The organism is Rhodococcus sp. FH8, assembly GCF_019266085.1.
GTDB classification, from domain to species: Bacteria; Actinomycetota; Actinomycetes; order Mycobacteriales; family Mycobacteriaceae; genus Rhodococcus_F; species Rhodococcus_F qingshengii.
Map to the genome: position 1 here is coordinate 169,536 of NZ_LPNQ01000065.1, position 451,008 is coordinate 620,543.

458 protein-coding genes, 4 tRNA genes and 3 riboswitches (1 of these 465 cut by a window edge) are annotated in these 451,008 nt (G+C 62.7%); of the genes, 286 read left to right on the forward strand and 176 right to left on the reverse strand.

What is annotated here, in order from left to right; all coding sequences use genetic code 11:
* Positions 1 to 65: 65 nt before the first annotated feature.
* On the forward strand, positions 66 to 1,649 hold the full coding sequence (locus ATN38_RS15110) for an MFS transporter (RefSeq protein ID WP_007726692.1): 1,584 nt from the start codon (positions 66 to 68) through the stop codon (positions 1,647 to 1,649).
* Between the two features lie 23 nt (positions 1,650 to 1,672).
* The gene (locus ATN38_RS15115; RefSeq protein ID WP_065456002.1) at positions 1,673 to 2,317 is read left to right on the forward strand and encodes an FMN-dependent NADH-azoreductase; all 645 of its coding nucleotides are present in this window, start codon (positions 1,673 to 1,675) and stop codon (positions 2,315 to 2,317) included.
* A 19-nt stretch (positions 2,318 to 2,336) separates the two neighbouring features.
* Here ATN38_RS15115 and ATN38_RS15120 read toward each other — a convergent pair whose 3' ends face one another.
* Entirely contained in the window at positions 2,337 to 3,341 is a 1,005-nt protein-coding gene (locus ATN38_RS15120; protein WP_042452226.1) for a TIGR03617 family F420-dependent LLM class oxidoreductase, read from the reverse strand.
* The gene (locus ATN38_RS15125; RefSeq protein WP_054782101.1) at positions 3,338 to 3,913 is read right to left on the reverse strand and encodes a hypothetical protein; all 576 of its coding nucleotides are present in this window, start codon (positions 3,911 to 3,913) and stop codon (positions 3,338 to 3,340) included. Before ATN38_RS15125 ends, ATN38_RS15120 begins: the two co-directional genes overlap by 4 nt.
* A gap of 262 nt (positions 3,914 to 4,175) precedes the next feature.
* Between ATN38_RS15125 and dnaK the strand changes: the two genes are divergently transcribed.
* From dnaK to ATN38_RS15170, 9 genes are all read left to right on the forward strand, one after another.
* On the forward strand, positions 4,176 to 6,029 hold the full coding sequence (gene dnaK, locus ATN38_RS15130; protein ID WP_003944365.1) for a molecular chaperone DnaK: 1,854 nt from the start codon (positions 4,176 to 4,178) through the stop codon (positions 6,027 to 6,029).
* Positions 6,026 to 6,622, forward strand: coding sequence for a nucleotide exchange factor GrpE (gene grpE, locus ATN38_RS15135; RefSeq protein WP_003944430.1), 597 nt, complete (start codon positions 6,026 to 6,028; stop codon positions 6,620 to 6,622). The genes dnaK and grpE overlap by 4 nt, the downstream gene beginning before the upstream one ends.
* 22 nt (positions 6,623 to 6,644) lie before the next feature.
* Positions 6,645 to 7,817, forward strand: a complete 1,173-nt coding sequence (gene dnaJ, locus ATN38_RS15140; protein WP_003944329.1) for a molecular chaperone DnaJ — start codon at positions 6,645 to 6,647, stop codon at positions 7,815 to 7,817.
* Positions 7,814 to 8,224: a heat shock protein transcriptional repressor HspR gene (locus tag ATN38_RS15145; RefSeq protein ID WP_003944355.1), complete on the forward strand. Its 411-nt coding sequence runs from the start codon at positions 7,814 to 7,816 to the stop codon at positions 8,222 to 8,224. Before dnaJ ends, ATN38_RS15145 begins: the two co-directional genes overlap by 4 nt.
* A 332-nt stretch (positions 8,225 to 8,556) precedes the next feature.
* Complete coding sequence (locus ATN38_RS15150; protein ID WP_007726702.1) at positions 8,557 to 9,771, forward strand: ABC transporter substrate-binding protein; 1,215 nt, start codon at positions 8,557 to 8,559, stop codon at positions 9,769 to 9,771.
* Entirely contained in the window at positions 9,768 to 10,625 is an 858-nt protein-coding gene (locus tag ATN38_RS15155) for a branched-chain amino acid ABC transporter permease (protein WP_007726703.1), read from the forward strand. The genes ATN38_RS15150 and ATN38_RS15155 overlap by 4 nt, the downstream gene beginning before the upstream one ends.
* Before the next feature lies 1 nt (position 10,626).
* Entirely contained in the window at positions 10,627 to 12,492 is a 1,866-nt protein-coding gene (locus ATN38_RS15160) for an ATP-binding cassette domain-containing protein (protein WP_218748292.1), read from the forward strand.
* The gene (locus ATN38_RS15165; RefSeq protein ID WP_003944438.1) at positions 12,477 to 13,196 is read left to right on the forward strand and encodes an ABC transporter ATP-binding protein; all 720 of its coding nucleotides are present in this window, start codon (positions 12,477 to 12,479) and stop codon (positions 13,194 to 13,196) included. Before ATN38_RS15160 ends, ATN38_RS15165 begins: the two co-directional genes overlap by 16 nt.
* A 132-nt stretch (positions 13,197 to 13,328) precedes the next feature.
* Positions 13,329 to 14,504: an NADH:flavin oxidoreductase gene (locus ATN38_RS15170; protein WP_054827517.1), complete on the forward strand. Its 1,176-nt coding sequence runs from the start codon at positions 13,329 to 13,331 to the stop codon at positions 14,502 to 14,504.
* A gap of 91 nt (positions 14,505 to 14,595) precedes the next feature.
* Here the strand turns inward: ATN38_RS15170 and ATN38_RS15175 are convergent, their stop codons facing one another.
* On the reverse strand, positions 14,596 to 15,057 hold the full coding sequence (locus ATN38_RS15175) for a hypothetical protein (RefSeq protein ID WP_007726708.1): 462 nt from the start codon (positions 15,055 to 15,057) through the stop codon (positions 14,596 to 14,598).
* Positions 15,058 to 15,233: 176 nt separating this feature from the next.
* On the opposite strand from ATN38_RS15175, the gene ATN38_RS15180 reads away from it, so the two are divergent.
* Positions 15,234 to 15,893 (forward strand): response regulator transcription factor, encoded by a 660-nt coding sequence (locus tag ATN38_RS15180; RefSeq protein ID WP_003944425.1) that lies wholly within the window; start codon positions 15,234 to 15,236, stop codon positions 15,891 to 15,893.
* A gap of 7 nt (positions 15,894 to 15,900) precedes the next feature.
* Here the strand turns inward: ATN38_RS15180 and ATN38_RS15185 are convergent, their stop codons facing one another.
* Positions 15,901 to 16,341, reverse strand: a complete 441-nt coding sequence (locus ATN38_RS15185) for a hypothetical protein (RefSeq protein WP_218748196.1) — start codon at positions 16,339 to 16,341, stop codon at positions 15,901 to 15,903.
* A 267-nt stretch (positions 16,342 to 16,608) separates the two neighbouring features.
* On the opposite strand from ATN38_RS15185, the gene ATN38_RS15190 reads away from it, so the two are divergent.
* From ATN38_RS15190 to ATN38_RS15210, 5 genes are all read left to right on the forward strand, one after another.
* A complete protein-coding gene (locus tag ATN38_RS15190) occupies positions 16,609 to 18,234 on the forward strand; it encodes an NAD(P)/FAD-dependent oxidoreductase (protein ID WP_007726712.1) in 1,626 nt (541 codons plus the stop codon).
* Positions 18,231 to 19,028: a mycofactocin-coupled SDR family oxidoreductase gene (locus ATN38_RS15195; protein ID WP_218748198.1), complete on the forward strand. Its 798-nt coding sequence runs from the start codon at positions 18,231 to 18,233 to the stop codon at positions 19,026 to 19,028. The genes ATN38_RS15190 and ATN38_RS15195 overlap by 4 nt, the downstream gene beginning before the upstream one ends.
* A gap of 4 nt (positions 19,029 to 19,032) precedes the next feature.
* Complete coding sequence (locus ATN38_RS15200; protein WP_042924153.1) at positions 19,033 to 19,863, forward strand: mycofactocin-coupled SDR family oxidoreductase; 831 nt, start codon at positions 19,033 to 19,035, stop codon at positions 19,861 to 19,863.
* 99 nt (positions 19,864 to 19,962) lie between these two features.
* On the forward strand, positions 19,963 to 20,265 hold the full coding sequence (locus tag ATN38_RS15205; protein WP_042452216.1) for a hypothetical protein: 303 nt from the start codon (positions 19,963 to 19,965) through the stop codon (positions 20,263 to 20,265).
* Positions 20,262 to 20,912, forward strand: coding sequence for a hypothetical protein (locus ATN38_RS15210; protein ID WP_003944437.1), 651 nt, complete (start codon positions 20,262 to 20,264; stop codon positions 20,910 to 20,912). Before ATN38_RS15205 ends, ATN38_RS15210 begins: the two co-directional genes overlap by 4 nt.
* 21 nt (positions 20,913 to 20,933) lie before the next feature.
* On the opposite strand, the gene ATN38_RS15215 is transcribed toward ATN38_RS15210, so the two are convergent.
* On the reverse strand, positions 20,934 to 22,367 hold the full coding sequence (locus tag ATN38_RS15215) for an FAD-dependent oxidoreductase (protein ID WP_054187130.1): 1,434 nt from the start codon (positions 22,365 to 22,367) through the stop codon (positions 20,934 to 20,936).
* A 423-nt stretch (positions 22,368 to 22,790) separates the two neighbouring features.
* Between ATN38_RS15215 and ATN38_RS15220 the strand changes: the two genes are divergently transcribed.
* Both ATN38_RS15220 and ATN38_RS15225 read left to right on the forward strand, forming a co-directional pair.
* Positions 22,791 to 23,102, forward strand: a complete 312-nt coding sequence (locus ATN38_RS15220; RefSeq protein ID WP_231916151.1) for an STAS domain-containing protein — start codon at positions 22,791 to 22,793, stop codon at positions 23,100 to 23,102.
* A 236-nt stretch (positions 23,103 to 23,338) separates the two neighbouring features.
* Positions 23,339 to 24,610: an EAL domain-containing protein gene (locus ATN38_RS15225; protein ID WP_082900991.1), complete on the forward strand. Its 1,272-nt coding sequence runs from the start codon at positions 23,339 to 23,341 to the stop codon at positions 24,608 to 24,610.
* A 57-nt stretch (positions 24,611 to 24,667) separates the two neighbouring features.
* Here the strand turns inward: ATN38_RS15225 and ATN38_RS15230 are convergent, their stop codons facing one another.
* Positions 24,668 to 24,910: a hypothetical protein gene (locus ATN38_RS15230; RefSeq protein WP_218748200.1), complete on the reverse strand. Its 243-nt coding sequence runs from the start codon at positions 24,908 to 24,910 to the stop codon at positions 24,668 to 24,670.
* A 72-nt stretch (positions 24,911 to 24,982) separates the two neighbouring features.
* Positions 24,983 to 26,353 carry a cytochrome P450 gene (locus ATN38_RS15235; protein WP_007726721.1) on the reverse strand — a complete coding sequence of 457 codons (1,371 nt, stop codon included), beginning with the start codon at positions 26,351 to 26,353 and terminating at the stop codon, positions 24,983 to 24,985.
* 91 nt (positions 26,354 to 26,444) lie between these two features.
* Between ATN38_RS15235 and ATN38_RS15240 the strand changes: the two genes are divergently transcribed.
* Positions 26,445 to 27,065, forward strand: a complete 621-nt coding sequence (locus ATN38_RS15240) for a TetR/AcrR family transcriptional regulator (protein ID WP_042452208.1) — start codon at positions 26,445 to 26,447, stop codon at positions 27,063 to 27,065.
* Here ATN38_RS15240 and ATN38_RS15245 read toward each other — a convergent pair.
* On the reverse strand, positions 27,043 to 27,720 hold the full coding sequence (locus ATN38_RS15245) for an AAA family ATPase (RefSeq protein WP_042452206.1): 678 nt from the start codon (positions 27,718 to 27,720) through the stop codon (positions 27,043 to 27,045). The two genes, ATN38_RS15240 and ATN38_RS15245, sit on opposite strands and share 23 nt — an antisense overlap.
* Entirely contained in the window at positions 27,717 to 28,151 is a 435-nt protein-coding gene (locus ATN38_RS15250; RefSeq protein ID WP_037131485.1) for a nucleotidyltransferase domain-containing protein, read from the reverse strand. The genes ATN38_RS15245 and ATN38_RS15250 overlap by 4 nt, the downstream gene beginning before the upstream one ends.
* 91 nt (positions 28,152 to 28,242) lie before the next feature.
* Between ATN38_RS15250 and ATN38_RS15255 the strand changes: the two genes are divergently transcribed.
* A complete protein-coding gene (locus ATN38_RS15255; RefSeq protein WP_007726726.1) occupies positions 28,243 to 28,443 on the forward strand; it encodes a hypothetical protein in 201 nt (66 codons plus the stop codon).
* A complete protein-coding gene (locus ATN38_RS15260) occupies positions 28,440 to 28,925 on the forward strand; it encodes a flavodoxin family protein (protein ID WP_007726729.1) in 486 nt (161 codons plus the stop codon). The genes ATN38_RS15255 and ATN38_RS15260 overlap by 4 nt, the downstream gene beginning before the upstream one ends.
* Here the strand turns inward: ATN38_RS15260 and ATN38_RS15265 are convergent.
* The 3 genes from ATN38_RS15265 to ATN38_RS15275 form a co-directional block, all read right to left on the reverse strand.
* Positions 28,898 to 29,143, reverse strand: a complete 246-nt coding sequence (locus tag ATN38_RS15265; protein ID WP_003944366.1) for a hypothetical protein — start codon at positions 29,141 to 29,143, stop codon at positions 28,898 to 28,900. The genes ATN38_RS15260 and ATN38_RS15265 overlap by 28 nt on opposite strands.
* Positions 29,143 to 29,529 (reverse strand): nuclear transport factor 2 family protein, encoded by a 387-nt coding sequence (locus ATN38_RS15270; RefSeq protein ID WP_003944423.1) that lies wholly within the window; start codon positions 29,527 to 29,529, stop codon positions 29,143 to 29,145. The genes ATN38_RS15265 and ATN38_RS15270 overlap by 1 nt, the downstream gene beginning before the upstream one ends.
* Before the next feature lie 112 nt (positions 29,530 to 29,641).
* Positions 29,642 to 30,142, reverse strand: coding sequence for a flavin reductase family protein (locus tag ATN38_RS15275; RefSeq protein ID WP_007726733.1), 501 nt, complete (start codon positions 30,140 to 30,142; stop codon positions 29,642 to 29,644).
* A 240-nt stretch (positions 30,143 to 30,382) separates the two neighbouring features.
* Between ATN38_RS15275 and ATN38_RS15280 the strand changes: the two genes are divergently transcribed.
* On the forward strand, positions 30,383 to 31,084 hold the full coding sequence (locus tag ATN38_RS15280) for a PadR family transcriptional regulator (RefSeq protein WP_003944324.1): 702 nt from the start codon (positions 30,383 to 30,385) through the stop codon (positions 31,082 to 31,084).
* 1 nt (position 31,085) lies between these two features.
* Here the strand turns inward: ATN38_RS15280 and ATN38_RS15285 are convergent, their stop codons facing one another.
* From ATN38_RS15285 to ATN38_RS15305, 5 genes are all read right to left on the reverse strand, one after another.
* Complete coding sequence (locus tag ATN38_RS15285; RefSeq protein ID WP_007726735.1) at positions 31,086 to 31,868, reverse strand: IclR family transcriptional regulator; 783 nt, start codon at positions 31,866 to 31,868, stop codon at positions 31,086 to 31,088.
* A gap of 229 nt (positions 31,869 to 32,097) precedes the next feature.
* Positions 32,098 to 33,009: a biphenyl-2,3-diol 1,2-dioxygenase gene (gene bphC, locus ATN38_RS15290; protein WP_007726736.1), complete on the reverse strand. Its 912-nt coding sequence runs from the start codon at positions 33,007 to 33,009 to the stop codon at positions 32,098 to 32,100.
* Between the two features lie 39 nt (positions 33,010 to 33,048).
* Positions 33,049 to 34,230, reverse strand: a complete 1,182-nt coding sequence (locus tag ATN38_RS15295; protein ID WP_003944352.1) for an acyl-CoA dehydrogenase family protein — start codon at positions 34,228 to 34,230, stop codon at positions 33,049 to 33,051.
* A gap of 51 nt (positions 34,231 to 34,281) precedes the next feature.
* The gene (locus tag ATN38_RS15300) at positions 34,282 to 35,478 is read right to left on the reverse strand and encodes a Rieske 2Fe-2S domain-containing protein (RefSeq protein WP_065455982.1); all 1,197 of its coding nucleotides are present in this window, start codon (positions 35,476 to 35,478) and stop codon (positions 34,282 to 34,284) included.
* A gap of 126 nt (positions 35,479 to 35,604) precedes the next feature.
* Positions 35,605 to 36,150 (reverse strand): hypothetical protein, encoded by a 546-nt coding sequence (locus tag ATN38_RS15305; RefSeq protein ID WP_007726737.1) that lies wholly within the window; start codon positions 36,148 to 36,150, stop codon positions 35,605 to 35,607.
* A gap of 222 nt (positions 36,151 to 36,372) precedes the next feature.
* On the opposite strand from ATN38_RS15305, the gene ATN38_RS15310 reads away from it, so the two are divergent.
* Positions 36,373 to 37,947 carry an AMP-binding protein gene (locus ATN38_RS15310; RefSeq protein ID WP_218748294.1) on the forward strand — a complete coding sequence of 525 codons (1,575 nt, stop codon included), beginning with the start codon at positions 36,373 to 36,375 and terminating at the stop codon, positions 37,945 to 37,947.
* A 24-nt stretch (positions 37,948 to 37,971) separates the two neighbouring features.
* Here ATN38_RS15310 and ATN38_RS15315 read toward each other — a convergent pair whose 3' ends face one another.
* Together ATN38_RS15315 and ATN38_RS15320 are read right to left on the reverse strand one after the other, a co-directional pair.
* A complete protein-coding gene (locus tag ATN38_RS15315; RefSeq protein WP_218748202.1) occupies positions 37,972 to 38,655 on the reverse strand; it encodes a response regulator in 684 nt (227 codons plus the stop codon).
* Entirely contained in the window at positions 38,652 to 40,304 is a 1,653-nt protein-coding gene (locus ATN38_RS15320; protein ID WP_275231808.1) for an ATP-binding protein, read from the reverse strand. The genes ATN38_RS15315 and ATN38_RS15320 overlap by 4 nt, the downstream gene beginning before the upstream one ends.
* A 112-nt stretch (positions 40,305 to 40,416) precedes the next feature.
* On the opposite strand from ATN38_RS15320, the gene ATN38_RS15325 reads away from it, so the two are divergent.
* Entirely contained in the window at positions 40,417 to 41,469 is a 1,053-nt protein-coding gene (locus ATN38_RS15325) for a tripartite tricarboxylate transporter substrate-binding protein (RefSeq protein WP_218748206.1), read from the forward strand.
* A 93-nt stretch (positions 41,470 to 41,562) separates the two neighbouring features.
* Positions 41,563 to 42,948 (forward strand): CitMHS family transporter, encoded by a 1,386-nt coding sequence (locus tag ATN38_RS15330; protein ID WP_003944372.1) that lies wholly within the window; start codon positions 41,563 to 41,565, stop codon positions 42,946 to 42,948.
* 6 nt (positions 42,949 to 42,954) lie between these two features.
* On the opposite strand, the gene ATN38_RS15335 is transcribed toward ATN38_RS15330, so the two are convergent.
* A complete protein-coding gene (locus ATN38_RS15335) occupies positions 42,955 to 44,142 on the reverse strand; it encodes a nitric oxide synthase oxygenase (RefSeq protein WP_042924169.1) in 1,188 nt (395 codons plus the stop codon).
* A 235-nt stretch (positions 44,143 to 44,377) separates the two neighbouring features.
* Here ATN38_RS15335 and ATN38_RS15340 point away from each other — a divergent pair, with 235 nt between their 5' ends.
* Entirely contained in the window at positions 44,378 to 45,538 is a 1,161-nt protein-coding gene (locus ATN38_RS15340; protein WP_003944359.1) for a globin domain-containing protein, read from the forward strand.
* Between the two features lie 3 nt (positions 45,539 to 45,541).
* Here the strand turns inward: ATN38_RS15340 and ATN38_RS15345 are convergent, their stop codons facing one another.
* A complete protein-coding gene (locus ATN38_RS15345) occupies positions 45,542 to 46,288 on the reverse strand; it encodes an FAD-binding oxidoreductase (RefSeq protein WP_003944435.1) in 747 nt (248 codons plus the stop codon).
* 16 nt (positions 46,289 to 46,304) lie between these two features.
* Complete coding sequence (locus ATN38_RS15350; protein ID WP_217018515.1) at positions 46,305 to 47,501, reverse strand: FAD-binding oxidoreductase; 1,197 nt, start codon at positions 47,499 to 47,501, stop codon at positions 46,305 to 46,307.
* A gap of 182 nt (positions 47,502 to 47,683) precedes the next feature.
* On the opposite strand from ATN38_RS15350, the gene clpB reads away from it, so the two are divergent.
* From clpB to pyrE, 5 genes are all read left to right on the forward strand, one after another.
* A complete protein-coding gene (clpB, locus tag ATN38_RS15355; RefSeq protein ID WP_007726750.1) occupies positions 47,684 to 50,236 on the forward strand; it encodes an ATP-dependent chaperone ClpB in 2,553 nt (850 codons plus the stop codon).
* A gap of 158 nt (positions 50,237 to 50,394) precedes the next feature.
* Positions 50,395 to 51,366 carry a hypothetical protein gene (locus ATN38_RS15360; protein ID WP_064688856.1) on the forward strand — a complete coding sequence of 324 codons (972 nt, stop codon included), beginning with the start codon at positions 50,395 to 50,397 and terminating at the stop codon, positions 51,364 to 51,366.
* An 86-nt stretch (positions 51,367 to 51,452) separates the two neighbouring features.
* Positions 51,453 to 52,340: a hypothetical protein gene (locus ATN38_RS15365; RefSeq protein ID WP_003944407.1), complete on the forward strand. Its 888-nt coding sequence runs from the start codon at positions 51,453 to 51,455 to the stop codon at positions 52,338 to 52,340.
* Positions 52,341 to 52,386: 46 nt separating this feature from the next.
* Entirely contained in the window at positions 52,387 to 53,187 is an 801-nt protein-coding gene (locus ATN38_RS15370; protein ID WP_037131478.1) for an SDR family oxidoreductase, read from the forward strand.
* Positions 53,188 to 53,261: 74 nt separating this feature from the next.
* A complete protein-coding gene (pyrE, locus tag ATN38_RS15375) occupies positions 53,262 to 53,795 on the forward strand; it encodes an orotate phosphoribosyltransferase (protein ID WP_003944385.1) in 534 nt (177 codons plus the stop codon).
* A gap of 51 nt (positions 53,796 to 53,846) precedes the next feature.
* Here the strand turns inward: pyrE and ATN38_RS15380 are convergent, their stop codons facing one another.
* From ATN38_RS15380 to ATN38_RS15390, 3 genes are read right to left on the reverse strand one after another with little or no spacing between them, the layout of a single operon-like run.
* The gene (locus tag ATN38_RS15380) at positions 53,847 to 55,103 is read right to left on the reverse strand and encodes an MFS transporter (RefSeq protein ID WP_003944384.1); all 1,257 of its coding nucleotides are present in this window, start codon (positions 55,101 to 55,103) and stop codon (positions 53,847 to 53,849) included.
* 22 nt (positions 55,104 to 55,125) lie between these two features.
* A complete protein-coding gene (locus tag ATN38_RS15385) occupies positions 55,126 to 55,569 on the reverse strand; it encodes a MarR family winged helix-turn-helix transcriptional regulator (RefSeq protein ID WP_003944339.1) in 444 nt (147 codons plus the stop codon).
* 33 nt (positions 55,570 to 55,602) lie between these two features.
* Positions 55,603 to 56,166, reverse strand: coding sequence for a TetR/AcrR family transcriptional regulator (locus tag ATN38_RS15390; RefSeq protein WP_007726755.1), 564 nt, complete (start codon positions 56,164 to 56,166; stop codon positions 55,603 to 55,605).
* 63 nt (positions 56,167 to 56,229) lie between these two features.
* Here ATN38_RS15390 and ATN38_RS15395 point away from each other — a divergent pair, with 63 nt between their 5' ends.
* Both ATN38_RS15395 and ATN38_RS15400 read left to right on the forward strand, forming a co-directional pair.
* On the forward strand, positions 56,230 to 56,910 hold the full coding sequence (locus ATN38_RS15395; protein WP_003944312.1) for a 1-acyl-sn-glycerol-3-phosphate acyltransferase: 681 nt from the start codon (positions 56,230 to 56,232) through the stop codon (positions 56,908 to 56,910).
* A gap of 49 nt (positions 56,911 to 56,959) precedes the next feature.
* Complete coding sequence (locus tag ATN38_RS15400; protein ID WP_007726757.1) at positions 56,960 to 57,673, forward strand: lysoplasmalogenase; 714 nt, start codon at positions 56,960 to 56,962, stop codon at positions 57,671 to 57,673.
* 4 nt (positions 57,674 to 57,677) lie between these two features.
* Here the strand turns inward: ATN38_RS15400 and ATN38_RS15405 are convergent, their stop codons facing one another.
* Positions 57,678 to 58,121: a hypothetical protein gene (locus ATN38_RS15405; protein WP_218748207.1), complete on the reverse strand. Its 444-nt coding sequence runs from the start codon at positions 58,119 to 58,121 to the stop codon at positions 57,678 to 57,680.
* A gap of 34 nt (positions 58,122 to 58,155) precedes the next feature.
* Here ATN38_RS15405 and ATN38_RS15410 point away from each other — a divergent pair, with 34 nt between their 5' ends.
* The 5 genes from ATN38_RS15410 to ATN38_RS15430 all read left to right on the forward strand — a co-directional run bounded on the left by ATN38_RS15410 (position 58,156) and on the right by ATN38_RS15430 (position 62,195).
* A complete protein-coding gene (locus tag ATN38_RS15410) occupies positions 58,156 to 58,938 on the forward strand; it encodes an SDR family oxidoreductase (RefSeq protein ID WP_192712069.1) in 783 nt (260 codons plus the stop codon).
* A 67-nt stretch (positions 58,939 to 59,005) separates the two neighbouring features.
* Positions 59,006 to 59,605, forward strand: a complete 600-nt coding sequence (locus ATN38_RS15415) for a DUF6636 domain-containing protein (RefSeq protein ID WP_003944380.1) — start codon at positions 59,006 to 59,008, stop codon at positions 59,603 to 59,605.
* Entirely contained in the window at positions 59,605 to 60,297 is a 693-nt protein-coding gene (locus tag ATN38_RS15420; RefSeq protein WP_042452183.1) for a TrmH family RNA methyltransferase, read from the forward strand. The genes ATN38_RS15415 and ATN38_RS15420 overlap by 1 nt, the downstream gene beginning before the upstream one ends.
* Positions 60,298 to 60,354: 57 nt before the next feature.
* The gene (locus tag ATN38_RS15425; protein ID WP_003944321.1) at positions 60,355 to 61,476 is read left to right on the forward strand and encodes a glycoside hydrolase family 76 protein; all 1,122 of its coding nucleotides are present in this window, start codon (positions 60,355 to 60,357) and stop codon (positions 61,474 to 61,476) included.
* 11 nt (positions 61,477 to 61,487) lie between these two features.
* Positions 61,488 to 62,195 (forward strand): alpha/beta fold hydrolase, encoded by a 708-nt coding sequence (locus ATN38_RS15430; protein WP_218748208.1) that lies wholly within the window; start codon positions 61,488 to 61,490, stop codon positions 62,193 to 62,195.
* Here ATN38_RS15430 and ATN38_RS15435 read toward each other — a convergent pair.
* Positions 62,158 to 63,156 carry a GNAT family N-acetyltransferase gene (locus ATN38_RS15435; protein ID WP_308256206.1) on the reverse strand — a complete coding sequence of 333 codons (999 nt, stop codon included), beginning with the start codon at positions 63,154 to 63,156 and terminating at the stop codon, positions 62,158 to 62,160. The genes ATN38_RS15430 and ATN38_RS15435 overlap by 38 nt on opposite strands.
* 91 nt (positions 63,157 to 63,247) lie before the next feature.
* On the opposite strand from ATN38_RS15435, the gene ATN38_RS15440 reads away from it, so the two are divergent.
* Positions 63,248 to 64,600, forward strand: a complete 1,353-nt coding sequence (locus ATN38_RS15440; RefSeq protein WP_007726771.1) for an LLM class flavin-dependent oxidoreductase — start codon at positions 63,248 to 63,250, stop codon at positions 64,598 to 64,600.
* Between the two features lie 44 nt (positions 64,601 to 64,644).
* Entirely contained in the window at positions 64,645 to 65,772 is a 1,128-nt protein-coding gene (locus ATN38_RS15445) for a GTP-binding protein (protein WP_218748210.1), read from the forward strand.
* An 11-nt stretch (positions 65,773 to 65,783) separates the two neighbouring features.
* On the opposite strand, the gene ATN38_RS15450 is transcribed toward ATN38_RS15445, so the two are convergent.
* Both ATN38_RS15450 and ATN38_RS15455 read right to left on the reverse strand, forming a co-directional pair.
* On the reverse strand, positions 65,784 to 66,446 hold the full coding sequence (locus ATN38_RS15450) for a DedA family protein (RefSeq protein WP_070160628.1): 663 nt from the start codon (positions 66,444 to 66,446) through the stop codon (positions 65,784 to 65,786).
* A 29-nt stretch (positions 66,447 to 66,475) separates the two neighbouring features.
* Positions 66,476 to 67,213 carry a VTT domain-containing protein gene (locus ATN38_RS15455; protein ID WP_003944390.1) on the reverse strand — a complete coding sequence of 246 codons (738 nt, stop codon included), beginning with the start codon at positions 67,211 to 67,213 and terminating at the stop codon, positions 66,476 to 66,478.
* 181 nt (positions 67,214 to 67,394) lie between these two features.
* Between ATN38_RS15455 and fbaA the strand changes: the two genes are divergently transcribed.
* Complete coding sequence (gene fbaA / locus ATN38_RS15460) at positions 67,395 to 68,432, forward strand: class II fructose-bisphosphate aldolase (RefSeq protein WP_007726777.1); 1,038 nt, start codon at positions 67,395 to 67,397, stop codon at positions 68,430 to 68,432.
* 79 nt (positions 68,433 to 68,511) lie between these two features.
* Here the strand turns inward: fbaA and ATN38_RS33210 are convergent, their stop codons facing one another.
* A complete protein-coding gene (locus ATN38_RS33210; RefSeq protein WP_218748211.1) occupies positions 68,512 to 69,345 on the reverse strand; it encodes a nuclear transport factor 2 family protein in 834 nt (277 codons plus the stop codon).
* 125 nt (positions 69,346 to 69,470) lie between these two features.
* Between ATN38_RS33210 and ATN38_RS15470 the strand changes: the two genes are divergently transcribed.
* The 3 genes from ATN38_RS15470 (at position 69,471) to ATN38_RS15480 (ending at position 72,040) form a co-directional block, all read left to right on the forward strand.
* Complete coding sequence (locus tag ATN38_RS15470) at positions 69,471 to 69,887, forward strand: DUF3151 domain-containing protein (protein ID WP_007726781.1); 417 nt, start codon at positions 69,471 to 69,473, stop codon at positions 69,885 to 69,887.
* Positions 69,874 to 71,019, forward strand: a complete 1,146-nt coding sequence (locus tag ATN38_RS15475) for an aromatic acid exporter family protein (RefSeq protein ID WP_003944297.1) — start codon at positions 69,874 to 69,876, stop codon at positions 71,017 to 71,019. Before ATN38_RS15470 ends, ATN38_RS15475 begins: the two co-directional genes overlap by 14 nt.
* Positions 71,020 to 71,110: 91 nt before the next feature.
* The gene (locus ATN38_RS15480) at positions 71,111 to 72,040 is read left to right on the forward strand and encodes a cation diffusion facilitator family transporter (protein ID WP_007726784.1); all 930 of its coding nucleotides are present in this window, start codon (positions 71,111 to 71,113) and stop codon (positions 72,038 to 72,040) included.
* Here the strand turns inward: ATN38_RS15480 and ATN38_RS15485 are convergent.
* Positions 72,030 to 72,494: a pyridoxamine 5'-phosphate oxidase family protein gene (locus ATN38_RS15485; RefSeq protein ID WP_037131507.1), complete on the reverse strand. Its 465-nt coding sequence runs from the start codon at positions 72,492 to 72,494 to the stop codon at positions 72,030 to 72,032. The two genes, ATN38_RS15480 and ATN38_RS15485, sit on opposite strands and share 11 nt — an antisense overlap.
* A gap of 64 nt (positions 72,495 to 72,558) precedes the next feature.
* On the opposite strand from ATN38_RS15485, the gene ATN38_RS15490 reads away from it, so the two are divergent.
* Positions 72,559 to 73,512 (forward strand): YafY family protein, encoded by a 954-nt coding sequence (locus ATN38_RS15490; RefSeq protein WP_218748212.1) that lies wholly within the window; start codon positions 72,559 to 72,561, stop codon positions 73,510 to 73,512.
* Here ATN38_RS15490 and ATN38_RS15495 read toward each other — a convergent pair.
* Positions 73,509 to 74,450 carry a DUF808 domain-containing protein gene (locus ATN38_RS15495; RefSeq protein WP_007726787.1) on the reverse strand — a complete coding sequence of 314 codons (942 nt, stop codon included), beginning with the start codon at positions 74,448 to 74,450 and terminating at the stop codon, positions 73,509 to 73,511. The two genes, ATN38_RS15490 and ATN38_RS15495, sit on opposite strands and share 4 nt — an antisense overlap.
* A 240-nt stretch (positions 74,451 to 74,690) precedes the next feature.
* Here ATN38_RS15495 and ATN38_RS15500 point away from each other — a divergent pair, with 240 nt between their 5' ends.
* Positions 74,691 to 75,347, forward strand: coding sequence for a class I SAM-dependent methyltransferase (locus tag ATN38_RS15500; RefSeq protein ID WP_042452162.1), 657 nt, complete (start codon positions 74,691 to 74,693; stop codon positions 75,345 to 75,347).
* A 28-nt stretch (positions 75,348 to 75,375) separates the two neighbouring features.
* Here the strand turns inward: ATN38_RS15500 and ATN38_RS15505 are convergent, their stop codons facing one another.
* Together ATN38_RS15505 and ATN38_RS15510 are read right to left on the reverse strand one after the other, a co-directional pair.
* Positions 75,376 to 76,545 carry a thiolase family protein gene (locus ATN38_RS15505; RefSeq protein WP_042452159.1) on the reverse strand — a complete coding sequence of 390 codons (1,170 nt, stop codon included), beginning with the start codon at positions 76,543 to 76,545 and terminating at the stop codon, positions 75,376 to 75,378.
* Complete coding sequence (locus ATN38_RS15510) at positions 76,542 to 77,957, reverse strand: MFS transporter (RefSeq protein WP_218748214.1); 1,416 nt, start codon at positions 77,955 to 77,957, stop codon at positions 76,542 to 76,544. The genes ATN38_RS15505 and ATN38_RS15510 overlap by 4 nt, the downstream gene beginning before the upstream one ends.
* Before the next feature lie 58 nt (positions 77,958 to 78,015).
* On the opposite strand from ATN38_RS15510, the gene ATN38_RS15515 reads away from it, so the two are divergent.
* Together ATN38_RS15515 and ATN38_RS15520 are read left to right on the forward strand one after the other, a co-directional pair.
* Positions 78,016 to 78,513 (forward strand): helix-turn-helix domain-containing protein, encoded by a 498-nt coding sequence (locus ATN38_RS15515; protein ID WP_007726791.1) that lies wholly within the window; start codon positions 78,016 to 78,018, stop codon positions 78,511 to 78,513.
* A gap of 92 nt (positions 78,514 to 78,605) precedes the next feature.
* Complete coding sequence (locus ATN38_RS15520; RefSeq protein WP_218748216.1) at positions 78,606 to 79,844, forward strand: HNH endonuclease signature motif containing protein; 1,239 nt, start codon at positions 78,606 to 78,608, stop codon at positions 79,842 to 79,844.
* A gap of 84 nt (positions 79,845 to 79,928) precedes the next feature.
* Here ATN38_RS15520 and ATN38_RS15525 read toward each other — a convergent pair whose 3' ends face one another.
* The 3 genes from ATN38_RS15525 to ATN38_RS15535 form a co-directional block, all read right to left on the reverse strand.
* Positions 79,929 to 80,417, reverse strand: a complete 489-nt coding sequence (locus ATN38_RS15525) for a GNAT family N-acetyltransferase (RefSeq protein WP_007726792.1) — start codon at positions 80,415 to 80,417, stop codon at positions 79,929 to 79,931.
* 70 nt (positions 80,418 to 80,487) lie between these two features.
* Entirely contained in the window at positions 80,488 to 81,258 is a 771-nt protein-coding gene (locus ATN38_RS15530) for a site-2 protease family protein (RefSeq protein ID WP_218748217.1), read from the reverse strand.
* Positions 81,255 to 81,929 (reverse strand): hypothetical protein, encoded by a 675-nt coding sequence (locus ATN38_RS15535; protein WP_080726714.1) that lies wholly within the window; start codon positions 81,927 to 81,929, stop codon positions 81,255 to 81,257. The genes ATN38_RS15530 and ATN38_RS15535 overlap by 4 nt, the downstream gene beginning before the upstream one ends.
* A 283-nt stretch (positions 81,930 to 82,212) precedes the next feature.
* On the opposite strand from ATN38_RS15535, the gene ATN38_RS15540 reads away from it, so the two are divergent.
* Positions 82,213 to 83,502 carry an adenylosuccinate synthase gene (locus ATN38_RS15540; protein WP_003944351.1) on the forward strand — a complete coding sequence of 430 codons (1,290 nt, stop codon included), beginning with the start codon at positions 82,213 to 82,215 and terminating at the stop codon, positions 83,500 to 83,502.
* 52 nt (positions 83,503 to 83,554) lie between these two features.
* Here ATN38_RS15540 and ATN38_RS15545 read toward each other — a convergent pair whose 3' ends face one another.
* Positions 83,555 to 84,025, reverse strand: a complete 471-nt coding sequence (locus ATN38_RS15545; RefSeq protein WP_218748219.1) for a hypothetical protein — start codon at positions 84,023 to 84,025, stop codon at positions 83,555 to 83,557.
* Positions 84,026 to 84,070: 45 nt separating this feature from the next.
* On the reverse strand, positions 84,071 to 84,301 hold the full coding sequence (locus tag ATN38_RS15550; protein ID WP_042924212.1) for a hypothetical protein: 231 nt from the start codon (positions 84,299 to 84,301) through the stop codon (positions 84,071 to 84,073).
* 61 nt (positions 84,302 to 84,362) lie between these two features.
* Between ATN38_RS15550 and ATN38_RS15555 the strand changes: the two genes are divergently transcribed.
* Entirely contained in the window at positions 84,363 to 85,838 is a 1,476-nt protein-coding gene (locus ATN38_RS15555; protein WP_218748221.1) for a PLP-dependent aminotransferase family protein, read from the forward strand.
* Between the two features lie 47 nt (positions 85,839 to 85,885).
* Positions 85,886 to 86,989, forward strand: a complete 1,104-nt coding sequence (locus tag ATN38_RS15560; protein ID WP_003944389.1) for a bifunctional 2-polyprenyl-6-hydroxyphenol methylase/3-demethylubiquinol 3-O-methyltransferase UbiG — start codon at positions 85,886 to 85,888, stop codon at positions 86,987 to 86,989.
* 60 nt (positions 86,990 to 87,049) lie between these two features.
* Here the strand turns inward: ATN38_RS15560 and ATN38_RS15565 are convergent, their stop codons facing one another.
* The 3 genes from ATN38_RS15565 to ATN38_RS15575 form a co-directional block, all read right to left on the reverse strand.
* A complete protein-coding gene (locus ATN38_RS15565; RefSeq protein WP_042924245.1) occupies positions 87,050 to 88,150 on the reverse strand; it encodes a CaiB/BaiF CoA-transferase family protein in 1,101 nt (366 codons plus the stop codon).
* A gap of 107 nt (positions 88,151 to 88,257) precedes the next feature.
* The gene (locus ATN38_RS15570) at positions 88,258 to 90,324 is read right to left on the reverse strand and encodes an ABC transporter ATP-binding protein (RefSeq protein ID WP_042924214.1); all 2,067 of its coding nucleotides are present in this window, start codon (positions 90,322 to 90,324) and stop codon (positions 88,258 to 88,260) included.
* Positions 90,321 to 92,054: an ABC transporter ATP-binding protein gene (locus ATN38_RS15575; RefSeq protein WP_218748223.1), complete on the reverse strand. Its 1,734-nt coding sequence runs from the start codon at positions 92,052 to 92,054 to the stop codon at positions 90,321 to 90,323. Before ATN38_RS15575 ends, ATN38_RS15570 begins: the two co-directional genes overlap by 4 nt.
* A gap of 320 nt (positions 92,055 to 92,374) precedes the next feature.
* Between ATN38_RS15575 and ATN38_RS32805 the strand changes: the two genes are divergently transcribed.
* From ATN38_RS32805 to ATN38_RS15595, 6 genes are all read left to right on the forward strand, one after another.
* The gene (locus ATN38_RS32805) at positions 92,375 to 92,497 is read left to right on the forward strand and encodes a hypothetical protein (protein ID WP_003944443.1); all 123 of its coding nucleotides are present in this window, start codon (positions 92,375 to 92,377) and stop codon (positions 92,495 to 92,497) included.
* 210 nt (positions 92,498 to 92,707) lie between these two features.
* Positions 92,708 to 92,830: a hypothetical protein gene (locus tag ATN38_RS32810; protein WP_019749478.1), complete on the forward strand. Its 123-nt coding sequence runs from the start codon at positions 92,708 to 92,710 to the stop codon at positions 92,828 to 92,830.
* 361 nt (positions 92,831 to 93,191) lie between these two features.
* Positions 93,192 to 93,338: a hypothetical protein gene (locus ATN38_RS15580; protein WP_007726811.1), complete on the forward strand. Its 147-nt coding sequence runs from the start codon at positions 93,192 to 93,194 to the stop codon at positions 93,336 to 93,338.
* A 240-nt stretch (positions 93,339 to 93,578) separates the two neighbouring features.
* The gene (locus ATN38_RS15585) at positions 93,579 to 95,084 is read left to right on the forward strand and encodes a GGDEF domain-containing protein (RefSeq protein WP_231783042.1); all 1,506 of its coding nucleotides are present in this window, start codon (positions 93,579 to 93,581) and stop codon (positions 95,082 to 95,084) included.
* Positions 95,085 to 95,124: 40 nt separating this feature from the next.
* Positions 95,125 to 96,360, forward strand: a complete 1,236-nt coding sequence (gene purT, locus ATN38_RS15590; RefSeq protein ID WP_218748225.1) for a formate-dependent phosphoribosylglycinamide formyltransferase — start codon at positions 95,125 to 95,127, stop codon at positions 96,358 to 96,360.
* The gene (locus tag ATN38_RS15595) at positions 96,357 to 96,839 is read left to right on the forward strand and encodes a DUF456 domain-containing protein (RefSeq protein WP_042924222.1); all 483 of its coding nucleotides are present in this window, start codon (positions 96,357 to 96,359) and stop codon (positions 96,837 to 96,839) included. The genes purT and ATN38_RS15595 overlap by 4 nt, the downstream gene beginning before the upstream one ends.
* Here ATN38_RS15595 and ATN38_RS15600 read toward each other — a convergent pair.
* Both ATN38_RS15600 and ATN38_RS15605 read right to left on the reverse strand, forming a co-directional pair.
* The gene (locus ATN38_RS15600; RefSeq protein ID WP_223304639.1) at positions 96,743 to 97,582 is read right to left on the reverse strand and encodes an amidohydrolase family protein; all 840 of its coding nucleotides are present in this window, start codon (positions 97,580 to 97,582) and stop codon (positions 96,743 to 96,745) included. The genes ATN38_RS15595 and ATN38_RS15600 overlap by 97 nt on opposite strands.
* A 109-nt stretch (positions 97,583 to 97,691) precedes the next feature.
* Entirely contained in the window at positions 97,692 to 99,089 is a 1,398-nt protein-coding gene (locus ATN38_RS15605; protein WP_003944405.1) for an FAD-dependent oxidoreductase, read from the reverse strand.
* Between the two features lie 230 nt (positions 99,090 to 99,319).
* Between ATN38_RS15605 and ATN38_RS15610 the strand changes: the two genes are divergently transcribed.
* From ATN38_RS15610 to ATN38_RS15620, 3 genes are read left to right on the forward strand one after another with little or no spacing between them, the layout of a single operon-like run.
* Entirely contained in the window at positions 99,320 to 99,745 is a 426-nt protein-coding gene (locus ATN38_RS15610; protein WP_007726820.1) for a hypothetical protein, read from the forward strand.
* Between the two features lie 46 nt (positions 99,746 to 99,791).
* Positions 99,792 to 100,220, forward strand: coding sequence for a rhodanese-like domain-containing protein (locus ATN38_RS15615; protein WP_007726822.1), 429 nt, complete (start codon positions 99,792 to 99,794; stop codon positions 100,218 to 100,220).
* On the forward strand, positions 100,217 to 101,440 hold the full coding sequence (locus ATN38_RS15620; protein WP_172403504.1) for an O-succinylhomoserine sulfhydrylase: 1,224 nt from the start codon (positions 100,217 to 100,219) through the stop codon (positions 101,438 to 101,440). Before ATN38_RS15615 ends, ATN38_RS15620 begins: the two co-directional genes overlap by 4 nt.
* Positions 101,441 to 101,493: 53 nt before the next feature.
* Here the strand turns inward: ATN38_RS15620 and ATN38_RS15625 are convergent, their stop codons facing one another.
* The 8 genes from ATN38_RS15625 to ATN38_RS15660 form a co-directional block, all read right to left on the reverse strand.
* Positions 101,494 to 102,078, reverse strand: coding sequence for an alternate-type signal peptide domain-containing protein (locus tag ATN38_RS15625; protein WP_007726825.1), 585 nt, complete (start codon positions 102,076 to 102,078; stop codon positions 101,494 to 101,496).
* The gene (locus ATN38_RS15630) at positions 102,078 to 103,691 is read right to left on the reverse strand and encodes a signal peptidase I (RefSeq protein ID WP_161120391.1); all 1,614 of its coding nucleotides are present in this window, start codon (positions 103,689 to 103,691) and stop codon (positions 102,078 to 102,080) included. Before ATN38_RS15630 ends, ATN38_RS15625 begins: the two co-directional genes overlap by 1 nt.
* A gap of 6 nt (positions 103,692 to 103,697) precedes the next feature.
* Positions 103,698 to 104,297 carry a hypothetical protein gene (locus ATN38_RS15635; protein ID WP_149357767.1) on the reverse strand — a complete coding sequence of 200 codons (600 nt, stop codon included), beginning with the start codon at positions 104,295 to 104,297 and terminating at the stop codon, positions 103,698 to 103,700.
* On the reverse strand, positions 104,284 to 104,964 hold the full coding sequence (locus ATN38_RS15640) for a signal peptidase I (RefSeq protein WP_007726828.1): 681 nt from the start codon (positions 104,962 to 104,964) through the stop codon (positions 104,284 to 104,286). The genes ATN38_RS15635 and ATN38_RS15640 overlap by 14 nt, the downstream gene beginning before the upstream one ends.
* Positions 104,965 to 104,976: 12 nt before the next feature.
* Complete coding sequence (locus ATN38_RS15645) at positions 104,977 to 105,564, reverse strand: hypothetical protein (RefSeq protein WP_144245898.1); 588 nt, start codon at positions 105,562 to 105,564, stop codon at positions 104,977 to 104,979.
* Positions 105,565 to 105,571: 7 nt separating this feature from the next.
* A complete protein-coding gene (locus ATN38_RS15650; RefSeq protein ID WP_007726829.1) occupies positions 105,572 to 106,150 on the reverse strand; it encodes an alternate-type signal peptide domain-containing protein in 579 nt (192 codons plus the stop codon).
* A 290-nt stretch (positions 106,151 to 106,440) separates the two neighbouring features.
* Positions 106,441 to 107,256, reverse strand: coding sequence for an HAD-IIA family hydrolase (locus ATN38_RS15655; protein WP_003944345.1), 816 nt, complete (start codon positions 107,254 to 107,256; stop codon positions 106,441 to 106,443).
* A 37-nt stretch (positions 107,257 to 107,293) separates the two neighbouring features.
* Positions 107,294 to 108,061, reverse strand: a complete 768-nt coding sequence (locus tag ATN38_RS15660) for a sulfite exporter TauE/SafE family protein (RefSeq protein ID WP_003944404.1) — start codon at positions 108,059 to 108,061, stop codon at positions 107,294 to 107,296.
* Positions 108,062 to 108,260: 199 nt separating this feature from the next.
* Positions 108,261 to 108,355, forward strand: a riboswitch (SAM riboswitch).
* A gap of 7 nt (positions 108,356 to 108,362) precedes the next feature.
* Here ATN38_RS15660 and ATN38_RS33400 point away from each other — a divergent pair.
* The 16 genes from ATN38_RS33400 (at position 108,363) to ATN38_RS15730 (ending at position 123,508) form a co-directional block, all read left to right on the forward strand.
* On the forward strand, positions 108,363 to 108,440 hold the full coding sequence (locus ATN38_RS33400; RefSeq protein WP_350318888.1) for a putative leader peptide: 78 nt from the start codon (positions 108,363 to 108,365) through the stop codon (positions 108,438 to 108,440).
* A gap of 110 nt (positions 108,441 to 108,550) precedes the next feature.
* Complete coding sequence (locus ATN38_RS15665; RefSeq protein ID WP_003944440.1) at positions 108,551 to 109,525, forward strand: amino acid ABC transporter permease; 975 nt, start codon at positions 108,551 to 108,553, stop codon at positions 109,523 to 109,525.
* The gene (locus ATN38_RS15670) at positions 109,522 to 110,307 is read left to right on the forward strand and encodes an amino acid ABC transporter ATP-binding protein (RefSeq protein WP_003944418.1); all 786 of its coding nucleotides are present in this window, start codon (positions 109,522 to 109,524) and stop codon (positions 110,305 to 110,307) included. The genes ATN38_RS15665 and ATN38_RS15670 overlap by 4 nt, the downstream gene beginning before the upstream one ends.
* A 34-nt stretch (positions 110,308 to 110,341) precedes the next feature.
* The gene (locus ATN38_RS15675) at positions 110,342 to 111,313 is read left to right on the forward strand and encodes an ABC transporter substrate-binding protein (RefSeq protein WP_007726832.1); all 972 of its coding nucleotides are present in this window, start codon (positions 110,342 to 110,344) and stop codon (positions 111,311 to 111,313) included.
* Positions 111,314 to 111,323: 10 nt separating this feature from the next.
* Positions 111,324 to 112,433: an FAD-dependent oxidoreductase gene (locus tag ATN38_RS15680; protein ID WP_064443279.1), complete on the forward strand. Its 1,110-nt coding sequence runs from the start codon at positions 111,324 to 111,326 to the stop codon at positions 112,431 to 112,433.
* An 8-nt stretch (positions 112,434 to 112,441) separates the two neighbouring features.
* The gene (locus ATN38_RS15685) at positions 112,442 to 113,032 is read left to right on the forward strand and encodes a GNAT family N-acetyltransferase (protein WP_218748227.1); all 591 of its coding nucleotides are present in this window, start codon (positions 112,442 to 112,444) and stop codon (positions 113,030 to 113,032) included.
* Between the two features lie 17 nt (positions 113,033 to 113,049).
* A riboswitch (SAM riboswitch) is annotated at positions 113,050 to 113,144 on the forward strand.
* Positions 113,145 to 113,152: 8 nt separating this feature from the next.
* Positions 113,153 to 113,242 carry a putative leader peptide gene (locus ATN38_RS33405; protein WP_310504006.1) on the forward strand — a complete coding sequence of 30 codons (90 nt, stop codon included), beginning with the start codon at positions 113,153 to 113,155 and terminating at the stop codon, positions 113,240 to 113,242.
* A 139-nt stretch (positions 113,243 to 113,381) separates the two neighbouring features.
* Positions 113,382 to 115,019, forward strand: coding sequence for an ABC transporter substrate-binding protein (locus tag ATN38_RS15690; protein WP_003944291.1), 1,638 nt, complete (start codon positions 113,382 to 113,384; stop codon positions 115,017 to 115,019).
* Between the two features lie 2 nt (positions 115,020 to 115,021).
* Positions 115,022 to 116,020: an ABC transporter permease gene (locus ATN38_RS15695; protein WP_054186919.1), complete on the forward strand. Its 999-nt coding sequence runs from the start codon at positions 115,022 to 115,024 to the stop codon at positions 116,018 to 116,020.
* Positions 116,013 to 116,903 (forward strand): ABC transporter permease, encoded by an 891-nt coding sequence (locus tag ATN38_RS15700; RefSeq protein WP_042925872.1) that lies wholly within the window; start codon positions 116,013 to 116,015, stop codon positions 116,901 to 116,903. The genes ATN38_RS15695 and ATN38_RS15700 overlap by 8 nt, the downstream gene beginning before the upstream one ends.
* On the forward strand, positions 116,900 to 118,522 hold the full coding sequence (locus ATN38_RS15705; RefSeq protein ID WP_218748229.1) for an ABC transporter ATP-binding protein: 1,623 nt from the start codon (positions 116,900 to 116,902) through the stop codon (positions 118,520 to 118,522). Before ATN38_RS15700 ends, ATN38_RS15705 begins: the two co-directional genes overlap by 4 nt.
* Positions 118,509 to 119,627: an LLM class flavin-dependent oxidoreductase gene (locus ATN38_RS15710; protein ID WP_054186920.1), complete on the forward strand. Its 1,119-nt coding sequence runs from the start codon at positions 118,509 to 118,511 to the stop codon at positions 119,625 to 119,627. Before ATN38_RS15705 ends, ATN38_RS15710 begins: the two co-directional genes overlap by 14 nt.
* A gap of 24 nt (positions 119,628 to 119,651) precedes the next feature.
* Entirely contained in the window at positions 119,652 to 121,022 is a 1,371-nt protein-coding gene (locus ATN38_RS15715; protein WP_161120395.1) for an NtaA/DmoA family FMN-dependent monooxygenase, read from the forward strand.
* Positions 121,019 to 121,843, forward strand: a complete 825-nt coding sequence (locus ATN38_RS15720; protein ID WP_161120396.1) for a DUF1684 domain-containing protein — start codon at positions 121,019 to 121,021, stop codon at positions 121,841 to 121,843. The genes ATN38_RS15715 and ATN38_RS15720 overlap by 4 nt, the downstream gene beginning before the upstream one ends.
* On the forward strand, positions 121,840 to 122,982 hold the full coding sequence (locus ATN38_RS15725) for an LLM class flavin-dependent oxidoreductase (RefSeq protein ID WP_161120397.1): 1,143 nt from the start codon (positions 121,840 to 121,842) through the stop codon (positions 122,980 to 122,982). Before ATN38_RS15720 ends, ATN38_RS15725 begins: the two co-directional genes overlap by 4 nt.
* 28 nt (positions 122,983 to 123,010) lie before the next feature.
* Positions 123,011 to 123,508, forward strand: coding sequence for a nucleoside deaminase (locus ATN38_RS15730; RefSeq protein WP_073513513.1), 498 nt, complete (start codon positions 123,011 to 123,013; stop codon positions 123,506 to 123,508).
* Positions 123,509 to 123,538: 30 nt separating this feature from the next.
* On the opposite strand, the gene ATN38_RS15735 is transcribed toward ATN38_RS15730, so the two are convergent.
* Positions 123,539 to 124,480 carry an alpha/beta hydrolase family protein gene (locus tag ATN38_RS15735; protein ID WP_003944347.1) on the reverse strand — a complete coding sequence of 314 codons (942 nt, stop codon included), beginning with the start codon at positions 124,478 to 124,480 and terminating at the stop codon, positions 123,539 to 123,541.
* Positions 124,481 to 124,595: 115 nt separating this feature from the next.
* Between ATN38_RS15735 and ATN38_RS15740 the strand changes: the two genes are divergently transcribed.
* The 6 genes from ATN38_RS15740 (at position 124,596) to ATN38_RS15765 (ending at position 130,683) form a co-directional block, all read left to right on the forward strand.
* On the forward strand, positions 124,596 to 125,330 hold the full coding sequence (locus ATN38_RS15740; protein ID WP_003944326.1) for a hypothetical protein: 735 nt from the start codon (positions 124,596 to 124,598) through the stop codon (positions 125,328 to 125,330).
* The gene (locus ATN38_RS15745; protein WP_003944375.1) at positions 125,330 to 125,803 is read left to right on the forward strand and encodes an RDD family protein; all 474 of its coding nucleotides are present in this window, start codon (positions 125,330 to 125,332) and stop codon (positions 125,801 to 125,803) included. Before ATN38_RS15740 ends, ATN38_RS15745 begins: the two co-directional genes overlap by 1 nt.
* Positions 125,800 to 126,147 (forward strand): YidH family protein, encoded by a 348-nt coding sequence (locus ATN38_RS15750; protein ID WP_003944317.1) that lies wholly within the window; start codon positions 125,800 to 125,802, stop codon positions 126,145 to 126,147. Before ATN38_RS15745 ends, ATN38_RS15750 begins: the two co-directional genes overlap by 4 nt.
* A gap of 95 nt (positions 126,148 to 126,242) precedes the next feature.
* Positions 126,243 to 127,256, forward strand: coding sequence for a glucose-6-phosphate dehydrogenase (coenzyme-F420) (gene fgd / locus ATN38_RS15755; RefSeq protein WP_161120398.1), 1,014 nt, complete (start codon positions 126,243 to 126,245; stop codon positions 127,254 to 127,256).
* Between the two features lie 146 nt (positions 127,257 to 127,402).
* On the forward strand, positions 127,403 to 129,487 hold the full coding sequence (gene pta / locus ATN38_RS15760; protein WP_042452123.1) for a phosphate acetyltransferase: 2,085 nt from the start codon (positions 127,403 to 127,405) through the stop codon (positions 129,485 to 129,487).
* A complete protein-coding gene (locus tag ATN38_RS15765) occupies positions 129,484 to 130,683 on the forward strand; it encodes an acetate kinase (protein WP_007726849.1) in 1,200 nt (399 codons plus the stop codon). The genes pta and ATN38_RS15765 overlap by 4 nt, the downstream gene beginning before the upstream one ends.
* A gap of 33 nt (positions 130,684 to 130,716) precedes the next feature.
* Here the strand turns inward: ATN38_RS15765 and ATN38_RS15770 are convergent, their stop codons facing one another.
* The 3 genes from ATN38_RS15770 to ATN38_RS15780 are packed head-to-tail and all read right to left on the reverse strand — an operon-like array spanning position 130,717 to position 135,414.
* Positions 130,717 to 133,044, reverse strand: coding sequence for a serine/threonine-protein kinase (locus ATN38_RS15770; protein WP_047269456.1), 2,328 nt, complete (start codon positions 133,042 to 133,044; stop codon positions 130,717 to 130,719).
* A 7-nt stretch (positions 133,045 to 133,051) separates the two neighbouring features.
* On the reverse strand, positions 133,052 to 134,038 hold the full coding sequence (locus ATN38_RS15775) for a glutamate ABC transporter substrate-binding protein (RefSeq protein WP_218748296.1): 987 nt from the start codon (positions 134,036 to 134,038) through the stop codon (positions 133,052 to 133,054).
* 14 nt (positions 134,039 to 134,052) lie between these two features.
* On the reverse strand, positions 134,053 to 135,414 hold the full coding sequence (locus ATN38_RS15780) for a hypothetical protein (RefSeq protein ID WP_218748230.1): 1,362 nt from the start codon (positions 135,412 to 135,414) through the stop codon (positions 134,053 to 134,055).
* Positions 135,415 to 135,572: 158 nt separating this feature from the next.
* Here ATN38_RS15780 and ATN38_RS15785 point away from each other — a divergent pair, with 158 nt between their 5' ends.
* Positions 135,573 to 136,217, forward strand: coding sequence for an NUDIX hydrolase (locus tag ATN38_RS15785; protein ID WP_218748232.1), 645 nt, complete (start codon positions 135,573 to 135,575; stop codon positions 136,215 to 136,217).
* Positions 136,218 to 136,309: 92 nt separating this feature from the next.
* On the opposite strand, the gene ATN38_RS32815 is transcribed toward ATN38_RS15785, so the two are convergent.
* Entirely contained in the window at positions 136,310 to 136,441 is a 132-nt protein-coding gene (locus tag ATN38_RS32815) for a hypothetical protein (protein WP_003944354.1), read from the reverse strand.
* Between the two features lie 248 nt (positions 136,442 to 136,689).
* Positions 136,690 to 137,385, reverse strand: coding sequence for a thiamine phosphate synthase (gene thiE / locus ATN38_RS15790; RefSeq protein ID WP_003944422.1), 696 nt, complete (start codon positions 137,383 to 137,385; stop codon positions 136,690 to 136,692).
* 26 nt (positions 137,386 to 137,411) lie between these two features.
* A riboswitch (TPP riboswitch) is annotated at positions 137,412 to 137,558 on the forward strand.
* Here thiE and thiO point away from each other — a divergent pair.
* The 7 genes from thiO to ATN38_RS15825 all read left to right on the forward strand — a co-directional run bounded on the left by thiO (position 137,558) and on the right by ATN38_RS15825 (position 144,032).
* Positions 137,558 to 138,637: a glycine oxidase ThiO gene (gene thiO, locus ATN38_RS15795; RefSeq protein WP_003944311.1), complete on the forward strand. Its 1,080-nt coding sequence runs from the start codon at positions 137,558 to 137,560 to the stop codon at positions 138,635 to 138,637. (Overlaps the previous riboswitch by 1 nt.)
* On the forward strand, positions 138,634 to 138,849 hold the full coding sequence (thiS, locus tag ATN38_RS15800; RefSeq protein ID WP_003944402.1) for a sulfur carrier protein ThiS: 216 nt from the start codon (positions 138,634 to 138,636) through the stop codon (positions 138,847 to 138,849). Before thiO ends, thiS begins: the two co-directional genes overlap by 4 nt.
* Positions 138,842 to 139,594, forward strand: coding sequence for a thiazole synthase (locus ATN38_RS15805; RefSeq protein WP_007726857.1), 753 nt, complete (start codon positions 138,842 to 138,844; stop codon positions 139,592 to 139,594). Before thiS ends, ATN38_RS15805 begins: the two co-directional genes overlap by 8 nt.
* 129 nt (positions 139,595 to 139,723) lie before the next feature.
* Positions 139,724 to 140,713, forward strand: a complete 990-nt coding sequence (locus ATN38_RS15810) for an ABC transporter ATP-binding protein (protein ID WP_058038516.1) — start codon at positions 139,724 to 139,726, stop codon at positions 140,711 to 140,713.
* The gene (locus tag ATN38_RS15815; RefSeq protein ID WP_047268852.1) at positions 140,713 to 141,483 is read left to right on the forward strand and encodes an ABC transporter permease; all 771 of its coding nucleotides are present in this window, start codon (positions 140,713 to 140,715) and stop codon (positions 141,481 to 141,483) included. Before ATN38_RS15810 ends, ATN38_RS15815 begins: the two co-directional genes overlap by 1 nt.
* 132 nt (positions 141,484 to 141,615) lie before the next feature.
* Entirely contained in the window at positions 141,616 to 143,067 is a 1,452-nt protein-coding gene (locus ATN38_RS15820) for a M20/M25/M40 family metallo-hydrolase (protein ID WP_187781773.1), read from the forward strand.
* Between the two features lie 113 nt (positions 143,068 to 143,180).
* Positions 143,181 to 144,032 (forward strand): adenylate/guanylate cyclase domain-containing protein, encoded by an 852-nt coding sequence (locus tag ATN38_RS15825; RefSeq protein ID WP_007730127.1) that lies wholly within the window; start codon positions 143,181 to 143,183, stop codon positions 144,030 to 144,032.
* A gap of 18 nt (positions 144,033 to 144,050) precedes the next feature.
* Here the strand turns inward: ATN38_RS15825 and thiD are convergent, their stop codons facing one another.
* The gene (thiD, locus tag ATN38_RS15830; protein WP_218748234.1) at positions 144,051 to 144,893 is read right to left on the reverse strand and encodes a bifunctional hydroxymethylpyrimidine kinase/phosphomethylpyrimidine kinase; all 843 of its coding nucleotides are present in this window, start codon (positions 144,891 to 144,893) and stop codon (positions 144,051 to 144,053) included.
* Positions 144,894 to 145,049: 156 nt separating this feature from the next.
* Here thiD and ATN38_RS15835 point away from each other — a divergent pair, with 156 nt between their 5' ends.
* Positions 145,050 to 145,481 (forward strand): GNAT family N-acetyltransferase, encoded by a 432-nt coding sequence (locus tag ATN38_RS15835; RefSeq protein ID WP_007730124.1) that lies wholly within the window; start codon positions 145,050 to 145,052, stop codon positions 145,479 to 145,481.
* Positions 145,482 to 145,525: 44 nt separating this feature from the next.
* On the opposite strand, the gene ATN38_RS15840 is transcribed toward ATN38_RS15835, so the two are convergent.
* From ATN38_RS15840 to ATN38_RS15850, 3 genes are read right to left on the reverse strand one after another with little or no spacing between them, the layout of a single operon-like run.
* Positions 145,526 to 146,326, reverse strand: a complete 801-nt coding sequence (locus ATN38_RS15840) for an exodeoxyribonuclease III (protein WP_003945060.1) — start codon at positions 146,324 to 146,326, stop codon at positions 145,526 to 145,528.
* A gap of 16 nt (positions 146,327 to 146,342) precedes the next feature.
* Positions 146,343 to 147,254, reverse strand: a complete 912-nt coding sequence (locus ATN38_RS15845) for an N-acetyltransferase (RefSeq protein ID WP_081377470.1) — start codon at positions 147,252 to 147,254, stop codon at positions 146,343 to 146,345.
* 40 nt (positions 147,255 to 147,294) lie between these two features.
* Positions 147,295 to 147,894, reverse strand: a complete 600-nt coding sequence (locus tag ATN38_RS15850) for a peptide deformylase (protein WP_003945053.1) — start codon at positions 147,892 to 147,894, stop codon at positions 147,295 to 147,297.
* A gap of 244 nt (positions 147,895 to 148,138) precedes the next feature.
* Here ATN38_RS15850 and ATN38_RS15855 point away from each other — a divergent pair, with 244 nt between their 5' ends.
* From ATN38_RS15855 to ATN38_RS15875, 5 genes are all read left to right on the forward strand, one after another.
* Entirely contained in the window at positions 148,139 to 148,489 is a 351-nt protein-coding gene (locus tag ATN38_RS15855; RefSeq protein ID WP_007730120.1) for a DUF3263 domain-containing protein, read from the forward strand.
* A gap of 53 nt (positions 148,490 to 148,542) precedes the next feature.
* A complete protein-coding gene (locus ATN38_RS15860) occupies positions 148,543 to 149,133 on the forward strand; it encodes a LytR C-terminal domain-containing protein (RefSeq protein ID WP_042926201.1) in 591 nt (196 codons plus the stop codon).
* 95 nt (positions 149,134 to 149,228) lie between these two features.
* Positions 149,229 to 149,930: a superoxide dismutase family protein gene (locus tag ATN38_RS15865; protein ID WP_007730117.1), complete on the forward strand. Its 702-nt coding sequence runs from the start codon at positions 149,229 to 149,231 to the stop codon at positions 149,928 to 149,930.
* Positions 149,931 to 150,020: 90 nt separating this feature from the next.
* A complete protein-coding gene (locus ATN38_RS15870) occupies positions 150,021 to 151,145 on the forward strand; it encodes a glutamate--cysteine ligase (protein ID WP_003945034.1) in 1,125 nt (374 codons plus the stop codon).
* A 107-nt stretch (positions 151,146 to 151,252) separates the two neighbouring features.
* Positions 151,253 to 152,620: a phosphatase PAP2 family protein gene (locus tag ATN38_RS15875; RefSeq protein ID WP_003945056.1), complete on the forward strand. Its 1,368-nt coding sequence runs from the start codon at positions 151,253 to 151,255 to the stop codon at positions 152,618 to 152,620.
* Here the strand turns inward: ATN38_RS15875 and mnhG are convergent.
* From mnhG to ATN38_RS15905, 6 genes are read right to left on the reverse strand one after another with little or no spacing between them, the layout of a single operon-like run.
* Positions 152,586 to 152,930 (reverse strand): monovalent cation/H(+) antiporter subunit G, encoded by a 345-nt coding sequence (gene mnhG / locus ATN38_RS15880; RefSeq protein ID WP_003945045.1) that lies wholly within the window; start codon positions 152,928 to 152,930, stop codon positions 152,586 to 152,588. The two genes, ATN38_RS15875 and mnhG, sit on opposite strands and share 35 nt — an antisense overlap.
* Positions 152,927 to 153,196 carry a monovalent cation/H+ antiporter complex subunit F gene (locus ATN38_RS15885; protein WP_003945061.1) on the reverse strand — a complete coding sequence of 90 codons (270 nt, stop codon included), beginning with the start codon at positions 153,194 to 153,196 and terminating at the stop codon, positions 152,927 to 152,929. The genes mnhG and ATN38_RS15885 overlap by 4 nt, the downstream gene beginning before the upstream one ends.
* Positions 153,193 to 153,765: a Na+/H+ antiporter subunit E gene (locus ATN38_RS15890; protein ID WP_003945063.1), complete on the reverse strand. Its 573-nt coding sequence runs from the start codon at positions 153,763 to 153,765 to the stop codon at positions 153,193 to 153,195. The genes ATN38_RS15885 and ATN38_RS15890 overlap by 4 nt, the downstream gene beginning before the upstream one ends.
* Positions 153,762 to 155,462, reverse strand: a complete 1,701-nt coding sequence (locus ATN38_RS15895) for a Na+/H+ antiporter subunit D (protein WP_162114829.1) — start codon at positions 155,460 to 155,462, stop codon at positions 153,762 to 153,764. The genes ATN38_RS15890 and ATN38_RS15895 overlap by 4 nt, the downstream gene beginning before the upstream one ends.
* Positions 155,459 to 156,091, reverse strand: coding sequence for a Na(+)/H(+) antiporter subunit C (locus ATN38_RS15900; RefSeq protein ID WP_003945054.1), 633 nt, complete (start codon positions 156,089 to 156,091; stop codon positions 155,459 to 155,461). Before ATN38_RS15900 ends, ATN38_RS15895 begins: the two co-directional genes overlap by 4 nt.
* Complete coding sequence (locus ATN38_RS15905; protein WP_118606427.1) at positions 156,088 to 158,925, reverse strand: Na+/H+ antiporter subunit A; 2,838 nt, start codon at positions 158,923 to 158,925, stop codon at positions 156,088 to 156,090. The genes ATN38_RS15900 and ATN38_RS15905 overlap by 4 nt, the downstream gene beginning before the upstream one ends.
* A 190-nt stretch (positions 158,926 to 159,115) precedes the next feature.
* Here ATN38_RS15905 and ATN38_RS15910 point away from each other — a divergent pair, with 190 nt between their 5' ends.
* Entirely contained in the window at positions 159,116 to 159,541 is a 426-nt protein-coding gene (locus ATN38_RS15910) for an NUDIX domain-containing protein (protein ID WP_007730102.1), read from the forward strand.
* Here the strand turns inward: ATN38_RS15910 and ATN38_RS15915 are convergent.
* From ATN38_RS15915 to ATN38_RS15925, 3 genes are all read right to left on the reverse strand, one after another.
* A complete protein-coding gene (locus tag ATN38_RS15915) occupies positions 159,498 to 160,877 on the reverse strand; it encodes a hypothetical protein (RefSeq protein ID WP_223304380.1) in 1,380 nt (459 codons plus the stop codon). The two genes, ATN38_RS15910 and ATN38_RS15915, sit on opposite strands and share 44 nt — an antisense overlap.
* A gap of 67 nt (positions 160,878 to 160,944) precedes the next feature.
* The gene (locus ATN38_RS15920; protein ID WP_058038510.1) at positions 160,945 to 162,369 is read right to left on the reverse strand and encodes a hypothetical protein; all 1,425 of its coding nucleotides are present in this window, start codon (positions 162,367 to 162,369) and stop codon (positions 160,945 to 160,947) included.
* Between the two features lie 9 nt (positions 162,370 to 162,378).
* Positions 162,379 to 163,014 (reverse strand): TetR/AcrR family transcriptional regulator, encoded by a 636-nt coding sequence (locus tag ATN38_RS15925; protein ID WP_042926208.1) that lies wholly within the window; start codon positions 163,012 to 163,014, stop codon positions 162,379 to 162,381.
* 128 nt (positions 163,015 to 163,142) lie between these two features.
* Between ATN38_RS15925 and ATN38_RS15930 the strand changes: the two genes are divergently transcribed.
* Genes ATN38_RS15930 through ATN38_RS15940 form a run of 3 tightly spaced genes read left to right on the forward strand, consistent with a single transcriptional unit; the run spans position 163,143 to position 166,232 of the window.
* Positions 163,143 to 164,411, forward strand: a complete 1,269-nt coding sequence (locus ATN38_RS15930) for a cytochrome P450 (RefSeq protein WP_003945041.1) — start codon at positions 163,143 to 163,145, stop codon at positions 164,409 to 164,411.
* Positions 164,412 to 164,457: 46 nt separating this feature from the next.
* Positions 164,458 to 165,210, forward strand: a complete 753-nt coding sequence (locus tag ATN38_RS15935) for an isocitrate lyase/phosphoenolpyruvate mutase family protein (protein ID WP_003945055.1) — start codon at positions 164,458 to 164,460, stop codon at positions 165,208 to 165,210.
* Between the two features lie 2 nt (positions 165,211 to 165,212).
* Positions 165,213 to 166,232 (forward strand): DUF2804 domain-containing protein, encoded by a 1,020-nt coding sequence (locus ATN38_RS15940; RefSeq protein WP_218748236.1) that lies wholly within the window; start codon positions 165,213 to 165,215, stop codon positions 166,230 to 166,232.
* Positions 166,233 to 166,320: 88 nt separating this feature from the next.
* Here the strand turns inward: ATN38_RS15940 and ATN38_RS15945 are convergent, their stop codons facing one another.
* On the reverse strand, positions 166,321 to 167,559 hold the full coding sequence (locus ATN38_RS15945; RefSeq protein ID WP_218748238.1) for an HNH endonuclease signature motif containing protein: 1,239 nt from the start codon (positions 167,557 to 167,559) through the stop codon (positions 166,321 to 166,323).
* 198 nt (positions 167,560 to 167,757) lie between these two features.
* Here ATN38_RS15945 and ATN38_RS15950 point away from each other — a divergent pair, with 198 nt between their 5' ends.
* Entirely contained in the window at positions 167,758 to 167,910 is a 153-nt protein-coding gene (locus tag ATN38_RS15950; RefSeq protein ID WP_047268844.1) for a hypothetical protein, read from the forward strand.
* A 90-nt stretch (positions 167,911 to 168,000) separates the two neighbouring features.
* Here the strand turns inward: ATN38_RS15950 and ATN38_RS15955 are convergent, their stop codons facing one another.
* The 7 genes from ATN38_RS15955 to ATN38_RS15985 all read right to left on the reverse strand — a co-directional run bounded on the left by ATN38_RS15955 (position 168,001) and on the right by ATN38_RS15985 (position 175,474).
* On the reverse strand, positions 168,001 to 169,623 hold the full coding sequence (locus tag ATN38_RS15955) for an amidohydrolase (protein ID WP_064113518.1): 1,623 nt from the start codon (positions 169,621 to 169,623) through the stop codon (positions 168,001 to 168,003).
* A gap of 9 nt (positions 169,624 to 169,632) precedes the next feature.
* Positions 169,633 to 171,810: an AAA family ATPase gene (locus ATN38_RS15960; protein WP_003941536.1), complete on the reverse strand. Its 2,178-nt coding sequence runs from the start codon at positions 171,808 to 171,810 to the stop codon at positions 169,633 to 169,635.
* A 21-nt stretch (positions 171,811 to 171,831) separates the two neighbouring features.
* Positions 171,832 to 172,662, reverse strand: a complete 831-nt coding sequence (locus ATN38_RS15965) for a phosphatidylcholine/phosphatidylserine synthase (protein ID WP_029254795.1) — start codon at positions 172,660 to 172,662, stop codon at positions 171,832 to 171,834.
* A 59-nt stretch (positions 172,663 to 172,721) separates the two neighbouring features.
* The gene (locus tag ATN38_RS15970) at positions 172,722 to 173,435 is read right to left on the reverse strand and encodes a phosphatidylserine decarboxylase (RefSeq protein ID WP_003941540.1); all 714 of its coding nucleotides are present in this window, start codon (positions 173,433 to 173,435) and stop codon (positions 172,722 to 172,724) included.
* 72 nt (positions 173,436 to 173,507) lie between these two features.
* Entirely contained in the window at positions 173,508 to 174,527 is a 1,020-nt protein-coding gene (locus ATN38_RS15975) for a MerR family DNA-binding transcriptional regulator (RefSeq protein WP_007733712.1), read from the reverse strand.
* Positions 174,517 to 174,969: a hypothetical protein gene (locus ATN38_RS15980; RefSeq protein WP_007733713.1), complete on the reverse strand. Its 453-nt coding sequence runs from the start codon at positions 174,967 to 174,969 to the stop codon at positions 174,517 to 174,519. Before ATN38_RS15980 ends, ATN38_RS15975 begins: the two co-directional genes overlap by 11 nt.
* Positions 174,970 to 175,003: 34 nt before the next feature.
* Positions 175,004 to 175,474, reverse strand: coding sequence for an SRPBCC family protein (locus ATN38_RS15985; protein ID WP_003941500.1), 471 nt, complete (start codon positions 175,472 to 175,474; stop codon positions 175,004 to 175,006).
* A gap of 189 nt (positions 175,475 to 175,663) precedes the next feature.
* On the opposite strand from ATN38_RS15985, the gene ATN38_RS15990 reads away from it, so the two are divergent.
* Positions 175,664 to 177,055 (forward strand): amino acid permease, encoded by a 1,392-nt coding sequence (locus tag ATN38_RS15990; RefSeq protein WP_021333985.1) that lies wholly within the window; start codon positions 175,664 to 175,666, stop codon positions 177,053 to 177,055.
* Here ATN38_RS15990 and ATN38_RS15995 read toward each other — a convergent pair.
* The gene (locus ATN38_RS15995; RefSeq protein WP_218748240.1) at positions 177,027 to 178,280 is read right to left on the reverse strand and encodes an FAD-binding oxidoreductase; all 1,254 of its coding nucleotides are present in this window, start codon (positions 178,278 to 178,280) and stop codon (positions 177,027 to 177,029) included. The genes ATN38_RS15990 and ATN38_RS15995 overlap by 29 nt on opposite strands.
* A 990-nt stretch (positions 178,281 to 179,270) precedes the next feature.
* Here ATN38_RS15995 and ATN38_RS16000 point away from each other — a divergent pair.
* On the forward strand, positions 179,271 to 179,774 hold the full coding sequence (locus ATN38_RS16000; protein WP_042450431.1) for a hypothetical protein: 504 nt from the start codon (positions 179,271 to 179,273) through the stop codon (positions 179,772 to 179,774).
* Positions 179,775 to 179,986: 212 nt separating this feature from the next.
* Here the strand turns inward: ATN38_RS16000 and ATN38_RS16005 are convergent, their stop codons facing one another.
* Both ATN38_RS16005 and ATN38_RS16010 read right to left on the reverse strand, forming a co-directional pair.
* Entirely contained in the window at positions 179,987 to 181,447 is a 1,461-nt protein-coding gene (locus ATN38_RS16005; protein WP_064443291.1) for a wax ester/triacylglycerol synthase domain-containing protein, read from the reverse strand.
* Positions 181,448 to 182,875: 1,428 nt separating this feature from the next.
* Complete coding sequence (locus tag ATN38_RS16010; RefSeq protein WP_064443504.1) at positions 182,876 to 184,024, reverse strand: CdaR family transcriptional regulator; 1,149 nt, start codon at positions 184,022 to 184,024, stop codon at positions 182,876 to 182,878.
* A gap of 82 nt (positions 184,025 to 184,106) precedes the next feature.
* Between ATN38_RS16010 and ATN38_RS16015 the strand changes: the two genes are divergently transcribed.
* The 4 genes from ATN38_RS16015 to ATN38_RS16030 all read left to right on the forward strand — a co-directional run bounded on the left by ATN38_RS16015 (position 184,107) and on the right by ATN38_RS16030 (position 189,157).
* Positions 184,107 to 184,892: an HAD-IIA family hydrolase gene (locus tag ATN38_RS16015; protein WP_064443292.1), complete on the forward strand. Its 786-nt coding sequence runs from the start codon at positions 184,107 to 184,109 to the stop codon at positions 184,890 to 184,892.
* A gap of 80 nt (positions 184,893 to 184,972) precedes the next feature.
* Complete coding sequence (locus ATN38_RS16020; RefSeq protein WP_019744475.1) at positions 184,973 to 185,530, forward strand: DUF6764 family protein; 558 nt, start codon at positions 184,973 to 184,975, stop codon at positions 185,528 to 185,530.
* Positions 185,531 to 185,803: 273 nt separating this feature from the next.
* Positions 185,804 to 187,429, forward strand: coding sequence for a chaperonin GroEL (gene groL, locus ATN38_RS16025; RefSeq protein WP_003941476.1), 1,626 nt, complete (start codon positions 185,804 to 185,806; stop codon positions 187,427 to 187,429).
* Positions 187,430 to 187,711: 282 nt separating this feature from the next.
* Positions 187,712 to 189,157 carry a wax ester/triacylglycerol synthase domain-containing protein gene (locus ATN38_RS16030; protein WP_073512156.1) on the forward strand — a complete coding sequence of 482 codons (1,446 nt, stop codon included), beginning with the start codon at positions 187,712 to 187,714 and terminating at the stop codon, positions 189,155 to 189,157.
* Positions 189,158 to 189,429: 272 nt separating this feature from the next.
* Here ATN38_RS16030 and ATN38_RS16035 read toward each other — a convergent pair whose 3' ends face one another.
* Positions 189,430 to 189,633 carry a PspC domain-containing protein gene (locus ATN38_RS16035; RefSeq protein WP_003941534.1) on the reverse strand — a complete coding sequence of 68 codons (204 nt, stop codon included), beginning with the start codon at positions 189,631 to 189,633 and terminating at the stop codon, positions 189,430 to 189,432.
* A gap of 145 nt (positions 189,634 to 189,778) precedes the next feature.
* On the opposite strand from ATN38_RS16035, the gene ppk2 reads away from it, so the two are divergent.
* Positions 189,779 to 190,693 carry a polyphosphate kinase 2 gene (gene ppk2, locus ATN38_RS16040; RefSeq protein ID WP_024487730.1) on the forward strand — a complete coding sequence of 305 codons (915 nt, stop codon included), beginning with the start codon at positions 189,779 to 189,781 and terminating at the stop codon, positions 190,691 to 190,693.
* Between the two features lie 51 nt (positions 190,694 to 190,744).
* Complete coding sequence (locus ATN38_RS16045; protein ID WP_054827775.1) at positions 190,745 to 191,578, forward strand: alpha/beta fold hydrolase; 834 nt, start codon at positions 190,745 to 190,747, stop codon at positions 191,576 to 191,578.
* 4 nt (positions 191,579 to 191,582) lie between these two features.
* Here ATN38_RS16045 and ATN38_RS16050 read toward each other — a convergent pair whose 3' ends face one another.
* The 3 genes from ATN38_RS16050 to ATN38_RS16060 form a co-directional block, all read right to left on the reverse strand.
* Positions 191,583 to 193,634 carry a prolyl oligopeptidase family protein gene (locus ATN38_RS16050; protein ID WP_081557544.1) on the reverse strand — a complete coding sequence of 684 codons (2,052 nt, stop codon included), beginning with the start codon at positions 193,632 to 193,634 and terminating at the stop codon, positions 191,583 to 191,585.
* Between the two features lie 84 nt (positions 193,635 to 193,718).
* Entirely contained in the window at positions 193,719 to 194,735 is a 1,017-nt protein-coding gene (locus ATN38_RS16055; protein ID WP_003941485.1) for an alpha/beta hydrolase family protein, read from the reverse strand.
* 255 nt (positions 194,736 to 194,990) lie between these two features.
* Positions 194,991 to 196,040, reverse strand: coding sequence for an alpha/beta hydrolase family protein (locus ATN38_RS16060; protein WP_007733735.1), 1,050 nt, complete (start codon positions 196,038 to 196,040; stop codon positions 194,991 to 194,993).
* Positions 196,041 to 196,273: 233 nt separating this feature from the next.
* On the opposite strand from ATN38_RS16060, the gene ATN38_RS16065 reads away from it, so the two are divergent.
* The 3 genes from ATN38_RS16065 (at position 196,274) to ATN38_RS16075 (ending at position 199,889) form a co-directional block, all read left to right on the forward strand.
* Complete coding sequence (locus tag ATN38_RS16065) at positions 196,274 to 197,260, forward strand: dipeptidase (protein WP_054825596.1); 987 nt, start codon at positions 196,274 to 196,276, stop codon at positions 197,258 to 197,260.
* Between the two features lie 49 nt (positions 197,261 to 197,309).
* The gene (gene lpdA, locus ATN38_RS16070) at positions 197,310 to 198,713 is read left to right on the forward strand and encodes a dihydrolipoyl dehydrogenase (RefSeq protein WP_003941477.1); all 1,404 of its coding nucleotides are present in this window, start codon (positions 197,310 to 197,312) and stop codon (positions 198,711 to 198,713) included.
* A gap of 183 nt (positions 198,714 to 198,896) precedes the next feature.
* The gene (locus ATN38_RS16075) at positions 198,897 to 199,889 is read left to right on the forward strand and encodes an iron-siderophore ABC transporter substrate-binding protein (protein ID WP_054825597.1); all 993 of its coding nucleotides are present in this window, start codon (positions 198,897 to 198,899) and stop codon (positions 199,887 to 199,889) included.
* Here the strand turns inward: ATN38_RS16075 and ATN38_RS16080 are convergent.
* Positions 199,865 to 200,314 carry a helix-turn-helix domain-containing protein gene (locus tag ATN38_RS16080; RefSeq protein WP_003941475.1) on the reverse strand — a complete coding sequence of 150 codons (450 nt, stop codon included), beginning with the start codon at positions 200,312 to 200,314 and terminating at the stop codon, positions 199,865 to 199,867. The genes ATN38_RS16075 and ATN38_RS16080 overlap by 25 nt on opposite strands.
* 118 nt (positions 200,315 to 200,432) lie before the next feature.
* Between ATN38_RS16080 and ATN38_RS16085 the strand changes: the two genes are divergently transcribed.
* Positions 200,433 to 201,284 (forward strand): SDR family oxidoreductase, encoded by an 852-nt coding sequence (locus tag ATN38_RS16085; RefSeq protein WP_218748241.1) that lies wholly within the window; start codon positions 200,433 to 200,435, stop codon positions 201,282 to 201,284.
* 52 nt (positions 201,285 to 201,336) lie between these two features.
* Here the strand turns inward: ATN38_RS16085 and ATN38_RS16090 are convergent, their stop codons facing one another.
* Positions 201,337 to 202,938 carry an MFS transporter gene (locus ATN38_RS16090; RefSeq protein ID WP_054186869.1) on the reverse strand — a complete coding sequence of 534 codons (1,602 nt, stop codon included), beginning with the start codon at positions 202,936 to 202,938 and terminating at the stop codon, positions 201,337 to 201,339.
* A 68-nt stretch (positions 202,939 to 203,006) separates the two neighbouring features.
* Here ATN38_RS16090 and ATN38_RS16095 point away from each other — a divergent pair, with 68 nt between their 5' ends.
* Entirely contained in the window at positions 203,007 to 203,582 is a 576-nt protein-coding gene (locus ATN38_RS16095; RefSeq protein ID WP_003941498.1) for a TetR family transcriptional regulator, read from the forward strand.
* Positions 203,583 to 203,585: 3 nt separating this feature from the next.
* Here the strand turns inward: ATN38_RS16095 and atzF are convergent, their stop codons facing one another.
* The 6 genes from atzF to ATN38_RS16125 form a co-directional block, all read right to left on the reverse strand.
* On the reverse strand, positions 203,586 to 205,295 hold the full coding sequence (gene atzF / locus ATN38_RS16100; RefSeq protein WP_065352105.1) for an allophanate hydrolase: 1,710 nt from the start codon (positions 205,293 to 205,295) through the stop codon (positions 203,586 to 203,588).
* 17 nt (positions 205,296 to 205,312) lie between these two features.
* Positions 205,313 to 206,014: a GntR family transcriptional regulator gene (locus ATN38_RS16105; protein WP_019744458.1), complete on the reverse strand. Its 702-nt coding sequence runs from the start codon at positions 206,012 to 206,014 to the stop codon at positions 205,313 to 205,315.
* Positions 206,015 to 206,090: 76 nt separating this feature from the next.
* On the reverse strand, positions 206,091 to 206,624 hold the full coding sequence (locus tag ATN38_RS16110; protein ID WP_003941526.1) for a carboxymuconolactone decarboxylase family protein: 534 nt from the start codon (positions 206,622 to 206,624) through the stop codon (positions 206,091 to 206,093).
* Positions 206,621 to 207,427: an SDR family NAD(P)-dependent oxidoreductase gene (locus tag ATN38_RS16115; RefSeq protein ID WP_042923321.1), complete on the reverse strand. Its 807-nt coding sequence runs from the start codon at positions 207,425 to 207,427 to the stop codon at positions 206,621 to 206,623. The genes ATN38_RS16110 and ATN38_RS16115 overlap by 4 nt, the downstream gene beginning before the upstream one ends.
* A gap of 96 nt (positions 207,428 to 207,523) precedes the next feature.
* Positions 207,524 to 208,744: an MFS transporter gene (locus ATN38_RS16120; protein ID WP_218748242.1), complete on the reverse strand. Its 1,221-nt coding sequence runs from the start codon at positions 208,742 to 208,744 to the stop codon at positions 207,524 to 207,526.
* Positions 208,745 to 208,753: 9 nt separating this feature from the next.
* Positions 208,754 to 209,743 (reverse strand): LLM class flavin-dependent oxidoreductase, encoded by a 990-nt coding sequence (locus tag ATN38_RS16125; protein WP_039973481.1) that lies wholly within the window; start codon positions 209,741 to 209,743, stop codon positions 208,754 to 208,756.
* A gap of 227 nt (positions 209,744 to 209,970) precedes the next feature.
* Between ATN38_RS16125 and ATN38_RS16130 the strand changes: the two genes are divergently transcribed.
* From ATN38_RS16130 to ATN38_RS16140, 3 genes are read left to right on the forward strand one after another with little or no spacing between them, the layout of a single operon-like run.
* A complete protein-coding gene (locus tag ATN38_RS16130; protein ID WP_007735401.1) occupies positions 209,971 to 210,600 on the forward strand; it encodes a SipW-dependent-type signal peptide-containing protein in 630 nt (209 codons plus the stop codon).
* Between the two features lie 7 nt (positions 210,601 to 210,607).
* Positions 210,608 to 211,225 (forward strand): hypothetical protein, encoded by a 618-nt coding sequence (locus ATN38_RS16135; RefSeq protein ID WP_241199122.1) that lies wholly within the window; start codon positions 210,608 to 210,610, stop codon positions 211,223 to 211,225.
* Positions 211,226 to 211,235: 10 nt separating this feature from the next.
* The gene (locus ATN38_RS16140; protein WP_054827776.1) at positions 211,236 to 211,844 is read left to right on the forward strand and encodes a signal peptidase I; all 609 of its coding nucleotides are present in this window, start codon (positions 211,236 to 211,238) and stop codon (positions 211,842 to 211,844) included.
* 352 nt (positions 211,845 to 212,196) lie between these two features.
* Here the strand turns inward: ATN38_RS16140 and ATN38_RS16145 are convergent, their stop codons facing one another.
* The 8 genes from ATN38_RS16145 to urtA all read right to left on the reverse strand — a co-directional run bounded on the left by ATN38_RS16145 (position 212,197) and on the right by urtA (position 218,757).
* Complete coding sequence (locus ATN38_RS16145) at positions 212,197 to 212,418, reverse strand: hypothetical protein (RefSeq protein WP_042923314.1); 222 nt, start codon at positions 212,416 to 212,418, stop codon at positions 212,197 to 212,199.
* A gap of 114 nt (positions 212,419 to 212,532) precedes the next feature.
* Positions 212,533 to 213,033, reverse strand: coding sequence for a hypothetical protein (locus ATN38_RS16150; protein WP_064114035.1), 501 nt, complete (start codon positions 213,031 to 213,033; stop codon positions 212,533 to 212,535).
* Positions 213,034 to 213,238: 205 nt separating this feature from the next.
* Complete coding sequence (locus ATN38_RS16155) at positions 213,239 to 213,928, reverse strand: GntR family transcriptional regulator (RefSeq protein WP_218748243.1); 690 nt, start codon at positions 213,926 to 213,928, stop codon at positions 213,239 to 213,241.
* Between the two features lies 1 nt (position 213,929).
* On the reverse strand, positions 213,930 to 214,622 hold the full coding sequence (gene urtE, locus ATN38_RS16160) for an urea ABC transporter ATP-binding subunit UrtE (protein WP_003941544.1): 693 nt from the start codon (positions 214,620 to 214,622) through the stop codon (positions 213,930 to 213,932).
* Between the two features lie 3 nt (positions 214,623 to 214,625).
* On the reverse strand, positions 214,626 to 215,462 hold the full coding sequence (gene urtD / locus ATN38_RS16165) for an urea ABC transporter ATP-binding protein UrtD (protein WP_218748244.1): 837 nt from the start codon (positions 215,460 to 215,462) through the stop codon (positions 214,626 to 214,628).
* On the reverse strand, positions 215,459 to 216,565 hold the full coding sequence (urtC, locus tag ATN38_RS16170; protein ID WP_007735392.1) for an urea ABC transporter permease subunit UrtC: 1,107 nt from the start codon (positions 216,563 to 216,565) through the stop codon (positions 215,459 to 215,461). Before urtC ends, urtD begins: the two co-directional genes overlap by 4 nt.
* On the reverse strand, positions 216,562 to 217,446 hold the full coding sequence (gene urtB, locus ATN38_RS16175; protein WP_003941514.1) for an urea ABC transporter permease subunit UrtB: 885 nt from the start codon (positions 217,444 to 217,446) through the stop codon (positions 216,562 to 216,564). Before urtB ends, urtC begins: the two co-directional genes overlap by 4 nt.
* 54 nt (positions 217,447 to 217,500) lie before the next feature.
* Positions 217,501 to 218,757 (reverse strand): urea ABC transporter substrate-binding protein, encoded by a 1,257-nt coding sequence (urtA, locus tag ATN38_RS16180; RefSeq protein WP_007735391.1) that lies wholly within the window; start codon positions 218,755 to 218,757, stop codon positions 217,501 to 217,503.
* A 267-nt stretch (positions 218,758 to 219,024) separates the two neighbouring features.
* Between urtA and ATN38_RS16185 the strand changes: the two genes are divergently transcribed.
* The 9 genes from ATN38_RS16185 (at position 219,025) to ATN38_RS16225 (ending at position 228,363) form a co-directional block, all read left to right on the forward strand.
* Positions 219,025 to 219,765, forward strand: coding sequence for a TetR/AcrR family transcriptional regulator (locus tag ATN38_RS16185; RefSeq protein ID WP_218748245.1), 741 nt, complete (start codon positions 219,025 to 219,027; stop codon positions 219,763 to 219,765).
* A 126-nt stretch (positions 219,766 to 219,891) separates the two neighbouring features.
* Positions 219,892 to 221,076 (forward strand): ABC transporter substrate-binding protein, encoded by a 1,185-nt coding sequence (locus tag ATN38_RS16190; RefSeq protein ID WP_218748246.1) that lies wholly within the window; start codon positions 219,892 to 219,894, stop codon positions 221,074 to 221,076.
* A 15-nt stretch (positions 221,077 to 221,091) separates the two neighbouring features.
* Positions 221,092 to 221,967, forward strand: a complete 876-nt coding sequence (locus ATN38_RS16195; protein ID WP_003941557.1) for a branched-chain amino acid ABC transporter permease — start codon at positions 221,092 to 221,094, stop codon at positions 221,965 to 221,967.
* A complete protein-coding gene (locus tag ATN38_RS16200) occupies positions 221,967 to 222,995 on the forward strand; it encodes a branched-chain amino acid ABC transporter permease (RefSeq protein WP_118606406.1) in 1,029 nt (342 codons plus the stop codon). The genes ATN38_RS16195 and ATN38_RS16200 overlap by 1 nt, the downstream gene beginning before the upstream one ends.
* Complete coding sequence (locus tag ATN38_RS16205; RefSeq protein ID WP_064443299.1) at positions 222,992 to 223,765, forward strand: ABC transporter ATP-binding protein; 774 nt, start codon at positions 222,992 to 222,994, stop codon at positions 223,763 to 223,765. Before ATN38_RS16200 ends, ATN38_RS16205 begins: the two co-directional genes overlap by 4 nt.
* A 1-nt stretch (position 223,766) precedes the next feature.
* Positions 223,767 to 224,471, forward strand: coding sequence for an ABC transporter ATP-binding protein (locus ATN38_RS16210; RefSeq protein ID WP_020906733.1), 705 nt, complete (start codon positions 223,767 to 223,769; stop codon positions 224,469 to 224,471).
* A 9-nt stretch (positions 224,472 to 224,480) separates the two neighbouring features.
* Positions 224,481 to 226,121, forward strand: a complete 1,641-nt coding sequence (locus ATN38_RS16215) for a class I adenylate-forming enzyme family protein (protein WP_218748247.1) — start codon at positions 224,481 to 224,483, stop codon at positions 226,119 to 226,121.
* Between the two features lie 68 nt (positions 226,122 to 226,189).
* Complete coding sequence (locus tag ATN38_RS16220) at positions 226,190 to 227,209, forward strand: alpha/beta hydrolase (protein ID WP_042923295.1); 1,020 nt, start codon at positions 226,190 to 226,192, stop codon at positions 227,207 to 227,209.
* A gap of 131 nt (positions 227,210 to 227,340) precedes the next feature.
* A complete protein-coding gene (locus ATN38_RS16225; RefSeq protein ID WP_218748248.1) occupies positions 227,341 to 228,363 on the forward strand; it encodes an alpha/beta hydrolase in 1,023 nt (340 codons plus the stop codon).
* Positions 228,364 to 228,368: 5 nt separating this feature from the next.
* Here the strand turns inward: ATN38_RS16225 and ramB are convergent, their stop codons facing one another.
* From ramB to ATN38_RS16255, 6 genes are all read right to left on the reverse strand, one after another.
* Positions 228,369 to 229,781: an acetate metabolism transcriptional regulator RamB gene (gene ramB, locus ATN38_RS16230; protein WP_003941547.1), complete on the reverse strand. Its 1,413-nt coding sequence runs from the start codon at positions 229,779 to 229,781 to the stop codon at positions 228,369 to 228,371.
* Positions 229,782 to 229,906: 125 nt separating this feature from the next.
* Positions 229,907 to 231,166, reverse strand: a complete 1,260-nt coding sequence (fmdA, locus tag ATN38_RS16235) for a formamidase (RefSeq protein ID WP_042923284.1) — start codon at positions 231,164 to 231,166, stop codon at positions 229,907 to 229,909.
* Between the two features lie 94 nt (positions 231,167 to 231,260).
* Positions 231,261 to 231,548 carry an FmdB family zinc ribbon protein gene (locus ATN38_RS16240; RefSeq protein WP_037129638.1) on the reverse strand — a complete coding sequence of 96 codons (288 nt, stop codon included), beginning with the start codon at positions 231,546 to 231,548 and terminating at the stop codon, positions 231,261 to 231,263.
* 9 nt (positions 231,549 to 231,557) lie between these two features.
* Complete coding sequence (locus ATN38_RS16245; protein ID WP_218748249.1) at positions 231,558 to 232,904, reverse strand: McrC family protein; 1,347 nt, start codon at positions 232,902 to 232,904, stop codon at positions 231,558 to 231,560.
* On the reverse strand, positions 232,901 to 235,414 hold the full coding sequence (locus ATN38_RS16250) for an AAA family ATPase (RefSeq protein ID WP_218748251.1): 2,514 nt from the start codon (positions 235,412 to 235,414) through the stop codon (positions 232,901 to 232,903). The genes ATN38_RS16245 and ATN38_RS16250 overlap by 4 nt, the downstream gene beginning before the upstream one ends.
* A 59-nt stretch (positions 235,415 to 235,473) precedes the next feature.
* Entirely contained in the window at positions 235,474 to 236,097 is a 624-nt protein-coding gene (locus ATN38_RS16255; protein WP_223304378.1) for a serine/threonine protein kinase, read from the reverse strand.
* 503 nt (positions 236,098 to 236,600) lie between these two features.
* On the opposite strand from ATN38_RS16255, the gene aceA reads away from it, so the two are divergent.
* The 4 genes from aceA (at position 236,601) to ATN38_RS16275 (ending at position 242,482) form a co-directional block, all read left to right on the forward strand.
* Positions 236,601 to 237,890, forward strand: a complete 1,290-nt coding sequence (gene aceA / locus ATN38_RS16260) for an isocitrate lyase (protein WP_003941533.1) — start codon at positions 236,601 to 236,603, stop codon at positions 237,888 to 237,890.
* A 184-nt stretch (positions 237,891 to 238,074) separates the two neighbouring features.
* Complete coding sequence (locus ATN38_RS16265) at positions 238,075 to 238,971, forward strand: 3-hydroxybutyryl-CoA dehydrogenase (RefSeq protein ID WP_003941541.1); 897 nt, start codon at positions 238,075 to 238,077, stop codon at positions 238,969 to 238,971.
* Between the two features lie 91 nt (positions 238,972 to 239,062).
* On the forward strand, positions 239,063 to 241,369 hold the full coding sequence (gene metE, locus ATN38_RS16270) for a 5-methyltetrahydropteroyltriglutamate--homocysteine S-methyltransferase (protein ID WP_218748253.1): 2,307 nt from the start codon (positions 239,063 to 239,065) through the stop codon (positions 241,367 to 241,369).
* A 72-nt stretch (positions 241,370 to 241,441) separates the two neighbouring features.
* Positions 241,442 to 242,482 (forward strand): NAD(P)-dependent alcohol dehydrogenase, encoded by a 1,041-nt coding sequence (locus tag ATN38_RS16275; RefSeq protein ID WP_003941488.1) that lies wholly within the window; start codon positions 241,442 to 241,444, stop codon positions 242,480 to 242,482.
* Between the two features lie 37 nt (positions 242,483 to 242,519).
* Here the strand turns inward: ATN38_RS16275 and ATN38_RS16280 are convergent, their stop codons facing one another.
* Both ATN38_RS16280 and ATN38_RS16285 read right to left on the reverse strand, forming a co-directional pair.
* The gene (locus ATN38_RS16280; RefSeq protein WP_003941515.1) at positions 242,520 to 243,314 is read right to left on the reverse strand and encodes an RNA polymerase sigma factor SigF; all 795 of its coding nucleotides are present in this window, start codon (positions 243,312 to 243,314) and stop codon (positions 242,520 to 242,522) included.
* Positions 243,311 to 243,742: an ATP-binding protein gene (locus tag ATN38_RS16285; RefSeq protein WP_003941553.1), complete on the reverse strand. Its 432-nt coding sequence runs from the start codon at positions 243,740 to 243,742 to the stop codon at positions 243,311 to 243,313. The genes ATN38_RS16280 and ATN38_RS16285 overlap by 4 nt, the downstream gene beginning before the upstream one ends.
* A 391-nt stretch (positions 243,743 to 244,133) precedes the next feature.
* On the opposite strand from ATN38_RS16285, the gene ATN38_RS16290 reads away from it, so the two are divergent.
* Positions 244,134 to 244,577, forward strand: coding sequence for an STAS domain-containing protein (locus ATN38_RS16290; protein WP_007735372.1), 444 nt, complete (start codon positions 244,134 to 244,136; stop codon positions 244,575 to 244,577).
* Positions 244,578 to 244,631: 54 nt separating this feature from the next.
* Here the strand turns inward: ATN38_RS16290 and ATN38_RS16295 are convergent, their stop codons facing one another.
* On the reverse strand, positions 244,632 to 245,900 hold the full coding sequence (locus ATN38_RS16295; RefSeq protein WP_218748255.1) for a glycosyltransferase: 1,269 nt from the start codon (positions 245,898 to 245,900) through the stop codon (positions 244,632 to 244,634).
* Between the two features lie 120 nt (positions 245,901 to 246,020).
* Between ATN38_RS16295 and ATN38_RS16300 the strand changes: the two genes are divergently transcribed.
* A complete protein-coding gene (locus ATN38_RS16300; protein ID WP_003941464.1) occupies positions 246,021 to 246,434 on the forward strand; it encodes a DUF6292 family protein in 414 nt (137 codons plus the stop codon).
* Positions 246,435 to 246,456: 22 nt separating this feature from the next.
* Here the strand turns inward: ATN38_RS16300 and ATN38_RS16305 are convergent, their stop codons facing one another.
* On the reverse strand, positions 246,457 to 247,026 hold the full coding sequence (locus tag ATN38_RS16305) for a DUF2231 domain-containing protein (RefSeq protein ID WP_042923281.1): 570 nt from the start codon (positions 247,024 to 247,026) through the stop codon (positions 246,457 to 246,459).
* 114 nt (positions 247,027 to 247,140) lie between these two features.
* Between ATN38_RS16305 and ATN38_RS16310 the strand changes: the two genes are divergently transcribed.
* A complete protein-coding gene (locus ATN38_RS16310) occupies positions 247,141 to 247,362 on the forward strand; it encodes a hypothetical protein (RefSeq protein WP_039973486.1) in 222 nt (73 codons plus the stop codon).
* A gap of 16 nt (positions 247,363 to 247,378) precedes the next feature.
* Here the strand turns inward: ATN38_RS16310 and ATN38_RS16315 are convergent, their stop codons facing one another.
* Complete coding sequence (locus ATN38_RS16315; RefSeq protein WP_218748257.1) at positions 247,379 to 248,233, reverse strand: polyphosphate kinase 2 family protein; 855 nt, start codon at positions 248,231 to 248,233, stop codon at positions 247,379 to 247,381.
* Positions 248,234 to 248,290: 57 nt separating this feature from the next.
* Positions 248,291 to 249,025 (reverse strand): TetR/AcrR family transcriptional regulator, encoded by a 735-nt coding sequence (locus tag ATN38_RS16320; protein WP_003941527.1) that lies wholly within the window; start codon positions 249,023 to 249,025, stop codon positions 248,291 to 248,293.
* A 170-nt stretch (positions 249,026 to 249,195) separates the two neighbouring features.
* On the opposite strand from ATN38_RS16320, the gene ATN38_RS16325 reads away from it, so the two are divergent.
* The 5 genes from ATN38_RS16325 to ATN38_RS16345 all read left to right on the forward strand — a co-directional run bounded on the left by ATN38_RS16325 (position 249,196) and on the right by ATN38_RS16345 (position 253,498).
* Positions 249,196 to 250,476: a DUF445 domain-containing protein gene (locus ATN38_RS16325; protein WP_020968906.1), complete on the forward strand. Its 1,281-nt coding sequence runs from the start codon at positions 249,196 to 249,198 to the stop codon at positions 250,474 to 250,476.
* A 103-nt stretch (positions 250,477 to 250,579) separates the two neighbouring features.
* Complete coding sequence (locus ATN38_RS16330) at positions 250,580 to 251,086, forward strand: helix-turn-helix domain-containing protein (protein WP_003941483.1); 507 nt, start codon at positions 250,580 to 250,582, stop codon at positions 251,084 to 251,086.
* Positions 251,079 to 251,906, forward strand: coding sequence for a heparin-binding hemagglutinin (locus ATN38_RS16335; RefSeq protein WP_003941552.1), 828 nt, complete (start codon positions 251,079 to 251,081; stop codon positions 251,904 to 251,906). The genes ATN38_RS16330 and ATN38_RS16335 overlap by 8 nt, the downstream gene beginning before the upstream one ends.
* A 95-nt stretch (positions 251,907 to 252,001) precedes the next feature.
* On the forward strand, positions 252,002 to 252,298 hold the full coding sequence (locus ATN38_RS16340) for a DUF2516 family protein (protein ID WP_003941505.1): 297 nt from the start codon (positions 252,002 to 252,004) through the stop codon (positions 252,296 to 252,298).
* A gap of 168 nt (positions 252,299 to 252,466) precedes the next feature.
* A complete protein-coding gene (locus ATN38_RS16345) occupies positions 252,467 to 253,498 on the forward strand; it encodes an alpha/beta fold hydrolase (RefSeq protein ID WP_021333908.1) in 1,032 nt (343 codons plus the stop codon).
* A gap of 12 nt (positions 253,499 to 253,510) precedes the next feature.
* On the opposite strand, the gene purU is transcribed toward ATN38_RS16345, so the two are convergent.
* On the reverse strand, positions 253,511 to 254,398 hold the full coding sequence (gene purU, locus ATN38_RS16350; RefSeq protein WP_003941509.1) for a formyltetrahydrofolate deformylase: 888 nt from the start codon (positions 254,396 to 254,398) through the stop codon (positions 253,511 to 253,513).
* A gap of 64 nt (positions 254,399 to 254,462) precedes the next feature.
* Here purU and deoC point away from each other — a divergent pair, with 64 nt between their 5' ends.
* Positions 254,463 to 255,128 (forward strand): deoxyribose-phosphate aldolase, encoded by a 666-nt coding sequence (gene deoC / locus ATN38_RS16355; RefSeq protein ID WP_007735361.1) that lies wholly within the window; start codon positions 254,463 to 254,465, stop codon positions 255,126 to 255,128.
* Here deoC and ATN38_RS16360 read toward each other — a convergent pair.
* Positions 255,125 to 255,895 carry a DUF2993 domain-containing protein gene (locus ATN38_RS16360; RefSeq protein WP_007735358.1) on the reverse strand — a complete coding sequence of 257 codons (771 nt, stop codon included), beginning with the start codon at positions 255,893 to 255,895 and terminating at the stop codon, positions 255,125 to 255,127. The two genes, deoC and ATN38_RS16360, sit on opposite strands and share 4 nt — an antisense overlap.
* A gap of 127 nt (positions 255,896 to 256,022) precedes the next feature.
* Here ATN38_RS16360 and ATN38_RS16365 point away from each other — a divergent pair, with 127 nt between their 5' ends.
* The 3 genes from ATN38_RS16365 to ATN38_RS16375 all read left to right on the forward strand — a co-directional run bounded on the left by ATN38_RS16365 (position 256,023) and on the right by ATN38_RS16375 (position 260,457).
* Positions 256,023 to 256,601 carry a hypothetical protein gene (locus ATN38_RS16365; RefSeq protein ID WP_003941523.1) on the forward strand — a complete coding sequence of 193 codons (579 nt, stop codon included), beginning with the start codon at positions 256,023 to 256,025 and terminating at the stop codon, positions 256,599 to 256,601.
* A 310-nt stretch (positions 256,602 to 256,911) separates the two neighbouring features.
* Positions 256,912 to 258,342, forward strand: a complete 1,431-nt coding sequence (locus ATN38_RS16370; RefSeq protein WP_256931864.1) for an Ig-like domain-containing protein — start codon at positions 256,912 to 256,914, stop codon at positions 258,340 to 258,342.
* A gap of 81 nt (positions 258,343 to 258,423) precedes the next feature.
* Positions 258,424 to 260,457 carry an Ig-like domain-containing protein gene (locus ATN38_RS16375; RefSeq protein WP_065352114.1) on the forward strand — a complete coding sequence of 678 codons (2,034 nt, stop codon included), beginning with the start codon at positions 258,424 to 258,426 and terminating at the stop codon, positions 260,455 to 260,457.
* Between the two features lie 70 nt (positions 260,458 to 260,527).
* On the opposite strand, the gene ATN38_RS16380 is transcribed toward ATN38_RS16375, so the two are convergent.
* The 3 genes from ATN38_RS16380 to ATN38_RS16390 all read right to left on the reverse strand — a co-directional run bounded on the left by ATN38_RS16380 (position 260,528) and on the right by ATN38_RS16390 (position 262,398).
* On the reverse strand, positions 260,528 to 261,316 hold the full coding sequence (locus tag ATN38_RS16380; RefSeq protein WP_007735354.1) for a hypothetical protein: 789 nt from the start codon (positions 261,314 to 261,316) through the stop codon (positions 260,528 to 260,530).
* A 7-nt stretch (positions 261,317 to 261,323) separates the two neighbouring features.
* Positions 261,324 to 261,824, reverse strand: a complete 501-nt coding sequence (locus ATN38_RS16385) for a DUF2505 domain-containing protein (protein ID WP_007735352.1) — start codon at positions 261,822 to 261,824, stop codon at positions 261,324 to 261,326.
* Between the two features lie 76 nt (positions 261,825 to 261,900).
* Positions 261,901 to 262,398, reverse strand: a complete 498-nt coding sequence (locus ATN38_RS16390) for a DUF2505 domain-containing protein (protein WP_042452956.1) — start codon at positions 262,396 to 262,398, stop codon at positions 261,901 to 261,903.
* Positions 262,399 to 262,472: 74 nt separating this feature from the next.
* Between ATN38_RS16390 and ATN38_RS16395 the strand changes: the two genes are divergently transcribed.
* The 4 genes from ATN38_RS16395 to ATN38_RS16410 all read left to right on the forward strand — a co-directional run bounded on the left by ATN38_RS16395 (position 262,473) and on the right by ATN38_RS16410 (position 267,159).
* Positions 262,473 to 263,516, forward strand: a complete 1,044-nt coding sequence (locus ATN38_RS16395; protein ID WP_208689755.1) for a UDP-N-acetylmuramate dehydrogenase — start codon at positions 262,473 to 262,475, stop codon at positions 263,514 to 263,516.
* Between the two features lie 32 nt (positions 263,517 to 263,548).
* A complete protein-coding gene (locus tag ATN38_RS16400) occupies positions 263,549 to 264,745 on the forward strand; it encodes an Ig-like domain-containing protein (RefSeq protein ID WP_042452959.1) in 1,197 nt (398 codons plus the stop codon).
* Between the two features lie 120 nt (positions 264,746 to 264,865).
* The gene (locus ATN38_RS16405; protein ID WP_058227468.1) at positions 264,866 to 266,404 is read left to right on the forward strand and encodes a hypothetical protein; all 1,539 of its coding nucleotides are present in this window, start codon (positions 264,866 to 264,868) and stop codon (positions 266,402 to 266,404) included.
* Positions 266,401 to 267,159 carry an ESX secretion-associated protein EspG gene (locus ATN38_RS16410; RefSeq protein WP_054187843.1) on the forward strand — a complete coding sequence of 253 codons (759 nt, stop codon included), beginning with the start codon at positions 266,401 to 266,403 and terminating at the stop codon, positions 267,157 to 267,159. The genes ATN38_RS16405 and ATN38_RS16410 overlap by 4 nt, the downstream gene beginning before the upstream one ends.
* 15 nt (positions 267,160 to 267,174) lie before the next feature.
* On the opposite strand, the gene ATN38_RS16415 is transcribed toward ATN38_RS16410, so the two are convergent.
* From ATN38_RS16415 to ATN38_RS16425, 3 genes are read right to left on the reverse strand one after another with little or no spacing between them, the layout of a single operon-like run.
* Positions 267,175 to 267,924: an SDR family NAD(P)-dependent oxidoreductase gene (locus ATN38_RS16415; protein ID WP_003942076.1), complete on the reverse strand. Its 750-nt coding sequence runs from the start codon at positions 267,922 to 267,924 to the stop codon at positions 267,175 to 267,177.
* A 15-nt stretch (positions 267,925 to 267,939) separates the two neighbouring features.
* Entirely contained in the window at positions 267,940 to 270,261 is a 2,322-nt protein-coding gene (locus ATN38_RS16420) for an arylsulfatase (RefSeq protein WP_054187842.1), read from the reverse strand.
* Positions 270,258 to 271,235 carry a TauD/TfdA family dioxygenase gene (locus tag ATN38_RS16425; protein ID WP_042452972.1) on the reverse strand — a complete coding sequence of 326 codons (978 nt, stop codon included), beginning with the start codon at positions 271,233 to 271,235 and terminating at the stop codon, positions 270,258 to 270,260. The genes ATN38_RS16420 and ATN38_RS16425 overlap by 4 nt, the downstream gene beginning before the upstream one ends.
* Before the next feature lie 342 nt (positions 271,236 to 271,577).
* On the opposite strand from ATN38_RS16425, the gene ATN38_RS16430 reads away from it, so the two are divergent.
* Positions 271,578 to 272,849 carry an ROK family transcriptional regulator gene (locus tag ATN38_RS16430; protein ID WP_074447122.1) on the forward strand — a complete coding sequence of 424 codons (1,272 nt, stop codon included), beginning with the start codon at positions 271,578 to 271,580 and terminating at the stop codon, positions 272,847 to 272,849.
* Positions 272,850 to 272,864: 15 nt separating this feature from the next.
* Here the strand turns inward: ATN38_RS16430 and ATN38_RS16435 are convergent, their stop codons facing one another.
* Positions 272,865 to 273,224 (reverse strand): nuclear transport factor 2 family protein, encoded by a 360-nt coding sequence (locus tag ATN38_RS16435; protein ID WP_054187841.1) that lies wholly within the window; start codon positions 273,222 to 273,224, stop codon positions 272,865 to 272,867.
* A 70-nt stretch (positions 273,225 to 273,294) separates the two neighbouring features.
* Here ATN38_RS16435 and ATN38_RS16440 point away from each other — a divergent pair, with 70 nt between their 5' ends.
* Complete coding sequence (locus ATN38_RS16440) at positions 273,295 to 274,164, forward strand: LysR family transcriptional regulator (RefSeq protein ID WP_063314780.1); 870 nt, start codon at positions 273,295 to 273,297, stop codon at positions 274,162 to 274,164.
* Here ATN38_RS16440 and ATN38_RS16445 read toward each other — a convergent pair.
* From ATN38_RS16445 to ATN38_RS16455, 3 genes are all read right to left on the reverse strand, one after another.
* Positions 274,130 to 275,134: a tocopherol cyclase family protein gene (locus ATN38_RS16445; RefSeq protein ID WP_007735336.1), complete on the reverse strand. Its 1,005-nt coding sequence runs from the start codon at positions 275,132 to 275,134 to the stop codon at positions 274,130 to 274,132. The two genes, ATN38_RS16440 and ATN38_RS16445, sit on opposite strands and share 35 nt — an antisense overlap.
* Positions 275,131 to 275,523: a PaaI family thioesterase gene (locus ATN38_RS16450; RefSeq protein WP_058227471.1), complete on the reverse strand. Its 393-nt coding sequence runs from the start codon at positions 275,521 to 275,523 to the stop codon at positions 275,131 to 275,133. The genes ATN38_RS16445 and ATN38_RS16450 overlap by 4 nt, the downstream gene beginning before the upstream one ends.
* A 64-nt stretch (positions 275,524 to 275,587) precedes the next feature.
* Positions 275,588 to 276,361 (reverse strand): PIG-L family deacetylase, encoded by a 774-nt coding sequence (locus ATN38_RS16455; protein WP_003942001.1) that lies wholly within the window; start codon positions 276,359 to 276,361, stop codon positions 275,588 to 275,590.
* A gap of 111 nt (positions 276,362 to 276,472) precedes the next feature.
* Here ATN38_RS16455 and ATN38_RS16460 point away from each other — a divergent pair, with 111 nt between their 5' ends.
* The 8 genes from ATN38_RS16460 (at position 276,473) to ATN38_RS16495 (ending at position 284,964) form a co-directional block, all read left to right on the forward strand.
* A complete protein-coding gene (locus ATN38_RS16460) occupies positions 276,473 to 277,699 on the forward strand; it encodes an MFS transporter (RefSeq protein ID WP_003942019.1) in 1,227 nt (408 codons plus the stop codon).
* A complete protein-coding gene (locus tag ATN38_RS16465; RefSeq protein WP_256931865.1) occupies positions 277,645 to 278,472 on the forward strand; it encodes an alpha/beta fold hydrolase in 828 nt (275 codons plus the stop codon). Before ATN38_RS16460 ends, ATN38_RS16465 begins: the two co-directional genes overlap by 55 nt.
* A gap of 42 nt (positions 278,473 to 278,514) precedes the next feature.
* Entirely contained in the window at positions 278,515 to 279,843 is a 1,329-nt protein-coding gene (gene mshA / locus ATN38_RS16470) for a D-inositol-3-phosphate glycosyltransferase (protein WP_003941843.1), read from the forward strand.
* Complete coding sequence (locus ATN38_RS16475) at positions 279,840 to 280,337, forward strand: YbjN domain-containing protein (protein WP_047268888.1); 498 nt, start codon at positions 279,840 to 279,842, stop codon at positions 280,335 to 280,337. Before mshA ends, ATN38_RS16475 begins: the two co-directional genes overlap by 4 nt.
* A 139-nt stretch (positions 280,338 to 280,476) precedes the next feature.
* On the forward strand, positions 280,477 to 282,078 hold the full coding sequence (locus ATN38_RS16480; RefSeq protein ID WP_058227473.1) for an AMP-binding protein: 1,602 nt from the start codon (positions 280,477 to 280,479) through the stop codon (positions 282,076 to 282,078).
* Between the two features lie 46 nt (positions 282,079 to 282,124).
* Entirely contained in the window at positions 282,125 to 282,880 is a 756-nt protein-coding gene (locus ATN38_RS16485; protein WP_003941992.1) for a phosphoglyceromutase, read from the forward strand.
* Between the two features lie 162 nt (positions 282,881 to 283,042).
* Positions 283,043 to 284,278: a cell wall metabolism sensor histidine kinase WalK gene (locus ATN38_RS16490; protein WP_003941938.1), complete on the forward strand. Its 1,236-nt coding sequence runs from the start codon at positions 283,043 to 283,045 to the stop codon at positions 284,276 to 284,278.
* Positions 284,275 to 284,964, forward strand: a complete 690-nt coding sequence (locus ATN38_RS16495; RefSeq protein WP_003942020.1) for a response regulator transcription factor — start codon at positions 284,275 to 284,277, stop codon at positions 284,962 to 284,964. The genes ATN38_RS16490 and ATN38_RS16495 overlap by 4 nt, the downstream gene beginning before the upstream one ends.
* Positions 284,965 to 285,051: 87 nt before the next feature.
* Here ATN38_RS16495 and ATN38_RS16500 read toward each other — a convergent pair whose 3' ends face one another.
* Positions 285,052 to 285,837, reverse strand: coding sequence for a hypothetical protein (locus ATN38_RS16500; protein WP_003941928.1), 786 nt, complete (start codon positions 285,835 to 285,837; stop codon positions 285,052 to 285,054).
* 66 nt (positions 285,838 to 285,903) lie between these two features.
* Between ATN38_RS16500 and ATN38_RS16505 the strand changes: the two genes are divergently transcribed.
* The 3 genes from ATN38_RS16505 to ATN38_RS16515 are packed head-to-tail and all read left to right on the forward strand — an operon-like array spanning position 285,904 to position 288,864.
* Positions 285,904 to 286,854, forward strand: a complete 951-nt coding sequence (locus ATN38_RS16505) for a Ppx/GppA phosphatase family protein (RefSeq protein WP_003941975.1) — start codon at positions 285,904 to 285,906, stop codon at positions 286,852 to 286,854.
* A complete protein-coding gene (locus ATN38_RS16510; RefSeq protein WP_118606382.1) occupies positions 286,854 to 287,972 on the forward strand; it encodes a hypothetical protein in 1,119 nt (372 codons plus the stop codon). Before ATN38_RS16505 ends, ATN38_RS16510 begins: the two co-directional genes overlap by 1 nt.
* Positions 287,973 to 287,979: 7 nt before the next feature.
* Positions 287,980 to 288,864: a sugar phosphate isomerase/epimerase gene (locus tag ATN38_RS16515; RefSeq protein WP_042923251.1), complete on the forward strand. Its 885-nt coding sequence runs from the start codon at positions 287,980 to 287,982 to the stop codon at positions 288,862 to 288,864.
* On the opposite strand, the gene ATN38_RS16520 is transcribed toward ATN38_RS16515, so the two are convergent.
* The 4 genes from ATN38_RS16520 to ATN38_RS16535 form a co-directional block, all read right to left on the reverse strand.
* Positions 288,844 to 290,277 (reverse strand): HAD-IB family hydrolase, encoded by a 1,434-nt coding sequence (locus ATN38_RS16520; RefSeq protein WP_003941905.1) that lies wholly within the window; start codon positions 290,275 to 290,277, stop codon positions 288,844 to 288,846. The genes ATN38_RS16515 and ATN38_RS16520 overlap by 21 nt on opposite strands.
* Positions 290,274 to 292,610, reverse strand: a complete 2,337-nt coding sequence (locus ATN38_RS16525; RefSeq protein WP_007735324.1) for a glycerol-3-phosphate 1-O-acyltransferase — start codon at positions 292,608 to 292,610, stop codon at positions 290,274 to 290,276. Before ATN38_RS16525 ends, ATN38_RS16520 begins: the two co-directional genes overlap by 4 nt.
* Before the next feature lie 3 nt (positions 292,611 to 292,613).
* Positions 292,614 to 294,080, reverse strand: a complete 1,467-nt coding sequence (locus ATN38_RS16530) for a wax ester/triacylglycerol synthase domain-containing protein (protein WP_003941881.1) — start codon at positions 294,078 to 294,080, stop codon at positions 292,614 to 292,616.
* 155 nt (positions 294,081 to 294,235) lie between these two features.
* Entirely contained in the window at positions 294,236 to 294,859 is a 624-nt protein-coding gene (locus tag ATN38_RS16535; protein WP_218748258.1) for a TetR/AcrR family transcriptional regulator, read from the reverse strand.
* A 150-nt stretch (positions 294,860 to 295,009) separates the two neighbouring features.
* On the opposite strand from ATN38_RS16535, the gene ATN38_RS16540 reads away from it, so the two are divergent.
* The 7 genes from ATN38_RS16540 to ATN38_RS16570 all read left to right on the forward strand — a co-directional run bounded on the left by ATN38_RS16540 (position 295,010) and on the right by ATN38_RS16570 (position 300,434).
* Positions 295,010 to 295,636 carry a MerR family transcriptional regulator gene (locus tag ATN38_RS16540; RefSeq protein WP_218748259.1) on the forward strand — a complete coding sequence of 209 codons (627 nt, stop codon included), beginning with the start codon at positions 295,010 to 295,012 and terminating at the stop codon, positions 295,634 to 295,636.
* Positions 295,637 to 295,644: 8 nt separating this feature from the next.
* Positions 295,645 to 296,490, forward strand: coding sequence for a thioesterase family protein (locus ATN38_RS16545; RefSeq protein WP_007735317.1), 846 nt, complete (start codon positions 295,645 to 295,647; stop codon positions 296,488 to 296,490).
* A gap of 34 nt (positions 296,491 to 296,524) precedes the next feature.
* The gene (gene proC, locus ATN38_RS16550; protein WP_003941923.1) at positions 296,525 to 297,340 is read left to right on the forward strand and encodes a pyrroline-5-carboxylate reductase; all 816 of its coding nucleotides are present in this window, start codon (positions 296,525 to 296,527) and stop codon (positions 297,338 to 297,340) included.
* 126 nt (positions 297,341 to 297,466) lie between these two features.
* Positions 297,467 to 297,703 (forward strand): helix-turn-helix domain-containing protein, encoded by a 237-nt coding sequence (locus ATN38_RS16555; RefSeq protein ID WP_003941845.1) that lies wholly within the window; start codon positions 297,467 to 297,469, stop codon positions 297,701 to 297,703.
* A gap of 244 nt (positions 297,704 to 297,947) precedes the next feature.
* Positions 297,948 to 298,049 (forward strand): 30S ribosomal protein bS22, encoded by a 102-nt coding sequence (locus tag ATN38_RS16560; RefSeq protein ID WP_003402602.1) that lies wholly within the window; start codon positions 297,948 to 297,950, stop codon positions 298,047 to 298,049.
* 217 nt (positions 298,050 to 298,266) lie between these two features.
* Positions 298,267 to 299,400 (forward strand): NAD-dependent epimerase/dehydratase family protein, encoded by a 1,134-nt coding sequence (locus tag ATN38_RS16565; RefSeq protein ID WP_003941967.1) that lies wholly within the window; start codon positions 298,267 to 298,269, stop codon positions 299,398 to 299,400.
* Entirely contained in the window at positions 299,397 to 300,434 is a 1,038-nt protein-coding gene (locus tag ATN38_RS16570) for a lysophospholipid acyltransferase family protein (RefSeq protein WP_042923247.1), read from the forward strand. The genes ATN38_RS16565 and ATN38_RS16570 overlap by 4 nt, the downstream gene beginning before the upstream one ends.
* Positions 300,435 to 300,473: 39 nt before the next feature.
* On the opposite strand, the gene ATN38_RS16575 is transcribed toward ATN38_RS16570, so the two are convergent.
* Positions 300,474 to 301,469, reverse strand: a complete 996-nt coding sequence (locus ATN38_RS16575) for an HAD family phosphatase (protein WP_020968932.1) — start codon at positions 301,467 to 301,469, stop codon at positions 300,474 to 300,476.
* Between the two features lie 200 nt (positions 301,470 to 301,669).
* Between ATN38_RS16575 and ATN38_RS16580 the strand changes: the two genes are divergently transcribed.
* The 12 genes from ATN38_RS16580 to ATN38_RS16635 all read left to right on the forward strand — a co-directional run bounded on the left by ATN38_RS16580 (position 301,670) and on the right by ATN38_RS16635 (position 310,423).
* Positions 301,670 to 301,930: a glutaredoxin family protein gene (locus tag ATN38_RS16580; protein ID WP_003941953.1), complete on the forward strand. Its 261-nt coding sequence runs from the start codon at positions 301,670 to 301,672 to the stop codon at positions 301,928 to 301,930.
* 140 nt (positions 301,931 to 302,070) lie between these two features.
* Positions 302,071 to 302,958 carry a redox-sensing transcriptional repressor Rex gene (locus tag ATN38_RS16585; protein ID WP_042923244.1) on the forward strand — a complete coding sequence of 296 codons (888 nt, stop codon included), beginning with the start codon at positions 302,071 to 302,073 and terminating at the stop codon, positions 302,956 to 302,958.
* The gene (locus tag ATN38_RS16590; protein ID WP_003941867.1) at positions 302,955 to 304,316 is read left to right on the forward strand and encodes a glutamyl-tRNA reductase; all 1,362 of its coding nucleotides are present in this window, start codon (positions 302,955 to 302,957) and stop codon (positions 304,314 to 304,316) included. The genes ATN38_RS16585 and ATN38_RS16590 overlap by 4 nt, the downstream gene beginning before the upstream one ends.
* Entirely contained in the window at positions 304,313 to 305,287 is a 975-nt protein-coding gene (gene hemC, locus ATN38_RS16595) for a hydroxymethylbilane synthase (protein ID WP_007735311.1), read from the forward strand. Before ATN38_RS16590 ends, hemC begins: the two co-directional genes overlap by 4 nt.
* Positions 305,288 to 305,347: 60 nt before the next feature.
* On the forward strand, positions 305,348 to 306,910 hold the full coding sequence (locus tag ATN38_RS16600; protein ID WP_003941969.1) for a bifunctional uroporphyrinogen-III C-methyltransferase/uroporphyrinogen-III synthase: 1,563 nt from the start codon (positions 305,348 to 305,350) through the stop codon (positions 306,908 to 306,910).
* 75 nt (positions 306,911 to 306,985) lie between these two features.
* Entirely contained in the window at positions 306,986 to 307,960 is a 975-nt protein-coding gene (gene hemB / locus ATN38_RS16605; protein WP_007735309.1) for a porphobilinogen synthase, read from the forward strand.
* A 49-nt stretch (positions 307,961 to 308,009) separates the two neighbouring features.
* Positions 308,010 to 308,675 (forward strand): hypothetical protein, encoded by a 666-nt coding sequence (locus ATN38_RS16610; RefSeq protein ID WP_218748260.1) that lies wholly within the window; start codon positions 308,010 to 308,012, stop codon positions 308,673 to 308,675.
* 53 nt (positions 308,676 to 308,728) lie between these two features.
* On the forward strand, positions 308,729 to 308,884 hold the full coding sequence (locus ATN38_RS16615) for a hypothetical protein (protein ID WP_003941930.1): 156 nt from the start codon (positions 308,729 to 308,731) through the stop codon (positions 308,882 to 308,884).
* 15 nt (positions 308,885 to 308,899) lie between these two features.
* Positions 308,900 to 309,337 carry a hypothetical protein gene (locus ATN38_RS16620; RefSeq protein WP_218748261.1) on the forward strand — a complete coding sequence of 146 codons (438 nt, stop codon included), beginning with the start codon at positions 308,900 to 308,902 and terminating at the stop codon, positions 309,335 to 309,337.
* On the forward strand, positions 309,330 to 309,845 hold the full coding sequence (locus ATN38_RS16625; RefSeq protein ID WP_058038150.1) for a hypothetical protein: 516 nt from the start codon (positions 309,330 to 309,332) through the stop codon (positions 309,843 to 309,845). Before ATN38_RS16620 ends, ATN38_RS16625 begins: the two co-directional genes overlap by 8 nt.
* Entirely contained in the window at positions 309,838 to 310,110 is a 273-nt protein-coding gene (locus ATN38_RS16630; RefSeq protein WP_051649637.1) for a hypothetical protein, read from the forward strand. Before ATN38_RS16625 ends, ATN38_RS16630 begins: the two co-directional genes overlap by 8 nt.
* A 31-nt stretch (positions 310,111 to 310,141) precedes the next feature.
* Positions 310,142 to 310,423 carry a metal-sensitive transcriptional regulator gene (locus ATN38_RS16635; protein WP_003942012.1) on the forward strand — a complete coding sequence of 94 codons (282 nt, stop codon included), beginning with the start codon at positions 310,142 to 310,144 and terminating at the stop codon, positions 310,421 to 310,423.
* A 12-nt stretch (positions 310,424 to 310,435) separates the two neighbouring features.
* Here the strand turns inward: ATN38_RS16635 and ATN38_RS16640 are convergent, their stop codons facing one another.
* Positions 310,436 to 311,047: a TetR/AcrR family transcriptional regulator gene (locus ATN38_RS16640; protein WP_003942004.1), complete on the reverse strand. Its 612-nt coding sequence runs from the start codon at positions 311,045 to 311,047 to the stop codon at positions 310,436 to 310,438.
* A gap of 254 nt (positions 311,048 to 311,301) precedes the next feature.
* On the opposite strand from ATN38_RS16640, the gene ATN38_RS16645 reads away from it, so the two are divergent.
* The 9 genes from ATN38_RS16645 to ATN38_RS16685 all read left to right on the forward strand — a co-directional run bounded on the left by ATN38_RS16645 (position 311,302) and on the right by ATN38_RS16685 (position 320,893).
* Positions 311,302 to 312,048 (forward strand): 3'(2'),5'-bisphosphate nucleotidase CysQ, encoded by a 747-nt coding sequence (locus ATN38_RS16645; protein ID WP_116057026.1) that lies wholly within the window; start codon positions 311,302 to 311,304, stop codon positions 312,046 to 312,048.
* Positions 312,045 to 312,950 carry a sulfate adenylyltransferase subunit CysD gene (gene cysD, locus ATN38_RS16650; protein ID WP_042453017.1) on the forward strand — a complete coding sequence of 302 codons (906 nt, stop codon included), beginning with the start codon at positions 312,045 to 312,047 and terminating at the stop codon, positions 312,948 to 312,950. The genes ATN38_RS16645 and cysD overlap by 4 nt, the downstream gene beginning before the upstream one ends.
* On the forward strand, positions 312,950 to 314,851 hold the full coding sequence (gene cysN / locus ATN38_RS16655) for a sulfate adenylyltransferase subunit CysN (protein ID WP_007735300.1): 1,902 nt from the start codon (positions 312,950 to 312,952) through the stop codon (positions 314,849 to 314,851). Before cysD ends, cysN begins: the two co-directional genes overlap by 1 nt.
* A 24-nt stretch (positions 314,852 to 314,875) precedes the next feature.
* The gene (locus ATN38_RS16660; RefSeq protein WP_003942015.1) at positions 314,876 to 315,235 is read left to right on the forward strand and encodes a nuclear transport factor 2 family protein; all 360 of its coding nucleotides are present in this window, start codon (positions 314,876 to 314,878) and stop codon (positions 315,233 to 315,235) included.
* Positions 315,229 to 316,020, forward strand: a complete 792-nt coding sequence (locus ATN38_RS16665) for an SDR family oxidoreductase (RefSeq protein ID WP_064113990.1) — start codon at positions 315,229 to 315,231, stop codon at positions 316,018 to 316,020. Before ATN38_RS16660 ends, ATN38_RS16665 begins: the two co-directional genes overlap by 7 nt.
* Before the next feature lie 22 nt (positions 316,021 to 316,042).
* Positions 316,043 to 317,188, forward strand: coding sequence for a sulfotransferase (locus ATN38_RS16670; protein WP_064443319.1), 1,146 nt, complete (start codon positions 316,043 to 316,045; stop codon positions 317,186 to 317,188).
* Positions 317,189 to 317,276: 88 nt separating this feature from the next.
* The gene (locus tag ATN38_RS16675; protein WP_218748262.1) at positions 317,277 to 318,338 is read left to right on the forward strand and encodes a DUF1214 domain-containing protein; all 1,062 of its coding nucleotides are present in this window, start codon (positions 317,277 to 317,279) and stop codon (positions 318,336 to 318,338) included.
* A gap of 24 nt (positions 318,339 to 318,362) precedes the next feature.
* On the forward strand, positions 318,363 to 320,021 hold the full coding sequence (locus tag ATN38_RS16680; RefSeq protein WP_218748263.1) for an ABC transporter substrate-binding protein: 1,659 nt from the start codon (positions 318,363 to 318,365) through the stop codon (positions 320,019 to 320,021).
* Positions 320,018 to 320,893 (forward strand): TIGR03619 family F420-dependent LLM class oxidoreductase, encoded by an 876-nt coding sequence (locus tag ATN38_RS16685; RefSeq protein WP_218748264.1) that lies wholly within the window; start codon positions 320,018 to 320,020, stop codon positions 320,891 to 320,893. The genes ATN38_RS16680 and ATN38_RS16685 overlap by 4 nt, the downstream gene beginning before the upstream one ends.
* Here the strand turns inward: ATN38_RS16685 and ATN38_RS16690 are convergent.
* Positions 320,884 to 321,444, reverse strand: coding sequence for a TetR family transcriptional regulator (locus ATN38_RS16690; protein WP_003941925.1), 561 nt, complete (start codon positions 321,442 to 321,444; stop codon positions 320,884 to 320,886). The genes ATN38_RS16685 and ATN38_RS16690 overlap by 10 nt on opposite strands.
* Positions 321,445 to 321,575: 131 nt before the next feature.
* On the opposite strand from ATN38_RS16690, the gene ATN38_RS16695 reads away from it, so the two are divergent.
* The gene (locus tag ATN38_RS16695) at positions 321,576 to 322,592 is read left to right on the forward strand and encodes an ABC transporter permease (protein ID WP_003941940.1); all 1,017 of its coding nucleotides are present in this window, start codon (positions 321,576 to 321,578) and stop codon (positions 322,590 to 322,592) included.
* 39 nt (positions 322,593 to 322,631) lie between these two features.
* Here ATN38_RS16695 and ATN38_RS16700 read toward each other — a convergent pair whose 3' ends face one another.
* Together ATN38_RS16700 and ATN38_RS16705 are read right to left on the reverse strand one after the other, a co-directional pair.
* The gene (locus ATN38_RS16700) at positions 322,632 to 324,563 is read right to left on the reverse strand and encodes an acyl-CoA dehydrogenase (RefSeq protein ID WP_209921315.1); all 1,932 of its coding nucleotides are present in this window, start codon (positions 324,561 to 324,563) and stop codon (positions 322,632 to 322,634) included.
* A 59-nt stretch (positions 324,564 to 324,622) separates the two neighbouring features.
* Positions 324,623 to 324,970: a hypothetical protein gene (locus tag ATN38_RS16705; protein WP_007735283.1), complete on the reverse strand. Its 348-nt coding sequence runs from the start codon at positions 324,968 to 324,970 to the stop codon at positions 324,623 to 324,625.
* A 110-nt stretch (positions 324,971 to 325,080) separates the two neighbouring features.
* Here ATN38_RS16705 and hemL point away from each other — a divergent pair, with 110 nt between their 5' ends.
* The 7 genes from hemL to ATN38_RS16740 all read left to right on the forward strand — a co-directional run bounded on the left by hemL (position 325,081) and on the right by ATN38_RS16740 (position 332,974).
* The gene (gene hemL / locus ATN38_RS16710; RefSeq protein WP_037129903.1) at positions 325,081 to 326,406 is read left to right on the forward strand and encodes a glutamate-1-semialdehyde 2,1-aminomutase; all 1,326 of its coding nucleotides are present in this window, start codon (positions 325,081 to 325,083) and stop codon (positions 326,404 to 326,406) included.
* A 66-nt stretch (positions 326,407 to 326,472) separates the two neighbouring features.
* Positions 326,473 to 327,132, forward strand: a complete 660-nt coding sequence (locus ATN38_RS16715) for a histidine phosphatase family protein (RefSeq protein WP_003941868.1) — start codon at positions 326,473 to 326,475, stop codon at positions 327,130 to 327,132.
* Positions 327,129 to 327,734, forward strand: a complete 606-nt coding sequence (locus ATN38_RS16720; protein ID WP_003942071.1) for a TlpA disulfide reductase family protein — start codon at positions 327,129 to 327,131, stop codon at positions 327,732 to 327,734. Before ATN38_RS16715 ends, ATN38_RS16720 begins: the two co-directional genes overlap by 4 nt.
* Before the next feature lie 2 nt (positions 327,735 to 327,736).
* The gene (locus ATN38_RS16725) at positions 327,737 to 328,585 is read left to right on the forward strand and encodes a cytochrome c biogenesis CcdA family protein (protein WP_003941906.1); all 849 of its coding nucleotides are present in this window, start codon (positions 327,737 to 327,739) and stop codon (positions 328,583 to 328,585) included.
* A complete protein-coding gene (locus ATN38_RS16730; RefSeq protein WP_042453041.1) occupies positions 328,582 to 330,246 on the forward strand; it encodes a cytochrome c biogenesis protein ResB in 1,665 nt (554 codons plus the stop codon). The genes ATN38_RS16725 and ATN38_RS16730 overlap by 4 nt, the downstream gene beginning before the upstream one ends.
* Complete coding sequence (gene ccsB, locus ATN38_RS16735) at positions 330,243 to 331,205, forward strand: c-type cytochrome biogenesis protein CcsB (RefSeq protein ID WP_042925635.1); 963 nt, start codon at positions 330,243 to 330,245, stop codon at positions 331,203 to 331,205. The genes ATN38_RS16730 and ccsB overlap by 4 nt, the downstream gene beginning before the upstream one ends.
* Before the next feature lie 461 nt (positions 331,206 to 331,666).
* Positions 331,667 to 332,974 carry an AAA family ATPase gene (locus tag ATN38_RS16740; RefSeq protein WP_370852756.1) on the forward strand — a complete coding sequence of 436 codons (1,308 nt, stop codon included), beginning with the start codon at positions 331,667 to 331,669 and terminating at the stop codon, positions 332,972 to 332,974.
* 25 nt (positions 332,975 to 332,999) lie between these two features.
* Here the strand turns inward: ATN38_RS16740 and ATN38_RS16745 are convergent, their stop codons facing one another.
* Complete coding sequence (locus tag ATN38_RS16745) at positions 333,000 to 333,206, reverse strand: hypothetical protein (protein ID WP_003941996.1); 207 nt, start codon at positions 333,204 to 333,206, stop codon at positions 333,000 to 333,002.
* Positions 333,207 to 333,371: 165 nt separating this feature from the next.
* On the reverse strand, positions 333,372 to 333,584 hold the full coding sequence (locus ATN38_RS16750) for a BldC family transcriptional regulator (RefSeq protein WP_003942029.1): 213 nt from the start codon (positions 333,582 to 333,584) through the stop codon (positions 333,372 to 333,374).
* Positions 333,585 to 333,875: 291 nt separating this feature from the next.
* Between ATN38_RS16750 and ATN38_RS16755 the strand changes: the two genes are divergently transcribed.
* Both ATN38_RS16755 and ATN38_RS16760 read left to right on the forward strand, forming a co-directional pair.
* Positions 333,876 to 334,262, forward strand: coding sequence for a DUF4229 domain-containing protein (locus ATN38_RS16755; RefSeq protein ID WP_030535490.1), 387 nt, complete (start codon positions 333,876 to 333,878; stop codon positions 334,260 to 334,262).
* Positions 334,259 to 335,362 (forward strand): PLP-dependent cysteine synthase family protein, encoded by a 1,104-nt coding sequence (locus ATN38_RS16760; RefSeq protein ID WP_212633901.1) that lies wholly within the window; start codon positions 334,259 to 334,261, stop codon positions 335,360 to 335,362. The genes ATN38_RS16755 and ATN38_RS16760 overlap by 4 nt, the downstream gene beginning before the upstream one ends.
* Here ATN38_RS16760 and ATN38_RS16765 read toward each other — a convergent pair.
* Complete coding sequence (locus tag ATN38_RS16765; RefSeq protein WP_063314764.1) at positions 335,260 to 335,883, reverse strand: GNAT family N-acetyltransferase; 624 nt, start codon at positions 335,881 to 335,883, stop codon at positions 335,260 to 335,262. The two genes, ATN38_RS16760 and ATN38_RS16765, sit on opposite strands and share 103 nt — an antisense overlap.
* Before the next feature lie 122 nt (positions 335,884 to 336,005).
* Here ATN38_RS16765 and ATN38_RS16770 point away from each other — a divergent pair, with 122 nt between their 5' ends.
* Genes ATN38_RS16770 through ATN38_RS16785 form a run of 4 tightly spaced genes read left to right on the forward strand, consistent with a single transcriptional unit; the run spans position 336,006 to position 338,051 of the window.
* Entirely contained in the window at positions 336,006 to 336,743 is a 738-nt protein-coding gene (locus tag ATN38_RS16770; protein WP_054828445.1) for a 1-acyl-sn-glycerol-3-phosphate acyltransferase, read from the forward strand.
* Between the two features lie 54 nt (positions 336,744 to 336,797).
* Positions 336,798 to 337,049: an HTH domain-containing protein gene (locus ATN38_RS16775; protein WP_003941869.1), complete on the forward strand. Its 252-nt coding sequence runs from the start codon at positions 336,798 to 336,800 to the stop codon at positions 337,047 to 337,049.
* 5 nt (positions 337,050 to 337,054) lie between these two features.
* Positions 337,055 to 337,621, forward strand: a complete 567-nt coding sequence (locus tag ATN38_RS16780) for a Clp protease N-terminal domain-containing protein (RefSeq protein WP_003941949.1) — start codon at positions 337,055 to 337,057, stop codon at positions 337,619 to 337,621.
* A gap of 49 nt (positions 337,622 to 337,670) precedes the next feature.
* The gene (locus ATN38_RS16785) at positions 337,671 to 338,051 is read left to right on the forward strand and encodes a phage holin family protein (protein ID WP_003941998.1); all 381 of its coding nucleotides are present in this window, start codon (positions 337,671 to 337,673) and stop codon (positions 338,049 to 338,051) included.
* A gap of 12 nt (positions 338,052 to 338,063) precedes the next feature.
* On the opposite strand, the gene ATN38_RS16790 is transcribed toward ATN38_RS16785, so the two are convergent.
* Entirely contained in the window at positions 338,064 to 338,933 is an 870-nt protein-coding gene (locus ATN38_RS16790) for a 1,4-dihydroxy-2-naphthoate polyprenyltransferase (protein WP_007728497.1), read from the reverse strand.
* A 49-nt stretch (positions 338,934 to 338,982) separates the two neighbouring features.
* Between ATN38_RS16790 and ATN38_RS16795 the strand changes: the two genes are divergently transcribed.
* Positions 338,983 to 342,231 (forward strand): BTAD domain-containing putative transcriptional regulator, encoded by a 3,249-nt coding sequence (locus ATN38_RS16795; protein WP_218748265.1) that lies wholly within the window; start codon positions 338,983 to 338,985, stop codon positions 342,229 to 342,231.
* 21 nt (positions 342,232 to 342,252) lie between these two features.
* Here ATN38_RS16795 and ATN38_RS16800 read toward each other — a convergent pair whose 3' ends face one another.
* Positions 342,253 to 343,080 (reverse strand): ABC transporter permease, encoded by an 828-nt coding sequence (locus ATN38_RS16800; RefSeq protein ID WP_003941848.1) that lies wholly within the window; start codon positions 343,078 to 343,080, stop codon positions 342,253 to 342,255.
* A complete protein-coding gene (locus ATN38_RS16805; RefSeq protein ID WP_003941960.1) occupies positions 343,077 to 344,084 on the reverse strand; it encodes a daunorubicin resistance protein DrrA family ABC transporter ATP-binding protein in 1,008 nt (335 codons plus the stop codon). The genes ATN38_RS16800 and ATN38_RS16805 overlap by 4 nt, the downstream gene beginning before the upstream one ends.
* A 154-nt stretch (positions 344,085 to 344,238) precedes the next feature.
* Here ATN38_RS16805 and ATN38_RS16810 point away from each other — a divergent pair, with 154 nt between their 5' ends.
* Complete coding sequence (locus ATN38_RS16810; RefSeq protein ID WP_050768582.1) at positions 344,239 to 345,132, forward strand: type IV toxin-antitoxin system AbiEi family antitoxin domain-containing protein; 894 nt, start codon at positions 344,239 to 344,241, stop codon at positions 345,130 to 345,132.
* Between the two features lie 54 nt (positions 345,133 to 345,186).
* On the opposite strand, the gene menE is transcribed toward ATN38_RS16810, so the two are convergent.
* Genes menE through ATN38_RS16835 form a run of 5 tightly spaced genes read right to left on the reverse strand, consistent with a single transcriptional unit; the run spans position 345,187 to position 348,498 of the window.
* On the reverse strand, positions 345,187 to 346,326 hold the full coding sequence (menE, locus tag ATN38_RS16815; RefSeq protein WP_218748266.1) for an o-succinylbenzoate--CoA ligase: 1,140 nt from the start codon (positions 346,324 to 346,326) through the stop codon (positions 345,187 to 345,189).
* Positions 346,323 to 346,625 carry a DUF3349 domain-containing protein gene (locus tag ATN38_RS16820; RefSeq protein WP_003941976.1) on the reverse strand — a complete coding sequence of 101 codons (303 nt, stop codon included), beginning with the start codon at positions 346,623 to 346,625 and terminating at the stop codon, positions 346,323 to 346,325. The genes menE and ATN38_RS16820 overlap by 4 nt, the downstream gene beginning before the upstream one ends.
* A gap of 4 nt (positions 346,626 to 346,629) precedes the next feature.
* Positions 346,630 to 346,965 carry a DUF3349 domain-containing protein gene (locus ATN38_RS16825; protein ID WP_003941853.1) on the reverse strand — a complete coding sequence of 112 codons (336 nt, stop codon included), beginning with the start codon at positions 346,963 to 346,965 and terminating at the stop codon, positions 346,630 to 346,632.
* Positions 346,966 to 347,019: 54 nt separating this feature from the next.
* On the reverse strand, positions 347,020 to 347,283 hold the full coding sequence (locus tag ATN38_RS16830) for a hypothetical protein (protein ID WP_003942079.1): 264 nt from the start codon (positions 347,281 to 347,283) through the stop codon (positions 347,020 to 347,022).
* Positions 347,284 to 347,298: 15 nt separating this feature from the next.
* A complete protein-coding gene (locus ATN38_RS16835; RefSeq protein WP_063314761.1) occupies positions 347,299 to 348,498 on the reverse strand; it encodes an inorganic phosphate transporter in 1,200 nt (399 codons plus the stop codon).
* 284 nt (positions 348,499 to 348,782) lie between these two features.
* Between ATN38_RS16835 and ATN38_RS16840 the strand changes: the two genes are divergently transcribed.
* Genes ATN38_RS16840 through ATN38_RS16860 form a run of 5 tightly spaced genes read left to right on the forward strand, consistent with a single transcriptional unit; the run spans position 348,783 to position 354,379 of the window.
* Positions 348,783 to 350,207, forward strand: coding sequence for an ABC transporter substrate-binding protein (locus tag ATN38_RS16840; protein ID WP_064443322.1), 1,425 nt, complete (start codon positions 348,783 to 348,785; stop codon positions 350,205 to 350,207).
* A gap of 60 nt (positions 350,208 to 350,267) precedes the next feature.
* Complete coding sequence (locus ATN38_RS16845; protein WP_218748268.1) at positions 350,268 to 352,526, forward strand: ABC transporter permease; 2,259 nt, start codon at positions 350,268 to 350,270, stop codon at positions 352,524 to 352,526.
* Entirely contained in the window at positions 352,519 to 353,262 is a 744-nt protein-coding gene (locus tag ATN38_RS16850) for an ABC transporter ATP-binding protein (RefSeq protein ID WP_003942056.1), read from the forward strand. Before ATN38_RS16845 ends, ATN38_RS16850 begins: the two co-directional genes overlap by 8 nt.
* A complete protein-coding gene (locus ATN38_RS16855) occupies positions 353,259 to 354,017 on the forward strand; it encodes an ABC transporter ATP-binding protein (RefSeq protein WP_003941866.1) in 759 nt (252 codons plus the stop codon). Before ATN38_RS16850 ends, ATN38_RS16855 begins: the two co-directional genes overlap by 4 nt.
* 2 nt (positions 354,018 to 354,019) lie before the next feature.
* Positions 354,020 to 354,379, forward strand: a complete 360-nt coding sequence (locus tag ATN38_RS16860) for a hypothetical protein (protein ID WP_003942018.1) — start codon at positions 354,020 to 354,022, stop codon at positions 354,377 to 354,379.
* Positions 354,380 to 354,476: 97 nt separating this feature from the next.
* Here the strand turns inward: ATN38_RS16860 and ATN38_RS16865 are convergent, their stop codons facing one another.
* Both ATN38_RS16865 and ATN38_RS16870 read right to left on the reverse strand, forming a co-directional pair.
* Complete coding sequence (locus ATN38_RS16865; protein ID WP_003941917.1) at positions 354,477 to 354,866, reverse strand: VOC family protein; 390 nt, start codon at positions 354,864 to 354,866, stop codon at positions 354,477 to 354,479.
* A 28-nt stretch (positions 354,867 to 354,894) separates the two neighbouring features.
* A complete protein-coding gene (locus ATN38_RS16870) occupies positions 354,895 to 355,788 on the reverse strand; it encodes a 1,4-dihydroxy-2-naphthoyl-CoA synthase (protein ID WP_024487301.1) in 894 nt (297 codons plus the stop codon).
* Positions 355,789 to 355,871: 83 nt separating this feature from the next.
* On the opposite strand from ATN38_RS16870, the gene ATN38_RS16875 reads away from it, so the two are divergent.
* Genes ATN38_RS16875 through ATN38_RS16885 form a run of 3 tightly spaced genes read left to right on the forward strand, consistent with a single transcriptional unit; the run spans position 355,872 to position 358,008 of the window.
* The gene (locus ATN38_RS16875) at positions 355,872 to 356,516 is read left to right on the forward strand and encodes a PaaI family thioesterase (protein ID WP_037129937.1); all 645 of its coding nucleotides are present in this window, start codon (positions 355,872 to 355,874) and stop codon (positions 356,514 to 356,516) included.
* Position 356,517: 1 nt separating this feature from the next.
* Positions 356,518 to 357,513 carry an o-succinylbenzoate synthase gene (locus ATN38_RS16880; RefSeq protein WP_073512131.1) on the forward strand — a complete coding sequence of 332 codons (996 nt, stop codon included), beginning with the start codon at positions 356,518 to 356,520 and terminating at the stop codon, positions 357,511 to 357,513.
* Between the two features lie 48 nt (positions 357,514 to 357,561).
* Positions 357,562 to 358,008 carry a hypothetical protein gene (locus ATN38_RS16885; RefSeq protein ID WP_003941973.1) on the forward strand — a complete coding sequence of 149 codons (447 nt, stop codon included), beginning with the start codon at positions 357,562 to 357,564 and terminating at the stop codon, positions 358,006 to 358,008.
* A gap of 66 nt (positions 358,009 to 358,074) precedes the next feature.
* Here ATN38_RS16885 and ATN38_RS16890 read toward each other — a convergent pair whose 3' ends face one another.
* On the reverse strand, positions 358,075 to 358,902 hold the full coding sequence (locus ATN38_RS16890) for a siderophore-interacting protein (protein ID WP_042453072.1): 828 nt from the start codon (positions 358,900 to 358,902) through the stop codon (positions 358,075 to 358,077).
* A 58-nt stretch (positions 358,903 to 358,960) separates the two neighbouring features.
* On the reverse strand, positions 358,961 to 359,563 hold the full coding sequence (locus tag ATN38_RS16895) for a flavin reductase family protein (RefSeq protein ID WP_039972961.1): 603 nt from the start codon (positions 359,561 to 359,563) through the stop codon (positions 358,961 to 358,963).
* Between the two features lie 68 nt (positions 359,564 to 359,631).
* Here ATN38_RS16895 and menD point away from each other — a divergent pair, with 68 nt between their 5' ends.
* The 4 genes from menD (at position 359,632) to ATN38_RS16915 (ending at position 363,635) form a co-directional block, all read left to right on the forward strand.
* Positions 359,632 to 361,245, forward strand: coding sequence for a 2-succinyl-5-enolpyruvyl-6-hydroxy-3-cyclohexene-1-carboxylic-acid synthase (gene menD / locus ATN38_RS16900; protein WP_003942063.1), 1,614 nt, complete (start codon positions 359,632 to 359,634; stop codon positions 361,243 to 361,245).
* Positions 361,242 to 361,685: a DUF3592 domain-containing protein gene (locus tag ATN38_RS16905; protein ID WP_007728471.1), complete on the forward strand. Its 444-nt coding sequence runs from the start codon at positions 361,242 to 361,244 to the stop codon at positions 361,683 to 361,685. Before menD ends, ATN38_RS16905 begins: the two co-directional genes overlap by 4 nt.
* A 68-nt stretch (positions 361,686 to 361,753) precedes the next feature.
* Positions 361,754 to 362,899 carry a glycosyltransferase family 1 protein gene (locus tag ATN38_RS16910; protein ID WP_197494315.1) on the forward strand — a complete coding sequence of 382 codons (1,146 nt, stop codon included), beginning with the start codon at positions 361,754 to 361,756 and terminating at the stop codon, positions 362,897 to 362,899.
* A 37-nt stretch (positions 362,900 to 362,936) separates the two neighbouring features.
* On the forward strand, positions 362,937 to 363,635 hold the full coding sequence (locus ATN38_RS16915) for a demethylmenaquinone methyltransferase (protein WP_047268903.1): 699 nt from the start codon (positions 362,937 to 362,939) through the stop codon (positions 363,633 to 363,635).
* A 55-nt stretch (positions 363,636 to 363,690) separates the two neighbouring features.
* On the opposite strand, the gene ATN38_RS16920 is transcribed toward ATN38_RS16915, so the two are convergent.
* A complete protein-coding gene (locus ATN38_RS16920) occupies positions 363,691 to 364,953 on the reverse strand; it encodes a geranylgeranyl reductase family protein (protein ID WP_374104621.1) in 1,263 nt (420 codons plus the stop codon).
* Between the two features lie 104 nt (positions 364,954 to 365,057).
* Between ATN38_RS16920 and ATN38_RS16925 the strand changes: the two genes are divergently transcribed.
* Together ATN38_RS16925 and htpX are read left to right on the forward strand one after the other, a co-directional pair.
* The gene (locus ATN38_RS16925; protein ID WP_037129929.1) at positions 365,058 to 366,107 is read left to right on the forward strand and encodes a polyprenyl synthetase family protein; all 1,050 of its coding nucleotides are present in this window, start codon (positions 365,058 to 365,060) and stop codon (positions 366,105 to 366,107) included.
* Between the two features lie 153 nt (positions 366,108 to 366,260).
* The gene (gene htpX, locus ATN38_RS16930) at positions 366,261 to 367,124 is read left to right on the forward strand and encodes a zinc metalloprotease HtpX (protein ID WP_029254860.1); all 864 of its coding nucleotides are present in this window, start codon (positions 366,261 to 366,263) and stop codon (positions 367,122 to 367,124) included.
* Positions 367,125 to 367,195: 71 nt separating this feature from the next.
* On the opposite strand, the gene ATN38_RS16935 is transcribed toward htpX, so the two are convergent.
* Positions 367,196 to 367,687, reverse strand: coding sequence for a YajQ family cyclic di-GMP-binding protein (locus ATN38_RS16935; RefSeq protein ID WP_003941854.1), 492 nt, complete (start codon positions 367,685 to 367,687; stop codon positions 367,196 to 367,198).
* A gap of 224 nt (positions 367,688 to 367,911) precedes the next feature.
* Between ATN38_RS16935 and ATN38_RS16940 the strand changes: the two genes are divergently transcribed.
* The 27 genes from ATN38_RS16940 to ATN38_RS17070 all read left to right on the forward strand — a co-directional run bounded on the left by ATN38_RS16940 (position 367,912) and on the right by ATN38_RS17070 (position 395,169).
* Positions 367,912 to 367,994 (forward strand) — tRNA-Tyr (locus ATN38_RS16940).
* 330 nt (positions 367,995 to 368,324) lie between these two features.
* A tRNA-Thr gene (locus tag ATN38_RS16945) sits at positions 368,325 to 368,397 on the forward strand.
* A gap of 45 nt (positions 368,398 to 368,442) precedes the next feature.
* Positions 368,443 to 368,515, forward strand: a tRNA-Met gene (locus tag ATN38_RS16950).
* A 61-nt stretch (positions 368,516 to 368,576) separates the two neighbouring features.
* A complete protein-coding gene (gene rpmG, locus ATN38_RS16955; RefSeq protein ID WP_003941903.1) occupies positions 368,577 to 368,744 on the forward strand; it encodes a 50S ribosomal protein L33 in 168 nt (55 codons plus the stop codon).
* A gap of 86 nt (positions 368,745 to 368,830) precedes the next feature.
* The gene (gene hadA, locus ATN38_RS16960) at positions 368,831 to 369,385 is read left to right on the forward strand and encodes a (3R)-hydroxyacyl-ACP dehydratase subunit HadA (RefSeq protein WP_007728457.1); all 555 of its coding nucleotides are present in this window, start codon (positions 368,831 to 368,833) and stop codon (positions 369,383 to 369,385) included.
* Positions 369,372 to 369,797 carry a (3R)-hydroxyacyl-ACP dehydratase subunit HadB gene (hadB, locus tag ATN38_RS16965; protein WP_003941909.1) on the forward strand — a complete coding sequence of 142 codons (426 nt, stop codon included), beginning with the start codon at positions 369,372 to 369,374 and terminating at the stop codon, positions 369,795 to 369,797. Before hadA ends, hadB begins: the two co-directional genes overlap by 14 nt.
* Before the next feature lie 173 nt (positions 369,798 to 369,970).
* Positions 369,971 to 370,043 (forward strand) — tRNA-Trp (locus ATN38_RS16970).
* A gap of 31 nt (positions 370,044 to 370,074) precedes the next feature.
* Positions 370,075 to 370,578, forward strand: coding sequence for a preprotein translocase subunit SecE (secE, locus tag ATN38_RS16975; protein ID WP_003942030.1), 504 nt, complete (start codon positions 370,075 to 370,077; stop codon positions 370,576 to 370,578).
* 84 nt (positions 370,579 to 370,662) lie between these two features.
* Positions 370,663 to 371,499, forward strand: a complete 837-nt coding sequence (gene nusG / locus ATN38_RS16980) for a transcription termination/antitermination protein NusG (protein WP_003942049.1) — start codon at positions 370,663 to 370,665, stop codon at positions 371,497 to 371,499.
* Positions 371,500 to 371,565: 66 nt separating this feature from the next.
* Positions 371,566 to 372,000, forward strand: a complete 435-nt coding sequence (rplK, locus tag ATN38_RS16985; RefSeq protein WP_003941896.1) for a 50S ribosomal protein L11 — start codon at positions 371,566 to 371,568, stop codon at positions 371,998 to 372,000.
* Between the two features lie 109 nt (positions 372,001 to 372,109).
* Complete coding sequence (gene rplA, locus ATN38_RS16990) at positions 372,110 to 372,829, forward strand: 50S ribosomal protein L1 (protein ID WP_003941982.1); 720 nt, start codon at positions 372,110 to 372,112, stop codon at positions 372,827 to 372,829.
* Positions 372,830 to 372,980: 151 nt separating this feature from the next.
* Positions 372,981 to 373,673: a hypothetical protein gene (locus ATN38_RS16995; RefSeq protein ID WP_158170610.1), complete on the forward strand. Its 693-nt coding sequence runs from the start codon at positions 372,981 to 372,983 to the stop codon at positions 373,671 to 373,673.
* A gap of 419 nt (positions 373,674 to 374,092) precedes the next feature.
* Positions 374,093 to 374,677 carry a 50S ribosomal protein L10 gene (gene rplJ, locus ATN38_RS17000; protein WP_003942074.1) on the forward strand — a complete coding sequence of 195 codons (585 nt, stop codon included), beginning with the start codon at positions 374,093 to 374,095 and terminating at the stop codon, positions 374,675 to 374,677.
* Positions 374,678 to 374,755: 78 nt separating this feature from the next.
* Entirely contained in the window at positions 374,756 to 375,142 is a 387-nt protein-coding gene (gene rplL, locus ATN38_RS17005; RefSeq protein WP_003941857.1) for a 50S ribosomal protein L7/L12, read from the forward strand.
* 259 nt (positions 375,143 to 375,401) lie between these two features.
* Positions 375,402 to 376,523, forward strand: coding sequence for an ABC transporter ATP-binding protein (locus ATN38_RS17010; RefSeq protein WP_007728450.1), 1,122 nt, complete (start codon positions 375,402 to 375,404; stop codon positions 376,521 to 376,523).
* 9 nt (positions 376,524 to 376,532) lie between these two features.
* Entirely contained in the window at positions 376,533 to 377,327 is a 795-nt protein-coding gene (locus ATN38_RS17015) for an ABC transporter permease (protein ID WP_003942038.1), read from the forward strand.
* A gap of 5 nt (positions 377,328 to 377,332) precedes the next feature.
* Positions 377,333 to 378,193, forward strand: coding sequence for an ABC transporter permease (locus ATN38_RS17020; protein WP_003941894.1), 861 nt, complete (start codon positions 377,333 to 377,335; stop codon positions 378,191 to 378,193).
* A complete protein-coding gene (locus ATN38_RS17025; RefSeq protein WP_003942007.1) occupies positions 378,190 to 379,551 on the forward strand; it encodes an MCE family protein in 1,362 nt (453 codons plus the stop codon). Before ATN38_RS17020 ends, ATN38_RS17025 begins: the two co-directional genes overlap by 4 nt.
* Positions 379,548 to 380,627 (forward strand): MCE family protein, encoded by a 1,080-nt coding sequence (locus tag ATN38_RS17030; protein WP_003941932.1) that lies wholly within the window; start codon positions 379,548 to 379,550, stop codon positions 380,625 to 380,627. The genes ATN38_RS17025 and ATN38_RS17030 overlap by 4 nt, the downstream gene beginning before the upstream one ends.
* On the forward strand, positions 380,624 to 381,619 hold the full coding sequence (locus ATN38_RS17035) for an MCE family protein (protein WP_003942053.1): 996 nt from the start codon (positions 380,624 to 380,626) through the stop codon (positions 381,617 to 381,619). The genes ATN38_RS17030 and ATN38_RS17035 overlap by 4 nt, the downstream gene beginning before the upstream one ends.
* Positions 381,619 to 382,872 carry an MCE family protein gene (locus tag ATN38_RS17040; protein ID WP_003941941.1) on the forward strand — a complete coding sequence of 418 codons (1,254 nt, stop codon included), beginning with the start codon at positions 381,619 to 381,621 and terminating at the stop codon, positions 382,870 to 382,872. The genes ATN38_RS17035 and ATN38_RS17040 overlap by 1 nt, the downstream gene beginning before the upstream one ends.
* Positions 382,869 to 384,146, forward strand: coding sequence for an MCE family protein (locus ATN38_RS17045; protein WP_003941859.1), 1,278 nt, complete (start codon positions 382,869 to 382,871; stop codon positions 384,144 to 384,146). Before ATN38_RS17040 ends, ATN38_RS17045 begins: the two co-directional genes overlap by 4 nt.
* Positions 384,143 to 385,390, forward strand: a complete 1,248-nt coding sequence (locus ATN38_RS17050) for an MCE family protein (protein ID WP_003942085.1) — start codon at positions 384,143 to 384,145, stop codon at positions 385,388 to 385,390. Before ATN38_RS17045 ends, ATN38_RS17050 begins: the two co-directional genes overlap by 4 nt.
* 99 nt (positions 385,391 to 385,489) lie before the next feature.
* Positions 385,490 to 386,218 carry a hypothetical protein gene (locus ATN38_RS17055; RefSeq protein ID WP_007728440.1) on the forward strand — a complete coding sequence of 243 codons (729 nt, stop codon included), beginning with the start codon at positions 385,490 to 385,492 and terminating at the stop codon, positions 386,216 to 386,218.
* A 45-nt stretch (positions 386,219 to 386,263) separates the two neighbouring features.
* Positions 386,264 to 387,127, forward strand: coding sequence for a hypothetical protein (locus ATN38_RS17060; RefSeq protein ID WP_218748272.1), 864 nt, complete (start codon positions 386,264 to 386,266; stop codon positions 387,125 to 387,127).
* 461 nt (positions 387,128 to 387,588) lie between these two features.
* Positions 387,589 to 391,095: a DNA-directed RNA polymerase subunit beta gene (rpoB, locus tag ATN38_RS17065; RefSeq protein WP_003942068.1), complete on the forward strand. Its 3,507-nt coding sequence runs from the start codon at positions 387,589 to 387,591 to the stop codon at positions 391,093 to 391,095.
* Positions 391,096 to 391,212: 117 nt separating this feature from the next.
* Positions 391,213 to 395,169, forward strand: coding sequence for a DNA-directed RNA polymerase subunit beta' (locus tag ATN38_RS17070; RefSeq protein WP_003941914.1), 3,957 nt, complete (start codon positions 391,213 to 391,215; stop codon positions 395,167 to 395,169).
* Positions 395,170 to 395,240: 71 nt separating this feature from the next.
* Here the strand turns inward: ATN38_RS17070 and ATN38_RS17075 are convergent, their stop codons facing one another.
* Positions 395,241 to 395,627 (reverse strand): glyoxalase superfamily protein, encoded by a 387-nt coding sequence (locus ATN38_RS17075; protein WP_003942070.1) that lies wholly within the window; start codon positions 395,625 to 395,627, stop codon positions 395,241 to 395,243.
* 88 nt (positions 395,628 to 395,715) lie between these two features.
* Between ATN38_RS17075 and ATN38_RS17080 the strand changes: the two genes are divergently transcribed.
* The gene (locus ATN38_RS17080) at positions 395,716 to 396,723 is read left to right on the forward strand and encodes an LLM class flavin-dependent oxidoreductase (RefSeq protein ID WP_058227495.1); all 1,008 of its coding nucleotides are present in this window, start codon (positions 395,716 to 395,718) and stop codon (positions 396,721 to 396,723) included.
* A gap of 13 nt (positions 396,724 to 396,736) precedes the next feature.
* Here the strand turns inward: ATN38_RS17080 and ATN38_RS17085 are convergent, their stop codons facing one another.
* Entirely contained in the window at positions 396,737 to 397,234 is a 498-nt protein-coding gene (locus tag ATN38_RS17085; protein ID WP_007728426.1) for a histidine phosphatase family protein, read from the reverse strand.
* Between the two features lie 73 nt (positions 397,235 to 397,307).
* Here ATN38_RS17085 and ATN38_RS17090 point away from each other — a divergent pair, with 73 nt between their 5' ends.
* The gene (locus ATN38_RS17090; RefSeq protein ID WP_003941897.1) at positions 397,308 to 397,508 is read left to right on the forward strand and encodes a hypothetical protein; all 201 of its coding nucleotides are present in this window, start codon (positions 397,308 to 397,310) and stop codon (positions 397,506 to 397,508) included.
* Here the strand turns inward: ATN38_RS17090 and ATN38_RS17095 are convergent.
* On the reverse strand, positions 397,505 to 398,263 hold the full coding sequence (locus tag ATN38_RS17095) for an acyl-[acyl-carrier-protein] thioesterase (RefSeq protein ID WP_007728423.1): 759 nt from the start codon (positions 398,261 to 398,263) through the stop codon (positions 397,505 to 397,507). The genes ATN38_RS17090 and ATN38_RS17095 overlap by 4 nt on opposite strands.
* Before the next feature lie 44 nt (positions 398,264 to 398,307).
* A complete protein-coding gene (locus tag ATN38_RS17100) occupies positions 398,308 to 399,297 on the reverse strand; it encodes an NAD(P)-dependent alcohol dehydrogenase (RefSeq protein WP_007728421.1) in 990 nt (329 codons plus the stop codon).
* 65 nt (positions 399,298 to 399,362) lie between these two features.
* On the opposite strand from ATN38_RS17100, the gene ATN38_RS17105 reads away from it, so the two are divergent.
* The 7 genes from ATN38_RS17105 (at position 399,363) to ATN38_RS17135 (ending at position 405,862) form a co-directional block, all read left to right on the forward strand.
* A complete protein-coding gene (locus ATN38_RS17105) occupies positions 399,363 to 400,019 on the forward strand; it encodes a TetR/AcrR family transcriptional regulator (protein WP_003941871.1) in 657 nt (218 codons plus the stop codon).
* A 79-nt stretch (positions 400,020 to 400,098) separates the two neighbouring features.
* Positions 400,099 to 401,064 (forward strand): NADPH:quinone oxidoreductase family protein, encoded by a 966-nt coding sequence (locus ATN38_RS17110; protein WP_003941986.1) that lies wholly within the window; start codon positions 400,099 to 400,101, stop codon positions 401,062 to 401,064.
* An 89-nt stretch (positions 401,065 to 401,153) separates the two neighbouring features.
* Positions 401,154 to 401,624 (forward strand): MarR family winged helix-turn-helix transcriptional regulator, encoded by a 471-nt coding sequence (locus ATN38_RS17115; RefSeq protein ID WP_003941890.1) that lies wholly within the window; start codon positions 401,154 to 401,156, stop codon positions 401,622 to 401,624.
* Positions 401,621 to 403,153 (forward strand): DHA2 family efflux MFS transporter permease subunit, encoded by a 1,533-nt coding sequence (locus tag ATN38_RS17120; protein ID WP_003942006.1) that lies wholly within the window; start codon positions 401,621 to 401,623, stop codon positions 403,151 to 403,153. The genes ATN38_RS17115 and ATN38_RS17120 overlap by 4 nt, the downstream gene beginning before the upstream one ends.
* A gap of 147 nt (positions 403,154 to 403,300) precedes the next feature.
* Positions 403,301 to 404,395 (forward strand): LLM class flavin-dependent oxidoreductase, encoded by a 1,095-nt coding sequence (locus tag ATN38_RS17125; RefSeq protein WP_054187847.1) that lies wholly within the window; start codon positions 403,301 to 403,303, stop codon positions 404,393 to 404,395.
* Positions 404,382 to 404,855 (forward strand): MarR family winged helix-turn-helix transcriptional regulator, encoded by a 474-nt coding sequence (locus tag ATN38_RS17130; RefSeq protein ID WP_007728410.1) that lies wholly within the window; start codon positions 404,382 to 404,384, stop codon positions 404,853 to 404,855. Before ATN38_RS17125 ends, ATN38_RS17130 begins: the two co-directional genes overlap by 14 nt.
* Positions 404,856 to 404,875: 20 nt before the next feature.
* The gene (locus ATN38_RS17135; RefSeq protein ID WP_039972959.1) at positions 404,876 to 405,862 is read left to right on the forward strand and encodes a pirin family protein; all 987 of its coding nucleotides are present in this window, start codon (positions 404,876 to 404,878) and stop codon (positions 405,860 to 405,862) included.
* A 40-nt stretch (positions 405,863 to 405,902) separates the two neighbouring features.
* Here the strand turns inward: ATN38_RS17135 and ATN38_RS17140 are convergent, their stop codons facing one another.
* From ATN38_RS17140 to ATN38_RS17150, 3 genes are read right to left on the reverse strand one after another with little or no spacing between them, the layout of a single operon-like run.
* Positions 405,903 to 406,430, reverse strand: a complete 528-nt coding sequence (locus ATN38_RS17140) for a gamma carbonic anhydrase family protein (protein WP_003941993.1) — start codon at positions 406,428 to 406,430, stop codon at positions 405,903 to 405,905.
* A 44-nt stretch (positions 406,431 to 406,474) separates the two neighbouring features.
* Positions 406,475 to 407,335, reverse strand: coding sequence for a DMT family transporter (locus ATN38_RS17145; protein ID WP_076948841.1), 861 nt, complete (start codon positions 407,333 to 407,335; stop codon positions 406,475 to 406,477).
* A complete protein-coding gene (locus ATN38_RS17150; protein WP_047268912.1) occupies positions 407,332 to 408,132 on the reverse strand; it encodes a crotonase/enoyl-CoA hydratase family protein in 801 nt (266 codons plus the stop codon). Before ATN38_RS17150 ends, ATN38_RS17145 begins: the two co-directional genes overlap by 4 nt.
* 109 nt (positions 408,133 to 408,241) lie before the next feature.
* Between ATN38_RS17150 and ATN38_RS17155 the strand changes: the two genes are divergently transcribed.
* From ATN38_RS17155 to tuf, 14 genes are all read left to right on the forward strand, one after another.
* A complete protein-coding gene (locus tag ATN38_RS17155) occupies positions 408,242 to 409,063 on the forward strand; it encodes a TIGR03084 family metal-binding protein (protein ID WP_003941918.1) in 822 nt (273 codons plus the stop codon).
* A complete protein-coding gene (locus tag ATN38_RS17160) occupies positions 409,060 to 410,781 on the forward strand; it encodes an acyclic terpene utilization AtuA family protein (protein ID WP_047268913.1) in 1,722 nt (573 codons plus the stop codon). Before ATN38_RS17155 ends, ATN38_RS17160 begins: the two co-directional genes overlap by 4 nt.
* On the forward strand, positions 410,778 to 411,926 hold the full coding sequence (locus ATN38_RS17165) for an acyl-CoA dehydrogenase family protein (protein ID WP_042921024.1): 1,149 nt from the start codon (positions 410,778 to 410,780) through the stop codon (positions 411,924 to 411,926). Before ATN38_RS17160 ends, ATN38_RS17165 begins: the two co-directional genes overlap by 4 nt.
* Complete coding sequence (locus tag ATN38_RS17170; RefSeq protein WP_042921023.1) at positions 411,923 to 413,521, forward strand: acyl-CoA carboxylase subunit beta; 1,599 nt, start codon at positions 411,923 to 411,925, stop codon at positions 413,519 to 413,521. Before ATN38_RS17165 ends, ATN38_RS17170 begins: the two co-directional genes overlap by 4 nt.
* A gap of 8 nt (positions 413,522 to 413,529) precedes the next feature.
* A complete protein-coding gene (locus ATN38_RS17175) occupies positions 413,530 to 415,515 on the forward strand; it encodes a biotin carboxylase N-terminal domain-containing protein (protein ID WP_125050499.1) in 1,986 nt (661 codons plus the stop codon).
* Positions 415,515 to 416,675, forward strand: a complete 1,161-nt coding sequence (locus ATN38_RS17180) for an acyl-CoA dehydrogenase family protein (protein ID WP_003942033.1) — start codon at positions 415,515 to 415,517, stop codon at positions 416,673 to 416,675. Before ATN38_RS17175 ends, ATN38_RS17180 begins: the two co-directional genes overlap by 1 nt.
* A 13-nt stretch (positions 416,676 to 416,688) precedes the next feature.
* Positions 416,689 to 417,474 carry an enoyl-CoA hydratase family protein gene (locus tag ATN38_RS17185; RefSeq protein WP_007728400.1) on the forward strand — a complete coding sequence of 262 codons (786 nt, stop codon included), beginning with the start codon at positions 416,689 to 416,691 and terminating at the stop codon, positions 417,472 to 417,474.
* Between the two features lie 60 nt (positions 417,475 to 417,534).
* Complete coding sequence (locus ATN38_RS17190; protein WP_003942008.1) at positions 417,535 to 418,146, forward strand: TetR/AcrR family transcriptional regulator; 612 nt, start codon at positions 417,535 to 417,537, stop codon at positions 418,144 to 418,146.
* Positions 418,147 to 418,229: 83 nt separating this feature from the next.
* Positions 418,230 to 418,778, forward strand: a complete 549-nt coding sequence (locus tag ATN38_RS17195; RefSeq protein ID WP_047268916.1) for a DUF3558 domain-containing protein — start codon at positions 418,230 to 418,232, stop codon at positions 418,776 to 418,778.
* A complete protein-coding gene (locus ATN38_RS17200; RefSeq protein ID WP_064074181.1) occupies positions 418,775 to 419,320 on the forward strand; it encodes a DUF3558 domain-containing protein in 546 nt (181 codons plus the stop codon). Before ATN38_RS17195 ends, ATN38_RS17200 begins: the two co-directional genes overlap by 4 nt.
* Before the next feature lie 409 nt (positions 419,321 to 419,729).
* The gene (rpsL, locus tag ATN38_RS17205; protein WP_003941908.1) at positions 419,730 to 420,104 is read left to right on the forward strand and encodes a 30S ribosomal protein S12; all 375 of its coding nucleotides are present in this window, start codon (positions 419,730 to 419,732) and stop codon (positions 420,102 to 420,104) included.
* On the forward strand, positions 420,104 to 420,574 hold the full coding sequence (rpsG, locus tag ATN38_RS17210) for a 30S ribosomal protein S7 (RefSeq protein WP_003941856.1): 471 nt from the start codon (positions 420,104 to 420,106) through the stop codon (positions 420,572 to 420,574). The genes rpsL and rpsG overlap by 1 nt, the downstream gene beginning before the upstream one ends.
* Before the next feature lie 200 nt (positions 420,575 to 420,774).
* Positions 420,775 to 422,877, forward strand: a complete 2,103-nt coding sequence (fusA, locus tag ATN38_RS17215; RefSeq protein WP_218748274.1) for an elongation factor G — start codon at positions 420,775 to 420,777, stop codon at positions 422,875 to 422,877.
* A gap of 125 nt (positions 422,878 to 423,002) precedes the next feature.
* On the forward strand, positions 423,003 to 424,193 hold the full coding sequence (gene tuf / locus ATN38_RS17220; RefSeq protein WP_003941926.1) for an elongation factor Tu: 1,191 nt from the start codon (positions 423,003 to 423,005) through the stop codon (positions 424,191 to 424,193).
* Positions 424,194 to 424,330: 137 nt separating this feature from the next.
* Here tuf and ATN38_RS17225 read toward each other — a convergent pair whose 3' ends face one another.
* Genes ATN38_RS17225 through ATN38_RS17245 form a run of 5 tightly spaced genes read right to left on the reverse strand, consistent with a single transcriptional unit; the run spans position 424,331 to position 426,874 of the window.
* On the reverse strand, positions 424,331 to 424,894 hold the full coding sequence (locus ATN38_RS17225) for a hypothetical protein (RefSeq protein ID WP_054187810.1): 564 nt from the start codon (positions 424,892 to 424,894) through the stop codon (positions 424,331 to 424,333).
* The gene (locus tag ATN38_RS17230; RefSeq protein ID WP_007728390.1) at positions 424,891 to 425,865 is read right to left on the reverse strand and encodes an Asp23/Gls24 family envelope stress response protein; all 975 of its coding nucleotides are present in this window, start codon (positions 425,863 to 425,865) and stop codon (positions 424,891 to 424,893) included. Before ATN38_RS17230 ends, ATN38_RS17225 begins: the two co-directional genes overlap by 4 nt.
* On the reverse strand, positions 425,852 to 426,031 hold the full coding sequence (locus ATN38_RS17235) for a hypothetical protein (protein ID WP_003942043.1): 180 nt from the start codon (positions 426,029 to 426,031) through the stop codon (positions 425,852 to 425,854). The genes ATN38_RS17230 and ATN38_RS17235 overlap by 14 nt, the downstream gene beginning before the upstream one ends.
* A 1-nt stretch (position 426,032) precedes the next feature.
* On the reverse strand, positions 426,033 to 426,410 hold the full coding sequence (locus tag ATN38_RS17240; RefSeq protein ID WP_218748276.1) for a hypothetical protein: 378 nt from the start codon (positions 426,408 to 426,410) through the stop codon (positions 426,033 to 426,035).
* Entirely contained in the window at positions 426,407 to 426,874 is a 468-nt protein-coding gene (locus tag ATN38_RS17245; RefSeq protein ID WP_003941912.1) for an Asp23/Gls24 family envelope stress response protein, read from the reverse strand. The genes ATN38_RS17240 and ATN38_RS17245 overlap by 4 nt, the downstream gene beginning before the upstream one ends.
* Positions 426,875 to 427,001: 127 nt before the next feature.
* On the opposite strand from ATN38_RS17245, the gene ATN38_RS17250 reads away from it, so the two are divergent.
* Entirely contained in the window at positions 427,002 to 428,237 is a 1,236-nt protein-coding gene (locus ATN38_RS17250) for an NAD(P)/FAD-dependent oxidoreductase (RefSeq protein ID WP_232354234.1), read from the forward strand.
* 42 nt (positions 428,238 to 428,279) lie between these two features.
* Positions 428,280 to 429,044 carry a glutamate racemase gene (locus ATN38_RS17255; protein WP_218748278.1) on the forward strand — a complete coding sequence of 255 codons (765 nt, stop codon included), beginning with the start codon at positions 428,280 to 428,282 and terminating at the stop codon, positions 429,042 to 429,044.
* Between the two features lie 71 nt (positions 429,045 to 429,115).
* Here the strand turns inward: ATN38_RS17255 and ATN38_RS17260 are convergent, their stop codons facing one another.
* Complete coding sequence (locus tag ATN38_RS17260) at positions 429,116 to 429,484, reverse strand: SPW repeat protein (RefSeq protein WP_003941901.1); 369 nt, start codon at positions 429,482 to 429,484, stop codon at positions 429,116 to 429,118.
* 361 nt (positions 429,485 to 429,845) lie between these two features.
* On the opposite strand from ATN38_RS17260, the gene ATN38_RS17265 reads away from it, so the two are divergent.
* On the forward strand, positions 429,846 to 430,583 hold the full coding sequence (locus tag ATN38_RS17265; protein ID WP_058227503.1) for a DNA alkylation repair protein: 738 nt from the start codon (positions 429,846 to 429,848) through the stop codon (positions 430,581 to 430,583).
* A gap of 38 nt (positions 430,584 to 430,621) precedes the next feature.
* Positions 430,622 to 431,938, forward strand: a complete 1,317-nt coding sequence (locus tag ATN38_RS17270; RefSeq protein ID WP_058227504.1) for a glycosyltransferase 87 family protein — start codon at positions 430,622 to 430,624, stop codon at positions 431,936 to 431,938.
* Here ATN38_RS17270 and ATN38_RS17275 read toward each other — a convergent pair.
* On the reverse strand, positions 431,910 to 432,965 hold the full coding sequence (locus ATN38_RS17275; protein WP_003941851.1) for a ferredoxin--NADP reductase: 1,056 nt from the start codon (positions 432,963 to 432,965) through the stop codon (positions 431,910 to 431,912). The two genes, ATN38_RS17270 and ATN38_RS17275, sit on opposite strands and share 29 nt — an antisense overlap.
* A gap of 361 nt (positions 432,966 to 433,326) precedes the next feature.
* On the opposite strand from ATN38_RS17275, the gene mdo reads away from it, so the two are divergent.
* The 4 genes from mdo (at position 433,327) to ATN38_RS17295 (ending at position 437,694) form a co-directional block, all read left to right on the forward strand.
* Entirely contained in the window at positions 433,327 to 434,601 is a 1,275-nt protein-coding gene (gene mdo / locus ATN38_RS17280) for an NDMA-dependent methanol dehydrogenase (RefSeq protein ID WP_003942095.1), read from the forward strand.
* Positions 434,602 to 434,687: 86 nt separating this feature from the next.
* Positions 434,688 to 435,770: a MoxR family ATPase gene (locus ATN38_RS17285; RefSeq protein ID WP_063314739.1), complete on the forward strand. Its 1,083-nt coding sequence runs from the start codon at positions 434,688 to 434,690 to the stop codon at positions 435,768 to 435,770.
* Positions 435,767 to 437,290, forward strand: coding sequence for a VWA domain-containing protein (locus ATN38_RS17290; RefSeq protein ID WP_058038127.1), 1,524 nt, complete (start codon positions 435,767 to 435,769; stop codon positions 437,288 to 437,290). The genes ATN38_RS17285 and ATN38_RS17290 overlap by 4 nt, the downstream gene beginning before the upstream one ends.
* A gap of 56 nt (positions 437,291 to 437,346) precedes the next feature.
* Positions 437,347 to 437,694: a hypothetical protein gene (locus tag ATN38_RS17295; RefSeq protein WP_047268921.1), complete on the forward strand. Its 348-nt coding sequence runs from the start codon at positions 437,347 to 437,349 to the stop codon at positions 437,692 to 437,694.
* Here the strand turns inward: ATN38_RS17295 and ATN38_RS17300 are convergent.
* Together ATN38_RS17300 and ATN38_RS17305 are read right to left on the reverse strand one after the other, a co-directional pair.
* On the reverse strand, positions 437,683 to 438,102 hold the full coding sequence (locus ATN38_RS17300) for an RNHCP domain-containing protein (RefSeq protein ID WP_037129880.1): 420 nt from the start codon (positions 438,100 to 438,102) through the stop codon (positions 437,683 to 437,685). The two genes, ATN38_RS17295 and ATN38_RS17300, sit on opposite strands and share 12 nt — an antisense overlap.
* Before the next feature lie 11 nt (positions 438,103 to 438,113).
* Positions 438,114 to 438,476, reverse strand: coding sequence for an RNHCP domain-containing protein (locus tag ATN38_RS17305; protein ID WP_003941922.1), 363 nt, complete (start codon positions 438,474 to 438,476; stop codon positions 438,114 to 438,116).
* A 435-nt stretch (positions 438,477 to 438,911) separates the two neighbouring features.
* Here ATN38_RS17305 and ATN38_RS17310 point away from each other — a divergent pair, with 435 nt between their 5' ends.
* From ATN38_RS17310 to ATN38_RS17320, 3 genes are read left to right on the forward strand one after another with little or no spacing between them, the layout of a single operon-like run.
* On the forward strand, positions 438,912 to 440,117 hold the full coding sequence (locus tag ATN38_RS17310; protein WP_003942060.1) for an iron-containing alcohol dehydrogenase: 1,206 nt from the start codon (positions 438,912 to 438,914) through the stop codon (positions 440,115 to 440,117).
* Between the two features lie 58 nt (positions 440,118 to 440,175).
* Positions 440,176 to 441,549, forward strand: coding sequence for a GAF domain-containing sensor histidine kinase (locus ATN38_RS17315; protein WP_003941844.1), 1,374 nt, complete (start codon positions 440,176 to 440,178; stop codon positions 441,547 to 441,549).
* Positions 441,546 to 442,229: a response regulator transcription factor gene (locus ATN38_RS17320; RefSeq protein ID WP_042453153.1), complete on the forward strand. Its 684-nt coding sequence runs from the start codon at positions 441,546 to 441,548 to the stop codon at positions 442,227 to 442,229. The genes ATN38_RS17315 and ATN38_RS17320 overlap by 4 nt, the downstream gene beginning before the upstream one ends.
* Here ATN38_RS17320 and ATN38_RS17325 read toward each other — a convergent pair.
* Together ATN38_RS17325 and ATN38_RS17330 are read right to left on the reverse strand one after the other, a co-directional pair.
* Entirely contained in the window at positions 442,226 to 442,765 is a 540-nt protein-coding gene (locus tag ATN38_RS17325) for a hypothetical protein (RefSeq protein WP_007728324.1), read from the reverse strand. The two genes, ATN38_RS17320 and ATN38_RS17325, sit on opposite strands and share 4 nt — an antisense overlap.
* An 83-nt stretch (positions 442,766 to 442,848) precedes the next feature.
* On the reverse strand, positions 442,849 to 443,343 hold the full coding sequence (locus ATN38_RS17330; RefSeq protein WP_007728322.1) for a GbsR/MarR family transcriptional regulator: 495 nt from the start codon (positions 443,341 to 443,343) through the stop codon (positions 442,849 to 442,851).
* A gap of 68 nt (positions 443,344 to 443,411) precedes the next feature.
* Between ATN38_RS17330 and ATN38_RS17335 the strand changes: the two genes are divergently transcribed.
* Positions 443,412 to 444,347 (forward strand): ABC transporter ATP-binding protein, encoded by a 936-nt coding sequence (locus tag ATN38_RS17335; RefSeq protein WP_003942009.1) that lies wholly within the window; start codon positions 443,412 to 443,414, stop codon positions 444,345 to 444,347.
* A complete protein-coding gene (locus ATN38_RS17340; protein WP_063314736.1) occupies positions 444,344 to 446,014 on the forward strand; it encodes an ABC transporter permease in 1,671 nt (556 codons plus the stop codon). The genes ATN38_RS17335 and ATN38_RS17340 overlap by 4 nt, the downstream gene beginning before the upstream one ends.
* Before the next feature lie 12 nt (positions 446,015 to 446,026).
* Here the strand turns inward: ATN38_RS17340 and ATN38_RS17345 are convergent, their stop codons facing one another.
* Both ATN38_RS17345 and ATN38_RS17350 read right to left on the reverse strand, forming a co-directional pair.
* A complete protein-coding gene (locus ATN38_RS17345) occupies positions 446,027 to 446,815 on the reverse strand; it encodes a thioesterase family protein (protein WP_042920993.1) in 789 nt (262 codons plus the stop codon).
* A 233-nt stretch (positions 446,816 to 447,048) separates the two neighbouring features.
* The gene (locus tag ATN38_RS17350) at positions 447,049 to 447,525 is read right to left on the reverse strand and encodes a MaoC/PaaZ C-terminal domain-containing protein (RefSeq protein WP_007728315.1); all 477 of its coding nucleotides are present in this window, start codon (positions 447,523 to 447,525) and stop codon (positions 447,049 to 447,051) included.
* Positions 447,526 to 447,635: 110 nt separating this feature from the next.
* On the opposite strand from ATN38_RS17350, the gene ATN38_RS17355 reads away from it, so the two are divergent.
* The gene (locus tag ATN38_RS17355; RefSeq protein WP_058038124.1) at positions 447,636 to 448,061 is read left to right on the forward strand and encodes a DUF6314 family protein; all 426 of its coding nucleotides are present in this window, start codon (positions 447,636 to 447,638) and stop codon (positions 448,059 to 448,061) included.
* Between the two features lie 16 nt (positions 448,062 to 448,077).
* On the opposite strand, the gene ATN38_RS17360 is transcribed toward ATN38_RS17355, so the two are convergent.
* On the reverse strand, positions 448,078 to 448,290 hold the full coding sequence (locus ATN38_RS17360) for a molybdopterin-binding protein (RefSeq protein WP_003942061.1): 213 nt from the start codon (positions 448,288 to 448,290) through the stop codon (positions 448,078 to 448,080).
* 141 nt (positions 448,291 to 448,431) lie between these two features.
* Here ATN38_RS17360 and ATN38_RS17365 point away from each other — a divergent pair, with 141 nt between their 5' ends.
* Positions 448,432 to 448,635: a DUF4287 domain-containing protein gene (locus ATN38_RS17365; RefSeq protein WP_218748280.1), complete on the forward strand. Its 204-nt coding sequence runs from the start codon at positions 448,432 to 448,434 to the stop codon at positions 448,633 to 448,635.
* Positions 448,636 to 448,641: 6 nt separating this feature from the next.
* On the opposite strand, the gene mftM is transcribed toward ATN38_RS17365, so the two are convergent.
* A complete protein-coding gene (gene mftM, locus ATN38_RS17370) occupies positions 448,642 to 449,475 on the reverse strand; it encodes a mycofactocin oligosaccharide methyltransferase MftM (RefSeq protein ID WP_073512120.1) in 834 nt (277 codons plus the stop codon).
* Between the two features lie 29 nt (positions 449,476 to 449,504).
* The gene (mftR, locus tag ATN38_RS17375) at positions 449,505 to 450,104 is read right to left on the reverse strand and encodes a mycofactocin system transcriptional regulator (protein WP_007728311.1); all 600 of its coding nucleotides are present in this window, start codon (positions 450,102 to 450,104) and stop codon (positions 449,505 to 449,507) included.
* 150 nt (positions 450,105 to 450,254) lie between these two features.
* Here mftR and mftA point away from each other — a divergent pair, with 150 nt between their 5' ends.
* The 3 genes from mftA to mftC form a co-directional block, all read left to right on the forward strand.
* Positions 450,255 to 450,350: a mycofactocin precursor MftA gene (mftA, locus tag ATN38_RS17380; protein ID WP_063836238.1), complete on the forward strand. Its 96-nt coding sequence runs from the start codon at positions 450,255 to 450,257 to the stop codon at positions 450,348 to 450,350.
* A complete protein-coding gene (gene mftB / locus ATN38_RS17385; RefSeq protein ID WP_007728309.1) occupies positions 450,335 to 450,622 on the forward strand; it encodes a mycofactocin biosynthesis chaperone MftB in 288 nt (95 codons plus the stop codon). Before mftA ends, mftB begins: the two co-directional genes overlap by 16 nt.
* Positions 450,623 to 450,698: 76 nt before the next feature.
* Positions 450,699 to 451,008, forward strand: partial view of a mycofactocin radical SAM maturase gene (gene mftC / locus ATN38_RS17390; protein WP_003942089.1) — the beginning only. The gene runs 908 nt beyond the window's last position; only the first 310 of its 1,218 coding nucleotides appear in the window; its start codon is at positions 450,699 to 450,701; the stop codon falls past the right edge of the window.

Consider the following 451,008-nt stretch of genomic DNA (forward strand, 5'->3'; position numbering starts at 1 on the left):
CTTAAGTTCGGGATGATCCGGACATAACTCCCAGGTTCGGGTCCCACCTCGATGGGAGCACGCGCATGGCGAGTGACATCAAGTCCGCTTCACCGGATCGAGCCACCCTCGTCCTGGGGACGCTCATCCTGGTCGCTGCGGTCGCGAACCTCAATCTCTCGGTCGCAAATGTCGCTTTGCCCGATATCGGGCGGGCTTTCGACGCCAGTCAGACGCAACTGAACCTGATCGCGGTCGGCTACTCGCTGGGCCTGGCCGGAACGGTGCTCTACCTGGGGGCCTTGGGAGACCGATACGGCCGCAAGATGTTGCTGGTCACCGGCATGGCGCTGTCCATTCCGGCGTCGATCGTGGCGGGATTCGCCGGGAACTTCGAAGTGCTGTTCCTCGCTCGGATAGTCGGAGGCGTCTCGGCAGGTCTGGCGTTCCCGACCACGCTGGCAATCATCACGGCGTTGTGGGCCGGACCGGCACGAACCAAGGCGATTGCCATGTGGTCGGCAATTGGTGGCGCGATTTCAGCACTCGGTCCGATCGTCTCGGGGGCGCTGCTCGAGCAGTTTCACTGGGGTTCGGTCTTCTTCGTCACCCTTCCCTTGGCCCTTGTGGCACTGATCTGTTCCCTGGTGTTGGTTCCCGCTCACGTCAACGAGACGACCGAGCGAGTCGATCACCTCGGCGGCATAGTGTCGATCGTCTTCATCGGGGCGCTGGTGTTGTCCATCAACTTTGCGCCGGTGAAGGGTTCGGGCACGTTGGCTCTGGTGCTCGGGGCGATAGCAGTTGTCGCGGGTATCGGGTTCTTCCTGCAACAGCGACGCGCGGCCAATCCGCTGTTCGATCTTCACGTAGCTGCGCGCCCGACGTTCTGGGTCGCGGCGGTGGGTGGGTTGGTCGTGTTCGGTTCGCTCATGGGCGCGATGTTCATCGGCCAGCAGTTCCTGCAGAACGTCCTCGGGTACTCGACGCTGGCAGCCGGTGCGGCGATCATTCCGGCTGCGCTGGCGATGGTGATCGTCGCGCCGCGCTCGGCGACCATGATCGAAAGGTACGGCGCCCGCGTCACGCTGCTCGCCGGCTACCTGTTCGTGGTTCTCGGGTTGTTCGTCGCGCTGTTCCTGTGGAACGAAAGCACACAGTATTGGCAGGTCGCGCTGGCCTATGCGCTTGTCGGCATCGGCGTCGGTCTGGCCGGCACACCGGCATCGCGTTCGCTGACCGGATCCGTTCCCGTGCACCGCGCTGGTATGGCGTCGGGAACCTCGGACCTGCAACGCGACCTGGGCGGCGCCATCATGCAGTCGATTCTCGGCGGAATACTCACGGCCGGGTACGCAAAATCGTTGGGAAATGCGATCTCGTCCTCGCCGAACGCATCCGAAGTGACTCCCGAAACTCAGGCCGCGCTCACCAAATCCTTCTCCAGCGCCGAAGTTCTCGCGGAACGCTACCCGCAATACGCGGACCAAATCATGACCGCCGCCAAAAACGCCTTCCTGGACGGGGATACAAACGCCTACATCGCGGCGATCATCATCGTGTGTGCCGGTGCCGCGGTGGTGACGTTCTTCTATCCGCGTCGCGAGCGCGAACGAGTCCTGCTGGCGCAGTACGCAGCGGAATCCGATCTAGCCGCGGAGAAGAGTTGAGCGCGCTCTGGTAGTGATGAGGGATGCCACAGCTACTTCACATCGATTCGTCCGCCGAACTCCACCACTCGACCTCACGTGATCTGACCGCACTGTTCGCTCAGCAGTGGTCGAAGAACAGTCCGGATCACACGACGGTGACGTTGGACCTGCACCGGGATCCCTTGCCGCACCTCGCGGACGCGGCCCTGCACTATGCACCACGCTTGCGAGTCGAGGGCGAGATTCCGGATCCCGCCGCGGAAGCACTCCAGGCTCGGGTCATCGAGCAACTTACCGCTGCAGACGTCGTCGTGATCGGTGCGCCGATGTACAACTGGTCGATCCCGTCCACGTTGAAGGCGTGGATCGACTACGTACACGTCCTGGGGACTACGGTGCCTTTCGACACGCGTACTCAGCCTCTGGCAGGTAAGCCGGTGGTGATCGTCTCCAGCCGCGGAAACACCTATGCGCCGGGCTCGGGAAACGAGGCCAACGATCACACCGTCCCGCCACTCGTTCAGGTGCTCGGGGTGTCGATGGGAATGGATGTCTCCGTCATCACCGCGGAACTGACTTTGGCGCAACGTATTCCGGCGATGGCACCTCTGGTCGAGCAGGGTGACGCGAGCCTGCGTGCTGCCCGGGAGTCGTTGACCGAGCTGGCCCGTACCTTGGGGGCCTGATCAAGAAGTTCGACCGGGTTCAGGTGAGAGACGAGATCATCGACGCCACGTCTGACGGTTCTACGTCGTAACCGGGGAAATAGCAGCACACTTCGTCGGCATGTTCGCCGAACCGCCGCCGAATCTCGGTGGCGCACTCTTCGGGAGTGCCGACGACGGCGAGTGTGGTCAGCATCGGATCGGTGATCAGCGACGCCATCTCGGTGTAGCCACCTCGCTTCGACAGGGCATTGAGTTCCGGTTGGACCTCGCCCCACCCTTCGACGTCGAGCACCGGACGGTATGCGGGCGTCGAACCGTAGAACGAGAGCAGGGCTCGGACGCCTCTGGCGGCCGCGGCAAGTTGATCGTCGCCGCGGCCGACGCCGACGATGACCTGCGGGATGATCGTGAATTCGTCTCGGGTGCGGCCGGATTCGCGAAGACCGGCATCGACGGCCGGAAGTGTTCGTTCGAGGAAATGACGTTGCGTGTGGAACGGCATGACCAGTAGTCCGTCGGCCACCTCGGCAGCCGTCCTGGTCATCACCGGTCCGAGCGCACCCATCAGGATGGGCGGCGGCCCATAGGGGTTGGGGCCGGGATCGAACGTCGGAGGCATCAACGTGTGGGTGAAGAACTCGCCGCGGAAGTTCAGCGTCGAGGTGTTCTCCCACGCAGTGAAGATCGCCTTGACCGCTGCGACCGTCTCCTTCATGCGGGCCGCCGGACGCGACCACGTTGCGCTGTAGCGTTTTTCGATGTGCGGTTTGATCTGCGATCCGAGACCCAGTCGAAAGTGGCCGCGACTGAGCAACTGCAGGTCGTTGGCCGAATGCGCCAGATGCATGGGACTGCGGGGGAATGCGATGGCGACGTTGGTCATCAGGTCGAGGTCGACGGCCGATGCTGCTTCGACGAGCGGGAAGAACACGTCGTGTGGTCCCTCGAACGTGAACAGGCCACCGGCGCCGGTCTCCGCGAGTTCACGGCTACGAGCAGCGCCCGCGCCCGGCGCGGAGTCCAGTTGTACGTGAACCTTCATCGGCGTCCCCGCAGCCAGGTGCTGACACCGGGAGCGAACGGAGCGATCGCCGCCACCGCGACCAGGGCGCAGTAGAGAATCGGACCCCATCTCAGAACTCCGGCGCCGATGTCTGCTGCGCCGTCGACCAGAGACATGAAGCCGAGTCCGGCCGCGATGCTCACGACTCCCACGATCGCCGTCATCACCCGCCCGGCGTTCTTGCGTGCGCGGAGGAGTTGAAGGCTCATGAGTGCGAGCAGGACCAGGACGAGAGCGCCGCCGCCGCTGCCGGCGAGTACGACGGTCACGGCATCGGAGATGTCGGTGGACGAGTATCCGGGATTGTCGCGCGCAGTCGATTCTTCGAGAGCCGACCGGACGTCGTCGAGGCTGGTGACTACCACTCCGGCGATTCCGGCCAGGACGACGAACGAGCCGATCCAGGCAGAGGAAGACAATGTCACGGCTTTGGGTGTCTCGTCGCTCGCTGCAGGTCGGAGCGGCCGAACCGAGACGTCGGGTCGCTCGGGTGCCGGGCGTGGAGGTGACGGGCGAGGAGGTCGCGCGGGAGAATTGTCGGGATCGGTCACCGGCCGATCGTAGCCATTCGGAGAGATACGGAAGTGATGTGGCGCACTTTTCCGGCTTTTCGGGGAAGGCGGGAACAAATCTACGTGGGCTGTAGTTGACCATTTCGACAAGCTTGAGCGCCCTCGGCTCAACTTCAAGTTGACTCCCGGCCACGGTCGGAGGCAAACTTGAGCGGAGGACGCTCACCAAGCGAAAAACTCGCGGTCATGTTCGAGATCAACCACTCGGGCAGAGAACCGCAGAACGAAAGGTAGGAACACTATGGCTCGTGCAGTCGGTATCGATCTCGGTACGACCAACTCGGTAGTTGCAGTGCTGGAGGGCGGCGAGCCCGTAGTGGTCGCCAACGCCGAAGGCTCACGTACCACCCCCTCGGTGGTCGCATTTGCCAAGAACGGCGAGGTTCTCGTCGGTCAGCCCGCGAAGAACCAGGCAGTCACGAACGTCGACCGCACCCTCCGCTCCGTCAAGCGCCACATCGGCACTGACTGGAACGTGGAAATCGACGGCAAGAAGTACACGCCGCAGGAAATCAGCGCCCGCACGCTCATGAAGCTCAAGCGTGACGCGGAGGCTTACCTCGGCGAAGACATCACCGACGCCGTCATCACCGTCCCCGCGTACTTCGAGGACGCACAGCGTCAGGCAACCAAGGAAGCCGGCCAGATCGCCGGCCTCAACGTCCTTCGTATCGTCAACGAGCCCACCGCGGCTGCACTGGCATACGGACTCGACAAGGGTGACACCGAGCAGACCATTCTGGTCTTCGACCTCGGTGGCGGCACCTTCGACGTCTCCCTGCTCGAAATCGGCGACGGTGTCGTCGAGGTTCGCGCAACCTCCGGTGACAACCACCTCGGTGGCGACGACTGGGACGAGCGCGTCGTCGCTTGGCTGGTCGACAAGTTCAAGGCTCAGAACGGCATCGATCTGACCAAGGACAAGATGGCCCTGCAGCGTCTGCGTGAGGCTGCGGAGAAGGCGAAGATCGAGCTCTCCAGCTCGCAGAGCACCTCCATCAACCTCCCGTACATCACGGTCGACGCGGACAAGAACCCGCTCTTCCTGGACGAGCAGCTCACCCGCAGCGAGTTCCAGAAGATCACCTCGGACCTGCTCGATCGCACTCGTGCGCCGTTCCAGGCAGTGATCAAGGACAGCGGAATCGCCGTCAAGGACATCGACCATGTCGTGCTCGTCGGTGGCTCCACCCGTATGCCGGCCGTCTCCGATCTGGTTCGTGAACTGACCGGTGGCCGTGAGCCCAACAAGGGCGTCAACCCGGACGAGGTCGTCGCCGTCGGCGCCGCACTCCAGGCCGGTGTGCTCAAGGGTGAGGTCAAGGACGTTCTGCTCCTCGACGTCACGCCGCTTTCCCTCGGCATCGAAACCAAGGGTGGCGTGATGACCAAGCTCATCGAGCGCAACACCACGATCCCCACGAAGCGTTCCGAGACCTTCACCACCGCTGACGACAACCAGCCTTCGGTGCAGATCCAGGTCTTCCAGGGTGAGCGCGAAATCGCTTCGCACAACAAGCTGCTCGGCTCCTTCGAGCTCACCGATCTGCCGCCCGCCCCGCGTGGCGTTCCGCAGATCGAGGTCACCTTCGACATCGACGCCAACGGCATCGTGCACGTGACGGCGAAGGACAAGGGCACCGGCAAGGAGAACACGATCAAGATCCAGGACGGCTCCGGTCTGTCCAAGGAAGAGATCGAGCGCATGGTCAAGGACGCCGAGGCTCACGCCGAGGAAGACAAGGCCCGTCGCGAAGAGGCAGAGGTTCGCAACCAGGCCGAGTCGCTGGTCCACCAGACGGAGAAGTTCGTCAAGGAGCAGCGTGAAGGTGAGAACGCGGGCAAGGTCTCTGAGGAGATCCTGACCAAGGTCGAGGCAGCGGTCAAGGACGTCAACGACGCCCTGGCAGGCACCGACATCGCTGCAGTGAAGACCGCAGTGGAGAAGCTGGGCACCGAGTCGCAGGCTCTGGGCCAGGCCATCTACGAGGCTTCCGCTGCAAACGAGGCCGGAAACACCGACGGCGCAGGCAATGACGACGACGTCGTCGACGCCGAGGTTGTCGACGAGCCCACCGACTCGGACAAGAAGTGACCTCGGACAACCCCGAGAACAACCCGGTCGACCCCGAGACCGGTGCACAGGGAGAGGCGGCGGGGGAATCCCTGCCGCCGCTCGACTCGGAAGACACAGGGGTAGTTCAGGAAGCAGAGTCGATCGTGGAGGAAGCATCCGCCACCGATCAGCTCGCCGAACGGACTGCGGATCTGCAGCGACTTCAGGCGGAGTTCACCAACTACCGTCGTCGCGTCGAGCGTGACAAGCAGGTCATCAAGGAAACCGCGCGGGCTTCGGTCATCACCGAGCTCATCGGAATTCTCGACGACCTGGATCGCGCTCGGGCACACGGTGACCTCGAATCGGGTCCACTGCGTGCACTCGCAGACAAACTCAACACGACCCTGACGGGTCTGGGTTTGACCGACTTCGGCAGCGAGGGTGACGATTTCGATCCCGCACTCCACGAAGCGGTGCAGCATGAAGGCGAAGGCCACGACCCGGTACTCGGGACGGTCATGCGCAAGGGATACAAGCTCGGCGACCGGGTCCTTCGGACCGCAATGGTGGCCGTGACGGACCGGGTAGGCGACAAGCCTGCAGACGGTTCAGAACAAGAAGCGAAGTAAGAGTGAGAGGAGGAGACGCCCAGTGAGTCAACGGGAGTGGATCGAGAAGGACTTCTACAAGGAGCTGGGCGTCTCGTCCACCGCGACGGCCGACGAAATCAAGAAGGCGTATCGCAAGCTGGCTCGGGATCTTCATCCCGACGCCAACCCTGACGATGCGAAGGCCGAAGAGCGTTTCAAGTCCGTCAGTGAAGCTCATGCCGTTCTGTCTGATCCGGACAAGCGCAAGGAGTACGACGAGGCTCGGCGCCTCTTTGCCAGCGGCGGCTTCGGCCCCCGCGCGCAGGGCGGCGGCGGATTCAACCCCGGCGCTGGTGGTTTCGACATCAACGACCTGTTCGGCGGCGGGGCCGGTGGGCAGGACTCGGGTCTCGGAGACATCTTCGGCGGATTGTTCAACCGCGGGGGAGCGGGCCAGCGAACAGCTGCGCCCAACCGCCCGCGTCGAGGCAAGGATCTCGAGACCGAGACGACGCTCGCCTTCCGTGAAGCAGCGCTCGGTGTCACCGTCCCTCTTCGTCTGACCAGCCCTACGTCGTGCACCACGTGTCACGGCAGCGGCGCAAAGCCAGGCACCAGCCCGCGAGTGTGCCCACATTGCAACGGAACCGGCGTGGTCAGCCGGAACCAGGGCGCCTTCGGATTCAGTGAGCCGTGTGACGATTGCCGGGGAACCGGCTCGATCATCGACTCGCCGTGTGAAGACTGCCACGGTAGCGGCGTCACCAATCGCACACGGACCATCACGGTTCGCGTGCCTGCCGGTGTGAGCGACGGTCAGAAGATCAGACTCAAGGGCAAGGGCGAAGCGGGACTCCGCGGCGCTCCGGCCGGCGACCTGTTCGTCAACATCCGCGTCAAGCCGGACAGTGTCTTCGGACGCAACGGCGACGACCTGACACTGACGGTTCCGGTGAGCTACGGCGAGCTGGTGCTGGGAACGACACTGTCCGTGCCGACTTTGGAAGGCCGTGTCGGAGTGAAGGTTCCGGCTGGAACGGTGGACGGACGCATTCTGCGAGTTCGCGGACGCGGTATCCCCAAGCGGCCGGACGGTGCCGGTGACCTTCTGGTCACGGTCAAGGTATCCGTTCCGCAGAAGTTGGACGACCCGGCGATCGAAGCGCTGAAAACCTATCTCGAAGCCGAGAAGGCGAGCGGGTTCGATCCACGGGCCGGGTGGGCCGGTGCATGATGACAGAGCGACCGCAGAATCAATGGGATGCGACGGTCGATCCTGACGCTCAGATCTTCGTGATCTCGGTGGCAGCCGAGTTGGCCGGAATGCACGCGCAGACTTTGCGTAACTACGACCGACTCGGGTTGGTCACCCCGCATCGAACCACCGGTGGCGGACGACGCTACTCCCCGCGCGATGTTGCGCTTCTTCGTGAAGTACAACGGCTTTCGCAGGACGAGGGAGTCAACCTTGCCGGAATCAAACGAATCATCGAACTGACCAACCAGGTCGAGGCTCTGCAGCATCGCGTCCGCGAATTGGCCGAGGAGATCGCGAAAGTCCATGCGGGCTATCGCCGGGATCTCGTGCCGATTCCGCGCAACAACGCGTTGGTGGTCTGGAAGCCCCGCAACCAGCGATAGTCGGACCTTTACACAAACGGCTCCACGCCCTGTCGGATTCATTTCGTCGAATCCGCCAGGGCGTGGAGCCGTTTCGGCGTTTCCACCCAGCGGGAAGAGATCTGTCGACGCCGCCTCAATGTGCATAGCGTCCGCTTCCATGACTCCACTTTTCAGCGTTTGACGTTATCCAGATCACATTCTATGCTCCATCCCAAGCAACTGCTTGCTAGATCATCAAGCGGGTGCTTGGTTGGCTGGTGCTCGAAATCAGGCACGTCCACCGGCCGATCATTCTTTCGTCAGGTATTCGCCTGACGTTCGGTGCATACATGTGTTCTAGGAGTGCAGACATGAATCGTCGGCCCATTCTTGTTGCGGCAGTTGCCGTGACGGCTCTGGCTCTTGCAGGGTGCAGTGGTTCTTCGGAGTCCGACGGAGGTGCGGACTCGCCCTACCGTGTGCTGCTGACCGGCGGGATCAGTGCACAGGGAGTCCTCGCGGCTAATTCGCAGACCTCGCTGCTCGCCACCAAGGCGGGCGTTCAGGTCCAGAACGAAGCCGGGGGGATCGGTGGCCGTCAGATCGAGCTCACTACGGTGGACGACGCGGGTGACGCAACCATCGCCGTCACCAAGCTGCGCGAAGCCATCAATTCGGGGAACAAGCCTGACCTCTACCTGAACTCGGGTCCGTCGTCGATCGCGGCTGCGGTTCTGCCGATCCTCAAGCAGAACAACATTCTCTCGATGAGCATGGCTCCCTCGCCCGATTCGACGGACCCCTCGAAGTTCCCGCTCAACTTCGATCTGGCTCCGGGTGCGACCGATACCGCTCGCGGAATTTCCGAGTACGCGAAGTCCAAGGGTTACAGCAGCGTCGGAGTCTTGCACGGCAGCACCGCTTACGGTGAGCTGTTCGGCGAAGAAATGACCAGTGCTTTGCAATCCGCAGGTCTGAAGGCCGCCGGTAACGAGGAGTACGACGCCGCCGCTTTGGACATGACGGCGCAGTTGCAGTCGCTCAAGAATTCGGGTGCCGCGGCAATCGCCTTGGATGCGTACGGCGCTCCTCTCGGATACGTGTTGCAAAGCCTCGAGCGACTCGGCTGGGACGTGCCGCTGGTCGGAAACACCTCGGTGTCTGCCACCAACCTGATCGCGAATGATCCGCCGGCCGGTGTGCTCGGCACCCCGCAGGTGAAGAACCTGGTGACGCAGGTGTTCAGCAGCACGGTATTCGATCCGAACAACGCACTCGTCAACACGATGGTGGACACGATGGCTTCGCTGGGCTCCATCCCGTCGACGCTGATCCTCGCGGACAACTACGACGCTTTCCCCCTCGTCGCGGCGGCAGCGGAGAAGGTCGGCAGTTCGACCGATCCGAAGAAGCTCGCCGAAGCACTGGAAACCACTGAGGTCCAGGAGAATGCCAAGACCGCATTCCTCTCGCGCTACAACTTCAGCTCCGACAACCACGGCCCGAACCCGGACACCAGCGAGCTGAAGTTCATCAGTCCGACGAAGATCCTCAACGGTCAGTTCGGAAACCCGGCTGCGTCATGACCATTCTGTGGTCCGGGTTGGCGCTCGGCGCGGTCTACGTGCTGGTTGCCATCGGGTACAACATCGTTTTCGTTTCCTCCAACACATTCAACTTCGCTCAAGCTCAGCTGATGATGGTGGGCACCTTTGTCGCCTACACGGGTCTGGTGACCCTGAAACTCCCCGTTCTCGTGGTGGCCGTCATGGCTACCGTGACCGTGATGCTCCTCGCCTCGGTCGAGGAGATCGTCGCGATCAGACCGGTGGCCGATCACCAGAACCAGTTGGTCACGACGTTGGGTGTCGCAACTCTGCTCAACGGCGCCACTCAATTGATCTGGGGTAGTGAACCTCTCACGGTTCCGTTCTTCGGATCGAACGAACCGATCACCCTGCTCGGCGGCCGTACCTACCCGGTCGAGATCGCTCTGCTGGTTGCGGCGATCGCACTGGTCGTCGGGTTGAGTTACGTCTCGAAGAAAACGATGACGGGTCTGGCTCTGATCGGCATCTCCGAGGATCGTGAAGCGGCGATGCTGCGAGGAGTCAACGTACGACGGTTGGCACTGGGAGCGTTTGCCTTCTCGGGTGCCTTGGCCGGTGTCCTCGGACTCTTCGTCGGCCCCAAGACGTTTGCAGTTGCGACGTTGGGTGCAGCGTTGGCCCTCAAGGGATTCGTGGCGTTGGCGATCGGCGGGTTCGGCTCTCTGCCTGGCGCTTTGATCGGCGGTCTGACCGTCGGCCTGGTGGAATCGTTCACCGCCCTGTGGGCGGGAAGTCAGTACAGCAATATCGCCGTCTTCACGGTGCTGATCGTCATCTTGATGGTCAAACCGGCTGGACTGTTCGGCAATGTCCGAGAACGGGTGGTGTGAGATGGTAAGTGCGTGGCGGACTTTCCGTTCCCTACCGAGCTGGATCATCCCACTCGTCCTGGCCGTGGTGATCCTGCTGCTGCCCGTGATGGGACTCGACCTGTCGACATCACGTCAGATTCAATTGGCCTGCATCCTGGCACTTGTGGTCAGTGGCCTGAACTTGAGCCTCGGCTTTGCCGGTGAACTGGCACTCGGCCAGGCAGCGATGTACGCGGCCGGTGCCTACACCGCGGGTCTGATGTCCCAGGCAGGTCACACCGACATTCTGCTTCAGCTTGCTGCCTCCGGAGCAGTGGCACTGGCGGTCGGAATCCTGACCGGTGTTCCCGGTCTGCGCCTGGGCAACTGGTCCCTGGCGATGACGTCGTTCTTCCTGGTTCTGCTGGTACCGGACGTACTGGCGATCTTCGGTGGCAAGACCGGCGGCCGAAACGGCCTCACCGGTATGGAGCCGCCGACGTTCTTCGGTTCCGAACTAGACACCCAGCAGTACTACATGGTGGTCGTCGTCGTGACCGTGCTCTGGTTCGCGGTGATGCGTAACCTGGTGGTCTCGCGGCACGGCATCGCGTTCCGCACGCTCAAGCAGTCGCCGGTTCTGGCGTCGTCGCAGGGTGTATCGGTGTTCCGGATGAAGCTGCTCGGTTATGCCATCGGTGCGTTCCCCGCCGGTCTGGCGGGTGCGCTGTTCGCCAACACCGACCTGTTCATCTCGCCGGAAGCCTTCGGGTTCACCTTTGCCACAGCAGTTCTGGCGGCGTCGATCCTCGGCGGTGCGGCAAGTGTGTACGGCGCCGTGGTCGGTGCCGCGATCATGCAGCTCGGTCCCAACCAGTCGACGGCGTTCCAGGAGTATTCGCTGATCTTCTACGGCGGCTTCCTGATCATCGGCGGTGTGCTTCTCTCCGGGGGTTTGACCAAGGTCGGGCGAGCGATCGTCTCGAAACTCGATCGCAAGGCCGGCCTGGGCGTAGTCACCGCAAAGGAAAACAGCTGTGGGACAACGGAACTGGCGCCGATCAACGGAGCACGGTTGGTGGTCGACGGAGTGTCCAAAGCGTTCGGTGGCAACCAGGCGCTCAATGCGGCAACCCTGACCGCAGAGGCCGGTAAGGTCACCGCGTTGATCGGGCCCAACGGTTCGGGTAAGACGACCATGCTCAACATGATCTGCGGCTTCTACACCGCAGATGCGGGCGTGATCACGATCGGTGACACGGTGGTCTCGCAGTCGTCGCCGCACAAGGTGGCGCGCGTGGGTGTGGCGCGCACGTTCCAAACTCCGACGATTCCGGAAAACATCACGGTTCTGGAAGCTGTTGCATCCGGACGTTATTCGGTGCACCGAGCGTCGATGGCGTCGGCTGTGCTTCGCCTGCCCAGCTTCCGCAGGATCGCGAAGGCCGACATCGTCGAGGCCGAGCGTGTCCTCGAACTCGTGGGGATGTCGCACTTGCGCAACGAGATCGCGACGTCGCTGCCCCTGGGGATGCGTCGCATGCTCGAGGTTGCTCGCGCCGTCATCGCCGAACCGAGGGTCGTCCTCTTCGACGAGGTGGCCTCGGGCCTCGACGAGGACGAACTCGAACGCCTGGCAGATCTGATCCGGGTACTGCGAGATGCCGGGGCGACAGTGGTGTTGGTGGAGCACAACTTCCGCCTCGTCCTCTCGCTGGCCGACGAGATAGTCGTGCTGGCGCAAGGGCAGGTGATCGCCACCGGCGATGCGGCAACCATCGAACATCACCCACGCGTCTTGAGCGAGTACCTCGGAGTCAAGTCCGGTGACGAAGAAGCACTTCTCGAAGAAATCGGCGCGGTAGACCATCAGACCAGTGAGGTTAAGGTATGGAACCGATTCTGAAGGTCCGAAACTTGCAGACCGGGTACGGCGATCTGCGCGTCGTCTGGGATGTCTCGTTCGACGTCTATCCCGGTCAGGTGACCGCCCTGCTCGGACGCAACGGCGCAGGCAAGACGAGCACGCTCCGTGCCCTGTCCGGCCTCAACAAGGTGGCCTCCGGAACCGTCGAGATGGACGGTGCCGACATCACCGGAGTCCCCGCGCACAAACGGGTACGACAGGGGATGGCGTACGTGCAGGAGGGCAAGCGGGTCTTCCACAAGCAGACCGTCGAGCAGAACCTCCTGCTGGGCGGGTACACCCGCAAGGCAAAGCGCGGCGAGCTTATGGAATCCGTCGAATCGATGTACGAGATGTTTCCGATCCTGGGGGAGAAGCGTTCGCTTCCCGCCGGTTCCATGTCGGGCGGTCAGCAGCAGATGCTCGCGATCGGCGCAGCGCTGATGGCGCAGCCGAGGTTGCTCCTTCTCGACGAACCTTCGGGCGGTCTCGCTCCCGTGATCGTCGGTGAGGTGATGGACCGCGTCCAACAACTCAAGGAAACCGGCCTGGCTGTTCTACTGGTCGAGCAGGCAGTCGAGGCCGCGATGAGCGTCGCCGATCATGTCACGGTCCTCGACATCGGCAAGGTGGTTCTCGACGCCGATGCCAAGGACATCGACGACCTGGCAGTGCTCAAGGATGCGTATTTCGGACGCGTCTGAACTGCAATGACGGCTTCAGCCCGGCCACCTCGGCCGGGCTGAAGCCGTTTCCCGCTCCGTGGCACGGGCCCTAGCCGGCTCGGGGCCATCGATCTACCGTCCTGCAAACAACTCCCGCGAGAGGCAAACTCGATGACCACTGCTCCCGACGTGCTCGCCCCGGCGAAGCTCGGCCCGGTGACCCTTCGAAATCGAATCATCAAGTCCGCGACATTCGAAGGCAAAACTCCCGACGCCCTGGTCACCGACGAGCTGATCGAGTTCCATCGTCGCCCAGCCGCCGGCGGAGTCGGGATGTCCACCGTCGCGTATTGCGCCGTCGCACCGGAAGGGCGCACCGAATACGGCCAGCTCTGGATGCGGCCCGATGCCCTCCCCGGGCTTCGGCGGCTCACCGATGCCATTCACGCCGAAGGTGCTGCTGCGTCGGCGCAGCTCGGCCATGCCGGTCCCGTGGCGAATCAGAAGTCGACCGGACTGCCCGCGCTGGCACCGTCGAGTTCGTTCAATCCGTTGAGCATGAGGATGATTCGCACTGCCACGACAGCGGACATCACCAGAATTGCGGCCGCGCACGGGAGCGCTGCGCGACTTGCCGTCGAGGCAGGATTCGACGCCGTCGAGATCCACTTCGGTCACAACTATTTCGCGAGCTCGTTCCTGAGCCCGAAACTCAACCGTCGTAAGGACTCCTACGGCGGATCGCTGGAGAACCGGGCTCGCGTCGTACTCGAAACTGCACGCAGTGTGCGCGATGCCGTCGGTGACAAGGTCGCGATCTTGGCCAAGCTGAACATGGACGACGGTGTGCCAGGCGGATTCTGGGTGGACGAAGCAATCCAGGTGGCGCAGTGGCTCGAAGCATCCGGAAGCGTCGACGCGCTCGAGTTGACGATGGGCAGTTCACTGCTCAACCCGATGTACCTGTTCAAGGGCGATGCGCCGATCCGCGAGTTCGCCGCGGCGATGCCGCAACCTGTTCGACTCGGTGTGCAGTTGGTGGGGAAGAGCATGTTGCATACCTATCCGTACAAGCCGTTGTTCATGCTGGAAGAGGCTCGGCAGATTCGTGCTGCGGTGAAGTTGCCGCTCGTGCTGCTCGGGGGTGTCACGGACAAAGCGGGCATGGATACCGCAATGGCGGAAGGGTTCGAGTTCGTCGCCATGGCACGGGCGCTGCTCAGAGAACCGGATCTGATCAATCGGATCGCGGCCGAATCCGATACCCAATCACTGTGCATCCACTGCAACAAGTGCATGCCCACGATCTTCAGTGGCGCCCGCTGCGTGTTGGTCGAACGCGTCTGAGCTGGTCAGCGCACACCACGTCCCGACATCCATGCGGATACCGGGTCGTGGGCCGTAGCGGATCAAGTTCGTGGTTGCATCAACGCTTGGTTCAGTTCTGCGTGAAGACGTCGTAGGAGGCGTTCATCGTGGGGTAGCCGGTGGCCATGTAGTCGGTGAGGATGACGTGCGTCGGGTCGCCGATGATGCGAGTCCCGTCGAGGGTGGGGTTGCCGACGTAGTTGTTGGCAGCCATGACCGTCTGGACGCCGTCGGCGACGTTGTAGGTGACGTCGACACCGATACCGCGGGGATCGCTGCTGTAGGCGGTGACGATCTCGGTGGTGTGCGGGGCCAGGTAGGAGCGCGGGCCGTTGATCCACTGTCCGTAGGGGTTGGACGCGCTGTCCAGCAGCATCGGGTTGTCGGTGTTGTTGGTGATGGTCATGGCAACCGTCGGGCCGTCGGTGGGCATGGTGCCGGCGTTGGCGATCGCTGCGGTTCCCAGTGCGGTTCCGCCGACAGCGAGGGCGATTGCGGTGACTGCTACGAAGCGAGTGGTGTTGGTACGCATGATGTCTGCTCCTGGGATGGTGTGTGGTTGCCGTTCTCGGCGATGAATCAATCTTGTCGCGAAGGAGTGCTGCTGTATGTCCGCCGACGGGGCCGTGGCGGGGTTGAATCTCTTGTCCCCCGATCGGGGGAGGCGTAAGTGCTCGCATTGCTGGTACGGGCGTGAGAAAGTGAGCAATGCGCGAAGGCACGAAGCCGCTGGCCGGCAAGGTTTCCGTGGTGGTCGGCGACGACCACCCACTGTTCCGTGAGGGCGTGGTTCGGGCTCTGACCGGCAGTGACAGCATCGACGTCCTGGGCGAGGCCGACGACGGCGCAGCAGCGCTCGCAATGATCCGCGAACTACGCCCGCAGGTCGCGCTGCTCGACTTCCGGATGCCGCACCTGGATGGAACTCAGGTCGCCGCCGCAGTCGTTCGAGACGAGCTTCCGACGCGTGTGCTTCTGCTCAGCGCTCACGACGAATCGTCTGTCGTGTACCAGGCCCTGCAAGCCGGTGCTGCCGGATTCCTGCCGAAGGAATCCACTCGCGCCGAGATCGTGAGTGCCGTGCTCGACTGTGCTGCGGGACGAGATGTGTTGCCGCCCAGTATCGCCGCCGGATTGGTAGGAGAGGTTCGGCGTCGTAGTGAACCGTCCGGTCCGACGCTCAGCGCGCGCGAACGTGAGGTTCTCGGATTGATCGCGCAGGGCGCCAGCATCCCGGTCATCGCCTCACAACTCTTTCTTGCGCCCTCCACCGTCAAAACTCACGTGCAGCGCCTCTACGAGAAACTCGGAGTCAACGATCGAGGCGCCGCCGTCGCCGCTGCAATGCGGCAGGGATTGTTGGAGTGAGCAAGCGTCACCGAAGCACGTACGTGACGTTCATGGCCGGGTAACCCGAGGTCATCGTCACCGTGACGTCGTGGCTGTCGGGGGCGTACGTACCTCCGGCATCCGCCCTGGTCTTCGAGTTGGTGGCACTGAAGACAAACACTCCACCGTCGTCGGAGCGGTACGTGAGCACGATGGGGAAGTCGTTCTGGTTCTTGCTCGTGGCCACAACGTTCACGTTCATGTTGGGGAGGATGTAGTCCGCCGGCGGGACGACCCAGTCGCCGTTCGGGTTGGATGCGTCGACCAGATACAGGGCCCCGCGACCCGAATTGCTGATCATCGCCGTCGTGACGGATGTGTCGGTCATCGACTTCACCGTGTTCGCACCGGCGGAGCGGGCAACCAGAGCTGCCATGCTGAGGCCGGAGAAGGAAAGTGCTTCGGTTCGAATTGTGTTGGTGCTCATCATGTTCTCCTCGATTTGTCGGTCTCGGTGACCGTGTGTTTCTGTGATGAGACAACTATGGCCCCGAAATCCCTTCGGGTCTGTCCACCTACGGGTCCGAGTGCTGGACGACATCGCTGTCCCCCGATCGGTGGACACAGCGCTCTCCGCCCACCCAGTGTCATGGGGTGGAGGCTTCGCCCACCCAGTGTCATGGGGTGGAGGCTCCGCCCACCCAGCGGGAGAACCTGTTCCTCTACCATTCAACCCACTCGTAGCGTGGCCACCATGACCGATCCTGACTTCTCCACCGCACCACTCGACGTCGTAGTCATCGGCGCCGGCGTCGCCGGCATGTACGCCATGCACCGACTTCGCGAGCAGGGGCTGCGTGTCCACGGCTTCGAGGCGGGCTCCGGAGTGGGCGGCACGTGGTACTTCAACCGCTACCCGGGCGCACGCTGCGATGTCGAGAGTTTCGACTACTCCTACTCGTTCTCCGAAGAGTTGCAACAGGATTGGGACTGGAGCGAGAAGTACGCCGCGCAGCCGGAGATCCTGTCCTACCTCGATCACGTCGCCGATCGCTTCGACCTACGCAGTGGGTTCACTTTCGATACCCGTGTCCTGAGCGCACAGTTCGACGAGGACTCGTCGACGTGGCGAGTGCACACCGACGGTGGTCATGACGTCACCTCGCGGTTCGTGGTGTGCGCCACGGGCAGCCTCTCGACCGCGAACGTTCCGAACATTGCAGGTCGCGAGACTTTCGGCGGTGAGGTCTTCCACACCGGCTTCTGGCCGCACGAGGGCGTCGATTTCACCGGCAAGCGAGTGGGAGTGATCGGCACCGGATCGTCGGGCATCCAGTCCGTTCCGTTGATCGCCGAGCAGGCCGATCACCTCTTCGTGTTCCAGCGGTCCGCGAATTACAGTGTGCCGGCGGGAAACACGCCTCTCGATGACAAACGACGCGCAGAGATCAAGGCCGACTACGCCGAGCGTCGAGCGCTGTCCAAGCGCAGTGGCGGTGGATCTCCGTTCGTTTCGGATCCTCGCAGCGCGCTCGAGGTGTCCGAGGCCGAGAGGAACGCGGCCTACGAGGAGCGGTGGAAGCTCGGCGGTGTTCTGTTCGCCAAAACCTTCGCAGACCAGACCAGCAACATCGACGCCAACGCGACGGCGGCCGCATTTGCCGAGGCCAAGATCAGATCGGTGGTCGAAGATCAGGCCATCGCCGACCTGCTGATCCCGAACGACCACCCCATCGGGACCAAGCGGATCGTGACGGACACCGACTACTACCAGAGCTACAACCGTGACAACGTGAGCCTGGTCGATCTCAAGAGCGCACCGATCGAGGCAATCGACGAGGCCGGGATCAAGACGACCGACTCGCACTACGAACTCGACGCATTGGTGTTCGCCACCGGTTTCGATGCGATGACCGGGGCACTCGATCGCATCGAGATCCGTGGCCGCAACGGCGAGACCTTGCGAGAGAACTGGCATGCGGGTCCGAGAACCTATCTTGGTTTGGGAGTTCACGGCTTCCCGAACCTGTTCATCGTCACCGGGCCGGGCAGCCCGAGTGTGCTGTCCAACATGATTCTCGCTGCCGAACAGCACGTCGACTGGATCGCCGACGCGATCAACCACCTCGATTCGGCGGGCATCGACACCATCGAGCCGAGTGCCGAAGCCGTGGACAACTGGCTCGAGGAGTGCTCACGCCGGGCGTCGGCAACATTGTTCCCATCCGCGAACTCCTGGTACATGGGAGCCAACATCCCGGGAAAGCCGAGGATATTCATGCCCTTCATCGGAGGCTTCGGTGTCTACTCCGACATCTGTGCAGACGTGGCAGCAGCGGGATACCGAGGCTTCGAGCTGAACAGCGCGGTGCACGCATGAGCCGGCTGGAGGGCAAGCGGGTACTCGTGACGGGTGCTGCCGGAGGAATGGGACGCTCACACTGTGAGCGGCTCGCCGAGGAAGGCGCGTCCGTGATCGCGTTGGATGTCGAACAGGCGCAATCGGGGTTGGCGGAAACCGCTCAGGCAGTGCGTGATCGAGGTGGTGTCGCGGTCACCGGTGTGGCGGATATTCGGGACTTCGACGGTCTGGCCGCCGTCGTGGCCGAGTGCGTTACCGAACTCGGCGGGTTGGACGTCGTGGTCGCGAATGCAGGCGTCTACGACACGCCGGGACCGTCGTGGACCATCGATCCTGCAGTGTGGAACCGCTCGCTGGACGTCAATCTGACCGGCGCGTGGCACACCGTCAAGGCCTGCGTTCCGCACTTCGGCGACGGTGGATCCGTCGTTCTGGTCAGCTCGACAGCGGGAATCAAAGGTATTGCCGGAGCAAGTCATTACAGCGCAGCCAAGCATGCCGTGGTGGGCCTGGCCAGAACGCTGGCCAACGAGTTGGGGGCGCAGAGTATCCGCGTCAACTCCGTGCATCCGGGTTCGGTACGTACCCCGATGATCATCAACGAGCGAGTGTTCGCGAACCTGTGCCCGGACATCGAGAATCCCGCCGAAGCAGACGCTGCTGCAGTGCTCAGCGCTCGCAACTTGCTGCCCGTTCCCTGGGTCGATCCGGTGGACGTCAGTAATGCGGTCCTGTTTCTCGCATCCGCGGAGTCCCGCTACATGACCGGCTGTCAGTTGGTTGTCGACGCCGGCCTGACCCAGAAAGTGTGAATTGATGACTTCTCGATTGGAAGGCAAGATCGCGCTGATCACGGGTGCGGCACGAGGAATCGGGCGGGCTCAGGCCGTGCGTTTTGCCGAAGAGGGCGCGGACATCATCGCGGTCGACGTGTGCACTTCGGTGGAAACCACAGTCACGCCGCCCGCGACGGAGGCCGATCTCGATGAGACAGTGGCGCAGATCCGGGCGCTGGGGCGAAAGGTCGAATCTGCGGTAGTGGACGTTCGGGATCTCGAGGCACTACGCAGTGCCGTGGACTCGGCCGTCGGAATGCTCGGTGGTCTCGACATCGTCTGCGCTACAGCTGGTATCACGTCCTCCGACGGGGCCCTGACCATGTCGGAAACGATGTGGCAGACCATGCTGGACGTCAATCTGACCGGCGTGTGGCACACCACGACCGTCGCGGCTCCGCACTTGATCGCGCGGGGCGGGGGATCGATGACACTCACAAGCTCCATCGCCGGACTTCGGGGGCTGGTCGGAGTCGCGCACTACACCGCAGCCAAGCATGGAGTCGTTGGTCTGATGCGTTCGCTGGCAAAGGAACTGGCTCCGCACAACGTACGCGTCAATACGGTCCATCCCACCAACGTCGACACCCTCATGATTCAAAACCCGTTGGTGCGCGGCAAGTTCCGCCCCGATCTCGAGAACCCGACGCGCGAAGAATTTGCTGCCGCAGCGATGACGATGAACATGCTCGCCATTCCGTGGATCGAACCGGTGGACGTAGCGAACGCTGCTCTGTTCCTGTCTTCCGACGAGGCTCGCTACATCACGTCGGTCGCCCTGCCGGTGGATGCAGGAAGTTCGTCCCGCTGAGGTTTCGAACAGCTGAAATCTTGAACAGCTGAGGTTTTGACACGCTGAGTTCCGCCACGGTGTGTAGCGTCGGTTTCACCTAACCGAAAGGCGTACACCGTGGCGGAACGGCGCTATCTGGAAGTCACCGTCGGGATCAACATCGTGATGGTCCTCGACCACCGCACGGTGGAGGTCTTCGACCGCACCGCCGCGAGCACGAGCGAAGTGGCTCGTTGGCATGTCGAACACATTGCGGTGAAGGCGAAACCGTCGAAGTCGGGACTGAAACTCACCATCGGGAACAGGCTCGCCGACGACTCGATCGCGGTAGCGGGTCCACGGGCATCGCTGACTGTTCCGCCGGAGAACGAGGCAGCCGTCATCGCGTTCTTCGACGAGGTCAAGGCTGCTCGGGTGTGAATCGGCAGAAGACCTTCGGCGCGGATGATTCGGGTTCTCTAGTCGAGCACGTCGTGCGCTGCCACGAAGATCGGGCCGGACGCACTTTTGTCGGGATCTCGGGAATCGAGGCTTCCGGAAAATCGACGATCGCGGACGAGTTGGCTGCCGGTATCTCGAAGTCGGGCCATGACTTCATCATGATCCATGGGGACGAGTTCTCGACTGCGAAAGCGGTACGGAACAAAGATCCTGACACGGTGCGTGGGTATCTCGAGGATGCGTACGACTATTCGAACCTGAGTAGCCGTGTGATGGTGCCGCTACGGTTGGCCGAAGTTACCGAAATTTCCTACGTCTCGACTGATCCGGAGACAGACGAATCTGTGGTGTCGAAGCCACGAGTCCCGGATCGCGCCATTGTGATCGTCGAGGGAGTGCTGCTTTTTCGCGGACTGATGCGAGATCAGTTCGACCTACGAATCTGGGTTGAAGCAAGCTTCGACGAGTCCTTGCGGCGTGCGAAGGGACGTCCGCGCGATGTGAGCTATTACGGGACGGCCGAGGCGATAGCGTCCCGGTACGAATCCCGGTTTCATCCGGCGCAGAGGATTCATCTGCGTGACGATCGACCACAACTGACCAGCCACGTAATCGTGCGTGGCTAGTCAGTCGAAAGGCCGGCGATATCAAGCTTTACGCGCGGCGGCATGGGCCCCGGCGACACGGCCGAATGCGAAGGCGTCGGCAATGTGGAATCCGCCGTCCTTGGCCGCGCTGTAGGTGGAACTGACCGCGCCCGCGGCGTAGAGGCCAGGAATCGGATTGCGGGCAGTATCGAGTACGCGGGAATGACCGTCGCGGCGCGGCCCACCGCTACTCCATCCCAGCAGTGGCGACCCGGAGACGGCGTAGAACGGAGCGGTAGCCACCGGGGCCAAAGTCTCGGGATTGCGGCCGAACGAATGGTCGATGCCGTCCGCGCACGCCTCGTTGTAGCGTCGCACGCTCGTTTCCACGACTGTTGGGTCCAGTCCGAGTTTCTCGGCGAGTTCGGCGAGCGTGTCCGCCTTTAGGATCCATCCCTTGTCGATCTCGGCTTGATTGTCCGAGCTCCACTCGTACCCTTCGTCGAGAACCCTGTGGCCGACGGGCAGTGCGTCGCGGCCGGGGCTCAGCTGTCCGGCCAACCTCATCGTCTCGTCGAAGACGACGTTCATCGGTTGCACCGGAAAGTGTTGGTAAGAACCCTCTCTGAACACATGACCATGCCGCATTTCGGCTGACTCGTCGGTGAAGCGTCTACCTTCCCGGCTGAGGAACACATAGTTGTGCGCGTTCCACAGTGCGAGGAAGAATCCAGTCGGATTTTCGAGGTCGCCGGGAATTCCCGTAATGGTCATCATGTTGTTCATGTGCCACAGATCGGCGCCCACGGCCTGTGCCATGCGGTGACCGTCGCCGGTTGCCGATGGTGAGCCCCAGATCTTCGGATTCTCCAGACGCAAGTAGTCGCGCACCATCGTCGGATTTGCTTCGAATCCTCCGGTGGCAAGGATGACGCCCCGGCGTGCCTGGATCTGCGAAGTCTTTTCACCCGAACGGATCTCGACTCCGGTCACCGCTCCGGATTCATCCGTCAGCAGTCCGGTGGCTTCGGTGTCGAATAGTGTTGTGACGCCGCGTTCAGCGAGAGCGGAGACGAGGAACCGGTAGAGAAGTTCATTGCCCATCTTCCCTTCGACGGTGTCCATCCCTGCGTAACAAGAACTTCCGTCAAGTTCGGCGAACTCTGCCGCGGAATGGAAATCGCCGGTCATCGCTACAGTTGCACCCAGACTGCGGATCCAGTCGGACAGTCCGTGAGTGTTCTCGGCCCAGGCATCGATGACGTCCTCGGCAACGGGGAACTCCCCGTTCAACGAACGCAGGAAGGTTCGGGCGGCAGCGGGGTCCTGGTTGACGAACCATCCACTGCCGGACAGTCGAGTGTTGCCGCCCGCGGAATCAGGTCCGCTCTTTTCCAGAATCACGACCGATGCGCCGTCGGCGTGCGCTTGGAGCGCTGCGGCCGATCCGGCAGCGCCCGATCCGATGACGAGTACGTCGACAATGTTATCCATGTCACAGAAGGTATTGCGGAATGGTGGTGCGGCGAACCCACCTTCCCGATGAGCGAGAAAGCCAGTGGTCGACGCCGCAGAGACGTCGCCCCGCAGGCACGTCGGGGGCCAGGCGAGGTAGCGGTTCAGTGCGTCGGGGGTGGCGCCAAAAGTGCGATATCGCGCTGTGACGTTTTCGAGACCCTAGCGTTATAGATGTGGTTGTGTCGGCGAAACCTGCCGGTGGCAGAGTTCGTCTGGAACGCAGTGACCGACACGGTTGGTTATCCGACGCACAGTGATTCATCGCTGATTCGGGCGGTGGGGCACGCCGAGTCCAGACAAGAGGCTTTCATGACTACGATCAACGAACGTTCTTCAGCTGCAAATGTTCTCGATCTCTTTGACAGCGCCGGCCGAGAAGGGCATCGGTACAGTATCGACGTGGAAAGCTACACCCCTTCGTATGCGGTACTGAGACTTGCCGGAGAATTGGACATGGGTCAGCGGGTGGAATTGGTGCACGCGCTCGACCGACTTCTCCTGGTCGGAACCGATATTCACGTCGATCTCTCCGGCGTGACCTTCATGTCGTCCGGAGTGGCGAATGCCGTTGTCGATGCTGCGGGGCGTGGCAACAACCGCATTCGCTTGTTTGCCCCGACGCGAGCGGTCTTCATGATCTTTCAGGCTCTCGGCGCCTCCGAACTCATTGCGGGCGTTGCCACGTCGACCGCTGATGCTCTCGGTGCTTGAGCCGGAAACAACTCCCACGAACGATGTGAAGTGAGCAGTGCTCGATACGCGTTGACTTGGTATCTGGTCTGATCTGCGTGTCGATGTGCACTTTGCGGCGCGGGATCAGGTTGTCGTCACCGGGTTGCGCCGAGATTTGCGGTAGTCTCGTTCGGTGTCGAGCAGCCGGCGCTGCCATCGACGCGTCCGGCCGCATGAACGCTTGGTGGTCCCGACTCGTAGTGAAGAGCCACACCATGGCGTATGACACCAGCAACGGTTCGACATCGTCGAATTCTCCGATCACCCAGTTCTCCGATGTGATTGGTCTGGAAGTAAGCATGCAGTTCGCACCGATACGCCGCCTCGACGACCACGCACTTGCAGGCGCCGAGTTGCAATTGCGTGGGCCTGACAATTCCTCTCTGTGTTCGGCGCATGCCCTCCGTCGCGCCTCGCAATTGATGCAGCAACGCTCGGAATTCGACAGTCACAAACTGGCCATGTCCCGTACTGCACTCGCATGCACCGTCGCGGATCGCCTGCCGTTGCTGGTGGCAGTCGACTCGGCTTCCCGAGCAGCTCTGAACGCTCCTGGTATCGAAGGAGCGACGAGAAATCTGCAACGGATCGTCATCACGGTTGACAGCGCATCGGTGCTTACCGATCCCCACAACTCTCTGGCAGTGATCAGAGAAGCCCGCGCGGGCGGGCGTCTGATTGCACTCGACGGTGTCGGCATCGACAGGCACTCGGCGACACTTCTGTCTTTGGTCGAACCCGACATCATTATCACTTCCGCTGAATTGCTTTCCAAGGCAGCATATTTCGAAGTGGGAACGACGGTGCACGCGCTCGGCGCCTACGTCGAGCGATCGAACGCGATTATCCTTGCCGAGGGTGTCGACTCGGAATCGTCCCGTCTTGCCGCAATCACCATCGGAGCCACATACGGAACGGGTGAGTTGTATCCCGCAGTCGACGATCCGAGTTCACTGTTGTCCGAACCGGTCGTCGCGATGCCCGACAGTCCGGTGTGGAGTGATCCCATCCCCGAGGTGGGCACTCCCTACTCGATCGTGTCTGCTCACAGCCGGATCCGGCGCGGTACCAAGCGTCTGTTGATCCAACTGAGCAAGTCCCTCGAAGCGCAAGCCGCCACATCGGGTTCCTCGATGCTTGTTCTGGGCACCTTTCAACAAGCCGAGCATTTCACCGCATCCACAACAGCACGGTGGCGTCACCTCGCCGACACCGTAGGGTTTGCCGGTGTCTACGGTGTCGGACTGTCCGTGATGCTCGACGGTAAAGTTCAACACGCGCCGCTCGACCCGGGTGATGATCTCGTCAACGAGTGGACGGTCGTCACTCTGGGACCGCACCATGCGGCGATGCTGTCGGCGCGAGATCTTCATGACAACGGTCCAGATCTCGAGCGGACCTTCGACTTCGTGCAAACCTACGATCGCACCGCCGTCACCCAGGCAGCGCACTCTATTCTTCGTCGTTACCCCACGACGAATTCGTGAAACCGGTGCCGAGGTTCTCGACGTTCGCCGCGAGCGCTGCCCGACCGGCGATCGTGGCTAAGGATTGGCCGGGCGCCGCGCAGCACGTCTCTTTGCTGCAGAGTTGAGTAGATACCTTTCGGCGACCGTGTAGTCCGTGACGGTTGCGCCATCCGGTGCTGTGGAGTGGGTGAGCAGTTCGAGATAGCGGCGACGGAAGACATGGGCGTCGGATTCTGCGAGTAGGAACTCCGCCGCTGCGACGACCTCTGGTTTCGGAGCAGCGCGTGCATGCCGGTTTCGGGCAGGCCGAGTGCTCATGTTTTCCTCTGGATTTCGAAAGCGTCTGTGCCGGTAGTCATGTGCGAGTTGATCCTGACGTCTGTTCGGTCGCTACCGGTCATGAGAAGTCGTGAGTGGTTTCAGATCGATCGGCTGTCCGTCGGAGGGGAACGGCAAGGACATGTAGTTGAGAGGGGCGGTGTAGCCGGGCGCGACCTGCCAATCGAAGCGTGTGAGCAGGTGGTGCATGATCGCTTTGATTTCGACGCCGGCGAAGTGCATGCCGAGGCATTTGTGCACGCCTCCACCGAACGGTTCCCAGGCATACCGGTGCACCTTGTCTTCACGTCGGTGGTCCGCGAAACGTTCGGGATCGAAATGTTCGGGGTCGGGCCAGTACTGCGGCATGTGGTGAGTGAAATGTGGCACCACTGACACGTAGGTCCCAGCGGGTACGAAGTGGTCCTGTATCTGGGTGTCACACACCGCTCGGCGAGCCATGACCGGCACGGGAGCGACGAGTCGGAGGCATTCTTTCATCACCAGGTCCAAGCCGGCGAGTTGGTCGAGTTCGGCATAGCTCGGCGTCGACGTACTCAGTGCGAGTGATTCCGCCCGACATCTGTTCTGCCACTGAGGATTCTGGCCGAGATATTGCATCATTGTCGAGATGGTGATGGTGGAGGTGTCATGTGCGGCCATCAGCAGGAAGATCATGTGATCGATCACCTCGCCGTCGCTGAAGCGCTGTCCGGTGTCTGATTCGATGTGACAGAGAACGGAAAACAGGTCGTCGGTTTCGCGTGAACGGCGCGCAGGTAGGTAGCGGCGGAAGAAGTTTTCGAGGGTTCGGCGCCCGTCGAGGCCGCGCTTCCATCTGGTGCCGGGAACTCGATAACGGATCACCGAGGTTGCAGCTTGCACGCAATCGACGAAAGCTTTTTTCACAGAGTCGATTTCGTTGTCAGTGGTCCCTTCCGCGCCGCCCATGAAGATGTCGGTCGCGAGGTTGAGTGTGAGAGCTTTGAGAGCGGTGTAGGCGCGGAAGCCATCGGACGGAGTCCAGGCGTCGAGCGCGGAGGCGATCGCGGGATTCAGCACGTCCACGGTCTTTTCGAGACGCGATCTCGTGAAGGCTTGTTGCATGATGCGTCGTTGTCGTAGGTGCTCTTCGGAGTCGAGAAGCATCAGACCCCCGTGGAAGAAGGGACCGATGAGCACTGACCAACCGTCGCTGTTGACAAAAGCGCGGTCCTTGTTCTGGAGAACTTCTTGGCATGCGTCGGGTCCGAGGGCTGCGACCCACCGTCTACCGGCCATCGAGAACCACGAGACCTCGCCGTAACGATCCCAGCGTTTTTGCATCAGAGCGAGAGGGTCGCGGATGTATTCGAAAGTTTGCCCTATTCCGGGTAATCCCGAATTGCCTGAGATGGGACGCAACTGCGACCGGATGGGTGGAGCGGCCAGGATTTTCGACATCACGTACCTGCCTTCCGTTTGCATCTGACAGTGGCGCCTGTCAGATGGGGGTAGTCTGCGTCACAGTCGCGTCGTCTGTCAAGATCGACTCATGGCTTCTCCCACACCCCGTCGATATGCCGGTCTGAGTGGTGAGCAGCGGGCCGCGCTTCGGCGTGAAAGCTTGCTTGCAGCAGGACTGGACGTGTTTGCGGCCGCGGGCAGGCAGGGTGCCACCATGACCGCCATCTGTGCGCATGCCAAGCTGACAGAGCGATATTTCTACGAGAGTTTCACCAGCAGGGACGAACTCCTCCAGCAGGTTTTCGACGGAATCGTCGACGAGGTGCGCGTGGCCGGAATGGCTGCACTCCGAACGACCGAGGGGACACGGGAGGAGCGCGTGCGGAGCGCCATTGCTTCGTTCGTCAACATCCTGACGGACGATCCTCGAAAAGGGCGTGTCGCGATGGTCGAGTCGGTGGCTTACGAGCCGCTGCGCACTCACCGGCGGGGAGCGCTGCGTGGGTTCGCGCAGATGGTGGCCGACGAGGCTGCGCTCTTGTACGGCGATCGAGCTTGGCCTCCCCATCAGGGTGAGATCAACGGATTACTGTTCGTGGGCGGCCTGGCCGAATTGGTGACGGCCTGGCTCAACGGCGAAATCGACATCACGCCCGCTGAGATCGTGGATGCCGCAACCTTCCAATTCACATCCACAGCGCACCGATGAAACGCGGGGCCGGCGATGCGGACTGCCAACTCCAGTGGGCGGCATGTGTCGTGATTCGAGGCAGTTTCGGGTCTGAATTGTCGATGACACTGTCCGCGCGGGTCCAGGGCTCTGCAGCCGCGAAGTACAGACGTTGGCCGCCGACATAACGGTTCATCGACGGGTGTTCCGGATCCGCGTTCGTTCCGTCGCGAAGGTTCATTCGCTCGGCGGTGATCTCGAAGGGCACGTCGAGAAAGATCGAATAGTCCCATCGGGAAGCAAATTCGTCTCGATGCAGAAAGAGTCCCTCGACGAGGACCACGGCTCCGTCGGCTGCATGCAAGTACGCGTCGCTGTCCCGTCGTGGTCGGTACTCGCGGTTACCTCCCGGTCTCAGAGGGGCGAGAACATGACGCTCGAGGGCGTCGTAGTCGTAGCTGTCGAGCCAGAAGCCTTCCGGTGACAGCCGACCTCTGCGATGGCGAATCTCCGGCGGATTGAGGAAGTCGTCGACGTGAATCACAATGGCGGGGCGTTCATTCAGCTGTGCTGCAAGACTTTTCGTGAATGTCGTCTTGCCGCTCCCGTCGACGCCGTCGATCGCGACGACGGGAGAGCCGCGCAGCGCGTTTATTTCGGCGGCCAAGGTCTCGAAGACCGTCTTGGTGCTCATCGAGCAGTTCTTCCCGCGCTCGTAGCGACGCGAAGAGGCCCGGTGTCGTACAGGATTCGGTGGCCGTCTTCGAGGACGCGTCGAGTGCCCGCGTCGAGCGGAAGGTCGGCCCAGCTCTCGCTCGCGAAATTCAGTTCGACGAGGAGGCCGGACCGTAGGCGGAAGCGTCGTTCTCGGACTGGCCCCCAGTTGGCGGCTCTGATGAATCGCGCGTCGGGGCGGAGCCGGTCGAACCAGTCTTCATTTGCGAGCGCGTTCGCGTCGTCGGCCAGGATCATCAGATCAAGATCACTCGCCATACGCTCCGCGCCGCGCGCGTAGGACCCGACCAGCGCCACAGCTTTGACGTCATCGTGCTCAGCGGCCCATCGTTCGACATCGACGAGCAGCGCGTTCACCGCACGTCTTCGCCCCTTCAATCGTGCTGACATACCGGCATCATTCCCCATCGCCACCCTCTCCGTAGCTTCGCCGGGACCTCTATCCTGGAACTGTCGGTGACAAGCCAGGGGAGGGGTGCGTATGTCCAAGGAAGTATCGGCGGGTCTGGCTGTTGGTGCGATGGTTCTTGTTGCAGGCTTGATCTGGACTGGATTTCCCCTCGACATGTATTCGATTGTCGCCGTGATCTTTGCAATGTGCGGTGGATTCATCACTTGGATCTACGTACGCGCAAATGAAGAGAGCACCGGAGACGCTGCGACGAAAGAAAGAAGTCAATGAAGACGATCATCGTGTGTACCTCTGTCTCCCATGGCAATACGAAGCTGATCGCCGACGTCATCGGAGAAGTTCTCGATGCTCGCGTGGTCGAGCCCGGTGACATCGACGCCGCGCAGCTCGCCGACTACGACCTCGTGGGGTTCGGCTCCGGCATCTACCTACGCTCGTACCACGCAGATTTACGCTCGTTCGTCGAGGCACTCCCCGAAGAACGGCGATCCAAGGCTTTTGTCTTCGCCACCAGTGGTTTTCCTGACAAGGGGATTCATCGCTTCTCGCGTCCACTGGTTCAGTTGCTCGAACAGAAGGGCTTCGATGTGGTCGCAGCCTTCTCGTCCCGTGCGTGGGATACCTATCTCCCGTTCAAGCCGTTCGGCGGTATCCGGAAGGGGCGGCCGAACGCCGACGACCTGGAATCGGCGCGCATGTTCGCCGAAATGCTACGCGGAAGCGTTCAGGACAGCTTGCCCGGCACCGGGTAGCTGCGCAGGCTCATCTCCAGCTCACCGGCGTCGGCAAGGTCGTTGATCGTCTGGCGCAGAGCGCCACACGTCCGTTGAGCGTTGGCACGGCTGTTCACGCGACCCAACTCCGGGCACACTTCCTGCGACTCTTCGAGCCATTGGACGCTGGTGTGCGCTTCGCTGTACTTCTCGACGAGGACGCGATTTCCGCAGTTGCGGCAACTGACCTGACGCATCAGCGTGCAATCAGATCGGCCGGTGACCAGAAGGCGCGCATGCTCGTGATCTTGGCGTCCTCGTCGAAAGTCATGACGTCGATCGGTTCGACCTCGTAGACCTGATCGCCCACCGGTGTGACGACGCGGAAGTGGAAGGCCGCGCTGGATCCGCTCACCCGCAAGGTAAGCAGTTCTGTCTCTTGCGAACCGCCCTCGAGAGCGCCGTAGAACTCGGTGATCGCGGCCTTGCCGACGCGGGGTTCGCTGCCGACCGGGTCTTCGAGCGTCGCGTTCTCGGCGTAGAGGGCGGCGATGTCCGCTGACGATCCGCGAGCCACGGCGTCGAGGTAGGTGGTAACCGTCGCCGTGATCGCGGCCGTGGTGTCTGGTTCGAGAGTGGTCATCGAGTTAGTCCGATCAGTCGAGAAGTTCAGGGTCTGACAACTACTTCGGACGCTATCGGTGCGGGCTCGATTCGGCGCCGGCATCTCCCACGCAGCGGGACAGCCTGAGCACTCAGGCGTCGAAGCGTCCGAACCCGCCGCGGTAGAACAGAAGCGGACCGTCGTGGCGCAGCACGTTCAGATCGGTGATGCGTGCGACGACGATGGTGTGATCACCGGCGTCGTGCTCCTGCTCGACCGTTGCTTCGATGCGGGCGAGCGCGCCGCTCAGCGCCGGAGCACCGTTGCCGGCGGCATCCCACTCGACGCCGAGGAACTTGTCCGTCCCGCCGCGAGCGAACGCCGAACACATGTCCTGCTGATCGTGGGCGAGAACATTGATGCAGAGAGTTCCCGTTTCGCGAAGCTTCGGCCAACTTGTCGACGTCTTCGCCGGGCAGAACGAGAGCAACGGGGGATCAAGCGATACCGAGACCAGGGACTGGCAGGTGAAACCGAGGGGTGAATTTCCGTCGTGAGCGGTGATGACGGTGACGCCGGTGCAGAAATTGCTCATCACGTTGCGAAGTGTGCGTCCGTCCAGAACTGGCGGCTCGGCGTTTTCCACGGTCATGTCGTCTCCTTGTTCAAATCTTTTGTTCAAAACTCTGCAAACAGCTTCAGAAGCAACGATGTGTGGCGCCGCGGCCGTAATCCAGCGGCAGTCCCACTCAATGGCAGCAATGGCTTCTCGGCACGGGTCAGGACCGACCGAGTGGCAGGTGGAGGGGTTTCGAGCAAATTTGATCCCGCTCAGCGGTCCGTTCGGATTCTACGAAACCAGCAAATGACCAGTGATTGTTAGACTTCGGGCATGTCCGAACCTGATGACGTGTCCCGAGGACTTCCCGCTACCAGCTGGGCAGTGCTCGGGATGCTGACGTTCGGGGAGGAGCTGACCGGAAACGATTTGAAGAAGTGGGCTGACTGGAGTGTCGGCTTCTTCTATTGGAGCCCGTCCATCAGCCAGGTGTACGCAGAACTGAAGAAGCTCGAAAGCATCGGGTTCGTGGAGTCCCGGGTCGTCTCCGAACCAGGGGTGCGAGGCAAGCGCCTTTACTCCATTACTCAGTCAGGAACCGACGCCGTCCGGACGTGGTCACGGGAGGCACCGGTGGAAGTTCCGGTGCTCAAGCACGGTGTGATGTTGCGTCTGTGGATGGGACACCTCAACGAGCCCGAGCGACTGAAGGCGCTGGTGGAAGCCCACATCGCCAATGTCGAAGAGCAGATTCGACGCGCGAAACTCCACGCAGATCATGCCGAGAACGAGCCGGCCTGGTCGTTCCCGGTCATGACGTTGCGATGGTCGGAACGGTACTTCCGAGCCGAGATCGAACTTGCTCGCGAACTGCTCGACGACATCGATCGTGCGACCGCCGAGTTCGCGAACGTCGCCGAGCACGACCGACTGGGATCACCGTTGCCCTCGACGCCTGGCAAATGGAAGAACGTCGAGGAGTACGTGTTGGCGCTCGAGCAAGCCGGGCTCACCGGCAACGGTTCGAGTATCTGAGTCAGGCCCCGGCTGCGGTCGGCATGTTGCGCAGCAGATGACGACGTTGCAAAGTCGGAGTGACGCTCAGCGATCCGCCGTCGATGCCTCGCCAAATGGCAGCGGCCGCCATACGGACCGGCGCTGCGCTGACGTGGTCGAGGCGGAGGGCCTTCGACGGCGCGCAGATGGATACCGCGGCGACGGCGCGGCCGATGGGGCCGATCGGTGCCGCAAGACAGCTGAATCCCGGTAGGCCGTTTCCGGATTCGAAGGCCACCCCGGACTCGCGGATTCTGGCGAGGTGGGGCAGTGCGTAGCCCGAGGACTTCGGCGAACCGAACGCGAGCAGTGCCTGACCGATCGCAGTGGTCTCGGCGCGGCGTCGACCACCGACACGCGTCGGCACTGCGGCGGCGAGGCGTCCGCCGATCTTCTCCATGTAGACCACATCGGGCCCGTCGAGGATGCCGAGGTGAACCACGAATCCGGTGACTCGGTAGAGCTCATGGAGAAGGGGCATGGCTGCAGCGTGGAGGCGGTCCTGATGAACCGCGAGCGATCCCAGTTCGACGAGGCGCATACCGAGTTCGTAGTCACGGCCGTCGCGACGCAGCCAACGCATCGAGACAAGACGTTCGAGCATGCGGTGGGCAGACGAGCGGGGAAGGCCCGTGCTCCGAACGACTTGAGCGAGCGTCAACCTGCCGGGACCGTCGAAGGCGTCGAGAACCAGCGAGACGCGATCGAGAATTGCTGTCGGGGCCGAATCGGCGCCTAAAGCATCCACAGCCTGCAGTGTCATCGTGTACCTCACTTCTCTTAGAGCTCCACAACCAGTGAACTGGCTATTTCAATTAGAAATAGTGTCATAGAGTTACGGATTTGTGAAGTGGATCACCGGTCTGTTTTCGGGCGCGTCGCGGTGGAAACGACGAGGGGGTTTGCGCGAATGCTCGCGCAAACCCCCTCGTCGTTTAACTACTGGCAGGTATTACATCGCCACCGGCAGGTATTAATCGCCACCGGCGGTACTACATAGCTGCCAGTGGTTCGCTTCCGGACCAGTCGTGGCCCCAGTAGCTGTCAGCGGTGATCTCCTCGGAGGAGTACGAGTCCTGATCCACCCTCGCGCCCTCGGTGCCGAACTCGATGTCCCAGCCGCCGGGTGCGCGGACGTAGAAGGAGATCATCTTGTCGTTGGTGTGACGACCCAGGGTCGACGACACGGAGAATCCGTCCTTCATCACGCGGTCGAGTGCCTGGCCGACGGCGTCGAGGGTGTCCACCTCGACCATGATGTGAATCAGGCCGGGTGCGCCGCCGTGCGGTGCCGGGCACAGGGCCAAGCTGTGGTGACGCTCGTTGACGCCCATGAAACGGATTCGCAGCGGCCCGAATTCAGGCGGGGCCGGCAGGCGGAAGGCGCCGCGCGGGTAGAAGCCGAGCACCTCGGTGTAGAAGTCGAAGCTCGCAGCACTGTCCATGACGGGGAGTACGACGTGGCCGAGACCCTGTGAGCCGGTGACGAATCGAGCGCCGAAGGGCGTCACCACGGGGCTGTGGTCGAGGATCGCTCCGTGGAAGACCTCGATGGCTGCTCCGCCGGGATCGGTGAAGGCGATGACCTCTTCGACCCGTCGAGCATCTGCTTCGGCGAGCGAAAGCTGCTCGACCTCGGTGCCGTTCTTTTCGAGTGCTTCTTGAACGCGGCGCAGTGCGGCGTGGTCGGCGACCTCCCAACCGATGTTGACGATCTCGTCGCGCTCACCCTCGACGACGACGATGCGAGCAGCACGCTCGTCGAGTCGTAGGTAGAGCGCGTTCTCGTCCGGCCCACTGCCCTTGGCGAAGCCGAGAACGTCGAAAGCGAAAGTGCGCCAACGTGCCATGTCGTTGGTCGAGATCTTGACGTAGCCAAGTCCCTTGATGTCGGTGCGTGTCATCGTGTCTTTTTCCTGTCGATTTCTTGTGTCGAAGTCTGATCAGATCATCGCCCGCAGCGGACCCTGCGGGTCTGCGCCGAGACGGCTCAGTGATGCGGCGTGGAAAACGGTGCTCGGCACGTGAATTGCGTGATGCTGTCCAGCATGAGCATCGCGCCAGAATCGCTGAAGCGGCTTGTCCATCCGCAATGCGTTGCCACCGCAGCGTGGGTAGACCTGATCGATTGCGTTGACGGCGCGCCAGGCGGCCTGTACCTGAGTCTGACGTCCCTCCGCGCGCTGCTCGAAGGTCACTTCCTTGCCAGCGTCCACTCGGTCCCACATGCGGTCGACGTTGGCAAGCAGGGTGTCGCGCGCAGCCCGGATGTCGGCGGTTGCCTGACCGATGGCGAACAAGGTGTACGGGTCGTCCTTGATCGCCGTGCCCTGCGCGTTGATGCGATCGGCTTGGTACTCGTTGGCGTGGAAGAGCATTCCCTCGCAGATGCCGATCGTGGCGGCGGTGATTCCGAGGGGGAAAATGTTCGACCACGGCATGAGGTACAGCGTCTCGGTGCGCCCGTACTTGCGCACTGCCGTGCCGTCGATGACCTCGTCGCAGTCCATGACGCGGTAATCGGGGACATACGCATCCTTGACTACGAGATCCTTGGAGCCGGTGCCGCGAAGTCCCATGACATCCCACGAGTCTTCGATGATCTCGTAGTCGGTGCGCGGAATGATCACATGGAGCATGCGCGGCGGCATCTCCATGTTGCCGTCCTTGTCACACGCCATCGCGCCGAGGAATGCCCAGTCGCAATGGTCGGTACCGGAGGAGAACTGCCAGCGGCCGGAGAACTTGTAGCCGCCGTCGGTGGGGATACACATTCCGCCGGGCATGTACGGCGATGCCATCCAGGTGTCGGGATCGGATCCCCAGATCTCCTGCTGCACCTTGGGATCCGCGAACGCGAGTTGCCACGGGTGAACTCCGACGATCCCGTGGACCCAGCCGGCCGACGGGTTCAGTGAAGCCATGCGCATGACGGTTTCGGCGAATTCGCGCGGATGCGCCTCCATGCCGCCATGCTCCTTGGGCTGCAGCATGCGGATGGAACCGATTGCCTTCATCTTCTTGGCGGTGTCGTCGGCCACCCGGCCGATCCGCTCGGCCTCGATGCCTTCGGCGAAGATGTCGTCGGCCATCGCGTTGATCTGTTCGAGCACTTCGTACGTCATGTTGTTCCTTGCATCCAGTCTGGTTGTCTCAGCAGTGTTTTCGACTGCGGATCAGGAGGTTGTCTCGAGTGCCTGGGCGTCGCGTGCGGCAACGTTTTCGGCGACTTCCCGCTTCCAGCTCTCCACTGCGCGGGTGGTGTCGATCTCGAATTCGAAGCGCTTCGTCATGTCTTCCGTGACATTCTCGACGTCGGTGTAGAACTGGTTGTACCAGCGACGCAACTGGTAAACCGGGCCGTCCTCCTCGGAGAGCAGGGGGTTGTCGATCGGAGCTTTGTTCTTCCAGATCTCCACGTCCTGAAGGAATCCCATCTCGACGCCCTCGGTGAACTGCGCGGCCATCGCGGCAGTGGACTCGTCGTCCATACCGGGTAGCTTCTTGACCATCGCGCCGTACTGCAGGACGAACGCATTGTTCGAGATCGGGTAGTGGCAGTTGATCAGGACGGTCTCGATGATCTGCCCGTTGGCTTCGCTCTTGATCCAGTCGATCATGTAAGACGGTCCGAAATATGAAGCATCCGAACGGAGCACAGCGTTGGGATCGCCGTAGTTGGTGCCGCTGATGACGTCCTCACGTCCCACCGATTCCATGTACTGGCTCGCGACATGACCTTCGAAGATGTTCTTGAAGTACTTGGGGAACGAGTAGTGAACGTAGAAGAAGTGGGCCATGTCCACGACGTTGTCGACGATCTCGCGGCAATGAGAGCCTTCGATGGTGAGCGTGTTCCAGCTCCAGTCGCTCCACTCATCGCTTCCGAAGCCCTCGATGTCGGGGATCGTGACCTCGGCGGGCGGGGGATTTCCCTGGGGATCGTGCCAGACGAACAGCTGACCGTTCTTCTCGAGAGTGATCCATGCCCGCGTCTTGGCCAGCGGCGGAACGCGTCGTGCGTAGGGGATCGCCGTACATTTTCCGTTACCGCTCCAACGCCAGTCGTGGAACGGGCAGGCGATCGAATCGCCCTTGACGGTTCCGTGAGCGAGGTTGCCACCCATGTGGCGGCAGTATGCGTCGAGAATCTTGATGTCGCCCTTGCTGTCGGCGAAGACGACAAGGCTGGTGCCGAATGCCTCGATCTGGTGGGGCTGACCGTCGCGATAGGTATTGCTCAGTCCGAGGCAGTGCCATCCACGTGCGAACCGTGCGGGAGGCGCTGCTGCTTCGATTTCTCGAATTTCCTCGCCGGCGCCCGTCTGCGTCGGGGTGTCCGTAGTGGTGAGTGGGCCGGTTCCGAGTGCCATGTCTTCCTCCGAGCCGCGTCTTGCGACGCTCCAGTGATGTGATCCGTCTCATACAACGACGAAGCGTCCGCTGGAGATACGGCAGTTCCCGCTGGATGGAACGCCTACTCGGTGACCTGCAGAGATTCAGCTCGCGAGTGTCGCCACATCGTCGATCGCGTAAGTCGCCCAGGCCCGGGCAGTGACGACCCCAGCGGGATCGGTGGCGACCAGAGCTACGTCGGCCACGCTCTCGTGGTCCTTCTCGTACGTCGCGAGCACTGTCACGGAGCAGTGCAGATCTGCTCCCGTGGAAGTCGCGGTGGAACGTCCGCGGAAGCGTCGTAGTGACGCCGAGCCGTAACGACGAGCAGCGAAATCAGCAAGGGCGGCAACGGAATCGGTTCCGGTGCCCGCTGTCGGGACTTCCCGGACGAAGACCTCGGCCACCAGATGCCCGGTCTGGTCGTGGTATTCGGTGATCCGCTCGAGTGTCGAACTCAACGCCCTCACGGATCCGGTGAGCAGTGCGCCGGGATCGGGGCGTCCGAAGAACACGACGTCCTGCTCGACGACGGCCCCGTCGGGTGCCGAGCGCACGGTGCCGTACAACGAGTCGAAATCGGAGAGGAGCGTGGTGGCAGTTCGCGGAGCAGTTGCCGTGAAGTGGGCGGTACCGAGGTTGGTAGTCATGACACTCTCCGTTGGACGCGACCGAGACGCTGTCGTCTCGGTGGGTACATCGACGCTAACCACCGCTCACGCGGGTGACGACGGGCTTCCCGCTGATCGGGAGCATTCTCGGATTCGATCGAAGAGGTGGAACCTGTTCCAGTTTTGTGCAATTCTGGATATCGTATCCGTGACCGGGAGCACATCTCGATGACTGCACGCGCCGAGCAGAAGGAAGACCAGATGACAGACGAGTTCGCTGACCTGCACCGACCGGTATACGGTCCGGACCTGCTCATCACCGCTCTGGAACGCAATCACGACAAGCCCGCGCTGTACCTCGGCGACGTGATCCTCACCGGCGGTCAGATGCGCGATCAGATCAGCTGCTTCGCCCAGGCGCTCGCGTCTTTGGGAATCACTCAGGGCACCAGCACCGCGATGCTGTCGAAGAATCGCCCCGAGGTTCTGATCAGTATGGGCGCGACCATGATCACCGGCTGCCGGGCGAGCGCCTTGAACCCGATGGGATCGCTCGACGACCACAAGTACATCGTCGACGACGCCGAGATCGAGACGCTGATCTTCGATCCCAATGCCTTCGAAGAGCGCGCCGCCGAGTTGAAGGCGTCGTCACCCTCGTTGACCAACGTGCTCTCGATGGGGCCGTCCGAGGTGGGAATCGACATCCTCGCGCTGGCTGCCACGTTCGAGCCCGCGCCGCTGAAGGCAGTGCACGTCGACGCCGAAGACGCCAGCAGCATGGTGTACACCGGTGGAACGACCGGCAAGCCCAAAGGTGTTGTCGGATCCTTCCGTTCGGGTGCTGCGCTCAATCAGATCCAGATGTCGGAGTGGCAGTGGCCCGAGGACAACCGCTTCCTCATCTGCACGCCACTCTCACACGCAGGTGCAGCGTTCTTCATCCCGACCTTGCTGCGCGGCGGTGCGTTGATCGTCCTGCCTGCCTTCGAGCCAGGTGCTGTGCTCGAAGCGATCGAGAAGCACAAGATCACGGCAACCATGTTGGTGCCCACCATGATCTACATGCTCATGGACCACCCCGATCTGCCCAAGCGGGACGTCTCGAGTTTGCAGACGCTGTTTTACGGAGCGTCCGCGATGTCTCCCGCCAGATTGCAGGAGGGCATCAAGAAGTTCGGTCAGATCTTCTTCCAGTTCTACGGTCAGACCGAGTGCGGCATGACTATTTCGGTGCTGCGCAAGGAAGAACACCTCGCCGACGATCCGGCCCGCCTCGCCACGTGTGGGCGTCCGGTGCCGTGGCTCGACGTCCGGTTGCTCGACGACGACCTCAACGAGGTGCCGCAGGGAGAACTCGGTGAGATCTGCGTCCGTGGCCCGCTGATCATGAAGGGCTACTGGAAGAAGCCGGCCGAAACCGCCGAGGCGTTCCGGGGTGGTTGGCTGCACACCGGCGACATCGCGCGCAAGGACAAGGACGGGTTCATGTCCATCGTCGATCGCAAGAAGGACATGATCGTGACCGGTGGTTTCAACGTGTTCCCCCGCGAAATCGAAGACGTGATCTCGGCGCATCCGTCCGTCGCGTCGGTGGCGGTAGTCGGTGTGCCCGACGACAAGTGGGGCGAAGCCGTCAAGGCCTGTGTCGTACTTCGTGCCGGACTGACCGTCGACACCGAGGAACTGGTCGACAAGGTGAAGGCAGCCAAGGGTTCGGTTCACGCGCCCAAGAGCATCGACTTCGTGGATTCCCTTCCGCTGACGCCGCTGGGCAAGCTGGACAAGAAGGCGCTGCGCGCGAGGTACTGGGAGACCAGCGCCCGCGCGGTCTAGGCGCCAGCGTCGTGTAGCGAAGGGTCAGCGTTTCCAGACGTAACGACGTTCCGGGCGGCCCACCACTCCGTATTTCAGCGAAGTGGTGGACCGCCCGGTTTCGTAGAGGTATTCGAGGTAGCGCCTCGCGCTCGCGCGTGAGATGCCGACCCTCTCGGAAATGTCTGTGGCCGAGGCGGGTTCGGTTTCGTCTCGTAGTGCTGCCTCGACCAGCTGAAGGGTCTCAGGACTGAGTCCTTTCGGTAGACCCTTGAGGGACGACGCCGTTGTCGCGCCACCTGCCACGCCGAAAGCCTCGTCCACCGCCTCCTGTTCTGCTTCGCCGGAGCTGTCGAGGTTCGCGTATGTCGATCGGTAACGCTCGAGACGCTCACGGAGAACCTCGAACGTGAAGGGCTTCATCAGGTAATGCACGACGCCGCTGCGCAGCGCTTTCTTGACCGAGCCGGCCTCACGCTCACTAGTGATGACAAGAATATCCAGCTCCGGTGCCAGCTCGCGAAACGGGGCGATCAGATCGAGTCCGGTGGTGCCGGGCAGGTGGACGTCGAGAAGAACCAGGTCGGGTTGCAACTCACCGACTGCGGCCAGTGCGGTCTCGGCCGAATGGGCAACGCCGCACACTTCGAAACCGTCTATCCGCGAGACGAATCCGCTGTGCACCTTCGCCACCATGAAGTCGTCGTCGACCACCAGTACCCGGATCATGCGCCCTCTCCGTCGTGTAGGACTGCGCTGAAGACAGTCCACTCGATGTCCTCTGCCGAACGAGTGCTCACGGTGACGTCGCCGCCCCGCCGACGACACGTCAGGCGCACCAGCGCCAAACCGAAACCGTGTCCGTCGCTCGATTGTCCCTTGGTGCTCCAACCCTGGCCGAACACCCTGTCGCGATTCTCCGGCGCGATACCGGGGCCGGCGTCCTCGACCCGAACTTCGACCGCGGTGCCACGGCCCCGAATCGACAACCGAACCTTGCGGCGCGAGGCTTCCGGCATCTCGCCGACGGCGTCGACGGCATTGTCGACGAGGTTTCCGACCACTGTCACGAGATCTCGTCCGAGTCTGCGGTCCACCGTCTCCAGATGCGTGTCCGCCGCCAGTTCGATCGTGACCAACCCCTGTGCAGCGGCGCCTATCTTGGCGATCACGAGTGCGGCGGTGCCGACGTCGGCGATCTTCTCGGTCACGGTCGCGCTGACCTGCGCGCGCTCCATGGTCAGACCTTCGACGTAGCCGACCACCTCGTCGTATTCGCCGAGCTGGATGAGGCCGGAGATGGTGTGCAGTTGATTGTCGAACTCGTGGATGTGGGCGCGTAGTGCGTCGGTGCTGGTTTTGGTCACGTCGAGTTCTTCTTCCACGGAGCGCAATTCGGTGCGGTCGCGGAAAGTGGTGACCGACCCGATGGTGCGGCCTTTCGATTCGATCAAGACGGTGTTGAGGACGAGCAGGCGATCACCGACAAGAACCAACTGATCGGATTCGGTTGTGCCGGAGGTCAGTACACTCTGGAGGCGGTCGTCGAGACCGAGGTCCCGCACCGATCTGCCGGCACTGCCGCGTGGGATGTCGAGGAGTTGGTGGGCACTGTCGCTCATCAGCACCACCTTTCCCTGCGCGTCGAATGCGATGACGCCTTCCTTGAGACCGCGCAGCATTGCTTCACGTTGGCGAACCAGGTCCAGGATCTCGCCGGCTTCCATGCCGAGGGTTTGCCGTTTTACCCTGCGGGCCAACAGGATCGACCCGACGCCGCCGAGAAGGGATGCCACCGCGAGGTATACCAGGAGATTCGGTGCAGATTGCAGCAGCCGTGTCCAGATCGAGGGGTACTCGATGCCGACGATCGCGGTTCCGGTAATCGCTCCTTCGCTGCCGAGAATCGGAACGTGCGCCTCCACGGCCTTGCCGGAGGGCGTGTCGACCAAACCCGTCCACGACCGATCCTCCGTCTGACGTGCGTCGATGCCGACATCACCGGGACGCGTCGAAATGACGACACTGCCGTCGGCGTCGGCAAGCGAGACGTAGGTGACGCCCGAGATGGCGCGTACCGAGTCGACCGAACCTTGTAGTCCGGAGCGGAGACGGGTCTGCGCCTGGGGGAGTAGCTCGCGTACTGCCGGATTGGCTGCGAGCGATTCCGCTGCCGAGAGTGCGCGACGTCCCTCCTCGCGTTGGAAACTCGCGGACGACTGCGCGAGGGAGAGGGCGGTGACGCACACGAGAACTGCAACGACGATCAGAAGTTGCAGTTCGAGAAGTTGTGTCGCCAGAGTGTGCCGGCGGCGAAACAGCCGGGCAAACAGGGACGACTTGCTCTCTCGCTCCGCCTGCTCGTTTCCTGAGGACACCAGCCAGACCCTAGCCTTCAGTTCGATGCCGGGAAAGCGGTCGTTCGTGAGCACAATGAGCACAAATCAATTTGCTTTCCCAATGGTGACCCCAGTCACAAAGTGCGTCAGTATGAAACCTGTTCACACATCGGTACCGGCAGACAAGGACGAAGCCATGAGCACATCGAAGCGGCTGAGCAGGCATATCGCCCTGCTCGGTGCCTGCGCGATGACTCTCGTGCTCTCGACCGGATGCACTCCGGTCGAGTCCTTCTTCGCCGGTGGCCGAGCGGGTGAGAGTTCCGAAGAACTGCGTGTACTGGTGCCCTCGGTGGCCGGTGGTGGTTACGACCTGACCGCCCGGACCATGGTGCAGGCACTGGCCGACGAAGGGACCGTCGACGCCGACGTCGTTGTTCTGCCCGGATCGGGTGGCATCGTCGGACTCAACCGGTTGGCTCTCGAACGCGGAAATCCCGATCTACTCATGGTCATGGGACTCGGCGTTCTCGGTTCGCTCGAGATACTGCCGTCCGAGCACACCCTTTCCGACGTGACACCGATCGCGAGACTGGTCGAAGAGCCGGAAGCTGTACTGGTCCCGGCAGATTCGCCGTACAAAACTCTCGCCGATCTGACGCAGGCCTGGGTGGCGGATCCGTCGTCGATCTCGATCGGCGGTGGTTCGAGTGAAGGTGGACCGGACGGGTTGTTCCGCCTTCTGTTCGCACGGGCGGTCGGCGTCGATCCGTCGCGCTCCCCGTACCGCATCTACGACGGCGGCGGCGAACTGCTTCCCGCACTGCTCACGAGGCAGGTCGACGTAGCCGCCACCGGTATCGGTGAATACCTCGATCAGATTGCGGCAGGCACGGTTCGGGTCCTTGCGGTCAGTTCGCCGGCCCGTACCCCGGCGGTGGATGCGCCCACGATGGCGGAGTCTGGCGTCGACGTCACGTTCACCAATTGGCGCGGGCTCATGGCGCCGCCGGGCCTGACGGACGATCAGCGTCAGCACTTGCAGAATTTGGTGCGGGATCTGGCGGCAAGCCCGCGCTGGAACGAGCTGTCTCGCCGAAACGGTTGGAACAGTGCAGTTCTCACCGAACCCGAGTTCTCCGCATTCCTCACCGATCAATCCCGGTTCGTCGACGCAACACTCGATCCGCCCGGCATCAACTGAGCACTACCGAAGTTTCGTTTCACCTCCACGAAGGTCACCGGCTCGATTTGCCGTGCCGTTTTTCTCGGCAATTCAGCACTAAAGGAGTTCATCATGCTCGTCACACTCGGCTTTCTCATGGTTGCGGTGTTCATGTTCCTGATCCTCACCAAACGCGCGACCCCGGTGGTGGGACTGACTCTGGTTCCGGTGGCCTTCGGACTACTTGCCGGGGCCGGCCTCGGAATCGGCGACATGATCACCGACGGCATCAAGTCGCTCGCACCCACCGCGGCGCTGTTGTTCTTCGCGATCATCTTCTTCGGAATCATGATCGACGTCGGCCTCTTCGATCCGCTGGTCAAGCTCATCCTGCGGATGGTGCGAGACGATCCGATGAGGCTCGTGGTCGGAACCGCAGTGCTCGCGATGGTGGTCTCGCTGGACGGAGACGGTTCGACGACCTTCATCATCGTGACCTCGGCGCTGCTTCCGCTCTACCTCAAACTCGGTGTCAGTCCCGTCGTTCTGACGGTGATCGCCGGCCTGTCCAACGCGACGATGAACATCATTCCGTGGGGCGGCCCGACCGTCCGGGCCGCGAGCGCGCTGGGACTCTCGCCCTCCGACGTGTTCGTGCCGATGGTGCCGTCGTTGATCGTCGGCCTGATCATGGTGCTCGGATTCGCGATTCACCTCGGGATCATGGAGCGCCGCAGGATCGGGACTTTGGTCCTGACTTCTGAGCGCATCCTCGAAAAGGTCGGAAACGGTGGAAGTTCCAGCACCGGTAGCGCCGGCACCGGCGGCTCGAACGACTCCGAGGACGACGGCGGCGACACCGGACGATTCATCGACGGCCTCGACCCCAAGCGGGACACCTTGCGGCCGAAATTGCTCTGGTTCAACGCTGCGCTGACGACGATCCTTCTCGTCGTACTCGTGATGGACATCCTGCCCATCCCGGTGCTGTTCATGATCGCGTCGTCGATCGCCCTCGCGGTGAACTTCCCGGCGGTCAAGGATCAGGGTGAAGCAATCGCACGCCATTCGTCGAGCATCGTCTCGGTGGTCGCGATGGTGCTGGCAGCAGCGGTGCTGACCGGCGTTTTCCAGGGAACCGGCATGGTCGAGGCGATGGCAGAGTGGCTGCTTCAGGTCATCCCCGACGCGATGGGCCCGCACCTCGCCGTCATCACGGGCGTCCTGAGTATCCCGCTCACGTTCTTCATGACCAACGACGCGTTCTACTTCGGTGTGCTGCCGGTGCTGTCCGAGACTGCAGCGCAGTACGGCATCGAGCCGGTGGAGATGGCGCGCGCCTCGATCACCGGGCAGGCCGTGCACATGCAGAGCCCGCTGGTCCCGGCGATCCTGCTACTGGTCACACTCGCCGGTGTTTCTCTGGCGGATCACCACAAGAAGGTTCTGTGGCGAGCGGGCCTGATCTCGATCACGATGCTCGTGGTCGGCGTCGGATTGGGGCAGATCCCCTTCTAAGCGCGATCAGTTGTGGAAGGGGCACCGGCCTTGGTCGGTGCCCTTCTTCTTTTTTGTCACGAAATTGGGCCGGATGTCGAGATCGGGCTCGTCGTACAGGCGGTGGAACGTCGGCGTGAGCGAGCTGGACATGGGCGGGTTCACCCATGACCAGTCGGTCGGGCACTTGCGCCCGGCCTTGTCCTCACGCGCGATGTGATCGATGAATTGCTTTGCGACAGTGTGATGGTCGACCATGATGACGCCGGCCTTGCGGTAGCTGTGGATAACTGCACGGTTCAGTTCGACCAGTGCGCGGTCCTTCCAGAGCGTGCGGTCGTGGCTCATGTCGAGCTCCATCATCGCTCCGATGGTGGGCAACATGTTGTAGCGATCGGTGTCGCTGAAGTTGCGTGCGCCTACCTCGGTGCTGACGTACCAACCGCTGAACGGCGTGCAGGGATAAACGATTCCGCCGATGTCGAGGTTCATGTCCGAGACCGCAGGGACGGCATGCCATTTAAGCCCCAGATCAGCGAACCAGCTGTATTCGGGGTGCTCGATCTCGACCTCGAGAACCAGGTCGGTCGGGACGTCGAAGTACTGCAGGGGTTCGTCGGGAACCGAAATCAGTACGGGGAGAACGTCGAACGGCGTACCGGCGCCCTTCCACCCCATCGCGGTGACCTGAGCAGTCAGATCGACGTGCCACGGGTCGCCCAGAATGGTGCCGTCAGGCTGCCGGTAGCCGGCGTAGCGGATCAGTTGCGGGCTGAGGATTCGGTACTCCTGACCGTCCTCGCGGGGGAGTGGCCCGACCGTCACGACCGACTGCAGAGCGCCGCCGTTGGTCGACAGTCGCAGGTGCTCCCAGCATGCTTCGGCGAGAGCGGAAGCCGTGACGGCATCGCGCGCGTCGATGAGTTTGAGGGTCCGCCAATGCGCGCGACCGACGCACCTGGCGTGGTTTCGCCACGCGAGTTTGGCGCCGACGAGCAATTCCTCCGCTGTGTGCGTGTAGGTGCCGGTCCGATGGAGTTCACGCAAGGCCTCACGCCGCCGAGACGTCGGGAGGTGGCCCAGTTCCGGAGAGTCGAAAAATTCGACGCACTCGAGTTCCCGACGTTGAAGCTCGGTCAGCGTCGGGGTAGTGGAGGCGATCTGGGACGTAAGCCCGCTATCGGTGGGCAATTCGTCCTGTCGAACAAAATCCACGGCACGACTCCTGTTTGGCTGGTTGAGATTTCGCTGAACGTTAGCTCGGCGATCGAGAGTGTCGAAGCTCTTGTTTATCTTGCACGCAAGAATAAGAAAGGGACGGTCACACCGCGAAATGGGGTCGCATTGTGACACTTGTCCAGAATGATTTACGAGTCAGACATTTGTGACATAAGCTGCAGACGAAATTCCGCGGCGGGTCTTGCCGCGTCTAGTCGGGACGAGGATGAGCGTGGATTCGCAAGCAATCTCTCTGGTCCGGTCGAGCTTCAAATCCGTCGCTGCGGTAGAAGATGGTCCGGAACGGCTCGCCCGTACCTTCTATTCGATCCTGTTCGCTCGATCGCCCGAAACCCGGGAGTTCTTTCCGGCAGCGATGGATGTGCAGCGTGACCGGCTTGTCAGCGCTATCGCTCACGTCGTCGAACGCCTCGACGAGTCCGACGCGATACTCGAGTACCTCGCACAGCTCGGCCGCGATCACCGTAAGTACGGCGTCACCGACGAGCACTACACGGCAGTCGGCAATGCCTTGATCGAAGCACTCGAGACCTTCGGTGGCGCCGAAATGTGGACCGACGAGGTCGACAGCGCGTGGCGTAACGCGCTCGCGATCATCTCGGCGGCGATGATGGATGCCGCCAACGCGGAAGACGGTCCGCCCGCGTGGAGTGCCACGGTCATCGAATGCCGCCCGGTCATCAAGGGCGTCGCCGTCGTGCGGCTGCAACTCGACCAGACGATGGAGTACCGCGCCGGTCAGTACGTCAGCGTGCAGGTCGCCGCGAGGCCACGGATGTGGCGCTACCTCTCTCCGGCCACGCCGTACGACGGGACCGGAATCCTCGAGTTCCACATCCGCCAGGTCACCGGCGGGTGGGTCAGCCCGGTCATGGTGAACCAGACCGCTGTCGGTGACACCTGGGTGGTCGGTTCGCCCATCGGCGCCTTGGGGATTCCGGAGAACTCCAAGGACCTTTTGATGATCGCGTCGGGAACAGGTGTCGCGCCTCTTCGCGCTCAGATCCTCGAACTGATCCGACGCGGCAACACTCGCAAGGTCCAACTGTTCTACTCCGGACAGCATCCGTGCGATCTCTACGACCTTCCGCATCTGTGGAAGCTGGCCGAGAAGTACCCGTGGCTCACGATCATCCCGGTCTCCGAAGAAGACGAGAATCCGTGGTGGCACACCGAAGCGGAGCCACTGCCGCCGATCGGCATGAAGCGGCGCATCGTCGGCAAGGTCGGTAAGGTCGTGACCTCGTTCGGGGACTGGGCGGGCTACGACATTCAGGTCGTCGGCAGCGAATCCATGGTCAACAGCACCAAATTCAGGCTTCGCGCAGTGGGCATCGACGTCGACACCGTTCGCAACGACCCGACGTACTGACCGTCAGTACGGATCGAACTGAATGACCTCGGCCGGCGTTCCGGCCTCGATCAATCGATCACGCGTCGACCGAACCATGGCCGCCGATCCGCACACCAGGACCTGATGTTCGGTGAACGCACCGTACGACGCGACGACGTCGGCGAGCGTGCCTTCGATGAGATGATCGTCGCCGAATCCGATGTCGACGTTCAACCGGTCGAACCATCCGTCGGGCGGGCCGCCGTCGGAGAGATCTTCGACGACAGGAATGGGCTGCAACCACGGAAACTGGTCGGCGAGCAGCCACAGCATGTCCGCAGCGTAGAGATCACGAAGCGTTCGGCCACCGAAGAAGAGGTACACCTGCGGCGGGTTCGGGGTCTGAGCCAGATCGAGAATGATCGACCGGAGTGGGGCCAAACCGGTTCCGCCCGCGACCATGATGACGGTGGGGCCGTTCTCGTCGACGGACAGGTTGCCGCGCGGGTCGAGGATCTGCCAGACGTCACCAGGCTGGGTGTCCTTGACTATCGAACCGCTGACCCAACCACCGGGAACCGTCTTGACGTGAAACTCCAACTTCCCGTCGTGTGAGGGAGGCAGTGCGGGGGAGAGTCGACGGAGCAACCGCGAATTCTGCGGGACGCTGACGTCGACGTACTGGCCCGGTCGGAACGGGACGACGTCGCCGACAAGACGAACAACCGCCAGATCCTCACGGAGACGGTGATGTTCGACGACTGTGCTCGACCAGGTTCGCTGGGCCATGAAAGTTCTCCTGTAGTCAGTAGAGCGGGTCGTGCCGGATCTGGTCGAGCGGAGTTCCGCCGGCACGCAAGGCGTAGACGGTTGTCTTGATCATCGACGGTGACCCCGAGATCTGCACCTGACGGTCGGCCCACGAACCGAACTGCGCGACCACTTTTCCGATCGGTCCGATCAGCCGGCTGTGCATTCCGAACGGTGGTTCGAGCACCGGTCCGTTGTGCCACCAAGGGTTTTCGGGTTCTTCGGAAACCGGCACGACGGTCAACCACGGGTTGCTGAGCGAGATGTGCCAGAGGGTTTCGAGGTCGTAGAGATCGCACGGATAGCGGCCGCCGACGAACAGGTGCACGCGCGGGTTGTGCGCGCGTTGAGACATTTCCATCACCTGTGCCCGCAGTGGAGCGATACCGGTGCCGGACCCGATCATGAGAACGTCACGGTCGCTGGTGAAGTCGACCTCGAGACCGCCGAGGGGAGTGGACATGACCCAGCGGTCACCGACGTTGGTTTCGCTGACGATCGCGGGGCTGACCCATCCTCCCGACACCTTGCGGATGTGGAACTCGAGCTGACCGAAAGGGTTGGTCGGAATCGCCGGTGAGTAGTACCGCCACATTTTCGGGCGCTGGGGAATCTGAACACCTACGTATTGCCCCGCCCCGTACGGAATGGGTGGGTCGGCTTCGAGGCGCACAATCGCCAGATCGTCGAGGACTCGTTCGTGGCTGACCACGGTTGCGCCCCAGAGCGCCGGGGTCGTATCGGATTCGGCGCCGTCGGCCATCGTGCTGACGACGAGGTCGGTGAACTGAGACCAGGCCTCGTCCAGATCCGGCGTCCACTTGTAGCGGCTGTGCGCGCTCGTGCCGTACATCGACCGAACCGCACGCTTCAGAGCGACGCCGGCGGCCTCGTAGTGCTCACGCTCGACGCCGTAGCGACGGTGGTCGCGGCCGAGTTGGGTGAGGAACTTCCGGATTCGGCGATGCTGGGGCAGATTCTTCACGACGAACTCGATGGCTCTGAAGAAACGGTGGCCCTGCGATTCCATCCCGGCCGGGAACAATGAGCGGTACAGAGGATGTTCCGCAAAGAGGCCGGTGTAGAACACTGCCGAGAAGTGCGCACGGCTCTCTTCGTCGTCGGTCAGAGAATCGAGGCTGGATTGCAGACGGGCGATCACTGTCGGATCCAATCCATCCCCCTTTCGCACCAGCTGCAACTCTCGCCACAATTCTAGTACGGCTGAAAATGTGACCTACGAAACCAACTCGGCCTGGCGAAAACAAACTTGAGCGGAATAGACTCAAGTTTGTCCGCGTTGAGCATATTGACACAGTCGCAATACCAACCGGTCGCGGCTCTTCCCGTTCGACTTCGCCAGAAAGGTGACAAGTGGACTCGTTCACACCAACAACCAAGACCCAGGCTGCGATGACGGCTGCACTGCAGTCGGCGTCGTCGGCGGGTAACCCCGATATCCGGCCTGCCCATCTGCTGGTCGCATTGCTCGACCAGACCGACGGCATCGCTGCCCCACTACTCAAAGCTGTAGGCGTCGACCCCACGGTCGTACACCGTGAAGCACAGGCAATCGTCGATCGCCTGCCCAAGACAACCGGCGCAAGCTCCACCCCGCAACTCGGGCGTGAGGCACTCGCGGCACTCACTGCTGCTCAGCACCTCGCCACCGAGATGGACGACGAATACGTCTCCACCGAGCACGTCCTCTACGGACTGGCCGGCGGCGACTCCGACGTCGCACAGTTGCTCGTACGTCATGGCGCTACCCAGGACGCATTGCGTGAAGCCTTCACCACCGTCCGCGGCAGCGCTCGCGTCACCAGCCCGGAGCCCGAAGGCACCTACCAAGCGCTGGAAAAGTACTCCACCGACCTCACCGAAGCTGCACGTAGCGGCAAGCTCGACCCGGTGATCGGTCGCGACACCGAGATTCGCCGTGTCGTGCAGGTGCTCTCGCGTCGTACCAAGAACAACCCGGTACTCATCGGTGAGCCCGGCGTCGGCAAGACCGCGATCGTGGAGGGCCTTGCCCAACGCATCGTCGCGGGTGACGTCCCGGAATCGCTGCGAGGCAAGACCGTCGTGTCCCTGGATCTCGGGTCCATGGTCGCCGGTGCCAAATTCCGCGGTGAATTCGAAGAACGCCTCAAGGCTGTCCTCGACGACATCAAGAACAGTGCCGGACAGGTCATCACCTTCATCGACGAGTTGCACACCATCGTCGGCGCCGGAGCCACCGGTGAATCCGCGATGGACGCAGGCAACATGATCAAGCCGATGCTCGCCCGTGGTGAGCTGCGGCTGGTCGGTGCGACCACACTCGAGGAGTACCGCAAGTACATCGAGAAGGACGCAGCACTCGAGCGTCGTTTCCAGCAGGTGCTCGTCGGTGAGCCCTCGGTCGAGGACACCATCGGTATCCTGCGCGGCCTCAAGGAGCGCTACGAGGTGCACCACGGCGTGCGCATCACCGACTCCGCGTTGGTGGCGGCTGCCGCGCTGTCGGACCGCTACATCACGTCGCGGTTCCTGCCGGACAAGGCCATCGACCTCGTGGACGAAGCCGCATCGCGACTTCGTATGGAGATCGACTCGCGTCCCGTCGAGATCGACGAGGTGGAACGCACGGTTCGCCGACTCGAAATCGAAGAAGTGGCACTCGAGAAGGAAACCGACGACGCGTCCAAGGCGCGGCTCGAGAAGCTGCGTCAGGAACTCGCGGACGACCGCGAAAAGCTCAATCAGCTCAGCACCCGCTGGCAGAACGAAAAGCAGGCCATCGACTCGGTGCGCGTGCTGAAGGAACAGCTCGAAACCCTGCGAGGAGAGTCCGAACGCGCTGAGCGTGACGGCGATCTGGGCAAGGCAGCCGAGTTGCGCTACGGCCGTATCCCGGCGCTCGAGAAGGAACTGGAAGAGGCAGCAGCCGCTTCCGGAGCTGCCTCCGACGGTGACGTGATGCTCAAGGAAGAGGTCGGGCCCGACGACGTCGCAGACGTGGTCGCAGCCTGGACCGGAATCCCCGCCGGCCGGATGATGGAAGGCGAAACCGAGAAGCTGCTCCGCATGGAGTCCGAACTCGGCAAGCGTGTCGTCGGCCAGACCGACGCCGTCGTCGCCGTCTCGGATGCGGTTCGCCGCGCCCGAGCAGGTGTCGCCGACCCCAATCGGCCCACCGGTTCGTTCCTGTTCCTCGGCCCGACCGGCGTCGGCAAGACGGAGCTCGCCAAAGCCTTGGCGGACTTCCTCTTCGACGACGAGCGCGCGATGATCCGCATCGACATGAGCGAATACGGTGAGAAGCACTCGGTGGCCCGACTCGTCGGTGCTCCTCCGGGATACGTCGGCTACGAAGCCGGTGGCCAGCTCACCGAAGCAGTTCGACGACGCCCGTACTCGGTGGTCCTCTTCGACGAGGTCGAGAAGGCACACCCCGACGTGTTCGACGTCTTGCTCGCAGTACTCGACGAAGGCCGACTGACCGACGGTCAAGGCCGCACGGTGGACTTCCGCAACACCATCTTGATCCTGACCTCCAACCTGGGATCCGGTGGCACGCGGGAGCAGGTCATGGATGCGGTACGCCACGCGTTCAAGCCGGAGTTCATCAACCGTCTCGACGACGTGGTCATCTTCGACTCGCTCTCCGAGGAGCAGTTGGAGCACATCGTGGACATCCAGCTCGAGCAGTTGCAGAAGCGTCTGGCTGCGCGTCGTCTCACCCTCGAGGTGAACGGTGCGGCTCGGATGTGGCTCGCAGTGCGCGGCTACGACCCGCTGTACGGCGCTCGGCCATTGCGTCGACTCGTTCAGCAGTCGATCGGCGACCAGCTCGCCAAGCTGCTCCTGGCCGGCAAGGTCCAGGACGGCGACACCGTGCACGTCGGTGTCAGCGAGGACGCGGATCAGTTGGTTCTCTCCTGATTCGGTAAGCGGAATGCCCCGTCGATCCACTTGGATCGGCGGGGCATTCGCATTTTGTTCTACCCTGGATGGCTGGATGCTCGAACCGGGGACGAGTGCACCCGCGCCTCTCCGAACGACTCCGACGCTCTTTCGTCCCAACCGAAGGTGAGCCAGGCATGACCGATCAGAACGATCCGCGTAACTCGGGTGGGCCGCGCCGTGAGGATCCCGAGGCGACCGAGGTGTGGGGGCGTACGCCCGACCAGCCGACGGAGCAGTACGGGACGGTGTCCGGCCAGAATCCGAACCAGCCGACGGAGTATTTCGGTCAGCCGCCGGGGGCACAGCAGTATCCGGGGGCACAGCAGTATCCCTACGGCGGACCGGATCAGAACACGGAGTACTTGGGGCAGCAGGGGCAGCAGCCGAATCCCACTCAGGCGTTCCCTGCCTACAACCCGCAGTTCGATCCGCAGGCGCCGCCGCCTGGTGCGACGCAGGCCTATCCGCCGTACACCGCTCAGCAGTACGGGAACCCGGATCAGTACGGGAACACGCAGCAGTACGGAAATACACAGCAGTATCCGGTTGCCGGTGGTGGCGGTGGAGTTCCGCCGGAACAGCCGTTCATCGACGATGGATCGTCGGGCGGCGGTAAGAAGCGCAAGCTCGCGACGTGGGTGGCCGCCGGTGTGGTCGGGATCCTGGTCGCCGTGATCGCGATCATCGCGTTCTCGGCGTTCGGCTCGAACGACAAGGGCACCCAGACCGCTTTCGTTCCCCCGACCACCACGACGCAGGCGCCCACCACGACACCGCCGAAGGCCAGCACCACGGCGCCGACTCCGACGACGGATTCTCCGCTCAGCCAGCTTCCAGGCGGGCTCGGCGAAGTCATCGGTGACGCCGGGGGAGCCGTCGGCACCGTGAAGTCGAACGACGGCGGCACGTTGGTCATCGATTCGATCGGGGGTTCGCAGGTGACGATTCTGACCACCGCGGACACCACGCTCATCGCGCTCAACCGCGCCACCATCGCCGATCTGCAACCGGGAGACAACATCGTCGTCGACGGAACGCCGGTGGAGAACGGCACGATGACCGCCAACACGATTCTGAGTACGTCGCTGCCGAAGTTCGGCAACTGAGTCGTTCACGACACATCGGGCGAGTCCACCAGGGTGTCGCGGGAGGTTGAGGCCGCGAGTCGCTACCCTGGAGGGTGATGACTGGAATGTGGTTCGGACTGGCAGCAATTGCACTCGCAGGCGCGGGTGCGCTTCTGTACGTCGACAGGACGAGGCGAGATCAATCCGGGCGAGTGCGTCAGATCTGGGCCAAGGCGCAGGGTTACACGTACACGGCCACTGACGATCAGCTGGCAGGCGAATGGCACCGCGCGGTCATGGCCAAGCAGGACTACCTCACTGCTACCGACGTCGTCCGCGGCCGCCGTCGCGGAGAGCAGTTCGTGCTGTTCGACCTGGAGGAGACCGCAACCATCGTGGCTGTTCGCCGCGAGATCGGGTCGGACGTCGACATCGATCTTCGGTTGAAGTCGACGGCTCCGCCCAAGGACGGCGACCTGAACCTGTTGGGTGCGATCGGTTCACGAGTCGTCTTCGCGACCGATCTCGAGATCGCACGTCGTGTCTGTGATCAGCGCATGGTGGCGTTCACCGAATCGGTTCCGCCGTCGATCAGCATGCTGTGGAGCGAAGGGCAGTGGACGCTCGGTTCGCTTCCGGTGACCAGTAACGGCCGGGACTGGGACGCGGCAATCGAGTCGGTTGCGCGCCTGTCCGGCATTCTGCATGTCCTGCCTCCCGTCACCGATCCCAACGAACTCGAGGTCGATCACGATCCGAGCCGCCCGCGGCCGGGCGCCGAGAAGTCTCGCCCAACTCCGGATCCGGTAGAACAGCCCCGTTCGCGTCAAGAGCAGCCGCCCCGTGACGCTCCGCCGCGTGAATTTGCCCCGCGTGAGTCCGCACCGCGTGAGCCCGCACCGCGGGAATCTGCGCCACGTCCGGATCAATCGCTGCGCAAGCCCGAGGCGGCTGACAAGCCGGCTCAGCGCCCGGCGTCGCAGCGCTCGGGCACAATTCGTCCGGTCGACTGACCTTTAAGGTTCCCGTCCAGGCGCGATAACCACTAGCGTGGCCGGTATGTCGACTTCCCACTCGGATCGCCCTGTGCGTCCCGTTGCCCTGGTGACCGGACCCACCTCTGGTCTCGGCGCCGGTTTCGCCAAGAAATACGCCTCCCTCGGATACGACCTGGTTCTCGTCGCACGTGACGAGGTCAGATTGCACGACCTCGCGTCCGAGTTGAAGACGATGTTCGGCACCGAGTCGGAGATTCTGGTTGCCGATCTCGCATCGGAGGCCGGACGCGACACGGTCGCGCTTCGTTTGGAGAAGGGCGTCGAGGTGTTGGTGAACAACGCCGGATTCGGTACCTCCGGCGAGTTCTGGACCGCCGATCCGGCGCTCCTTCAGTCTCAACTCGACGTCAACGTCACCGCCGTGATGCGGCTGACCCGTGCGGCGCTGCCCAGCATGATCGCGTCGGCGCACGGAACGATTGTCAACGTGGCGAGCGTCGCGGGCCTGCTGTCCGGGCGGGGTTCGACGTATTCGGCAAGCAAGGCCTATGTCATCTCGTTCACCGAAGGGCTGTCCGGCGGGTTGGCCGGGACGGGAGTGCGCGTGCAGGCGCTGTGCCCGGGCTTCATTCGCACCGAGTTCCACGAGCGCGCGGGCATCGAGATGTCCACGATCCCCAAGCCGATGTGGCTGAGCGTCGACCAGGTGGTTGCGGCGTCGATGAAGGATCTCGGTGACGACAAGGTCATCAGTATTCCGGGATTCCAGTACAAGGTCCTCACGACGGCCGGGCGTCTCGTTCCCAAGGGGCTGGTTCGCCGGCTGACCAACATCGTCGGACGTGGCCGCGGGCGGACGTAGCCCAGAGGCGGAAGCCGGACGTAGCCCAGAGGCAGAAGCCGAACACAAGGCAGTGGTCGGTAGGCTGAGCACTCATGAGCGATCGTGAGGATTTGGCTGCGCTGGTGCGCGAATTGGCTGTTGTACACGGAAAGGTGACGTTGTCCTCGGGCAAGGAAGCCGATTACTACGTCGACCTTCGCCGCGCGACACTTCACCACAAGGCAGCGCCGCTGATCGGCTCGCTGCTGCGTGAACTGGTCGCGGACTGGGATTTCGACGCCGTCGGCGGTTTGACGATGGGCGCCGACCCGGTTGCCATGGCGGTGATGCACGCTCCCGGCCGACCGATCGATGCGTTTGTCGTCCGCAAGGCCGCGAAGGCCCACGGGATGCAGCGCCAGATCGAGGGCCCGGACATCGTCGGCAAGCGTGTCCTGGTTGTCGAGGACACGACCACGACGGGCAATTCGCCGTTGACAGCAGTGAAGGCCCTGCGCGAGGCAGGGGCCACCGTGGTCGGAGTCGCTACGGTCGTCGATCGCGCGACGGGTGCGGATGCGGTGATCGGTGCCGAGGGCGTCGAGTACCGCTCGCTGCTGGGCCTGGAAGATCTGAACCTGAGCTGACGCCCCGTGAGTGGTTAAGGAGTCCCTGCACTCCTCAACCACTCACAGGGGTCAGTCGCCTACGGTGACGGCGAGTGCTTCGTCGACGCTGTGCGGCGCGGGATCGTGGTCGTCGACGTGAGCGAGAACCTTACGTCCGCTCGACAGGACGAATACGGCGGCGAGGGTGAGCACCGCGCCGACCCAGAACGGCATGTGGACGTTGGATTCGCCGAGCTTGCCGGCTACCCACGGAGCAGCGGCGCCGCCGACGAATCGAACGAAGCTGTAAGCAGCCGAGGCGGTCGACCGCTCCACGGGAGCTGAGATCATGACGGTTTCGGTGATGAGTGTGTTGTTCACGCCGAGGAACAAACCGGCGAGGACGACACCGACGATCAAGACGATCTTGTTCTCGGTGAACAGCGCCATCATGCCCAGGTCGAGTGCGAACAGGGTCAGTGCCAGCATCATCATCGGCAGGGTGCCGAAGCGTCGTTGCAGGCGAGGGGCGAGGAAAACCGACGAGATCGCCAGCATCAGGCCCCAACCGAAGAAGATGAATCCGATCGGGTACGCCCCCATGTCGAGGGGGAACGGCGTGTACGCGAGCAGCGTGAAGAATCCGTAGTTGTAGAGCAGCGCGGTGATGGCAACGGTGAGTAGCCCGCGGTGCCGCAACGCCTGGAAGGGCGCAGCGATGGACGTGTGGTGTTCGGGCTTGGGTGCGCTCGGAAGCATCACCACGATGAGAATGAAGGCGACCGCCATCAGGGCTGCGACGCCGAAGAACGGTGCGCGCCAGCTGATGTCACCGAGAACTCCGCCGACCAGCGGTCCGACTGCGATACCGATGCCCAATGCAGCCTCGTACAGGATGATCGCCCGTGCCACGCCGCCGCTGGCCGCGCCGACGATTGCCGCGAGCGCCGTTGCGATGAACAGTGCATTGCCGAGTCCCCAGCCCGCACGGAATCCGACGATCTGGCCGATGGTGCTGGAAGCGCCTGCCAGAGAAGCGAACACGATGATGATGGCAAGGCCTGCAAGAAGTGTTTTCTTGGCGCCGATGCGGCTGGACACCACACCGGTGATGAGCATGGCCACGCCGGTGACGAGCATGTAGCTGGTGAACAGCAGCGAAACCTGCGACGGTGTGGCGTCGAGTTGTTCGCCGATCGGCTTGAGGATCGGATCGACCAATCCGATGCCCATGAAGGCGATGACGCTGGCAAAGGCTACCGCCCACACCGCTTTCGGTTGTTTCAGGAGGCTCGGCGGAGCCTCGTTCTGGTGCGTTGATGTCGCGGTCGTGTTGCTCACGGCCACCTCCTTTTCAGTGGTGGGTGTTTCAGCTGGGATCGGAAGTCTTGATGATGGACCGCAATTCGGCCAATCCGTCGGCCAGTTTCTTGATCTGCTCAGGCCCGAGTTCGACGAAGTGGGGGACTAGAGCGTCGGCGATCTCGTTTCGACCGTCGTTCAAGATCTTTCGGCCCTTGTCCGTCATGGCCACTCGAACTGCCCGGGCGTCTTCGGGGTCGGCGCGGCGTTCGACGTAACCGTTCTCGCCGAGTTTGCGCAGTAGTGCAGTGGCAGAGGGCTGCGAGCTTCTGTCGAGTCGAGCGAAGTCGCTGATCCGCATTTCGCCGTATTCCTCGAGTAACGAGAGTGCGCGCAGCCAGGCGCGTGGGTACTGATCGGACGCGAAGGAGCCTGCCAGCTTCGCGAAGCGGTGCGTATTGCTCACGAGGTCGACGAGTAGTTCGTGCAGTTGCTGTTCTTCGTCTGTCACGAAGAATATTATTGCATAGGTTAACTATGTAAATCAACGAGTCCGTGGAAGGTGGTCCGTCACGGCGGTGGCTACCAGCGACGGCACATCGAGGTCGGGTGCGACGAGTGCGAGGCTTCGATTTGCCGCCAGCACTGCGATGCCGTGGGTTCCGGTCCAGATGTTCAACGCAGATGTGGTGGGATCGGAGGCGTCGGCCTCTTCGGTCAGGGATTGCAGGGCGGCGAAGAGTGGGAGAGAAGACTCTCGGAGGTTGCTGCCTGCGCCCTCGAGGAGGTCGTGGCGAAACATCAACTCGAACATCGCCGGTCGCTCCTGGGCGAATGACACGTATTCGATTGCTGCCGAGATCAATCGGCTACGAGCGGATTGTTTGCCGGCGAGGACGGGATCGAGTCTGTCGGCGAGATCGCGCAGGCCGTGTGAGGCAATTGCGGCTAGCAGGCTGTTGTGGGTCGGAAAGTATCTCCGCGGGGCGCCGTGCGACACGCCCGCTCGACGCGCTATCTCCCGTAGCGTCAGTTCTGTGGCGCCGTCGGCATCGAGAATCTCGACGCCGGTGGCGACGAGTGTTTCGCGAAGGCTGCTGACAGTCATGGAAGACAGTGTCTACTATTCTCGACGTAGACACTGTCTACTAGACGGAAAAGGTGATGCCCTGTGCTCTATTGGCTGTTCAAATACGTCCTGATCGGCCCGGTCCTCTGGCTGTTCGGGCGGCCGACGATCGAGGGTCAGCACCACATCCCCAAGAAAGGGCCGGTGATTCTCGCCGGCAACCATCGGGCAGTCGTCGACTCGTTCTTCCTGGTTCTCATGGTGCGCCGACGCATCACCTTCGTCGCGAAGAGTGAATATTTCACCGGGACCGGTGTGAAGGGCGCGATGCAGCGCTGGTTCTTCGGTGGGGCCGGTCAGGTGCCGATCGACCGTAGCGGCGCCGACGCCTCCCGTGCGGCGTTGGACACGGCCATCGGGATTCTCGACAAGGGTGGTGTCTGGGGGATCTACCCCGAGGGAACACGATCACCCGACGGTTGCCTGTACAAGGGAAAGACCGGAGCGATTCGAGTTGCCTTGGAAACCGGGGCGCCGGTCATTCCCGTCGTCGTACACGGCGGCGACGCAGTCAACCCGCCGGGTACGCGGATGTGGCGCTTCAGCAAGGTCCGGATCACGGTAGGGGAGCCGATCGACTTCTCTCGGTACCGCGAACTTCGTGGCTACCAGGCCGTCGTGCGTGCGGCGACGGACGAATTGATGGCAGTGCTCTGTGACCAGTCGGGGCAGGAATACGTCGATGTCTACGGCGCGGACGTCAAATCCGGCGATGCCGCCTGAGTGACCCAGTACGGTCGCTGTTGGACGTGTAACCAACAGGAGGATTGTGATGGCGGGCAAGTGGGGCATCGAGCACGCAGTTTTTGCGGCGGCGACGGCAGCGACAGTGGTCGGGGCAGTAGTCGGTAACGAGCGGGTTCAGCAGATCGCGAAGCCGTTGATCGCACCCGCTCTGGCCGCCCGAGTGCTGCGCAAGCGCTCGGAGACGGAAACTGCCGATACCGCACTGCTTCTGGCCGGTCTCGCCGCTGCAACTGTCGGCGACGTGTTCATGATCGACCCGGACAACGATGCTCGTCTGATCAAGGGCGCGTCCTCGTTCGCGGTGATGCAGGCCAGTTACTCGGCGCTCCTGCTGCGCCGCGGCGCTCGGCCGACCCGCGCTGCCCTGCGGCCCCGCATCAGCGGTTGGTCGACGGCGTCCGGACTGCTCCGTGCCAAGGCCCCGAGCGTGTCGACGCCGCTCACCGGATACGGATTGATGTTGGGAACCACCTCGACGTTGTCGGCGGACCCCGCTCTGGCACCGCAGTCCAAGGCCGTGCTCGACGTGGTCGTCCCGAACAAGGATCGACGCTCCTGGCTCGGATTGGGCGGAGTGCTCTTCACCGCATCCGACGGACTGATCGTGGTGCGTCGTCTGTTCATCCGCGGGACCGCCGGCCGCGCTGCTGCCGAGGGTGTGATCCTGGCGTCGTACGCGGGAGCGCAGCTGATGCTGGTGGAGGGCATGTTGGCGCTGGGGCGCAAGAAGAGCGTCTAGTCTTTCACAGGCACAGCATGATTCGGTCTCGGTTCTTCGGGTCCACCATGACGGTGACCGTGGATCCGGGAGTGATCTTGTCTTTGTACTCGGGTCGGATCTCGTACTCGATCCGGCCCGAGTACGAATCGGAACCTGGAACCGTGAGGTGGAGTGCGAGCTTGGCCAATTCGCCGTCGACGGTTCGGCGCAGGGGTGTGACGGTGTCGATTCGTGCCCACCCTTCGAGGCCGTGCTTTTCGAGTTTGCGCTCGGCGCGGGTCGGGCGGTTGGCCCATGCCATTCCGAATCCGAGAACCGAGCCGAAAGCGGCGAGCAGCCCGCCGATCTGATAGGGCAGCGTGCCAGGTGGGGTGTGCTCGACCAGCCATCCGAGCCACACGGCGAGCACGATCAGATACCCCACCGCGATGAAACACACGGTGTGTACGACGCGACGGTGATTCATCAGATTTCCTCCACATCCAGGATAGCCTGACCGGATGAGCGAACCGAACGTCTTCATCACCGGTGCTGCGGCTGGAATCGGGCGGGAGACGTCGCTGTTGTTCGCGCGCAACGGATACCGCGTCGGCGCGTTCGACATCGACGACGCCGGCCTTGCCTCCTTGCAGGCCGAGATCGACGGTTTCGGCGGCAGTGTCGTGACAGGTGTCCTGGACGTCACCGATCCGGACGGATGGGCGCAGTGTCTGGCCGATTTTGCCGGGGAGTCCGGGCGTCTGGACATCCTGATCAACAATGCGGGCGTGCTCTCCTCGGGACGGTTCGAGGATATTTCTCTTGCGGCGCATCGCCGGATGGTCGACATCAACATCACCGGCACCCTCAACGGCACGTACACGGCTTTCCCGTACCTCCGCGATACCGTCGGCGCCCAGGTGGTCAATCTGTGCTCCGCTTCGGCGATCTACGGCCAGCCCGAACTGGCGACGTACGGTGCAACCAAGTTCGCGATCCGCGGCCTGACCGAGGCGCTCGATCTGGAATGGGCACAGCACGACATCCGTGTTCTCGCGCTCTGGCCGTTGTTCGTCCAGACCGCGATGGTCACTGGAATGGACACCGGAGCCACCAGATCGTTGGGTATCAAGCTGACTGCAACCGACGTCGCGCAGGAACTGTGGGCGGCCACACGCGGCGCCGGACGGATGCACAAGGTTCACTACCCGGTCGGAACTCAGGCGAAGCTCTTCCTCAGCGCGTCGCGGTTCTCGCCCGCGTGGCTCTCACGGCTGATGAACAAGCGCGTCACCAGCACTTAGTCGACCGCACGATAGAGTGCACTGTCGGCTGTTGCTGGGCCAAGATGACGTGTGTGGAGGTAGTCGGGTGGTTCGTGTTCGGGTGGGGTTCGTCTTGTTGGGCGTCGGGTCGGCGCTCGTGCTCGCAGGGTGCAGCGGGGAGGCGGATTCAGCGCCGACCGTAGCGGCGCAGCCCAGTTCGTCCACCACTACCGCAGTGCCGACGACAACCACCACCGTCGCGCCCGTCGTCCCCACGACCACCGAACCACCGACCACGACGCTGCCACCGACGACGACACTCACGGACGTGCAGTTCGAGCGCAACGAGTCGTACTACTTCACCACTCCCGACGGAAACTTCCAGTGCGGCATCATCAAGTTGCCCACCAGAATCGAAGCCGGGTGCGAGGGAACGACCACTCCCGTTCCGCCGCGGCCGGAGAGCTGCATGGTCAACTGGGGCAACGGTATTCGCGTCACCGACGAGGGTGAGGGTGCTTTCATGTGTTCGGGAGGAGAGGTGTACACCTCTGGCGGCCCCGACGCCGATCCGGTGTTGGCGGCCGGTCAACCGCTGAGCAAACTGGGTTTCACCTGTACGACCACCGCGACAGACGTCTCGTGTGTCAACGATCAGACCACGCACGGCTTCACCGTGGCTGCAGATTCCAACGAGGTGTTCTGATGACCGAAGTCGCAGCCGACGACGTGTCCGGCGGAGCCGGTGAACCGGGACCCACCGAGTGGGGCGAGAATCCCAACGGCGTCGGACCCTGGGCCGAGGAGCACGACACGGAACCGCCGACCGACGAGCGCTACGACCCGGTACTTCTGGCCGAGGGTGATCGTCGAAACGTCTTGGACGAGTATCGGTACTGGACGCGGGAAGCGATAGTCGCGGATATCGACTCGCGCCGTCACACGATGCATGTCGCCATCGAGAACTTCGCGCACGACGCCAACATCGGCACGGTGGTCCGCACGGCCAACGCGTTTGCCGCGGCCGCGGTCCACATCGTGGGGCGTCGGCGCTGGAATCGGCGGGGCGCCATGGTGACCGATCGATACCAACACATCGTTCACCATGCAGACATCGGCGAACTCGTCGAGTACGCCCGTGAGAATTCACTCACGATCGTGGCCGTCGACAACACCCCGGGGTCGGTGCCGCTGGAAACGGCAAGCCTGCCGCGGGAGTGCATCCTGCTGTTCGGTCAAGAAGGCCCCGGAGTGACTGATCATGCGAAAGAGGTTGCGTCCATGACGGTCTCGATCGCACAATTCGGTTCGACTCGCAGCATCAACGCCGGTGTCGCGGCCGGCATCGCGATGCACGCGTGGGTACGTGAGCATGCCGATCTCGCCGATTCCCGCTGATCTCGCTCGCGAATTCCGGCTAGCGTGTAGCGCCTCGACCAGACAGGATAGGTAGTTATGCAGGAAGTGTGGGCAGAGCGGGCCGATGCGGCTGAGGGCGCGATAGTCAGTCGTCACCTTCGGCGCCTGTGGGGAATGCCCCGGACAGCACTCGGCGTGGTTGCCTGGCCTGCTGTTCGACGCGAGCGGATGTTCAAGCCGTGGCACTACTGGTGGCAAGCGCACCTGCTCGATACTGCGATCGACGCACTCGAACGTGACCCGACCCCCAAGCGTCGTCGCCGGGTCGCGAAGGTTGCCCGCAGTGTGCGGGTCCGCAACGTCTCGGCGTGGACCAACAACTACTACGACGACATGGCGTGGCTGGGCCTCTCGCTCGAACGTGCGCAACGCATGTTCTCGGTCGATCACCGAACCGCGGTTCAGGCGCTCGAATCGCAACTCTTCGATTCGTGGTCCCCGGCCGACGGCGGCGGTATTCCGTGGTGCAAAGGCTCCGATTTCTACAACACACCGGCAAACGGACCCGCCGGAATCATGCTGGCGCGCACCGGAAAACTCTGGCGTGCGCAGGCAACGGCCGACTGGATCGACGAGACACTGCGGGATCCGGACTCCGGACTGATCTTCGACGGTATCCGCCGCGACGGCACCCTCGAGCGCGCGATCTATTCGTACTGTCAAGGCGTCACGCTGGGGTTGGAAACCGAGTTGTCGACGCGATTGGGCGAACCGCGCCACCGCGAGCGAGTCCACAAACTCGTCGACGCGGTGTACGACGGCATGACCGAGTACGGAGTCATCACGGGCGGTGGCGGAGGCGACGGCGGACTGTTCAACGCAATCCTGGCTCGCTACCTCGCGTTCGTGGTGGTGAACCTGTCCTGGGAGACTCACGAGGACCTGCGAGCGCGCGAACTCGCAGCGCAGATCGTTCTCTCCTCCGCGGAAGCTGCCTGGAACAACAGACTGCAGATCGAAGGCCTGCCGCTGTTCGGGCACGACTGGACCAAGGATGCTCAGTTGCCGAGTCTGTCCGGCGACATCGCCACCTTCGCCGCCGGAACGGTGCGCTCGTCGAGCGTGCCCGAGCGAGACCTCTCGGTGCAGGTAGGTGGGTGGATGCTCATGGAGGCGGCATTTGTCGTCTCGGCGGCTGGATACCCGCGTAAGCGTTAGGCTTTTCCCTCATGGAATCCCGGCACGCGGTCGACACGGACGGCGTACGTCTTCACATCGATGTCGGTGGGGCAGGGGCGGACGTTCTGGTTCTCTCCGGCGGCCCGGGATGCGTTCACTATCTTGCTCACGACGAGCTGGTTCCGGAAGGAATGCGCGCGTGGTGCCCTGAGCCACGCGGAGTCGGCCGGTCCGGTGGCGGCGCTCATACGATGGCGCAGGCGGTTGCGGACCTCGAACTCGTCCGACGCACGTTCGAGATCGACAGTTGGGTCGTGCTGGGGCACTCGTGGGGATCCGACTTGGCGGTGCGGTACGCACTCGACTGTCCGGAATCGGTGTCCGGCGTCGTCGGCATCGCGGGGCACGGCCTCCACAAGGACCGGACATGGTCGAAGCAGTACGAAGCGGGAATCGAGCCGGACCCGCAGATACCTTGGGAACCTGTTGTCTGGCAATCGCTTCAAGAATCGTTCATCGAACGGATCCATGAACCACAGCTGTTTCGGCAGTTGGCCGACTCACCAGTGCCCATGACATTTCTCGCGGCGGCCGACGACATTCGCCCGTCGTGGCCGTTGCAGCAACTGGCCGAGCTCGTGCCTAACGGTAGTTTCGAGGTCGTCGACGGTGTCGCGCACAACTTCTGGCAGTCTCACCCGCTCCTGTGGAGGAAGATCGTCACCGAGGCTTGTGCGACGCACTCTCGACTCTCCTGATCTCCACCAGGATCCGCTCCGCAACGGTCTGGTATCCCAGGCTCCGATTGACGGTCAGCATCGGGTGGTTTTCCGCGTTCACCGTTGTGTAAATCTTTCGCAGGGAGGGAAATTCAGCTGCCAACACAGACGCTTGTTGCTCCTTGACCCACCGAGCGAGACCGTGTCCGCGGTGCTGGGGAAGTACCACGGTGTCGTGCTGCGATGCGTGGGTGCTGTCATGTTCGTCCACCGTCACCACTGTCGCTGCGGCTACTTCGCCGACACTGTCGTCGACCGCGCAGCACACCAGGAGCACTTGAGAGCCACCCGTCATCTTCTGTTCCCACGATCTGACCTCGTCAGCTCCCCAATTACGTTCGGGCATCTGCAGTTCGGCGCCCGGCGCGTCGAGGAGTCGGTTCAAAGCCTCCGAGAAGGAGTGGACCAGCTCGTCCGGGGTTCGGTTGCGCCAACTGACGATTCGATAGCCGGGGCGGGTGCTGTGTGCGGTGGGAGGGCTGAGGTGCTGAACCTGGTTGGCCAACCGAAGCAACACACGGTGGCCGTCGAACGATCCCAGGAAATGCTCGGCTGCGCTTCCGACGAGCGCCGTCACTCTGATTCTTCGCACGCCGAACCCGGCGATGTCGACTTCGGCGAGTTCGGCAAGCGCTCGTCCTACCCCTCGTCGCTGCGCGTGGGGTGTCACGTACATCCGAAACTCTGCGAGATCAGGTTCCGCCGAGTTGCGTCGCGCCTGGGCGATGCCGAGGACTTCGTCCGTTCCACCGTCGCGTGCGATCCAACGCCATACATCGGCCGAATTGTCCTCGGCCTCGATCATTTCCATCAGCGCCGTCGCTGTCGGCGCAGTTCCGGACAGGTGACGCTGGCCTTCGGCGAAGACCTCACACCACTGGTGAAGAACAGTTGCTGTCGATCCGGACGGTACGAACTCGGCTACGACTACGCGGCTCACCCATGTGACGATACCGAGCTGCCAACCCCGAGTTGGAATCACGCGAACCCTAACCCTGTCGGACTGCGGCGGCAGTTGCCAGCATTCAGGCATGTCTGATTCTCCGCGCCAACTGAGCCTCAACGCGTTCATCCACCCCGCCGGTCATCACGAAGCGGCGTGGCGTCATCCGTGGACAACACCGGAACGTCTGTTCGACGTCACGTATTTCCAGGAGATCGCTCGCACTGCTGAGGCGGCGAAGTTCGACGGAATCTTCTTCGCCGACGGTCCCGCGTTGCGCAGCGACGTCGAGCACGGCCCCGCAGGAACGTTGGAGCCGATCACCTTGTTGACGGCCATTGCAGTGGCAACCGAGCGGATCGGATTGATCGCGACGGCGTCGACCACGTACTACGAGCCGTACAACCTGGCTCGGCTGTTCGCCTCGCTCGACCACATCTCGAACGGACGTGCTGGGTGGAACATCGTCACCACGGGTACGGATCTGGCTGCCGCGAACTTCGGGCTGGCCAAGCATCCGGACCACGGCGACCGGTATTCGCGTGCACGGGAATTCGTCGACGCGGTGGTGCGGTTGTGGGACAGCTGGGAGGACGACGCGATCAGTCTGGACCGGGAGAACGGAATCTACGCGGACAGAAACAAGATTCACGAGATCAACTACGTCGGCCGGCATCTTCGGGTGCGGGGACCGTTCAACGCACCGCGAACGCCGCAGGGATACCCGGTGCTGGTGCAGGCCGGGGCGTCCAACGACGGTCGCGCGTTTGCCGGTCAGTATGCGGAGGCGATTTTCACAGCGCACCAGAGACTTTCCGATGCGCAGGCGTTCTACACCGACATCAAGTCGAGGGCTGCTCAGTTCGGGCGCAACCCCGATCATGTCAAGATCCTGCCCGGAATCAGCCCGTTCATCGGTGACACCGAGGAACAAGCCAAGGCGCTCGAGCGAGAATTCAACGAGTTGACTTCGCCGGAGTACGGGCTCGCGCAACTCGGTGCACTCACCGGGACCGATGTTCGGAATCTGGAACTGGATGCACCGGTTCCTGTCGAATTGTTCGCGGCGGCAGGTGATGTCACCGACAACAAGCAAAGCAGATTGCAGGTGATCGCCGGCATAGTCGAGCGTGAGCGTCCGACGGTTCGGGGACTGCTTCATCGTTTGGCGGGTGCGCGCGGACACCGGGTGTTTGCCGGAACCGCCGAGCAGGTGGCTGACACGATCGAGGAATGGTTCACCAGCGGTGCTGCTGACGGCTTCAACGTCATGCCGCCGTACTACCCGGGTGGGCTCGAGATCTTCACCGAGCGTGTGGTCCCGATCCTGCAGGATCGCGGTCTTTTCCGGACTGAATACACGGGTACGACCCTTCGTGATCATTTCGGTTTGCCGAGGCCCGAGAGCCAGTTCTCGGGTAGTGCCTCTGCAGTGCAGTAGGCCCGCCCGCTGTTGTCGATAATGACAATGGTTACCATTAAGGAATGAAGCAGCTACCGGTAACCGTGCTGTCCGGATTTCTGGGCGCAGGCAAGACCACACTCCTCAACCACATTCTCGCCAATCGCGATGGCCGGAGGGTCGCCGTCATCGTCAACGACATGAGCGAGATCAACATCGACGCGGCCCTCGTCGCGGGCCAGGGTCATCTCGACCGCACGGAAGAGAAGTTGGTCGAGCTGACCAACGGATGCATCTGCTGCACGCTGCGTGAGGATCTGATCGACGCCGTCGGCGCCCTGGCCCGAGAGGGGCGATTCGATCAGTTGGTGATCGAGTCCACCGGCATCTCCGAACCGATGCCGGTGGCGGCCACCTTCGACTGGGAATTCGAGGACGGTTTCAGCCTCGGCTCGCTCGCGAAGCTCGACACCATGGTGACCGTGGTGGACGCGTCGACCTTCCTCGGCGAGCTGGCAAAAGGCGAACGACTGGACGAACGCAACCTCGAAGCAGGGGAGGGGGACGGACGCAGCATCTCCGATCTCCTGGTCGATCAGGTGGAGTTCGCCGACGTCATCTTGCTGAACAAAACCGACCTGGTGAGCCCGCGGGCGGCAGGAACCGTCGAGGCGACGCTTCGTAGGCTCAACCCCACCGCTCAACTGATTCGAACAGATCACGGCAAAGTCACCCTCGACCGTGTCCTCGAAACCGGTCTCTACAACCCGGAACTTGCTGCGCAGGTATCCGGTTGGGACGAGGAACTGGCCGGTGGGCACACCCCGGAAACCGAGGAATACGGAATACGCAGCGTCACATACCGCGCCTCGCGACCCTTTCATCCGGCGCGACTCGAGGCCGCGCTCGGTCAGTTCGCCGGACTCCTGCGGAGCAAGGGATTCTGCTGGATCGCCAGTCGGCCCGAGTCCGCCGCGATCTGGTCGCAGGCAGGCCCCAACCTCGTCATCGAACCGGCTCAACTGTGGGCGTCGGCGGCGGAGGTGCCAGGGCAGGAGATCGTGTTCATCGGAGTGAAACTGGACCCGGCGGCGCCGTCACGAATCCTCGATCCGGCTCTGCTGACCGATGACGAACTACGCGAAGGACCGCGGGCATGGACTCGCTACGAAGACCCGCTGCCCGCGTGGGACCAGAGCCACCTGCACTGAGCAGTCAGCTTCTAGTCGAGGACTTGTTCGACCTCGACGTCTTCGGCCGGTCGGGCCATCTCCTTGCGGTACTGCCAGATTCCCAGCGCAGTACCGATGACCAAGCTGACCATCATCACGATCAGCACGGCGGGCAGCAACCACGGCACGCGATCGAGGAACGAGCCACCGTAGAAACCGAGTAGCAGGAGCACGGGCGCCCAGATGATCGCGCCGATGGTGCTCGCGATGGTGTAGCGCGTGTGGTTCATCTTGGCTGCGCCCGCGACCATCGGGCACAGGGTGCGCACCCACGGAACCCAGCGAGCAATCAGGACCGCCCAGAATCCGTGTTTTTCCAACAGGATGTTCACGCGGTGCAGGTTCTTCTCGGTGAAGTACTTGCCGCCCTTACGGGCTTTGATGTGATTGCCGGTCCGGTGGCCGATGACGTACCCGACCTGGTTGCCGGCAATGGCCGCGATCATCGCACCGACAGACAACGCCCACACGTGGCCCGCGCCGGATTCGTGGCCGGCGAGAACGATTCCGGCTGTGATCAGAAGCGAATCACCGGGGAGAAACAACCCGAGGATGATCGCGCACTCGATGAAGACGAACGTGACGACGATGATCCAGACCAACAGAGGCCCGGCAGTCTCGAGCGGGGAGAAACTGCCGGATGCGAGCGTCATCGTCGTCAGTTCTTCGCCTCGTTCTGCAATCAGGGGGTGGGGTCTTCGGGGACTGTCACCGTCGAATTGTCCGTAGTGGAAGTATTCGCCGTTTCACCACGTCTCGACGCCAGAATTCGCTTCCCGATTTCGAAGACGATCGGCAGAACCGACACCAGGACGATCAAGATGAAGATGTAGTCGACATTGTCGCGGATGAATTCGATCTGCCCCAGGAGGTAGCCGAGCAAAGTCACGCCGGCACCCCACAGGATGCCGCCGACGATGTTGTACGTCAGGAACAGTGAGTACTTCATCTTCGAAGCGCCGGCGACAACCGGAGCAAAAGTACGCACGATCGGCACGAACCGAGCCAGGATAATGGTGATCGGGCCGTGCTTTTCGAAGAAGGCGTGTGACTCGTCGATGTACTTCTTCTTGAAGAACCGCGCGTCGTCCGTCTTGAACAGGGCAGTTCCGCCCTTGGCGCCGATGTAGAACCCGACTTGGTCACCCAGAATCGCGGCGATCGGAATGGTCACCAGGAGCACCCACAGCGGCGCGAACGGTTCGATCTCGGTGGACTTGGACGCCGCGATCAGCCCTGCGGTGAAGAGGAGCGAATCGCCGGGCAAGAGCGGAAACAGCAGGCCTGATTCGATGAAGACCACCAGAAGCAATCCCACCAGAACCCACGTTCCGAAGGAATTCAAGAGGTTCACGGGATCGAGGAAGCCGGGCAGCAAGGCCAGGTTCGTCACGGATTCAGTTGCTGCCTGCACATTCACGGTGGCCAGAGTACCGGCCGAATCTGAGTGTTTCCCACCACCGCAGGTCATCGCGTCGGTGGCGGCGGGCCGAGACCGCAAAGAGACGTGACGAGTCGGACTTGCCATACTGCTAGGACCACACGAAGCGCTTTCACATCGCCGAGCGCTCCGAACGACACGTATATGGAGGACTCCCGCCGTGCCTATCGCAACTCCCGAGGTCTATGCCGAGATGCTTGGTCGGGCCAAGGAGCATTCCTTTGCCTTCCCCGCCATCAACTGTGTCGGCTCCGAATCCATCAACGCAGCCATCAAGGGCTTCGCGGACGCCGGCAGTGACGGCATCATCCAGTTCTCGACGGGCGGCGCCGAGTTCGGTTCCGGTTTGGGCGTCAAGGACATGGTCACCGGCGCTGTTGCGCTCGCCGAGTTCGCACACGTGATCGCGGCAAAGTACGACGTCACCATCGCGCTGCACACCGATCACTGCCCGAAGGACAAGCTGGACACCTACGTGCGTCCGCTGCTCGCGATCTCGCAGGAGCGCGTCGACGCCGGTCGTAACCCGCTGTTCCAGTCGCACATGTGGGACGGCTCGGCTATCCCGATCGACGAGAACCTGGCCATCGCCAAGGAACTGCTCGCCCTCTCGAAGGCTGCACGCATCATCCTCGAGGTCGAGATCGGTGTCGTCGGCGGCGAAGAAGACGGCGTCGAAGCCGAGATCAACGACAAGCTCTACACCTCGAGCGAAGACTTCGAGAAGACGGTCGATGCTCTGGGCATCGGCGAACAGGGCAAGTACCTCCTTGCCGCCACCTTCGGCAACGTCCACGGCGTCTACAAGCCGGGCAACGTCAAGCTCAAGCCCGAGGTTCTCGAAGAGGGCCAGAAGGTCGCCGCTGCCAAGCTCGGCCTGGCTTCCGGTTCGCAGCCCTTCGACTTCGTCTTCCACGGTGGATCGGGATCGTTGAAGTCGGAGATCGAGGACTCGCTGAACTTCGGCGTCGTCAAGATGAACGTCGACACCGACACCCAGTACGCGTTCTCCCGTCCGATCGCCGGACACTTCTTCACCAACTACGACGGCGTCCTCAAGGTCGACGGCGAGGTCGGAAACAAGAAGGCATACGACCCGCGCAGCTACCTCAAGAAGGCCGAAGCCGGCATGACGGCTCGCGTCGTCGAGGCGTGCAACGACCTGAAGTCGGCCGGACGCTCGGTGTCGGCAGGCTGATCGGTTTCACAACTGCGCTTCACAGAACAAAATGCGCGCCGGCGAAATTCTCGCCGGCGCGCATTTTCTGTTCAGGTACCTACTTGCTGGGATCGCAGACCTTCCACGTGCCGTCCTGGCGCTCGAGGTCGAACGTGCGCCACGACTGCTCGCCCGTGCTCGGCAAACTCGCCTGGACCTGAGCGATCGCGGTGTCGTCGGTGATGCGCACCGCGTCGACGGCTCCGACCTGCGGGATCGTCTTCTGAGCGACGGCATTGTCGTGGACCTGAGCGAACGCTGCGTCGGGAATGGTGCGGTAGTACTCGCCCAACGCCCCACAGGTCGACGTTCGCAGCGTTGCCAGGTCGCCGGTCTGCAGAGCGTCGACATACGTCGAGATGGCGGTCTGGACCTGAGCTTCGGGTGAGCTTTCACCGCTACCGCTGTTGGACGAGACGAATACGGCGACGCCGATCGCCGCGAGGACGGCGACGCCGGCCGCTGCTGCCGCGATGTACCAACCCTTGCCGCTGCGCTTGGTTTTCTCCGGCGCGGCGGGCTCGATGCGAGTCGGCATCGGCTGAGCCGGCGGTGGGGTCGCTGCGACACCCACACGTTGAGGCGCGGCGCGCTGCTGCGGTGGTGGTGGGGTCGGAGCCTGCCGGGGTGGTGGTGTCGGCTGCGTGGCTTTCGGAATCGCGACGGTGGCAGGCTCCGGCTTGGGCTGGGGTGTCGGTGCTGCTGTGGGTGCCTGAGTTGCCTTGGGGATCGCGACGGTTGGTGCGCTGGCAGCTTTGGCGTCGCCGTCCGCTTTCGAGGCCTTGTCTGTCTTCTGGATCGCCACAGTCGCAGGTTCGGTCGGGGCCGACTTCTCGGGCGCACCCTTCGGTGCTGCGCTCTTTTTCGAGTTGTCGTCTTTCGAGTCCGGCACGGGTAACCCTTCGGTCTTATGCAGCAATGACCATGTCAGGGTAACGACCGGTATGTAGCCTGCATAACTCCGACCGTCGGCGAGGCGGTCCTGTGGCAGAAAGGCGTAGCGGGCACAATGAGCGCATGACCCAATTCGGTGACCTGCTCGGACCCAAGCCCACTCTGCTTCCCGGCGACGACGACGCGGAATCGGCACTGCTCAACCACGCTGAACCGGCCCAGGTAGCGGCCGACCACCCCACTGCCTCCATTGCGTGGGCCTACCTGGCCGAGGCTGCCCTGGACAAGGGCGAAACCATCACGGCCTACGCCTACGCGCGTACCGGATACCACCGCGGACTCGACCAACTGCGTCGCAACGGTTGGAAGGGTTTCGGTCCCGTGCCCTACAGCCATGAACCGAACCGTGGTTTCCTGCGTTGCGTCGCAGTCCTGGCCAAGGCCGCGAAGACGATCGGTGAAGCCGACGAGTACGCGCGTTGCCTCGATCTGCTCGAAGACTGCGATCCCAACGCCGCCGAAGCGCTTGGCCTCGGTTAGCAGTTTCCGTCCGAGCCGGGCCGGCATCAAGGACCGGGCTCGCAAATCGGTGCGTCGGCTTCAGACGTCGGCGCTACCGATCATTCAATGTGCCTTGGCGGCCGGATTGGCGTGGTGGGTTGCCACCACGGTGATCGGGCACCACGCGCCGTTCTTCGCGCCGATTGCCGCTGTGGTCTCGCTCGGTCTGTCGTTGGGTGCACGACTACGACGCTCGTTCGAGTTGGTTGCGGGAGTCACGGTCGGTATCGGAATCGGTGATCTGATCATCTCCGGTATCGGGAGCGGACCGTGGCAGATCAGTTTGGTTGTCGTGCTGGCGATGTCCGTCGCGGTGCTTCTCAACAGCGGGCCGATCTTCTCCATGCAGGCGGGAAACTCGGCTGTGCTGGTGGCGACGCTGATCCCGCCGGGCGGCAGCGGCGGTCCCGATCGCATGATCGATGCCCTTGTCGGTGGCCTGGTGGGTATCGCGGTGGTCGCGATCATCCCCACCCACCCGGTACGACGCGCGCGCAAGGATGCTGCATCGATCCTCGGAACCGCTTCCGAGGTACTGCAATTGGTGGCAGACGGCCTCGTCGCGAATGACCCGGACCCGATCGTGAAGGCACTGCAGAAGGCGCGCGCAACTCAGGGTGCCATCGACGGGTTGCGCAGTAACCTTCTCGGCGGGCGCGAGATCAGCCGAATCTCCCCGCTGTACTGGAACAGTCGGCCTCGCCTCGAAAGGCTCATGGCGACAGCCGATCCCATCGACAACGCGATGCGCAACATTCGAGTGCTCGCGCGTCGTTCGTTGACGTTGGTCAGGGACGACGAGATCCTCGATCCGCGTCTGGTGGCTCAGGTCGAGCGCTTGTCGAAAGCCGTCGAAGTTCTCGAGGACATGATCCTGGCGGAGCCGGGGGAGCAGCCTGATCAGGCCGAAGCAGCGCGCGTCCTGCGCTCGGTCGCGAAGGAACTGAAACCGGCGATAGTGGAGAACGCGGGCTTGTCCTCGACGGTGGTGTTCGCCCAGATTCGATCGCTGGTCGTCGACCTGTTGCAGGTCGCGGGCATGAAGCGAATCTCGTCGATCGCCACTCTGCCGCCCACCGTGCCTCATCCCGCCTACGAGCCGGATCACTGACCTCTGCCGTTTCCCGCTCACTGAGCAACTCATTGTATGTATGCGAATGTATGCATATGCTCTGAGAAGGACTTGGGAGGGAACAGGACAAATGGGAGCAGGGCACGGTCATTCACATGGCCACTCGGCAGCAGATTCGGTCGGCGTAGGACCGTCACCGCAACGCATCAGAAAAATGGCGATCGCGCTTGCGATCCTCGTTGCGTTCCTCGTACTCGAGGCCACGGTCGGCATCCTGATCAACTCGTTGGCTCTGCTTGCCGACGCCGGTCACATGCTCACAGACGTGGTGGGTATGGCCATGGGACTGACGGCGCTGCTGCTCGCGAAGAGGGGCAGCACCACCGCGGCCAGGACCTTCGGTTGGCACCGCGCCGAAGTGCTGACCGCCATGGCCAATGCGGTGATGCTGCTGGCCGTCGCCGCCTGGGTCTTCTACGAGGCAATCGGCCGCATCGGTAACGAACCCGAGATCCCGGGCGGCGCCCTGATCATCACGGCGGCCGCCGGCCTGGCCGCGAACATCGTCGTGATGCTGATGCTGCGCGGCGATTCCAAGGACAGCCTGGCCGTGCGTGGTGCCTACCTCGAAGTGCTTGCCGACGCCGTCGGTAGCGTCGGCGTTCTGATCGCCGGTGGCCTTGTCCTGCTGTTCAACTGGACGTGGGCAGACGTCGTCGTCGGTGTTCTCATCTCGCTGTGGGTGGTGCCGCGTGCGATCAAACTGGCCGCAGCATCGCTGCGCATTCTGACGCAGGCGTCGCCGGCCGACGTCGACGTCGAAGCGGTCGAGGCCGACCTGGCGGCGCTGCCGAGCGTGATGGGTGTTCACGACCTACACGTCTGGACGCTCACCACCGGCATGGATGTCGCGACAGTCCACCTGACCAGTGACGCGAATTCGTCGAACGTTCTGGAATCCGCGCGCACCGTCCTCGAGAGTCACGGTCTTTCCCACGCCACCGTTCAGGTGGAATCGTGTGCCAACGGCGAGCACTGCGAGAAGAACGTCACTTGGTGAAGCGGGTGATCTCCTTGCCCGGCTTCCAGAGATCGACATACATGTGTTCGTCGTCGACAGTCGTGTGCACCACCTCGTCGATGTCGAGGACAAAGAGGTGCAGAGGCTTCGGAACCTCGTAGGTGTAGCTTGCGAGCACGGCTTCGAACTCGTCGCCGGTCACCTCGCGTGCGAGTCCGGCGATCTTCGCGTCACCGCCCTCCATGGTGTGCTCGCCGGGATTGCTGTGGAGGGCGTAGCGCCCGTCACGGATGAGGTCCTTCGCCTTGAGTGCGCCGAACATCGAACCGAGCACCAGGCGCCCGTCGAGGATTTCGACTTCGGTGCCGCTGACCCGTGGTGAGCCGTCCTTGCGCAGCGTTGCGAGGACGTGATGCTTGTGGGCTTTGAACCGCGCTTGGACCGCGTCGGCAAGAGCGGGTACTTCTTCGGAGAACTGCTTCCAGGTGACCATGACGGTCATTGTGCACCCCTATTCCTGACAACTTCTGTCAGTGATTCTTGGTAATGTTCGGTCCATGAGATCCGCGCGGTTACTCCAACTCATGCTGCGTTTGCAGGGGAGTCGCGGCGTCGTCGCCGAGCAGTTGGCCGACGAGTTCGGTGTGTCAGTGCGGACGATCTACCGCGACGTGGCCTCGTTGTCGGCTGCCGGTGTGCCGATCTGGACCGAGAGCGGCCCCGGTGGTGGCATCCGTCTGCTCGACGGATGGCAGTCCAAGCTGTCCGGCATGACGGACGACGAGACGTCCGCACTCATGCTGTTGGGCGTGCCGTCCATCGCTGCAGATCTCGGGCGATCCGACGCCGTCGGTTCGGCGGGGGCCAAACTGCTCCGCTCCCTGCCCGGTCCCCTGCGCGAGAGTGCACGACTGTGGCAGGACCGCATTCTCGTGGACGTTCCGGGTTGGTTCGGCGGCGTCGACGACATCTCTGCGCTTCCGATCGTCACATCCGCTGTGCTGGACTCACGTCGACTGCGCTTCGCCTATCGCGATCGCGAGCGGACGGTCGAACCGCTGGGTCTGGTCATCAAAGCCGGTGTTTGGTATCTGGTGGCGGGGATGAACGGTCGAACGCTGTCGTTTCGAGTCGGGCGCATCAAAAATGCCGTGGTAGAAGATGATTCGTTCACTCGGCCGGCGGATTTCGACCTGCCGTCGTGGTGGGCAGCGTCGATGGCCGAGTTCGACCGGTCGCTGCTTCGCTTCGACTGCCGGGTGCGGTTGTCGCCCGAGGGGAGGCGCAGGCTCCCCGATGTGGTGGGCGAGCTTGCCGCTGCCGTCGGAGTGGGGCCCGAGGACGACGACGGATGGGTGAGTGCCGAGCTGAAACTCGAGAGCGAAGATGTCGCGCTCTCCCAGTTGATCGGGCTGGGAGCCGACGTCGAGGTGCTCGAACCCTCGTCTTTGCGTGAAGGGATACGCACCGTGGCGGAGCAGATGGTGCTCCGCCACGGGCACGACAGCTAAGCCGTCGCAGAACGCTTTGCGAGCATGCGGGTGATACCCAGTTGAGCGGCGACGATAACGGCGCCAACCACCAGGCCCAGTGCTGCCGAGGCAAGTGTGTTGACGATCCACGCCAGCACGCCACCGACTCCGGCGATGTCACTGACTGCTTCTTCGCCGTGATGAACGGCGTCGTAGAGCGGGTGGAAGCCCAGTTCGTCGATGCCGACCAACAGGATGTGGCCACCGACCCACAGCATCGCGGCGGTACCCACGACCGAGAGCACTGACATCACGTGAGGCATGCCGCGAACGAGGCCTCGGCCGACCTTGTGGGTGAAGCCAGACGACGTCTCGGCGATCTTCAATCCGATGTCGTCCATCTTCACGATCAGTCCGACGACGCCGTAGACGACCACCGTGATGACGACCGCCACGACGGCAAGGATCACCAATCGGCTCCAGAAGCCTTCGCCTGCGATGGTGTTGAGTGCGATCACCATGATCTCGGCGGACAGGATCAGGTCGGTGCGGACGGCGCCCGAAACCACTGCTTCTTCGTCGCGAGGATGCTCGTCAGCGGCCTCGTGGTGGTCACCGTGGCCGAAGATTGCACCCCAGATCTTGTGAACCGCTTCGTAGCTGAGGTAACAGCCGCCGACCATCAACAGTGGCGTCAGCAGCCAGGGGAGGAACTGACTCAGCAGCAGAGCGATCGGAAGGATGATCAGCAGCTTGTTGCGCAGCGATCCGATGGCGATGCGCTTGATGATGGGCAACTCGCGTTCGGCTGCGAGCCCACGGACGTACTGCGGCGTGACGGCTGCGTCGTCGATGACCACGCCGGCAGCTTTGGCGGTCGCCTTACCGGTTGCGGCGGCAACGTCGTCGATCGAGGCGGCAGCCATACGAGCCAGGGCTGCGACGTCGTCGAGCAGGGCGAAGAGTCCGCCGGCCATCACAGACCTCCAGTGGAATCAGTGGAAAAAGGTGGCCGGACCGAACCGGTGACGCAGTTACTTGATCGCACGAGGTCTCTATCCATGATCGTCGTAGGTGAGGTCAGGTCACCTGGAACGATACCGGGGGCATCCGTCAGGGACGACCTCGCGAGGTCGGTTGCCCTTCGTCACGAAAGGTCTTCCCGACCCGGTGCTCGCGTGTAAGACTGCACAGAAGATCGATCGAAACGGGGCACTATGCGTGAACCAGACACTGCACAGGTCGCCAAGACTTTCGACGCAATGGCGGCGCACTACGACCGACAGATCGGGCGCTTCGAACGCTTTGTGCTCGGTGACGCCCGGAAATGGGCCGTGGACCAGGCGCATGGCCGCGTGGTCGAGATCGCCGTGGGTACCGGACTGAACCTGCCTCTCTACGGAGACGACGTCGATTACGTCATCGGCGTGGACATCTCGACTGCGATGCTCGATCAGGCCAGGCTCAAGGTCTCCGAGGGAGTGAAGACCGAAGTCGACCTACGACTCGGAGACGTGCAAGCACTCGATGTTCCCGACGAGTGCGTGGACACGTTGGTCTCGACCTACGCCTTTTGCACGATCCCCGATCCGGACCGAGTTGCGAACGAAGCATTTCGAGTCCTGGTACCCGGTGGTCGATTCGTCCTCGCCGAGCACGGACCGAGCAAGAACGTTGTTGCTCGTACGTTGATGAAGGTCGTCGAACCGCTTTTTGTTCGGTTCGGTGCCGATCATCTCACCCGTGAACCGGTTGAATACCTCGAAAACGCCGGTTTCCTGATCGACGAGGTGCAGCGCAGCGGCCGGGGCGGAATCGTGTTTCGGGTCGTTGCGCGCAAGCCGGATCCCGAATGGACGGCACTCGGTCACTGATGTCGGAATGCCGTCCATCGGGGATTGCTCAGCCCAGGCGCTCCAGGATGGTCGCGTTGGCCAACCCACCTGCCTCACACATGGTCTGGAGTCCGTAGCGCGCGCCGCGCTGCTCCATCGCGTTGACCAGGGTGGTCATGATCCGCGTTCCGCTGCCGCCCAGTGGGTGGCCGAGCGCGATGGCGCCGCCGTGGACGTTGACCTTGGACAGGTCGACGCCGGTGTCCGCTGCCCACGAGAGGACCACTGGGGCAAAGGCCTCGTTGACCTCGAACAGATCTATGTCCGAGACCGTCAATCCCGCACGGGCCAGGACCTTCTGCGTAGCCGGGATGACCGCGGTGAGCATGTAGAGCGGATCGTCGCCGGCAACTGCGAAGCTGTGCAATCGTGCCTTCGGGGTGAGGCCGAGTTTCGCGGCGATCTCACTGGTCGTGATCATCACCGCCGAACTGCCGTCCGAAAGCGGGCTGCTGTTGCCCGCGGTGATGGACCAGTCGATCTGTGGGAATCGCTGTGCGTAGTAGTCGGATTCGAAGGCGGTCCGTAGGCCGGCCAGGGTCTCGACCGTGGTGCCGGGGCGGATGGCCTCGTCGACCGACAGCTGCGGGAGCGTGGCGAGTTCCTTGGTGAAGTAACCACTCTCGGTTGCCAGCGCGGCTTTCCGATGGCTCGACGCCGAGAACTCGTCGAGTTGGGTGCGGCTCAGTCCCCACTTGGCGGCGATCAATTCGGCGCTGATGCCCTGCGGTACCAGACCGTCCGGATAGCGCTCTTCGAAACCCACGCCGAGTGATTCGCGCCCGATGCTGCTCGAGCCCATAGGGACTCGGCTCATCGACTCGACTCCGGCAGCGACAACGATGTCGTACGCACCGGCAATGACGCCCTGAGCGGCAAAATGAACTGCTTGTTGGCTACTTCCACACTGTCGGTCGACGGTGGTTCCCGGTACCGACTCAGGGTAGCCTGCGGCGAGAAGGGCAGTGCGAGTGACATTCTGGCTCTGTTCACCGACTTGGCTTACCGCTCCACCGATGACGTCGTCGATCAGTGCTGCATCGATTCCAGTGCGTTCGACTACCGCCTTGAGGCTGTGGGCGAGGAGGTCGACGGCGTTGATGCCGTGCAGGGCGCCGTTCGCCTTTCCCTTGCCGATCGGAGTGCGAACGGCTTCGACGATAACTGCGTCTCTCATGACAAATTCCTTTCAGGGATGGCGGATTCAGCAGGGACAACCGGGGTGGGTGTGGTCGCAGGCGTCATTCCCAGTGATGCCAGGGCAGACACAAGCGCGACGGCAAAGATCACCCACCAGGCCTGGCGGAAGGTGTCGTAGTCGACAGCAGAGCCGAGAACCGCGATCAGAACGCTCACGCCGAGAACGGTTCCGATCTGTCGGCTCATGCTGACGATTGCGCTACCGGTGGCCGATCTGGCAGGTGCCAGATCAGCCGTGGCCTGCGACAGGATGGTCGGCAGGGCAAGGCCGACACCGATCCCGGCGATGATCCAGCCTGGTAGGAGTCCGGTCGCGTAGTTGGGTGTCGTATCAACCGAGACGAGAACGAGTACGGTTCCGACTGCCCACAGAAGGCTGCCGAGTGCGGCGACGCGTCCCGCCGAGTACCTCCGCGTCAGCGATCCGCCGGCGATGGCGAACAGCGGAACGAGAAGCGGACCCGGTGAGACGGCGAAACCGGTTCGCAGAGCGGAGTATCCCCAGGCTTCCTGGAGCCACAGGATGTTCGAGAGAAGACCCGCGGCGAATGCTGCGCTGAACAGGATGGCGGTGACGTTGGACCAGGCAAACGAGCGGATCTTCAGAAGATCCGGAGCAATCAACGGAGTCCGGTGACGAGAGTTGCTCCACCAGAACGAGAGTAGTGTCACGGCGGCCACGGCGAAGGCAATCAGAACGCGATTGTCGGTCCATCCCCAGTCCGGACCCTGGACGAGTGCCAGGGCGAGAGAGCCGATTCCGACGGTGAGGAGGGCAGCGCCGACGAAGTCGATACCGGCATCGGGGTCCTTGTGTGTTGTATCCGGTACGAGTCGGACTGCGAAGTAGAGCAACACGATGCCCACTGGAACATTGATCAGGAAGACCCAGCGCCACGAGGCCTCTACGAGGATGCCGCCCACGACAGGGCCGAATGCAGCTGCTGCAGCGCCGGCGGCTGCCCAGATGCGAACGCCGGATTGACGTTTCGCGGCGGGAAGCGCATTGATCAGAAGCCCGAGACTGGCCGGGGTGAGCGCAGCGGCACCGACTGCCTGGACGATACGGAAGGCCACCAGTGCCCACAAGGACGGGCTGAAGGCACAGGCGGCGCTGGCGAGGGTGAACAGTGCGAGGCCGGCGATGAAGGCGCGCTTGTGCCCGATCCTGTCCGCCCAGCGTCCGAGGGGTATCAACAGTGCGGCGTAGACGATCGCGTAGCTGTTGAGGATCCAACTGAACTCGCCGAGCGAGTGACCCGGGTAGCTCTTGGCGATGTCGCCGAAGGCCACGTTGACCACAAAAAGATCGAGGCTGGCGATAAACGGCGCCCCCGACAGTATCGCGAGCAGGGGTCCGGTCCGCACCGGCTGGCTATGAAGTTCCATAGTCAGCAATCTAGACTCTGGCTATGGTTATGGCAAGCCAGGGGGTATGGTGAATTGCATGGACGCTGTACGACTGACCGGAGTGCTCGAAGATCGCGACGCCTGGCGGGCCACGCACTGTTCGATCGGGCGGGCCATGGAAGTGGTCGGCACTCGATCCGCGATACTCATTCTGCGAGAGGCCTATTACGGCACAACGCGTTTCGACGACTTCGCGTCGCGAGTCGGCATCACCGAGGCGGTTGCGTCGGCGAGGCTGAAAGAACTCACTGAGGCGGGACTGTTCGAGCGTGTGCCGTACAAGGAGCCTGGAAAGCGGACGCGGCACGAGTACGTGCTCACTGAGAAGGGCCGTGACCTGCTGCCGGCGGTTCTCGCGCTGATGCAGTGGGGCGACAAGTATCTGCACGGCGGAAAAGGTGGACCGTTGGAGGTGGCCGACGACGCTACTGGTGAGCGCGTTCGCGTCGAGGTGCGCAGTGAGTCGGGTCGTGAAGTGCCTTTGGGGGAGTTGCGAGTCTCTGTCAACGAATCGCGTCGGCGGTTGCGCGAATAGCGATGCATCTCAACAGCTCTCGAGTGTAGGTCTTCTTGAAGTTGTCCGGTTTGTCTCTGGTTATCGAAAGTATGTTCGATTAAACTTTGAGCATGGACAGTCGGGAAGCATGGCAACTGGATGGTGAGGGCCTCAAGGGTGAGGTTCTGGATCTGGTGCGCGCCCGACACGAGTTGCAGTCGCGGATGGTGTTGCTGATCGTGGAGATGTTTTCCCGGGACGTTCTCGGTGGAAAGGGTTTTCGGGCGATCGCTCAGTGGTTGCATGGTTCGACGAATCTGGAGATCGGTGAGTGCAGTCTGCTGGTCGGGTTGGCGCGGTTGTTGATGCTCGAACCTGTTGTCGGCGATGCGTTTCACCGCGGGGATGTTGATGCGTTGAAGGCGCGGCAGGTGGCGTCGTTTTGTCAGCATCCGCCGAAGAACATGACCCTGGCGGATGTGGACAAGGCTCGCGGGATCCTGCTTGGCCTGGCGTCGCAGAACATTGCCGATTGTGATGCGGTGCGGGCGGCGATCCGGCGGATCGAGAAGCAGTACGGCAAGCGTGAGGACGGCGTTCCGGTGGGTGAGGATTCGGAGCGTAACGAGTTCTACGCCTCGAAAGGTTTGTACGGGCGTGTGTCGGTGAAGGGTGATCTGGATGCGATCAACGGGGCCCGGTTGATCACGTTGCTGTCGAGCCTGTCTGCGCCGACACCGGAAAAAGACGGCGTGAAGGACACACGCACGCCTGCATTACGGCGTGCGGACGGGTATTGCGAGTTGTTGCGCCGGTACGAGCGGGCGGGGTTGGGTCCGATCGAAGGCGGAGTGAAACCGCACATCACGGTGACCGCGTCGGCAAAAGATATGACGGACCTTAAAGTTCTGAAAGACCTGTTGCCGTCCACCGAGGAACTGGGTTTCGCGTGGGCGGATTGGGTGGGCCCGATCAGTATAAATACCGCCCGGATGTTGGCGTGCGACTGCACCGTGACGCGGATCCTCCTGGACGAGAATGGTGTTCCGCTCGACTGCGGCAAGGAAGCGAGAACGGCGACGGTTCCGCAGCGGCGGGCGTTGGCGGTTCGTGATGGTGGTTGCGCGTTTCCGGGATGCGGGACACCGTCGGGGTGGTGCGATGCACACCATATCGTTCACTGGAACGATGGTGGCCCAACAGATCTCGACAACCTGATCTTGTTGTGCGGTCATCATCACCGGACGCTGCACCACACCGAATGGCGGGTCGAGATCGGCCCCGACCGAAAAACAGTGTTCTATCCACCGATGTCGATTGATCCGTTCCAGCGGCCCATCGGCGGGAACAGTCCGCCCACCGCGGCGTGAATCGCGACAACTGAAGACGTGAGCACCGGGGCACAACCATGCCCCGGTGCTCGAGCTCGCGTTTGGGAGTTTTGTGGCAGGGCGTCAGCTCAGTGACTTCTTGAACCCGACATGGGAGGCCACAAATCCGAGTCGCTCGTAGAAGTCGTGAGCTTCCTTGCGAGTTTGATCCGAGGTGAGCTGCGCCAGAAACGCGCCGCGCCGGGCACCTTCTTCGCAGGCCCATCGGATCATCGAACTGCCGATGCCTTTACTTCGGTAGTCCTCGTGGACGCGAACAGCTTCGATCTGCAGTCGCGTGGCACCCATCCGGCTCATACCCGGAATGAAGGTCAATTGCATTGTGCCGATTACCGCGTCGCCAACCAGAACGGTGACGAGAAGTTGAGCCGGATCCTCGTCGATTCGCTTGAACGCGTCCTCGTAGATCGTTCGGGCTTCGGGGTTGGTCGTCTCCCGGGTGCTGCCGATCGGGTCGTCGGCGAGCAAGTCGATCAGTGCCTCCACGTGTCGAATCTCGGCCCGCGTGAGGGTGTACTCCACTCCGCCGGACTGAAATGACGTCGCAATCATCGATGCTCCCCTGAAGAAGAATGAATGTCTGAAATGTCAGACTCTCACGAGTCTCCTCCAGCGCACTCGATCACGTCCAAAAACGCATGAGGGCGTTACCGAGCATGGCGTAGTAGTCGGACACACCGCTCAATTCGAAGATCCAGTAGATCGCGTCGAAGAAGACGACATTGATCTGTGGGACGAACAGGAGCGCAACCAGCAGGAGCAGTCCGTACGGCTTGAACTGGTCGAGTTGGTGCCGTGTATTGGGTGCGAGGCAGGGCTCCAGCGCGTTGTAACCGTCCAGACCCGGGACTGGGAGCAGGTTCAAAACTGTTGCCATGACCTGCAAGAAAGCCAGGAAACTGAGGCCGGCCCAGAACGTCAGATGCTCGGCCGATGAGCCGTACGTACGTATGACGACGAGGAGGATCACGGCGGCGGCGGCATTCGTGAACGGACCGGCCAGCGATATTCGGGCCTGCACCTTGGGCGGGAACATCCCGGTGCGCAGGTACACGGCGCCGCCGGGAAGCCCGATGCCGCCCAATGCGATGAACAGCACCGGCAGACCGATCGAGAGCATCGGATGGCTGTACTTGAGCGGGTTGAGCGTCAGGTAGCCACGAGCCTCGACGTCGGTGTCTCCATGACGCCACGCCAGATAGGCATGCGCGAATTCGTGCAAGCAGAGCGTGACCACCCAGCCGGCAACCACGAGGACAAAAACACCCGCGCGGCCCGCGATGGAACCCCACGTCGAGTTCCAAGCGACGATTCCGGCGATGACAGTGATCGCAACTACGCCGAGGAAGACAGGGCTCGGCCGAACCGCCGACCGTGCTGCTCCGGTTCTCACCTGACCAACAACCAAGTCTTGTCGTGCCGGTAGAAGGTCGAACGCTTCAGATCGCGTGGGTTGGCCACCCCATCGCGAACCAGTCGCGCTGCCGGCGAGCCCAGTTGAATGGCTCGGCCTTCCAGCCAGCGTCGCCCGCTCCAGCGGCTCTTGCGGTCGACTGATGCCTTGATCCCGGGGAGCTTGGGGCTCGGCACTATCCGGATGCCGGGGACTGTGCCGGAGAACAGCTTGTTGTCGTCGACGTAGGCCTCGCCGATCAGTTCGTCTGCATCCGCCGGACCCGTGACAGTTGCTGCGCCTACCAGCGCGATTCCAGCGTCGTCGCGAATGAGCGGCACGGTGTGGACTGTGCCTTTCAAGGCCGCGCGCGCAGCTCTTGCACCGGTCGCGAGTTTGTACGCGTCGGTTGCGTCGGACCTGTTCTCGGTGACGTAGGCGAGTTCGACGTTGAGTCGCTCCAATCGCATCAACCGCGTCAATGCCGCGGCAAACGCGCCGTCGTTACCCACGACGATCAAGCGAGGCTCCGTCACGACCTGCAGTTGGGACAGGGCCTCGTCGAAGTCTTGCTTCTCCGGAAGTTCAGGGACGGTGAACGACGTGAGTTCACCCAGGGGGAGTGGAACCGGCGAATCGCCACATTTGAGCACCACAGGGGTCAAAGCCACTCCTAGCTCGATCAAGACTTCTTCACGGGTAGTGGGACCTCGCCACCCTTCCCCGAAATGGCCGTCCGAATCACTGCCGACGATCTTAGTGCGAGTCTCTGTGTCGACTCGCAATCGTGATGGTCACCGGCCAAATTCTGGACCGTCAGGTCTGGTCTGATGCTCTGGGCTAGACTGCTCCTTCGGTCACTGCAACAGTTCGGCGCTGCATCATGTGCGCGGAAGCCAGGCAGTACCAATGCGGCGGGACAACTGCTGCACGTCGACCGTAGGAGACAACGTCATGCCGGCAATCGTCCTGATCGGCGCCCAGTGGGGCGACGAAGGTAAGGGCAAAGCTACAGATCTACTGGGCGAGCAGCTTCAGTGGGTCGTGCGATACCAGGGCGGTAACAACGCCGGACACACCGTGGTTCTGCCGAACGGTGACAAGTTCGCACTGCACCTCATCCCGTCCGGAATCCTCACCCCCGCCGTCAACAACGTCATCGGTAACGGTGTCGTCGTCGACCCGGGTGTGTTGTTGACCGAATTGGCAGGCCTGGAAGAGCGCGGCGTGGACACGTCCCGCCTGCTGCTTTCTGCTGATGCGCACCTGATCATGCCGTACCACGTGGCCATCGACAAGGTCACCGAACGCTTCCTGGGAGCGAAGAAGATCGGCACGACCGGCCGCGGTATCGGCCCGTGCTACCAGGACAAGATCGCCCGTGTCGGTGTTCGTGCCGCGGACGTCCTTGACGAGAAGATCCTGACCCAGAAGGTCGAAGCAGCACTCGAATTCAAGAACCAGGTGCTGGTCAAGATCTACAACCGCAAGGCACTCGACCCGCAGCAGGTCGTCGAAGAAGTACTGACGCAGGCCGAGGGTTTCAAGCACCGCATCTCGGACACGCGCCTGGAACTCAACCTCGCCCTCGAGCGCGGCGAGACCGTTCTGCTCGAAGGTTCGCAGGGCACTCTGCTGGACGTCGACCACGGCACGTACCCGTACGTGACCTCGTCCAACCCCACTTCGGGTGGTGCGGCGGTCGGTTCGGGAATCGGTCCCACCAAGATCACCACAGTGCTGGGCATCCTGAAGGCGTACACGACGCGTGTCGGTTCCGGTCCGTTCCCGACGGAGCTGTTCGACGATCACGGCGCATACCTGGCGAAGCAGGGCGGCGAGGTCGGTGTCACCACCGGACGCGCTCGTCGTACGGGATGGTTCGACGCTGTCATCGCGCGTTACGCGACGCGCGTCAACGGCATCACCGACTACTTCCTCACCAAGCTGGACGTGCTGAGCAGCCTCGACACCGTGCCGATCTGTGTCGCGTACGAGGTGGACGGTGTCCGCCACGACGAAATGCCGATGTCACAGAGCGACATTCACCACGCCAAGCCCATCTACGAAGAGATGCCCGGCTGGTGGGAAGACATCTCGGAGGCTCGCACCTTCGAGGAACTGCCGCAGAATGCGCAGAACTACGTGCTTAGGCTCGAAGAGCTTTCGGGTGCGTTCATCTCCTGCATCGGTGTCGGCCCCGGCCGCGACGAAACGATCGTCCGGCGCGAGATCGTCCGCTAGTTCGTTCCCTCGAAATCCCCGCTCATGCAAGCATGAGCGGGGATTTCGTGTTTCAAGCCAGCTTCGACAAGTGTGCGGTGACGGTCTTCCAGTCGGGAAACTTGGTGCTGCCGAACTTGATCCACTCGCCCTCGAATCGATCTGCTCCGTTTGCTCCGCGGTCGTCGACGAGGTAGTCGCCACGATTGAGGTGTTTGTGGTGCGAGAGGATCAGACGTTTGTATGCGACGCTGCCTTCCTCCATTCCGAGGTGCTCTTGGACCCACAGAACCTTGTCGTGCCAGGCTGTGGCGTTCTTCCACGGCGCTGTCGAGAGGATGTAGGTGTCGAACTGCTGTGCCAGTTGGTGGTAGGCGTCGATAGCGCCGTCGAGAGGATCCATGCGAGAGAAGATGTGCGGCGCTTCGTCGAGGTCGTTATTGTACTTCTCTCGGACGCTGTGGGTCAGGCGATCGATGCCCGACTGGAAGTTGACCAAGGTGTTGTCGAGATCGATATAGAGAATCTTTTTGGAAGCCGGCATGGGAACCCTCTCTGGAGACTTTCTGAGTGCGAAAAGAGTCCAGTTTTACCCAACTGGACTGAGATCAGTGAATTCTTCCCCCTGATCACAATCGCACGGGGGTCTGACAGCGTCGTTCTCGCGGTCTGAAGTCTTGTCGTGGAAGATGCCGCCGAGGGGTGCTGCCAGGCGAAACTGCTCCAACCGAATGTATGTACCTTCACCTTCGGCGGGCGCGAAGAAGTAGACGAGTGCCACGAAGAGTCCGATGCCGATCAGGGTTGCGAAGGTAGTCATGGACATATGATCAACTCGACTGGTATTGAGTTACATAGCCAAGTTGTCGATACTGGACTGCATGATGACTCGAGTTCTCGGTGCCCGTTCGCTTGCTCGCGATCTGGGATCCTGGCAGGAAGAGTCCGGACGCAGGCCCGCGTACCGTGCGCTTGCCGACGGTATCCGCCTGCTCGTGCACGACGGTCGCGTTCCGCTGGGAGTCGCACTGCCGAGTGAGCGTGAACTTGCGGCGGTACTCGAACTCAGTCGAACCACGATCACGTCGTCGTACTCGGTGCTGCGAGACGAGGGGTACCTGATCAGCAGGCAGGGGTCGCGAAGCACCGTGGCATTGCCTGCCGGCGCGCGGCCGAACGGGTTGATGTTCCGCTCCCATCAACCCGGGCCGAGTGGACCCGTCGTCGACCTCAGTTACGCGGCGATGGCAGCTCCCGCCGCTCAGGTCGAACTGGCGTATGCGTCTGCGCTGCAGGAACTTCCGAACTTCCTTCCCACACACGGGATGGAACCGGTCGGGATCGCCGACTTGCGTGACGTGATCGCGCAGCGCTACACGGCGCGGGGTCTTCCCACCACCGCCGAACAGATCATGGTGACCTCGGGTGCGCAGCACGCGCTTCGATTGTTGCTGTCGGTGCTCACCTCACCCGGCGAGCGAGTGCTGGTCGATCATCCGACGTATCCCAATGCGCTGGAAGCGATTCGGCGAAACGGCGCTCGGCCCGTACCGGTTCCGGTCCGACCGGAGTTCGCGGCAGCCGGAGCCTGGGATCTCGACGGGATTCGAAGTGCAGCAAGGCAAACCGCAGCCAGAATGGCATACCTGATCCCTGACTTTCACAACCCGACCGGCCTCTGCATGGACTCTTCCGGCCGCGCCGAGCTTGCGAAGATTGCGCACGAAACGCGAATGACTCTGGTCGTCGACGAGACGATGGTGGATCTGTGGCTCGACGCACCACCGCCGGCGCCGGTCGCCTCACATGGGCGAGGCGCAGCGAAAACCGAAGTGGTGACGCTCGGTTCGACCGCGAAGTCGCTGTGGGGCGGGCTACGTGTCGGTTGGATTCGCGCCGATGCCGCGCTCATCACCCAGTTGGTGGGGGCGCGTGCCGCGGTCGACCTCGGTACTCCCGTCATGGATCAGTTGGCAGCCGCCTACTTGCTCGCCGACGACCGCGCGTTGCTCGAACAGCGTCGCGAAGTTCTGCGAGAACAGCGTGCGGTACTCCTCGGTGCGGTGGCCGAGCATCTGCCGGACTGGCGTCCCACCATCGGTTCCGGCGGAATGTCGGTCTGGATGCGAATGTCCGCGCCCGTCTCGACGGCGTTGGCGGCGGTGGCACCCAACTTCGGCGTACTCCTTGCCGCCGGCCCCCGTTTCGGCGTAGAAGGTGCGTTCGAACGATTCATCCGCGTGCCGTACGCACGTTCTCCCGAGGACCTCATTCGCGGCGTTGCATCCATCGCCGCTGCGTACGACACTCTCGCGACGGATCGCGACACGGCAGACCAACGAATGGTCGTCGTCTGAGAACTGGGTACACACCCTGAAAGTGGTGTGAAACCAGGAGGTAGGGCATGACGGCGGTAGACGGTACAGGCGCAGCGGGAACCAGTGCGGCGGAAGCGCTCGCAGAACGATTGTTCGCGGCCACGCTCGGGGCATCGGAGCTGCAGGCCGTGTATCTGGGCGACCGGTTGGGCTGGTACCGCGCGCTGAGCGATCACGGCCCGCTCACGTCGACGGAGCTGGCGGACCGGACAGGGACCGTCGAAAGATATGCGCGGGAGTGGCTCGAGCAGCAGGCCGTCGCCGGTTATGTGGACGTCAATTCGGATGCCGATCGCCGGTACAGCCTGCCGCAGGCCCACGCCGATGTTCTGGTCGACGACGAGAACCTTCTTTTCCTGGCGCCGCTGGCGAGGCTGTTCGTCGCGACGACGTCGTCGATGCCACGTCTACTCGACGCTTATCGTCACGGTGGGGGAGTCACGTGGGAATCGATGGGCCCCGATGCTCGCGAGGGTCAGGCGCTACTCAATCGGCCGATGTATCTCCATCAGCTCTGTCAGCAGTTTCTGCCGGTAGTCACCGACCTGCACGCCACACTTTCGGACGGCGGGCAGGTCGCTGATCTCGGGATGGGGGAGGGCTGGTCGTCGATCGCGCTCGCCCTCGGATACCCGAAGATCGAAGTGCACGGCTTCGACGTCGACGCGGCGTCGGTGAACGCTGCCCGTCGTAACGCTCATGATCGGGGGGTGGACGACCGCGTGCATTTCTCGTTGGTCGACGTCGCCGGACAGGCTCCTGAGGCCGGGCGAGCCGATGCCGGGACCTACGACGCCGTCTTCGCTTTCGAGTGCCTTCACGACGTTCCGGATCCGGTGGGTTTTCTTTCCACGGCTCGGGCGATTGCCCAGCCGGGCGCTCCGGTGATCGTGATGGACGAACGAACGGCGGATGAGTTCGATCCCGAGGCGGGTCCGATCGAGCAATTGCTGTACGGATTTTCGCTGACCTGCTGCTTACCGGACAGTCTTTCGCATCCGGGAAGCATTGCCACCGGGACGGTGATGAGGCACTCGACACTCGAAAGCTATGCCAAGGCGGCAGGTTTCGAGCGGGTGGACGTGCTGCCGATCGAGCACGAGATGTTCAGGTTCTACAGGTTGGGCTGACGCCCCGTGCGCCTTTTTGGTTGCAGTAACTACCAAAAAGGCGCACAGGGGCCGAAGGCCCTAGGTCCAGACCGTATCGATATCCGTCGCCTCACGCGCTGGCGCAGCAGGCGTCGTGGTGGGCGTGCGCGAGAAGCGCGGTGCGGGAGCATGCTGGGTGACGCCGTCCAGTTCGATGAGCGAACCGCGAGCCGCGATGTGTTCGTTGGACGGAGCCTCGGCGAAAGTCAGGACAGGGGAGACGCAGGCGTCGGTGCCGAGGAAGATCTTGGCCCACTCGTCGCGAGTCTTGGACAGGAACTTTTCGGTGAATAGCTTCTTCATGTCGTCCCACTTGGACGTGTCCATCTGGTGAGGGAGCGTCGCGGGATCGAGTTCGAGGCCCTCGAGCAGCAATGCGTAGAACTGGGGTTCGATGGATCCGACGGCCATGTACTTGCCGTCGGAGGTCTCGTAGGTGTCGTAGAACGGAGCGCCGGTGTCGAGGAGATTGACGCCGCGCTCGTCGGACCAGACGCCGCGACCGCGGAATGCCCACATCATGTGGGAGAGCGCGAGGGTTCCGTCGACCATTGCCGCGTCGACGACCTGGCCCTTACCGGACGTCGAGCGCTCGACGAGAGCCGACAGAATGCCGAAGATCAGGAACATGGAACCGCCGCCGAAATCGCCGACCATGTTGAGCGGCGGGACGGGACGTTCACCCTTGCGTCCGATGGCGTTGAGGACACCGGTCAGTGAGATGTAATTGATGTCGTGACCGGCGGCGTTGGCGAGCGGTCCTTCCTGTCCCCAGCCCGTCATACGGGCGTAGACGAGGCGCGGATTGCGCTCCGAGACCACGTCGGGTCCGAGTCCCATGCGTTCCATGACGCCGGGGCGGAAACCCTCGATGAGGACGTCGGCGCGGCCCAGGAGATCGAGCACTTTCGCGACGTCGGCCGGGTCCTTCAGGTTGGCCTCGACGATGCGGCGGCCGCGCTTGATCTGGTCGGTTGCGTTCGAGTCCTGCGGAATCTGCCCTGCGCGCTGCACGATGACGATGTCGGCGCCCATGTCCGCCAACAGTGTCGCGGCGTGCGGGCCCGGTCCCAATCCAGCGAATTCCACGATCCGAATGCCCGCGAGCGGGCCCTTCTTCTCCACAGCTTCTGCAGACACACGCACTCCCAATTCAGACGGTGACAACACTTCTGACCCGACGGTAACGTGTCGAATCGATCAGGTGTGCTCCGGGGCACTGTGTCCACCGAGGGAGGCGCCGATCACTAGACGGCGGCACCCTCGAACTGAGCGTTGTAGAGACGGAAGTACGCGCCCGCCGCTGCGATGAGTTCGTCGTGTGTGCCCTGCTCGACGATCTTGCCCGACTCCATCACGACGATCAGATCGGCGTTACGGATGGTGGAGAGCCGGTGCGCGATGATGAAGCTGGTCCGCCCGACGCGCAACGCGGACATTGCTTGCTGCACAAGCTGTTCCGTACGTGTGTCGACCGAGCTCGTCGCCTCGTCGAGAATCAGCAGCGACGGCTCCGACAGGAATGCACGAGCGATCGTGATGAGCTGCTTCTCGCCGGAGCTGATGTTCGACGCCTCCTCGTCCAGCACGGTGTCGTACCCGTCCGGGAGGGTGTGGATGAAGCGGTCGACGAAGGCAGCGCGTGCGGCTTCGTGAATCTCGTATTCGCTGGCGTCGAGTCGGCCGTATGCGATGTTGTCGCGGATCGTGCCGCCGAAGAGCCAGGTGTCCTGCAGAACCATGCCGACGTGCTTGCGCAAGTCGGAGCGGCGCATCTGCGAGATGTCGACGTCGTCGAGAGTGATTCGGCCGGAGTCGACTTCGTAGAAGCGCATGAGCAGGTTGACCAAGGTGGTCTTGCCGGCACCGGTGGGCCCGACGATGGCGACCATCTGCCCGGGCCGGGCCGTGAGGTACACGTTCTCGATCAACGGCTTGTCCGGCTCGTACCGGAACGAGACGTTCTCGAACTCGATGTGACCGACGTTGCGATGACGTCCGGCGGGCTCGGGGAGAAGCGGCACGTCGATGTCGGGCGACTGCTCGGGTTCGTCGAGAAGCTCGAAGACCCGCTCCGCCGACGCGGCTCCGGACTGCAGGCTGGTCGACATGGACGCGATCTGCGTCAGTGGCTGGCTGAACTGGCGCGAATAGACGATGAAGGCCTGAACGTCACCGAGTGACATGTTGCCGCTGGCGACCTTGAGAGCGCCGACCACAGCGAGCAGCACGTAGGTGATGTTTCCGACGAAGTTCATGACCGGCATGATCAGGCTGGAGAGGAACTGTGCGCCGAAGGACGCGTCGAGGAGCTTCTTGTTCTGCTCGGCGAATTCACGCTCGGCTTCGGCCTGATGCCCGTACACGCGTACCAGGTCGCGACCGCTGTAGTTCTCCTCGATCTGCGCGTTGATCTTGCCCGTCTCGGTCCACTGAGCCTTGTACAACACCTGTGCTCGCTTGGCGACCCTGGCAACGAGGAGCACCGATACCGGCACCGCGATCAGGGCGATCAGGGCGAGCATCGGAGAGATGACGAACATCATCGTCAGGACGCCGAGGACGGTGAGCACCGACGTCAGGAGCGAGGTCAACGTCGACGACAGCGTCGACGAGATGTTGTCGATGTCGTTGGTGACGCGGCTGAGGATCTCGCCGCGCGGTGTCTTGTCGAAATACGGAAGGGGGAGACGGTGAAGCTTCGCCTCCACCGAGGCACGCAGGTTGTAGATGGTCTTCTGGACGATGATGTTGAGGAGGAATGCTTCCAACCAGGCAAGCAGCGACGAGAGCAAGTACACGCCGATCGCGAGCATGACGACTTTGCCGATGGCGTCGAAGTTCAGTCCCACACCGGGAACGACGTCGGTCGAGTTGGCGACAAGATCGGCGAACGTCGAATTCCCTGATGCCCGGATGGCGTCTGCGGCCTGCTCGCGGGTCAGTCCGGCGGGCAGGCTCTTGCCGATGAACCCGGCGAAGATGAGGTCTGTCGCGTGACCGAGGATTTTCGGCACTGCGACCGACAGCGCGATGCTGGCGATCGTCGCAACGACGACACAGAAGACCGCAAACTTGTGCGGCTGCAGAAGCGAGAGAAGCCGTTTCATCGTCGCCTTGAAGTGGCGAGGTTTGGTGTCAGTCGCGGTCAGCGCGGGCTTCGGCTCTTTGTCGGGGGTCTCGGGGTTACTCGACTTCGCATCCCCGTCCGCGGATTCAGGTTCGCTCGGGATCTTGGCGAACACCACCGTCGGGGCATCGTCGAAGTACTGGCTGTTGGGGCCGCCCCATGTCGGGTCCTGCGGGCTGGTCATGCGCTCATCTCCGCGGGAATCTGGGAAGCCACGATCTCTTGGTACGTCGGACAGTTGGCCAGAAGGAACTGATGGTCGCCGAGGCCGACCGGCGCACCGTCTTCGAGGACCATGATCTGGTCGGCATCGATGATGGATGCGACGCGCTGAGCCACGATGATGACCGTCGAATGAGTCGAAACCGTCCGGAGTTCGCGTCGGACCGCGGCGTCCGTATGCATGTCGAGAGCGGAGAACGAATCGTCGAAGACGAAGATCCGGGGTCTGCGGACCGCCGCTCTGGCGATGGCGAGACGTTGTTTTTGTCCGCCCGAGAGATTGCCGCCGCCCTGGGCGATCGGTGACTCGAGACCGTCGGACAGCTCTCGGACGAAGTCGTCTGCCTGGGCGATGGTGAGGGCTGCCCAGATGTCGTCGTCGGTGGCGGTCGGGTTTCCGTAGCGGATATTGCTCGCGATCGTGCCGGCGAACAGATAGGCCTTCTGGGGCACGTATCCGAAGTTGGCGAAGAGTTCGTCCTGATCCCAGCCACGGACGTCCAAGCCGTCGACCAAGACGGCGCCGGCCGTGACGTCGAACAGTCGGGGGATGAGTGAGACGAGGGTCGATTTGCCACTACCGGTACTGCCGACGATCGCGGTGACCGTTCCTGGCATGCATCGCATCGAGACATTCGACAGGACCGGCGTTTCAGCTCCCGGATACGTGAATCCGGCTCCACCGAACTCGACAACGCCGTAGGGGCTGGTCGGGCGAAGGGGCTGGGCCGGCGCGGGCACGGTCGGCTCGGTGTCGAGTACTTCGGTGATGCGGTCGGCACACACGGCCGCGCGGGGGATCACGACGGCCAACATGGTCGCCATGACCACGGACATCAGGATCTGCATGACGTAGGCGAGGAAGGCGCTGATCTGGCCGATCTGCATGTCTCCGGTATCGACCAGATGCGCGCCGAACCACAGCACCGCGACGCTCGACAGGTTGGCGATCAACATGACGGTGGGCAGCAGAACCGCCTGGTACCGGCCGATGAGGAGCGAAGTGTCGGTCAGTTCCTTGTTGGCCTTGTCGAAGCGGATCGTTTCGTCGGGTTCGCGAACGAAGGCGCGAATGACACGCATACCGGTGAGCTGTTCGCGCAGTGATCGATTGATGTTGTCGATCCGCGTCTGCATCGTCCGGAAATGCGGGATCAGCTTGGCCACCACGACCGAGACGGTGATGCCGAGCAGTGGTACCGAAATCGTCAGGAGCCAGGACATCTGCAGGTTCTCGCGCAGAGCCATGATGATGCCGCCGATGCACATAAGTGGGGCGCTGACGAGCATCGAGGACGTCAGCATGACCAGGGCCTGGATCTGCAGGACGTCGTTGGTGTTGCGTGTGATCAGCGTCGGCGCACCGAAACTGTTGAATTCGCGATCCGAGAAACTGCTGACTGCCTTGTAAAAGGCGCCTCGAACGTCGTGGCCGAAGCCCATCGACGATTTTGCAGCCAGATAGGTCGATGCGACCGACGCGATGATCGACGCAAGCGAGACCAGGAGCATGATCCCGCCGGTGGACATGATGAATCCGGTGTCGCCTCGGGCGACGCCGTCGTCGATGATCCGCGCGTTGAGTGTGGGGAGGACCAACGACGCGATGGCCCCGAAGAGTTGCAGTGCGAGGACCCCGGCAAGCAACCAGCGGTACGGCGGCAGGTACGTCTTGAGGAGTTTTGCTAGCACGACGGTTCCCGGTGAGTTGCCTCGGTTGCCGCTCGTTCGCGATTGATCACACGCACACGGTATGACAGATCGCGGTCGAGGTTGGCACCGACTCTGACGATTGCATCCTTTTGTCCTAATTGACTGTGATCTCGAACACACTCGAATTCGAGATTGGATTCAGGTCACAGCACCTGAACTGCAGGTTTACATATTCATCCAATGTGTCACGTTTTCGATTGGACGGAAACAAACTGGACGTACGTATTTAGCTTGGCTACAAAGACGTGCAGCGAACAAAACGTGCGCCGCGTCATAGATATTCATGCAAGGAGTCACATATGGGGTCCCTCGGAAACCTCCTCAAGGCCAACGGTATGGGCTGGGGCATTCTCCAGCTTCTGCCCCTGGTCAACATGCTCAAAACCCTTCAGGGGCTGGACACCGCGAGCTCGAACTCCTGACGTTCGACCTCGAGAAATCTTCCGAAACAACACAGGAGTAGTCGCATGACCTCGATTCAGAATCTCGACGCCTTCCTCAAGAGCGTTCTTGCATTCGTGACCAAGTTGAACGCGGGATCGGCAGACGGCTCGGGTTCGGCCGGTTCGGCCGCCGAGTAGTTCTCGGTCCTCACTTCATCTCAACTGCATTCCGACAAAAGGAGGCCCGACATGGGTTCATTCGAAGACTTCAGCGGCGTCGTCAAGACGTTCATTCCGGTGCTCAAGGACCTGTTCACGGCACTCGGTGGTGGCTCTCTCACCCCTGGGACGGGATCGGCGGCCGATAAGTAAGTCCAGTTTGTCCGAAAGTGTGGCTCGCAGTTGTCTGCGGGTCACACTTTTCGGCTTTTCACTGTGAGCTAAATCACATTATGGGACATTCTAGAGGGTGGATTTGCGCTTTGAACTGCAATTATCCGTAAAGGTGTGACCGAAAGTCCGCATTGATAGCTATTAGGTAGCTAGACAAGTGTGGAAAGCCGGTCTATAAATGCAGGCAGCGCCAAGTAAGTGCGCTACATCACAGCTCGGGATGTTGTTCGGGGGCGGTTCAGCCATCCGTGCGGCAGAAGTTCCCGAACCATCTCGGCCACCGCCTGCGGCCGGAATGGCGCTGGAACATCACACCACCTCACATACAGGAGAACCTCCTATGTTCGGATCACTCAGCACCCTCGGACCCCTGCTCACCGCGCTCGGAGCTTTCCTCAAGTCCGTTCCCACCGAATCGCTGTCCGGCAAGGGCGAGGGCTCGTCCACCGGTTCACTCTCGGGTCTGTCCAGCGGATCCGCCGAGTAGTCATCCCTTCCGGCAGGTCCATTCGGCTCTGCCGATCGGATTGCATGCAGGTGCCCTCTGTCCACTGTCGTGGCCGGAGGGCACTCGCGTTTGCGGAGATGGTCGCAGCTGCCGTTTTGGCATGTGAACACAGAACTGCGAGTGGCAGCACCTGCGTACGATGGTTCGACGACATCGGCATACGGTCACCGCGACGTCCGGTGCTCCCGAATTCAGAGGTAGCCGACCGCGAGGTGACGCATGGTAGGGACGAGTCGCTTTCTGCGCCTTCTCCTAGTGCTGGCCGTCGTACTTGCGGCATCGTTGATCGGCATCCTCACGCGCCCACCAGGTTTGCTCGCGACTTTCTGGTGCGCCAACGCCATTCTGCTGGGAATGATGGTCAGATGGCCGGTCCTGATCGAATGGCGGACGTGGATCGCCGCGGCCGTCGGATACGTCTGCGCTGACCTGATTACGGGCAACTCGCTGTCGCTTGCCCTGCAGCTGAACGGGGCCAACCTCGCCGGAGTGACGCTCGGTGTTCTCGTTCTGTACTACTTGAAGCGCACACCGTTCCGATTGGTCGATTCGCAGTCGCTGGTATGGATGGTCTTCGTTTCGTTCGTCGCGGCGACTGGTACCGCGGCCACGGCCGGCGCCTTGGACCGGCTCTTACGCGGTCAGTCCTTTGCCGACACGTTTTTCCACTGGGGTGCCACCGAGGTCATGGCGTACCTGCTGGTCCTTCCTCTCATTCTCACTCTCACCATCCCGTCGAGCCTTGCCGAGTTCCGCAGGAAACTGACCGCCAGAACTGTCGCCGCTCTGAGCGTTCCGCTACTCGCCACTGCAGCCTGCGTGCCGATCGCCCTCAGTATCGAAGGGCCGATTGCGCTGGTCTTGCCGATTCCAGCTCTCCTCTGGTGTGCCACTCGCATCTCGGTTCCGAGCACTGCCTTCGTTTCAGTGGTCTGGTCGGTGTGGTCACTCATGATGGCGGGTAGCGGTCGACTCGACATCGGAGATCAAGCCGCCTCGACGTGGAACGAGGACGTCATCACGTCCATAGCGGTCACCCTGATCGCGTTGGGGCCGATAGCGGTTGCCTGTGCGACCGAGGAACGCCGTGCTGCCGAGCGTGAGCTCTTCCTTGCCGTCGAATTCGACCATCTGACCGGGGTCCTCTCGCGCGGTGCGTTCCTCGGCCACGCGGAAGCGGAACTTGCCGACGCGGCTCGCACACAATCTCCGGTCGGCCTGCTGATGCTCGACCTGGACCACTTCAAGAGCATCAACGACACGCATGGACATATGACCGGTGACAGCGTTCTCGCGAACTTCGCCGAGCGGGCCGCTGACCGATTGTCGGACGGCGATCTGATCGGAAGGCTCGGCGGCGAGGAGTTCGCCGTTCTGCTTCCGGACTGCAGCTACGCGCGAGCAATCGATGTCGCCGAGGCGGTCCGCGGCGCGCAAGTCGAGTACTCGGCCGAATCAGATGTGACGAGCACCGTCAGCGTCGGCGTCGCGTGGGTCGATCATGCGACGCCGGCGCTGTCGACCCTCATGAGCGTCGCAGACGAGGCTCTGTACGACGCCAAGCGTGCTGGGCGCAACCTCGTGAAAGTGCACCGCGTCGGCAACGACACCGTGCCGCAACGGAATTCCGAGCCGGACACTGCCACCCGCACCTATCGCAAACCTGCGCTACCCCGAACGATCCGGCGAGGATTTGGCCGCGAAGGTGTGGTGGACGGCCGATAACCGCGCTGACCTGCATCGGGATTGGCATATAGTCGCACCCATGCAGCTTGATTCGACGCCTTCGCCCCTGCCGACGCTTCCGCTCCGATTCGGAACCCCACTGACCGAGAACTCCATCCGCATGATGATGTTGGGATCAGGCGAGTTGGGTAAGGAAGTTGTCATCGCGCTGCAGCGTCTGGGCGTCGAAGTGATTGCGGTGGATCGGTATCCCGATGCCCCTGGGCACCAGGTGGCTCATCGTGCTCATACCGTCGACATGACCGATCCGGAAGCACTGCTTGCCGTCATCGAGTTGGAAAAGCCTCACTTCGTGGTTCCCGAGATCGAGGCCATCGCGACGGATGCGCTTGCACTCGTCGAAGAACGCGGGGGTGCGGTGGTCATTCCGACCGCCCGAGCCACCCAGCTCACGATGAACCGTGAGGGAATCCGTCGGCTCGCGGCCGAGGAGTTGGGCCTGCCCACTTCGCCGTACGCTTTCGCGGACTCGCTTGCCGAAGTGCAGGCAGCGACAGACCGAATCGGTTTCCCGTGCGTCATCAAGCCAGTCATGTCCTCGTCGGGGAAGGGACAGTCGACGGTTCGATCCGCCGAAGATCTCGACGCCGCATGGGATTACGCGATGGCCGGAGGTCGTGTGAATCACGGCCGGGTGATCGTCGAAGGCTTTGTCGATTTCGATTACGAGATAACGCAATTGACAGTTCGAGCCGTCGGTGAGAGCGGTCAGGTCGAGACGTCGTTCTGCGAACCGATCGGGCACCTGCAGGAGGCCGGAGACTACATCGAATCGTGGCAGCCGCAGCAGATGTCCGCGGTTGCCCTCGCCTCGGCCCGAGACGTCGCCGAGAAGGTGACCACGGCTCTGGGCGGGCGAGGCATCTTCGGCGTCGAGCTATTCGTGAAGGGCGACGACGTCTTCTTCTCCGAAGTGAGCCCACGGCCGCACGACACCGGATTGGTGACTCTGCGGACGCAGCGACTTTCGGAGTTCGAACTGCATGCCCGCGCGATCCTGGGCTTGCCGGTCGACACGACGCTCACGTCTCCAGGAGCATCGGCAGTGATCTACGGCGGAGTGGAGGCAAAGGGGATCGGATTCGACGGCGTCGCCGAGGCGCTCGCGGTTCCCGAGACGGACCTGCGGCTCTTCGGCAAGCCGGAGAGCTTCACGCGTCGTCGCATGGGTGTTGCAGTGTCGACGGCCGCCGATGTGCCTACTGCACGCGACCGTGCTCGCGAGGCTGCGTCGAAGGTGCGTCCCGTCGGATGAGTCCAGCGGCCGAGGTCCTCGTCGGGCTGGTCATCCTGGTCGGTCTGATCGGTGTCGTCGTTCCGATTCTCCCGGGGACGCTTCTCGTTTTCGGTGCAATTCTGGTGTGGGCGATCATGACCGGTGGTGCCACGGCGTGGACGGTGTTCGCGCTGTCCGCGCTGGCACTGGTGGTCACCGGGATCGTGAAGTACACGTGGCCGGGCAAGCGGATGAAGTCCGGGGGAGTGCCCAACCTGTCGGTTGTGGTCGGCGGCGTCGTCGGCATCATCGGGTTCTTCGTGATTCCGGTCGTGGGCTTGTTCCTGGGATTCATCGTCGGAACGTATTTCGCGGAACTAGCGCGGCTGCGCCGTTACGACATCGCTTGGTCGTCGACGCTTCACGCGGTGAAGGCAGTCGGATTGTCCATGCTGGTGGAACTGTTCGGAGCGCTGATCGCGGCGGGGCTGTGGCTGGGAGCCGTTGCGTTCACCTGAGCGCAGCGGTACCAGGAGCGGGCGTTGTCGCACATGACCGCGGGCAGGTCGTCGCCGACAGCGTCGGCGATCACGTCCAGGTCGTGGACCTCGAACGCTCGACGTGCCCGTGTGCCGGGTAGATCGGTGCCGAACATCAGCGCAGCGGGATTGACCGCGTGGATCTGGCGCAGCACATCGCTGACGTCGGAGATGGTGGTGCGGCCGAACCCGGTGGCTTTGACGCGCACTCCGCGGTCGACGAGGTTGAGGAGATACGGCAGTCCGCGGGTGGACATTCCCAAATGGTCGATGCTCACCGCGGGCAATTTGGCGAAGACCGGTTCCAACGACAGCAACAGCGTGGCATCGACGTAGAACTCGGCGTGCCAGCCGACCAGATCGAAAGCGCGGTTGGCAAGATCGGCAAGCAGACGCAGGTCGGTGGCGCCGCGGCGCAGGTTGAACCGGACGGCACGCACTCCCAGTGCGTCCAGGGCAACGATGTCTTCATCCGTCGCATCGAGCGGCAAAGCAGTGACGCCCACCCAGCCTTCGCCGAGTTCGGACAAGGCAGCTTTCAGGTATTCCTGGTCATTGCCCTGGTACGACGCGGTCACCACCGCGCCGCCGTCAACGCTGAGGCCCTTCAGCGAGGCAATCCGGGCCCGGTAATCGGCCACGGTGAAGGGCTCAGGCAGGTACCCGTGATTCTCGACCAGCGGGAAGCGCGGGTCGATGATATGCACATGGGCGTCAAACACGGGGTCTATTTTGCCCTGTTGCCTTGGGTCCCTGCACACACCACCGGCCCGATGTGACCTGGGTCGCGTCGGGCCGGTGGAGGGCTTCTGTTCAGTTACTTCCGCGCACTCAGTTCGCGCGGTCGGGCTCGGATGCCTTCAGCATGTCGTGACGCTCGACGACCTTGATGCGCTCACGGCCCTCGGGCTCGCCCAGGCTGCGCTCGTGCGCGTCGAGGCGGTACCAGCCCTGCCAGGTCGTGTACGGAACCTGCTTGCCTTCGAGGAACTCGATGACGGCGTTCTCGTCGGGGTTCGCGGCGCCCGCGAAGTCGACGGAATCCTCGAGAAGATTCGCGACGGTTTCGTTGGCGTCACCCTTGGTGTGGCCGATGAGGCCGACGGGGCCGCGCTTGATCCAGCCGGTGACGTAGGTGGCCGGCATGAACCGGGCTGCGCCCTCGGCGTTGTCGTCGGCGACGACGCGTCCGGCGTCGTTGGGGACGGTGCCGGCCTGGTCGTCGAACGGCAACTGCGTGATGTTCTGCGAGAGGTAACCGACGGCGCGGTACACGGCCTGGACATCCCAGTCCTTGTACGTGCCGGTGCCCTTGACGTTGCCGGTGCCGTCGAGCTGAGTGCGCTCGGTGCGCAGGCCGACGACTTTGCCGTCTTCACCGAGGATCTCCGTGGGAGATTCGAAGAAGTGCAGGAACAGCTTGTGAGGACGGGCTCCGACGTCGCGAATTGCCCAGTCCTGCAGCGTATTCGCAACCATGTCGACCTGCTTGGAGTTGCGGCGAGCCTGCTCGGAACCCTCGTCGTAGTCGATGTCCTCGGGGTCGACGATGACCTCGATGGTCGGCGAGTGGTCGAGTTCGCGCAGTTCGAGAGGGGTGAACTTGGCCTGGGCCGGGCCGCGGCGTCCGAAGACGTGAACCTCGACGGCCTTGTTGTTCTTGAGGCCCTCGTAGACGTTGGCGGGGATCTCGGTCGGCAGCAGTTCGTCGCCGGTCTTGGCGAGAACGCGGGCGATGTCGAGGGCAACGTTGCCGACGCCGAGGACGGCGACCTTCTCGGCTTCGAGCGGCCACGTACGCGGTACGTCGGGGTGGCCGTCGTACCAGGAGACGAAGTCGGCCGCGCCGTAGCTGCCGTCGAGTTCGATGCCCGGGATGCCGAGCGCACGGTCGGCGTTGGCGCCGGTGGAGAAGATGACCGCGTCGTAGAACGACTGCAGGTCGTCGAGGGTGATGTCGGTGCCGTAGTCGATGTTGCCGAGCAGGCGTACCTGAGGCTTGTCGAGCACCTTGTGCAGGGCGGTGATGATGCCCTTGATGCGCGGATGATCGGGCGCGACGCCGTAACGAATCAGGCCGAAGGGCGCGGGCATGCGCTCGAAGAGGTCGATGCTGACGCCGCGGCCGGAAACTGCGGTGTCGGATTTCATGAGGGCGTCGGCGGCGTAGATGCCGGCGGGGCCGGCGCCGACGATCGCGACCCGGAGTGGGCGGTTGGAGTCAGTCATCGTGAGGACAGCTACCTTCTTCGAAGTTCGGACAACATATCGACAAGTATCCAATTTAGCCGAACCTAAGCACAGTGCCTCGGTTGCGGCCGAACGGATCCACACTCTCACTCGATCGGTTGTGGGTAAACCTATTCTTTCCTCCCATTCTCATGTTGTCTCGGGTATCCGGGGTAGGGGCCTGATCCTTGACGGGCCACAATTTCAAGTTGTGGGGGACTATTGGCGTTATGAGTGACGAGCTGCGCGAATCCGACAACATCGATGGCAAGAAGGCGTCTGCGGGGCCGTTCCTCTTGGCTGTCGCCATCGTCGCCTTGATCCTGGGTGGAATCTTCGTCGCCTCGTGGATCTCGCCGGCCGAGGAGAACGTCACCGAGTCGGACCGCGTGAGCCGCTCCGTCACCGACTACGTCGATGCCGAGAATCGGAATGACGCGGAGACGATCAAGACCCTGACCTGCGCGAGCTTCAATTCGAGCAACGGTCCTATGGCCGGCGTCGACGGGACGGTCGAGTTGAAGGGTGTGGACGGGGTCGCGGTCAACGGCGATCGCGCCCGGGCCGACGTGACGATCACCGGTGGCGGAGCGGGCGAGCGAGTCTCGACCTGGGCCCTGACCCGTGACGGCAACCGTTGGGTCGTCTGCAACTGACGGCCCGCTCAGGCGCTCACGGCAGTCTTGTGAAAACATGGACTACGTGAGTTACGCAGGCGATCTGACGCCGGAGCAAGCCTGGGAGCTGCTCCGCGAAAACCCCGACGCCGTGCTGGTCGACGTGCGGACCGATGCGGAGTGGAAGTACGTCGGCGTCCCCGATGTGTCCTCCCTCGGCAAGCAGGCCGCACTGATCGAATGGGTGAGCCACCCGACCGGCGCGCGCAATGACAACTTCGTCGACCAGTTGAAGGAAGCCGGCATCACTGCTGATTCCTCCGGGTCGGAGCGTCCGGTGATTTTCCTGTGTCGATCCGGACAGCGTTCCATCGGTGCGGCGGAAGCTGCGACTGCGGCGGGCATCGGCCCGTCGTACAACGTGCTCGACGGGTTCGAAGGCGCATTGGGTGCCGACGGACATCGCGGACTTGTAGGTTGGCGGGCCATCGGCTTGCCATGGAGGCAGCAGTGAGCGGAATTCCCCAGGGTGGCGCATTTCAACGAGCGCTGCCGGACGACGTCGGTCTCGGCACTCTCGGAGTTCGCGGCGGACTGATGCGTACCGGGTTCGAGGAGACTTCCGAAGCGCTGTTCCTCAACTCCGGATTCGTCTACGAGAGTGCAGAAGCCGCCGAACAAGCCTTCACCGGCGAGGTGGATCATTTTGTCTACTCCCGCTACGGCAACCCGACCGTCAAGATGTTCGAAGAGCGTCTGCGTCTCATCGAAGGCGCGGAAGCCTGCTTTGCGACTGCCAGCGGAATGTCGGCAGTCTTCACGGCGTTGGGCGCACTGTTGGCCAACGGCGACCGATTGGTGGCTGCGCGCAGCCTCTTCGGATCCTGCTTCGTCGTGTGCAACGAGATTCTTCCGCGCTGGGGAGTCGAGGTCGTCTTCGTCGACGGTGAAGACAACGCGCAGTGGGAAGAGGCGCTGTCCGTGCCTACCACGGCAGTGTTCTTCGAGACGCCGTCCAACCCGATGCAATCTCTCGTCGACGTTCGACGGGTGTCGGAGCTTGCTCATGCAGCCGGTGCAAAGGTAGTGCTGGACAACGTCTTCGCGACGCCGCTTCTGCAGCGCAGCCTCGATCTGGGTGCCGACGTCGTGGTGTACTCCGGCACCAAGCACATCGACGGTCAGGGCCGCGTGCTTGGTGGCGCGATCCTCGGTACCGAGGAATACATCAGCGGTCCCGTTCGAGAACTGATGCGGCACACCGGTCCTGCGCTCAGTCCATTCAATGCGTGGACTCTGCTCAAGGGCCTGGAGACGATGCCGGTCCGTATTCGGCACTCCGTGGCTTCGGCACTCGAGATCGCCGAATTCCTCGAAGGACACTCCGGCGTCAAGTGGGTCAAGTATCCGTACCTGACGTCGCATCCGCAGCACGAGCTCGCGAAGTCTCAGATGAGCGGTGGCGGAACGGTTGTCACGTTCGAGCTCGATGCGCCTGACGGAGAGGGCAAGAAGCGGGCGTTCGAGGTTCTCAACGGTCTGCGCGTCATCGACATCTCCAACAACTTGGGAGATTCCAAGTCGTTGATCACTCACCCCGCCACGACAACGCACCGGGCCATGGGTCCGGAAGGCCGTGCAGCAGTGGGTCTTACAGACGGCGTTGTCCGTCTGTCCGTCGGGCTCGAAGACACGGCTGATCTGTTGGCTGATCTGAAGCGAGCTCTGGGGTAGTCCCGCCGTAAACCGCGGAGAGTTTCGAGGGTAGTGCCGTCGAAACTCTCCGCTCAGATTGGCGCCAATTGTTGTGTGACGAGGCTGAGGCCGGCCATGTTCAGGGTTCCACCTGCGCTGAGTGGGTCGTTCGGAAGGATGCTGAACGCCACGGTTACCAGAACGTCTTGGGCATTCTGCGCTGAGGTGAGGTCACTGCGAATCTTGGGAGTCAGTGTGCTGTTGTACAATTCGACGTTCGACTGTGTTGTTACATAGGTTCTGAATGCGTTGACAGTAGTTGGCAGGGTGCCGCCGGCAAGTGATGGGTCCGCGGTTACCGATGCTCGCAACCGAGGGCCAGTAGCTGAAACCGGTGAATAGCAGTAGTAGACGTAGTCGTAGCCTGCCCGCAGTCTGAACGAAGCGATATCGGCAATTTCGGTATAAACGTTCGGGTTGGGGTCTGGGGCGTAGACTCTCTCGGACCACCCGCTCGCGCCGTCTTTGACACACGCCCCTAGTGACAACGTGCCTGCCGTGACCTTCGCGCCGGACAGTGTTTCCTGGTCGACCCATTTTGCGAGTGAGTTCCCCCCGCCGAGCATGACCGCCAGCGCGACGGTCGCTGCAAGCGCACCCTTTATTTGTCTCTGCATCAGGGCACCAAATCCTCGATCTCGGCCGGAAGTTCGCCCGTTGCTGTCTGTCGCACTCCCGCTCCCGTTGTGAATTCGACGAATTCCGCTCCTGCGGTGCCGATGATCCACAACTGATTGGTGCCGGATAGCCAGTGCAGTACATCGGTCGATTCGATGGACGTGCGATAGATCCGAGTCCCGAGCGCGTCGTACACGTCAAGCAAAATTCCGGTGTCGCTGTGGATTCTGCGGGCGGTATATGAATCCGGACCTGTTGAGACGAGGTCGGATCCGATCTGTGTTTCAGTCGGGGGCGGGGTTGTTGTTATCGCTGTGATCTCGGTAGTGGTCGTGGTTTCCGGTGTTGTGCTCGCAGTAGTCGTCGGCGTGGTTGTAGTCGGTGTCGTTGTGGTCGACGTGGACGTTGATGGAGTCGGTTCGGTGGTACCTGTGGCGGTGGTTGCCGTCGGTGTTGTTGTTGCCGGAGTAGTGGTTACGGTCGACTGAGTCGATGTGGGCGTGGGTGCACTGGCAGCCATTCTGCTGGCGGCGCTGGTTCCGGAAATCTTCGAGCCACAGTATGTTCCACCGAAGAGAAGGCCTTTGGTCAGAGTGAAGCCCGTCCACATAGGGGCCGTCCGTCCGTTTTCAATCGAGTAAATCCGTACTGTAGATGTGCCGCTCAGATCGAGAAGTGCGGGTGGGAGCGTGATGTCGACGCTAGTGGAACTCTGGGTGTTGTCGCTGTACGTGGTTCCGTCGGGCTTGAGTACCAGAACACGATAGGTGTAGGTTCCCGGTCCTGGCGCCGTCCACGTGATTCGAGCACTGGAGGCAAAAAGACCCGGCGAATAGTCCTCGCATGTGAATGTCTGGACTGTGGCGAACTGGCCGGTCTTTGCGGTTGCGGTGTCGGTGATCGCGGCGGCGGTATTACCGATCGGTGACATCGCCAGCAGTGCACCCAGTCCGGCAGCTGTAACGAGGATCAATTCCCTCTGCCGCCAGGGTGCTGTGAGGATGCGCGACGAGACCTGCGTCGAACCTGAACGAGGCGAATTGTGTTCGGGCACAGTCGGAGTGTCGTTGGGTATGCCCTCTTCAGGCATGCCGCCGCTCGGTGGACCTTCGCCGCGCGGTGCTGGACGAAATGCGATCATCAACAGGGTGCCGGCGAACAATCCGCCGGCGAAGATTCCGATCGGACCGGACAGCCACGCAAGTACGTAGCCGACTCGACTCATGCTGAATACAACCAGGTCTGCGTCGGCGACCGCGTATGTTTCGCTGTCGGGAGCATTGTTGGCGTCACCTTTGAGTGTCAGTGACGACAGATTGTTGTCCAGCTGATCGATTCCGTACACGCGGTGAGTGAGTCGATCTCCGCCGTTGGTGGTGACACTGACAATGTCGCCAACCGTCAACTCGGATACCGGTTGGGATTTCACAAATGCCAACGAGCCGGTCGGTATCGCGGGAGACATCGAGCCGGATCGAAAGACGACGGGTTTGATGCCGAATGCCAATGACAGTGCTGTGGCGACGATGCACAGAATTCCGAGTACTGCGCCCGTTGTCAGCGCAGCCTGCTTGAGGCGATTGATCGTGTCCGGGCGGTTGGGATGTGACATATCGATTCAGACCGCCGTTCCCACGATGTTGAGTTGCGTATAGGGGAGGTTTCCGCCTGCCGGAGTACCTGCGGCCAGAGTCATTTTCACGCACAGAATCCTGCTGGCCCCAGCGGCCAGCGTTATCGGGCTTGCGAGGAGCGCCGCTGTACTGCCACCGCCGACCAGCGCGAGCTCTGCCTTTTGCGCAGTGCCGGAGCACGCCGATCCAGAGGATGTGCTATCCAGATACACCGAGATTTTCAGCGCCGCAGCGAAACTCGGCGGAGTCGATGCGGGAGACTGGGCCGTGATGGCGAGAGAGGCACCGAAGGACCCGGAGTTCTTCACGGTCAGACTCTGTGTCACAGCGGTTGTGGATGTCATGGCGCTCGACGACAGGTCGATGGTGATGTTCTTTGCCTCGGTCACACCAGTGCTCGATGCGACCAGGTTGACGGTTCCCGCGGAGAAGTCTCCTGACGTGGATGTGGCTGTTGCACCCCAGGCCGCCATAGTGCTCAAAGTGCCGACTCCGAGCACCATACCGAGTGAGAGCAGCGCCCGAATACGAGTGCTTCGGGCTCCGGAAAAACGCTGACGCAACGAGCTGTCATTGCCCGCCATGGTGCACACCATCTTTCGTCGATCTGGTTGTTTCCGGATTTGCGGTGTCAGCTGAATCGTCTGGTGCGGATCCTTGTGGCTCGCTCCGGTTCTTGTTGCGAGAGCGCATACTTTCACGTGTCCCGCTGGCGATCATGTACAGCGCGTAAACACCCAGCGTGCCGACTGCAACAGTAAGAATGGTCTTGCGTTGGTCGCCGGTCAACCAACTGTTGACGTGTCCAAGGTAGGGAACGGAATACCACACCTTGCCTCGAATCTGTACGGGGCGTACGGGCTTCTCGTCGGGGGTGTTGTTGGCGTCGCCCTGCGTGATGAACGTGCGTTCGCCTTTGGTGTTGATGCTCATCGAAATGATTCGATGTGTGACAACAGTCGGCTGGCCTGATTCGAGTTGGTAGGTGATAGGCATGCCGACGGTCAGATCGCCCTCGTCCACAGGTTTGACAATGATGAGTGTGCCCGGTTGGTAGGTAGGGCGCATCGAGCCCGTGAGGATCGTAAAACGTTGTGAGCCAGTCACGATCGGTATCACGATCGTGACGACGATGACCGCGCACAGAGCGAACAGTAAAACCCAGGTCACAACTGAGCTGACCCACCACAACGGGCCGGTCCGTTCACGTCGATGGGAGTGTTTCGTGTTCATTCGCTTGTCGCCTGTCATTTTGATCGAGTCCTACACCTGAACTGCTGTGAAGGTGAAAACGAGCTTGGTCGACACCCCGCCCGCTGTGGTTCCTGTCATGTTCACCGACGCGCGCATGCACCAGACCGTGGAACTGCCGTTGGCCAAGGAGATTCCGGGGTTCGCGGGCACCGGATATACGGCGCTTGTTGCCGGTCCCGAATAGACAGAGGTTCCGGCAACGGGTGAGCCTGTTGATACGTTGTTCGGGCAATCCGTGGTGCTCAACACGGTCGATATCTTGAGGTCGAGAACAGGATTTGTGTTGGTGGCAGTCACGGAAGCCAATCTGAATCTCAGACCGGAAGCGTTGGTTGCCGGGTTCAGGATGGTCAGCGGCATCTGCACGGCGGTTGTAGACGTCATCCCAGTCCCCGCGAACGTGCTCCAGGTGTAGGTACTGGCGGCGTTGGCAGCCGTAGAACCAACCTTGAGTGCAAACGTGCTACCACCGGCGGTCAGTACGTCGTTGCTGATCGGGGCAGCAGACTTCCAAAGCGCGCCGGTGCCTTGCGCTGATGCGAACATCAACACAATCACCGACGCGCCCGCAAGGGCTCCCCAAGCTCTCCCCTTCATGGATCGTTTATGCCGGGATTGCTTGCTGTTGCAGCTTGATGGCGAGGTTCGACAAGTTGACCGACGCGCCCTGAGCCACAAGAAGCTGAACGTCAGCGAAGGTCAATGTGACCTTCACCGTCACAGGTTTGCCGTTGTCGGCTTCGGTCAGTGGGGATGCGGCCGTGACTACGGTGCCGCCTACGGTCACCACCGTTGTTGCCGTGATGTTGTCTTTGAGTTGATTCGCGGTGGCTCCTGGAGCTGCCGTCGTGCCGGCTGTGATGGTGCTCGTGTCCGCTGCGATAGTTGCGGCGAGGCGATCGCCATCTGCGGTGATCGACGTTGTGCAGTCGAAGGTGAGCACTTCGGTCGGCACAATTCGCCATGCGGTGATATCTGCAATCGGCTTCACCGTCGGGTTCGTGGACTGCCACCCAGTTCCGGATACCGGGGCGCAGGGAGCGAGCTGCAACGTGCCCGCTGTGACAGCGCCGCCGCCGCCGACAACTTCGCTGTCACTCCACATTGCGAGCGAGCCGGCACCGCCGAGGAGGAGGGCACCGGCCGCCGCAGCAGCGATCGCACCCTTGGTCTGCTTCTTCATGAAAATCTCATTTCATGTCTGGGGCCCGAAATGGGGCCATTCAGACATGAGTATCAGACACGGCAAACGATTCGTTACCACTTTTCGAAAAATCAATTTTACGACTGGAGTCCAACTGTCACTCGGTGTCGAAATGATCTTTGACCTGCGTCTAACTACTCGTTTGTAAGTTTGGTGCGAATAAAACCGTTGGTTTGTTCAGTTGGACAAAGCGGACGAGTCGGAACCTGGCAAATCTGCTGTTTTTTACCAGTTAATTACCGAGTTTCGGTTTTGTTTTGCAATTTGAATCAATTGTTTGTGTTGCTACGAAATGGATCGGTTGTTGTTCCCACAAGATCGGCGACCGACTCGAGGACGATGGTCGGGCGGTAGGGATAGAGCTCTACCGACGCGCGGGTCGAGATCCCGGTCATCACCAGAATCGTCTGCAGTCCGGCTTCGAGGCCACAGACGATGTCGGTGTCCATGCGGTCGCCGATCATCAACGTATTGGCGGAATGAGCGCCGATGGACCGCAGGGCTGAGCGCATCATCAAGGCGTTGGGCTTGCCGACGTAGTAGGGATCGCGTCCGGTTGCCTTGGTGATGAGTGCCGCGACCGAGCCGGTGGCCGGCAGCGAGCCGTCTCGCGACGGTCCAGTGGCGTCCGGGTTGGTGGCGATGAACCGTGATCCACGCTCAACCAGGCGAATGGCGGTGGTGATTGCCTCGAAGGAGTACGTTCGCGTCTCGCCGAGTACGACGTAGTCGGGGTCGCTGTCCGTCAGCACGTAACCGATGTCGTGCAGGGCAGTGGTCAGGCCCGATTCGCCGACCACGTAGGCGCTGCCGCCTGGCCGCTGGTTGGCCAGGAACGTCGCGGTTGCGAGCGCTGACGTCCAGATCGACTTCTCCGGGATGTCGAGTCCCGAATTGAGCAGGCGTGCTCGCAGGTCACGCGGGGTGCGGATGGAGTTGTTGGTGAGCACCATGTACGGGATGTCGTTCGACGCCAGCTCTGCCAGGAACGTGTCCGCTCCAGGTATCAAGTGCTCCTCGTGGACGAGAACCCCGTCCATGTCCATGAGGTAGGTCCAACCGGTCTGATCTTCTGTACTGGTCATTACTCCAGTATGTGCGGGTGGCGCCCGATGTGGGCGGTCAAGCGAGAAGGCGCCACAGTCCGATCAGGCCGACGACGACAATCGTGTAGCGCAGTGCAGTGGGGGACAGGCGCCGTCCGTAGCGGGCACCGAGAACGCCACCACCGAGTGAGCCGACGGCGATCAAACCGGCTGCTGCCCAATTGATCTGATCGAATGCCAGAGTGATGTACATCCCTGCTGCAACGATGTTGACGAGCAGCGACAGCAGGTTCTTCGCGCCGTTCATGCGCTGGAGGGTTTCCGGGAGGATGGCACCCATCACACCGATGAGAAGGATGCCCTGCGCGGCAGTGAAGTACCCGCCGTAGATGCCGACTGCAAAAGTGCCGGCGGTCAGGAGCATCAGCCTCTTGGTGGACAGCGTCGTTTCTTCGGTGGAACGCTTCTTGGCCCACGCCTGGATGCGTGGTTGGAGGAGGACGAGCGCGAGAGCGAGGACCAGCAGCACCGGAACGATGGTCTCGAACAGTTTCTCGGGTAGATGCATGAGCAACCACGAACCGAGTAGTGCCCCGGCGAGTGACGCCGGAATCTGCCACTTCAGTCGATCCCACTGTCCGGACAGCTCACGTCGGTAGCCCCAGGTACCCGAAACTCCGCCGGCGACGAGCCCGACCGCGTTGGACATGGTTGCGGTCACGGGCGGCATGCCGAAGGCGACCAGCGTCGGGAACGTGATCAGCGTTCCACTGCCGACCACGGCGTTGATCGCGCCCGCGCCGATACCGGCCAACAAGATGAAGAAAGCGTCGAGTCCACTCACTCCGCAGACGGTACGGCAGAGGAAAAGTCAGTCCGGACGGCGGTCCCGGTCTTCATTCGAACGCTCCATTGAACACGCCGAGCGCGGCTGCGGACACCGTTGGAATCAATGCGATTTCAACATCGTGGACCCTTCATTTCCCTTGCAGTGCAGGGAAATACAACATTTGACGACTCGACATTTCGCGTCTAGTCTTTGCTCACCATCCAGAGCGACCGAGAGACCTGGCTCGTCGACGTCGCAGCAACCCCCCGAGTGATCGGGAGCGGGTGCTACCGCCAGGACCGATGGAAGGCATCACATGGGTACCACTTCGCACGCTGCGCACAAGCGACGTCACATCGATCTGTGCCGCACCGCTTCGTGTCACTGTCGCTGACCGAACTCTCGTCGTCTTCGCAACTCGAGCGCACCAACTCGAGGACACAGCTGCGTTCCCATTTCCCCGAAAGGTCTATTCGTGATGTCCACTCCGTCAGGTAGCGCGCCGTGAGCGCGCCCACCGATGTCCGCCCCGAAAAGTCGGTGTCCGAGTCGCAACTTCCCGACTCGGAGCTTGTCGTCGCTCGCACCTGGCACCCGCTGCGCTGGGTGATCAGTGCGGTCGTGCTGGTCCTGCTTGCTCAGTTCATCCACGGGCTCGTCGTCAACCCCGGCTGGGACTGGCCGACGTTCGCGCAGTACTTCACCGCGAAATCAGTGCTCGCCGCGCTGTGGATGACGATCAAACTGACCTTGTGGGGGACGATCCTCGGTTTCGGTCTCGGTGTCTTCCTGGCGCTCGGTCGGTTGTCGAAGAATCCGGTCCTGCAGGTGATCGCCTGGACCTACATCTGGGCCTTCCGCTCGATTCCACTCATCGTGCAGCTGCTCTTCTGGTTCAACATCACATACCTGTACCAGACGCTTTCTCTCGGAATACCTTTCGGTCCCGAGTTCTTCACCTTCCAGGTCAGCGGTGTGATCGGCGGATTCACCGCAGCAGTCATCGGTTTGGCGCTGCACCAGGCTGCATACTCGGCCGAGATCATTCGCTCCGGAATCATCTCGGTGGATCACGGTCAGATCGAAGCTGCTCACTCGCTCGGTATTCCGCGCAGTCGCCAGTTCTTCAAGATCGTTCTCCCGCAGGCAATGCGGGCGATCCTCCCCAACGCCGCCAACGAGGTCATCGGACTCTTCAAGGGAACGTCGATCGTCTCCACCATGGCAATCGCCGAACTGTTCTACCAGGTGCAGGTCATCTTCGGACGCAACGGACGAGTCGTGCCCCTGCTGATGGTCGCCACGATCTGGTACATCATCCTCACGACGTTGCTCTCGATCGGTCAGTACTACGTGGAGCGCCACTATGCACGAGGATCCGCCCGTGCTCTTCCGTTGACTCCGGTACAGAAGGCGCGCAAGAAGTTCGAAGAGATTCGCGATGCGCGTCTCGATATTCCGAGAGGTGCGACCCGATGACCGCAGAACTGGCCGAAGATACGGTGTACGCCGTCGAAGCACGCGGAATTCACAAGTCTTTCGGTGCCTTGGAAGTACTTGCCGGCGTTGATCTCCTGGTTCGCAAGGGCGAAGTGACCGTCATTCTCGGTCCGTCGGGTTCCGGTAAGTCCACCTTGCTGCGGACCCTCAATCACCTCGAAAAAGTCGACCGCGGAACCGTACGGATCGACGGAGAGCTGATCGGATACCGGCGCAAGGGAAATCGACTCCACGAACTGCGTGACCGCGAGATCCTGAAACAGCGTTCGCACATCGGATTCGTGTTCCAGAACTTCAACCTGTTTCCGCACCTGACCGCGTTGGAAAACGTGGTGGAAGCGCCGCTCTCGGCCCAGAAGCGTGATCGTGACGAGGTGTACCGCGAGGCCCGCGCGCTGCTCGAGCGAGTGGGGGTGGGCGACAAGGCGGACGAGTATCCGCGCCAACTCTCCGGTGGCCAGCAACAGCGCGTCGCGATAGCGCGAGCGCTGGCACTGCGGCCGGCGGTCATTCTCTTCGACGAGCCGACGTCGGCGCTCGACCCGGAACTGGTGGGCGAGGTTCTCGAAGTCCTCGCTCAGCTGGCCCGTGACGGCGCCACCTTGGTGATCGTCACACACGAGGTCGGATTTGCTCGGGAAGTGGCGGACACTGCGGTCTTCATGGACGGCGGCGTCATCGTCGAACAGGGCCCGCCTTCGCAGGTGATCGACAATCCGGTCCACGAACGGACCAAAGCCTTTCTCTCCCGCGTCCTCTGACGCGACCCAGACTCATTCCCGGAAGGAAAAATTGATGTTCTCCACATCCCGTCGCGCGACTTTTCTGATCTCGGCGCTTGCCACCGTCGGATTGCTCAGCGCTGCATGCAGCAGCGCGGACGCCGAGTCCGACGGCGCCCAGGTCACCGCTGCTGCGGGTTACAACCTCACGGCCGATCAGAACCGCATCACCACCGACAAGGTGGATTCCATCGCCGCCGAGCTACCTCAGGACATCCGCGATCGTGGCACGCTGCGCGTCACCGGTAGTGCCGGTTCCGCTCCGCCGCTCCGTTTCTACGCCGACGACGACACCACCCTCATCGGTTCCGAGACCGACTTCGCCTATCTGATCGGTGACGTTCTCGGCTTGAAGGTCGACCTGCAGACAGCAGATTGGGCACAGAACTTCGTCCGGATCGACTCCGGTGAGGCCGACGCCTTCCTCTCCAATGTGACTGTCACAGAAGAGCGTAAGGAGAAGTACGACTTCGCGACCTACCGTCTCGACACCCTCGCCTTCGAAGCCAAGAAGGGTGCCGGAATCTCCATCAAGGAACCCAAGGACGTCGCGGGCAAGAAGATCGCCGTCTCCTCGGGCACCAATCAGGAAGCGCTGCTGGTCAAGTGGAGTGAGCAGAACGTCGCGGCCGGCCTGGCGCCTACCGACATCTCTTACTACCAGAACACCACCGACTACTACCTCCCGCTGCAGTCCGGCCGGATCGACGCCTACTTCGGCCCGAACCCGTCGTCGCAGTTCCACGCCAAGCAGTCGGGGGAGACCGAGGTTGTCGGTGAGTTCTCCGGGGCCGGCGACACCCTGCAGGGGCAGATCGCGGTGCTGGTGAAGAAGGACAACGGCCTGATCAAGGCGATCAACGACGCGATCAACCACACGATCGAGAACGGCACGTACCAGCAGATCCTCGAGCGCTGGAACATCACCAGCGAAGCCGTCGACACGTCCCTGATCAACCCGCCCGGCCTTCCGAAGACCAAGTGAGCTCTCGTCCATGAGTGAGATTCTCGATGTGATCGTCATCGGCGGAGGACTCGTCGGGTCCTCCGCCGCATGGCGGCTCGCGGCACGCGGACGTAGCGTAGTTCAGCTGGAACAGTTCGGGCCGAGTCACAAGCACGGTGCGTCGCACGGTACTTCGCGTATCTACCGGCAGGCGTACGACAATCACCTGTACACAGGTTTGGCGGCCGGCGCGCTGCCGCTGTGGCGGGAGTTGGAGACCACGACGGACATCGGGTTCCTGGAACTCACCGGTGCCGTCGATCACGGCCTGCCGCAGGCAGTGCAGTCCAAGGCGAAGATACTTCGCGAGGCGGGCATCAAGGGTGAGATCCTCACTCCTGCCGAGGCGTCCGCCCGTTGGCCGGGGCTGCGATTCGACACCACGGTGCTCCATCACCCCGACGCAGGCCGGTTGCACGCGGACCGCGCCGTGACCGCTCTGAAGGCGGGAGCGGTGTTTGCCGGTGCCGAGGTCCGTCACGATGTTCGGGTGTTGGCACTCGCGCGAGCGTCCTACGGCGTGGACGTGGTGACGGACAGTGGAACGCTCGCAGCTCGTCAGGTCGTGATCGCGGCCGGTGCGTGGACTGCGGACCTGATCGCAGACAGCGGTCTCGGCTCCGAGATCGTATTGCCGACACTGCGCACGACACAGGAACAACCAGCACACTTCGCACCGCTCGATCCCGGAGTCGAGTGGCCGAGTTTCGTTCACCACACCGGCGCAGAATTGGAGACCGCGGGGATCTACGGGCTCGGTTCGGAGGACGGGATCAAGATCGGCGAACACGCGACCGGGCCGGTGGTGACTCCGCAGACCCGTGACTACACCCCTGACGTCGACGGAGAGCGGCGATTGGCCCAGTACGCCGAGTCGTGGTTGCCCGGCGTCGATTCCACCCGTGTCGAGTCGATCACGTGCCTGTACACGAGCACGCCGGACAGTAACTTCGTCATCGACCGAGTCGGCGCCGTCACGGTGGCGGCGGGATTCTCGGGGCACGGGTTCAAGTTCGGTCCGGCCTTGGGTGAACTTGTGGCGGACCTCGTCGACGGAACCACCCTCGCTCCGGAAGTTTTCAGGCTGGGGGAGCGTTGACCAGATTCATGGAGGAAAGTGTTGTGGCACTGGAGCTCGGAACTCGACAGCTCGAGGGTGTCGGAGCGGTAGAGGTCTATTCGGTATCGCAGGACGATCCCTTGGCAGCTCCACTGATCGCGGAGTTGGCACTCGAATACAGTTCGCGTTACGGCGGGACTCGCGAAGCGATGCTCGATGATCTCACGACGTATCCGGCAGAAGAATTTGCCTACCCGCAGGGTGCGCTTCTGGTGCTCACCCACGACGGTCTGCCGATCGCCGGTGGTCCGTTTCGTCAATTCGATTCCACCACTGCCGAACTGAAGAGAATCTGGACGTCGGTCGACTATCGGAAGCGCGGCCTCGGCAAGGCCGTCGTTCGCGAGTTGGAACGAGAGATCGAACTTCGTGGATACAACCGTGTGTTTCTCACGACGGGTCCTCGGCAGCCGGAGGCCGTCGCGCTGTATCTGTCCAGTGGATACACACCGCTTTACGACGCTTCACTCTCGCCCGAAGAGGTGGGCGTCCACCCGTTCGAGAAACAACTTCGGGTGCTCGAAAATGTGACTCGAGCAGCAATTCCTACCGACCGGGTTGACAACACCCGGGTTTGACCTCGTACACTTGCGAACGACCATCCAGAGCGACCGAGAGACCTGGCTCATTGAAGTCGCAGCAACCCCCCGAGTGATCGGGTGCGGGTGCTACCGCCAGGACCGATGGAGGAACACGAAATGAAGGCAGTCGAAGGCGGTTTCGATACCGCCTGGTCGCGTCGTCACGTAGACCTGTGCCGCACCGCGGGATCTTTCTGTACCAACTGACCTCTCGGTCAGTCATTCACACTCAGGCGAGTCGTCGACAAGTCTGTTTTCTCTTCTCTCACAAGTGATTCGTGCTCGATCGCCTTTTTCGTCTCAGGCGACGGGTGCGCTCTTCGGCATGCCTCTTTAGGAGTTCTTGGTGTCTTCGCCCTCATTCGGTGCCCGCAAACGCGCGACCGTAATCGCCGGTATCGGTGCTGTCTCGGTTCTCGGCACCGTCCTCGCCGGCTGCAGCAGCGGGAGTGACAGTGCTGCCGACGCAGGCCCCGCCCAGTCCGGCGGAACCCTTCGCTACGGTCTGTCGCAGGCGCCGACGTGCGCCGATCCGGCCCAGGCCGGCAGTAACCAGACCGTGTATGTCACTCGGACAGTGGTGGATTCGCTTACCGATCAAAATCCCGACACCGGAGAGATCACCCCGTGGCTCGCCAAGAGTTGGGAGATCAGCCCCGACGCCGCTAGCTTCACGTTCGTCCTTCGCGACGACGCCACCTTCAGTGACGGCACACCGGTGACGGCGGATTCGGTGAAGAAGACCTTCGACTCGGTCAAGAACCTGGGACCGAACGCGTCGTTGGCGAAGAGTTACCTGTCCTCGTACACCGGTACCGACGTCGTAGATGCTCACACGGCGAAGATCAATTTCTCCGGACCCAATGTTCAGTTCCTGCAAGCAACTTCGACGCCACAGCTCGGAATCCTCGCCGATTCCACCACCGCGCTGGCATCCGAGCAGCGCTGCCCCGGTGCAGCGGTGATCGCCTCCGGACCGTTCGTGTACACCGACTGGCAGCAGGACAAGAGCGTCAAGATCGCCAAGCGTGCGGGATACAACTGGGCCTCGGATGCGGTCGCGCATCAGGGCGAGGCGTACCTCGATGGCGTCGACTTCACGGTGGTTCCCGAATCCGGTGTGCGGGCGGGCAGCGTGGCCTCCGGCCAGCTCGATGCGGTCAGCGATGCGCTTCCGCAGGATGCGCCGCAAATCGAGGGCGCGGGTGGACGAATCCTCACAAGGCCGAACCCGGGTGTGAGCTTCTTCTTCCAGCCCAACGTCAGTCGCGGCGTTCTCGCTGATCAGGCTGTTCGTCAGGCCATCATTCCCGCGATCAACCGCCAAGAACTCGTCGACACCGTTCTGGATCCGTCGTTCTTCCCGGCCACGAGCCCGCTGGCTCACACCACTCCGCTCTACAGCGACGAATCCAGTGTCGTGACGTACGACGCCGACAAGTCGGCGAAACTCCTCGACGCGGCTGGTTGGAAGACCGGCAGCGACGGTATCCGCGAGAAGGACGGGCAGAAGCTCACTTTCAGCGTCACCTTCAGTCCGGTGTTCTCGGGTAACCAGGCCATCCTCGAGCTCGTACAGCAGCAGCTCAAGAAGGTCGGCGTCGACCTGCAGCTCAACCTGGTCTCGAACGGTGAATGGACCGAGAAGGGAGTATCGGGTGATTACGATTCGCTGTATTACAACAGCACTCGCGCGGACGCCGACATCCTGCGGGCATCGTTCAGCACCGAGGGCCGCAACCTGAACCGTCGCGGCGCAGATCCGGAGCTCGACAAGGTACTCACAGACCAGCTTGCAGCCACGGACAACGGCCAACGCGGCGAACTGGTATCCACTGCACAGGAATTGATCCTCGACCGTGGACTCTCCATCCCGACCATCGAGCTCTCGCAGGCCATCGGCGCCGGGTCGAGTGTGCAGGACCTGAACTTCGAAGCCTCCTCACGCCTGCAGTTCTACGACGCATGGTTGTCGGGTAAGTAATCATGACTCGATACGTACTCACCCGACTGGGTCAGGCCGCAGTGGTCCTGTGGGCCGCCTTCACCATCTCGTTCGTGATTCTGTTCCTCCTGCCGAGTGATCCCGTCAGCATGGCTGCCGACTCGTCCGGTCAGGGTGTCGCAGTGGATCAGGCTGCGCTCGATCAGCTTCGGGCGCGGTACGGCTTGGACCAGTCGGTGTGGGTGCAGTACTGGACGTCGCTGACGAATGCTCTTCGCGGCGATTTCGGTACGTCCATCTCCACCGGTCAGTCGGTGACGGATGCCATCTTCTCGGCGCTGCCGAGCACTCTGGTCTTGGCAACCACCGCTTTGGTTCTGGCCGTGTTGTTCGGAGTGGCGATCGCGTTCTTCGCTACCTACACCCGCAGGCGGTGGCTCGCGAACCTGTTGTTCTCGCTGCCGCCGCTGGGTGTGGCAGTGCCCACTTTCTGGGTGGGCCTGATTCTTCTGCAACTCTTCTCGTTCCGTCTGCACATCTTCCCGGCATTCGGAGACAAGGGATTCGCAACGGTGATTCTTCCGGCGATCACCTTGGCGATCCCGACCGGCGCGGTGATCGCGCAGGTGCTCACGACCAGCCTGCAGTCGACGCTACGTTCGCCGCACGTGGAGACTGCGTACGCCAAGGGCGCAAGCCGTTGGCGCGTGCAGACCCGTCACGCGTTGCGACTGGCGAGCATTCCGGCATTCACCATTGCCGGTGTGCTGGTCGGCACGCTGCTGGCGGGCTCGGTGGTTGTGGAAACGGTGTTCTCCCGCGCGGGCGTCGGCCGTCTGACACAGACGTCGGTGATGGCGCAGGACATCCCGGTGGTGCAGGGAGTCGTTGTGTTCGCCTCTCTCGTGTTCGTGCTCGTCAACCTCGCGGTCGACCTCTTCTACCCCTTGATAGATCCACGGATCATCCAGACGAAGAAGAGTCACACCGAAAAGTCGAATACCGAAAGCTCGACCGATCTGGAGCCGGCTCATGTCTGACACATTGATCGAACCCCTACTCCTCGATCCGACCGTCGAGGCGAAGGCACCTGTTGTTTCGCGCCGAAAGTCCACGGCCATCGGCTGGATCCGAAAGCCCGGCTTGGTGATTCCGGTGTTGATCGTGTTGCTTGCCATCGGCTTTGCCGTCGCACCCGGATTCTTTGCCAGCGGCGATCCGTTGTCCGGTGTCCCGGCGGACAAACTGCAGGGCCCGAGCCTGGCTCACTGGTTCGGAACCGACAATCTCGGTCGTGACCTGTACACACGGTTCGTGCACGGCGCCGCGCTGTCCCTGACCGCAACCTTGGTGGCGGTCGGAATCGCATTGGTGGCGGGATCGATAATCGGTTTGCTCGCGGGCTTTGTCGGTGGCGTCGTCGACGCCGTGCTGATGCGCATCGTCGACGTGCTGCTGTCCATTCCGGCGCTGCTGCTCTCGTTGGCACTGGTGACCGCACTCGGCTTCGGCACCATCAACGTCGCCATTGCTGTCGGCGTCAGTATGGTCGCCAATTTCGCGCGAGTGATGCGTGCCGAAGTGATGCGGGTGCGCGGAGCTCAGTACGTCGAGGCCGCGTTCAGTTCGGGTGTGCAGTGGCTCGGTGTCCTGCGTCGGCACGTGCTTCCCAACTCCTACGCGCCGGTGGTCGCGCTGTCCGCTGTCGAGTTCGGGCAGGCAGTACTGGCGGTGTCGGCTCTGAGCTTCTTGGGATTCGGCGCCGTTCCGCCTACCCCGGAATGGGGATCGCTGGTATCCGAGGGACGTAATTTCCTCGCCAATGCCTGGTGGATGACCACACTTCCCGGTCTCGCGATTGTCGCCGTGGTCATCTCGGCACACCGTATCGGCCACGAGATCGAAAGGAACAACCGGCGATGAGCACGACCGAGGAACAGTTGCTTTCCGTCACCGACTTACAGATCGCCTACGGCGCCGAGCCCGCGGTATCCGGCGTGAGCTTCACCGTCGGTCGGGGCGAAGTAGTTGCGGTGGTAGGGGAATCGGGTTCCGGTAAGTCGACCACGGCCCACGCGATATTGGGTCTGCTCGCCGGCAGTGGCCACGTCACCGGCGGGACCGTCGAGTTCGAGGGTGAACAGATCGACTCGTATTCCGACCGTGCGTGGCAGCGAATCCGCGGCGCGCGTATCGGTTTGGTGCCGCAGGATCCGACGACCTCGCTCAACCCGGTGACGAGGATCGGTGACCAGGTTGCAGAAGTCCTCCGGATCCACGGCCTCGCAGACCGTCGCACAGCCCGGTTGGACGCCGTCGAGGTGCTCGAGCGCGCGGGTATCGACCGGCCGGAAATCCGAGCACGCCAGTACCCGCACGAGCTCTCCGGCGGTATGCGGCAACGCGTTCTGATCGGTATCGCGCTTGTCGCGAACCCGGCCCTCGTAATCGCCGACGAGCCGACCAGTGCTCTGGACGTCACGGTTCAACGGCGCATTCTCGACCATCTCGACGAGCGGATTGCCGAATCCGGTGCCGCCGTGCTCCTGATCACGCACGACCTGGGTGTGGCCGCAGACCGCGCGGACCGGATCCTGGTGATGCAGGGCGGCAGGATCGTCGAATCCGGCCGCACCGCGGATATTCTGGACAACCCGCGAGACGAGTACACGAAGAAACTTCTGAGCTCTGCGCCGAGCCTGTCCTCGGGACCAGTCGTTCGCCCGGTCCGCCAGGACACCAGCCCGCTGCTGACCCTGACGGGAATCACCAAGCACTTCAACGTCGGACGCGGGAGTTCGATCACCGCGGTGAACGAAGTGTCGCTGACTGTTCCGAGGGGTCAGACGGTGTCGCTGGTGGGGGAGTCGGGCTCCGGCAAGTCGACCACCGCACGCATTGTCGTGCGATTGGAGCAGGCGGATGCCGGCACCATCACCTTCGACGGCCAGGACATCACGAAGGTCAAGGGCAGCGACCTGCGTGAGCTGCGCCGAAGGATCCAGCTCGTGTATCAGAACCCCTATGCATCACTCGACCTGAAATTGTCCGTCCAGGACATCGTTGCGGAGCCGCTGCGGGCCTTCAAGGTTGGTGGACGCAGCCAGCAGCAGAGTCGTGCAGCAGAGTTGCTCGATCAGGTTGCACTTCCCGAGCAGTTCCTGAGCCGCAAACCGGCCGAACTCTCGGGCGGCCAGCGTCAACGGGTGGCGATCGCTCGTGCGCTCGCTTTGAAGCCGGACCTGCTCGTTCTCGACGAACCTGTGTCCGCTCTCGACGTCTCGGTGCAAGCGCAGATTCTGGCGCTACTCGACGAGTTGCAGCGCGAACTGGGCCTGACCTATCTCTTCATCTCCCACGATCTTGCGGTTGTTCGCCAGATCAGCGACGTCGTCGGCGTCATGCAGGCCGGGCGATTGCTCGAAATCGGTACTACCACCGAGATTTTCGACAATCCCCGAAACGAGTACACACGCACACTTCTCGACGCGATCCCCGGGCGGGATCATTCGACACGAAAGGCCGAACATGTCCGAGCGTAGTTCCGGAGCATTCCTGGTCGGTCTCGAATTCGAGGGCACCGGAGCTCATCCGTACTCCTGGCGACGCGAGGACTCACGCGCCGAAGATCTGTTCACACCGTCGTACTGGGTGGACCTGGTGGCCACCGCGGATCGGGGTGGGGTGGATCTGGCGTTCCTCCCTGACTCGTTCGGACTGCAATCCGAGGGCCAGCACGCAGTGCGGGGCAGATTGGAGGCGGTTGCAACTGCGGCGCGGCTGAGTGCTGTGACCTCGCGTATCGGCCTGATCCCCACTGCGACAGTCACGCACACCGAGCCGTTCCACATCTCCAAGGCCGTCGCGAGTATCGACTACTCGTCAGCGGGGCGGGCCGGCTGGCAGGTCGCGGTGTCCGACACCGCTGAGCAGGCGTCGTTGTTCGGCCGAAAGGCAGTGCAGGGCCCCGAGTCCGCGTGGGAGGAAGCGTCCGAGGCTGTCGAGGTGGTCAGTCGGCTGTGGGACAGCTGGGAGGACGACGCCGAGATACGGGACGCTGCGAGCGGACGATTCATCGATCGAGACAAGCTGCACTACATCGACTTCGAGGGAAAGAACTTTTCCGTCAAAGGGCCGTCCATCACGCCGCGCTCCCCGCAGGGGCAGCCGCTGATCGCCGTCGACGCGAGCAGGCCGGAGGCACGCGAACTCGCGGTTGCGCGCGGAGATCTGATTCGGATCTCGGCAACCGATCTCGCCGAGGCCAAAACTACGGCCAAGCTGGTCCACGCGAGTGCCGCCGCCCTCGGGCGCAGCGTCAGGGTTCTCCTCGACGTCGACGTGCTTCTCGGCGCTGATCGCGGAGCCGCCGACGACGCTCTGGCCGAACTCGAGGAATGGGCGGGAGCGCCGTACGCCCCGCACTCGCTGTTCTATCGCGGTGACAGTGCCGGCCTGACTGTCCTCCTTCGCGAGATCGGTGGGCTGGCCGGGGTCGACGGTGTTGTCCTGCGTCCCTTGGCTTTGGCTGCCGCAGTGGAGAAGATCGCGGCGGACGTGGTGCCGAATCTCAATCCGCGACCGACTACCGGCCCGACGCTGCGCGAGCGGTTGGGTTTCGAGTTGCCCGTCAATCAGTTCGCGTAGCGCGAGCAGAGAACAGGAACACCGATGACACAGAACAGGATTCGCAAGCAAGTTCATCTGGGCGCTCACTTCCCCGGCGTGAACAACACCACGGTGTGGACCGATCCGGCGTCCAAGAGCCAGATCGAGTTCAGCTCGTTCGAGCATCTCGCCCGCAGTGCCGAACGCGGATTGTTCGACTTCTTCTTCCTCGCAGAGGGTTTGCGCCTACGCGAGCATCAGGGCAAAATTCACGACCTCGACGTAGTCGGTCGCCCGGACACCTTCAGCATTCTCAATGCGGTTGCCGGTGTGACAACGCATCTCGGCCTGGCCGGGACGATCAACACCACGTTCAACGAACCGTACGAGTTGGCCAAGCAGTTCTCGACGCTCGATCATCTCTCCGACGGCCGCGCCGCCTGGAACCTGGTCACCTCCTCGGACGCCTTCACCGGCGAGAACTTCCGCCGCGGTGGCTATCTGGAGCATTCCGAGCGGTATGCACGCGCCAACGAGTTGGTCGACGCAGTACGGACGCTGTGGGACAGCTGGAGCATCGATCGTCCGATCGTCGACCGTGAGCGCGGTGTTTTCGCCACCGACCAGCAGGTCGGCCAGTTCCAGCACTCCGGTAAGCAGTTCGACATCGCCGGACGCTTCGAAGTTCCACGGAGTCCGCAGGGGCACCCAGTTCTGTTGCAGGCCGGTGACTCCGACGAAGGACGCGAGTTCGGCGCGGCCAAGGCCGATGCCATCTTCACCGGGCACGGAACGCTCGAAGCAGGCAAGGCGTTCTACGCCGACGTGAAGGGACGCTTGGCCAAGTACGGACGCACGCACGCAGACCTCAAGATTCTCCCCGCCGCCACCTTCGTCCTCGGTGACAACGCCGCGGACGCACAGGAGAAGGCATATCACATCCGGCGGCAGCAGGTCGGACCCCAGACTGCCATCGCTTTTCTCGAACAGGTTTGGGGCAGAGACCTTTCCCAGTACGACGCCGACGGCCCGTTGCCGAAGGAAGATCCGTCGGACGACGTCAACATCACCCGTGGACGCGTCCGCCACGTCAAGGATCCACGAGCGGTCGCAGATCAGTGGCGTGCCAAGGCCGAGGCCGAACACCTCAGCATCCGTGAACTCATCATCGAAGTGACTGCCCGCCAACAGTTCGTGGGTAGCGCCGCCGAGGTCGCTGCCGAGATCGACAGCTACGTCCAGGGCGACGCAAGCGACGGATTCATCCTCGTTCCCCACATCACCCCCGCGGGCCTCGACGAGTTCATCGACACCGTCGTACCGGAACTTCAGGACCGCGGCAGTTTCCGGACCGAGTACTCAGGAACCACCCTGCGCAGCCATCTCGGGCTGCGCCACCCGCACGAGCAGGCTGAAGGAGTCCGCGCATCATGACCGTTACCGACACTTCCACCAGTACCTTCACCGGCGATTGGAATGCCTGGCACGCCTCGCGCGACGCCACCTTCGGCGAACCCCTCGGCTGGCTGAGCCTGACTGCGTTGCATTGGCTGGTGGACACCGATTCCACCTTCGCGGACCTGCCCGGTGCATGGCGCGCCGACGCGAATGCCGTTGTCGTCACCGCGACGCCCGCAGACGACTTGTCGATCGACGGCGTCGCCGTGGACGGTTCGGCCACTCTGAATCCGATCGAGGGGGCGCCGGGACTGATCGTCAAGCAGGGCGCACGGTTGGTCGAGGTCATCCGCCGCACCGGCGAGGTGGCTCTGCGGATCCACGATTCGTCGGCCCCGGCATTGGCGCAGTTCAGTGGTATCCCGACCTTCGAGCCGAACCCGCAGTGGCGCATCGAGGGTGTCTTCACAGCTTTCGAGGAGGCTCGCACGGTGACGACGGGCGCGGTCGTCGAGCGCCTCGAGCATCATCACGACGCCCTAGGAACCATCAGCTTCGAACACGACGGTGCAACGTATACGCTGATTGCGTTCGCGGGCAAGGACAACGGCTTTCACATCCTGTTCACCGACGCGACCAGTGGTGTGTCCACCTACCCGGCCGCACGCTCGCTGCACGTGAGCGCACCTGAACCCGGTGGCGCGGTAGTCCTCGATTTCAATCGGGCGTCGAACCTGCCCTGCGCGTTCACCGATTACGCGACGTGCCCGGTGGCCCCCGCCGAGAACCGCCTGGCGTTCGCGGTGGAAGCCGGCGAGAAGACACCGGACACCCGCTACGAAAGCGGACCGAGGTGAGCGCGCCGCTGTCCGTACTCGACCTCTCGCCGATCAGTGAGGGCGGAACGGCCCGCCAGGCTTTGCGGAACTCGCTGGACCTCGCTCGTTCTGCCGAAGCGTGGGGATACAAGCGTTACTGGGTCGCCGAACACCACTTCGTCGGCGTTGCCTCTTCGTCGCCAGCAGTGCTTGTCGGGCTGATCGCGGCCGCCACCAACACCATTCGTGTCGGCTCGGCCGCCGTGCTGCTGGGCAACAACACGGCGGCTCAGGTGGTCGAGGCCTTCGGTACCGTCGAAGCGTTGTATCCGGGTCGTATCGATCTCGGTATCGGGCGCAGCGGACAGCGTCGGGTGGAGGCACTTCGCGCCGTCGCTGCCGGAACGCCTGCGCCGGCAGAATCGAAGCGAGAGAACGTCGTACGCGACGGCGTCGTGATCCCGGCACCCTTCGATCCAACCGGTCTTCTCACGTCACCGCGGTTGCAGGCGTCGTTCGAGGCATTGGCGTTTCCGGGCGCGCAGGCGCCCGATTTCGAGCAGCAGGTCGACGACATACGCTCGCTCCTGAACGGTACCTACAGAACCCGCGACGGCATCGAATTGCACGCCAGTCCCGGCGAGAATGCCGACGTCGAACTGTGGGTGTTCGGAAGCAGTGCGGGCCCCAGTGCCGAGCTCGCCGGACGACTCGGATTGCCGTTCGGTGCGAATTACCATGTGGCGCCCTCGAGTACGCTCGATGCCGTCGAGGCATACCGTGCAGCATTCCGACCGTCGGCAGTTCTGTCGGAGCCGTATGTCGTCGTCTCCGCGGATGTTGTTGCTGCGGAAGACGATGCGACGGCGAGGGAGTTGGCGTCGACCTTCGCGCACTGGACGCACAGCATTCGCAGCGGACACGGCGCCATCCCGTACCCCGATCCCGCGACAGCGCTCCCACTTTCCGACGCCGACAAAGCAGTGGTGGAGGATCGGCTGATCACGCAGTTCGTCGGTTCACCGTCTACCGTCGCCGACAGGCTCGACAGTTTGCAGAAGCTCACCGGAGCGGACGAATTGGTGATCACCGGGGTGACCCATCGGCACGAGGATCGTCTGCGCTCGTACGAGCTGCTTGCCAAGGAATGGGGACTACCCGCACTACTGGCAGCGTGAGTTTGCCTTGGTCCATTAGTGTCGAGTGATGTTTTCACCTCGAGATGCCCTTGCGGTTGCTCTTGACGTAGCGCGTGAGGGCATGGAGCTCGGGGAGATGCCGATCGGCGCAGTCGTGTTCGACGACGACCGTGTGCTCGGGCGGGCGTATACGCAAGAACGGGCACTCGGCCGACGGGTAGTCCATGCGGACCTTCAAGCGCTCTTGCAGGCCGACGAGGCTCTCGGATTCACTCGAGCGTCCGGTGAATTGACATTGGCGGTCAATCTCGAACCATGTCTCATGTGTATGGGTGCCGCGATCACGCTCGGTGTGACCCGGGTGTGGTTCGCTCTCGAGTCCCCGAACGACGGTGCGGCGGAACTCGTGCAGCTGTGGGCGCCGCCTGTGGAACTTCCGTTTTTCCGTAAGCCGCGTGAAGTCCTCGGCGGCATCCGCCGTGACGAAGCGCGAAATCTGTTCGCTGAATACGCCACCGGCACTGGCCCCGCCGGGATGCGGGACTGGGCGCGCAGTCTCACCTGACGCCATGGCTTGTAAGGAGGGCCGTGAGGCTCACGCCCCGATAGCGCCCGCGATCATCGGCCACGACGCGCGCATGTCGGCTTCGAAGAGCCCCCAGGTGTGGGTGCCTTCGGGTCGGAAGCTGAACGTCGCGGGAATGCCGAGCTGACCGAATCGCCCCTGCAGGGCAGCGGTGCACATGTTGGTGATGCCTTCGAGGACCGCGCCGGGAACGACGCCGGCGGCCATCGCCAGCGAGTTGATTCCGTCCACCGGGCCGGGGAGGCCGTTGCCGGTCGAGATGAACAGCGCTGTGCCACGCAGTTTCTCGGCGTTGATCAACGGGTCGTGCGCCGCCCACTGCGGGCTACCCCACGGCCCCCACATGTTGGCCGCGTTGCCGCCGCCGAGTATCTCGACCATCGAGCGCACCGCTGCCTGGCCGAGCGGGTCGCCGGCGCGCGGACAGCCGCTGTACGAGCCGACTGCGCGGTAGGTGCCCGGCGACTGGATCGCGAGGTCCAGAACCGGTCCGCCGGCCATCGACACACCGCCGAGTGCGTTGACACCGGTCGTGTTGTACCGAGCGTTGACCGCCGCCGGTAGTTCCTTGGTGAGGTACGTCTGCCACTTGTTGCGGCCCAGCACCGGATCGTCGGCGTTCCAGTCGGTGTACATGCTGAACTTGCCGCCGACCGGCATGACCACGTTGACGTGTTTGTCGTCGAAGAAGTCACGAACTCCGGTGTTGTTGAACCACGAGATCCCGTCCTCGCCGCCGCCGACACCGGTCAACAGATAGAAGGTCGGGGCCGGGCCTCCTCCGGCCGGCGAAATCACGTCGTTGGCGATCCAGCGGTCCATCGAGGGGGAGTAGACGTCGATGCGACTGACCACGGAATCCGCGCTCGCGGTCGGCGCGCTGAGGCCGAGAAAGCCGGCGGCCATGGCCACCGCCATCGTCAGCCGAACCGTGAAACGACGTGTCTTCATATTTCCCCCCAGGCGCAAGCCGGACAGCGTATTTGTGCCTTCCAACAGTGGCACAATGCGAAGAGGAGTGACGAATGTCCGGGTAACAGTCGTATAAGAAGATGGAGACAATTGCGTGGGATCGCAGTCGCACCACCCCGAATCCGACGTGATTCGGCTGGCCTTCGGGCTGGCCGCGATCACGGCTGGTGCGGCGCGCAGAACCGCTGGTCTCGCACTTGATTCCGTGCAGCGGATCCCTGTCGTCGGTGACGCACTCGACGGCGCGATCACCCAGGTCACCACTCGCGGCACGGAAGCGATGCACTCGACCGTGGAGTTCGCCGACTCGACCTTGCGGACGGTGATCAAAGCTGTCGTCGACGCTGCTCTGTCCGAAGTCGACATCACCAAGATCGTCGTCGACCACGTGGACATCGACAAGATCGCCGAGAACATCGACGTGGACAAGATTGCCGAACGGGTCTCGCTCGAACCGATCATCGACCGGGTCGACGTGGACGAGATCGCAAGCCGCCTCGACGTCAAAGCGGTGATCGATCGCCTCGATCTCGACGGGATAGTCGACACGGTCGACCTCGAACGCCAGGTCAACCGCATCGACCTCGTCAAGATCGCCGACCAGGTCATCGAGGGCGTCGACCTGCCCCAGATGATTCGTGAATCGACCGGTTCACTCTCCACGGAAGCCGTGCACGGAGCTCGAGTGCAGGGCATGCAGGCGGACGACGCTGTCGCCGGCTTCGTCGGGCGACTCTTCGGCCGCGACAACGCACCGTCATCAGATAAACCGTCACCAGAAAAACCGTCGACAGAGACCGATCCGAAGACGAACGCAGGCGAACGCTAGTGGCCCAGGAGAGTTCCGGCCCAGCCGGCATCGTCACCCGTGGACTCGCCGGACTGATCGACCTGGGCGTCGTCCTGCTCCTGATGGGTTCCGTGTACGTGGGCTTCGCCTTCGTCCGACTGCTCTTCTCGCCACAGAGTTTCACTTTCTCGGAACCGGGAATCTTCCTGTCCACGACGGCATTTCTCGGTGTCTCGGTGGCGTATCTGACCGCCTGCTGGGCGACCACCGGTCGGACCGTCGGGTCCCTCGTGATGGGGCTGCGGGTGATCACGTCCGGGCATCGCCTCGTGCGCTGGCCGTTGGCCTTCATCCGTGCGGTGCTCTGCGTGCTCTTCGCCTTCGGATTGCTGTGGTCGGCGGTCGATCGACGACGACGTTCGTTGCAGGACATCGTTCTGCGCACCGAGGTCGTCTACGACTGGCGTCAGGACCCGGATCTGGTGGCACCGCACGGAGGTGAGCACGCATGAGTGAACCGAACCGCCCGGACGAGCGCTTCACCCTTGCCAGCGAGCGCACCTTCCTCGCCTGGATGCGTAGCTCACTCGCCCTGCTGGCCGGAGGCATCGCCGTCGTCCAATTGGTACCGGAATGGAGTACCGGGTGGGTTCGCACGACTCTCGGTCTGACCCTGATCGCACTCGCGGCGGCAGCCGCACTGGTAGGTATGCGACGCTGGCTACAGGTGAAGAAGGCGCTCGAGGACGGAGCGGCGATGCCGGAACCGCACGCTTTGTGGCTGTTTGCACTGGCACTGGCCGGGGTTGCCGTCGCAGCCGGCGTGGCAACGGTGGTCACCAGCCTCGCTCGCTGAGATACGCAGAGAAGTCCGAGCGGTGTCTGGATAGTCTGCAAAGAACGTGAAGCATGTCAGAGAAGTAAACGAAACAGACGACAAGGGAGTGCACGGTGGCGCAGGAACTCAAGCTCGGATACAAGGCATCGGCTGAGCAATTCGGCCCTCGCGAACTGGTAGAGCTGGCAGTTCTGGCAGAGCAGCACGGCATGGATTCCGTTGCGGTGAGCGATCATTTCCAGCCGTGGCGCCACAACGGTGGCCACGCACCGTTCTCGCTCGCCTGGATGACCGCCGTCGGTGAGCGCACCGAGCGCGTGCAGATCGGCACGTCCGTGATGACGCCGACGTTCCGCTACAACCCGGCAGTCATCGCTCAGGCGTTCGCGACGATGGGATGTCTCTACCCGGGACGCATCATGCTCGGCGTCGGCAGTGGTGAGGCTCTCAACGAGATCGCCACCGGCTTCCAGGGCGAGTGGCCCGAGTTCAAGGAACGCTTCGCGCGGCTGCGTGAGTCCGTGCGGTTGATGCGTGAGCTGTGGCTGGGCGATCGTGTCGACTTCGAAGGCGAGTACTTCACCACTCGGGGCGCGTCGATCTACGACGTTCCCGAGGGCGGCATTCCCGTGTACATCGCGGCCGGCGGACCCGTTGTCGCCCGATACGCGGGACGTGCCGGTGACGGCTTCATCTGCACCTCCGGAAAGGGCATGGAGCTCTACACCGAGAAGCTGCTTCCAGCCGTTGCCGAGGGCGCAGCCAAGGCCGAGCGCGACGTCGCCGACATCGACAAGATGATCGAGATCAAGATCAGCTACGACACCGATCCGGAGGCTGCACTCGAGAACACCCGCTTCTGGGCTCCGCTGTCCCTGACGCCGGAGCAGAAGCACAGCATCGAGGATCCGATCGAAATGGAAGCCGCTGCCGACGCTCTGCCCATCGAGCAGGTGGCCAAGCGCTGGATCGTCGCTTCCGATCCGGACGACGCCGTCGAGCAGGTCAAGGCCTACGTCGATGCCGGTCTCAATCACCTGGTGTTCCACGCACCGGGCCATGATCAGCGCCGGTTCCTCGAACTGTTCGAGCGTGACATCGCGCCTCGCTTGCGTGCTCTGGGCTGATCCTCGAGATCAACTGAACGGTGTCTGCCACTCGACGTGTGGCAGGCACCGTTCGTCTTTCTCGTAGCCGCCGGTTGTCGGCACGAGCGTGAGCGTGACCACGATCAGTGGCAAGGTGGGCGGCGGCCCACACTAGGCTGTTGGGCATGCCAGAAGCGCCCGCTGCCGTGTCGAGTGTCTACGTTGCCTCTCCTGAAGGTGACACCGGAAAATCCACCATCGCGCTTGGCGTGCTGCAGATGCTGTGCGCGACCGTCGCCCGGGTCGGTGTCTTCCGCCCGATCGCCCGCTCTACCGAGGAAACCGACTACATCCTCGAACTGCTGCTCGAGCACACCACCGCCGATCTCTCCTACGCCGACGCACTCGGCGTCACCTACGAGCAGGTTCACGCCGATCCTGAAGCCGCGCTGGCCGACATCGTCGCGAAGTACCACACCGTGGCCGAGCAGTGCGACGCCGTCGTCATCATCGGAAGTGACTACACCGACGTAGCAAGCCCGAGCGAGCTGAGCTTCAACGCCCGCATCGCCGTGAACCTCGGCGCGCCGGTTCTGCTGGCGGTACGCGGCGCTCGGCGCAGTGTCGAGGAGGTCGCCCAGCTCGCGCATCTATGCGCCGCCGAGTTGGCCGCCAACCACGCTCATCTGCTCGCCGTCGTCGCCAATCGTTGCGATCCCGACAAGCTCGACGAGGTCACCGCAGCGCTGTCCGACATCGGAGTTCCGACGTGGAGCCTGCCGGAGATTCCGTTGCTCGTCTCGCCCACGATGGCCGAGTTGATGGAGGCCACCGGCGGCGAGTTGTATTCGGGTGACCCGGAACTGCTGCATCGCGAAGCGCTCAAGGTGATGGTGGGCGGCATGACCGCGGAGCACATCCTCGAGCGTCTGGTCGAGGGCATGGTCGTCATCGCACCGGGCGATCGCTCGGACGTACTGCTCGCATTGCTCAATGCACATGAGGCGGAAGGATTTCCGTCGCTCGCGGGCATCATCATGAACGGCGGAATCACACCGCACCCAGCCATCGCAGCGTTGATGGCCGGCCTCAAACAGCGTCTTCCGATCCTGACGACAACCCTCGGTACCTTCGACACCGCAAGCGCCGCAGCCCAAACCCGCGGACGCGTGGCAGTCGGTTCGCAGCGCAAGGTCGACACCGCGTTGAGCTTGATGGAACAGCGCGTCGACGCCGACGTCCTGATGGACCGACTGGCACTGCCGATCCCGTCCGTCGTGACCCCACAGATGTTCGAGTACAAGCTGATCGACCGCGCTCGACGCGATCGCAAGCACATCGTCCTGCCTGAGGGTGACGACGACCGGATCCTCCGCGCGGCCGGCCGGTTGCTGCAGCGCCAGGTTGCCGACCTGACGATCCTCGGTGACGAACCCAGTGTGCGTCGACGCGCCGCGGAACTCGGCGTCGACATCAGTGGCGCGCAGGTACTCGCACCCGCGCAGTCCGAGTACACCGAGCGCTTCGCACAGGAATACACCGCGCTGCGTGCGCACAAGGGCATGACCATCGAGCGGGCCCGCGAGGTGATCGCCGACATCTCGTACTTCGGAACGATGATGGTGCACTTGGGAATTGCCGACGGCATGGTGTCCGGCGCTGCACACACCACCGCTCACACGATTCGACCCTCGTTCGAGATCATCAAGACCGCCCCCGGTGTCTCGACGGTCTCGAGCATCTTCCTGATGTGCCTGGCCGACCGCGTTCTCTCCTACGGTGACTGCGCCGTGGTTCCGGACCCGACGTCGGAGCAGTTGGCGGACATCGCGATCTCGTCCGCACAGACGGCGTCGCAGTTCGGGATCGATCCGCGCATCGCGATGCTCTCGTACTCCACCGGGGATTCGGGCAGCGGAGCCGACGTCGACAAGGTTCGCACCGCGACCGCTTTGGTGCGCGAGCGTCGACCGGATCTGTTGGTGGAAGGGCCCATTCAGTACGACGCCGCCGTCGAGCAGAGTGTCGCCGACAAGAAGATGCCGGATTCGCTGGTGGCGGGCAAAGCAACGGTGTTCGTGTTCCCGGACCTGAACACCGGCAACAACACGTACAAGGCAGTGCAGCGTAGCGCCGGTGCTATCGCCGTCGGACCGGTTCTGCAGGGACTGAACAAGCCGGTCAACGACCTCTCGCGTGGAGCGTTGGTCCAGGACATCGTCAACACCGTGGCTATCACGGCAATACAGGCACAGGGAGCGCAAGCGTGAGCGACGGCACCGTACTGGTCATCAATTCCGGCTCGTCATCCATCAAATTTCAACTCGTGCATCCGGATACGGCGGAATCGGTGGCGCACGGTCTCATCGAGCGCATCGGTGAGCCCGACGGACACATCGTCTACAACCACCGCACCGGAGTCGAAGACCGGAGCCTTCCGATCGCCGACCACCGCGCAGGTCTGAAGATGGTGCTCGACATCGTCGCCGAGGTCGGGCGGCCGCTGAGTGAGGCCGGAATCATCGCAGTCGGTCACCGAGTCGTGCACGGTGGTGACATCTTCTATTCGCCGACTCTCATCGACGACGGCGTCGTGAAAGCCATCGCGGATTTGTCGAACCTTGCGCCGCTGCACAATCCGGCCAACGTGATCGGTATCGAGGTGGCGCGCGAGGAACTGCCCGACGTTCCGCACGTCGCAGTGTTCGACACTGCCTTCTTTCACACACTGCCCGCGGCGGCGTCTACCTATGCGATCGATCGGGATGTGGCCAAGGCCAACCAGATTCGCCGGTACGGCTTCCACGGGACCTCACACGAATACGTGTCTGGACGGGTCGCGGAGTTCCTCGGCAAGGATCCCGCCGAGCTGAATCAGATAGTCCTGCACCTCGGAAACGGCGCTTCGGCCTCGGCAATCAAGGGCGGCAAGGCCATCGACACCACGATGGGCCTCACCCCGCTCGAGGGTCTTGTCATGGGCACCCGCAGCGGCGACATCGACCCAGGCATCATCTTGCACCTCAATCGCAACTCGGGAATGAAGGTCGACGAGATCGACGACCTCCTCAACCGGCGCTCCGGTTTGAAGGGACTGTCGGGAGTCAACGATTTCCGTGCCCTGCTCGCACTGATCGAGGGCGGCGACCAAGACGCACAACTTGCGTACGACGTTTACGTACACATGCTCCGTAAGTACATCGGCGCCTTCATCGTTCAACTCGGTGGCGTCGACGTCATCACCTTCACCGGCGGTGTTGGCGAGAACAACATCGACGTACGACGCGACAGCCTGGCCGGGCTTTCCCGTCTCGGTATCGAGGTCGACCCGGCTCTCAACGAGGCGAAGAGTCGCGACGAGCGTCGTATCTCCGCATCCTCGTCGGCCGTCGAGGTGCTGGTGGTCCCCACCAACGAGGAGTTGGCGATCGCCCGCGCGGCGAAGGCTTTGGTGGCCGCACTGTAGGTTTCTGCAGCACTGTAAGCCTCGGGGAGTCCGTCAGAAATTGCTGCGCGGACGCACCGCATTCGCCCGGTCCACGAGGGCGTAGCGGTGCGTGCGGGAGGTCGTGGCGCGAGCGAGGGCGCGAAGGCAGGCTTCGGCTCCGGTGCGCAGACCTTGCTCGGTGAAGGGCAGGTCGAGGATGGGTTCGAGTTCGGTGTGCGAGCGATTGCCGTAGCGAATCCAATCGAGTGCCGTGCCCAACACCAGGGTTCGCATCTGCAGGCTTCGGCTCTCTTCAGCAGGTAGCGCCCGAACACGACGGGCGGCTTCCCGCAGAGTCGATTCGTCGAGTTCGGCGATCGGAACGCCGGACAGCATCGTCAGAGCGCTGGACATCCGTGCGACGTTGTAGTGCCGGGAAGACGTGGGTACTTCGTCGAGGGCGGCGATGGCTGCCTTCTTGTTGCCGTGATCGGCGAGTTGTCGGGCGAGCCCGAATGCTGCGCTCACGTAGTTCCGTTCGGTCCGCCAGACGGTGCGGTAGTACTTCTCGGAGAAGCGGCACCATTGGTCCGGGTCGTCGCTCTCCCAGTGCTGGAGAATCAGTTCTGCCGTCGCTGCCAACGCCAGCTTGGGGGCAGCCTCGCCGGGCAGTGCGGTGAGAACTGCCTCGAAGTGACTGAAAGCGGGCTCGAATCGGTCCAGTTGTAACGCCGCAAGTCCTCGATACCACTCGATCTTCCAGTGGTCCCCGATGTTCTGCTGGAGTTCGCCCAGAACTGTCAGTGCGGTTTCCGGATCACCGAGATCGAGATGAGCCTTGGCCTCGGCCAGTCGAACTTCGCCCGAGACGGCGGCCGCGGGTGTGCCCGACGTTCGGTCGATTCCGTTCTCGCGGGCATGCTTGAGAGCATCGAGAGTCTGAGACGGTTCGCTGTGCACCGCCGCTGCCAGCAACGGCGCGCTGGGATCGGTGGGGTCGACCAACGGAATGGGAAGTGCGTGCGCAACTTCGCGCGGATCGAGAGCGGCGTCGTGGCTGATACCGTCGACGTACACATCGGTTTGCCCGACCAATTCATCGGTGCCGAAAGACGTTCGCTGCCTGCTGAACACGAGCGAGAGTCCGGGATTCTCCTGCCCGGTCTGCTCGGCGAGGATTTCTCGCAGAACGCCGGTGAGTTGTCCCGCGATTTCCTCGGCGGACTGGAATCGCTTCTTCGGATCCGGGTCGGTAGCGCGTAGCAGGAGACGGTGAAAGAACTCGTGGTCGCGCAGTAGTGGCTCGTCCTCGGGTTCGGGAAGGCCGTCGAGGTACCGTCCGTGCTTCGAAGGCATGTCGAGGGTGAGAACCGCGAGTGTTCTTCCGACGGTGAAGATGTCGGAGGCGATGGTCGGACCGGTCTCGATGATCTCGGGTGCTTGATAGCCGGCGGTACCGTACAGGTACCCGTAGTCTTCGATTCCGGACACGGCGCCGAGATCGATCAGCTTCAACTGATCCTCGGTGACCATCACGTTCTCGGGTTTGAGGTCGTTGTAGGCCAGGCCGGTGGAATGCAGATAGCTCAGCGCCGGAAGGATTTCCAGTACATAGCCGATTGCCTGCTCGATCGGCATGTGCTTGCCGTCCGGGAATTCGGCCAGCACCTCGCGCAATGATCGCCCACCCACGTACTCCATGACGATGTACCCCATGGGTGTGCCGTCCGGGCGCGGATGCTCGACGAAGTTGAAGATCTTGACGATGCTGGGGTTGGCGACCTCGGCGAGGAACTGACGCTCGGCCACCGCAACGGCTTGCGCTTCGGAATCACCGAAATGCAAGAGCCCCTTGAGAACTACCCACCTGTCGCTGACATTGCGATCGATCGCGAGGTAGATCCATCCCAGGCCGCCGTGCGCGATGGGCCCTTGAACCTCGTACTGACCGGACACCAATTCGCCCTCTTCGAGGAGTGGACGGAAGTCGAAAGTGGAACCGCACTTGGGGCAGGTGCCGTGCTGAGTTGCCTTGGTGCTTGCGCTCTTACGACCGACTGGTTCGTTGCATTTCCAACAGAACCGTTTCCGCTCGGGGACGGTCGGGTCACTCATCACCGCAGATGCGGGGTCGATCTGCGGGACGGGGGGAACCTCGACCAGGCCGCCGCCGAGACGTAGCTTTCGCCCCGACCGGCTGCGGCGGGATCGAGTGGAGCGGCCGGTCGGGGAGGAGGATGCGGAGGGCGTGGTACCCCGTATCTGCGCTGAAGTCGGCTCGAGACGCTCGTAGGCGCCGGTGGCTTCGGGCTCGGGCCGCTCGTAGGCGCCGGTGGCTTCGGGTTCGGGACGCATGGAAGCCTGCGTGGCGTCGGGCTCGGGGCCGGTTTCTTCGGTCATGTCAGCCTCAATCCCGGTAGACGGCCGGCGGGGGACCGGGCGAAGGACCGAGGACGCTGAGCCAGCGGTCGTAGATACGGTTCCAGGTCCCGTCGCTCCGGATCCGATCCAGTGTTCCGTTGACGAATCGGACCAAGTCGGGGTTGTCCTTGTTCACTCCGATTCCGTACGGTTCGACGCCTAGTGAGCCACCGACCATCATCAGATACGGGTCTTGCGAGGCGAGGCCCGCGAGGATCGTGTCGTCGGTGCTGATCGCGTCCACCTGCCCCTGCTGGAGGACGACGAGGCAGTCGGACCACATCGGGACGGTGACGACGGTGGCTTCGGGTTGGAGTTGCTGGATTCGAGTCGCCGAGGTCGTTCCCCGGGCAGCGCAGACCCGCTTGCCTGCGAGGTCGTCGATGCCGCGGACGGATGACCCCTGCAAGACCTGAATTCGTTGTTCAGCGGAGAAGTACTGCGTCGAGAAGTCGACCTTCTCGCGCCGCTCGCACGTGATGGTCATGGTCTTGACGACCACGTCGACCATCGATTCCTGGAGTGCGGCGATCCGATCGTCCGACGTCAGGATTCGGTACTCGATCTTCTCCGGGTCACCGAGCAGATCTCGGGCGATTTCGCGGGCGATGTCCACGTCGAAACCCTCGAGGCGCCCGGTGGCCGGATCGCGAAAGCTCATGAGGTTGGAACCGGTGTCCAGGCCCACGATCAGCCGCCCGCGGGCGCGGATGGCGTCGAGGCTCGGCGTGGGTGGCTGCGGAGATGCGTCTGCGGGGGTGGGCCGCAGGCTCGCGGTGAGGTTGGTGCACGACGCGGTAGTCGTCGGTGTCGGGCTGGGAGCGATGGTGGCCTCGGCCGGCAGCGGCGGTTCCGTGTACGACGTGGCGCCTGCGTTGTCCAAGTCTTCGGCTCGATTCGCACCGCAACCGGCGAGCACCAGCATGGCCGCTGCCAGAACCGCGACACATACGGCCGGGCTCTTCCTCCGCATCACCGGTACTCCCGTCACTGATACTCCCGCAGTCGAGGCCAGAATCCGATGAAGATTCCGGCAACTCCGAGAACTGCCAATACAGACATGCCCGGTGCAGAGGCAGCCAACACCCGGGAGGCGTACGAGACGTCGGACCGAAGATTCGTGCGCGAATCCACGATTCCCTGCCAGAGTTCGTGATCGAGCTTTCCGTACTCCGCGGCCGAATCCTGTTCTCCGGCGCCGATGGTGATGGCTGCGGCGGACGTGAAGTCGCCGTTTCCGAGACGGTCGTACATGCGCGTGTGCGCAGCCACCCACTGCTGGCGCGAGTCGAGTGCGGCGGTCAGCACTTCGCTGTTCACTCGGGCGCGTTCGTCGCTTTGCAGGCCCTCGAGGATGTCCCGCAGAGCATCGACCTTGCGGGTGAACGTCACGTTGTCCTCGGCGGTCGAATCCCGCCTCGCCAGCGTGAGGGTTTCCACGGTGCGTGCTTGCTGCGCCATGATTCGTGCCTCGGTCAGTTCGTGCAGTGGCTCGGCCCCGGCGTCGAGCGCGCGCCCGGTGGCCAGCGCGGAGACCAGTCCGACCGTGAGCAGCCACAGCAGAGCTGCAGCGACCGCGAGCGAGGCAAGGATCAACCCGAGATTGAAGCGTCGGCGACTCTTGCGGGAGAAGTACATCTGTGTCGCCACCAGCGCGCACAGCACGAAGACGAACGCCACGATCGGCCACCACGGTGGAGTCTCGAAATCGCGCTGTACTTGGGAGACCAGCGTCTCCTGCGAGGCGTGCAGTTGCTGGGCCATCGGCAGCAGCGAGGTCTGCATCAACTGCGAGGCCTCGCTCAAATATGCTGCCCCGACCGGGTTTCCGACGCGATTGTTCGCCCGTGCAGTTTCGACCAGCCCGGTGTAGACCGAGAGGTCGGTCGAGATGGTGGTCAACGCGCTGTGACCGGCAAGATCGGTCGAGTCGAGACCGGCCGACGCCTGGACGATCTCCGCAGAGGCCTCACCGATCGACTGCGTGTATCGGTCGCGGACTTCGGCGGGTTCGAGGCCGCCGGAGATGAAGGCGGTGGCCGCGGCGGCGTCTGCCAAGGACAACGCACTGTAGAGATTCTGGGCCGAGTTGGCGAGAGGCTCGGTTTCGACGAGGAGGAGGTCGAGGTTCGCCTGGCGGTTCTCGATCGCTGCGGTGGCGAGGAGTCCGGCGATCAAAGTGATCGCGATCAGGATCAGTCCGACGACGGTCAACCGGCCAGGCGTCGAGGACATGAAGGCCTGCAGTTCGCGCCGCAGAAGTGCCTGCTCGTCCTCCGCCGACACTGATGTGGCCTCGGAGTGCGGCAGCGACCGGGGTTCGATGGACGGGACGACACGGTCGACCATCGAGCACCTCACTTCGCTGTAGGCGGGCTACCGAGAAATGATGCCGCCGAGAAATGATTCAGGGCATCTTCGCGAGCATATAAGCATCACCTACACCTGGAGCAGATTGAAACGGTTAGTGTGGGACAACGGCGAGAGCAGGCGGAGCGAGGTAGTCGATGCGTGGTGACGGTGACGGTTGGTCCATCGGATCGGACGGTACTCGGCATTGGGGTAAACACGGAGCCGCAGGACTGCTTCTGCGTGCCCCCGATTCGGACGGATCACCCATGGTCTTGCTGCAGCATCGTGCGGCGTGGAGCCATCAGGGCGGAACGTGGGCACTGCCCGGCGGAGCGCGGGACTCACACGAGAGCACGACGCACGCTGCCGTCCGGGAAGCACACGAAGAAGCAGGTATCGCCGAGGACGCCGTCCGTGTCCGCGGGGAAGTAGTGACGATGCGCGCCGAGAGCGGGTGGACTTACACCACCGTCGTGGCTGACGCGGCGCATCCACTGTCGACGGTTGCCAATGGTGAGAGCACCGAGTTGCGGTGGGTACGCGAAGCCGACGTCGACTCACTGCCGCTGCATCCGGGCTTCGGTTCCTCATGGCCCGACCTCCGGACCGAGCCTGTTGTGGCCGTGGACGGCGATCCGCACACCGTCGTGCTCGAGGACGGCGGATTCGGATGGTTGTCGGGTAGTTCCCGCCACGGCAGTGACCAGGCAGGCAGCGACCAGGCACGCAGCGACCAGGCACGCAGCGACCAGGCAGGCAGCGACCAGAACCTGTCCGAGGCGAGCAGTACCCAGTCGTAGCAGTCGAGTCTTCACAGTTCATACACAGCAGAAGGGCCGGACTCCGCGGGAGTCCGGCCCTTCGGTGTTTCGGTCGTCGACCGAAACGAGGCTCAGCTGAGCGAGTTCAGCGCCGTGATGAAGCTGACCGCGGTGATACCGAGCTTGAGCAGCTCGCTGATCTTGCCGAGGTTCAGGTCTTCGAGCGATTCGGTGCTGAGCGAGCCGGTGTCGAGGGATCCCATTTAGTGCTCCTAGGTTCAGTTAGTAACTGGAGGTAAACTACAACAAACCGAATGGGATGTGACACGCAATCGAAGCAACTGTGAGCAAGATCACTTAATCCGACTTTTCGGACATCCAATCGCACCTAGGAACTGGGAGTTTGTTGTCTGATCGGACAACTTCCGTTCACAATTCGAGTCAGGCGTGCTGACCCGTAACTGTGCGGAAATCGCCCGGCAAACACTTGACGAACGCCAGTTACCGGCTTTCAGCGCCCAGCGACGGCTGCGGCGAGGCGTTGCGCGGCCGCCTGGGGATCCGATGCTTGCGTGATTGCACGCACGACGACGATGCGCGTGGCGCCGGCATCGAGCAGCTCTGGCAGACGTTCTTCGTCGATGCCGCCGATCGCGAACCAGGGCCGCGGCGGTGCGGCGTCGGCGGTCGATCGAACCAGTTCCAAACCGGACGCACTTCGATTCGGTTTGGTCGGTGTCGCCCAGACCGGCCCGGTACAGAAGTAGTCGACGCCCTCTTCGATGGCGGCCAGACTCGCCTGCGCGCGACTGCTCGTCGAACGGCCGATGACTACGTCTTCACCGACAACGGTTCGCGCGTAGGGGACGGGAATGTCGTTCTGGCCGAGGTGGAGGATGTCGGCGCCGGAAGCCATCGCGAGATCCGCGCGATCGTTGACGGCCAACAATGCGCCGTGGCGTCGCGCTGCGGTCGCGAGAATGCCCAGCGCCACCAGTTCGTCCTTGGCCTCGAGCGGGCCGAACTCGCGCTCACCGGCAGAGCCTTTGTCACGCAATTGGATGATGTCGACTCCGCCGGACAATGCTGCCTCGGCGAACTGCGCGAGGTCGCCTTTCTCGCGGCGCGCGTCGGTGCACAGGTACAGCCGTGCTGCTGCCAGGCGCTCGCGCCGGTCGATGTCGTTACTGGGATGTGTGGGGTGCACGGAGCAAACGGTAGCCTCTAGGGAGCAAGGTTCGACACGGGAGTCCTGAAACGTCGTCGTCACTTTTTGTCGTGACTGCGAGGTTCGTAGGGCTGAGAGGGGATCGCGACCAGATCCCGACCGTCAGACCTGACCCGGATCATGCCGGCGCAGGAAGTGGAGGTGGAGTTTCGTGAGTACACACGCTCGTACGGTGTCGGTTGTCGGCGGCGGTGTCATCGGTCTCGCTATCGCGTGGCGAGCAGCCCGCGACGGGTGGGCCGTTCGGTTGTACGACCCGTCCATTGGATCAGGTGCTTCGTGGGTGGCGGGCGGAATGCTTGCCCCGCTTTCCGAAGGCTGGCCGGGTGAAGAAACCGCGTTGACAATCGGTGCAGCGTCCCTGGAACGGTGGCCGACGTTCGGTGAGGAGCTCGGAAAATTCGGGCAATCGGTCTTCACCGCGGACAGCTCGCTGACGGTTGCGCTCGACGCTGCCGACGCGCAGGACCTGCAGACCATCGCCGAGTGGGTGAGCTCGCAGGGGCACGAACTCGAAGTTCTCGGTCGCGCGCGCATCCGTGAACTCGAACCGATGCTGGGCCGGGGCATCCGGTCGGGGTTGATGGCTGTTGGTGAGTCCGCCGTCGACAACAGACTTCTGCTGGCGGCGTTGCAGAAGGCCTGTGCGGAATCCGGCGTCGAATTGATCGCGCGGGCCGTCGACGACCTCGCCGAACTCGATACCGATCAGATAGTGCTCACCGCCGGTATCGCGTCACCCAAGCTGTGGCCCGGGCTACCTGTACGCCCGGTCAAGGGCGAAATCCTTCGCTTGCGCAGTAGGCCTGGAGTCACCCCGGCGCCCAGCCGCACCATCCGCGGAAGCGTCCACGGGCGGCCCGCCTACCTCGTCCCGCGCGGTGACGGAATCGTCGTCGGCGCAACACAATACGAGTCTGGTGAGGACACACAGGTCACGATGGCCGGAGTACGGGACCTGATCAACGACGCCGAGGCACTGATGCCGGCGATCGGCGAATACGAACTGTACGAGTGCGCGGCAGGTCTGCGTCCCATGACGCCGGACAACCTGCCGTTGATCGGGCGCGTGTCCGATCGTGTTGTCGTCTCCACCGGGCACGGCCGCAACGGAGTCCTGCTGACGCCCGTCACCGCCGATGCGACGGTCGCGTTGCTGAACGGCACATCTTTGGTCGAGGTAAAAGGAACCGAACCCGAGCGGTTCGCAGTAGCTAAGGAAAATTCATGAGTGAGCAGGTCCCGATCGGGATCACCGTCAACGGCGAAGATCTCGAGTTCGATCGAGCAGTCACGGTGACCGAACTTCTGACGCACCTCGAGTTGCCGAGCAAAGGCATCGCCGTCGCCGTCGACGGTGCGCTCTTTCCTCGCGGGCGTTGGGACGAATCCGTCGGACGTGGTTGGGAAATCGAGATCCTCACGGCGGTGCAGGGTGGCTGAGCAGGACCTTCTCACTATCGCGGGCCGCAGTTTCGGTTCCCGGCTCATCACGGGGACAGGCGGCGCCGCCAACCTTGCGGTCCTCGAGGAAGCGCTTGTCGCCTCCGGTACCGAACTGACCACCGTCGCGATGCGGCGAGTCGACGCGGCCGGCGGCACCGGCGTTCTGGACCTGCTTCGTCGCCTCGGAATCGAACCGTTGCCGAACACCGCCGGGTGTCGGGGCGCCGCCGAAGCGGTCCTGACGGCGCAGTTGGCACGCGAAGCGCTCGAGACGAACTGGGTCAAACTCGAAGTCATCGCCGACGAGCGGACTCTGCTGCCCGACGCAATCGAACTCGTCTCCGCCGCAGAACAATTGGTGGACGACGGATTCACCGTCCTGCCGTACACGACGGACGATCCGGTGCTGGCGCTTCGCCTCGAAGAGGTCGGCTGCGCGGCAGTCATGCCGCTCGGTTCACCCATCGGGACAGGGCTGGGTATCGCGAATCCGCACAATATCGAGATGATCGTCGAGCGCGCCGGCGTGCCCGTCATCCTCGACGCCGGAATCGGAACGGCCAGCGACGCCACCCTTGCCATGGAGTTGGGCTGCGACGCCGTCCTACTTGCGACAGCGGTGACGCGGGCCAAGAATCCCGCGTTGATGGCGTCGGCGATGCGGCACGCAGTGGTAGCAGGTTTCGAAGCGCGTCACGCCGGCCGGATTCCCAAGCGGTTCTGGGCCCAAGCATCGTCCTGACGGACCATTTCCGGGTGTTTTCTCAGGGTTATGCCCAGATTGTCCGGCTTCGTGTCCTACCTGAGTACCACTCGGAACTAGACCTGTGGCCGATGTGCTGGTCATTGCCGGTAGGGCAAAGTTCTCCTCATGATTGAACTGAGGGGATTGACCAAGGTTTACGGACCGACGAAAGCGGTGGACGATTTGTCGTTCACGGTCAAGCCGGGCATCGTGACGGGCTTCCTGGGCCCGAACGGTGCAGGTAAGTCGACGACGATGCGGATGATCCTGGGTCTGGATCAGCCGACGTCGGGTGCGGCGTTGATCGAGGGCAAGCCGTACCGCGAGCTCAAGACGCCGTTGCGGACGGTGGGTGCGTTGTTGGATGCGAAGTGGGTGCACCCCAATCGCAGTGCGCGTGCACATCTGCAGTGGATGGCTGCTTCGAACGGGATCCCGAAGTCCCGCGTGGACGAGGTGCTCGGGTTGGTCGGGTTGTCCGAGGTGGCGGGCAAGAAGGCCGGCGGGTTCTCGCTCGGTATGTCGCAGCGTCTGGGGTTGGCGGGTGCGTTGTTGGGGGATCCGAAGGTGTTGTTGTTCGACGAGCCGGTCAACGGTCTCGATCCGGAGGGCATCGTCTGGATTCGTAAGTTCATGCAGCGGTTGGCGGCCGAGGGCCGCACGGTGCTGGTGTCGAGTCACCTCCTGTCGGAGATGGCGCTCACGGCGGAGCAGTTGGTGGTGATCGGTCGGGGTCGGTTGATTTCGGATTCGACGGTCGCGGAGTTCGTGGATCGTTCGTCGGAGTCGACGGTGCGCGTGCGCAGCCCACAGCTCGATGCGTTGCGCAGTGTGTTGCTCTCGCAGGGGCTGACGGTGCGTGAAGACGGTTCCGGCGTTGCCCCGGCATTGGTGGTCGTGGATTCGACCACCGATGTGATCGGTGGTTTAGCTGGTTCGCAGGGAATCGTGTTGTACGAGTTGGCTTCTCAGCAGGGGTCGCTCGAGGATGCGTTCATGAAGTTGACCGGGGACGATGTCCAGTACCACGCATCCGGTATCGATCCGGGTGTCGGTGCACACCACGCAAATACACAGCAGGCAAACACGCAGCAGGCTATGGGAGGTGCACTGTAATGGCTGTTCTCAGTGCTGAACGTATCAAGATCACCACGACCAAGTCGCCGCTGTGGTGCTCGGTCATCATCGTCGTGCTCGCGCTCGGCTTCGCGGCCATCATGGGCGCGGTTGCCAAGTCGGCTCTGACGTCCTCCGACGTCCAGGGAGCACCGGACCTCGACACCGCCGTTGCCACGGCCGGCATCTCGGGTTTCGGAATCATGGTTCTCATGATCATGGCGGCCCTCGCGGTCACCAGTGAGTACCGCTTCGGGACCATCCGCACCACCTTCCAGGCCGTTCCGAACCGTGCCTCGGTTCTGATCGCCAAAGCCGGCCTCATCGGTGCTTTCGGTGCTGTACTGACATTTGTTCTCGCCTTCGGCGCGTACGCCATGGCCAAGGCCATCGCCGGTACCGAGGCGAGTGCCGGATTGACCCTGTCGAGCGGCAGTGACTGGCGCGCGATCTACGGCATCCCGATCTACGCCTTCCTGTGCGTGATTCTCGCTGTCGGCGTCGGATCGATCATTCGCCAGTCGGCCGGCGCAATTGCGTTGCTCCTGCTCTGGCCGCTGCTCATCGAGAGCCTGTTCGGACTGTTCGGCAGCTTCGGCGAGAAGATCACCCCGTTCCTGCCGTTCGCGAATGCAAACCACTTCCTCAGTGCGAGCAGCGGTGGCGTCGACTTCCACTGGGGACCCTGGGGCAGCCTGATCTACTTCGCGGCCTTCGTTCTGGTGATTTTCGGAGCAAGTATCGTCATCGTGAATCGTCGCGACGCCTGATCTTGTCGCTCCCTCGGTAGGTGTTGTCGGGAGACCTACCGAGAACCAGGAGTGACAGCAGAGTAGGGACCCAGTACGAAAAACCATTCGTACTGGGTCCCTTTCCTGTGCTTCGGCCGATATCCTCCGAAGATGAGACTCTTCGGTGTGGTTGTGGTCGCAATGGCTGGAGCACTCGTGGTGAGTGGATGCTCGTCGGGAAGTGAAGCGGCCGTCCCGACAGACCCGGTTGCATTCTCCGAGACCGTCACGGTCGACGCCGTGACCGGGCATCTGGAGCAACTCGAGAAGATCGCCGCCAACAACGAGGGCAATCGATCGGCCGGTACCCCCGGCTACGACGCCAGTGTCGACTACGTGGCAAACCTGCTCGAAGACAAGGGTTTCGAGGTCAGCACCCCGGAATTCGACTTCAGCTCCTTCGATCCCGGCACCGAATCCCTGAAAGCCGCTGACGGCTCCGATGTTCCGGTGCGGGCGCTGACATATTCCACCTCCACGGGACCGACCGGAATCACGGCGCGTCTGGTGGCGATTCCCGCCGACGAGACCCCCGGTTGCGAGGCCACCGACTACGACGGCCGCGACGTGAACGGTGCAATCGTGCTGGTCACCCGCGGAGTGTGCCCGTTCGGCGACAAGCAGAAGATCGCCGCTGATCGCGGCGCGGCGGCGTTGCTGGTTGCCAACAACGAGGACGCAATGCTGGGCGGGGCTACCTTGGGTGAACCCGAAGACGCCCGCATTCCGACCGGCGGGGTGAGTAAGGCGTCGGGCGAGGCTCTTGCCGCAGCGCCCGGAGACCTCACGCTGATTCTCGACACGTCGACGGAAACGACGAAGTCGCGCAACGTGATTGCGCAGACCAAGACCGGCGCGACCGACAACGTGGTTGTCGTGGGCGCCCACCTGGACAGTGTGCCGGAAGGTCCCGGAATCAACGACAACGGAAGCGGTACCGCAGCCGTACTGGAAACCGCGCTGCAGATGGGAAGCTCACCGAGCATCGAAAATGCCGTGCGTTTCGCTTTCTGGGGAGCGGAAGAAGTGGGATTGGTCGGCTCCACCCGCTACGTCGAGGGTCTGAGCGATCAGGAACGGGCCGACATCGCCCTGTACCTGAATTTCGACATGCTCGGTTCGCCCAACGCCGGATACCTGGCTTACGACGGCGACAACTCGGATGCCGTCGGGGAGGGGCCCGGGCCCGAGGGGTCGGCGGGCATCGAGCGCACCTTCGTCGATTTTCTCGCCGGGCGAGGGATTGCGGCGGACGGAACGGACTTCGACGGGCGCTCCGACTACGGCCCGTTCATCGAGATCGGGATCCCGGCGGGTGGCGTGTTCAGCGGCGCGGACGAGCGCAAGACGCCGGCACAGGCCGAGAAGTGGGGCGGAGAAGCGGAGGAGACCTTCGACCCGAACTACCACAGTGCCCAGGACAACCTCGCGAACATCGATCGCGAAGCGCTCGCTGCCAACGCTTCTGCAGTAGCCTTCGGAGTTGCGACGTATGCCCAGGATTTGAGCGGGCCGAACGGAGTTCCCGTCGGCGATGCCCGGACACAGGCCAGAACCGAATGATCGACTGACCGAATGATCGACTGACCGAATGATCGACTGTGCGAGCGACCAGGAGGCCACTGTGCGAGAACGGCGGCAGCACACTGTCTGTAACTCTGAGTTACGCTTGAGTTATGGCTGATCTGTCCCCGGAGAACACCGACACGGCAGGTGCTTCTTCCTCCTCGGTTCGAGGCGTCGTCGACGTCGTCTTGAACTCTGCGGCAGAACTTAACCGTCGGCAGCAGCTCATCGACGCGCTACGACGCCTCAGGCGGGCACTACCCGGTGATCCAGGGTTTGGGGATCCGCTCTCGCTCGCCGGCCCCGGCGGTGCGCGCGCCGTCGCGCGCGTCGCTGACAGATTGCTCGATCAGAAGCCGGCAGCCACTCGCGAAGTGAGCCTCGGAGCACTGCAGGTGTGGCAGGCAGCGCTGGAAAAGATGGGCCGCGGACGTGGCGATCAAGAACTGACCATCGTCTTCACCGATCTGGTGGGCTTCTCCACCTGGTCGCTCGCAGCCGGTGACGGCGCGACGCTGACCCTTCTGCGTGCGGTGGCGCAGGCCGTGGAAACTCCGATCACCGACAACGGCGGACACGTCGTCAAACGGATGGGCGACGGTCTGATGGCAGTGTTCATTCGCCCGGATGCGGCTTTGAAGGCGGTGTTCACCGCGCAGGACGCGCTCGCGGAAGTCGATCTCGACGGATACACCCCGCGCATGCGCGTCGGCCTACACACGGGTACCCCGCGTCAGATCGGTGACGACTGGCTCGGCGTCGACGTGACCATCGCCGCCCGGATGATGGGCTTGGGCGGCGACGGAAACGTCATGATGTCGGCGACCACTCTCGAGGAACTCGAAGCCGGCACCCTGGAGGATCTCGATCTCACGATCCGGCCATGGCGACGAGGGTTTTTCGCCACGACGCCCAACGGGGTTCCCGTCGACCTGGGAATCTGGCGCGTACGCCGGAACTAGCGCCCTGGACCTCGAGCGCTAGACCTGGAGCCGCCAGAGCGGGGACACCGGACCGTGTCCCGCGCCGAGGTCGTACGACGCCTCGAGGCACTTGGTCACCCACTCCTTGCCGAACGCCACCGCGTCCGGAACGGAATAGCCGTGTGCGAGAGCGCAAGTGATCGCAGCAGCCAGCGTGTCTCCGCCGCCGTGATCGTTGCCGGTGTCGATCCGGGCACTGCTGAATTCGAGGAAACGGTCGCCGTCGAACAACAGGTCGGTGGACAACTCCGAAGTACGAAGGTGGCCACCCTTGACGATGGACCATTGAGCGCCGAGCGCATGCAGCGCTTCTGCCGCTTGGCGGGCGCTCTTGTCGTCGACGACCTCGATACCGGTGATCAACCGAACCTCGTCGAGGTTCGGAGTGACCACCGTGGCTGCCGGAATCAAGGTGTTGCGGACCGCGTCGAGAGCTTCTTCGTGCAACAGCGGATCGCCGTGCATCGACGCGCACACCGGGTCGACCACGAGCGGAATCCGACGGTCGCGGCCGATCCCAACCTCGGCGGCAACCGTGGCCACCGCTTCGATGATGGTCGTCGACGCGAGCATTCCCGTCTTCGCCGCACCGACGCCGATGTCCGAGACCACGACGCGCACCTGGTCGGCGACGATCTCCGGCGGAATCTCGTGGAATCCGCTGACTCCCACCGAATTCTGGACCGTCACTGCGGCGACGGCCACGCAGGCGTGAACTCCGCACATCGCCATCGTGCGGGAATCGGCTTGAATGCCGGCTCCGCCACCGGAGTCGGTTCCGGCGATGGTCAATGCCCGAATCGGGGTCTGTCCGGCGGGGGTCAGGGGCAGCAGCTTCACGACGACGAGCCTACCGATCGGACCTGGGGAAACGGCAGCTCGGTCCCACCTCTCGCGGGAACGACGGCGCGAACTGCGATTGCGATCCGGTCGTTCCCGGTGCAAAAATTGGTCGAACCCGGGACAGCGTCGTCGGTAGCTGATTCTATGAGTGGCATGGATCACAGTTATGGAGAGCGTGCGAACGCAGCTGTCGCCGATCGCGCAGGTGCACATCGTGCCGTGGAGGTCGCCGCAATGAACGACATCGAAAATTCGAAAACCGGAACCTCACCGGAAGTCACGCTCGTGGACAATCCGTCGCACGAACGATTCGAACTGCTCTCCGACGACGAGTTGGTCGGCATCCTCGGATACCGCGACGAAGACGAGATTTCGGGGAGCGGAGCCGAAGCGGGCGACGTGGTTGCGTACATGCATACCGTCGTCAAAGAGGAGTACGGCGGGCAGGGACTGGCAGCCGTACTCGTGCAGTTCGCAATGGACTGCGCCCGTGAACGTGAATGGTCGGTACGGCCCGTGTGTACCTATGTTCAGCGGTACCTCGGCGAGCACCCCGAGTATCTGGAACTGCTCGTCGAGGACTAGAAGCCCGAGGGTGCAAACAGACGATCAGGCTCCGAGATTCACGATCACCCGAGATTCACGATCACCGGAGCGTGATCGCTGGCGCCCTTGCCTTTTCGCTCGTTTCGATCGATCTCGGCCGCCTCGACGCGTGCTGCGAATGCCGGTGAGCCGAGGATGAAGTCGATTCGCATGCCCTGCTTCTTCGGGAAGCGAAGCTGCGTGTAATCCCAGTACGTGTACACGCCGGGACCGGGTGTGTACGGGCGAACTACGTCCGCGAACCCGGACTCGGTGAAGGCGGTGAACGCAGCTCGTTCCGGCTCCGACGTGTGGGTCTTGCCCTCGAAGAAAGCGGGATCCCACACGTCGTCGTCCGTGGGAGCGACGTTCCAGTCGCCGACCAGGGCGATCTGCGCGTCGGGATCCTGCTTGAGCCAGCCCTCCGCGTCGTCGCGCAGCTTGGCCAGCCAATCCAGCTTGTAGGCGTAATGCGGGTCTTCCAGCTCACGGCCGTTGGGGACGTACAGGCTCCACACCCGCACACCGCCACAGGTGGCACCGATCGCACGTGCCTCGCGGACCGGGTCTGCCTCGGGATCCTTGTCGAACCCGGGCTGATCCTCGAATCCGATCTGCACGTCGTCCAAGCCGACGCGGGAAGCGATGGCGACACCGTTCCACTGGCTCAACCCGACGTGGGCGACCTCGTAGCCGATTTCCTTGAAGCGTTCGTACGGAAACTGCTCGTCCTTGCACTTGGTTTCCTGCATTGCCAGGACGTCGACGTCGGATCGACCGAGCCAGTCGATGATCCTGTCGGTACGGGCACGGACGGAGTTGACGTTCCAGGTAGCGATGCGCACGAGGGCAAGCCTAGCGTCAGCCGCCGACAGGATCGGTGGCGTATCGGTAGCGGTGGTGTTCGACGAATCCGAGCTGCTCGTAGAGCGCGATCGCCGCGAAGTTGTCCGCCGAAACCTGGAGGTACGCGTGCGTCGCACCGTTCTCACGACCCCAGGAGAGTAGATCTCCGCAGATCAGCGACCCGATTCCGTGACGACGGTGTTCAGGGGCGACGTGAATGCCGGTCAGTCCTACCCAGCGTTTGTGGTCGGGTGCCTCGGTGAGCGCAGCGCGCCCGATGGCAAGCGTCGTGTCGGTGTTTCCGATCGCGCCGAAAGTTGCAGTGCCCACGACAGCCGTGAGGACCGCCTCGACGTACGCCGGATCGCCGTGGGTGTCGTACATCGACAGCCAGTTGTGGTCGGGGCGGTCGGCGAACGAGGTGACCGGAGGACCGAGCGGCAGCGTGACATTGCCCAGATCGGCGGCCATCACGATGGTTTCCTTCTCGCTGCTCCACCCGTCCGGAGCGGTGCCGAGTCGATCGGGGAGGAGCAGCAGGGTCGGCAGTCCGCGGTCACCGAACCACTGGCGTATCCGCTCGATGGTGCTCGCGTCGAAGCCGGCAACCGCCCCCGCACCACCGAGCGGCAAAGCCGAATTGGCGCGACCGGTGACACCGTGACCGGCGCGCAGCAACCAACCGTCGATCCACGCCCGCTCGACCCCCGGCCACGCCGCCGCAGCAGCCGTTTCGAGGTTTCGAATCTCGCCGATGCGAATCGGGCGGGCCGAGAGACTCTTGAGCGCGATCACCTGATCGGCGGAGACCTGGACCAGCCGACCGTCGCCGGCGCGAACGGCGATGGGATCGGCGCCCTCGAGGATGCCGATGACGTCGGTCATGGGATGCGAATAGCCGGGTGGGAGCTTGTATCGCAAAACCACCCGGCTACCGATCGAAATGTTGCCGTTCAGAGCAGAATTCTCAGTCTTCGTAATCGTCGTCGTCGTGACCGAACGGATCGTCGACGGTCCCCGGCGTCCAGGTCAGACCGGGCTTGCCCCAACCGGAACGCTTGATGATCTTCTTGGCAGCGCGCGCGTTGCGGCCGATCAGTACGTCCGTGTAGAGGAAACCGTCGAGATGCCCGGTCTCGTGCTGGAGCATCCGTGCGAAGAATCCGGTGCCCTCGACCTCGATCGGGTTGCCGTCGGCGTCGGTGCCGGTGACCTTCGCCCAATCGGCGCGACCCGTCGGGAACTGCTCGCCGGGAACGGACAGGCAACCCTCGAAGTCTTCGTCCGGGTCGGGCATCGTCTGGGGGATTTCGGACGTCTCGAGTACCGGGTTCACGACGACGCCGCGTCGACGCTCGCTGCTGCGGTCGTCACCGGGGCAGTCGTAGACGAAGACTCGCAGTGGAACACCGACCTGATTGGCCGCCAGACCGACGCCGTTGGCAGCGTCCATCGTCTCGTACATGTCTGCGATCAGTTCGGCGATCTCGGCCGGGGACTGAGTGACCGGCTCTGTCGCCTTGTGCAGTACCGGGTCGCCGACGATTCGGATGGGGAGGATAGCCATGCGGACAAGGATAGTGCGGCGCGCCCGCGTAGTTATCACGGCCCGCACACTCGATCATGGTTCAATGGTTGCTGAAGAACAGCGATGTAATTCGTTGCTCGGTCGGAACGTGGGCCGCGGGGGAAATTGTGAGTTACCTTCGGGCCAGGGGACCGGGAAACTCACGGCCGCGAGAATTCGGTCGGAAAAAGAACACCGGGCATACGAGTCTCGCTGACGCCGAGCACAGCAGTCGAGGAGTGACATGGACGGCGCAACCGCGCGTAGTCGGAACCAGTCCGAAGGCACTGGCGCCGACGATTCGGTAGTAGATACAGCAGGCATGCACGAGGTCGGCGAAGACGGCCTCACCCGCCGGGAGCACGACATCCTCTCTTTCGAGCGTCAGTGGTGGAAGTACGCCGGTGCGAAGGAAGAAGCCATCAAGGAGTTGTTCGACATGTCGGCAACCCGCTACTACCAGGTTCTCAACGCCTTGGTCGATCGCCCCGAATCCTTGGCGGCTGATCCCATGCTGGTCAAGCGCCTGCGTCGTCTGCGTGCCAGCCGTCAGAAGGCCAGGGCCGCGCGTCGCCTCGGCTTCGAGGTCACCTGAATCACGCGTACATATGATCGGGCTGTCCACGCACTGGCGATAAGGTCGACATCGTGAGTACCCCGAAAGAGCAGCCGTCCGGACCTCCGCTTCGCGCAATCGCCATGGTGTTGATCGCGTTGGCGATCGTGTTCATCGGTCTCGGAGCAGCCTCACTGGGTGGATCGAGCGACGGTGGATCGGGCGACGAGAACACCGCAGCAGAGCAGACCGAATCCTCGGCGTCTGCCACGACGAGCGCCCCCGCGCCGGCCACCACCAAGCCGGCAGCGACGACACAACCCGCTTCGGGCGATACCACCACCACGTCGCGACCCTCGGGAACTGCGACGACCACGACTTCCAGCTCCGCGAGCGGCACCGACACGTCGAATGTCAGCGTTCGAGTTCTCAACAACAGCACCGTCTCCGGTCTGGCAGCAGGCACCGCCGAGGAATTGACGGCAGCAGGTTGGAACGTCGAGGAGACGGGTAACTACAGCGAGGGCACCGTCAGTACGACGACGGTGTATTACGGATCGTCCGCGGCGGAGAAGGCAGCGGCGCAGAAGATCGCGGCTGAACTCGGAGTCTCCGCAGAGCCTCGATTCGCCGGCATCGCGAACGCGTCACCTGGCGTGATCGTGATCGTGACCTCCAACTGACCGGTCGTGAAGGTGGAACTGACCCGTCGGTTCCAGCTACTACACGCGCCGTTATGATCAGAAGCACTTTCTCGCCACCTCAAAGGAGCGGTTCGATGGCCCCCAGCAGCACCCGGCGTATGTCCTGGCGCGTCGTTGCCCCTGTAGTCGCGATTGCCGCTTTCGGCTTGACCGCTTGCAGTAACAGCGAAGAGCCCAGCAGCGTCCCCGGCACGACTCCTCCGGTGTGGACCGGTGCAGCCGATCCCAGCGCGCACGAAAGCGCGGGCGGCCACGGTTCCGAGACGGCTCACGCCGGCGCTTCTGCCGAAACGGTCACCGCAACGCTGAACGGCACCGACGGCGCCAAGGTCGGAACGGTCACGTTCGCGCAGGAAGGTAGCGACGTCAAGGTCACCCTCGACGCCAAGGGCCTCACCCCCGGCTTCCACGGATTCCACGTCCACCAGGTCGCCAAGTGCGAGACCAATTCCGTTGCCCCCAGCGGCGGAGAGCCGGGTAACTTCCTCTCGGCAGGCGGACACTTCCAGGCCGAGGGTCACACGGGCCACCCGGCGAGCGGCGACCTCACTTCGGTTCAGGTCCTCGAAGACGGCACCGCCACACTGGTCACCACGACCGATGCATTCACCGTCGACGAACTGGTCGCAAACGGTGGAACATCCGTCATGATCCACGCCGGAGCGGACAACTTCGGCAACATCCCGACGCGTTACGCGCCGGCACCGGATCAGCAGACCCTCGACACCGGTGACGCCGGCGGACGCGTTGCTTGCGGTGTCATCACCAAGAGCTGACAAACTCACCTGAGTTTTGCATCACTTCCGGCGACTACCACGCAGTAGCCAGCACGGTGTTTTTACCGACACTGTGATTGGATTCTCTGCGTGGTAGTTCCATTTCCAGGTTCGCCGCGCCCGACGCTGGGCGTGGAGTGGGAGATCGCGCTGGTCGATCGCAAGACCAGAGATCTCTCCAACACAGCAGCCGAGGTGTTTTCGGCGGTCGAAGAGCTTGCCGGCTCCGAAACCCCGCACATCACCAAGGAACTACTGCGAAATACCGTCGAACTCGTCACGGGTATTCATTCGACGGTCGGCGAGGCGATGAGTGATCTCGACAGGTCACTGGATCTGCTTCGCCGCGCTGCGAATCCGCTCGGCGTCGACCTCATCAGCGCGGGCACGCACCCGTTCGCGCAATGGTCGACGCAGCTGGTCACCCGGACACCCGACTACGACGAACTCATCGAACGCACGCAGTGGTGGGGTCGGCAGATGCTGATCTGGGGCGTGCACGTTCATGTGGGTGTCTCGTCCGCGGATCGCGTTTTCCCGATCATCAACGCACTGCTGCAGCGCTATCCGCACCTGTTGGCGCTGTCGGCGTCCTCGCCGATGTGGGCCGGTGTGGACACCGGCTATGCGTCCAATCGCGCGTTGATGTTCCAGCAGCTCCCCACCGCGGGCCTTCCGTACCAGTTCGAGAACTGGGCCGAATACGAGTCGTTCATCGACGACCAGATGAAGACCGGTGTGATCACCAAGATCGGTGGCATGCACTGGGACATCCGTCCCGCGCCGAAGTGGGGAACCATCGAGGTCCGGGTGTTCGACGGCGTCTCGACACGCGCTGAACTGGGTGCTCTCGTTGCTCTGGTCCACTGCCTCATCGTCGATCTGGACCGCAGACTGAGTGCCGGTGAGACTCTGCCGAACATGCAGCCGTGGCACGTCAAGGAAAACAAGTGGCGCGCAGCGAGATACGGACTGGACGCCGAGATCATCCTCGACTCCGACGCAAACGAGTGCCTCGTCACTGACGATCTGGATCGCCTACTCGACGACTTGGCGCCGATCGCGGTCTCGCTCGGCTGCGCGGACGAGTTGGCGTCGGTGGCGGACATTCCCCGTCGCGGCGCGTCCTACCAGCGGCAACGTCGTGTAGCGGAAGCGACGGGCGGCGATCTGGTTGCGGTCGTCGACGCCTTGGTCGCAGAGTTGGGCACCTAGCAGGTTCACAGTGCGAAGGACTGTTTCGCGGACTGGAAATCCGGGCATACCAACCGTTTGTCCAGTGGGTGTCCATATTCAGTTCACACGCCGTTTACTATTGTCCGGTGTTGATAGACAGTTGGTCCCAACGAGGGGGCGCACCCGGACAGTCGGACCGTTCGTGGTCGAGTTCTCACCGACTCCTTCTGATCGGCACAGCAGCATTGACCGTGCTGGTCCTGGGCGTGCAGGCGTTCGCGTCGTACAAGGGCTATCTCGGTCCGGTGGAAAGCCTGTTTGGTGACTACTTCCTCGTTCCCCGCTCCGCGACCATGCCTTGGGTGGGCCTCGCTCTCGCGCTCGTCGGACTGAACAACAAAGAACGCATCTACGCGGTATCCGCGGCCGTCGTGATCGACGTGGTCGTCGGCGCGATCCGCTGGTTCTCGGGTGGACCGCTGACTATGGGCACCGGCGGCACCTGGGTGCTGACGGCCATCGCGGTGTACGCGGTGTGGAAGTTGTCCGGTGAGCGTCGACTCAGCGTTCTGCACGGCGTCGCGCTGGGCGCGTTGCTCATCATCGCGGCCAAGGTTGCCGAGACGTGGCTGGAGATCACCATTCTCGTCGGCACCGACGTGTGGGACGAGTACGTGTTCCTCGCCGACCAGGCTCTCGGGAATCCGTCGTGGGTGATGGGCCAGATCGTCGACGCCATGGGCCCCGTCGGTGCAGCAGCCCTCGACTGGATCTACGTCGAACTGCCGGTCGCGGTGATCGTGGTTGCTCTCTATCAAGTACGTAAGGGATGGCCGTCGCATCACCTGCTGCGCACGTTCCTGCTCATCGGGCTGATCGGCCCGATCTTCTACGTCCTGTTCCCGGTGGTCGGCCCGGTGTTCGCCTTCGGTCCGCGTGGGTTCGGATTCCAGATCGGTGACTACTGGCCGAACATCGTGCCCAACTTCGACTTCGCATCACCGTCGTCGCTGCCGTTCGACGACGCCGCACCGCGAAACTGCATGCCGAGCCTGCACACCGCGTGGGCGGTCGCATTGTTTATCCACTCGCGCAGCGGGCCGTGGTGGATTCGCAGCCTGGGATCGTTCTGGCTCGTTGCGACCCTGACCGCGACGCTCGGTTTCGGATTCCACTACGGCGTCGACCTCATTGCCGGTGCCGTCCTGTGCTTGACCCTCGATGCGGCGCTACGGGATCCGGAGCGAGGCTGGGGGTGGTTCCGAGTGCGTCTGTTGATCGGTGGCTCGGCACTCCTGGCGGGATTGTTGCTCTCGTACCGGTTCGCTGCGGTGCAGATGGCCGAGTACCCGGCGATCTTCGGGCCGCTGCTGATGGCTGTCCTGGTTCTCATGTCGGTGGCGTACTTCGCCACCTTCTTCGCCCGCCCCGGCACTGCTCTTGCGGTGTGGGGCGAGCGCGACGGCGAGTGGGATGCCGTTACAGGAGAGAGTCCGGGTCTTCCAGCTCGTTGATCTTCATGAGGTCGTCCTCTTCGCGCTGTTCGCGGTAGGCGACTCGGCCGACGCTGTGCGCGATCACGGGCGCCGTCAGCAGCGTGAAGATGCCCACCAGGACCAACATCCAGATGTCGACGCTCCCACGAAGCAGGAACACGGCGCCCATCAGGACCAGGATCAGTCCGACCACCTGAGGTTTCGTGGCCGCGTGCATACGACGCAGAGTGTCGGGGAAGCGAACGATTCCCACCGCGGCGGTCAGCGCGAGCAGCGCGCCGAGGAAGATGGAGATGGCCCCGATCGTGTCGAGGATGTTGCCGATCACTGGTCACTCACCCGGAAGCGCGCGACGGACACCGAACCGATGAAGCCGACCAGCGCCAGCGCGACGATCGCGGGAACGATGGTCGTGTCTTTGCTGTACGCGGCCCAGACCGCGAGTCCACACATCGAGACCGCGATGATCGTGTCCAGGGCTACGAGGCGGTCGAGTGAGCTCGGACCGTCGAGCAATCGGAACGTGGTCAGTACGGCGGCGATCAGCAGAATCACTCCGGAAATGATCAAGATCGTGGTGATGAACCCGTTCATGGTTGGTCCTCCTGCCGGGGTGCATCGAATTCGTAGTCGCGCTGGTGCCATGGGCTGGGTTGCCAGTCCGAATCACGTTCGAACGACGCGATGAACAACCGCTCGAGGTCCTCCACCGAGCGGTAGAACGCGCTGACGGCTTTCTGCGAGCCGACGTCGAGCACGTGGACGTAGACGATGCGTCGGTTCTGGTCGATCTCGAGAACCATCGTGCCGGGGATCAGGTTGAGAACGTCGATGCACAGCGTGAGAACCAGGTCGGACTTGATCCCGAGTTGGTACCGCAGAACTCCGGTGACCGGCGGCGGCGACGGACGGATCGCCAGCCACGCGACCTGGATACTCGACTGGATCGCGTAGTACACGATCATCCACAGCAGACGCAGAATCGACAGCAGATGTACCCGACCCTCGACCGGTACGCGGGGGAGGGGAAGCAGGACCATGATGATCAGGCCGACGGCGAGTCCGCCGAAGATGTTGCCGAAACTGATGTTGCCCCACAACAGGATCCATACAACCATCAGCCACAGCAGGATCCCGACGCGGAGTACCTGTTCGCGTTTCATCGCGGAGCCTCCTCGGTGTTCGGGACGTCGGTGTTCGGGACGTCGGTACTGGGAGCTACAGCAGGGTCGTCTGCAGCGACGGGAGCTTCGTCGACCGGCACAGGCCGGTGGTTGCCGAGAACCGCGTCGATGTAGATGGACCGGTCCTGCAGGTCCTTCGCCGCTCTGTCGCTGATGTCGATGATCCGGCCCGCGAACACCGTCAGTGCCAGACCGACGATGACGAGCCCGACCGTCGGAATCAGCATGAAGAGCGGAATCTTGCCGACATCCTCGCGGTCGACGAACGCGATGTCCTCCTCGGACTCGTCGATCAACGCTGACGGGCTGACGTCGGCGAGGTCACCTTCGGGCGCGTCGGCCCGGGCTCGCCAGAAAGCCTTGGTCCACACGCGGGCGACGGCGTAGAGCGTCAGCAAGCTGGTGATCGTGCCGCCGGCAACGAGGATCCAAGCCAACGCGCTGGCGTCGGCCGCACCGGCCTGAAGGAGCGCGACCTTGCCGATGAAGCCCGAGAACGGCGGGATACCACCGAGATTCAGCGCCGGGATCAGGAAGACGATCGCGAGGATCGGGCTGGCCGCCGCCAGACCGCCGAGACGGCGCAGCGACGACGACCCGGCTTGTCGTTCGATCAGACCCACGACGAGGAAGAGCGTCGTCTGCACGATGATGTGGTGGGCGACGTAGTAGATCGCGCCGGACAGCCCGGACGTCGTGGACAGTGCGATACCGAAGATCATGTAACCGATATGGCTGACCAGTGTGAACGAGAGCAGACGTTTGATGTCGCTCTGCGCGATGGCACCCATGATGCCGACCACCATCGTGAGCAGGCCGCACACCATCAGTACGTTGTCGAGTTCCCCTTGCGGGAACAGCAGTGAATGCGCGCGGATGATCGCGTACACACCGACCTTGGTGAGCAACCCGGCGAAGACGGCGGTGATCGGTGCGGGCGCGGTCGGATACGAGTCCGGTAGCCACGCAGACAGCGGGAAGACCGCGGCCTTGATGCCGAACGCCACGAGAAGGACAGCGAAGATGGCGGTTCGTGTGCCCGGCGGAATGTTGTCGAAGCGCAGGGCCATGTCGGCCATGTTGAGGGTGCCGGTCGCCGCGTAGGCGAAGGCGATGCCCGCCAGGAAGATCAGCGAGGACACCATCGAGACCATCACGTAAGAGACACCGGCCCGGACGCGGTCGGCGCTGGCACCGAGCGTCAGGAGCACGAAACTCGCAGCGAGCAGAACCTCGAATCCGACGTACAGGTTGAAGAGGTCACCGGCGAGGAACGCGTTGGAGATACCGGCGGTCAATGCGAGATAGGTCGGCAGGAAGATCGAGACCGGCTGGGCCTCGCTGCCGTCGCGAATACCCTGACCGATCGCGTAGATCATGACGGCGAGCAACACCACCGACGAGACCACGAGCATCATCGCCGAGAGACGGTCGACCACGAGTGTGATGCCGATGGGGGAGTCCCAGCCGCCGACCTGAACGGCCGTCGTACCGTCGCGGTCGGCGAGGTAGAGCAGCAAGCCCGACACCGCGACGACGCCGACGAGCGCGATCAGTGTGATCACGCGCTGAAAACGAGGACGTCGGCCGACGACCAGCGTCGCAGCTGCGGCCAGCATCGGGATCAAGACGGGCAGGGGCGCAAGGGCTCCCATCAGGTTGTCCGAGATAGTCATGCGCCTCCACCTCCCTCGATCTTGGTCTGGCGAGCGTCTTTGCGCCGCTTCTCGGATTCCTTCTTACGAGCAAGGTCGGTGGCCCAGTCGGGTACCGGTTCGTCCTCGAAGTCGCCGTCGTGGAGGTCGTCGTAGCATTCGATGTCCTCGAGGTTGACCAGTTGTTCGAGGGGAATAGGGTTGCCGTCCTTGTCGAATGCGTCGCCGCCGATGCTCGGGGCACCGGTGACCGGGTCGTCGGAGCGGTCGTGGTCGGGAGCGTCGGCAGGCAGGCGACGCTTGAGAACCTTGGTGTCCTCGGGATCGTCCTCGACGGCGTCGGCGGTGTTGATCTTGTAAGACCGGTACGCCAGTGCCAGAACGAAGCCGGCGATACCCATCGTGATCACGATCGCCGTCAGGATCATGCCCTGGGCGAGCGGATCCGCTATTTCCTCGTGGACCGAATCTCGGCCGACGATGGGCGGATTCCCGTCCGATCCACCAACAGTGAGGATCAAGAGGTTGATGGCGTTACCGAACAGGAGCAGTCCGAGGAGCATCCGGGTGATGCTTCGTTCGATCAGCAGGTAGACACCGGCCGACGTGAGGACGCCGATCAGGATCAGCATTCCGATATTTGCGCTCATGGTGCTTTCACCTCGATTTCTGCGTCGAGGCGGGCGCCGAGACTTCGGAGTACGTCCAAGACCAGGCCGACCACGATGAGGTAGACGCCCAGGTCGAAGAACAGTGCGGTGACCAGTTTGACGTGGCCGATGAGCGGGAGTGTGAACTCGAAGACGGCGGACGAGAGCGCCGGGGCGCCGAGGAACAGCGACACCAGGGCGGTGCCCGCGGCCAGCGCCAAACCGAGGCCGAGAATCTTGCCCGCGTCGATGGGTACGGCTTCACCGAGTTCGTAGCGTCCGCCGGCGAGGTACCGAAGTACCAGCGCCAGGCCCGCCGTCAGGCCTCCGGCGAAACCGCCACCGGGGGCATTGTGACCGGAGAAGAAGAAGTAGATCGACAACACCATGATGGTCGGGAAGATCAACCTCGTGGTGACCTCGAGAACCAGCGAACGGTGTCGAGGATCGATGAGGTCTCCGCCGCGCAACCACGTCGTGTCCGAGTTGGCAGCTGCCTTGTCGACGATGACGGAGGGGGCGTCCGCGACTCGCGGTGCGATACCGAACCGGCGGTTGCGGAAGACGAGGCTGGCGACGCCCGTCGCAGCTACCAGCAGCACCGAGATCTCACCGAGGGTGTCCCATGCGCGGATGTCGACGAGTAGGACATTGACGACGTTCTTGCCGTTGCCCAGGTCGTAGGCCGCGTCGGGAAGCAGCTCGTAGATCGGACGAGTGTTTCGGGCATTGGTCGCGAAGGCCGCGATGGTGGTGACGGTGATACCGACGGCGACAGCGAGGGCGGCACGCGGCCACTTGAAGCCGATCGCCTTGCTCTCGTCGACTTCGGCGGGGAACTTCCGGAGCACGAGCACGAAGATCACCAGTGTCAGTGTCTCGACGAGGAACTGGGTCAGCGCGAGGTCGGGTGCGCCGTGCAGCGCGAACAACACGCCGCAGCCGTAGCCGGTCAGTCCGACGAGGATGACGCTGGCGAGTCGGTTGCGCATCAGCGTCGCGGCGATGGCGGCCGAGATCATCATCAGCGCGATCGTGAACTGGATGGGTGAATCCCACATCCGAAGGTCGACTCCGCCGCCATCGGTGTCGATGATCAGCAGGAACAGCGGCACAACGACCAGCGTCGCGAGAATCGTCGACTGTGTGCGGGGGAGCGAACCACGCTGAGTGGCGCCGGTCAGGCGCATCGAGATCGTGTCCATCCCGCGCAGAGTCGCGTCGTAGATACGGTCGGCGTTGCCGAGCGGCGGGTGCTCGAAGTGCAGTCGGCTGATCTGACGCTGCGCGATGTAGAGCGCGATGCCGCCGGCGATGACGATGCAGGTGAGCAGCAGCGGAGTGTTGAATCCGTGCCACAGCGCGAGGTGGTAGTCGGCGTGCGGTCCGGGGGCCAGTGTGGTCGAGTACGGCGTCAGCAGCTTCTCGAGCTGGGGCGAGAGAATGCCGGCGGCCAGACCGAGAACAGCGAGCAGGCCTGGCGCGAACAGGAACAGCCAACCAGGCTTGTGCATCTTGCTCACGGCTGGGCTGGGCTTACTCAGGGTCTTGCGTCCGAAGGCGCCCCAGATGAAGCGGACGCTGTAGCCGACGGTGAGGATCGAGCCCAACACGATCACCGTGACGACGGCGATGGACGACCAGTGGCCGAGCGCGTTCGTTTCGAGCACCGATTCGAGTGCGGCTTCCTTGCCGACGAATCCGAGTAGCGGTGGCAGACCGGCCATGCTGGCGGCAGCGAGGCTCGCGATGATCGCGAGAGCGGGTGCCGCTTTACCCAGGTGCGCAAGTTTGCGCAGGTCACGGGTGCCGGTCGTGTGATCGATGATGCCAACGACCATGAAGAGTGCGGCCTTGAACATCGCGTGCGCCACGACCATCGTCATGCCGGCCAGGGCGGCGTCACGCGTGCCGATGCCGACCAGGACCATCATGAAGCCGAGTTGGCTGACGGTTCCGAAGGCGAGGACGAGTTTGAGGTCGTACGCGCGCATGGCTCGCCAACCGGCGAGGATCATCGACAGCAGACCCAAACTGATGATGGTGATGCGCCACGGCGGCGAATCGGCGTACCCGGGAGCCAGGCGCGCGACGAGGTAGATACCGGCCTTGACCATTGCAGCAGCGTGAAGATAACCGCTGACAGGGGTTGGCGCGGCCATTGCACCGGGAAGCCAGAAGTGCAGGGGCACGATTGCCGATTTGGAGAGCGCACCGATCAGGATCAGGACGATCGCGACGGACGGGAGCCACCCCGTCGGCGGGTTCGCGACCAGTTCGGACAGGTTGTAGCTGCCGCCGACCTGGCCGAGGATGATCATGCCGACCAACATCGCCAGACCACCCGCGGTGGTGACCAGCAGTGCCTGGGTCGCGGCGCGGCGGCTGGTGGCGCGTTCGGCGTAGTGACCCACGAGCAGGAACGACAGGACCGTTGTCAGTTCCCAGAACACGTAGAGAAGCAGCATGTTGTCGCTGGTCACTAGCCCGAACATGGCACCCGCGAAGGCGACCATCTCGGCGGCGAAGATACCGAGTCGAGGTTCGTCGTCGGTGAAATAGCGGGCGCAGTAGACCAGGATGAGCGTGCCGACACCCAGGACGAGCACGGCCATGATGGCCGAAAGCGCGTCGAACCTGAAGTCGATGTCCATCGACAGCCCTGGAACCCAGGTGATGTGCAGCGTCTCGACGGTGCCCCATTTGTCGATGACCCAGCCGAGGCCGACGAGGGGGACTATCGCGAGGGGGAAGAAGCCGTTTCGCCCTAACCTGCGCACCACAAGCGGAGCCAAGAGGGCGGCAACGGCATGGGCAAGCAAGATAGCGAGCAAAAGGCACTCCGTCGTGTTGTCAGCGGGCGGCGGGGTGTCCGAACAAAATCGAACCTATCGGATTAACGAGACAATTCACCTTGTCGGAGAGGTTGTCTTTGCGTACATATTACCGGGCGTGGCAGTTTCGATGTGCAGCGAGTCGATTCGGACATCATCGGCACTCGCTGATACACGTAGGTTGGACGACGTGAATTCGTCGACACCCACCACGATCATCCGTACCGCCGCCCTTGCACACATTCGTGACCGCAAGCTGATCCAGACCCGCTCCGTGGGCAAGACGGCGTTCTACATGGCCGGCGGAAAGATCGACCCGGGGGAGACGCCCGAGCAGGCACTGCACCGCGAAATTCGGGAGGAACTCGACGTCGATCTGGTCGACGGGACGGTCACGTTCCTCGACGTCTTCGAGGCTCACGCTTTCGGACATTCCGCGGACACGGGCCTGCACATGAGTTGTTATCTGGCGGAGATGGCCGGAGACCCGCACCCGACCAGCGAGATCGCCGAGTTCCGCTACTTCACGCTCGCCGAGTACGCAGCGATGGACGAGGTGGCGCCCGGATCGCTCAAAGTGTTCCATCGCCTGGCGTCGATGGATCTGATCGACTGATCGGCGGAGGAACGGATCGATTGATCCGCCCCAATCGGAGACTCACGTAGGCGCAGACGGCCACGATGATCAGCGCCACGGCGTCGAGTATCAGAATGTCGGTCGAGATTTCGAACGGGCCGACCGTCGTGATGCCGTTGAAGGGCTTGTTCTCGTCGAGCGGCGTGTACGCCGTCCATCCGTAGTCGAACTGCGGATAGACGAGCAGGGCCAGCGCCGTCGGGCCGAAGATGACACCGAGTCCGACGAGTGCTCGCGACGCTCCGGTCCGCGGTGGCTCTCGGTACATCGCGCTGGCGATCGCGTATGTGACGACCGCAGCGGTGAAGGCGACAAGAAGATCGCTGATCGTGAGAACGTCACCGATCTTCGGCGACGGCGACGTGGCGTAGCTGACGATCCCGGCGACCGTGACCGTCAGGAGCAATCCGTAGCCGACGACTCGCGAGGGAGCGATCGCGCCGATCGCTGCCGCGGCGACGATGACGAGTCCGATCACGACGGCGGTGGAGGCGGGGGTTTTCGACCATTCCATAGCTTCGGTTGCGGGACGGTTCGCCGAGACCGCCGCCAGAGTTGCGACGGCAGCGGTACACATCAGCAGGATACGACTGCCGTCGCCCAGCACCCGCGCGCAGATCACCGTGATCACCAGCGCGACGAGTAGTAGAGGCACCGCCGCCGTGACGGTGGTGATCTCGAACCACCAATTCGCAGCGACCCCGAAGAGAGTGAGCACCGCCGCGATAGTCACCGGTCGAACGGCCATCCGTTCTTTGGGGTGGTCCTTGTCGAAGTCGTGGAACCAGAACGCGGCGACGCAGGCGGCGGCCAATGCCAGCGCGAGCAGTGTTGCCCCCAACACTGGTGGTTGAAACTGGTTGGTGTTGTCGGCGATGTAGTCTGCGTACCGCCGAGGAATAGCGTCTTCGTCGAGGAGTGAATCCGAGACATGCACGGCAACAATCGTTCCCGCGACGGAAGCGGCTCGGACCCGGGGAGCGGCAGCAACCGTGACCGCGCCGACAGCGACTCCCGCACCGACGGGTGAGAGTGCCTCGAAGTTGTGATCGTAGAGCCCGGGCAGTTCGAGTAGGAGTCCACCGAAGACCGTCATGGCCGCGGTCCGCAACCGGCAGCGGGCCATCATCGCGGCTGTCCCGACCGCGACCACAGCCAGAACGCCGGCGCCGATCGTCGAGATCGACCAGAACCTGTCGCCCGTCGAAATCGACGTCGACTGGCTGTTCACGAACGGTGCCAAGGCGACGACGGTGACGACGAATGCCGTCACGCCACTCAGCGCGACGAGCAGCGTCCTGCGGGCGATGGGCACTGCTCCAAAATAGTCAATCCGGTACCAGTTGCACCGCAATAGCAGGTCTCAGTCCGGTGACGGTGTGTCAGTCGACTGGCTCCGGTTCGATCCGAGATTCCGTGGTGTCGACGGGTGGATGGGACCGTCGGAGGATCGCTGCACCGCAGAAGCCGATGATCAAGGCGAAGAGGATTGCAGTGCCGACGGTCTGAGGGGTGACGTAGTCGACGGTGATTCCGACGCCGCGTCCGAATAATCCTCCGTCGCCGTGGGGAGAGACCGCATCGATATCGAGCTGGCCTTGGATGTATATCGACGTCATCATCGGTGGGAAAGCGAGCTGATCGGTGAGAACAGCGATCGACGAGAAGGTCATTGCGGCAAAGGGAATGGCGAGTCCGAGTGTGGCGTCGACCAGGCTGCCGGGAGCCAGGGCACCGAACAGCAATCCGGCGGCGAGACCCAGCGAGGCGATCTTCAGTGCGATTGACCAGACACCGTGCGCGGAGTCGAAGGGCAGTAGTTCTGACAGCGGTACCGCAACGAGAACGGCGATGGGAACGAGGTTTGGCACCTGCTTGTGCAGTCGCAATCCGACGGCGACCGGCAGGGCTGCGAAAAGCACCAGTACCCAGGGGGACTTCAGGTCTCCCCAGTGGCCGGAACCCTTCGCGATGTCGACGAACAGCGGAGCCGACGCAGCGGCCAGAGCGGTTGCGGCCCAGAGGAACTTGCCACCAGCACCGGAGGTGTCGCCGAGACGGTAGGCGGCGATCCATGTCAACGCGAGCGCAGCGCCCGCTGCCAAGACCATGACGATCCAGGCAGTTGCCTCGGACGCGTACTGCTGGCGATCGATCACGGCGCCGAGCACTCGATGCCCGATCGCCAGCGCGGCGATCACCACGAGCGCGATGCGGATTTCGCCCGCGTCGGGCTTGCGGATCCGGAAGCCGGATTGCGCGGTCACTGCACAGGCGATTGCTGCTGCGGCCGTGGCGCCGATCAGCCACCACGACGGCTCACCTACCGAAGACGTACTCATTCGGCCCGTCCCGCCGGCGAACGTGCGAACCGCGAGGAAGGCGGCAAGCACGCCGAGGAGGGTGGCGTTCTTCGTGGCGGTGCGATCCCAACTGACGGCAACCACACAACCCAGAATCGCACCGGCTGCAACACTTTTGACGATGATCACGGCGATCAGCAGGTCCAGTGACGCAACCTCGGGCACGACTGCCCGAATGATCGCGATGACGGCGACCCCGACGGTGATCGCGATCCAGGCTGCCCGACGGGAGCCGCGACGCTGTGAGAGTGCGCAGGCAAGCACGGCAACCACGGCGCCGAGCCCGACAGCGGTGGGTCCACTGCTGATCCAGCGATCTACTTCCGACGGAGAGGCCACGATGGCCCAGTCGCGAAGAACGGGATTGGTCAGGGCCAGCGCCGCGAGTATCCCGGACAGGAGCGCAGCGACGGTGGTGAGGATCGCTCGAAGATCGAGTGGCATCGGGCCAACCTATCGCGGCGCCGCGACATCGGTCGTGGGCGGCGTGAGTGCCGGAAACCAGATGTCGGTGAGAACGTCTGCTGCGACGTCCGCACCCGCGGTGATCGCGCCCTGTTCCGCCCAGCGAATGAAGAAGCGCTCGACCTGTGTCAGCAGGAGTTCGACCCGGAGTTTCGCCTCGTCGTGTCGGCTCTGCGGCCAACGGGCGAGGTACGACGGCATCGCGTTGGGCAGTGCAGAGATGCCTTCGCGGGCCAGTGTGCGGAACTCGGGTTCGAGGACCATGGCCTCGTCCCACGCCCGCATCATGTGGTGGTGATCGCGGCACCAGTCGAGAGCGCGGTTGATCCAGCCGGCGAATTCTTCGCGCGAACCGGAATCGAGTACGTGGTCGAGATCCTGGAATATGGCGAGGGTGCTGGATACGACGGTGTTCGAGCCGAGCGCCTTGAGGATGTCGATCTTTCCGGGAAAGTGCAGGTAGAAGGTGGCTCGGCTGCAACCGACCCGGCCGGCGATGTCCTCGACGGTGACAGCCGCGTATCCGCGTTCGGTGAAGAGCGCGCCGGCGGCATCCACGAGGTCTGCGCGGGTTCGCTGCTTCTGCTTCTCTCGCAGCGTCAGTCTGCCGGAGGTATCTGTCATTACCAGGATCCTAGTGCCGCGGGGGCTCTCACGGGTCAGTTGCACGAGACTCTCCGTCTTTCACTTGACAGTCCGTTAGTGAAAGCTACTCTGTGGTGTAGCGCACATTCGACCGATCAGAGGACGCCATGACCATCTCGGACACAACACGCACGCCTGACCTGCCGGCCGGATTCGACGTCACCGATCCTGCTGTCCTCGGGGAGCGGATCCCTTTCGAGGAATTCGCCGAACTGCGTCGCAACGCACCCGTGTGGTGGTGTGAGCAGCCGCCGACGGTCGGTGGATTCCAGGACGAGGGCTACTGGGTGGTCTCGCGTCACGCTGACGTCAAAGAGGTCAGCCAGCGCAGCGATGTGTTCTCGAGCTGGGAGAACACCGCGATCGCGCGTTTCGCCGACGACATGCCACGTGAGGCCGTCGAGATGCTCCGGCATCTTCTGCTCAACAAGGATGCACCGGAGCACACCAAGCTCCGCAAGCTGATTTCGAAGCTGTTCACGCCTCGCGCGATCAACGGCATGCGCGACGAATTGGATCGTCGTGCACGGAGCATCGTCGACACCGCTGTGAGCGAAGGCCCGGGCGACTTCGTGAAGCAGGTTGCCAGCGAGCTGCCGCTCCAGGCGATCGCGGATCTGATCGGTGTACCGCAGGACGATCGAGACAAGCTGTTCAAGTGGTCCAACGAGATGATGGGCTACGACGACCCGGAATACCAGGGTGATCCGGCAGTCGCGTCCACCGAGGTCCTCGGATACGCGTACCAAATGGCAGACGCACGTCGTACCTGCCCGGCAGACGACATCGTCACCACTCTGGTCCAGGCCGACATCGACGGCGACTCCTTGAGCCCGGAGGAGTTCGGGTTCTTCGTGCTCATCCTGGCGGTCGCAGGGAACGAGACCACTCGCAACGCCATCACGCACGGAATGATCGCGTTCCTGGACAACCCCGAGCAGTGGGAGCTGTACAAGAAGGAACGTCCCAAGACGACGGCCGACGAGATCGTCCGTTGGGCGACACCCGTCACCGCCTTCCAGCGCACCGCGCTCGAGGACACGGAATTGGCAGGAGTGTCGATCAAGAAGGGGCAGCGCGTGGTGATGCTGTACAGCTCCGCGAACTTCGACGAGGACGTGTTCGAGAACCCGATGACGTTCGACATCACTCGTAACCCCAATCCGCACTTGGGCTTCGGCGGAACGGGCGCGCACTTCTGCATCGGTGCCAACCTCGCTCGTATGGAGATCGACTTGATGTTCAACGCGATCGCCGACAACGTCCCGGACATCACCAAGATCGGTGATCCGCGCCGTCTGCGCTCGGGTTGGATCAACGGCATCAAGGAGTTCCAGGTCGATTACAAGAGCACAGGCTGCCCGGTCGCTCACTAGAGTCGGTAGGTGAGAGGTACACCCCACGATCTCGAGGAGCCACCGCATGACTTCGATCAACGACAAGGCAACTGCTCTACTGGCGTTGCACCAGCCAGGTAATCCGGTCATTCTCCCGACGGTGTGGGACGCGTGGTCGGCGAATCTTGCGGTGGCTGCCGGTTTTGCAGCCCTGACGGTAGGCAGTCATCCGGTTTCCGATTCCATCGGCAAGCCGGACAACGAGGGCATCACCTTCGACGAACTTCTGCACCGGATCAAGCAGATCACCGGTGCGGTCGACGCCCCGATCTCGGTAGACATCGAGGGTGGTTACGGGCTCGAGCCGGCAGTTCTCATCGACGGGTTGATCGATGCCGGCGCTGTCGGACTCAACATCGAGGACACCGTTCACAGTGAAGGCGGACGCTTGCGTGAGGCGCAGGAGCACGCCGACTTCGTGGGTGGGCTTCGTCAGGCCGCCGACGCAGCCGGAGTTCACGTTGTCGTCAACGCGCGCACCGACCTGTTCGTGAAGCAGGTCGGTGACGAGGCCGATCGCGTCGATCGCGCCATCGCACGCCTCAAGCTGGCGGCCGACGCCGGCGCCGACGTTCTCTACCCCGTCGGGCGCCATGACGACGCGACCCAGCGCCGCCTGACGTCCGAACTTCCACTTCCGATCAATGCGATCGGAATCCCGGACCAGGACGATCCGGCAAGTTTCGGTCCGCTCGGAGTGGCACGTGTGAGCTTCGGTCCGTTCTTCCAGATGGCATTGGCCAACCGTGCGAACGAGATCTTGGGACGCTGGAAGTAAGAATGCAGACACTGATGTCGCCCGGCCCGCTTCTCGACGATGGCGGACATTTGGTCGAGACGGGTTGGGCCCCATCGGAGATTCGCAAGTATCGACGCTCTGCGATCACCGCTCCCAAGTTCCGGATCAAGGAGTGGGACTACTACTGCGTTCTCACTGCGGATTACGGCATCGCGCTGACCGTCGCCGACAACGGGTACATGGGCTTGCTCGGGGTCTCCTGGCTCGATTTCCGAACACCACACGAGATCACCGAAAACGTGATGCTGCCGTTCCCGATGGGAAGGCTCGGTCTGCCCGAAAGCGCCGACGACGGTGATGTGGTGGTGTCGAAAGGTAAAGCTCGCTTCGAGTTTCGCCATGTGGACGGTGGGCGCCACCTGATTGTCGACTACCCGGCTTTCGACGGTGGACGAGGTCTTCATGCCGACTTGTTCCTGGCGAGTCCTACCGATGACCGGATGGTGATCGCCACACCGTTTCCGAAGGCGTCCCGTTCGTTTTACTACAACCAGAAGATCAACTGCCTGCCCGCTGCCGGGACCGTGCGAATCGGGAGCGACGACTTCACATTTCGCTCGGAAGACTCGTTCGGCGTTCTCGATTGGGGCAGGGGAGTCTGGACTTACGACAACACCTGGTACTGGGGTTCTGCATCCGGACTGGTGAACGGCGAGCGGTTCGGATTCAACATCGGTTACGGCTTCGGCGACACTACGGCGGCCAGCGAGAACATCGTGTTTGTCGGCGGCCGGGCACACAAACTGGACAGGATCGACTTCGGCATCCCGCAGGGAACGTACGACGGCGCTCCGTGGAACTTCTCGAGCAACGATGGTCGCTTCGAGATGACTTTCGAGCCGATCATCGACCGTGCCGCGACTTTCGACGTCGGGGTGCTGCGTTCGATTCAGCATCAGGTGTTCGGAAAGTTCTCCGGCACAGTAATCCTCGACGACGGTACCTCCGTGGTGGTTCGAGATCTCCTCGGATTTGCCGAGGAGGTTCGGAACCGCTGGTAGGCCGTACGTCTCCGCGAAGATGACGGAACGCAGCATGAGCACCGGGGCATGATCGTGCCCCGGTGCTCGCGTCTCGAGTTGTTTCACTTCAGGCTGCTGTCGGTCGGCTGTTCCCGCCGATCGGCTGCTGATACGGATCGATCGACATCGGTGGATAGAACACTGTTTTCCGATCCGGCCCGATCTCCACCCGCCATTCGGTGTGGTGCATCGTCCGATGATGATGACCGCACAACAAGATCAGATTGTCGAGATCTGTTGGGCCACCATCGTTCCAGTGAACAATATGATGAGCATCGCACCACCCCGACGGCGTTCCGCACCCCGGAAACGCACACCCACCATCACGAACCGCCAACGCCCGCCGCTGCGGCACCGTCGCTGTTCTCGCTTCCTTACCGCACTCGAGCGGAACACCATTCTCATCCAACAAAATCCGCGTCACGGTGCAGTCGCACGCCAACATCCGCGCGGTATCGATACTGATCGGACCTACCCAATCCGTCCACGCAAACCCGAGTTCATCGGTCGACGGCAGCAAGTCCTTCAACGCTTGCAGATCCGTCATGTCTTTCGCGCTGGCGGTGACCGTGATGTGCGGTTTCACCCCGCCCTCGATCGGGCCCAACCCCGCCCGCTCATACCGGCGCAACAACTCGCAAAACCCGTCCGCACGCCGCAGCGCCGGGGTGCGGGTGTCTTTGACGCCGTCCTTCTCCGGTGTCGGAGCCGACAGGCTCGACAACAACGTGATCAACCGGGCCCTGTTCACAGCATCCAAGTCACCCTTCGCCGACACGCGCCCGTACAAACCTTTCGACGCGTAGAACTCGTTACGCTCCGAATCCTCACCGACCGGAACCCCGTCCTCGCGCTTGCCGTACTGCTTCTCGATCCGCCGGATCGCTGCCCGCACCGCATCACAATCGGCGATGTTCTTCGACGCCAACCCCAACAGAATCCCGCGGGCCTTGTCCACATCCGCCAGGGTCATGTTCTTCGGCGGATGCTGACAAAACGACGCCACCTGCCGCGCCTTCAACGCATCCACGTCACCGCGATGGAATGCATCCGCGACAACAGGTTCGAGCATCAACAACCGCGCCAACCCGACCAGCAGGCTGCACTCACCGATCTCCAGATTCGTCGAACCATGCAACCACTGTGCGATCGCCCGAAAACCCTTCCCGCCGAGAACTTCCCGGGAAAACATCTCCACGATCAGCAACACCATCCGCGACTGCAATTCGTGTCGGGCGCGCACCAGACCCAGAACCTCGCTCTTGAGGTCCTCGCCATCCAGCTGCCACGCATCCCGACTGTCCATGCTCAAAGTTTAATCGAACAAAGTTTCGAACACAAGACTTGGATCTCGAAAAGTGTTCCTATGCAATAATTTTCGACAATTTTGATTTCTGGGACTTTTCGGATCTTCATTCGATTTGCGGCAGGCAATCTCGACTGCCTCATTGCATGGACTCTGCTGACGCCGAGCGCTCGGCATACATTCCGGCTTCATGTTGACGTGGACGAGGGCACTTGGACGCGTGGCCGCGCATGGGCTCTGTCGATTGCATTGGTTGCCTTGCCGTACTACCGCGACACGAACGAGCAGATCACGGCCTGGGCGAAACATGCGATCGCTCAGGTCGTTGACGACATCCGCACTGAACCCTGAGACCACCTGCGCCGTCTCCGGTTTCGCAACAATCCTTGGAACTCGAGCAGAGAAGGTTATCGGCCTTTGTCCACGGCGTTCGGCGACCGATCAGCCGATCGCGCTCAGGTCCCCGTACACCGTCCGGCCCTCCAGGACGGTGGCGAGCACCGTGATGTCGGCCAGCTCGGCCGGCTCGACGTCGAGGGGATTTGCCGACAGCACAACCAAATCCGCGTAGGCACCGGGAAAGATGGACCCGATGTGATCTTCGCTGAACAGCTGCCACGCGGCGTTGACCGTGTGGGCGCGCACTGCGGCATCCACGGGGATCCGTTCCTGGGGTGCCACGACGCGGCCGCTGGGCGAAAGTCTGGTGACGGCGTCCTGCATATTCCGTAGCGGATTGGCGGGGGTGACGGGACCGTCGTTGTGGAAGGTGAACCGTTGCCCGGCCGCGAGTGCAGATCCTGCTGCGGCCCAGACGGATCCGTATTCGGGGCCGAACAGGTCATCCACCAGAACGTCACCCCAGTAGTGCAAGTGGTCGATGAAGATGCTGACCGTGACGCCCAGTTCCGCTGCGCGGGCGAACTGATCCGGACGCATCGCGCCGACATGTTCGAGGCGCAACCGGTGATCGGGCCGGGGGTGCTCCTTCAGAAGCTGCTCCCACGCGTCGAGAACCATGGTGATCGCGTCGTCGCCGTGGGCGTGGCACGCCATCTGCCACCCCTTGGCGAAGTAGGCGGAACTGATGTCGTGGATCTGTTCGCCGGTGTAGTTGGCATGCCCGTGCGTGCAGGCGATCCCGAGCGCACGGGTGGCTTCGGTATCGAGATACGGGAAACTGGTGGCGATGTTGCCGACCCACGGCGAACCGTCGGACCAGACCTTGATGCCGATCTGGCGCACCAGGTCGTTTCCGTCGCCCGGCGACGCCTCGGTAGTGCGTGCGTCGTTGGACATTTCGTAGAGCCGCAGGCGGGTGGTGAGCAGTCCGGCGTCGGCTATTGCGGCCAGGGCGGGCCGCATCTTGGGGTCGAACGACAATTCGGCGATGGTGGTGATTCCGGCGGCGTTCATTCGGGCGCATTCGGCCGCCACCAGTGCGGGGAAGTCGTCACCGATAGTGACTGCGTGGCCCGCGACTGCGAACACCGCAGGCATTTCGTACGCGGCTCCGTCGAGTGCGCCCGTCGCGTCGTGGCCGTACGATCCGCCGATCGGATCGGGGGTATCGCGGGTGATGCCGGCCTGCACTGCTGCCGCCGTGTTGAAATACGCGACGTGTCCCGAGTTGTGCATGATCACGAGGGGGTACTCCGGCGCTACGGAGTCCAGCCAGTCGATGGTCGGGTCGGGTAGGCCCTTCTGCAGCAACGGGTCCCAACCGTTCAGAGAAGCGCCGGCAGCACCTCGCGAACGAACAGTGTCGACGACGGCAGCAACTACGGCGTCCGCCTCGGCGATCGTGACAGGCCGGATGTCGACGACGTCAGGCCCGAGCACGATGGCTTCTTCCAAAGGGTGACCGTGTGGCTCGATGAACCCCGGCAGAACAGTGGCACCTCCGACGTCGACGACGCGGGTATCCGGCCCCACCAGTTCCTCGACGTCCGTGCGCGCGCCGACGGCTGTGATCCGGCCGCCCGTCACGGCGAGCGCCTGGGCGCGTGGTGCTTCCTCGTGCATGGTCACGATGTCGCCGTACAGAACCAGATCAGCAGCCATGGTCAGTCCTTATCGGTTGTCCGCGTACGCCTGTAGGTGTGCCACCTGCTCGGGATCGAGTGAGGGACGTACCTTCTCACGGGCGGTTGCCACGTCCGCGGCCGTCACGTCGGCCGCGTCCATGCTCCGACGCATGGCGGCGAGTGCAGCCTCACGCAGGAGAGCCGAGCAGTCTGCTGCCGAGTATCCCTCGAGATCGACGGCCAGAATGTCCAAATCGACATCTTCGGCGAGCGGTACCGACTTGCCGGAAGCACGCAGAATCGCTTTGCGGGCCTCCGCATCCGGCGGCGGTACGAATACGAGACGTTCGAGTCTGCCGGGGCGCAGAAGAGCCGGGTCGATCAGATCCGGTCGGTTGGTGGCGCCCAACACCACGACGTCGCGTAGCGGTTCGACGCCGTCGAGTTCGGTCAGCAACGCGGCTACGACGCGATCCGACACCCCGGAGTCGGAACTTTGACCACGACGCGGGGCAAGGGCGTCGATTTCGTCGAGGAAGATCAACGAGGGCGCCGAATCGCGTGCGCGCTGGAACAACTCGCGTACGGCCTTTTCGGAGGCGCCGACCCACTTGTCCATCAGCTCCGCACCTTTGACGGCGTGGACGCTGAGGTGACCTGAGCTGGCAAGGGCACGAACGAGATACGTCTTACCGCAGCCGGGAGGGCCGTAGAGGAGCACGCCGCGGGGTGGGTCGACACCGAGGCGTGCGAAGGAGTCGGGGTGCTGTAGCGGCCACAGCACCGCTTCGGTGAGGGCCTGTTTGGTTTCGACCATGTCGCCGACGTCGTCGAGGGTGACGCTGCCGATCGACAGTTCTTCGGTACTCGAACGGGACAGTGGCCGAATCACTTCGAGGGCACCGACAAGATCTTCCTGCGTGATCTCCGGAGAATCACCGGATTTGGACGCCCGCGTCGCCGCTCGCAAGGCAGCTTCACGGCAGAGCGCCGCGAGGTCGGCGACCACGAATCCCGGTGCGCGCGAGGCGATGGCGTCGAGTTCGAGGGTTCCGGTGGGCACGCGGCGGAGCAGGAGTTCGAGCAACGCCTTGCGGGTTGCGCCGTCCGGCAGGGTAAGTGCGAGTTCTCGATCGCAGAGATCCTGGCCGCGAAGGCGCGCGTCGACGGTCTCCGGATGGGCGGAGGTCGCGACGAATGCCACGCCCGGGGTTGCGACGGCGCTGCGCAGTTGTTCGAGGATCAGTGCGGACACCGGTTCCGCGGTGGCCGGAAGCAGAGCGTCGATGTCACTGATCAGCAGTACACCACCGCCGCGCACGGCAGCAACGGCGTCGACGATTCGCTGCAGGCGGGTATTCGCCTCGGTGGCACCGACTCCCGGGCCGTCGAGTTCGACCAGTTTGCGCGAGGACAGGACCGAGCGGGCCAACGTGGCTTTGCCTACGCCGGCGGGGCCCGTGATGAGGACGCCGAGGTGCGGTGAGGCGCCGAGCGTACGGAGCAGTTCTGGTTCGTCGAGTGCCAGGCCGAGCCACTCGGTCAGCTTGGCTGCCTGCGCTTGCGCGCCGACGAGGTGATCCAGCGGAACCGACGGTGCAGGCTCGATCGCGACGGCGGCCGGACTGGAAACAAGCGCACTCGGTGTCAGTGTGCCCGCCGAGCCGGAACCCCAGTTGACTGCCGAATTCGGCTGGACGCTGACCGGACCACCGGCAGGTTCGACGGCCGTGACGGTGAGCAGTTCGGATGTCCACGCGACGCCGAAGGTACGGGAAAGCGCTTGGGTGGCTTCGGAAGTGCTCGTACCCGGACCGAGATCGCGGGGGAGGAGCGAGACCGTGTCGCCGACGCTGACGACCTTGCCCAGAAGAGCTTGTCGCAGAACCGTCGAGCTGATCGAATTTGTCGCCATGGACGAGCCGGTGACGGAGACGGATCGCGCTCCGTACACCGTCACCGGACCGACCACGACGGAAGAGTTCTCGGTCAAGCCGACGTTCGACATGGTGACGTCGTCGAGAAGGATCGTGCCTGCCGGGGTTCCGGTGGGCGCACGGCCCGCGACGGTCGCGGTGCCGCGGGCTCCCATGAGTGCGATGGCATCCCATTCGCGGATGCCCAACGCCGCCAACGCTTCGGGGTGCAAGCGCACGACCCCGCGGCGTAGGTCGGCGGCAGAGGTGTTGAGTCGAACGGTGAGGGCGAGTTCCGGCGAAGTCACCTCTCGAGAGTACGTCGTGGACTAGCGGGGTCGCCGCAATCCGAGACGAGCGGCCGAGCGGCGGCCACCGACGTTGGGTTGGCGTCGGATCGCGCGGCGTTCGGAAGGCTTGATGTCCCAGGTTTCGGGACGTGCTGCCACCCACCGCTTCGAGTGCACGGCAAACGGGATGTGCACCAGGTAGATCGCGATGAGAACGATCAGCAGGATGTACGGGTAGGTGATGAGTGCGGCTGCAGCCAACGTCACCAGGACGAGCAGGCCGGCCGCCATGTGCGGCGGCACGGATACCGACTTCATCGCCAGCGTCGGGATGCGGCTGACGATCAGTGCAGCCGAGAAGAGCGTCCACACGATGACGACGAAGTGCGAAGACCACCAGCCGTCACCCCACTGAGCCGTCGCGGCCAGGGGAGTGAGGGCGATGAGTGCGCCGGCCGGAGCCGGAACGCCGACGAAGTACTCACGTGCGTACGCGGGGACGTCGTCGTCGTCGAGCAGAGTGTTGAAACGTGCGAGTCGCAACACGATGCTGACCGCGTAGATCAACGCGATGATCCAGCCGATGCTGGTGCCGTCCAGCAAGGTCACGTACAGGACCAGGGCCGGGGCGACGCCGAAGGAGATGGAGTCGGCCAGTGAGTCGAGTTCGGCGCCGATCTTGCTGGTGGCGTCGAGCAGTCGCGCGATGCGGCCGTCGAGTGAATCGAGGACGGCAGCTGCGCCGATCATCGCGAGCGAGGTACCGGGTTGTCCGTCGAGAGCGAATTTGACGGCGGACAGCCCGGCGCACAGCGCCAGGATGGTGATGACGGACGGCAACAACCGCACCGCCTGGGTGCGTTTGGGCATCTTCGCGCCGGGTTGGGCTGCTCCCGGCTTCTTCACGGCTGACTTCATCTTCGGCGTCTTCACGGCAGTTGCGCGATAACTGTTTCAGCACCGATCGTGCGTTGTCCCGGCTCGACCAGGAGTGTGGTTCCGGCGGGGAAATAGGTGTCGACGCGTGAGCCGAAACGGATCAGTCCGTACGTGTCGCCGATCGGCAGGACGTCACCGACACCGGCGTAGCAGACGATGCGGCGTGCGAGCAGTCCCGCGATCTGGACAACCGCAACGTCGTGACCATCGGCGGTTTCGATCAGCATGCTGTTGCGCTCGTTGACCTCGCTGGCGTCGGCGAGATCTGCGGAGAGGAACTTGCCTGCCTGGTGAACGACCTCTTTGACCGTTCCACCGACAGGGCTGCGCTGGACATGCACGTCGAGAACCGACAGGAAGATGCTGACGCGCGGGCGCGGCTCGCTTCCGAGATTGAGCTCGGCGGGCGGAACGGCGTTGTCGACCAACGCCACCTCGCCGTCGGCGGGTGCGACGACGACGCCGATGCGGTTGGGCGGCACCCGGTGCGGGTGACGGAAGAACGTGGCGCATGCGGCGGCGGTGGTCAGACCGGCTCGGCGCACCCACTTGCGGTTGCGGCCCAGAGCTGCAACTCCCAGCGGGGCCAGCACGAACGGCAGGCCGGCGGGATGAAGTGGCGGAATCGCATGGCGAACCAGATCGACGATATGTCCGATCCCGGTGGGTTGCGGGGTTCCGGGGGGTGTGGGTCGGCGTGCCACAGGCTCCTCTAACTACTCGGTAGGTCTTCTGCTGGTCGCACTGACAGTACGGGGTGGTAGAGCATCCATAGATTACGTGAACGCCTTCTCTCCTACAGGCTGTAGTGGCATCAAGTACGAGTAGTACCCGACACAGTCGCCGGTGCGTATCGCCAGCGGGAGCGTCGCACCGCTTACTCGGATCACCAGTTGCCGCCCCGGTTGGGCTGCGGCGGCGTCGCGCAGTCGCTGCCGGTCGACCAGTACTCGGAACTTCTCACGGGGATCCGTTCCGCCCGGATCCACCCGGGCACCACCGTCTTCGCCGACGCTGACGACGGCACTGTCCTCGGTGCCGTTGAGCAGGGCGGCAAGGTGGTCGCCGCTCAGTTCGACGGCGTTGTGGTGCTCGCGCAGGATTCGGTGATCGGGGAACTCTCCGTCCTCGATCAGGGGGCTGGACACCTCACCTCCCGGATACGACGCAGTCACCGTGCGCGCGGAGAAAGTCAGCGTCACGACGCCGGCGACGTCGCGCAACAATCGCGCGAAGGTGACGGGAACGACAGCGGACACCGTCAGAGCGGAGTGAACTTTCACCTCGGCGACCGCGAGCCGGAACTGATCAGTGGTGACAAACGCAGCGACGCCGTCGTGAATGTCGAGGTGGACGCCGCGAAGTATCGGGAACTCCGATTCCTCGTTCACGGCGAACAGCACGGCGTCGAGTGCGCGTCGTAGATCCCACGAGTCGATGTCCACGCCGCCGGAGATAGGTAGCGCGTCGATCAGGCGGTGGATTCGTCCCAGTTCGGCCCGGGCGTCGGCGAGACCGTCCTCGAGGTTGCGCAGATGGGCGTCGAGGCACGAATGGGGTTCCGGTCCGGTCAGGACGGCCATCATGTCGCGGATCGGAACACCGACGCGCCGCATACCGGCGATCACGCGTGCGTCGCGGAGTTGGTCGTCGGTGTACCAGCGGTAACCGGTGTGCGGATCGACGGAATGCGGGACGAGCACGCCTTCCTTGTCGTAGAACCGCAGCGCGCTGATCGGGAGCGCCGACGCCCTGGACATCTCGCCGATCGTCAAGAGGGCGGAACTAGTGGTCACGGATCAATTCTGCCCGCAGTCGCTCGATAGCGCCCCTGATCATCCGGCCGTAACCGTCGTCGGCGAGTGTGCCGACCGACGCCTCGGCCTTCGTCAGATGCTCGACGGCCTCGGCGTCGCGTCCGAGTTTGCGGTAGTCGGCAGCCAGGTTGAGGTGCAGCGATGGATAGAAACCGGCGACCTGCAGCGATGCGTGGTGTTCCTGGGCTCGCGCGTCGGTCAACGAATCTGCAGCGTCGAGGGCGCGCAGGTCCCAGCAGAGCTCTTGAGCCGGATCGTCTTGAACGTCGGCCATGTAGTGCGCGAGGGAGACGATGTGGAGCGCATCGGGGGCGGCGCTGATCTCTTCCCACACCTTCTCGAACGCAGAGCGAGCCCCGGCTCGATCGCCGGAGCTCGCCAATTCTTGTGCCTGCGCTATCTGTGTCATCACGGGATCCATGGAACGGATCCTGATGCCTCGACCAGGTCGAGGGTCAAGCAGAGGTGCGTGCAGCCGCCTCGGCCTCGCTCTTCACACGCTTCAAGGTGGCATTCATGCCTTCAACGAGCTCGACCTCGAAGTCGGCGTTTCCGCCCAGGACGGTCTTGACGAGGAACTGCGAGACCTTCGACGTTCCGGTGGGAGCCTCGCGACGCTCGGTCACTTTGGTGCCGGTAGCGGTCGGCTCGAGTTCGTAGGACCAGATCGTGCGGTTCTCCGCGATGCGGAACGCCACCGACTTGTTGGGCTCGAAGCGAACGACCTTCGACGACGTCGGCCAGACCAGCAGGCCCTTGCGGTTGACGTTGATCGTCTTGGCGCCCTCACGCACGGTCCCGCCGATTACCTTCATCACCTTGCACTGGGGGCTCCATTCGCCCATGCGCTGCAGGTCGGCGACGATTGCCCACACGTCCTGCGGTGATGCGTCGATGTCGATGCTTGCTTCGAGGGTGTTGGACACAGTCTCTCCAGTCGAGTTGATGCTACGTAAAGTTACAAACACTTTTGTCGATCGTAAGCGATCCGTCAATGGACCATGTGTGTCAGGTCACTGTACGGCCGTCCAACAGGGTCGTGCGGGAACACGCGCGGTGGTAGCGGACAATGGTTCGCGCACGTATGACGATCCATCCGACTGGAGTACCGAGAAGTGAACAGCGACGCCGCGACGCAGGATGGCCTCAAGCGAGGGCTGACAGCGCGCCATATCCGCTTCATCGCCCTCGGATCAGCCATCGGAACCGGACTGTTCTACGGCAGCGCCGAGGCCATCAAACGAGCCGGCCCGTCGGTGCTCCTGGCCTACCTGATCGGCGGTATCGCGGTCTACCTGGTGTTGCGAGCGCTCGGCGAGATGGCGGTCCGTAACCCGGTTTCCGGTTCGTTCAGCGAGTACGCGAACAAGCACCTCGGACCACTCGCCGGTTTCATGACCGGGTGGACGTACACGTTCGAGATGGTGATCGTGTGCCTCGCCGACGTCACCGCCTTCGGCCTGTACATGCAGTTCTGGTTCCCGGACGTACCGAGATGGATCTGGGTTCTGGCTGTCGTCTTCTTCATCGGCGCGATAAACCTGTTGAGCGTCAAGGTGTTCGGCGAACTGGAATTCTGGTTCACGCTCGTGAAGATCACCGCCATCATCGCGATGATCGCCGGCGGCATCGCGATCATCGTGTTCGGATTCGGCGTTCACGACACCGATGCCGGAATCAGCCACCTCTGGTCGGACGGCGGGTTCTTCGCGACGGGCTTCGGCGGATTCGTCGCGTGTTTCGCGATCGTCATGTTCGCGTTCGGTGGCACCGAGATCATCGGTATCACCGCGGGCGAAGCCGAGGATCCGGCGCAGACCATCAGGAAAGCCGTCAACACGGTCCCGGTGCGCATCATTCTCTTCTACATCTGCACCCTCGCCGTCATCATGGCGATCATTCCGTGGCAGACCATCAACTCCGACAACAGCCCGTTCGTCCAGATCTTCGAGAACCTCGGATTGGGAACGGCCGCATCGATCCTCAACATCGTCGTCATCACCGCAGCCCTGTCAGCCATCAACAGCGACGTTTTCGGTGCGGGTCGCATGATGTTCGGAATGTCGCATGCCGGCCAGGCCCCGCAGGTGATGAAGAGAGTCTCCGCCAACGGTGTTCCGTGGATGACCGTTGTCATCATGACCGTTGCCCTGTTGGTGGGAGTAGTGCTCAACTACCTGATCCCGGACCAGGTGTTCCTCGTCATCGCCTCGCTGGCGACCTTCGCCACCATTTTCGTCTGGATCATGATCCTGCTCTCGCAGTTCCGTTCCCGCGCTCAGATGAGTGCAGACGAAACAGCGGCACTGAAGTTTCCAGTGCCGCTGTGGCCGTACGGTCAGATCTTCGCGATCGTGTTCCTGGCTTTTGTCATCGTGTTGCTCGGCGTCATCGCCGATACCCGAGTTGCGCTGCTCGTCGGCGCCGGATGGCTGGTTCTGCTGACGGGCGCGTACTACAAGTGGGTGAAACCGGCTGTCAGCGCAGCGGATCGAAGTGACTCATGACGGTCGGCGTCTGAGCACCGGTCATCGAGTCGGCCACCATCTTTCCCGTCAACGGACCCAGAGCGATTCCCCACATCCCGTGGCCACCGGCGACGTGCACGCGCGGCGAGCGCGTGGCTCCGATCAACGGCAAGCCGTCGGTAGTGCACGGTCGTGATCCCACCCATTCCTCTTCCCGCGCAGTCCAGTCGATGCCGCTGAGCATCGGCTTGGCCGCATCGATGATCGCCTGCACGCGGCGCGGATCCAGCGGCGCGTCAGGGCTGCGGAATTCCATCATTCCGGCCACTCGGAAGCGATCGTGCAACGGAGTGCATGCGACGCGCTGGGTGGGGAAATACACAGGGTTCTTGGGGAGGTGCTCGGGCTTGACGCTGAAGCTGTATCCGCGTCCGGCCTGCACCAGTTTGCGCACACCGAACGGTGCTGCGAGCTTGTTCAAGCGGGCACCGCTCGAGATGACTACGGAGTCACCGTCGCGTGAATCACCGTGTGCACTGCGAACAGTGACTCCGCCGACCCGATCGTCGATCTGCGTGACGTCGAAACCGCTGACGATTTCTCCACCGCGTTCACGAACCGCGTTCGCCAACGAGTTCACGAACAACGGGGGATCGATGAAACGCTGATTGCGCAGGCGCAAACCGGCTTTCACACCCTGGCCGAGTGAAGGCTCGAGCGAATGAATCGCGTCGTAGTCGAGGAGGTCGAAGTCGACCTCGCCGCCCGCGGCCTCGACGTGATGGAACTCGTCCACCAAAGTCTGTCGGTCCTTCTCGGATGCAAACGCGGCGAGGAAAGGATCGGCCAGGCGGGTCAGCTCTTTGACGCCACCGTCGGCGAGTTCGTCATACGCGCCCAAGGCTGTTCGGTTGACCTCGGTGTAGACCGACATCGCTTCCTGCCACTTCGACGGCGTGCAGTGGCGCGCGAACCCGACCAGGAACCGAATCAGCTTCAGATCGGTGGTCAGTGGCACGTACACCGGGGACGACGGGCTGAGCATCGCGCGCAAGCCGTATTGGAGCACTGCGGGTTCGGGCAGCGGAAGCGTCAATGCGGGGGCAAGCCAACCGGCGTTGCCCCAGCTCGCGTCGGCTGCGACCCCGTCGCGATCGACGACGGTGACCTCGACTCCACGTTCCTGCAAGAACCAGGCCGTCGACAATCCGACAACGCCCGCACCGACCACGACCACACGATCGGGGCTCTGACGAGTTCCCATGACGCACTCCTTCTACAGACTCTGCTCGAACCGAGACGCCGGTCACATCCGGCTCTTCTCTCAAGCATGAATCGCAGGGGTGGCAAAAGGACTGGCCGTTCGGCCACAGCTTCGGGGAATGCGTTGTGCGAGTGCACAGCCCTCGCTTGGGAAGCGAATCACAGTGAGTCGATTCGTGAATGCACTGGAACTTTTGAATTAATACTAAAGTATTAACCATCTCTGGAATGAGCTGCGTTGTTAATACTTTAGTATTAATGTTTCGCTGAATGTTAGTTCCTTGGTATTAGTCGCGTGCAAATCCTCGATGTAAGTGGGGTCGCCGTTTCAAGTTGTCGAGAGATTTCTTTCAAAAATTGTTACAGGTTCTAGTAATTGAGGTATGGTGACGGTCATCACATAAGCGGCAAATCGTGAATGGCTTTCAATCGTCGATCAGCTGTTCCAACTTACCGCTCGGTGTGAGCATCCAGTGGAATTGGTGCTACCAAACCAGCTGATTGGAGGTGGTTTCTCACGGTCGGACGTCATCTTTTTCGGAATCGAGACATGATTCCCGGGTGATGTCGTATCGCTAATCTCCGTTGTCAAGATTTCGGTCGTGCATCGGTAGTGAACAAATCCTATCGTGCTGCGCACGGCCTCAAAGACTTCCCCTTCGCCGCGAAACTTCCGGTGATGCGGAGGCTGTCAATGCAGTAGTTCAACTTTGCTCGAACTGCGTTTTGGCAGGAAGTGCTATCAACGCTATAAACCGATCCCGAAAGGGAATGAGGAGTAGAAGATATGCATGTTTCAACGGCAAAACGTACGGTGGCCGCTCTAGCAGTAGTAACTGCTTCGGCGGGCATGGTATTCGCAGCAGTTGCACCGGCGTCGGCAACTGCAGGTACGACGGTGACGAGCTATAACCAGGCGTGCCGCGCTGTAAGTGTTGGGCAGACCGTGGATCAGGTAGTTCCAACCTCGGTCACGGCTAACCACGTCACTGTGAATGCCACGCCCGGGGTAAATTCATACACCCTTCAGCCCGGTTCAGCGACGACACCCAGCAGTTCTGGCGTCTCGGGTGTCACATTCCTCGGCATTGATGACGTCAGGCTTGTCTACCGCTATGACCCAGCGACGTTCGTCGCAGGATCGGCCGCACTGGTGGCCGGTTCCGGTTCGGGCTACACAGGCACGGTCACTCTCACCGATACCGGATCGCAACTGATCGTGGACGGTGCGGATGTCGGCGTAGGCGTGACATACCAGCTTCCGAAGATTAGTTTCCAAACTCGGAACAGTGCGTTGGACGTGAAGTTCGACACTCAGGGCACCGCGGCCCAGATGTATAACTTCTCGGCGAATTACTTCCGTTTCACATCGAAGGCGTCAGTGCCTATCTTCGGGACAGTCAGTGCGCCGACCTCATGCATTCCCGCCAATGCGGTGGGTGCGACCGGTAGTTACCCGGCACTGAATTCGGGTGCGGGCGTTCTGCATCCATAGTCAATCCGGACCCCGGTGATTAGCAGCGCTGCCTGACACCCCACTCAGGCAGCGCTGTTTTGCGTAGTCTTGTGCGTGAGTGCCAGAAGTGTGTGCCGGGAGGCGCTTCCAGACCATGTGGATGCGAGTTACGTGCAGAATTACCCGCTCGACAAGAATCCCGACCTACCGCAGTGGTAGGCCGGGATCGTAATGTCTTGGTGAATAAGGGATCAGGATGCGATGACGGTCGAGTTGCTCTCGAGCTCACGCGTCTTTGCGGCTTCCTTCAGTTCCTCGAAACTCGCGCGAAGCAACTCCAGGTAGTGGCCTAGATCTGGCATCGTTGCGGCGTCTGCAATAACGTTGAGCGTTAGGTTGCCGCCACTCGCAGCTACCATGAAGTGCCGCAGCCCGTCACCGTCGACCGGTGCTTGATTAGCGAGTACGGCAGTGCCAGTTGCCCCGTTCAGGGTCAGTCCGTTGACCGAGAGCGGAATGTTACTCACCATCGTGTGCTGATACCGCGGCCCATCCGGGCTGTAGTCGTCATGGTGACGTGAATATGCCATCAACCGCGCTATCGGAGCGGGTAGGGTCTCCAACACTGTGCTCATCCGCCGGACCGCTGTGTGGGACGTACGGGCCTTCTCCGAGCGTGCAGACTCTGCGATGAGAGCGAGTCTCTTCAGCGGATCCGTGATCGTGGTGTGCATGTTCACGGACAGATTCACCAATTGGTTTGCGGACTCCCACTCCTCTTGCTTGCGCATGGACCGCGGAACCATCGCGAACAGAGAACCTCGAGGCGCTTCGCTCTTCTCGGTAAGGTATCGCGCCATCGCGCAACCGACCACAGCCAGAAGGACGTCGTTGACAGTCGCTCCGGGGACTGCGTTCTTCACATGCCGAACCTCGTTGCCTGCGAGGATGATCGGCTCCACCAATGCCGACCCGCTTACCTTGCAGTTGAAGCGGGTGCTAGTACTTTCGTAGATGCACTCGTCCCATTCTCCAGCACTCTTCGCCTCGACTACCGCACGGGCAGCAGCCCGATTGCCCGGAATGCTCTTGGCGAACTGGATAAGTTGGCCGGGGAAACTCAGCGCTGATCGCGTGAAGAGACGTCCCCGTAGGAACCGTATTGCAGGTGCTGATTTCCTCGGCCGTTGCGCATCCGAAAATATGGCTTCACCCAGCATTCGGATCGCGATTCCGTCGGCCGCGCTGTGATGAGACTTGAGCACAACCGCCGTCAGCCTGCCGGGTAGAGCGTCAAGCCCCTCGATCCCCGTGAAAAAGTGCAGTTCCCACGGTGGGCGGCTGAGATCCATTCTCGAGGTCAGCAGGGCGCTGAGCATTTCTTGAAATGGTGCCCAACCCGGCTCGGAAATCGCGTTGACCCGCACGTGGTCGCCCACATCCAGGTTGGGGTCTGGAACCCAGTACGGATGGCCGAGTCCCAGTGGCGTGTGCTGGATTCGGTGGGTGAACATGCGATTGTGTCCGAGCCTGGCGGTGACCCAATCGACGGCTTGCGCCTGCGTGAATTCTGCGGCTGGGTGCTGAGATGTTTCGAAGAAGTACACGCCGACCAGATGCTTCAGGTGGCCGGCGGACTCGTTGTAGACGAAGTCCGCGTCTCGCGGATTCACCTGTGTGACAGCCGCATCCAGCAGGTTGGGCAGTCTCATGTCGAACTCCTCACGTGGCGGGTGCCGGATCAAAGTGTCCGTGCCCCGGAACTCTCGTGGCCCGGAACTCTCGTGCCTGGAAAACTCTCGTGCTTGGAACGCGAAATGACCCCCGAGGCGAATTGGAGCCTCGGGGATCATCGAAGTTCAGAGTAGAGAAGTTGCACCAGAGAATTTACTTCTGCAGAATGGTACTTCCCAGGCCGGTCAACTCTATGGTCCCAGTAGCCCAGGCGATCAAACTGGTGATATATCTTTGCAGCATTGTAAATCACCTTTCCTTAGAGCGGCGTCGGCGTGTACGCGGACAGGGTGTTGAGATACTTCGCGAACGTACCTACTAGGTCGATTGAGCCAAATCCCACCAGATCCGACAGATAGCTCATTGAAAGATCGAACATTATTGTCTCCTCTCCCGACTACGGGGCAACGGTCGAGCCGAGGGCGGTCTGAATGCTTCCACCAATACCTGCAGAACCGCTAGCCATTAGGTTGATGGCTGCGGAGATAGACTTGAAGATGCCGTCGACTATTGCCTGCACATAAACGAACGGGGGAAGCAATGATTGCGAATCAATGCTCGTGACTGCGTCGATGATACTTGCTGTATCCACTATGCTAACGCTCCTTGCGGTAGATTTTTATCACGGTAGGAAATTCTGTTGAAGTCAGCCGAGTGGGGGTTGCCAGTCGAAGTCGACTGACGCCATGGAGCCTCTGTATACGAGCAATGAAATGATCTGCAAAATTATCGGTTCCTTGAGGTAAGGCACCATCGATCCTAGATCCATCGTTTACTCCTGTCGTTGGGTGATGTTCTGAAATGGATCAGGGTTGCGATGAGCCGGTCTCGATTAATCCGGCTAGCGAGCCGGTGGCGCCCTCGATGCCGGGCACTAGGGATCCGCTCCATACATTGTCCAGTAATCCGGTGAACAACGCAGCCGTTGCTTGAAGGAACATTGCGATCATATGAAGTTCCATCCTTTCGATAGATCTGGAAGACTTTTTGTACATCGGCGCATGCTTGTTGCATTCCACAAAGAGCAGGTTCGACTAGTGCACGGACCCTTGCGATCGTTCTGCTAAGAGATCCGTGTGGCGTTCGGGGTCTTATGTGGCGTGACGAGAATGAGGTTAGCTCGAGCAAGTCCACTTTGACTAGGAATTTGTAGAACCAAACTGAAACGTGTTTCATTTATGCTGGTCAGGCAACCAAAATGGCCTATTTGGGCCGTGAGAGGAAGATCTTGCGGAACGCTAACCAGATTGCAAGATTGATGATTGCCGAATTGCTGGGTTTTGGGAATCGTGGCCGGTAATTATGACTTTTGGCGGACTGGTCGTTAATACTTTTGGGTGATATTTTGTCGAATACCTCCCAAAGTGGAGCGGCACGGGAGATGCTCCGATACCTTCTTCGCCGGCTCAGGAACTTCGTAGTTTGAACTGAAGCATCAGGATCAGTCGAGTGTCCGCGTCGCTCAGGTCAACCCCGCACATCTCCTTGCAGCGGCGTAATCGATTGCGGAGAGTGTTGGGGTGAACATGCAATGCTGCGGAAGAACTCGCGACATCACCGCCCTTGTCGAGGAAGGTGTGGGCCGTTGCGACGAGTTCGCTTCCATGTCGACGGTCGTACCCTTCCAGGGCGTGCATAGGTGTGGCGGTGCTCAGTCCGTCGAAGATGTCGGCAACATGTAAGGCCAGTACCGACGCCAAGGTGTCGTTCATACCCGCGACAATCCCGCCGGACCGGTTGTGTCGCAGCGCGCCCAGAACATGGTCGGCGTCGGCGCGTGACAAATGGCATTCGCTGGCTGATTTCACGGTGCGGCCCACCGCAACGGCAAGTTGTGCTCGTGTGCGGGCGCGGCTGAGGAAGTCCTCCAACAGTCGGCGGGCGTTCGCTTCGTCAGCGGCGACAACAAGGTACGTCGAGTCGATCAACTGTGCGATCACGGCGTCGACGGCCAGAGTGTCCAGGTACAAGCTCAAGGAGGCGACCAACCCCGCCGGCAGTGGTCCCGCGACGGTTCCGACGGCGACGACGGTGAGCGGGCCTGCCAACCGCAAGTCGTCTGCGGCGCGGAATGCGGGTTCGCCACCGCCGATCAATGCTTGGACGCGCTGGGATTGGCGACGGCGTGTGCTGTCGACCCGGTCACGCTCCGAGGCGATTCTCCCGGCCACGACAGATACCGCGGAACGAAGTATCGATTCCTGTGTGGGCGTCGGTGATCCGGCCAGTGCGACCCAGATCGAGCCGACGGGGTGATCGTTCTCGCGAACTGCGATAACCAGTCGCGGCGTGATCGAGGGGTCTTCGAGGTCGACGTAGATGGGATCGCTCTCTCGGTGAAGCCGATCGAATACTCCTGCATCGGAGAGTAATTGGCGGAATCGGCTGGGTACCTGCCGACCGAGGATCGTGCCGATGCGAGCTTCGTCCACGGCCTGCTCGCCGCCGGAGTACGCGAGAACCGTCGAGTTCTCGTCCTCGATCGTGACGGGAGCGCCGAGCAATTCGGCCAGAGAACCGGCGACGGAGAAGAGGTCGTCGTCGCGCAGGTCCATGGGTGGGAGCCTACTGAGCGATCGACGGATTTCGGGTTTCGACGCCTCGGCAGGACCTCGATGGCGAATATAGGCTGGTGCAATGGCCGACATCGAAGGTGTTCTGTTCGATATCGACGGAGTCCTGCTCACGTCCTGGCAGCCGATCGAGGGAGCAGGGGAAGCAGTACGCGAAGTTCGGCGGCGCGGATTGGCCTGTGGGTTTCTGACCAACACCACCTCGCGCAGTTCGACACTCATCGCGCAGGGGTTGTGCGACGCCGGTATCGAGGTGGAGGCGAGCCAGATAGTTACTGCCGCCAGGCTCACGGGGGAGTACGTGCGGGCGACGTACCCGGACGCGAGGGCGTGGGTACTCAATCACGGTGACGTGTCCGCCGATCTCGAGGGAATCGAATTCGACGACGCCGATCCCGAGGTCGTGATTCTCGGCGGCGCCGGCCCGGAGTTCACCCACGAGGCGCTGAGCAGAGTGCTCGAACTACTGCTCGCCGGAGTGCCCGTCGTCGCGATGCACCGCGGGATGATGTGGGAGACGTCAGGTGGCCTTCGAATCGACACCGGAACGTACTTGCCCGGCTTCGAGGAAGTGGCGGGTGTAAATATCGCCGCGGTGGGTAAACCGTCTCTCACGGGGTTCCTTACAGCCACGGAGTTGATGCATGTCGAACCTGAGGCGACGGTGATGGTCGGCGACGATCTGATCGGGGACGTCCTCTCCTCACAGCGGGTCGGCCTGACCGGAGTTCTGGTGCGCACAGGCAAGTTTCGGCAAACAGTGCTCGACCTCTCGGTTCAGAAGCCCGACCACGTCATCGATTCGGTCGCGGATCTTCCGGCCCTTCTCGGGGTCGTCCTCGAGGCTTGACCAGGCGGGGGTGACGGACTTCACTCGAGCGGGTACTCTCGCGCCCGAATCCAATGAACTTGTTCCACGAAGGAGTTTCTATGCCCTTGATCTCGTCAGTCTGGTTCCGCCGCTCATCCTCTCGAGTCAGCGGAATTTCCAGTAGTCGGTTGGGGGGCCGCCTGGCGAGAACAGGGGCTGTGATGACTGTAGGTATGGGGCTCGCCGCCGGGCTGGCGCTGACCGGTGCGGGAGCTGCTTCGGCAGCCCCCGTCACGTGTGTCTCGCCGCCGTCGGCCAATGACATCCAGGTCTCCGAGACCGCGAGCTGCGGCGCGCAGTCCGTCGGAGCCGGCCGTTCGCAGGCCGGTGCCGCCGAGAGCGGTACCGCTGTGAGCGTCGCCGCCGACAACGGCTACTCAAATTCATATGCCAACGGCTTCGGAACCGCGCTGGGGGCTTCTCGCGGTAACGGTCAGGCGCAGGCATTTGCACTCGGCGGCGGTATCGCGCGGGCCGGGGCGGCTGACGGAAATGTCACCTTCGCCATCGCTGGTTACGGAGCGGGCGCTACAGCCGATGCCAATGGCGTCGACTGCGTCGGAGTGCTCTCGTTTGCGGTCAATTTGAGTAACGGACAGTTCTGCATCGCGGGCTGAGGCTCAACCTTGCACTCGGCACGCTCGAGTGCTAAAAATGCAGTTGGCACTCGCGAACCGTGAGTGCCAGGTCGAGGCAGTGAGACCGGGAACCATAGACACCCCCGGTCGTCCGTCGCGGGCACTGACTAGACCACAGGCGTAGATGGGTGACCAGGCAAATCGGTCGCCCGTGTAATGAGGTGACCGGTCAAACGGTCGCCTTGTGCCGATGAGGTGACCCGACGAGCGGTCACCTTGTGTGTCACCCCCTATCCGGAGGATCACTTCGCAATGGCAAAGATCATCGCGTTCGACGAAGAGGCACGTCGTGGCCTCGAGCGAGGCCTCAACGCCCTCGCCGACGCTGTCAAGGTGACGTTGGGCCCCAAGGGTCGCAACGTCGTTCTCGAAAAGAAGTGGGGCGCCCCCACGATCACCAACGATGGTGTTTCCATCGCCAAGGAGATCGAACTCGACGACCCGTACGAGAAGATCGGCGCCGAGCTCGTCAAGGAGGTCGCCAAGAAGACTGACGACGTCGCTGGCGACGGCACCACCACCGCTACCGTTCTCGCACAGGCTCTGGTCCGTGAAGGTCTGCGCAACGTCGCAGCCGGCGCGAACCCGCTCGGCCTCAAGCGCGGCATCGAGAAGGCTGTCGAGGCTGTCACAGCTCGCCTGCTCGAGACCGCCAAGGAGATCGACACCAAGGAGCAGATCGCTGCTACCGCCGGTATTTCCGCCGGCGACCCGTCCATCGGTGAGCTCATCGCCGAGGCTATGGACAAGGTCGGCAAGGAAGGCGTCATCACGGTCGAGGAGTCCAACACCTTCGGCCTGCAGCTCGAGCTCACCGAGGGCATGCGCTTCGACAAGGGCTACATCTCGGCGTACTTCGCCACCGATGCAGAGCGTCAGGAAGCCGTCCTCGAAGACGCGTACATCCTGCTCGTCAGCTCCAAGATCTCCACGGTCAAGGATCTGCTGCCCCTGCTGGAGAAGGTCATCCAGTCCGGCAAGCCGCTCCTGATCATCGCCGAGGACGTCGAGGGCGAAGCTCTCTCCACCCTCGTGGTCAACAAGATCCGTGGCACCTTCAAGTCTGTTGCCGTCAAGGCTCCCGGCTTCGGTGACCGTCGTAAGGCTCAGCTCGCCGACATCGCCATCCTCACCGGTGGCGAGGTCATCAGCGAAGAGGTCGGACTCTCCTTGGAGACCGCAGGCCTCGAGCTCCTCGGCCAGGCACGCAAGGTCGTCATCACCAAGGACGAGACCACCATCGTCGAGGGTGCCGGCGACGCCGACGCAATCGCCGGTCGTGTCAGCCAGATCCGCGCCGAGATCGAGAACAGCGACTCGGATTACGACCGTGAGAAGCTGCAGGAACGTCTGGCCAAGCTGGCCGGCGGCGTTGCAGTCATCAAGGCCGGCGCTGCTACCGAGGTCGAGCTCAAGGAGCGCAAGCACCGCATCGAAGATGCAGTGCGTAACGCAAAGGCAGCCGTCGAAGAGGGCATCGTCGCCGGTGGTGGCGTTGCACTTCTCCAGGCAGCTCCCGCACTGGACGACCTCAAGCTCGAAGGTGACGAGGCAACCGGCGCGAACATCGTTCGCGTTGCACTGTCCGCTCCGCTCAAGCAGATCGCATTCAACGCAGGCCTCGAGCCCGGCGTTGTTGCGGACAAGGTCTCCAACCTGCCCGCAGGTCACGGCCTCAACGCTGCGACCAACGAGTACGGCGACCTGCTCGCTGCAGGCATCAACGACCCGGTCAAGGTCACCCGCTCGGCACTGCAGAACGCAGCGTCCATCGCGGCTCTGTTCCTGACGACCGAAGCCGTTGTCGCTGACAAGCCCGAGAAGGCCGGAGCGCCTGCAGGCGATCCGACCGGCGGCATGGGCGGCATGGACTTCTGAGTCCATCTCCACCTAGCTCCTAGAGCCCGGCCCACCATTCGGTGGGCCGGGCTTTTGCTCGTGCGGGGGAGGCAAGTTTCCATGACTTGGCAGCGGCAGCCGCGATGCAGATTGCGGATTCACCTAACCAAGAGGTTGCCTCCTGATCGCTCGGAATCACAGGCACCTTTTCCGATTGCTGGATCCGGTGATACCCAACGATTCCGAGCAGAACCCAGAGGATCGGCATGTCAGCTCGCTACAATTCGGACATTCGTTCAGCGTCGGAATTGAGGGGCATGCATGATCTTTCGGAACTCGTTGCCAGCCGCGGTATCTCAGATGGGGCCGCGAGACGCGGAGTTCGTCTACAACGAGTCCGGCGGACATCTGAGCCACATGGTCTGCGCCTACTTCTTCGACACGACGGGCCATCCGCTCGCAGAGATGACGCACGACGACGCGGTTCGGTGGATCACCGAAAGATTCGGATACTGGCCACTGTTCACGAGTCGACTCCAGCGAGTTCCGCTGGATCTGGACTATCCCTATTGGGTCCCGGCCGATTTCGACGTCGATGATCACGTGCACGTCCATCGTGCCCCGGTTGCCGGGTGGGCGCCGATTCGTGAATTGCTCGGGCGCTCGCTCGGTGAGCCGATGGACTTGTCCCGGCCGCCCTGGGAGTTGCACGTCATGACCGGAGTGCACGGGATCGACGAGCTACCGGGCAATCTGACGCTGATCATGCTCAAGACCCACCACGGGGCCGGTGACGGTCTGGCGATCCGCGATCTGACCAACCTTCTGTTCTCCGGTCCGCCGAAGCCGGAGACGAAGCGTGCCGGTTCGGGGCTTTCGTCGCTGGATTTGATCGGGCGCACGGTCGTGGGTTTGCCCGGCCAGGCGATCCGTTTCGGCCGGGGTCTGTCCGTGACAAAGGTTGCGGCCGAGACGGTTCGGGAGGCGGAAGAGGCCGGAGAGCTGCCTACGTACTCGGCCGACCGCCTGCCGACCCGATTCAACGGCATGCTGGGCGGAGACATCACGATCGATTTCCTGACGCTGGACGGCGCAGACATCAAAGCGATCCGAGCGGCCATTTCGGACGTGACGGTCAACGACATCTTCCTGACCGTCGTCGCCGGCGCTCTCGACGCATACCTGTCGGAGAAGGGCGAGAAATCAGGCAGTGGGTTGGCGGCGATGGTTCCCCGATCGATGCGGCAGATCGCCGAATGGGAATCGGCCAACCAACTGGCGCTGTTGACGGTCGATCTGCACACGGACGTCGAAGATCCGGTCGAGCGGCTGACACGAATCAGGGATTCGGCGCTGATGGCAAAGGGGCGGAGTTTGCACCCAGCCGTCCGTCGATACGGCACACGCATCGAAACGTCGCCCGCGGCTCTGCTCAGACTCACCGGTCTCTCGCGTCGGATCAACAAGCTTGACCCTTCGCACAAGGTCATTCAGAACACGACGATCAGCAATGTCCCGGTATCGGTCGACGGCAATGTCTTCGAAGGTGCGCCGGCGGTGGCAGTTCTCGGCGGGCAGGCGCCGGTCGACGGAGACATTCTGCGCCACTTCCTCATTGCTGCGCGTGGAGGTTCTCTGACGCTCAATGTCATCGTCTCGCGAGAGACGATGCCGGATATCGAGCACTACATCGAATTATTGCGGGTGGGGTTCACGACGCTTCTGCAGGCAGTTTCCGACCAAAATCGTGAGTTGGTCGAACGATAATCTCTCGGCACCCCCGGCTTTACGCCGCCTGTCATTCCCTGAGTTTTCGGATTGGCGTCATTTCCTCGTCCCAAGCGAACCACTGAACATCTTGGTTGGGCAGCGTCAGTGGCCTGGCCGTCAAGGGTCTCGAGGCCCTCGCTGCGCTCAGCGGTGGAGAGTTGAAGGCCGCCAAGTGGATTGTTGATTTCGGGGCCTGCTCGTGTTGGCGCGTAGGCCCCGAAATACCTTTTGTCGGCGCGTAATTCTCGCCATGTGAATTGCCGGAATTCTCACCCTAATGGCATGAGCATCCAGGCGGCGAGATATACCAATGCCGCGGTTCCACCCGTGCAAATAGCGGCGATAACGGCGAGTAGACGGACAAGATTGACGTCGGCGCCGAAGTAATCTGCAATTCCGCCGCACACTCCGGCGAACATTTTCTTGTCGTTGGAACGGGTGAAGGGGCGAGGTGTGTTGCTTTCGAATGTCATGCTTCAATTCTGAAGCGAGATCGCATCAGGCACCATCGGGGACGACCCCCATCTGCACCCTGATCTTTTGAGCCCGTCGTGTCATACCCCGGTAGTTCATCCCAGCTTCACCGAACGGTTGCTGCGGGAGACTAACTTGTCGGCGGTGACCGATTTAGCAGAACGCCGACCGTTCCTCAGCGCCTTCGCGGACCTCTCGACCGCCGTCGATCTGGCCGACACCGCCGCCTTCACCGTCGACGACAATGACGACGACGATCCGGTGCTGCTGACGTCGCCGGACGGTTTCGAGGTCGACACCTGGCGGGAGGGATACCCGTACGACGCACGGATGCCTCGGGACGAGTACGAAATGTCCAAGCGTCTGCTGCAGATCGAACTCCTCAAGCTGCAGAACTGGTCGAAGGAAACCGGCGCACGGCACGCCATCGTGTTCGAAGGACGCGACGCTGCCGGCAAGGGCGGAACGATCAAACGATTCATGGAGCACCTCAATCCTCGCGGCGCTCGCGTCGTGGCGCTGGAGAAGCCGTCGGCCCGCGAGTCGACGCAGTGGTACTTCCAGCGCTATGTGCAGCACCTTCCGGCTGCCGGGGAACTGGTGATGTTCGATCGGTCTTGGTACAACCGGGCCGGGGTCGAGCGGGTCATGGGCTTCTGCACCGACGAGGAGCACGAGCGTTTTCTGCGCCAGGTGCCGTTGTTCGAGCAGATGCTCGTCGACGACGGCATCAGCTTGATCAAGTTCTGGTTCTCGGTTTCACCGCTGGAGCAGCGCACGCGGTTCGCGATCCGACAGGTCGATCCCGTTCGGCAGTGGAAGCTTTCGCCGATGGACATCGCTTCTCTGGACAAGTGGGATGCGTACACGGCGGCGAAGGAAGAGATGATTCGGTTCACCGATACCGACACCGCTCCGTGGACCGTCATCAAGAGCAATGACAAGAAACGCGCGCGGATAAACGCGATGCGTCACGTGCTCAGTCAGTTCGATTACGACAACAAGGATTACGAGATCGTGGGTACTCCGGATCCGCTGATCGTGGGAAGCCTCGAATAGTCGGCGCGTGGGCTCTGCCCATCCGCGGCGTGGGTGGTTAGTGTGAGTTGAATGGAGACCGTACCGATCCAACTCCCCGACGGCACCGTGACCCCGATCCGTCTGTTTCCCGGACCGAACGACGACGCACCCGTGGTGGTGATGTTGCCAGGGCTCGGAGTTCCCGCCGGGTTCTACGATCCGGTGGCGCAGGCCCTGGTCGAAGCCGGCTTCAATGCGGCCATCGGTGAACTGCGCGGCCAAGGTGACAGCAAACCGCGCCCGAGCGCGTCGAGTGCTTTCGGATATCAGGAACTGGTCTCGATCGATTGTCCGGCGACGTTCGAGGTGGTGCGCGAGCGGTTTCCGGCCAGCACACCATTTCTGATGGGGCACAGCATGGGCGGCCAGATCGGGGTCATGTACGCGTCGAGGATTCGGGGCCGGCTCGGCGGACTGATCCTGGTTGCCTCCGGATCGCCGTATCACCGCGGATTCCCCGGAATCCGTGCGCCCGGACTCTATCTGGGTTCGTCCGCGATGTCGGTGACAGCCAACATTGCCGGCTTCTGGCCGGGAGACCGGGTCAACGTCGGCGGCTTCGGTCGACAGTCGAAAGTACTGATCACCGATTGGGCACGGTTCGCCAGGACCGGTCGCATGGAACCCATCGGTGCGGATATCGACTACGAGGAGCGGATCGCTCGCCTGACCTTGCCGGTTCTGTCGATCACGATCGAAGGGGACGATCTCGCTCCACGCCGGTCGGCAAAGAACCTGGTGGACAAGCTCTCCGGGGCCCAAGTGACGATGACGCACATCGACGAACCACTCGGTCACAACGGTTGGATACGCAATCCCACCGCTGTGAGCGAGCGCGTCGTCGCGTGGTTGCGCGACCGCTGAAAGATCAGGCGAGCTTCTGCCAGAGGAACTCGTAGGTCAGCGCGGTCTTGAATGCCAGCTGAGCATTGTCCGCGGCGCCGCCGTGGCCACCCTCGATGTTCTCGAAATACAGCACCTGCTTGCCCAGCTCTTCCAGCCGTGCGGCCATCTTGCGGGCATGCGCGGGGTGGACGCGGTCGTCGCGGGTGGATGTCGCGATCAGGATCGGTGGGTACGACGCGGCGGCGTCGATGTTCTGATACGGCGAATACTCCGAGATGAATGCCCACTCCTCCGGGACATCGGGGTCACCGTATTCGGCCATCCAGGACGCGCCGGCCAGCAGGAGATGGAATCGACGCATGTCCAGCAGCGGGACCTGGCAGACGATGGCGCCGAAGAGTTCGGGGTACTTGGTCAGCATGATGCCCATCAGCAGGCCGCCGTTGCTTCCGCCCTGAGCTGCCAGAAGATCCGGGGTCGTGATTCCGCGATCGACGAGGTCTCTCGCGACGGCAGCAAAGTCTTCGTGCACCTTGTGGCGCCCAGCCTTGAGAACCTGTGTGTGCCAACCGGGTCCGTACTCGCCGCCACCACGAATGTTCGCAACCACATAGGTTCCGCCCTGCGTCAACCAGGCACGGCCCAGAGAACCGCTGTACGACGGCGTCAGCGAGATCTCGAATCCGCCGTACCCGTAGAGCAGGGTGGGGCCGGGCTCGCTACGCGGATTGCGGACCACGAAATAGGGGATGAGGGTGCCGTCGGCGGAGGTGGCGAAGAACTGCTCCGTGGTGATGTCCTCGGCGTCGAAGAACGCGGGAGCCTGCTTGAGGGCAGTGGGTTCGGTTTCGCCGATCACGCCGTGCAAAAGAGTTGCAGGGGAGGTGTATCCACTCGAATTGACGAAGTACTCGTTGCTGACATCAGGGTCGGTGTCGAGAATTTCGATACTGGTCAGTTCTGGAAGCCCTTCGAAAGGTCGATCCTCCCAGCCGTTTTCGCCCGGCGTCAGGATTCGCAGCGTCGTGCGCACGTCGGTCAGGACCACCAGAATCAGATGATCGCGTGTCCAGGTGTAGTGCTCGAGCGAGGAATGTGCGTCGGGTTCGAAGATCGATGTCAGTGCTCGTGAGCCGGCAAGGAAATCGTCGTAACGGATGGCAAGCAGTGCGCCGGTCGGATATTCGGTGTCCTCGACGGCCCACACGGACTTGGTGCGGATCAACAACCACTCGTGGTGAATCGAGATCCCGGCGTCCTCGGGGACGTCCACGAGCACCAGTTCACCGTCGGGGCGAACTTCGAAATGCTGAGAGTTGTAGAAATCGACCGAGCGAGTGACGAAGTCCCGTTCGAACCCGGGCGTCGGATCGTGCGAAGCCGAGATGGCCACGTCCGTGGCCTGGCCCTCGTAGACGGTCTCGGCGCTGGAGAGGGGAGTGCCGCGCTTCCACCGCTGGGCCAGACGGGGATATCCGGAATCGGTGAGCGACCCCGGTCCGATATCCGTTCCGACGTAGACGGTATCGATGTCGATCCAGTCGATGTCGGTCTTGGCCTCGGGAAGGTAGAAGCCGGGATTCTCGCCCTCGGGAGCGAGGAACTCGCGCTTGTCGATGTCGAACTCGCGAACGACCGCCGCGTCTGCCCCGCCGCGGGAGAGGCTGATCAATGCACGGTTGCGGTGTGGCCGTAGAAGTTGCGTGCCCTTCCAGACCCAGTTCTCGCCCTCGGCCTCGGCCAGGGCGTCGAGGTCGACCAGGACGTCCCATTCCGGGTCGTCGGTGACGTACTGATCGAACGTCGTGCGTCGCCACAATCCGCGAACGTGGGTGCTGTCGCGCCAGAAGTTGTAGAGGAACTCACCTCGACGGCGGACGTAGGGGATTCGCGCGTCGGTATCGAGGATCTCGCGCACGTCGCTCTGTAGTCGATCGAAGCGCTCGTTGTCGGTGAGCTGCTCCTCGGTCACGGCATTGTGCTGACGGACCCAATCGAGTGCAGACTCACCGGTCACGTCTTCGAGCCAGAGGTAGGGGTCGTCGCCGGTGGTGGGCTGCTGATCGGAAGTCATACGTCCATTCTTACTGCTCGCTCCCGACAGCACTCGACCCCGCTCCCGAAACACTGGAGCGGGGTCGAGTGAGAACGAATCGGGTCAGACGCCCAGGGAGTGAGCGAGCATCGGCCAGGAGTTGTGGAGATCGTCCTGCCAGTAGCCCCACGAGTGGGTGCCGGTCGGCTTGAAGTCGAAGGTGGCCGGGATCTTCAGATCGCTCAGGCGGTAGGCGAGGTTGTGGGTGCAGTAGTTGACCGCTGCCTCGATGACGCCGCCGACGATCGCCTGGTTGGCGAGCGCACCGACCTGACCGTTGATCGCGGGATTGGCGAGAGTGTCGTGTGGGCCGGGGAGTCCGGAGCCGGTGGAGACGTAGAGTTCGGTGCCGCGGAGCTTCTCGGCGTTGAGGACCGGATCGTTGTCCTTCCAGCCCTGACCGTCGAGCGGGCCCCACATGTTGGTGATGTCAGCTCCGCCGCGGGTACCTGTGACAAGTTCGATCGCACTCTGACCGACGGGGGTGCTGGTCTCAGCGCATCCGCTGTACGCCCCGACGCCCTTGTAGAGGCCGGGAGCCGCGATGGCGAGGTTGAGGACCGAGGTCGCGGTCATGGAGATCGCGGAGATCGACTGGACCTTGTTGGTGTTGAACTCGGCGTCGATGACGGGCGGGAGTTCCTTGGTGAGGAACGTCTGCCACTTCTGGCGACCGAGAACCGGATCGTCGTTCACCCAGTCGGTGTAATAGCTGAACGCGCCTTCGAGTGGAGTGACGACGTTGACGTTCTTGTCCTGGAAGAAGTTCATGACGTCGGTCTTGCGTTGCCAGGTCGCCGAGTCTTCGCCGCCGCCTGCACCGTTGAGCAGGTAGAGCGTCGGGCGGGGTTCGCTGCCATCTGCGGGGAGGATGACCTCGAGCGGGATGTTGCGATCCATCGCCGGGGAGAAGACCGAGATGGTGACCTTGCGGTCGCCGGTCTTGGTGTTGCTCACGACGTGCGATCCGGACGTGTCACCGCCCGCAGAAGCTGTCGCCGGACTGATCAGCATCGGCAGCACCGTGGCCACTGCGAGAGCTGCGATCACACTGCCACGCTTGAAAATTCGAGCACGCATACGTTCGGATCCTCCACCTGAATGTCTTCGGATCCGGAACGGATCGAAGTGCCTGTGAGCCCTTACTGGAACAGGTTCACTTTTTGTTATGTGTCAGTAAAGCAGAGCGGGCGCAGAAAGTGACGCGATTCGATTGCCTGACAATTGAATTGGCCCCGGAATTAACCCCCGAACTAACCCCCGAATCGGCCCAGACAAGCACTCGACCCCGCTCCCGGAAGTGCAGGGAGCGGGGTCGAGTCGGAACGATTTCGGTCAGATGCCCATCGAACGAGCGAGCATCGGCCAGGAGTTGTGGAGATCGTCTTCCCAGTAGCCCCACGAGTGGGTGCCGGTCGGCTTGAAGTCGAAGGTGGCCGGGATCTTGAGATCGTTGAGGCGGTAGGCGAGGTTGTGGGTGCAGTAGTTGACTGCTGCCTCGATGACGCCGCCGACGATCACCTGGTTGGCGAGTGTGCCGACCTGTCCGTTGATCGCCTCGTTGTTCAGGGTGTCGTGCGGGCCGGGGAGTCCGGAGCCGGTGGAGATGAAGAGCTCGGTGCCGCGGAGCTTCTCGGCGTTGACGACGGGGTCGTTGTCGATCCAGCCCTGGCCGTCGAGGGGGCCCCACATGTTGGTCACGTCAGCGTCGCCGCGCATGCCCACAACCAGTTCGATGGAGGACTGGCCGACCGGTGTGCTGGTCTCGGCGCATCCGCTGTATGCACCGACGCCCTTGTAGAGGCCCGGAGCTGCGATGGCGAGGTTGAGGACCGAGGTCGCGGTCATCGAGATCGCGGAGATCGACTGGACGCCGTTGGTGTTGAACTCGGCGTCGATGACGGGCGGGAGTTCCTGGGTCAGGAACGTCTGCCACTTCTGACGGCCGAGGGACGGGTCGTCGTTCACCCAGTCGGTGTAGTAGCTGAATGCACCTTCGAGCGGGGTGACGACGTTGACGTTCTTGTCAGCGAAGAACTCGTTGACGTCGGTCTGGCGCTGCCACGTCGCCCGGTCTTCGCCGCCGCCTGCACCGTTGAGCAGGTAGAGGGTCGGGCGGGGTTCGCTGCCGTCTGCCGGGAGGATGACCTCGAGCGGAATATCGCGTTCCATGGAAGGGGAGTACACCTTGATGGTGGCGATGCGCCCGTTGTCCGTGCGGCTCGAGAGCTTGGAACCCGTTGTGTTTGCCTTGGCAACAGTTGCCGTGGTGGTCGACGGATCTCCGCCTGCGGACGACACTGCAGGGCTGATCAGCATCGGCAGCACGGATACTGCGGCTACAGCGGCGACCAGACGGCCACGCTTGAAAGTGCGAGCACGCATACGTTCAGAAACCTCCACCTAAAATTCCTTCGAATCCGCCCAGGAGTGAACGGTCCTTTGTTGCTGTTCCCGTACGGGAATTCATGCTGGGTACATGCTCTGTCGATAGGTACAGGGCGTGTGAGTCTTGTAAGTTCTACCGCATCGGTGCGTTATCCGCCAGTGAACCAGAGATTTGCTGAACGTACGACCAGTTTCAGGTGAATTTCCCTGATCATCGACGGGATTAGTGAGTGAACCGGACATATCCACTATGGGAACAACATTGTTGCCTACCTCTGCAGTCGAACGCGTCTGTCGAAGATCTTCTCCGATATCAGCGCCCAGCGGGGAGTTACGTTTCGGTGAACGTCGGTTACTCGCCGCAGACTCGCGCGGACTCGACGGCAATCGCCAAGAGTTTCGCGTGGCAGGCGCGGGTCGAGTTCCCGGAGATCACCCCTGTCTTCAGCGTCGACGGCGTCGTGGAGATTCAGGAGTCCGGCGGAATCGCCCTGGCCTTCGACCTGGAAGACTCGAATCCGCTGGAGGGAGACCTGGCCAACGTCTCGTACTTCTGCGACCTCGGAGTCCGCTCGATGTTGCCGACGTACAACTACATGAATGCTGCCGGCTGCGGCTGCTTGGACCTGGCGGACACGGGGTTGAGTGGATACGGCCGTGACCTGGTTGCCGAGATGAATCGCGTCGGAATGACGGTCGACGGCTCACATTGTTCGGTACAGACGGGGTTGGACATCTCAGCTATCACCCAGCGAGCAATGATCTACAGCCACTCGAATCTCCGAAGGTTGTGGGAGCATCCGCGCAACATCACCGACGATCAGGCCAGGGCGTGTGCGGAGACCGGCGGCGTCATCGGGATCAACGGCGTCGGCATATTCCTCGGCGTCAACGGACCGGATGACGACCAGGCTCGGCTGTCCGCGATGGCCGACCACATCGAAGAGGCTGTGGGACTCGTCGGCATCGATCATGTCGGGATCGGCTCCGACTTCTCCTTCGACGCCGACGACTTCCGCGAAGAGATCGAGCAGAACCCGTCGTCGTTCTCCGAGGCGTACACCGCGTGGGGGCCACTGCAGTGGACTCCTCCGGAGGACGTGCTGACACTTGATCAGGTATTGCGTGCCCGGGGATTCGACGAGCCGTCGATCGAGGCCGTGTACGGCGGAAATTTCGCCCGAGTTGCCCGAGAAGTGTGGGCTACCGACGGGTAATGCGACCATCTGGGGACAGCGAAACGATGCAGGACTACCCTGGTGAATCGTGACCTCACACTATGACGTCGTTGTCCTCGGAGCCGGCCCCGGTGGGTACGTCGCTGCTATCCGCGCGGCACAACTGGGCCTGAGCACCGCCATCATCGAGCAGAAGTACTGGGGCGGTGTATGCCTGAATGTCGGCTGCATTCCGTCCAAGGCGCTTCTCCGTAACGCCGAACTCGCGCACATCTTCACGAAAGAAGCGAAGACGTTCGGCATGTCCGGAGACGTGTCCTTCGATTTCGGCTCCGCTTTCGATCGCAGCCGCAAGGTCGCGGACGGGCGAGTCAAGGGCATTCACTTCTTGATGAAGAAGAACAAGATCCCGGAGTACGACGGCAAGGGCACGTTCGTCGACGCCAACACCATCAGCGTGGAGCTGAGCAAGGGTGGCACCGAGACGATCACGTTCGACAACGCGATCATCGCGACCGGTTCGTACACCAAGCTGCTGCCCGGCACCTCGCTGAGCGAGAACGTCGTGACCTACGAAGAGCAGATCCTCACCCGTGACCTTCCGGGTTCGATCCTGATCGTCGGTGCCGGCGCGATCGGCATGGAGTTCGGTTACGTCCTCAAGAACTACGGCGTCGACGTCACGATCGTCGAGTTCCTCGATCGGGCACTGCCCAACGAGGACGCCGACGTCTCGAAGGAAATCGCCAAGCAGTACAAGAAGCTCGGCGTCACCATCAAGACCGGTGCCGCTGTGCAGTCCATCAGCGACGACGGCAGCAAGGTCACCGTCTCGATCAAGGACAACAAGTCCGGCGAGATCGAGACCGTGGTCGTCGACAAGGTTCTGCAGTCCGTCGGCTTCGCACCGCGCGTGGAGGGCTTCGGTCTCGAGAACACCGGGGTCGCGTTGACCGATCGCGGCGCCATCGCGATCGACGACTACATGCGCACCAACGTCCCGCACATCTTCGCCATCGGTGACGTCACCGCCAAGCTGCAGCTCGCGCACGTCGCAGAAGCTCAGGCTGTCGTTGCTGCCGAGACCATCGGCGGCGCGGAGACGCAGACACTCGGTGACTACCGGATGATGCCGCGTGCGACGTTCTGTCAGCCGCAGGTCGCCTCGTTCGGTTTGACCGAGGAGCAGGCCAAGGCCGAGGGCTACGACGTCAAGGTCGCGAACTTCCCGTTCGCTGCCAACGGCAAGGCACACGGTCTCGGTGACCCGACCGGTTTCGTCAAGCTGATCGCCGACAAGAAGTACGGCGAACTGCTCGGCGGGCACCTCATCGGACCGGACGTTTCGGAACTGCTGCCTGAGCTGACCTTGGCCCAGAAGTGGGACCTCACGGTCAACGAGTTGGCACGCAACGTCCACACCCACCCCACACTCAGTGAGGCACTGCAGGAAGCGATCCACGGCCTCGCCGGCCACATGATCAACTTCTGACGGCAGGGCCTTCGGCCCCGTGCGCCTTTTCGGTAGTTCGCACTACCGGAAAGGCACACGGGGTTTTTCGTCTTTTGTGTCGAGTTGTGTTGCGAAACCGCCATCTGAGGCCTTCGAGTCGGGGTGTAGGCGCGCAACGCATTAGCGTCCCGAGTCGACCATTCGGCTTTCGAAGGACCACTCATGAAAACTCGTTCCGTACTGCTCGCGGCTTGCGTCGCGCTGACGCTCTCCGCCTGTGGAACCTCAGGTGACTCCGGATCGGACACCGAAGCTTCGGGTGCCGCCGAGGCGGGGGCGTTCCCCGTGACCGTCGACCACGCCTACGGTTCGACGGCGATCGACGCGGAGCCTATGCGCATCGTGACCATCGGATGGAGTGGCCAGGATGCGGTGATCGCACTGAACAAGGTTCCGGTCGCCATGGAGAGCTTCTCCGGCGACGGCATCGAGAACAACATCCTGCCCTGGGACGCTTCGCGTCTGAACGGTGCCAAGCCCGTTCTCATGACGACCAATCCCGATATCCCGTTCGAGCAGATCCTCGGGCTCGATCCCGACGTGATCCTCGCCGTCTACTCCGGCATCGACGAGGGCGAGTACAAGCGCCTCAGTGACATCGCGCCGACCGTCGCGTTCCCCGACCAGCCGTGGGATACGGCGTGGGACAAGCAGATGAGCATGATCGGTGCAGCGCTCGGACAGCCGGAGCAGGCTCAGACGCTGATCGACGAGACCGGGGCGTACTTCGAGAAGCAAGCCGCTGATCACCCACAGTTCCAGGGCAAAACCGCAACGTATGCAATGCGCACCGACGAGGGCCTGATCGTCTTCTGCGGCACCGACCCGCGGATCCGTCTTCTCGGCCAGCTCGGGGTGAAGACCTCGCCCGGTGTCGACGCAGTGTGCACTTCCGGCGACAGTTCGGTGTCCGTGGGCATGGAATCCATCGACACACTCGACGCCGACGTCTTCATTCTCGTCGACGCCGACGGCACCAACCTGGACAAGCTGATGTCCTTCGGTCCGTTCGCGAACATGACCTCGGTGTCGAACGGCCGTCTGGTTCGTCTGGTCGGAATGGACTACGCGATGGCTACGTCCGCTCCGACGGTGCTGAGCGTTCCCTACGCATTCGACGAGTTCATCGCTCAGCTCTCGGACAAGTTGAGCTGATTCCGGGCGTCGTACGACGCTTGTGACGCAACGATTTTCGGCACCTGCGATTCGAGTAGTTCGATCAGGGCCGTGATCTTTGCGGCGACGTCGGCGCCGAGTTCGGTCAGGCTGTATTCCACTTTGGGCGGGATGGTTTCGAGTACCTCACGGTGCACGAGGCCATCCCGCTCGAGTGTTTGCAGGGTCTGCGAGAGCATGCGCTCGCTGACTCCGTCGACGCGTCGGCGCAGGGCACTGAACCGGTACGGACCCTCGTTCAGTGCTGCCAGTGCGAGTGCGCCCCAGCGTCCGGTTGCATTCTGCAATGCCGCCCGAGAGTTGCACCCGCGAGCGAAGACGTCAGCCTCGAGGGTTGGGTCCGCGACGTCGGCATTCGGATCAGGAGTCTGGGCAGCACGTGAAGGTGAGTCGGTGCTGGTCATGAACCCAGGCTACTACTGCACGATCCCATAGCGCTAACTTGACGTGTTGCACTTACGAAAAATAAGTGCATGATGGTTGCAGAACGCATTTACGCTTCAACCTGGATCGGGAGTTCGCATGAGCATTGCAGTCACCGGCGCAACCGGAAACCTCGGACAACTGGTAGTCGAGTCGTTGATCGAGCGGGGAACCGCCGCGTCCGACATCGTCGCAGTGGTCCGCAATCCACAGAAGGCGGAAAGCCTCGCCGCCCGCGGAGTAGTTGTACGCCAAGCGGACTACGCCGATGCCTCGGCGTTGGAAACCGCATTGGCGGGCGTCGACAAGCTGGTGCTGATCTCGGGAAGTGAAGTGGGGTCACGGCTCGCGCAACACACCAACATCATCGACGCGGCGAAGGCTGCCGGCGTCGTATTCATCGCCTACACGAGCATCTTGAATGCTCAGGACACGCCGATGAAGCTTGCTGCCGAGCACAAGGCGACCGAGGACGTGCTCACTCGGAGCGGTATTCCGTTCGCGCTGTTGCGCAACGGTTGGTACTGGGAGAACTTCACCAACGACCTGGCCGGTGTGATCGAACGCGGCGCACTGGTCGGTGCGGGAGCGGAAGGCAAGATCGCGGCTGCGGCGCGTGCGGATTACGCCGACGCCGCAGCAGTAGTCGCGACCACCGATGGCCACGAAGGCGCAGTGTACGAGTTGGGCGGTGACGAGAGGCTCACCTACGCCGAATTGGCCGCAAAGATCAGCGAATTCGCGGGCAAGCCCGTCGCGTACCAGTTCGTGGACGAGCAGGCATACGAAGGCATTCTCGAGAGCGTCGGACTGCCTGCCCCGGTTGCGCAGATCCTCGCTGATTCCGATGCTGCAATTGCCAAGGGGGCGTTGGACACCGAGTCTGGTGACCTGCAGAAGTTGATCGGCCGCAGCAGCACTCCGGTGGCTGAGGTGTTGAGGAAGGCCTGACCTGCTGTGCGCCTTTATTAACCGCGGGCGGTTAATAAAGGCGCACAGGGGGCTACCCCATGTGGACTGCACCCTCGGCGGGCAGATCACCCTTCTTGGCGCGGACCAGAACCAGCACTACCGGTGCGATGATCGCCAACAGGATTGCCGCCCAACCGAATGCGGCCGAGTATCCGGATACCTCGGCGCCGAAGAAGTAGTCCGTCATCGAGGCGACGAAGTCCTGCACCGGCTGGGGGAGTAGCGCCAATTGGTCACCAGTCGGGATGGTCGCGTTCGACATGTCGACAGGAATGCCTTCCGGCGGGATCGGCGCCGCGTTGTCGGCGGTGAAGGCCGACTTTGCCGAAGCGTAGATCGTGGTGAACAGTGCGGTTCCGAGTGCGCCGCCGATCTGCAGGGTGGCGTTGACCAGGGCACTGGCAGCGCCGGCGTCGTGGTCGGGGACACCGATCAGTGCGAGGTTCTGCATCGGCACCATCAGCAGACCGAGTCCGAAGCCGAAGATGGCGAGGCCGGGGAACACGTGCGTCCAGTAGGAGCTGTGTACCTCGATCTGGGTCAGCATGAGCAGTCCTACTGCTGCCACCAGCGGGCCGGCGACCATGAGCGGCTTGGGGCCGATCCTGGTGGACAACTGCGCTGCGATGGTCGACGCCAAGACGATGAAGAACGCCATCGGCAGCGATCCGACGCCGGCCATGACCGGGCTGAATCCGAGCACGATCTGCAGGTAGAACGTCAGGTACAACGTGCCGCCGAGCAGGGCGGCGCCCACCAGCATGGAGCCGATCAGAGCAGCGCCGCGATCGCGATGCCACGGAACGCTCAGCGGTAGAAGCGGATTCTTGCTGCGGCTCTCGACGACCACGAAGATCGCGAGGAAGACCAGACCCAGTGCGATGAACAGCAAAGTGTCCGCCTGACCCCAGCCGTGCTCGGCGCGTGTGAATCCGTAGACCAGTGAGCCGAGCCCCAGGGCGATGAGGACAGCGCCGGGAAGGTCGTAGCTCGTGTCGCCGTGCGCTTTGGTTTCCTTGACGATCGGGACAGCTGCAGCGATGGCGATCAGCGCGATCGGGATGTTGACGAGCAGGCACCAACGCCAGTCGACGTACTGCGTCAGCACTCCGCCGAGGAGCAGGCCGATGGCAGCGCCACCGCCGGAGATCGCGCCGTAGACGGCAAAAGCCTTGGCGCGCTCCTTCTCTCCGATGAAGGTGGTGGTGAGCATCGACAGCGCGGCGGGCGCGAGCAGTGCTGCGAAGACGCCCTGGCCGGCGCGGGCGATGAACAGTTCGATACCGCTCTGCGCGATGCCGCCGATGCCGGAGGCAACCGCGAAGCCCGCCATGCCGACGATGAAGGATCGCTTTCGGCCCCAGTAGTCGGCGATACGTCCGCCGAGGAGCAGCAGCGCACCGAACGCCAAGGCGTACGACGTGACCACCCACGCGCGGTCAAGGTCGCTGATGCCCAGTTCCTCCTGGGCTGCCGGTAGGGCGATGGAGACGATGGTGCCGTCGAGTACCACCATGAGTTGAGCGAACGCGACGATGCAGAGCACCAGCCAGCGACGTTGATGATTCGGATTCTCGGAGACAGCCGGGATCGGTGGCAGAGTGCCGCCGTCGACGTGGGACGTGGTGGTCATTGGAAAAAGGTATTCCAGCCTTCTCGGGTGAGTCAAACGAAATAGTTCGTTCGGTTACCATCATCACTATGGCTCCCACTGACGTGACCGCGACGAAACAGCGAATCCTCGACGCTGCGCAAGAAGAATTCGGCACCTACGGGCTTGCCGGTGCGCGCATCGATCGGATTGCGAAGAACGGAAACGCCAGTAAGGAGCGCCTCTACGCCTATTTCGGTGACAAGGTCGCGTTGTTCCACGCGGTGCTCGACGTCGACTTCGAGCAGGCGATGGAATCCGTCGAGTTCACCGGTGAAGACATGCCCGCGCATGCTGTCGAACTGTTCGACGCAATGCTCGGCAAACCACAGATTCAACGGATGATGATCTGGGGTCAATTGCAGGGTGAGGCACCACGGATGAAGAAGTTGGCCGAGGAACATTCCAGCTGGGTTCCGCGAATGGCCACGATCCGCAAGGCTCAAGAAGACGGCCTCATCTCGAAGCACTGGGACCCCCAGGACCTGATCACGATGCTGTTCGGCCTCGTGTTCGGCTGGGTGGTGGCCCCCGGTGTGGCCGACAACCAGAACGTCGACGCCGACGAGATCGCGCGCCGCCGTGAAGTGGTGCGCGAGGCCGTCACTCGAATCTGCAAGCCGTGACTGTCAGCGAGAGAGGTACGCGGCCCAACCGCCGTAGTCGGTGATGTCAGCTGCGCCGTTTACGGCGTCATGAGTGCAGCTGAAACCGACTGTCGTTCTGCCGTCGGATAACTCGACGCTGGTGAGCGCCATCGGTGCAGGCAAGGCGGCGAGGAACGTTCCCAGCCCGGCCGGTGAGATTCGGAAGATCTCGCCGACGACCGGTGCGCCGAGTCCAGGGCCACGGCGTACCAGGCCGGGCTTCGGTGGCGTCGTGTCGAGAGCGAAGAGCCGGTAGGCATCCGAGGTCGTGACGGTTTCGACGTACCGCGCGCCGAGGTCGACCAACTGTGTGTTGAGGGGTTGCCCGCGCAGGTGAGCGCCGAATACTGCGAGATCGATTCCGGTATCGACGAGGGTGGGTGAAGGCACACCGCCGAGTCGCGCAGCGAGGTCGATGGCGATCTGGTCGTCGAAAGCGGGTACGACGAACATGACGCCGAACGGGTGATCTTCGGCGGTGCGGTGTCCGGGCGCCGCGACGGCCGCCATGTCGAGCAGGTTGCAGAAGTTGGTGAAAGTTCCCATCCGGCGGTTGATTCCGAACGGATCCTCGGTCACGGCAGCGATGGTCGGATGTTCGGTGGTGGTGGGAAGCAGTAGGGCGTCGAACCCGGCGAGGAGTTCCCGGGCGGCAGCCTTGGCGCGGGTGAGAGCATCGAGATCGTCGACTAGCTGGTATCCGGTGGGGTGCTTCGCACCGAGCACGATGTCGGACACCGCGGGATCTGCTCCGGCAGGACGAGTTTCGAGGAACTCGCCGGCAGCGGCGTACCGCTGCGCCACTACGGCGCCGTCGTAGAGCAATCGGGCCGCGTCGAGCAGTCCGGATATGTCGACGGTCTCGGTCTCGGCGCCGCCGGCTACCAGAGCTGCCACAGTGTCCTGAAATGCTGCTGTATACGACGGGCTCAGTTGAGTGAGATCCTCGATTCGGGGGACGGCGACGCGGGGATTCGGCGCCGCCGCGAGACGAACGTCGGAAGGCCAGACGCGGCTGCGGGGATCTCGAGGTTCGTGGCCGATCATGATTGCCGCTGCCGCGGTTGCCGATTCGAGGTCGTCGGCAAATACCGTCAGAGCGTCGTAGTCGACGCAGGCGGGCACTACTCCGTGGGCTGGGATGACGCCGAGTGAGAGCTTGAGTCCGTAGATCCCGTGGAACGCTGCCGGCACCCGGCCGGAACCGGCGGTGTCGGTGCCGATTCCGATGTCTGCAATTCCCAGCGCGACAGCGACGGCGGATCCGGAGCTACTACCGCCCGAGATCAACTCTTCGTCCCAGGCGCAGCGAACGGCTCCGTACGGACTGCGCGTTCCGACCAGTCCGGTGGCGAACTGGTCCAGATTGGTCTTCCCCAGAACAACAGCCCCGTGCTCGATCAACCGCGCAACGGCACTGGCGGTTTCGTCCGGCGAATACGCGAATTCGGGGCACGCCGCTGTGGTCGGCAGACCGGCGACGTCGACGTTGTCCTTGACGGCGACCAGACGCCCAGCCAGAGGAAGATGCTCGCCCGCGGCGATTCTGGCTTCGACCGAAGCGGCATCGGCAAGCACATCTTCCTTGCGGCGCAACGTGATCCAGACTTCGGGGCGATCTACTTCCTCGATCCGCTGGAATGCCTGCTCGACCCGGGCTGTCGGGGTGAAAACTTCTGCTGCGATGGTCATGGTGTGTACTGCTCCGATCAGTCCGTGATGTTGGCGAGTGAGAGCGCGGTGATCGCGCGGGTCACCCGGTCGAGGACGACGTCGAGAGACTCGCCGATGTGCTGGTGCAAAAGCGTGCGGGCCTCGGGCAGATTGCCGGCACGTAGTTCTTCGAGGATTCGAATGTGCTCCGCGATCGAGGTGTCGATGCGGCCGTTGACCATGAAGTCGTACATCCGAACGTGCCGGATACGGGAATTCACCGACAGCAGCGACGCGACCAGTTCATTGTTTCCCGACGCCCTCAGTACGGCGACGTGGAATTCCTCGTCCAGTTCGACGAACCCCGGTTCCTGAGCGGGCGGATCGAGAGCCAGGGCACGCCACCGCACCAATTCGTCGTCGAGGATTGTTCGGTCGTGCCGGATCGTCGGATCTGCGATCGCCCGGGTAATTCCTTGTAGTTCCAGAGTGATTCGGAGTTCATACAGATCTCGGATCCGCGGGATACTCGGGCGCACGGCGGAGAACCCGTACTCTTCCCGGCGCAGGAGTCCATCGGCGCACAGCATCGTCAACGCTTCCCGTACTGGTGTGCGAGAAATGCCGAAACGCGTGGAGAGTTTCGGTTCCGTCAGGCGCTGATCGAACCCGATAGTCCCGTTGACCAGTTCGGTGCGTAGTTCCCGGTAGACCACCTCACGCAGTGGCTCCGGCGCCGTATTCATCCCTGTCGACATACCTGTATACGCTATTGATCAGGTGTTTCGTCCAGATGTCTTCGGGTTAGAGCTGAGTTACGGCCGCCGCGGAACTTCAGGAGAAGTCGCGCTGAACCCGCAAGGTTCCGATCGTGGTGGCCAGGCCGTCGTACTGAGTGACCAACAAGGTGAATTCGATCAACCGACGATCGTCGAGATGCTGCGAGAGCGTTCCCCACGTGTCGTCGGTGACGTCCTTGGTGGTGACCAACTCGTCGACCGCAGTCAAGATCGCACGGTGACGCGGACTCAACTCGGAAGCGCCAGGGCCCTCGATGATTCGGGCCAGTTCTTCTGCGTCGATTCCGGCTTTGCGGCCGAGCCTGATGTGGTGATCCATCTCGTAACCGCAGTCCCGCAGGTGCGCGACCCGCAGGATGATCAGTTCGGTGTCGTGGCGAGAGATCTTGCCGCCGGGCATGAGTGAGCCGGAGTAGTGCAGCCAACCGCGGAAGAGTCCACCCGTGCGCCCCAAGGTGCTGAACAGATGCGCATCGGGTGCTCCGGCAGCCTTCGACAGGACACGCCAGATTCCCCAGTTGATCGGACCGAGGTCCTTGAATCGGCCGGGCGGGATGCGGGGGTTCATGCGACTCCACGGATGTGAGAGGGACGGAGGTCTATAGCTCGTTGCGCGATGTGGCGAACCGCGGCGCTGCGGCGGGGCGCGTGTACGCGTGACTTCCGGCCGACGATACCGCGCTCGAACGCGTCGACGGCGTCAGCGACGGTCGTGGTGCCGGCGCTGGCGAGGGTTCCGCGTGCTCCGTCGAACGACAGTGCGGTGGTATCGGTGTCGATGTCGCCGATATACGCGACGCCCACCTTGGTGCCGAGGTGTTTCATTTCCAAGCGCAACGCGTCACCCAAGGCTTCGACGCCGGCGCGCGAAGCACCGAACGGTCCGCGAAACGGATGCTTGGCGGCGCCGTGAGCCGAGGCGACCACCAGGGCGTAACCGTTTTCGTGACTGATGTGCGGACCGGCTGCGCGCAGGGTGTAGTACGTGCCCATGAGATTGACTTCGACGGCGCGGCGCATGTCCGCAGGGTCGCCGCCGAGGATCGACGAGTTCGCCTCGACACCGGCATTGGCGACGACGACGTCGATGCCTCCCAGCTTCTCAGCGATGTAGTCGACGCCGCGAGATACCTGCTCGAGGTCGGCGACGTCGCACAACTGCCACGGCGCGCGGCCGCAGGAAGTGGCGACTTGTTCGAGAAGTTCAGGCTCGAGGCCGAGCAGTCCCACGGACGCACCACGGTCGTACAGGCGTCTGGCCAGCGAAGAACCGATATTGCGGGCAGCGCCGGTGATCAGGATGCGCCGACCCGTCAGGTCGTCCGCACTACTCTTGGCCGATTCGGCCTTGCCCGCCTCGCTCTTGCCCATTGCTGTGTCCCTACGCAGTGACCTTCTGGTCCTCCGACGCTAACACCGCCGGGTAGCTGCGACTGCAAGTACCGCCAACTCCGTCCGAACGGGTGTTCAGACCGATGCGGCTTCGAGACGCGGATGTGACGTGGAAGCCTGGGTCGACCGCAATCGACGGAATCGGACCACGGCAACGATGGCGGCAACAGCGGCGAGGATCACCAACGGCAGCGACGGACCCATCGTGGGTTCGATGACAACCAGTAGCACCGGCAGTCCGAATCCGAGATAGGTGCCGACGTAGAAGATCCCGGTCAGGGCGCCCCGCGAGGCGGGGGGAGCCAGCGACTCGAGGTCGAGCAGTCCCTCGCGTAGACACAGTCCGTAGGCCGTACCGAGGACGAGCGCGCAGACGATGAACAACCCGAGCGCGGGGTGCGCGCCGCCGACTGCGACCAGGCAGTATCCGAGTGCCGCCAGTGCGGCGCCTGTCGTGCCGGCCTGAGGACCCCAATTGCGATGGCGCGCAGCGGTTTGAACCAGGATTCCAGCACCCAGAGTCAGCGCCGCGGCGAAACCCGGAAGGAGAGGACCTGAGTAGCGGTCCCCGAGCCTGGCCGTCATGGTCACGAAAGACACTGTTGCGCTGGCGAACACCCATGGAGCCAACGGAAGTGCCCAGAGCAGCGCATTTGCGACGGAGCGCTCCGCGCCGTCTGGCGCATTTGCGACGGAGCGCTCCGCGCCGTCTGGGACGGGTGTGATGGTCGCGGCTTCTACGGGAACGGGTGTACGACTCCACACAGCTGCCGCGGTAACCGAACCCACCGACAAGACGGCCGAGACGACAAAGGGCGTAGCGAGTGGGAAGGCGGCAAATTGTGCCAACAGACCCGAAAACAGTGGTCCCAGTGCAAAACCCGAGGTGAGTACTACGCCCGCCATCACGGTTCCGGACTTGCCGCGAAGGTCAGCCGCCCACGCGGTGCCGGCGCCGATTGCCAGACCGGCACCGATACCGACAACGAGGCGCCCGACCATGAGCCCGGGCGCGTCGTGCCAGAGAAGAAGAATCAAGGTTCCGAGCGAGGCTATGAGCGCTCCGGGCAGGACGACTACAGCTCGGCCGACGCGATCCGACAGTGCTCCACCGGTTAACAGGCCGGGTAGGAGTCCGAGCGCGTAGATACCGAAAACACCGTCGAGCACGGTATGCGAAAGACCCTCGTCCACCCGGAGAACCGGGATGAGCGAAGCAAAGTGGTTGGCGGCCCAACCCGTCGAAAGTAGAACTGCCAGTACCGAGATGAACCCGCGACGGGATGGATCGCCCATACCGGCAGCTTAGGCGGGTACCAGATCGCTCACGTCGGCGAGGAGTTCGAACGTGCGCAACCAAGCCTCGCGGTTGGTGCCGGTCGACACCGTGATCAGCTCGTCGGCCTGTGCATGCTCGGTGAACTCGTCGAGGTAGGCGCGGACCTCCGTGGGCGTGCCGATGGCGCTGTACTTGGTCATCTGCAGAACCTGCTGACCCGCGGGGGAGTCGAGCAGCATGTCCGCTTCGTCGTCCGTGAACTTGCGTCCGCGTCCGAGAAGAAGGCTGACGCGCGAACGCTTGGCCGCGAGGAAGTCCTGCTGAGCCTGCTCATGGGTGTCGGCGGCGATGACGTTGACGCCCGCGATGACGTACGGCTCCGCCAACTGCTCCGACGGTTTGAACTCGCGTCGATAGATCGCGACGGCGTCGCGCAGGGCGTTGGGGGCGAAGTGCGAGGCAAATGCATACGGCAGGCCGAGCATCGCGGCGAGCTTGGCTCCGAACAGTGACGATCCGAGAATGTAGAGCGGAACGTGAGTGCCCTTACCGGGAACGGCATTGATTCCGGGGACGCGCGAAGTGTCGCCGAGGTAGCCCTGAAGCTCGAGTACGTCCTGCGGGAAGCTGTCCGAAGAACTCGGGTCGCGTCGCAAAGCCTGCATGGTCTTCTGATCACTACCGGGCGCGCGACCGAGACCGAGATCGATGCGACCCGGGTGCAGAGTCTCGAGGGTGCCGAACTGCTCGGCGATCGTCAGCGGCGCGTGGTTGGGCAGCATGATTCCACCGGCGCCGAGGCGGATTTTGCTGGTGTGCGCGGCGACGTGGCTGATCAGAACGCTGGTGGCCGAAGACGCGATGGAACCCATGTTGTGGTGCTCGGCATACCAGATTCGCTTGTAACCCCACTCCTCGGCACGCTGCGCCAAGGTCACGCTGGCGTCGAAGCTGTCTTTGGCGGTTTCGTTGTCGCCGATGTGGGCGAGATCGAGGATGGAAAGTGGGACGGCCATGAATGTGGTGCCTTTCTCAGCGAATAGAACGCAAACGTCGTTGGAAGGTGCAACCATCTGGCCGGCTTTCCTATTTCCGCCTGGTCAGCGCCCACGAATGGTAGCGAGGCGGACAAGGCGTGAAGTTCTTGTCTCGATTTCGGTCATTTCGGATATTTCGGATGAAATTGGGGGCTAGATTTCCCGAATCGGAGGTTCTTTCGCATTCCAAGTGAATCGAGACCAGCATGGCCACTGATCGGAAGGCTGTAAACAAGCGCAAAGTACGTGCGTTACTTGCCGGAGGACTTGTCCTCGGTATCGGCGCCGCTGTCACCTTGGCGGCGTGGACAGACAACGTTTTCGGCGACGCGCAGTTCAAGACGGGAAGTTGGAATCTCCAGGGCAGCTTCGACGGACTGACGACCTGGGGTGAGTATCAAGTGGACGCTTCCGCCGGCCACTTCCAATTCAGCACGGGATTCGACGCACTCTCACCCGGAACGACGGTATACGCGCCGGTAGCGCTTCGGATCGGTCCCACGGCCAGCACTTCCGGCGCGACGGTACAACTACTCGGTGCAACGGGCGGTGATACCGACCTCAAACCCGCCCTGCGGTACTCGGTGTATCGAGGTGTCCCCTCCACGACCTGCACGGCAGCGGGAATTGGAGCAGGAACAGCATGGGTAGGCACGACAGCCAGTCCGGTGGCCTTGACGGCAGGTTCGGGTTCGGATGTCACCTTGCTAGGCACGGGCGTGCCGGTGGAACTGTGCTTCGCGGTCACGCTGCCTGCCGGAGTCGACCCTTCGATCGTGTCGGGCAAGAACACCGGGCGCTTGCTCTGGCAGTTCACCGGCCAGTCCACCCCCTGACGCCTGCGTGGTCACACGGCGAATGCGTCAGGTGTACGCACTGGCGGCCTCGGGACTCGTCCTGGGTATCGGTGCAACCACCGTGGCGGCCAGTTGGGTGGACAGCACGATGGGCGATGCATCGTTTCGCACCGGAACATTCGGAATCGAGTCGAACGTCGGCGGCGGATGGTCGTCGCATTCATCCAGTGCCCCTGGCGTTTTCACGTACACGCCCTCGGCGCTCCTGATTCGCCCCGGTGCGTTCTCGTACGGCCCGATATCTCTTCGAACAGTGCCGGTCTCGCCGGCAGCATCCGTCACTCTGCAGGCGGCCACGGTTGCCGGCGACTCCACTCTGGCGTCGGCGCTGCGGTATCGGGTGGTCAAGTCGACGACCTGTGATGCGTCGGCCTTCTCCGCGGGAACACCACAATTCGTGGTGGGAAGTGCGACGGTGTTTCCGTCGCTCTCAACTGGTTCCGCAGTCGGGGCCATCGCGCTACCCACCGGTGGAGCGTCCCCGGGCGCCGCGGTGGCGCTGTGCTTCGAGATTTCGCTGCCCGCAACCTCGGCTAATTGGAGCAACTCGGCGCTGACCGGTAAAACGGCAACTCCCACTTGGCAGTTCAGTGCAACACCCTGAAGGAGCTGCAATGCCAACACATGCCCGGGCAACACATGCCCGGACGAAGAAGCGTTCGGTCCCCACGATCATCGGGGACTGCATCCTTCAGGTTCTTGCAGTCGGTGGGGTCATCTGTATCGCTTTGGTGATCTGTGCCTTCGTTTTCGACATCACACTGATCATGTTCAAGACCGGATCGATGTCGCCGACCATTCCAACCGGATCTCTGGCAGTTGTGCGGGAAGTACCGGCAGATTCCGTCGAGGTGGGCGACGTCGTCACCGTCGATCGGGGAGTGTCCGAACTGCCGGTGACCCACCGGGTCGTCTCCGCTCGTACCCAGGACAACGGCATCACGATTCTCGATCTCAAGGGTGATGCCAACGCTTCGGCTGATCCCGCGGTATACGAGGTCACCACGGTCCGAAAGGTGCTCTGGCACGTTCCGGGATTGGCGCGGGTGATCGTCTACTTCTCGAATCCTCTTGTTCTGGGGGCGATCACGCTGACCATGGCCGCTTTGGTGGTCGCGGTATTCTGGCCGCGCAATACCGATGACGACGATGATGCCGACTCGGCCGACCCGAAAACCGAACCCATTCAGGTTCTTCTACCGCCAGACGGCGGTAGACAATGAAGCGTCGCCACCTGTTTTCAGTCATCATATTGGCAGTTGCGGTTGTTCTGGGCTCTGGTTTCTCGTCTCACCCACTCCTCGGAGAGACAGAAGCGGCGTGGACAGACTCCGAGTACGTTACCGGCCCGATTTCCACCGGTTCATGGACGACGAGTGGGTACGGCAGAGGCGCCGGCGGGCTCGGGTTGTCCAGTGGCGGAATCGTGATAGATCTTTTCGGCAGTTCGATGTTCGAAGGTGTCTCACAACAGAACACGATTGGAAAGGACCTGGACACAACCAATCTGGTGGTTGCAAAGCTACTGGGCGTCAACTCGTTGTCCCGGACCGGATCGATCTCGTCGTGCGCTGCCTACTCGGTCGGGCAGCCAGCGAGCGGCCGCTGCCAGTCGGCAATTGTTTCGGATACCGATGCGACGTCGACACTCACCTCGATGACCGTGACAGTGAACTTGCTGTCTCTACTGGGGGTTGATCTGGTCAGTGCGCCGATAGTCACTGTGGCATCGCCGATTACGGCAGGGGCTGCGTGCGATACCTCGAACAGGGCATCGGTATCGGCGAGTAGCCCCACGAATCAGGTGACGGTGGGATCTCGCGTCCTCACGATTCCACAGCCTGCCGAGAACGCATCGGTGACGGTAACAGGGGCGGACGCCACTGTGAACGCCGCTGGCTTGGCGACGATTCAATACACGAACATCAAGCTCGTGAGCACGCGAACGTCCACGGCAACAACGGCGCAATCGACGCTGAGCGTGAGTCTTTCGATGGCAGCTTTTGCGATTCTGGGGGCGCAGATACTGGGCACCACAAACGTGACATTCAATCTTGTAACGGCCCAATGCGGAATTGGCAGCGCGACATACCCGGTCACGCCGCTGAGCCTCCCAACCGGATTTGCTGCGCGTGCGGTCAGCCCGACGTCTACTTCGGTGAGCGAACCCCCGTCATCGACGACTTCTTCGACCACGGCAGCTGAGACCACGGCAGCTGAGAACACGGCAGGGATGACGACCACCGCGTCTGTGCCGACACCGACAGCAACCCCGACATCGACAGCAACCCCGACATCGACAGCAACCCCGACAACGACGGCTACACCAACTACGAGCACACCGGCGCCGGCGGATCCAATCGGGACAGCGATCCACGGCCCCGCCGATTCGAGCATCTCCGCCTTCACCACGGATACCGGACTCTCCTGCGACGTTGCGCCTGATGCGGACTACACGAGCGAAGTTGCAGTCGAATGCTCGGACGGCACAACGGGTACGGTGCCCGGTTCTGTACTCGGCCCGAAGCCAACCGTACCGGGGGAGTACCTCAGGATCCCCCTGACGAGAGACCACGTCACCGAAGTCTTCACCCTGAAGTCAGCGACACGACGCTGATCAGTTCCGCACAGCGTTGGCCATGGCGGCCAACGAGAGGGCCTGCCGAGCGCGGTCGAGGACAACCGCACGAGAGATGTCGATGTGCGACACCATTGCCTCGTGTGCTTGCGGAATCTTGCCGTCCAGCACCAGTTCGACGACGGCGATATGTTCCTCCACGGTGGCCTTCATACGGTCGGGAGTCAGGTAGTCGAACATCCGCACGGGGCGCAGCTTCGAGTTGACGGCCTGAAGAGCGTCGACCAACGCGTGGTTTCCGGACGAGGCGAGGAGCGCGATGTGGAACTCCTCGTCGAGCGTCACGAAACCGGCGTCCGGTACCGGCATCTGTTTGAGAAATGCGTACCACTTGTCGAGTTCGGAACCGAGCGCGTCTCGATCATGAGCGGGGGCCTCACCGTCGAGTACCCGCCGAAGTCCGTGTACCTCGAGGAGTATGCGCAGCTCGTAGAGGCCACCCAACTCGTCGAGGTGCGGTCGGTACGGAAAGAGGCCGTGTTCGTCGCGCTCGACCAGCCCGTCGGATTCCAACTTCGCGAGCGCTTCGCGCACCGGTGTTCGCGAGACACCGTAGAGATGGGCCAGGCGTTCCTCGCCCAGTCGTTCCGAGGGCGCGATCTGACCGGACATCAGATCGTTTCGGATCGACCGGTAAACCTGTTCGCGCAGCGGCGGCCGCACACTCATGTCAGATTGCCATCGCTCGACGAACCGCCTCGGTGGACGTGGTGCCGCCCTCACCGGTCGAGGTCACGTGTCCGGCCGCGAGAATGCTGTAATGCTGAGCAGATTGGAGCGCGAAACCGATGTGCTGCTCTACGAGGAGGACACCGAGATCGCCGCGCTCGGTGAGTTCCATGACGGTTCTTTCGATTTCGGCGACCACGTTGGGCTGAATGCCCTCGGTTGGTTCGTCCAGAATGAGGATCTTGGGCTCGGTGATCAGGGCGCGAGCGATGGCAAGCTGTTGTCGCTGCCCACCGGAGAGAAGTCCCGCGCGACGGTCGAGGAGCGTGGTGAGTGCGGGAAACAGATCCAATGCCTCTGCGATGAGTGCCTTTCCGCGTTTGCGCCCGTCGGCGACCACCCGAAGATTCTCGGCAGTTGTCAGTTGTCCGAACGACTGCTGACCCTGGGGTACGTAGGCAAGTCCGCGAGCGACGCGGGCGCTCGGCCGTAGACCGGTGATGTCCTCACCGTTCAGAAGTACCTTTCCCCGTGTAGGTTTGATCAGACCGACGGCGGCGCGCAGCAAGGTGGTTTTACCCGCACCGTTGTGACCCATGACTGCCGCAACTCCGTCGCTGGGAACCAGCAGGGATACGCCGTGGATCACTTCGGTGCGTCCGTAGCCGGCGCGGATGTCGACGAGCTCGAGCATGATTCAGTCCTCCGGGGTCGGTTCGGTGTCGGCGCCGAGATCGGTTCCGGCAGCGGCTGTGCCGAGGTAGACCTCTTGCACCTTGGGGTCGGCTTGGACCTCCGCCACAGTTCCTTCGGCAAGCACTTTCCCAGCGGCGAGCACTGTGACGGACGTGGCGAAGGATCGCATGAAGTCCATGTCGTGCTCGACTACGACGACGGTTCGCGCACCGCCGATGCGCCGCAGAAGGTTCCCGGTCTCCTCGCGCTCCTCGAGGCTCATGCCTGCGACGGGCTCGTCGAGCAGGAGCACGGAACAGTTCTGTACCAACAACATTCCGATTTCGAGCCACTGCTTCTGTCCGTGCGCCAGAATGCCTGCGGCGGTGTCCCTGAGGTGCTCCAACCCGGTTGTCTCCAGCGCCTCTTCGATCTCGGGAAGCACACCTTTGCGTTTTCTGAGCAGGTTCCACGGTGATCGGCCGGCTCCGGCCGCGATGTCGAGATTCTGCAGCACCGAGAGCTCTTCGAAGACGCTTGCAGTCTGGAAGGTTCGCCCGACGCCGAGGCGGGCGATCTTGTGAACCTTCTTGCCGAGCAGTTGCTCGCCGGACTTAGTGATGGAACCCGTCGCGGGAACGAGTCCGGTGATGGCGTCGACCAACGTTGTTTTTCCAGCCCCGTTCGGGCCGATGAGAAACCTCAGGTCGCCCTGCATGAGGGTCAAGTCGACGCCGTCGACGGCCTTGAAACCGTCGAAGCTGACCGAAAGATTTCGTACTTCGAGGTACTCGGACGACATTCCGGCGTTGCCACCCAGTGCCGGTGCGGGTTCGCTGGTGGCGGTTGTGTTGGTCATGACGACACCTCCACTGGTTCGGGTTGGGAGACCTTGACCGGCGGGTCGGCCGGGGTCTCACGCTTCTTGCGGTGGCGCATCAGGGCGAACAATCCGGCCACACCTGCCGGGAAGAACCCGACCACGACGATGAACATCAACCCTTGTGCGTAGATCCATCCCGAAGGGAGTTTCTCCGAGAATGTCGACTGCGCCCACGCGACGCCGATCGCACCGAGTACCGGACCCAGAAGCGTTGCGCGGCCACCGATCGCGACCCCGATGAGAAAGGCGATTGACGGAACGATCCCGACGTCGGCGGGGGAGATGATGCCCACGATCGGAACGAACAGCGCACCGGCGATACCGGCGAGGAACGCCGCGGTCACGTAGGCGACCAGTTTGATGTTCGCCGGATCGTATCCGAGGAAACGTACGCGCTCCTCTTGATCGCGGACGGCGACGAGGAGTTCGCCGTATCGGGAGTTCATCAGCTGGCGAATCAGAGCGACCGATGCGAGAAGAACTCCGGCGGCGATGAAGAACAACATCTGCTTGTTCGCCGGATCGTTGAGGTTGAAACCGAAGAACGTGCGAAAGCGGTTGAGGCCGTTGCTGCCACCGATCGACTGCTGGCCGATCAAGAGGATCGCGAAAGCCGCGGCGAGTGCTTGCGAGAGGATCGCGAAGTACGCGCCCTTGACTCTCCGCTTGAACACACCGAGTCCGAGGAGAAAGGCAACAGCGGCCGGCAGGAAAAGGATGGCGAAGATCGCCACGAATGGCGAGGCGAACGGTTGCCAGTATCCCGGCAGTTCGGTCTTGCCGGCGATGGACATGAAGTCCGGGACCGCGTCGCCCTTGAGTTCGGCATCGGCGATCTTGAGGTGCATCGCCATCACGTATGCGCCGATTCCGAAGAAGACGCCCTGGCCGAGCGTGAGCATTCCGCCTCTGCCCCAAGCCAAGCCGATACCGACAGCGACTATGGCGAAGCACAGGAATTTGGCCAACAGTGACAGCCTGAAGTCCGAGAGCACAGCCGGAGCGACGGCGAACAGCACGATCGCGGCAAGTGCGAAACCGCCCCACACCCGAATTCGGGAATTGTTCAGGATGCTCATACGAGGCTCCTCGTCTTGACTGCGAACAGGCCCTGCGGCCGAACTTGAAGGAAGACGACGATGATGACGAACACGATCACCTTCGCGATCGACGCTGTCGTCGAGTACTCGATGAACGAGTTCAAGATGCCGAGGGCGAAGGCTGCGATCACGGCTCCCTTCATCTGACCGAGACCGCCGACGACAACAACCAGGAAGGCGTCGATCAGATAGGACTGGCCGATGGTCGGGCTGGTGGAACCGATGAGCGTCAACGCGACACCCGCGACGCCGGCGAGCCCGGAACCGAGGAAGAAGGTCGTGATGTCCGTACGACGAGAGGAGATTCCGCTCGTCTCGGCCAGATCGCGATTCTGGACGACGGCCCGGATGCGTCTACCCATCGACGACTGCTTCAGTGCGACCGAAAGTGCGATCACCGCTGCGATCGCCAACACCAGAATGAAGATGCGGGTTTTCGGCACCACGGCGCCGAAAATATCGACCCCGCCCGAAAGCCAGCTCGGCGCCGAAACATTGACTGCCGGCGCGCCGAAGATGTCGCGCGCCAACTGCTGAAGGATCAATCCGACGCCGAATGTCACCAACAGGGTGTCGAGGGGTCGGTGGTACATCCGCGATACCAGGACCACTTCGAGCACGACACCCATCAGTCCGCCGACGACGAAACCGACGAGCAGAGAAATGATCAACGATCCCGTTGCATTCGAGATCACTTGCTGCACTACATATGCGGTGTACGAGCCGGCCATGATGAACTCGCCGTGTGCCATGTTGATGACACCCATCTGCCCGAACGTGAGAGACAACCCCAACGCTGCCAACAGGAGAATCGATCCGATACTCAAACCCGTGAACAACTGCCCGATCACAACATCCATGACAGACGCTCCACCTCTCTACTCGTCGATTCCGTCAATTCCGCCTTTTGTCGATCAGCTACCGAGCCCCTCAGCCCAGGGGTAGTTCTTCAGGTACGGATCCGGCTCGATCGGCTGTCCCGAATCCCAGACCGTGTAGATCAGTCCGTCGGAACGGATTTCGCCGATCCGGGCAGTCTTGGTGATGTGGTGGTTGTCGCCGTCGATGGTGACGAGTCCTTCGGGCGCCTGGAAGGTCACACCGTCGGCGTTGTCCTGAATATCCTTGACCGCAAACGAGTTGGCCTTCTCGACGGTGTTCTTCCAGAGGTAGACGGAGGTGTATGCCGCTTCCATCGGATCGGACGTGGGCTTGTCCTGGCCGAACTTTGCCTTGTACGCCGCGACGAACTTCTTGTTCTCGGGGGAGTCGATGGTCTGGTAGTAGTTCCACGCCGTCAGCTGGCCTTCGACGTTCTGGACTCCGATACCACCGACCTCTTCCTCCGCAATGGAGACGGAGACGACGGGCATGTCGGCAGGCTTCAGGCCGACATTCGAGTATTCACGGAAGAACGCAACGTTGGAATCGCCGTTGAGTGTGTTGAACACGGCATCGGCGTCGGCTGTGCGGACCTTGTTCACGATGGTGGAGAAGTCGGTCGAACCCAGAGGCGTGTAATCCTCGCCCTTGATCTCGATGCCGTTCGCTGCCGCGTACGCCTTGATGATGCGGTTGGCGGTCTGCGGGAACACGTAGTCGCTGCCGACCAGATACAGCGACTTGACGCCCTTCTCCTTCAGGTAATCCAGAGCCGGGATGATCTGCTGGTTGGTCGTTGCGCCCGTGTAGAAGATGTTCTTCGAATCTTCCAGTCCCTCGTACTGGACCGGGTAGTAGAGCAAAGAGTTGTTGTCCTCGAACACGGGCAGCATGGCCTTGCGGCTCGAGGAGGTCCAGCCACCGAAAACTGCTGCGACGCAATCGCTGCTGATCAGTTTCTCGGCCTTCTCGGCGAACACTGTCGGCTCCGACGCACCGTCCTCTGCCACGATCTGGATCTTCTTACCCAGTACACCGCCGGAATCGTTGATCTCCTGCACCGCCAACGAGATGGAGTCGCGGACCGTCACTTCACTGATGGCCATGGTGCCCGAGAGTGAATTCAGGGAACCGACCTTGATCGTGTCCCCCGAGGTGTCGACGCACGACGTAGCCGTCGAATCTCCCGATGCGGTGTCTGTTGCCTTGCTTCCGCAGCCGGTGAGAACCAAGCCCAGCGCGGCGAGAGCGGCCGGCGCGGCAAGGGTGCGCTTCGAGAAGGTTCGCATGTACGGGCCTTTCGTGTCGATGGCTCTGGCAGACAATGGCTCTGACAGATCTGTATCCGGAGTGCGTATACAACGCTGTATTCGTCGAGTGCACAGAGTAGGTGGAAGTTGTTGCGGTGGAATGACTGTCGGTGACAAGTGTGTGTCCGGTGTTTCGATTGGGTGTCCAGGGCCTCACACCGCAGGTCAGCGAGGGTGCGGTGTTAGCATCGACGAGAAATTGATCAAGCACTCGCTTGACGATCGGAACGTCGGAAGGATCTTCTCGTGCGCTCGACCCGACGGGACGAAATACTCGCTCATGCGGCCAAGCTGTTCAGTGAGCGGGGAATCGCCGCGACGACGGTGCGAGACATCGCCGACGAAGTCGGGATCCTCTCCGGCAGCCTCTATCACTACTTCGACTCCAAGGATGCGATAGCCAACGAGATCGTCGTCCGGTTCCTCGAAGATCTCAACGTCCGGTACGAGGACTCGATCGAACCGGAAGGTTCGGCTCGAAATCGCCTGGCCACGATGGTGTCGGTGTCTTTTGCCTCGGCGGTGGATCACCCGTATGCCACGGAGGTCTATCAGGGAGAAGCCATACTTTCGTCGCAATCGGCGGACGCGCCCATCACCATCCTGGTTCAGAAGGCACACAGCTACTGGCGATCGGCTATCGCTCGCGGAATTGCCGACGCGGAGTTTCGGGAAGACATCGATCCCGAACAGTTTCACCGTCTCCTGCGTGAATCCGTCTGGTCCACCGTCGCACAGTATCGCCCGCAGCTTTCCGAATTGGCCGAAGATCTGCAGCGCAATCTGATTTCGGTTTTCCTGGACGGCTTTGCCGCACGTTCCGTCGACGGCGAGCCGGTGGCGCGCATTGCGCGGCGCACGGCGAAGAAGGAAGCGCAGACCGAATCTCCCGACTCGGACCTTGCCGAACTCCGCTCTGATGTCGACGAATTGAAGTCCGTCATTCGCGAACTCAGCTCCTCGATCCGGCAGCTGCAGAAGCCGTAACACCGCAGTTCCTGCGCGTGTAGTTCGGATTTTGACTATCAGTGTGACCCAGTGCATACTTCTGTCCACACTCGTAAATCAAGCGCTTGTTTGATTTACCAAGCACAGTTTGGACGGGAGTTCGATGTGAGACTCGGAAAGGCGATCGCCGTCTGCGCGGCAGTGGTCCTCGGGGCGAGCGCGTGCGCATCTGCCGGTGTCATTCCCGAAGACACCATCGTCATCGGTTTGGACGAGGACTCCACCGGGCCCGGTGCGTCGTACAGCACGATCGCCGGCAAGACGGTGCGGATGACCGTCGACCTGATCAACCAGGCGGGCGGAATCAACGGTAAGCAAGTCGAATTGGTTGTCGAGAACGACGAGAGCAGTCCCACCAAGACCCCGTCGATCATTCGGAAGTTGGTCGATCATGGGTCCAGTGCGGTCATCCTCGCCACGGGCAGCGGGTCGGTGCTGCAGGCCAAGTCGATTCTCCAGCAGTCGAAGATTCCTGCGATAGCTCCGGTCGTTCTCAGCGACGCCTTTGCCTCGGCGCCCGACAACGACTTCTCGTTCATGATTCCGAACTCGTTGAAGCAGTACGCCCAGGTGTACTGCGGGGCTTTCGAGAAGATGGGGTACAAGTCCCTGGGAATTCTCGGTGACGCGAGTGCGTCCATCGACGGAATCATCAAGACCCTGCGGCCGGCGCTCGAGAAGTGCGCGAGAGTGACGGGCGTCGAAAAGGCGCCGGTCGATGCCGCGGACATCACCGCACAGGTCTCACGTCTCGCGGAAACCGAACCGGACGCGATTCTGGTCGCCAGTATCGGCGGGCACTTCGAAATCCTCGCGCACAACACCTTGTCGAAAATCACCCCGCAGACGCAACGCTTCTCACTCGCTTCCATCGGAAACCAGCCCGCATCTTGGGCTTTGGCGGACCCGAAGGCGTTGAGCGGCATGGTGTACATGGGCTCGCTCAGTGAGAACAACCCGAGAACCGCCGAACTGCGTCGCAAGGTGCAGGCGGTGAAGGGGCCTGATTATCAACTGACCGCCTACGACGCACAGGCGTACGACGCCGTCATGATGTTGGCCGAGGCAATCGAAATTGCCGGCGACCACCGAGATCGGCCGGCCGTTCGTGATGCTCTTCAACAGGTTTCGGCACTTCCCGCCAGCTTCGGCCAGGACGGATTGACACTGTCGTTTTCTTCGCAGGATCACCTGGCTCCGGACAGCCTCTGCGGACTGGTGCTCGTCGAATTCGGTGAGGACAACAAGCCGGCCCATCCGTGGGATTCCTACCAACCCCCGTGCGGATAACCGAGGAGCCTTGACATGACAGACGCACAACTGTGGCTCGCAGCCATCGAGATCGGTGCATTCTTCTCACTGATAGCCCTCGGAATGTATCTCGTGGTGGTCGGCGCCGATTTCTTCAACTTTGCGATGGGCCCGTACGCGATGGCTGCGGCCATGGCGTCGAGTTGGGTCGCGATCAATTACGGGCTCGCTCTCTGGATTGCCATGCCGCTGGGGATCGCGGTAGCGGTGGCGCTGTCGATCCTGACGGAAAAGCTTGTGGTCAAACAGGTTCAGAAGCGTTCGGGTCGTGGGGAACTACCGGCGTTGGTGGCGGTGACCGCAGTACTGTTCGGGATCCAGCAGCTCGCCGGCACGGTCTTCGGCCGAACACCACTTCCCGGACAGAAGATCTTCGACTTCGATCCGATATCGGTGCTCGGTGCCACCGTCGACAGTTCGACCGTTGTACTCGTCGTCGGAACTGCCGTGATCTTCGTCGGTATCGGACTGTGGCTGAACCGGTCCACCTCGGGCCGTCTGCTTCGCGCCGTCGGCGACAATCCGGATGCCGCCCGCGTCCTGGGCTTGCCGGTGGATCGGGTACGCCTCATCGCGTTCACCCTCGCGGGTGTGATCGCCGCCGTCGCCGGACTTCTGTTCGCTCCCAAGGCCGGTGTTCAGTTCACGAGCGGTCTGTCCTGGACGCTGACGGCATTCATCGCACTCGTCATCGGTGGTACCGGCCGGAGTTGGGCTCCGCTGATCGGCGGAATGGTGTTGGGCGTCGTCCAGGTATTCGCCCCGTACTACTTCGGTGCGAGTGCTGCGCAAACCGCGATTCTGCTGATTGCCCTGGTGTTCTTCGCTTTCCGTCCGGAAGGCTTGCTCTCGAGGAAGGTTCGCGTCTGATGGCCTCGCTTTCTACCAGTCCGCTGACGTCAAATCCGCCCGCTACATCCGGCCGTTCCCGGACGAGGATGCTCGCCCTGTCACGAGAAGCGCTGATCACCGTGGTCGTGGTTGCTGCCGTGCTGCTGTGGATGGGGCCGAGTCTGTACCGGCAGGATCTGGTGTTCCTCGCTGCGACGTATTCGCTGATCGCACTCGGCATGTACGTGCCATTCGTGCTCGCGGGATCACTGTCGATGGCGTACAGCGCGTATGCGGCGATCGGCGCGTATGCCGTTGCGCTGATCTCGGTTCGGACCGGGTTGTCGATGTGGTGGGGATGGATTCTCGGCGCCCTCGCCGCTGCAGCGGTTGCAGTACTCCTCAGCTTGGCAACGCAGAAACTCTCCGGCTTCTACCTTGCCGCGGTGACCTTGTTGTTCGGTATCGCTTTCGAGCACTGGTTGATCGACGGGCCGAGTTTCACCGGCGGATCGGCCGGGATCTCGGGCGTCGAGACTGTGACGATGTTCGGCTGGGAGCCACCGCGCTACGCATTGGTCGTGTTCGCGATCTTGTTTGTGTGTCTGATCGCGGTCGCTGTCGATCGACTCCGGAAATCGGTGTGGGGGCTGATGTTGCAAGCTGCCCGCGACAATCGTAATGTCGCACGGTCTTCCGGCGTCAATCCTGCGCACCTGACCGGCGTGGCGCTGGCGATCGGTGCTGCGATCGCGTCGACCGGCGGATCGCTTTTCACCGTGTCGGTGCAGGCTGTCACTCCTGAAACCTTCACTCTCAGTATTGTTTTCCTTGCGATCTTCATGCCGATCATCGGCGGTCGCGGTTCGGCGTGGGGTGCTCCGCTCGGTGCATTGATCGTGGTGATCGTGACGCTGAACATGCCTGGGTACCAGGGAAGCGGCGAACTCCTGCTTGCCGGAGCCGTCCTGGTGATCCTCATCGTCGCGCCTGGTGGGGTGATCGGGTGGAGTCAGAACGTTCTGGGTCGAATGAACCGTCTGTACAAGGAGCGTGGCAATCGATGACTCGGCTACTCGAAGTGAGCGGGCTCCACAAGTCCTACGGCGGCGTCCGCGCTGTCGACGATGTCTCGTTCAGCGTCGGACCGGGAGAGGTGATCGGACTGGTCGGCCCGAACGGGGCAGGCAAGACCACCCTGGTGGACTGCATCTTCGGCACACAGCAAGCAGATTCCGGAACCGTCGCGCTCGCGGGTGCTGCCTTGACGGGGCCGTCGGAGCGCCGTGCACGGCAAGGGCTCTCGCGCACGTTTCAACATCCGCAGCTCGCGGCGGAACTCGATGCCGTCGACAACATCATCCCGGGACTGTACGGGCACAAGATCACCTCACCGCTGCACTCGCTGTGGTGGGCGATCAAAGGACCTTTCGAGAACTGGGACCGGACAGCACAGCGGGCCCGAGAGATTGCTGCGCGATACTCGGTCACCGACGTCGAGAGTGCTTGCGGGGATCTCAGTTTGGGCGCGCAGCGTCTGGTCGAGGTGGCGCGGGCGATGGCGACCGAACCCGAAGTCCTCCTGTTGGACGAACCGTTTGCCGGTGCGGATCACGACGGCATCGCTGCCATCTCCGGTGCCGTGCGATCGATTGCCGCGCAGGGCAAGGGAGTAGTCCTGGTCGATCACAACGTCGATCTCATCGCGGCGCTCGCCACCAAGATCGTGCTGCTCAATTTCGGATCAGTGGCGTTCTACGGACCACCGCAGGAGTGCTTGGCCAGCGACGCGATGCGAGAAGTCTATTTCGGTTCCGAATACGAGGAAGGCGCCTGACATGCTCGAACTCGACAGAGTCACAGTTCGATACGGATCCGCTGTCGCCGTCCGGGAAGTCTCCCTTGTCGCCCCCGCCGGTGAAGTGACAGCGATCGTCGGGCCGAACGGTGCGGGCAAGACCAGCTTGGCGGGATCCATCTACGGCTCGGTTCCCGCCACCGGGACAATCAAATTCGATGGTCGAGAGATCCAGAAATTATCGGCACTGGATCGTGTCCGCAGCGGATTTGCCTACGTTCCCCAAGGCAGGCAACTGTTCATGCGAATGTCCGTTCGCGAGAACCTACGCGTCGGCGCAGACCTGCTGGGATTGAAAGCCGAAGCCGTGGAAACAGCTTTCGAGAGGTTCCCGATCCTGCGTGAACGCTCGGAGAGTTATGCCGGGGTCCTCAGCGGTGGTGAGCAGCAGATGTTGGTTCTGGGGCGGGCCCTTCTGGAAACCCCGAAGGTGTTGCTCCTCGACGAGATGATGACAGGACTGGCACCGAAAATCGTCGCGGAGCTGCGAGCATTGGTCGGGGGTCTGGCCGCCGAGGGTGTGACCGTCATCGTGACGGAACCGGCACTTACTGCACTGAAATCGGTTGTCGACCGCGGATATGTCATGCAGCGCGGCGAACTCGTCCGCGAATGCGATTCCGCAGCGACACTGGACAACGCGTACAAACAATCGATGGGCGTCCTCAGCGCCGACGGGAGATGATCGACGATCATGCTTGAAACGAAGACACTCGACTTCACCGTCGGTGAATTCGCCACGAATCCGGACCGCTTCGCCGGCGTCAGCATCAGCGAAATGGTCAGGCATTGGTCTGAGACCATCCCGGACGAAACCGCCTTTGTCACTCCGGAATCGAGGGTGTCGTGGAAGCAGTACGACGCGGCTGCCGATGCGATCGCGTCGGCGCTGGATCTAGCTGGTGAGGGATACGGACATGTAGCCGTGTTGCTCCCCGACACCGCTGTATTTCATGCGGCTCTCTGCGCAGCATTTCGTACCGGCCGCGTCGCCGTCGGAATCGGTTCGCGCTCGGGCATTCGCGAGATCTCTCATCTGATCGCCCGCTCGGAAGCCTCCGTACTCGTCACCACTCGCACGCTGCGCGGCGTCGATACCGCCGAACTCGTGGCGAGTCTGCGGGCAGAGCATCCCGGACTGGACGTCGTCTTCGCCGACGAACGCGCCGACGTGAGTTTCGAACGCGTGAGCGCAAACGGCGAACTCACCTCGTTGCCGGTCGAGCTAAAGCAGTTCCCCGCAACCAGTCCGTGTTTTGTCACGTCAGCCGTTTCGATGCTGAACTCGACCTCCGGCACAACGGGCCTACCCAAACTGGTCACACAAACCGAGGATCGTTGGGTTGGTTTCTCCGAGATTGCCGCCGAGGCGGCGGCGATCGGTTCGGATGAGGTGTTCCTCGGCGCGGTTCCAGCACCTTTCGGATTCGGCCTCTGGACTTCGCATTTCCTGCCGGCACTACTCGGTGCTCGCAATGTCGTCATGGAACGCTTCGACGTTTCGGTGATGATCGAGTTGATCGAGCGCGAACGGGTGACTGCTTTGAATTGTGTGAGTACACAATTCAAGATGCTGTTGCGTTCGGAGGCCGCGGAATCGGCCGATCTCTCGTCACTTCGTTTCATGTTCACCGGTGGTGAAGCCGTGCCCTATTCGGAGGCGCTGGCATTCGAACAACGTACCGGAGCGGCTGTCCTGCAGTTCTACGGATCGAACGAAACCGGCGCCGTCTCGGTGACGACGGTTTCGGACGATTCCGACACCCGACTGAAGACGTGCGGCCACGACATCGATCGCATGCGAGTTCGTGTATTCGACGATGCGGCAAAGGAAATGACCGGCTCCGTCCGCCGCGGTCAGCCTGGGGTGAACGGACCGCTGATGTGTCAGGGCTATTGGGGGGACACCGATGCGAACGACGAGTTGTACACCGATGACGGTTGGATGCTTCTCGGCGACATCGTCGAGATCGACGAGACAGGACGGGTGCGAGTGGTCGGGCGCAAAGCCGACATCATCATTCGTGGCGGCAAGAACATCTCCGCGGTCGAAGTCGAGGAGTACGTGCGCGCGCACCCTTCGGTGGAGTTGGTCGCCGTGGTCGGGGTCGACGATCCGCTGTTCGGTGAGAAGGTCTGTGCGGTCGTCGTGTCCGCCGATGACGATCTGAGTTCGGAGGATCTGACCGCCTGGCTGCAGAGCCGAGGAGTGACCCGCGAGTACATACCCGAGTACGTGATGACGGTCGCCGAATTGCCGATGGCGGCAGGCGGCAAAGTAGCCAAGGGTGAAGTCAAGGCACTCGCGCAGAGGCGGATCGCTGAACTCGGCTGATCGCACTTGGCGGTACCGGCTTCGCGTTACGCTGATCCGGACATTGTGCCGAGAGTGAAGGAAACCCGATGACGAACCCTTCACCGCATCGGTGGCGCAGGCGCTTGCTGTGGGCTCTGGCAATTGTGTTCGTTCTGGTCGGAGCCGTGGTTCTGGCCTTCGTTCTGAGCCCGAGACCTGGCGCACTCACCGTGCGATGGGTCTTCGATCGTGATGCGGTGAAAGTCACCGAGGCGCTCGAGAAGCACGCGCCCGAAGGCGTCGACTCGATCAAGGACCAGCAGTACCGCGCCGATGACGACGACGCATACCTGGATGTCTACTTTCCCGCAGCGACGACGACCGCATTGCCTACGGTGATCTGGACTCATGGCGGTGCCTGGATCTCGGGAAGCAAGTCCAACTACGCGCCGTACTACGAGTTGCTGGCCTCGCGTGGCTACACAGTTGTGTCCCTGGACTACTCACTCGGACCTGAGCACCACTATCCGACGGCAGTGCGGCAGCTCAACGACGCTCACGCGTACGTCGTCGCGAATGCGGAACGGCTGCATGTTGATCCGACGACGGTCGTTCTGGCCGGTGATTCTGCGGGAGCGCAACTCTCGAGTCAGCTCGCCACTCTCATCACTGATCCCGCCTATGCGAACCGTGTGGGCGTGGTCCCGTCGCTGCGGCCGGATCAGTTACGTGGAGTAATCCTGAACTGTGGAATCTACGACGTCGGGAACATGGTCGGCGGACCCGGCATCATCGGTTGGGGAGTTGATCGGTCCCTCTGGGCGTATACCGGCGTGCGTGACTTCATGAGTACCGACGCAGCGGATCAGATGTCGACCTTGAACCACGTCACCGATCGATTTCCGCCTGCCTACATCAGCGGCGGCAACGCCGATCCGTTGACGGATTCTCAGTCGAAACCGATGGCTGACAAATTGACCGGGTTGGGAGTTGCGGTCGACACACTGTTCTACCCGGCCGATCACGTTCCGGCGCTCGGTCACGAGTATCAGTTCGATCTGGACAATGCCGACGGTCTCACTGCGCTCGATCGCACGGTTCAGTTTCTCGAGGCTCATACCGGCTAAATGTCGGATTGTGGTGAACCACTGAGAAAATGGTCATTTTGGACAAAGCTCCGCGGGTGCGTTGCCAGGGAATTCTCAACTAGTCCTTTTGGTCTAGCCTGGGTGAATCCGATCCGACCCCAGGAGTTGTTGTGCGCGCGTCTTCCCCCGACAGACGGCGAAGGCGCATTGTCGGAACCGCGGCGGTATTCGTCGTCATTCTGCTGTCCGGGGTAACCGCGGCACTCGTCAGTCCGTGGCCAGGAGTTCTCCTCGTACGGTGGATGTCGGCGGGTGGCTCCGAATCGACTCACGCACAACTCGACAGGCATGCACCGTCAGGAATGGTCTCGATTCTCGATCAGTCGTACCGCGAAGGCGACGACGATGCACAACTCGACGTGTACTACCCGTCGGAGTCCACTTCGGCGCTACCCACGGTGGTCTGGGTGCACGGCGGTGGCTGGATATCAGGATCGAGAACTGATGCCGACGGTTACTACAAACTGTTGGCAAATCAAGGGTTCACTGTGATTTCGGTGGACTACTCACTGGGACCAGATGCGTATTACCCCACCGCAGTGAATCAGCTGAACGACGCGTATCGATTTATCGTGAGCAATGCGGACAGGTTGCATGTCGATTCGACCAATCTCTTTCTTGCGGGAGATTCGGCAGGCGCGCAGTTGTCCAGTCAGTTGGCGACCGTCATGACCAGCCCTGACTACGCGTCGGAAATGGGTGTGGAGCCGGCATTACGTCCCGAGCAGATACGCGGAGTTGTCCTCGACTGTGGGGTCTTCGATCTGAAACCGCTGCTGTCACAGGGGAAGTACTTCGGTTGGGGCGTCGACAAGCAATCGCTGTGGGGGTACCTCGGAACGAGGGACTTCGACGGGTCGACTGCAGTGGGTCAGATGTCGACACTGGGTCATGTGACCTCGGACTTTCCAGCGACGTTCATCACCGGCGGAAATGTCGACCCACTGACCGCCAGCCAGTCGAAACCCATGGCAGAACGGCTCGCCGATCTGGGCGTCGAGGTCGATGCACTGTTCTACCCGGACGATCACGAGCCTGCACTCGACCACGAATATCAGTTCGACCTCGACACCGTGGACGGGATGGTCGCGTTCGATCGCACAGTCGCGTTCCTACGCGACCACGTGCTTTAGCGCGGTCAGCGAATCACGTACGGCGAAATCGAACTCCGGTGCTCGCTGATGTCGAGGTCTTTACCCAACGGAGGGAAGGCACGCTGCGGACAATTGAGGCGTTCGCAGACACGGCAGCCCGAGCCGATCGGCGTTCCCGGATTCGACTCGTCCAGATCCAGACCGTCGCTGTAGACGAGTCGGTGGGCGTGTCGAATCTCGCATCCCAATCCGATGGCGAAGATCTTTGCGGGCTGTCCGTATCGAGCCGCTCGACGTTCGACCGTGCGAGCAACCCAGAGGTATCGGCGGCCGTCGGGCATCTGTGCGATCTGAGGCATGATCTTGCCCGGATACGAGAACGTCTCGTAGACGTTCCACAGCGGACACGTACCGCCGCTGGTGGAGAAGTGGAATCCGGTGGCGGACTGACGCTTCGACATGTTTCCGGCACGATCGACACGCACGAACATGAACGGAACCCCGCGAAGTTTGGGGCGCTGCAGGGTCGAGAGGCGGTGGCAGATCGTCTCGTAGCTCGCGGAATAGAAGGCAGACATACGCTCGATGTCGTACCGGAAGTCCTCGGCAACCTCGTGAAACTGGCTGTAGGGCAGCACGGTGGCCGCGGCGAAATAGTTGGCCAAACCCAGCTTCGCCAGGGAAACCGACGCTTCGCTGGTGAAGTTGCCCTCGGCCACCAACGAGTCGAGCAGGTCGCCATGCTCGAGGTATGCGAGTTCTGTCGCGAACTTGAAGACCTGTTGCCCGCCGGAGAGTCGTGCGGAAATTTCCAGGACCCTGGTGTCCGGGTCGTAGCGATGAAGTATGTTCTCGCCCAAGTCGACTCGTCGAACGATCTGCACGTCATGGACGGACTCGAGGCGTCTGGCGATCTCGCCGGCGACGTCGCCACGGTGAAAGCGCATCCGGGCAGTGAGTTCTTCGGCCGCGGTGTCGAGATCGTGGATGTAGTTCTGTCGCTGATAGAAGTAGTCGCGCACTTCCTCGTGCGGCATGGTGATCGAACCGCTGCCGCTGCCGTCCGAGAAACGGTCCTCCGTGGCTGCGGCGAGCTGCGCCGTCGTGTTCCGGAAGCGGCGATGCATGTTCACCATCGCCTTGGCCAGGCCCGGGTGGGTGGAGACCATCTCCGCGATTTCGTGGGCGTCGGCGTCGATACCCATCTCTTGATCGAGGGCAACTTCACGCATTTCCGCGATCAGGCGTGTGTCGTCCTGCGGGGAGAAGAAGGTGGTGTCGACACCGAAGACTTCACTGATTCGCAGGAGCACCGGCACGGTTAGTGGCCGGACGTCGTGCTCGATCTGATTGAGATAGCTTGCCGAGATCTCGAGCGTCTTGGCCAGCGAAGCCTGACTCAACCCGCGCTCGGTCCGCAGTTGGCGGAGCCGGACACCGACAAAGGTTTTCGACATTTTCCCAGGATACGAGTGACAGTCCGGCTTCGCAAAGGTGGGTTCGCAGTCTTCGCACAGGGGCTCCGCCCCCGTGAGTGGTTGAGGAGCCTCGGCACTCCCTAACCACTCACGGGGCCGGAGGCCTAGACCCTGTTCTCCGAACGAGGGGCGCCGATTCCGGGATCGATCTGGAACGGCCCGCTCGACGAGGGTGCAAGGGGGAAGTCGAAGATCGCAGTCGGGAGATAGACCGTCGAACACGAGTTGGGGATATCCACGACACCCGACAGGCGACCCTCGATCGGCGCCGCACCGAGTAGCAGGTACGCCTGCTCTGGCGCGTACCCGAACTTGGTCAGATACTCGATCGCATGCAGGCACGCACGCTGGTAGGACAGATGTGAATCCAGGTACTTCTGTTCGCCGTCCAACGTGACGGAAGTGCCCGAGAACGCAAGCCACTCGGAATACTGCGGATCCGTGTTGCCCGGCATGAAGATGGCGTTCTCGGAAACGCCGTAGGTATCCATTCCGCCCTTGATGATGTCCACACGAAGATCGATGAAGCCGCCCATCTCGATGGCACCGCAGAAAGTGATCTCTCCGTCGCCCTGGGAGAAGTGAAGATCGCCGACCGACAGATTCGCACCGTCCACGAATACCGGATAGAAGATTCGGCTGCCCTTGGTGAGGTTCTTGATGTCCTGGTTTCCACCGTTCTCGCGAGGGGGAGCGGTGCGCGCCGCCTCGCCGGCCACGCGTGTGTACTCGTCACCGGTCAAGGTTCCCAGTACTGCATCGCGGGGCTCGGGCGGAAGTGCAAGCGGGGGAACCCGATTGGGATCGGTGGCAATGAGGGCGCCCTCGCGGGCATTCCACTTGGCGAGCAAGGCTGCCGACGGAGCCGTGCCCATGAGTCCCGGGTGGACGATGCCCGTGAACGAGACGTGCGGAATGTGACGCGACGTCGCCGTTTGGCCGGAGAAATCCCAGACGGCTTTGTACGCATCGGGGAACTGTTCGGTGAGGAAGCCGCCGCCGTTGTTCCGAGGGAAGATGCCCGTGTACCCCCAGCCTTGGCCGGCCAACGGACCCGAATCTTCTTGGGGGATAGGCCCGATATCCAAGATGTCGACGATCAAGAGGTCGCCGGGCTTCGCGCCTTCGACGGCAAAGGGGCCGGACAGCGTGTGGACCGTGGTCAGTGGTGCATTGAGAATGTCGTCGGCCGAGTCGTCGTTGTGTATTGCGCCGTCGAACCATTCGCGGCAATGGACACGAAACGCATCACCGGGTTTCACCGTCACCGCCGCTGGGATGTCCGGGTGCCACCGATTGTGGCCGACGATTGCCTGGTCGGTGAATTTCTTGGCGGAATCGAGTGGAAACAGCAGTTCAGGCATATGCACTCCTCATTCTCGAAGAAACGGAAAACTCGTGGCGGCAGGACTTTCGTGTCGGATCGGGACTCACGGCGAGGGCGCGCGGTGAGGACGCTCAGGGGCGAGGTAGCTTGCGGTGCAACGGATTGGATGTCGTCGGCGCAGATTGCCGGCCGCGGCCGGGTAGCGACCCACTGACCACGGCAGGCTCGTGAGCCGATCGAGCAGTGCTGTCCAGTAGACCCATCGCGGCCGACGACGCGTGACTCAACCGGGGAGACGAGACCACCCGCTTGGACTCGAGACTGCACTGGGGGCAAGTAATCGACTGGGGCACTTCGGCCATCGCGAACGACCGCTCGAGCGGGCCGCAGCCGGTACAGCGAAACTCGTACAGAGGCATGCGGTCACGCTATCGGAGCATCGCCGGACCCGCATGTCTTTGTCCTGTGTCGTGTCCTCCAATTCGACGATCGCCTGTATCTGGATCGAGACCAAGTAGGCGCCGCAGCGCGGATGCGGTCGTGGTTGATGCAAGGGGGAATCCAGAACGCACAGCCTGCACAAGTTCAGCGAGTGGGATACCGACTGTGGAAACCGAGCCCAATATCGAGCCTTCGGGTTTCAAGTCAACCCGAAAATCACTGACGCTGTCTTCCGATGGATAGATCAGGATGGAGTGGGGGCGACCTTCGGTTCCGCGATAGGCCTGCGAGTAAATCAGTAGTTGATAGACGTCAGCCGCGCTCGGAGATTTTCGGTCGTACAGTTTGTACTTGGCATCGATCGCACTGCGCATTCCGTTGCGGGTGACCACGTAGTCGGGCCGAATTGAGCCCCATGGCCGGTCGCCGCTGTGCAAAACCGATCGGTTCACACCTTGGGCGCGAATCTGCGTGATCTGATCGGTAATCATCTGACCAAGTAGCCATCCGACGAACTTCTCGAACAGTCGGTTCATGTCGATCATGAACGTCGTTGCGCGGTCACCAGCATCATCGAATGGCTTGTTGATCGAGATGCCGTCGAGCAAGGCCAGCGACCACACGTGAGCACTCCGATAGTGTTCATTTCCGCGGTGGTATGTCATCGATTTCCTGATCGAAGGCGTGTACACAAAGGGGGTGGGTGCCATCGCGTTGAAGTTCTCGTACAGAATCCATGCACGCTGACGGAGATTAGCGTTCGAAGTCAGCTGTCCCGCGAGGCGGAGTGCGGTCGTTATGATCCGGTTTTCAGTGGTGTCGTAGTCGAATTCTTCGTAACGGCACGCCAATCGATCGACGCGCAAGAAATGTCTCGAGGCTTGTCGGTTCAGGTCGAGTCGTCCCCGCATCACGGTTAAGTCATCTCCCGCAGCGCGATAGTCCCGGACTACTCCCCGCTTCATCACATCGTGCGCAGCGGATACCAATAACTGACATATTAGTTCGACAGCGCTGTCACCGGTCGTCGTGTCGACATGTTGGTGAATTGTGGGCATGTCGTCGATCCGGATATCTCCGGTTGCACCGATCATCGTGATGACGTTCAGGTCGGAACCGGCCAATTTGGGCCGGACGTGGATGCTCGGGCCTCTGGGCAGTCGTGCAACTCCGACCCACGACGTCGCTGTGATCCGAAGGAGATCATCGGTGAGCCACTGCAGATCGATACGGCCCGCCAAGTCGCGGGAGATGGCCTCCCTCGTACGGGGAGGCGGGGCGGGCGCCGATACGTTTTTCGTCTGAAATTCCCGGAGTTCTACGACGGCTGTCACCGATTGTCACCAAGTTCGACGCGGTATGCCTTGATCAGTGCAGAGATCAAAATGCCGTCGTCCTCAATGGAGATCAAACTTTGGTTCGCTGCATCAACGATCTCGCGGCCAAGGTAATCGGCGAGCTTGGAGTAGTCGTCGAATACGATCTCTTGCAAGAGCGGAATTATTTCCATTCTCATGATTTCTGCGAATTGTGCCGCGGTGGTGATGGGTTCACTGTCGAGCAAGAAGTACGACTGGCCTATTTGATGTTCGCGACCGACGCTGTTGGTTATCCTTGTATTCATCTCCGACAGGAAGAAATCGAGTTCCAGTCCGTCGATGACTGCCCCTTCGAGAACGCTTACATCGGGCAGCAATTCGATGAACCCAAACCTCCGTCGTAGAGCGCTGTCCAGGTTACGAATACTGCGATCAGCGGTATTCATTGTTCCTATCAAGTGCAAGTTATTTGGTATGCGAAGCAGATCGCCACTCGCCGGCAACTTGACCGGGATTCCGCGCTTGTCCGCCTCGATTACCGTCATGAGTTCTCCGAAGACGCGTGGGATGTTTGCGCGATTGATCTCATCGATCAGCAGGACGTACACGCTGTCCGGTTCCGCGACTGCGGTTGAAGCAATTCGCTTGACGATACCGTCGCGTAGTCCGAGTGCGAGACCTCCACTTGTTTCGACTGGGCGGTATCCCTCGATGAACTCTTCGTACGAGTAGGACGCGTGAAAAGTGACCTGAGTTAAATATGGTGCGATGTCGTCTGCGGGTTGGCCGAGATATTCATCGGAGACACCGGAAAGTTCTAGGATACGGCGGAACTGCCCGGGATCGAGTGCAAACAGGGTGCCAGAGGCACTGATTTGAACCGGTTCAGACCCTGCCAGGACGGAGTCCGACTTGATGGTCTTCCAATGTGGTCCGCGTGGGAGCCTTCGAATTGGCTTGAGCATCAGAGGATTCGGATCCTCGAGGTCGTCGTTGATTGAGACTACTCGAGCCAGTGCGACTATTCGCTGAGTCGGTGCCGCTTCATAGCAGACCACGACATCTCCGGTATTGATCTGACTGAAGTGTTTTTTCTTCTCACCGCGTGAAAAGTCGACCCAACCCTCGTCGAACATGCTCTTCCAAGAGTAGCGTTCGGGATTCGCTGTGACCCACCAAGCCTTGCTGGTGTCATAGGTGGCTTCCATCCAGTCATCTGAATCTGCGTCGGGCAATGCATACTGCTGGTTGAGAATCCATTGGGAAAACCCCTTCGCCGCACGGGTTTTTCCCGTGCCGGGTGGCCCGTAGAAGATGATCTGTTTCTTGCGTTCGAGCACTGACATCCAAGTCCGGTACAACGCCTCTTGGGCAGGATCGATCGGGAGGACTTCGACCTCCTCGTCCGACGGATCGTGGGCGACCGGGTTCAGGATTCGCGACTGCAACTTTGGGGTGACTGACTTGATCGTGACTGTGCCCCATGATCGTTCAGGAGGATCAAGCCTTGTAGCGAGCGACTCATCCCAATCGACAGCAATTGTGTGTCGATAGTCCGGGCGGTCGGGTTGCCACTGGTACGTTGAATCAAGAACGGTTCCAACCGCCAGCACTTCGCTAACGCCGTTGTTGGCGACGATCTTGTCTCCCGCACGTATTTCGGTCAGTTGGTAAAGTTCTCTGGCCTTGAACGTCAGTTTCGATTTGTTGCCGTTGTAGCGATCCGAGTAGGTTTCAGCGAACGCGTGACGGAAATCCTCGACCGAGTCGAAGAGCGATAGATCGCCGATCTCATCCCAGCCCACACAGATGTAACCACCTCCAAGGCATTCGGCCCACCTGTCAGCGTTGTGACCAGGAGCGATTTTCCAATACCTGGCGGCTATCCATCCCGGAGGTGTTGCCCACTCGTAGAGGAACTGTCCGAGGTCTCTGGTATCTGAGGACTCCAGTCCCTCGATCGTCCGAAGTTTGGCGAGAATTCTTCGATTTACGACCAGAGGGTCTGTGTCGCCTTCGATTCCGAGTTCGCGGGCGAAATAGCTGAGGTGATTATGGCTGTAGACAGGCAGTACTTGGTCGGGAAAGTAAAGGAAGAGTGTTTTCAGTCGAACTGTCTTCGCGCGATTCAGGATTGGGATTTGTCCGATGTCATTCCATTGGCCGTGATCAGCCATGTCCAACATCTCGAGAAACGAAGCATGAAGCGCATCCCACGCGTCTCCGACGCGGTCGAAGTCGGTGGGAAAGTGCCACTCCGACGTCTTTCGTTTGAAGTAGATGACATGTTTCAGCGCGCTGCCGCCTTTGATGCTGCCCAGGACCGTTGTTCCCCACTCGAGAGCGTACGAGTATCCATCGATGCTTGATTCGGTCCCCAGTGCGTAGTCGTCGAGTGTCAAATCACGCCAACGACTTCGTGGGAACTGCCTCAAGAAATCCCGATGTTGCTGTTCTTGCTGCTGTGCCAAATCAGGTTCGCGCACGTGATATTTGTTCGCGACGGCTTCTTCGATCGAAGGCATGAAGTTGGACTCCTGGTCGGGGTTTGTTTGTGGATTCAGAACGGCTCGGAATCGGGTAGTCAGCGCAAGTACACAACCGCGTTGTCTCCGCCGGTACAGGTGACGATGCCGGAGGTCACCTTGCATGCCATCGTGTACTCCTTGCCGGTCACCGGACTACGTGCGGACACGGTGCTGGATGCACCGGTTGCACCGGAGTTCCCGTAGGCGATCCGAACCGCCTCGGCAAACTCACATGAAGTTTTGCCCCCACTTGTCGCGGACTCCTTGTAACTTCCGGCCGGCTGCCCGCCGGGGCAGGCGGACGCACCGGCCGGGAAGTTCGCGGCGCGTGTGGTCGTCGGGGATGTCGTGCTGGGAGCGGTTGTCGTGGTGCCGGGTGTGTTCGCGGCGCTGATGGTGGTGTGGGCGGCGCCACCGGCGGCCGAGTTGGGGACGTCCTTCGGCCAGAGGACCCAGGCAAGCCCGCCGAAGAGAGCCAACACAGTGATGACTCCGATTACGGATACCGGAATCACCCAGCCGGGCCGACGCGGCGGCGGATTTCCACGTGGCGGTGCAGGCGGGAATCCCTGGGGCGGGGGATACGACTGCGGCGCGGCTCGGTAGCCCAACTGCGGCGGCTGTGGACCGGATTGCGACCATGCCTGGTTGTTCGGTGGCCGCTGATAGTTGTCCGGCACCGCTTTATCGCCCGGTCGGGGGCGTCGAACGACAAGTCATGGTTCGACAGCATATGGCCGGCGAACGGGTTGTCTCCGGCTTTCCCAGGGGTAGATCCCGGAATTGTCCTAGCGAAGGCTGTTGCCGAGGAGTGATTGCGGTCACTCGCGGGTAGTGAAGTTGGCTCCGAAGTAGCGGACGGGCCTGTTCCGAGTGGCGTGCGAACTGCCGGAATTCGCAAGCGGCAGAGTTGAGTGCATTTCGTTCACAGCCTGCGGTTTCTTTCCTACTCGCCAGTACGGAACCTGTCCGATCGGGTAGTACCAGCCGCATAGGAATCTTCACAGACTTAGCAAAGTGTGTTGAAAAGGTAGCGAAGATTGGCATTAGCAACAGGTAGACGGCACTTTTTCGATGTGCCATTCTCGGTAAGTACACAAGAAGGGCCTGGCAAGTATGTGAAGTAGTACGCACGTACTGCTCACAACAGGCCGGACCAGCAGATCAAAGAGATGGAGTCTTGATGTCGACCACCGGCACCCCGAAGACCGCAGCTGAGCTCCAGCAGGATTGGGACACCAACCCTCGCTGGAAGGGCGTTACTCGTAACTACACGGCCGATCAGGTCGTCAAGCTCCAGGGCACCGTCGTCGAGGAGCAGACCCTCGCTCGTCGCGGATCCGAGATCCTGTGGGATCTCGTGAACAACGAGGACTACATCAACTCCCTCGGTGCACTTACCGGCAACATGGCTGTGCAGCAGGTTCGCGCCGGCCTGAAGGCCATCTACCTCTCCGGTTGGCAGGTTGCCGGCGACGCTAACCTCTCGGGCCACACGTACCCGGACCAGAGCCTCTACCCGGCCAACTCGGTTCCGACCGTCGTTCGTCGCATCAACAACGCACTGCTGCGCGCCGACGAGATCGCCAAGACCGAGGGTGACACCTCCGTCAGCAACTGGCTCGCTCCGATCGTTGCCGACGCCGAAGCCGGCTTCGGTGGCGCTCTCAACGCTTACGAGCTGCAGAAGGCCATGATCGGCGCCGGCGCTGCCGGTGTCCACTGGGAGGATCAGCTCGCTTCGGAGAAGAAGTGCGGCCACCTCGGTGGCAAGGTGCTCATCCCCACGCAGCAGCACATCCGCACCCTGACCTCGGCTCGCCTGGCTTCCGACGTTGCGGACGTTCCGTCCGTCATCATCGCCCGCACCGACGCTGAGGCTGCAACCCTCATCACCTCCGACGTGGACGAGCGCGACCGCCCGTTCCTCGACGGAACCCGCACGGCTGAAGGCTTCTACGGCGTCAAGAACGGCATCGAGCCCTGCATCGCTCGCGCCAAGGCTTACGCACCGTACGCAGACCTCATCTGGATGGAGACCGGCGTGCCGGATCTCGAGGTTGCAAAGAAGTTCGCCGAGTCCGTTCGCAGCGAATTCCCGGACCAGCTCCTGGCCTACAACTGCTCCCCTTCCTTCAACTGGAAGGCGCACCTGGACGACGCGACCATCGCGAAGTTCCAGAAGGAGCTCGGCGCAATGGGCTTCAAGTTCCAGTTCATCACGCTGGCCGGCTTCCACTCGCTCAACTACGGCATGTTCGACCTTGCCTACGGCTACGCCCGCGAAGGCATGACGGCATTCGTCGACCTGCAGGAGCGCGAGTTCAAGGCTGCCGAAGAGCGTGGCTTCACCGCCATCAAGCACCAGCGTGAGGTTGGCGCCGGCTACTTCGACACCATCGCCACCACCGTTGACCCCAACACCTCGACGGCAGCTCTCAAGGGCTCCACCGAAGAGGGACAGTTCCACTAAGAACTGACTTCGGGTGGGGGAGAGGCTCGGCTTCGGGTCTCTCCCCTGCTTGTATCACCGCACTACTTTCTCTCGTCTTCAAGGCAGTTCCGATTGCGTCGGCCACCAGCGTCGACGCAGTTCGAAGTGCTTGTTTTGCAACACCTTCACCAGACAAACTCCACGAGACAAACAAGGAGCTGACGTGACCAGCGAAAAAATTCAGCGCGTCGGCGTTATCGGCGCCGGAATCATGGGTGCCGGAATCGCCGAGGTGTGCGCCCGCGCACATGTCGATGTTCTGGTCTTCGAGCAGACTCGCGAGCTTGCAGCAGCCGGGCGTTCACGCATCCTGCGTTCGCTCGACCGCGGCGTGAGCAGCGGAAAGATCACAGAACGTGAGCGTGAGCAGGCCGCATGGCGTCTGCGTTTCACCTCCGATCTGGGAGATTTCGCGGACCGCCAGCTCGTCGTGGAGGCCGTCGTCGAAGACGAGAAGATCAAGAGCGAAATCTTCGCCGAGCTCGACGCGGTCGTGACGGACCCGGATGCGGTTCTCGCGTCCAACACGTCGTCGATCCCGATCATGAAGCTCGGCATCTCGACCAAGCGTCCCGAGCGAGTCATCGGCATGCACTTCTTCAACCCGGTTCCGGTTCTGCCGCTCGTCGAATTGGTGACGACGCTCAAGACCAGTGCCTCCGTCTCGCAGCGCGCCGAGGCTTTTGCCAGCGACATCCTCGGCAAGCAGGTCGTCCGCAGTGCCGACCGCTCCGGCTTCGTCGTCAACGCACTCCTGGTGCCGTACCTGCTCTCGGCGATCCGCATGGTCGAGTCGGGCTTCGCGACCAAGGAAGACATCGACAAGGCAACGGTTCTCGGCCTCGCGCACCCCATGGGTCCGCTGGCTCTGACGGACCTGGTCGGACTCGACACCGTCAAGTCCATCGCCGACTCCATGTACGAAGAGTTCAAGGAGCCGCTGTACTCCGCTCCGCCGTTGCTCCTGCGTATGGTCGAAGCCGGCTTGACCGGCAAGAAGTCCGGCGCGGGCTTCTACGAATACGCCGACAACGGTCGCTCCACCAAGCAGGCAAGCTAAGGCCCAACGCCCCTGTGCGCCTTTCTGGTAGTTCCGGCTACCACAAAGGCGCACAGGGCGCTCGCGCCCCTCGGTTAGAAAGGTCGACCGCATGTCCAGCAGCACTGCAGCATTCGGCTCCAGCGTCCTGGGGTATCCGCGCATCGGGCCGCGCCGTGAGCTCAAGCGCGCCCTCGAGTCCTACTGGCACGGCACTTCGGACAAGGACGCACTTCTCGCGGTCGCCAAGGAACTCCAGGAATCGACCTGGAGCGAATTGGCTGCGACGGGATTGAGCCAGGTTCCCGGCAACACCTTCTCCTTCTACGATCACGTGCTCGACAATGCGCTGCTCTTCGGCGCAGTGCCGGAGCGGTTCAAGCCGCTCGAGGGCGCCCTCGAGCCGCTCGATTTCTACTTCACTATGGCCCGCGGCCGCCCGGACTTCCCGCCTCTCGAGCTGGTGCGCTTCTTCGGTACGAACTACTACTACCGTCAGCCCGAGATCGACGCGAACACAGTGTTCTCGCTCAACTCGGATGCACTTCTCGACGAGTTCGAACGTGCGAAGGCGCGCGGCATCGAATTGCGCCCCGTCATCATGGGGCCCGTCTCGCTGCTTCTGCTTTCGAAGGTCGGACCTGCCACCGAGAAGTCCGATCCGAACTTCACCCCGCTCGACCTGTTGGACGCGCTCCTGCCCGAGTACGAGAAGTTCTTCGAGCAGCTCGCCAAGGCCGGTGCGACCTGTGTTCAGTTGGACGAGCCTTCGGTCACCGAGGACCGCACCCCCGAGGAGCTAGCCGCTCTGGGACGTGCGTACGAGAAGCTTTCGACGGCCCCGCTGCGCCCGCGCCTGTTGGTGACGGGTCCGTACGGCAAGTTCGGCGAAGCCCTCAACATCTTGGCGCCCACCAAGATCGAAGCCTTCGGTCTGGACTTGGTGCACGGCAAGATCACGGCCGAGGAACTGGCCGCGGTGCCGAACATCAAGCGCAAGCGCATCTACGCGGGCGTCGTCGACGGTCGCAACGTCTGGCGCGTCGACCGGTTCAACACCTTGACGTACCTGAACGAACTCAAAGACGTTGTGCCTGACCTCGTCGTCTCCACGTCGTCGTCGCTGCTGCACGTGCCGTACGACGTGCTCTCCGAGTACGACATTCCGGGAGACGTCGCAGACCGTCTGGCTTTTGCGAAGCAGAAGGTCGGCGAAGTCGTCTCACTGGCGAAGGCGCTCACCGAAGGTCCGTCGGACAAGTGGCGTAAGCGTCCGACGAAGGTGCACTTCAAGCTCAAGCACGCTGTCCGTGCTCGGGTGAACGCGATCAAGCCCGAAGATCGTGTGCGTGCCCCGTACGAGGAGCGTCGTAAGGCTCAGCAGGAACGGTTGAATCTGCCCTTGGTGCCGGCCCAGACACTGGGTTCGTTCCCGCAGACCGACGCGATTCGCCAGGCTCGTTACGAACTCGGCCAGGGGCGTTTGGAGTGGGACGACTACTACAAGCGCATCCAGGAAGAGATCGAGCGCACAATCCGTCTGCAAGAGGACATCGGTCTCGATGTTTTCGTGCACGGCGAGCACGAGCGCAACGACATGGTCCAGTACTTCGCCGAACTGCTCGAGGGCTATGCCTTCACGCACAACGGTTGGGTTCAGGCCTACGGATCTCGTTGCACGCGTCCGCCGATCCTCTACGGCGACATCGCACGTCCGAAGCCGATGACGGTCGAGTGGATTGCGTACGCGCAGTCGCTGACCGACAAGCCGGTCAAGGGAATGCTGACGGGTCCGGTCACCATGATCGCCCGTTCGTTCGTTCGCCAGGATCAGCCGCTCTACGAAACGGCAGAGCAACTGGCACTTGTCATTCGAGACGAAATCGCGGATCTCGAAGCTGCCGGAATCGCCATCATCCAGGTGGACGAACCGGCAATTCGTGAACTGCTGCCACTGCGTGAGGACGGCCGGGAGGCCTACCTGGAGTGGGCCGTCGACGCGTTCCGTCTGGCAACAGGTGGAGCGAAGCCGGAAACACAGATCCACACACATCTGACGTACTCCGCTCGGTCGTCGGTGGTCGACGCCATCGAACGGTTGGACGCCGATGTGACGGCTATCGTCGCGACCCGCTCCATCACGTGGGTTCTCGAAGCACTCAAGGAAGGCGCGCTCACGCACGGCGTCGGCCCCGGTGTCTACGAATCTCGCTCGGCTCGGATTCCCGACATCGACGAACTCGACGAATTGCTCACCGAGGCAAGCGAATCGATCTCTCTCGATCGCTTGTGGGCAAACCCGGACGGCGGCCTCAAGACCCGCCATCCGTGGCAACTCGAGCCTTCGCTGCGCAATATGGTTGCGGCCGCGAGGCGCCTGCGTCGTCGGGCCGAGCAAGCCGAGCGCGACGCCGGGTAAGTCACGTAAAGAACAAGTCATGGAGGGGCCTGCGAGTTGCAGGTCCCTCCATGCACGGGTAGGCATGTGTGCATGGTTACTGCTGCTGCTTATGCCGCGACGTCCGCTGACGGTCCCCTCGAGAAGACCACTGTCGAACGCCGCGAGCTCGGTCCACTGGACATTCTCATCGACATCAAATTTGCCGGCATCTGCCATTCCGACATCCACACCGCTCGCAACGAGTGGGGCGGAGCCAAGTACCCGATCGTTCCCGGACACGAAATCGCCGGCGTCGTCGCCGCCGTGGGTTCCGATGTCACCAAGCACAAGGTCGGCGACCGAGTGGGCGTCGGCTGCTTCGTCGACTCGTGCGGGGAGTGCGACGCCTGCACCGCCGGTGAAGAGCAGTACTGCCGCAAGGGTGTGACGGGTACGTACAACGCCACCGGCCGCGACGGCGAGCGCACTCAGGGTGGCTACTCGACGCACATCGTCGTCACCGAGCACTTCGTGCTCTCGATCCCGGAGGGCATCGAACTCGACGTTGCAGCGCCGCTCCTGTGCGCGGGCATCACCTTGTACTCACCGCTGCGGCACTGGAACGCCGGCCCCGGCAAGAAGGTCGCCATCATCGGGTTCGGCGGCCTCGGGCACGTCGGTGTGAAGATCGCCAAGGCGCTCGGAGCGGAAGTCACCGTCCTGAGCCAGACGCTCGGCAAGAAAGACGACGGGCTTCGCCTCGGCGCCGATCACTACTACGCGACCAACGACCGTGAGACGTTCAAGGCTCTTCGCGGCGAGTTCGACCTGATCCTCAACACGGTCTCGGTCAACCTCGACATCGACGCCTACATGTCCTTGCTTGCCATCAACGGCACTCTCGTCGAACTCGGCCTGCCCGAGAAGCCGATCGAAGTTCGAGCATTCTCGCTCGCCGCAAACCGTCGTAGCCTCGCCGGCTCCATGGTCGGCGGTATCCCGCAGACACAGGAGATGCTCGACTTCTGCGCCGAGCACGGCATCGGCGCAGAAATCGAACTGATCCCGGCGAGCGACATCAACGACGCTTACGAGCGCGTGATCAAGAGCGACGTCCGATACCGATTCGTGATCGACACCGCAACGATCTGACCCGCCCGGTCCTGCTCAGTCGAATTGTTCGCGGAGCTCAGTCGAGTTGCTCGCGAAGATTACTCAATGTCTTCGCGAGCAACCTCGACACGTGCATCTGGGACACACCGACTTTCTCGGCGATCTGTGTCTGCGTCAGATTTCCGAAGAATCTGAGCATCAACACCGTCCGCTCTCGCTCGGGCAGCTTGTCGAGAAGCGGACGCAACGCCTCGTGATTCTCGACGTTCTCGAGTGCTGCGTCGTAGTCACCGAGTGTTTCCACGAGCGGGAGATCGTCGGTGTGATTGGACGCGGCACCGTCGACCGAGACCGTCTGATACGCGTTGCCGGCGATCAAGGCCTGGGCAACTTCTTCGCGTTCGATCCCCAACGTCTCGGCCAACTCGTCGACGGTCGGCGCGTGCCCGAGCTGTTGTGACAGCTCGCTGATGGCCTGCCCGAGTTGGAAGTGCAACTCCTTCATCCGGCGGGGAACCCGCAATGCCCAACCGGTGTCGCGGAAGTGTCGTCGAACCTCGCCCATCACGGTGGGAACTGCGAACGAGACGAAATCGGATCCGCGCGTGGAATCGAAACGGTCGACGGCGTTGACCAGACCGAGACGCGCCACCTGAACCAGATCGTCGTGTGCCTCGCCACGACCGTCGAATCGTCTGGCGATGTGCTCGGCCAACGGTAGGCATCTGGTGATGAGTGCAGTGCGCACTCGTTCGTACTCCGGGCTGTGGGGCTCGAGGGTCCGCAGTTCCTCGAAAACTGGTATTACGTCCCGATATTCGTCGGTGGACCGCCGACGCGGGCGTGACGGGCCGTCTGCGGAAGCGGTCACAGGCGCCCGCTGAGGGCCTTGGTGAACTTCATGGTGGTGATGTAGCCGACGCCGCCGAGGTTCTCTTCCTGGTCGAGCGAAATCGAATCGGTGAGTTCGGTGAGGATGTGCCACCCGAACGAACGCTGACTGCTGTCCTCGTACTCCGTGGTCGTCGTGGACACGGACACGTGCAATTGCGGCGGCGTGAAGACGAACCGACACACCAGAACCGAATCAGGCGCAGCGCGAACGATCAGATGCGTACAGATTTCGTCCATGGCCAGTTTGATGTCGGCGATGGCGTCGAGGTCGAAGTTTTCCTGAATGGCAACGGTGGCGGCCAGTGCACGCAAAATCGACAGCTGATCGAGAGTCGCTTGAATCCTCAACTCCACAACTGGCTGAGTCTGATCCTGATCGGGCTCGAGTGCGCTGAGGTGTGCCATAAGTTCTCCGGATCGTCGTACCAGGGGTCGCGGTGAAGTCTGGTGCCGAGAACGATACCCATCCCGACCTTCACAGTGACCCCCGAACACGAAATTTGGTCGATGGTGGTGCCGGGGTAAACGACACGATTCTGCTCACGACCGTTGGCGATCGCAACATCGGATTACCTCGCGGAACCGCAGACCAAACCACATTTTTGTTCGGAACACCGAAACGAATGGTCGCAACGCACTTGTGACGTCCGTCATGCTGGCGTACTGTTTCAAACCGAGGTTGAGCACACAGCCGATGAGGGATTTATCCGTATTTCTGGAGACCCGTTCATCGTGCGTCTCCTTCGGAGGTCCCTTCTCTTTTGCAGAGTGTAAACCGTTGCGGGATGGGAGAACCATGACTGTTGTTCCAGGATCATCTATTTCAGGCTTTACGAACGCGGCGAAGGGATCGGTAGACTACGGACCTCCCGCGACCGGGACAGCGACCGCATCGTTTCACGCGCACCGCATCAGTGCACACACCGCTGTGATCAAAGTTCGTGGTGAGATCGATCTGATGAGCGCCAATGCTTTTCGTGACTTCTTGACGTACCACGTGGCCGCGGACCGGACGCTGGTCGTCGATCTATCCGAACTCGAATTCATGGGGACGTGCGGCTTGTCCGTACTGTCGGTCCTGTCGACGCGATCACGCGACGTGGGCGGCACACTCGCGCTCGTCTGCGCCCGCCCGGTGCAAAGGTTGCTCAAAGCAGCTGGTCAGGAGTCGATGTTTGCCTGCTACGAGTCGCTCGATCATGCAATCGGACTCGAAGAGACCCGACGTTTCCCCGCTTGATCACGCAGTTTCAGTCCAAGCTTCGTGAATTCAGTTTCGTAGAGCCCGTCAGCGTCAGTGCACTTCACTTCGGTGAGTGCCCTTGTGTTGGCGGGCTCTCGGCGGTGCTGTGACGCAGCGGCCGTAGGTGCGGACCACTTCGGTGGCGACGTGATCCCACGAATACGATTCGCACGCTCGGGCCCGGCTCTGCCGTGCAAACGCCGCGCCTTCGTCCTCGTCGTCGAGAAGACGGCGGACTGCGCGAGCGGTTTCCACCGGGTTGTTGACCGGGACCCGACGCCCGGTGAGTCCGTCGATCACCGTATCCCGCAGTCCGCCAACAGGAGTCGCGACTACGGGAACTCCGCACGCCATTGCTTCCAGTGCCGCGATTCCGAACGGTTCGTATCGAGGGGTGCACACGAGGGCGTCGGCCGATCGCATCAGTTTCGGTAGTTGGCGGTGCGGAACCCGTCCCAACAATTGGACGCGATCTGCGACGCCGAGGCGCTCGGCGAGCTTGACCAAGCGGATCGCCACTTCGTCGGTGCTCAGTTGCGCGACGGGTGGCCCGCCGATCACCACCAACTCCGTATCCGGCAGCGAAGCCAGCGCGGCGACGGCAACATCGAAGCCCTTCTGCTCCACCAGTCTTCCGACGCAGATCAATCGATGCGGTGCGGTTTTCTTCGCGGCGGGTCCCTCCGGGGTGAATGCTTCGGTGTCCACGCCCGAGGGCACCATCGTGGTCCGTGATCGTGGTGATCCCTGCCGGACCAGATCGAAGATTTCGTCCGAACTGGTCGCGATGACATGGGTTGCGCCCCTGGCGATCAACGGTTCCAGGTGAGTCCGCTCCGAGGGGCTGTCGTCGGCTGCTCCGAGGTGGCGGTGCGCCGCAGATCCCAGGGAATGGAATGTCTGAAGTACGGGGATGCCGAGCGATCGGGTCGCGAGTTCCGTTGCCACACCGGACATCCAGAAGTGCGAGTGCACCACATCGGGTCGGTCGGTACTCCACTGAGCGCGCAGAATGCTGGCAAAGGTTCCCAGGTGAGGGAGGATGTCGGCATCCGGAAGAGCCTGCGTCGGGCCGGCCTCGAGATAGTCGACGGAGTACCCGGCGCGGGCGCGAACGCGGTCCGGCCCACCGACGTGGGCACGCCTGGTGAAGACGGTGACGTCGTGTCCGGCACGAACCAAGGCGGCAGACAGTTCGTCGACGTGCAGGTTCTGTGCACCGGCTGCCGAGCAGCCCACCGGTGCGAGTGGATCGGCGTTCACCGACACCATGGAGATCTTCAGCATTCGTCCGGGAGCCATAGCGGGCGAGTACTTCATCGGGTCCCCTCTCCACTTGATCGGTTCGTCTGGGGATACCCGGAGTCCGTGATCTGAACCGGGTTTCGACGCGGTCAGCGCTGGGCACATTCCAAACACGATGGCGAGGAGTGAGGTTCGATGACAGAACAAATGCTGGTCGACGCAACCGTCGGACTCGGGTTCGAGCGGTACGTACAACGGGTGGCGGTCGGTGTGGGGGCCGGCATCGAGCAGTGGTGTTGCAGGCGCGAGCACCCTCTGGAGGCTTACATCGCATTGGACCGAACTGTGCCGCGTTTCCCCGGGCGCGAGGTGGCTTTGCTGTGGGAGGAGACGTGCGGTTGGGCCCTGGCCGTGGAGACCAGATCAGGGGAGGACCTCATCGTTCTCGGATATCTGGGCGAACACGCAGTGCCGACCCCGGACGCCGTCGCCGATTTTGCCGCGACACTGGGCACGCGCAGCCCACACTGGGTCATGAACAGACCATTGGCGGATTCGGACGAGACCGCGCGAGAACTGCGGAGCTACTCCGGAAGTGCTTACGCCTGAACAGTATCGAGGTCCGATCGGCTCAGTTGACTACATCCAGGATGGGATCGAGAACCGGAGTCGCTGCAGCCTCCACGGCCGGATCGTCCATGAGCTTGAAAACGATGTGACCACCGAGCGCGCCACCGACACCGACCGCGGTGAGCCCCAGCACCGACAGCACTCGCGCCAGCGCGAGTGAGTCCTTTCCGCGTAGCCTGTACGACGCCGCAAAAGACCAGATCCCCACTGCATTCGACGCCGCGTGCACCAGCCCCACTCGGCGTGCGACGTCGCCACGTTCGGACCAGTCCAGCCATCCCGTCAGCAGAACCGGCGGAGTCGAAACCAATCCGAGCCCGATCAGCCGTCGTGCAGTCTGCGGATCGCCTAGAACATCGAAGACCAACGAAGCCGTCCACGCGCCCGCGGGAATGGTCACGAGGGCAGGATGGATGGGATGCCCGACGGCGGCGCCGCGCAGAAGTGCGGCGACAGTGCGCGATCGGTCGGATCGCTCCGTGATCTCGAGGATTCTGCGCCTGAGGCCAGTGGACGGACCGTCCAGTCCGCGAGCGGATTCGATTCCGCGATAAAGAGTTCCGATGTCCATGTAATTCGGCTACCCGGCGTAGACGTCGGGAAACCTCGCGACGGCGGTGTCTTGTCGACCGTCATGCTCCGGCGTACGGTCGAAACGAAAGAGATCCGACCGGAGGAGCGAACGATGAAGCTCAATCTCTTTGCAGCGTGGGCGTCGTATTTCCTGGTGCTGGCCACAGTGGTCTGCCTCGGCAGTTTTCTGGTGGCGGCAGGTTCAGGCCAGGGTGGTTGGGCATTGATCGCCGGCCTCGCCGGCGTCGCGTGCATCGGCCTCGCGGTAGCCCTGTACGCCAGTACTGTGCGTCACGACCACAAAGTGCACCGCGAATCCCCACACCTGTTCTGATCAGGCCTGCTTCTGATCAAGACTGTGCGAGTCGTGCCTTCTCCACCTCGATGTCGAAGTCGGCAGGGGGCCAGTCGAGCTCGAGCTTTTCCAGAGCGTCGATCAGTAGCTCGGTTACCGCAATGCGGCTGTACCACTTCCGATCACACGGCACGACGTACCACGGCGCGTGCTCGGTCGACGTCTTGTCGAGCATTGCCTGATACGCCTGTTGATATGCAGGCCACAAACCGCGTTCGGTCACGTCGCCGGGGTTGTACTTCCAATACTTGTCCGGGCGGTCGAGACGTTCTTCGAGTCGCTTCTTCTGCTGGTCGAGCGAGACGAACATCGCGACTTTCACGATGGTGGTTCCGGCGTCGACGAGTTCCTTTTCGAACTGGTTGATCTCGTCGTAGCGCTTGCTCCAGACATCCTCCGGGACAAGATCGTGGACGCGCACTACCAGGACGTCCTCGTAGTGGGAGCGATCGAACACACCGAGATAGCCGCCGCGGGGGAGTTCCTTCTTGATCCGCCGAAGGTAGTGATGTTGCTTTTCCTCTTCGGTCGGGACGCCGAAGGCCGCGTGCTGAACTCCCGAAGGATCCACGTGACCGATCACGTGTCGGACCATGCCGCCCTTGCCTGCGGTGTCCATTCCTTGCAGAACCAGCAGGACTGAACGACTGTCCCCGGACCGGCCGTTGGCGTACAGCAACTCCTGCAGGTCGGACAGAACCGCGCCGCGCTCCTCGAGCAGACGTTCGCCGTCAGCTTTGTTTCCGGTGAATCCCGGAGTGCTGTTGCGATCGAGTTGATCGAGTTCGAACCCGGGCTCCGCCCGCAGGGTCTTGGCGGCCGGTGTTTCCCACAGCGAGTCTTGTGCCATGCCGAAAGAGTGCCACAGGATCGCGCCCGGTGGCCCGAAAGTTCGGTCTCGGGCGAGTCAGTCCTCGGCAGGCTTGACGAGGGGATGCGGAACCGACTTGAACTTGGCCGGTGATCCGTTGACCGCAGCTATGCCGGTGATGCCGCCCCACGTCATCATCGTGAGGTAGTCGATCAGCGATTCCGCGGACATCGACTTGTTGGAGATCCACCAGTGCGTCGCGAGCTGAATTCCGCCCACGATCCCGAACGCCCACGGCAGCGAACCGCCGGAATCCATCTCCATCTCGCGAAGACGATTGCCCAACACCGTGGAGAGCAATTCGGCGATCATGCGCTCGGAATCGGCAACGACGTCGCGGTTGGCGCCGGCGCCGTTGGCCATGACGTAGAGGTAGATGTCGGGGTCGGATGCCACCGTCTCGACGTATGCGGTGATGCTCGCCTGGGTGAGTTCGAAATCGTCGAGATCGCCACTGATCGCTTCGTAGATACGCGGCGACAGGATGGTCTCGACGTACCGCATCATCGTGGCGGTGGTGAGGTCGCTCTTGTCGGCGAAGTATCGGTAGAGCACGGTCTTGGAGACACCGATCTCGGACGCGATCTCGTCCATGCCGATCTCACGGCCGCGCGCGCGGATGGCGGCGATGGTGCCGTCGACGAGTTCCTCGCGGCGAGCGATCTTGTGCTCACGCCAACGACGCTTACGACCGTCGGATTTCTCGGGCTTCGCATCAGCAACGACTGGGCCGTCTACCTGCTCGTTGTCCTGCACGGCATTCTTGGCCACGAGTCATCTCATATCTGTGGTGCGAGCCACGTCCGATCGGTCTACTTTCCGGTCCAGCTTAATGTCCGCGCCTTTATCTCGGGCACTCACATCCGCAGTTCGGGGGATTAGGTCCTGCAGAATCGGACTTCGTGTCGCTCGCGCTACGCCGCGTCACACCTTTCGGCACAATGGCGAGGGTGCAGCAACTGAGCCTCTCCGCCTTCGACGACGCCGCCAAGCGTCGGGACCTTCGCAAGATGAAGGTCTTCGCTACTGGCCTTCTGGGCTTCGCGACGGTGGTCTACATCTTCTGCCGGTGGCAGGAATCCCGCGGCGCCGGAGAGTGGGTCGGGTACGTCCGGGCCGCGTCCGAGGCAGGCATGGTCGGCGCGCTTGCCGACTGGTTTGCCGTCACCGCGCTCTTCCGTCATCCGATGGGCCTTCCCATCCCGCACACTGCCATCATCAAGCGTAAGAAAGACCAGCTCGGAGCCAGCCTGAGCTCATTCGTCGGTCAAAACTTCCTGGCTCCCGAAGTTGTGTCGGCCAAGGTGCAGCAGGCGCAGATTCCGCTCCGCCTCGGTACGTGGATGGCCGAACCTGCCAACGCCGCTCGCGTCGCCGCCGAGACGTCGACGGTCTTGCGCGGCATGGTCGAGGTTCTTCGCGACGAGGACATCGCCCAGATCATCGACAACACGATCGTGAAGCGTCTGGCCGAGCCCATGTGGGGACCGCCGATCGGCCGAGTGCTCGGTGAACTTCTCAAGGACAACAAGCAACTGCCGATCATCGAATTGCTTGCCGAGCGGGCGCATCAGTGGGCTCTCGGCAGCCAGGAGACGATCGATCGTGTGATCGTTCGCGATTCGCCCGCGTGGTCGCCGAAGTTCGTCGACGCCATGCTGGGGGAGAAGATATACAAGGAACTCGTCGAGTTCACCTGGAAGGTCCGTTCCAACCCCGAACACGAGGTACGCCTCGCCGCCAACCGCTTCCTGATCGACTTCGCCGATGATCTGCAGAACGACCCGGAGACCATCAAGAAGGCCGAGGGGATCAAGGCCGAGATCATGGGTCGCGAGGAAGTGACGGGTCTGGCGTCGTCGACATGGCAGGTTGCCAAGCGGCTCATCATGGAGTCCGTCGACGATCCGAACAGCACCCTGCGGACCAAGGTCGCCGAGAACGTCGCCGGCTTCGGAGTCAGGCTGCGTGACGACGAGTCCATGCGTGAGAAGGTCGACGGCTGGCTGGTGCAGGGCACCAAGTACATCGCGGAGAACTACACCGACGAGATCACTGGAGTCATCAGTGACACCGTCGAGCGGTGGGACGCCGACGAAGCGAGCCAGAAGATCGAGTTGCAGGTCGGTCGAGATCTTCAGTTCATCCGTATCAACGGCACCGTTGTGGGCTCGATCGCCGGACTGCTGATCTACACGATTTCGACGCTCATCTTCGGCTGAGCTGTCCGGTATGTGACGTCCACCACGAGTGCTAGCAGTAGTGCTTGCAATAGTTAGCACCCTCTCCTATCCTGGGAAATGTCCACTGGAAAGGGAGGACGCAATGCCAGCGAAGTCGACGAACTCCGATGACGGAGATCGTGAATCATCCGGTGCCGCAGCCGGAGCAAGCGACTTGGCAGCTCGCGTCGTCAGCTCTGCGGCACACGACATCGGGGGGTTCATTCGTGCACAGCGGGAAGCCGCCCAAGTTTCGATGCGCCAACTCGCTCAACTCGCCGGCGTCAGCAATCCGTATCTGAGTCAGATCGAACGCGGATTGCGCAAACCGTCGGCGGACGTACTGGCGCAAATCGCCAAGGGCCTTCGAGTCTCATCAGAAGTGCTGTACGTCCAAGCGGGATATCTCGAGCAACGCCCGCACAGTCCCATCAGGGACGCGGTGTTGGCCGAGACGGCCATCAACGAACGGCAGAAGCAAGTACTGCTCGAAATCTACGACTCGTTCTGTCGCGAGAACGAGTCGTCAAGACCAGCCGCAGCGCCCGATTTCGCTGAATCGGCCGCAATTCCAGACACCGAGACTTCACTAGGAGAACAAGATGACTGACAAGAACGCCATCGACAGCGTCAAGACCTCGCTCTACGCCGCCGTCGGCGCAGGCGACCTGGTTGTCCAGGCCGTGGCCGATGTAGTTGCTCAGGTTCGTGAGCGCGCCGAGAACACCCAGGGCGATGTCAACGGCCGTGTCGACGGTGCTCGCGAGAAGCTCGCTTCCGTCCAGGGTGACGTTGCCGAGAGCGTCGATGCGCTGCGCGAGCGTCTCGCCGGCCTGCCGTCCGAGCTGCCCGAAGAGCTTGCCGAGCTGCGCGAGAAGTTCTCACCCGAGGAACTCCGCAAGGTCGCCGAGGCATACCTCAAGGTTGCCGGAGATCTGTACAACTCCCTCGCAGAACGTGGCGAAGACGCAGTCGAGCGCATCCGCAAGCAGCCCGCAGTCGAAGAAGGCATCGCTGCTGCAGAGTCGGCACTCGGCGACGCCGTCGAGCTGACCGAAGACGCACTCGGAACCGTTGCTCGTCAGACGCGCGCCGTGGGCGAGCAGGCTGCCAAGCTGGCCGGCCGCGCTGCCGGACGCATCTCCGACACCGCAGAAGAGGTCGGCGAGAAGATCTCTGACGCCGGTGAGAAGATCGCCGACGCAGGCGACGAGGCTGCACTGAAGGTCCTCGACCTCGGTGACCAGGCTGACGAGGCTTCCAAGGAAGCTGCCGCTCGCGTGACCGCTGCTGCTTCCGACGTCCAGGAGCGCGCGACCACCGCCGCGAAGAAGGCCGCTCCGGCCAAGGCTGCACCCGCCAAGGCTGCTCCGGCCAAGGCCACCGCACCGGCTCCGGCCAAGAAGGCTGCTCCGGCCAAGAAGGCCTGATTTGCCCAGCTCCACCTGACGAAGGCTCCCGCGCTCAGCCGAGTGTGGGAGCCTTCGTGTTCGTCGGGAACCGGATGAGAACTTAGGATGTAGTTGTGACTCAAGTCGATGGGCTAGTCGGTCTGATCTTTCTCGCACTCAAAGTGCTCGCATTGGTGGGTGCTGTCTACGCGATCGTTCATGCCGTCAGGCAGCGTCCTGACGCTTTCACCGCGGTCAACAAATTGACCAAGCCGATCTGGCTGGGAATTCTGATCGTCGCGGCGTTGATCCTCTTGGCGACGTCCCCTGTCGGGCTCCTGGGCATCATCGCGGTCGTTGCAGTGTGCGTGTATCTCGTCGACGTTCGCCCGCGGGTGGACGACATTCAGCACGGCGGTTCTCGCTGGTAGTTTGCCGCACTCCCGCTCATTCCGAGCCGTGGTTCCCGGCTCATGGTGTGCTGCCCCACTCTTCTCTCCAACGCTGACAACGGGCGTTGTTCGAGTGATAGTGTCGGTTAACGGCAGTCACACATAGATTGCATCCGTCTGTCGTCAGCAGCAGTCAGGGGTAAATGCATGTCCAGTCGTTCGCGCACCACAGAGCTTCGAGTACTGGCAGGCGCCGTCGGAGTGGGAGCACTCGTCGCGGCCGTCGCTGGGATCCGTCATCGGCGATCCACGCGTGGGTTGACTCTTTCGAGCGACGTCGAGCCCAATGCACTCCTGAAGACTCCGACTCTCAAAGCTGACATCAGCGAACTGACCACCGACGACGGTGCGATCATCAATGTCCGGGCTTACGGTCCCGTCGACGGCGATCCGATCGTTCTCAGTCACGGCTGGACGTGCTCCACCGAATTCTGGTACCCGCAGGTCAATGCGCTTGCCGGCGAATATCGCGTCATCACCTACGATCAGCGCGGTCATGGCCGCAGCACCGTCGGCAATCTTCCGCTCGGCCCGGACGTCCTTGCCGACGATCTCTCTGCAGTGCTGGCGGCCACGGTTCGCGAGGACAAGAAGGCCGTCATCGTCGGTCACAGCATGGGCGGGATGAGCATCATCGCCTGGGCGGGTCGTCACCCCGACGAGGTCAAGAAGTACGCGTCGGCGGTCATGCTCGCGAGCACCGCGAGCGAAAGGTTGATCGCCGAGACCACGGTCATCCCACTGCCCAATCGTTTCCCTCGCGTGCCGGTCCCCGTGGGCCGCGCCATCCTCAGTTCGCCCGTTCCGTTCGTCTCCTCGGGCGCCATGACGAAGGCGATCCAGTACGTCTCGATGTCACCGAACGCGACCAAGGCCGAGATTCAGTTCTGCGAGAACATCGTTCGTGAGTGCAAGCCCCGCATCCGTGGAGGTTGGGGAGCAGCGCTGAGCACCCTCGACATTCACGAGGGACTCGACAATCTCGAAGTGCCGACCACCGTGCTCGTCGGTTCGCTCGATCGGCTCACTCCGCCGGTCCATGCGCGCAAGCTTGCGCAGGTCCTCGACGACGCCGGCAACCTCGAACGGTTGATCGTGTTGCCGGGCGTCGGTCACATGTCGTCGATCGAGAACATCGACGAGTTCGACAAGGAAATCGTGCGACTGCGCAATCTCTAGCGCAACGCAGCTCTAGCTGAAGACGACCGTCTTGCGCCCGTGGACCAGCACACGATCCTCGAGGTGCCAGCGCAGTCCGCGGGAGAGTACGAGCTTTTCGATGTCTCGACCCTGACGGACCATGTCGGCGACATCGTCGGCGTGGTCCACACGGATCACGTCCTGCTCGATGATCGGACCGGCATCGAGTTCGGCGGTCACGTAGTGGCAGGTGGCGCCGATCAACTTCACGCCGCGGGCGAAAGCCTGGTGATAGGGGCGGGCACCGATGAACGACGGCAAGAAGCTGTGGTGGATGTTGATCGCGCGCCCGGCCCAGTGCTCGCACAGTGATTCGGGCAGCACCTGCATGAATCGGGCAAGCACCACGGCGTCGGGATTGTGAGCGTCGACCAGGGCGCGGACCTTCTCGAAGGACGGTCCCCGTTCTGCCGGGTCCTTGGCGAACGGAACATGGTGGAAGTCGATCCCGTGGCGCTCGGTGACACTGCGCAGATCTTCGTGGTTTCCGATGACGGCGCTGATTTCTGCCGGGAGTTCCCCGCCCGCGGCGCGGCCAAGGAGGTCATGCAAGCAGTGACCTTCCTTGCTCACGAGCAACACGATCTTCTTGGGTGCGCCGGAGTCGTGAAGAGTCCACTCGGTTTCCGGACCGATCTCGGCCGCAACAGCTTTGAACCGTTCACGAAGCTCGTCGATGCTCATGCTCACCGACGATGCACGGACCGCCTGACGCGTGAAGAACCATCCGGTGTCGGCATCGGCGTGGTATGCAGCCTCCACGATCCATCCACCGACGTCGGTGAGAAAGGTCGAGATGCGTGCGACGATGCCCGTGGTGTCGGGGCAGCCGAGGGACAGAACATAGCGACGATCATCGATCGATGGTGCAGCGGTCATGCGGCCTAGTCTCTCAGGTGCGGCTGCAGCGACGGTCGCGTGGTGGTGTGCCAAGCTTTCCAACATGTCTGAAGCTGCACTCACTCGTTCCCAGGTTGCCGCGATGGTGGACCACACTCTCCTCAAACCCGAAGCCACCGCGGCCGATGTGACCGCCCTGATCGACGAAGCACGCAGCCTCGGTGTGCTGGCTGTCTGCGTCTCGCCGTCGATGTTGCCGATTCGCGCCGAGGGACTTGTGACGGCGGCCGTCGTCGGATTCCCGTCGGGGAAACATCATTCGCTGGTCAAGGGTGCTGAAGCGCGACTGGCCGTCGATCAAGGCGCAGCCGAGATCGACATGGTCATCGACGTAGGAGCGGCGGTCGCCGGCGACTACAGCGCGGTGTTGGCCGATATCCTCACCGTCCGCGAGGCGATGGGGGAGAGTGCGATCCTCAAAGTGATCCTCGAAACCGCAGCGCTGTCCGACGAGGCCATCGTCGAATGTTGCCGCGCAGCTGTGCATGCCGGGGCGAACTTCGTCAAGACCTCGACCGGCTTCCACCCCGCGGGTGGAGCGACGGTTGAGGCCGTCGCACTGATGGCGCAGACGGTCGGCCCGGGCGTGGGAGTCAAGGCCAGTGGCGGAATACGTACGACGCAGGCAGCGCTCGACATGATCGCGGCCGGCGCCACCCGCCTCGGACTATCCGGAAGTCGAGCAGTATTGGACGGTCTGGCCGACTAGGTCAGCAGGCCGCAGCTGTCCGGAACCGCCGAGGTGTTCTGGTTGTTCGCGTCGGCGACGGGCATGGCGTAAGCGCCGCCCTCCAACGAGATCTGGATAGCGTCGTCGGTGACGGTCAGCTTCGTGGGCTTCATGTCCAGCGGGTAGGTCTGCAGGCTGTCGGTGAGTGTCTGGACGATGCCGTCGACCAGATCGGTCGGCAGACCCAATCCGAGAATCTCGGCGCCGACGGTCTGGACGTCGACCACACCGTTGGTGACGGTGGGCTTGACCGTGAGCTTCGCGAGCCCGACCGGACCGACGTCGAACGCGAGTGTTCCGGCGCTCGAGTCGGCGGTGACGCCGGAGACGAGCCCGCCGAAGGTCTGTTCCTGCAAGGTGGCGAGAATGCCTGCGGTAGACCAGGTGACGTCGGCGCTGGAGCTGCCGATGGTGCCGCTGTTGCCCGCCGAGGGCTGCAAGTTGATGTCGTTCACCTTCGCGTGAACCTGCATTCCCGTTGCGGGGCCGAACGAAGAGTCGTCACTGTCGATGCTGATGTACGGCACCTTCTTGTCGACTGCCTGCAGGAGTACGGGCTTCCAGCTCAACCCGACGTCGACCTGGGATCCCAGTTCGCTCTGGAACTGATCGGCCATGCAGGTCTTCACCTGGTTGCGTACGTACAGTTCTCCACCGACGAGCGCCGCGACGAGTACGGCGATCACCACGAGAAGGATGATGAGCACTCGGTTGCGCGGACGAGGGTTGTTCGCTGCGACAGTCATTCGCCAGATTCTTCCCGACGAGTCTGAACGAACTCTGTGAATACGCACTTCCTCATTCCTGTGATGCGCGACACACTCGCCCGTAGTCTGTTCGAAACGGCGTTTTCGACGGTCACCGGAGGTGGTCATGGCTTCGGACTACGAATCACTCGAGTTGCTGGCGCTGCGACAGTGCGGATTTGTCACGGCTCTCCAGGCATCCGAACTGGGTTTCGGTCTGGCGTTGATGGAAGAAATGACGGAATCCGGAACATGGACATGTGAGTGCCGCGGGCTTTTTCGCCTCGAACGCGTCAGACATACCGCCTTGGACGAGTTCGCGAAGTGGTGCACGTGGTTCGCCGGTAGCGCCACCGTCTCGCACTACAGTGCCGCAGATCTGCATGGCCTCGGGCACCTGCAACCTCGCTTCATTCACCTCTCCGTTGCGCACCCTCTCGCGGCGCCGACCCGCCAGGTAGCGCTGCACCGACTGCCGCTCGCGGACGACGAGTGTGAACAGATCGGGCCCATCCGCATCACCACGCCTTTGCGTACCGTGCACGACCTCGCTTCCGGTGGAATTTCTCAAGTCCTGCTCAACGAAGTAGTCGCCGATGCGGTCGCGATAGGTCGACTGGACGCGCACGAGCTGTATCTCTCGTGTGAGAACGCGAGCGTCGACGTTGCTGTTCGGGTCGAGTTGGCTCTGGCCGCAAGCCTGTAGCCGAGAGAGATCTTCGAGGCTCCTGCGACCTTCTGGCATCACGCCCGAAATCGAATATGACGCCGATATCAGAGATTTGTAAATCGCTATTTTCGGGCGACTGTTTTGTCTTTAGCGCAGGTAAGAACGCATCCAGATGTGCGGTGCGGGACGTTCAGCCCACTGTTACTGCAGTTCGGCGATGTCGCCGATGAACTAAATCTGCGAAAAGCGTAGTTACTTTACAGTCAATGGGATAACGTCACGGCATCGAAAGCAGACGGACGCTTGTCCTGGACGCCTGTCTGCCCCGTTGTCGAGAGGGATCTGGATGTCCGTGAGTGGTGTTCGTCGTGTTGTCGGTGGGTTGAGTGTGTTTGCTGTTGCTGCGGGTTTCGCGGTGGTTGCGGGTGTCGGGGTTGCTGGTGCGGCTCCGGTGACGGCGGAGTTCAATTCCGACGGGTACAAGGTGACTCGGACGATCAGTAACGGGACGCCGTCCGAGGGTGATGTGATCACGTCGAAGACGGTGTTCAAGCGAACTGCCGCGGTTCACAATCTGTATGCGGTGCGCGATTTTCATCCGGCGTGTATGACGTATGTCGATGGTTCGGCGACGGTGAACGGTAGTGCGTTCCGTGTCAACGAGGTGGCTACTGATTCTGTTCGTTTGAGTGCGGGTGCTACGGAATGGCCGATGTGGGGTGGTGACGTCAAGACGTTCGAATTCCAGTATCGCGTCGGTGCGGATTGTGCTCGTGGTACTGATTTGTCGACGATGGTGCATTTCGACGGGACGGTGTTCGTTGACGACACGACGAATGGTCGTGGTCCGTCGATCAACGTTCAGAAGAACGTGTCGACGACCACCGTGTCACCGGTCAGTGGCGCTCAGGTGGGGCAGCCGGTGACGTTGAGTGCGACGGTGACCGGTGGTGCCGACGGTGATTCGGTGGAGTTCTTCGACGCCGCCACCAAGATTGGTGCGGGTACCCTCGCCAATGGTGTTGCAACACTTGCCTGGACACCGACCACCCGTGGAGACCACTCGATCACAGCGAAGTTCGCCGACACGGCGCGTGCCGTCGGCTCCGCTTCGGCAGCGCTGATCGTGAACGTTTCGCAGGCCGATGCTCAGTCCAGCACGACTCTGGCGCCGATCTCGGGCGCGCAGGTCGGCAAGTCGACCAATCTCAAAGCGACTGTGTCCGCGTCGGGCACCGGTGGAACGGTCACGTTCAAGGTCGGCGGAACGGTGCTCGCTTCGGTGCCGGTGGCAGGCAACGGTGAAGCGACCTATGCCTGGGTTCCGACGGTCGCCGGTGCACAGACGGTGGAAGCCGTATTCGCCGGTCGATCCGGTGTCACCGGGTCGAGTACCACCGCGAATGTGACAGTCGCCGAACAGCCCGCCGGAACAACAAGCTCCACAACAGATCTCAGCGTAGTAGCGGGCCAGGTCGGCGTTGCCCAGACGATCTCCGCTCAAATCAGCCCCGCCAATGCGGGTGGCACAGTCACCTTCAAGGACGGCGAGACCGTCATCGGCACGGCCACGGTCGATTCATCCGGAAAGGCCAGCCTTTCGTGGAAGCCCGCAACTCAAGGGCAGCGAGTTGTCGCGGCGGAGTACTCGGGCGCCGGCACGGTGACGGCATCGTCCGATCAGGTCTCCGTCCAGATCGCCGCACCCGTCGACGGTGAAGAACCAGGCAACGGCACCGGTTCGCTCGGCAGCCTCGGCAACATCTTCGGCTCCTAGCAATCGATACCCGGTGATGCCCCGCCCGCTTCAGGTGGTGGGGCATCACCCATATCCCTCACTTCTCGAGAAGGAAAATCTATGTCTGTAGGTTCTGCACGTCGTGCAGTTGCAGGTCTGAGTGTGTTTGCTGTTGCTGCGGGTTTCGCGGTGGTTGCGGGTGTCGGGGTTGCTGGTGCGGCTCCGGTGACGGCGGAGTTCAATTCCGACGGGTACAAGGTGACTCGGACGATCAGTAACGGGACGCCGTCCGAGGGTGATGTGATCACGTCGAAGACGGTGTTCAAGCGAACTGCCGCGGTTCACAATCTGTATGCGGTGCGCGATTTTCATCCGGCGTGTATGACGTATGTCGATGGTTCGGCGACGGTGAACGGTAGTGCGTTCCGTGTCAACGAGGTGGCTACTGATTCTGTTCGTTTGAGTGCGGGTGCTACGGAATGGCCGATGTGGGGTGGTGACGTCAAGACGTTCGAATTCCAGTATCGCGTCGGTGCGGATTGTGCTCGTGGTACTGATTTGTCGACGACGGTGCATTTCGACGGCACGGTGTTCGTTGACGACACGACGAATGGTCGTGGTCCGTCGATCAACGTTCAGAAGAACGTCTCGACGACGACGCTGTCACCGACCAGTGGCGTGAAGTTGGGACAACCTGTTCCGTTGAGCGCGACGGTGACCGGTGGTGCCGACGGTGATTCGGTGGAGTTCTTCGACGGTGCCACCAAGGTCGGTGCGGGCGCGCTCGCCAATGGTGTTGCAACGCTTGCCTGGACACCGGCTGACGTCCGAACCCACAGCGTGACGGCCAAGTATCTCGGTAATGCAAAGGTGGCGACCTCCACGTCGTCGGCTGTCGACGTCGTCGTGTCCGAAGCGGACAAGAGCACTGCAACCGCGATCACCGGTCCCGCAAGTGCAGTTGCAGGTGAGTCCGTGACCGTCGAGGCTACGGTGTCGCCCACTCCGGCGGGTGGCACGGTGCAGTTCAAAGACGGTGCAACCGACCTCGGCGGCGCCGTTACCGTCGATGCCAACGGCAAAGCCTCGCTGACGAATTCCTATGCAGTCGGAGCGCATTCGATCGTGGCGGTGTACTCCGGTTCCGGTGTCTACCAGACTTCGACGTCAGCGCCGCATGCGCTGACAGTCGCTCCGGTGGTGGTCGAGGAGAACACAACGACCACCCTCGTCGGCCCGTCGACCGCTTCGACCGGAGAGACATTGTCGTTCACTGCCTCGGTCTCGACCGGTGTTGCAGGTGGCACCGTGCAGTTCAAGGAAAGTGGCAGGGATCTGGGCTCCCCGATTCCCGTGGACGCAACCGGAAAAGCGACAACCACGCCGATCTTCAACGTGGCGGGTGAGTACAGCATCACCGCAGTGTTCTCGGGTTCGGGTAACTACCTGGGCTCGACATCGAACGCCCAGACCGTGAACGTCAAGGCGCCGGCTCCCACCGACCAGCAGACCCAGACGGTCTTGACCGTTCCGGCGGATGCAAAAACCGGTACGGCAGTTGGTCTGTCCGTAACCGTTACGCCGACGCCGGTGGGCGGCACAGTGCAGTTCAAGGACGGCTCGGGCAATCTCGGCTCGCCGGTGCCGGTCGTCGAGGGCAAGGCGTCGATCATGCACGAGTTCGCGAGCGTCGGTACGCACGACATCACGGCCGTCTACTCGGGTGCAACAGGATTCCTCACCTCTACCTCGGCCGCTCAGTCGGTTTCGGTCACGGCTCCGGCCGCGGAGGATCAGGAAACGTCCATCACCGTGAGCGCTCCGGCGTCAGCGGTCAAGGGCGCGAAGGTTGATCTCGTTGCGGCAGTGGTACCTACGCTCAGCGCAGGAACGGTCCAGTTCATGGACGGAACCACCCCGATCGGTGGACCGGTTGCCGTGGTGAACGGTAAGGCCACGCTCTCGCACACCTTCACCGAACTCGGAGATCGCCGAATCACCGCGGTGTTCAGTGGAACTGACGGCTATCTCGGTTCCGAGACCCAGGCCGCAGTCACTGTCAGGGTAACGGCAGCGTCCGACGGCGGGGATCCCGGCAACGGCGGCAGTTCGACCGGTTCACTGGGAAGCCTGGAAAACATCTTCGGGTCCTAGCCCGACGCCTGCACACAGACGCCTCGCCGCGGAGAACACCTCCGCGGCGGGGCGTTTCCCGTCTATGAGTTCAGGGATTCGGCGCTACGACGTGCCAGGGCACGGTCAGGATGCAGTCACGAAGACGTCGCCGCGCGGGCTGCACGGGAATTCCTTGCGCCCGAAGAATTTCCAATGCGGCAGCCCAACGATGGCGAGGTCCGAACGAGGCGTGCGGCGCGGCGGTGGCCCAGGCTCGATCGGCCGCGCTGAGCAACGCGTGGATCGGCTCACCGGGAACGTTGCGGTGGATGAGAGCCTTCGGGAGACGTTCCGCGATGTCGGAAGGGCGCTCGATGTCGAAGGGATCCCAGGCCAGTGTCAGGGTCAATGGACGATCAGCGTCGAGAAGCACCCAAGCGCAACGTCTCCCGAGTTCGTCGCAGGTTCCGTCGAGTAGCAGCCCGCCCGGTGCGAGACCGGACTGAATGTGTGCCCACGCAGAGTCCACAGCCTCCTCCGGATACTGCCGGAGCACGTTGAAGGCGCGTACGAAGACGGGTGTGAGACCGGCAAGTTCGAATCCACCACGGGCGAAGCTGACACCGTCACGACTCTCGACCACGCGGGCGGGGTCGATCTCGAGCCCGATGACGCGTCGATCCCGCCGGACAGCGGTGAGGCGGCTTGCCATCTCGAAGGTGGTGTCCGGCCTCGCCCCGTACCCGAGGTCGACGATCAACGGATCGGTCGCGTTGTTCAGGGCGTGCGCGATAGTGCGGTTGTGCACGATCCACCGGTCACTACGTCGCAGTCTGTTGATTCCCGTCGTGCCACGGGTGATGACCCCCTCGATCTTCGGGGGTGGAGCTTTCTTCACGCCGGGTTCAGCGTGCGGCGAGCCAGGTCGCGGTGACCTGGGCTTCGGTGCGGAACAGATCTACGAGGTTGATGAGCATCAGTTGCTCCAACTTCGCGCCGATGAACGGTATGAAGACCTTGGCCTCGGACGTGGTTCGCAGCGTGGACCCGGTATCGGTCGCGAACAACTCCATGGTGCCGGACAAACTCCCCGGCCCGGCCGGGATGGACGCTTCGTACGTTCCGGTCACGGTGTCACCGAAGGCGCCGTACGACTCCTTACGAGTGATGACAAGATCCTTCTTCATCACCGTCTGAGCGATGTCAGGCAAATCCGTGCGCGGAAGAATGTGGTGGAGCACGAGATCGATTCCGGAATCGGTGACCTCGAAATGTTCCACATGGTTCTCGGAATGCTTGCGCATCTCCTCGACACGGGCCTCCCAGTACGAGCGGTCCGCCAGCGCCGCATAGACCTGCTCGGGGGAGTGCTGATAGCGGGCGGAGTAGTCGATGCGGCGAGCCATGATCGTAAAGAATACCGGTTACACGCTGTGACAAGCCAAATCGGCTGTATCCACAACTGCCGCCGCTCGCAGGGTTTTACTTCGTGATCCACTCCCGGGTGAAGTCCTGTTCGGCCTGGATGAGCCGGACAACCTCGTCGACAATCGCACTTTCGATCTTTCCGCCGAGGAACGGGATCTTGACCTCGACCTCACCGTCGATCTCGAGAGTGGCGGAGTTCTCGTCACCTGTCAGCACCTGCGTGCCCTCGACACGGGCGGGAACGCCGTCGACGTGGGCGGAAAAGGTGCCGGTGGCCTTGCCGTCCTTGAAAGGCGCCATCGTTTCACTGCGCTTGATGACGATGTCGCCGTTGACGACTTTCGACACCATGCTGGGGAGATGCTCTGCGGCAATGATCTGCGACATCGTGACCGCGACGGTCTCGTCGCGAACGGTCAGCTCTTCGATCGTTGCGCCGGGACCACCGACAGCGACGATTCGGTCGCGCCAGTACTGCTCGGAGGTCACCGCCTCATGGACCTTCTCGGCGGGGACTGTGTACTTCGACGAATGCTCGATGCGACGGCTCACGATTGTGGAGGCTACCGTTTATCGATGTGTGGGACGTAACCATTGGCAGACGCGTCGTGGAATCAGGCGCTTTCGTGTCCGAGAACGTTGACTTGTCGGGATTGACGACGCTCCGAATCGGGGGACCGGCGCGGCTGCTCGCCGAATGTCCGACGACGCAGTCGTTGATCGACGTCGTGACGCTGCTCGATCGCGAGCAGATCCCGACGCTGATTCTCGCCGGCGGATCCAATCTCGTGATCTCCGACTCGGGATTCGACGGAGTTGTCGTTCGTGTGGCCAACACCACCGTGAGCCTCGACACGGGCCGCGTCGTCGCCGAAGCGGGCGCGGTGTGGGACGAAGTAGTCGGTCAATCCGTCGCCGCGGAGTTGGGTGGCCTCGAGTGTCTCTCCGGGATTCCGGGCTCCACTGGTGCGACGCCGGTGCAGAACGTCGGCGCGTACGGCGTCGAGGTGGGCTCGCGGCTCCGGCGGGTTCAATTGCTCGACCGACGCAGTGGCGAAGTGTCGTGGGTCGAACCGTCGAAACTCGAATTGGGTTACCGTTCGAGCGTTCTCAAGCATTCCGATGCAGCAGTGGTTCTCGCCGTCGAATTCGATGCGTCGACCGACGGACTGAGTGCCCCGCTCGCGTACCGCGAACTGTTCACCGCGCTGGGGGCAGAAGAAGGCGCGCGGTTGCCTGCGTCGCAGGTCCGTGAGGCAGTTCTGGGACTTCGGACAGGCAAGGCGATGGTCCTCGATCCGTACGATCACGACACCTGGAGCGCGGGTTCCTTCTTCACCAACCCCGTGGTGCCCGACGACAAGCTGCCTGCCGTGCTCGAAGCAATCGCCGAACAGCTCGGCGACGTCACCGTGCCGCAGTTCCCCGGCAGTGGTGGAACCAAGCTCTCGGCCGGATGGTTGATCGAACGGGCCGGATTCTCGAAGGGTTATCCCGGCGAAGATGCACCGGCCAGGCTGTCGACCAAACACACCTTGGCGTTGACCAACAGAGGGTCGGCAACGAGCGCGGATGTGGTCTCGCTCGCGCGGACAGTGCGCGACGGCGTCGAAGCCGCGTTCGGTGTCCACCTGGAACCGGAACCGGTAACTGTGGGCTGCACCGTCTGATTCTTGACAGAGCCCGCAGGTAGCCTGTTGAAGTGCATGAGCTGGGTGGTAGGAGAAGTCGTTCGCGTCTTGTTGCGTTGGTAGCTGTATTGCTCGCTGTGATGGTGGCCGTCGTCGGCTGCACGATCGGCGGCAAGGACGGACAGGGCGGCGCGGCGGCCGCCGAACCAGCACCGGTGGCGACTGTGGTGTCGACGCCGGCGCCCGGCACCAAAGATGTCAGCCCGGTCGCTCCCGTCTCGGTGGCGGTGACCCAGGGAACGCTGTCCGACGTCAGCCTCAGCAACGCAGCCGGTAAAGCCGTTGCAGGACAATTGTCGCCTGACAAGACATCGTTCACCGTCAGTGAGGCACTCGGCTACGGCACCACGTATTCGTGGTCGGGCTCGGCAACCGGGACCGACGGTAAATCCGTGCCAGTCCAAGGGAGCTTTACGACGGTTGCCCCGGAGTCGACCACCGGCGCCACCCTCAACATCGCCGACGGCCAAGAAGTTGGTATCGCGGCACCGATCACGTTGCAGTTCGACAACTCCGTCGTCGACAAGGCGGCCGTCGAGAAGGCGCTTGTCGTGACCACCGTGCCGCCCACCGCCGGATCGTGGGCTTGGCTGGCCGACGACAACGGCGGATCGCGGGCCCATTGGCGTCCGGCCGATTACTGGGTGCCGGGCACGACTGTCCATCTGGACGCCAAGCTCTACGGCTTGAACTACGGCGGTGGCGCCTTCGGCGACCAGGATCTCACGCTCGACTTCACGATCGGTCGTAGCCAGATCGTGAAGGCGAATGCGCCCAGCCACCGCATGCAGGTGGTGCGCGACGGTCAGACGATCATGGACATTCCCGTCAGCTACGGCGAGGGAAACGAACCTCGCAACGTCACGCGCAGCGGCATTCACATGGTGACGGAGAAGTACGAAGACTTCATGATGTCCAATCCGCCGTTCTACGAGAACGTGCGCGAGCGTTGGGCTGTGCGCATCTCCAACAACGGCGAATTCATCCACGCCAATCCTGAGACCACCGGGGTGCAGGGCTCGTCGAACGTCACGAACGGTTGCATCAACCTGTCGACATCCGACGCGCAGGAATACTTCGGAACCGCCCTCTACGGTGACCCCGTAGAGGTGACCGGCACGTCGATCGACCTGTCTCCTGCGGACGGCGACATCTACGACTGGGCAATCGATCTGCCGACCTGGAAGTCGATGTCGGCACTGCCGTAACTCTGTACTGCGGTAAATCCGTGGATGAGGGAACCGTCCGGGCTCTGCTTGCGTCTGTACAGGTAAGTGCTGTCGGCTCGGGGGAGTCCGACGGGGGTTTTCGACTTCAGGGGGACAGCGGTGGGCATTCCATTTCTGGAAGACGTGCTGGGAAGAATCTCCGAAGCGACGCAGGCCGTGCCTCCTGGCGTGGCGGCATTGCCAGTTGTCGGCACTCCCATCGCGAGCGCAATCGCTACATCTGCTCTGGTGCAATCCATAACCGACGACCGCGGCGCGTTCGACGACGAGATGGCTGCTGCGACCGTCGACGCCGATGTGGAGCGCGCACGAGCCTGGGGTGAGCGCGATGCCCTCACCGCCCAGACGTCGTCGCTCGAGTACAGCGAACACGCAATCGTGGACGACGATCCGTTCGATGCGATGTCGCACTCCGAAATCTTCGACCACGTCAACGAGATGAATCCGGCAACCCTGAGTGCGATCGGTGAGGCTTGGAAGGCCATTGCAGGCCGGGTCGAAGCCGGCATCGGGAAGTTCCAGAACGACGTGAACGGTGCGATCACCGAAGGCTGGCAGGGGCGCGGCGGCTCGGCTGCGCTGGAAGCAGTGCTGGCCTACTCGGCTGATGCGGGTGAGCTGAAGGTGCGGGTCGATCTGATCTCGAACAAGATCGAGGAGGCGAAGATCGCACTCGACGAGGCCAAACGCTCGATTCCGGCCCCCGACGGCGCCTCGACGGTCGAGAGGTTTCTCAGCATGGTTCCCGGGGCTACATGGAAGCAGGCCCAATACGAAGCCGAAGAAGCCGAACGTCAAGCGCGCCAGGTGATGAAGGACGTGTATCTGCCGTCCATGAAGCGTGCGGACGATCAGGTGCCGATCCTCCCGGCCGCATTCAATCCGGTCACCGGCGATGGAGGGGCTGGAAGTGGCGGGGCTGGAAGTGGCGGCGCATTCGGTGGTGGTGGTGCCGACGGCGGGAACTTTTCGGGTTCAGGAAACGGGCTCGGCACGCCATCTACATCGGGTGGCGGAGTCGGTGGGGGAGCGGACGGTGGAAACTCCGGCGGGGCAAACCCGCCCGGACACGGTTCCGGTCAGAATCCGTCCGGCACCGATACCGGAAATGGTGACAACCGTAGCGGCGTTGATGCCCAAGGGAATCCGAACGTCGATGCAGTTCGATCCGGAACCGGTTCCGACCCGGCCGGGACCACGGCGGCACATGCCGGTCCACTGTCCGCCGGTGCAGCGCCAGATGGCCTAGCTCGTGCAACTCCGAATGGCGCTCAGCTTGGTTCCGGAACGCCGTCAGGCCTGGTAGGTAGCGGTTCGGGTGGTGGTCCTGCTGGTGGAATCGGTACCGGAGGCTTCGGGCCAGGCGGAACCGGAGTCGGAGCCCTCGGCCCTGGCGGCACCGGTGGCCTCGCCGGTGGCGGACGTGGGGGCGTCAACGGAGCTGGCGGTACCTCGGCGACGGGCGCGCAGAGCGGTCGGGGCGCGATGGGTGGCGTCGGCGGCATGGCACCGGGACGAGGGCAAGGGCAAGACGAAGACAACGTTCACGACACCCCCGGCTACCTCGTCACAGTCGAGAACGGCAACGCCCTGGTCGGCGACCTACCGATGGTCTCCCCGGCGGTGCTGGGCGAATGACCACCATGCAGTGGCAGTTCACCGGCCTCGAATTCCAGATTCTCTGGGAAGCGGTCGGACGTGACCGACTCCCGTACCCGCTGCGGTTTCGTCCGACGGCCGAAACCATGAACGAGCTGACAGAAGAGCGACGTCGAGCGGGAGCACACCTGGCTTGGTTGCTCGACGATCGGCTGCATCACGTTCTCGGTGCTCTTGCGAATCCTGATGCTCGCGTTGAGGTTTCCGGTTTTCACGGGCAGAACATGAGTACGGTGACGCGATTGCACGGCGTTGTTGCCGGCGACCTGGGGGTGCTCCTGACTCAACTGCCCGGCAGGACTGTCGACTGTGGCTCCGACGTGGTTTTCACCGTGGTACGCCCATCGGCAATTCCACGGATGCTCGTCGATCACCTGCCGACCTGCCCCGCTGGATCGGAGCGTGGTGTGAGCATCGAAAGGCCGAAAACTTCCGGTAGAGCGAGCTTCCTGAGCAGTGCCGCCGGTGCGCGCGGGAGCGAGGAAGTGAGCAGATTCTTCGGCCGAGAGCGGACCTCGATCGGTGAAGTCACCACATACCCGGGAGGAGCAGTGGACAGCAGACCGACAGACGACGGCATAACGTTCCACTGGTACGACTATGCCGGAGATGGTCGGTACATCGTCACCGCTGATGAAACCGTAAGTGCCCGTAGCGCTTCCACGGAAATGACGGAGGCCGAGATTGCACGCAATCTCGGCCTCGTCCTGCACCGGGTGATTCGCACTGGTTAGTCAGAACGATTCGAACTAGCTGGTGGTGCGGTGGAACCGACCGGGGCTTGCCTGATCCCTCGGCTTGACGATGATCTGATCGAGGTTCACATGTGACGGCCGCGACGCGACAAAACCGATGATCTCGGCGATGTCCTGCGCCACCAACGGTGTGATTCCCTCGTACACCTTGTCGGCCTTGTCCTGATCGCCCTCGAACCGGACGAGTGAGAACTCCGTCTCGACGGCTCCCGGCGCGATTTCGGTCAGTCGAACGGGCTTGCCCAACAGTTCACCACGCAATGTCCGATGAAGGACGGCTTGAGCGTGCTTGGCGGTGGTGTAGCCCGAGCCGTTGTCGTATGCCTCCAGCGCGGCCACCGAGGTGATGGTCACGACCAGACCGTCACCCGAATCGATCAGCTTGGGCAGCAGTGCCTTCGTCACACGCAACGTGCCCAGAACATTGGTCTCCCACATCCACCGCCAGTCGTCCAGATCGGCGTCCAGGACTGTTGCCAGACCCTTTGCACCACCCGCGTTGTTGACCAACACGTCGACACGTGGGACCACGGCCGCGAACGCGTCGACGGAATCCTCGTCGGTGACGTCGAGTTCGAGAGCGGTACCACCGATTTCCTCGGCGATCTTCTCGAGACGATCGACGCGGCGAGCACCGATCACGACGTGGAATCCCTGAGCTGCCAGGGTGCGGGCGGTGGCCTCACCGATTCCGGAGCTGGCTCCGGTGACTACGGCGATGCGGGCATCGGAAGAAATGGTCATGATGCAATCGTAGGGCTAGTCGGCGGCATACTCTGCTTCCCGTTCGATGGATTCGATGTGACGACGCGGTACTTGTATCCGACCGGGTGTGTAGGTGACGGCGCGCAGCGCGCCGCTGTACCGGAAGGGACCATGGCGTCGTCGTACCTCCCACGACACAGGTCCCCTGGCGTCGACACCGACCGAGATACCGGTCCACGGCGCCATTCCCACCAGTTGTACTTGCCCGAGCAGCTGGCCCGCGTGAATGCCGTCGACGCTGACGTGGAGATCCCAACGCAACCGCGGTACCACCGTCACCGACAGCTCGATGCGTTCGGTGCCGAGCGCCAGCGGTCCGGCGTCGACAACGGAGTAGGAACCGAACGCGTTGTACCCGAGATGCAGGTGCCCGTCCTCGACGTAGAGAAGGTACCCACCCTGCGGATCGCCATGGGCGACAAGGACACCGGCGTCACCTTCGCGGTAACCGTCGAGTTCGACCGTGATGTCGAAGTCGCGGAACCCGATCAGCTTGGATGAGCGGTAGCGCTCCAGCGGGGGCGTTCCGGCAAGTAGTCGCACCGGGCGTGAGAGTGCTCCTTCCTCCGGACGGCGAACCGCGCCGACGGTATTGCCGAGTAGAGGAAACACGGTGTTCGCCCACGCCGAGTGGTCCCAGGCCTCGGCGAGTTCGCGAACCTTGTCGGGAAACCGTGATGCCAGGTCGTCGAGCTCGGTCGGGTCGGTGCGGACGTCGAACAACTGCCAGTGCGGTTTGTCGATGTCCGCCGGGGTGAGAGCCAGCAGTTTCCAGCCGTCCTTGTAGTAGCCACGGTTGCCGGTCATCTCGGTGTACTGCTCGGTGTGAGTGCTCGGAGCGGCAGACGAACGCAGAACGGACGCGGAAGACACCCCGTCGAACTCTTTCACCGGGAGCCCGTTTCGCACACTGGGTGCGTCGATTCCGGCCAGTTCGAGCAGCGTAGGGGTCAGGTCGGTGACGTACGCGAACTGGTCGCGAATCCCGTTGTCGTCTGCTCCGGGTTTCAATCCAGCGGGCCAGGACAGGAGAAAAGGAACACGGATCCCGCCGGCAAAGGATTGCCCTTTGTAGAACCGGAACGGGGTGTTGGACGTCTGTCCCCATCCACGTGGATAGTGGACGCCCAATTCAGGTCCGCCGATGAGGGATTCGTCGTGGGGGACATCGCCCACCCAGTCCGGATCCTGAATATGCGCGAACTGTGCGAAGTAGCTTCGGGTCCCGTCCGAACCGCCCTCGGCGGTGCCGCCGTTGTCGGAGGTGAAGACGATGATCGTGTTGTCGAGCTCGCCGAGTTCGTCCAGGGTGTCGACGATGCGTCCGACGCTCTGATCGATCGAGTCGACCATCGCCGCGTACACCTCCATGTAGCGGGCGAACCTGGACTGCACTTCCGGCGTGAGTGATTCCCATTCGGGGACGTCGAAGCCGGGTTCGGAGTTTCGCGGTGCTTGTTGCGTACCTTCCGGAAAGAGGCCTTGCACGAGCTGAGAGGCGAACCGCGACTCGCGGATTCGATCCCACCCTTCGTCGTAGCGGCCGCGGTACTTTTCCTGGTCGGCAGGCTTGGCCTGCAACGGTCCGTGCATGGCGACGTGTGCGAAGTAGAGGAAGAACGGCTTGTCCTGATCGTGGGCGCGGAGGTCCTTGATGTACCCGACCGCTTTGTCGGTCAGATCGTCGGTGAGGTAGTACCCCTCGGGGTACTCGTCCACGTCGACCACAGAATTGTCGGAGATCAGTTGATTGGGATAGTAGAAGGAGTTGAGGCCTTCGAGTGAGCCGTAGTAGCGATCGAAACCGCGCTGCGTCGGCCAGGAGTCACGACTTCGTCCCGGGGCCAGGTTGGCGTCGCGTACGAGGTGCCACTTGCCGACGGCATAGGTCGCATAGCCCGCGCCGCGGAGGATTTCGGGGAGTGTCTGGACGTCGTCGGCCAATTCCAGACGCAGTCCGGGGTAGCCCGGATCGGCGTTGGCGACAAAACCGTACCCGGCGCGGTGCGGATTCAGGCCGGTGAGAAGAGCTGCGCGCGACGGCGAGCAGAGGGGCGTCGTGTGGTAGTTGGTCATCCGAATGCCCTGCGCGGCAAGGCGGTCGAGGGTGGGAGTCTCGATCTCGGAGCCGAACGGCCCGATGTCGCTGTACCCCATGTCGTCGATCAGAACCACGACGATGTTGGGTGATCCGGGAATCGGGGTCGTGGAGGTGGGCCACGACGGGGTCGAATCGGCTGCGGTGCGGCCGATTCGACCCTCGAAGCCTTCGTATCCGCGGGCGTGCGGAGGAGGGGCGGAATCCGGTGAAGTCATGGGAGAGTCGAGGCGCCTTCGATGATCGAGTATTCGGAAGCGTCGCCGGCGATGCTGCGGCTTCGTTCCCCGTGGATGTTGACCGGGATGTCGCCGGCAAGGGTGATGCGCTCCAGACGCCGGTACTGATCGTCGTAGTCGGCGATCGCGTAGTGCTGGGTGGCGCGGTTGTCCCAGATCGCGACGTCACCCGCTTCCCAGTTCCACCGCGTCGTGTACTCGAGCTTGATGGCGTGATCCTGCAAGAGCTTGAATACACCGTTCGACTGTTCGGTGCTCAACCCGACGAAGTTCTTGACAAAATGTCCGAGGACGAGCGTGCGTTCTCCGGTTTCGGGGTGGACCCGCACCACCGGGTGTTCCGTCTCGAAGTACGTGGACTGGAACTCCTCGCGGTAGGCGGCCGTGCGATCTTCGGTGAGCCGCTCGGCGCTGGTTGCCGCATAGTCGTAGACGTTCGTGTGGCGAGCCCAGAGGTTCTCCGCGAGCGCCTTGAGCGGATCCGGCAGTCCGTTGTAGGCGGCTACCCCCGACGCCCACGTCGTGGAACCGCCGTATTCGGGTAGCTGCACCGCGCGCAGGATCGAAGCCTTGGGGATGCGGTCGACGAAGGTGACGTCGGTGTGCCAGCTGTTGGCCTTGCCCAGGTCCGAGTCGATGGGCAGAACTTTTGCGCCGTGCGACTTCACGGTGGGGTGGGCAGTGGTCGGGGTACCCAGCAGCTGGGCGAACTCGTACTGCGAATCGTTGTCGAGGTGGTCTTGCCCGCGAAAGAAGATCACCTTGTGTTCGAGAAGTGCTTGCCGGATGAGGGAAATCGTCGCCGGGTCGAGATGCCCGCCGAGAGTGATTCCGTCGATTCGGGCGCCGATATGCGCGCCGAGGGTGGTGACAGTGCCGCGAGCGGCGTCAACGGCCGCTCCGTTCGTTGATGCCGAATTCGTGAGGGTCGGCTTGGCGAAAGCTGTAGACATGGTGCACCTTTCGTGGGGAGTGTGCCCACCCAAACACGCGAGATTTCGCCCCGACAGGGTTGCGTTCAGTGTGATCGTTACCGCACCTGATTTGTGAATCTCGGTGAAGCTGCTACTTTTGGAGCCATGTCGACCGACCAGCCTGCCGCTTTGCGGGTCACCTATGTGACCGCTGCGCTTGGTTCGCGTCTGCCTCTGGCGCGAGAGCTGTGTTGTCGCCGCCGTTCTTTCTGCAGCTAATTTCTGCGCCTTTTCTGTCTATTTCTTCGTGTGACCAGTGGAAACGCTGATTTCTCGGTCGACAGAGATATGCGCCTTCTCCTCCTTCTGCAAGGGACAGCCATGTCGACACCCACAATCTCCGCCATTCCGAACATCCGATCGCGAACCGCGCTCTCGGGAACCCGGACCCGTACCCAGATAGTTGCGCCCGAACTACGCATCGCCGACGGTCCGTCCGCGACTGTGTTGCGCATTGCTCGATCCCGTGGGCCGCTCTCACGTGACACTGCGGCAAAGGCATCAGGGCTGAGCATCGCCACCGTGAACCGGCAGGTCACGAGCCTGCTGGACCTCGGGATCCTGCGCGAACGCGCGGACCTGACGGCCTCCGGAGCAATCGGGCGTCCGCGAGTTCCGTTCGAGGTCAACCACGAGCCTTATCTGACAGTCGGCATCCACATCGGTGCCGTCGTCACCAGCATCATCGCCAGCGACATTCGTGGAAAGGTGCTCGGCGCCGTCGAGATTCCGACGCCTGCCACCAATTCTGCTGTCGCGCTTGCCACCATTGCGCGCTCGGCCAAATCCTTTGCCTCGCGGTGGCACAAGCGTCGTCCGCTCGCCGTCGGCGTGGCCATCGGCGGTCGCGTCGATTCAGCGACCGGAGTCGTCGATCACCCGCGTCTGGGATGGAAGGGCGCCAAGGTCGGGTCCATCATCGGAGCCGGCTTGGATCTCCCTGTATCGGTAGCCGCCCACGTCGAGGCGATGGCCGCGTCGGAACTACTGCTCAGCACCGACCGTGCCGAAGCCCCGACGCCGGGCACTACCGGCCTGTACTTCTACGCTCGTGAAACTGCCGGCATCGCAATCACTTTCGAAGGGCGAGTGCACACGCCGTCCAGCGGACCCGGTTCGATCGCGCACCTCCCCACCGGTTCGTCCGCACGGTGCACCTGCGGAGCCGTGGGTTGCCTTGAAGCGACGATCAGTGACCGCGCCGTAGTCGCGCAGGCTTTGTCTTCGGGCGCCGTGATCCAGGGCAGCGAGCGTGTCACGATCGCGGACGTCTACCGGGCCGCGTCGTCGGGTTCCATTCCGGCACACGAGCTTCTGGTTGATCGAGCACGCGTCCTCGGCCGGACAGTGGCGATGCTGCGTGACCTGTTCAACCCGGATCGTGTGATTCTGGGTGGTCAGGCATTCACCGACTATCCGGCCGGGGTGCCCCATGTCGCCGAGGCTTTCTCGACGGCATCCTCCTTGGAGCGTAAGGACATTCGAATTACCGGTTTCGGCAATCGGGTTCAGGAATACGCTTCCACGGTCGTGTCACTGAGCTCACTGTTTGCTGATCCCGCTGCGGCTATGCGCCGCGCGTCGGCCGTCTGACTGCGAAGAGGGCAGTCAGAGTTCCGGTCGATCCAAGACTCGCAACCATGATCCGTCGGGCTGGCGGCGCGCGACCTGCGTGCGCCCGCCGGTTCCGTCGGAAGGTTTGGTCGAGGTCATGGCCAGGTCGCCGCTGATCACCGTCGGTAGAGATTCCTCGACGGTGAATCTCGGTGCAGCTGCCAGCATCTGAGAGATCACCTCGCGGATGGCTTGGCGGCCCACGGTGAGGGATCCGGGAGGGAAGGCCATCACCGCATCCTCCTCGTAAAGTGCGGCGACGGCGTCTGCGTCACCAGCGTTGGCAAACTGCACGAAAAGCTTCGCGATGTCTTCCGGGGTTCCGGCCTTCTGAACGTCATCTGTTGTTGTCATGCTTCCATCGTTCTACCGCACCGGCGATAAGTCCAAGATCTAGTTTGTCTCGCAGCTAGAATTAGCAGTTATGGAACTTCGGCAACTCGAGTACTTTGTCGCTGTCGTTGAGGAAGCTAATTTCACTCGCGCCGCCGAGCGGCTTCACGTAGCCCAGCCGGGTGTGAGTGCGCAGGTCAAAAGGCTGGAACGTGAGCTGGGGCAGGAATTGCTCGACCGTAGTGGTCGAACCGTTCGTCTGACCGACGCCGGGCGAGCTGTCCTCCCACACGCCTACGCTGCACTTGCTTCCGTTCAGAGCACCCGCGACGCTGTCGATGCCCTGAACGGACTTGTTCGCGGCTCCGTTTCGGTCGGGATGGTCACCGCCTGTGCCTCCGCCGATCTGACCGATCTGCTCAGTCGGTTGCACACCAGACACCCCGGCCTGGACATCTCGCTGGCCGAGGACGATTCGCGCAGTCTGCTTGCCGGAGTGTCGGACGGAACCTTCGACATAGCCGTCATCGGGGTGGCGGGAGAGCTGCCGGAAGGGCTCGAATCGAGGGTGATCACCGACGAACGACTGGTGGCCGGAGTGGCAACGGATCATCCGCTGGCCGAGGTGTCGTCTCTACCGTTTGCCGAGCTCGCCACGCGATCGGTCATCTGTCTGCCGGAGGGAACCGGTATCAGGACGTGTCTGAACTTCGCGTGCGCCGCGGCCGGCACCACGCCGACGGTTGCGCTTGAGGCAAGCAACCTCGGCATCATCGTTTCATTGGCCGCGCAGGGGCTGGGAATGGCCGTGCTTCCCGAGTCGGCAGTGGGGGAGTTGCATCGGATCGATCTCGAACCGGAGGCGCGATCTCGGCTGGAATTGGTCTGGCGTTCGTCGGGCGGCAAGAATCCTGCGGCCTCCGCTCTCATCGATCTTGCGAGAGCTGTTCCCGCCGAGTGAGTTCGGCCTGCGCCCGATCCAATCCGCCGTGCTCGAGAGCAGCCAACCTCGACCTGTCCTTCCAGACGATGGTGCCGCGTCGCCGGACGATGACCGACATCGTTCCACCGAGATGCTCGAGCGCTCCTGGCACGTTTCGACGCTCGGCAGGTATCGGAACAGGAAGTATGTGTGCGTCGGCGATGGGTGCGGTCCCGTCGATGTCGACGCTCCACTTCCGGCTGTAACCCCGAAGCGTCCAGCGATCGTCGGACACCGTCGTCTCCACCTGTGACGTCAGAGGATTACCCAGCCGCAACACCGTTCCGTCCGGTAGCGCGGCAACGACGGCGGTGACTTCGGTGCGCAGAGGTCCGGCGCTGACCTGTCCGCCGGCAAACGCCACGCAGGCTCGAGGATCGGTGAACCCCTGTGCCTGTCCCCACCACCAGGATTCCGGGAATCCTCCCTTTCCCCAGTTCTTCTCGCCGTACACCTGCGCTCCGGTGAGATCCCAGCTCTGTCCGTCGATGACGGCGCTTCCCTCGACCCGGCCGCCGAGCAGCCACGGATGCCAGTACTGATTGAGTGCGGGAACTGATTGGAAGTAACTCGACCCCCCGAAGCGGCGGTGCGGCCAGAATCGCTGATTACTGATGCGTACGTCGAGATGACTGTCGCCGAAATCGACCTGGAGTCGATCGGCATTGCCGCGGAAAGCGTTGTCGGCGTAGGCCCCCAGGATACGGGGATCGGCCGATCCGTTCGGATGCTCAGCAGTGCGGAGGAATCCGCCTGGGTGTGCCGCGAGACCGAGCGTCGACCAGCTGCCGCCGTCGGCCTTGTTGATTCCGGCGAGCGCGATCACCACCCGTCCGCTGTCTGGCATCGTGAATCGCCAGAAGTAACCCTCCATCGCAACGTCATGGGAGGCAAGCAGATTGCCGTACGGCAGGGTGGCACCCGAGGCGCGGTACGCGGGAAGCTTCACGATCCCAGTACTGCCTGTGATGCGGTGACCTGAGCGACGAGGCGGCCCTCGTCGTCGCGGATCTCGGTCACCACCGCGACGGTGCTGCGCCCCGCGTGCAGTGGCCGGGCGGTGGCGGTGACCGTGCCCTTGCGCACGCCGCGAGTGAAGACGGTCGACGAACTGGTGGTGGACGTACTTGCGCCGGGCGGCAGATTGAGGAATGCACAGACGGCGCCGACGCTGTCTGCCAGCGTCATCAAGGCGCCGCCGTGCATTCCGTTGCCGGCGGTGGTGCGGTGGCTGTCCCAATCCAGATGGCCGACAACCTGTTCGGGTGCCGCGCTGTCCAACTGAATTCCGGTGTGAACTGCAAAAGGCATGCTCGCGACAAGTTGTTCGAGGTCCATGCCTACCGATGTTAACGAGCCGCCGAAACCTCCGTCGGGACTTCGGTTTATCGAGGGCGGTGACTCACAGGGGCAGGGCGGTTTCCGACAGCCCTTCCGGCGCGTTGCGACGACGGAACCACTCGGTGCCGAATGCCGCGGCGAGCTGCTCCGTCGGCATTTCGAGGAACGGGCCGAAATCGCCGACCTGCGTTGCGTGCGCGTACATGGCCGCGCGCTTGGACGAGATCACCGAACTGACGTCGACCGCGGTGGTGAGTTGGTCAGCCGGAAGCCCGAACGATTCGATGTCCGGCGGCTGCGCCTCCTCGGTCCACTCGGGGTTGGCCTGCATCAGCATCTTCATGTGATCGCGGTTGGTGGACGCCTCGTAGACGAATGGCGTGCCCGCGAGTTCTGCAGCACGAACGCCGACGTGGTGGACCTGGATGTGATCCGGGTGGCCGTATCCGCCGTTGGGGTCGTAGATGGTCAGGACATCGGCGTTCTCTTCACGAAGAACCTCGGCCAGACGCTCGGCGGCCTTCTCGACGTCGACGTTGCAGAACGCTTCCGGATTCTCGTTCTCGGGCGTACCCACCATCCCCGAATCCGGGTAGTGCAGGGACACGACGCGACTGGCACCCAACGCGTCGGTGGACGCCTCGAGCTCACGGCTGCGGCGCTGAGCCAACGTCTCGTATTCGTCCAACAGTCCGTCGGGGAATTCACCGAGAGCACCGTCGGTAGCGGTGACGACTACGACGCGGTGACCTGCGTCGGCGGCCATTCTCATCACGCCGCCCGTAGTGAAAACTTCGTCATCGGGATGGGCGTGGAAACACACCAGGACACTCATTCGCGCAATCGTAAGGCAAGTTACCGACAGGTCAACCCGAGCGCACAGTGAAAACGATTTGTCGAGTCGGCCTCGGCTCTGTGAACCTTGTTCAGTGCACGAGAAGCTGACATGAGCGAATCCACCAACAAAGGCCTGCTGAGCGCCTACCGCGAGATCTTTGCCGCCCCCGGATCGGTCGCCTTCTCGGCCGCCGGATTTGTCGCAAGGCTGCCGATCGCCATGATCGGTATCGGAATCGTGACGATGATCTCGCAACTTCGTGGTGACTACGCGCTCGCCGGCGCGCTCGCCGCGGTTTTTGCGCTCTCGTCGGCGATCATCGCGCCCGCGGTCTCGCGTGCGGTCGACCGCTTCGGACAGCGAGCGGTCCTGCCGATTGCCGCAGCCGTGAGCGTCACCGCGATCGGGGCGCTCCTGCTCGCAGTCCGGATGGAAGCTCCCGACTGGCTGCTGTTCGTTCTGGTCGTCCCCGGCGGCGCCACTCCGACGATCGGCGCGATGATTCGCGCCAGGTGGGTGGCGATCTATGTCGGAAAACCTCAGCTGCGCACCGCCTTCGCCTTCGAATCGGTGGTGGACGAGCTCTGCTTCGTGGCGGGCCCGGTCATATCGGTAGGTCTGAGCATCGGGCTCTTCCCCGAGGCTGGACCACTGGCAGGGTTGATCCTGCTGGTCACCGGAACCCTGCTGCTGGTCATACAGCGCGGAACCGAACCGAAGGTGCATCCGCGTCGACCCGGCCGCGGACGATCGGTTCTCGGTAACCACGTGATGTGGATCGTCATCGTGATCATGGTGATGCTCGGAACGATCTTCGGCGTCATCGACGTCGGCGCCATCGCGTTCACCAAGGAACAGAATTCGCCGGGGTCGGCGACGCTGGTCCTCGCGCTGTTCGCCGGCGGTTCGGGAATCGCGGGACTGATCTTCGGGTCGATGCACCCGGCGCGATCGCTGCGCGGGCAGTTGATGATCGCGTCCTCGGCGGTCGCCGTTCTCAGCGTCCCGCTTCTGTTGGTCGGAAACGTGGCCGCACTTGCGGGTGCCTACGTGCTGGCGGGCGCGACCATCGCACCGACGCTCATCATCGCGACAGCCCTGGTCGAACAGATCGTCCCACCGGAAAAGCTCACCGAGGGAATGACCCTGACGGTTACCGGCCTCGGCGTCGGCGTGGCGCTCGGGTCTGCGCTGGCCGGACAGCTGATCGATCGCTACGGCGTCCCGTCGGCCTACATGCTCGCCGTCGGCGCCGCAGTCGCAGCCTCTATCGTGACGGCATGTCTATTCGTGAAGCCGTCAGCGTCGACGGCACGTCCATCGTCTATCGAGTAACCGGAAATTCGGCGGGGACCCCGCTGGTGTTGCTGCACGGCTGGGCTCAGTCCTCGCAGTGCTGGGGCGAGCAGGTCCTCGCGGACCTGGCCGCGGACTATCGGCTGATCGCCGTCGATCTGCGCGGCCACGGTTACTCAGATGCGCCCGAATCCGGATACGACGATTCCGCGAACTGGGCCGCCGACGTCGCGGCTGTTCTTGCGGCCGAAGGCGTCACCGAGAACGCGATCCTGCTCGGCTGGTCGTACGGCGGTCTGGTGATCTGCGATTACCTGGCAGCGCACGGCACCGGCGCGGTGGCGGGCGCGGTTCTGGTCGGGGCGATCACCAGCATCGGGCGCGGCGAAAAAGGTGGCAAGGTCGGCTCGGCGATGCGTAGCGCAGTTCCCGGCGCGATGTCCGAAGATCCCCGCGAGGCGATCCGTGCACTCGGCGCTTTCGGCAATGCTCTCACCGGCCCACCCGAGGGCAAGGGTGCAGCGTCGCAGGCCTTGTTCGGGTACAGCCTCTCGACGCGTCCGCGGGTGCGCGCAGCACTGTTCAACCGTGCTGTCGGTCACGACGAGTTGCTTCGCAACCTGGACATCCCGGTCCTCGTTCTGCACGGAACCGACGACTCCGTCGTCGACGTGAGCGCAGGTAAGCACGCCGAGGAACTGATTCCCAAGTCCCAGGCGTCGTACTGGGAAGGCTGCAATCACGGCCCGTTCGTGGAGGATCCGACACGATTCGTGTCCGAAGTGCGAACCTTCATCTCGAGCCTCGGTTAGAGTTCGCGCCCGGTGAGGGGGCAGTATGGAGTCGTGACGCCCATGCACATTTCGCGCCCTCGCCGGGTGGCCGTTCTCTCGGTCCACACCTCGCCATTGGCGCAACCCGGCACCGGTGACGCGGGTGGGATGAACGTCTACGTTCTGCAATCCGCCATTCAGCTCGCCAAACGTGGCGTCGAGGTGGAGATATTCACCCGCGCGACGTCCTCGGCCGACGCACCCGTGGTGGACGCCGCTCCCGGAGTGCGGGTTCGGAACATTGCTGCTGGTCCCTTCGAAGGGCTGGACAAGGCGGATCTGCCGACTCAACTGTGTGCCTTCGTCGCAGGAGTTCTGCGGGAGGAAGCGCGCCACGAGCCCGGGTACTACAGCCTGATTCACTCGCACTACTGGTTGTCCGGTCAGGTCGGCTGGCTGGCCCGCGACCGCTGGGGCGTGCCCCTCGTACACACCGCCCACACCCTCGCGGCGGTGAAGAATCTTTCGCTTGCCGAGGGAGACACCCCGGAGCCGGCAGCACGTCAGATCGGCGAGCAGCAAGTAGTCGCCGAGTCCGATCGCCTGGTCGCCAACACCACCGACGAAGCCAAGGCGCTGCACGAGTTGTACGGCGCAGATCCCACGCGTATCGACGTCGTGGCTCCCGGCGCCGATCTCACCCGCTACCGACCGGGCGATCGCGATTCCGCCCGCGCGTCGTTGGGGTTGGACCCGGGCGAGGTCGTCGTGACTTTCGTCGGCCGGATCCAACCTCTGAAAGCGCCGGACGTTCTGCTGCGTGCTGCCGCCGAAGTGATCAGCCGTCGCCCCGAGTTGCCGTTGCGCATCCTCGTCGTCGGCGGGCCGTCCGGAACTGGCCTCGCGCGGCCGGACGTGCTGATCGAACTGGCACGCTCACTCGGCATCACAGCGCAGGTGACGTTCTTGCCGCCGCAGGCTCCTGAGCGTCTCGCCGATGTCTACCGTGCCTCGGATCTGGTTGCGGTGCCGAGCTATTCGGAGTCCTTCGGATTGGTCGCCATCGAAGCTCAAGCCTGCGGAACTCCCGTGATCGCCGCCGACGTCGGCGGACTGGGAGTAGCCGTACGCAACGGGGAGACAGGCCTGCTGGTTCAAGGACACCGCACCGAAGACTGGGCCGGCGCCCTCGAATCTTTGGTGACAGCACCGACGCGCTTGGCCGAACTCGCCGCGCAGGCACCGCGTCACGCCGAAAATTTCTCGTGGGAACACACCGCGGACGGTTTGCTCGAGAGCTATCGCAAAGCCGCAGTCAACTACAACAACGGAACCGGTCCCAGCGACTTCTCGCCCCGCCGTGCGCGGGGTCTGTGGCGTCTGCGCCGGACCGGGGGAGTGCGTACATGAGCAGCATTTCGGACACCATCGAGCAGGCCCTCACCGAGCGTGAACTCGACTTCACCAGAAAAGACGACGCGCATTTCATCGTCGAACTTCCCGGTGAACACAAACTCAAGACGTCGACTCTGCTCACCGTTGGCAATCACGGTGTGCGGGTCGAGGCCTTCGTGTGCCGCAAGGTGGACGAGAACTTCGAAGGCGTCTACAAGTTCCTGCTCAAGCGCAACCGCCGTCTGTACGGGGTGGCGTACACACTCGACAAGGTCGGGGACATCTACCTGGTCGGCAAGATCGCGGAGCATGCCGTGACCGGCGATGAACTCGACCGAGTGCTCGGTCAGGTTCTCGAAGCCGCCGACGGCGATTTCAACGTCATCCTCGAACTCGGCTTCTCCTCGTCCATCAAGCGTGAGTGGGCGTGGCGGGTGTCGCGAGGCGAGTCGCTGGCGAATCTCGAACCGTTCAAGCACCTCATCGAGGAGGAGCCCGCGCAGAGCTGATCGAGCGGGGTGAGACACATCGCGGATGTGTCACGTAAAGTGACCTTTACTTGTGACTGTCGTCACGGAATAATACTGTTCCCGTGAGTCACAGTAAGTTGGTCACACCACCCCGCCGCGCAACTTTTCGAGGAGCACAGTGAGCTTCAAGAGTCCGTTCCCCGACGTTGAAATCCCCAACCTCAGCGTCTACGACTTCCTGTTCGGAAACACCGACCCCGCAGACCTCGACAAGACGGCATTCGTCGAGGGCAGTTCGGGCGCAGTCACCACATACGCTTCGCTGATCGCACAGATCAACGGCGTTGCAGGCGCTCTCGCAGCGCGCGGACTCAGCGTCGGCGACGTGGTCGGGCTGCATTCGCCCAACGTCCCGGCCTTCGGTTCCGTCTTCCACGGCATCCTTCGTGCCGGTGGCGTCGCGACCACGATCAACGCGCTCTACACCGCCGAGGACATCGCCAAGCAGCTCACCGATTCCAAGGCCAAGTTCCTCTTCACCGTCTCGCCGCTCCTGCCGCAGGCAAAGGCCGCTGCTGACCTGGTCGGTATCCCGGCCGAGAACGTGTTCGTACTCGACGGGGCCGAAGGCCACCTCTCGCTGCGTGATCTGCTCGGCGAGGGTGCAGCGGCGCCCGAGGTCTCCTTCGATCCGGCCACCCAACTCGCGGTGCTGCCGTACTCCTCGGGCACCACCGGCCGACCCAAGGGGGTCATGCTCACCCATCGGAACCTCGTGGCCAACGTCTGCCAGATCATTCCGCGGATGGGCATCGAGACCGACGACAAGATTCTCGCGGTCCTGCCGTTCTTCCACATCTACGGCATGACTGTCCTGCTCAACGCTGCGCTCTATCGCCGCGCGAGCCTCATCACGATGCCGAAGTTCGATCTCGTCGAGTTCCTGCGGATCGTCGCCGAGCAGAAGTCGACGTACATCTTCGTCGCACCACCCGTTGCCGTCGCGCTGGCCAAGCATCCGCTCGTCGATCAGTACGACCTCTCGAGCGTGCACACCATCTTCTCCGGTGCGGCCCCGCTCGACGCGGCGCTCGGCAAGGCCGTCGCCGACCGGTTGAACTGCCACGTCCGCCAGGGCTACGGCATGTCCGAGATGAGCCCGGTCTCGCACGCGATTCCGTTCGACCGCGACGACATCGCGCTCGACACCTGCGGTCCGACCATCGCCAACATGGAATGCAAGCTCGTCGACCCCGGAACGGGCGAAGAGGTCGCGTACCCGGCTCTCGGCTCGGACGGCGTCAGCGAGCCCGGCGAACTGTGGTGCAAGGGCCCGAACATCATGCTCGGCTACCTCGGCAACGACCAGGCCACCAAGGACACCCTCGACGACGACGGTTACCTGCACACCGGTGACATCGCGACCGTCGACGGCGACGGCGTCGTCAAGATCGTCGACCGCCTCAAGGAACTGATCAAGTACAAGGGCTACCAGGTTCCCCCGGCGGAACTCGAGGCCTTGCTGCTGACCCATCCGCAGATCGCCGACGCCGCAGTGATCGGTGTGCTCGACGCCGAGGGCGAAGAGGTCCCGAAGGCATTCGTCGTGCTCCAGGACGGCGCCGAGTTGACCGAAGCCGACGTGATCACCTTCGTCGCCGAGCGCGTCTCGCCGCACAAGAAGGTCCGCCAGGTTTCATTCATCAGCACCGTGCCGAAATCCGCGGCCGGAAAGATCCTCCGCAAGGATCTGCGAACTGCGGAAGTTGCCCCGAGCTGATTTCCGGACAGGGTTGATCAAGAAGGGTTCCGGTACTCGTGCCAGGATGAACGCCATGAGTATCGGAACCCTGGTCCTGCTCCGCCACGGCGAGAGCGAATGGAATGCACTCAATCTGTTCACCGGCTGGGTGGACGTACACCTGACAGACAAGGGCATGGCCGAGGGCAAGCGCGCCGGCGAACTGCTCGCCGAGCACAACCTGTTGCCCGACGTTCTCTACACGTCTCTGCTGCGCCGCGCGATCAGCACAGCCAACCTCGCGCTCGACGCCGCCGATCGCCACTGGATCCCGGTAGTGCGCGACTGGCGTCTCAACGAGCGCCACTACGGCGCTCTGCAGGGCAAGAACAAGGCGCAGACCAAGGAAGAGTACGGAAACGAGCAGTTCATGCTCTGGCGTCGTAGCTACGACACCCCGCCGCCCGCCATCGAAGCCGGCAGCGAGTACAGCCAGGACACCGATCCCCGGTACGCGAACCTCGACGAGGTTCCCTTGACCGAGTGCCTGCTCGACGTCGTCAAGCGTCTGATCCCGTACTGGGAGGACACCATCTCCCAGGAGCTGCTCGCCGGCCGGAACGTGCTGGTCACCGCGCACGGCAACTCGCTGCGTGCGTTGGTCAAGCACCTCGACGGCATCTCGGACGAGGACATCGCGGGCCTGAACATCCCGACCGGAATCCCGCTGCGTTACGACCTCGACGAGAACCTGAAGCCGCTCAATCCCGGCGGCACCTACCTGGATCCGGAGGCCGCAGCTGCCGGCGCCGCCGCGGTGGCGAATCAGGGCGGAAAGTAGCAACCCGATGATGTGCGTCGAGGCCCCCCGAACAGTGATTTCGGGGGGCCTCGGCCAACAGCAGATGAACGACGAACCAACGCCGTCCACCTGGCGGATTACACGGGTGGGAACGTCCGAACCCGCCGTAACCGACTCTTCGCGCGAACGTACGATTGCGCCGTGAGTGTCGTGATTGCAGTGCTGCTGGTCGTGGTCGCCGGCTTGGTCGGCTACCTCGTCGGCGGGGTGCTGGTACCCAGGCTGTCGTCGCGCCAGAGTCAGCGCTCGGACGAACAGACCGGGCTCACGATGTCCCAGGTTCTCGACCTCATCGTGTTGGCTTCGGAAAGCGGTATCGCCGTCGTCGACGGTTTTCACGACGTCGTGCTCTTCAATCCTCGCGCCGAGGAACTCGGTCTCGTCAAGAATCGTCTGGTCGACGAGCGAGCTTGGCGGGCTGCTCAGGAAGTTCTGCGGACGGGTCAACCCGTCGAGGTCGATCTGACGGCGCAGACCGCTCAGCGGGGCCGCGACAAGATCGCGGTACGTGGCACGGCCCGGTTGCTCAGCAAGGACGATCGCAACTTCGTGGTCCTGTTCGCCGACGACGATTCCGAGCAGGTCCGCATGGAGGCGACCCGACGCGATTTCGTCGCGAACGTCAGCCACGAACTCAAGACGCCGGTCGGTGCGATGAGCTTGCTCGCGGAGGCGCTGCTCGAGTCCGCTGACGACCCGGAATCGGTGCGCCACTTCGGCGAACGGGTGCTCGGTGAGTCGATTCGTCTGGGCAAGATGGTCACCGAGTTGATCGCACTCTCGCGTCTGCAAGGTGCCGAGAAGCTGCCGGATCTCGACGTGGTCGACGTCGACACCGTGGTGTCCGAAGCACTGTCGAGGTCGAATCTGTCGGCCGAGGCCGCCGGGATCACGGTCACCACCGACCATCCGAGTGGGCTGGAAGTACTCGGGGATCAGACTCTCCTCGTCACGGCATTGTCCAACCTCATCGAGAACGCTATTGCATACTCGCCCAAGGGTTCTCCGGTTTCCGTCAGTCGGTCGGTACGCGGCGACAATGTCGCGATCGCAGTCACCGACCGAGGAGAAGGCATCGCGAAAGCGGACCAGGAGCGAGTGTTCGAGAGATTCTTCCGCGTGGACAAGGCGCGGTCACGGCAGACCGGTGGAACCGGTCTGGGGCTGGCGATCGTCAAACACGTCGCGGCCAATCACAACGGCTCCATCGAACTGTGGAGCAAACCGGGTACAGGGTCTACCTTCACGTTGCAGATACCGGCACACGTGGAGTCGGACGACGACATCGACTCTGACGACGCGGGAACCGCCGGTTCCACGCGGATCGGCAGACGAGAACAAGGCAGTAGAGAAAACGGCATGGAGGCCAAACGATGACGAGTGTGCTGATCGTGGAGGACGAGGAGTCCTTGGCGGACCCGCTGGCGTTCCTGCTCCGCAAGGAAGGCTTCGAGACCACCATCGTCAACGACGGACCGTCGGCGTTGGCGGAATTCGATCGCTCCGGAGCGGACATCGTCCTGCTCGACCTCATGCTGCCCGGCATGAGTGGCACGGACGTCTGCAAGGCGCTGCGGTCGCGCTCCGGCGTCCCCGTCATCATGGTGACGGCGCGTGACAGTGAGATCGACAAGGTCGTCGGCCTGGAACTCGGTGCGGACGACTATGTGACCAAACCGTATTCGGCGCGTGAGCTGATCGCTCGCATCCGTGCGGTGCTGCGCCGCGGGGTGGAGAACGAGGCGGACCTCGCCTCCGACAACGGGGTGCTCGAGGCCGGACCGGTACGGATGGACGTCGAGCGCCACGTCGTGCAGGTCGCGGGTAACCCGGTGACGTTGCCGCTCAAGGAGTTCGATCTCCTCGAGTACCTGCTCCGCAACTCCGGTCGGGTGCTGACCCGCGGACAGTTGATCGACCGCGTCTGGGGCGCCGACTACGTCGGTGACACCAAAACCCTTGACGTACACGTGAAGCGGTTGCGTTCGAAGATCGAATCGGATCCGGCCAAGCCGGAACATCTGGTCACGGTCCGTGGATTGGGTTACAAGCTCGAAGCGTGATCGAACCTCGTCGAGAAGAAATGTCGAGAAGAATTCAGCCGCTCACACGATCGTGTGAGCGGCTGAATTCTTTTTGTTCAGGCGGAGTCAGCCCTGAGCTTTGTTCTGAGCGATCGTGGTCGCCGGATGGACTGCGATGAGGCCGAGGCCCGCGCGACGCCTGCAGAGGCGAGCCAGCTCGTCGTACGCGCGCTTTCCGAGAAGTTCCGTCAACTCGGGCCCGTAGGACTGCCAGACCTGCCGCTCCCCGACATGAGCGTCGGGGGAGCCGGAGCAGTACCAGGCGAGGTCGTCGCCGCCCTCACCCCAGCCGCGGCGGTCGTACTCGGTGATCGTGGTCTTGAGGATCTGGACGCCGTCCGGCCGGTCGACCCAGTCCTGGGTGCGGCGGATCGGTAGCTGCCAGCACACGTCCGGTTTCACCTCGAGCGGCTCGATGCCCTTCTTGAGCGCCATGGAATGCAGAGCGCAGCCCTCGCCTCCGGCAAAACCCGGCCGGTTGAGGAAGATGCACGCTCCTTTGTAGCGGCGGGTGCGCAGCGCGGGCTCGTCCTCGAGGTCGTCTTCTTCGACGTAGCCCTTCTTGCCGAGACCCTTTTCCATGAACTGCCAGTCTTCGGCTGTGAGCATTTTCACTGACGCATCGAGCTTGTCCTGATCTTCCTGATCGGAGAGGAAAGCGCCGTGCGAGCAGCAACCGTCGTCCGGGCGGTCTCCGATGATGCCCTGACACGCCGGCGTACCGAACACGCAGGTCCAATGCGAGAGCAACCACGTCATATCAGCGGAAATGAGGTGTTCGGAGTTATCCGGATCGACAAATTCGACCCATTCGCGCGGGAAATCGAGATCGACCTCGGGGCTCGGAGTCATCTTGTGGGACCGGTCTGGGTTACCTGCTGTCACAAGGGCCGACCGTAGACCCAGTAACGTGGCGATGTGCGACTAGGGGTACTCGACGTCGGAAGCAATACCGTCCATCTATTGGTTGTGGACGCCCATCGGGGCGGCCACCCAACACCCATGAGCTCGACCAAGTCCACGTTGAGGCTGGCAGAAAACACTGACGACCGCGGCGATATCACCACGTCAGGAGCCGATCGGTTGGTGTCGACGGTTTCCGAATTCGCCGGTATCGCCAAGACGTCCGGGTGCGAGGAAATGATGGCTTTTGCCACTTCCGCGGTCCGTGACGCCAACAATTCCGAAGCCGTACTCGCCCGCGTCCGCGCCGAGACCGGAGTCAACCTCGAGGTTCTGTCCGGGGTCGACGAAGCCCGCTTGACCTTTCTGGCCGTGCGCCGCTGGTACGGCTGGAGCGCCGGACGCATCCTGAACCTGGACATCGGCGGCGGCTCGCTCGAACTCACAGCAGGTGGTGACGAGGATCCGGACGTCGCCTTCTCACTGCAACTCGGTGCCGGACGGTTGACGCGCGACTGGCTACAGGCCGATCCGCCGGGCAAGCGCCGGGTCGCTGTATTGCGCGACTGGCTGGACGCGGAGTTGGTCGGACCAGCCAAGGAACTGCGCGCCGCCGGCGACTGGGACCGCACGGTCGGGACTTCGAAGACCTTCCGATCGTTGGCTCGGCTCACCGGCGCGGCCCCTTCTGCCGCAGGCCCCCGGGCAAAACGGACCCTGACTTCCAGCGGACTCAGGCAACTCATAGCCTTCATATCCAGGATGACGGCGGCGGACCGTGCAGAATTGGAAGGAGTGAGCTCGGATCGGTCACAGCAGATTGTGGCCGGCGCGCTCATCGCAGAGGCAACCATGCGGGCGCTCGGAGTGGACGAACTGGAAATTTGTCCCTGGGCACTGCGTGAGGGTCTGATTCTGCGAAAGCTCGACACAGAAATGGGCGGTGAATTGGTGGTGAGTGCTTGATGACCGAGGACAGTCAGCAGATTTCCGTAGCGGAACTGCTCAAGCGGAACGGTCAGAGCGTCGAATCCCGAGGTGGACGACGCCGGCGCGGCGTAGCCGGTGGCATCTCCGTCGCCGAACTGACGGGTGAGATCCCGATCGTTCGCCAATCGGGATCGCGCGCGGCCGCCGAGCCCGAGTCCGACGAACCAGCAGCCCGGCCCGAAGCCGCTGCGCCGGAAAACTCTGCACCTTCAGCGCCGGCCGAGGCCGTCGCGGAAACCGCCAAGTCAGTCGAACCGGCACCGAAGGTTCCCGCCGATCGCACCGCAGCCTTCGCCGTCTCGTTCGACGACGACGATGACGATGACGAGCCGCAGGCACCCAAGGGTGAGTCGAAGCCGGTTGCTGCGCCGCCGGTCACCACTCCGAAGCCGACTTCCACACCTTCGCCGGGACAGACCTCGAAGTCCTCGCCCGGGCAGTGGGTGAGCCGGGCACCGCTCAACTCCTCGTCACCGACGCAGGTAACGCAGGAACCAGCCCTGCTGTCGGGTCAGACCCTGGCGGGCGACCTGATGCGTCAGGAGCGCGCCGCAACGCAGTCGCCGTCGTTGCGTCCGCCGATCCTGCCGCCGCGTGTCCCCACTCCCGTCGCCAAGGCACCTGCACAGACCGCTCCCGCTCCGGCCGCGCCGGAAGAGAGCACCGAACTGATCGACAAGATCGCAGACGCGGATGCCGGCGAGGCCGAATCCACCGCCGTGGTCGATCTGGTCAAGGCGCCGGCTGTCGATGACGGTGCAAAAAAGACCAGTGCCGCCGCGGAGTCCGATGTCGAAGCCGAACCGGCAGCGGAAGAGGCAGGCGAGCGTAACTCGATCCGTGAATGGGCAGTGCTTGCCGGTCAGGTGGTTGTTGCACTGATCGTCGGCGGCGCGATGTTCAAGGGCTTCGAGAAGCTGTGGGACATGCTGCCGTGGGTGGCGTTGGTGCTCGCGCTGATCGTGATCGTCGGCCTGGTTGCTGTCGTGCGGGTTCTGCGGAAGACGGACGACATCACGAGTTTCGTGATCGCGGTGGTCGTCGGCATGATCGTGACGCTCGGTCCACTGGCGTTCTTGTTGACCTCGGGTTGATCGGACGATGATCGGGGGATCGCAGCGCATGGTTCGTCGGCCGATAGCCGTCGGCCTGTCGACGGCTTCGGTATATCCGGAGAACACGGAAGCAGCATTTCGCTACGCCGCTGATCTCGGATACGACGGTGTCGAACTGATGGTGTGGGCCGAATCCGTGAGTCAGGACATCGGTGCTGTTGCCGCCCTCGTTCGCAAGTACGCCATTCCGGTGCAGGCGGTGCATGCGCCGTGTCTGCTGATTTCGCAGCGCGTGTGGGGTTCCGATCCGGTCGAGAAGCTCGAGCGTTCGGTGCGCACCGCCGAAACCTTGGGAGCGACGACGGTGGTCGTCCACCCGCCGTTCCGGTGGCAGCGCAAGTACGCCGAAGGCTTCGCGGAACAGGTTGTCGAACTCGAATCGAAGAGCAGCGTCGTGGTGGCGGTGGAGAACATGTTCCCCATGCGCGCCGACAGCTTCTTCGGCGGCAAGGACAAGTCCGCGGAGCGTCTGCGTAAACGTGGCGGTCCAGGGGCAGCGTTGTCCGCGTTCAGTCCGTCGTACGACCCGACCGATTCCGATCATGCTCACTACACACTCGACCTGTCGCACACCGCGACGGCGGGCATGGATGCCCTGGAGTTGGCCTCCCGTATGGGCAAGGGGCTCGAGCACCTGCACCTGGCCGACGGTCGCGGGGCGTCGATGGACGAGCACCTGATTCCGGGGCATGGCTCACAGCCGTGCGCGGAGTTGTGTCAGCAATTGGCTGCGAGCGAATTCAGCGGCCAGGCAGTCATCGAGATCAACACGCAGAACGCGCGCACCCGGCGGGAGCGGTCGTCGATGCTGGCGCAGGCGCTCGCGTTTGCACGCGAGCACCTGGCACGCTCAGCGGTGGCCGGCAAGTAGCGCAGCTTCGAACTGCGCGCGCACCTTCTCGACGTGTGCGTCGAGGTCTTTGGTCTCCCAGCCTTCGGTCGAGATGGGATCGAGCACCGAGACATAGACCGGGCCTGGATGGGCGACAAGCGAATTGCGCCACATCCGTTCACCCGCGTTGTGAATCACCACGGGCACGATCGGCACACCGGCTTGGATCGCCAAGTGGAATCCACCCTTCTTGAAAGGGCCCAGACGTGGCGTCGGAGAACGGGTGCCCTCCGGAGCTATGACTATCGAGACACCATTCTTCAGCTTGTCGACTGCCGGTTGCAGTGCAGCCTTCGCCTTCGTGGTGTCGGTGCGGTCGATGTAGGCGACGTCGAGCAGTGCACCGACGGGCATGAACCGCGGATCGCTTGCCGCTTCCTTCTTCGCGACGCCGGTCACGTCACGCTTGATCACGGTGCCCAGGACCAACATGTCCAGGGAACTCTGATGGTTGAACATGAACACCGCCGGGCGGTGATCCCACACGTTGTGCTCGCCGTCGATCTCGACGTCGATGCCCAGCAGTGAGAGCGAGATGTCGGGGCCGTACGTGCCGACCAGGTTCGCACCCAGTTGACGGTTCCCGGTGACAATGCCTGCCGACGCACCGAGGGCGGCGGTGGCAGCAAGCGCGCCCATGGCCGTCGCCGTTCGGATCGTGGAGATCGGTGTTGCGCCTCGTTGCGGTTTACGCAGGCTGACCGAAGGCCAGTGATTGCGCAACGCGATCTTGGCCAGACCACGATCGGGATTCAACGCGACAGGTCGCCCGACGGCCTCGAGCATGAAGACGTCTTCGACACCGTTGGAGTACGCAAACGCGTTCTTCAGATCGGCGCCCATCTTCTCGGCATAGCCTGCAAGGGCATTGGCCTTGGCCGGCCCCCACAGTGCGGGCGAAGACAGTTCGCCGGTGAGCATGCCGTCGACGACTTCGGGTTCGGTGCACAGCACGTCTTCGATGTCGAGATCTTCGGCGACGTACTTGGCCTGGAACGGAGTCGCCGACGTAGCCATCACGATCGTGTGGCCGGCTCGCCGGTGTGCCGCCAGTAGCCCGCGGGCTTCCGGGTAGATCATCGCGGCGATTTCCTGCTTGAACAGCCGTCGGCCCCAGTCGTTCAGTTCCTCGACGGTACGGCCGCCCAAGGCTCGAACGCCGATGTCCATGAGTGCTCCGACGTCAGCACCGCGGAATTGGGTGTCGATCGCGGCACCGGTGGTGCGCAAGAGTTCGCCGACGCTGATATCCAAGCGTCGCAGGCGGTCTCGGTACACAACGCTGGCCGAGTACCCGCTGATCAAGGTGCCGTCGAGGTCGAAGGCGGCGATCGTTCCGGGCCCGGGCGGGGCGGCTTCGATGGCGGAGTGCAGACGCTCGAGTCCGGTCACAGTCCTACTTCCTCGTTCGCGGCGGGCGCTCGGTTTGCTTCTGGAATGGTCACTACCGCGGCGGCGTCCGGTACCGGCATCGCCACCTGATCGAGTCGTGCATGCGCGAGTGCGCGAAGGTGACGCAGGCGCTCGACCTGAACCTTGATCTCGGCAGCGAATGCCAGGCGCCTGGCCCGGACTCCGTCGTCGTCGACTTCGATCAAGTTACGGTTGCGCGCCAAATTCAGTGCGGTGGCGAACAACTCGCCGGAGACGGATTCGTTGCTGGCGATCTGCTGCCGCAGTCGACGCTGATGTGCGACGTCGATGCAGTTGCTGATGAACGACTTTTCGTCGAACGATGTCGAAATCGGCGCGAGCACAAGCTGATCGGCGACAACCTGGTACGCCTCGAGGAACGGTTGGAGCACGCGGTGCGCGAGGTACGGGCGAACCGTCTCGATCATGTGCTCGGTTCGTTTGTCGTCGGCCATGACGGTTTCCCACTCGGGGTCTATCAGCGTCAGCTCGGTCCGCATCTCCTGCTCGAACGTGTCCCGGTCACTGAAGAAGAACTCGAATTTCAACAAATCTCGGATGCGCTTGGCCTCTGCCCACCCGTCCCCGATGGGGTCCTCGAACCGCTCTTCGACGGCTGCCTGAAGTACGAGTTCGGTGATGGCACGCACGACAAGAAAGTGAATCGTGTTGTTGCGGTAGAAGGCAGCGACAAGATGCTGGTCCTTGCCGAGGTAGAAGACCTGCTCGCCGCCCCGATCGAAGCGCTCGAGCACCCCGGAATCGACGTGTGTCTGCAATGCCTTCTCGATGACACGCGGATCGGACAGTTCGACGTCGCCGGCGATCGGAAGATTTCGCGCGGTGATGTAGCCGAACAGCGGCGTGAGAATCGCGGTGAGTTCACGAACTGTCAACGCCCGGTCTTCGATTCCGAGGAACGCCAACATCGCCAGTGAAGACACGGTCACCGGGGTGACCTCGTTGATGCGGTGACACACCTCGATGCCGGCCTTCTGAATGGCGAGGCGCTGATCGGTTTCCTGGCTGAGTGCGTCCGCGAGTGAGAGCGGCCGGCCGATGGTCACGTGCGCGACACCGTTGCGTTTTCCCTGGGCGCGTACGTAACCCACCATCCAGCGCAGGCCTTCCGGTGTCTTCTCGGCGCCGAGCGCCTCGGCAGCCATGGCCCCGACCTCGTAGAGTTGGTCGTAGCTCAGCGCAACCGGGACGAGGTACACGTCGGACGCTCCGCTGACCTGAAATGCCTTGGTCAGGTAGGTCAGGAGACCGAAGCGCGGCGGGCGTAGTTTCCCGGTACGTCCGCGTCCACCTTCGATGTACCACTCCAGATTGAAGCGCTTGGTCAGCAGATAGCGCATGTACTCGTGCATCGACCATTTGTAGACCTCGTCGTTGCCGATGCTTCGACGAATGAAGACGGTGCCGCTGCGCTTGAGGATCGAGCCCATGGGCCAGAAACTGATGTTGAGGCCGCCCATGACGTGATTGAGCGGCAAGCCGTTCGCGATCAACGCCGGACGCAGGACGAGGGGATCGAGGTACGAACGGTGACTGGGGAGGAAGACCAGTGAGTGTTCTTTGTTCAGCTCACGGAGTTCCTCGAAGCGGCTCGTGTCCACGTCCAGCTTGTAGGCGCGAGCGAAGTAGCGGCCCAGGCGATCCCACACCGCGATGGCTTGGCGACTCTGGGTGGCAACCATTTCTTCGAGAGCTTCACGTGCGCGGCGATCGACTTCGGCGACGGCGATGTTCAACCGGTCGGCCAAAGCCATGACCTCGGTGGCGAATCGGCGGGTGTCGGTGATCTCGTCGACGACGAACCGTGACACCTTGTACTGGCCACCCAGTAGGCCCAATTCGGCGCGTTCGAGTGCCAGAGCGGCCTGCCGTCGGATGAACTCCGGTAGCGAACCGCCACCGCTCTTTTCGAGGCGACGCTCGAGATCGCTCAGTGGTGCGGGTTCACCTTCGATGACCTGGCACCGAGAGGGGTCGGTGCGCAGGGTTCTGCGTTGTGCACCGCGTCCGGGGTGGAGAGGATCGCGTGGTGCCAGCGCATCACGTAGTCGCACCGCGACGTTGTGCTTGGTATGGGTGTCCGGAATCCACACCACGCGAAGCGGTGCGAGCATCGGGTCGTCGGTCCGTGCCGCCAGTTCTGCCAGGGTCTTGTCGGTGATGTTGACGGTGACCGGCCGAGTTTCGGATGAGCTTGCCTTGTCGGCAAGCCACTTTCGCAGCACGCCGGCTTCGGCCTCTGTCATGGTTTCGGTGAGGTACACGCGCGGGTTGGTCGTGTTCTCGCTCATGACTCACGCACCTTCCGTTGTGACTCCGAGAGCGACGATCTCGTCCAGGCTCTCCTGCAAGCACTGCATCAGCAGCGCGGGCTTCGTGATCGCGGCGGTGTCGAGATTGATTCCGATACAGCACACCCCGACGTGGGAGACCAGTGTCGCCATCGCCGCGCAACCGGGCGCCGGGCCGAACGGGAACATCCGCTCGATCTTCGCTCCGGCGAGATAGACCGGTACCGGTACGCCGGCGACGTTGCTCGCCTGCAGGTCCAGTCCTGTCGACTGGGACAGATACCAGTTCGCGAGTAGATAGTTCGGCAGGCGAGCGAGGATCGGGGCGGCGACGTCGATAGCGTCCAACGCCGGTTCCTCACGCAGACTCAGAACGATCTCTCGCACCTGCCTGATGCGTTTGGCCGGATCCGTTTCGGCGACCGGGCCGTTGAAGCGAACGGCTGCAAACCGGTTGCCGCCGTTGGCATCCGCGCCCGTGCGCATGCTGATCGGCATACCCATCGGGATGCTCTCGACGGATTGTCCGAAGGCTTCGTGGTAGCGATGGAAGCCGCCGAGCAAAGCGGCGACGTACGCGTCGTTGAGTGAGCCGCCGGCAGCTTTTGCTCCGGCCTTGAGCTCGGGAACACCCACTTCGAGAGTTCCGAACCACCGTCCGAGACCACGATCGTGGAGCAGAGGGGAACCGGAACGAGCTGGGGGAGTGACGATCTTGCGGAGTGAATTGGCGTAACCGAGGACCTCGGAAGCTGTCGTGATCGGACTCGAGATCGCCGTGGTCGCAACATTGGTGGCACCACGGACCAGCTTGGCGATACGCGAGGGCGCACGCCGGATCTCGCTGACCACCTCCTCGCCGAAGGCGCCCACCGACGACAGATGCTCAGGAGCAGGCGGTGTGCGGTCGGGCTTGTTCGGAGTGGGGTCCGGGCGTCTGCTGTGCAGGAGCGTCATCATCTGGATGCCGCCCATGCCGTCGGTGATGGAGTGGTGAGTCTTGACCACGAACACGGCGCGACCGTCGTCGAGACCTTCGATGAGCAGCGCGCTCCACGGCGGTCGAGCCTTGTCGAAAGGTTCCGTCGCAAGGTGACGACACATGCGCAGTGCGTGATCGAAGTCCGCCGGTGCAGGTAAGCGGACGCGTCGTAGGTGGTAGCCGATGTCGAACTCGGGATCGACGGACCACACCGGATTGCCCAGCTGCATTGCCGGTTCCACTGCTCGCATACGAATACGCGGAACCACGTGCGATGCCCACTCGACTGCGTCGAGAAGTCGATCCCAGTCCGGGGCACGATCGAGTACCTCTACCGCAACGATCGGTGAGCGCAGTTGCGGCTGCGCCTCTTCCATCCGCCACATTCCAGTCTCGAAGTCGGACATCGTGCGGTTCGCCCCCCAGGCGACCGCGGAAAGGTCGACGTCGACCGCGCTAGGAGGAACAAATGGATTGCTGTTGGCCATACGTCAAGAACTCCCTCGGTCTGCGGATCCACCCCGCGCATCTCTGCTTCTAAGTGTGGACCCGCGACCGTGGGCGCGTCCCGGTTTCGGTGTCAGCCGACAGGTGTGACGTTCGTCAGTTAAGGGCTAATCGGACATGCCGGGAAGTTCAGTGCTCAAGAAGTGACGCCGACGGCTTTCAGGGCTATCTCGCGGTAGAGAACACTGACTTCGCGCGGAGTCTGCGGTCCGTCGAGTCGATACCAGAGGACGACGGACTGACACATTCCCAGTAGTGCACGGCCCGTTCCGGTGATGTCCGGGACCGTGAACTCACCGCTCTCGACGCCTGCCGTCAGTACGTCGACGAGTAGGTTCTCGAGCTTCTTTCGCTTGGCGGCGTAGCTCTTTCGTTCCGCGTCCTCGAGGTACCGCAGTTCGGAATCGAGGAAGGCTATGTCGGCGCGACTGGTCATGTGCAGAACACACGCCTCGACGAGATTGCCGAACTGTGCCGTCGGCGACGGTCCGGCAGCGTCGACCGCAGCGCTCGCGCGTGCGGTGACGTTCTCGATGCCCGGTTCCATCAGCGCGACGAGGATGCCCTGTTTGTTGCCGTGGTGGTAATACAGCGTCGGCACGGTGACACCGGCACGTTTTGCGATGTCACGAACCGACGCTCCGTGGTAACCGAGTTCGTGGAACACCTCGAGTGCGGCGGTGAGCAGGGGAGTCAGCGTCAGTGGTTCCACGATGCGCCACTGTTCGTCGGGCTGAGCCTCCGACTGCAAATCCGTCATTCCGCCTGTTCGCTCCGTTCGGAAATTTCTGGTGATGTGCGCAAAGAAGGTTCAACCCTAGCGCAAGGCGTGTCCTCCTTACCGATGCTCGGCCATCATTGGATAGCATCACTATCCAGTAATGGGTCGAGCGAGTTGGACGGAGGAGCGGTGAAGGTTTCCGAACTGGCCGCACAGTCCGGCGTTGCACTGGCCACTATCAAGTACTACCTCCGTGAAGGTCTGCTGATGCCTGGTGAGCCGACCAGCGCAACGGGAGCGAGGTACGGCGAACAGCACGTCCGGCGACTCGCGTTGGTCAGGGCCCTGGCCGGGGCGGGACTCGCGATTCCACGGATTCGCGCGGTGCTCGAACTGGTGGACAGTGACGAGCGATCCGAATTCGAGACTTTCGGCCGCGCAATCGCGCAACTACCCCCGTACGTCGAACCTGAACCGGATCCAGAGTTCCCCAGAGCTCGCAAGGTTCTGGAGTTTCTCGGTCAGGTTTTCGAGCCGAGGTACGTGGCGGTCGCGCACCTCGAGCGGGCACTGATCGGCCTCGAGGATGCCGGACTGAGTCTCTCGGACGAGCGCCTGCGCGCCTACGGTGACCACATCCGAGGGATTGCCGAAGTGGAAATCGAGCTGATGCCTACCAGTTCGACCGAGGACGGCATTCGCTATGCGGTCCTCGGAACCGCCATGTACGAACCCGTCCTGACAGCTTTGCGACGCCTGGCGCACCAAGATTTGGCCGCACGACATTTCCCGCAACACCGAGAAAGCACCGAATAGGAAAATCGATGAGCACCAGTCCCTTTCAAGATCTCAATCGCCTCACCTCGCTCGGCGACGGGCGATACACCGCAACGATCGATTCGATCTGGACCATCGGGCCGAAAGTGCACGGCGGCTCCATGATGGCTGTGTGCGCCGCTGCAGCGCGTCAATGTCTGCGAGACGGCGCAGGTGAGAACGACTCGCTTCTGAAGATGCAGCCACTCGCGGTGAGCGCCAACTATCTGTCGGCCCCAGATCCGGGTGAAGTCGAACTGGAGGTGATCGTCCGAAAGCAGGGACGCCAGGTCGCGTTATTAGACGTCGAGTTGAGCCAGGCGGGCCGCAGCGCTGTTCGCGCGGCGGTCACGCTCGGATTCCCCGATGACGGCGACCCCACCTTCGTCACGGCCTCGTCGATCGACGACATGTCACCGGAACCGCCGGAGAGTGCGGTGGCAGTCATCGGTGATCACCCGATGGCGCAGGTCGTGCATGTCGGTCAGGGTTGCGACATGCGAATCGACACCACCTCGGCGCACTTCCTGACCGGCAGCCAAGGCGAGGCCGAGGTCAGGATGTGGGTCCGTCCTCGACCCGAGGACGAAAACGACCTCGACACCGCTGTGCTGTTCGCGATCATGGCGGGTGACATCAGCGCGCCGGTGACGATGAACCGCGGCCTGTTCGGGTGGGCGCCGACCGTGCAGTTGACGACGTACCTGCGCCGACTGCCGACGCCGGGATGGCTTCGCGTGCGGGCGAGCTCGGATGTTCTGGGCAGCACGTGGTTCGAAGAGGATCATGCTGTTCTCGATTCGACGGGCGCAGTCGTCGTCCAGAGTCGTCAATTGGCGATGATGCCCCGCTAGGGTCGATCGCTGCGGTCGTGGCAGGCTGTTCGCCATGACAAGAATTGCGATTATCGGTGGCGGCAAGATCGGCGAGGCGCTGATCTCCGGGCTGTTGCAGGCCGGCCACGCCATCAAGGATCTGGTCGTCGCCGAGCAATATCAGCCTCGCGCAGACGAATTGATCGCCGAATACTCCATCCGCGTCAGCACGGTCGCCGATGCCGCCGAGGGTGCGGACGTCATCGTCATCGCGGTGAAGCCGAACGACGTCGAGTCAGCGCTCACGGCGTTGACGAAGGTCGATCTGGACGGCGACCTCGAACAATTGATCGTTTCCCTTGCGGCGGGAATCCCCACGGGATTCTTCGAAACGCGTCTGCCCGCAGGGTTCCCGGTCATCCGCGTCATGCCGAACACCCCCATGTTGGTCGGGGAGGGCGTGAGCGTGCTCTCGCCCGGACGGCACGTCAAGGCCGAGCATCTCGAGCTCGTACGCGGCATCCTCGGCAGCGTCGGCAAGGTGGTCACGGTTCCCGAATCGCAGATCGACGCGGTCACGGCTGTCTCCGGTTCCGGCCCGGCCTACTTCTTTCTGGTCGCCGAAGCGATGATCGACGCGGGAGTCGGTCTCGGCCTGACGCGCCCGGTCGCTACCGAATTGGTGGTGCAGACGATGGTCGGTTCCGCAGCGATGCTCGATCGCACCGGCGACAGCGCGACGGATCTTCGCGCCGCGGTGACGTCACCGGGCGGAACGACGGCTGCGGCACTGCGTCAGCTCGAAGCGGGCGGCCTGCGGACGGCGTTCTTCGATGCCTTGGATGCCGCCAAGTCGCGCTCGGCCGCAATGGGTGCAGCTGCGGATTAGTCGTCCGTTTAGCCACACCCGTCGCTTTAACCCCACCAGTACAGCTAAGCTCGACTTAGTACGTACGTGTCTGTTCCGCCGGAGGGGAAGCCGGCGGCGCGAGTCGTGCTGGAGGTATGTGGATTAATGGTGTCTGCAAACAAGCCGTCCATGGGTTCGTCCCACGACGGAAAGCCGGCAGTGGCCGGCACGCAATTCCTCACTGTTGCTGAGGTAGCAACTTTGATGAGGGTGTCGAAAATGACTGTGTACCGGTTGGTACACAGTGGCGAATTGCCCGCTGTACGAGTGGGCCGTTCGTTCCGTGTACATGCGAAGGCAGTACACGATTACCTCGAAACCTCGTACTTCGATGCCGGCTGACCAGCCGGTTCGAAGAGGATGACCTCGGCGTGAGCCGAGTCGCGGGCACAGCGGTTGCTGTGCCGGAGGCTCGGTTTATGCCGAGTGACTCCACACCGGTACGATGAGTCACTGTCGTACCAGCAAGCTGGTGTCGTAAGGCGCTGAGCTAGTTAAAACGAGGGCCAGGCGCCAATTGCTTGGCGCAGGCGTACGTGACCGGCGTGCGCAGGAACGCTAGAGAAGAACGTGAGGGACACCCGCTATGGGTTCAGTGATCAAGAAGCGTCGCAAGCGCATGTCGAAGAAGAAGCACCGCAAGCTGCTTCGTCGTACCCGAGTACAGCGCAGGAAACTCGGTAAATAAGCAGTACCTGTTGATGCCCGCCACCCCTTCCGGGGTGGCGGGCATCAGCATATTCGGGGGGAAGCGATGTGTGCCACGTCTCATTGGCTGGGCGGTTTGTCTTGAATGGCCGAAATTTGGGTAGTCAGCGCGGGACCCCCTCTGCCCGTAAAGTGGGGGAAAATCGCGGGAGGGACGCTTCGGCAGAGCGCGTTTCTACTGGATATGGGGGTACTTGGTGGTTGAAGGTGACAACACTTCAGGGGGCACGACGCCTCGCGTCGTACTGGTGACCGGGGCGAGCAGATTTCTCGGCGGCTACCTGGTGACCAGGCTTGCGCAGAATCCGTCGATCGAGCGTGTCATCGCCGTCGACGCCGTCAGTCCGAGCAAGGACATGATGCGCAGAATGGGCCGCGCGGAATTCGTGCGAGCAGACATCCGCAATCCGCTGATCGGCAAAGTGATCCGAAACGCCGAGGTCGACACCGTCGTGCACGCGTCGACGCTTCAGAAAGCCCCCAAAGCCGGCAGCCGCGCCGCGATGAAGGACATGAACGTCATCGGCGCCATGCAACTGTTCGCGGTCTGCCAGAAAGCTCCGACGGTTCGCAAGGTGGTCCTGCGCTCGGCTTCGGTCGTCTACGGGTGCAGTGCCAAGGATCCCGCTCAGTTCACCGAAGAAATGAGTGCGCGCCGCCGGCCGCCGGGCGGATATGCCCGCGACAGCCTCGAGATCGAGGGATACCTCCGCGGGATGGGGCGTCGGCGCCCGGACATTTCGGTCGGGATTCTGCGGTTGGCGCCGTTGATCGGACCTCAGCTGACTGCAACCGTCGGGCACTACGTCACCGCCCCACTCGTGCCCACCATCGTCGGGCGCAACGCGCGCCTGCAATTGCTCCACGTCGAGGATGCCCTCGCGGCGCTGGAGAAGGCGACCATCGGACACGCTTCGGGTACGTACAACATCGCCGGCGACGGAGTGGTCATGATGTCGCAGGCGATCCGCCGGGCAGGCAGGGTGGAAGTTCCCATGCCGCTCGCTCTGTTCCGCAGCGTCGGGAGCGCGTTGGTGGGGTCGTCCATGAGGCTGTACACCGACGAGCAACTCGAGTACTTCCGGTTCGGCTGCGGACTCGACACCACTCGCATGCGCAGCGAGCTGGGGTTCGAGCCGCGATGGACCACCATGCAAGCACTCGACGATTTCATGCGTGCGATGCAGACGCGCCGGATCATCAAGTCCGAGTGGATCGATCGGGCGGAGAATGCGTTGACCACCATCCTCGGCGGTGACACCGCCGCGGCGGCAACAAGTGCAGACGTGATGCACATGCCGCTGTCGGGACGAAGTGCGGTGAAGGGGTGACTGACGTGGCGAAGGTAATTCCCCTGCGGCCCAGCGCAACTCACACCGGAAAGTCGGCAACTTCCCGTTCGCGTGAGTCCGTCACCGGTGCAGAGCGTGACATCCGTGAACAAAGTGAGCGCCGGCATCCGTCCGGAGTGTCCTCGGCGGCCGACCACGGCGGTGAGAGCACGTTCGTCGATTCGGCCAGGTCGGCGATCGTCGACCAGATCGCCTCGGCAGCAGAATTCTTCCGACGTCGGGTGTCGGGCGACTACGAGGTCGACGAGTTCGGGTTCGACCCGCATTTCGCGGACAACGTCGTCATGCCGATGTTGCGCCCGCTGTTCGAGAAGTGGTTTCGCGTCGAGGTCAGTGGGATCGAGAACATTCCCCTCACCGGGGGAGCGCTTGTGGTCGCCAACCACGCCGGTGTGATCCCGATCGACGGACTGATGACGTCGGTTGCCGTGCACGATCACCATCCAGCGCATCGTCCACTGCGAATGTTGGCTGCGGACATGGCATTCGAGATGCCGGTGGTGGGTGGACTGGCGCGCAAAGCCGGTCATACGTTGGCCTGCAACCCCGACGCCGAGCGTCTGCTCAACGACGGTGAAGTCGCGGCCGTGTTCCCGGAGGGATTCAAGGGCATCGGGAAACCGTTCAGTGAGCGGTACAAGTTGCAGCGGTTCGGGCGCGGTGGCTTCGTGTCGGCCGCAATGCGAACCGGTGTTCCGATCATTCCGTGCTCGATCGTGGGTTCGGAGGAGATCTATCCCAAAATCGGTGATCTCACCACACTCGCACGCGTTCTCGGTCTTCCGTATTTCCCGGTGACACCGCTGTTTCCGCACTTCGGGCCGCTCGGCCTGGTTCCGTTGCCGTCGAAGTGGTACATCGAGTTCGGAAAGCCCATCGTCACCGATACCTTCGAGAGCGGTGCCGCCGACGATCCGATGGTCCTGTTCGAGGTCACGGACCACGTCCGAGAAACGATTCAGCAGACGCTGTATCGACTGTTGGCCAAGCGTCGCAACGTCTTTCTCGGCTGAGTTCGGTCCGGATCGCTGCTCGATCCGGACCGAACCCGCTCAGGCGTTCTGTTCTTTGCGCCTGGCGAGAATTGCCGCGAGCGCCCCGCCGACCGCTCCGAGCACCAGCGCCGTCGGTACGCCGATCTTGGCGGCCTTTCGTCCGGTGCGGAAATCGCGAACTTCCCACCCGCGGTTCTTCGCGAGTTCACGAAGATCTGCGTCGGGATTGATCGCCACCGGTGTCCCCACCAACGAGAGCATCGGAACGTCGTTGTGGCTGTCGGAGTAGGCGGAACAGCGCTTGAGATTGAGTCCTTCACGCACCGCCAACGTCCGTACGGCGTGCGCCTTGCCCATGCCGTGCAGGATGTCGCCGACGAGTCGGCCGGTGAAGACGCCGTCCTCACTCTCGGCGACAGTGCCCAAGGCGCCGGTCAATCCCAGTTTCTCGGCGATGACCTGAGCCAGTTCGACCGGAGTTGCCGTCACCAACCACACCTGTTGTCCGGCGTCGAGGTGCATCTGGGCCAACGCCCTCGTGCCTGGCCAGATCTTGTCGGCGATGACCTCGTCGTAGATCTCCTCGCCGAGGCGGGCGAGTTCGGCGGTGGATCGACCGGCCACGAAGGACAGTGCTTTCTCGCGGCCTTCGGCGACGTCGTCGCTACTTTCTCGGCCGGTGACTCGGAACTTGATCTGCTTCCACGCGAAATCCACCAGATCCGAGGTCTTGAGATACTTTCGTGCAGCGAGACCACGGGCGAAGTGGATGATCGACGCACCCTGCACCATGGTGTTGTCGACGTCGAAGAATGCGGCGGCCGTGAGGTCGCGCGGAACGGCCGGGGGCTCTTCGCCGGTTTCCGGTTCTGTGGGGTTGGCAGCTTCGTGCAATGCCAGAGCTGCGTCAGCGCTCGCCTCGCCGGCGAGATTGGCTCGAACTTCCGACTCACTCGGGCCCAGCGGATTTTTCACATGGCGACGTCCGGGGAGAATGACCCCGGCAAGCCCTGATCCGAATCCGGAGCCGTTCGGTAGTGATCGCGCAGGCACCCGCACCTCCCGTGTTGCATTCTCGAGCAGAGAACTCTTCGAGTCAGCCTATCCTCCGCGATGAGGCCCGATGGGTTGGATGGTGACCTTCCCTGTGGTGTGTGACGTTCCTCTCCGCCGATTTGGTACCGAGTGGGGCTCCGGAGGCACACTCGACCGATCAAGTAGATGGCGTCCCCGTAGAAGAAAGGTATGCGTCGATGACTGCAGCTACGCATGAAGTGACCCTGTTGACACGCGCAGGATGCGCGTCCTGCGTCGGCGCGGCGGAGGTCCTGCGACGGGTCTGTTCCGAGTTCGAGCTGGAATTGACGTGCATCGACGTGGACGAAGCTGCCGCGACGGATCCAGAGCTGAGAGCGGAGTACGGAGACAGATTGCCCGTCATTCTTCTCGACGGACGCGAGCACGGTTACTGGGAAGTCGACGAGGAGCGCCTTCGTGACGATTTACGCAAGTAAGGCAACCCTCAAAGTTGTCCGCGGAGCCGCTTTGCAGGTGAACGGCACATCGAACCCGTCTCGAGCAACTTTGTGCATGGGTTCACAAGCGGTTACCGTGGTGTGAACATTCCCCCGGAGCATCGTGGAGGTCGACAGTCGTGTCGACCGGACGAGGAGCCAGCGACGTGACCGAACCGCACCAGACGCATGAGCCTGTGGCTCAGCGCGTCACCGGCGCTGCGGGCTCTTCCGTCACCGACGCTGCCAGCGCCTCGGTTACCGACCCGATCGCTCAGGATCGCGTCATCCCCCAGGCTACGGTGACGCGCTTGGCCGCATACCTGCGGGTCCTCGGAGTGATGTCCGACCGGGGTACCTCCATCGTCTCGAGCGAGGAACTCGCGCAGGCGTCAGGTGTCGGATCAGCGAAGTTGCGTAAGGATCTGTCGTTCCTCGGACCCAACGGTGTCCGCGGCGTCGGGTACGACGTCAACAGGCTCCGCATCCGCATCGAGCGTGCACTCGGACTCGATCGTGGGCACAAGGTCGTTCTCGTCGGAGTCGGAAACCTCGGCAAGGCGCTGGTCGGCTACGGCGGATTCAGCCGCCGCGGTTTCGAGATGGTCGGACTCTTCGACAGTGATGCAGATCGAATCGGAAGCAGAGTCGGGGATCTCGTCGTGCGCAGCACCGAGGAACTGACCGTCGCCTGCCGTGAACTGAATGCGACCATCGGCGTCATCTCCACACCGGACGAGGCAGCTCAGGGCGTGTGCGACCAGTTCGTCAGCGCCGGGCTGCGCTGCATCATGAGTTTTTCGCCGATCGCCCTCGACGTTCCCGATCACGTGGAACTGCGACGTGTAGATCTAGCCGTCGAGATGCAGGTTCTCTCCTTCAACAGTGCGCGCAATGCCGATCAGGCATCCAGCGCGCCGCGAGTACGAGTGGCTCACGCCGCATCCGCTTCGTCAGTCCCATCCACCAGTTCACCCGCTCCGGTCGGAGCAGGTTCGACAAGAAACGGATCAGTGATCGCGCCGTGAGTGTTCTGCTTGTCGGGGTCTCGCATCGAACCGCGCCCGTCCCGGTGCTCGAGCGAGTAGCTGTCACCGACACCGATCGTCCGAAGCTGATCGACAAGCTTCTGGCGTCTTCGCACATCTCCGAAGCGATGATCGTCTCCACCTGTAACCGGGTGGAGGTCTACGCGGTGGTGGACGCGTTCCACGGTGCACTCACCGAGGTCGGTGAAATCCTGGCCGACCATTCGGGTCTCGACCTGACAGCGCTGCACGCTCACGCGTACGTCCGCTACAGCGAAGCAGCCGTCGAGCACCTCTTCGCGGTGGCCAGCGGCCTCGATTCCATGGTGATCGGCGAACAGCAGATCCTCGGCCAGATCCGTTCGGCCTACGCATCTTCGGATGCGCAGCAGGCCGCCGGACGCGTCGTCCACGAACTGGCTCAGCAGGCACTGCGCGTCGGCAAGCGAGTGCATTCCGAAACCGGAATCGACTCCGCCGGAGCATCAGTCGTGTCCGTGGCTCTCGATCGTGCAGCGGGCATCATCGGTGAGGGCGGCCTGGTCGGCCGCACTGCCGTGGTTGTCGGTGCAGGCTCGATGGGCGGTCTGTCGGTTGCGCATCTCACCCGCGCCGGAATCGCACGCATCGTCGTCGTCAACCGGACACAGGAACGCGCCGAGCACCTGGCAGAGACGGCACGCTCCAACGGCGTCGACGCCGACGGTGTTGCCTTCGATCAGCTTTCGGCCGCGATGGCGCAGGCAGATGTCATGGTGACCTGTACCGGCGCGGTCGGGGCAGTGGTCACCCTGGCGGATGTGCACCGCGCACTCGCCGAGCCCGATCGCGACAACACCAAGCACCTCGTCATCTGCGACCTCGGGCTGCCGCGCGACATCGATCCCGCCGTCGCCGGCCTGCCGGGTGTGACCGTTCTCGACATGGAGACGCTGCAGCGTGATCCAGCGGCAGGCGCCGCCGCTTCCGACGCAGATGCCGCACGCACCATCGTTGCCGGTGAGCTTGCGACGTACCTCGCGGGACAGCGTCTCGCCGAGGTCACTCCGACCGTCACGGCTTTGCGTCAGCGCGCCGCCGACGTCGTCGAAGCCGAACTGATGCGGCTCGATTCGCGTCTGCCCGGCCTGGACGATCCGCAGCGCGACGAGGTTGCGCGCACCGTGCGCCGCGTCGTGGACAAGCTTCTCCACGCCCCGACCGTGCGCGTCAAGCAACTGGCGTCGGCCCCCGGCGGCGACTCCTACGCAGCAGCGCTGCGCGAACTCTTCGAACTCAGCCCCGGATCTCCCGCGGCCGTGGCCACACCCACCGATCTGGTGGACGGCGACCGCACTGGAAGGGACCTGCAGGCATGAGCGTCACCACCCCTCGATCGGGGAGCCCGCTGCGGATCGGCACTCGCGGAAGTCTTCTCGCGACCACGCAAGCCGGTACCGTGCGCGATGCCCTCATTGCGGCCGGACATCCCGCCGAGTTGGTCATCATCAAGACCAAGGGTGACCAGTCCACCGATCCCGTCCAGAAGATCGGCGTCGGAGTGTTCACGGCAGAGCTTCGAGAAGCCTTGCTGGACAACCGCGTCGACGTTGCGGTGCATTCCTACAAGGACTTACCGACCGCGCAGGACCCGCGTTTCGTCATCGCGGCGATTCCGCCACGCGAAGATCCGCGTGACGCGCTCGTCGCCCGTGACGGTCTGGTCCTCGGGGAGCTCCCGGCCGGTTCCAAGGTGGGAACCTCGGCGCCGCGCCGTGTTTCGCAGCTGAAGGCACTCGGTCTCGGCCTCGACATCGTGCCGTTGCGGGGCAACCTGCAGCGCCGTCTCGGCAAAGTCGAATCCGGTGAACTCGACGCCGTGATCCTCGCTCGCGCCGGCCTGTCTCGTATCGGTCTGCTCGATCTCATCACCGAGAATATCGAGCCCGTGCAGATGCTCCCTGCTCCGGCGCAGGGTGCTTTGGCCGTCGAATGCCTTTCTGCCAATGTGGAATTGGCGGCGATCCTCGCCGAGCACGACGACGCGGGTACCCGGGCGGCAGTTACTGCCGAGCGCGCCCTGCTCGCCGAGTTGGAAGCCGGCTGCACCGCTCCGGTGGGAGCGATCGCGGAGATCGTCGAATCCCTCGACGACGACGGCAGAATCTTCGACGAACTGTCGGTACGCGGCTGCGCAGCCGCCATCGACGGTTCGGACGTCATCCGTACCGGCGCAGTGGGTGCGCCGGACAAGGCCGAGGAACTCGGCCGAGCGGTAGCGCGCGAGTTACTCGAACTCGGCGCCCGAGAGTTGATGAACGTGACTACAGGCGAGGCAGCCGATGTTTGACGCCCCACTTTGCACTTGCACCAAGTTCCCATTTCGATACAGCGCACTGGAGAATCACCGATGACCCGAGTCCGAAAGAACACTCCCGGACGGATCCTGTTCGTGGGATCGGGACCGGGCGACCCCGCCCTGCTCACCGTTCGCGCACGTGACGTCCTCACCGGCGCCGCAATGGCATTCACCGATCCGGATGTCGACAAGGGCGTCGTCGCACTCGTCGGCATCGACATGGGCCGCGACGAGGAGACCGGCGAGCTGATCGCGGACGTGCGTCCGGCACTCGGCGAGCCTGCCGAGGTTGCAAAGACATTGGTGCACGAGGCCAAGAACGGCCACGACGTCGTGCGTCTGGTCTCCGGCGACCCGCTGACCACGGATTCCGTGATCGCAGAGGTCACCGCAGTCGCCCGTACGCAGGTTCAGTTCGAGGTTCTCCCGGGTCTGCCTTCCGGTTCGGCTGTGCCGAGCTACGCCGGCATGGCGCTCGGCTCGGGTCACACCGAGGCCGACGTTCGCGGTGAAGTCGACTGGGCTGCTCTGGCCGCTGCACCGGGACCGCTTGTCCTGCACGCGACGTCCGGACATCTCGCCGAGACCGCCAGCGCGCTGGTCGAGAACGGCTTGGCCCCGCAGACGCCTGCTGCGATCACCGTCCGCGGTACCACTCGTCAGCAGCGAACCGTCGAGGCAACTCTCGCGACGCTCAACGAAGCCGGATCCGAACTGGTGGGCTCGCTCATCGTCACCGTCGGCAAGGTTGTCGCGCAGCGCAACAAGATGTCGTGGTGGGAATCGCGCGCTCTGTACGGCTGGACCGTCCTCGTGCCGCGCACCAAGGATCAGGCCGGCGAGATGAGCGACCGTCTGGTCACTCACGGAGCGATCCCGATCGAGGTTCCGACCATCGCCGTCGAGCCGCCTCGCAGCCCGGCTCAGATGGAGCGTTCGGTCAAGGGACTCGTCGACGGTCGCTACCAGTGGGTCGTCTTCACTTCCACCAATGCTGTTCGCGCAGTGTGGGAGAAGTTCGAAGAGTTCGGCCTCGACGCTCGCGCCTTCTCCGGTGTGAAGATCGCCTGCATCGGTGAAGCAACCGCAGCCAAGGTGCGCTCGTTCGGCATCAACCCCGAGCTGATCCCGACCGGTGAGCAGTCCAGCGAAGGCCTGTTGGCCGAATTCGCCCCGTACGACGACGTTTTCGATCCGGTCAACCGGGTTCTGTTGCCGCGGGCGGACATTGCGACCGAAACCCTCGCAGAGGGCCTGCGCGAACGCGGTTGGGAGATCGACGACGTCACCGCCTACCGCACCGTCCGGGCAGCGCCGCCGCCGGCCGAGACCCGCGAGATGATCAAGACCGGTGGATTCGACGCCGTCTGCTTCACCTCGTCCTCGACCGTGCGCAACCTCGTCGGCATCGCCGGCAAGCCGCACGCCCGCACGTTGGTCGCGTGCATCGGCCCGAAGACGGCCGAAACCGCTATCGAGTTCGGTCTGCGCGTCGACGTGCAGCCCGAGACCTCGCAGGTGGGACCGCTGGTGGAGGCTCTCGCCGAGCATGCTGCTCGTCTGCGCGCCGAAGGTGCTTTGCCGCCCCCGCGCAAGAAGTCTCGAAGGCGCTAGCGCACCCGTGAGTGGTTGAGGAGTCTGTGGACTCCTCAACCACTCACAGGTTCCGACGAAGGAGGGCTACTTCTCGTGTTTCCCACTCATCGCCCTCGCCGGCTCCGGCGCACTCCTGCGCTCCGGCGACTCGTGGCAGAGACCTCGCTCGAACCCCGGCACCTCGTTTTGCCGATGTTCGTCGCCGACGGCATCGACGCACCGCGTGAGATCAGTTCCATGCCAGGCGTTTTCCAGCACACTCTCGATTCGCTGCGGTCCGCAGCGGTGGAAGCGGTGGAAGCCGGCGTCGGTGGCCTGATGCTGTTCGGTGTCCCGAAGGCGGAGGACAAGGATCCCCAGGGGTCCGGTGCCTCCGATCCCGACGGCATCCTCAACGTCGGATTGCGCGCTCTGGCAGACGAACTCGGCGATTCGACGGTCATCATGGCCGATACCTGCCTCGACGAGTTCACCGATCACGGCCACTGCGGCGTGTTGACTGCCGGCGGCGCTGTCGACAACGACGCGACCTTGATCCGATACGTAGAAATGGCTCTCGCGCAAGCTGAATCGGGTGCGCACCTGCTCGGCCCCAGCGGCATGATGGACGGTCAGGTGGCTGCGATCCGTGGTGCACTCGATGCTTCGGGGTATGTCGATGTCGGCCAGCTCGCCTATGCCGCGAAATATGCGTCAGCGTTCTACGGGCCGTTCCGTGAAGCCGTCGGATCCTCACTGCAAGGCGACCGTCGTACGTATCAGCAGGACGGCGCCAATCGCCGCGAGTCGATGCGCGAGGTAGACCTCGACGTCGCCGAGGGCGCCGACATGGTGATGGTCAAGCCTGCAATGTCCTACCTGGACATTCTGCGTGAGACCGCCGACCGGTCCCCGGTTCCGGTCGCTGCGTACCAGATCTCGGGGGAGTACTCGATGATCACTGCGGCCGCGCAGAACGGGTGGATCGATCGGGACGCGGCGATTCTCGAATCGCTCATCAGCATTCGCCGCGCCGGTGCCGACGTGGTCCTCACGTACTGGGCGTCGGAAGTTGCCGGATGGCTGTGACGGAGTCACGCATGGTGGCTGCGCCGGTATCGACCGATACGCTGGTGTCATGACCGAGCAGTGGCCGCCGTCGCGCCAGGAACCGCCCCGCCGGGAACCTCCCTACGAGAACCAGCCGTTCGAGAATCAGCCGTACCGCGAACTCGGACCGATGCCGACGGGTCAGATCCCGGGATACGGCCCCGGTTACAACGGATACCCGGGACCTGCGCCGAAACCCGAGCCGCCGACGGACGTCGTGACTGCGATTCAGTTGTGGTGGGCTGTGACGGCGCTGGGGTTGGTCCAGGGCGGCGCGATGATCTGGATGCTGCTCGGGCAGAAGTCGATGTTCGTCGACGAGATGCTCAGAAATCAGGCAGCTGTCGACGCCGGTCTGACGCGTTCCGACGTGGAGGGCATGTTCCCACTGGTCATCGTATTCTCTGCGGTTTTGGTCGTGATCGTCACCGCCGTGTTCCTTCTGTTCGTGCGCGCGATGAGTCGCGGCAAGAACTGGGCTCGAATGTTGCTGACGTTCTGTGGCGTCTTCATGCTGGTCTCCGCGATCCCGGTGATCTTCGGGCTCGGCGGAGACGGCGGCGCGGCCACTCTGCTGTTCGGCGGAGCGGAAATCCTGCAGGCAGTTGCTGCTGTCGGGGCGATCGTGATGATGCACCGAAAAGAGTCCAATCCGTACTTTCTTCGTTTCCCCCGGCGGGGAACCGGTAGGTAGCTCGGGGTACTGTGAAACGGGTCACTGAAGTAGTAGGGGAGAGGTCGGACGCGATGAGTTCTCAGGAAGCCCTGCGTACGGAAAGCACCCACGACGCGCCACTGCGCCAACGTGGTTCACGCACCGAAGTGATCTTGTTCGCGATCCTCGGAGCCTCTGTTCTGGTGACACTCCTGATGCTCATGATTCCGGGCATCGTCAGCGGATAGCGCACACTTGAACCCGTGAGTATCTCTACGAAGGTCAGGCGCCCGACGGCTGTCGAGGCAGCATTCTGGCTGTGGATCGCCAGCGCGTTCCTGCTCATACTCTTCGGCCTGATCAATGTCACCAGCGCTTCGTATTCGTTGCGTGAGCAGTTCACCGATCAAGGCGTTTCGGCCGGAAGCATCGACATCTACGTCACCTTCGTGCGGGTGTCAGGGCTGGTTCTGCTGTTGACCGGCCTCGCGATCGGCGGCCTCGCCGGTCCCACTCGCGCCGGAAGGGCGCTGTGCCGACGGATCCTGGTGATCGTGTCCGGAGTGTTCGCGGTGCTGCAGATCGCGCTGGTCGTGGCCGGGATAAGTACCGTGCTCGCGCTGGTTGTTCCCGTCATGCTGATCTGTGCCTGCGTCGCGATCTACCGCGACACCACCCGAAGTTGGTTTGCCCGTGGCTGATCGCGCGCCGGAAATCGGCCCGGACGTTCTGTACTACGAACCGGGTTCTCGGTGGTGGGCCGTCGCGTTCGGTCCGATCTTCTGCCTGATCGCCTTGGTCATCGAGCTGTTCACCGGCCCGGTGGTGCATTGGTTCGGTCTGGCGATGTTCGCCGTGATCCTCACCGGATTGGTCTACGTGCAGGTGATCGCAGCACGGCGGCACGCGAGCGTACTTCTGACGGCGACCACGTTGCGTCAGGGAACCGAAGAGGTGCCGATCACCGAGATCGCCGAGGTGTTCCCGGAGTCCGACGACGCTGCCTACGAGGACGAAATGGAACCGTGGGAAACGGCACGCGCGCTCGGTGAGCTGTCCGGAGTGCCCAGGCGTCGGCACGGTATCGGCTTACGTTTGACCACCGGGGGATTGGTGCGGGCGTGGGCAAAGGACGATCAGGCACTTCGCGAGGCGTTGAGTCAGGTCGTTGTGGTTGGTGTCGAACCGGACGGGTCTGCCGATGACTGAGCCACCGCCATCCCCGCGTGTCGACGTGAAGACGTGGATCGGTGTACTCGGTATCGTCGCCGCAACGATTCTGGCGGTCGTGTGCTGGCGAGCGGGTACGACGACGTCCGACTTCGGACCGATACTGGAGGGCGCTCCACCGTTCGAGAGCACGCACTACGACGGTCTCTGGATCTCGGGCGCCGGGTTGTCGATTCTGGTTGCGGGGCTGATGGCCATCGATGTCGTGCGCCGCGTCCGGGTGGGCTTCGTCGCATCGCAGTAGCCCTCATACGGGTAGGGGGTATAGTTGCGGTATGAGTAGTTACAGCCCCGAGCAGGACGATCTGCTCAAGCGCCTTCGTCGTATCGAAGGTCAGGTAGCCGGAATTTCACGCATGGTCGCAGACGACCGGTACTGCATCGACGTGCTCACCCAGGTATCCGCCGCGACGAGCGCGTTGCAGTCCGTGTCCCTGAAGCTTCTCGACGCCCACCTTGCGGGTTGCGTCGTCGAAGCTGCCAAGCAGGGTGGTCCGGAAGCGGACGTCAAGATCAAGGAAGCTCAGGCGGCCATCGCTCGCCTCGTTCGTTCGTAAGGTGTCGGTCCGTCACTCCGTGATGGACCGCGCGAGCGCCCGGGCGGAGAAGCTCACGAAGTACTCGGGTGTGACTTCTTTGGCGATGTTGATGACGATGGTGTCCGACAGGCCTTTGAGTCCGGAGAGCACGAGATGGATCAACGCGGGGTCGTCGATCAACCGGCTCCCTTCGGCTGCAGCAGATTCGGTGAGCGCTCGAATCAATGCCGAGTTGTAGACCGCTACGGATGCGTGAAGTTCCCGCATGCTTTCTCGGTCGGACCCGGCCATGCCTTCGATGTCGCGCCAAGTGGTGGTGAGTCGACCCACCCGTGCCCAGTGCCGAGCAAACTCGGAAATCATGGACTCGAGTAAGGCGCTCAGTCCCTGCTCGCGGGGGAGCGAGTTCACGAAGTCCGCCATTTCCAGCTGACTTTCGCTGAGGAGGGCGGCGAAGATGTCCTGCTTGTCGACGAAGTACTGGTAGATCAGGCCAGTGCTGGTGCCGGCTCGTTTGGCGACAGCGCGGATCGTGAGCGCGGAGTAGCCTCCTTCGTCCAGAAGCGAGATCGCCGCGTCGAGAGTTCGGCGTCGACGCACTTCGGCGTCGCCGTAGATCGACTTGCTGCTGGTACTGCTCATTTGATCACCGTAGTCGCGGTGGTCGGCATCCTCAATTCACATCGAACACTGTTCGTTGTCGAACGCCGCCCAGAATTCGATGTGACTCAGATCATAGAATGAACATTGTTCGAAATAGAATGAACATCGTTCATTCTGGTGTTACGGTATGGCGCAGACCACATCGAGGCCAGTGCAAAGCGCTGGACACTCTGCGGTCTGCCTGACCTTTCTTCCCGTATCGATCGGGAGGTCTACACAGTTGTGGAGTACCTATGACACGCACTAACGATGAACGCGCGGCGATCGACATCGCCGCTGCGGCTGGAGAACTTCTGCTCGACCATCGGAAATCCCTCGGCGAAAACGACGGTGATGTCGCGACTTTCAAGAACGCGGCCGATCGGCTCAGTCACGAATTCATCGTCGCCGAACTTGCCCGACGCTTTCCTGCGGATGCAGTGCTGTCGGAGGAAGGGGCTGACGAACTCGCGAGGCTGGCTGCGGATCGGGTGTGGATCGTCGACCCTCTCGACGGCACCCGTGAGTACGGCGAGGCCGGACGATCGGACTGGGCCGTTCATGTTGCGCTGACCGAAAACGGTGTCCTCACAACCGGTGCGGTCGCAATGCCTGCCCTTGGCGTCACCTATTCGAGCAGCGATGATCGGACCGAACGGGATGCCGCAACGCCGGTTCGAGTCGTCGTATCGCGGACGCGTCGTCCGGAACCGGTCATGCGCATGGCCGACTCGATGGGCGCGGAGTTGATCGAAATGGGATCCGCCGGAGCCAAAGCAATGGCGGTCGTCTCGGGTGAGGCAGACATCTACGCACATGCGGGCGGACAGTACGAATGGGATTCGGCGGCGCCCGCTGCTGTCGCACGTGCTGCGGGACTGCATGTTTCGCGTATCGATGGCAGCGAACTGCGCTACAACCAGGAAAACCCGTGGTTGCCGGATCTGCTGATCTGCCGACCCGAACTCGCCCCGAAAGCACTGGAGGAACTGGGCCGATGACCGCGACACTGACGCACCTCGAACGACTCGAAGCCGAGAGCATTCACATCATGCGTGAAGCTGTTGCCCAGAGCGAGAACCCGGTGATGTTGTACTCGGTGGGCAAGGACTCCGCCGTGATGCTGCATCTGGCGCGCAAGGCCTTCTATCCGTCGAAGCTGCCGTTTCCGCTTCTGCACGTCGATACCACGTGGAAGTTCCGTGAAATGTACAAACTTCGTGACAGTACCGCTGCTGCAGGCGATCTCGATCTGATCGTCCACACCAACCCGGACTGCGTGAAGCAGGGGATCAACCCGTTCACTCACGGCAGCGCTGTCCATACCGACATGTGGAAAACCGAAGGCCTCAAACAAGCCCTCGATCACTACAAGTTCGACGCTGCATTCGGCGGCGCCCGCCGTGACGAAGAAAAATCCCGCGCCAAGGAACGCATCTTCTCGATCCGATCAGCTGCGCACCGTTGGGATCCCAAGCGGCAGCGACCGGAACTGTGGCGGATGTACAACGTCCGCAAAGCGCCGGGCGAGAGCCTGCGCGTCTTCCCTCTCTCGAACTGGACCGAGCTGGATGTGTGGGAATACATACGCCAGGAGGAGATTCCGATCGTTCCGCTGTATTTCGCCGACAAGCGGCCCGTCGTCGAGCGGGACGGTGCGCTGATCATGGTCGACGACGACCGGATGCCGTTACTGCCGGGAGAGACCCCGGAACTCAAGAGCGTTCGTTTCCGCACCCTCGGCTGCTACCCGCTGACCGGAGCCGTCGAATCGACCGCAACGAGCCTGACCGAGATCATCTCGGAAATGTTGCTCACCACCACTTCCGAACGCCAGGGACGGGTCATCGACCACGACTCCAGCGCGTCGATGGAAAAGAAGAAGCAAGAGGGGTACTTCTGATGACTGTTTCCTCGGATCTGATCGCTGACGACATCGAGGCGTACCTCGAACGTCATGCGAACAAGAGCATGCTGCGATTCATCACGTGCGGCAGCGTCGACGACGGCAAGAGCACCTTGATCGGCCGTCTGCTCTACGAATCGAAACTCGTCTTCGACGACCAGTTGACGGCGCTCGAAGCCGATTCGCGCAAGAGCGGAACCCAGGGGGAGGGGCTCGATTTCGCGCTCCTGGTCGACGGTCTCGCCGCCGAACGTGAGCAGGGCATCACGATCGACGTCGCCTATCGCTACTTCACGACCGAGCGACGCAAGTTCGTCGTCGCCGATACTCCGGGGCACGAGCAGTACACCCGAAACATGGTGACGGGCGCGTCGACCGCCGATCTTGCTGTGATCCTTGTCGATTCCCGCAAGGGGATACTGACTCAGACCCGCCGGCACTCGTATCTGGTGTCGTTGCTGGGGATCAAGCACGTGGTGCTTGCCGTGAACAAACTCGACCTCGTCGACTACTCGCAAGAGGTCTTCGATGCCATTACCGCGGATTATGCAGAGTTCGCTCACGAGATCGGTCTGGACGGGTTCGTCGCCATCCCGATGTCGGCATACATGGGTGACAATCTCACCGAGCGCAGTGCGAATACCCCGTGGTACTCCGGACCAAGCCTGATCGAGCATCTCGAAAGCGTGGACATCGACGATGCTGCCGCCGCGGCTCCGTTCCGGATGCCGGTGCAGTGGGTCAACCGGCCGGACCTCGACTTCCGCGGATTCTCCGGCCAGATCGTTTCCGGCACCGTATCTCCCGGAGATCCCATCCGCGTGCTCCCCAGTGGAAAGACGTCCACAGTCGAGCGCATCGTGACCATGGGTGGCGACCTCGACGTTGCCGGTGCGGGCCGCTCGGTCACCATCACGCTCGCCGACGAGATCGACATCAGTCGCGGTGATGTGCTGTCCATCGGCGACAATCCGCCGGCCGTAGCCGATCAGTTCGAGGCCTGCATCGTCTGGATGGGTGAGGCTCCCATGCTGCCCGAACGGCCGTTCCTGTGCCAGATCGGTACCGTCACAGTCACTGCGCGCATCACCAAACCGAAACACAAGATCAACGTCAACACTCTCGAGAAGACCGCAACGACTACTCTCGCGCTCAACGAAATCGGTGTCTGCAACCTCAGTTTCGATCGACCGGTCCCGTTCGACCCGTACGTCGGCAACCGTGACACCGGTAGCTTCATCCTCATCGACCGCCTTACCAACGGCACTGTCGGTGCGGGCATGATCACGCACTCGCTGCGTCGATCGGACAACATTCACTGGCAATCCGTCGACGTCGACGAGGCCGCGCACACCAGGCTCAAGGGACACCAACCCGCAGTTCTGTGGTTCACCGGTCTCTCCGGTTCGGGAAAGTCGACCATCGCGAACGATGTCGAGCGTCAACTGCACGCACTCGGCGCGCACACCTACCTCCTCGACGGAGACAACGTCCGTCACGGGCTGAATCGAGACCTCGGATTCACCGAAGCCGACCGCGTCGAGAACATCCGTCGCGTCACCGAGGTCACCCGACTGATGGCGGACGCCGGTCTGATCGTGCTCGCGTCCTTCATTTCACCGTTCGAGGCCGAGCGTCATGCCGCCCGTGAATTGATCGGCGACGAACAGTTCGTCGAAATCTTCGTCGACACCGCTCTTGCCGTCGCAGAGGAGCGAGATCCCAAGGGTCTGTACAAGAAGGCTCGACGGGGCGAGTTGGTGAACTTCACCGGAATCGATTCGCCGTACGAACCGCCGCAGAACCCTGACATTCACATCGACACCAGTGTCACGACGACCGAGGACGCTGCGATCGCGATCGTCGACCATCTCCGCGCTCGCGGAACCATTTCTTGATCCGCCTGAACACGAGGAGCATCCATGCCTGACAGGGCTGAAATAGTTTCTGCCGTAGAAGATTACGTCAAGTGTCTCGGAAGTCACGACGTCGACGGACTGGTTGCGCTGTTTGCGCCCGACGCAGTTCAACACGAACCGCTGGGGGTCCAGACCTACCGCGGCATCGACGAGATTCGCGAATTCGATACCGCGAACGCGCAGGTCGATTTCACAGTCAGCCTGCTCGGTCCGATTTCGGTGACGGGAAAGTACGCAGCCATGCAGCTTCGGGTGCAGCGCGCCGGTATCCCCGACTTCGCTGCCACCGACGTGTTCGAGTTCGACGAGAACGGCAAGATCATCTCCCTGAGTGTTGTTCTCGATCCGCAGGCGCTGTGCTGACCCATCAGGGCCTGCTGGCAGGCAAGGTCGTCGTCGTCTCGGGAGTGGGCCCGGCGCTGGGTCGTTCGATTGCGCTGCAGAGTGCGGCGGCCGGAGCGAAGGTTGTTCTGGCTGCCCGCACACCCGAGCGCTTGGAATCGGTGGCAAGGGAGATTCGAGACCGCGGCGGAATCGCGTTGGCCGTACCGACGAACCTCACCGACGTCGATTCGATCGCTTCGTTGGCGGAGACAACTGTCGCTGAGTTCGGTGCGGCGCATTGCTTGGTGAACAACGCATTTGTTCAACCCGCGCAGGTCCCGCTCCTGGACGCCGACGTGGCGTCCATCCAGTCGGGCATCGACATCAACTTGCTCGCGGCGTTGAACGTCACCAGAGAATTTGCTCCGGCATTGATCGAGTCGCACGGGTCCGTCGTGATGGTCACGTCCATGGTGTTGCGCAACCAGCTTCCCGGGTTCGGGGCCTACCGCATCATGAAATCCGGGCTCCTGGCAATGGCACGCAGTTTGTCGATCGATCTCGGTCCCAAGGGCGTTCGAGTCAATTCGGTTGCTCCCGGCTATATCTGGGCGGACTCGGTCAAGAACATGTTCGAGAAGAAGGCGGCGGAGGCAGGAGTCGACCCCAAGGTGATCTACGACGAGATCGCAGCGGGCGCCGATCTGCGCCGATTGCCGGAGCCAGATGACATCGCAAACGCTGTCGTCTTCCTCCTGTCCGATTCAGCCAGGGCCATCACAGGGCAATGTCTCGACGTCAACTGCGGTCACACGCACCACTGATCAACTCATACAAGGACTAGCCATGACACAGGATTACGACGGCATCGGTTCCATCGATGACCTGCACCAGGCTGCGCGCGAGGCGGCCGGGTACGAAAACTTCGGCAGCGAAAGCTATCTCGAAGGACTTCGAGTTCTCCTCGAGTCGTTCCAGAACGAGGCCGACCTCACTCCTCACGGCAGGGTGATCGCTCGCAAGATGATCGTCGGAGCGCTCGCGGGTCGCCTGACCAGCGAGGCCGGATTCGCGAAATATCCAGAGCACGTAGATGTTCCGATCGAACGCCCGATCTTCGTGGTCGGGTTGACCCGCACCGGCAGCACCGCGCTGCACCGCTTGCTCGGTGCCGACCCGGCGCATCAGGGCGCCGAGATGTGGCTCGCCGAGACGCCGCAGCCGCGCCCCGAGCGCGACACGTGGTCGGAGAACGAAGATTACGTTCGCTCCGACGCCTTCTACCGTGCTCGCCAGCGTAACGAGGCAGACCTGATGAAGGTTCATTTCATGGGGGCGGAGGAGGTCGAGGAATGCTGGCGGCTGCTGCAGCAGACGATGCTCTCGACCGCGTTCGAGACGGTGGCGTACGTGCCGAGTTACACCCGGTGGCTGGCGGAGCAGGACTGGACCGAAACATATGCGCGGCACAAGAAGAACCTGCAGTTGATCGGGCTGCACGACCAGGACAGACGGTGGGTGCTCAAAAGCCCGAGCCATGTCTTCGCGATCGACGAGATCATGTCGGTCTATCCGGATGCACTGTTCGTTCGGACCTTCCGGGACCCGTTGACATCGATGGCGTCCACCTTCAGCCTCGTAGAGCAGGGCGGACACGACATGTCGAGGGCCTTCGATCGTCCGGCCATCGGGCGCACGCAACTGGAGTTGTGGGCGCGAGGGAATGCGAACTTCAACAATGCCCGTAGCCGTTACAACCCCGATCAGTTCATCGACGTCGACTACAAGGACTTCATCGCCGATGCGGTCGGCACCGTCGAGAAGATCTATGCACAGTTCGCCCTGCCCTTCACAGACGACGCCCGCGCCGCGGTGGAGGCGTCGCATCAGGCCAGCCTTGCCGAGCACCGTCGTCCGTCGCATCGCTATTCGCTCGAGGATTTCGGCGTGAGCGCTGCCGACGTCGAAGCGAAGTTCGCCACCACATCCTGAAGGCCTCCGGCCCTGTGCGCCTTTTTGGTAGTGCCGACTACCAAAAAGGCGCACAGGGCGAAGCCCCAACCGAAACAAGGAGATTCACATGAATGCTGTTTGGGAAAAGTTCTGCGCAGATCTGCTCGAGGTCGGAAAGGTCCTGGAAGACGAGATCGTCCCTCAGGATCCGCTGACTCAAGCCGAGGGCGTCCGCTACCTGAGTCGGTTGCTGCGGTACGGCACGATCAACTGTGTCGAGTACACCGATCCGCGGTGGCCGCAGTTCTCGTCGGCTCCGAACCCGAACATGATGACGAAGATCGGTGCCGACAACCCGGACAACGTCTACATGCGCGCCAACATTTCCGGTAAGTACAACTACCGGATCATCGGCACCCGAGGCACCGTCCCGCTGATCACCTTCGGCTCGCGCGTAAATCGGTACCACATCGACGGCACCATGCTGCAGACCGGCGATCTGCATATCCACGACCTCGAGGTCGACGAGAACGGCCGTTTCGAGTTCATCGCGAGCGTCGACAAGCCCGACGAGGGTGCTTGGCTGCCTTTGGCGCCCGACAGCAACCTCATCTCCGTTCGGCAAACTCACCGGGATCGGCGCAACGAGGTCATCGGTGATCTGACCATCGAATGCCTGAACCCGGACGGGGAGTTCGTCCCGTTGAGTCCGGAAGAGATCGGCGAGCGCCTCACCAAGTCCGTCGGGATCGTGAAGGGGATGGCGGAGACCTTCCTGGAATGGTCGCGCAAATTCCAGCCGCACACCAACGAGATTTTCGACTGGGGACAGGACTACTTCCAGGATGCCGGCGGCGATCCGACGATCTTCTACTTCCACGGTTACTGGAAGCTCGCCGAGGACGAGGCGTGGGTCATCGAGACCGAGGTTCCGAACTGCGAGTACTTCAACTTCGTGCTGCAGAACTTCTGGGTCGAGTCCCTCGACTACAACCGCACGAACATCTACATCAACAATCACACCGCGAAGCTCAACGACGACGGCACCATGACAATCGTCGTAGCGGCGAAGGATCCGGGTTATGGCAACTGGATCGACACCGATTCGCATACCGAGGGGACATGGGCGCTGCGCTGGATCAAGGCGGACTCGCACCCGATCCCGACGTCAAAGGTAGTCAAGATCTGACACGCTGACGGAGATTGGGAACGTATGTACACCAGGAAGATTAGGTTCGGCCCTCGCTTTGTCGCGCTCGGGCTTGCCGGTGCATTGATGTTGGCCGGCTGCGCGTCGAGCAGTGGGGACAACTCGGGATCGGCTTCATCGAGCAGTAGTGGCGCAGCTGGTTTTGTGGGCGCCCCAGATGTGGGGGAGCGGATCGACGGCGGTGTTCTCACCTTCGGGTCCTATGCGTTCCCTTCCTCGTTGGACCCCACGAGAACGCAAGCCGCCGGTTCGACCGGCGGAACCGAAATGGCCGCGATTTACGACACGCTGGTACGCAGCGACTCCACAAACGGGAGCTTCGTGCCACAACTCGCGAAGACACTGTCGAACAACAGCGACTTCACTTCGTACACCGTCACTTTGGCTGATGGCCTCACCTTCAGCGACGGAAGTCCGCTCGACGCGGAAGCGGTGAAGTGGAGTATCGATCGATTCGTGGCAGGCAAGGGTGATGTATCGCAGACCTGGCTCAACATCGTGGATCGGATCGAGACGCCCGACGCCACCACAGTCGAATTCGTGCTCGAGCGGCCCTGGCGTCAATTCCCGGCGCTGTTGTCGCTCGGGCCCGGAATGATCGTTGCGCGAAGTTCAGGGGGAGAGGCAGGGTCGGTTTCAGGAACCGGGGAGGGAGCGTTCACACCGATCGGGGCGGGTCCGTTCACCTTGGCCAAGTTCGCCCCGCACGAAGAACTGGTACTCGCCGCACGCACGGATTATCAGGGCGGTAAACCTCCACTGGACACAGTGCGGTTTGTTCCTACATCGGGCGCGCAGTCTCAGTACGAATCGTTGAAGAGCGGCCAGATCGACATGACGTACATTCTCCGCGACGAGGCCGTGATCGAACAAGCTCTCGACGACGGATACTCGGGTTACCTCAGTCCGACCGGACAGAACGGGATCGGCACGATCAACAACCGTGAGGGCAAGCCCGGGGCCGATGTTCGCGTCCGTCAGGCGATCGCCTACGGGGTGGATCCGGCGGCGGTCAATACCCGGGCGAACAACGGATTGGGCACCGCCAGTTCCGAACTGGTCCCGCAGACGTCACGTTGGTACAACAACACAGCAGGCATTCCGTTCGATCAGGTGAAGGCAAAGGCGCTGCTCGATCAAGCGAAGTCCGACGGGTACGACGGGAAACTCCGCTACCTCACCACCTCGGAGCCGAGCCAACAGGCGACGGCACTGACGGTTCAGGCTTCGCTGAACGCGATCGGTTTCGACGTCACCATCGACTACGCGACCGATGTGACCGATCTGGTTCGACGGGTATACAAGGACCACGATTTCGACATGACCAGAGGTGGCGCTCCGGTCGGAGAAGAAGCGCCGTACCTCAATTTGTACAACAGTATGGCCAGTGATTCGAAGAACAACCCGTCCGGCTTCGCGGACCCGGAGATGGACGCGATGATCACAGCTGTGCAGACGGCATCGACGGACAATGCTGTCCGTGAGGCGATCAGCAAGGTGCAGGAGTACGCCAACGCGACTGTGCCTTACGTGATCTGGGGGCCGGCGTCGGTGTTGACCGCATGGGACGGCAACGTTCACGGCGTCGTTCGCAACATCACCGACATTATGTTCTTGGGCGGCGCTTGGATCTCGCCCAACGGCGAAACGGTGGAACGATGAAGTGGTCCTTGGCGGGTGCGATGATCGACGCGCTGGAACTGTGCGAGTTGGCGCAGGTCGCCGAAGAGGTGGGGTTCGACGGAATCGCGATGCCGGATTCCGTGTTCTATCCGGAGCAGGTGTCGGCGCCGTACCCGTACACTGCTGACGGGAAGCGGATGTGGGCGCCCGAGACGCCGATGCCTGATCCGTTCATTGCCATGGCGGCGATGGCGGCCGTCACATCGCGAATTCAGTTCTACACCAACGTGTTCAAACTTCCACTGTGCGATCCGCTGTTGAATGCCAAGCAGGTCGCGACCATGGCCGTGATGTCGAGGAACCGCGTCGCTCTCGGCGTCGGTTTGTCCTGGATTCCCGAGGAATTCACCTTCACCGGTACCGAGATGCGCACCCGCGGCGCGCGTACCGACGAAGCCATCGAGATCATCAAGGCGGTGTGTGCGGGACGTGGGCCGGAATGGGTCGAATACCACGGCAAGCACTACGATTTCGACGCTCTGATGATCAGTCCTGCTCCGGAGATTCCGGTTCCGATCTACATCGGTGGGCACAGCGAACCGGGGTTGCGTCGTGCAGCCAGGCTGGCTGACGGTTGGATGTCGGTGAACACGACCAAAGCCGAATTAGCCTGCGCCATCGATCGTCTCACGGAATTGCGGGTCGAGTACGGTCGTGCCGATGTTCCTTTCGGCGTCAACGTCTCGCCGACGGATGTTCGTGATCTGGACGGATATCGCGAACTCGAGACTCTCGGAGTCACGGAAATCAGAGTTTTGCCCTGGTATCACTACGGAGTTGACTCCGGTGATCGTCAGGGACGACTCGACTCCGTTCGGCGGTTTGCCGAGGAGGTCATCGCTCAGTACTGATCGATCAGCGTCTGCATCGCCCGGCCGTAGAGTTTTGCCAACTCGTCGCGATCTGCGGACTGGGGGATACTTTCGTCGCTGAGGACGCTCAACAGCCCGGACACCTGGGCGGAGACCAGGAGTGCGCGGGTGTACGCGTCTTCGCCGTCTAGACGAGCGGCGAGATTGGTGGCGAATACTCCGGTCATGTCTCGGAGTCGCTCCCGGATGCGTGGACTGTCCGATGCTCGCATGAGCGCTGTGTACACCGACAGCATCCGGGCGTCGGCCTTGCCCAGGACGAAGGCGGCGATTCGCTCACCGAGGGTGTCGAGTGGGCCGTCGAACTGGCCTTCGAAGTAGTCCGCAACCGGCGTGGTTTCCAGGAACAGTGCTTCTTTGGACCCGAAATGCCGGATGACCAGGGCCGGATCGATTCCGGCAACTTTGGCGATGGCGCGAACTGACGTGCCGCCGAACCCGTGCTCGCCGAACAGTTGGAACGCCGCCGCGCGAATCGCCTCGGATGTCGAGGGTTGCTCCTGCTCTGGCGTGTGCCTCGTGGGTGTCACGACATCGACCTCTGTGCTCGCTCGCCGACCGCGTTGTCAACGGCGTTGACTATAACGTGTCAACGGTGTTGACTGTTGAGTCTGTCAACGGTGTTGACAGCTAGATGCGGTTAGTGAAGAGAGCGTGGAATATGACAGATACCGACGTCCGAGTACCCAGCGAAGAAGTTGTCGATCCGCCGACCAATTGGAAGATGGTGGGCAGTGGACTCGCATTTCCGTTGTTCTTCGTCATCATGTTCTGCCTGTGCTACGTCAGCGCCTTCCATTCGCCGACGCCGAATCAGGCACCGATCGTGGTGGTCGGGTCGCCGTCCGTCACGGCCCCGCTGATCGACGGAATCCAGGCTTCGTCGGGTGACAAGTTCGACATCGTTGCCACAGCCAACGCCGCCGACGCACTCTCTCGGATCGACAACCGCGATGCGATCGGCGCTATCGAGATCGGTGACACCGTGACCGCACATATCGCCACCGGCGCGGGCGCCTCGACGGTTTCCGTGGTGAGCAGCTTGGCGCATTCGGTTGCGGAGCAGACGGGGCAGCAGGTCACGGTGATCGACTCGGCGCCTGTCACGGCGCGCGACTCCTCGACTGTCGGACTCTTCTACTTCCTGATCGTCTGCACCCTCGGTGGCTACCTGACCATCACGGTGCTCAGTCAGGTTGCGCCGAGAATGCGGTTGCGCGAGCAGTATTCGATCCTGGCCGGTGCGGCGATACTCACCCCGCTCATAGCCTTCGGCATCACCAGCATCTTCATGCACGCCTTCGGGGCGTCGTTCGGCCAGATCCTGCAACTGCTGGGAATCTCGATGGTTTACACGTTCACCGTCGGTGCGGTGAGCATCCTGCTCAATCGACTGCTCGGCCAAGCCGCGATCTTCGCGGTGCTGACGGTGCTCGTTTTCATCAACTTCCCGAGTTCGGGTGGTGCCATTCCGGTGTCGTTCCTGCCCGGATTCTGGCAGCACATCCATTCGTTCTGGCTCGGATCGGCAGCCATGGAGCCCATCCGCTCCGTCATCTACTTCAGTGGCAACGGCGCCGGACCGCACCTGCTCGTTCTGGGGATCTGGCTGGTCGCGGCACTCGGCCTGACCGGACTGCTCGCCTCTCGCCAGTCGAAAAAGGCAGCAGCGCACTGAGTGTGGTGGGGCCGGCGATTGCCGACCCCACCCGAACCCTTACTTCAGCCGTACCGCGTCGGTGCCCGGTCCGTCGAGCATCGCGGACCCCAGCAGGATGTCCGGAATGCCGAACCCGTCGATCAGTGTCTCGACGTGGGGGCGCAGGGTGCGGCAACGCTCGTTGATTCCGCGCGTCACGGCCTTCGAACGCTCCACCGACAGATGCCGGTGCTCCATGAACCAGGCCTTGTCCTCTTCGATCACGGACAGTGCGTAGAGATCGCACACCTCGCCGAAGAGTTCCTTCGCGGTCTCGTCCTCACACGAGTCGATGCCGGCGACGAATGCTTCCAGGATGACGCGCTCGATGTGCGCCTGAGCGGCTTTGAGTACGTGGTCCTGCACGAAGTTGAACGCGTCGAACGGGTTCTCCTCGCGCTTCTGCGCTGCCTGCAATCGCCTTGCCGCAGTGGCGATTAGGTACTCTTCGCGGTCTTCGAACATCTTCATCTGGGTGCCGCGGTTGAAGAGGCTGCCGTCCTCTTCGTTGTCCTGGCGAGTGTCGACGATCGTCTGCAGGATCTGCTGCGCTGCCGTGCGTTTCTTGACCACGTCGGAGACCGTCGTAGCGGCGAAGCGCATCCAGTCGACCGGGCTCATGCCGCGGACTTCGTCGGCGTAGGAGGTGAGGAGTTCTTTTGCGACCAACTGCGTCAGAACGTGGTTGTCACCCTCGAACGTGGTGAAGACGTCGGTGTCCGCCTTGAGTGCGGTGAGGCGGTTCTCGGCGAGATAGCCTGCGCCGCCGCAGGCTTCGCGTGCTTCCTGGATGGCCCGAGTGGCATGCCAGGTGTTGGCGGCCTTGAGTCCGGCGGCGCGACCTTCGAGTTCGCGCTGCTCCTGCGGATCCGGGTCGTCGCTGCTCTGGATGTCGTGCATCGCGGCGACGAGTTCGTTCTGTGCGAACTGCAGAGCGTACGAGCGGGCGATCAACGGCAGCAGACGCTTCTGGTGGACGAGGTAGTCCATGATCAGGACTTCGTCGTCACTCTTCGGAGCACTGAACTGCCTGCGCTGCAGGGCGTATCGACCGGCGATGGCCAATCCGACGCGGGCGGCCGCTGCCGCGGAACCACCGACGGTGACACGTCCACGAACCAGTGTGCCGACCATCGTGAAGAAACGACGGTTCGGGTTCTCGATCGCCGAACTGTACGTGCCGTCCTCGGCGACGTCGGCGTAACGGTTGAGTAGATTCTCACGCGGGATGCGGACCTGGTCGAAGACGATGCGGCCGTTGTCGACTCCGGGCAGTCCACCCTTGAGCCCGCAGTCGGACGTCGTGACGCCGGGGAGGTCGTTGCCGGCGTCGTCACGAATCGGCACGACAAAGCAGTGGACGCCCTGACTTTCGCCTCCGGTGATCAGCTGTGCGAACACCGCTGCGACGGTGGCGTGCTGGGCAGCGCCGCCGATGTAGTCCTTGCGAGAGGACGGAGTGGGGGAGTTGACGACGAACTCGCCCGTCTCGACGTCGTAGGTCGCCGTGGTTTCGAGTTCCTGGACGTCGCTGCCGTGACCGGTCTCGGTCATCGCAAAGCAACCGAGCAGGTCCAGATCGATCAGCGGCTTGACGTACGCCTGGTGGTGACGCTCGGTGCCGAGGTTTTCGATGGCGCCGCCGAACAGACCCCACTGGACGCCGGCCTTGACCATCAGTGAGAGGTCGGACATCGCGAGCATCTCGATGCTGGTGACGGCGCCACCCGCGTCGCCCGTTCCGCCGTGAGAGACCGCGAAACCGTTTGCGGCGTACCCGAGATCGGCGAGGACCCGCATCTGTTCGAGAGCCTTGGAGCGCGCAATGGCGGTGTTGGGTGTGTAGTGCGGAGCAAAACGTTCGTCGTTCAATTCGCCGCGAACGCGCTCACGCACCTCCCGCCAGCGTCCGTCGAGTGTTGTCCTGAGGTGGTCCGCTGTGGTGGCCATGGAACCGACGATAGCGCGTAGCGCACCGCGGGCAACCCGGTTCGATCCCAACCTCACATTCAGCAGGAGCCCGCGGCACCCGCTTCGATTCCTTGGCGGAAGAGTTCCTTCTCGCTCTCGGACATAGCCTGGTACGAAGGGTCGTTCTCGACGATCTTCAGGAAGTCGGCGCCCGCCGTCTGGGTCGACGTGTCGCCGCTCTGAACACGCTGCTGAACGTAGACGGACACCGCCGAACACCCGCCGAGAAACGCGGGGTCGGTGCTCGTCGCCGCGGTGGTTCGAGCCGAGTCGGTGGCGCTCGGCGGCGACGAAACTGTCGCCTTGTCGTCGTTCGAAGCGTCCGAACCACACGATGTGAGAAGAATCGCAGCCGAGACCATCAGCGTCGTCAACAGTCGCTTCATGCCCGGAATCGTCTCACGCGGGGCCCGGTTCGACCGGAAAACTCGCCTCGAGCACCGAAGTCCTACACCCTGTCGTTGTCAGATTCGACAGAACTGGGACACTGGAAGCCGTGACTGTGTCTTCCGGTGATCCCGACGTGCATGCAACGAACTCCGCTCGGCTCTTCGAACGTGCCGGCAACGTGATTCCGGGTGGCGTCAACTCGCCCGTCCGCGCGTTCGGTTCGGTCGGCGGAACACCGCGATTCATTCGCGAAGCATCCGGCTACACCCTCACCGACGTCGACGGAAACAACTACGTCGACCTGGTGTCGTCCTGGGGTCCGATGATTCTCGGGCACGCTCACCCGGCAGTCGTCGAAGCCGTTCGCGAAGCCGCGCTCGGAGGTCTCTCCTTCGGTGCGCCGACCGAAGGCGAAGTCGCTCTCGCCGAGGAAATCGTCGCCCGCGTCGCGCCCGTGGAAAAGGTTCGCCTGGTCAACTCCGGAACCGAAGCCACGATGAGCGCAGTCCGCCTCGCCCGCGGATTCACCGGGCGGACCAAGATCGTCAAGTTCTCCGGTTGCTACCACGGCCACGTCGACGCCCTTCTCGCCGACGCCGGATCCGGCCTCGCGACGTTCGGGCTGCCGACCTCTCCCGGCGTGACCGGCGCTCAAGCAGAAGACACCATCGTCGTGCGCTACAACGATCTCGACGCGGTGGCCGCGGCCTTCGCGGCCAATCCCGGCGCCATCGCGTGTGTCATCACCGAAGCTGCCGCCGGAAACATGGGCGCCGTCGCACCGCTTCCCGGTTTCAACGAGGGACTGCGTCGTCTCACCCGTGAGCACGGCGCACTCCTGATCATGGACGAGGTGATGACCGGATTCCGCGTCAGTGCCTCGGGTTGGTACGGCATCGACAACGTCGCAGGCGACCTCTACACCTTCGGCAAGGTCATGAGCGGCGGACTGCCCGCCGCAGCATTCGGCGGCCGCGCCGACATCATGGGCCACCTCGCACCGGACGGTCCCGTCTACCAGGCAGGCACCCTCTCGGGTAACCCCGTAGCCGTCGCCGCCGGACTCGCGAGCCTGCGCGCCGCCGACGCCGAGGTGTACGCCAAGCTCGGCCGGAACGCGACCGCCCTCGGCGACCTCATGACCCAAGCACTCACCGCCGAAGGCGTCGAACACCGAGTGCAGTACGCAGGCACCTTGGTGAGCGTGTTCTTCACCGAGAACACGGTGACCAACTACGACGAAGCCAAAGCCGCGCAGACCTGGCGATTCCCCGCCTTCTTCCACGCACTGCTCTCCCGCGGCGTGTACCCGCCGCCGAGCGCGTTCGAAGCGTGGTTCGTCTCCGCAGCCCTCGACGATCGAGCCTTCTCGATCATCGCCGACGCCATGCCTCACGCAGCCAAGGCCGCGGCTGCTGCCGTCAAGCCCTGAGCAGTTCCAGTTCCAGAACACCCGCACGCTTCCGACATCCATCATCTTCAGCGAGGACCCTCGACTGTGACCGACGCCGATCACCCCGACCACACGTCCACCCGCACCATCGTCCACGTCCTGCGCCACGGCGAAGTACACAACCCGCGCGGGATCCTCTACGGACGGCTCCCGGGTTTCCGGTTGTCGGTGGCGGGCGAAGCTCAGGCTCGTGCGGTCGCGTCGGTGCTCGCCGATCACGACATCACCCACGTGGTCGCGTCGCCGCTGCAGCGGGCACAAGAGACCGCGACTCCGATCGCCGAGGCACACAAGCTCGACATCGTCACGGACGAAAACCTGATCGAGGCAGGCAACGAGTTCGAGGGTCTCAAGGTTGCCGTCGGGGACGGTGCGCTCTCGCGTCCGCGTCACTGGTGGAAACTGCGTGACCCGTTCACCCCGTCCTGGGGCGAGCCCTACCTGCAGATCGCCCATCGCATGCTCGCAGCCGTCAATGCCGCACGCGTCGCGGCAGTCGGACACGAAGCCGTCGTCGTCAGCCATCAACTTCCGGTCTGGACTCTGCGTCGATTCCTGCAGGGCGAGCGTCTCTGGCACGATCCCCGTCACCGTCAGTGTGGACTGGCCTCGTTGACTTCACTGGTCTACGAAGGCGACACCCTGGTCGACATCGTCTACTCCGAACCTGCCGGCGCCTCCGACCCGAGAGTGACAGGAGCATGATTTCGCGCCGCATCGCCGCAGCATTCGCAGCCGCTGCGTCGGCGATGCTTCTTCTCTCGTCCTGCGCGACCGGCGACGACGCCGTCGCACAGGGCGGAACTTTCGACTTCGTCTCACCGGGCGGACAAACCAAGATCTTCTACGATCCGCCGTCCGACCGAGGCACCATCGGCAAGCTCTCCGGGCCCGATCTGATGAACGAAGGTCAGAAGGTCGGTGTCGACGACTTCGAGGGCAAGGTCGTCGTCCTCAACGTCTGGGGTCAGTGGTGCGGACCGTGCCGTGCCGAAGCCGACGATCTGGAACAGGTCTACGAGCAGACCAAGGATTCGGGCGTGCAGTTCCTCGGCATCAACGTCCGCGACGACACCAAGAACAAAGCGCAGGACTTCGTGGTCGACAACAAGGTCTCGTACCCGTCGATCTACGACCCGTCGATGCGTTCGCTGATCGCCCTCGGTGACGGCTACCCCACGTCGGTCATTCCGACGACGATCGTCCTGGACCGCCAGCATCGCGTCGCCGCGGTGTTCCTCCAAGAACTTCTCGCCGAGGATTTGCTGCCCGTCGTCCAGCGAGTAGCTCAGGAAGACGCGCAGTAAAGATGACAACCACGACCACTACGCTGCTGGCCGGCAGCGACACATTGAGTGCCGGTGTGGGCGAAGCGTTTCAGAACGCGGCGTCGTCCGGTCCGCTTCTGCTCGCCCTCGGCGCCTGTGTGCTCGCCGGTCTGGTGTCGTTCGCTTCACCGTGCGTCGTGCCGCTCGTTCCCGGCTACCTGTCCTACCTGGCCGGCGTCGTCGGTGCCGACGCCCCCGCGATCACCGCGGACGAGGCGAGGACCCGGACGATCACCCGGAGCAGTCGCCTGAGGGTGGCCGGTGCGGCCGGACTGTTCGTCGCGGGCTTCACCGTTGTGTTCGTCCTCGCGACCGCGTCGGTATTCGGCGTGATCTCCACGCTGCTCGTCAACCGCGAGGTCCTGATGCGAGTGGGCGGTGTTGTCACCATCGCAATGGGTCTCGTCTTCATCGGGCTGATTCCGGCGCTGCAGAAGGACGTTCGTTTCGAACCGCGTCGCGTGTCGTCACTGGTGGGTGCGCCGCTGCTCGGGGGAGTGTTCGCTCTGGGCTGGACGCCGTGCCTCGGTCCGACATTGGCAGGCGTGATGTCCGTAGCGGCGGGAACCGACGGGATGACGGCCGCGCGTGGTGTCACGTTGATCGTCGCGTACTGCATCGGACTCGGCCTGCCGTTCATCATCTTGGCGCTGGGATCGGCGCGCGCGCTGACCGGCGTCGGCTGGTTGCGTCGTAATGCACGCACCATTCAAATTTTCGGCGGAATCATGTTGGTGGCAGTGGGAATCGCCCTCGTCACCGGCGCGTGGGACCAGTTCGTCGGCTGGGTTCGCGACGCATTTATCTCGGAGGTGACGCTGCCGATATGACAGCTGACGACAATAACGACCACCCGAAACCCGTGCTGCCGAAGCAGTCGGTGATCGGTCGAGTCGTTGCACTCGGGCGCAACACCTGGCGCGGGCTCACCTCGATGCGGACCGCGCTGGTACTGCTGTTCCTCCTCGCGCTCGCTGCGATCCCCGGCGCCCTGCTGCCACAGCGAACCCTCAACGAGGGCAAGGTCACCGACTACATCGCCGCGCGTCCGACGCTCGGTCCGTGGATGGACCGCCTCGAATTGTTCGACGTGTTCAGCAGTTTCTGGTTCACCGCGATCTACGCATTGCTCTTCATCTCGCTGGTCGGCTGCATCCTGCCGCGTTGCGTGGAGCACGCGAAGGCGCTGCGCACCCGTCCGGTGAATGCGCCGCGCAATCTTGCTCGCCTGCCGCACCACACCACGAGCGTTGTGGACGGCGAGACTCCCGACGAACTTGCTGCCCGGGTGTCGAAAGAACTGCGCGGGTGGCGCGTCGAAACGCGTCGCGGCGATTCGAAATCACGACGCGAAGGCGAGATCACCATCTCGGCGGAGAAGGGATACCTCCGCGAGTTCGGCAACCTCGTGTTCCACCTCTCGCTGGTCGGATTGTTGATCGCGATCGCCGCGGGCAAGTTGTTCGGCTACGAGGGCAATCGCATCGTCATCGCCAACGACGGCCCCGGGTTCTGCACGACCTCGCCGGCAGTGTTCGACTCCTTCGTCGCCGGTCTGAGCCTCGACGGCACCGGCATGACCCCGCTGTGTGTACGTGTGAAGAATTTCCAGGCCGACTACCTCGAGACCGGTCAGGCCGAGATGTTCACCTCGGACATCTCGTACCAGGCAGGCGACGACCTCGAGTCCGATACCTGGCGGGACACGACCATCCAGGTGAACCACCCGCTGCGGATCGCCGGCGATCGTGTGTACCTGCAGGGACACGGATACGCGCCGACGTTCACCGTCACGTTCCCGAACGGTGAGACCCGCACCGAGACGCTCCAGTGGCGTCCGGACGACGCCACGACGTTCCTGAGCAGTGGCGCGATGCGCTTCGACCCGCCGGGCGGCATGTATCCCGATGCGGACGAGCGTCGGAAGAATCAGATTGCCATCGAAGGATTGTTCGCGCCCACCGCGCTGTTCCACGGCAACCTGCTGTCGTCGAGCTACCCGGCGATGAACGATCCGGCAGTCGCCATCGACATCTACAAGGGCGACACCGGACTCGATACCGGTAACCCGCAATCGCTGTTCGAACTCAACACCGAACTGATCAATCAGGGCCGACTGGTCAAGCAGGATCGAGTCAATCTGTTTCCGGGGGAGAGCGCGACGCTTGCCGACGGAACCCAGGTGCGATTCGATGGTGCCGTCGACTTCGTGAACCTGCAGGTCTCCCACGATCCCGCTCAGGTGTGGGTGTTGGTTTCGGCGTTGACCATGATGGCGGGCCTACTCGTCTCGCTCGTGATCAAGCGTCGCCGCGTCTGGGCACGTATCTATCCAGATGACGAACGACGTACTGTAGTAGAACTTGGTGGGCTTGCCCGCACCGACCACGCAGGCTGGGGCGACGAGTTCGACCGCCTCGCCGACCGCTTGCTGAAAAGCAATCCGACCACCGCGGTGAACCAACCGCACGCGCAGGAGAACGCCCGATGACAACGAACGAGACACTCGCGCAGTACAGCGACTGGGCCTTCAAGTCCGCCTTCACCGTGCTCGTGCTGGCGTTTGTGCTGCTCATCGTGCAGTACGCGTCGGCCAGAGCAAAGGCGGTCCAGGACAAGGAACTGGTCTCCGCCGGCGGTGTCGACGTGTCCGTGCCTGGCAGGGTCGCGGAGACTCCGAGCAAGTCGCTCTCGGAACGATTCGGCGGAATGGGCCGAGCTGTCCTGGTCGTCGGAACGGTGCTGATCATCGCGTCGATCGTGCTCCGCGGATTTGCGACGGAACGATTCCCGCTCGGCAACATGTACGAGTTCGTGGCGATGGCGTGTGCGGCGTCGTTGCTGGTCGGGCACGTCCTGTTGATCAAGCCGGCGTACCGTCCGATGTGGGTCTTCCTGCTGGTACCGGTTCTGATCTTGATGTTCCTCGCCGGCACGGTCCTCTACGCCGACGCGGCTCCCGTGGTTCCGGCGCTGCGCTCGTACTGGCTTCCGATTCACGTGACGATCGTCAGCGTCGGCTCCGGAATCTTCATGATCGGCGGTATCGCGAGCCTTCTGTTCCTGCTGCGACTGAAGTTCCCGCCCGGTGACGAAGGCACGAGCATCGGTGGCCGGATCGCAGAGCGACTGCCCGATGCCCAGACTCTCGACCGCTTGGCGTACAAGAGCACGATCATCGCGTTTCCGCTGTTCGGCGCCGGCGTCATCCTCGGTGCCATCTGGGCGGAAGCTGCGTGGGGACGCTTCTGGGGTTGGGATCCGAAGGAGACGATGTCCTTCATCGCCTGGGTGATCTACGCGGCCTACCTGCATGCGAGGGCAACCTCCGGGTGGCGGGAGACGAAGGCCGCCTGGATCAACATCGCCGGTTTTGTTGCGATGCTGTTCAATCTCTTCATCATCAACATGGTCGTCTCCGGCTTGCACTCCTACGCGGGACTCACCTGATCCTCTCGAGGTACCGTGGGTGGCTGCCGACCGGTCTGTAGGTATTACCGGTAGGTACGTCAGGGGCGGGCAACAGTTACGATGCAGCTTGGCGAATTACTAGCTGTCTGGTAGCTGTGGGATCGACGAGGGGGAGCGGCGAGATGGCCGACAAGATTGAAGACGCCGGAGCAGGATTGTGGGAGCCGGTGCGCCCTGCCGAGCCGACGCGGCGCGAGCCGCGCGCATCCGCGCCCGAGCCGTCATCGGACTCGGTTCCCAGCGACGTTCGTAGTCTCTTCGTGGCCCCGGTCGACTCCGGGCCGCTCCAGCAAGTCGCCGGCCAGGCGCCCAGTGCACCCGCCGCTCCGCCGCCGACGACGACCCCAGCGGCTCCGGTACCAGGTCCCAAGACTCCGGTCATCCAGTATCCGGCAGCGCAGCCAGGCCCGATCAACGGCCAGTTCTCGACCTCGCCTGCGATGCCGATGCAGACCTACGAACCTACGAATCGTGGAGGGTCGCTTCCGGATTCACGAACTGGCGTTCCGCAGCCTGTTCAGAACCTGCATCCTGTTCAGAATTCGCAGCCCGGCCCGACGGCGCATTCATCCGCGAGACCGCTCCAGCAACCGCAGGCACCTTTTTCGCCCGGCGTCCATCCGCCCAATCCCGCGATTCGGCAGTTCGGTCATCCCGGCGCTGCGCCGGTGCAGAACGGCCACACCCTCCAGAATGGTCAGGCCGTGCCGATGGCCCCGCCGACGGCGCCACCTACTCGCGCTCCGATGCCGCAGACCGGACTCACCTCGGCTCCGGACAGTCGCTTCGAGTCCGCTCTCCCGATGACTGCGCAAGATCTCTCGGCTGCGCTCCTCGTCAAGCGGCCTGTCCGGCCTGCCCCGGTGGGTGGCTGGCGCAAGGCGCTGTACACGTTGTCCGGCCGATCGGTGAACCTCGGAAACGGTGCAAAAGAGCAGCACCTCGTCGAGTTGACGCGCCAGATCAACCAGCCGCTGCAGGGCTGCTACAAGGTTGCGGTGCTCAGTCTCAAAGGCGGCGTCGGAAAGACCACGACCACAGCGACACTGGGGTCGATGTTCGGCTCGATCCGCGGCGATCGCGTCGTCGCTGTCGATGCAAACCCCGACCGGGGAACGCTGAGCCAGAAGATCCCGCTCGAAACTCCGGCAACAGTGCGAAACCTGCTGCGCGACGAGAACAGCATCGAGAAGTACAGCGACGTCCGTGGCTACACATCGCAAAATCGACACCGGCTCGAAGTGCTTGCCTCCGACAGCGATCCAGCAGTTTCAGAGGCCTTCAGCGGTGGGGACTACACGCGCACGGTCGACATGCTCGAGAAGTTCTACAGCATAGTTCTGACCGATTGCGGCACCGGATTGATGCACTCGGCGATGCAGGCCATTCTCGAAGGTGCAGATTCGTTGATCGTCGTCAGTTCCGGTTCCGTCGACGGTGCACGTAGCGCCTCCGCAACACTTGACTGGCTCGACGCTCACGGTTACAGCAGGCTGGTCGCCACGTCCGTGGCTGTCATCAACGCGGTACGGCCTCGCTCGGGCAAGGTTGATCTGCCGCGGGTCGTCGAGCACTTCGAGCAGCGCTGTCGAGCGGTGAAACTGATTCCGTTCGATCCGCATTTGGAAGAGGGCGCCGAAATCGATCTGGACCGGCTGCGTCCAGGTACTCGGGAAGCGGTGCTGGAGTTGGCTGCGGTGGTTGCGCAGGACTTTCCGGCCTCCCCGTTCGCGTTGACGGGGCGGTAATCGGATAGCCGGGCGAGCCCGGACGCTACGTCGACGCGTCAGTCGGCGGTACGTCCGGACCTTCCGTGCGCTTGCGTCGTGTTTGCTGGTTCACATTCCATAGGAATTCGGGATCGTCATCCGGCCCGCGTACACCGCTCACCGGGGTGCGCGTCGACGGATCGGGCCCGAATGCCTTCCACATCAGAACGATCAATGTCACCAAACCCACCAACGCCAACAGATACAACACGGCGCACCTCCTCAGGGAACTGAAGTCGAGCCTACTCAGTCTCCGCCCCGCTTCACCAGAAGTGGTGCGGACAAGCGTTTCGGCTCAGTGCGCTAGTGCTGTATCTGTCGGGTACTGCAAGATCTGTCGGGTACTGCAAAGTGCTTCGAAGTGAGCCGAGTTTGCTCAGTTGTTGTCTGCTTCGGTGGTCAGCGAGCGCAGAAGCTGCATGACCTCGGTCTCACGGAATCGACGATGTCCTCCTGGCGTGCGAAGCGAGCCCAGTCGTCCTGCGTGTGCCCAGCGGGTCACGGTCTTGGGATCGACATGAAACAATGCCGCTACCTGTCCGGGCGTCATGAGTGCGTCTGCGGCGGTATTGAAGGTTGGTGCGCTCATTGTGAGGTCCTCCATGTTGATGTCGAACGTTTGACGAACAGTGATTCCGAACCGAGCAGTGATTCCGAACTTTGGTTCCGAACCGGTGTGTCGACCAGTTGCCAAAAACCTGCGTCGAGTTTGTTTCGAAGTCCTTCGCTCACATTCGACCGTTTTCTGAGTGGTAGCGCAATGTTTGCACAGATATAGCCGGGTAGTCGATCTTTCAAGAAAAAGTAATGTTTAAGTAAAGGACAAAATGGATATAGCGGGCTCGGTCCCACCCGTATTCGGAATGGGTAACCTGAGAGGGTGAGTCAGTTGTCTGAAAACCCCGAAAATGTTCCTTCTGAGCCGGTCAAGGCCAGTAAACCTTCCGCAAACTCTGGGCAAGCAAAGTCGGCTTCCGGGCCGGTGACCAAGGGTCAACTAGCCCGCGACGTGGTGCTGTACTCGGTCGCTCGGCTGCTGCTTGTCGTCGTGATCGGTGCCGTCATCATCGGTGGCGGAAAGCTCGCCGGCACGGACGTTCCCTTGATCGTCGCGGCGCTGTTCGCAGTTCTGATCGCGCTGCCGCTGTCGTTGCTGCTCTTCGCGAAACTGCGCAAGCGTGTCAATGCGGGCATTGCGGCGGTCGACGCCCAGCGTCGGTCCGATCGTGACGATCTTCGCTCCAAGCTGCGCGGAGACGGGCGGTGACCACGGGGTCGCTCGACGTCGACCGTCGGACCTCACGCCAGTGGGTCGACAACGCGGTGCGGTTGATCGAAGCCGACGCGCAACGCAGCGCGGACACTCACCTGCTGCGCTATCCGCTGCCGAGTAACTGGACCGTCCAGCTTTATCTGAAGGACGAGTCGACCCACATCACGGGGAGTCTCAAGCATCGACTCGCACGGTCGCTTTTCCTCTACGCGATCTGCAACGGCTGGGTTACCGAAGAGACCACTGTCATCGAAGCGTCGTCCGGATCGACGGCTGTCAGCGAGGCGTATTTCGCGAAGTTGCTGGGCCTGGATTTTGTCGCGGTGATGCCCGCGAGCACGAGTCCCGCCAAGATCGCGTTGATCGAGGCGCAGGGGGGACGTTGTCATTTCGTGAGCGATCCGTCGTCGATCTACTCGGAATCGCATCGGCTCGCGAGTGAGTTGAACGGTCACTACATGGACCAGTTCACCCACGCCGAGCGCGCGACGGATTGGCGCGGAAACAACAACATCGCCGAATCGATCTTCACTCAGCTCGAACACGAGGAACATCCGATTCCCGACTGGGTGGTCGTCGGAGCCGGGACGGGCGGAACCGGTGCCACGATCGGCCGCTTTCTTCGTTACCGGAAATTCGACACGGGGCTGTGCGTGGTGGACCCGGAGCACTCCGTGTTTTTCGACGCGTGGCGAGCGAGCGATCCGTCGATCGTCGGTACTCGAGGTTCCCGGATCGAGGGCATCGGCCGTCCGCGCGTCGAACCGTCGTTTGTCGGTCAGGTGGTCGACCGAATGATCAAGGTGCCGGACGCAGGCTCGATCGCGGCCGCACGGCACGCCAGCACAGCCCTGGGGCGCAAAGTGGGCGGCTCGACGGGGACGAACCTGTGGGGAGCTTTTGCGTTGATTGCCGAAATGATGGCGGCCGGGCGCAGCGGCAGCGTCGTCACCCTCCTGTGCGACGGCGGAGAGCGTTACTCGGGGACGTACTACAACGACGAATGGGTGGCGTCGGAAGGGATCGACCTGCTCGGTCCGACGGCAGTGCTGGACGAGTTCGTCCGTTCGGGTGCGTGGACGGCCAGTTCCTGAATCGCCGGCGCCGGACCGTGTGACGGGCGGCTCATCGTCACCCGCGGCCAGGCGTCCAGCCCGGACGACTGCTCGTCCGTTCTGATGCGTATCAGGCCGGGAGAGAGCGTGTTCTCGGCCAGACGCACGAACCCGAGTCGCTCGTAGTACGGCGCGTTCCACGGAACGTCGACGAACGTCGTCAGAGTCACGAGATCGTGGTGATGGTCCGCCGCCCATTCGGTGACGGCGTCGATCAGCTGAGCTCCGAGGCCTTTGCGGGCATGATCGGGGTGAACGGAGACCTGTTCGATATGCGCACCGCCGTCCACGATCTCGACGAGCGCGTACGCAACGGGTACGTCGTTTGCGTCGGTCTGAACCCAGATGTGCTCGGCTGCGAGAAAATCGTTCAACTCGTCGAGCGTCGGCGGTGGATCGTCTGCGATGGCGTCCATCCCGATGTCTCGGAACGGTTCGCCCGCGGCGATCTCGATCTGTTGCAGTGCGGGTAGGTCGGTGGATATGGCCGAGCGGATCACAGAAACCGTTTTACCTCGAGAGTGGAGTTTCTCCCAGCGCCACGCCTTCTGTAACGCAAACCTACGCAACCGTAGGTTGTGTATCGTTTGGTCAAGGGGCACTTCTCCAGCGAGGGCGGACCATGGGCAATCCTGAAGTTTCACTCGACAATTACGAGGCTGTGTACGAGTACTACCGCAGTCATCAGCAGAACCGATTCGTGGCGAAGCTCGCTTATGCCGCATTGGCGCTGAAGTACCGCCCGCGAGTGAGGTACGCGCCGGGTGCGGAAGCTGCGCTGAAGACTCTGCTGGAACGTAAGACGCAGTTGGTCGTGGCGGTCAATCATCTGACCGAGAGCGACCAGTTCACGCTCGCCGCGACCGCGTGGCGTACTCCGTTGCGTCGAGTGATCGGACGGACCCGGGTCCTCGCCAAAGACGAACTCTTCGTTGATCCTTCACAGCGCAAGAAGGTCGACATGATGGGCAGCATCCCGGTTTTTCGCAGCAAGAACTACGGCCTCCGGGCTGTTTCGGATGCCGGCCGAGTGATGATGGACGTCGCGGCCGAGCGTCTGGGCAACGGGGATTGTCTGGCGATTTTCCCGGAAGGGACGTGCAACACCGAAGATCCGACGCGGTTGCAGCACGTCAACAGTGGAATCGGCCACATCATCGCGCGCGCCGAGAAATTGGGATGCTCACCGGCTCTGGTGTCGATCGGCATCAACTACGGTCCGGTGGCCGGCGACGTCAAGGCTGCGAGTGTCTTTGTCGGAATGCCGGTGACCGAACTTCCGGACAAGCCGATGGATATCGCCCGAACTGTGCAGGCGGATTTGCAGGTGGCAGTGAACGGGGCCGTCGCCGGATACTAGGCGCGCCTGTCAATTTTGGTTGACAGATTCCGGTTGTCAACCTAAATTGACATCATGACCGAAGCAACCTCTCTCGCTGCTGCCGCCGGTAGCCCGGATCCCACCGAGGGATTGCGTGCTGTTCGAGCGCTGCGTCGTCTACTCGAAAAACTCGAGGCCATTCAGGTCGCCAATGCGCGCCGTCACGGATGGTCCTGGCAGGCGATCGCGGAAGCTCTCGAGGTCAGCCGTCAAGCCGTCCACAAGAAATACGCGTCCGCGCAGTCGGAATCGATGCTGCGTTCACTGCGCGAGAAGGGCAGGTAATTGCCATGTTCGAAAGGTTCTCCGCACAGGCTCGAGGCGTCGTTGTCGATGCTGTCGCCGGCTCCGGTCCTGTCACGCCGATGGAACTTCTGACCGCGCTGCTCACCTCTGATCGGGGCATCGCCACCGAGGTGCTCACCGAGTCTGGTGTCACGCTCGACGTGATCCGCCACGCCGGCGCCGGATCGAACGAAGGTAGCTCCAACAATTTCGACGACGACGCCGAGATACTCAAGTCGATCGGCATCGATCTCGATGCGGTTCGGGAGAGTCTCGAGCAGTCCTTCGGCGAAGGTGTGCTGGACGAGACTCCTGTGCCGGACGGCGTCGACACTTCTCGCAAGAGCCGATTCGGGTTCCCTCGTTCACGATTCGAGAAGGACTCCAAGAAGGTGTTGGAACTCTCGCTCCGTGAAGCGCTCGCGCACAAGGACAATCGAATCGGTGCCGAACACATCCTGCTCGGCATCCTGCGTGTCGCCGACGGGCCTACCCGTCAGGCCCTCGAAACGCAGGTCACGATGTCGGTGATCCGTGAGCGCTTGGAAGCGAAGATGAATCGCGCCGCCTAGATTCGGCACGGCTCCGCATGCACGGGGCGGGATGTGCCAGCATTCAGACATGACATTTCTGGCACGTCTCATCATCAACGGCATAGCCATCTGGCTGGCGTCGGCGTGGGTCACCGGCATCACGATCGCCAACCACGACAACGGCACCTGGGGCACGGTTCTCGTAATCGCGGTGATCGCTTTGATCTTCACGGTGGTCAACGCGTTCATCAAGCCGGTAGTGCAGCTTCTCTCGCTACCGCTGCTCATCCTGACTCTCGGATTGTTCACGCTCGTGATCAACGCCCTCATGCTGATGCTGACGGCGTGGATCTCGTCCGGAACGTCCTACGGCTTGACGGTCGACGGCTTCTGGACGGCAGTCTGGGGCGCGCTGATCATCTCGATCGTGAACTTCCTGCTCAGCGCGTTCGTCCCGGACAACCGTTGAGTCCGTCGACTTTCAGGCGAGACTGAGCGCAACTGCGGTCGCCGCACCCCAGACGAGCATGGCGAGTCCGGTGTCGCGCAACGCGGGGATCAGGGCCATACCCTGCCCGCCCGAACGCAGTGGGGCGTTGGCTCGGATTGCCAGTGGCAACGCCAGCAATCCGAGCAATGCCCACGGAGTACGCAGGATCAGCAGCAGGGTCGCGACGAACGGGACGGCCAGCAGGATCACGTGCAGCGTGCGGGTCCTGGCGTCGCCGAGCCGGACTGCGAGAGTGATCTTTCCGGACTCGGTGTCGGTCGGGATGTCTCGAAGATTGTTGGCAACGAGCACCGCGCTCGAGAACGAACCGATGGCAATCGCGCCGGCCAGCCCGGCCAGATCCACCCGCTCGGCCTGTACGAACTGAGTTCCCAGCACTGCAATCAGTCCGAAGAAGATGAACACGGCGATCTCGCCGAACCCGCTGTATCCGTAAGGCTTCTTGCCGCCGGTGTAGAACCAGGCACCGATGATGCAGAACACGCCGACCGCAACCAGCCACCAGGCTGTGGTCGCCGCCAGAACGAACCCGGCTACCGCGGCAACGGTGAAGCAGCTGATCGCCGCGGCCTTCACAGCTCCGGGACTGACCAACTTCGATCCGACCAAGCGCAGTGGCCCGACGCGGTCGTCGTCCGTTCCGCGGATTCCGTCGGAGTAGTCGTTCGCGAAATTCACCCCGACGATCAAGGCCAAGGAGACGATCAGTGCCAGGAGCGCCTTCCACCACACTGCGAGGTCCAGGGACGCCGCGGCTCCGGTGCCGACCAGCACGGGCGCAATCGCGTTCGGGAGTGTGCGCGGCCTCGCGCCTTCGATCCATTGAGCAGCTGTTGCCATACAACGATCTTTGCACTGTGCAATACGATCGAACGCGGTGGATCAGCACATGACTCGAGACGTGAGTGAGCGCGCCAGGTACGCGCAGTCGGGCGAAGACCTGGCAGACATTGCCTTGCTCGGACCCGTTTCGACCAAAGTGGGCGATCGTCTGGTTCCGTTGCCGGGTCCGCGAGCTCGAACTCTGCTGGTTGCGCTGGCTCGCAATCCGGGTGAGCCACGTACCGCGCAGAGCCTGATCGACGACGTCTGGGGGCTGGAGCCGCCGCGCTCACCGATGAACGCCCTCCACACTCAGGTCTCGCGCCTGCGATCTGCACTCCCGGACGGGGCCCTCGAAGTCACGGCGGCCGGATACCGGCTCACTCTCGCTCGGGAGCGTGTCGACCTGGCCAGGGCCGCGGACGCCGCCCATGGTCTGCGCACCGTCGGCGCCGACGCGTCCGAAGCGCTCGCCGTCACGACCGCGTCATTGCGCCTGTGGCGCGGTACCCCCGGGAGTGACGTCGTCGGCGACGTTGCAGATCGTCTGGCGCTCGACGCAGGCCGGGTGTACGACGAACTGGAGACGGCGCAGATCGACGCGTTGCTCACATTGGGGGAGTACGCGGCAGCCATTCCCCTGGTGCGCGGACGCCATCTGGCGAGCCCATTCGACGACACAGCGGCCGAGGCGTTGATGCGTGCGCTCGCCGGAGCAGGCCGAGTCAACGAGGCACTCGAAGTGTTCGCGGAGTTCCGCAACCACCTCGCCAATCGCCTGGGCGCTGATCCGTCACCCGCACTGGTGACTCTCAATGCGGAACTTCTCGGGGCACCTGCGGCTACACCGCGGGCCGCGCGTGCGATCGGTCTCCGCGCTGCCCCCAACACCTTGCTCGGTCGCGACAACGACATCGACCAGATCGAATCCTTGCTCGCCCGCTCGCGCGTCGTCACCATTCTCGGACCTGGTGGCGCCGGAAAGACCCGTCTCGCACACGAATTGGGCCTGCGCGGATCCGTGAACCAGCCGGGCGTCTCGGTGGTCCTCGTGGAGTTGGCGTCGTTGCGCAGCAGCGAAGATGTCATCGCGGCCATCGGAGGCACCCTCGGAATCAGCGAATCCGATCTGGCGCCAGGCAAATTGACCGTCGGCCGAACGCATTCGGCGAGAGAGCGACTCAAAGAGGCGCTGTCCGCCGGTCCGATGTTGCTCATCCTCGACAATTGTGAGCACGTGATCGGCGCGTGTTCGGAGATCGTGGCCGAGATGATCGCGGCCGGTCGTCAGCTGACGGTACTGACCACCAGTCGTTCTCCGCTCATGATCAGTGCCGAGGCGGTGTACCCGTTGCCGCCGTTGGCGATCGAAGACGGAACCGGCTCGGCAGTCGAACTCTTCTCGGCGAGAGCCCGTGCGGTGCGGCCGTCTGTTCATCTGGACGTCGACGCGGTCGTCAAGCTGTGTACGACGCTCGACGGACTCCCGCTGGCGATCGAGCTCGCTGCCGCGCGGGTCCGCACCATGAGCGTCGACGAAATCGGTTCGAGACTGCGAGACAGGTTCGCGTTGTTGCGCTCCGATGATCCGACGTCTCCGGATCGGCATCGCACCCTGCACGCGGTGATCGACTGGAGCTGGAATCTGTTGGGCAGCGGGGATCAGATTGCGTTGCGTCGATTGTGCCGATTCCCGGCCGGCTTCACCCTTTCTTCGGCGCAAGCCGTTGCCGGGTGGGGCGAGTTGACCGATGTGGCAAGTGCCGTCGAAGCGCTGGTGAATCAGTCACTTCTTTCCGTCAGCGACGGGCAGGGAGATCTTCGGTACTACATGCTCGAGACTGTCCGTGAATACGGCGAGGAGCAACTCGCCGCGTCCGGGGAGGGACCGGAAGTGATTCGGCGCCTCGACGACTGGGCGACTGCGATCGCCGAGGATGCCGTCGTGCGTGCACGGACGGATCAGCTCCGTCTGATTGCCGACCTCGACGCCGAGCACGACAACCTTCTGGCTGTACTTCGCTGGGCCGTGGAACGCGGCGACGCGGTGACCGTAGCCAACGTCTTCCCCGTCCTTGCGATTCTGTGGGCCGTACGAGGATCGAACTCGGAAATCTCGAACTGGGCGTCGAAGATCGTCGGGGCGACCGCGGACAACGATCTGCGCGACGTGAATGCAGAACTGGTGGGCGCTACGTTCATCCTGGTGGCGATGCATCTCTTCTTCGGAGAGGCCGATCGAAACCATGCCCGTGCGCGGATCCGACTTCGAAAGCTGTTGCGTGAGCGCGATGATCTCGGTCCGTTGTTCGCATTTCTGATCAAGCTGACCACGAGTGGGATCGCCAACCACAAACTTGCGCGGTTGGTGGCCGAAGGCGTTCGCAGTTCCGATCCCGAGACCCGCATGGCGGCGTTGTCCGCGCGTTCGAACATGCGGGAGAACATCGGAGATCTGCGCGGTGCATTGCTGGACGGGGAGACTCTGTTCGACTACGCCACCAGCATCGGTGACGAGTGGGGTCTGGCGATGGCGGCCCAACATGTCGGGTCGGTTCACAGCCAATCCGCCCGCTATGGCGAGGCCATCGAGTTCTACGCGATCGCGGCGGCGTCGATGGAACGCCTCGGTGCGCGTGACGAGGCGATGCAGCTCATCTGCTTTCAAGCCGGAGCAATGATCGCGGCCGGTGACACCGCTGGTGGTCGGGTGCTTCTCGATCGTGCACGTCCGGCATTGGCGCATTCGGGTGGGACCGGGGCCATCGAAACCGATCAACGGCGTGCGGCGCTCATAGCGAGTATCGCCGAGGCGGATCTCGCGGACGGCCGTATCGACGAGGGCTTGACTCGGTATCGAGAAGCGCTGGAGCTGTTGGGTTCTGCGATCGAGAACATCTTCGGTGATCCCTTCGTCGTTCTGCTCGGTGCCGCGGCTGTGTGCGCTCACGCAGTTCACGGCAGGCACGAACTGGTGGCGGGCCGCGTTCTGCAGATGAAGGAGTCGAGTGCTCTCAAGCTCGATCCCAACGGTTACGCGGACCTGCCACTCGCCGGTTCGTTGGCGTCGGCGATCGGGTCGTTCGATCTTGTCACGGGCAACATCGAACGCGGAGTCGAACTGATGGCTTTGTCGTTGAAAATGCCGGGGAGACAAGACTTCGTCTCGCTCCATCACGCGCGCCTCTCCGACTTCGCGGTTGGTCTGGTCGGAGCCGACAGGTGGTCTGTGGAAACCGAGAAGGTATCGGGTTACTCACGCAGAGCGGTCCGCGAAGCAGTGTTGGCTGCGCTTCGCGGACCGGTGCTGGACTAGGTCTGGACGATGGTGCGGGACTTATGTCTTGCGCATGTACATCCGCACGGTCAAAGGTGCCATGACGGCAACGATCACCGCGGCGCCCACCAGCGACCACACGACGTGGATACCGAAGTGGCCGTCGTTGGCCAGCTCGCGAACCGCGGTCACCAGGTGTGAGACCGGATTGACGTTCACGAACTTCTGAAGCCAACTCGGCATGGTGGCAGGATCGACGAACGCATTCGACAGGAACGTAAGCGGGAACAGCACGAGCATCGAAACACCCTGCACCGTGGACGCTTTGTTCATCAGCACGCCCATGAGAGCGAAGATCCAGCTGATGGAGAACGCGCACACCATGACCAGGATCGCGGCAGACAGAATGCCGACCACGCCGCCTGCGGGGCGGTAACCCATCGCGAAACCGACGATGAACGTGATGGTCGTGGCGATGCCGTAGCGCACGACGTCGGCGAGCAATGCACCGGACAGCGGGGCGATACGAGCGATGGGAAGGGACTTGAAGCGGTCGAACACGCCCTTGTCCATGTCCTCACGAAGCTGCGTGCCCGTGACGATGGAACCGGTGATGACGGTCTGGACGAGGATGCCGGGGATGATCGTCGGCAGATATGCCGTCACGTCACCGGCGATCGCGCCGCCGAAGATGTAGGTGAACATCAACGTGAAGATGATCGGCTGGATGACGACGTCGAACAGTTGCTCGGGATTGTGCTTGATCTTGAGAATTCCGCGGTACGCCATCGTGAACGTGTTCGCGAAGCTCTGCTGCAGGCTGATGCGGCGGGGTGCGGCATCCGGCTGGGCTATCGGCGACCGGGGTTTGGTGAGGGTGGTTGTCATGCGACGCTCCGATCGGAGTCGTTGTCGGACTGGGCGTCGTTGCGGCCACCGTCTTCGGGCTGGTGCCCGGTGATGGTCAGGAACACTTCGTCCAGGCTGGGTTTCTGTACGTTGATTTCGTCGACGGCGATACCTTGCTCACGCAGACGGATCAACAGGTCCGCCGTGATCGACGGGTCGCTCAGCGGGGCGGTGATCCGCCCGACCTCGGGAGTGACACCCACCTCGACGCTCAGCGCAGCGGCGATGAGCGAGCGAGCCTCCTCGGTGCGATCACGATCGACCAGCTTGAGTTGGAGCGAGGAGATCCCGACCGAAGCCTTGAGTTCGTCGGCGGTGCCGTTGGCGATCACGCGGCCGCGGTCGATCACCGCGATGCGATCGGCCAGTTGATCGGCTTCGTCGAGGTACTGCGTGGTGAGCAACACCGTCGAACCCTCGGCGACGAGTCGCCGGATGGTCACCCACATCTGGGCGCGGGTGCGCGGATCGAGGCCGGTGGTGGGCTCATCGAGAAACAGCAGCGGCGGGCGCGCGATCAGGCTTGCCGCCAGATCCAGGCGTCGACGCATGCCGCCGGAGAAGTTCTTCAGCGGTTTGGTCGCGGCCTCGACCAGATCGAACTCCTCGAGGAGTTCCAGGGACTTGGTGCGCGCATCGCGGCGGCTCAGGCCGAGCAACCGGGAGAAGATCACGAGGTTCTCGGTCGCGGTCAGATCCTCGTCGACGGAGGCGTACTGACCGGTGACGCCGATCAGGGATCGGACCGCGGTGGGTTCACGGCTGACGTCGTGGCCGAAGATGCGCGCCTCACCGCCGTCGGGGCGAAGGAGAGTGGCGAGCATGCGGACGGTGGTGGTCTTGCCGGCGCCGTTCGGCCCGAGGACGCCGAACACCGAGCCGGTGGGGACGGTGAGGCTGACGCCGTCGACCGCGCGGTGCTCGCCGAACTTCTTGACGAGTCCGTCGGCCTCGATGGCAAGAGGCGAAGCTGTGTGGTTCATGGGATGAAGCTTGGCAGACCGATCTTGCATGGACCTTGCGTGGAACTTGCGGTTACTTGCACAGCGCGCGAGGTCGGTGCTCCACAACCGGCAAACAATCCCCAGACGGATCTTGCTTGTCGGTGTGCGGGCGCGGCGGCATCACGCTCGCTGCATGGAGATTCTTACGCGGGCACAGGCTCACCGGGACGGCACCAGCGACGCGCAGTTGCAGCGAGCGGTCAGGCGCGGCGAGCTGCACCGAATCGCAGCGGGGATCTACATGCGCGCCGATCACTTCCGCGAACTCGATGCGAGAGCACGCCACCGCTGCGCTGTCATGGTAGCCACCGAAAGCTGTGGACCAGGCGCAATCGTGAGCCACGCTTCGGCAGCGGTCATGCACGGATTGGATTGCGGCGGATTGCGATTGGACACCGTGCACATGACGCGTAACCGGTGCTCGGGTGGGCGGAAGAGTCAAACCTTGCATCTTCATCCGGCAGTGGTCCCGGCCGAGGAGGTCGTGCTGATCGACGGCGTCGCAACCACGTCGCTTGCGCGAACGTTCGTCGACCTCGCACGGACGACGCCGTTCGAGACCGCCGTGGTGATCGGTGATTGCGCCCTGCGACGTGGGATGAGGCGTGAGAACGTCGACGCTTCGCTCGATCATGCGCGCGGACGGCTGGGAATGAGTCGCGCTCGAGTGGCGGCGACGTTCATCGAACCAGGTGCCGAGAGTCCGGGGGAGTCCATCAGCCGGGTACGCATGCGCGACGACGGTTGGCCGATGCCGACCCTGCAGCACGAGATCCGTCACGGTGGCCGGTTCATCGGGAGAGTCGATTTCTTCTGGAAAGAGCACGGTGTGGTGGGCGAGTTCGACGGGATGGTCAAGTATCGCGGCGACAATCCGGGGAGGGCGGTAGAGCGCGAGAAACTGCGGGAGGACGCGATCCGGGACGCGGGGTTCGAGGTGTTCCGGTGGGTATGGGCGGATCTTCGCGACTTCGAACGTGTCCGCGAAAGGTTCGAGCGGGCTTGCCTCCGCGGAGCCGCGCGCTGATTGTGCAGCCGCGGCGCTGATCAGGCCTGCGGCTGAACAATCGGGCTGCGGCTGCTAGCTGAACCGCGCTACCAGTGCGGCGCGGTCGAGCTTGCCCGGCCCCCGGAGTGGCAGTGCGTCCACGACGAACAGCTCGCGCGGCGCCGCGGTGACGTCGAGTGTCCGCTGCGCATGTGTGCGTAGTTCATCGAGCGTCGGAGCTTCGCCCTCGGGTACGACGACGGCCACCACCCGCTGCCCCAGCCGCGGGTCCTCGATGCCGATCACCGCGCACTCGCGAACGGCGGGGTGATCGGCCAGCGCGGCCTCGACCACCTGCGGTACGACGGTCAGCCCACCGGTGGAGATTGCCTCGTCCAACCGGCCGCTGATGCGCAGGACCCCGTCGACCACAGATCCGGCGTCGTCGGTCCGGAACCATCCGGGTTCGGCGAAGGCAGGGTGGTCGGGAAGCCCGCGGTACCCGGACGCGAGCATCGGTCCGCCCAGCAGTACTCGCCCGTCGTCGATACGAATCTGTGCTCCGGACAACGGGATTCCGTCGTAGACGCAACCGCCGGACGTTTCGCTCATCCCGTAGGTGCGGACGACGGTGATGCCCGCTTCGGTGGCCTGCGCGAGTACCGGTGCGGGAGTGGCAGCGCCGCCGAGCAGAACCGCGTCGAGCGAAGCCAGAGCCTCGACCGCGGCGCGATCACCGAGTGCCTTGACCAACTGCGTCGGCACCAACGAGGTGTAGCGGCGCGGTCCGCTCATCGCGGCGACAGCGCCCGGCAATGCGGCAGGGTCGAAACCCGCACTGACGTCGACGATCACCGGTTGTGTTCCGGCGAGGACACTGCGCAACAGAACTTGCATCCCGGCGATGTGGTGCGGGGGGAGAACCAGTAACCAGGATCCGGTGCCGCCGAGGCGTTCGTGGGTCGCGTCGCCGCTGGCTCGCAGTGCGCTCGCGGCGAGCATCGCGCCCTTCGGGGTTCCGGTGGTCCCCGACGTGGCGACCACCAGCGAGATGCCGTCGTCGATGGGCTGATCGGGGTGCAGAGCGTCGCTCAGTCGGGCCGTCTCGCGTGCGTCGGCCGCCGGGACGGGAAGCACGGCGTCGTGCACGCCGTCCAGGATCTGCGCGATGGCAGGCAGTACCTCGAAGACCGCCTCACCCTGTGGAACGGCCAGTGTGCGAAGAACGTTCACCGGACGTCCGGCCCGGCCAGCGGCCAACCACCGGCAGCCAGATGGCTTCGTACTCGGTCGACGTCGGTTTCGAGTGGCATCTCGTTGGTGATCTTCGTGATGAGGACCTGGATGTCGGTCTTCTCGATGGGCAGATCGCCGTCCTCGATCAACGCGTCGGCGACGGCGTCGACCTCGGTTTCGGAGAGTCTGCGAGTGAGGAGCGCGAAAAGTGGGATGTAGTCCTGCTCGGGGACGCCATTGGGATAGCCGGCCCGCAACCAGCCGACTATCGACGTGAGGAAGGGCGGAAGGGCCATGACGTCAGCTCACGTCTCGAACTTCGTTGTCGGTGTCCACGTCTTCGATGACCGGCCACCCACCTGCGCGCAGCCTTTCGGTGACACGATCGACGTCGTCCTCGGACGGCTCCTCGTTGAGGATTCCCTCGATGATGGCGCGGATGGTGTCGTAGTCGACATGGCGGTCCGGCACTTCGTGTGCCGACTCGATGGACATCGAAACGACCTGCTCGATCTCCTCGTCGGTCAGACGACGACGGAGAACGGCGAGCAGCGCAAAATGATCCTTGTCCGGGATGCCCTCGGGATACCCGGCACGCAGCCAGTCGAGCACGCTGCGCAATGAATACTTGCTCAAATCCTCGGCCTCATTTTCGTTTCGGTGGTTTCAGTGGTGTGCCGCGACGACCACTCAGAAGACGTGGATTCCGAACGTGCTGGCCAAGAAGTTCTTCATCAACAACAGTATTCCGGCGAAGATCGTGACGAGCACGACCGCAAAACAGAGGTACGCACCCATTTTACCCAGGGTGGACGGTCCTTCGGTGCCGTCGGCGTTCGGCAGACTCAGCGACTTGAGGCCGAAGGCGAAGATCGCCGGCAGTCCGGCTCCGAAGAGCAGTCCGACTGCCACTACCTGCCAGAGCGAATCGAGGGTATCGGTGAGTAGATGCATTCTCTTGCGCCCCTTTCAGGAGTTGCGAGTGGGTTCGGTGGACGGAGTGGGATCAGCAGTCGGAATCTCGCGAGCCGTCGCATCCGGATTGTCGTCCCATTCGGCGGTCACGTTGGCGGCGTCTACGGGTTCCTTACGCGAACGCAGGTACATGAAGATCGCGAACGCGATGAGGGCAGCGAAGACGACGAGCACGCCGGCCAGGCCGCCGATCAGATGCGCGAGTGCCCAGCAGATGGCGCCGACCACTGCGGCCGACGGCAAGGTGATCAACCAGGCGGCGGCCATCCGGCCTGCGACGCCCCAGCGGACCTCGGCGCCCTTGCGCCCGATGCCGGTACCGAGGATCGATCCGGTGGCGACGTGGGTGGTCGAGAGGGGGAGTCCGAGGTGGCTCGACGTGAGAATGATGGCGGCGGACGACGCTTCGGCTGCCAGACCCTGCGGCGCGGCGATCTCGACAAGGCCCTTGCCCAGGGTGCGGATGATGCGCCAACCGCCCAGGTAGGTGCCGAGAGCGATCGCGACGGCACAGGTGAACTTCACCCAGAACGGCATCTCGGTCTCGGCGGTGATGGTGCCGTGAGCGACCAGGGCCAAAAAGATGACGCCCATAGTCTTCTGGGCGTCATTGGTGCCGTGCGCAAGTGAGATCAATGAGGCGGTGCCGATCTGGCCGAAACGGAAACCGCGCTCACGCTCGTCTTCCTTGACGGATGCGGTGATTCGGTACACGAGCTTGGTACCGACGCCTGCGACCAGGGCCGCGACGACCGGCGCGAGGATCGCGGGGACGACGACCTTGGTCAGAACTCCACCCCACTCGACGCCGCCCATACCGATGGAGGCGATTGCGGCGCCGATCAATCCGCCGAACAGTGCGTGTGAGGAGCTCGACGGCAATCCGAGCAGCCAGGTCGCCAGATTCCAGATGATTCCGCCGACGAGACCGGCGAAGACGATCAGCAGCAGATCCTGCCCACTGACCGCGCCGAGGTTGACGACGCCTTTGGCCACGGTCGCAGCGACCTCGACGGACAGGAACGCACCGACCAGGTTCAGGATCGCGGAAAGTGTGACCGCAACTTTGGGCTTGAGTGCTCCGGTCGCGATGGAGGTGGCCATTGCGTTACCGGTGTCGTGAAAACCATTCGTGAAATCGAACGCGAGGGCGGTGACAACTACCACCAGGAGGATTACGAGCTCTGCGGTCACAACGTGAATTGTGCGTATCGAACGCGTAAAAGTACAGCGAACGGGATGCGAACAGGGGCTCCGCGGAGTACGTCCCCGCGCGTGGGCTGCGGCGCTGCCGTTCGCGATGTGTTCAGCGCCACGAAATCGGAACCCTGTGTGGGACCTCACTTTTTGGTCTCACTCACCGGGAAGGCACATTCGGACCGTTTTAAACGCTGATTACCTACGGGCACCGAGCGCACCGGAACAGGGGTTTCACCCCTGTTTCTCGGTGTCTGTCAGTGAGAAGGAGAGCTCCGACCGTGAAGCCCAACAAGTCCACGAAGCTGATCGTGGCACTCGCCGCGACCGCCGTTCTGGCGTCAGCCTGCGCATCGAATCGTGGTGACGATCCCTACGCCGTCGCTGTCGGCGGACCCGGCGTCAGCGCAGACCTTGCGTCGAGCACATCCGACGCGAAGTTCGGCACCCTCGATTCGCCCTGTGGTGAAGGCGACGCCACCGGCGCAACCGATCAAGGCGTCAGCGACACCGAGATCAAGATCGGGTTCGGTGACGACCGCGGTTATGTGAAGTCTCCTGGGCTGAACAAGGAAATGAGCGATGCGGTGAACGCGCTCATCTCTTGGTGCAACGATCAGGGCGGCATCAACGGCCGCAAGGTTGTCGGTACCGACTACGACGCCGCGATGACGCAGGCCAACTCGGTCATGCAGGAAGCGTGCGCGAGCCAGTTCATGATGGTCGGCTACGGCTTCGCGATGGATCAGACCGCCGAGCAGACGCGTGTCGCGTGCAACCTGGTGTCCGTGCCAGGCTTCACCGTGTCACCCGACGCAGCCAACGGACCGATGACATTCCAGGGTGTCCCGTTCCCGGTCGACTACGCGAACGGTTCGCAGTGGTTCCAGATGGCCGAGATGCACCCCGATCTGGTGAACGACTTCGACGTCGTCAACAGCACGATGCCCACGATCATCAGCTCCACCACGAAGATTCGCTCGATCGCCGAGGCTGCGGGCTTCAAGCTCAAGGATTGCGGCGTCACACTCAACTACGAGGGGGAATCGAGCTATGTGCCGTTCGCCGAGAAGTACAAGGAGTGCGGCGCGAAGGGGATCTGGACGTCACGATCGGCAAGCCCGTCGGAGCTGAACTTCGTGAAGGCCCTCGACCAGGTCGGGATCGATCCCGTCTTCTTCGGTGAAGCCACCTGGTACGGCGCGACCGTCTCCGATTGGAACAAGGACACCGGACTGCTCGACAACCTCAACGCGGGCATGACCTTCCAGATGCTCGAGAACGCGGACAAGGTGCCCGCAGTGAAGAAGTACGTGGATCTGGTCTCCGAGCAGGGTGGCAAGACCGCGCTCCTCGGTATGCAGGCGGCGTCGTCGTTCCTACTGTGGGCGGCCGCCGCGGACGAGTGCGGTAGCGATCTGACGCGTCAGTGCATGGTGAACGAACTCTCGAACATTCACGAGTGGGACGGCGGCGGATTGCATGCCGTCACCGATCCCGGCAAGAACATGCCGGCCACCTGCGGACTCATGACCTCGCTGAAGGGCAGTACCTACTCGCAGGCGTTCCCGTCCACCGCGGGCGAATTCAAGTGTGACCCCAAGTACCTCGTCGCGACCGACAAGAGCACCTGGGGAACCGAACTCGGCGCTGACCGCGTGTCGACGAAGTACCAGAACGCCAACGTCATCAAGCCGCAGTCCTGATTCTTCCGACTCGGGCGGCGAGCGCCAACCGCCGCCCGAGTCCCTAACGAGGGTTCAGCCATGAACACTTTTGTCACTTTCACGATCCTGGGCCTGGTCCTGGGGTCCGTGTACGCGATCGCCGCCTCCGGGCTGGTACTCACGTACAACACGTCAGGCATCTTCAACTTCGCGCACGGTGCACAGGCAATGCTCGGTGCGTTCATCTACTGGCAGTTGCGCTACGGCTGGGAACTTCCCACTTTCGTCGCTTTGCTGATTTCACTCGTCCTGGTCGGGCCACTGATGGGCCTCGGCCTCTACGTCCTGATCATGAAGGGTCTGCGCGATACCGCCGAGGTCACCAAAATCGTTGTGACGGTCTCGATCCTGCTCGGAATGCTCTCGATCTCGCACTGGTTCTGGCACCCCGAGACCGCTCGGACGATGCAGATGTTCTTCGGCGACCAGTCCAAGATCACGGTGTTCGGCGCGAGCATCCGCTACCACGAGTTGATCTGTATCCTCGTTGCGATCGCCATCGCCGTCGGCCTGCGCATCCTGTTCACGCGCACCCGCGCCGGTGTCGCGATGCGCGGCGTCGTCGACGATCCGGAACTGTTGCGCCTCAACGGCCACAATCCGGAGCGTCTTGCGGCCCTGTCCTGGGCGATGGGTTCGACGCTCGCAGTCCTGGCCGGCATCCTGATCACCCCGATCAGTGGCGGCACACTCGAGGCGAACATGTTGACACTCTTGGTGATCGACGCGTTTGCCGCGGCCATGTTCGGCCGGTTGCGCAGCATTCCGCGCACGTTCGTCGGCGCCGTGGTCCTCGGGCTTGCCGGTACGTACGTATTGGCGTACTTCCCGACGAGTTGGAGTTGGACGTCGAATTTCCGTGTCTCCCTGCCGATGATCGCGCTGTTCGTGGTGCTGATCGTGCTCCCACAGGACCGGTTGCGTGGAGCGGTCACCCGTACTCGCGAGCGTTACCACGTTCCGAGCGTGCGCAAGGCCGTCGTCTGGGGCGTGGCACTGATCGTCATCGTGTACCTGATCCGTCTGCTGATGGTGACCTCCGCCGTCACCACACTGACCATCGGAATGACGTTCGCGATCATCGCGCTCTCGCTCACACTCCTCACCGGTTACGCGGGTGAATTGAACTTGGCGCCGGTGTCTTTCGGCGCTATCGCTACCATCGTGGCCTTCCACTTCGGGATCTCCGGTTCCGGGTTGGCTGCGCACCTCAACCTGTGGGGCATCGTCGTCGGAGTCCTCGTCACCGCCGTGATCGGTGGCCTCGTCGCCCTACCGGCGCTGCGGCTGAGAGGGCTGTATCTCGCGCTGGCAACCATGGCCTTCGGAGTGTTCCTCTCCAACATGGTTCTTCGTGACACCACCGAACACGAGATGTTCGGCATGAAGTACTCGCTGTTCAAGGACGGGAACATCGCCCTCCCTCCGCTGAAGATCGGTCCGCTCGATCTGAGCAACGAGACGGTGTTCCTGATGACCGTGACCGCGCTGTTCTCGATACTCGGCGTCGGCGTCATCGCGTTGCGTAACAGCGGCTACGGGCGCCGACTCGCTGCGATGAAGGACAGCCCGGCCGGTTCGGCCATGCTCGGACAGAGCCTGGTTCGGCTCAAGCTGAGTGTCTTCATGATCTCTTCGGGGATCGCCGGTCTCGGCGGCATTCTGATGTCGAGCGCCATGGGGTCCGTCTCGGGCGAGAGCTTTGCCATCATGGTCAGCCTCTCGCTGCTCATGCTGACCGTCGTCGCGGGTATCGGATACGTCACCGGCGCCCTGTTCGGAGGACTGATGGCCGGAATCGGGTTTGCGGTCATCATGGTCTCGTTCACCAATCTGGCTTCGGCGCAACCGGAGTTGGAGGGAATGTGGCTGCTCTTCGGCAACATCGCGGCAGTCAGCCCGGCACTGATCGGCATCGGCGTCGGCGCGAACCCCAGCGGAACGGTCCACAGCGTGATCGAGGGCTACCGACGGCTCGCCGGTGCCAAGCCTGTTCTGATCGGCGGCGCCGCAGTCGTTCTGCTGACCTACGTCCTTGCTCTGACCGGTGTACTCGGCAACTGGTGGTTCGCGTCCATCACGATCGCGGTGGTGTTCATGCTGCCGGTGATCGGTGAGATGGTCATGCCCAGCGCGGTTCTCACTCCGGAGGAACTGGCCGCCAAAGCGACAGTCGTTCCCGAGGACATCGAGATCGATGTCCCTTACAGCCCCGAGATCCGTGACGAGATCGACCGCGAACTGGGGATTCCTCAGTACCAGGGTGGCTCGCCGAAGGAGTTGACCGTCCATGTCTGATACACCACTTCTCGAAACGCGCGGTGTGAGCGTTCGTTTCGGTGGACACGTCGCGGTCAAGGACGTTTCGCTCACCGTGCAACCCGGAACGGTGACAGGACTCATCGGACCGAACGGTGCCGGCAAGACGACGCTCTTCAACACCATCACCGGGCTGCAGAAACCCACCTCCGGTCAGGTGTTCCTCGGTGGCGTCGACGTGACGAAGCTGCCGCCGCACAAGCGGGCGGGGCGCGGGCTGGCACGTACCTTCCAGCGGCTCGAACTGTTCGTCTCGCTGTCGGTGCGAGACAACCTGCGCGTCGCGGGAGACATCCACAAGGCGAACGGCCGCAACAAGATCGACGTGGACGGCGAGACCGATCGCCTGCTGGAGCTGACCGGGCTCACGGATGTCGCGGACAAGGACGTCGCGGACATCCCCACCGGACGGGCTCGCGTCGTCGAAGTTGCACGAGCCCTCATGACCGACCCGCGAGTGCTTCTGCTCGACGAACCGGCCTCGGGTCAGACCGAGCAGGAAACCGAGGTCTTTGCCGAGATGCTCACCGAACTTGCTGCGGGTGGACTCGGAATCTGTCTGGTGGAGCACGACATTCCGCTGGTGATGAAAGTGTGCTCGACCATCCACGTGCTCGACTACGGCGCAGTCCTCGCCTCGGGTGATCCGGAGAAGATCCGGACGGATCCGGAAGTGATCGCGGCCTACATCGGGACCGAGGAGGAGGCGGTATGACGTCAGCGAAAATTGGCGAGGCGAAAATCGACGAGGGTATACGCAGCCCCGACCGCGCCGAACCGTTGCTCGAACTGTCCGGTGTCCGCGCCGGTTACGGATCCATCGAAGTTCTGCACGGGGTGGACCTGATTCTGGAACCGGGCGCCGTGGTGGCGCTGCTCGGACCCAACGGCGGCGGCAAGACGTCGACGCTCAAGATCTGCTCGGGCGTCCTTCCGGTCACCCGCGGCGAGTTCCGGCTCGCGGGCCAGGTCGTGAACGGAGTCGAGCCTTCGGAGTTGGCTCGGCTGGGGGTCTGCTCCATCCCCGAAGGACGCGGGATCTTCGCCAACCTCACTGTGCGGGAAAACCTGTGGATCGCCACCGGAACGGGCGTCGGGCTGGCCGAACTCGAAGAGGTTGCGTACGGCAGGTTCCCGATCCTGGGGGAGCGGCGCGGACAGTTGGCCGGATCGATGTCCGGTGGTGAGCAGCAGATGCTGGCGCTGTCACGGGCACTCGGCACTCACCCGACGGTGCTCCTGCTCGACGAGCTGTCGATGGGTCTCGCACCTCGAATCGTCTCGCAGATGTACGACGTCGTCGGCTCGCTTGCAGCCGAAGGCATTTCCATTCTCGTCGCCGAGCAGTTCGCGCGAGCGGTGCTGCCCATCGCGACCTCGGCCGCACTGATGTTGCAGGGACGCGTCGTCAAGACCGGCGATCCACACGACATCGAAAACGAACTTTCTACCAGTTATCTAGGAGGATGACGATGACTACTCTCGCCGAAGATCGCCGTGAGGAATTCAAGAAGAACATCGCAGAGTTGAAGCTGGACAAGAAGCAGGCAGGCGGCGACGCGGCGACGCGCATCGCGGGCCTGGTGCTCATGGTCGTCGGAGTGGTCGGCGCCTTCGTCGTCTACATCTCTTCGCTGACGCTCTCGGACCTGCGGGATCTGGTGTCGTACCAGATCCTCACCGTGGTTTTCCTCGCCCTGACAGTGGTCGGTGCCGCACTCTTCCTGGCCGCATCGGTGGCAAAGGTGCTGCGGCTGTGGTTGGTTCGCCAACTGCTCGAGGGCCAGGCACAGACAGATCAGATCTCTCAGGCGCTGAGCACGCGCAACTGATCTTTGTGAAGAACCGAAAGATGCCCGCCACGAAAGTCGTGGCGGGCATCTGTCATTGCTCGGCTACAGCGGTGTCTCGGCTACAGCGGTGTCTCGACTACGCGGACGGTGGCCGGGAATCGCGTCGGATGGGATGGTCCTCCGGGATCTGCACCATCACGATCGGTGTCCCGTCCGGGTCGGCGATCCACATCTCGTGTAGACCCCACGGTTCCTGTCTTGCCTCGCGCGCGATCTTGACCCCGGCGAGAACCAGTTCGGTCTGAACGGCAGTGAGGTCCCGGACCTGCAGCCAGATCGCGCCGCGAAAGCCGCCCTCGCCGGTGCCGCCGTGCGCAGCGACTTCGATCAGCCCTTGGCCGGCGAAGAAGACTGTGCCGCCGGGATATTCACGAGCGATCGCCAGACCGAGGGTGTCTCGGTAGAAGCTCAGCGTTCGTTCGTACTCGCTCGGGCGCAATATCGTCCGACTGCTCAGAATCTCCACGTCCGACCTCCCTCTCGCACCTACTGTGTCAGAAATACCAGGGATATGGTGACCAGTCGGGATCACGCTTTTCGAGGAACGAGTCACGACCCTCGACGGCCTCGTCGGTCATGTACGCCAAACGTGTTGCCTCACCGGCGAACAGCTGCTGGCCGACCAACCCGTCGTCCTGCAGGTTGAACGCGTACTTGAGCATCCGCTGTGCCTGCGGCGACTTGCCGTTGATCTTGCCGGCCCAGTCGATCGCGACGTTTTCGAGTTCAGCGTGGTCGACAACCTTGTTGACCGCGCCCATCTGATGCATTTCCTCGGCGGTGTACGTCTCACCCAGGAAGAAGATCTCGCGAGCGAACTTCTGGCCCACCATCTTTGCCAGATAGGCGCTGCCGTAGCCGCCGTCGAAGCTTCCGACGTCGGCGTCGGTCTGCTTGAACCGTGCGTGCTCGCGGCTGGCGAGCGTCAGGTCGCACACCACGTGCAGGCTGTGGCCGCCGCCCGCAGCCCAGCCGTTGACCAGGCAGATCACGACCTTCGGCATGAAGCGGATCAAGCGCTGGACCTCGAGGATGTGCAGGCGCCCGGCGCGTGCTTTGTCGACGGTGTCCGCCGTTTCACCTTCGGCGTACTGGTAGCCGCTGCGACCACGGATGCGCTGGTCTCCGCCGGAGCAGAACGCCCAACCGCCGTCCTTCTCGCTCGGTCCGTTGCCGGTCAGGAGCACCGCTCCCACGTCGGAGGTCATCCGGGCGTGATCGAGCGCGCGGTACAACTCGTCGACGGTGTGCGGGCGGAACGCATTACGCACTTCCGGTCGGTCGAAGGCGACGCGAACGGTGCCTTGGCTGACATGCCGGTGGTAGGTGATGTCGGTGAGGTTCTCGAATCCGGGGACAGGGCGCCAGAGCTGCGGGTTGAAGGTCACCTGAGCCACGATAGAGGCACGGCTCGCGCGTCTAACGGATACCTGAGGTAGAACACGTTCCCGGGCGCGCTAACGTGCAGGTCATGAGCGAACAAACCGCAGACGGCACGGAGATCGTCACAGACGGTGAGAAGCGGGGCGGATTTCCACGGTTCCGGCACACTCCCGCAGGTCCGGACTTCGGCCGCTTCGTCGAAGCGATGCGCAGGTTGCAGGACCTTGCCGTCTCGACCAATGTTCCCGACGACGTACTCGCAGACATCGCTACGCAAGCCGAAGAACTTGCCGATCGGTTGACTCCGTACGAGGTCCCGGAAGGCAAGTCGCCCGCAGGCTCGAACATCCAACTGCCCGGACGCGGCAGCCTCCTCATGCTCCCGTGGATGGTCGAGAAGTTCGACACCGAAGGAGTCCGCAGTACCGGCGTCTTCCGCCGCTACCACCTGGGCGGTAACGGCGCCGCTCACGGCGGTGTCCTGCCCTTGCTGTTCGACGACGTCTTCGGGATGACGGTCCACGCGGGTGGCCGTCCGATCTCCCGCACCGGCTACCTCCACATCAATTACCGCGCGATCACTCCGCTCAATCAACAACTGGTGATCGAGGGGCAGGTGGATCGGGTCGAGGGTCGCAAGACTTTTGTCAGCGCGCGCCTGACCGATCTCGACGGCAAGCTCCTCGCCGACGGTGAGGCGCTCATGATCGAACTGCTTCCGGGACAGCCCTGACATGTTCCCCTCGTTCGACGATCTGATCGCGGACGCCGTGGTGCTCGCGCTGCCGATGCGAGTTCGCTTTCGCGGCATCACGACTCGTGAGGCCCTGCTCGTTCGCGGCCCGGCCGGGTGGGGAGAATTCGCCCCGTTCGTCGAGTACGACGACGACGAGGCGTCGCAGTGGCTGCTCGCGGGTATCGAAGCGGCGTGGCTGGGTCCGCCGCCTGCGCTTCGTGACGCAGTTCCCGTCAACGCGACCGTGCCGGCGATCGACGCGTCTGCCGTTCCGGAATTGCTGGAGCGCTTCCCCGGGGCCCGGACAGCCAAGGTCAAGGTCGCCGAGAAGGGACAGTCGCTGGCGCAGGACGTCGCCCGGGTGAACGAGGTGCGTCGGCACATCCCGAACGTGCGCGTCGACGCCAACGGCGGGTGGAGCGTGGACGAGGCGATCACGGCCTTGCGAGCGATCACCGATGACGGTGAACTCGAATACGCCGAGCAGCCGTGTGGAAGCGTCGAGGAACTGGTCAGGGTCCGCGCCGCGGGGACCGGTGTGCGGATCGCTGCCGACGAGAGCATTCGCCGTGCCGAGGACCCGCTGCGCGTCGTACGAGCGGGGGGAGCGGACGTGGCCGTCGTGAAGGTGCCGCCGCTGGGCGGAATGCGTGCTGTGGTGGCGCTGTCGGCGCAGCTGGCGGACTACGGGGTGCCGGTGGTGGTCTCGAGCGCTCTGGACACGGCTGTGGGGATGTCCGCAGGACTGGCGGCCGCGGCAGCGTTGCCTTCGCTTCCGTTTGCCTGCGGTCTCGGTACAGGCGGCCTGTTCGTCCGGGATGTCGCGGTCACCGGGGCAGCTGTCGACGGTGCTTTGTCGGTGGGTGCCGTCGAGCCTGATCCGGTTCTGCTCGAGACGCTGGCCGCGCCCGCGGACCGGCGCGACTGGTGGCTGGAGCGGGCTCGGCGCTGCCATCGGATACTCGGCAGTAGGGACCAGCCGAATTTCGTATAGTCTCGGGCGCGACCTGATGAACATCAGTGAAGAATGAAGGGATCGAAAGTGGTTGCAGCTCTGAACGAAACCCTGCTCGAGGAATCACGGGTTCCCGCGGTCGTCGCGGACGTGCAGACCTTGATCGACGCAGAGGTTTCGGATAAGTCGGGGGCCTCAGGGCTGGCTCTCAAGGGTGGCTACGGCGCGGTCAAGAAGGTGAGCCCGTCCATCGTGCCGGACGCCGTCACCGCGCTTCTGCCGGCTTTCGTGGCAAAGCTCGAGCCGTACTGGCAGGAATTCTCGGCTTCCGGTGAAGGCAGCTTCGCCGATTTCATCAGCGCCCGCGGTGACGCGGTTGCCGATTCCCTCCTCGAGGTGACGGACGAGCGTATCGAGGGCAGCGACAAGGCCGTCGTCAAGTCGATGTACTCGAAGCTGCGCGGTTCGGCGAAGAAGCATGTGACTGCAGCTCTGCCGCGTCTGGGCGATGTGATCCAGAAGCACGCTGCATAAGCGAACGTAAAACGACGAGTGGCCCGGGAGTTTCTCTCGGGCCACTCGTCGTTTTCGGTGCGTTTGTCAGTGAGCCGAATGTCCGTGGCGCCAGAAGCCGGTGAAGGTGATGTCGGTTTTGGCGAACTTCCGGTCGTTCACGAGGTGCCGACGCAGCCCGGTGGTGAGTGCCTGTTCGCCGGCGACAAAGGTGTACGACGGCCCCTCGGGCAGTTCGGCGGCGCGGACGGTCTCGAGGGTCAGAACACCCGGCGTCGCGTGTTCGTCCTCGCGAACGAGCCAATGCACGTTGACGTTCGCCAACTCCGGAATGTCTTGCTTGTCTTCGATGTTCGGAATCTCGACGAAGACCTCGGCACGCAGGTCTGCGGGCGCGGATTCCAGAATGCCGATGATCGCGGGAAGTGCACTCTCGTCGCCGACGAGCAGTTGCCACTTGGCCTCGGGTGTGGGGTTGTAGATGCAGCCTTCGTCCAAGAGGGCGACCTCGTCGCCGGCCGACGCGGTGTCCGCCCACGCGGATGCCGGGCCGATGTCGCCGTGATAAGCGAAGTCGATGTCGATCTCCGTGGTCTCGCCGAAGAGACCGGATCCGGCAGCACGGTAGGCGCGAATCGTGTAGTTGCGCACGACGGGTCGCGTGTCCTTGGACATCAACAGGTACTGCGCATACCAGAGATTGCTGGCCGCGCTCGGCAACCGGAGTTCACTCTGGCCGACCTGCGGGATGAACATGCGGAACCACTGATCGGCACCCATCGGAGCGATGGTGGACAGCTCTTCGCCGGCAATGGTCACCCGGATGAAGCTGGGGCTGATTCGTTTGTTCGCCACGACCTGCGCCGACACGATGCTGCGTGAGGCCGGTTTCACGAACTTGGCGCGCTTGGCCATGACTGGTTGCTCCCTGATTATCTGTTACTCGTACCTAATCAGGTAACCCTAACCTGATTTACGGTCGCTGTGGAGTGGTGGGTCTGTCCTTTTCGACGACTTCGGGAGGAAGACCCCACTGCGCTCGGCCAAGTCGGCTCATCGGTGCGATTGCCGCGAAGTCCGGTAGGCCGTCGTCGGCGACAGCCTCGGGACGTACTGCGACCGCCACCACATTTCCCATCACGACAAATGAATTGCCGACCTCGATGACCTGGTGGAGCGTGCATTCGATGGCGATCGGGGAGTCGGCGACCCGGACGGGGCGAACCCGCTCGCTCGGCTCGCTACGGATGTTCAACTCGAGAAACTCGTCGGCCTCGGCGTCGTAGAAGGCGGAACTCTGGTTCACCACGTCGGCAAGCCTGGCAGTCGCCAGGTTGATCACGAATTCGCCGGTCGCTTCGATGTTGCGCAGACTGTCCTTGCGTCCGACCGACGTGAACTGCACGATCGGCGGCGCCGAACTTGCCACGGTGAAAAAGCTGTACGGAGCCAGATTGCCGACGCCGTCCGCCGACAGGGTGGACACCCAGGCAATCGGCCGGGGGACCACCGAAGCGGTGAGTAACTGATAGAACCGGCGGGGTTCGAGCTCGGCTGGATCGAAGAGTGTGCGCACCCACACATAATGCCGCTGTCCCCGCCCCTGGGCATGCTTGCGCCCGAACATCTGACACTCTTGAAGGCGTGAATCCGTCCACTGCACAAGCCACAGCCGTCGTCGACGAACTGGTTCGTGGTGGCGTGCGTGAAGTCGTGCTGTGTCCAGGCTCTCGCAACGCGCCCCTCGCATTCGCCCTCCAGGCCGCCGACCTCGACGGCCGGTTGCGTCTGCACATGCGGATCGACGAGCGGACAGCAGGCTTTCTGGCACTCGGACTGGCAATCGCCGGGAAACGACCGGTCCCCATCGTGATGACTTCCGGGACCGCCGTCGCGAATCTCGGACCCGCTGTCCTCGAGGCCAACTACGCGCGAGTGCCGCTGGTGGTCCTGAGCGCCAACCGGCCGTACGAGATGCTCGGCACCGGCGCCAACCAGACCGTCGAGCAGCTCGGGCTCTTCGGCAGTCAAGTCCGCGCAACCATCAGCCTGGGCCTGGCGGAGGACGATTCGACGCAGAACAGCCAGTGGCGCTCGGCGGTCTGCCGGGTCCTCGCCGCTGCCCGCGGAACCCGATCCGGAAACGCGGGTCCGGTGCACTTCGACATTCCACTTCGTGAGCCGCTGGTGCCGGACGTGCACGTGCAGGGACCGGTCCCGGAGGGCCGTCCCGGCGGTGCGGCCTGGACCACCACCCAGAACGCGACGCTCGATGTTCCGGTCGATCTGGACCTCACCGCAGATACGGTGGTCATTTCCGGACACGGCAGCGCACTTCGGCCTGAGCTGGCCGGCCTGCCGACGGTGGCCGAACCGACGGCTCCGATGCACGGGATAGCACTGCATCCACTCGCGCTCTCGCAACTCAAGCCCAAGCAGGCGATCATCACCGGCCGCCCGACGTTGCATCGTCAGGTCTCGAAGGTGCTGGCCGACCCAGGCGTCGACGTCTACGCGCTGACTACCGGGCCGCGCTGGCCGGACGTATCCGGCAACGTACTCGCCACCGGAACCAGAGCAGTGGTCACCGGGACTCCCGATCCCGCCTGGATCGCTCGATGCGCCGCGCTGACCGAACACGCCGAAACTGCCGTCCGCAAGCAACTCGACGCCCACCCCAAGGCCACCGGCCTGCACGTGGCAGCTGCTGTGATGGATGCTCTCGCGGACGGCGACCAGCTTCTGCTCGGCGCATCCAACCCTGTTCGCGACGCGGCCCTCGTGAGCTATCCCAAGCCCGCCGTGCGGGTGCTGTCGAATCGCGGCGTCGCAGGTATCGACGGCACCGTCTCGGCGGCGGTGGGCGCCGCGTTGGCGTACGAGGGCGGCCGGACCGTCGCTCTCATGGGCGACCTGACATTCCTGCACGACGCTTCCGGGCTGCTGATCGGGACCGGTGAGCCGAGGCCGAGCGACCTCACCATCGTCGTCGCCAACGACGACGGCGGCGGTATCTTCGAGCTCCTCGAACAAGGCGACCCGCAGTACGCCGGCGTCTTCGAGCGAGTGTTCGGAACACCACACGGCATGGACCTCGCTGCGCTGTGCGCGGCCTACCGCGTGCCCCACGCAGCGGTCACCGTCGACGCCCTGGCAACGACGCTGGCGCAACCGGCCAACGGCATTCGTGTGCTCGAGGTCGCGACGGATCGCAGTGGGCTGCGCGAACTCCACGCTTCCGTGCGGGCACAGCTGTGACGCAAACGGTTCTGCGTCGTCTCCGCATCGGCGTACTGGTGGTTGCGGTCGGCATTTCCGTGCTCGCGGTGATTCTGGTTCTCGGTGCCTGGCGCAACGATCGGACCATCGAATCGAACATGGGGACCGCAACTGCCGAGGTGCTCTCGGCAGGCTCGCTACGTTCGGCGATCAGCTTCGTGACACCGGACGGCGCCAACCACAACCCTGAACTCGGCGTGCTCTACCCCACCAATCTGACTGTGGGACAACGCATCGAGGTGGAGTACTCCAAAGCCGACCCTGATTTGGTCCGGGTAGCGGGACGCAACGCGACGGTGGCGCTGATCCCGGCAGGATCGGTGATCGTCGTGACGTGGCTCCTGGCTGGACCGTCGATCTGGTACCTGCGCAAGCGGGAAGCGCAGGCGGCAAGTTCGGCGCCGGTCGCCTCGAGTTAGTTCGCGCTTCGCCCGAACTTCACACGAACATGACGTGGACTTTTCCTGGCCCTGTCACCGTTCTCGGTGTGAGAGTAGCCATCGTTGCGGAGTCATTCCTGCCCAACATGAACGGCGTCACCAACTCGGTACTACGCGTGCTCGAACACCTCGATCGCACTGGCCACGACGCCATGGTCATTGCGCCGGACACCGTCGGATCCGACACCTCTGCCGCCACCGAACACGAAGGCGTTCAGGTGGTTCGGGTGCCAGCCGTCATGGTGCCCAAAGTCAGTTCACTTCCCGTCGGCCTGCCGCAACCACGATTGACCACGGCCGTGCGGACCTTCGCGCCCGACGTCGTCCATCTGGCGTCACCGTTCCTGCTCGGCGCCGGGGGAGTGGCCGTCGCGAAGCGGCTCGGGATCCCGACCGTCGCGGTCTACCAGACCGACGTCGCCGGATTTGCCGAAAGCTACGGTCTCGGCGTCACCAGCCGCGCCGCGTGGGCGTGGACCCGTCGAATCCACAAGAGCTGCAACAGGACACTCGCGCCCTCCACGTCGGCAGTCGACGCCCTCGAAGAGCACGGCATTCCGCGCGTGCACCGATGGGCCCGCGGCGTCGACGCACAACGATTCGCGCCTTCGCGTCGTAGCTCGGTGTTGCGGCAGTCCTGGATCGGCGACAGCGACCGGTTGGTGGTCGGCTTCGTCGGTCGCCTCGCGCCCGAAAAGCACGTCGAACGATTGGCGGCCCTGGCCGGCGATCCCAGTGTGCAGATCGTGATCGTCGGAGACGGCCCGGACCGCGAGAACCTACGACGACTGATGCCGGACGCGATCTTCACCGGACAACTCGGCGGTACCGCGCTGGCCGACGCCTATGCGAGCCTGGACGTATTCGTTCACCCCGGCGAGCACGAGACCTTCTGCCAGGCGGTCCAGGAAGCCCTCGCGAGCGGTGTGCCTGTCGTCGGACCGGACGCCGGCGGACCACGTGACCTGATCTCGCATTGCCGCAACGGCTACCTCCTGCCGACGGACAGGTTCACCGAACTCCTGCCAAGCGCCGTCGACGCACTTCGTCAGCGTGATCTGCGGGTGCAGTTTGGCTCCGCGGCGAGGCGCTCGGTGCTGCACCGGACCTGGCCGGCAATCTGCGAAGAGTTGCTCCGTCACTACGAGGACGTGCAGGGCCTCGGGCGGCGAACGGGTGCCAGAGCAGCCTGAACACCCTCGCTGCACGAGGGTTGGTAGCGTTTCGGGTGTGGCCACTACACACGGAACCCGAGCAACTCTCGAGAAGCAACCGCACGAAGTCGCGTCGATGTTCGACGACGTCGCGGAGCGATACGACCTCACCAACACCGTGCTGTCCTTCGGCCAGGACAAGGGTTGGCGCAAGGCCACCCGCGAAGCCCTCGATCTGAAGCCGGGCGAGAAGGTGCTCGACCTCGCCGCCGGAACCGGAGTCTCGACCGTCGAACTGGGGCGCTCCGGTGCCTGGTGCGTCGCCACCGACTTCTCCAAGGGCATGCTCAAGGCCGGAATCTCGCGCAAAGTTCCGATGGTCGCAGGTGACGCGATGTACCTGCCCTATGCCGACAACGTGTTCGACGCCGCGACGATTTCCTTCGGTCTGCGCAACGTCTCCGACTTCGAAGCCGGACTGCGTGAGATCGCCCGCGTCACCAAGCCGGGCGGACGTCTCGTCGTCAGCGAGTTCTCGACGCCCGTCTTCGGGCCCTTCCGCACGGTCTACATGGAATACCTCATGAAGGCGCTCCCGCAGGTCGCACGCAGCGTCAGCAGCAACCCCGACGCCTACGTCTACCTCGCCGAATCGATCCGTGCCTGGCCGACCCAGGAAGAGTTGGCCCGCAAGATCGAGGCTGCCGGGTGGAAGAACGTCAAGTGGCGCAACCTCACCGGCGGCATCGTGGCGCTGCATTACGCCACTGCCTGAACTGCTGTGCGCCTTTATCAACCCCCGGCGGTTAATAAAGGCGCACAGCACTTGCTCAACCGAACAGCGGTCGGGAGTCGATCTTTCTCGACGCGGCCCCCGACGCCCGCCAGGCCTTCGCCGTCAGATCGGCGTCGGCGTCGGTGACGAGGTTCCCCATCACCCGAACGGCGACCGTCATCAGTGCCCGTGAGCGCATCGCGATCGGACCCGACGCGGGCAGGAACTGCGGAACCGTCAGCAGGCCTGCGAGCCGGCGCGCGACCGAGAACGCCTGCCCGTAGTGCTCCCGAAGCACGGTCGGCCACAGCTCCGTCAGATCGTCGGCGCCGAGCTGTTCGACCACCAGACGTCCGCCTTCGAGGCCGTAGTCGATGCCCTCACCGTTGAGCGGGTTCACACACGCTGCGGCGTCGCCGATCACGGCCCAGTTGCGTCCGGCGATGTTGGAAACTGCTCCACCCATGGGTAGCAAAGCCGAAGCGACGGAACGTATTTCGCTGCTCCACTGCCACTCGCTTCGGCGCTGATCGGTGTAGAGGTCGAGCAAGGGTCGCAGGGCACCTGGAGCCGGGCGCTTGGACGTCGCCAGTGTCCCGACGCCGATGTTCACCTCGCCGGTGCCGAGCGGGAAGATCCAGCCGTACCCCGCCTGCAACGTGCCCTCCGCGTCCCGCAGTTCCAGATGCGAGGTGATCCACGGGTCGGCGCTGCGCGGCGTCGCGACATACGCGCGTGCCGCGACGCCGTACGCGGTGTCCCGGTGCCACTGCCGTCCCAGCTTCTTGCCGAGCGTCGAGCGAACGCCGTCGGCGATGATCAGCGTCCGGCAACGAAGAGTGCTGCGTCCCGAGGGGCCGGCGAGTACGACGGCGGCTACTCGATCACCGTCGAGTTCGACGTCGACGGCCTTGGTGCCCTCGACCATGACCGCGCCCGATTCGACGGCGCACCGGCGAATGGCGTCGTCGAGTTCGGTCCGGGGGATTGCACTGCCGATCGGCGGGAACGACGTCCCCGGCCACTCGAGTTCGAGTTCTTGTCCGAAGCCGGACAACCGTAGTCCCTTGTTCGTCGTGTGTGACCGAACCCACTCGCCGAGGCCGAGGAGATCCAGTTCGGCCACGGCGCGCGGAGTGAGTCCATCACCACAAGTCTTGTCTCGCGGGAAGACGGCAGCGTCCACCAGCACGACGTCTCGGCCGCTGCGGGCGGCCCACGCCGCGGCCGAAGAACCCGCGGGACCTGCGCCGATGACCACAATGTCGGTTTCGGTCGGAAGCGTATCGACGACGGGGGACTGCTCTTCTACGGACACACTCACATCTTCCCAGGCTCGCGATCGCCACCGTGGCGAGGCCGTCCCGAGTGCGAACCGCTAGGTTCACTACCGTGGGAACCGAGCCGTCACTGACGACAGGAATGGGTACTGACATCGTGAGCACCGAAAAGACTGCTGCCGACGCAACCGCATCGAGCACCGTCGTTGCAGGCATCGACCTGGGCGACGAACAGCTCGCCGCAGTAGTGCGTGGTGGACTCTCCGATGTCGAGGAGTTGTTGGTCAGCGAGCTGTCCGACGGAGAAGACTTCCTCACCGAGGCCGCGCTGCATCTCGCGCGAGCTGGTGGAAAGCGCTTCCGTCCGTTGTTCACGATCCTGACAGCGCAACTCGGACCGGTGCCGAACGATCCGTCGATCATCACCGCAGCGACCGTCACCGAACTCGTTCACCTTGCGACGCTCTATCACGACGACGTCATGGACGAGGCGTCCATGCGGCGCGGAGCACCCAGCGCCAATGCCCGCTGGGGAAACAGCGTGGCGATCCTGGCCGGCGACTATCTGTTCGCGCACGCATCACGCCTGGTATCGACGCTCGGACCTGAAGCCGTTCGGATCATCGCCGAAACATTCGCCGAACTGGTCACCGGCCAGATGCGCGAGACGATCGGTGTCAAGAAGGAGCAGGATCCGGTCGAGCACTACCTCAAGGTCGTGTGGGAGAAGACCGGTTCGCTGATCGCTGCATCCGGACGCTTCGGCGGCACCTTCTCCGGCGCCGACGCAGCTCACATCGAGCGCCTCGAGCGCCTGGGTGACGCCGTCGGCACCGCGTTCCAGATCTCCGACGACATCATCGACATCTCGTCCGTCTCGGCGCAGTCCGGCAAGACTCCGGGCACCGACCTGCGCGAGGGTGTCCACACCCTGCCCGTCCTGTACGCGTTCCGCGAAGAAGGGGCCGACGCAGATCGCCTGCGGGAGCTGCTCGCGGGCCCGGTTACCGAAGATGCCCTGGTAGAAGAAGCTCTCGAACTGCTCGAGCGTTCGCCGGGCATGGTCAAGGCGAAGGCAAAGCTGGGCGAGTATGCCGTCGCGGCGAAAGCTCAGTTGGCTGAGCTCCCGCAGGGACCGGCCAACGAAGCGCTCGTGCGTCTCGTCGATTACACGATCGAACGAGTCGGCTGACACCTCGGCGAATCGGGGCTACCGGGTGGAAACCCCGACAGTCACTGGGTGGGAACCCTGATGACCCTGTCCTTCGTTGACTGAACAGAACCGGTGCATACACCGGGGAGTTCGGGTGAGCCTTCGGCTCCAGCGAGGCAAGAGGTGAGCGGTTTGCACGGCTACGCGAACGGTGCGAAGACATTCGGCTTGTTGGTGGGGATGTCGGCGCTGATCGTCTTCATCGGCTCGCTGTTCAACAGCCCGTTCCTTCTGTGGGGATCCGTTCTGTTTGCCGTCGGCATGAATGCCTACGTGTACTTCAACAGCGACAAGCTGGCGCTTCGATCGATGCGCGCCCAGCCCATCACCGAGGTCGAGGCACCGGCGATCTACCGGATCGTGCGCGAACTCGCCACGACGGCGCACCAACCGATGCCCAGGCTGTACATCAGCCCCACGAACGCCCCGAACGCGTTTGCCACCGGTCGTAGCCCTCGGCACGCCGCGGTGTGCGTGACCAGCGGCATCATGCAGATCCTGAACGAACGCGAACTGCGCGCCGTACTCGGGCACGAACTCTCTCACGTCTACAACCGGGACATTTTGATCTCGTCCGTGGCCGGCGCGATGGCCAGCGTTATCTCTGGCCTGGCCAACTTCGCGATGTACGCGAGCATCTTCGGCGGCCGAGGGAACGGGCAGGGAAGCAATCCGATCGCGCTGCTGCTCGTCTCCCTACTGGGACCGATCGCGGCAACCGTGGTCAAGCTGGCCGTTTCGCGCTCTCGCGAGTATCAGGCTGATCAATCGGGAGCCGAGCTCACCGGTGACCCGCTGGCGTTGGCGTCGGCGCTGCGCAAGCTCGAGTCGGGCGTCGCAGCCGCGCCGTTGCCGCCTGAGCCCAAGCTCGCGGCGCAGTCCCACCTGATGATCGCCAACCCCTTCAGAGCGGGCGACAAGGTCAGCAAGCTGTTCTCGACGCATCCGCCCATGGCGGACCGGATCGAGCGTTTGGAGAAGATGGCGGGGATGTAGGGGCCTTCGGCCCCTGTGAGCCTTTCTGGTCGTCGGAACTACCAAAAAGGCGCACAGGGGCGCAGCCCCTGCTACCGGTAGTTCACGAACTGCAGGGCGATCCCGAAGTCCTCACCCTTGAGCAGGGAGATGACGCCCTGGAGGTCGTCGCGCTTCTTGCTGCTCACACGAAGTTCCTCACCCTGGATCTGCGCCTTGACGCCCTTGGGGCCCTCGTCGCGAATCTTCTTGGTGATCTTCTTCGCGTTCTCGCTGCTGATGCCCTGGACCAAGGTTCCGGACAGCTTGTAGATCTTTCCGGACTGCGCCGGCTCGCCGGCATCGAATGCCTTCAGCGAGATGTCGCGACGGATCAACTTCTCCTTGAACACGTCGAGGGCGGCCAGCAGTCGCTCCTCGGTGTCGGCGTTCAACGTGATCGTCTCTTCACCAGACCACTCGATCGACGCTCCCGTGTTTCGGAAGTCGAAACGCGTGGTCAACTCCTTGGCAGCCTGATGCAGGGCGTTGTCCACCTCTTGACGGTCAACCTTGCTCACCACGTCGAAGGACGAATCAGCCACTTCACACTCCCGCTTTCCGGTAGTTCACGAACATCGAGTTCCGCCCACCTTCCATACCGGTGGACACCTCGACGTTATCGGGTCGGCACCGCCCGTTACCACCCGGTTTGCAAAATGGGGGTGTGTTCGTTGTATTCTTCTCACCGCACCGAGGAAGCCGTTTTCGGCCGCCGCACGTCGCGATATACTTGCGAATGCGCCGGATCGAAGCCTGGTGCAAGCACGGCAGATTGCCCGAGCGGCCAATGGGAGCGGACTGTAAATCCGTCGGCTTATGCCTACGTAGGTTCGAATCCTACATCTGCCACACCAAGTCAGCCCCGATTCTCTTCGCGAGAGTCGGGGCTGACTTTTTTGTGCGTGTACCGAGGTCGAGCGCGCGTTGGCGACGCAGGCGCCGGCTTCGGCTCAGGGGTGTCGGGGGCTCAGGGGCCTCGGGATGGGCACCGGGGGATGGTTTCAGGGGGAGTGCAGGGTCGAGCTGGTTCCCGCAAAGCCCTCGCCAGCGGCCCCGATCGGTGCAACAATGGGCTCCGGCACCATTTTTGCCCCGATGACCAGCGGATTTGGTGCTGGCGCTCGTTCGTGTGTAATCTTTCGGAGGCTTCAAGAGAGCGGCAACGCACTCCTGAGCCACGCCCCCTTAGCTCAGTCGGTAGAGCGTTTCCATGGTAAGGAAAAGGTCAACGGTTCGATTCCGTTAGGGGGCTCGCTGGATTGTGGTGCCGTGCTTTCCGCGCGACACTCGACACCGAGGCGGTGTAGCTCAGTTGGTAGAGCAAACGACTCATAATCGTTGCGTCGCCGGTTCAAGTCCGGTCACCGCTACACAATATGCATGATCCACCCTGATTGCTCGTAATCAGATACACCCGAAAGAAGGCATCCCGTGGCCTCCTCGACCGACGTTCGGCCCAAGATCACCTTGGCCTGCGAGGTATGCAAGCACCGCAACTACATCACCAAGAAGAATCGGCGCAACGACCCCGATCGCCTGGAGCTCAAGAAGTTCTGCCCCAACTGCGGAACCCACCAGTCGCATCGCGAGTCGAAGTAGTAAGTCCTTAACAGGACGACGATTTTCGCGGAAGACCCTCTCTGGGCCTGCGTCTTCGGGTCCTAGCTAGAAGAGAGTCTCACCGCGTGACAGATTTGCAAGAGAACCAGGCAGCGGCCGAGGTCCCTACGGACCCGGCCGCTCATGCCGTCCAGATGGTCGGTCACCACTATCGTGTCGAAGACTTCTACGAGGTCGGACGCGAGAAGGTACGCGAGTTCGCTCGCGCCGTCCAGGACGCCCATCCCGCGCACTACGACGAGACGGCAGCCAAGGGCCTCGGATATGACGGCCTGATCGCTCCCATCACGTTCGTCGCCATCGTGGGTGCCATTGCTCAGCGACGTCTGTTCGAAGAGATCGTCACAGGCTACGACCTGAGTCAGATTCTTCAGACCGATCAGCGCTTGGTGCTGCACAAGCCCATGCAGGTCGGTGACCGACTCTTCTGCGACGTCTTCCTGGATTCGTTCAGGCAGGCCGCAGGTAGCGACATCATCGTGACCAAGAACATCATCACCGATCAGAACGACGAAGCCGTCGTCACCACGTGGACGACGCTTGTTGCTCGAACGGGTGGGGAAGTGGACGAGAACATCGCCCACGCAGTCAAGGACGTGATGATGCATGTCGCTTCGTAAATTTTCCGACGTGAGTGTCGGCGAACTTCTCCCCGAGAAGTCCGTCACCCTGACGCGTGGAAACCTCGCCAACTACGCGGGTGTTTCGGGAGATCCCAATCCGATTCACTTCAGTGACGAGGTCGCACGACTTGCCGGCTTGCCGGACGTCGTCGCGCACGGCATGCTCTCCATGGGCATCGGTGCCGGCTACGTCACCGAATGGCTGGGAGATCCGGGCGCAGTGACCGAGTACAACGTACGGTTCACGAGCCCGGTGATTGTGGCAGCCGACAAGGCTGCCGAGATCGAGTTCACCGCCAAGGTGAAGTCGATCGACGAAGAAAGCAAGACCGCAGTACTGGCAATTGTGGCCAAGTCCGAAGGTAAGAAGATCTTCGGTCGTGCCACTGCCACGGTCCGTCTAGCCTGATCGCAGGGCGGATTGTGTTTGTTCCGGGGCTTTGAAGTACACTGAGATTTCTGGGATTCCTCAGCGCTGCGCGCTGCCCTGAATGTTGCAAGACATTCACCTCGGGTAGCGCGTATGTTGTGTGATCGCAGAACGGTTGATTCAGGCAGGGTCTACCTGTCGAGGTCAACCAAAGGGGCGTAGCTCAACTGGCAGAGCAGCGGTCTCCAAAACCGCAGGTTGCAGGTTCAAGTCCTGTCGCCCCTGCCCCCGGATGCCAGCGACTGAGAGGAACGACGTGAGCGAGGAGCGCGCCAAGCGCGACGCCGACACTTCGGATGCGGAGACTTCACCGTCTGCCGATTCGACCGGTGTCGACGACACTGCAGCTGACGCGACTACGCGTTCCGATCTTTCGTTGGACAAGGACGGTGCCGAAAAGGCTCCCTCCGCATCCAGTGGGGTTTCCAACAAGCCGACCGGCAAGCGCGCTGCACGCGGCGCCTCGGTCAGCGCGTCCACCGTGAAGACTCCGGCCCGGACGGCATCCCGGACATCTTCGGCCAAGCCGACTGCAACGAACCCCGGCAAGAAGCCCAAGGCGAAGAAGGACAACATCTTCAAGCGCCTGCGCAAATTCTTCCGCGAGGTCATCGCAGAACTCCGTAAGGTCATCTGGCCGAACCGCAAGCAGATGATCACCTACACCAGCGTCGTGCTGACGTTCGTGGTCTTCATGGTCGCTTTCATCAGCGGCGTCGATATCGCTGTGATCAAGGGTGTCACCTGGCTGTTCGGCTGATCGCCGTAGCAGTCGGGCGTCTTTGCCTGCGAGCGCGACAAGACCCGACCCGGGTCCGAGTAACGAGAGGAAGCGAGTGCCCCAGTGAGCACCCCCGAGAACGACACGAATGAGGCTTTGGCCGAAGAGCGTGTTTCTGCCGAGGCGGCAGCCGAAGTAGACGTCGTGGTTGCCGAAGGCACCGATGCAGACGTTGCCGAAGGCACTGATGCAGACGCTGCAGCGACCGAGGACGTCATCTCCGACGATGCCGAGAACTCCGACGAGGCCGCTCCCGCCGCCGAGCTCGAGGTCGAGGATCCCGTTGCCGAACTCAAGGCTGCGCTGCGCCGCGCCCCGGGTGACTGGTACGTCATCCACTCGTACGCCGGTTACGAGAACAAGGTCAAGACCAACCTCGAGACTCGCGTTCAGAACCTCGATGTCGGCGACTACATCTTCCAGGTGGAAGTTCCCACCGAAGAGGTCACCGAGATCAAGAACGGCCAGCGCAAGCAGGTCAACCGCAAGGTTCTGCCCGGATACATCCTCGTTCGCATGGAGCTCAACGACGAGTCGTGGGGCGCCGTGCGCAACACGCCTGGTGTCACCGGTTTTGTCGGTGCCACGTCGCGTCCCTCGCCGCTGACCCTCAACGAGGTCGTCAAGTTCTTGCTCCCGCAGCAGGAGCAGAAGAAGCAGCAGGCTGCAGCGGCCGCCGTCGCAGCAGGCGAGGCACCGTCCGAGTCCTTCGGCAAGCCCCTCATCGAGGTCGACTTCGAGGTCGGCGAGTCGGTCACCGTCATGGACGGCCCGTTCGCAACCCTTCCGGCCAGCATCAGCGAGGTCAACGGCGAGCAGCAGAAGCTCAAGGTTCTCGTGTCGATCTTTGGTCGTGAAACCCCGGTTGAGCTCAACTTCAACCAGGTCGCGAAGATCTGACCACCCCAAAACTTGCAATTTGTTCGACGCAAGACACACACCCAAGCTAGAAACTAGGAACTAGAGATGCCCCCAAAGAAGAAGAAGCTCGCCGGGCTCATCAAGCTGCAGATCCAGGCAGGTCAGGCTAACCCTGCACCTCCCGTGGGTCCCGCACTCGGTCAGCACGGCGTGAACATCATGGAGTTCTGCAAGGCCTACAACGCGGCGACTGAGTCCCAGCGCGGCAACGTTGTGCCGGTCGAGATCTCGGTCTACGAAGACCGGACCTTCGATTTCAAGCTGAAGACCCCTCCCGCCGCCAAGCTGCTCCTCAAGGCAGCCGGCGTCGCCAAGGGCTCCGGCGAACCGCACAAGACCAAGGTTGCCTCGGTGACCATGGATCAGGTGCGCGAAATCGCGAAGACCAAGGCTGAAGACCTCAATGCCAATGACATCGAGCAGGCCGCGAAGATCATCGCCGGCACCGCTCGTTCCATGGGCATCACGGTCCAGGGCTGATAGTCCGCTCCACAGCATTACGTGGGAGGGCCGGCCAGGCCCCGACCACAACTGAACCATTCACCACTGCACAGGTAATTCGCTGCAGTGACAAGTAAGGACAGAACAAATGGCAAAGCGCAGCAAGGCGTACCTCGCCGCCGCTGAGAAGATCGACGCAGACAAGCTCTACAGCCCGCTTCAGGCTGCAAAGCTCGCCAAGGAGACGTCGTCCACCAAGATGGATGCAACCGTTGAGGTTGCAGTTCGTCTGGGCGTCGACCCCCGTAAGGCTGACCAGATGGTCCGCGGAACGGTCAACCTGCCCCACGGCACCGGTAAGACCGCTCGCGTCATCGTGTTCGCTGTTGGCGAGAAGGCAGCAGAAGCCGAGGCTGCAGGCGCTGACGTAGTCGGTGCAGAAGACCTGATCGAGCGCATCCAGGGTGGATGGGTCGATTTCGACGCCGCAATCGCGACTCCTGATCAGATGGCCAAGGTCGGCCGCATCGCCCGTGTCCTCGGACCCCGTGGCCTGATGCCGAACCCGAAGACGGGCACCGTCACGGCGGATGTCACCAAGGCTGTCAACGACATCAAGGGTGGAAAGATCAACTTCCGCGTCGACAAGCAGGCCAACCTGCACTTCGTCATCGGCAAGGCATCGTTCGACGATGAGAAGCTGGTGGAGAACTACGGCGCAGCCCTGGACGAGATCCTGCGTGCGAAGCCCTCGTCGGCCAAGGGCCGCTACGTGAAGAAGATCACGGTCTCGACCACCACCGGTCCGGGCATCCCGGTGGATCCGAACCGTACTCGCAACCTCCTCGAGGATGCTGCAGACGCGTAAGCAGTCCGCATACGAACAAGAAGGCCAGCAGGGATCACTCCCTGCCGGCCTTCTTGTCGTTTCGGGAGAGGGTGATCCCTGCCGGTGGTATCGGTCCAACGGTGGTATCGGTCCAACGGTGGTATCGATCTAACGGTGGCATCATCGGGGTATGCACGAAGCGTTCCAGTTCCTCGGAAACTTTTGGTGGCTGATCTTCGTTTTCGGCGGCACCATCGGTGGGGCGCTGAAGGGTGTCGCGGTTGCCAACGAAAGGCGGATCGAGCGCCGGCAAGAGCGCTTCCGGCTCAAGCAGCAGACCAAGGTCGCCATCGCGCAGGCCAACGCGCAACATCACGCCGACGAAGAAACACAGCGCCGAGAGCTGGCCAAGGCCATCGAGCAGCACGATGCGGTCGACGTCCGATGGTTCGCGTACGAGCTCGACCCGGTCACACTGCTCGACACCCCGATGATGACGGACATGCGCGAGCCTTTGACCGCCGAGTTTCATAGAGCCAAATATCGTGCCGACCTGCTTCGCCCAGGCAATCCGGAGACGATGATCGGCAACCAGCAGGCACAAACCGAGTACCGCGAGGCGGTGCACGCTTACGCGATCGCCTTCGAAATCGCGGAAGCTGAGGCGAAGCGCCGCCGACGGAGCGGATTCACCCTCGACGAACAAGAGCGCCTGGTAAGGGCGCAACGTCTGCTGCGACTGGCCATGGACGAGGGCGCGACGCCACAGGAACGTCAGAGTGCGTATCGGAAGGCCCACAAGGAACTCGATGGACTGCTGGTGTTGCCGGACCGAGCTCGGGCAGCAATCGAACACAAGATCGCCAGGGCCATCGGTGCTTGAAGAAACCGGGTGCGTGACGAACCCGATTTGGTTATGCAGCGAGCAGTCAGGTAGTCTTCGACGCGGAGTTCAGTGCTGGATATGAACTTCACCCCAAAATCATGTTCTACCCAAGACCGTTGGTGATTGCACTCAGTGATGGGTGTGGTTGAAAGTCCGGGAGTGCCCGGCGGCCCACGTAGGTGAACGAGGTAGGGGGATAGCTTGATGTAGTGGTTCTACAGTTTGCCTGGTTATGCACTGCCTCGCTTTGCATCGTTACGCTGATTCGTAAGCCTCTTCTTCATGTTTCCTCTGTACGCCCCGTGCGCTTGCGCCGGGGCGTTTTGCATGTCGCGGACTGTGTCTTCTCGGGTTCACCCCGATGAGGTGCAGCGGTTCCTGAGTGGGACAACGACTGTCACGAGAGGAGGCGAAGTATGGCAAAGCCTGAGAAGGTTTCCGCAGTTGCGGAAATCACCGAGCAGTTCAAGGGTTCGACCGCCGCTGTGGTCACGGAATACCGTGGCCTTTCGGTTGGCAACATCACGACACTGCGACGCGCTCTCGGAGAAGGTGCCACCTACTCCGTCGCCAAGAACACCCTGGTCAAGCGTGCCGCCGCAGAGGCTGGCATCGAGGGCCTTGATGACCTGTTCGTTGGTCCGACCGCCATTGCATTCATCAAGGGCGAACCGGTCGACGCTGCGAAGGCTCTGAAGAACTTCGCTAAGGACAACAAGGCGCTCATCATCAAGGGCGGCTACATGGACGGCGCTGCGCTGTCCGTGGAAGAGGTCAACAAGATCGCGGATCTCGAATCCCGCGAAATCCTGTTGGCAAAGCTTGCCGGCGCGATGAAGGGCAACTTGGCAAAGGCCGCAGGCCTGTTCAATGCTCCCGCTTCGCAGATGGCCCGTCTGGCCGCTGCCCTGCAGGAGAAGAAGGCTGCAGAAGGCGGAGCCGCAGAGGCCCCCGCAGAGGCTGCCACCGAGGCTCCGGCCGAGGCCGAAGCCGAAAGCTGATCCGCACCCGCGCATCACTGCTATAACCCCGCCCGGTCGCGGATCAGCGACATGGGACTTACAGGAAGGACCGCCACAATGGCGAAGCTCAGCACCGAAGAGTTGTTGGACCAGTTCAAGGAGCTCACCCTCCTCGAGCTCTCGGAGTTCGTTAAGGCATTCGAGGAGACCTTCGAGGTCACCGCTGCTGCTCCCGTCGCCGTCGCCGCTGCAGGCGCACCGGCTGCCGGCGCAGAAGCTGCTGAAGAGCAGGACGAGTTCGACGTCGTCCTCGAGTCGGCTGGCGACAAGAAGATCCAGGTCATCAAGGTCGTCCGTGAGGTCGTTTCCGGCCTCGGCCTGAAGGAAGCCAAGGATCTCGTCGAGAGCGCTCCGAAGGCCATCCTCGAGAAGGTTGCCAAGGACGCCGCAGAGGCTGCCAAGGAAAAGCTCGAAGCTGCCGGCGCAAAGATCGTCATCAAGTAAGACGGTTTTCCCGCTGCTCTTCGCGAGTAGTAACGAAGAGGGCCACTCCCCACGGGGAGTGGCCCTCTTTTTTTGAACTTTTTTCGCGGGTGATATGCCGGAATTCATGCAGGTGGGAGGGGTGTCCGAACTAGGCTGTGATCTGAATTATGCTTCTTCCCTACTCGTTAGTAGTATTCGCAGTCACGGGTACCACTCCCATGCGATAGAGTGACCCAACCCACACGGGTGCATGCATGCAACGGACGTCGCGGAGGTAATGGTGGGAGTCGAGGTAGCGGTACAAGGACTGACAAAGTCTTTCGGGTCGCAGAGGATTTGGCAGGACGTGTCGTTGACACTTCCCGCGGGTGAGGTCAGCGCACTGCTCGGGCCTTCGGGTACCGGTAAGTCGGTGTTCCTGAAGTCCCTGATCGGACTGCTCCGCCCTGAACAAGGCTCCATCGTCATCGACGGCACGGACATCCTGCAGTGCTCCTCCAAGGAGCTCTACGAGATCCGCAAGCTGTTCGGCGTTCTCTTCCAGGACGGCGCACTGTTCGGCTCGATGAACTTGTACGACAACATCGCCTTCCCGCTTCGTGAGCACACCAAGAAGTCGGAATCCGATATCCGCAAGATCGTGATGGAGAAGTTGGACCTCACGGGTCTGGTCGGCGCCGAGGACAAGCTTCCCGGTGAGATCTCCGGCGGTATGCGCAAGCGTGCCGGTCTGGCGCGTGCACTCGTTCTCGATCCCGAGATCATCCTCGTCGACGAGCCCGACTCCGGTCTGGATCCGGTGCGTACGACGTACATCAGCCAAACGCTGATCGACATCAACGCCCAGTCGGACGCGACGATTCTGATCGTCTCGCACAACATCAACCTCGCACGCACGGTGCCGGACAACATCGGCATGCTCTTCCGTCGTCAGTTGGTGATGTTCGGTCCTCGTGAGGTGCTGCTCACCTCGGACGAGCCCGTCGTCAAGCAGTTCCTCAACGGAACGATGATCGGTCCGATCGGTATGTCGGAGGAGAAGGACGAGGCTCAGATGGCGCACGAGCAGGCGCTCGTCGACGCCGGTCACCACGCCGGTGGTGTCGACGACGTCGAGGGCATCGTGCCGCAGATGAAGGCCACCCCCGGAAACCCGGAGCGGCAGGCTGTTCGTCGTCGCCAGGAGCGCGTCCGTCAGATCATGCACACCCTCCCAGCTAACGCACAGGCGGCGATTCAGGACAGCCTCGACGAGGTTGACGGAACTGGGCAGTACGATCCCCAGTACGCCGAAGCGAGCGGCTATCAGGGGGAGTGGAACGACAACTCGCAAGACACGCAGGTCATTCCTGCATACGAGGGCGATCCCTACGGAAACACGACACACGGGCAAGGGTAGGCATATCGGATGGGGGTTACCCGCAACTCGGTTCTGAGTCCGGTCAACGGAGCATTAACTCAGGCCGGAAACATCGTCGAACTGTTTGTCGACGTCGTCAGGAATACGTTCCGGCGTCCATTTCAGTTCCGTGAGTTCATCGAGCAGGCCTGGTTCATCGCCAGCGTGACAATTTTGCCGACGGCATTGGTAGCCATCCCTTTCGGCGCCGTCGTCTCACTGCAGACCGGTTCGCTGATCAAGCAGTTGGGTGCAGAATCGTTCACCGGCGCTGCCAGCGTCCTGGCGGTGATCCAGCAGGGTAGCCCCCTGGTGACAGCGTTGCTGGTCGCCGGTGCGGCCGGATCGGCCGTGACGGCCGATCTCGGTTCTCGAACCATCCGTGAAGAGATCGACGCGATGGAAGTCCTCGGAATCAATCCGATTCAGCGCCTGGTGGTTCCGCGTGTACTCGCGATGGTGCTGATCGCTGTTCTGCTCAACGGACTGGTGTCCGTCGTCGGTATCGCGGGTGGTTACTTCTTCAACGTGATCCTGCAGGGCGGTAACCCCGGTGCCTACATCTCGTCGTTCTCAGCTTTTGCGCAGCTACCGGACATTTGGAGCGGTGAGATCAAAGCCGCGGTGTTCGGTGTCATCGCTGGTGTGATCTCCGCGTACAAGGGACTCCACCCGTCCGGTGGCCCGAAGGGCGTCGGTGAGGCGGTGAACCAGGCCGTCGTCATCACGTTCCTGCTGTTGTTCTTCGCCAATCTGATTCTGACGATGGTGTACCTCCAGATCGTGCCGGCGAAGGGATCTTGACCTAAATGACCATCGCACGAGGCCGCGGCGATCAGTTCCTGCTGAAGAGTCGCAAAGTAGCCAGAATTCCAGTGAACGCGTTGGACCGCGCGGGCGAGCAGATGTCGTTCTACGCGCGCGCCATCGCGTGGACCCCGCGCACCCTGCATCGGTATCGGAAGGAGACGCTTCGACTACTCGCCGAAGTGACCTTCGGTAGCGGTGCGCTCGCAGTGATCGGCGGAACCATCGGCGTCATCGCGATGATGTCCGGATTCACCGGTGTCGTCGTCGGCCTCCAGGGCTTCGCCGCTCTGGAGCAGTTGGGTAGCTCGGTCCTGACCGGCTTCCTCTCCGCATACGTCAACACCCGTGAGATCGCTCCGATCGTTGCGGCTCTTGCGCTCTCGGCCACGGTTGGTTGTGGCTTCACCGCCCAACTCGGTGCCATGCGTATCTCCGAAGAGATCGACGCGCTCGAGGTCATGGCAGTTCCGTCGGTGCCGTTCCTGGTCACGACGCGCATGATCGCCGGCTTCGTCGCCGTCATCCCGCTGTACATCGTGGGTCTGCTTGCGGCGTACCTCGCCTCGAGAGTGATCAGCACGGTCTTCAACGGGCAGTCGACGGGTTCCTACGACCACTACTTCAACCTGTTCCTGCCACCGCAGGACGTGCTGTATTCGTTTGCGAAAGTCCTGGTATTCGCCTTCGTGCTGATCCTGATCCACTGCTACTACGGGTTCCATGCCTCAGGTGGTCCCGCAGGTGTCGGCGTGGCCGTCGGCCGCGCTGTTCGCGCCGCAATCGTGACGATCGCCGTTCTCGACTTCTTCCTCAGCCTCGCAATCTGGGGCACCACGACGACAGTGAGGGTGGCCGGATGATCGAGGCTCCGTCAGTCCTGCGCCGCCGTGTGCTCGGACTCGTGTTCTTCGTGGTGTTGGCATTGTTCCTGGCCTTCACCATCGGAACCTTCAACAAGACGTTCAAGGACGTCGTGAAGATCGACCTCGTGACCGACACAGTCGGAAATGCGTTGCCACCCAACGCGGACGTCAAGGTCCGTGGGCTGCTGGTCGGCGAGGTGCGATCCGCGTCGACGAAAGACGGCCAGGTCACCTCGGTCCTCGCGATCGAGCCGGACAAGGCTGATCTCATTCCGTCCAACGTCACGGCGCGTCTTCTCCCGAAGACGCTTTTCGGTGAGCGCTACGTCTCCCTGATCATTCCGGAGGGAACCACCGCGACCCCGATTTCCGCGGGAACGGTGATCCACCAGGACAAGAGCGGCAATGCTGTCGAGGTCGGCGACGTTCTGGACGGACTGCTCCCACTTCTGCAGGCGATTCCGCCGCAGGATCTGGCGAACACTCTCGGTTCTCTCGCGCAGGGTCTGACGGGACGCGGCGCCGAGCTCGGTCTGACGGTCGATCGTCTCGAGGAGATCTTCCGCGGCGTCAATACCGAACTGCCCGCGGTGCAAGAGGATCTGCGCAAGTTCGCGGACTTCTCCCAGACGTACTCGGACGCTGCGCCCGATCTGATCAACGCTCTCGACAATCTGCGGACCACGGGTAACACGGTGGTGCAGAAGCAGGACCAGTTGCGGACACTGCTGGCGTCGCTCACCGTGACATCGTCGGACACCGCAGCCTTCCTCGAAGCGAACTCGTCCTCGATCATCACGCTCGCTGCGGATTCGAAGGAAGCTCTCCAGCTTCTGGCCCAGTACTCTCCGACCTTCGGGTGCACGTTCAAGGGCTTCTCGGACACCGCTCCGGAAGCTGCCAAGATCCTGTCCACCGACGCGCCCAATCCTGGTGTGCGTGCGAGTATTCAGATCGTGAACCCCAAGGGTCGCTACCTGCCCAACCAGGACGAGCCACGGCTCGTCGACAACCGCGGCCCGGTTTGCTACGACAACGTCACCGAGCCCGGTCGTCCGTTCCCGCAGTACCCCGGCGGTTCGTACGGTGACGGTTCCTACCAGGTTCCTTCCCGCAATCCAGGTCCCGCCACCATGGAATTCCTGCCTGCACCCGAGGGCTCCGGACCTCAGTTGTTCTCGACCAACAACAGCGGTCCTGCGCAGCAGGCCGGCTACGCGGGCTCGAAACTCGAAGAGGATACGTTGAAGGTGATCTACGGACAGGCCAACGGTGTTGCGCCGGACGATGTTCCGGCGTGGACCACGATGGTCAGCGCTCCGGCATTCGCAGGTGCGGAGGTGAGCGTCCAATGAGAGGACTCGCAGCTCCGCTGACAAAGCTCATCATCTTCGTTGTGGTGACGGTCCTGGCGACAGGACTGCTGGCAGCCAGTATCGCCAACCTCGGCGGCGGTGGCGGCACCAAGTTCAACGCCGTCTTCTCCGACGTCACTTCGTTGAACGAGGGCGACGAGGTTCGCATTGCAGGTGTTCGTGTCGGCCAGGTCGAGAAGATTGCCATCGTCAACGACAACCAGGCCGAGGTCCAGTTCTCGGTATCCGACCGTGATTGGTTGCCGGCCAGTTCCATCGCCACCATCCGGTTCCGCAACCTGGTGGGGCAGCGGTACATCTCGCTCTCGCAAGGTGAAGGCAGCCAAGGCAAGAAGATCACCGGCGGCGATACCCTGCCGCTGTCTCAGACGCGCCCGGCAGTCAACCTCACGACACTCTTCAACGGCTTCAAGCCGCTGTTCACCACCCTGAGCGCGGACGACGTCAACAAGCTGTCGTACCAGATCATCCAGGTCTTCCAAGGCGAATCGGGCACCATCAGTGAGCTCGTGCGCAACACCGCGAGCCTGACCAACACCGTCGCGGACAAGGACGCGGTCATCGGCGCGGTGATCAAGAACCTCAACGACGTTCTCGACACCGTCAACGCGAACGACAAGAACCTCGATTCACTGATCGTCAACACCCAGCAACTCGTCACCGGGTTGGCCAACGAGCGTGGGGTGGTCGGTTCGGCCGTCACCTCACTCGCAGGCCTGACCGACGCGACGGCAGACTTGCTCGAGCCGACGCGGCCGTCGATTCAGGGCTCGATCACGGCACTCAACACGCTGGCGACCACACTCAATCGTCGGAGTGACGACGTCAACGCGGTGCTCGAGACCTTGCCGGTCAAGCTCGAGAAGCTCGCACGCGTAGCGAGCTACGGTTCCTGGTTCCAGTTCTATCTGTGCGGAATCGACATCGTTGCCGGTCCAGGACAGTCTGCGTCGCTGAATCTGCCCACCGGCCTGCCGACGGTCAATCAGCCGATTTACACCAACGCGGCCACGCGATGCACTCAAGACGGTATGAGGGAGTTGCAAGGTCGATGAGTAAACGTCGCAGTCCGGCAATGGCCGGAGCCATCGGTATCTTCGTGGTGCTGCTGGCCACTTTGTCCGCGTTCTTCCTCGATTCGCTTCCGTTCGTGGGAGCAGGCTCGTCCTATTCCGCCGAGTTCTCCGAAGCCGCGGGTCTCAAGCCTGGTAACGAGGTTCGTATCGCCGGCGTGAAGGTCGGCAAGGTCACTTCCGTCGATCTCGACGGTGACCGTGTTCTCGTCGACTTCAAGGTCAGTGACGCGTGGGTGGGAGATCAAACCTCTGCGTCCATTCAGATCAAGACCATTCTGGGACAGAAGTACCTCGCACTAGATCCGCGCGGAACCGACAACCTCGATCCCAAGGATCGGATTCCGCTAGAGCGCACCACCTCTCCGTACGACGTCGTTCAGGCCTTCTCGGCCGCGGCGGACACAGTCGGCGACATCGACACCGACCAGTTGGCGAAGAGCATGGAGACGTTGTCCCAGGCATTTTCCGAGACACCTGGCGATGTCCGCGCTTCGCTCGACGGTGTCAGTCGGCTGTCGCAGACGATCGCGAGCCGCGATCAGGACTTGCAGAAGCTCTTCGCCGCCACCGGGAAGACGTCGCAGATTCTTGCTGACCGCAACAAGGAATTCACCCAGCTGATCCGAGACGGCGGACTTTTGGTGCAGGAACTCAACAATCGCCAGCAAGCGATTTCGCAGCTGCTCACCGGAACTCAGCGCGTCTCTCAGCAGCTCACCGGTCTCGTTCGTGACAACGAGGCGGCAATCGGGCCGGCGCTGACGCAGCTCAACGGCGTCATCGACATCTTGAAGGCCAACAACGAGAACTTGGACAAGGCACTGAAGCTCTACGAACCCTTCATTCGCTTGTACGCCAACGTGGTCGGCAACGGCCGTTGGTTCGACCAGGTCGTCGTGAACCTCCTTCCGCCGGGTCTGCCGGACATTCCGGGCTACCGTGACCCCGTTCGTACGTTGGGAGGCAACTGATGGCTGATACTGCCGAAGCCGGAAGCGGCTCCAAGAAGCGCTCGGTCGCGATCATCGCCGCTGTTCTGATCGGGTTACTCGTAATCGGTGGTGCGCTGTGGTGGGTGTTCACTCGCGCCGGAACCACCAAGATCACCGCCTACTTCGACAAGTCGGTGGGTATCTACGACGGCTCCGACGTTCGTGTTCTCGGTGTCAAGGTCGGCACCGTCGAATCCGTCGAACCCCAGGGAGATCAGGTCAAGGTCGAGCTGCGTGTCGATCGTGGGATCGACATTCCCGCGGGTGCCAGTGCCGCTCAGATCACGCCGTCGGTGGTTGCCGACCGCTACATCCAGCTGACACCGGTCTTCACCGGCGGCGACAAGATGGCCAGCGGTGCAGTCATTCCGATCGAGAAGACGGCGACGCCCGTCGAGGTCGACCAGTTGTACTCCAGCATCGACGAACTCGCGTCGGCTCTCGGTCCTGAAGGTGCCAACAAGAACGGAGCACTGTCCGATTTCGTCGAGACAGGTGCGGCCAACCTCGAGGGCAACGGTGAAGCGTTGGGAGACAGCATCACCAACCTCTCGGATGCCGCACGGACGCTCAACGATTCGCGTGACAACATCTCGCTCACCATCAAGAACCTGGATACTTTTGTGGGCGCTCTCGCGGCCAACGATCAGCAGGTGCGCCAGTTCAACACGCAGTTGTCGGACCTGACCGGATTCTTGGCAGGTGAGCGCGACGATCTCGGTGCCGCTCTGAACCAGCTCTCGATTGCGCTCGGCGACGTCGCGAAGTTCGTGGCCGACAACCGCGATCAACTGGTCCAGACAACCGAAGGTCTCGTCGAACCGACACAGACATTGGCGAACAACAAGGAAGCACTGGCCAACACGCTCACCATGCTTCCGCTGGCGATCTCCAACTTGGTCAACTCGTACGACGCCGAATCAGGTGTGCTGGCTTCACGTCTGGCGTTCCCTGATCTTCAGAACCCGGCCGGAGTGCTCTGCAAGTTGATGGACCTCGGCAAGCTGTTGCCCGGTGATCCGCGGTTCGAGGCATTGGGAAGGCAGATGCAACCGGCCATCGACCAGTGCGCAAACGTCGCAGCGATGACCGACGCAGCCAATCAGGCTGCAGGCCTGAACCTTCCCTTCGGCATCCTTGCCGGTTCCGAACGACAGATGCAGGTAGTTCCGGGCACTGTGCCCGGCGTCGTGTCACCGCGACTGACCAGTGGAAACGGGGAGGGCGAGTGAAGCGTTCATTGATAGTCGGCGCCGGATTGTGCGCCGTCCTGATCTCGGCAACCGCCTGCTCGTCCGAGGGGATCTACGCTGTCCCGCTTCCCGGCGGTCCTGATGTGGGTTCCGATCCGATGCACTTGACCATTCAGTTCGACGACGTGCTCGACTTGGTTCCGCAGTCCGCTGTGAAGGTCGACGGCGTTCCCGTCGGTCGCGTCGACGACGTGTCGGTCGGACCGGACGGATGGACCGCGGACGTCGGCATCATCCTCGACTCGTCGGTTGATCTGCCCGCCAACGCAATTGCCGCGGTCGAGCAGACCAACCTGCTCGGCGAGAAATTCATCCAGTTGTCGGCCCCGCCGTCCGGACCGGACTCTGCGAAGCTGGCCGACGGTGACCTCATTCCGCTCGATCGCACTCGCCACGCCACGGAGATCGAGCAGGTTCTCGGCGCATTGTCGCTGCTGCTCAACGGCGGCGGTGTGGGCCAGTTGCAGCCCATCGTCGAAGAACTCGGGGCCGCATTCGACGGTCGCGAGGGCAAGACGAGAAGTCTTCTGGAGCAGGCGAACACACTCATCGGTGGACTCAACGAACAGCGTGACGACATCACCCGCGCGCTCGACGGCCTGGATGTGCTCTCGACCCGCGTCAACGATCAGAACGAGAAGATCGGGAAGATTCTCGAGGAACTCCCCGTTGCGACACAGGTTCTCAACGAGCAGCGTCCGCAGCTGACGCAGATGCTCGCTCAGGTGGATCGACTCGGAACAGTGGGAACCGACGTCCTCACACAGTCCAAGGACGATCTGATCGCTGATCTTCAGGCTCTGCGTCCGACGCTGCAGGCGCTCGCAGACTCCGGTGACGACTTCGTGGGGGCACTTCCGTTCCTTCCGACGTTCCCGTTCCCGGACGGTGTCGAGAAGATTGCACAGGGTGGTTCCGTCAACCTCTTCCTGAGTGTCGACCTGCAGATCGGCAATACACTCTCGGGTCTCGGTGTCGGGCAGGGAGAACCGGAATACCGCCAGCCCAAGTTCGGCAATCCCAAGCCGGTGGTCGACCCCTCCAACCCGTACTACAACGGCAACGGACCGCGACCGGGCTGGCCGACAGTGTCACTGCTGCCGATCGCTCCGATCCTGCCGCAGGTTCCCGTTGTCGCCGGCCTTCCCGCCACAACAGCGGGTGACCCGGCAACGCCGGCGCCCGCGGCGAACCCACTCAACCCCATCCAGGGAATGCTGGAACAGTTCGGAATCGGCGGTGATGGACAGTGAGATCAGCTCTGGTCAGATGGCAGCTCGTCGGCTTTGTCGTGGTTGCGCTCCTGGGTCTCATCTACGTCGGCGCCAAGTACGTGCGCCTGGACAACCTCATGGGGTTCGGTCAGTACACGGTCAAGACCGAATTGGCCACGTCCGGTGGAATTTTCACCAACGCCGAGGTGACGTATCGCGGCGTGCCGGTCGGGCGAGTGGGCGACATGTCGTTGACCGAGGACGGAATTCAGGTCGACCTGAAGATCGACAACAGTGCTCCGGAGATTCCCGCGTCGGCCCGTGCCGTCGTGGCCAACCGCTCCGCCATCGGTGAGCAGTACGTCGACCTTCAGCCCGATACCGACCAGGGACCGTTTCTCGAGGACGGCTCGGTGATCGCGGTGGGGGACACCACAACTCCGATCCCGATCGAGGATGTGCTGACCAGTGCCAACGGCTTGGTCAAGTCCGTGCCCGTCGACGCGCTCCACACCGTCGCCGTCGAACTCGGTGCAGCGTTCAACGGCAAGGGCGAGGACATTCAGGTCCTGGCCGATTCGCTGTCCGGTCTCTCGCAGTCCGGGCTCGACACTCTGCCTCAGACGCTCGCGCTGATTCGGAACAGTGAGACGGTATTGACGACGCAGTCGGATCAGTCCTCCGCGATCAAGCAGTTCAGTACCGATCTCGATGCTGTCACGGCGCAGTTGCGGACCAGTGATCCGGACATCCGTCGCTTGATCGACAACGGCATCCCGGCCAGCGATCAGATCGGTGCCCTCATCAACGAGGCGGGCCCGAGCCTGACGACTGACCTGACCAATCTTGCCGCGACCACCAAGACGCTTGCGCCGCGAACGATCGCGCTGCAGCCGTTCCTGATCTTCCTTCCCGGTCTGGCCGCTGCCGCACCGACGGTTGCTCCCGGCGACGGAACGGTCCATCAGGGCTTGGTGCTGGAGACCAACAATCCGCTCTCGTGCACGGTGGGTTACGAAGGCACCATGGCGATCCTGGACGAGATGAAGCGTCAGAATCCCAATTTCGACGACACCCAGCAGGACTTCCCGCTCAACACCGCCGCGTCGTGTGAGACGCCGCTGGGCAGCGAGACGGGCGTCCGCAGTGCCAACCGCGTGGTGTACGCCGATCCCGACACGATCCAGCCTTGGGACTTCAAGCCGAAGGTCGATCCGGACAAGTTGAACCTCAACCCGATCGCGACGCAGTTGGCGCCGTTGCTCGGAGTGACACCGAAGTAGACCGATCCGAATGTGGTCGAGTTTGTGCAGTTCAGGCTACTGAGTTGTGGCAGTTGACGATTCGCGGCCAGAGGCTGGGCAAAACAGGTAAGTAGGGTAGTGAGTGTGATTCAGAGAAACAGTTCCCCGCAGTCCGGCGGGCCCGAGCAAGTCGAATCGGGAGCGCCGACAACCGGTAGACCGAAGGGGCTGACAGCGTCTCTGATTGCGGTCGGTGTCTTGCTTCTGGCGGCAGTGGTTGCGCTCGGTGTGTTCGGCGTCCCGTACGTTCGGGCGCTCACCACCGACCGCACCACCGCCGAGATGCGTGACGACGCGCTTATCGGTGCGCAGCAAGTCGCGATCAACCTCAACAACGCGGATTCGGCCAATCTCGACCAGTCGATCGAGAACATGCGTTCTTCGGTGACCGGTGACGAGATGACGACGTATCTGCAGACCGTTCAGGATTCCATCACAGACGAGTTGCGTAACTCGGGCTCGAAGGCTGACACCGAAGTCGTTCAGTCCGCGCTGACCGAGCTCAATACCGATGACCGGACCGCCACGGCACTGGTCGTCGTTCGAGTCACCACGACCCAGGGCAACCAGTTCGTCAAGAATCAGCTCGGCATGCGGCTGGGCATGGTCGAGGTCGACGGGGTCTGGAAGGCTCAGTCGGCTGATCCGATCGGCTCTCGGCTCGATCTCGGCTCCGGCACCCTGCCGGCCACCGACGGCTCCACGCCTGCTCCTGACGCAACGCCCGCACCCGGTTCGGGGACCGAGGCACCTGCCTCCGGTGCTCCTGCACCGACAACCGAGGGTGGTGATTCCGGTGGCCAGTAGTTCGTCGAACCTGCACACCGACATCCCTCGAAGGAGAAGCGCGTAATGCCACCCAAACGTCGTACCGGCGGACCGTCCTCCCCGCAGAACCGTCGGCCGAAGATCGCCGGAAGCGCTCGCTCGCTCAACGTCCCCGCGGGGACGTCCGATTCGGATCCGGTCGAGCCCACGATCGAACAGCCGGAAGAGGAAACACAGGAGGCTGTGAAGCCGGAGGTTGCGAAGCCGGAGGTTGCGAAGCCGACGCTCACGAAGGCAGAGTCCGGAGACATCGAGCCGCCGAAGACGGAAACCGACGCTCCGGAATCCACACCGGGCCCCGATCTGACCAAACCGGCGAAAACCGTCGCAGAGGAGCCCAAGGCCCCTGCTACCTCGGAGACGGGCGCGGGGGAGTCGGCGACAACACCTACACAATCCAAGGCCGGTTGGCGCCTGGTCGCGATCCTGGGGGCCGCAGCGGTCATCGTCGCGATCCTCGCCGGCATCGCCTTCTTCAAAGTCGGCGCGAAGACGGACGACATCGCCTGGGTGGACGAAGGTGCCACGGCTGAAGTTCTTCGTGTGACGCCGTCGGCGTTGGCTGCAGTCTTCACGTTTTCTCCCGACACCTTCGACGCCGATTTCGACAAGGGTGTCCAGGGCCTGAACCAGTCGATGCGCGATCAGCTGACGCAGTACAAGGACACGCAGAAGGCCGGCGTCGAACAAACCCAGACGGCAACGACCGCTGATGTCCCGCTGATCGGGATCACACGGCTCGAGAAGGACCGGGCGCAGTTGCTCGCCCAACTGAACGTCAGCTCGACGCAGAACGGCGTGGCGGCAGACTCTCGCTCCGGAATGGTCATCGTGAGTCTGGAGAAGCAGGACGGAAACTGGCTGATCTCGGAGATTCGCGACCAGTAGCTCGGAGATTCGCGACCAGTAGCACCTGCGCACCAGCGCGAAGATCTGGATCGACGCACGATGTCGGTCCAGATTTTTCGTATGTGACGCCGTTGCTGGCTACACTCCCGGTGGCAGTGTTCGAATGCGCGTCACGAATGTTCGAATGCTGCGACACGCGCTCTCGCCCTTGACGGAGCGGTCCGCAAGGTCCACTCTGATCGGTGAACATGCACGGACGAGTGATCGGCAGTCTCACGTCAGTATCTGAATTCGACCCTCAGTTACACCCGACTCGACATTTCCAGAGTAAGGGTGTACTTTTGGACGTTGCGCTGGCTGCCTCCTGTCCACCCCTCGTCTCAACCGCTGCGAAGTCAAGTACTTCTTGCTTTCTGCGACGGGTTTCGTTCGGGTTGTAACCAGCGAAATTCGAAGCAGATACAGCGGCGGTCGCAACAGCACGGAGCGGCCCGCGTGAGGTGCTGGAAGGACGCATCTTGGCAGTCTCTAGCCAGACCAAGGCAGTTTCCGGAATCCCCGGAGCCCCGAAGAGGGTTTCGTTCGCGAAAGTTCGCGAACCCCTCGAAGTTCCCGGGCTTCTTGACGTACAGACAGATTCGTTCGAGTGGCTGATCGGCGCGCAGAGTTGGCGTGAACGAGCAGCGGCACTCGGCGACAATGCAGTGTCCGGTGGTCTCGAGGACATCCTCGCGGAGCTTTCTCCGATCGAGGATTTCAACGGCACTATGTCGCTGTCCTTCTCCGACCCTCGATTCGACGAGGTCAAGGCCTCGACGGACGAGTGCAAAGACAAGGACATGACCTACGCGGCGCCGTTGTTCGTCACCGCGGAGTTCATCAACAACAACACTGGTGAGATCAAGAGCCAGACGGTCTTCATGGGAGATTTCCCGATGATGACCGACAAGGGCACCTTCATCATCAACGGCACCGAGCGTGTGGTCGTCTCGCAGCTCGTGCGTTCCCCCGGTGTGTACTTCGACATGAGCGTCGACAAGAGCACCGAGAAGGATCTGCACAGCGTCAAGGTGATCCCGGGTCGCGGCGCATGGCTCGAGTTCGACGTCGACAAGCGCGACACCGTTGGTGTCCGTATCGACCGCAAGCGTCGTCAGCCTGTCACCGTCCTGCTCAAGGCACTCGGCTGGACCACCGAGCAGATCACGGAGCGCTTCGGCTTCTCCGAGATCCTCATGGCCACGCTGGAGAAGGACAACACCGCCGGCACCGATGAGGCGTTGCTCGACATCTACCGCAAGCTGCGTCCGGGCGAGCCCCCCACCAAGGAGAGCGCGCAGACCCTGCTGGAGAACCTGTTCTTCAAGGACAAGCGCTACGACCTCGCTCGCGTGGGTCGTTACAAGATCAACAAGAAGCTCGGCCTGAACGCGGGTCAGCCGATCGTTGCATCCACGCTCACCGAAGAGGACATCGTCGCCACCGTCGAGTACCTCGTGCGTCTGCACGCAGGTGACACCTCGATGACGGCTCCGGGCGGCGTCGAGGTTCCCGTCGAGGTCGACGACATCGACCACTTCGGCAACCGTCGTCTGCGTACGGTCGGCGAGCTCATCCAGAACCAGATCCGCGTGGGCCTGTCCCGCATGGAGCGTGTGGTTCGTGAGCGCATGACCACGCAGGACGTCGAGGCAATCACGCCTCAGACGCTGATCAACATCCGTCCCGTCGTCGCTGCGATCAGGGAGTTCTTCGGAACCTCCCAGCTGTCGCAGTTCATGGACCAGAACAACCCGCTGTCGGGGCTGACGCACAAGCGTCGTCTGTCCGCCCTCGGCCCGGGTGGTCTGTCCCGTGAGCGCGCCGGCCTCGAGGTTCGCGACGTTCACCCGTCGCACTACGGCCGCATGTGCCCGATCGAGACCCCGGAAGGCCCGAACATCGGCCTGATCGGTTCGCTGTCGGTCTACGCCCGCGTCAACCCGTTCGGTTTCATCGAGACCCCGTACCGTCGCGTCGTCGACGGACAGGTGACCGACGAGGTCGACTACCTGACCGCTGACGAAGAAGACCGCCACGTGGTCGCGCAGGCCAACTCGGCCATCGACCGCGAGGGTCGCTTCACCGACTCGAAGATTCTCGTCCGCCGTAAGGGTGGCGAGGTCGAGTTCGTCGCGTCCTCCGACATCGACTACATGGACGTTTCGCCGCGTCAGATGGTGTCCGTCGCGACCGCGATGATTCCGTTCCTCGAGCACGACGATGCAAACCGTGCCCTGATGGGCGCGAACATGCAGCGTCAGGCTGTCCCGCTGGTTCGCAGCGAGGCACCTCTCGTCGGTACCGGCATGGAGCTGCGTGCAGCTGTGGATGCCGGCGACGTCATCATCACCGAGAAGACCGGTGTCGTGGAGGAGATCTCCGCGGACTACGTCACGGTGATGGCTGACGACGGAAGCCGCAAGACGTACCGGATGCGCAAGTTCGCGCGTTCCAACCAGGGCACGTGCGCCAACCAGCGTCCGATCGTGGACGAGGGACAGCGTGTCGAGGCCGGCCAGGTTCTGGCCGACGGCCCTTGCACCGAGAACGGTGAGATGGCGCTGGGCAAGAACTTGCTCGTCGCGATCATGCCGTGGGAAGGCCACAACTACGAGGACGCGATCATTCTGTCGCAGCGTCTCGTGGAAGAGGACGTCCTGACCTCGATTCACATCGAGGAGCACGAGATCGATGCCCGCGACACCAAGCTCGGTGCCGAGGAAATCACTCGCGACATCCCGAACGTCTCCGACGAGGTCCTCGCCGACCTCGACGAGCGCGGCATCATCCGTATCGGTGCCGAGGTTCGTGACGGCGACGTGCTGGTCGGAAAGGTCACGCCGAAGGGCGAGACCGAGCTGACCCCCGAAGAGCGCCTCCTTCGCGCCATCTTCGGTGAGAAGGCTCGCGAGGTTCGTGACACGTCCCTCAAGGTTCCTCACGGTGAGACCGGCAAGGTCATCGGAATCCGCGTGTTCTCACGTGACGAAGACGACGATCTGCCTCCCGGTGTCAACGAGCTGGTCCGCGTCTACGTGGCACAGAAGCGCAAGATCCAGGACGGCGACAAGCTCGCCGGCCGCCACGGTAACAAGGGCGTCATCGGCAAGATCCTGCCGCAGGAAGACATGCCGTTCCTCTCGGACGGCACGCCTGTCGACATCATCTTGAACACGCACGGCGTCCCGCGTCGTATGAACATCGGTCAGGTCTTGGAGACCCACCTCGGGTGGATCGGCAAGACCGGCTGGAACGTTCAGATCGCGTCCGACGGCTCTCGTCCCGACTGGGCTGCGACCCTGCCGGAAGAGATGCTGTCCGCTCCGGCCGACTCGAACATCGCCACCCCGGTGTTCGACGGTGCGAAGGAAGACGAGCTCACCGGTCTCCTCGGCGCGACGCTGCCGAACCGTGACGGCGAGCAGATGGTCGGACCCGACGGAAAGGCCACCTTGTTCGACGGCCGCTCCGGCGAGCCGTTCCCGTACCCGGTCTCGGTCGGTTACATGTACATCATCAAGCTGCACCACTTGGTCGACGACAAGATCCACGCTCGTTCGACCGGTCCGTACTCGATGATCACGCAGCAGCCTCTCGGCGGTAAGGCCCAGTTCGGTGGCCAGCGCTTCGGTGAGATGGAGTGCTGGGCGATGCAGGCCTACGGCGCGGCTTACACGCTGCAGGAACTGCTGACCATCAAGTCTGACGACGTGGTCGGTCGAGTCAAGGTGTACGAAGCCATCGTCAAGGGCGAGAACATCCCCGAACCCGGCATCCCCGAATCGTTCAAGGTGCTCCTCAAGGAGCTCCAGTCGCTCTGCCTCAACGTGGAGGTGCTGTCCTCGGACGGCGCGGCCATCACGATGGCGGACGGCGACGACGAGGACTTGGAGCGGGCCGCAGCGAACCTGGGCATCAACCTGTCCAGGAACGAAGCTGCGACGGTCGACGACCTCGCGAACTAGGTTTCGGTCCCCGGGTTGCTCTTGAGAGAGCGGCCCGGGGGCGTAGTTCACATTTGAATTGGCAGTCAGGTTGCCGGGTGACCGGCAACCGTAACCCCAACGGGGAAAGGAAGTTACGTGCTCGACGTCAACTTCTTCGATGAACTCCGCATTGGCTTGGCCAGTGCAGAGGACATCCGCAATTGGTCCTACGGCGAGGTCAAGAAGCCGGAGACCATCAACTACCGCACGCTCAAGCCCGAGAAGGACGGCCTCTTCTGCGAGAAGATCTTCGGCCCCACTCGGGACTGGGAGTGCTACTGCGGTAAGTACAAGCGTGTCCGCTTCAAGGGCATCATCTGTGAGCGCTGTGGCGTCGAGGTCACTCGCGCCAAGGTTCGTCGTGAGCGCATGGGTCACATCGAACTGGCCGCACCGGTCACGCACATCTGGTACTTCAAGGGTGTTCCGAGCCGTCTCGGTTACCTGCTCGACCTGGCTCCGAAGGATCTCGAAAAGATCATCTACTTCGCTGCCTACGTCATCGTCGGTGTCGACGAGGAGCTCCGTCACAACGAGCTGTCCACCCTCGAAGCCGAGATGCAGGTCGAAAAGAAGACCGTCGCAGATCAGCGCGACGCCGATCTCGAGGCACGTGCGCAGAAGCTCGAAGCCGACATCGCCGAGCTCGAGGCAGAGGGCGCGAAGTCCGATGTCCGCCGCAAGGTCAAGGACGGCGGCGAGCGCGAAATGCGTCAGCTCCGTGACCGCGCGCAGCGTGAGCTGGATCGTCTCGACGAGATCTGGACCACCTTCACCAAGCTGAGCGTCAAGCAGCTCATCATCGACGAGCTCCTGTACCGCGAGCTGGTCGACCGTTACGGCGAATACTTCACGGGTGCGATGGGCGCAGAGTCCATCCAGATCCTGATGCAGAACTTCGACCTCGACGCCGAGGCAGAGTCTCTCCGCGAGACCATCCGCAGCGGCAAGGGCCAGAAGAAGCTGCGTGCACTCAAGCGCCTCAAGGTGGTTGCGGCATTCCAGACCAACGGCAACTCGCCGATGGGCATGGTCCTCAACGCTGTTCCGGTGATCCCGCCGGAGCTTCGCCCGATGGTTCAGCTCGACGGTGGACGTTTCGCGACGTCCGACCTCAACGACCTGTACCGCCGCGTCATCAACCGCAACAACCGCCTCAAGCGACTGATCGACCTCGGTGCTCCCGAGATCATCGTCAACAACGAGAAGCGGATGCTGCAGGAGTCGGTCGACGCCCTGTTCGACAACGGTCGTCGTGGACGTCCGGTCACCGGACCGGGTAACCGCCCGCTGAAGTCCCTGAGCGATCTGCTCAAGGGCAAGCAGGGTCGCTTCCGTCAGAACCTGCTCGGTAAGCGCGTCGACTACTCGGGTCGTTCCGTCATCGTCGTCGGTCCTCAGCTCAAGCTGCACCAGTGTGGTCTGCCCAAGCTGATGGCCCTCGAGCTGTTCAAGCCGTTCGTGATGAAGCGTCTGGTCGATCTCAACCACGCGCAGAACATCAAGTCGGCCAAGCGCATGGTCGAGCGCAAGCGCGTCCAGGTGTGGGACGTCCTCGAAGAGGTCATCGCCGAGCACCCCGTGCTGCTCAACCGTGCACCTACGCTGCACCGTCTGGGTATCCAGGCATTCGAGCCGCAGCTCGTCGAGGGCAAGGCCATTCAGCTCCACCCGCTGGTGTGTGAGGCCTTCAACGCCGACTTCGACGGTGACCAGATGGCTGTTCACCTCCCGCTGTCGGCAGAGGCTCAGGCCGAGGCACGCATCTTGATGCTGTCCTCGAACAACATCCTCTCGCCTGCTTCGGGTCGCCCGCTCGCCATGCCGCGTCTGGACATGGTCACGGGTCTGTTCCACCTGACCCGTCTCGACGAGGGTGTCACCGGTGAGCTCGTTGCTCCGACCAACGACGAGGCAGAGCAGGGCGTGTACTCCTCGCCCGCCGAGGCTCAGATGGCAGTCGACCGCGGCGCGCTCTCGGTTCAGGCTCAGATCAAGGTGCGTCTGACCCAGCAGCGTCCGCCGCGCGACCTCGAGAACGAACTGTTCCCCGAGGGCTGGAACTACGGTGACGGCTGGACCGCCACCACGACACTCGGCCGTGTGCTCTTCAACGAGCTGCTTCCGGCGGACTACCCGTTCGTCAACGAGCAGATGCCGAAGAAGCGCCAGGCGACGATCATCAACGATCTCGCCGAGCGGTACCCGATGATCGTGGTTGCTCAGACCGTCGACAAGCTCAAGGACGTCGGGTTCTACTGGGCCACCCGTTCGGGTGTCACGGTCTCGATCTCCGACGTGCTCGTGCCGCCGGAGAAGCCCGCCATCATCGAGGACTTCGAGGCTCAGGCCGACAAGATCGAGAAGCAGTACCAGCGTGGTGCTCTGGACAAGAAGGAGCGCAACAGCGCTCTGGTCACCATTTGGCAGGAAGCGACCGACAAGGTCGGCAAGGCCATGGAGGCTCACTTCCCCGACAGCAACCCGATCCCGATGATCGTGAAGTCCGGCGCAGCCGGCAACATGACTCAGGTTCGCTCGCTCGCCGGTATGAAGGGTCTGGTGACAAACCCGAAGGGTGAGTTCATCCCGCGTCCGATCAAGTCTTCCTTCAAGGAAGGCCTGACCGTTCTCGAGTACTTCATCAACACGCACGGTGCTCGTAAGGGTCTGGCCGATACCGCACTCCGCACCGCCGACTCGGGTTACCTGACCCGTCGTCTGGTGGACGTTTCGCAGGACGTCATCGTCCGCGAGGTCGATTGTGGAACAGAGCGCGGCATCGTCACCACGATCGCCGAGAAGCAGGCCGACGGCACGATGATCCGCGATGCTCACGTGGAGACCAGCACGTACGCCCGCACCTTGGCGGCCGATGCAGTCGACGCGAACGGCACCGTCATCGTCGAGCGTGGCCACGATCTCGGTGACCCCGCGATCGATGCTCTGCTCGAAGCCGGCATCACGACGGTCAAGGTCCGCTCGGTCCTGACCTGCACCACCGGCACCGGCGTTTGCGCCACTTGCTACGGCCGCTCGATGGCCACCGGCAAGCTGGTCGACATCGGTGAGGCTGTCGGTATCGTCGCCGCACAGTCGATCGGTGAGCCCGGTACTCAGCTGACCATGCGTACCTTCCACCAGGGTGGTGTCGCAGGAGATGACATCACCGGCGGTCTGCCGCGTGTCCAGGAGCTGTTCGAGGCACGTGTGCCCAAGGGCAAGGCTCCTATCGCGGACGTCACCGGTCGGGTACAGCTCGAAGACGGCGATCGTTTCTACAAGATCACCATCGTTCCGGACGACGGCGGCGAAGAGGTTGTCTACGACAAGCTCAGCAAGCGTCAGCGTCTGCGTGTCTTCAAGCACGCCGACGGTCGCGAAAGCCTCTTGGCTGACGGTGACCACGTCGAGGTCGGACAGCAGCTCATGGAAGGTGCTGCCGATCCCCACGAGGTCCTGCGAGTCATGGGTCCGCGTCAGGTTCAGATCCACTTGGTCAACGAGGTCCAGGAGGTGTACCGGAGCCAGGGTGTGTCGATCCACGACAAGCACATCGAGGTCATCGTGCGCCAGATGCTTCGTCGCGTGACGATCATCGATTCGGGTGCCACCGAGTTCCTGCCCGGTTCGCTCACCGAGCGCGCCGAGTTCGAGTCGGCAAACCGCCGCGTTGTCGCCGAGGGTGGCGAGCCCGCAGCCGGCCGTCCGGTGCTCATGGGTATCACGAAGGCGTCGCTCGCGACGGATTCGTGGCTGTCCGCGGCATCGTTCCAGGAGACCACTCGTGTCTTGACCGACGCGGCTATCAACTGCCGCTCGGACAAGCTGATCGGTCTGAAGGAAAATGTCATCATCGGCAAGCTGATCCCTGCCGGTACCGGTATCAACCGTTACCGCAACATCCAGGTTCAGCCCACCGAAGAGGCACGCGCCGCTGCTTACGCAGTGCCGTCGTACGACGACCAGTACTACAGCCCGGACGGCTTCGGCCAGAACACCGGTGCTGCAGTTCCGCTGGACGACTACGGCTTCAGCAACGACTACCGCTAAGCGTTAGTTCGTAGAAATCCCCCCACTTCGAAAGAGGTGGGGGGATTTTTCATGTCAGGAGTGGGACGTTTTCAGGAGTTGCTGCCGCTGAGGTCCGGGATGACGATCTCCTGGACGGCCCACTTGTTCCCGTCGGGGTCGGCGAAGTAGATGAACCGCCCCCAGGCCTGGTCGTCGATCGGGCTGATGTCGATGCCGCGGCTCTTGAACTCGCGCTCGGCCTCTTCGATGTCTTTGACCACTACCTGCATGCCGACGACCGAGCCGGGCTCGGCGTCGGTGATTCCCTTGCCGATGCAGATCGAGCAGGCCGAACCGGGAGGGGTCAGCTGGACGAATCGCAGGTCTTCGCTGACCGTGTGATCGTGGTCGGCATTGAATCCGAGGCGGACGTAGAAGTCCTTGGCGCGGTCGATGTCGGTGACGGGAATGGCGACCAGTTCGAGCTTGATGTCCATGACGTGCCCTTCATGTGATGGTGAATTCCGGCGACAGGTCCAGTGTTGCGGGTATTGCGGTCAGAAACGGTCCTCGTTCGGCGTCCGGATGAAACTTTCCGAATTCCTTGTTGCTCCGAGGGTGCTTCTCTCACTGCTCGACCGATCCCGAACCAGGAGCGGATACCCCGACTCCGCAGCTCTGACGCATTCCGTCGAACGTGCCGCGCACGCCGACGCTCTCGGCTACCACCGGTTCTGGGTGGCCGAGCATCACGCGGTGCCCGGGATCGGGAGCGGGTCGCCGGCAGTACTGCTTGCCGCGATCGGCGCGCATACGCGCGATATCAGACTCGGCAGCGGTGGGGTCATGCTGCCGAATCACCAACCGCTGATCGTCGCCGAGCAGTTCCTGATGCTGGAGGCTCTGTACCCGGGGCGAATCGATCTCGGCCTCGGCCGATCGCTGGGATTCACGGAGCCTGTTCGTCAGGCACTACGACGCAGCAAGGACGCTCCGGACACGTTTGTGTCGGACCTGGACGAGGTGAGGCGTTACCTGGACGGATCCGCCGCAGTGACGGCACGGCCGGCGTCGCAGACTGGGGTGCCGATCTTCGTGCTGGCGACGCGCACAGGTCTGAAAGTGGCAGCGCAGCTGGGGCTTCCGGTGGTCGTGGGTGGGCCGATACTGGGAATCGGTAGCACCGATCGGGTGGATGCGTTGGACGAGTACCGCCGAGCTTTCCAGCCCACCGACACACACCCCGAACCCTATGTGGTGGTTTCCCTCGAGGTGGCGGTTGCCGATACCACCGAGGCGGCCCGTGAGTTGCTGATCCCGGAGGCGTACGCGCTCGCAGAATCGTCACGGACAGGGGAGTTTCCGCCGCTCGTGTCGCCGGACGAGATCAGGCGCGCCCCGCGCAGTGATCGAAACGCCAGGCGCATCGAGTCGTTCACGGCTTCGGCGCTGCACGGGACGCCCGTCGAGGTGAAGCAGCAGCTTCACGATCTGGCCGAGCGAACCGGTGCCGACGAATTGCTGGCGTCCACGTCGACGTACGACCGTGACGCGCTTGCACTTTCGGACCGCCTACTGCGTGAGGTGGTTTAGCAGTGTGGTTGATCTAACGAGGCACGTGAAACTCGAGCAGAGTGGCGACGGAGTCGTCGAGTTCGGTCCACGGCACCGGTACGGAGAGGACGGCGATCGCCGAAGTCGGGAACTTGTCGCGGATACGTTGGGCCGCTTCGGAGTTTTCGTTCGATGCGAGATCGAGTGCAGTCCAGGGAATTCCGGGTTCGTGTCCGACGATCAGGAGCGTCTTGACGTGGTCGGACGTGGTTCGCGCAGCTGCAATGACGTCTGCGGGTGAGCCGCCGTAGATGGACTTCTCGAACCCGGCGGGAGCTTCGATTCCCGTCGAGGCAAGGGTTTCGACGGTCCGCCGGGAGGTGGAGCACAGAACGGCGTCGACGGGCGGGACGTTTTCACGGATCCATTCGCCGCCGATGCGGGCCTCGCGCAGGCCCCGTTCGGCGAGCGGACGCTCGTGATCACGGATGCCCTCGGGGTAGCTGGACTTGCCGTGTCGCATGAGGACGAGGGTGCGGTGGTCGGCCATGCGTTCACGGTATCCGCTTTGTGCCCGTCAGTCCGGTTACTCTGGATGGTCAGGACCTTGAAGGAGGTTTTCGATGGCCGGTAAGAAGCTCGATCGAACTAATGCCCGAACTGCACTCGAGGTGGTACGAGAAAGCCCCACCATCGCTTTCATCACCGTTGCCCCGGCAGTGGTCGTGTTCGGCGTGGTGTGGTGGCTCTTCGGTTTCTGGGCCGCGATTCTTCTTGCGTTGGTGTTCGGTGTCGCGGCTGTCGCGACCCAGAAACTGCGTTAGAGGGCGCTCACCTGCGCAACTGCGCGGAGCGCTTCGCCGACCAGGAACCAGACCGTGACGGTCTTGTCGTCGACGCGGCTGCGCAGGACGACGTCGTCGCTGGAGACGATGGGGGAGAGGTACTCGATCAGTGCTCGATGCGGAACTGTCCGTAGTTCGGTGCGAGCGCTGAGGACCTCTTCGACTGCCTGCCAGTAGACGGCGTTGTTGACGTGGTCGAACGGGTCGATATCCGTGGCGCGCAGAGCGAACGGCGTGTCCAGAACACCGGCGTCGTCCGCCTCCGGTGCGTTCTCGGCGAGGACTCGCTTCCACTTCAGGCGATGCTCGTCGGTGGATTCCTCCAGTGGCCGCATGAAGTCGTCACTCATCCGCGTGGGCATGCCCGACTCGGCGCTGATGTTGATCCAGAAGCCTTCGGTTTCCATCAGCGCGCCGTTGCTGCCGTCGAAGCGCACACGCATGTTCGCCCATCTCGTGGAGAAGCCGGAGCACCAGCGAGTCATCGTCAACTCTTCCGGCCAGATCGCCGGGCGTACGACGTCGACGACCGTACGACGCACTATCCAGAGCGGATGGGTGTCGATGGCTCCCGCGGCCTCGATGTTGTCGTTGCCGATGTCCTGCAGGTAGCGGGCGACGGCGTCGAGCCTGACCTGCTTGGCGACGTCGATGTCGCCGGTGCGGACCGGGCGTGACTTGACGAAGATCGGTCCTCGGTCCGGCTGTTGCGCGAGCGTGAGATCTGGGTTCACGTGAGATTCCTGTTCGCTGGAGTGAGCCGATTCTGTCAGGCTTTTCAGCGAGTGGCGATTATCTGCTTTCCGCAGCCGGAGCCGTCGACCATTCGTGCCACGGCGACGGCGGTGTCGGCAAGGGGATGAACGGAGTCGATCACCGGGGTGATGTCACCTGCGTCGATCATCTGCGTCAGGACCTCCAGATCGTCGGCGTTCTCCGAAGCGATGAAGGTGCCCATTTTCTGAGATATGAACGGAGACAAGCACTGTGCGCGTATTTGGCGATCGGTTCCGCCGAGCCACCGTCCGCCGTTCTCGCCGCCGACGATCACCAGCGTTCCGGTGCGTGTGAGCGCCCGTCGAAGATCTCGCAGTCGGCGGTTGCCGCCGGTGTCGATGATGACGTCGTACCGATGCGATCCGTCGGTGGCGTCGTCGACGCGGTAGTCGAGAACCTCGTCGGCACCGATGGAGCGGACGGTATCGGTTTTCGAGGTGCTGCACACGCCGGTGACGTGAGCGCCCATGGCTTTTGCCACCTGCACCGCGTAGATCCCGACGCCACCGGATGCGCCGAGTACGAGGACGGATTGGCCCGCCTGCACGCGGCCGTGGTCGCGCACGGCTTGCAACGCTGTGAGGGCGGAGACCGGCACCGCTGCTGCTTGTGCGAACGACAACCGGGCAGGTTTTGCGGCAATCTTCGTCTCGAGTGCGCGTGCGTACTCCGCGAACGAACCGACCGCGATCCCGTATACCTCCTGGCCGACTGCCACGCGGGTCACCGAACTGCCGACGGCCTCGACTCGGCCGGATACGTCCAGTCCGCGTACCCGGTTCCTAGGTCTGCGCAGCCCGAAACCCGCGAGGCGCAACGGATATGGCAGTCCGGCCATGAGATGCCATGCCCCGCGGTCGACGGACGCGGCCTCGACGCGTATCAGCACTTCGTTGTCGGCGACAGTGGGGCGCGGAATGTGGTCGACGTAGAGAACGTCGGCCTCGCCGTAGCGATCCTGTACGACGGCGGTCATCAGTTCCTTCGGCATGCGAGTCTCCGTTCGTCGAATACTTACAGCGTAAGTATTGCACTTACGGTGTAAGTTCTGTCAACGTGGAGAAGCGCGCAAGATTGACCCGAGACGACGTCGTACACGCTGCTGTCGCGCTTGCCGATTCCGTCGGAATCGATTCGATGACCATGCGGAAGTTGGGCACCGAACTGGGCGTCGAAGCGATGTCTCTGTACAACCATGTTTCGGACAAGGGGGATCTGCTCGACGGAATGGTCGATGCGGTCTTCGCGGAGATCGATCTGCCGACGCCGGGACGCCCGTGGCGCACGGAACTTCACGTGCGAGCGGTATCGACAAGGGAAGTGTTGGGGAGGCACCCGTGGGCAACTCCGTTGATGGAGTCCCGAACGACGCCTGGTCCCGCGACCCTGCGCCACCACGATGCCGTCATCGGAACGCTACGCGCCGCCGACTTTCCCGTCGCCCTTGCTGCGCATGCCTTTTCGATCATGGATGCGTACATCTACGGCTTCGTGCTGCAAGAAGTGAGCTTGCCGTTCGAAACAGCGCAGGAAACGACGGAACTGGCGAAGGCGATCATGGGCTCGTTCGAGAGCGGTCAGTATCCGCACCTGGCCGAGTTGACCACCGAGCACGTCCTTGCTCCGGGATACAGCTACGCCGCCGAATTCGCTTTCGGTCTCGATCTGATTCTCGACGGACTCGAACGTCTGCACATCGGGAGCGAACGATGATCTGACGTGAGTACCGGGTTAAAGTCGAGAAAACCGGGTTACCGGTCCAGACTTCAGATGTCCCGAAGAGGAGCTTTCTGTGCGCGCCATGGTGGTTACGGAACTGTCCGGTCCCGAAGGAATTGTCGCGCAGGAGGTTCCCGAGCCCGCAGCCGAAGGTCTTGTTCTCATCGATGTGAAGGCAAGTGGCGTCTGCTTTCCGGACCTGCTCATCACCTACGGCAAGTATCAGATCCGCCCGGAACCGCCGTTCATTCCCGGCGCGGAGATCTCGGGCGTCGTGGTCTCCGCGCCGGAAGGGTCGGGTTTCGCTCCGGGCGATCGTGTTCTCGCGGCCGCGTATCTGGGTGGGTATGCAGAGCGGATTGCCGTCAACCCGGCGCAGGTACTCCGAATTCCGGACGGACTCGCCTTCGACGAGGCGGCCTCGCTGATCATCAACTATCAGACGATGGAGTTCGCGCTCGCTCGTCGCGCGAAGATCGTCGCGGGGGAGACTGTCGTCGTGCTCGGCGCTGCAGGCGGAGTCGGAACGGCAACCATCCAGCTGGCCAAGGCGCACGGTGCCCGGGTGATCGCCGTGGTACGACGCGAGGGCGTCGATGACTTCTTGCGTGAGCTCGGTGCCGACGAGGTGGTCGCGCTGGCTCCGGGATGGGGAGAGCGGATTCGGGAACTGACCGACGGCGTCGGCGCTCAGATCGTGGTGGATCCGGTGGGCGGCGATGCGTTCGACGACGCGGTCCGGGTTCTGGCACCCGAAGGACGACTCGTGGTGATCGGATTCGCCGGCGGCGGTATTCCCGAGGTAAAGGTGAACCGGGTGCTGTTTCGCAATATCAGCATTGTCGGCGCGGCATGGGGTGAGTTCACGCGTACCAATCCCGAGGCGGTAGCCGAGGTACACGCATCGCTGGTAGAACACGTCCGAAACGGCTTGCGTCCGCTGGTCAAGGCACGGTATCCGCTTGCCGATGCAGCAGTTGCCCTGGCTGATCTCGAAAGCGGCAAAGTTCTCGGAAAGGCCATCTTGCTGCAGGAATGATTCTTCGCAACGTGATGGTGGTCACCAAATAATAAGTTGCAACATGTTTTCATTTGGGCAATAGTTGCAACCGCACTACCATTTGCCAGGTGATCGCTTCCGATTCTGATGACCTGTATGGAGCACTCGACGAGTTGTTCACTCGCCTGATGAGCGCCGGTGATTCGGAGTCGATCGATGCGTTGATCGAACTGGATCTCTCGTTCTCTCAGGTGCGTGTGCTGTTCGTACTTGCACAACGTGATGCGGCGATCCCGATCAACGAGGTTGCCGACGAGCTTCGGCTCTCGGTGGCAGCTACGGGGCGGAACATCGATCAGCTCGTGAACATGGGTCTGGTCGATCGCCGTGAAGACGAGCGGGACCGACGCGTCAAGCGGGTTTCCTTGTCGGAGGCCGGTCGTAAGGTGACGACCAACCACATCGAGTGCAAGCGCGGCCAGCTTCGCGAATTCGCGTCGCGTGTTCCTGAGCCAGAGCGGATTCGTTTGTTCGAGGCTCTCAAGCCCATTCTCGCGGGTGACTATCTGCGAGCACTTAACCAGGAGACTTCGCGATGACATCGCCGAACGCGCCGGCACCGGCGTCCGACAAACTTGACGGGGCGGTCCTCAAGATCGCTTCCGTGGTGGTGCTCGGCGCCATCATGTCGATTCTCGACGTAACCGTGGTGAGCGTCGCGCTCACCACCTTTGCCGAGGACTTCGAAACTTCGTACGCCACCGTCGCGTGGACGATGACGGCCTACACCCTCGCTTTGGCGACGGTCATTCCGGTTACCGGTTGGGCTGCCGACCGTTTCGGCACCAAGCGCCTCTACATGACGGCCCTGGTGCTGTTCGTGCTCGGTTCGGTCGCCTGTGCGATGGCGTGGGACATCACCTCGCTCATCGGCTTCCGTGTGCTCCAGGGCCTCGGCGGCGGCATGTTGATGCCGCTCGGTATGACCATCATGACCCGGGCCGCCGGTCCGGACCGCGTCGGTCGCGTCATGGCAGTTCTCGGTATCCCGATGCTGCTCGGCCCCATCGGTGGCCCGATTCTTGGTGGTTGGCTGATCGAGGCCGCGAGCTGGCACTGGATCTTCCTGATCAACCTGCCGATCGGCATCATCGCGTTGGCAGCAGCATTCATCATTCTGCCGTCCGACAAGGCGAAGCCTTCGGAGTCGTTCGACTTCCTCGGCATGATCCTGCTGTCGCCCGGCCTGGCGCTGTTCCTGTTCGGTGTGTCGTCCATCCCTGAGGTGGGAACCGTCGCGTCCGCTCGGGTTCTGGTGTCGGCCGGTATCGGTCTGGCGCTGATCATCGCCTTCGTGTTCCACGCGCTCAACAAGGATCACCCGCTGATCGACCTGCACCTGTTCAAGAACCGTCAGTTGACCACCGCCGTCATCACGACGTCGCTGTTCATCGTCGCCTTCATGGGCGCCGGGTTGCTGTTCCCGAGCTACTTCATCCAGGTCGGCGGTCACACCACGCTCGCGGCCGGATTGTTGATGGCTCCGCAGGGTCTGGGCGCTATGGTCACCATGCCGATCGCTGGTCGACTGGTCGACAAGATCGGCCCGGGCAAGATCGTCCTGACCGGTTTGCCGCTGATTCTCATCGGTTTGGGTGTGTTCACACAGGTTGCCTCGGATTCCCCGACGTGGCTGCTGATGGGCGCCTTGTTCGTCATGGGCCTCGGTATGGGTTGCACCATGATGCCGCTGATGACCGCAGCTATCGTGACGCTCTCCAACGAGCAGATTGCTCGCGGCTCCACCCTGATGAACATCGTTCAGCAGACCGCAGGTTCGATCGGTACCGCCGTGATGTCGGTGGTCTTGACCAACCAGCTTCTCGATCGTGGCCTCGACACGACGATGGTCGGTGCGGCCTCGCACATTCCGACCGAACCGGGAAGTCCGCAGGAGTCTGCTGCGAATTCGATTCTCAGTGCGGCGTCGGATGCCTTCGGTAACACCTTCCTCGTTGCCACTGTGCTTATCGTCCTGACCCTCATCCCGGCGTTCTTCCTGCCGCGGAGCAAGACCACCAGGCCGGTGGCCGAGGGCGAGACGGCAACGCCGATCGTTATGCACTGACCGCTTTTCGGTAGATCGTTCGTCCAGGTGAGGGCGGCACACATCTTGTGTGCCGCCCTCACCTTTTTGCCGTGGAATACAGCTGGATGGTTGAATGTTTGATCAGTTACATGCAAACGCATGGATCTAGTTCGCGGAGGAGCAACCATGCAGTTCGGAATCTTCACGGTCGGTGACGTCACCACTGATCCCACGACGGGTAAGACCCCGACAGAGCACGAGCGCATCAAGGCCATGACGACCATCGCCAAGCACGCCGAGGAAGTCGGTCTCGACGTCTTCGCGACCGGCGAGCATCACAACAAGCCGTTCGTGCCGTCATCTCCGACCACGATGCTCGGATACATCGCGGCCCAGACCGAGAAGATCACGCTCTCCACGTCCACGACGCTGATCACCACCAACGACCCGGTGAAGATCGCCGAGGATTACGCGATGCTTCAACACCTCGCCGAGGGGCGCGTCGACCTGATGATGGGACGCGGAAACACCGCGCCTGTGTACCCGTGGTTCGGCAAGGACATTCGCGCCGGTATCCCGTTGGCGCTCGAGAACTATCAACTTCTTCGCCGGCTCTGGGACGAGGAGGTCGTGAACTGGCAAGGGGAGTACCGCACTCCACTCCAGGGATTCACGTCCACCCCGCGCCCGCTGGACGGCGTCGCGCCGTTCGTGTGGCACGGCTCGATCCGCAGCCCCGAGATCGCGGAGATCGCGGCGTATCACGGCGACGGATTCTTCGCGAACAACATCTTCTGGCCGAAAGAGCACTACATCGAGCTGATCAATCTTTACCGCCGGCGTTACGAGCATTACGGCCACGGGTCCGCGGATCAGGCGATCGTCGGTCTCGGTGGTCAGGTCTTCATGCGCAAGAACAGTCAGGACGCGGTCAAGGAATTCCGTCCGTATTTCGACAATGCTCCGGTGTACGGCCACGGGCCCTCACTCGAAGAGTTCACCGAGCAGACGCCGCTGACCGTCGGTTCCCCTGAACAGGTCATCGAGAAGACGTTGGCGTTTGCCGATTTCTTCGGTGACTACCAGCGCCAGCTGTTCCTGATGGATCACGCCGGACTGCCGTTGAAGACGGTGCTCGAGCAGCTCGATCTGCTCGGTGAGGAAGTTGTTCCGGTTCTGCGCCGTGAGTTCGCGGCCAGGCGGCCAGCACATGTGCCGGACAACCCGCCCACTCACGCGTCGATGAAGGCGGCTCGTGAGGCAAGCAGTGTCACTGCCTGACGAGCAACCGCCTGAGGTTCCGGTCAGCACCACCGAACTCGCCACCGACGCCTGGGAAGCCTTGTTTCGCGCCCAGGTGTCGGTGATGCGGCGGCTCTCTGCCGACGACGTCTGGGATCAGGTGTCGATGCGCGAGTACGACGTGCTGTTCACGCTGAGTCTTGCGCCGAGTAGTTCCCTTCGCCTGCATGACCTGAATCGGGAGATATTGCTGAGCCAGCCTTCGCTCAGTCGCCTGGTGGAACGGTTGGAGGGCGAAGGTCTGGTAACGAGAAGTGTTGATCCACAGGATCGCCGCGGGACGATCGTGCAACTCACCGAAACGGGTGCAGCGCTGCAGAAATCAGTGGGTCGCCGTCATGCGGCGAGCATTCGCCGCCACGTCGGACCGGCCCTGGACGCGGATGAACTTCGACTGTTGGCCGAATTGTGCACGCGTCTGCGTCTCGCGCAGTCATGACTGGAGGCAGGATGGACGATATGAGCAACCTCGAAGCGCAGCCCGTCGAGCAGGAATGCGAAGGCCATCCGGCGGAGAGCGAGATTCAGATCCTCACCCCGCGCGACGTACCGCTCGGTGGCCCGCGGGCCATGCGAGTGCGACGCACCCTCCCGCAACGCGAGCGTTCGCTGATCGGGGGATGGTGTTTTGCAGATCATTACGGTCCGGATGACGTCGGCTCAGGACCGGGCATGCATGTGCCGCCGCATCCGCATACCGGTTTGCAGACGGTGAGTTGGCTGTTCACCGGAGAGATCGAGCACCGTGACAGCATCGGTTCCCATGCGATGGTACGGCCGGGTGAACTGAATCTGATGACGGCCGGGAGTGGGATCGCGCACTCCGAGGTGTCGACGCCGAATACGAAGGTTCTGCACGGGATGCAGTTGTGGGTGGCGCTGCCGGATGCGGCGCGCGATACCGCACCCGCGTTCGTTCACTATCGACCGGAGCCGGTGACCACCGATGGTGTCACGCTCAGTGTGTTCCTCGGTTCGCTCGCCGGTGAAACGTCTCCGGTGTCTACCTTCACCGAATTACTCGGTGCCGAGGTGATTCTCGATCCTGGGGCCGAGATCGCCCTCGATGTCGATCGTTCACATGAGCACGGCGTGATCGTCGATCAAGGATCGGTTGTTCTGCGTGGTACCACTGTCGGCTGGGCCGAGTTGGGTTATCAAGCACCGGGTTTCGGAAAACTGACTTTGCGCAATCCGGGATCCGAACCGGCTCGACTGCTACTTCTCGGCGGGAAACCGTTGGGCGAGCAGGTCATCATGTGGTGGAACTTCATGGGCCGTACACACGAAGAGATCGTCGAGTATCGACGCAAGTGGCAGGCCGAGCTTGCCTCCGGATTCGACGGCAGCGTCCCGGACCGGCGTTTCGGCGTCGTGCCGGGATACGACGGTCCGGCGCTCCCGGCACCCGAGTTGCCGAACAGCACGTTGCGGCCCCGAGGCTAGTCGTTGCTCTTGCTGCTACCGGCCGCGAGCGTCGTTTCGATCAGGCTTGTTCGATGTCCTGGTGAGCCTTCGCGAGCATGATGTAGCCGGCGCCGTTGGCGGTGATACCGGCCTTTTCGCCTTCGGAGAGTTCACGTTTGACCTTGGCGGGCACGCCGGCGACCAGTGATCCAGGCGGGATTTGCATCCCCTGAGACACGACGGCGCCGGCTGCAATCAGTGACCCCGAGCCGATGTGTGCGCCGTTGAGCACCACGGCACCCATGCCGACGAGAACGTCGTCTTCGACGGTGCACCCGTGCAGCACTGCGTTGTGGCCGACCGAGATTCGTTCGCCCAGCACTGCGGGGAACGTCGGGTCGGCGTGCACGGTGCAGTTGTCCTGAATGTTGGTGTCAGCGCCGATGGAGATCGATTCTGCGTCGCCGCGGATGACCGCGCCGTACCAGATGCTGGCTCCCGCAGCGATGGTCACCGCGCCGACAACGGTGGCGTTGGGTGCGATGAACGCACTTTCGTCGATCTGCGGGGTGTTACCGAGAACGGTGGCGATTATCGGGTTGGTCATGGTTCTCCTGTGCGTTGGAATGACGTGCTCTGACGGTACCTGGACTACTTCGCTGTGGGTTTTCGATTCATGACGACTGTGCCGACGCCCGCGGCCACCACCAGTGCGATGGCCACGAGTGCGAACGCGTCGAGCGTTTGCCCGATCACGAGGACTCCGGCCAGTGCGGCCGCTGCGGGTTCGAGGGCGATGAGGACGGCAAAGACTTTCTTGGCTAGAGAGCGCAGCGCCCACATTTCCAAGCTGTACGGGATGACGGACGAGAGGACGGCGACGGCTGCGCCTGCGGCGAGCATCGTCGGATCCAGCAGTTCACTTCCGCCCGAGACGACGCCGAAGGGCAGCGTCAATACGGCCGCGACGATGCTTGCGCCTGCCAACCCGTCGGCGCTCGGGAGCGTCGCGGCCAGGTGGGAACCGGCCACGATGTATCCAGCCCACGCAGTAGCGGCGATCAACGCGAACATCACCCCGATCGGGTCCAAACCGGATTCGCCGTGATCGCCCAACCCGAGCAGCAACACTCCGCCGAAGGCGAGCAGCACCCATGCTCCGTCGGCCCACCGACGAGACAGAACTGCGGCCAGGGTGAGCGGTCCGAGGAACTCGATGGTGACGGCCGTTCCGATGGGCACCGTGTCGAGGGCGAGGTAGAAGGCGCCGTTCATCACGGCGAGGGCGATGCCCAGCGCGAAGATGCCTTTGCGCTGCCGGTTCGACCATCTGCTCCATCGCGGGCGGACGATGACGCCGAGGATGATCGCGGCGATCGTCAGCCGCAGCGTCGTGGCTCCGGCCGGCCCGATCTGCGAGAACAGTGTCGTCGCGAATGCCGCTCCGAACTGGAGCGACAGTATCGACGTGAGGACTGCTCCGACCGGCAGTAGTTGACTGCCGGCCTTCATTCTCCGGTGAACTCGGGACTTCGACGCTCGAGCATCGCGGCGACGGCTTCGTGGTGATCTCGGGTGTGGTGGGCGATCGACTGCATGGCGGCCGAGAGTTCGAGCAAGCTCTCGAGGCTCTGGTGCTGGCCCTCGCGGAGGAGCTTTTTGGTCATGCGGAGTACCTGCGGGGGATTGGCGGCTACTCGAGCTGCCAAAGCGTGCGCAGCGGAAAGCAATTCTTCGGGCTCGGTCACCTGCGAGACCAGACCCCAGTCGAGTGCCTTCGCAGCATCGATCGGTTCACCGGTGAACGCCATCTCGGCCGCGCGGGCGTTGCCGATCGCGCGGGGGAGCAGCCACGCTCCGCCGTCGCCGGGAATGAGTCCTACCTTGACGAAACTCTCGGCGAAGACTGCGGCGGTCGAGGCGATGCGGAGGTCGCACATGAGTGAGAGGTCGCAGCCCGCTCCGATGGCCGGGCCGTTGACCGCCGCGATGGTCGGCACCTCACACGTGTACAGCGCGAGCGGGATGCGTTGGATGCCGTGCCGGTAGCCCTGGCGGATCTCGCCGGGTGCGCCACCGAACATGCCCTCCTTGTCTCGCATGTGCTTGACGTTGCCGCCGGAGGAGAAGGCCGATCCGGCCCCCGTCAGAATGACCGTGCGCACACTCTGATCTCGGTTGACCGCGGTGACTGCGTCTTCGAGGGCCTCGATCATGTCGATCTCGGAGATCGCATTGCGGGTGTCCGGGCGATTGAGGGTCCACGTGACCACATCGCCGGTTCGCGAGATCAGTACGGCGTCGCTCATGGGTGCTCCTGGTTGTCGATGGCAGTTGAGCTCAGTCTCTCACCACAGGATTTCGCAATAACAATCATTCGTGCTTGATTTTTATGGATGTGAGTGTGATGCTGGTCGCATGGCCGAACTTCAGACGTTCATCGATGACTTGCGGGCCGAAGGCGAGAGCCTCGACGCCCTGGTTGCGGATCTGCCCGAGGAGAAGTGGGCGACAATGACGCCTGCGGAAGGGTGGACCATCGCACATCAGATCGGGCACCTGCACTGGACGGACAGTGCAGCGATCCTGGCGATCACCGACCCGGACGGGTTCGCGGAGCAGTTGAAGGCGGCGTTCGTGAACCCGGCAGGGTTTGTCGACGACGGTGCTGCCGAACAGGCGGCCCGCCAGCCGGCGGAGTTGCTCGCCGATTGGCGAGCGGGGCGCACCGCTCTCGTCGAGGCGCTCACCGCCGCCCCGGCCGGAACCAAGTTCCCCTGGTACGGCCCGCCCATGGGCGGTGTCTCCATGGCTACCGCGCGACTGATGGAGACGTGGGCGCACGGGCAGGACGTTGCCGACGCACTCGGCGTCGAACGCGCTCCGACGGCGCGCATCAAGAACATCGCTCACCTGGGTGTGCGGACGCGAAACTTCGCGTACTCGGTCAACGAGAAGACGCCGCCCGCCGACGATTTCCGGGTTGAGTTGACCGCGCCGGACGGGTCGCTCTGGACCTGGGGGCCGGAAGATGCGCCGCAGAAGGTCACCGGGCCGGCGTTGGACTTCTGCTTGCTGGTCACCCAGCGTGCCAATCGCGCCGATCTCGATCTGGTCGCCGTGGGTGCCGATGCGGACGAGTGGCTCGGGTTCGCGCAGGCCTTTGCCGGACCCAGCGGTGAGGGACGAGCCGCCGTCGGATCCAGCGGTGAGGGACGAGCATCGAAGGTGGGCAAATGAGTTCGGTACGGATCGGTAACTGCTCTGGGTTCTACGGCGACCGCGTCTCGGCGATGCGCGAGATGCTCGAGGGCGGCGAACTCGACTACCTGACCGGCGACTACCTGGCCGAACTGACGATGTTGATCCTCGGGCGGGATCGGATGAAGGACCCGTCGCTCGGCTACGCGAAGACGTTCCTGCGGCAGGTGGAGGACACGCTCGGCCTTGCGCTCGACAAGGGGGTGAAGATCGTCGCGAATGCAGGCGGTCTCAATCCCGCCGGACTGGCCGACGCGTTGCGCGAGGTCAACACCAAGCTGGGGTTGAACGCGAAGATCGCCCACGTCGAGGGCGACGATTTGATCTCTCGGGCAGACGAACTCGGACTCGGCTCCCCACTGACGGCCAATGCGTACCTCGGCGCCTGGGGCATCGTCGAAGCATTGTCGGCCGACGCCGATGTCGTGGTCACCGGACGGGTCACCGATGCGTCGGTGATCGTCGGTCCGGCCGCTCACCATTTCGGTTGGAAGCGAGATGATTTCGATCAGCTTGCCGGTGCTGTCGCGGCGGGCCACGTCATCGAGTGCGGAACCCAGGCCACCGGCGGCAACTACGCGTTCTTCACAGAGATTCCCAATCTGGGCCGGCCTGGCTTCCCGATCGCCGAGATCAACGCGGACGGAACCTCGGTCATCACCAAGCACGCCGGAACGGACGGCGAGGTGAGCGTCGGCACGGTGACGGCGCAGCTGCTGTACGAGATCACCGGTGGACGCTATGCAGGCCCGGACGTGACGACCCGCATCGACAACGCAGTGCTCACCCAGGAAGGCCCGGACCGGGTGTTGATCAGCGGCGTCACGGGCGAGGCTCCGCCGCCGCAGTACAAGGTCTCCCTGAACACGCTGGCCGGGTTCCGTAACGAGGCCACCTTCATCCTCACGGGTCTCGACATCGAGGCCAAGGCCGATCTGGCGAAGACTCAGCTCGAATCCTGGCTGACGAAGAAGCCCGCCGAACTGGTCTGGACTCTCGCTCGCACGGATCATCCGGATTCCGACACCGAGGAAACCGCGAGTGCGTTGCTGCGCTGCGTGGTTCGCGATTCCGACCCCAAGGTGATCGGTCGCCCTTTCTCCGCGGTTGCGGTGGAAATGGCACTTGCCAGCTACCCCGGCTTCTCGCTGACGGCTCCGCCGAGCAACGGCCAACCGTACGGAGTGTTCACCCCCGGCTACGTCGACGCGGGATCGGTGCCGCACGTGGCCGTACTGCCGGACGGCACGCGCGTGGACATCGCTCCGTCCACGTTGACGCAGGACCTCGAACCCGTCGGCGAACCGGAGCGTCCGGAGCCGTTGCCGCCACAGACGTCGCTTTCAGTACCACTCGGCACGATCGCCGGTGCCCGTAGCGGCGACAAGGGCGGAAATGCCAACGTCGGCGTCTGGGTTCGCACGGACGATCAGTGGAAGTGGTTGGCGCACACACTGACCGTCGAGATGCTCAAGGAACTGCTACCGGAAGCAGCAGACCTGAACGTCACTCGCTACCAGCTTCCGCACCTTCGTGCCGTCAACTTCGTGATCGAGGGAATTCTCGGTCAGGGTGTCGCCTCGCAGGCGCGGTTCGATCCGCAGGCCAAGGGAATTGGTGAATGGCTGCGTTCGCGCCACATCGACATCCCGATTTCGCTACTCCCCGTAACTGACGAGAAAGAGGATTCACGGTGACCGTGTGGACCACACCGGAAAGGCTTGCGCTTCGCGAGACCGTACGCGGATTCGTGAACCAGGAGATTCTGCCGCATCTGACGCAGTGGGAGCGAGACGGCGAGATTCCGCGCGAATTGCACCGCAAGGCAGGCGCTCTCGGACTCCTCGGGGCCAGCGCACCCGAATCGGCCGGTGGTGAGGGCGGCGACGCCGTCGACTCCATCGTGATCTGTGAGGAGATGCATCAGGCAGGTGCATCGGGCGGGCTGTTCGCATCGCTCTTCACCTGCGGCATCGCGGTGCCGCACCTGATCGCGGCCGGCGACGAGGCGCAGATCGAGAAGTGGGTCAAGCCGACCCTGCGCGGCGACAAGATCGGCTCGCTCGCCATCACCGAACCCGGCGGTGGCAGCGACGTCGGCCACCTGACGACAACGGCCAAGCGCGACGGTGATCACTACGTCGTAAACGGGGCCAAGACGTTCATCACCTCTGGTGTTCGCGCCGACTTCGTTGTCACCGCCGTCCGCACCGGTGGCCCTGGTGCGGGTGGTGTCTCACTGCTCGTGATCGAGAAGGGCACACCGGGATTCACCGTCTCGCGCAAACTCGAGAAGATGGGCTGGCGCGCATCCGATACCGCGGAACTGTCCTTTGTCGACGCTCGGGTTCCGGTGGAGAATCTGGTTGGCGCAGAGAACAGCGGCTTCGCACAGATCGCCCAGGCATTTGTTTCCGAACGTGTCGCTCTCGCCGCGCAGGCGTATGCCAGTGCAGAGCGTTGCCTGGAGCTGACCCTCGAATGGTGTCGCGCCCGCGAGACTTTCGGTCGCCCCCTGATCAGCCGGCAGGCCGTGCAGAACACCGTCACCGAGATGGCCCGCAAGATCGACGTCGCCAAGGTGTACACGCACTCGGTGATCGAACGGCACATGGCCGGTGACGGCGATCTGATCGCCGAGGTGTGCTTCGCCAAGAACACGGCAGTCGAGACGGGCGAATGGGTTGCGAACCAAGCCGTTCAGCTGTTCGGCGGCCTCGGATACATGCAGGAAAGCGAAGTGGAGAGGCAGTACCGGGACATGCGAATTCTGGGAATCGGTGGCGGAACCACCGAAATCCTCACCGGCCTCGCGGCCAAGCGATTGGGGTATCAGTCATGAGTGTCATCCGGTCAACACTGGACACCAATTCCGAGGTGTACAAGACCGCAACTTCGACCATGAACACCAAGCTCGCCGAGATCGAGGTCGAGCACGCCAAGGCGTTGGCGGGTGGCGGCGAGAAGTACACCGAGCGGCACCACAAGCGGGGAAAGCTCCTGGCACGCGAGCGGATCGAACTCCTGCTCGATCAGGATTCACCGTTCCTCGAACTGTGTCCCCTCGCTGCGTGGGGGAGTGACTTCCCGGTCGGCGCCAGCACTGTGGTCGGTATCGGCGTCGTCGAAGGTGTCGAATGCCTGATCGTCGCCAACGATCCCACCGTGCGCGGCGGCACCAGCAATCCGTGGACGCTGCGTAAGGGATTCCGGGCCAACGACATCGCCATGCAGAACCGCCTCCCGGTGATCTCCCTCGTAGAGTCCGGTGGCGCAGACTTGCCGACGCAGAAAGAGGTGTTCATCCCGGGCGGGCGTATGTTCCGTGACCTCACTCAGCTGTCCGCAGCCGGAATCCCCACCATTGCACTGGTCTTCGGTAACTCGACGGCCGGCGGTGCGTACATCCCGGGCATGTCCGACCACGTCGTGATGATCAAGGAACGCTCCAAGGTGTTCCTCGCAGGCCCGCCGCTGGTCAAGATGGCCACCGGTGAGGAATCCGACGACGAGGCACTCGGCGGCGCCGAAATGCACGCTCGCAAGTCCGGGTTGGCCGACTACTTCGCCGCCGACGAGCAGGACGCGATCCGCATCGGGCGCTCGATCGTCAAGCGGCTCAACTGGACCAAGAAGGGGCCGGCGCCGCGCGCGGAGATCATCGAACCGCTCGAGGATCCGGAAGAGTTGCTCGGCATCGTTCCGGCCGACCTTAAGATCCCGTTCGATCCGCGTGAGGTCATCGCCCGTATCGTCGACGGTTCCGACTTCGACGAGTTCAAGCCGCTCTACGGTTCCTCCCTCGTGACCGGGTGGGCCGAGCTCAACGGCTACCCGATCGGCATCCTGGCGAACGCACGTGGAGTGCTCTTCAGTGAGGAATCACAGAAGGCCACGCAGTTCATCCAGCTCGCCAATCGTTCCAACACGCCGTTGCTGTTCCTGCACAACACCACCGGGTACATGGTGGGTAAGGAATACGAGGAGGGCGGCATGATCAAGCACGGATCGATGATGATCAATGCGGTTGCCAACTCCAAGGTTCCGCACATCTCGATCCTGCTCGGAGCGTCCTACGGCGCCGGTCACTACGGTATGTGCGGACGCGCGTTCGATCCGCGGTTCCTCTTTGCGTGGCCCAGTTCCAAGTCCGCCGTCATGGGCGGTGCGCAGCTCGCCGGCGTCATCTCCATCGTGGGACGCGCTGCTGCCGAGGCGCGCGGCCAGGTATTCGACGAGCAGGCCGATGCCGGCATGCGCGCGATGATCGAGAACCAGATCGAGGCCGAGTCACTCCCGATGTTCCTGTCGGGTCGTCTGTACGACGACGGCGTCATCGATCCCCGAGACACCCGCACCGTGGTGGGAATGTGCCTGTCGGCCATCGCCACCGCCCCGATCGAAGGCACCGACAACTTCGGCGTCTTCCGTATGTGAGGCACGCCGTGACAATCACTTCAGTACTGGTCGCCAATCGTGGCGAAATCGCCCGCCGTGTCTTTGCAACCTGCCGCAAGAACGGAATCGGCACGGTCGCGGTATTTTCCGACGCAGATGCCGACAGCCCGCACGTCGCCGAAGCCGATGCTTCGGTTCGCCTGCCGGGTAACACGCCCGCCGAGACCTACTTGCGGGGTGAGCTCGTCATCGCCGCCGCCAAGGCTTCGGGCGCCGACGCGATTCACCCCGGATACGGATTCCTCTCCGAGAACGCGGAGTTCGCGCGCAGCGTCATCGACGCGGGACTGACGTGGATCGGCCCGCCCGTCGAATCCATCGAGCTCATGGGGTCGAAGGTCGAGTCCAAGAAGATCATGGACGCCGCCGGAGTGCCGGTGCTCTCCGAACTCGATCCCGCCGCGGTGACCGAGGCTCATCTGCCGGTGCTGATCAAGGCGTCGGCGGGCGGCGGCGGACGCGGAATGCGTGTCGTTCGTGAATTGTCGGCGCTGGACGGCGAACTGGAAGCGGCGCGGCGTGAGGCGCAGTCCGCTTTCGGCGACCCGACAGTCTTCTGTGAGCGGTACCTCGAGACCGGTCGGCACATCGAGGTTCAGGTCATGGCCGACCGCCACGGTGCGGTGTGGGCGGTGGGGGAGCGCGAGTGCTCGATCCAGCGTCGGCATCAGAAGGTGGTCGAAGAGGCACCGTCGCCGCTCGTGCAACGCATCCCCGCCATGCGCGACAAGCTGTTCGACGCCTCGCGGCTCGCCGCCAACGCCATCGGTTACGAAGGCGCAGGAACCGTTGAATTCCTGGCTGACGAAAAAGGCGACTTCTTCTTCCTGGAAATGAACACGCGTTTGCAGGTGGAGCATCCGGTCACCGAGTGCACCACTGGACTCGATCTGGTGGAACTCCAATTGCAGGTCGCTTCAGGTGAAGCACTTCCGGACGAACAGCCGGAGATCCGGGGGCATTCGATCGAAGTGCGCCTGTACGCCGAGGACCCCGCCAAGAACTGGCAGCCGCAGAGCGGAACCGTCCACCACATCGAGTTGCCCGGTGACCCGCAAGAATTCAGTGTTCTGCGTGAGCAGGGCGTTCGCCTCGACTCCGGCGTCGTCGACGGCAGTGTTGTCGGCGTCCACTACGACCCGATGTTGGCCAAGGTCATCTCGTACGCGCCGACGCGGACCGCAGCTGCCCGGCTGCTCGCATCGACGCTGGCGCGCACCAGGATTCACGGCCTGCGCACCAACCGCGACCTGCTCGTCAACGTCCTGGCCCACCCCGCCTTCATTGCCGGAGACACCGACACTGCCTTCTTCGAGACTCACGACCTCGAGAAGCTGTCTACGCCCTTGGCCGATACCGCCGCCGAAAGACTCTCGGCGCTGGCGGCGGCACTTGCCGATGCCGCGCACAACCGGGCGTCGGCCCGCGTCATCGGCCGCTTGCCCAGCGGGTGGCGCAACCTCCCGTCGCAGCCGCAGAGCAAGAGCTATTCCACTGCGTCGGGCGAGTACGACGTCCGCTACTCCCTGAGCCGAAGCGGCGTGCTGAGTGCAGAAGGCTTCGACGACGTGCGCCTGGTATCGGCAACTGCGACCCGGGTAGTGCTCGAGCAGAGCGGAGTACAGCGCTCGTTCGACGTTGCGGCCTACGGGAGTGAGATTTTTGTCGACTCCTCGCTCGGACCCGTCGCGTTGACGGCAGCACCGCGCTTCGTGGATCCGTCGGCAGAAGTCGCCGCCGGTTCGTTGCTCGCTCCGATGCCGGGATCGGTCATCCGCCTCGGTGCCGCACTCGGTGACACCGTCACCGCCGGCCAGCCGATTCTGTGGCTGGAGGCCATGAAGATGGAACACACCGTCACCGCGCCGACTGCCGGTGTCCTGGTGGAACTTCCGGTCGCCGTCGGCCAGCAGGTCGAGGTCGGATCGGTACTCGCACGTGTGGAAGAACCCGCTACAGAAGAGGAAGCATGATGAGTTTCATCGAAACCGAAGAGCAGAAGGAACTGCGGGCATCCGTTTCCAAACTGGGTGAGCGCTTCAACTACGTCGACTACGTGCTGCCCAAGGCGCGAAAGGGGGAGCCGCTCACCGAATTGTGGAACGAGGCGGGCAAACTCGGATTCCTGGGCGTCAACCTGCCGGAGGAATACGGCGGCGGCGGTGCAGGCATCTACGAACTCGCGCTGGTGCAGGAGGAATTGGCGGCGCAGGGTGCCGGTCTGCTCCTGGTTGTCGTATCCCCGGCCATCTGCGGCACCATCATCGGCAAGTACGGCACGGCGGAGCAGAAGCAGCAGTGGCTACCCAGCCTCGCCGACGGCTCCAAGATCATGGCGTTCGGAATCACCGAGGCCGACGCTGGTTCCAACTCTCATCAGATCACCACGACGGCACGCAGGGATGGCGACGACTGGATCCTGAGCGGCAACAAGATCTACATCTCGGGTGTCGATCAGGCTGACGCGGTCCTCGTCGTTGCGCGGACCGAGGACTCCAAGACGGGCAAGCTCAAGCCTGCTCTGTTCATCGTCCCCACGGATTCTCCCGGATTCGTGAAGACGCAGATGGAGATGGACATCATCGAGCCGGACCACCAGTTCATCCTCTTCCTCGACGACGTCCGTCTGCCGGCCGACGCTCTGGTCGGCGAAGCCGATGCCGCCTTGATGCAGTTGTTCGCCGGCCTCAACCCCGAGCGCATCCTGGGTGCGTCGATGGCCATCGGCATGGGCCGTTACGCCCTGAACGCCGCAGTGAAGTTCGCCAACGAGCGCACGGTGTGGAAGACGCCGATCGGTGCGCACCAAGGTATTTCGCATCCACTCGCGCAGGTGAAGATCGAACTCGAGCTCGCCAAGCTGATGATGCAGAAGGCCGCGGTGCTCTACGACAGCGGTGACGATTTCGGTGCTGCCGAAGCCGCGAACATGGCAAAGTACGCCGCCGCCGAAGCCAGCATCAAGGCGCTCGATCAGGCGATCCAGACGCATGGCGGCGCAGGACTGACGAAGGAATACGGACTGGCCGCCATGCTCGGTGCGGCTCGTATCGCCCGCGTCGCGCCGGTGAGCCGCGAGATGATCCTCAACTTCGTCTCACAGCATTCCCTCGGTCTGCCACGGTCCTACTAGGAAGAGGCGACTCATGACGGATCAGGACAAGCCATACGTACGGTACGAAGTATCGGGCGGTGCTGCCACGATCACTCTCGACTCACCCCACAACCGCAACGCGATTTCGACGCGGTTGGTCACGGAGTTGCAGGCTGGGTTGACGTCGGCTGCCGCCGATCCGGCAGTTCGAGCGGTGGTACTCACCCACACCGGTGGAACATTCTGTGCGGGAGCCGATCTCAGTGAGGCCTCCGGTTCGTCCGCATCACCGGAGGACGCCGTCAAGGAGCGAGGACGGGGGATGCTGACACTCTTGCGCAGCATTCTCGAGCTTCCCAAGCCGGTGATCGGGCGGATCGACGGTCACGTCCGGGCCGGAGGCATGGGTCTTGTCGGGGCGTGCGACATCGTCGTCGCCGGACCGGCGAGCACCTTCGCGGTGACGGAATCACGGTTGGGTTTGGCAGCGTCCATCATTTCGCTCACGGTCCTACCGAGGCTCGACCAGCGATCTGCGAGCCGCTATCTGCTCACCGGCGAGAAGTTCGGCCAGCACGAGGCCGAATCCATCGGACTCGTCACCTCCGCGTCGCAGGACACGGAGGAGTCGATCACCGAACTGCTCGGCACCTTGCGCCAATGTTCACCGCAGGGACTTGCCGAATCGAAGTGGATCACGACGCGTTCGGTCCTGGCTGGATTCGACCGGGACGGCGAGGAGATGATCGCGCAGTCGGCTCGGCTGTTTTCCTCTGACGAGGCTCGTGAGGGCATGATGTCTTTCTTGCAGAAGCGTCCAGCGGCCTGGGCGCAGTAGAAACTGCGCAGCTGGGACACAGAAGCGCTGGAACACAGAAGTAGAAGGGATGGCGGCGCGATGACTCGAGAGCCCAAGCAGGACCGAAGTCGAGTCACGCGCTCCCACCTGCTCGAAGTGACTGTGGAGTGTCTCGCCGAACTCGGGTGGAGCGCAACGACGATGAGCGTCGTCGCGCAGCGTGCCGGGGTGTCCAGAGGCGCCATGCAGCATCACTTCCCGACCCGCGAGGACCTCATCACCGCGGCGCTCGAGGTGATGTTCGACGCCCGGATGGATCAGGCACGAAAGGAATCGACCGACCTTCCGGTGGGTGCCGGACGAACCGAGGCGATCATTTCGCGGTTGGTGGAGTACTACACCGGGACTCTGTTCAAAGCAGCACTGCAGGTGTGGACGGCCGCTGCCTCCGACCCCGACCTGCGTGCCCGCGTACTGCCCCTCGAGGAACGATTCGGGCGCATCGCGCACCGCATGGCCGTCGAGAGTCTGGGTGTCGACGACTCCGACCCGGTGACGCACCGCTTGGTACAGGCGACCCTGGACCTGGCCCGCGGGCTGGGGCTGGCTGATGTCTTGACAGACGACTCGCGCCGACGCACCGAGGTGGTCAAACAGTGGGCGGCGCAATTGGATTCCACACTTGTTCGGGTACCGGTGGCAACTCCCTGAATCGGTAGCGGCGGGGCCGGCGCCGGTGCTCTCGACGCGCACGTGGCGTGTGTCGGGGGCCACCGAGAAGTACAGTCGGCTCCATGGCCGCACGCACTCTCACTTCGATCGGGACTTCGGTATTGGTCTCGGCTGCCGTGCTCTCGGCCGTGGTCGGCTGCAGCTCCGGCGACGGGTCCGTCGATCAGCCGGGCGACGGTGCGGGTTCGCAGGCACTCGCACCTACGGATCCGGGCCCGATGTTCGCCGAATGCGGCTCGGTGACCGACGAGGAAGTTGTCAACGCCTTCAATCTCGGCACTTTTGCGACGACGACGCGCAACGGCGTCGGTTGCCAGTGGGAAGTCGCCGGTTCGAACGGTCCGAGCGTCAGTTTCTCCTGGTACCGCGGTAGCCCGATCGGCCGCGAACGGGCCGGGTCCGACCTGCTCGGACGTCCTGCCGACGACATCACGATCGGTGGACACCAGGGCTTCATCGCGTCCACGGCAGGTTCGTTGTGCGAGTTGGGTATCGCGTTCGGCGGAGACTTCGTGCACTGGTCGATCACCTACGGTTTGCTGCCACCGACCGCGGATCCATGCACGGTGGCGCGGGATCTGATGGAAAAAACAGTTTCGAGGGCACAGTGAAGTTCGAGGGCGCCGTGAAGCGCATAAGGATCGGACTCGCCTTGGCGGGGTCGCTGGTTCTGCTGACAGGCTGCGGCTCGGTGGTCACCGGGACTCCCCGTGCGGAGGGCAGCTACGGCGGTAGTGACAGCCAGGAATTCGCGAACGTCCTCCAAGAATGCGAAGCCGTCACCGACGAGCAGATCGCCGGTGCCGTGGGTGCCGACGCCGTCGGGCGTGGGTTCTTCGGCGCTATCTGCCGTTGGGACGGCATCGGGACCGCGGGTCCGATCAAGATCACCTTCAACTGGTTCGAGACGGGCACCCTCGATCACGAGCGCGCTGCATTCGAGCACCTGGGATACGTGGTGGCGAAAATCGACATCAACGGCAGTGGCGGGTACCAGGTTCGCCAGCCGGCCGATCCGCAGAGCTGCGGGGTGAGCGCGAGCGCACCGGCCGGGGGAGTGTTCGGTTGGTGGGTCACCGAGCCGCAAGGCGGCGCGGATCCGTGCGAGGCTGCGGCAAAGCTCGGCGCGTTGACGTTGAACCGCAGCATCTGATCGCGACCGGTCCGGCTGCGTGGTCTGAGTGTGCAGCCAGAGTGTCTGGTCAGAGCGTGAGGTCACTATCACCGTGGCCTCACTTTGACCTCGTGGCGCGCCGACAGGTATCGTTATGGGTCGTGTCCGGCATGCCCGGGCCGATCTGTGTGCCTAGCTAGGTATTGCCGTGCGCGCGTTCGAGCAGAAACTGCTGATGAACGAGCATCCGGCTGCCTGTGTGGGGGTATGCGACACGCCCGACCTCGGGGGCAGTGCGCGGCATGAAAGTGCTGAGTACAGACTCTGAGGTGGGTGAGGAGCAGCAGCTCTCTTGCTCCAACTGCTAGATCCCTAATTTCAGAACAGCCACGTTTTCGAACGGCCCGAGTTCGCTCGAGCAGTCTGTTCGTCACAAGAAAGCCGGTAAATGCCAACCATCAACCAGCTGGTCCGCAAGGGTCGCCGCGACAAGACCGCCAAGGTCAAGACGGCAGCCCTCAAGGGCAGCCCGCAGCGTCGTGGCGTGTGCACTCGCGTGTACACCACCACCCCCAAGAAGCCGAACTCCGCGCTCCGTAAGGTCGCACGTGTTCGCCTCACGACTTCGGTCGAGGTCACCGCGTACATCCCCGGTGAAGGTCACAACCTTCAGGAGCACTCCATGGTGCTCGTCCGTGGCGGTCGTGTGAAGGACCTCCCGGGTGTCCGTTACAAGATCATCCGCGGCTCCCTCGACACCCAGGGTGTCAAGGGTCGCAAGCAGGCACGCAGCCGCTACGGCGCCAAGAAGGAGAAGAGCTAATGCCACGTAAGGGCCCCGCTCCGAAGCGCCCGCTCATCAACGACCCGGTTTACGGTTCCCCGTTGGTGACGCAGCTCGTCAACAAGATCCTGCTGGACGGCAAGAAGTCCACCGCAGAGCGAATCGTGTACCAGGCTCTCGAGCAGGCACGCGAGAAGACCGGCACCGATCCGGTCGTCACCCTCAAGCGCGCCCTGGACAACGTCAAGCCTGCACTCGAGGTTCGTAGCCGCCGCGTCGGTGGCGCTACCTACCAGGTGCCGGTCGAGGTTCGCCCCGGTCGTTCCACCACGCTGGCACTGCGCTGGCTGGTCACCTTCTCGCGTGCACGTCGTGAGAAGACCATGGTCGAGCGTCTCGCCAACGAGCTCCTCGATGCCAGCAATGGCCTCGGTGCAGCTGTGAAGCGTCGCGAAGACACTCACAAGATGGCCGAAGCCAACAAGGCATTCGCCCACTACCGCTGGTGATGTAAAGCGTCGGAGCAACTGCCATCGGGTGGGGCTCCGACGCTTGTCGCCGTTGGCGGCCTGATCATCGCGACGGATTCCGGACGCAGGTGGCCAGGTTCGCCTCGGCAGAGACATAATTGAAAGACCATGGCCCTGACGGTGGAACACACCGATAAGGCCGACACCCGAAAACCAAGCAACGAGCGGGGAAGAAACCTGTGGCACAGGAAGTGCTGACTGACCTGAACAAGGTCCGCAACATCGGCATCATGGCGCACATCGATGCCGGCAAGACCACCACCACCGAGCGCATCCTGTTCTACACCGGTGTCAATTACAAGATCGGTGAGACGCACGACGGTGCGTCGACGACGGACTGGATGGAGCAGGAGAAGGAACGCGGCATCACGATCACGTCTGCCGCCGTGACTTGCTTCTGGAACAACAACCAGATCAACATCATCGACACCCCCGGCCACGTCGACTTCACGGTCGAGGTGGAGCGGTCGCTGCGCGTGCTCGACGGCGCAGTTGCTGTCTTCGACGGTAAAGAGGGTGTCGAGCCGCAGTCCGAGCAGGTTTGGCGTCAGGCTGCCAAGTACGACGTTCCGCGCATCTGCTTCGTCAACAAGATGGACAAGATGGGCGCGGACTTCTACTTCACAGTCCAGACCATCATCGACCGCTTGGGCGCGAGGCCGCTCGTTCTCCAGCTGCCCATCGGCGCTGAGGACGACTTCGACGGCGTCGTCGACCTGGTCGAGATGAAGGCCATCACCTGGCGCGGCGTGGTCCCGACGGGAACCGCTCCGACCATCGAGGAGATCCCCGCGGATCTCGTCGAGAAGGCTGCCGAGTACCGCGAGAAGCTGCTCGAGACGGTTGCAGAGTCCGACGAAGCTCTCATGGAGAAGTACTTCGGCGGCGAAGAGCTCACCATCGAGGAGATCAAGGGCGCCATCCGCAAGATGACGGTCGCCTCCGAGCTGTACCCGGTTCTCTGTGGCTCTGCGTTCAAGAACAAGGGCGTTCAGCCCATGCTCGACGCGGTCATCGACTACCTTCCGAACCCGCTGGACATCGGCGAGGTCATCGGCCACAAGCTCGGTGACGAAGAAGTAGAGATCACTCGCAAGCCGAGCAAGGACGAGCCGTTCTCGGCTCTCGCCTTCAAGATCGCTGCTCACCCGTTCTTCGGCAAGCTGACCTTCGTCCGCGTGTACTCGGGTCGTATCGATCCGGGTGCTCAGGTGCTCAACGCAACCAAGGGCAAGAAGGAGCGCATCGGAAAGCTCTTCCAGATGCACGCCAACAAGGAGAACCCGGTAGACGAGGCCGTAGCCGGCCACATCTACGCAATGATCGGCCTCAAGGACACCACCACCGGTGACACCTTGTGCGATCAGGCGAGCCCCATCGTCCTCGAGTCGATGTCGTTCCCCGCGCCGGTCATCCAGGTCTCCATCGAGCCCAAGACCAAGTCCGACCAGGAAAAGCTGGGCGTCGCGATCCAGAAGCTCGCCGAAGAGGACCCGACCTTCTCGGTCGAGCTCGACGAAGAGACCGGTCAGACCGTCATCGGCGGTATGGGCGAGCTCCACCTCGATATCCTCGTCGACCGCATGCGTCGCGAGTTCAAGGTCGAGGCGAACGTCGGTAAGCCGCAGGTTGCGTACCGCGAGACCATCACCAAGAAGGTCGAGAAGCACGACTACACCCACAAGAAGCAGACGGGTGGCTCGGGCCAGTTCGCAAAGGTCATCATCGCTCTGGAGCCTTTCGTGGGCGAAGACGGTGCTACCTACGAGTTCGAGAACAAGGTCTCCGGCGGACGTATCCCGCGCGAGTACATCCCCTCCGTGGATGCCGGTGCGCAGGACGCGATGCAGTACGGTGTTCTCGCCGGCTACCCGCTCGTGAACCTGAAGCTGTCGCTGCTCGATGGTGCTTACCACGACGTCGACTCCTCGGAAATGGCGTTCAAGGTTGCCGGTTCGCAGGCACTGAAGGAAGCCGCCCGCAAGGCCGGCCCCGTCATTCTCGAGCCGCTCATGGCTGTCGAGGTCACAACGCCCGAGGAGTACATGGGCGACGTGATCGGCGACCTCAACTCCCGCCGTGGCCAGATCCAGGCCATGGAGGAACGCAGTGGTGCCCGTGTCGTGAAGGCGCTGGTTCCGCTCTCGGAGATGTTCGGTTACATCGGTGACCTGCGGTCGAAGACCCAGGGCCGAGCGAACTTCTCCATGGTGTTCGATTCCTACGCAGAGGTTCCCGCGAACGTCTCGAAGGAAATCATCGCCAAGGCGACGGGCGAGTAAGCACAGCGAGCTCCCCAGCCCGCGCCGGCAAGTAACCTCGGTTTCTTCCGGCACGAAGCACGACCTAGTAACAACCAACCGCACTGCTGCATACGGCAAGCAACAACAGTCCAGGAGGACACAAAGTGGCGAAGGCGAAGTTCGAGCGGACGAAGCCGCACGTGAACATCGGCACCATTGGTCACGTCGACCACGGCAAGACCACGACGACGGCGGCCATCACCAAGGTTCTCGCGGATGCATTCCCCGACCTGAACGAGGCTTCGGCCTTCGATCAGATCGACAAGGCTCCCGAGGAAAAGGCTCGTGGCATCACGATCAACATCTCGCATGTTGAGTACCAGACGGAAAAGCGCCACTACGCGCACGTCGATGCACCGGGTCACGCCGACTACATCAAGAACATGATCACCGGCGCAGCTCAGATGGACGGCGCTATCCTCGTCGTCGCAGCTACCGACGGCCCGATGCCCCAGACGCGCGAGCATGTCCTGCTCGCTCGCCAGGTTGGCGTTCCTTACATCCTCGTCGCCCTGAACAAGGCCGACATGGTTGACGACGACGAGATCCTCGAGCTCGTCGAGATGGAGGTCCGCGAACTGCTGGCCGCTCAGGAATTCGACGAGGAAGCCCCCGTCATTCCGATCTCGGCACTCAAGGCACTCGAGGGTGACCCGAAGTGGACGCAGTCCATTCTCGACCTGATGGCTGCTGTCGACGAGTCCATCCCGGACCCGATTCGTGAGACCGAGAAGCCCTTCCTCATGCCCGTCGAGGACGTCTTCACGATCACCGGCCGTGGCACCGTTGTCACCGGTCGTATCGAGCGTGGCGTTGTCAACGTCAACGAAGAGGTCGAGATCGTCGGCATCAAGGAAACCTCGACCAAGACCACGGTCACGGGTATCGAGATGTTCCGCAAGCTGCTCGACTCGGGCCAGGCCGGCGACAACGTCGGACTGCTCGTTCGTGGCATCAAGCGCGAAGATGTCGAGCGTGGACAGGTTGTCGTCAAGCCGGGCACCACGACTCCCCACACGGAGTTCGAGGGCCAGGCATACATCCTGTCGAAGGACGAGGGCGGCCGCCACACCCCGTTCTTCAACAACTACCGCCCGCAGTTCTACTTCCGTACCACGGACGTTACGGGCGTCGTGACGCTGCCTGAGGGCACCGAGATGGTCATGCCCGGTGACAACACCGAGATGTCCGTCAAGCTGATCCAGCCTGTCGCCATGGACGAGGGCCTGCGCTTCGCAATTCGCGAAGGCGGCCGTACGGTCGGCGCCGGCAAGGTTGCCAAGATCATCAAGTGAGACTCTTGTCTCGCTAGCTGATTCACAGCACTGAAAAAGGCGCTCATTCCCTTCGGGGAGTGAGCGCCTTTTCTGTGTCTTCCATCGGGTGGCCTGTGATCGAGTGTTCGGTGATCGGGTGCCTGCGTGCTTCTTACTTACTTGTTGGCTTCCACCCGGTCGAGGTGCAGCAGAACCTGTACTGCGACGGTTGAGCCGTCGAGGCTGCGCCTGGTTGCGCCGGCGATGCGTTCGGCCGAAGCGGTGAATCCGGCGACGTCGATCGACGGATCTGCAGTGACGACAATCGACAGCGTCGGCAGTCCGCGATCGACCGTCGCTTTGCTCTTGGTGCTCCGCACGCCGGTCAGCTGAGCGAGTTCGGCCGCTACGCCGTCTGCGACGGGTCCGAGATCCACGCTGACGTCGGTACCGGATTCGTTGTGCCGCAATGTGACTGCGCTTGTGCGGCGCCGGCGAAGGTTCAGGTACAACAGCCCGAAACCGGCGAAGACACAGAGGACGAAGGTGCCCGACAGTACCCAGTGCCACCACGGCTCCTCCGGAAGGCCGAAGAGGACCTCCCGATCGAAGCGTGACACCCAGGTTCGAATCAGCGACGCGCCCGCGTCCCACGCGATGGCGTATGCGCCCGCCGCGAGGAGTGCGATTCCGACGATGAGGACGATGATCCGATCGACCGCGGAGATCCAACGGTTCACGAGGCGTCCTTTCGTCGTACTACAGTTTCTCGCACGACAACCGAAAGTTGCAGTGGCCGCTGCAGTATCGCGAGGTGGGGCCGAACCGCCGCGTCGACGGCTGCGGCAAGTTCAGCTCGATCGCCACCGGTCGATTCGATGTGGACCTTGACGTGTTTACGGTCGACGCTGGTGTGAGCCGAGCCGACGCCGGGAACGACCGCTGCGTGGCTACTGCACAGACGTGCAATGTCAGTCGGCCGCATCCACACCGTCGATGCGCTCGGGTTCCCGAGTGGGACATGGGTTTTCGCACGGCGTTTGATCGCCGACATTATCAGGACAACACCCGCGACAACGGCAGCGATTGCCACCGGAAGTAGCCACGGTTGCCAGTGCAGACGAGACGTCCACTCCACGGAGTTTCGGATCCAGGGTGCCGATTCGAAAGTTCCACGGTTGATGAACCATTCGCGCGAGACGACGAAGGCGAGTGCGAGTAGACCACACGCGATGACGACGGCCGAAACCGCGGCCGCCGGGTTCGCAGAGGGGACACGCGGCGGAATCGGATCCGAGAGTGCCTGCTGTGCCGGGCCCTCCGCGATCTCGACGCCGGAAACACAGGAGTCGTCAGAACCCTCGGTTGCCGCGATCATCACGTTCATGTCGTGGAGTGGAAGCCCGGTCAGCGATTCGACGCTGCGTCCGACTTCCGTTCGCACCCGGCCGGTCAACTCGGTGACCGAACACGGCCAGGACACGGCGAGGAAGAGATTGATGGCGACGGCGTCGCTACCCATCGAGATGTCGGCTCGCGGAAGGTCGCGTCCTGTCAGGCGAGTCAAGCCACCGGACTGGCGGACCACCCCCGGGACGTTCACCGCTGCGGCCGTGGCGATCTTGGCCATCGCACGGTCCTTGATGACCAAGGAGCCGCGTAGACCAGGATCGTCCGCTGCGCTGGGATCGGACGGCTCAGCCACGGCCACGGCTTCGGAGGATCGCGCCGAGGTCGAGATGTCCGTCGCGGTGTGCTCCGATCGCCATACCGGCGGCGCCGAGCAGGACTGCGAAGACGAAACCGCTGAACCCACCCATGATTCCGGCGAGTGCGAGGAGCAGACCGACCAGCAGTCCGACGGTGGTGCTGTTCATGTCAGTTCCCTTCTCGAATGTTCGGTGCAATGTCTGTGACGGTGGCAGGCTCGGTGACTGCGTTTTCGGCATCAACGGGTAGATATCCCGCTGTCGACAGGTCGCCGACGGTCACGTTCACCGGTACGTCGACCAATCTCGCCACCACCGCTCGTACGCGCTCGGCGACGCTGCGAACGTCGGCCGGATAGTGAACGGAAATGTGTACAGCACAGGAGTTTTCGTCGAGGACGACGCCGGTGATGCGGCGTCCGGGGAGGTAGGTTCCCACTTCGCCGAAGTGTCCTCCGTGCAGATCTGCCACTTCCGGGATGGCAAGAACCGCGTCGGCGACTACCTCGGCCGCGTCGATCTCGCGGCCGGCGTCGGCGGTACTCACTGAACCCTCGGCTTGGCTTCCGGATCGGTACTGCCGCCGCTCTCTGCATCCTCGAAGAGCATGACGTCGAAGACGGTGATGTTGACCTCGGTGACCTCGAGACCCGTCATGCTTTCCACTGCGGCAATGACGTTGCGGCGGATACCTACCGCCAGTTCGTGGAGTGCGACGCCGTACTCGGCGACAATGCCGATGTCGATGGCGGCTTGTTTCTCGCCTACCTCCACCGCCACGCCCTGGGCATGGTTGACGCGGGCGCCCGGTATGCGGTCGCGAAGTGCCCCCACCGCACGCGCTGTGCCCCCGCCGACGTCGTACACGCCGTTGATCTCGCGGGTCGCGATACCGGCGATCTTGGCGACCACGGCGTCGGCGATGATCGTCTTACCCTGGGTGCTGACTAGTTCCGCGCCACCGTCGGCGCCGAATCGGACGCTGTTCTTTTCACTGGAATCGCTGGTCATGGGGGCTCCCTGCTCATGTGTCAGTGCGTGCGTCTGAAGTACCTCCAACTGTAGTGACTGGTAGGTGACCATGCGGGATGCACCACACCTACTCCGGCATTTGGTATGGCAGAGTCGGAGGCAAATAGTGACGGCGTTCATAGTGAGCGCTGCAAGTGACGTGGGTCGGACAGGGTGGTACGTGGTGGCACGGATAGTGATCGTGGGTGCGGGTTTGTCGGGACTGCGGACCGTCGAGGAACTGCGACGAGCTGGTTTCGAAGGTGAATTGACGCTCGCGGGTGGGGAAACGCATCTGCCCTACGACAGGCCTCCGTTGTCGAAGGAAGTGATCCGCGGCGACAAGGACGAGACGACCTTGCGTCCGGCCGAGTTCTACGTCGAGAACAAGGTCGATCTCAAGCTCGGTTCGCCGGCAACCTCGGTGGACACGGTCGCCAAGTCGGTGGCGTTCGCGGACGGATCCACCCTGGACTACGACGAGTTGGTCATCGCGACCGGACTGACTCCGCGTCGCATCTCCGGCCTTCCGGAGTTGTCCGGAGTGCACGTTCTGCGCTCCATCGAGGAAGCGTTGGCCCTCCGCGCCGACCTTGCTCCCGGTAAGCGTGCGCTGATCGTCGGGGCCGGCTTCATCGGCTGCGAACTGGCCGCGAGCATGAAGTCTCACGGCGTCGACGTCGTGTTGCTCGAACCCCAGCCGACGCCGCTGGCGTCGGTGCTCGGCCCCACCGTCGGCGCCCTCGTCGAACGTCTGCATCGGAACGAGGGCATCGACGTCCGAGTCGGTACGGGCTTGACCTCGTTGTCCGGCGACGGAGCGGTTGCCGCTGCGACCTTGAGTGACGGTTCGGAAATCCCGGTCGACGTGGTCGCGATCGGAGTCGGTTCGGTGCCGGTCACGGAATGGCTCGACGGTTCGGGGATCGAACTCGACAACGGAGTGCTCTGCGACGGCGTCGGCCGCACCAGCACCGAACACGTCTGGGCGGTCGGCGACGTCGCGTCCTGGCAGATCGGAGATCGACGCAAGCGTGTCGAACACTGGACCAATGCTGGGGACCAGGCCAAGATCCTGGCGGGAGCGATCACCGGAACGGGTGATCCGGATGCGCCGGCGCAGGTTCCGTACTTCTGGAGCGATCAGTACGACGTCAAGATCCAGGCATTGGGGACCGTCGCACCCACGGACACCGTTCACATCGTGAAGGACGACGGCCGAAAGTTCGTCGCCTACTACGAGCGCGACGGTGTGCTGGCAGCTGTCGTCGGCGGCGGTAGCGCGGGAGCTGTGATGAAGATGCGCGCGAAGATCGCAGCCGGCACGCCCATCTCGGACGTGTTGGAGTCCACACCGGCCTGAACGGATGAGGCAGGACCGGTTCCGAGGCGATAGATTTGTGCGGTGATCGTTGCACTCATCGACTCGGGACTGGGCCTGCTCCCTACCTCTGCGTGGCTCAGACGCCTGCGCCCGGATCTCGATCTTGTGCTGTCCCTCGATCCGGACGGCGCCCCCTGGGGGCCCAAGCCCGAGCCGTGGGTCGTCGACCGGGTACTCGGTGCGGTGCGGCGGAGCCTCGATCGTGGGGCTCAGGTCATCGTTCTTCCATGCAATACCGCGAGCGTCACCGCTCTCCCACACGTCCGCGAACTGGTCGGACCGGGTGTGCCGGTCATCGGAACGGTGCCCGCGATCAAGCCCGCGGCCGCCGCGTGCGATTCAGTGGCGATCTGGGCTACCGCCGCGACGACTGCCAGCCGGTACCAAGCCGATCTGATCGAACAGTTCGGCAACGGCGCCAAAGTCGTCGGGGTGCCGTGCCACGGCTTGGCCGATTCGATAGACCTCGGTGATCGTGCAGCCGCACTTGCAGCCATCGAATCCGCAGTGGCCCGGACGCCGGACGACGTCAACGGCGTTGTCCTCGGCTGCACGCACTACCCACTGCTCGCGGACCAAATCGCAGCGCGGCTACCCGCCGGTGTCACACTCTTCGACAGTGCCGAAGCCGTTGCACGACAGACCCTGCGGCGGATCGACGGGCTCGGTGACGCGGGTGAAGGATCGGGAACCGTCGAGGTTTTCGTGAGTGGACGTCCGGGCGCGCTACCGCCCAGCGCCGAAGCCTTCGACGCCGGGCGGTTGTTGGGCGCGATCAAAGCCTGATCCAGCCTGCAGCCAGCCATTCATCAATGGGCAGCTACTCCGCTCTGTCAATGGGCGGCTACTCCGCTCCGTCAATGGGCGGCTACGCCGCCGTGACCCCCGTGATGCATCCGCGCACTCATCACCGGCATCGCACTCACCGCGACCACAACGGTCAGGACCCCGACCACCCAGGCCGTCCACGACGCACCGCGTAGAGCGTCGAAGCTCATGACCCAGGGTGAAATGAACATCAAGACGCCGAAAACGCCCATCGCGTAATCCGCCATGGCCATGTCCGGACGTGCCATGTGCGCCAGACCCGACAGTGCAACCAGGACACCCAGGACGACGAGTGACCACATTGCCCGATCGGTGGTGTCGAGCCACATCGGCGAGAGAGCCGCAAAGACGCCGAGAACCACCGCGACGGCATCTTGCATTCGATTCCACGACTTCATGACGAGACCTCCAAAGACGAGAGTGTGTCCACCTGTAGTACACGCCCGCGGCAGATCGAGATCAACTCTCCGCCAATTGCATTCGCGTTGCAGTTAGAGGCGATGTGGAGGCTCGAATATCAAGATTTGTGACTATTCGTCCGGATTGCCACGAGCCGGCGCGGAGCGCTGGCCGCGATATGTCCCGAGAGTGCCATGAGGGTGAGAGTGGTGAATGCGATAGCGGCGGTGATCATGGGTGGTCCTTTCACTGACTGTCCTCGAGTGTCGTCTGCCGACCTGTGGCCGAGCAGGGCACACGGTGTGAGGACGCTGAGAGAATCGAAGAGTCCGCACAGACGACCCGTGAGAAGGTTCTGGGGTGACGCAATCGAGTGCCCAGGACGTGATCGAACAGTTGGCCGACCTCGCGGATCCCGCGGATGCCGTCCAGCTACAGAAGTTCTTCAAGACAGCGCCGGGGGAGTACGGCGAGGGTGACGTCTTCATCGGCGTGCGAGTACCGAAGACGCGTTCGGTGGTGAAGAAGCATGTCGGTCTCGAGTTGCCTCAGGTACGCCTCCTTCTCGACAGCGACGTCCACGAGCATCGGTTGGCCGGTCTGTTGATCCTGGTTGCTCGATTCGAAAAGGTCAGTCGCCCAAAATTTTTCGACGACGAGAGTCGCGCCCGCATCGCCGACTTCTATCTCAGCGCTGTCGAGGACGGGCGGGTGAACAATTGGGATCTGGTGGATTCGTCCGCCGGACAGATCCTCGGCGGCTGGCTGTACGACCGAGATCGCCGGCTGATCTTCGAGCTTTCCGATTCGGGTGGCCTGTGGCGACGACGGGTGGCGCTGCTGACGACTTACGGATTCATCACTCGCGGCGACGGGTCGACCACGCTCGAGCTTGCCGCGCAGGTGCTGGGTGATCGACGAGACCTGACCCAGAAAGCGATGGGCTGGATGCTCCGCGAGGTGGGCAAGCGGGTGGACCGGGATTTGTTGACCGGTTTCCTCGCGAAGAATGCAGCAGACATGGGACGCACGGCGCTGAGCTACGCGTGCGAACACCTGACCGCAGAAGAGCGAGCGCACTTCCGGGCGGCCCGCTAGCGAAGTACCGCTCGGTAGGTTGTGGGACGATTCTCGGTATGCCCGCCACCCGTGTCGAGGCGTCTCGAATTGTGACGATCGGTTCACTGATCGCTGCCGGCGTCGCAGCTCTGTGTTATCTCGTGTACTCCGTTCGAGCCGTCGAACCCGTTGATTTTCTCGTCTACCGCTACGCTGCCCAGGCGTTCGCAGCGGGATCGAACATCTACGAGGGCAATCTGTCCGGCCCGTTGATCGTCGAAGAGGGTATGCCGTTCACCTACACCCCATTCGCGGTGATCTTCCTCTGGCCGACTGTCCTCTTCGACTGGTGGACTGCCTATCTGCTGTGGTCGGGATTTTGCATCGCGGCGTTGGTGTGGACGGTTGCGAGGTTCACTCCCGCTCGCGTCCCCAAGCGGCCGCTCGTCATGGCGGCATTGGTCCTGGCCGTGTCGGTGACCCCCATCGTCAGTGCGCACATCTCATTCGGCCAGGTGAACTTGGTGCTGATGGTGCTCGTACTGCTCGACGTGACTCGCCGAGAGGATTCGAGATTCGGCCGGTGGTTTCCGCGAGGACTGCTGATTGGCGTCGCGGCCGCGATCAAGCTGACTCCGGCTCTCTTCATCGTCTACTTCGTCGTCACGAAGCAGTGGCGACTCGCGATCTGGAGTTCGATCGGATTTGCCGCGGCGACCGCCGTCGCAGCAGTGGTGGACCCGGCCGTCAGCTGGACCTTCTGGTCGGACGTCGTCTGGAACCTCAGCGACCGGGTGGATTTGAGCGGGCAGGCGATCGCGAGTGCCGGCAACAGTTCGCTGCAGGGCGGACTTGCCGCGCTGGGCCCATGGACAGCGTCTCTGGCGATGCCGTCGACCGTGCTGTGCGCGGGGGTAGCGCTATGGATCGCCCGAGATGTCTATCGCGTCGGGCGAGCGGTCGATGCGGCGTTGGTGATCGGATTGAGCGCGCCGATTCTTTCGCCGATCAGCTGGATTCACCACTGGGTGTATCTCGTGCCTGCCGCCGTCACGGTTCTTTTTCGGCTTCGATCGCCGCTGCAGTTCGGTGCGGCCGCTCTGGGGTTGGCCACCGTCTACTGCGGGCCGAGTATGGGACAGCAGTTCATCGAGACGTCACCGCTCCTGCTGCCGTTCGGGTTGGTCCTTCGTGAGGGTTTCCTGATCGTGACCCTCGCACTGATTCTTGCGCTGTGGAGGTTGCCCACAACGGCGCCTGCGTGGGTTTCGCGGCGGGACTCGGAAGATGACTCGGGAGACTCCGAACATGACAAAGCCCCCGATTCCGCAGGGAATCAGGGGCCGTCATGCATCGAAGCAGGGTTCAGAACTCGATCTTCAGGTGATCGGTGATCGGCTTCGCCTGGCAACCGAGGATGTAGCCGTTCGCCACGTCCTCGGCGTCGAGGATTTCGGAGTTGTCCATCTGAACTTCGCCTTCGGTGACGGTGCAGGCACACGACCCGCACTCGCCTTCCTGGCAGGAGTACGGCACGTCGAGGCCCTTGGCGAGCATGATGTCGACGAGCGTCTGCTTGCGCGGCCAGACGAGGGTGTGGGTTTCACCGTCCAGTTCGACCTCGACGGTTGCGGCGTCGGCTGCTTCCTCGTCGGAGACCTCGGCTACCTCGACGTCACGGAACGGGTCACCCGCGAGCGAATTGAAGACCTCGGCGTGAACCTGCGTGCGGGGCATGCCGGCCTCTGCCAGTGCCTTGTGGACGGCGTCCATGAAGGGGCCCGGACCGCACATGAAGGCCTCGTACGCGACAAATGGCTTGGCCAGTGTCGCCAACTGTGAGACGGCGGGGAGTCCCTGCACGGTTTCGATCCAGTGGACAACGGTGAGGCGGCCGGGGTGTTGCGCTGCCAATTCGCGAAGTTCGGCGCCGAAGATGACGGACTTCTCGTCGCGATTCGCGTAGATCAGCACGACGTTGCCGCTGCCCTGCGTGAGGGCGGACTTGAGGATCGAGATCACCGGAGTGATACCGCTGCCTGCACCGAAGAGCAGGAAGTCGTGATCGAGCGACTTGGGCGTGAAGACACCTGACGGCGGCAGCACTTCGATGGTGTCGCCGACCTGGAGCTTGTCGCACAACCAGTTGGAGCCGTAGCCGTCGACGGTTCGCTTGACGGTCACCTTGGGGGCGTCGTCGGTGAAGGGTGAACTGGCCAGCGAGTAGCAGCGTGCGACCGAGCCGGTCTGATCACTCGGGATGCGCAGGGTCAGGAATTGACCTGGCTTGTAGTCGAACTTGTCCTTCAGTTCTGCGGGAATCTCGAACACCAGCGACCGGGCGTCGGAAGTCTCTTCGATGACTCCGGACACGGTGAGTACCGCCGATCGCGAGCTGTGCGGTACCTCGACTGTCGTCATCGCGAAGCTAGTCCTCTCGTGAAGCTGGGTAAAGCGCAGGTCAGTGAAGTGCAACATCTAGAACGTGTTCTAGTTCAATGTTAGCAGTGATGAAAAGCTACTGGGGATCGTAGTCGCCGAGCAACACGTTCCCGATCAGCGGGAACCATGGCGGTCTGATCCAGCCGTCCTGGCAGTCCGGGGTGGCGTCGACCTGCCCGAACGGGCGGTTCGTGAGCGGCGTCCGGGCGGTTGAGCTGCCGAAGTCTGTGCATGGGCTGTTTGTCGGTACACAGTGGGAACCAGGTGAGACGCCGGTCACAAAGATTCGGCTCGAATCCCTCCCGCAGTCACATTCGTGCACATCCCTGAGGAGATACCGATGGCTATCGAGCTCAACCAGATCTGGGACTTTCCCATCAAGGAGTTCCACCCCTTCCCTCGCGCCCTGATGGGTGTGGGCGCTCACGACATCATCGGGGTGGAGGCCAAGAACCTCGGCTTCAAGCGCACCCTTCTGATGACGACCGGTCTGCGCGGTTCGGGCATCATCGAGGAACTCGTCGGCAAGATCGAGTACCAGGGTGTCGAGGTCGTGCTCTACGACAAGGTCGAGTCGAATCCCAAGGACTACAACGTCATGGAGGCCGCGGCTCTCTACCAGAAGGAGAAGTGCGACTCGATCATCTCGATCGGCGGTGGTTCGAGCCACGACGCCGCCAAGGGCGCTCGCGTCGTGATCGCACACGACGGTCGCAACATCAACGAGTTCGAGGGCTTCGCCAAGTCCACCAACAAGGAGAACCCGCCCCATATCGCCGTATCCACCACGGCCGGAACGGGTTCCGAGACGTCGTGGGCGTACGTCATCACCGACACGTCGGACATGAACAACCCGCACAAGTGGGTGGGCTTCGACGAGGCGACCATCGTCACCCTGGCGATCGACGATCCGCTGCTCTACTACACCTGCCCTCAGCATTTCACCGCGTACTGCGGCTTCGACGTACTCGCGCACGGCAGTGAGCCTTTCGTGTCTCGTCTCGATTTCGCGCCTTCGCTCGGTAACGCGATCTACTCGGTCGAGTTGGTCGCGAAGAACCTGCGCGAGGCCGTCTTCGAGCCGCGCAACCTCAAGGCCCGCGAGGGAATGATGAACGCGCAGTACATTGCCGGGCAGGCCTTCAACTCCGGTGGCCTCGGCATCGTTCACTCGATCTCGCACGCGGTCAGTGCCTTCTTCGACAGCCACCACGGTCTGAACAACGCAATCGCGTTGCCGCGTGTGTGGGAGTACAACCTGCCTTCGCGCTACGAGCGCTACGCCCAGTTGGCCGGCGCACTCGGTGTCGACACTCGCAACCTCACCACGGTTCAGGCCGCAGATGCTGCCGTCGAGGCTGCCATCCGTCTGGCCAAGGACGTCGGTATCCCCGACAACTTCGGTCAGGTTCGCACCGACTCGTACGCGAAGAACCAGATGAACACCAAGAAGTACGAGGGCCGTGGTGATGTCATCAAGGGTGACGAGAAGACTGTGCGCGCCATCTCCGAGCACATTCAGGACGACTGGTGCACCCCGGGCAATCCCCGTGAGGTCACCGTGGAGTCGATGATCCCGGTTGTCGATCACGCGATCAACAAGTCGTACTTCTAGCAGGGCCTTCGGCCCCGTGCGCCTTTTTGGTAGCCCGCACTACCAAAAAGGCGCACAGGGGCTTGCCCCCCCATGAAAGGTGTTCCATGTCCGGTCGCAGTTTCTCCAGCGGAATCGAAGTGAAAGATGCTCTGCGAGAGCAGGACTACATTGCCGATGACGAGTTCGCGGTAGTCGTTCATCTGGCGACGGCGCTGGGGCGCCCGCTCCTGCTCGAAGGTCCGGCCGGTGTCGGCAAGACGGAACTGGCGAAGTCTCTGGCTGCGATCGGGGGCCGCAAACTGGTGCGATTGCAGTGCTACGAAGGGCTGGACGACAATCGCGCCCTGTACGAATGGGACTACGCGAAGCAACTCCTGCACGTGCAGATGCTCCGCGACCGGATCAGCGATCAGGTTTCCGAATTCGACAGCGTCGCCGAAGCGTCCAAGTTTCTGGCCGATCAGGATTTCGGTTTGTACTCCGAGAACTTCCTGTCCGTACGACCGCTGCTCGAAGCAATCCTCTCACCCGATCCGGTAGTGCTTCTGGTCGACGAGGTAGATCGCACCGAGGAATCGATGGAAGCATTGCTCCTCGAGATTCTCGCCGAACAGCAGATCACCATTCCCGAGGTCGGTACGTTCGTTGCCCGCTCGCAGCCCTGGGTCATCCTGACGTCCAACGACACCCGCGAGCTCTCACCCGCGCTCAAGCGTCGTTGTCTGCATTACCATCTCGGCTATCCGACGTCGGAGCGTGAACGCGAGATCGTCACGGCCCGAGCGCCGGAGGTGGATTCGGCTACGGCCACCGAGGTTGTCGAATTGGCTCGCATCCTGCGTGACCTCCCGCTGCGCAAGAGTCCGTCCATCTCGGAGGTCATCGACGCGGCCAGGGCGGCAACAGTGCTCGCGGCCGGCGGATTCGACACCGCTTCCGACGCCAAGGTGCGCGACATCCTGCTCACGGCGTTGCTCAAGTACTCGTCCGATGTGACGCTGGCCAAGGAACGATTCGACGGAAAGCGTCTCGAATCACCGTCGCGTGACGGCGGCGAGCCGATCGAGCGGTCCACGGTGGCAAGCAAACCCGCCAACACGACGACGGCCGTGTTCCGGGGCACGGGTGGACGTGACCCTCATCAACAGGGAATCCGCGGCGGCAGCGGAATCCGTTCGACGCGATGACGACGCTCGGTGGCCTTGCCGTGTGGCAACCGTCGTTTGTTCTCGACGTGGTGTCCGCGAGTTTCGGCCGATTGCTGAGGGCGGCCGGAGTTTCCGCGTCACCGGCCGAGGTCATCGAGGTTCGGCGTGTTCTCGCGATGGTCGGCGCTTCGGATCGTGAGACGTTGCGAGCATGTCTTCGGGCAGTGTGCGCCAAGTACTCTCACGAGCAGGCCGGTTTCGATCGGGCGTTCGACGCGCTGTTCCGGCCGGCCGCAGGCAAAGCGCACGCCGAGCGGATGGCTTCGCGCGCCGAGGTGGCGGACGGTCTGCCCACCGCGCTGGGGATCGACGAGGATCAAGAAGTTGGTCGGTATGCCGAGTACAACGAGCGTGCAGCCGAGGTCGGCGACTACTTCGACACTCCGGAAGCGGAGAAGGGGTTCAACCCGCACAAGGACGACGACGATGTGTCGATGACGTCGAGCGATGCCGAACTGTCGGTCGATACCGGTTCGGAGACCGGTCGACGCGGAGTCAGTTACACGGTCGACGTGGACCGTGCAGCATCGGCGGTGGTCGGTGACCTGAGCACCAGTGTTGCTGCAGCAGTGGTCGGCTCGTTGTCCTGGGACGATCCGACGTCGATCCTCGCCTGGTTGGATGCCTACGACCCGAGCAAAGCGTATGCGGACGTCTCCGACGACGGGCCGCTGACGCAGGCGCAACTGAACCGGCTCGTCGAGGCGGTCGAAGCGTTCGTGCAAGCACTCTCGGCCGCTGCACTCGCCGAAACCGCTCCCGATGCGCCCGACAGTGAATCTGCCGCGGGCGCAACGCACAACGACATCGAACTCGCGTGCCACGAAGTGCTTCGGCGGATGAGAGGACCGTCCAGACCTCGGCCCCGTGAGCGCTCTCGTGGGCATCTCGACATGCGGCGTACGGTGCGTTCGAGCCTGCGCACCGACGGGATACCCTTCCATCTGGTCGTGAAAGCTCCTCGCCCCGATCGTGTTCGACTACTTCTCATCGCCGACGTGTCGCTGTCCGTGCGCCCCATCACCGCGTTCACTCTGCGCTTGGCTCAGGCAATGCATCGCCGAGCAGATCGTTGTGAAGTCCTCGCCTTCGTCGATCGTCCGGTCGACGTGACCGACACCCTTCTCGCCAGTAGTGGTGACGGCGCACTGGCCGCGGTACTCGCGCACCCGGGTCTGGATCTGGAAGCCAGCAGCGATTACGGGCGGGTGCTCACAGAATTGTTGGACGAGCACGGAAACACCTTGAACTCACGGACGTCTGTCATCATCGTGGGCGACGGTCGGTGCAACGGGTTGCCCCCGCAGGCGGACAAGCTCGAGGAACTCCGCCGAAAGGTCCACCGTCTGGCCTGGATTACGCCTGAACCACAGCGTTACTGGAACCAGGCATCGTGCGCGATGCCGGAGTATTCGGAGATCTGCGACGAGGTTGTTGTTGCCCGAGATGCCGCGCAACTGATGGCAAAGGCCGCCGAGCTGGGGCACGCACTTCGCTGATGTCAGTGCACTTCACCGATGTCACTGCGCGATCTGTCGTGAACTAGTTTGATCTCATGTCCGAAATCAGGGGATCGATCTGGCGACCGATCGCGGCGCTGACAGTGCTCGGCGCCGTGTGTGGGGTTGTGGCGCTCGGCGTGTTTCAGTGGTGGTGGAAGTCGTTGGCGTCACCGCACATTCTCACCGGAGGATCCTATCGGGAGCCGTTTTCCGAACCGACATACACCGGACCCGGATTCATGGACCTCTTTCCGGCAGAACCTGCCCCGTGGCTGTACTCGGGACTGGTCCTCGGACCGACGGCGGTGGGCTTGCTCGCCGGGATCGTGTTCGTGGTGTTCGTCCGGTGTAATCGTGCGCAGAACCGCACGATTGCACCGGACGAATCATCAGAGCGCTAGCAACGCGCGCGAGCGCAGGCGAGGGTCTGCCAACGGACGTAGCGCCAAGCGCAGCAGGACCAAGACGTTGTCGTCGCCGGCAATCCTGTTGACTTTCAACGTATTGCACTCGACGCACTGGTGAACGAGCATCCATTCACCGTCTTGACGGACCGACAGGCACAGCGCCGCCATGGCACCTCGGCACTGTTGTGCTCGGTCGCCCGGAACGCGACCGTCCACGTGGCGGCTGGCCAGACAGTTCGGGCAGTGGTTCCGATGAGCGGTACCCGGCGCCGCAGTGGAGATGTCCAAACGGCATGTGAGACAACGGAAGCTCGATCCTTGTTCTCCGCCGATTCCGTGCAGTACGTGCTTGGCCCGTTGCGGTGCCCGCCGCGGGCGGGTGCTGGGATTCCTACGTGGCATCTGATTCCCCTTCACAAGTCGCCGAAGGCTTCGAGCGGGAAGGGCGGTTGCGCGAGCGGCCGCACTGCCATTCTCATCAACAACAACTGGTTGTCGTCTCGGCTGACGGGGTTGGAGGTGAGCTCGAGGCACTGTGCGCAGCGGTGGATGATCATCCAATCGCCACTGCGCAGTACTGCGATCGAAATGGGAGCCATCCGCATTCCGCAGTCCGACGGTCCACCTTCCACCTGGTCGAACAGGTGTCGGGAATGCAGGCAACTGGGGCAGTGGTTTCGGCGATCACCATCGGGGCCGTAGGTCATGACTGTGAGTCCGCACTGAATGCACGAGAAGGTGTCGGTTTTCGAGATGGAATTGTGTGATTGAGGCACTGGAGAACTCCTAGCTGAGTGAACAAAGCAGTAGGAGCAGGCCGAGGGGGCCTCGCGGCTGTCAGTCCGACGTTTCGAGGATCAGCATGTGACCCTCGAGGTTGCCGGCAGTGCAGGGGCGGGAGGCGCGCTCGGCGCGGGCTGGGTCATAAACACCTTCTGAATCGGTTCTACGGGCCACTCTGGCCGCAACCGAAAGTACAGCGGGACCTTCTCGCCGCGCCATTCATTTTCCCGAGACGCCTTACCTGCCCGAACGGGTAGGTAAGCGCCTCTCCTTCGGTGGGTGTGCCCCGACTGCTGTCCGCGTAGGCTCGGGGCCAGCGATTGTAAGGTGGATCACACCAGTTTGTGCACGTGGGAGTTGATGCGCTGAGAGCGACGGATGCGAAATCCCGACCGGAGATCTCAGAGCAGCGAGAGGAGAGTGGGGTCGTGTCCGTGGCATACCCGGATGCTGTGAACCACGGTGTTCATCGCCGCGGCACTGCTGCTCGACTGGTCAAATTTCACGCCCCCGAGATCGTCTTCGGTATCGGTTCCCTGGTCGAGGCAGCACACGCGACTCTGAGGTTCGGCGGGTTCCGGCCATTCCTGGTCACCGATCCCGGTCTGATCGACGCGGGGTGGGTCAGCGAACTCGAAGACCATCTCACGGAGCAGGGATTGACGGCGACGGTGTGGTCAGGGCTGACGCCCAATCCCAAGGACTTCGAGATCGCGGCCGGTTTCGAGGTGTACCAGGAAGGCGAGTGTGACGTCATCATCGCGCTCGGCGGCGGTTCGGTCATCGACGCGGCTAAAGGTGTAGCCGTCCTCGCTGCCAACGGTGGCAACATACTCGACTACGAGGGGGTAGATCAGGCGACCAAACCGATCCCGCCGTTGGTGATGGTTCCCACCACGTCCGGCACGGGCGCGGACGTGTCGCAGTTCTGCATCGTCACGGACACGACCCGCGGCACCAAGATCACCATCATCGGCCGGGCGCTGGTTCCAGATGTGACGGTCATCGATCCGCGGTTGCTCACGACGATGCCCGAGTGGCTCAATGCGGCAACAGGATTGGACGCACTGACGCACGGAATCGAAGCCTTCGTCTCACTGGCGCACAATCCGTTGACCGATCATCACGCGCTCCGCGCTGTCGGCCTCGTGACCGAGAATCTGGTGCACACGATCCAGGACCCGATGGAGATGGAAGCTCGATCGGTGATGGCGCAGGCGAGCCTCGAGGCCGGGTTGGCGTTCACCAACGCGATACTCGGAGCCGCGCACGCCATGAGCCATCAGGTGGGCGGCATGCTCGACCTTCCGCACGGCGTCATCAACGGAATTCTCTTGCCCCACGTCATCCGGTTCAATTCCACCACGGACGCCGCCCCCTTTGTCGCCATCGCTGCGGCACTGAGTCTTCCCGAGCAGCGCGGCACCCCGGAGGAAGCAGCGTTGGCGGTGGCCGACCGTGTCGAACGTCTCGCCCGGGAGGTCGGTGTGCCGAAGGGGCTGGGGGAGTTGGGTGTTCGAGAGGAAGACCTCAGTCGACTTGCCAGCTTCGCGTTACTCGACGCCTGCATGTCCACCAATCCCAGGGAAGCGACGCAGGAACAGATGGTGGCGTTGTTCCGAGGTGCCTTGTGAAGATGGACGCTGTGAAGATGGACGCTGTGAAGAGGGCCGCTGTGAATTGGTGCAGGCGATGACCGCGGACCTGTCCCGGCTCACCGGATTACGATCGGGTAAGAGTTCGTTCTACCCGCAGTATCGCGGTGCGGCCGAGCGCCTCGAACGCGTCGTGCATGCCTTGGAGTTGATCTCGCGGGCTTTGGTGCGCACCGTCGAGGGGCCGGAAACCCTCGTCTGCGCGGTCGCGGAAGCTGCCCGTGCGCATCTGAGTGCCAACTGGATAGTCTTCGCCTTGGCTGACGGAACTTTGCCCGACGCCGGACCACGGCGACTGGTTCTCGGCCCGGACGCCACCCCTTTTCTGGTCGACAACGTCGAGGGGCCGCCACTTCCGGAGGATGTCGTCGAATGCCTCGACGACATCCGGTACGGAAGAATCGAATCCAACTCGGTGATCGACGCGCACTACGCGTTTGTGCCGATCGTGCTCGGTGGCGGCGTGGTAGGTGCCTTTGCAGCCTGGACGCCGGCCAACCGAACCCTCGACACGACGGACGGAGCCGTGCTCAGCATTCTGGCCAGCCAGACTGCTGTGGCTCTGCAGAATTCGGCGCTCTATCAGCGCGGACAACTACTGCTCGAGCGTGCCGAAGATGCGTATGCGGAGGCCAATCGTACTGCAGCCGACCTTGCGGTGCGCAACAGCGAATTGGAGTCCACTCAGCGTCAACTCGGAGTGGCGCACCGGCACCAAGTGGTCGACGACGAACGTCACCGGATCGCCCGCGAATTGCACGACAGTGTGACACAGGCGGTGTTGTCGGCCGGCATGCAGATCGAGGTCTGCCGGAGTGACATCCCGGAGGCTGAACGCAGTGAAAGACTGGACTTGGCAAAGGATTTGACCAGGAGGGCGGTCGAGCAGCTTCGTTCGGCGATCTACGCGCTCAATCATTCGTCGGACGCGGACCGGACGTCGTTGCCCGAGATGCTCGAGCAGCTCGGCGTGGTTCACATGCCGGACGAGTTGGCGGTGAGCGTTCGCGTCGGCGGTACCCCGACCGAACTTCCGGGCGATGCCGAACACGCTCTTCTCCGGATCGCGGGGGAAGCGCTCTTCAATGCAGCGGTCCATGCTCACGCGAATCGGGCGGTGCTTCGTCTGACCTATCGGGCGGACTCCGTGTTGCTGTCGGTCTCCGACGACGGTGACGGCGACCCTGCGCGAATGCGTCTGATCCTCAAACTCGCAGCCACCAACGACGTCGACGGCCGCCATCGCGGTCTCGCGAACATGCAGGCGCGAACACTCGAGTTGGGTGGTGCGCTCGAAGTACGGCGCGCGCGGATCGGTGGGATTCAGATTCTCGTGCGACTACCACTGCCGTTCGACTCGGGCATGGAAAACCTTTGCTCCACCACTGAAATCGAGAGCGAGGAATCATGACTACTGCGCGTCCCGTCATCACCCGCGGAGCATCGCCGGTTCTGGGATTGGTTCGAATCGTCCTGGTCGACGACCATGCAATTCTGCGGCAAGGGCTCCGCTCGGTTCTCGAGCGCGAAAGCGATCTCGAGATCGTGGGGGAGGCGTCGTCCCTCGCCGAGGCACTCGCCGTGGTCGACAAGGTCGGCCCGGACATCGTCCTGATGGATCTCAAACTCTCCGCCAGTTCGGACTACGAGGGACTGACCCTGTGTGGCCAGCTGTCCTCGGCGCATCCCGGCCTCGGACTGTTGGTTCTCACCACGTTTCTCGACGATCAACTGGTGGTGCGAGCGGTGCACGCGGGTGCTCGCGGCTATGTCGTCAAAGACGTCGACACCACCGAATTGGTGCGTGCGATCAGGGCGGTCTCGCGGGGTGAGAGTGCGTTCGATTCGCGCAGCGCGTCAGCTGTCGTGCGATCGCTCAACGGGCAGTCGTCGTCGAAAGAACGATTGACCGATCGCGAACTCGAAGTGCTCAGACTCCTCGCAAACGGCTTGTCCAACATCAAGATCGGTGAGAGATTGTTCATCTCACCGACCACCGTCAAGTTTCACGTCAGCAACATCATGCGCAAACTCGAGGTGAGCCGTCGAGCAGAGGCCGTCTATGCCGCGAGTAAGCAAGGTCTGATCTAGCTCTGCTCGGAGACCGTCCAGGCGCGCAGCGCTTGATGCTGTAGGAGGAGCACGCTCGAACGAGTTGTGCGCAGAGTCGACGCGGTCATCTCGGCAGTCAGACCCACTGCGATTCGTAGTACCAGAACCTCACGTTGGTCGTCGGTCAGGCGACGCGGGCGTTTGAATTGTCCGTCGATGTTGCGTGACTGGGGAATTGACGCAATTCGTCGAGAGGCCAACTCGTACGCGAAGGTCTCGATGCGTGTGTCGGCCGAGATCGTGTCGGACATTCGTGTGACGACGTCCAGGGTGCATTGGTGGGCGAGATCGTCGGCGAATGTCGCGACGGGCGTCCCGAGGAGTCTGGCGCGATAGTAGAGAACGACGCGAGGGTGCAACCGGGCCAGTAGTTTCGACAGTGCATGGTGATCACCGGCGAATGCCTCGGCGGCGGTGCGATTCAGGGAAATCGATCGTTCACAGGTTTCGGGTGAAGCGGTACGCGCGAAGGGTGGAGTCGGTGAAGTGTTCGCGCCCCTGATCGACAGCTTCATCAGCAACTCCTCGATTACACCGCACCTGACCATGCTGGAACGAGAATTGAGGTACCCCGCCGAAATTGCGGGTAAACCTGAAGTTACCTGCCAGGTGTCCGGTCTTTTCGCCGGGAGCGCCAGTCCGCGAGCATTCGCGGCATTTCCGCGGCCATGAAGTCGAAGAAGTCGCGCAGATCTGCCATACGATCGCCGGCGGTTGTTCCTTCACCGAGGACTCGTATGCCCTCGTCCGCAACTGCCGAGACCTGGTAGAGCGAGGACTGTTTCGTGACAAACGCGTCGGCCCACATGTCGACGCTGACGCAGTAGTGCTGACGCCGCGATCCGGGGACGGCCACACGCTCGATCAATCCGACTTGCTGGAGGTATCGGACGGCTCCGGAAATGGCGGCGGGGCTCACTCCCAACCGAGATCCGAGATCTCCTGGCGTGGACGAGGGTGTCTCGCTGGTCATCAACGCGGCCCAGACGCGGGCGGGCATCGGCGGAAAACCCATGTCGCTCAGTACGAGTGAGAGTCGCTCGACATAGTGTCGGCTCTCGTCCGGTGCAACGGTGTGGCTGGTGTCGGTCATCGGAACCCTTCGATCTTTCCGTCTTTTCTATCTTCACACATTTGTGAAATCGGCGTACGGTCAAATTCATGGGTGCGGCAATTTCAGTGAAAAGCCTCGTCAAGACCTTCGGTACCACCCGCGCGCTGGACGGCCTCGACCTCGACGTCTCGACGGGTGAAGTGCACGGATTCCTGGGGCCGAACGGTTCCGGAAAGTCCACCACTATTCGGGTGCTCCTCGGCCTGCTCCGCTCGGACTCCGGAGACGCAACCGTTCTCGGCGGCGATCCGTGGCGAGACGCTGTTACTTTGCATCGACGTCTCGCCTATGTGCCTGGCGACGTGAATCTGTGGCCCAACCTCACCGGCGGTGAGGCTATCGATCTGTTGGCGGGCCTGCGCGGTGGCTTGGACCGAAAACGCCGCAGCGAGTTGCTCGATCGCTTCGAATTGGACCCGACCAAGAAGGCGCGTACGTACTCGAAAGGTAACCGGCAGAAGGTTGCACTCGTGGCCGCGTTCTCGTCCGACGTCGACCTTTACGTCCTCGACGAACCCACATCGGGGCTCGACCCGTTGATGGAGGCGGTATTCCAGGACTGCGTCGAGGAGGTGGCTCACGCCGGAAAGACGGTACTGCTGTCGAGCCATATCCTCGCCGAGGTCGAAGCGCTGTGCGATCGTGTGAGCATCATCCGCGACGGGCGGACGGTGGAAGAGGGAACACTGTCCGAACTCAGGCATCTCACGCGCACGTCCGTCGCGGCGGAGACGCAGCGTCCGATCGGTGGACTCGACGGACTCGGCGGTGTCCACGACGCGGTGATCGACGGTAACCACGTCACCTGCGAAGTCGACAGCGCGCAACTCGGACCACTCATGACGTACTTGGTCGGATTCGGAATCGTGGCGCTCACTTCCACTCCGCCGACTCTCGAAGAACTTTTCTTGCGGCATTACGGTGACGAACGGGCCAGGGAGACTTCGGTACACCTGCGAGCCGAGACCGGAGTACGGCCGTGACCGTTGTTGTCGAGGCCGCTCCACCGGTACCGGCCTCGGCAAGTCAATTCACCGGCACACGCCGACTGGTTCGGCTGGCTTTGCGGCGGGACCGAATTCAGCTCTCCGTGTGGGTTATCTCCATCGTCTTGTTCATGCTGCTGGTTGTCGCCAGTGTGACCGGGCTGTACTCGACACCCGAGGAATTACGAAACATCGCAGTCAGTTCCGCGGTATCGCCGGTCGCGCTGGCGACCAACGGGATCGTGTCCGGTGATTCGCAGGGCGCGATAGTCGCCAGTCAGTCGGTGCTCGTGTTCGCGTTGGTGGCCGCATTGATGAGCACCCTTGCGGTGGTTCGCCATACGCGACAGAACGAGGAGACCGGCCGAGCCGAGATGATCGGTGCAGCGGTGGTAGGTCGACGAGCGCTCCTGACCTCCGCACTGATCGTAACGGTCGGTGCGAACGTCGTTCTTGCACTGGGAATTGCACTGGGATCGATCGCCGTCGGTTTGCCTGTCGTCGGTTCGTTCGCGTTGGGCGCCTCGATAGGTGGGACCGGAATCGCGTTTGCCGGAGTGGCAGCCGTGACGGCGCAGATCACCGACGGTGCTCGTACGGCCAACGGCCTGGCGGGTGCCGCGATCGGCGTTGCGTTCATGCTGCGCGCGATCGGCGACGTGAACAGTACGGTCGTCGACGACGGAACTCGCGTGGTCAGTGGCTGGTTGTCGTGGCTCTCGCCGATCGGATGGGCACAACAGATCAGACCTTTCGACGACGACGCCTGGTGGATCCTGTTGTTGCTGATCGGATTCGCGGCTGTGCACGTGGTGGTGGCTTTTGTTCTCATCGGCCATCGCGATCAGGGAGCGGGACTCGTTCAGCCCCGACCCGGCCCGCCAGTCGCGGCATCGTGGCTACCGTCGGCTTGGGGCCTGGCGTGGCGCATGCAGCGAATGACGATGTTCTGGTGGATCTTTGCCGTTGTCATACTCGGGTTCGCGTACGGCGCTGTGGGCAACGAGATCGACGCGATGGTGGGATCGTCGCAGCAGACCGCGGAGATGTTCGAGAAACTTGGCGGCGGCGGATCGGATCTGGTGGATTCCTACTTGGCCACTGCTCTGGGGCTCACGTCGATAGTCATCGCGGCGTATTCGGTCCAGAGTCTTCTCCGGATGCGGGGCGAGGAAACATCGGGACGGCTCGAACCGTTGCTGGCAACGTCTTTGTCGCGGTGGAGGTGGATGCTTTCTCACCTGGGTGTGGTTGTGGGCGGCGTGATCCTCGCGCACGTCTTGATGGGTGCCTTCACCGGATTTGCCTTCGGGCTCGTCACGGACGACATCGGCGGCAACACACTTCGCATGACTGGCGCCGCGTTGGCCTATCTGCCTGCGGTGCTCGTAGTCGTGGGGTTGGTGTCGTTGGCTTTCGGACTGTTTCCGACGTACGCGTCGGCGCTCTCCTGGGGAATCTTGGCGGCATGCATCGTGCTCGGGCAACTCGGCACGTTGCTGAAGCTTCCGCAGGTAGTGCTGGATCTGTCGCCCTACACTCACGTGCCGGGTGCCCCTGCCGAGCCGGTGACAGTTCTGCCACTGCTGGCAATGATCGTTGTGGCAGTGGTGCTTTCGACAGCATCGCTTGTTGCGTTCCGTCGTCGCGACCTCCAGGTGTAGGAGAGCTGAAACTCAACTCAGAATTCGACGAAGCTGGCGAGCCCGAGCAGCAAGTCGTCCGGTCGAGTCGAATAGTTCGGATTCGTCAACACAGAGAGTGTCCGTCGCCCAGGCAGTCCCGTGGCGTAGGCGATACCACGGTGACAGCGTTCGGGGATCTGCCGTGAGGTGCTCCGGGGTGAAATGCGCGGTGAACTCGATGGTCGGTATGGCCACGGGCATCGTCAGTGTCGCGAACAGTCCGGGCGGAAGCGCGTCGAGAAGGACCGCGGCGCGCTCTTGGGCCGTGAAATCGAGGTCTGTGAGCAGGCGGATCCAGACGTCGAATTCAGGGGAGTCGCCACCGGCGAACGGCCTCGCGGAATTGATCGGCCGGATGTCGAGGTGCTGGGCGAACGGCACAAAATCCACCGGGATCTCCAGCGGCGGCAGGGTTGACGGGTCGGCCGGAGCCGGTTCGGCGACAGGGGCGGACATTGTTGTAGCTCCTATGTCGCGGGCCAACCGAACGAGAGCGGATCCCGAACCGGTCAGCGTGACGTGGCAACTGACGGTCCGCCCGCCCCGCATCTCGCCGACAGTCAACTCGGCCGGCCCAGGAGGAACGGGGCGGTCCAGATGCGCCGTGACTGCCAGCGGTTCGGCTCCGGACGCGTCGGCCGCCACCCGCAGCATCCGTGCAATTGCGAGTCCGCCCTGGATGCCGTCGAAACTCCGCCAACTGGAGTCGAATTCGGTGTGATGACGCGCTGCGTCGGTCGACGGCGCGGCCGCCACTGATGCCTGACTAGTAATTGCCATAGTCAGCACCCTAGATGCTGACTATGGCTATGGCAAGCTAGGGTCTATTCGGGAGTGCTGGACGACCCACCGAAGAGCATGTAGATGAGGATCTGAAGAATGCCGAGAGGATTGATCTCGCCGAGGCTGCTCATGTGTGAGGAACTCCTGATTGCAGGGATGGGTATTGTTGCGTCGCAACGTCACTGAAAGTACGGCAATTCGAACAGTGTGGTGCGAAATTTACCGATAATTCACTGTCCGCGAGTCGAGCGGCAGTGCAGGTAGGCGTCAGTGACCACGTCGAGAACGCGATTGCCGTGTGCATCGACCAATTTCGCTGTGATGGTCACCAATCCTCGCGCGCGATTGTCGAACACGACGTTGTCGACGGTGACCTTTCCGCTCAGGGTGTCACCGGGGCGAAGCGGACGGAGGAAGCTCACGTCGCGCATGGTTTTCCCGGCGATCACGTTCCACTGGTCGTAGAGACTGGCGACCACCAACTTCTGGCAGATCGACAGGGTGTGCAGCCCGCTGGCGATCAACCCGCCGAAGACGCCGGACTCGGCGGCTTCCTTGTCGACGTGAAACCACTGGGGATCCCACTGAGTTGCGAACTCGACGATTTCCTCTTCGGTCACCGAATACGAACCCAATGGGATCACTTGGCCGATCTCGAGATCCTCGGCGAACACTGCGCGTTTGTGAAGGGCGGCCGAATCGTTCATGGTTGTGAAAATCTCCTGCGTGTTCCGGGTGTACTCGGAACATACTCTCGCAGTGTGTTCGAGTCGGTCTCCGGTGTCGTCGGGCAATGCAGGGTCACTAGAATCGCCACATGGTCGACGACGCGAAAATCGAGCCGAGGGCGCTGGTAGGAAAGTGGCACTTCGAGCGGGACATCGTCGACCGCCTTTCCGGTTCCACCAAGCATGTATTCGGCGAGACCACTATCTCCGACGCCGGTGACGGTCTGATGCGCTGGTACGAGAGCGGCACGCTGCGTGACGGCGACCTGGAATTACCCGTGTTCCGAACTCTGTTCATTGCCGAGCGCGGCCTCGAGTGGGCCGTGACATTCGAAGACGGCAGAGAGTTCCACGACTGGGCGCCGGGGGAGGAAGTCGAGCACCTGTGCGGTGCGGATACCTACCGCGGGCGAATCGACGTCACTGCCGGAGATCGATCGACCTGGACTGTCGTCTGGACCGTGACGGGGCCGAGCAAGGACTACACGATGACCACGCATCTCACCCGGCCCTGATCACATCGCTCGCCAGTTACTCGACGCCGATCGTCACCTCGGTGGACTTCACGAATACCGTTGCGGCTTGGCCTGGTTCAAGATCGAGATCCAGTGCGGCATCGCGGGTGATCGACGAGGTCACAATCTGATTCCCGCCGTCCAACTTCACCTTGACCGTCGCCATGACGGTGCCGAGGTTGACCTCGGTGATGGTGCCGGTGAGTTGATTTCGTGTGGACAGTCGCATCGCTGAACTCCTGTGCTCTCGGGTGGGTGTTCTTCGACCATAATGCGATGGTCGCGTGTCTACCCAGCGATTCCCCAGGTGCGGACATGCGGGCGCCGCCGGTGCGCGAATATTGTCGGGCGGTGGAGGTAGATTCCGGTCATGACTGAACCCGTGAAAGGCCCGGCGTCGTATTTTCCGTCGATCGAGAAGAAGTACGGTCGGCCGATCGGTGAATGGCAAGAGCTGATCAGAAGCTCAGACCTCACGAAGCACATGGATTTGGTCAACTGGTTGAAGTCGGAGCACGGTATGGGTCATGGGCACGCGAATGCGCTTGTCGCCCATACGCTGAAAGAAGGCTAGTTCTTTTCAGGCGGCCGATGCGTCCAGCACCAACCAGCCGCCGTGATGCTCGAATACCTCGAACGGCACACGGCTCTGCCGGCCGACCGCACGCAGTGACTCGAGATCGAAAGTGCGGATGTGGCCGTGGCACGCGGTGGCTTCGTCTTCGAAGGGGACTGCAATGACGACCCGTTGACGCGCGATCCGGAGTGCTTGCGCGATCACGGCCTCGCCGACTGCGTCGTCGACGTGTTCGAGGAGATGAATCGCGGTGACGGTGTCGGCGCTGTTGTCCGGTGCCGGTACTTCACCCGCGTCGCAGATCACCGTGTCGATCGTGATGCCGAGTTCGGGGGCAACCGCGTCGAGCAGGATCATCGTTCCGGGCAGGATGTCCGTGGCGGTCACGTCCATTCCGGCGCGCGCGAGCCGCAGGGGCAGGAAACCGAAGCAGGAACCCAGATCGAGCACGGAACCGCGGACCAGCTCTTCGGCTTGGTCGTGAATCGGCGCGAAATCTGCAGTGCCGTCCAGTAGTTCGGCAAGGGAGTTCCGGTAGTAGGTGGTCCAGGATTCGAGAGCGCCGTCCACGGTGGAGCGAACCAGGCCGACCATCGTCAACTCGAATTCGTCCTGACCGAACTCCGCGTCCTGGATCGACGAGGTGACTCCGGCAACGAGTCGCTCACTCAGATCGGCGGGAGTGAGGGAGTGCTTGACGTGGAGGCGACCGCCTCGGCGATCGAGCGAGATCGGACCGGACTCGACGCGTTCGACGGTGACATGCCCGAACGACCACAAGCCCGGCGTCGACGGCGCCAGGGAATCCAGGACGGGTTCGTTCGTGATGGTGGACATGATCGCCTTTCTCAGGTGGTGATGCTTTCTCAGGTGCTGATACCGGTCCGCAGGGACTGCGTACCTGTTTTCAAGAGTTCCGGTAGCTCGAGTGAATCGTCGGTGAGCCACTGCTCGTACGCCGACATCGCGACCCCGAGCAGAAGATAGCCGACCGTGCGTGGGCCGTGATCGGTCGGCTCGAGATTCATTCGGCGTGCGACGTAGTCGGCGACCACCTGCCGCCAACCTTCGTACATCACCACAGAGTATGCCTGAAGCGTCGGAACTTCGAGGATCAATTCCATCCGTTTGCGATGTACCGCAGTCTCTTCCGGTGGGAAGGTGTTGAACGTCAACAATGCGGATTCGAGTGCGTCGACCAACGGAATATCAGCGGGCAGTGAATCCAGGTGCTCGCGCATCTCGTCGAGATGTCCGTCGAAGTCTCCCCAGGGGACGGCGTTCTTGGACGGGAAGTAGCGAAAGAAGGTCCGACGCGCGATGCCGGCGGCGTCGGCTATCTGGTCGACGCTCACCTCGTTGAAGCCGACTGTCGAGAACAGTTCGATCCCGATCGTGCTGATTCCCTCCTTCGTTGTGGAGGGGCGACGACCTATCCGAGCGGACGGTTTCTTGCGGCTACGCATACTTTTTTCGCTCCATGTGTGTCATTCTGCACTCGATGCCATTACAGTGGTGAACCGAGTCACAGTGAAGTCCCACTAGTGACCACCAACTCCCAGGTTGGAAGTCTGATCTACAGACTTCCAGACGGAGTGCGACCGCAGGAGGAATCCATGTCAGATCGTGACAACAAGGCGCTCGAGAACGACCTCGTCGAGGAGTCCCTCGTGGAGGAAGTTTCCATCGACGGCATGTGCGGCGTGTACTGACCGTGTCTGCTTTGGATCTCGATGCGGGGTGGAAACTCCACCCGCAGGTAGCGCTTCGCCCCGAACCTTTCGGGGCGTTGCTCTACCACTTCGGAACACGCAAGCTGTCGTTCCTGAAGAACACGACCATCGTTGCGGTGGTCAAGGCGTTGCCAGACCATCCTGATGTCCGGTCCGCACTACGTGCGCAAGGCATCGAAGATGACGCGGCTCCCCAATATGCCCGCGCGCTGAGCACTCTCGCCGACTCGCACATGATCGTGCCTGTCTGAGCCAGACGCTCGCCCCCACGTGCGGAACAGCCCTTCCGCACGTTCGCCCGCTTCATTTCTTCGCGAGGACACAGCCATGACCTCAGTTCTTGAACAGCCCTCCCCGCCCGCCAAGGTGGGTCGCCTCGTCGATCAGTTCGAACTCGGACTCGACGCCCCCATCTGCCTGACGTGGGAACTCACCTACGCCTGCAACCTGTCCTGCGTGCACTGCCTTTCGTCGTCGGGTCGTCGTGACCCCAACGAGCTGAGCACCGAACAGTGCAAGTCCATCATCGACGAGCTGCAGCGTATGCAGGTTTTCTACGTCAACATCGGTGGCGGCGAGCCGACGGTACGCTCCGACTTCTGGGAGCTCGTCGACTACGCGACCGACCACCAGGTTG

Excerpts from the sequence above, each read along its gene's own strand:
- ATN38_RS32810 (WP_019749478.1), top strand. The coding sequence starts at position 92,708 with ATGGGTTCATTCGAAGACTTCAGCGGCGTCGTCAAGACGTTCATTCCG.
- cysN (WP_007735300.1), top strand. The coding sequence starts at position 312,950 with ATGACTGTTTCCTCGGATCTGATCGCTGACGACATCGAGGCGTACCTC.
- ATN38_RS15980 (WP_007733713.1), bottom strand. The coding sequence starts at position 174,969 with ATGGATCCCGTGATGACACAGATAGCGCAGGCACAAGAATTGGCGAGC.
- ATN38_RS16720 (WP_003942071.1), top strand. The coding sequence starts at position 327,129 with ATGATTTCGCGCCGCATCGCCGCAGCATTCGCAGCCGCTGCGTCGGCG.
- ATN38_RS15305 (WP_007726737.1), bottom strand. The coding sequence starts at position 36,150 with ATGACTACCAACCTCGGTACCGCCCACTTCACGGCAACTGCTCCGCGA.
- rpsG (WP_003941856.1), top strand. The coding sequence starts at position 420,104 with ATGCCACGTAAGGGCCCCGCTCCGAAGCGCCCGCTCATCAACGACCCG.
- ATN38_RS16305 (WP_042923281.1), bottom strand. The coding sequence starts at position 247,026 with ATGGACATCGGAACTCTTTATCGCGGAATCGAATCCGCTCGCGGACTG.
- ATN38_RS16205 (WP_064443299.1), top strand. The coding sequence starts at position 222,992 with ATGACTCGGCTACTCGAAGTGAGCGGGCTCCACAAGTCCTACGGCGGC.
- hadB (WP_003941909.1), top strand. The coding sequence starts at position 369,372 with ATGTCGCTTCGTAAATTTTCCGACGTGAGTGTCGGCGAACTTCTCCCC.
- ATN38_RS16615 (WP_003941930.1), top strand. The coding sequence starts at position 308,729 with ATGAGTTCTCAGGAAGCCCTGCGTACGGAAAGCACCCACGACGCGCCA.
- ATN38_RS15825 (WP_007730127.1), top strand. The coding sequence starts at position 143,181 with ATGGCTGATCTGTCCCCGGAGAACACCGACACGGCAGGTGCTTCTTCC.
- ATN38_RS16855 (WP_003941866.1), top strand. The coding sequence starts at position 353,259 with ATGACGTCAGCGAAAATTGGCGAGGCGAAAATCGACGAGGGTATACGC.
- rplJ (WP_003942074.1), top strand. The coding sequence starts at position 374,093 with ATGGCAAAGCCTGAGAAGGTTTCCGCAGTTGCGGAAATCACCGAGCAG.
- ATN38_RS15715 (WP_161120395.1), top strand. The coding sequence starts at position 119,652 with ATGACACAGAACAGGATTCGCAAGCAAGTTCATCTGGGCGCTCACTTC.
- ATN38_RS15595 (WP_042924222.1), top strand. The coding sequence starts at position 96,357 with ATGAGTCCAGCGGCCGAGGTCCTCGTCGGGCTGGTCATCCTGGTCGGT.
- ATN38_RS15215 (WP_054187130.1), bottom strand. The coding sequence starts at position 22,367 with ATGGATAACATTGTCGACGTACTCGTCATCGGATCGGGCGCTGCCGGA.
- ATN38_RS15750 (WP_003944317.1), top strand. The coding sequence starts at position 125,800 with ATGAGTGAACCGAACCGCCCGGACGAGCGCTTCACCCTTGCCAGCGAG.
- ATN38_RS16820 (WP_003941976.1), bottom strand. The coding sequence starts at position 346,625 with ATGGCCCTTCCGCCCTTCCTCACGTCGATAGTCGGCTGGTTGCGGGCC.
- ATN38_RS15835 (WP_007730124.1), top strand. The coding sequence starts at position 145,050 with ATGGATCACAGTTATGGAGAGCGTGCGAACGCAGCTGTCGCCGATCGC.
- ATN38_RS16925 (WP_037129929.1), top strand. The coding sequence starts at position 365,058 with ATGGGTACTGACATCGTGAGCACCGAAAAGACTGCTGCCGACGCAACC.
- ATN38_RS17090 (WP_003941897.1), top strand. The coding sequence starts at position 397,308 with ATGGCCGGTAAGAAGCTCGATCGAACTAATGCCCGAACTGCACTCGAG.
- ATN38_RS32815 (WP_003944354.1), bottom strand. The coding sequence starts at position 136,441 with ATGGGATCCCTCGACACCGGCTCGCTCAGCACCGAATCGCTCGAAGAC.
- ATN38_RS16600 (WP_003941969.1), top strand. The coding sequence starts at position 305,348 with ATGACCCGAGTCCGAAAGAACACTCCCGGACGGATCCTGTTCGTGGGA.
- ATN38_RS15145 (WP_003944355.1), top strand. The coding sequence starts at position 7,814 with ATGATGACAGAGCGACCGCAGAATCAATGGGATGCGACGGTCGATCCT.
- thiS (WP_003944402.1), top strand. The coding sequence starts at position 138,634 with ATGAGTGAGCAGGTCCCGATCGGGATCACCGTCAACGGCGAAGATCTC.
- ATN38_RS16200 (WP_118606406.1), top strand. The coding sequence starts at position 221,967 with ATGGCCTCGCTTTCTACCAGTCCGCTGACGTCAAATCCGCCCGCTACA.
- ATN38_RS15345 (WP_003944435.1), bottom strand. The coding sequence starts at position 46,288 with ATGGCCCAGCGAACCTGGTCGAGCACAGTCGTCGAACATCACCGTCTC.
- ATN38_RS16140 (WP_054827776.1), top strand. The coding sequence starts at position 211,236 with ATGCCAACACATGCCCGGGCAACACATGCCCGGACGAAGAAGCGTTCG.
- ATN38_RS15175 (WP_007726708.1), bottom strand. The coding sequence starts at position 15,057 with ATGCGTACCAACACCACTCGCTTCGTAGCAGTCACCGCAATCGCCCTC.
- ATN38_RS16440 (WP_063314780.1), top strand. The coding sequence starts at position 273,295 with ATGGAACTTCGGCAACTCGAGTACTTTGTCGCTGTCGTTGAGGAAGCT.
- ATN38_RS17285 (WP_063314739.1), top strand. The coding sequence starts at position 434,688 with ATGTCCGGTCGCAGTTTCTCCAGCGGAATCGAAGTGAAAGATGCTCTG.
- ATN38_RS17350 (WP_007728315.1), bottom strand. The coding sequence starts at position 447,525 with ATGAACGATTCGGCCGCCCTTCACAAACGCGCAGTGTTCGCCGAGGAT.
- ATN38_RS15965 (WP_029254795.1), bottom strand. The coding sequence starts at position 172,662 with ATGCCCAAACGCACCCAGGCGGTGCGGTTGTTGCCGTCCGTCATCACC.
- urtD (WP_218748244.1), bottom strand. The coding sequence starts at position 215,462 with ATGACCAACACAACCGCCACCAGCGAACCCGCACCGGCACTGGGTGGC.
- ATN38_RS15120 (WP_042452226.1), bottom strand. The coding sequence starts at position 3,341 with ATGAAGGTTCACGTACAACTGGACTCCGCGCCGGGCGCGGGCGCTGCT.
- ATN38_RS15540 (WP_003944351.1), top strand. The coding sequence starts at position 82,213 with ATGCCGGCAATCGTCCTGATCGGCGCCCAGTGGGGCGACGAAGGTAAG.
- ATN38_RS16660 (WP_003942015.1), top strand. The coding sequence starts at position 314,876 with ATGCCTGACAGGGCTGAAATAGTTTCTGCCGTAGAAGATTACGTCAAG.
- ATN38_RS15570 (WP_042924214.1), bottom strand. The coding sequence starts at position 90,324 with ATGACCAGCCCGCAGGACCCGACATGGGGCGGCCCCAACAGCCAGTAC.
- ATN38_RS16055 (WP_003941485.1), bottom strand. The coding sequence starts at position 194,735 with ATGCGTGCTCGAATTTTCAAGCGTGGCAGTGTGATCGCAGCTCTCGCA.
- ATN38_RS16325 (WP_020968906.1), top strand. The coding sequence starts at position 249,196 with ATGGCGAGGGTGCAGCAACTGAGCCTCTCCGCCTTCGACGACGCCGCC.
- ATN38_RS16475 (WP_047268888.1), top strand. The coding sequence starts at position 279,840 with ATGAGCAGCATTTCGGACACCATCGAGCAGGCCCTCACCGAGCGTGAA.
- ATN38_RS15310 (WP_218748294.1), top strand. The coding sequence starts at position 36,373 with ATGACAGACGAGTTCGCTGACCTGCACCGACCGGTATACGGTCCGGAC.
- ATN38_RS17335 (WP_003942009.1), top strand. The coding sequence starts at position 443,412 with ATGGGTGCGGCAATTTCAGTGAAAAGCCTCGTCAAGACCTTCGGTACC.
- ATN38_RS15275 (WP_007726733.1), bottom strand. The coding sequence starts at position 30,142 with ATGACCGTGGAAAACGCCGAGCCGCCAGTTCTGGACGGACGCACACTT.
- ATN38_RS16750 (WP_003942029.1), bottom strand. The coding sequence starts at position 333,584 with ATGAGCGCACCAACCTTCAATACCGCCGCAGACGCACTCATGACGCCC.
- ATN38_RS15670 (WP_003944418.1), top strand. The coding sequence starts at position 109,522 with ATGACCGCAGAACTGGCCGAAGATACGGTGTACGCCGTCGAAGCACGC.
- ATN38_RS16010 (WP_064443504.1), bottom strand. The coding sequence starts at position 184,024 with ATGGACCTGCGCGACGACGACCTCTTCTCCGTCGCCGGTTCTCTGGCC.
- ATN38_RS15700 (WP_042925872.1), top strand. The coding sequence starts at position 116,013 with ATGTCTGACACATTGATCGAACCCCTACTCCTCGATCCGACCGTCGAG.
- ATN38_RS16730 (WP_042453041.1), top strand. The coding sequence starts at position 328,582 with ATGACAGCTGACGACAATAACGACCACCCGAAACCCGTGCTGCCGAAG.
- ATN38_RS32805 (WP_003944443.1), top strand. The coding sequence starts at position 92,375 with ATGGGGTCCCTCGGAAACCTCCTCAAGGCCAACGGTATGGGCTGGGGC.
- ATN38_RS16850 (WP_003942056.1), top strand. The coding sequence starts at position 352,519 with ATGTCTGATACACCACTTCTCGAAACGCGCGGTGTGAGCGTTCGTTTC.
- ccsB (WP_042925635.1), top strand. The coding sequence starts at position 330,243 with ATGACAACGAACGAGACACTCGCGCAGTACAGCGACTGGGCCTTCAAG.
- ATN38_RS17170 (WP_042921023.1), top strand. The coding sequence starts at position 411,923 with ATGAGTGTCATCCGGTCAACACTGGACACCAATTCCGAGGTGTACAAG.
- ATN38_RS15605 (WP_003944405.1), bottom strand. The coding sequence starts at position 99,089 with ATGACTGACTCCAACCGCCCACTCCGGGTCGCGATCGTCGGCGCCGGC.
- ATN38_RS15185 (WP_218748196.1), bottom strand. The coding sequence starts at position 16,341 with ATGAGCACCAACACAATTCGAACCGAAGCACTTTCCTTCTCCGGCCTC.
- ATN38_RS16685 (WP_218748264.1), top strand. The coding sequence starts at position 320,018 with ATGAAGTGGTCCTTGGCGGGTGCGATGATCGACGCGCTGGAACTGTGC.
- ATN38_RS16810 (WP_050768582.1), top strand. The coding sequence starts at position 344,239 with ATGGAGATTCTTACGCGGGCACAGGCTCACCGGGACGGCACCAGCGAC.
- ATN38_RS15585 (WP_231783042.1), top strand. The coding sequence starts at position 93,579 with ATGGTAGGGACGAGTCGCTTTCTGCGCCTTCTCCTAGTGCTGGCCGTC.
- ATN38_RS15580 (WP_007726811.1), top strand. The coding sequence starts at position 93,192 with ATGTTCGGATCACTCAGCACCCTCGGACCCCTGCTCACCGCGCTCGGA.
- ramB (WP_003941547.1), bottom strand. The coding sequence starts at position 229,781 with ATGTCGAAAACCTTTGTCGGTGTCCGGCTCCGCCAACTGCGGACCGAG.
- ATN38_RS16385 (WP_007735352.1), bottom strand. The coding sequence starts at position 261,824 with ATGGCTCGCCGCATCGACTACTCCGCCCGCTATCAGCACTCCCCCGAG.
- ATN38_RS16770 (WP_054828445.1), top strand. The coding sequence starts at position 336,006 with ATGGGCAATCCTGAAGTTTCACTCGACAATTACGAGGCTGTGTACGAG.
- aceA (WP_003941533.1), top strand. The coding sequence starts at position 236,601 with ATGTCGACCACCGGCACCCCGAAGACCGCAGCTGAGCTCCAGCAGGAT.
- ATN38_RS17020 (WP_003941894.1), top strand. The coding sequence starts at position 377,333 with ATGACCATCGCACGAGGCCGCGGCGATCAGTTCCTGCTGAAGAGTCGC.
- rplK (WP_003941896.1), top strand. The coding sequence starts at position 371,566 with ATGCCCCCAAAGAAGAAGAAGCTCGCCGGGCTCATCAAGCTGCAGATC.
- ATN38_RS16090 (WP_054186869.1), bottom strand. The coding sequence starts at position 202,938 with ATGACCACCACGTCCCACGTCGACGGCGGCACTCTGCCACCGATCCCG.
- urtE (WP_003941544.1), bottom strand. The coding sequence starts at position 214,622 with ATGCTCGAGCTCGTCGACATCCGCGCCGGCTACGGACGCACCGAAGTG.
- ATN38_RS15925 (WP_042926208.1), bottom strand. The coding sequence starts at position 163,014 with ATGACAGATACCTCCGGCAGACTGACGCTGCGAGAGAAGCAGAAGCAG.
- ATN38_RS17190 (WP_003942008.1), top strand. The coding sequence starts at position 417,535 with ATGACTCGAGAGCCCAAGCAGGACCGAAGTCGAGTCACGCGCTCCCAC.
- ATN38_RS15430 (WP_218748208.1), top strand. The coding sequence starts at position 61,488 with ATGGAATCCCGGCACGCGGTCGACACGGACGGCGTACGTCTTCACATC.
- ATN38_RS15410 (WP_192712069.1), top strand. The coding sequence starts at position 58,156 with ATGAGCGAACCGAACGTCTTCATCACCGGTGCTGCGGCTGGAATCGGG.
- ATN38_RS16775 (WP_003941869.1), top strand. The coding sequence starts at position 336,798 with ATGACCGAAGCAACCTCTCTCGCTGCTGCCGCCGGTAGCCCGGATCCC.
- ATN38_RS15510 (WP_218748214.1), bottom strand. The coding sequence starts at position 77,957 with ATGGAACTTCATAGCCAGCCGGTGCGGACCGGACCCCTGCTCGCGATA.
- ATN38_RS16680 (WP_218748263.1), top strand. The coding sequence starts at position 318,363 with ATGTACACCAGGAAGATTAGGTTCGGCCCTCGCTTTGTCGCGCTCGGG.
- ATN38_RS16545 (WP_007735317.1), top strand. The coding sequence starts at position 295,645 with ATGAGCACCAGTCCCTTTCAAGATCTCAATCGCCTCACCTCGCTCGGC.
- ATN38_RS17185 (WP_007728400.1), top strand. The coding sequence starts at position 416,689 with ATGACGGATCAGGACAAGCCATACGTACGGTACGAAGTATCGGGCGGT.
- ATN38_RS16785 (WP_003941998.1), top strand. The coding sequence starts at position 337,671 with ATGACATTTCTGGCACGTCTCATCATCAACGGCATAGCCATCTGGCTG.
- ATN38_RS16110 (WP_003941526.1), bottom strand. The coding sequence starts at position 206,624 with ATGAACCCCCGCATCCCGCCCGGCCGATTCAAGGACCTCGGTCCGATC.
- ATN38_RS15810 (WP_058038516.1), top strand. The coding sequence starts at position 139,724 with ATGATTGAACTGAGGGGATTGACCAAGGTTTACGGACCGACGAAAGCG.
- ATN38_RS16485 (WP_003941992.1), top strand. The coding sequence starts at position 282,125 with ATGAACGCCATGAGTATCGGAACCCTGGTCCTGCTCCGCCACGGCGAG.
- ATN38_RS15360 (WP_064688856.1), top strand. The coding sequence starts at position 50,395 with ATGACCGATCAGAACGATCCGCGTAACTCGGGTGGGCCGCGCCGTGAG.
- ATN38_RS15635 (WP_149357767.1), bottom strand. The coding sequence starts at position 104,297 with ATGGCGGGCAATGACAGCTCGTTGCGTCAGCGTTTTTCCGGAGCCCGA.
- ATN38_RS16780 (WP_003941949.1), top strand. The coding sequence starts at position 337,055 with ATGTTCGAAAGGTTCTCCGCACAGGCTCGAGGCGTCGTTGTCGATGCT.
- ATN38_RS17040 (WP_003941941.1), top strand. The coding sequence starts at position 381,619 with ATGGCTGATACTGCCGAAGCCGGAAGCGGCTCCAAGAAGCGCTCGGTC.
- ATN38_RS15195 (WP_218748198.1), top strand. The coding sequence starts at position 18,231 with ATGAGCCGGCTGGAGGGCAAGCGGGTACTCGTGACGGGTGCTGCCGGA.
- mftM (WP_073512120.1), bottom strand. The coding sequence starts at position 449,475 with ATGTCCACCATCACGAACGAACCCGTCCTGGATTCCCTGGCGCCGTCG.
- ATN38_RS16310 (WP_039973486.1), top strand. The coding sequence starts at position 247,141 with ATGAAGCTCAATCTCTTTGCAGCGTGGGCGTCGTATTTCCTGGTGCTG.
- ATN38_RS17100 (WP_007728421.1), bottom strand. The coding sequence starts at position 399,297 with ATGCCGAAGGAACTGATGACCGCCGTCGTACAGGATCGCTACGGCGAG.
- ATN38_RS16315 (WP_218748257.1), bottom strand. The coding sequence starts at position 248,233 with ATGGCACAAGACTCGCTGTGGGAAACACCGGCCGCCAAGACCCTGCGG.
- ATN38_RS16435 (WP_054187841.1), bottom strand. The coding sequence starts at position 273,224 with ATGACAACAACAGATGACGTTCAGAAGGCCGGAACCCCGGAAGACATC.
- ATN38_RS15525 (WP_007726792.1), bottom strand. The coding sequence starts at position 80,417 with ATGATTGCGACGTCATTTCAGTCCGGCGGAGTGGAGTACACCCTCACG.
- ATN38_RS15865 (WP_007730117.1), top strand. The coding sequence starts at position 149,229 with ATGGCCCCCAGCAGCACCCGGCGTATGTCCTGGCGCGTCGTTGCCCCT.
- mftA (WP_063836238.1), top strand. The coding sequence starts at position 450,255 with ATGTCAGATCGTGACAACAAGGCGCTCGAGAACGACCTCGTCGAGGAG.
- ATN38_RS16215 (WP_218748247.1), top strand. The coding sequence starts at position 224,481 with ATGCTTGAAACGAAGACACTCGACTTCACCGTCGGTGAATTCGCCACG.
- ATN38_RS15190 (WP_007726712.1), top strand. The coding sequence starts at position 16,609 with ATGACCGATCCTGACTTCTCCACCGCACCACTCGACGTCGTAGTCATC.
- ATN38_RS15325 (WP_218748206.1), top strand. The coding sequence starts at position 40,417 with ATGAAACCTGTTCACACATCGGTACCGGCAGACAAGGACGAAGCCATG.
- ATN38_RS17360 (WP_003942061.1), bottom strand. The coding sequence starts at position 448,290 with ATGCGACTGTCCACACGAAATCAACTCACCGGCACCATCACCGAGGTC.
- ATN38_RS15470 (WP_007726781.1), top strand. The coding sequence starts at position 69,471 with ATGACCCAATTCGGTGACCTGCTCGGACCCAAGCCCACTCTGCTTCCC.
- fmdA (WP_042923284.1), bottom strand. The coding sequence starts at position 231,166 with ATGCCTGAACTGCTGTTTCCACTCGATTCCGCCAAGAAATTCACCGAC.
- ATN38_RS16830 (WP_003942079.1), bottom strand. The coding sequence starts at position 347,283 with ATGCATCTACTCACCGATACCCTCGATTCGCTCTGGCAGGTAGTGGCA.
- ATN38_RS15930 (WP_003945041.1), top strand. The coding sequence starts at position 163,143 with ATGACCATCTCGGACACAACACGCACGCCTGACCTGCCGGCCGGATTC.
- ATN38_RS15780 (WP_218748230.1), bottom strand. The coding sequence starts at position 135,414 with ATGGTCGACCGTGTCGTCCCGTCCATCGAACCCCGGTCGCTGCCGCAC.
- ATN38_RS16105 (WP_019744458.1), bottom strand. The coding sequence starts at position 206,014 with ATGTCGACAGGGATGAATACGGCGCCGGAGCCACTGCGTGAGGTGGTC.
- ATN38_RS16005 (WP_064443291.1), bottom strand. The coding sequence starts at position 181,447 with ATGAGACTGCCCAACCTGCTGGATGCGGCTGTCACACAGGTGAATCCG.
- ATN38_RS16060 (WP_007733735.1), bottom strand. The coding sequence starts at position 196,040 with ATGCGTGCTCGCACTTTCAAGCGTGGCCGTCTGGTCGCCGCTGTAGCC.
- ATN38_RS16425 (WP_042452972.1), bottom strand. The coding sequence starts at position 271,235 with ATGTCTACAGCTTTCGCCAAGCCGACCCTCACGAATTCGGCATCAACG.
- metE (WP_218748253.1), top strand. The coding sequence starts at position 239,063 with ATGTCCAGCAGCACTGCAGCATTCGGCTCCAGCGTCCTGGGGTATCCG.
- ATN38_RS15240 (WP_042452208.1), top strand. The coding sequence starts at position 26,445 with ATGGCTTCTCCCACACCCCGTCGATATGCCGGTCTGAGTGGTGAGCAG.
- ATN38_RS15495 (WP_007726787.1), bottom strand. The coding sequence starts at position 74,450 with ATGGCCGGCGGACTCTTCGCCCTGCTCGACGACGTCGCAGCCCTGGCT.
- ATN38_RS15770 (WP_047269456.1), bottom strand. The coding sequence starts at position 133,044 with ATGACCGAAGAAACCGGCCCCGAGCCCGACGCCACGCAGGCTTCCATG.
- ATN38_RS16360 (WP_007735358.1), bottom strand. The coding sequence starts at position 255,895 with ATGACTGTCGCAGCGAACAACCCTCGTCCGCGCAACCGAGTGCTCATC.
- ATN38_RS15400 (WP_007726757.1), top strand. The coding sequence starts at position 56,960 with ATGGCGGGCAAGTGGGGCATCGAGCACGCAGTTTTTGCGGCGGCGACG.
- ATN38_RS15110 (WP_007726692.1), top strand. The coding sequence starts at position 66 with ATGGCGAGTGACATCAAGTCCGCTTCACCGGATCGAGCCACCCTCGTC.
- ATN38_RS17030 (WP_003941932.1), top strand. The coding sequence starts at position 379,548 with ATGAGAGGACTCGCAGCTCCGCTGACAAAGCTCATCATCTTCGTTGTG.
- ATN38_RS16370 (WP_256931864.1), top strand. The coding sequence starts at position 256,912 with ATGTCCGTGAGTGGTGTTCGTCGTGTTGTCGGTGGGTTGAGTGTGTTT.
- ATN38_RS16460 (WP_003942019.1), top strand. The coding sequence starts at position 276,473 with ATGAGCGAATCCACCAACAAAGGCCTGCTGAGCGCCTACCGCGAGATC.
- ATN38_RS17140 (WP_003941993.1), bottom strand. The coding sequence starts at position 406,430 with ATGACCAACCCGATAATCGCCACCGTTCTCGGTAACACCCCGCAGATC.
- ATN38_RS15230 (WP_218748200.1), bottom strand. The coding sequence starts at position 24,910 with ATGAGCACTCGGCCTGCCCGAAACCGGCATGCACGCGCTGCTCCGAAA.
- ATN38_RS15685 (WP_218748227.1), top strand. The coding sequence starts at position 112,442 with ATGGAGGAAAGTGTTGTGGCACTGGAGCTCGGAACTCGACAGCTCGAG.
- ATN38_RS16125 (WP_039973481.1), bottom strand. The coding sequence starts at position 209,743 with ATGGCCGTCCCACTTTCCATCCTCGATCTCGCCCACATCGGCGACAAC.
- ATN38_RS16705 (WP_007735283.1), bottom strand. The coding sequence starts at position 324,970 with ATGAAGCGACTGTTGACGACGCTGATGGTCTCGGCTGCGATTCTTCTC.
- ATN38_RS17260 (WP_003941901.1), bottom strand. The coding sequence starts at position 429,484 with ATGAAGTCGTGGAATCGAATGCAAGATGCCGTCGCGGTGGTTCTCGGC.
- ATN38_RS15730 (WP_073513513.1), top strand. The coding sequence starts at position 123,011 with ATGTTTTCACCTCGAGATGCCCTTGCGGTTGCTCTTGACGTAGCGCGT.
- ATN38_RS15295 (WP_003944352.1), bottom strand. The coding sequence starts at position 34,230 with ATGACGTACGAAGTGCTCGAACAGATCAACGCGATGGCCGACGACATC.
- ATN38_RS15940 (WP_218748236.1), top strand. The coding sequence starts at position 165,213 with ATGCAGACACTGATGTCGCCCGGCCCGCTTCTCGACGATGGCGGACAT.
- ATN38_RS16020 (WP_019744475.1), top strand. The coding sequence starts at position 184,973 with ATGCCCTTGATCTCGTCAGTCTGGTTCCGCCGCTCATCCTCTCGAGTC.
- ATN38_RS17010 (WP_007728450.1), top strand. The coding sequence starts at position 375,402 with ATGGTGGGAGTCGAGGTAGCGGTACAAGGACTGACAAAGTCTTTCGGG.
- ATN38_RS16515 (WP_042923251.1), top strand. The coding sequence starts at position 287,980 with ATGATCGGGGGATCGCAGCGCATGGTTCGTCGGCCGATAGCCGTCGGC.
- ATN38_RS17180 (WP_003942033.1), top strand. The coding sequence starts at position 415,515 with ATGAGTTTCATCGAAACCGAAGAGCAGAAGGAACTGCGGGCATCCGTT.
- purU (WP_003941509.1), bottom strand. The coding sequence starts at position 254,398 with ATGACCGCTGCACCATCGATCGATGATCGTCGCTATGTTCTGTCCCTC.
- purT (WP_218748225.1), top strand. The coding sequence starts at position 95,125 with ATGCAGCTTGATTCGACGCCTTCGCCCCTGCCGACGCTTCCGCTCCGA.
- ATN38_RS17025 (WP_003942007.1), top strand. The coding sequence starts at position 378,190 with ATGATCGAGGCTCCGTCAGTCCTGCGCCGCCGTGTGCTCGGACTCGTG.
- ATN38_RS16300 (WP_003941464.1), top strand. The coding sequence starts at position 246,021 with ATGACAGAACAAATGCTGGTCGACGCAACCGTCGGACTCGGGTTCGAG.
- ATN38_RS16890 (WP_042453072.1), bottom strand. The coding sequence starts at position 358,902 with ATGGCCAAGCGCGCCAAGTTCGTGAAACCGGCCTCACGCAGCATCGTG.
- ATN38_RS15560 (WP_003944389.1), top strand. The coding sequence starts at position 85,886 with ATGACGGCGGTAGACGGTACAGGCGCAGCGGGAACCAGTGCGGCGGAA.
- ATN38_RS16995 (WP_158170610.1), top strand. The coding sequence starts at position 372,981 with ATGCACGAAGCGTTCCAGTTCCTCGGAAACTTTTGGTGGCTGATCTTC.
- dnaK (WP_003944365.1), top strand. The coding sequence starts at position 4,176 with ATGGCTCGTGCAGTCGGTATCGATCTCGGTACGACCAACTCGGTAGTT.
- ATN38_RS16535 (WP_218748258.1), bottom strand. The coding sequence starts at position 294,859 with ATGACGGATTTGCAGTCGGAGGCTCAGCCCGACGAACAGTGGCGCATC.
- ATN38_RS16670 (WP_064443319.1), top strand. The coding sequence starts at position 316,043 with ATGACACAGGATTACGACGGCATCGGTTCCATCGATGACCTGCACCAG.
- rplL (WP_003941857.1), top strand. The coding sequence starts at position 374,756 with ATGGCGAAGCTCAGCACCGAAGAGTTGTTGGACCAGTTCAAGGAGCTC.
- ATN38_RS16420 (WP_054187842.1), bottom strand. The coding sequence starts at position 270,261 with ATGACTTCACCGGATTCCGCCCCTCCTCCGCACGCCCGCGGATACGAA.
- ATN38_RS17060 (WP_218748272.1), top strand. The coding sequence starts at position 386,264 with ATGCCACCCAAACGTCGTACCGGCGGACCGTCCTCCCCGCAGAACCGT.
- ATN38_RS17290 (WP_058038127.1), top strand. The coding sequence starts at position 435,767 with ATGACGACGCTCGGTGGCCTTGCCGTGTGGCAACCGTCGTTTGTTCTC.
- ATN38_RS16240 (WP_037129638.1), bottom strand. The coding sequence starts at position 231,548 with ATGCCTCTGTACGAGTTTCGCTGTACCGGCTGCGGCCCGCTCGAGCGG.
- ATN38_RS16290 (WP_007735372.1), top strand. The coding sequence starts at position 244,134 with ATGACTGTTGTTCCAGGATCATCTATTTCAGGCTTTACGAACGCGGCG.
- ATN38_RS16740 (WP_370852756.1), top strand. The coding sequence starts at position 331,667 with ATGCCGATGCAGACCTACGAACCTACGAATCGTGGAGGGTCGCTTCCG.
- ATN38_RS16130 (WP_007735401.1), top strand. The coding sequence starts at position 209,971 with ATGGCCACTGATCGGAAGGCTGTAAACAAGCGCAAAGTACGTGCGTTA.
- ATN38_RS17135 (WP_039972959.1), top strand. The coding sequence starts at position 404,876 with ATGAGCAACCTCGAAGCGCAGCCCGTCGAGCAGGAATGCGAAGGCCAT.
- ATN38_RS16790 (WP_007728497.1), bottom strand. The coding sequence starts at position 338,933 with ATGGCAACAGCTGCTCAATGGATCGAAGGCGCGAGGCCGCGCACACTC.
- ATN38_RS15420 (WP_042452183.1), top strand. The coding sequence starts at position 59,605 with ATGACCGAAGTCGCAGCCGACGACGTGTCCGGCGGAGCCGGTGAACCG.
- ATN38_RS17300 (WP_037129880.1), bottom strand. The coding sequence starts at position 438,102 with ATGCCACGTAGGAATCCCAGCACCCGCCCGCGGCGGGCACCGCAACGG.
- ATN38_RS16375 (WP_065352114.1), top strand. The coding sequence starts at position 258,424 with ATGTCTGTAGGTTCTGCACGTCGTGCAGTTGCAGGTCTGAGTGTGTTT.
- ATN38_RS16455 (WP_003942001.1), bottom strand. The coding sequence starts at position 276,361 with ATGAGTGTCCTGGTGTGTTTCCACGCCCATCCCGATGACGAAGTTTTC.
- ATN38_RS15675 (WP_007726832.1), top strand. The coding sequence starts at position 110,342 with ATGTTCTCCACATCCCGTCGCGCGACTTTTCTGATCTCGGCGCTTGCC.
- ATN38_RS15365 (WP_003944407.1), top strand. The coding sequence starts at position 51,453 with ATGTGGTTCGGACTGGCAGCAATTGCACTCGCAGGCGCGGGTGCGCTT.
- ATN38_RS15645 (WP_144245898.1), bottom strand. The coding sequence starts at position 105,564 with ATGAAGGGGAGAGCTTGGGGAGCCCTTGCGGGCGCGTCGGTGATTGTG.
- ATN38_RS15255 (WP_007726726.1), top strand. The coding sequence starts at position 28,243 with ATGTCCAAGGAAGTATCGGCGGGTCTGGCTGTTGGTGCGATGGTTCTT.
- ATN38_RS15250 (WP_037131485.1), bottom strand. The coding sequence starts at position 28,151 with ATGTCAGCACGATTGAAGGGGCGAAGACGTGCGGTGAACGCGCTGCTC.
- ATN38_RS16795 (WP_218748265.1), top strand. The coding sequence starts at position 338,983 with ATGACTCGAGACGTGAGTGAGCGCGCCAGGTACGCGCAGTCGGGCGAA.
- ATN38_RS15150 (WP_007726702.1), top strand. The coding sequence starts at position 8,557 with ATGAATCGTCGGCCCATTCTTGTTGCGGCAGTTGCCGTGACGGCTCTG.
- ATN38_RS16030 (WP_073512156.1), top strand. The coding sequence starts at position 187,712 with ATGATCTTTCGGAACTCGTTGCCAGCCGCGGTATCTCAGATGGGGCCG.
- ATN38_RS15330 (WP_003944372.1), top strand. The coding sequence starts at position 41,563 with ATGCTCGTCACACTCGGCTTTCTCATGGTTGCGGTGTTCATGTTCCTG.
- ATN38_RS15815 (WP_047268852.1), top strand. The coding sequence starts at position 140,713 with ATGGCTGTTCTCAGTGCTGAACGTATCAAGATCACCACGACCAAGTCG.
- ATN38_RS16275 (WP_003941488.1), top strand. The coding sequence starts at position 241,442 with ATGGTTACTGCTGCTGCTTATGCCGCGACGTCCGCTGACGGTCCCCTC.
- ATN38_RS16095 (WP_003941498.1), top strand. The coding sequence starts at position 203,007 with ATGGCTCCCACTGACGTGACCGCGACGAAACAGCGAATCCTCGACGCT.
- ATN38_RS17195 (WP_047268916.1), top strand. The coding sequence starts at position 418,230 with ATGGCCGCACGCACTCTCACTTCGATCGGGACTTCGGTATTGGTCTCG.
- ATN38_RS17295 (WP_047268921.1), top strand. The coding sequence starts at position 437,347 with ATGTCCGAAATCAGGGGATCGATCTGGCGACCGATCGCGGCGCTGACA.
- ATN38_RS17315 (WP_003941844.1), top strand. The coding sequence starts at position 440,176 with ATGACCGCGGACCTGTCCCGGCTCACCGGATTACGATCGGGTAAGAGT.
- ATN38_RS16495 (WP_003942020.1), top strand. The coding sequence starts at position 284,275 with ATGACGAGTGTGCTGATCGTGGAGGACGAGGAGTCCTTGGCGGACCCG.
- ATN38_RS15165 (WP_003944438.1), top strand. The coding sequence starts at position 12,477 with ATGGAACCGATTCTGAAGGTCCGAAACTTGCAGACCGGGTACGGCGAT.
- ATN38_RS17080 (WP_058227495.1), top strand. The coding sequence starts at position 395,716 with ATGAAACTTTCCGAATTCCTTGTTGCTCCGAGGGTGCTTCTCTCACTG.
- ATN38_RS15555 (WP_218748221.1), top strand. The coding sequence starts at position 84,363 with ATGATGACTCGAGTTCTCGGTGCCCGTTCGCTTGCTCGCGATCTGGGA.
- ATN38_RS15710 (WP_054186920.1), top strand. The coding sequence starts at position 118,509 with ATGTCCGAGCGTAGTTCCGGAGCATTCCTGGTCGGTCTCGAATTCGAG.
- mftR (WP_007728311.1), bottom strand. The coding sequence starts at position 450,104 with ATGCGTAGCCGCAAGAAACCGTCCGCTCGGATAGGTCGTCGCCCCTCC.
- ATN38_RS17120 (WP_003942006.1), top strand. The coding sequence starts at position 401,621 with ATGACATCGCCGAACGCGCCGGCACCGGCGTCCGACAAACTTGACGGG.
- ATN38_RS16805 (WP_003941960.1), bottom strand. The coding sequence starts at position 344,084 with ATGAACCACACAGCTTCGCCTCTTGCCATCGAGGCCGACGGACTCGTC.
- ATN38_RS16700 (WP_209921315.1), bottom strand. The coding sequence starts at position 324,563 with ATGGCCACCACAGCGGACCACCTCAGGACAACACTCGACGGACGCTGG.
- groL (WP_003941476.1), top strand. The coding sequence starts at position 185,804 with ATGGCAAAGATCATCGCGTTCGACGAAGAGGCACGTCGTGGCCTCGAG.
- ATN38_RS15260 (WP_007726729.1), top strand. The coding sequence starts at position 28,440 with ATGAAGACGATCATCGTGTGTACCTCTGTCTCCCATGGCAATACGAAG.
- atzF (WP_065352105.1), bottom strand. The coding sequence starts at position 205,295 with ATGACCATCGCAGCAGAAGTTTTCACCCCGACAGCCCGGGTCGAGCAG.
- ATN38_RS15170 (WP_054827517.1), top strand. The coding sequence starts at position 13,329 with ATGACCACTGCTCCCGACGTGCTCGCCCCGGCGAAGCTCGGCCCGGTG.
- ATN38_RS17155 (WP_003941918.1), top strand. The coding sequence starts at position 408,242 with ATGGCCGAACTTCAGACGTTCATCGATGACTTGCGGGCCGAAGGCGAG.
- ATN38_RS15695 (WP_054186919.1), top strand. The coding sequence starts at position 115,022 with ATGACTCGATACGTACTCACCCGACTGGGTCAGGCCGCAGTGGTCCTG.
- ATN38_RS17275 (WP_003941851.1), bottom strand. The coding sequence starts at position 432,965 with ATGACGACAGTCGAGGTACCGCACAGCTCGCGATCGGCGGTACTCACC.
- ATN38_RS15895 (WP_162114829.1), bottom strand. The coding sequence starts at position 155,462 with ATGACTATCTCGGACAACCTGATGGGAGCCCTTGCGCCCCTGCCCGTC.
- ATN38_RS15630 (WP_161120391.1), bottom strand. The coding sequence starts at position 103,691 with ATGTCACATCCCAACCGCCCGGACACGATCAATCGCCTCAAGCAGGCT.
- ATN38_RS15505 (WP_042452159.1), bottom strand. The coding sequence starts at position 76,545 with ATGAGAGACGCAGTTATCGTCGAAGCCGTTCGCACTCCGATCGGCAAG.
- ATN38_RS15545 (WP_218748219.1), bottom strand. The coding sequence starts at position 84,025 with ATGCCGGCTTCCAAAAAGATTCTCTATATCGATCTCGACAACACCTTG.
- ATN38_RS15785 (WP_218748232.1), top strand. The coding sequence starts at position 135,573 with ATGCGTGGTGACGGTGACGGTTGGTCCATCGGATCGGACGGTACTCGG.
- ATN38_RS17235 (WP_003942043.1), bottom strand. The coding sequence starts at position 426,031 with ATGAACAGCACCACCGTCGGACTGCTGGTCGGTCTGCTCCTCGCACTC.
- mdo (WP_003942095.1), top strand. The coding sequence starts at position 433,327 with ATGGCTATCGAGCTCAACCAGATCTGGGACTTTCCCATCAAGGAGTTC.
- ATN38_RS17160 (WP_047268913.1), top strand. The coding sequence starts at position 409,060 with ATGAGTTCGGTACGGATCGGTAACTGCTCTGGGTTCTACGGCGACCGC.
- ATN38_RS16410 (WP_054187843.1), top strand. The coding sequence starts at position 266,401 with ATGACCACCATGCAGTGGCAGTTCACCGGCCTCGAATTCCAGATTCTC.
- ATN38_RS15155 (WP_007726703.1), top strand. The coding sequence starts at position 9,768 with ATGACCATTCTGTGGTCCGGGTTGGCGCTCGGCGCGGTCTACGTGCTG.
- ATN38_RS16580 (WP_003941953.1), top strand. The coding sequence starts at position 301,670 with ATGACTGCAGCTACGCATGAAGTGACCCTGTTGACACGCGCAGGATGC.
- ATN38_RS16115 (WP_042923321.1), bottom strand. The coding sequence starts at position 207,427 with ATGGGCAAGAGCGAGGCGGGCAAGGCCGAATCGGCCAAGAGTAGTGCG.
- ATN38_RS17355 (WP_058038124.1), top strand. The coding sequence starts at position 447,636 with ATGGTCGACGACGCGAAAATCGAGCCGAGGGCGCTGGTAGGAAAGTGG.
- ATN38_RS15720 (WP_161120396.1), top strand. The coding sequence starts at position 121,019 with ATGACCGTTACCGACACTTCCACCAGTACCTTCACCGGCGATTGGAAT.
- ATN38_RS15490 (WP_218748212.1), top strand. The coding sequence starts at position 72,559 with ATGAGATCCGCGCGGTTACTCCAACTCATGCTGCGTTTGCAGGGGAGT.
- ATN38_RS15920 (WP_058038510.1), bottom strand. The coding sequence starts at position 162,369 with ATGCCACTCGATCTTCGAGCGATCCTCACCACCGTCGCTGCGCTCCTG.
- ATN38_RS15850 (WP_003945053.1), bottom strand. The coding sequence starts at position 147,894 with ATGGCTATCCTCCCCATCCGAATCGTCGGCGACCCGGTACTGCACAAG.
- ATN38_RS15235 (WP_007726721.1), bottom strand. The coding sequence starts at position 26,353 with ATGTCGAAAATCCTGGCCGCTCCACCCATCCGGTCGCAGTTGCGTCCC.
- ATN38_RS16555 (WP_003941845.1), top strand. The coding sequence starts at position 297,467 with ATGGTGTCTGCAAACAAGCCGTCCATGGGTTCGTCCCACGACGGAAAG.
- ATN38_RS15655 (WP_003944345.1), bottom strand. The coding sequence starts at position 107,256 with ATGACCAGTACAGAAGATCAGACCGGTTGGACCTACCTCATGGACATG.
- hemC (WP_007735311.1), top strand. The coding sequence starts at position 304,313 with ATGAGCGTCACCACCCCTCGATCGGGGAGCCCGCTGCGGATCGGCACT.
- pyrE (WP_003944385.1), top strand. The coding sequence starts at position 53,262 with ATGAGCGATCGTGAGGATTTGGCTGCGCTGGTGCGCGAATTGGCTGTT.
- ATN38_RS15225 (WP_082900991.1), top strand. The coding sequence starts at position 23,339 with ATGGCGTATGACACCAGCAACGGTTCGACATCGTCGAATTCTCCGATC.
- ATN38_RS16330 (WP_003941483.1), top strand. The coding sequence starts at position 250,580 with ATGCCAGCGAAGTCGACGAACTCCGATGACGGAGATCGTGAATCATCC.
- ATN38_RS16675 (WP_218748262.1), top strand. The coding sequence starts at position 317,277 with ATGAATGCTGTTTGGGAAAAGTTCTGCGCAGATCTGCTCGAGGTCGGA.
- ATN38_RS15735 (WP_003944347.1), bottom strand. The coding sequence starts at position 124,480 with ATGAAGACACGTCGTTTCACGGTTCGGCTGACGATGGCGGTGGCCATG.
- ATN38_RS17125 (WP_054187847.1), top strand. The coding sequence starts at position 403,301 with ATGCAGTTCGGAATCTTCACGGTCGGTGACGTCACCACTGATCCCACG.
- ATN38_RS15280 (WP_003944324.1), top strand. The coding sequence starts at position 30,383 with ATGTCCGAACCTGATGACGTGTCCCGAGGACTTCCCGCTACCAGCTGG.
- ATN38_RS15285 (WP_007726735.1), bottom strand. The coding sequence starts at position 31,868 with ATGACACTGCAGGCTGTGGATGCTTTAGGCGCCGATTCGGCCCCGACA.
- ATN38_RS15445 (WP_218748210.1), top strand. The coding sequence starts at position 64,645 with ATGAAGCAGCTACCGGTAACCGTGCTGTCCGGATTTCTGGGCGCAGGC.
- ATN38_RS17075 (WP_003942070.1), bottom strand. The coding sequence starts at position 395,627 with ATGGACATCAAGCTCGAACTGGTCGCCATTCCCGTCACCGACATCGAC.
- ATN38_RS16335 (WP_003941552.1), top strand. The coding sequence starts at position 251,079 with ATGACTGACAAGAACGCCATCGACAGCGTCAAGACCTCGCTCTACGCC.
- proC (WP_003941923.1), top strand. The coding sequence starts at position 296,525 with ATGACAAGAATTGCGATTATCGGTGGCGGCAAGATCGGCGAGGCGCTG.
- ATN38_RS15500 (WP_042452162.1), top strand. The coding sequence starts at position 74,691 with ATGCGTGAACCAGACACTGCACAGGTCGCCAAGACTTTCGACGCAATG.
- ATN38_RS15515 (WP_007726791.1), top strand. The coding sequence starts at position 78,016 with ATGGACGCTGTACGACTGACCGGAGTGCTCGAAGATCGCGACGCCTGG.
- ATN38_RS15480 (WP_007726784.1), top strand. The coding sequence starts at position 71,111 with ATGGGAGCAGGGCACGGTCATTCACATGGCCACTCGGCAGCAGATTCG.
- ATN38_RS15315 (WP_218748202.1), bottom strand. The coding sequence starts at position 38,655 with ATGATCCGGGTACTGGTGGTCGACGACGACTTCATGGTGGCGAAGGTG.
- ATN38_RS16640 (WP_003942004.1), bottom strand. The coding sequence starts at position 311,047 with ATGAGCAGTACCAGCAGCAAGTCGATCTACGGCGACGCCGAAGTGCGT.
- ATN38_RS16220 (WP_042923295.1), top strand. The coding sequence starts at position 226,190 with ATGACGAACCCTTCACCGCATCGGTGGCGCAGGCGCTTGCTGTGGGCT.
- ATN38_RS15890 (WP_003945063.1), bottom strand. The coding sequence starts at position 153,765 with ATGAAACGCGAACAGGTACTCCGCGTCGGGATCCTGCTGTGGCTGATG.
- ATN38_RS16155 (WP_218748243.1), bottom strand. The coding sequence starts at position 213,928 with ATGAGTGTGCGGCCGCCGCTGCGCGAACAGGTTTACCGGTCGATCCGA.
- ATN38_RS16365 (WP_003941523.1), top strand. The coding sequence starts at position 256,023 with ATGGCTTCGGACTACGAATCACTCGAGTTGCTGGCGCTGCGACAGTGC.
- ATN38_RS16860 (WP_003942018.1), top strand. The coding sequence starts at position 354,020 with ATGACTACTCTCGCCGAAGATCGCCGTGAGGAATTCAAGAAGAACATC.
- ATN38_RS15650 (WP_007726829.1), bottom strand. The coding sequence starts at position 106,150 with ATGAAGAAGCAGACCAAGGGTGCGATCGCTGCTGCGGCGGCCGGTGCC.
- ATN38_RS16035 (WP_003941534.1), bottom strand. The coding sequence starts at position 189,633 with ATGACATTCGAAAGCAACACACCTCGCCCCTTCACCCGTTCCAACGAC.
- ATN38_RS15955 (WP_064113518.1), bottom strand. The coding sequence starts at position 169,623 with ATGGCTGCTGATCTGGTTCTGTACGGCGACATCGTGACCATGCACGAG.
- ATN38_RS16120 (WP_218748242.1), bottom strand. The coding sequence starts at position 208,744 with ATGGGCGATCCATCCCGTCGCGGGTTCATCTCGGTACTGGCAGTTCTA.
- ATN38_RS33405 (WP_310504006.1), top strand. The coding sequence starts at position 113,153 with ATGAAGGCAGTCGAAGGCGGTTTCGATACCGCCTGGTCGCGTCGTCAC.
- ATN38_RS15265 (WP_003944366.1), bottom strand. The coding sequence starts at position 29,143 with ATGCGTCAGGTCAGTTGCCGCAACTGCGGAAATCGCGTCCTCGTCGAG.
- ATN38_RS16450 (WP_058227471.1), bottom strand. The coding sequence starts at position 275,523 with ATGGACCTCGAACAACTTGTCGCGAGCATGCCTTTTGCAGTTCACACC.
- ATN38_RS16250 (WP_218748251.1), bottom strand. The coding sequence starts at position 235,414 with ATGCCTTCGATCGAAGAAGCCGTCGCGAACAAATATCACGTGCGCGAA.
- ATN38_RS15245 (WP_042452206.1), bottom strand. The coding sequence starts at position 27,720 with ATGAGCACCAAGACGGTCTTCGAGACCTTGGCCGCCGAAATAAACGCG.
- ATN38_RS15820 (WP_187781773.1), top strand. The coding sequence starts at position 141,616 with ATGAGACTCTTCGGTGTGGTTGTGGTCGCAATGGCTGGAGCACTCGTG.
- ATN38_RS16430 (WP_074447122.1), top strand. The coding sequence starts at position 271,578 with ATGTCGACACCCACAATCTCCGCCATTCCGAACATCCGATCGCGAACC.
- ATN38_RS15450 (WP_070160628.1), bottom strand. The coding sequence starts at position 66,446 with ATGACGCTCGCATCCGGCAGTTTCTCCCCGCTCGAGACTGCCGGGCCT.
- ATN38_RS16800 (WP_003941848.1), bottom strand. The coding sequence starts at position 343,080 with ATGACAACCACCCTCACCAAACCCCGGTCGCCGATAGCCCAGCCGGAT.
- urtB (WP_003941514.1), bottom strand. The coding sequence starts at position 217,446 with ATGGATGTTGTGATCGGGCAGTTGTTCACGGGTTTGAGTATCGGATCG.
- ATN38_RS17320 (WP_042453153.1), top strand. The coding sequence starts at position 441,546 with ATGACTACTGCGCGTCCCGTCATCACCCGCGGAGCATCGCCGGTTCTG.
- urtA (WP_007735391.1), bottom strand. The coding sequence starts at position 218,757 with ATGCGAACCTTCTCGAAGCGCACCCTTGCCGCGCCGGCCGCTCTCGCC.
- ATN38_RS16645 (WP_116057026.1), top strand. The coding sequence starts at position 311,302 with ATGACACGCACTAACGATGAACGCGCGGCGATCGACATCGCCGCTGCG.
- ATN38_RS16875 (WP_037129937.1), top strand. The coding sequence starts at position 355,872 with ATGAGCGAACAAACCGCAGACGGCACGGAGATCGTCACAGACGGTGAG.
- ATN38_RS15115 (WP_065456002.1), top strand. The coding sequence starts at position 1,673 with ATGCCACAGCTACTTCACATCGATTCGTCCGCCGAACTCCACCACTCG.
- ATN38_RS16500 (WP_003941928.1), bottom strand. The coding sequence starts at position 285,837 with ATGACTCCGAGCCCCGAGGTCGATCTCGATTTCCCGCGCGAATGGGTC.
- ATN38_RS15935 (WP_003945055.1), top strand. The coding sequence starts at position 164,458 with ATGACTTCGATCAACGACAAGGCAACTGCTCTACTGGCGTTGCACCAG.
- mshA (WP_003941843.1), top strand. The coding sequence starts at position 278,515 with ATGCACATTTCGCGCCCTCGCCGGGTGGCCGTTCTCTCGGTCCACACC.
- ATN38_RS17330 (WP_007728322.1), bottom strand. The coding sequence starts at position 443,343 with ATGACCGACACCAGCCACACCGTTGCACCGGACGAGAGCCGACACTAT.
- ATN38_RS16880 (WP_073512131.1), top strand. The coding sequence starts at position 356,518 with ATGTTCCCCTCGTTCGACGATCTGATCGCGGACGCCGTGGTGCTCGCG.
- ATN38_RS16845 (WP_218748268.1), top strand. The coding sequence starts at position 350,268 with ATGAACACTTTTGTCACTTTCACGATCCTGGGCCTGGTCCTGGGGTCC.
- ATN38_RS16630 (WP_051649637.1), top strand. The coding sequence starts at position 309,838 with ATGACTGAGCCACCGCCATCCCCGCGTGTCGACGTGAAGACGTGGATC.
- ATN38_RS17015 (WP_003942038.1), top strand. The coding sequence starts at position 376,533 with ATGGGGGTTACCCGCAACTCGGTTCTGAGTCCGGTCAACGGAGCATTA.
- ATN38_RS15405 (WP_218748207.1), bottom strand. The coding sequence starts at position 58,121 with ATGAATCACCGTCGCGTCGTACACACCGTGTGTTTCATCGCGGTGGGG.
- ATN38_RS15885 (WP_003945061.1), bottom strand. The coding sequence starts at position 153,196 with ATGAACGGGTTCATCACCACGATCTTGATCATTTCCGGAGTGATTCTG.
- ATN38_RS17270 (WP_058227504.1), top strand. The coding sequence starts at position 430,622 with ATGCCCGCCACCCGTGTCGAGGCGTCTCGAATTGTGACGATCGGTTCA.
- cysD (WP_042453017.1), top strand. The coding sequence starts at position 312,045 with ATGACCGCGACACTGACGCACCTCGAACGACTCGAAGCCGAGAGCATT.
- ATN38_RS16525 (WP_007735324.1), bottom strand. The coding sequence starts at position 292,610 with ATGAGCGAGAACACGACCAACCCGCGCGTGTACCTCACCGAAACCATG.
- ATN38_RS17365 (WP_218748280.1), top strand. The coding sequence starts at position 448,432 with ATGACTGAACCCGTGAAAGGCCCGGCGTCGTATTTTCCGTCGATCGAG.
- ATN38_RS16050 (WP_081557544.1), bottom strand. The coding sequence starts at position 193,634 with ATGACTTCCGATCAGCAGCCCACCACCGGCGACGACCCCTACCTCTGG.
- ATN38_RS15425 (WP_003944321.1), top strand. The coding sequence starts at position 60,355 with ATGCAGGAAGTGTGGGCAGAGCGGGCCGATGCGGCTGAGGGCGCGATA.
- ATN38_RS33400 (WP_350318888.1), top strand. The coding sequence starts at position 108,363 with ATGGGTACCACTTCGCACGCTGCGCACAAGCGACGTCACATCGATCTG.
- ATN38_RS16345 (WP_021333908.1), top strand. The coding sequence starts at position 252,467 with ATGTCCAGTCGTTCGCGCACCACAGAGCTTCGAGTACTGGCAGGCGCC.
- ATN38_RS15995 (WP_218748240.1), bottom strand. The coding sequence starts at position 178,280 with ATGGGAACTCGTCAGAGCCCCGATCGTGTGGTCGTGGTCGGTGCGGGC.
- ATN38_RS17245 (WP_003941912.1), bottom strand. The coding sequence starts at position 426,874 with ATGACCAGCGATTCCAGTGAAAAGAACAGCGTCCGATTCGGCGCCGAC.
- ATN38_RS15270 (WP_003944423.1), bottom strand. The coding sequence starts at position 29,529 with ATGACCACTCTCGAACCAGACACCACGGCCGCGATCACGGCGACGGTT.
- rplA (WP_003941982.1), top strand. The coding sequence starts at position 372,110 with ATGGCAAAGCGCAGCAAGGCGTACCTCGCCGCCGCTGAGAAGATCGAC.
- ATN38_RS16725 (WP_003941906.1), top strand. The coding sequence starts at position 327,737 with ATGACAACCACGACCACTACGCTGCTGGCCGGCAGCGACACATTGAGT.
- deoC (WP_007735361.1), top strand. The coding sequence starts at position 254,463 with ATGTCTGAAGCTGCACTCACTCGTTCCCAGGTTGCCGCGATGGTGGAC.
- pta (WP_042452123.1), top strand. The coding sequence starts at position 127,403 with ATGCCAGAAGCGCCCGCTGCCGTGTCGAGTGTCTACGTTGCCTCTCCT.
- ATN38_RS15705 (WP_218748229.1), top strand. The coding sequence starts at position 116,900 with ATGAGCACGACCGAGGAACAGTTGCTTTCCGTCACCGACTTACAGATC.
- ATN38_RS15180 (WP_003944425.1), top strand. The coding sequence starts at position 15,234 with ATGCGCGAAGGCACGAAGCCGCTGGCCGGCAAGGTTTCCGTGGTGGTC.
- ATN38_RS17345 (WP_042920993.1), bottom strand. The coding sequence starts at position 446,815 with ATGGCAATTACTAGTCAGGCATCAGTGGCGGCCGCGCCGTCGACCGAC.
- ATN38_RS15390 (WP_007726755.1), bottom strand. The coding sequence starts at position 56,166 with ATGACTGTCAGCAGCCTTCGCGAAACACTCGTCGCCACCGGCGTCGAG.
- ATN38_RS15775 (WP_218748296.1), bottom strand. The coding sequence starts at position 134,038 with ATGCGGAGGAAGAGCCCGGCCGTATGTGTCGCGGTTCTGGCAGCGGCC.
- ATN38_RS15300 (WP_065455982.1), bottom strand. The coding sequence starts at position 35,478 with ATGGCACTCGGAACCGGCCCACTCACCACTACGGACACCCCGACGCAG.
- ATN38_RS17145 (WP_076948841.1), bottom strand. The coding sequence starts at position 407,335 with ATGAAGGCCGGCAGTCAACTACTGCCGGTCGGAGCAGTCCTCACGTCG.
- bphC (WP_007726736.1), bottom strand. The coding sequence starts at position 33,009 with ATGACACGCACCGACATCAAGGGACTTGGCTACGTCAAGATCTCGACC.
- urtC (WP_007735392.1), bottom strand. The coding sequence starts at position 216,565 with ATGAGCATCCTGAACAATTCCCGAATTCGGGTGTGGGGCGGTTTCGCA.
- ATN38_RS16210 (WP_020906733.1), top strand. The coding sequence starts at position 223,767 with ATGCTCGAACTCGACAGAGTCACAGTTCGATACGGATCCGCTGTCGCC.
- ATN38_RS15520 (WP_218748216.1), top strand. The coding sequence starts at position 78,606 with ATGGACAGTCGGGAAGCATGGCAACTGGATGGTGAGGGCCTCAAGGGT.
- rpsL (WP_003941908.1), top strand. The coding sequence starts at position 419,730 with ATGCCAACCATCAACCAGCTGGTCCGCAAGGGTCGCCGCGACAAGACC.
- ATN38_RS15485 (WP_037131507.1), bottom strand. The coding sequence starts at position 72,494 with ATGGTCACCTGGAAGCAGTTCTCCGAAGAAGTACCCGCTCTTGCCGAC.
- ATN38_RS15900 (WP_003945054.1), bottom strand. The coding sequence starts at position 156,091 with ATGAGCGCAAATATCGGAATGCTGATCCTGATCGGCGTCCTCACGTCG.
- ATN38_RS16015 (WP_064443292.1), top strand. The coding sequence starts at position 184,107 with ATGGCCGACATCGAAGGTGTTCTGTTCGATATCGACGGAGTCCTGCTC.
- ATN38_RS15610 (WP_007726820.1), top strand. The coding sequence starts at position 99,320 with ATGAGTGACGAGCTGCGCGAATCCGACAACATCGATGGCAAGAAGGCG.
- ATN38_RS16285 (WP_003941553.1), bottom strand. The coding sequence starts at position 243,742 with ATGGCACACCTCAGCGCACTCGAGCCCGATCAGGATCAGACTCAGCCA.
- ATN38_RS15680 (WP_064443279.1), top strand. The coding sequence starts at position 111,324 with ATGAGTGAGATTCTCGATGTGATCGTCATCGGCGGAGGACTCGTCGGG.
- ATN38_RS17035 (WP_003942053.1), top strand. The coding sequence starts at position 380,624 with ATGAGTAAACGTCGCAGTCCGGCAATGGCCGGAGCCATCGGTATCTTC.
- ATN38_RS16045 (WP_054827775.1), top strand. The coding sequence starts at position 190,745 with ATGGAGACCGTACCGATCCAACTCCCCGACGGCACCGTGACCCCGATC.
- ATN38_RS16075 (WP_054825597.1), top strand. The coding sequence starts at position 198,897 with ATGAAAACTCGTTCCGTACTGCTCGCGGCTTGCGTCGCGCTGACGCTC.
- ATN38_RS15855 (WP_007730120.1), top strand. The coding sequence starts at position 148,139 with ATGGACGGCGCAACCGCGCGTAGTCGGAACCAGTCCGAAGGCACTGGC.
- ATN38_RS15200 (WP_042924153.1), top strand. The coding sequence starts at position 19,033 with ATGACTTCTCGATTGGAAGGCAAGATCGCGCTGATCACGGGTGCGGCA.
- ATN38_RS16635 (WP_003942012.1), top strand. The coding sequence starts at position 310,142 with ATGAGTAGTTACAGCCCCGAGCAGGACGATCTGCTCAAGCGCCTTCGT.
- ATN38_RS15640 (WP_007726828.1), bottom strand. The coding sequence starts at position 104,964 with ATGACAGGCGACAAGCGAATGAACACGAAACACTCCCATCGACGTGAA.
- ATN38_RS15945 (WP_218748238.1), bottom strand. The coding sequence starts at position 167,559 with ATGGACAGTCGGGATGCGTGGCAGCTGGATGGCGAGGACCTCAAGAGC.
- ATN38_RS17325 (WP_007728324.1), bottom strand. The coding sequence starts at position 442,765 with ATGAAGCTGTCGATCAGGGGCGCGAACACTTCACCGACTCCACCCTTC.
- ATN38_RS16085 (WP_218748241.1), top strand. The coding sequence starts at position 200,433 with ATGAGCATTGCAGTCACCGGCGCAACCGGAAACCTCGGACAACTGGTA.
- ATN38_RS16610 (WP_218748260.1), top strand. The coding sequence starts at position 308,010 with ATGACCGAGCAGTGGCCGCCGTCGCGCCAGGAACCGCCCCGCCGGGAA.
- ATN38_RS17085 (WP_007728426.1), bottom strand. The coding sequence starts at position 397,234 with ATGGCCGACCACCGCACCCTCGTCCTCATGCGACACGGCAAGTCCAGC.
- ATN38_RS16530 (WP_003941881.1), bottom strand. The coding sequence starts at position 294,080 with ATGGCCAACAGCAATCCATTTGTTCCTCCTAGCGCGGTCGACGTCGAC.
- ATN38_RS16195 (WP_003941557.1), top strand. The coding sequence starts at position 221,092 with ATGACAGACGCACAACTGTGGCTCGCAGCCATCGAGATCGGTGCATTC.
- ATN38_RS16695 (WP_003941940.1), top strand. The coding sequence starts at position 321,576 with ATGACAGATACCGACGTCCGAGTACCCAGCGAAGAAGTTGTCGATCCG.
- ATN38_RS15550 (WP_042924212.1), bottom strand. The coding sequence starts at position 84,301 with ATGACTACCTTCGCAACCCTGATCGGCATCGGACTCTTCGTGGCACTC.
- ATN38_RS15160 (WP_218748292.1), top strand. The coding sequence starts at position 10,627 with ATGGTAAGTGCGTGGCGGACTTTCCGTTCCCTACCGAGCTGGATCATC.
- ATN38_RS17150 (WP_047268912.1), bottom strand. The coding sequence starts at position 408,132 with ATGAGCGACGCCGTACTGATCTCGCGAACCGGCGATGTGGTCACGTGG.
- ATN38_RS16080 (WP_003941475.1), bottom strand. The coding sequence starts at position 200,314 with ATGACCAGCACCGACTCACCTTCACGTGCTGCCCAGACTCCTGATCCG.
- ATN38_RS16510 (WP_118606382.1), top strand. The coding sequence starts at position 286,854 with ATGACCGAGGACAGTCAGCAGATTTCCGTAGCGGAACTGCTCAAGCGG.
- ATN38_RS16465 (WP_256931865.1), top strand. The coding sequence starts at position 277,645 with ATGTCTATTCGTGAAGCCGTCAGCGTCGACGGCACGTCCATCGTCTAT.
- ATN38_RS15440 (WP_007726771.1), top strand. The coding sequence starts at position 63,248 with ATGTCTGATTCTCCGCGCCAACTGAGCCTCAACGCGTTCATCCACCCC.
- ATN38_RS16295 (WP_218748255.1), bottom strand. The coding sequence starts at position 245,900 with ATGAAGTACTCGCCCGCTATGGCTCCCGGACGAATGCTGAAGATCTCC.
- ATN38_RS15625 (WP_007726825.1), bottom strand. The coding sequence starts at position 102,078 with ATGCAGAGACAAATAAAGGGTGCGCTTGCAGCGACCGTCGCGCTGGCG.
- ATN38_RS16415 (WP_003942076.1), bottom strand. The coding sequence starts at position 267,924 with ATGACCATTTCTTCCGATGCCCGCATCGCCGTAGTCACCGGAGCCAGC.
- ATN38_RS16560 (WP_003402602.1), top strand. The coding sequence starts at position 297,948 with ATGGGTTCAGTGATCAAGAAGCGTCGCAAGCGCATGTCGAAGAAGAAG.
- ATN38_RS15370 (WP_037131478.1), top strand. The coding sequence starts at position 52,387 with ATGTCGACTTCCCACTCGGATCGCCCTGTGCGTCCCGTTGCCCTGGTG.